General features: G+C 35.0%; 306 protein-coding genes, 2 tRNA genes, 3 rRNA genes and 3 pseudogenes (1 of these 314 only partly in view). 110 read left to right on the top strand and 204 right to left on the bottom strand.

Annotated elements, in window-relative coordinates:
* The 4 genes from B0M43_RS18165 to B0M43_RS18180 form a co-directional block, all read right to left on the bottom strand.
* A protein-coding gene (locus tag B0M43_RS18165) for a glycoside hydrolase family 31 protein (protein WP_078007007.1) crosses the window boundary here: on the bottom strand, positions 1-2,218 show its 5' portion. 182 nt of this gene lie to the left of the window's left edge; the window shows 2,218 of its 2,400 coding nt (coding positions 1-2,218); it begins with the start codon at positions 2,216-2,218; its stop codon lies off the left edge, out of view.
* Between the two features lie 203 nt (positions 2,219-2,421).
* Positions 2,422-4,326, bottom strand: a complete 1,905-nt coding sequence (gene glgB, locus B0M43_RS18170) for a 1,4-alpha-glucan branching protein GlgB (RefSeq protein ID WP_078007006.1) — start codon at positions 4,324-4,326, stop codon at positions 2,422-2,424.
* 71 nt (positions 4,327-4,397) lie between these two features.
* Complete coding sequence (locus tag B0M43_RS18175; protein ID WP_078007576.1) at positions 4,398-5,678, bottom strand: glucose-1-phosphate adenylyltransferase; 1,281 nt, start codon at positions 5,676-5,678, stop codon at positions 4,398-4,400.
* A complete protein-coding gene (locus tag B0M43_RS18180) occupies positions 5,668-7,095 on the bottom strand; it encodes a glycogen synthase (protein ID WP_078007005.1) in 1,428 nt (475 codons plus the stop codon). The genes B0M43_RS18175 and B0M43_RS18180 overlap by 11 nt, the downstream gene beginning before the upstream one ends.
* Before the next feature lie 125 nt (positions 7,096-7,220).
* On the opposite strand from B0M43_RS18180, the gene B0M43_RS18185 reads away from it, so the two are divergent.
* On the top strand, positions 7,221-8,087 hold the full coding sequence (locus tag B0M43_RS18185) for an alpha/beta fold hydrolase (protein ID WP_078007004.1): 867 nt from the start codon (positions 7,221-7,223) through the stop codon (positions 8,085-8,087).
* 48 nt (positions 8,088-8,135) lie between these two features.
* Positions 8,136-8,780 (top strand): endonuclease III, encoded by a 645-nt coding sequence (gene nth, locus B0M43_RS18190; RefSeq protein ID WP_078007003.1) that lies wholly within the window; start codon positions 8,136-8,138, stop codon positions 8,778-8,780.
* 634 nt (positions 8,781-9,414) lie between these two features.
* Here the strand turns inward: nth and rrf are convergent.
* From rrf to B0M43_RS18220, 6 genes are all read right to left on the bottom strand, one after another.
* Positions 9,415-9,524, bottom strand: a 5S ribosomal RNA gene (gene rrf, locus B0M43_RS18195).
* Positions 9,525-9,653: 129 nt separating this feature from the next.
* A 23S ribosomal RNA gene (locus tag B0M43_RS18200) occupies positions 9,654-12,537 on the bottom strand.
* Between the two features lie 148 nt (positions 12,538-12,685).
* Positions 12,686-12,759 (bottom strand) — tRNA-Ala (locus tag B0M43_RS18205).
* A 145-nt stretch (positions 12,760-12,904) separates the two neighbouring features.
* A tRNA-Ile gene (locus B0M43_RS18210) sits at positions 12,905-12,978 on the bottom strand.
* Between the two features lie 123 nt (positions 12,979-13,101).
* Positions 13,102-14,615: ribosomal RNA gene (locus B0M43_RS18215) — 16S ribosomal RNA — on the bottom strand.
* Together the 16S, 23S and 5S rRNA genes with 2 tRNA genes alongside form the textbook arrangement of a ribosomal RNA operon.
* A 1,034-nt stretch (positions 14,616-15,649) precedes the next feature.
* Positions 15,650-16,330, bottom strand: coding sequence for a DUF4294 domain-containing protein (locus B0M43_RS18220; RefSeq protein ID WP_078007620.1), 681 nt, complete (start codon positions 16,328-16,330; stop codon positions 15,650-15,652).
* Between the two features lie 81 nt (positions 16,331-16,411).
* Here B0M43_RS18220 and B0M43_RS18225 point away from each other — a divergent pair, with 81 nt between their 5' ends.
* The 7 genes from B0M43_RS18225 to B0M43_RS18255 all read left to right on the top strand — a co-directional run bounded on the left by B0M43_RS18225 (position 16,412) and on the right by B0M43_RS18255 (position 25,876).
* The gene (locus tag B0M43_RS18225; protein ID WP_078007621.1) at positions 16,412-17,500 is read left to right on the top strand and encodes a M42 family metallopeptidase; all 1,089 of its coding nucleotides are present in this window, start codon (positions 16,412-16,414) and stop codon (positions 17,498-17,500) included.
* A gap of 62 nt (positions 17,501-17,562) precedes the next feature.
* On the top strand, positions 17,563-18,243 hold the full coding sequence (locus B0M43_RS18230) for a response regulator transcription factor (protein WP_078007622.1): 681 nt from the start codon (positions 17,563-17,565) through the stop codon (positions 18,241-18,243).
* Positions 18,240-19,601 (top strand): HAMP domain-containing sensor histidine kinase, encoded by a 1,362-nt coding sequence (locus B0M43_RS18235; RefSeq protein ID WP_078007623.1) that lies wholly within the window; start codon positions 18,240-18,242, stop codon positions 19,599-19,601. The genes B0M43_RS18230 and B0M43_RS18235 overlap by 4 nt, the downstream gene beginning before the upstream one ends.
* An 84-nt stretch (positions 19,602-19,685) precedes the next feature.
* On the top strand, positions 19,686-20,930 hold the full coding sequence (locus tag B0M43_RS18240; protein WP_078007624.1) for a TolC family protein: 1,245 nt from the start codon (positions 19,686-19,688) through the stop codon (positions 20,928-20,930).
* Positions 20,931-20,941: 11 nt separating this feature from the next.
* Positions 20,942-22,027 carry an efflux RND transporter periplasmic adaptor subunit gene (locus B0M43_RS18245; protein WP_078007625.1) on the top strand — a complete coding sequence of 362 codons (1,086 nt, stop codon included), beginning with the start codon at positions 20,942-20,944 and terminating at the stop codon, positions 22,025-22,027.
* Between the two features lie 3 nt (positions 22,028-22,030).
* Positions 22,031-25,129 (top strand): efflux RND transporter permease subunit, encoded by a 3,099-nt coding sequence (locus B0M43_RS18250; RefSeq protein WP_078007626.1) that lies wholly within the window; start codon positions 22,031-22,033, stop codon positions 25,127-25,129.
* Between the two features lie 144 nt (positions 25,130-25,273).
* The gene (locus tag B0M43_RS18255; protein WP_078007627.1) at positions 25,274-25,876 is read left to right on the top strand and encodes a DUF2238 domain-containing protein; all 603 of its coding nucleotides are present in this window, start codon (positions 25,274-25,276) and stop codon (positions 25,874-25,876) included.
* A gap of 175 nt (positions 25,877-26,051) precedes the next feature.
* Here the strand turns inward: B0M43_RS18255 and B0M43_RS18260 are convergent, their stop codons facing one another.
* The 7 genes from B0M43_RS18260 to B0M43_RS18290 all read right to left on the bottom strand — a co-directional run bounded on the left by B0M43_RS18260 (position 26,052) and on the right by B0M43_RS18290 (position 33,941).
* The gene (locus tag B0M43_RS18260) at positions 26,052-26,432 is read right to left on the bottom strand and encodes an ankyrin repeat domain-containing protein (RefSeq protein WP_065448512.1); all 381 of its coding nucleotides are present in this window, start codon (positions 26,430-26,432) and stop codon (positions 26,052-26,054) included.
* A gap of 316 nt (positions 26,433-26,748) precedes the next feature.
* Positions 26,749-27,129 carry an ankyrin repeat domain-containing protein gene (locus B0M43_RS18265; protein ID WP_078007628.1) on the bottom strand — a complete coding sequence of 127 codons (381 nt, stop codon included), beginning with the start codon at positions 27,127-27,129 and terminating at the stop codon, positions 26,749-26,751.
* A gap of 302 nt (positions 27,130-27,431) precedes the next feature.
* Entirely contained in the window at positions 27,432-28,388 is a 957-nt protein-coding gene (locus tag B0M43_RS18270) for a phosphoribosylaminoimidazolesuccinocarboxamide synthase (protein WP_078007629.1), read from the bottom strand.
* A 477-nt stretch (positions 28,389-28,865) separates the two neighbouring features.
* Positions 28,866-31,211, bottom strand: coding sequence for a prolyl oligopeptidase family serine peptidase (locus B0M43_RS18275; protein ID WP_078007630.1), 2,346 nt, complete (start codon positions 31,209-31,211; stop codon positions 28,866-28,868).
* Between the two features lie 196 nt (positions 31,212-31,407).
* Positions 31,408-32,238 (bottom strand): Cof-type HAD-IIB family hydrolase, encoded by an 831-nt coding sequence (locus B0M43_RS18280; protein ID WP_078007631.1) that lies wholly within the window; start codon positions 32,236-32,238, stop codon positions 31,408-31,410.
* A 139-nt stretch (positions 32,239-32,377) separates the two neighbouring features.
* The gene (locus B0M43_RS18285; protein ID WP_078007632.1) at positions 32,378-32,740 is read right to left on the bottom strand and encodes a DUF1801 domain-containing protein; all 363 of its coding nucleotides are present in this window, start codon (positions 32,738-32,740) and stop codon (positions 32,378-32,380) included.
* A gap of 250 nt (positions 32,741-32,990) precedes the next feature.
* Positions 32,991-33,941: a PhoH family protein gene (locus tag B0M43_RS18290; RefSeq protein WP_042566466.1), complete on the bottom strand. Its 951-nt coding sequence runs from the start codon at positions 33,939-33,941 to the stop codon at positions 32,991-32,993.
* Positions 33,942-34,212: 271 nt separating this feature from the next.
* Between B0M43_RS18290 and B0M43_RS18295 the strand changes: the two genes are divergently transcribed.
* From B0M43_RS18295 to B0M43_RS18320, 6 genes are all read left to right on the top strand, one after another.
* Complete coding sequence (locus tag B0M43_RS18295; protein ID WP_078007633.1) at positions 34,213-35,040, top strand: S-adenosyl-l-methionine hydroxide adenosyltransferase family protein; 828 nt, start codon at positions 34,213-34,215, stop codon at positions 35,038-35,040.
* Positions 35,041-35,211: 171 nt separating this feature from the next.
* Positions 35,212-35,508: a putative quinol monooxygenase gene (locus tag B0M43_RS18300; protein WP_078007634.1), complete on the top strand. Its 297-nt coding sequence runs from the start codon at positions 35,212-35,214 to the stop codon at positions 35,506-35,508.
* Between the two features lie 224 nt (positions 35,509-35,732).
* Positions 35,733-36,458, top strand: coding sequence for a gliding motility-associated ABC transporter permease subunit GldF (gene gldF / locus B0M43_RS18305; protein ID WP_078007635.1), 726 nt, complete (start codon positions 35,733-35,735; stop codon positions 36,456-36,458).
* Entirely contained in the window at positions 36,458-38,143 is a 1,686-nt protein-coding gene (gene gldG / locus B0M43_RS18310) for a gliding motility-associated ABC transporter substrate-binding protein GldG (RefSeq protein WP_078007636.1), read from the top strand. The genes gldF and gldG overlap by 1 nt, the downstream gene beginning before the upstream one ends.
* A gap of 107 nt (positions 38,144-38,250) precedes the next feature.
* Positions 38,251-39,369 (top strand): DNA polymerase III subunit beta, encoded by a 1,119-nt coding sequence (dnaN, locus tag B0M43_RS18315; protein WP_065448533.1) that lies wholly within the window; start codon positions 38,251-38,253, stop codon positions 39,367-39,369.
* Between the two features lie 403 nt (positions 39,370-39,772).
* A complete protein-coding gene (locus tag B0M43_RS18320) occupies positions 39,773-40,402 on the top strand; it encodes a DsbA family protein (RefSeq protein ID WP_078007638.1) in 630 nt (209 codons plus the stop codon).
* 245 nt (positions 40,403-40,647) lie between these two features.
* Here the strand turns inward: B0M43_RS18320 and B0M43_RS18325 are convergent, their stop codons facing one another.
* Both B0M43_RS18325 and B0M43_RS18330 read right to left on the bottom strand, forming a co-directional pair.
* Positions 40,648-42,420, bottom strand: a complete 1,773-nt coding sequence (locus tag B0M43_RS18325) for a DNA mismatch repair protein (RefSeq protein ID WP_078007639.1) — start codon at positions 42,418-42,420, stop codon at positions 40,648-40,650.
* A gap of 65 nt (positions 42,421-42,485) precedes the next feature.
* A complete protein-coding gene (locus tag B0M43_RS18330) occupies positions 42,486-43,319 on the bottom strand; it encodes a universal stress protein (protein WP_065448501.1) in 834 nt (277 codons plus the stop codon).
* Positions 43,320-43,504: 185 nt separating this feature from the next.
* On the opposite strand from B0M43_RS18330, the gene mnmE reads away from it, so the two are divergent.
* The gene (gene mnmE / locus B0M43_RS18335; RefSeq protein WP_078007640.1) at positions 43,505-44,905 is read left to right on the top strand and encodes a tRNA uridine-5-carboxymethylaminomethyl(34) synthesis GTPase MnmE; all 1,401 of its coding nucleotides are present in this window, start codon (positions 43,505-43,507) and stop codon (positions 44,903-44,905) included.
* Positions 44,906-45,388: 483 nt separating this feature from the next.
* Here mnmE and B0M43_RS24770 read toward each other — a convergent pair whose 3' ends face one another.
* Positions 45,389-45,766 carry a hypothetical protein gene (locus tag B0M43_RS24770; protein ID WP_246860147.1) on the bottom strand — a complete coding sequence of 126 codons (378 nt, stop codon included), beginning with the start codon at positions 45,764-45,766 and terminating at the stop codon, positions 45,389-45,391.
* Between the two features lie 365 nt (positions 45,767-46,131).
* Between B0M43_RS24770 and B0M43_RS18345 the strand changes: the two genes are divergently transcribed.
* The 4 genes from B0M43_RS18345 (at position 46,132) to B0M43_RS18360 (ending at position 49,276) form a co-directional block, all read left to right on the top strand.
* Entirely contained in the window at positions 46,132-46,311 is a 180-nt protein-coding gene (locus B0M43_RS18345; protein ID WP_078007641.1) for a DUF3606 domain-containing protein, read from the top strand.
* Positions 46,312-46,315: 4 nt separating this feature from the next.
* On the top strand, positions 46,316-46,522 hold the full coding sequence (locus B0M43_RS18350) for a hypothetical protein (RefSeq protein ID WP_078007642.1): 207 nt from the start codon (positions 46,316-46,318) through the stop codon (positions 46,520-46,522).
* Complete coding sequence (locus B0M43_RS18355; RefSeq protein WP_078007643.1) at positions 46,509-46,736, top strand: hypothetical protein; 228 nt, start codon at positions 46,509-46,511, stop codon at positions 46,734-46,736. Before B0M43_RS18350 ends, B0M43_RS18355 begins: the two co-directional genes overlap by 14 nt.
* 152 nt (positions 46,737-46,888) lie before the next feature.
* The gene (locus tag B0M43_RS18360) at positions 46,889-49,276 is read left to right on the top strand and encodes an ATP-dependent helicase (RefSeq protein ID WP_078007644.1); all 2,388 of its coding nucleotides are present in this window, start codon (positions 46,889-46,891) and stop codon (positions 49,274-49,276) included.
* 294 nt (positions 49,277-49,570) lie between these two features.
* Here B0M43_RS18360 and B0M43_RS18365 read toward each other — a convergent pair whose 3' ends face one another.
* The 18 genes from B0M43_RS18365 to B0M43_RS18445 all read right to left on the bottom strand — a co-directional run bounded on the left by B0M43_RS18365 (position 49,571) and on the right by B0M43_RS18445 (position 71,001).
* Entirely contained in the window at positions 49,571-50,695 is a 1,125-nt protein-coding gene (locus B0M43_RS18365; RefSeq protein ID WP_078007645.1) for a hypothetical protein, read from the bottom strand.
* Positions 50,696-50,697: 2 nt separating this feature from the next.
* A complete protein-coding gene (locus B0M43_RS18370) occupies positions 50,698-53,604 on the bottom strand; it encodes an NHLP bacteriocin export ABC transporter permease/ATPase subunit (RefSeq protein WP_078007646.1) in 2,907 nt (968 codons plus the stop codon).
* Between the two features lie 9 nt (positions 53,605-53,613).
* Positions 53,614-55,812, bottom strand: coding sequence for an NHLP family bacteriocin export ABC transporter peptidase/permease/ATPase subunit (locus tag B0M43_RS18375; protein WP_078007647.1), 2,199 nt, complete (start codon positions 55,810-55,812; stop codon positions 53,614-53,616).
* An 8-nt stretch (positions 55,813-55,820) separates the two neighbouring features.
* Complete coding sequence (locus tag B0M43_RS18380; protein ID WP_078007648.1) at positions 55,821-57,083, bottom strand: NHLP bacteriocin system secretion protein; 1,263 nt, start codon at positions 57,081-57,083, stop codon at positions 55,821-55,823.
* A gap of 14 nt (positions 57,084-57,097) precedes the next feature.
* Complete coding sequence (locus B0M43_RS18385; RefSeq protein WP_078007649.1) at positions 57,098-58,660, bottom strand: TolC family protein; 1,563 nt, start codon at positions 58,658-58,660, stop codon at positions 57,098-57,100.
* 9 nt (positions 58,661-58,669) lie between these two features.
* Complete coding sequence (locus B0M43_RS18390; RefSeq protein WP_078007650.1) at positions 58,670-59,209, bottom strand: cyclic nucleotide-binding domain-containing protein; 540 nt, start codon at positions 59,207-59,209, stop codon at positions 58,670-58,672.
* An 87-nt stretch (positions 59,210-59,296) separates the two neighbouring features.
* The gene (locus B0M43_RS18395) at positions 59,297-59,950 is read right to left on the bottom strand and encodes a helix-turn-helix transcriptional regulator (RefSeq protein WP_078007651.1); all 654 of its coding nucleotides are present in this window, start codon (positions 59,948-59,950) and stop codon (positions 59,297-59,299) included.
* A 553-nt stretch (positions 59,951-60,503) separates the two neighbouring features.
* On the bottom strand, positions 60,504-61,166 hold the full coding sequence (locus tag B0M43_RS18400) for a response regulator (RefSeq protein ID WP_065450030.1): 663 nt from the start codon (positions 61,164-61,166) through the stop codon (positions 60,504-60,506).
* Between the two features lie 6 nt (positions 61,167-61,172).
* Positions 61,173-63,227, bottom strand: coding sequence for a tetratricopeptide repeat-containing sensor histidine kinase (locus B0M43_RS18405; protein WP_078007652.1), 2,055 nt, complete (start codon positions 63,225-63,227; stop codon positions 61,173-61,175).
* Positions 63,228-63,308: 81 nt separating this feature from the next.
* Positions 63,309-63,470 (bottom strand): hypothetical protein, encoded by a 162-nt coding sequence (locus B0M43_RS24500; RefSeq protein WP_158596328.1) that lies wholly within the window; start codon positions 63,468-63,470, stop codon positions 63,309-63,311.
* A 457-nt stretch (positions 63,471-63,927) separates the two neighbouring features.
* Complete coding sequence (gene lanM / locus B0M43_RS18410; RefSeq protein WP_123921816.1) at positions 63,928-65,430, bottom strand: type 2 lanthipeptide synthetase LanM; 1,503 nt, start codon at positions 65,428-65,430, stop codon at positions 63,928-63,930.
* 119 nt (positions 65,431-65,549) lie between these two features.
* Positions 65,550-65,888, bottom strand: coding sequence for a hypothetical protein (locus tag B0M43_RS18415; RefSeq protein ID WP_065450027.1), 339 nt, complete (start codon positions 65,886-65,888; stop codon positions 65,550-65,552).
* Between the two features lie 135 nt (positions 65,889-66,023).
* A complete protein-coding gene (locus B0M43_RS18420; RefSeq protein ID WP_065450027.1) occupies positions 66,024-66,362 on the bottom strand; it encodes a hypothetical protein in 339 nt (112 codons plus the stop codon).
* Positions 66,363-66,497: 135 nt separating this feature from the next.
* Positions 66,498-66,836, bottom strand: coding sequence for a hypothetical protein (locus tag B0M43_RS18425; protein WP_065450027.1), 339 nt, complete (start codon positions 66,834-66,836; stop codon positions 66,498-66,500).
* Positions 66,837-66,951: 115 nt separating this feature from the next.
* Positions 66,952-67,281 carry an NHLP leader peptide family RiPP precursor gene (locus B0M43_RS18430; RefSeq protein WP_078007654.1) on the bottom strand — a complete coding sequence of 110 codons (330 nt, stop codon included), beginning with the start codon at positions 67,279-67,281 and terminating at the stop codon, positions 66,952-66,954.
* Between the two features lie 98 nt (positions 67,282-67,379).
* Complete coding sequence (locus B0M43_RS18435) at positions 67,380-68,462, bottom strand: hypothetical protein (protein WP_078007655.1); 1,083 nt, start codon at positions 68,460-68,462, stop codon at positions 67,380-67,382.
* 167 nt (positions 68,463-68,629) lie between these two features.
* A complete protein-coding gene (locus tag B0M43_RS18440; RefSeq protein WP_168199957.1) occupies positions 68,630-70,579 on the bottom strand; it encodes an adenylate/guanylate cyclase domain-containing protein in 1,950 nt (649 codons plus the stop codon).
* A 95-nt stretch (positions 70,580-70,674) separates the two neighbouring features.
* Positions 70,675-71,001: a hypothetical protein gene (locus tag B0M43_RS18445; protein WP_078007657.1), complete on the bottom strand. Its 327-nt coding sequence runs from the start codon at positions 70,999-71,001 to the stop codon at positions 70,675-70,677.
* A gap of 596 nt (positions 71,002-71,597) precedes the next feature.
* Here B0M43_RS18445 and B0M43_RS18450 point away from each other — a divergent pair.
* The 4 genes from B0M43_RS18450 to B0M43_RS18465 all read left to right on the top strand — a co-directional run bounded on the left by B0M43_RS18450 (position 71,598) and on the right by B0M43_RS18465 (position 81,483).
* The gene (locus tag B0M43_RS18450; protein WP_078007658.1) at positions 71,598-74,042 is read left to right on the top strand and encodes a TonB-dependent receptor; all 2,445 of its coding nucleotides are present in this window, start codon (positions 71,598-71,600) and stop codon (positions 74,040-74,042) included.
* A 42-nt stretch (positions 74,043-74,084) separates the two neighbouring features.
* Entirely contained in the window at positions 74,085-75,191 is a 1,107-nt protein-coding gene (locus B0M43_RS18455; protein WP_078007659.1) for a PepSY domain-containing protein, read from the top strand.
* A 906-nt stretch (positions 75,192-76,097) separates the two neighbouring features.
* Positions 76,098-79,466, top strand: coding sequence for a SusC/RagA family TonB-linked outer membrane protein (locus B0M43_RS18460; RefSeq protein ID WP_078007660.1), 3,369 nt, complete (start codon positions 76,098-76,100; stop codon positions 79,464-79,466).
* A gap of 13 nt (positions 79,467-79,479) precedes the next feature.
* A complete protein-coding gene (locus tag B0M43_RS18465; protein WP_078007661.1) occupies positions 79,480-81,483 on the top strand; it encodes a RagB/SusD family nutrient uptake outer membrane protein in 2,004 nt (667 codons plus the stop codon).
* Positions 81,484-83,582: 2,099 nt separating this feature from the next.
* On the opposite strand, the gene B0M43_RS18475 is transcribed toward B0M43_RS18465, so the two are convergent.
* A complete protein-coding gene (locus tag B0M43_RS18475; protein ID WP_078007663.1) occupies positions 83,583-84,212 on the bottom strand; it encodes an NAD(P)H-dependent oxidoreductase in 630 nt (209 codons plus the stop codon).
* 98 nt (positions 84,213-84,310) lie between these two features.
* On the opposite strand from B0M43_RS18475, the gene B0M43_RS18480 reads away from it, so the two are divergent.
* Positions 84,311-84,673, top strand: a complete 363-nt coding sequence (locus B0M43_RS18480; protein WP_078007664.1) for a helix-turn-helix domain-containing protein — start codon at positions 84,311-84,313, stop codon at positions 84,671-84,673.
* Positions 84,674-84,880: 207 nt separating this feature from the next.
* On the opposite strand, the gene B0M43_RS18485 is transcribed toward B0M43_RS18480, so the two are convergent.
* The 3 genes and pseudogenes from B0M43_RS18485 to B0M43_RS18495 form a co-directional block, all read right to left on the bottom strand.
* Positions 84,881-85,813, bottom strand: a complete 933-nt coding sequence (locus tag B0M43_RS18485) for an AraC family transcriptional regulator (RefSeq protein WP_078007665.1) — start codon at positions 85,811-85,813, stop codon at positions 84,881-84,883.
* Positions 85,814-85,886: 73 nt separating this feature from the next.
* Positions 85,887-86,726: pseudogene (locus B0M43_RS18490) on the bottom strand (SDR family NAD(P)-dependent oxidoreductase).
* A gap of 416 nt (positions 86,727-87,142) precedes the next feature.
* Complete coding sequence (locus B0M43_RS18495; RefSeq protein WP_246860148.1) at positions 87,143-87,679, bottom strand: response regulator; 537 nt, start codon at positions 87,677-87,679, stop codon at positions 87,143-87,145.
* A 194-nt stretch (positions 87,680-87,873) separates the two neighbouring features.
* On the opposite strand from B0M43_RS18495, the pseudogene B0M43_RS24775 reads away from it, so the two are divergent.
* Positions 87,874-88,196 (top strand): annotated as a pseudogene (locus tag B0M43_RS24775) (DNA polymerase IV); the annotation flags it as partial.
* A gap of 199 nt (positions 88,197-88,395) precedes the next feature.
* Here B0M43_RS24775 and B0M43_RS18505 read toward each other — a convergent pair.
* A complete protein-coding gene (locus tag B0M43_RS18505) occupies positions 88,396-88,905 on the bottom strand; it encodes a response regulator (RefSeq protein ID WP_065448532.1) in 510 nt (169 codons plus the stop codon).
* A 472-nt stretch (positions 88,906-89,377) separates the two neighbouring features.
* Here B0M43_RS18505 and B0M43_RS18510 point away from each other — a divergent pair, with 472 nt between their 5' ends.
* Complete coding sequence (locus B0M43_RS18510; protein ID WP_078007668.1) at positions 89,378-91,369, top strand: PAS domain-containing sensor histidine kinase; 1,992 nt, start codon at positions 89,378-89,380, stop codon at positions 91,367-91,369.
* 276 nt (positions 91,370-91,645) lie between these two features.
* On the opposite strand, the pseudogene B0M43_RS24855 reads toward B0M43_RS18510, so the two are convergent.
* Positions 91,646-91,822 (bottom strand): annotated as a pseudogene (locus B0M43_RS24855) (PIG-L family deacetylase); the annotation flags it as partial.
* Between the two features lie 370 nt (positions 91,823-92,192).
* On the opposite strand from B0M43_RS24855, the gene B0M43_RS18520 reads away from it, so the two are divergent.
* Positions 92,193-93,683, top strand: a complete 1,491-nt coding sequence (locus B0M43_RS18520; RefSeq protein WP_246860149.1) for a phage tail sheath C-terminal domain-containing protein — start codon at positions 92,193-92,195, stop codon at positions 93,681-93,683.
* 240 nt (positions 93,684-93,923) lie between these two features.
* Here the strand turns inward: B0M43_RS18520 and B0M43_RS18525 are convergent, their stop codons facing one another.
* The 3 genes from B0M43_RS18525 to B0M43_RS18535 form a co-directional block, all read right to left on the bottom strand.
* The gene (locus B0M43_RS18525; RefSeq protein WP_078007670.1) at positions 93,924-94,418 is read right to left on the bottom strand and encodes a hypothetical protein; all 495 of its coding nucleotides are present in this window, start codon (positions 94,416-94,418) and stop codon (positions 93,924-93,926) included.
* Positions 94,419-94,576: 158 nt separating this feature from the next.
* Positions 94,577-95,434 carry an AraC family transcriptional regulator gene (locus B0M43_RS18530; RefSeq protein ID WP_078007671.1) on the bottom strand — a complete coding sequence of 286 codons (858 nt, stop codon included), beginning with the start codon at positions 95,432-95,434 and terminating at the stop codon, positions 94,577-94,579.
* Positions 95,435-95,471: 37 nt separating this feature from the next.
* Entirely contained in the window at positions 95,472-95,828 is a 357-nt protein-coding gene (locus B0M43_RS18535) for a helix-turn-helix domain-containing protein (RefSeq protein ID WP_078007672.1), read from the bottom strand.
* Between the two features lie 118 nt (positions 95,829-95,946).
* Here B0M43_RS18535 and B0M43_RS18540 point away from each other — a divergent pair, with 118 nt between their 5' ends.
* Positions 95,947-96,906 (top strand): aldo/keto reductase, encoded by a 960-nt coding sequence (locus B0M43_RS18540; protein WP_078007673.1) that lies wholly within the window; start codon positions 95,947-95,949, stop codon positions 96,904-96,906.
* A 229-nt stretch (positions 96,907-97,135) separates the two neighbouring features.
* Positions 97,136-97,291 (top strand): hypothetical protein, encoded by a 156-nt coding sequence (locus B0M43_RS24505; RefSeq protein ID WP_168199958.1) that lies wholly within the window; start codon positions 97,136-97,138, stop codon positions 97,289-97,291.
* Between the two features lie 48 nt (positions 97,292-97,339).
* Here B0M43_RS24505 and B0M43_RS18545 read toward each other — a convergent pair whose 3' ends face one another.
* The 7 genes from B0M43_RS18545 to B0M43_RS24510 all read right to left on the bottom strand — a co-directional run bounded on the left by B0M43_RS18545 (position 97,340) and on the right by B0M43_RS24510 (position 104,401).
* The gene (locus B0M43_RS18545) at positions 97,340-98,005 is read right to left on the bottom strand and encodes an aspartate/glutamate racemase family protein (protein ID WP_078007674.1); all 666 of its coding nucleotides are present in this window, start codon (positions 98,003-98,005) and stop codon (positions 97,340-97,342) included.
* On the bottom strand, positions 98,005-98,997 hold the full coding sequence (locus B0M43_RS18550) for an L-histidine N(alpha)-methyltransferase (RefSeq protein ID WP_246860150.1): 993 nt from the start codon (positions 98,995-98,997) through the stop codon (positions 98,005-98,007). The genes B0M43_RS18545 and B0M43_RS18550 overlap by 1 nt, the downstream gene beginning before the upstream one ends.
* Positions 98,998-99,070: 73 nt before the next feature.
* Entirely contained in the window at positions 99,071-100,483 is a 1,413-nt protein-coding gene (locus B0M43_RS18555; protein WP_078007675.1) for a BCCT family transporter, read from the bottom strand.
* Between the two features lie 62 nt (positions 100,484-100,545).
* On the bottom strand, positions 100,546-101,907 hold the full coding sequence (locus B0M43_RS18560) for a mercuric reductase (RefSeq protein WP_078007676.1): 1,362 nt from the start codon (positions 101,905-101,907) through the stop codon (positions 100,546-100,548).
* Between the two features lie 21 nt (positions 101,908-101,928).
* Positions 101,929-103,068 (bottom strand): ergothioneine biosynthesis protein EgtB, encoded by a 1,140-nt coding sequence (egtB, locus tag B0M43_RS18565; RefSeq protein ID WP_078007677.1) that lies wholly within the window; start codon positions 103,066-103,068, stop codon positions 101,929-101,931.
* Between the two features lie 370 nt (positions 103,069-103,438).
* The gene (locus B0M43_RS18570; RefSeq protein ID WP_078007678.1) at positions 103,439-103,831 is read right to left on the bottom strand and encodes a hypothetical protein; all 393 of its coding nucleotides are present in this window, start codon (positions 103,829-103,831) and stop codon (positions 103,439-103,441) included.
* Between the two features lie 417 nt (positions 103,832-104,248).
* A complete protein-coding gene (locus tag B0M43_RS24510; RefSeq protein WP_168199959.1) occupies positions 104,249-104,401 on the bottom strand; it encodes a hypothetical protein in 153 nt (50 codons plus the stop codon).
* A 309-nt stretch (positions 104,402-104,710) separates the two neighbouring features.
* Here B0M43_RS24510 and B0M43_RS18575 point away from each other — a divergent pair, with 309 nt between their 5' ends.
* The gene (locus B0M43_RS18575; RefSeq protein WP_065450011.1) at positions 104,711-104,932 is read left to right on the top strand and encodes a hypothetical protein; all 222 of its coding nucleotides are present in this window, start codon (positions 104,711-104,713) and stop codon (positions 104,930-104,932) included.
* Between the two features lie 886 nt (positions 104,933-105,818).
* On the opposite strand, the gene B0M43_RS18580 is transcribed toward B0M43_RS18575, so the two are convergent.
* The gene (locus tag B0M43_RS18580) at positions 105,819-107,156 is read right to left on the bottom strand and encodes a DUF6734 family protein (protein ID WP_123921817.1); all 1,338 of its coding nucleotides are present in this window, start codon (positions 107,154-107,156) and stop codon (positions 105,819-105,821) included.
* Positions 107,157-107,968: 812 nt separating this feature from the next.
* On the opposite strand from B0M43_RS18580, the gene B0M43_RS18585 reads away from it, so the two are divergent.
* Both B0M43_RS18585 and B0M43_RS18590 read left to right on the top strand, forming a co-directional pair.
* Positions 107,969-110,767, top strand: coding sequence for an outer membrane beta-barrel family protein (locus tag B0M43_RS18585; RefSeq protein ID WP_078007680.1), 2,799 nt, complete (start codon positions 107,969-107,971; stop codon positions 110,765-110,767).
* 4 nt (positions 110,768-110,771) lie between these two features.
* Entirely contained in the window at positions 110,772-111,554 is a 783-nt protein-coding gene (locus B0M43_RS18590) for a GLPGLI family protein (protein ID WP_078007681.1), read from the top strand.
* Between the two features lie 127 nt (positions 111,555-111,681).
* Here B0M43_RS18590 and B0M43_RS18595 read toward each other — a convergent pair whose 3' ends face one another.
* Together B0M43_RS18595 and B0M43_RS18600 are read right to left on the bottom strand one after the other, a co-directional pair.
* On the bottom strand, positions 111,682-112,134 hold the full coding sequence (locus B0M43_RS18595; RefSeq protein WP_078008013.1) for a response regulator: 453 nt from the start codon (positions 112,132-112,134) through the stop codon (positions 111,682-111,684).
* A gap of 1 nt (position 112,135) precedes the next feature.
* Entirely contained in the window at positions 112,136-115,141 is a 3,006-nt protein-coding gene (locus B0M43_RS18600) for a PAS domain S-box protein (RefSeq protein ID WP_168199960.1), read from the bottom strand.
* Positions 115,142-115,468: 327 nt separating this feature from the next.
* Between B0M43_RS18600 and B0M43_RS18605 the strand changes: the two genes are divergently transcribed.
* From B0M43_RS18605 to B0M43_RS18615, 3 genes are all read left to right on the top strand, one after another.
* Positions 115,469-116,566, top strand: coding sequence for a helix-turn-helix domain-containing protein (locus B0M43_RS18605; RefSeq protein ID WP_078007683.1), 1,098 nt, complete (start codon positions 115,469-115,471; stop codon positions 116,564-116,566).
* A 218-nt stretch (positions 116,567-116,784) separates the two neighbouring features.
* The gene (locus B0M43_RS18610) at positions 116,785-119,640 is read left to right on the top strand and encodes a TonB-dependent receptor (RefSeq protein WP_078007684.1); all 2,856 of its coding nucleotides are present in this window, start codon (positions 116,785-116,787) and stop codon (positions 119,638-119,640) included.
* A 99-nt stretch (positions 119,641-119,739) separates the two neighbouring features.
* On the top strand, positions 119,740-120,558 hold the full coding sequence (locus B0M43_RS18615) for a tyrosine-protein phosphatase (RefSeq protein ID WP_078007685.1): 819 nt from the start codon (positions 119,740-119,742) through the stop codon (positions 120,556-120,558).
* A 138-nt stretch (positions 120,559-120,696) separates the two neighbouring features.
* Here B0M43_RS18615 and B0M43_RS18620 read toward each other — a convergent pair whose 3' ends face one another.
* The 9 genes from B0M43_RS18620 to B0M43_RS18660 all read right to left on the bottom strand — a co-directional run bounded on the left by B0M43_RS18620 (position 120,697) and on the right by B0M43_RS18660 (position 139,910).
* A complete protein-coding gene (locus tag B0M43_RS18620; protein WP_078007686.1) occupies positions 120,697-121,623 on the bottom strand; it encodes a glycoside hydrolase in 927 nt (308 codons plus the stop codon).
* A 54-nt stretch (positions 121,624-121,677) separates the two neighbouring features.
* Entirely contained in the window at positions 121,678-123,069 is a 1,392-nt protein-coding gene (locus B0M43_RS18625) for an endo-1,4-beta-xylanase (RefSeq protein ID WP_078007687.1), read from the bottom strand.
* A gap of 129 nt (positions 123,070-123,198) precedes the next feature.
* Positions 123,199-124,317: a hypothetical protein gene (locus B0M43_RS18630; RefSeq protein WP_078007688.1), complete on the bottom strand. Its 1,119-nt coding sequence runs from the start codon at positions 124,315-124,317 to the stop codon at positions 123,199-123,201.
* A gap of 8 nt (positions 124,318-124,325) precedes the next feature.
* Positions 124,326-125,849, bottom strand: coding sequence for a RagB/SusD family nutrient uptake outer membrane protein (locus B0M43_RS18635; protein ID WP_078007689.1), 1,524 nt, complete (start codon positions 125,847-125,849; stop codon positions 124,326-124,328).
* Between the two features lie 49 nt (positions 125,850-125,898).
* On the bottom strand, positions 125,899-129,003 hold the full coding sequence (locus B0M43_RS18640; protein WP_078007690.1) for a TonB-dependent receptor: 3,105 nt from the start codon (positions 129,001-129,003) through the stop codon (positions 125,899-125,901).
* 432 nt (positions 129,004-129,435) lie between these two features.
* Positions 129,436-133,590 carry a two-component regulator propeller domain-containing protein gene (locus B0M43_RS18645; RefSeq protein WP_078007691.1) on the bottom strand — a complete coding sequence of 1,385 codons (4,155 nt, stop codon included), beginning with the start codon at positions 133,588-133,590 and terminating at the stop codon, positions 129,436-129,438.
* Positions 133,591-134,697: 1,107 nt separating this feature from the next.
* Positions 134,698-136,989 carry a beta-glucosidase BglX gene (gene bglX, locus B0M43_RS18650; RefSeq protein ID WP_078007692.1) on the bottom strand — a complete coding sequence of 764 codons (2,292 nt, stop codon included), beginning with the start codon at positions 136,987-136,989 and terminating at the stop codon, positions 134,698-134,700.
* A 389-nt stretch (positions 136,990-137,378) separates the two neighbouring features.
* On the bottom strand, positions 137,379-138,599 hold the full coding sequence (locus tag B0M43_RS18655; protein ID WP_210418033.1) for an acyltransferase: 1,221 nt from the start codon (positions 138,597-138,599) through the stop codon (positions 137,379-137,381).
* Between the two features lie 96 nt (positions 138,600-138,695).
* Positions 138,696-139,910: a glycosyl hydrolase family 8 gene (locus B0M43_RS18660; protein ID WP_246860152.1), complete on the bottom strand. Its 1,215-nt coding sequence runs from the start codon at positions 139,908-139,910 to the stop codon at positions 138,696-138,698.
* 938 nt (positions 139,911-140,848) lie between these two features.
* Here B0M43_RS18660 and B0M43_RS18665 point away from each other — a divergent pair.
* Positions 140,849-142,351 (top strand): MFS transporter, encoded by a 1,503-nt coding sequence (locus B0M43_RS18665; protein WP_078007694.1) that lies wholly within the window; start codon positions 140,849-140,851, stop codon positions 142,349-142,351.
* Positions 142,352-142,716: 365 nt separating this feature from the next.
* Here the strand turns inward: B0M43_RS18665 and B0M43_RS18670 are convergent, their stop codons facing one another.
* The 24 genes from B0M43_RS18670 to B0M43_RS18785 form a co-directional block, all read right to left on the bottom strand.
* Positions 142,717-144,210, bottom strand: a complete 1,494-nt coding sequence (locus B0M43_RS18670; protein ID WP_246860153.1) for a RagB/SusD family nutrient uptake outer membrane protein — start codon at positions 144,208-144,210, stop codon at positions 142,717-142,719.
* An 11-nt stretch (positions 144,211-144,221) separates the two neighbouring features.
* Positions 144,222-147,236, bottom strand: coding sequence for a TonB-dependent receptor (locus B0M43_RS18675; protein WP_078007696.1), 3,015 nt, complete (start codon positions 147,234-147,236; stop codon positions 144,222-144,224).
* A gap of 636 nt (positions 147,237-147,872) precedes the next feature.
* Positions 147,873-152,009: a two-component regulator propeller domain-containing protein gene (locus B0M43_RS18680; protein ID WP_078007697.1), complete on the bottom strand. Its 4,137-nt coding sequence runs from the start codon at positions 152,007-152,009 to the stop codon at positions 147,873-147,875.
* A 122-nt stretch (positions 152,010-152,131) separates the two neighbouring features.
* Entirely contained in the window at positions 152,132-154,726 is a 2,595-nt protein-coding gene (xyl3A, locus tag B0M43_RS18685; RefSeq protein WP_078007698.1) for a xylan 1,4-beta-xylosidase, read from the bottom strand.
* Positions 154,727-155,071: 345 nt separating this feature from the next.
* Positions 155,072-156,655 carry a glycoside hydrolase 43 family protein gene (locus B0M43_RS18690; protein ID WP_078007699.1) on the bottom strand — a complete coding sequence of 528 codons (1,584 nt, stop codon included), beginning with the start codon at positions 156,653-156,655 and terminating at the stop codon, positions 155,072-155,074.
* 4 nt (positions 156,656-156,659) lie between these two features.
* Positions 156,660-158,957, bottom strand: a complete 2,298-nt coding sequence (locus B0M43_RS18695) for a glycoside hydrolase family 127 protein (protein ID WP_078007700.1) — start codon at positions 158,955-158,957, stop codon at positions 156,660-156,662.
* Between the two features lie 4 nt (positions 158,958-158,961).
* Positions 158,962-161,424, bottom strand: a complete 2,463-nt coding sequence (locus tag B0M43_RS18700; RefSeq protein ID WP_078007701.1) for a glycoside hydrolase N-terminal domain-containing protein — start codon at positions 161,422-161,424, stop codon at positions 158,962-158,964.
* A 56-nt stretch (positions 161,425-161,480) separates the two neighbouring features.
* On the bottom strand, positions 161,481-164,006 hold the full coding sequence (locus tag B0M43_RS18705; RefSeq protein ID WP_078007702.1) for a glycosyl hydrolase 115 family protein: 2,526 nt from the start codon (positions 164,004-164,006) through the stop codon (positions 161,481-161,483).
* 42 nt (positions 164,007-164,048) lie between these two features.
* Positions 164,049-166,772, bottom strand: coding sequence for an alpha/beta hydrolase-fold protein (locus tag B0M43_RS18710; protein ID WP_078007703.1), 2,724 nt, complete (start codon positions 166,770-166,772; stop codon positions 164,049-164,051).
* Positions 166,773-166,831: 59 nt separating this feature from the next.
* The gene (locus B0M43_RS18715) at positions 166,832-168,070 is read right to left on the bottom strand and encodes an SGNH/GDSL hydrolase family protein (protein ID WP_078007704.1); all 1,239 of its coding nucleotides are present in this window, start codon (positions 168,068-168,070) and stop codon (positions 166,832-166,834) included.
* 10 nt (positions 168,071-168,080) lie between these two features.
* On the bottom strand, positions 168,081-169,814 hold the full coding sequence (locus tag B0M43_RS18720; RefSeq protein ID WP_078007705.1) for a glycoside hydrolase family 43 protein: 1,734 nt from the start codon (positions 169,812-169,814) through the stop codon (positions 168,081-168,083).
* A 210-nt stretch (positions 169,815-170,024) separates the two neighbouring features.
* Positions 170,025-171,965, bottom strand: a complete 1,941-nt coding sequence (locus tag B0M43_RS18725) for a RagB/SusD family nutrient uptake outer membrane protein (RefSeq protein WP_078007706.1) — start codon at positions 171,963-171,965, stop codon at positions 170,025-170,027.
* A 12-nt stretch (positions 171,966-171,977) separates the two neighbouring features.
* Positions 171,978-175,067, bottom strand: a complete 3,090-nt coding sequence (locus B0M43_RS18730; protein ID WP_078007707.1) for a TonB-dependent receptor — start codon at positions 175,065-175,067, stop codon at positions 171,978-171,980.
* 540 nt (positions 175,068-175,607) lie between these two features.
* The gene (fsa, locus tag B0M43_RS18735; RefSeq protein ID WP_078008015.1) at positions 175,608-176,264 is read right to left on the bottom strand and encodes a fructose-6-phosphate aldolase; all 657 of its coding nucleotides are present in this window, start codon (positions 176,262-176,264) and stop codon (positions 175,608-175,610) included.
* A gap of 176 nt (positions 176,265-176,440) precedes the next feature.
* A complete protein-coding gene (gene xylA, locus B0M43_RS18740) occupies positions 176,441-177,766 on the bottom strand; it encodes a xylose isomerase (RefSeq protein ID WP_065448460.1) in 1,326 nt (441 codons plus the stop codon).
* Positions 177,767-177,770: 4 nt separating this feature from the next.
* The gene (locus tag B0M43_RS18745) at positions 177,771-179,258 is read right to left on the bottom strand and encodes a xylulokinase (RefSeq protein ID WP_078007708.1); all 1,488 of its coding nucleotides are present in this window, start codon (positions 179,256-179,258) and stop codon (positions 177,771-177,773) included.
* Positions 179,259-179,400: 142 nt separating this feature from the next.
* The gene (locus B0M43_RS18750; RefSeq protein ID WP_078007709.1) at positions 179,401-180,114 is read right to left on the bottom strand and encodes an NUDIX hydrolase; all 714 of its coding nucleotides are present in this window, start codon (positions 180,112-180,114) and stop codon (positions 179,401-179,403) included.
* Between the two features lie 51 nt (positions 180,115-180,165).
* Positions 180,166-181,200, bottom strand: coding sequence for a glycoside hydrolase family 43 protein (locus B0M43_RS18755; RefSeq protein WP_078007710.1), 1,035 nt, complete (start codon positions 181,198-181,200; stop codon positions 180,166-180,168).
* A gap of 29 nt (positions 181,201-181,229) precedes the next feature.
* Positions 181,230-182,663 (bottom strand): MFS transporter, encoded by a 1,434-nt coding sequence (locus tag B0M43_RS18760; protein ID WP_078007711.1) that lies wholly within the window; start codon positions 182,661-182,663, stop codon positions 181,230-181,232.
* Positions 182,664-182,887: 224 nt separating this feature from the next.
* Positions 182,888-184,000 (bottom strand): endo-1,4-beta-xylanase, encoded by a 1,113-nt coding sequence (locus B0M43_RS18765; protein ID WP_078007712.1) that lies wholly within the window; start codon positions 183,998-184,000, stop codon positions 182,888-182,890.
* Between the two features lie 364 nt (positions 184,001-184,364).
* Positions 184,365-185,534: a mannonate dehydratase gene (gene uxuA / locus B0M43_RS18770; RefSeq protein ID WP_123921828.1), complete on the bottom strand. Its 1,170-nt coding sequence runs from the start codon at positions 185,532-185,534 to the stop codon at positions 184,365-184,367.
* Positions 185,535-185,561: 27 nt separating this feature from the next.
* Complete coding sequence (locus B0M43_RS18775) at positions 185,562-186,299, bottom strand: SDR family NAD(P)-dependent oxidoreductase (RefSeq protein ID WP_078007714.1); 738 nt, start codon at positions 186,297-186,299, stop codon at positions 185,562-185,564.
* Positions 186,300-186,317: 18 nt separating this feature from the next.
* Positions 186,318-188,480 (bottom strand): alpha-glucuronidase family glycosyl hydrolase, encoded by a 2,163-nt coding sequence (locus B0M43_RS18780; protein ID WP_078007715.1) that lies wholly within the window; start codon positions 188,478-188,480, stop codon positions 186,318-186,320.
* Positions 188,481-188,783: 303 nt separating this feature from the next.
* A complete protein-coding gene (locus B0M43_RS18785; protein ID WP_065448451.1) occupies positions 188,784-189,818 on the bottom strand; it encodes a LacI family DNA-binding transcriptional regulator in 1,035 nt (344 codons plus the stop codon).
* 241 nt (positions 189,819-190,059) lie between these two features.
* Here B0M43_RS18785 and B0M43_RS18790 point away from each other — a divergent pair, with 241 nt between their 5' ends.
* A complete protein-coding gene (locus tag B0M43_RS18790; protein WP_065448450.1) occupies positions 190,060-190,416 on the top strand; it encodes a hypothetical protein in 357 nt (118 codons plus the stop codon).
* Positions 190,417-190,468: 52 nt separating this feature from the next.
* On the opposite strand, the gene B0M43_RS18795 is transcribed toward B0M43_RS18790, so the two are convergent.
* Entirely contained in the window at positions 190,469-190,927 is a 459-nt protein-coding gene (locus B0M43_RS18795) for an RNA methyltransferase (protein WP_065448449.1), read from the bottom strand.
* 601 nt (positions 190,928-191,528) lie between these two features.
* Here B0M43_RS18795 and B0M43_RS18800 point away from each other — a divergent pair.
* The 6 genes from B0M43_RS18800 to B0M43_RS18825 all read left to right on the top strand — a co-directional run bounded on the left by B0M43_RS18800 (position 191,529) and on the right by B0M43_RS18825 (position 198,236).
* Positions 191,529-193,913, top strand: a complete 2,385-nt coding sequence (locus tag B0M43_RS18800; protein ID WP_078007716.1) for a TonB-dependent receptor — start codon at positions 191,529-191,531, stop codon at positions 193,911-193,913.
* 25 nt (positions 193,914-193,938) lie between these two features.
* The gene (locus B0M43_RS18805; protein WP_078007717.1) at positions 193,939-194,658 is read left to right on the top strand and encodes an HmuY family protein; all 720 of its coding nucleotides are present in this window, start codon (positions 193,939-193,941) and stop codon (positions 194,656-194,658) included.
* 7 nt (positions 194,659-194,665) lie between these two features.
* The gene (locus B0M43_RS18810) at positions 194,666-195,469 is read left to right on the top strand and encodes an HmuY family protein (protein WP_078007718.1); all 804 of its coding nucleotides are present in this window, start codon (positions 194,666-194,668) and stop codon (positions 195,467-195,469) included.
* Between the two features lie 46 nt (positions 195,470-195,515).
* Positions 195,516-196,223, top strand: coding sequence for a hypothetical protein (locus B0M43_RS18815; RefSeq protein WP_123921818.1), 708 nt, complete (start codon positions 195,516-195,518; stop codon positions 196,221-196,223).
* A gap of 78 nt (positions 196,224-196,301) precedes the next feature.
* Complete coding sequence (locus tag B0M43_RS18820) at positions 196,302-196,973, top strand: hypothetical protein (RefSeq protein WP_078007720.1); 672 nt, start codon at positions 196,302-196,304, stop codon at positions 196,971-196,973.
* A gap of 240 nt (positions 196,974-197,213) precedes the next feature.
* On the top strand, positions 197,214-198,236 hold the full coding sequence (locus tag B0M43_RS18825) for a hypothetical protein (protein ID WP_078007721.1): 1,023 nt from the start codon (positions 197,214-197,216) through the stop codon (positions 198,234-198,236).
* 150 nt (positions 198,237-198,386) lie between these two features.
* Here the strand turns inward: B0M43_RS18825 and B0M43_RS18830 are convergent, their stop codons facing one another.
* The 29 genes from B0M43_RS18830 to B0M43_RS18970 all read right to left on the bottom strand — a co-directional run bounded on the left by B0M43_RS18830 (position 198,387) and on the right by B0M43_RS18970 (position 252,802).
* Positions 198,387-199,709, bottom strand: a complete 1,323-nt coding sequence (locus B0M43_RS18830) for a sugar porter family MFS transporter (protein WP_078007722.1) — start codon at positions 199,707-199,709, stop codon at positions 198,387-198,389.
* A 97-nt stretch (positions 199,710-199,806) separates the two neighbouring features.
* A complete protein-coding gene (locus tag B0M43_RS18835) occupies positions 199,807-202,506 on the bottom strand; it encodes a glycoside hydrolase family 78 protein (RefSeq protein WP_078007723.1) in 2,700 nt (899 codons plus the stop codon).
* Between the two features lie 304 nt (positions 202,507-202,810).
* Positions 202,811-204,769 (bottom strand): glycoside hydrolase family 97 protein, encoded by a 1,959-nt coding sequence (locus B0M43_RS18840; RefSeq protein ID WP_078007724.1) that lies wholly within the window; start codon positions 204,767-204,769, stop codon positions 202,811-202,813.
* A 77-nt stretch (positions 204,770-204,846) separates the two neighbouring features.
* A complete protein-coding gene (locus B0M43_RS18845) occupies positions 204,847-207,027 on the bottom strand; it encodes a GH92 family glycosyl hydrolase (protein WP_078007725.1) in 2,181 nt (726 codons plus the stop codon).
* A 31-nt stretch (positions 207,028-207,058) separates the two neighbouring features.
* Positions 207,059-208,489: a glycoside hydrolase family 125 protein gene (locus B0M43_RS18850; protein WP_078007726.1), complete on the bottom strand. Its 1,431-nt coding sequence runs from the start codon at positions 208,487-208,489 to the stop codon at positions 207,059-207,061.
* 36 nt (positions 208,490-208,525) lie between these two features.
* Positions 208,526-210,829: a GH92 family glycosyl hydrolase gene (locus B0M43_RS18855; RefSeq protein ID WP_078007727.1), complete on the bottom strand. Its 2,304-nt coding sequence runs from the start codon at positions 210,827-210,829 to the stop codon at positions 208,526-208,528.
* 3 nt (positions 210,830-210,832) lie between these two features.
* Positions 210,833-212,641 carry a glycoside hydrolase family 2 protein gene (locus tag B0M43_RS18860; RefSeq protein ID WP_123921819.1) on the bottom strand — a complete coding sequence of 603 codons (1,809 nt, stop codon included), beginning with the start codon at positions 212,639-212,641 and terminating at the stop codon, positions 210,833-210,835.
* A 176-nt stretch (positions 212,642-212,817) separates the two neighbouring features.
* Entirely contained in the window at positions 212,818-213,999 is a 1,182-nt protein-coding gene (locus tag B0M43_RS18865) for a glycoside hydrolase family 76 protein (RefSeq protein WP_168199961.1), read from the bottom strand.
* A 61-nt stretch (positions 214,000-214,060) separates the two neighbouring features.
* Positions 214,061-215,185 carry a SusE domain-containing protein gene (locus B0M43_RS18870; RefSeq protein ID WP_065448437.1) on the bottom strand — a complete coding sequence of 375 codons (1,125 nt, stop codon included), beginning with the start codon at positions 215,183-215,185 and terminating at the stop codon, positions 214,061-214,063.
* Positions 215,186-215,214: 29 nt separating this feature from the next.
* Positions 215,215-216,837 (bottom strand): RagB/SusD family nutrient uptake outer membrane protein, encoded by a 1,623-nt coding sequence (locus B0M43_RS18875; RefSeq protein ID WP_207797814.1) that lies wholly within the window; start codon positions 216,835-216,837, stop codon positions 215,215-215,217.
* A gap of 11 nt (positions 216,838-216,848) precedes the next feature.
* A complete protein-coding gene (locus B0M43_RS18880; RefSeq protein ID WP_210418034.1) occupies positions 216,849-219,893 on the bottom strand; it encodes a TonB-dependent receptor in 3,045 nt (1,014 codons plus the stop codon).
* 538 nt (positions 219,894-220,431) lie between these two features.
* Entirely contained in the window at positions 220,432-221,457 is a 1,026-nt protein-coding gene (locus tag B0M43_RS18885) for a LacI family DNA-binding transcriptional regulator (protein ID WP_078007731.1), read from the bottom strand.
* A 235-nt stretch (positions 221,458-221,692) separates the two neighbouring features.
* Positions 221,693-222,208, bottom strand: coding sequence for a phosphoheptose isomerase (locus B0M43_RS18890; RefSeq protein WP_078008016.1), 516 nt, complete (start codon positions 222,206-222,208; stop codon positions 221,693-221,695).
* Positions 222,209-222,239: 31 nt separating this feature from the next.
* Positions 222,240-223,181, bottom strand: a complete 942-nt coding sequence (locus tag B0M43_RS18895; protein ID WP_078007732.1) for an ROK family protein — start codon at positions 223,179-223,181, stop codon at positions 222,240-222,242.
* Between the two features lie 286 nt (positions 223,182-223,467).
* Positions 223,468-224,157: an SGNH/GDSL hydrolase family protein gene (locus B0M43_RS18900; protein ID WP_078007733.1), complete on the bottom strand. Its 690-nt coding sequence runs from the start codon at positions 224,155-224,157 to the stop codon at positions 223,468-223,470.
* Positions 224,158-224,496: 339 nt separating this feature from the next.
* Complete coding sequence (locus tag B0M43_RS18905) at positions 224,497-226,728, bottom strand: DUF6055 domain-containing protein (RefSeq protein ID WP_078007734.1); 2,232 nt, start codon at positions 226,726-226,728, stop codon at positions 224,497-224,499.
* 196 nt (positions 226,729-226,924) lie between these two features.
* A complete protein-coding gene (locus B0M43_RS18910; protein WP_078007735.1) occupies positions 226,925-229,135 on the bottom strand; it encodes an alpha-galactosidase in 2,211 nt (736 codons plus the stop codon).
* A 213-nt stretch (positions 229,136-229,348) separates the two neighbouring features.
* On the bottom strand, positions 229,349-230,560 hold the full coding sequence (locus B0M43_RS18915) for a Xaa-Pro peptidase family protein (RefSeq protein WP_078007736.1): 1,212 nt from the start codon (positions 230,558-230,560) through the stop codon (positions 229,349-229,351).
* 235 nt (positions 230,561-230,795) lie between these two features.
* The gene (locus B0M43_RS18920) at positions 230,796-232,940 is read right to left on the bottom strand and encodes a family 43 glycosylhydrolase (RefSeq protein ID WP_078007737.1); all 2,145 of its coding nucleotides are present in this window, start codon (positions 232,938-232,940) and stop codon (positions 230,796-230,798) included.
* A 387-nt stretch (positions 232,941-233,327) separates the two neighbouring features.
* Positions 233,328-235,427 carry a beta-galactosidase gene (locus B0M43_RS18925; RefSeq protein ID WP_078007738.1) on the bottom strand — a complete coding sequence of 700 codons (2,100 nt, stop codon included), beginning with the start codon at positions 235,425-235,427 and terminating at the stop codon, positions 233,328-233,330.
* A gap of 2 nt (positions 235,428-235,429) precedes the next feature.
* Positions 235,430-238,120 carry a DUF5695 domain-containing protein gene (locus B0M43_RS18930; protein ID WP_078007739.1) on the bottom strand — a complete coding sequence of 897 codons (2,691 nt, stop codon included), beginning with the start codon at positions 238,118-238,120 and terminating at the stop codon, positions 235,430-235,432.
* A 312-nt stretch (positions 238,121-238,432) separates the two neighbouring features.
* Positions 238,433-240,124 (bottom strand): DUF885 family protein, encoded by a 1,692-nt coding sequence (locus tag B0M43_RS18935; RefSeq protein WP_065448424.1) that lies wholly within the window; start codon positions 240,122-240,124, stop codon positions 238,433-238,435.
* A 118-nt stretch (positions 240,125-240,242) separates the two neighbouring features.
* A complete protein-coding gene (locus tag B0M43_RS18940) occupies positions 240,243-243,293 on the bottom strand; it encodes a beta-L-arabinofuranosidase domain-containing protein (protein ID WP_078007740.1) in 3,051 nt (1,016 codons plus the stop codon).
* A 23-nt stretch (positions 243,294-243,316) separates the two neighbouring features.
* Positions 243,317-245,566, bottom strand: a complete 2,250-nt coding sequence (locus B0M43_RS18945) for a S9 family peptidase (RefSeq protein ID WP_078007741.1) — start codon at positions 245,564-245,566, stop codon at positions 243,317-243,319.
* Positions 245,567-245,930: 364 nt separating this feature from the next.
* The gene (locus B0M43_RS18950; RefSeq protein WP_078007742.1) at positions 245,931-247,346 is read right to left on the bottom strand and encodes an APC family permease; all 1,416 of its coding nucleotides are present in this window, start codon (positions 247,344-247,346) and stop codon (positions 245,931-245,933) included.
* 624 nt (positions 247,347-247,970) lie between these two features.
* Positions 247,971-249,206 carry an FAD-binding oxidoreductase gene (locus B0M43_RS18955; RefSeq protein ID WP_078007743.1) on the bottom strand — a complete coding sequence of 412 codons (1,236 nt, stop codon included), beginning with the start codon at positions 249,204-249,206 and terminating at the stop codon, positions 247,971-247,973.
* Positions 249,207-249,284: 78 nt separating this feature from the next.
* The gene (locus tag B0M43_RS18960; RefSeq protein ID WP_065448419.1) at positions 249,285-250,295 is read right to left on the bottom strand and encodes a 4-hydroxyproline epimerase; all 1,011 of its coding nucleotides are present in this window, start codon (positions 250,293-250,295) and stop codon (positions 249,285-249,287) included.
* A gap of 3 nt (positions 250,296-250,298) precedes the next feature.
* On the bottom strand, positions 250,299-251,867 hold the full coding sequence (locus B0M43_RS18965; protein ID WP_078007744.1) for an aldehyde dehydrogenase (NADP(+)): 1,569 nt from the start codon (positions 251,865-251,867) through the stop codon (positions 250,299-250,301).
* Between the two features lie 20 nt (positions 251,868-251,887).
* Positions 251,888-252,802, bottom strand: a complete 915-nt coding sequence (locus B0M43_RS18970; protein WP_065448417.1) for a dihydrodipicolinate synthase family protein — start codon at positions 252,800-252,802, stop codon at positions 251,888-251,890.
* A gap of 137 nt (positions 252,803-252,939) precedes the next feature.
* Between B0M43_RS18970 and B0M43_RS18975 the strand changes: the two genes are divergently transcribed.
* The gene (locus tag B0M43_RS18975) at positions 252,940-253,782 is read left to right on the top strand and encodes an AraC family transcriptional regulator (RefSeq protein ID WP_065448416.1); all 843 of its coding nucleotides are present in this window, start codon (positions 252,940-252,942) and stop codon (positions 253,780-253,782) included.
* 519 nt (positions 253,783-254,301) lie between these two features.
* Here B0M43_RS18975 and B0M43_RS18980 read toward each other — a convergent pair.
* The 5 genes from B0M43_RS18980 to B0M43_RS19000 form a co-directional block, all read right to left on the bottom strand.
* Positions 254,302-255,909 (bottom strand): RagB/SusD family nutrient uptake outer membrane protein, encoded by a 1,608-nt coding sequence (locus B0M43_RS18980; RefSeq protein ID WP_078007745.1) that lies wholly within the window; start codon positions 255,907-255,909, stop codon positions 254,302-254,304.
* Positions 255,910-255,920: 11 nt separating this feature from the next.
* Positions 255,921-258,908, bottom strand: a complete 2,988-nt coding sequence (locus B0M43_RS18985) for a TonB-dependent receptor (protein WP_078007746.1) — start codon at positions 258,906-258,908, stop codon at positions 255,921-255,923.
* Positions 258,909-259,257: 349 nt separating this feature from the next.
* On the bottom strand, positions 259,258-261,198 hold the full coding sequence (locus B0M43_RS18990; protein ID WP_078007747.1) for an OmpA family protein: 1,941 nt from the start codon (positions 261,196-261,198) through the stop codon (positions 259,258-259,260).
* An 11-nt stretch (positions 261,199-261,209) separates the two neighbouring features.
* Positions 261,210-262,115 (bottom strand): type IX secretion system membrane protein PorP/SprF, encoded by a 906-nt coding sequence (locus tag B0M43_RS18995; RefSeq protein ID WP_065448412.1) that lies wholly within the window; start codon positions 262,113-262,115, stop codon positions 261,210-261,212.
* A 66-nt stretch (positions 262,116-262,181) separates the two neighbouring features.
* Positions 262,182-269,651, bottom strand: a complete 7,470-nt coding sequence (locus B0M43_RS19000) for a gliding motility-associated C-terminal domain-containing protein (RefSeq protein ID WP_168199962.1) — start codon at positions 269,649-269,651, stop codon at positions 262,182-262,184.
* 680 nt (positions 269,652-270,331) lie between these two features.
* On the opposite strand from B0M43_RS19000, the gene B0M43_RS19005 reads away from it, so the two are divergent.
* From B0M43_RS19005 to B0M43_RS19060, 12 genes are all read left to right on the top strand, one after another.
* On the top strand, positions 270,332-271,903 hold the full coding sequence (locus B0M43_RS19005; protein WP_078007749.1) for an AraC family transcriptional regulator: 1,572 nt from the start codon (positions 270,332-270,334) through the stop codon (positions 271,901-271,903).
* A 59-nt stretch (positions 271,904-271,962) separates the two neighbouring features.
* Positions 271,963-272,379 carry a hypothetical protein gene (locus tag B0M43_RS19010; RefSeq protein WP_078007750.1) on the top strand — a complete coding sequence of 139 codons (417 nt, stop codon included), beginning with the start codon at positions 271,963-271,965 and terminating at the stop codon, positions 272,377-272,379.
* Between the two features lie 34 nt (positions 272,380-272,413).
* Complete coding sequence (locus B0M43_RS19015) at positions 272,414-273,418, top strand: TQO small subunit DoxD (RefSeq protein ID WP_078007751.1); 1,005 nt, start codon at positions 272,414-272,416, stop codon at positions 273,416-273,418.
* A 238-nt stretch (positions 273,419-273,656) separates the two neighbouring features.
* A complete protein-coding gene (locus B0M43_RS19020) occupies positions 273,657-274,784 on the top strand; it encodes an NAD(P)/FAD-dependent oxidoreductase (RefSeq protein WP_078007752.1) in 1,128 nt (375 codons plus the stop codon).
* Entirely contained in the window at positions 274,785-275,498 is a 714-nt protein-coding gene (locus B0M43_RS19025) for a methyltransferase domain-containing protein (protein WP_078007753.1), read from the top strand. It begins immediately after the preceding gene.
* Positions 275,495-276,547, top strand: coding sequence for a type III polyketide synthase (locus B0M43_RS19030; RefSeq protein WP_078007754.1), 1,053 nt, complete (start codon positions 275,495-275,497; stop codon positions 276,545-276,547). The genes B0M43_RS19025 and B0M43_RS19030 overlap by 4 nt, the downstream gene beginning before the upstream one ends.
* Before the next feature lie 146 nt (positions 276,548-276,693).
* Positions 276,694-277,131, top strand: a complete 438-nt coding sequence (locus B0M43_RS19035) for a 3-hydroxyacyl-ACP dehydratase FabZ family protein (protein WP_065449393.1) — start codon at positions 276,694-276,696, stop codon at positions 277,129-277,131.
* The gene (locus B0M43_RS19040) at positions 277,128-278,402 is read left to right on the top strand and encodes a beta-ketoacyl synthase (RefSeq protein ID WP_078007755.1); all 1,275 of its coding nucleotides are present in this window, start codon (positions 277,128-277,130) and stop codon (positions 278,400-278,402) included. The genes B0M43_RS19035 and B0M43_RS19040 overlap by 4 nt, the downstream gene beginning before the upstream one ends.
* 1 nt (position 278,403) lies before the next feature.
* Entirely contained in the window at positions 278,404-278,658 is a 255-nt protein-coding gene (locus tag B0M43_RS19045) for an acyl carrier protein (RefSeq protein ID WP_065449395.1), read from the top strand.
* A complete protein-coding gene (locus tag B0M43_RS19050) occupies positions 278,655-279,164 on the top strand; it encodes a 4'-phosphopantetheinyl transferase superfamily protein (RefSeq protein ID WP_078007756.1) in 510 nt (169 codons plus the stop codon). Before B0M43_RS19045 ends, B0M43_RS19050 begins: the two co-directional genes overlap by 4 nt.
* A 313-nt stretch (positions 279,165-279,477) precedes the next feature.
* A complete protein-coding gene (locus B0M43_RS19055) occupies positions 279,478-279,894 on the top strand; it encodes an OsmC family protein (protein ID WP_078007757.1) in 417 nt (138 codons plus the stop codon).
* 111 nt (positions 279,895-280,005) lie between these two features.
* Positions 280,006-280,794, top strand: coding sequence for an alpha/beta hydrolase (locus tag B0M43_RS19060; RefSeq protein ID WP_078007758.1), 789 nt, complete (start codon positions 280,006-280,008; stop codon positions 280,792-280,794).
* Positions 280,795-280,933: 139 nt separating this feature from the next.
* On the opposite strand, the gene B0M43_RS19065 is transcribed toward B0M43_RS19060, so the two are convergent.
* Together B0M43_RS19065 and B0M43_RS19070 are read right to left on the bottom strand one after the other, a co-directional pair.
* On the bottom strand, positions 280,934-281,923 hold the full coding sequence (locus B0M43_RS19065; protein ID WP_078007759.1) for a hydrogen peroxide-inducible genes activator: 990 nt from the start codon (positions 281,921-281,923) through the stop codon (positions 280,934-280,936).
* Positions 281,924-282,114: 191 nt separating this feature from the next.
* Complete coding sequence (locus tag B0M43_RS19070; protein ID WP_078007760.1) at positions 282,115-282,933, bottom strand: alpha/beta hydrolase family protein; 819 nt, start codon at positions 282,931-282,933, stop codon at positions 282,115-282,117.
* A 256-nt stretch (positions 282,934-283,189) separates the two neighbouring features.
* Between B0M43_RS19070 and B0M43_RS19075 the strand changes: the two genes are divergently transcribed.
* Both B0M43_RS19075 and B0M43_RS19080 read left to right on the top strand, forming a co-directional pair.
* Complete coding sequence (locus B0M43_RS19075; RefSeq protein WP_078007761.1) at positions 283,190-283,624, top strand: META domain-containing protein; 435 nt, start codon at positions 283,190-283,192, stop codon at positions 283,622-283,624.
* Between the two features lie 323 nt (positions 283,625-283,947).
* The gene (locus B0M43_RS19080) at positions 283,948-285,063 is read left to right on the top strand and encodes a PepSY domain-containing protein (protein WP_078008017.1); all 1,116 of its coding nucleotides are present in this window, start codon (positions 283,948-283,950) and stop codon (positions 285,061-285,063) included.
* Positions 285,064-285,451: 388 nt separating this feature from the next.
* On the opposite strand, the gene B0M43_RS19085 is transcribed toward B0M43_RS19080, so the two are convergent.
* The 3 genes from B0M43_RS19085 to B0M43_RS19095 form a co-directional block, all read right to left on the bottom strand.
* Entirely contained in the window at positions 285,452-286,678 is a 1,227-nt protein-coding gene (locus B0M43_RS19085) for an MFS transporter (protein ID WP_078007762.1), read from the bottom strand.
* 59 nt (positions 286,679-286,737) lie between these two features.
* Positions 286,738-287,319, bottom strand: a complete 582-nt coding sequence (locus B0M43_RS19090) for a TetR/AcrR family transcriptional regulator (protein WP_078007763.1) — start codon at positions 287,317-287,319, stop codon at positions 286,738-286,740.
* Between the two features lie 246 nt (positions 287,320-287,565).
* Entirely contained in the window at positions 287,566-288,561 is a 996-nt protein-coding gene (locus tag B0M43_RS19095) for a hypothetical protein (protein WP_078007764.1), read from the bottom strand.
* A 93-nt stretch (positions 288,562-288,654) separates the two neighbouring features.
* On the opposite strand from B0M43_RS19095, the gene B0M43_RS19100 reads away from it, so the two are divergent.
* The 3 genes from B0M43_RS19100 to B0M43_RS19110 all read left to right on the top strand — a co-directional run bounded on the left by B0M43_RS19100 (position 288,655) and on the right by B0M43_RS19110 (position 291,015).
* Positions 288,655-289,494 carry an AraC family transcriptional regulator gene (locus B0M43_RS19100; RefSeq protein ID WP_078007765.1) on the top strand — a complete coding sequence of 280 codons (840 nt, stop codon included), beginning with the start codon at positions 288,655-288,657 and terminating at the stop codon, positions 289,492-289,494.
* A gap of 200 nt (positions 289,495-289,694) precedes the next feature.
* Positions 289,695-290,084, top strand: coding sequence for a DoxX family protein (locus B0M43_RS19105; RefSeq protein WP_078007766.1), 390 nt, complete (start codon positions 289,695-289,697; stop codon positions 290,082-290,084).
* A gap of 130 nt (positions 290,085-290,214) precedes the next feature.
* Complete coding sequence (locus B0M43_RS19110; RefSeq protein ID WP_078007767.1) at positions 290,215-291,015, top strand: thioredoxin family protein; 801 nt, start codon at positions 290,215-290,217, stop codon at positions 291,013-291,015.
* Positions 291,016-291,159: 144 nt separating this feature from the next.
* On the opposite strand, the gene B0M43_RS19115 is transcribed toward B0M43_RS19110, so the two are convergent.
* The 16 genes from B0M43_RS19115 to B0M43_RS19190 form a co-directional block, all read right to left on the bottom strand.
* Complete coding sequence (locus B0M43_RS19115; protein WP_078007768.1) at positions 291,160-291,927, bottom strand: LytTR family DNA-binding domain-containing protein; 768 nt, start codon at positions 291,925-291,927, stop codon at positions 291,160-291,162.
* Positions 291,908-292,924: a sensor histidine kinase gene (locus B0M43_RS19120; protein ID WP_078007769.1), complete on the bottom strand. Its 1,017-nt coding sequence runs from the start codon at positions 292,922-292,924 to the stop codon at positions 291,908-291,910. Before B0M43_RS19120 ends, B0M43_RS19115 begins: the two co-directional genes overlap by 20 nt.
* A 411-nt stretch (positions 292,925-293,335) precedes the next feature.
* Entirely contained in the window at positions 293,336-293,740 is a 405-nt protein-coding gene (locus B0M43_RS19125; RefSeq protein ID WP_078007770.1) for a hypothetical protein, read from the bottom strand.
* A 399-nt stretch (positions 293,741-294,139) separates the two neighbouring features.
* A complete protein-coding gene (locus B0M43_RS19130; protein ID WP_078007771.1) occupies positions 294,140-294,910 on the bottom strand; it encodes a thioredoxin family protein in 771 nt (256 codons plus the stop codon).
* A gap of 64 nt (positions 294,911-294,974) precedes the next feature.
* A complete protein-coding gene (locus B0M43_RS19135) occupies positions 294,975-295,382 on the bottom strand; it encodes an organic hydroperoxide resistance protein (protein ID WP_078007772.1) in 408 nt (135 codons plus the stop codon).
* A 343-nt stretch (positions 295,383-295,725) separates the two neighbouring features.
* A complete protein-coding gene (locus B0M43_RS19140) occupies positions 295,726-296,739 on the bottom strand; it encodes an alpha/beta fold hydrolase (protein WP_168199963.1) in 1,014 nt (337 codons plus the stop codon).
* Between the two features lie 136 nt (positions 296,740-296,875).
* A complete protein-coding gene (locus tag B0M43_RS19145; RefSeq protein ID WP_078007773.1) occupies positions 296,876-297,277 on the bottom strand; it encodes a cupin domain-containing protein in 402 nt (133 codons plus the stop codon).
* 268 nt (positions 297,278-297,545) lie between these two features.
* A complete protein-coding gene (locus B0M43_RS19150; RefSeq protein WP_078007774.1) occupies positions 297,546-298,841 on the bottom strand; it encodes an epoxide hydrolase family protein in 1,296 nt (431 codons plus the stop codon).
* Between the two features lie 657 nt (positions 298,842-299,498).
* Positions 299,499-300,584, bottom strand: a complete 1,086-nt coding sequence (locus B0M43_RS19155; RefSeq protein ID WP_078007775.1) for a nitronate monooxygenase family protein — start codon at positions 300,582-300,584, stop codon at positions 299,499-299,501.
* Between the two features lie 17 nt (positions 300,585-300,601).
* A complete protein-coding gene (locus tag B0M43_RS19160) occupies positions 300,602-301,051 on the bottom strand; it encodes a nuclear transport factor 2 family protein (RefSeq protein ID WP_078007776.1) in 450 nt (149 codons plus the stop codon).
* Between the two features lie 4 nt (positions 301,052-301,055).
* The gene (locus B0M43_RS19165; RefSeq protein ID WP_078007777.1) at positions 301,056-301,787 is read right to left on the bottom strand and encodes an SDR family NAD(P)-dependent oxidoreductase; all 732 of its coding nucleotides are present in this window, start codon (positions 301,785-301,787) and stop codon (positions 301,056-301,058) included.
* A 5-nt stretch (positions 301,788-301,792) separates the two neighbouring features.
* Positions 301,793-302,011 (bottom strand): 4-oxalocrotonate tautomerase family protein, encoded by a 219-nt coding sequence (locus B0M43_RS19170; protein WP_055095205.1) that lies wholly within the window; start codon positions 302,009-302,011, stop codon positions 301,793-301,795.
* A 4-nt stretch (positions 302,012-302,015) separates the two neighbouring features.
* On the bottom strand, positions 302,016-302,555 hold the full coding sequence (locus tag B0M43_RS19175) for a YceI family protein (protein ID WP_078007778.1): 540 nt from the start codon (positions 302,553-302,555) through the stop codon (positions 302,016-302,018).
* 419 nt (positions 302,556-302,974) lie between these two features.
* Positions 302,975-303,547 carry a Crp/Fnr family transcriptional regulator gene (locus B0M43_RS19180; RefSeq protein ID WP_078007779.1) on the bottom strand — a complete coding sequence of 191 codons (573 nt, stop codon included), beginning with the start codon at positions 303,545-303,547 and terminating at the stop codon, positions 302,975-302,977.
* Between the two features lie 365 nt (positions 303,548-303,912).
* Positions 303,913-306,372 carry a hypothetical protein gene (locus tag B0M43_RS19185; RefSeq protein WP_078007780.1) on the bottom strand — a complete coding sequence of 820 codons (2,460 nt, stop codon included), beginning with the start codon at positions 306,370-306,372 and terminating at the stop codon, positions 303,913-303,915.
* Between the two features lie 306 nt (positions 306,373-306,678).
* Entirely contained in the window at positions 306,679-307,422 is a 744-nt protein-coding gene (locus tag B0M43_RS19190) for an SDR family oxidoreductase (RefSeq protein WP_078007781.1), read from the bottom strand.
* Between the two features lie 274 nt (positions 307,423-307,696).
* On the opposite strand from B0M43_RS19190, the gene B0M43_RS19195 reads away from it, so the two are divergent.
* Complete coding sequence (locus B0M43_RS19195) at positions 307,697-308,026, top strand: helix-turn-helix domain-containing protein (RefSeq protein ID WP_078007782.1); 330 nt, start codon at positions 307,697-307,699, stop codon at positions 308,024-308,026.
* A gap of 131 nt (positions 308,027-308,157) precedes the next feature.
* Here the strand turns inward: B0M43_RS19195 and B0M43_RS19200 are convergent, their stop codons facing one another.
* Together B0M43_RS19200 and B0M43_RS19205 are read right to left on the bottom strand one after the other, a co-directional pair.
* A complete protein-coding gene (locus B0M43_RS19200; protein ID WP_078007783.1) occupies positions 308,158-308,637 on the bottom strand; it encodes a MarR family winged helix-turn-helix transcriptional regulator in 480 nt (159 codons plus the stop codon).
* Between the two features lie 2 nt (positions 308,638-308,639).
* Positions 308,640-309,131 carry a GNAT family N-acetyltransferase gene (locus B0M43_RS19205; protein WP_078007784.1) on the bottom strand — a complete coding sequence of 164 codons (492 nt, stop codon included), beginning with the start codon at positions 309,129-309,131 and terminating at the stop codon, positions 308,640-308,642.
* 372 nt (positions 309,132-309,503) lie between these two features.
* Here B0M43_RS19205 and B0M43_RS19210 point away from each other — a divergent pair, with 372 nt between their 5' ends.
* On the top strand, positions 309,504-310,091 hold the full coding sequence (locus tag B0M43_RS19210; protein ID WP_078007785.1) for a TetR/AcrR family transcriptional regulator: 588 nt from the start codon (positions 309,504-309,506) through the stop codon (positions 310,089-310,091).
* 97 nt (positions 310,092-310,188) lie between these two features.
* Entirely contained in the window at positions 310,189-311,001 is an 813-nt protein-coding gene (locus B0M43_RS19215) for an SDR family NAD(P)-dependent oxidoreductase (protein WP_078008019.1), read from the top strand.
* 69 nt (positions 311,002-311,070) lie between these two features.
* Here the strand turns inward: B0M43_RS19215 and B0M43_RS19220 are convergent, their stop codons facing one another.
* Positions 311,071-313,494, bottom strand: coding sequence for an ABC transporter permease (locus B0M43_RS19220; protein ID WP_078007786.1), 2,424 nt, complete (start codon positions 313,492-313,494; stop codon positions 311,071-311,073).
* Between the two features lie 2 nt (positions 313,495-313,496).
* Positions 313,497-314,210, bottom strand: a complete 714-nt coding sequence (locus tag B0M43_RS19225) for an ABC transporter ATP-binding protein (protein WP_065448864.1) — start codon at positions 314,208-314,210, stop codon at positions 313,497-313,499.
* Between the two features lie 280 nt (positions 314,211-314,490).
* Here B0M43_RS19225 and B0M43_RS19230 point away from each other — a divergent pair, with 280 nt between their 5' ends.
* The 8 genes from B0M43_RS19230 to pdeM all read left to right on the top strand — a co-directional run bounded on the left by B0M43_RS19230 (position 314,491) and on the right by pdeM (position 325,011).
* The gene (locus B0M43_RS19230) at positions 314,491-315,843 is read left to right on the top strand and encodes a sigma-54 dependent transcriptional regulator (protein WP_078007787.1); all 1,353 of its coding nucleotides are present in this window, start codon (positions 314,491-314,493) and stop codon (positions 315,841-315,843) included.
* Between the two features lie 173 nt (positions 315,844-316,016).
* Positions 316,017-317,351 carry a PAS domain-containing sensor histidine kinase gene (locus tag B0M43_RS19235; protein ID WP_078007788.1) on the top strand — a complete coding sequence of 445 codons (1,335 nt, stop codon included), beginning with the start codon at positions 316,017-316,019 and terminating at the stop codon, positions 317,349-317,351.
* Between the two features lie 71 nt (positions 317,352-317,422).
* Positions 317,423-317,800: a response regulator gene (locus B0M43_RS19240; RefSeq protein ID WP_065448867.1), complete on the top strand. Its 378-nt coding sequence runs from the start codon at positions 317,423-317,425 to the stop codon at positions 317,798-317,800.
* A 395-nt stretch (positions 317,801-318,195) separates the two neighbouring features.
* Positions 318,196-318,801 (top strand): hypothetical protein, encoded by a 606-nt coding sequence (locus B0M43_RS19250; RefSeq protein ID WP_078007789.1) that lies wholly within the window; start codon positions 318,196-318,198, stop codon positions 318,799-318,801.
* A gap of 7 nt (positions 318,802-318,808) precedes the next feature.
* A complete protein-coding gene (locus tag B0M43_RS19255; RefSeq protein WP_078007790.1) occupies positions 318,809-319,852 on the top strand; it encodes a ligase-associated DNA damage response exonuclease in 1,044 nt (347 codons plus the stop codon).
* Between the two features lie 126 nt (positions 319,853-319,978).
* On the top strand, positions 319,979-321,580 hold the full coding sequence (locus B0M43_RS19260) for an ATP-dependent DNA ligase (RefSeq protein WP_078007791.1): 1,602 nt from the start codon (positions 319,979-319,981) through the stop codon (positions 321,578-321,580).
* A gap of 329 nt (positions 321,581-321,909) precedes the next feature.
* Complete coding sequence (locus B0M43_RS19265; RefSeq protein WP_078007792.1) at positions 321,910-324,369, top strand: ligase-associated DNA damage response DEXH box helicase; 2,460 nt, start codon at positions 321,910-321,912, stop codon at positions 324,367-324,369.
* Positions 324,370-324,375: 6 nt separating this feature from the next.
* Positions 324,376-325,011 carry a ligase-associated DNA damage response endonuclease PdeM gene (gene pdeM, locus B0M43_RS19270; RefSeq protein ID WP_078007793.1) on the top strand — a complete coding sequence of 212 codons (636 nt, stop codon included), beginning with the start codon at positions 324,376-324,378 and terminating at the stop codon, positions 325,009-325,011.
* On the opposite strand, the gene B0M43_RS19275 is transcribed toward pdeM, so the two are convergent.
* The 3 genes from B0M43_RS19275 to B0M43_RS19285 all read right to left on the bottom strand — a co-directional run bounded on the left by B0M43_RS19275 (position 325,003) and on the right by B0M43_RS19285 (position 328,289).
* Positions 325,003-325,509 carry a hypothetical protein gene (locus B0M43_RS19275; RefSeq protein WP_078007794.1) on the bottom strand — a complete coding sequence of 169 codons (507 nt, stop codon included), beginning with the start codon at positions 325,507-325,509 and terminating at the stop codon, positions 325,003-325,005. The two genes, pdeM and B0M43_RS19275, sit on opposite strands and share 9 nt — an antisense overlap.
* A 570-nt stretch (positions 325,510-326,079) precedes the next feature.
* The gene (locus B0M43_RS19280; RefSeq protein WP_078007795.1) at positions 326,080-327,009 is read right to left on the bottom strand and encodes an AraC family transcriptional regulator; all 930 of its coding nucleotides are present in this window, start codon (positions 327,007-327,009) and stop codon (positions 326,080-326,082) included.
* Between the two features lie 53 nt (positions 327,010-327,062).
* Entirely contained in the window at positions 327,063-328,289 is a 1,227-nt protein-coding gene (locus B0M43_RS19285) for a PQQ-dependent sugar dehydrogenase (protein WP_078007796.1), read from the bottom strand.
* A gap of 342 nt (positions 328,290-328,631) precedes the next feature.
* On the opposite strand from B0M43_RS19285, the gene B0M43_RS19290 reads away from it, so the two are divergent.
* Both B0M43_RS19290 and B0M43_RS19295 read left to right on the top strand, forming a co-directional pair.
* Positions 328,632-329,294, top strand: coding sequence for a FadR/GntR family transcriptional regulator (locus tag B0M43_RS19290; protein WP_065448875.1), 663 nt, complete (start codon positions 328,632-328,634; stop codon positions 329,292-329,294).
* Positions 329,295-329,341: 47 nt separating this feature from the next.
* Positions 329,342-330,574, top strand: a complete 1,233-nt coding sequence (locus B0M43_RS19295; RefSeq protein ID WP_078007797.1) for an MFS transporter — start codon at positions 329,342-329,344, stop codon at positions 330,572-330,574.
* A gap of 90 nt (positions 330,575-330,664) precedes the next feature.
* Here B0M43_RS19295 and metQ read toward each other — a convergent pair whose 3' ends face one another.
* The 3 genes from metQ to metN form a co-directional block, all read right to left on the bottom strand.
* The gene (metQ, locus tag B0M43_RS19300) at positions 330,665-331,483 is read right to left on the bottom strand and encodes a methionine ABC transporter substrate-binding lipoprotein MetQ (RefSeq protein WP_065448877.1); all 819 of its coding nucleotides are present in this window, start codon (positions 331,481-331,483) and stop codon (positions 330,665-330,667) included.
* 806 nt (positions 331,484-332,289) lie between these two features.
* Entirely contained in the window at positions 332,290-332,943 is a 654-nt protein-coding gene (gene metI / locus B0M43_RS19305; protein WP_065448878.1) for a methionine ABC transporter permease MetI, read from the bottom strand.
* Entirely contained in the window at positions 332,936-333,967 is a 1,032-nt protein-coding gene (gene metN / locus B0M43_RS19310) for a methionine ABC transporter ATP-binding protein MetN (protein WP_078007798.1), read from the bottom strand. Before metN ends, metI begins: the two co-directional genes overlap by 8 nt.
* 725 nt (positions 333,968-334,692) lie before the next feature.
* On the opposite strand from metN, the gene B0M43_RS19315 reads away from it, so the two are divergent.
* From B0M43_RS19315 to B0M43_RS19330, 4 genes are all read left to right on the top strand, one after another.
* A complete protein-coding gene (locus B0M43_RS19315; protein WP_078007799.1) occupies positions 334,693-336,186 on the top strand; it encodes an ankyrin repeat domain-containing protein in 1,494 nt (497 codons plus the stop codon).
* Positions 336,187-336,318: 132 nt separating this feature from the next.
* Positions 336,319-336,801, top strand: a complete 483-nt coding sequence (locus B0M43_RS19320; RefSeq protein ID WP_078007800.1) for a DUF2271 domain-containing protein — start codon at positions 336,319-336,321, stop codon at positions 336,799-336,801.
* A 206-nt stretch (positions 336,802-337,007) separates the two neighbouring features.
* A complete protein-coding gene (locus tag B0M43_RS19325) occupies positions 337,008-339,197 on the top strand; it encodes a PepSY domain-containing protein (RefSeq protein ID WP_078007801.1) in 2,190 nt (729 codons plus the stop codon).
* Positions 339,198-339,510: 313 nt separating this feature from the next.
* Positions 339,511-340,515, top strand: a complete 1,005-nt coding sequence (locus B0M43_RS19330) for an FAD:protein FMN transferase (RefSeq protein WP_078007802.1) — start codon at positions 339,511-339,513, stop codon at positions 340,513-340,515.
* Between the two features lie 43 nt (positions 340,516-340,558).
* Here the strand turns inward: B0M43_RS19330 and B0M43_RS19335 are convergent, their stop codons facing one another.
* On the bottom strand, positions 340,559-341,761 hold the full coding sequence (locus B0M43_RS19335; RefSeq protein ID WP_078007803.1) for an MFS transporter: 1,203 nt from the start codon (positions 341,759-341,761) through the stop codon (positions 340,559-340,561).
* Between the two features lie 40 nt (positions 341,762-341,801).
* Positions 341,802-342,632 carry a helix-turn-helix domain-containing protein gene (locus B0M43_RS19340; RefSeq protein ID WP_078007804.1) on the bottom strand — a complete coding sequence of 277 codons (831 nt, stop codon included), beginning with the start codon at positions 342,630-342,632 and terminating at the stop codon, positions 341,802-341,804.
* A gap of 581 nt (positions 342,633-343,213) precedes the next feature.
* Here B0M43_RS19340 and B0M43_RS19345 point away from each other — a divergent pair.
* Together B0M43_RS19345 and B0M43_RS19350 are read left to right on the top strand one after the other, a co-directional pair.
* Positions 343,214-345,616 (top strand): TonB-dependent receptor plug domain-containing protein, encoded by a 2,403-nt coding sequence (locus B0M43_RS19345; RefSeq protein ID WP_078007805.1) that lies wholly within the window; start codon positions 343,214-343,216, stop codon positions 345,614-345,616.
* A 34-nt stretch (positions 345,617-345,650) separates the two neighbouring features.
* Positions 345,651-346,985, top strand: a complete 1,335-nt coding sequence (locus tag B0M43_RS19350; protein ID WP_078008020.1) for a hypothetical protein — start codon at positions 345,651-345,653, stop codon at positions 346,983-346,985.
* Between the two features lie 298 nt (positions 346,986-347,283).
* Here the strand turns inward: B0M43_RS19350 and B0M43_RS19355 are convergent, their stop codons facing one another.
* Complete coding sequence (locus B0M43_RS19355; protein ID WP_078007806.1) at positions 347,284-348,501, bottom strand: DUF4272 domain-containing protein; 1,218 nt, start codon at positions 348,499-348,501, stop codon at positions 347,284-347,286.
* A 583-nt stretch (positions 348,502-349,084) separates the two neighbouring features.
* On the opposite strand from B0M43_RS19355, the gene B0M43_RS19360 reads away from it, so the two are divergent.
* Positions 349,085-350,773: a glycoside hydrolase family 28 protein gene (locus tag B0M43_RS19360; RefSeq protein ID WP_078007807.1), complete on the top strand. Its 1,689-nt coding sequence runs from the start codon at positions 349,085-349,087 to the stop codon at positions 350,771-350,773.
* 78 nt (positions 350,774-350,851) lie between these two features.
* Here the strand turns inward: B0M43_RS19360 and B0M43_RS19365 are convergent, their stop codons facing one another.
* The 8 genes from B0M43_RS19365 to B0M43_RS19400 all read right to left on the bottom strand — a co-directional run bounded on the left by B0M43_RS19365 (position 350,852) and on the right by B0M43_RS19400 (position 366,395).
* Complete coding sequence (locus B0M43_RS19365) at positions 350,852-352,351, bottom strand: aminotransferase class V-fold PLP-dependent enzyme (RefSeq protein WP_078007808.1); 1,500 nt, start codon at positions 352,349-352,351, stop codon at positions 350,852-350,854.
* Between the two features lie 24 nt (positions 352,352-352,375).
* A complete protein-coding gene (locus tag B0M43_RS19370; protein WP_078007809.1) occupies positions 352,376-354,376 on the bottom strand; it encodes a cytochrome c biogenesis protein CcdA in 2,001 nt (666 codons plus the stop codon).
* Positions 354,377-354,612: 236 nt separating this feature from the next.
* Positions 354,613-357,402 (bottom strand): pitrilysin family protein, encoded by a 2,790-nt coding sequence (locus tag B0M43_RS19375; protein ID WP_078007810.1) that lies wholly within the window; start codon positions 357,400-357,402, stop codon positions 354,613-354,615.
* A 121-nt stretch (positions 357,403-357,523) separates the two neighbouring features.
* A complete protein-coding gene (locus tag B0M43_RS19380; protein ID WP_078007811.1) occupies positions 357,524-358,657 on the bottom strand; it encodes a TlpA disulfide reductase family protein in 1,134 nt (377 codons plus the stop codon).
* 95 nt (positions 358,658-358,752) lie between these two features.
* Positions 358,753-359,946, bottom strand: a complete 1,194-nt coding sequence (locus tag B0M43_RS19385) for a TlpA disulfide reductase family protein (protein ID WP_078007812.1) — start codon at positions 359,944-359,946, stop codon at positions 358,753-358,755.
* Between the two features lie 66 nt (positions 359,947-360,012).
* Positions 360,013-361,419: a RagB/SusD family nutrient uptake outer membrane protein gene (locus B0M43_RS19390; RefSeq protein ID WP_078007813.1), complete on the bottom strand. Its 1,407-nt coding sequence runs from the start codon at positions 361,417-361,419 to the stop codon at positions 360,013-360,015.
* A gap of 17 nt (positions 361,420-361,436) precedes the next feature.
* On the bottom strand, positions 361,437-365,009 hold the full coding sequence (locus B0M43_RS19395; protein WP_078007814.1) for a SusC/RagA family TonB-linked outer membrane protein: 3,573 nt from the start codon (positions 365,007-365,009) through the stop codon (positions 361,437-361,439).
* Positions 365,010-365,243: 234 nt separating this feature from the next.
* Positions 365,244-366,395: a FecR family protein gene (locus B0M43_RS19400; RefSeq protein ID WP_078007815.1), complete on the bottom strand. Its 1,152-nt coding sequence runs from the start codon at positions 366,393-366,395 to the stop codon at positions 365,244-365,246.
* Between the two features lie 279 nt (positions 366,396-366,674).
* Between B0M43_RS19400 and B0M43_RS19405 the strand changes: the two genes are divergently transcribed.
* On the top strand, positions 366,675-367,277 hold the full coding sequence (locus tag B0M43_RS19405) for an RNA polymerase sigma factor (protein ID WP_078007816.1): 603 nt from the start codon (positions 366,675-366,677) through the stop codon (positions 367,275-367,277).
* Between the two features lie 265 nt (positions 367,278-367,542).
* On the opposite strand, the gene B0M43_RS19410 is transcribed toward B0M43_RS19405, so the two are convergent.
* Positions 367,543-368,262 (bottom strand): MBL fold metallo-hydrolase, encoded by a 720-nt coding sequence (locus tag B0M43_RS19410; RefSeq protein WP_078007817.1) that lies wholly within the window; start codon positions 368,260-368,262, stop codon positions 367,543-367,545.
* Between the two features lie 97 nt (positions 368,263-368,359).
* Between B0M43_RS19410 and B0M43_RS19415 the strand changes: the two genes are divergently transcribed.
* Positions 368,360-369,232: a LysR family transcriptional regulator gene (locus tag B0M43_RS19415; protein WP_065448899.1), complete on the top strand. Its 873-nt coding sequence runs from the start codon at positions 368,360-368,362 to the stop codon at positions 369,230-369,232.
* A gap of 66 nt (positions 369,233-369,298) precedes the next feature.
* On the opposite strand, the gene B0M43_RS19420 is transcribed toward B0M43_RS19415, so the two are convergent.
* The 4 genes from B0M43_RS19420 to B0M43_RS19435 form a co-directional block, all read right to left on the bottom strand.
* The gene (locus B0M43_RS19420; protein WP_078007818.1) at positions 369,299-371,746 is read right to left on the bottom strand and encodes a glycoside hydrolase family 3 C-terminal domain-containing protein; all 2,448 of its coding nucleotides are present in this window, start codon (positions 371,744-371,746) and stop codon (positions 369,299-369,301) included.
* Between the two features lie 37 nt (positions 371,747-371,783).
* Entirely contained in the window at positions 371,784-372,671 is an 888-nt protein-coding gene (locus B0M43_RS19425; protein ID WP_078007819.1) for an alpha/beta hydrolase, read from the bottom strand.
* Between the two features lie 306 nt (positions 372,672-372,977).
* Complete coding sequence (locus B0M43_RS19430; protein ID WP_078007820.1) at positions 372,978-375,287, bottom strand: glycoside hydrolase family 3 N-terminal domain-containing protein; 2,310 nt, start codon at positions 375,285-375,287, stop codon at positions 372,978-372,980.
* A gap of 12 nt (positions 375,288-375,299) precedes the next feature.
* Entirely contained in the window at positions 375,300-377,558 is a 2,259-nt protein-coding gene (locus B0M43_RS19435; protein WP_123921821.1) for a TonB-dependent receptor, read from the bottom strand.
* A gap of 391 nt (positions 377,559-377,949) precedes the next feature.
* Between B0M43_RS19435 and B0M43_RS19440 the strand changes: the two genes are divergently transcribed.
* From B0M43_RS19440 to B0M43_RS19475, 8 genes are all read left to right on the top strand, one after another.
* The gene (locus B0M43_RS19440; protein WP_078008022.1) at positions 377,950-378,696 is read left to right on the top strand and encodes an NUDIX domain-containing protein; all 747 of its coding nucleotides are present in this window, start codon (positions 377,950-377,952) and stop codon (positions 378,694-378,696) included.
* A gap of 410 nt (positions 378,697-379,106) precedes the next feature.
* The gene (locus B0M43_RS19445; RefSeq protein ID WP_078007821.1) at positions 379,107-379,694 is read left to right on the top strand and encodes an RNA polymerase sigma factor; all 588 of its coding nucleotides are present in this window, start codon (positions 379,107-379,109) and stop codon (positions 379,692-379,694) included.
* A 227-nt stretch (positions 379,695-379,921) separates the two neighbouring features.
* Entirely contained in the window at positions 379,922-380,962 is a 1,041-nt protein-coding gene (locus tag B0M43_RS19450) for a FecR family protein (RefSeq protein WP_078007822.1), read from the top strand.
* Positions 380,963-381,190: 228 nt separating this feature from the next.
* Entirely contained in the window at positions 381,191-384,511 is a 3,321-nt protein-coding gene (locus B0M43_RS19455; protein ID WP_168199964.1) for a TonB-dependent receptor, read from the top strand.
* Between the two features lie 12 nt (positions 384,512-384,523).
* The gene (locus B0M43_RS19460; protein ID WP_078007824.1) at positions 384,524-385,894 is read left to right on the top strand and encodes a RagB/SusD family nutrient uptake outer membrane protein; all 1,371 of its coding nucleotides are present in this window, start codon (positions 384,524-384,526) and stop codon (positions 385,892-385,894) included.
* 62 nt (positions 385,895-385,956) lie between these two features.
* Positions 385,957-386,904, top strand: coding sequence for an ABC transporter ATP-binding protein (locus tag B0M43_RS19465; protein ID WP_078007825.1), 948 nt, complete (start codon positions 385,957-385,959; stop codon positions 386,902-386,904).
* 11 nt (positions 386,905-386,915) lie between these two features.
* The gene (locus B0M43_RS19470; RefSeq protein ID WP_078007826.1) at positions 386,916-389,177 is read left to right on the top strand and encodes a Gldg family protein; all 2,262 of its coding nucleotides are present in this window, start codon (positions 386,916-386,918) and stop codon (positions 389,175-389,177) included.
* Between the two features lie 11 nt (positions 389,178-389,188).
* Complete coding sequence (locus B0M43_RS19475; protein WP_078007827.1) at positions 389,189-392,002, top strand: pitrilysin family protein; 2,814 nt, start codon at positions 389,189-389,191, stop codon at positions 392,000-392,002.
* 167 nt (positions 392,003-392,169) lie between these two features.
* Here the strand turns inward: B0M43_RS19475 and B0M43_RS19480 are convergent, their stop codons facing one another.
* From B0M43_RS19480 to B0M43_RS19495, 4 genes are all read right to left on the bottom strand, one after another.
* Positions 392,170-392,652, bottom strand: a complete 483-nt coding sequence (locus B0M43_RS19480; RefSeq protein ID WP_078008023.1) for a hypothetical protein — start codon at positions 392,650-392,652, stop codon at positions 392,170-392,172.
* Between the two features lie 215 nt (positions 392,653-392,867).
* Positions 392,868-394,271, bottom strand: coding sequence for an efflux transporter outer membrane subunit (locus B0M43_RS19485; RefSeq protein ID WP_078007828.1), 1,404 nt, complete (start codon positions 394,269-394,271; stop codon positions 392,868-392,870).
* An 18-nt stretch (positions 394,272-394,289) separates the two neighbouring features.
* Complete coding sequence (locus tag B0M43_RS19490; RefSeq protein WP_078007829.1) at positions 394,290-397,457, bottom strand: efflux RND transporter permease subunit; 3,168 nt, start codon at positions 397,455-397,457, stop codon at positions 394,290-394,292.
* A gap of 7 nt (positions 397,458-397,464) precedes the next feature.
* Positions 397,465-398,625: an efflux RND transporter periplasmic adaptor subunit gene (locus B0M43_RS19495; protein WP_065448909.1), complete on the bottom strand. Its 1,161-nt coding sequence runs from the start codon at positions 398,623-398,625 to the stop codon at positions 397,465-397,467.
* Positions 398,626-398,890: 265 nt separating this feature from the next.
* Here B0M43_RS19495 and B0M43_RS19500 point away from each other — a divergent pair, with 265 nt between their 5' ends.
* The 3 genes from B0M43_RS19500 to B0M43_RS19510 are packed head-to-tail and all read left to right on the top strand — an operon-like array spanning position 398,891 to position 400,979.
* Positions 398,891-399,940, top strand: coding sequence for a sensor histidine kinase (locus B0M43_RS19500; protein WP_078007830.1), 1,050 nt, complete (start codon positions 398,891-398,893; stop codon positions 399,938-399,940).
* A complete protein-coding gene (locus B0M43_RS19505) occupies positions 399,937-400,668 on the top strand; it encodes a LytTR family DNA-binding domain-containing protein (RefSeq protein ID WP_065448911.1) in 732 nt (243 codons plus the stop codon). Before B0M43_RS19500 ends, B0M43_RS19505 begins: the two co-directional genes overlap by 4 nt.
* A gap of 17 nt (positions 400,669-400,685) precedes the next feature.
* Positions 400,686-400,979, top strand: a complete 294-nt coding sequence (locus B0M43_RS19510; RefSeq protein ID WP_078007831.1) for a DUF3861 domain-containing protein — start codon at positions 400,686-400,688, stop codon at positions 400,977-400,979.
* A 259-nt stretch (positions 400,980-401,238) separates the two neighbouring features.
* Here B0M43_RS19510 and B0M43_RS19515 read toward each other — a convergent pair whose 3' ends face one another.
* The 10 genes from B0M43_RS19515 to B0M43_RS19560 form a co-directional block, all read right to left on the bottom strand.
* On the bottom strand, positions 401,239-401,853 hold the full coding sequence (locus tag B0M43_RS19515; RefSeq protein ID WP_078007832.1) for a thioredoxin family protein: 615 nt from the start codon (positions 401,851-401,853) through the stop codon (positions 401,239-401,241).
* A gap of 3 nt (positions 401,854-401,856) precedes the next feature.
* A complete protein-coding gene (locus tag B0M43_RS19520) occupies positions 401,857-402,336 on the bottom strand; it encodes a TlpA disulfide reductase family protein (RefSeq protein ID WP_078007833.1) in 480 nt (159 codons plus the stop codon).
* A gap of 124 nt (positions 402,337-402,460) precedes the next feature.
* Positions 402,461-403,105: an Imm19 family immunity protein gene (locus tag B0M43_RS19525; RefSeq protein WP_168199965.1), complete on the bottom strand. Its 645-nt coding sequence runs from the start codon at positions 403,103-403,105 to the stop codon at positions 402,461-402,463.
* 2 nt (positions 403,106-403,107) lie between these two features.
* On the bottom strand, positions 403,108-403,425 hold the full coding sequence (locus tag B0M43_RS19530) for a peptidyl-tRNA hydrolase (protein ID WP_078007835.1): 318 nt from the start codon (positions 403,423-403,425) through the stop codon (positions 403,108-403,110).
* Positions 403,426-403,533: 108 nt separating this feature from the next.
* A complete protein-coding gene (locus tag B0M43_RS19535) occupies positions 403,534-404,121 on the bottom strand; it encodes a hypothetical protein (protein ID WP_078008024.1) in 588 nt (195 codons plus the stop codon).
* Positions 404,122-404,186: 65 nt separating this feature from the next.
* Positions 404,187-404,900: a YARHG domain-containing protein gene (locus tag B0M43_RS19540; protein ID WP_078007836.1), complete on the bottom strand. Its 714-nt coding sequence runs from the start codon at positions 404,898-404,900 to the stop codon at positions 404,187-404,189.
* Between the two features lie 11 nt (positions 404,901-404,911).
* Positions 404,912-405,334 (bottom strand): hypothetical protein, encoded by a 423-nt coding sequence (locus tag B0M43_RS19545; RefSeq protein ID WP_078007837.1) that lies wholly within the window; start codon positions 405,332-405,334, stop codon positions 404,912-404,914.
* A 66-nt stretch (positions 405,335-405,400) separates the two neighbouring features.
* Positions 405,401-405,799 carry a hypothetical protein gene (locus tag B0M43_RS19550; RefSeq protein ID WP_078008025.1) on the bottom strand — a complete coding sequence of 133 codons (399 nt, stop codon included), beginning with the start codon at positions 405,797-405,799 and terminating at the stop codon, positions 405,401-405,403.
* Positions 405,800-405,874: 75 nt separating this feature from the next.
* Complete coding sequence (locus tag B0M43_RS19555) at positions 405,875-406,567, bottom strand: hypothetical protein (RefSeq protein ID WP_078007838.1); 693 nt, start codon at positions 406,565-406,567, stop codon at positions 405,875-405,877.
* A 35-nt stretch (positions 406,568-406,602) separates the two neighbouring features.
* Positions 406,603-406,920 carry a helix-turn-helix domain-containing protein gene (locus B0M43_RS19560; RefSeq protein WP_078007839.1) on the bottom strand — a complete coding sequence of 106 codons (318 nt, stop codon included), beginning with the start codon at positions 406,918-406,920 and terminating at the stop codon, positions 406,603-406,605.
* 165 nt (positions 406,921-407,085) lie between these two features.
* Here B0M43_RS19560 and B0M43_RS19565 point away from each other — a divergent pair, with 165 nt between their 5' ends.
* On the top strand, positions 407,086-408,006 hold the full coding sequence (locus B0M43_RS19565; protein ID WP_078007840.1) for a DsbA family protein: 921 nt from the start codon (positions 407,086-407,088) through the stop codon (positions 408,004-408,006).
* Positions 408,007-408,085: 79 nt separating this feature from the next.
* Here B0M43_RS19565 and B0M43_RS19570 read toward each other — a convergent pair whose 3' ends face one another.
* The 5 genes from B0M43_RS19570 to B0M43_RS19590 form a co-directional block, all read right to left on the bottom strand.
* Positions 408,086-410,362, bottom strand: a complete 2,277-nt coding sequence (locus tag B0M43_RS19570) for an ATP-binding protein (protein ID WP_078007841.1) — start codon at positions 410,360-410,362, stop codon at positions 408,086-408,088.
* Positions 410,352-410,963 carry a biliverdin-producing heme oxygenase gene (locus B0M43_RS19575; protein WP_078007842.1) on the bottom strand — a complete coding sequence of 204 codons (612 nt, stop codon included), beginning with the start codon at positions 410,961-410,963 and terminating at the stop codon, positions 410,352-410,354. The genes B0M43_RS19570 and B0M43_RS19575 overlap by 11 nt, the downstream gene beginning before the upstream one ends.
* A gap of 173 nt (positions 410,964-411,136) precedes the next feature.
* Entirely contained in the window at positions 411,137-411,616 is a 480-nt protein-coding gene (locus tag B0M43_RS19580; RefSeq protein WP_078007843.1) for a CinA family protein, read from the bottom strand.
* A 26-nt stretch (positions 411,617-411,642) separates the two neighbouring features.
* Entirely contained in the window at positions 411,643-412,299 is a 657-nt protein-coding gene (locus B0M43_RS19585; protein WP_078007844.1) for a DUF6766 family protein, read from the bottom strand.
* A gap of 286 nt (positions 412,300-412,585) precedes the next feature.
* A complete protein-coding gene (locus tag B0M43_RS19590) occupies positions 412,586-414,736 on the bottom strand; it encodes a catalase (RefSeq protein WP_078007845.1) in 2,151 nt (716 codons plus the stop codon).
* A 367-nt stretch (positions 414,737-415,103) separates the two neighbouring features.
* Between B0M43_RS19590 and B0M43_RS24515 the strand changes: the two genes are divergently transcribed.
* The 4 genes from B0M43_RS24515 to B0M43_RS19605 all read left to right on the top strand — a co-directional run bounded on the left by B0M43_RS24515 (position 415,104) and on the right by B0M43_RS19605 (position 416,556).
* Entirely contained in the window at positions 415,104-415,250 is a 147-nt protein-coding gene (locus tag B0M43_RS24515; protein ID WP_158596305.1) for a hypothetical protein, read from the top strand.
* Between the two features lie 22 nt (positions 415,251-415,272).
* Positions 415,273-415,647: a hypothetical protein gene (locus B0M43_RS19595; protein ID WP_078007846.1), complete on the top strand. Its 375-nt coding sequence runs from the start codon at positions 415,273-415,275 to the stop codon at positions 415,645-415,647.
* A 196-nt stretch (positions 415,648-415,843) separates the two neighbouring features.
* Entirely contained in the window at positions 415,844-416,245 is a 402-nt protein-coding gene (locus tag B0M43_RS19600) for a hypothetical protein (protein ID WP_243397510.1), read from the top strand.
* A 29-nt stretch (positions 416,246-416,274) separates the two neighbouring features.
* Positions 416,275-416,556, top strand: a complete 282-nt coding sequence (locus tag B0M43_RS19605; RefSeq protein ID WP_078007847.1) for a hypothetical protein — start codon at positions 416,275-416,277, stop codon at positions 416,554-416,556.
* Positions 416,557-416,746: 190 nt separating this feature from the next.
* On the opposite strand, the gene B0M43_RS19610 is transcribed toward B0M43_RS19605, so the two are convergent.
* The 5 genes from B0M43_RS19610 to B0M43_RS19630 all read right to left on the bottom strand — a co-directional run bounded on the left by B0M43_RS19610 (position 416,747) and on the right by B0M43_RS19630 (position 424,780).
* Complete coding sequence (locus B0M43_RS19610; protein WP_065448932.1) at positions 416,747-417,121, bottom strand: STAS/SEC14 domain-containing protein; 375 nt, start codon at positions 417,119-417,121, stop codon at positions 416,747-416,749.
* Positions 417,122-418,113: 992 nt separating this feature from the next.
* On the bottom strand, positions 418,114-419,886 hold the full coding sequence (locus B0M43_RS19615) for a RagB/SusD family nutrient uptake outer membrane protein (protein ID WP_078007848.1): 1,773 nt from the start codon (positions 419,884-419,886) through the stop codon (positions 418,114-418,116).
* A gap of 3 nt (positions 419,887-419,889) precedes the next feature.
* Positions 419,890-423,174 (bottom strand): TonB-dependent receptor, encoded by a 3,285-nt coding sequence (locus B0M43_RS19620; RefSeq protein ID WP_078007849.1) that lies wholly within the window; start codon positions 423,172-423,174, stop codon positions 419,890-419,892.
* A gap of 74 nt (positions 423,175-423,248) precedes the next feature.
* Positions 423,249-424,172 (bottom strand): FecR family protein, encoded by a 924-nt coding sequence (locus tag B0M43_RS19625; RefSeq protein WP_078007850.1) that lies wholly within the window; start codon positions 424,170-424,172, stop codon positions 423,249-423,251.
* A gap of 83 nt (positions 424,173-424,255) precedes the next feature.
* On the bottom strand, positions 424,256-424,780 hold the full coding sequence (locus B0M43_RS19630) for an RNA polymerase sigma-70 factor (RefSeq protein ID WP_078007851.1): 525 nt from the start codon (positions 424,778-424,780) through the stop codon (positions 424,256-424,258).
* Positions 424,781-425,047: 267 nt separating this feature from the next.
* On the opposite strand from B0M43_RS19630, the gene B0M43_RS19635 reads away from it, so the two are divergent.
* A complete protein-coding gene (locus B0M43_RS19635; protein WP_078007852.1) occupies positions 425,048-426,109 on the top strand; it encodes a phosphatidylinositol-specific phospholipase C1-like protein in 1,062 nt (353 codons plus the stop codon).
* 297 nt (positions 426,110-426,406) lie between these two features.
* Here B0M43_RS19635 and B0M43_RS19640 read toward each other — a convergent pair whose 3' ends face one another.
* The 7 genes from B0M43_RS19640 to B0M43_RS19670 all read right to left on the bottom strand — a co-directional run bounded on the left by B0M43_RS19640 (position 426,407) and on the right by B0M43_RS19670 (position 443,497).
* Positions 426,407-428,350 (bottom strand): metallophosphoesterase, encoded by a 1,944-nt coding sequence (locus B0M43_RS19640; RefSeq protein WP_078007854.1) that lies wholly within the window; start codon positions 428,348-428,350, stop codon positions 426,407-426,409.
* Between the two features lie 603 nt (positions 428,351-428,953).
* On the bottom strand, positions 428,954-430,579 hold the full coding sequence (locus B0M43_RS19645) for a glycosyl hydrolase family 18 protein (RefSeq protein WP_078007855.1): 1,626 nt from the start codon (positions 430,577-430,579) through the stop codon (positions 428,954-428,956).
* Between the two features lie 317 nt (positions 430,580-430,896).
* A complete protein-coding gene (locus B0M43_RS19650; RefSeq protein ID WP_078007856.1) occupies positions 430,897-433,569 on the bottom strand; it encodes a beta-1,3-glucanase family protein in 2,673 nt (890 codons plus the stop codon).
* Between the two features lie 318 nt (positions 433,570-433,887).
* Complete coding sequence (locus tag B0M43_RS19655) at positions 433,888-437,781, bottom strand: family 16 glycosylhydrolase (protein WP_246860154.1); 3,894 nt, start codon at positions 437,779-437,781, stop codon at positions 433,888-433,890.
* 1,256 nt (positions 437,782-439,037) lie between these two features.
* A complete protein-coding gene (locus B0M43_RS19660) occupies positions 439,038-441,965 on the bottom strand; it encodes a triple tyrosine motif-containing protein (protein ID WP_078007858.1) in 2,928 nt (975 codons plus the stop codon).
* Positions 441,966-442,308: 343 nt separating this feature from the next.
* The gene (locus tag B0M43_RS19665; RefSeq protein WP_078007859.1) at positions 442,309-442,941 is read right to left on the bottom strand and encodes an HAD family phosphatase; all 633 of its coding nucleotides are present in this window, start codon (positions 442,939-442,941) and stop codon (positions 442,309-442,311) included.
* Between the two features lie 79 nt (positions 442,942-443,020).
* Positions 443,021-443,497, bottom strand: a complete 477-nt coding sequence (locus B0M43_RS19670; protein ID WP_065448944.1) for an NUDIX domain-containing protein — start codon at positions 443,495-443,497, stop codon at positions 443,021-443,023.
* A 317-nt stretch (positions 443,498-443,814) separates the two neighbouring features.
* Between B0M43_RS19670 and B0M43_RS19675 the strand changes: the two genes are divergently transcribed.
* Entirely contained in the window at positions 443,815-444,984 is a 1,170-nt protein-coding gene (locus B0M43_RS19675) for a DUF4861 family protein (protein ID WP_078007860.1), read from the top strand.
* A 325-nt stretch (positions 444,985-445,309) separates the two neighbouring features.
* On the opposite strand, the gene B0M43_RS19680 is transcribed toward B0M43_RS19675, so the two are convergent.
* On the bottom strand, positions 445,310-446,344 hold the full coding sequence (locus tag B0M43_RS19680; protein ID WP_371296053.1) for a substrate-binding domain-containing protein: 1,035 nt from the start codon (positions 446,342-446,344) through the stop codon (positions 445,310-445,312).
* A 360-nt stretch (positions 446,345-446,704) separates the two neighbouring features.
* On the opposite strand from B0M43_RS19680, the gene B0M43_RS19685 reads away from it, so the two are divergent.
* The 8 genes from B0M43_RS19685 (at position 446,705) to B0M43_RS19720 (ending at position 461,231) form a co-directional block, all read left to right on the top strand.
* Positions 446,705-447,154: a YhcH/YjgK/YiaL family protein gene (locus B0M43_RS19685; protein ID WP_078007862.1), complete on the top strand. Its 450-nt coding sequence runs from the start codon at positions 446,705-446,707 to the stop codon at positions 447,152-447,154.
* Positions 447,155-447,159: 5 nt separating this feature from the next.
* Positions 447,160-447,822 carry a bifunctional 4-hydroxy-2-oxoglutarate aldolase/2-dehydro-3-deoxy-phosphogluconate aldolase gene (locus B0M43_RS19690; protein WP_078007863.1) on the top strand — a complete coding sequence of 221 codons (663 nt, stop codon included), beginning with the start codon at positions 447,160-447,162 and terminating at the stop codon, positions 447,820-447,822.
* Between the two features lie 182 nt (positions 447,823-448,004).
* Entirely contained in the window at positions 448,005-448,817 is an 813-nt protein-coding gene (locus tag B0M43_RS19695; protein WP_078008026.1) for an SDR family oxidoreductase, read from the top strand.
* 295 nt (positions 448,818-449,112) lie between these two features.
* Entirely contained in the window at positions 449,113-450,297 is a 1,185-nt protein-coding gene (uxuA, locus tag B0M43_RS19700; RefSeq protein WP_078007864.1) for a mannonate dehydratase, read from the top strand.
* Positions 450,298-450,539: 242 nt separating this feature from the next.
* Entirely contained in the window at positions 450,540-452,174 is a 1,635-nt protein-coding gene (locus B0M43_RS19705; protein ID WP_078007865.1) for a hypothetical protein, read from the top strand.
* A gap of 215 nt (positions 452,175-452,389) precedes the next feature.
* Positions 452,390-456,481: a two-component regulator propeller domain-containing protein gene (locus B0M43_RS19710; RefSeq protein WP_078007866.1), complete on the top strand. Its 4,092-nt coding sequence runs from the start codon at positions 452,390-452,392 to the stop codon at positions 456,479-456,481.
* A gap of 213 nt (positions 456,482-456,694) precedes the next feature.
* Positions 456,695-459,697: a TonB-dependent receptor gene (locus B0M43_RS19715; protein ID WP_078007867.1), complete on the top strand. Its 3,003-nt coding sequence runs from the start codon at positions 456,695-456,697 to the stop codon at positions 459,695-459,697.
* Between the two features lie 16 nt (positions 459,698-459,713).
* Positions 459,714-461,231 (top strand): RagB/SusD family nutrient uptake outer membrane protein, encoded by a 1,518-nt coding sequence (locus B0M43_RS19720; RefSeq protein WP_078007868.1) that lies wholly within the window; start codon positions 459,714-459,716, stop codon positions 461,229-461,231.
* The last annotated feature ends 142 nt before the right edge of the window (positions 461,232-461,373 follow it).

A 461,373-nucleotide genomic window follows, 5' to 3' on the forward strand; every position in this document is an offset into this window, starting at 1 on the left:
TATGAAGCTGTACAATTAATTCTTTTTCTTTACCAATTGTTCTAAAAGATAAAAAACTGTAGCGTCCTTTCTTATAATCATAACCGTCCTGAGCATCTTCATAAACTACTGATTTTTCTTTCCCGTTTTTAAAGTAAAGATCCAGCGTTAATTCATCAAATTCAAGTTCGCCTACATATTGCTGAACGGGATATTTTGGTATTATCGCACCTGCTTTTACAAACACCGGGATTTCATCAAATTTAGTATCAATCCAAACTTCTCTTCCTCCTGTTGAGAACTCATTATTCCAATAGTTATACCACTCACCTCTTGGAATATACATACGTCTACCTACAGCATTAGGTTCAAGAATTGGGCATACCAATATTTGATTTCCAAAGATGAATTCATCGTTTCGATAATGTGTTTGTGTATCTTCCTGATCGTAATAAACCAATGGTTTCAGCATCGGAATTCCCTCTTCAATATATTGCCAAAACATCGTGTATAAGTACGGCAATAACTGATAACGCAAACTCACAAATTTTCGGGTAATATTAATCACTTCTTCATCAAAAGCCCAAGGTTCCTGATTACCATGATCTCCGGATGAATGCGTTCTGCAAAACGGATGAAAAACACCTAATTGTATCCAACGCGCGTACAATTCTCCTGTTGGCTGTTCTGCAAATCCTCCAATATCAGAACCTGTAAATCCCATTCCGGAAATACTCATTCTTTGTACCTGAATATTGGCAAGCCATAAATGTTCCCATGTTGCGACATTATCACCTGTCCAGGATGAAGTGTAACGTTGTGCGCCTGAATATGCTGATCTGGTAATAACAAAAGGACGTTTTGGATACGTAAATCGCTTTACACCATGGTAAGTCGCTCTGGCCATTTGTGTTCCATAAATGTTATGTGCTTTTCTATGGCTGCAAGGGTTTCCGTCGTAAACGTGACGAACATCCATTGGAAACGTTTTATTGGGAACCTCCATAACAGCTGGTTCGTTCATATCGTTCCAAACACCTTTTACACCTATATCTGAAATTAATTCTTTAAATAATCCTGCCCACCACTCTCTAACTACGGGATTTGTATAATCAGGAAAATTACATTCACCTGGCCAGACTTTACCTTTCATATAAGGTCCATCGGCTCTTTTGCAGAAATAATCTTTTTCTAAAGCTTCCTGATATACCCAATAATCTTTATCTATTTTAATTCCCGGATCAATGATTACAATAGTTTTAAAACCATCTTCTGCCAGTTCTGCCACCATGCGTTTTGGATCTGGAAAGTAATTTTTATTCCAGGTAAAACATCGAAATCCTTCCATATAATCAATATCCAGATAAATGGCATCGCAAGGAATTTTAAGTTCTCTGAATTTTGATGTAATTTCTTTTACTTTACTTTCAGGATAATAACTCCATTTACATTGATGATATCCTAAAACCCAAAGGGGTGGTAATTCCGGTTTACCCGTTAAATCAGTATAGGTCGTAACTACATCCTGCATTTGTGGGCCATAAATGAAGTAGTAATTCATTTCACCACCTTCTGCCCAAAAGCTTGAAACGTTTCTTCTTTCCTGACAAAAATCAAAAAAAGTTCTAAAAGTATTATCAAAAAAAATACCGTAAGATTGTTTGTTGTGTAAACCTATGTAAAACGGAACTACTTTATATAATGGTTCCTGATCTTTCTGGTAAGCATATTGATCGGTAGCAAAATTTTCTAATCTTTTGCCTTTCAAATTCATTTGAGTGGCTTTGTCACCTAGTCCGTAAAAACATTCACCATCTTTGGATGATTTACTCATTTTTACAATATTCCCGCCATATTCGTAACTCTCTTCCCAATGAAAACCAAGTTCATCTTCAAGAATCAGAAGATCGTTTAAATCATAAATTGATAAACGAAGATCTGCCTTTTGGATTTTACATTTTACTTTACTGGTTCTAATCTGGAAATAAGTCTCCTCTTCTGTAAGTTCTAGAAAATTATAACCGTGAAGTTGCGTTTTATCAATAGCATAGGAGAAATCATTACTGAAATAACCCTTTGTTGTAAAGCGAAACCGAATTAAACTGTCTCTAAGAACAGTTACTTTTAAGATTACATTGTTGTCTGTATTAAAAAAAATAGAATCGCCTTCATGTTCAAATGATACGATTTTTGAAGGATATAAATCGCCTTTATATTCTAATGATGTATTTGTAATCATATCGCTGAATGAATTAATTATAATAACGTTAATCTCTCGCTTTCAAACATACAAAAAAAGCATAAAAACCTATATTAATATAAGGTTTATTCACGAAAACGTTTTTTTTGAATGAGTCTTAAATTACACGTCAAAAAACAATCAATTCAGTAATTTTAAAACCCTAAATTGATAAATTAACATATTAAATATTAAACTGTTTTTTATACTAAAGAATAAACGCCGACACTTAATGGAGGCAAAAGTAATTCAACAGAAAAATCTCTTCCATCATAAGCGAGTTCTTCAATTTTTAAAGTACCATCATTACCCAATCCACTTCCTCCGTAAATAGCAGCATCACTATTAAAAATTTCCTGTAGTTGACCTTTCTGCGGAATTCCAATTCTATAGTTCTCCCGAACCACTTGCGTGAAATTACAAACCACAATTAAATTTTCATCAGGATTATTTCCCTTTCGAATATAGGACAATACTGCATTTTGATGATCAGAATAATTAATCCATTCAAAACCTTCCCCTGTAAATTGCTTTTCATATAAAGCAGGGCGTGTTTTGTATAAGTTATTCAAATCTGTAATTACTTTTTTAATTCCTGAATGATAATCGTATTGAAGTAAGTGCCAATCAAGGCTTTTCTCAAAATTCCATTCATCACTTTGCCCAAATTCAGATCCCATAAAAAGCAATTTGGTTCCGGGATGTGTAAACATATAACCGTACAACAATCTTAAATTCGCAAATTTTTGCCATTCGTCGCCAGGCATTTTATTGGCAATAGATTTTTTTCCGTATACAACTTCATCGTGCGAAAACGGAAGTATAAAATTTTCTGTAAAAGCATATGTCATCGAAAATGTCAAATCATTTTGGTGGTATTTTCGATAAACAGTTTCTTTCTGGAAATATTTTAAAGTATCATGCATCCATCCCATCATCCATTTCATTCCGAAACCTAAACCTCCTGTAAAAGTGGGTCTCGAAACCATTGGAAAAGAAGTACTTTCTTCTGCAATAGTCTGAACTCCATCAAAATTAGCATAGATAACTTCATTAAACTCTTTAAGAAAACTAATCGTATCAAGATTTTCTCTGCCCCCAAAAATATTCGGTTCCCATTCCCCTTCATTTCGCGAATAATCAAGGTACAACATCGATGCCACTGCATCAACGCGCAAACCATCAGCATGATAATGCTGTAGCCAAAACAGGGCATTACTAATTAGAAAAGCTCGAACTTCATTACGTCCGTAATTAAAAACCAAACTTTTCCAATCCGGGTGATAGCCTTTTCTGCGATCTGGATGTTCGTATAAATGTGAACCATCAAAAAAGCCTAAGCCATGTGCATCATCAGGAAAATGCGAAGGAACCCAGTCTAAAATTACTCCAATTCCAGCCTGATGCAATTTATCAACCAAAACCATAAAATCCTGTGGCTTCCCAAATCTTGAAGTTGGTGCAAAGTATCCTGTCAGTTGATATCCCCACGACGGGTCATAAGGATATTCCATAATTGGCATAAATTCGACATGCGTAAAACCTGTTTCCTTTACGTAATTTACCAGATCCTCTGCTAGTTCTAAATAAGTTAGAAACCGATTGTTTTCACCACGCTTCCATGAACCTAAGTGTACCTCATAAACAGAATAAGGTTTATCTAAACCATTATTATTTTGACGGGACTGCATCCATTTTTTATCTTTCCAATTGTAATCTAAATCCCAAACAACCGAAGCTGTGTGAGGAGGTTTTTCACAGTATAAAGAAAAAGGGTCTGCTTTTTCGGTTATAGCTCCATTTATATTTGATTGAATTTTATATTTGTAAAGTGTTCCTTTCTCGATGCCAGGAATAAAACCTTCCCAAATTCCCGAAGAATCCCAGCGTACTTGTAATAAATGATCTCCTTGTGTCCAGTAATTAAAATCACCAACAACCGAAACAGATTGAGCCGTTGGTGCCCAAACTGCAAAGTAAACGCCTTTTACTCCGTTAACTTCAACTAAATGTGCTCCTAATTTTTCATATAATTTGAAGTGTTTCCCTGCTTTGAATAAATCAATATCAAAATCAGTAAAAAGAGAATGCGTGATAACTTTATTCATATTTGTTTTTATAATTGGAATGTGGACTTTTTATTATAGTTTGGAGCTTTTGTATTATTTTTTTTAAAAATTTATTCAATTCTAAAATTATCCGATAATACAACTCCTTTTTTTATCACGACAATACCATCTTTTATACTGTATAATTCATTTGTAAAATTGTCCAAATGTTTACCTCCATTAATGTGAACATTGTTGCCTATACGAACGTTTTTATCTACCAAAACATTTTTTATAAAACAATTCTCTCCTATTCCTACGTGAATTTTATTGATACTGCTTTCATGATTCATTTCATCCAAATCCTGATAAAAATCGTTCCCCATTACATAGCAATTTTCAAGCACAGTTCCCTCTCCTATTCTGGATCGAATGCCAATTACAGAACTTTTAATTTCTTTGGCATTGATAATACAACCTTCAGAAATTAAAGATTGATTGATGTTTGAATTTCTAAATTTTGATGGCGGTAATAATCTTGGTCTGGTGAAAATTTTATTATCGTTATCAAATAAATTAAACTCAGGAATATCTGCGGTTAAACCAATATTGGCTTCAAAAAAGGATTCAATATTTCCAATGTCTGTCCAATATCCTTCATATTGGTAGCTCAAAATTTTATGTTTGCCTACGGCTTGTGGAATAATTTCTTTACCAAAATCCTTTGTTTCCGGATCGGCCATTAAATCTTCTAATAACTGACGGTTAAAAATATAGATTCCCATCGAGGCCAGATAATTTTTACCCTTTTCCTTCATATGTTCACTTACTTCCGATTCCCATTCAGGCAAAAGCGATGCATCAGGTTTCTCTATAAAAGCTTCTACATAACTTTCATGACAAGTTTTTAAGATTCCAAATTCAGGGGCGTCCTTAGCATTTACAGGTAAAGTGGCAATAGAAATTTCCGCATTTGCCGCAATATGCGCTTCCAGCATTTCATTAAAATCCATTTGATACAACTGATCTCCTGAAAGAATTAAAGCATGGTCAAAATCGTGTTTCAAAAAATGCGACATACATTGGCGAACAGCATCTGCAGTTCCCTGAAACCATGTTGGGTTATCCGGTGTTTGTTCTGCCGCCAAAATATCTACAAATGACTGACTGAAAATACTAAAATTAAAAGTGTTTTTGATATGCGCATTGAGAGATGCTGAATTAAACTGGGTTAAAACAAATATTTTAAAAATATCCGAATTGATACAATTTGAAATAGGAATATCAACTAATCGATATTTTCCACCAATTGGAACTGCTGGTTTTGATCTGGTTTCTGTTAACGGAAACAAACGTGATCCTTGTCCTCCTCCTAAAATAATAGCAACTACATTTTTCTTTTTAAACTTCATTTTTCTCAATTATTAGGTTGTATACTTCAATATATTCTTGGCAAACTCTTTCCCATGAATGGTCAATCTCCATTCCTTTTTTTCTTATTGTATTAAAATTTAATTTATCATCGTACAGTCCTACAGCACGATTTATAGAATAACAAACATCTCCAACCGAAGCCTGATCATGACAAATCCCGTTTCCGTTATCCCCAAAATCAATTACAGTATCGCGCAGTCCGCCAGTTCTTCTCACAATTGGTACAGTTCCGTAACGCAAAGCATACATTTGGTTCAATCCGCAAGGTTCAACTCTTGATGGCATTAAAATATAATCAGAACCTGCGTAAATTAAATGAGCCAATTCTTCATTGTAACCAATAAACACATTATAATTACCATTGTAATCATTTCTTAGCTGAAGCAATTGTTCTTCTATTTGTGCATTTCCTGATCCTAAAATTAGTATATTGATATTTTCAAAATTTTCAGATAACGCCAAAGCCGAAACCTGAGGTAATAAGTCTCCTCCTTTTTCTTCGAACAAACGGCCAATAAAACTAAATAAAGGTTTCGTAGGATCGAGATCAAATTGCTCACATAACTTTTCCTTATTTTTTTCTTTACCGGATTCCAGAGTTTCAATCGAATAATTTTCGGCAATCATTTGGTCTTTTTCCGGATTCCAGACTTCAAAATCAATTCCGTTTAAAATCCCTTTTGATTTGTCTCGAACCGAATTAAACAACGATTCCAGACCATTTGCTGAGACATTAATTTCATCCAGATAACTTGGCGAAACAGTCGTAACTGCATGTGCGCACTTTACTCCTACCGCCAAAGAATTTAGAGAATTACTCCATTCCAAAAATCCAACATGAATTAAATCAAACTCTGGTAAATAATGCAATTGATCAAAACCAAACCAGCCTTGGTACAAACCATTATGAATAGTAATTACTGTTTTTACAGTTCTTAGACTCTCATATTTATAACCATATTTAACCAAAAACGGAATCAGTCCGGTATGATGGTCATGACAATTAATAATATTCGGAACTTTTTTACGGGCAGCAATCCAATCCAGGGTTGCAATCTGAAACGAAAAGAAACGTTCAATATCATCCTCATATCCGTAAATATTTGGTCGGTCAAATAATTCCTTAATTTCTATAAGATATAATTCGTAACCAAGCTTATTTGTTGTTTCCTTTAAGACACTAAACGGAAAATCAAAACTTCCTAATTTTACGGTTCCCCAGTGAACACATTCAAAATTATTTTCATTTTTGAACTTTGTATCGTAACAAGGAACAACAACACGAACCTCATGACCGGCATTCGTTTGATATTTTGGCAGTGCGCCAACAACATCAGCCAAACCGCCTACTTTTGCCATAGGATAACACTCAGCACTGATATGAAATATTTCCATGTGAAAATTTATAAACTAATTGCGAATTATTTTTTTTAATAAGCACATATTAAAATGTTACTTTTATGTTTCCTAAATTTAGGAAAAAATAAGTACAATTAAGGCTTCAGAAAAAAAATATTTATATGGCAAAAAAGGCGACGAATCCTACTCAATCTTTAAAAATTCCACAGGTTATCATACTATCCAGCAAATTACTCGCTTTTATATCACCTAAATTGGTAACAAGATTTGCAGCAAAGCTTTTTACAACACCAGTAAAACATAAAGTTCCAAAACGCGAGCTGGAAATGGATCAAAAAAGCACTAAGAATACTTTTTTTATCCCTGCGATTCGCAAAAACATTACTACCTACAAATACGGAAAAAGTGATCACAAAGTCTTATTAGTTCATGGCTGGTCAGGTCGTGGGACGCAACTATTTAAAATAGCCGACGAACTTGTACAAAATAGATATTCCACCATAAGTTTTGATGCGCCTGCACATGGAAAATCTGAAGGAAAAACAACTATAATGTCTGAGTTTATCGCTTCGATTTTAGAGATCGACAAACAGTACGGTCCTTTCGAAATTGCAATTGGGCATTCATTAGGTGGAATGTCAGTTTTAAACGCAATTAAAGATGGCTTAAAAGTAAAAAAAGCTATTATTATTGGTAGTGGAGATATTGTGCACGATATTCTGCAAGAATTTGTTTCGAAATTAGGTTTAAAAACCGAAATTAGTAACAGATTACGTGATCATTTCGAAAATCAATACCAGTTAAAAATGGATGATTTCTCAGCTTACAGGGCAGCACAAAAAATTGAAATCCCTGTTCTGGTGATCCATGACAAAGATGATCCCGAAGTTCCCGTAAAAGCAGGGATTCATATTCATAAAAACTTACAAAACGGAAATCTTTTTCTAACAGAAGGTCTTGGACACAGAAAAATCCTGGGAAATCAAAATGTTATAAAAAAAATCATAGATTTCATCAAAACTACTTAATTTTGTGAGAGTTGCGGTTTTATAGTTATAATTTTTAATACAAAAAAAATGGATTTATTTGGAGAAACATCAGATTGGGAGACTAAATTAAAACCCATTTTGAAAGAATATAAAGAAAAAAAACATCCACTGGAGTATCAAAACACCTATCAATTATTAGTTATGGTGGTTTTATCTGCTCAGGATTCTGACGCCAATATCAACAAAATTGCACCGGCATTATTTGCTAGATTTCCAACACTTAAAAGTTTATCAAAAACAGATATCGAAACCTTTATTCCCTACATAAGTAAAGTCCGAAATTATCCCACAAAGGCAGGTTGGCTCATGGAAATTGCCAAAGCCATTAAAAATGATGAAGATATTCCTCTAACCATGCAAGAACTAACAGCCTTAAAAGGAATTGGAAGAAAATCTGCAAATGTTATCCTAAGAGAAACCGGAAAACCCGCAGAAGGCATTATTGCCGATTTGCATGTAATACGTGTAGCACCAAGAATTGGCATAATAAAAGAAAGTAAAGATGGAAATAAAGTCGAAAAAGATTTAATGCAAGTCTTACCAAAATCAATATGGTCAGAAATCGGAATGGCAATTTCTTTTTTAGGACGAGAAATTTGCCGGCCAAAACCAAAATGTGAAGAATGTTTATTGGCAGATATTTGCCATTATTATTTAACACAAGTAATTTAATTTTTTTTCTTGTATCAATCAAAATTTTAGATGAACATACAGATTGTATTTTCACAATATCCTTTTGATGAAAACCTTAAAAAAAAACTCTATCGTTTCTGTGTGTTACAAAACGATTATGAAAATAAAAAACAAATAATATTATTTCATGATCGAATAAATTTAGATCTAAAAATAAGCCTTTATTTCAAAATTAAAATATTTTATTTTTAAATATGAGATTTATGGGCGTTTCCCTCCGGGTCGGGCTGTCCGCTAAATCTTTTGCGAGAGAGGTTTTAGGTTGCTTTGCCAGAAGTGTAGTGTGTCGCAAAAGGATATCGCTCCCATCCCTAACGCAGTTTACGGTAAAAAGGAAGTATTATTTTCAAAAGAAATTCCAACTTTTAAAATTCCAAATTCTAATCCATAGAACCTCATAGTTTTTACTTTCAGAAGAGATCATGTAAATAAACTGTTATTTAACCGCAAAGAACGCAGGGGATTACGCAAAGTGCGCAACGAACAGCCTTTGCGACCTTAATAAAGACAGCAGTACAGACGATAAAAAAAACCTTTGCGTACTTTGCGGTTAATTTCACAAAGTGATATAAATAAAAAATCCCTCCCGATAAATCGGGAAGGATTCTTAAAAGAAAGGCGACGACATACTCTCCCACATAACTGCAGTACCATCTGCGCAGGCGGGCTTAACTACTCTGTTCGGGATGGGAAGAGGTGAGCCCCGCCGCAATAACCACCTTAAGGCCGTTTTGCAATGGGTGATTAGCCTTAGCTAGTCAACATTACACAATATCTTAACATACTGAGATAAAGAAAAGTATTTTAGTTTTAGAAAGTTTCTCCCCCCGACCGGAGTCGGGGGAAAAGGGTGTACATAAGCTTACGGATTATTAGTACTACTCGACTATGACATTACTGCCTTTACATCTATAGCCTATCAACGTGGTCATCTTCCACGATCCTTAAAAGAAATCTCATCTTGTGGTGGGTTTCGCGCTTATATGCTTTCAGCGCTTATCCCTTCCAAACGTAGCTACTCTGCGGTGCCCCTGGCGGGACAACAGATACACTAGAGGTTTGTCCAATTCGGTCCTCTCGTACTAGAATCAGATCCACTCAAATTTCTAACGCCCACAGTAGATAGAGACCGAACTGTCTCACGACGTTCTGAACCCAGCTCGCGTGCCACTTTAATGGGCGAACAGCCCAACCCTTGGGACCTTCTCCAGCCCCAGGATGTGACGAGCCGACATCGAGGTGCCAAACCCCCCCGTCGATATGAGCTCTTGGGGGAGATCAGCCTGTTATCCCCGGCGTACCTTTTATCCTTTGAGCGATGGCCCTTCCATGCGGAACCACCGGATCACTATGCTCTACTTTCGTACCTGATCGACCTGTATGTCTCTCAGTCAAGCTCCCTTATGCCATTGCACTCTACGCACGGTTACCAAGCGTACTGAGGGAACCTTTAGAAGCCTCCGTTACTCTTTTGGAGGCGACCACCCCAGTCAAACTACCCACCAAGCAATGTCCCCCGCAAAACGGGGTTAGGCCTCAGATAAACAAAGGGTTGTATTTCAACAATGACTCCACAACGCCTGGCGACGCCGCTTCATAGTCTCCAACCTATCCTACACATCATTTATCCAAGGTCAATACTAAGCTATAGTAAAGGTGCACAGGGTCTTTTCGTCCCACTGCGGGTAAACGGCATCTTCACCGTTACTACAATTTCACCGAGCTCATGGCTGAGACAGTGTCCAGATCGTTACACCATTCGTGCAGGTCGGAACTTACCCGACAAGGAATTTCGCTACCTTAGGACCGTTATAGTTACGGCCGCCGTTTACTGGGGCTTCAATTCAATGCTTCTCCGAAGATAACATCTCCTCTTAACCTTCCAGCACCGGGCAGGTGTCAGGCCCTATACTTCATCTTACGATTTTGCAGAGCCCTGTGTTTTTGATAAACAGTCGCCTGGACCTCTTCACTGCGGCCCCCATTGCTGGGGGCGACCTTTCTCCCGAAGTTACAGGTCTATTTTGCCTAATTCCTTAGCCATGAATCTCTCGAGCACCTTAGGATTCTCTCCTCAACTACCTGTGTCGGTTTACGGTACTGGTACTAATTACCTGAAGTTTAGAGGTTTTTCTTGGAAGCCCTTAGGCGCACTATCTCTTTGTCCGAAGACTCCGAGTACTATCGTATTTCCCCAAGCCGCGTGGATTTGCCTGCGCAGCTTATAGGTAGGTACTTCAACGAACTATTCCGTCAGTTCGCGGCGCTTTCATCACTCCGTCACCCCATCACAGTAATTAGTAGTACGGGAATATTAACCCGTTAGCCATCGACTGTCCCTTTCGGGTTCGCCTTAGGACCAGACTAACCCACAGCTGATTAGCATAGCTGTGGAAACCTTAGTTTTTCGGTGTGCGGGTTTCTCGCCCGCATTATCGTTACTTATGCCTACATTTTCTTTTCCAGCCAGTCCAGCATACCTTACGATACACCTTCAACCCTGCTGGAATGCTCCCCTACCACTTAGAGTAAACTCTAAATCCATAGCTTCGGTAATACACTTATGCCCGATTATTATCCATGCTCGTCCGCTCGACTAGTGAGCTGTTACGCACTCTTTAAATGAATGGCTGCTTCCAAGCCAACATCCTAGCTGTCTGGGCAGACAAACCTCGTTCTTTCAACTTAGTGTATATTTGGGGACCTTAGCTGATGGTCTGGGTTCTTTCCCTCTCGGACTTGGACCTTAGCACCCAAGCCCTCACTGTTAGTGAACATTATATAGCATTCGGAGTTTGTCAGGAATTGGTAGGCGGTGAAGCCCCCGCATCCAATCAGTAGCTCTACCTCTATATAACTTTATAACTAACGCTGCACCTAAATGCATTTCGGGGAGTACGAGCTATTTCCGAGTTTGATTGGCCTTTCACCCCTACCCACAGGTCATCCGAAGACTTTTCAACGTCAACCGGTTCGGACCTCCACTGTGTGTTACCACAGCTTCATCCTGCCCATGGGTAGATCACACGGTTTCGCGTCTAACACTACTGACTAAAGCGCCCTATTCAGACTCGCTTTCGCTACGGATCCGTGGCTTAACCACTTAACCTTGCCAGCAACGTTAACTCGTAGGCTCATTATGCAAAAGGCACGCCGTCACCCCACGAAAGGGCTCCGACCGCTTGTAAGCGTATGGTTTCAGGATCTATTTCACTCCGTTATTCACGGTTCTTTTCACCTTTCCCTCACGGTACTGGTTCACTATCGGTCTCTCAGGAGTATTTAGCCTTAGCGGATGGTCCCGCCAAATTCAGACAGGGTTTCACGTGCCCCGCCCTACTCAGGATACCACTATCTATTACACTCGTTACCCATACGGGGCTATCACCCTCTTTGGCGTCACTTTCCAGTAACTTCCGGTTCCTTGTGCATAAAATCTCGTGGTCCTACAACCCCAATCTTGCCGTAACAACATTGGTTTGGGCTAATCCGCGTTCGCTCGCCACTACTTACGGAATCACTTTTGTTTTCTTCTCCTCCGCCTACTTAGATGTTTCAGTTCAGCGGGTTTGCCCACCTATCGGTGTACTATGTCTTCAACATAGTGGGTTGCCCCATTCAGGTATCTGCGGATCAATCGGTGTGTGCCCGTCCCCGCAGCTTTTCGCAGCTTATCACGCCTTTCATCGCCTCTGAGAGCCAAGGCATCCCCCATACGCCCTTATTTTGCTTATTGTACCAATCATAAAATCAATTATGACCGTTTTTTTTTGTCTTTTATTATTTGTATTGCTACTTATAACAAAAAACGCTTTCTACTTTTTATTATTTTCTTATCTCAATATGTCAATGAACTTTTATTTACTATCTTTATAGTAAACCAGTGGAGAATAACGGAGTCGAACCGTTGACCTCCTGCGTGCAAGGCAGGCGCTCTAGCCAGCTGAGCTAATCCCCCAATCTAATTATGAATTGTGAATTATGAATTATGAATTATTATTCATAACGCCTCAACTCTAGAATTTCCTTTTCAAGTTTACAGTCTCTTTATTTTGTCTTTTTATAATTTACAATTCATAATTTATAATTAACAATTTAAAAAGTAGTCCCGGGCAGACTCGAACTGCCGACCCCTACATTATCAGTGTAGTACTCTAACCAGCTGAGCTACGAGACTCTGTTTTACTTAAAATTTATTATTTGAACTAACAGCAAGAGTAATTGAACTTTAAAATTCAGATCCTTTAGATAAACATCTTTTTTCCCCATCGTGTATTACTACTAACAATTGGGGCTCTAGAAAGGAGGTGTTCCAGCCGCACCTTCCGGTACGGCTACCTTGTTACGACTTAGCCCTAGTTACCAGTTTTACCCTAGGCAGCTCCTTGCGGTCACCGACTTCAGGCACCCCCAGCTTCCATGGCTTGACGGGCGGTGTGTACAAGGCCCGGGAACGTATTCACCGGATCATGGCTGATATCCGATTACTAGCGATTCCAGCTTCACGGAGTCGAGTTGCAGACTCCGATCCGAACTGTGACCGGTTTTATAGATTCGCTCCTGGTCGCCCAGTGGCTGCTCTCTGTACCGGCCATTGTAGCACGTGTGTAGCCCAAGGCGTAAGGGCCGTGATGATTTGACGTCATCCCCACCTTCCTCACAGTTTGCACTGGCAGTCTTGTTAGAGTTCCCGACTTGACTCGCTGGCAACTAACAACAGGGGTTGCGCTCGTTATAGGACTTAACCTGACACCTCACGGCACGAGCTGACGACAACCATGCAGCACCTTGTAAATTGTCTTGCGAAAGATCTGTTTCCAAACCGGTCAATCTACATTTAAGCCTTGGTAAGGTTCCTCGCGTATCATCGAATTAAACCACATGCTCCACCGCTTGTGCGGGCCCCCGTCAATTCCTTTGAGTTTCATTCTTGCGAACGTACTCCCCAGGTGGGATACTTATCACTTTCGCTTAGCCACTGAAATTGCTTCCAACAGCTAGTATCCATCGTTTACGGCGTGGACTACCAGGGTATCTAATCCTGTTCGCTACCCACGCTTTCGTCCATCAGCGTCAATCAATTAGTAGTAACCTGCCTTCGCAATTGGTATTCCATGTAATCTCTAAGCATTTCACCGCTACACTACATATTCTAGTTACTTCCTAATAATTCAAGTCTAACAGTATCAATGGCCGTTCCACCGTTGAGCGATGGGCTTTCACCACTGACTTATTAAACCGCCTACGGACCCTTTAAACCCAATGATTCCGGATAACGCTTGGATCCTCCGTATTACCGCGGCTGCTGGCACGGAGTTAGCCGATCCTTATTCTTACGATACCGTCAAGCTCCTTCACGAAGGAGTGTTTCTTCTCGTATAAAAGCAGTTTACAATCCATAGGACCGTCATCCTGCACGCGGCATGGCTGGATCAGGCTTGCGCCCATTGTCCAATATTCCTCACTGCTGCCTCCCGTAGGAGTCTGGTCCGTGTCTCAGTACCAGTGTGGGGGATCTCCCTCTCAGGACCCCTACCCATCGTAGCCTTGGTAAGCCGTTACCTTACCAACTAGCTAATGGGACGCATGCTCATCTTTTACCGTTGTGACTTTAATATAATCCTGATGCCAGGGCTATATACTATGAGGTATTAATCCAAATTTCTCTGGGCTATCCCTCTGTAAAAGGTAGATTGCATACGCGTTACGCACCCGTGCGCCGGTCTCTAGTTCCGAAGAACTATACCCCTCGACTTGCATGTGTTAAGCCTGCCGCTAGCGTTCATCCTGAGCCAGGATCAAACTCTTCATCGTATATTGTTTGTCTTAATTACTTAAGACTAATTATTATTCGACGTTTTCTCTATCGGTTTTTCAAATCTCTCGATTCCATTACTCTTATTCTTTTGTTCTAACATCTCTGTTAAAACGGCTGTCAATTCAATATGTCTACGAACGTGTTTCTTTTTCATTATCGCTTGTTTCTCAAAGCGGGTGCAAAAGTAGAAAACTTATTTCAAACCGGCAAATGTTTTTTGAAGTTTTTTTTAAGAAAATTTACTTTCCTTTTTCCTTCCTAAACCTTACCAATCTCTCAATGAACTTTCCGTGTTTTGCGGGGTGCAAATGTAACTTCTGTTTTTAAATCTCACAAGCTTTTCTTAATCTTTTTTTGAAAATAAATTTTCAGTTTGATTCGTAATGCTTGTCAGTATTTTAAAGAACGTCTGTCGCTGTTGCGGGTGCAAAAGTAGACCCTTTATTTACATTTACAAGCCTTTTTATTATATATTTTCAATGTTTTTTATAAGTAACTGGTTGGATGGTTTTTACAAGGCGAAGTTTTTTTGATCTTTGGCTGCTTTTGTTGGCTTTTGCCTGTTTTGGGTGGTTTTAATGAGTTTTGCCACGAAGGCGCGAAGGCGCGAAGGTTTCTTTTTTTGTTGGCTTTGTTTTGAAAAAGTCGCAAAGTTGGGGGTTTTACTGTTTTTTTTTAATCGCGCAATCCCGATAGTTATCGGGAGCTAAGTCGCAAAGTTTATTCTTTTGGGGCTGTTTCTTTCTTCTTATTACTAATGTTTATTCTCAAAACTACTGCCCTAGCACCGATGGGAGGGAAAATCCTTTTGTGTCCGCCGCGGCGGACACAAAAGATTGGAAGGACAGCGGGATTAAGCTCCTTATTAAAACTAAATTCCAAATTTTAAAAATTCCAAATTCCAAGCTTTTGTTGCTTCGACTCACTCAGCAGGACAAAGTTGCTTTTCCTTAATATACATATAGAAATAAACCCGGCAGAATTTAGGAAACTGCCGGGTTCATTAAATCTTACCTTATATATAGGAAAGTTATTTTTTATTGAGTGTCTTTGCTCTTGCTTCCCAATGATTCATTAGATCGTCATAGTTTACAGGATTTGCAGATTTTTGATTTGACAAGCGACCGGATTCGAAGGCACGTAACAAAATTGTTTCAATTAAATAGTCTTCGTTGACTTCGTAGGGTTTGTATTCGGTTTTTAGACTAATGTCGAATAAATTGGCTGTTGTGTTGGATACAAAGGCTTTGAAACCGCTTTTTAGGGTTTTGATTAATTCATAGGTTGTAATGCCGGTTTGTCTGTGAACAAGCTTAACCAGAATTTGACCTTGCTTTCGGGAAAGCTTTTTAAGCCTTGCTTCGAATTCATTATTAAGGTAGTCTTCTACTATTTTAAAGTATTTTTTCTTTTCGCGGTTGGTTTTCAAACGTGCCATTCCGTTATTTAGAGCCGTCAATCGATCTGCGGCAAGTTTTGCGTAGGGATACACTTTATAAACCCTGTTTTGAAGGATTAAAAATTGCTTTTGCGCTTCGGGATCGAGTTTTTCTTTCGAAATAATAATCTCGGGCAATTGAATTGTATCGTTTAAAATAGAGTCTTGCTCGGTTAATATATAACCCATTTGTTGGTTTTCTTTGGGCGTAACCTGAGCCTGACTTGTTAACGAAATCAATATCAAGAATAAAATGCAGTAGGTGAATCTCATTGAATCATAATTTAAGTGTAAAATTATATATTTATATACAACTCTAATACCAAATTTATAATTTAGCAAAAAAATATTTTTATGAGCACAGAATCTATCTTAAAAGATACCTCGATTGCTTTCCTGGAAAGCTACCTAAATAATGCCTCTCCTACCGGATATGAAAGCGAAGGGCAAAAACTTTGGATGAATTATTTAAAACCTTATGTAGATACTTTTATAACGGATACTTACGGAACTGCTGTGGGGGTTATTAATCCTGATGCGCCCTTTAAGGTTGTTATCGAAGGTCATGCCGATGAAATCTCGTGGTACGTGAATTATATTACTGATGATGGTTTATTATATGTTATTAGAAATGGTGGATCAGATCATCAGATCGCCCCATCAAAGAGGGTTCATATTCATACTAAAAAAGGTATTGTAAAAGGTGTTTTTGGCTGGCCGGCAATTCACACACGTTTGCGCGACAAGGAAGAAGCTCCAAAAATCAGCAATATTTTTATTGATTTGGGTTGCGAAACGAAAGAACAAGTTTTGGAAATGGGTGTACATGTTGGTTGTGTGATTACTTATCCTGACGAATTTATGATCTTAAACGAAAATAAATTTGTCTGTCGTGCTATTGACAACAGAATGGGCGGATTTATGATTGCTGAAGTAGCCCGCTTACTTCATGAAAACAAAAAAACACTTCCGTTTGGTTTGTATATAGTGAATTCTGTTCAGGAAGAAATTGGTCTTCGTGGTGCCGAAATGATCGCTCAGACTATTAAACCTAATGTTGCCATTGTTACTGATGTTTGTCATGATACCACTACACCAATGATTGATAAAAAAGTAGAGGGTGATCTAAAAATGGGGAAAGGCCCTGTTATTGCTTATGCTCCGGCGGTACAAAATAAATTACGTGATCTGATTGTTGATACTGCCGAAGAGAATAAAATTCCGTTTCAACGTCATGCTACTTCACGTGCAACAGGAACTGACACTGATGCTTTTGCTTATAGTAATGGTGGAGTTGCATCGGCACTGATTTCTTTACCCCTTCGTTATATGCATACTACAGTAGAAATGGTTCACAGAGAAGATGTTGAAAATGTGATTCAGTTAATTTATGAATCATTACTGAAAATTGAAAACAATGAAACTTTTTCTTATTTTAAATAAGAACTGATTAAAAACGCAAATTCGGTTATTAATAATAGCTGAATTTGCAAATATAAAACTGCATGAAGATATTATTACTCGAAGACGATTTTACTTTATCTAAAGAAATCTCAGCGTTCTTTACTACAAAAGGATTCGAGTGTTTCCCATATTATGATGGTTCTTTATTATTAAAAAAGTATTTTCCTTACGATTATGATTTAATCATCCTTGATATCAATGTTCCTGGTATTAACGGAATTGAAGTTTGCAAAGGTATTCGTGAAGTTGATAAAAAAACACCTATCATTATGTTAACTGCTTTTAGCGAAATTGACGATAAATTATCTTCTTTTGATAATGGCGCAGATGATTATTTGGTAAAACCTTTTCATTTTAAAGAGTTGTATGCCCGAATTTCATCTTTGCTAAGGCGAAAAGAAATTCCGCAACAAACAGAGAAAAAAATAACTATTCAGGATTTAGAAATTCTGGAGGATGATATGAAAGTTTTCCGTGCAGGCGAAGAGATCAAACTGACGCCAAAGGAATTTAAACTCATTTTGATTTTGGCTCTAGCCAAAGGAAAAGTATTATCGAAGCAGTTTATAGCCGAAAAACTTTGGGATTATCATATCGAAACGAATCAGAATACAATTGAGGTTTACATTAATTTTTTGAGAAAAAAAATAGATAAAGACCATGAAACAAAACTTATTCGGACCAAGGTGGGTTACGGATATTATTTGAGCGAAAACGAATGACATTAAAAAATCGGATATCACTTTTAGTAAGTTTATTATTTACAATCCTTTTTGGGTTGGCTTCTACTTTGATATTTGTTTTATATTCTAATTTCAGAAAAGATGAATTCAGGGATCGTCTTGAAATTAAAGCACTTTCGAACATTAAACTTTTGGTAAATGTTAAAGAAATAGACAATCAGCTTTTGAAGATGATTGACCAAAATTCGATTAATAAACTGTATGACGAGAAAACATTAGTCTTTGATTCTAATTATAAACTTATCTATAGTAGTATTGATGATGCTAAAATTAAATGGTCGATTGATGATTTAAAATATTTAAAAAAGAATAAGACGTTTTTTAAAAAACAAGGAAACTATGAGGTTTATGGTGTTTTTTACGATACTAAAGACAAGGATTTTTATGCCTTAATATCAGCAACAGATAATTTTGGTCAACGAAGATTGCTTTTTTTGCGATATACTCTGGTGGTGTCCTATATTCTTTTTACTTGTATTTGTTGGGTAATTACCTCTATTACAGTAAAAAAATTAATGAGTCCCTTAAATGCTTTCCATCAAAAAATAAAAAATATAAACGAGAATAATCTTGATACCCGTGTAGCATCAAAAAGCAATAAAGATGAAATTGATTTGATTGCGAACGAATTCAATTTTATGATGGACAGGATTGAAATCTCGTACCAAAGGCAAAAAGAATTTACTGCACATGCTTCTCACGAACTTAGAACTCCGCTATCCAGAATTACTTCGCAAATAGAAAATGTAATTGCTGATACTAAAACAAGCAATGAGAGAAAGAGTTTTTTGATCAATATTTTATCTGATGTAAATCAATTAACGGAATTGATTAATTCACTTTTGATTTTATCCAAAATAGACAATAAAAAACATGAAAATAATGAACTACATCGTATGGATGAAATTTTATTTTCGGCTATTGAAAATTTAAATAAAAGCTATCCTGAATTTGTAATTTTATTTGAAATAGAAGAAAATGACGATCTGGATACTGCATTAGAAATAAACGGGAATAAAAACTTATTAGAAATTGCTATAAGCAATGTTCTTAAAAATGCTTGCGTATACTCTGACAACAAGCAAGCTAAAGTTATTATTAGCACTCAGGACAATAACTTAATCATTTCTATTTTAAACACTGGAGACACGCTAAGCGAAAACGAACAAAAACTTCTTTTTCAGCCTTTTATGCGTGGCAAAAATTCAAAAGGAACCTCGGGCTTTGGCCTTGGTTTGCGTATTGTGCAGCGTATCTTAACACTACATAAAGCAACCATAACCTACAGTGTTCCAGCCAAAAACACGAATTTATTTCAATTAATTTTTCATTTGTAAATTATTTTTAAGGTTTTTTTAAGGTAGATTTTAAGGTGTCTTAAAGTCTGGCGCTATCATCTTTGTATAATTAAAAATAATACAATGAGAAAACTCTGTGCATTCCTACTTGTGCTTTTTGGTCCGGTAGTTTTGGCTCAAAAAACAGTCACCCTTCAAGACTGTGAAAGCCAATTTCTTAAAAACAATCTTTTTTTGTTGGCATCTCAATATAACATCGATGCATCGAAAGCATTAACAATTCAGGCCAGGATTTGGGATAATCCTTCCCTTACAGCAGAATTGAATGCTTACAATCCCGAAAGGAATCAATATTTTGATATTGGCAAACAAGGACAAAAGGCATTTGGCATTGAACAGCTCATTTATTTAGGCGGAAAAAAACGCAACGAAATAAAATTGGCTCAAACCAATGAAAAATTAGCCGAATTACAGTTTAATGATTTATTAAGAACTTTAAAACTGCAACTACGAAAGAGCTTTTTTACAGTATACTACAACAAAAAAAGTCTTGAAACTACAGACAATCAACTTGCTCATATTGAGGATTTGATTAACTCTTATTCTGTTCAGGTACAAAAAGGAAATATTCCTTTAAGAGATCTTGTTCGTTTACAATCGCTGTATTTGAATTTTAAAAATGAACGTATGGAAGTTATTAATGAAAATATAGAAGAAGAAGCAAACTTAAAACTATTGTTGAATTCGACTGAAAGTATTGTTCCTGATATTTCTAAAGAAGAATTTAATAAATATCTGGTAACAATTCCGTTTGATCTTAAAACTTTTCAGGATGAAGCAATTGCCAATCGTCCGGATTATTTAGCAAAGCAAAAGGATATTGAATCAAACGAAATCAACGTAAAGTGGCAAAAATCTCTTTCGATTCCGGATATAACGGTTGGTGCCAATTACGATCAACGAAGCGGAGCTTTTAACAAAGAAGCTAATTTGACTCTTGGGATTCCGTTGCCTCTTTGGAACAAAAACAAAGGAAATATCAAGTATGCTCAAACCATTTTAGAACAATCAAAAATTGAAAAACAAAATTTTAACCTGCAATTGCAAACCGAAATTACGTCGGCATGGAACAAATGGGATGAATCCCGCAAAAACTATGTGGTGATAAAACCTACTGTTAATTCAGACTTCGAAGCAGTTTACAACGGAATCCTGACCAACTTTCAAAAACGAAATATCAGTCTACTGGAATTTACTGATTTTATGGAAAGTTATAATCAGGCTTCTATTCAAATAAATGAATTGAAGAAAAAAGTAGTGCTTTCTGGCGAAGAATTAAATAGTACCATTAACAAAGATTTATTTTAAAACTAATCAAAATGAAATATAAACTAATTATAGGAATTGCTCTTGTGAGTTTATCGATAGCAAGCTGCAAAAAGGAAGTTGAAAATCCTGATACCAATACATCTTTTGCTTTAAGCGATTCTATGCTAAAGAACACTACTACAGCCGAAGCTCAAACACAGCCTGTAAAAAATGTTCTGAGTTTTTACGGAAAAATTACAGCTGATAATAATAAAATGATCGACGTTTACCCGCTTGTTGGCGGAAATGTGATCAAGGTAAATGTAGAACTTGGAGATTATGTACATAAAGGACAAGTTTTGGCTACTATAAAAAGTACTGATATTGCTGATTTCGAAAAACAGTCAATTGATGCTAAAAACGATTTATTAGTAGCTAAAAATCAAATGAAAGTGGCTCAGGAATTATTTGATGGTAAATTAAATTCTGAAAGTGATGTTCTTCAGGCAAAATCTGAAGTAAATAAAGCGCAATCTCAATTGAGTAAAATTCAGGAAACTTATAAAATTTACAATATCAAAGCAGGTTCAATATACGAAGTAACTGCGCCAATTAGTGGTTTTATCATTCAAAAAAGTATCAATCAGGATATGCTTTTGCGAAATGACCGTTCTGAAAATATATTTGATATTGCTGAGATTAGCGAAGTTTGGGCATTAGCGAATATTAATGAAATTGACATAAATAAAGTAAAATTGGGTATTGATGCTGATGTTACCACATTAAGTTATCCTGATAAAGTTTTTAAAGGAAAAGTGGATAAAATCTTCAACGTTATTGATCCGGAAACAAAAGCGATGCAAGCACGTATAAAATTGCAAAATCCGGAGTATATGCTAAAGCCTGATATGAATGCCAATATCAAATTATCTTATAATGAAGGAGAGTCAATGATATCCGTGCCTAGTAAAGCGATTGTTTTTGATAAAAGTAAAAACTTTGTAATGATTTTTAAAGATCGTAATAACATCGAAACCAGACAAGTCGAGGTTTACAGAGTAGTTGGAGATATTACATATATATCAAGTGGTTTAAAGGAGAACGAAAAAGTCATTACCAATAATCAGTTATTTATTTATCGCGCTTTAAACGAATAAGACATGAACAAATTCATAAGAAATATTATTGCTTTTTCGCTTAAGAATAAAGCATTTACCTTTTTTTGGGTAGGATTATTGGCTGTTGCAGGGTTTATTTCTTTCAAGAATATGCCTATTGACGCATTTCCTGACGTAACCAATACTCAAATCATCATCATTACACAATGGAACGGAAAAAGCGCCGAAGAAGTTGAGCGTTTTGTAACCTCACCAATCGAAATCTCGATGAACTCGGTTCAGAAAAAGACAAGTGTTCGCAGTATTACAATGTTTGGATTATCTGTTATTAAAATTATTTTTGATGATGGTGTCGATGATACTTTTGCACGTTTACAGGTCAATAACTTACTAAAAAATGTTTCACTTCCGGATGATGTAGAGCCGGATGTTCAGCCGCCTTACGGGCCAACCGGTGAAATTTTCAGATACATTGTAAAAAGTGACAGCAGAGACAGTAGAGAATTACTAACCTACCAAAAATGGGTGATCGACAAACAGCTTCGTTCTGTTCCCGGTGTTGCTGATTTGAATGTTTTTGGAGGGCAGACTAAAACATATGAAGTTGGTGTTGACCCAATTAAATTAGCAAAATACAATATCACTCCGCTTCAGGTTTATAATGCTGTAAACAGTGGTAATTTAAATGTTGGCGGTGATATTATCGAAAAAAACGGCCAGGCATTTGTAGTGCGTGGAGTTGGACTTTTAAAATCGATTCAGGATATTGAAAATATTATTGTTGATGATGCGAATGGAAACCCAATTTTAGTAAAAAATCTGGCTTCGGTTTACGAAAGTGCCATGCCTAGAGTAGGACAAACAGGATTAGGCAAAAATGATGATGTTGTTGAAGGTATTATTGTAATGCGAAAAGGCGAAAATCCTCAGGAAACATTAGCTCTGATTAAAGCGAAAATAGAAGATCTAAACGATAATATTCTTCCTAAGGACATTAAGCTGGTTACTTTTTATGATCGTGATAATTTAATGAATTTCACGACAGAAACTGTAATGCATAATTTATTTGAAGGGATTATTCTGGTTACCTGCGTTGTGTTCCTATTTATGGCCGACTGGAGGACTACTTTTACCGTTTCGATTGTTATTCCGCTCTCTTTATTATTTGCCTTTTTATGTTTAAAAATGATGGGAATGAGCGCCAACTTATTGAGTTTGGGTGCGGTCGATTTCGGGATTATTATTGATGGTGCCGTAGTTATGGTCGAAGGATTATTTGTGGTATTAGATCAAAGGGCGCATCAATTAGGAATGACGGCGTATAATAAAATCGCCAAGGGAAGTTTGATTAAGAAAACCGGAGCCGAAATGGGTAAAGCCATCTTCTTTTCTAAACTTATTATTATTACTGCCTTATTACCTATATTCTCATTTCAGAAAGTAGAAGGAAAAATGTTCTCTCCCCTAGCCTATACATTAGGTTTTGCTTTAATGGGCGCATTACTTTTTACCCTGACTTTAGTTCCTGTTTTATCTCATATCCTTTTAAATAAAAATGTAAAAGAAAAAAACAATCCTTTTGTTAATTTCTGGGATCGAATTGTAGGTAAAAGTTTCGCCTGGACTTTTAAGCATAAAATACAAACCCTACTTGGTTCCATTTCACTTTTGGCAGTAGTTTTCTTTTCGGCTACTTTTTTAGGAACAGAATTTTTACCTCAATTAAATGAAGGAGCTTTATGGGTTACAGCAGAATTACCAATGAGCACTTCATTGCCTGAAAGTGTAAAAACAGCTGCAATAATTCGAAAAGATCTCGAAAGTTTTCCGGAAGTAAAAAATGTTTTATCGCAAACCGGAAGAAGTAATGACGGAACCGACCCTAATGGATTTGGTTTTATACAGCTTCAGGTTGATTTAAAACCAAAATCAGAATGGAAACGAAAAATTAGCATGGATGATTTAATTAATGAAATGGATGAGAAATTACGCGTTCATCAAGGAATTACTTATAATTATTCCCAACCTGTAATCGACAACGTAGCCGAATCTGTTGCAGGATTTAAAGCCTCGAATGCTGTTAAAATTTACGGAGACGATCTGGATAAATTAGACGAGTTATCAAACGAAGTTTTAGCACAAATAAAAAACATTCCTGGTATAAAAGATGCCGGAATTTTACGAAATGTTGGTCAGCCTGAAATTAGTGTTGTATTAGACAGAGATAAAATGGCGGCTTACGGAGTAACATTAAGTGATGCGCAGGCAGTTTTAGAATTAGCTTTTGGAGGAAAAACAGCAACAGAAAAATATGAAGACGATAAAAAGTTTGATGTCAGAGTTCGTTTTTCTAAGGAATATCGTAAAGATGAAAATGATATTGCCGAACTTAAGGTTCCAACTATTAGTGGAATTAAAATTCCGTTAAAAGAAATCTCTGATTTAAAAACCATAACGGGACCGGCATTTATCTACAGAGATAATACCAAACGTTTTATTGGAGTAAAATTTTCCGTTCGTGATCGTGATTTAGGAAGTACTATTGCAGAAGCACAGGCAAAAGTGGCTAAAATGAAACTACCAACTGGGTATACTGTGGGATGGACAGGAGAATTTGAAAATCAGGTTCGTGCTAGTGCGCGTTTGGCTCAGGTTGTTCCTATAAGCTTAATTGGGATATTTGTTCTCTTATTTATTTTGTTTGGAAATATTAAAGATTCCTTGCTTGTTCTGGCGAATGTTCCTTTTGCGATTATTGGAGGAATTATTGCTCTGCATCTGACCAGAATGAATTTCGGAATTTCTGCAGGAGTTGGTTTTATCGCCTTGCTGGGAATTTGTATTCAAAACGGAGTTATTCTAATATCTGAATTTCATCATAATTTAAAAGCAAAATTCACTCTTGAAGAGTCTATATTTATGGGTGTAAAAGCCCGAACAAGAGCCGTAGTAATGACTGCTCTTATGGCGTCTATTGGTTTAATGCCTGCAGCAATTTCAACAGGAATTGGATCTGAGTCTCAAAAACCATTAGCAATTGTTATTATCGGAGGATTGATAACTGCAACGGTTTTAACCCTTTTGGTTTTCCCAATTATATTTTGGGTATTCAACCGTAAAAAACATATTCCAATCGAATAAAGAAATTGAAGATAGATTAATTGGTTAAATTAATTTGATTAGGTTTTGAACGAGAAAGCATCATTATATTTAATGGTGCTTTTTTAATTTTACTAAATATTACTTCATTATCTTGCGTGCTATTTTTATTACATATAAAACCTTATGAAGTATATTTATTTTTTATTGAGCATTTTTTTTATTTCGCTGCTTGCCTCTGTTATCAACCCAAAAGAAGGTTTTACTTGCTTTCTGGAAGTAATTCCTGCTATTATTGGATTTTTAATTTTAGCTTTCACTTTCAAAAAATTTAGGTTTACCAATTTTACTTATACTTTAATACTCATTCATTGTATCATTCTGTTCGTTGGCGGACATTATACGTATGCCGAAGTTCCGTTTTTTGATTACATCAAAGAAGTTTTTCATCAAAGCAGAAACAATTATGATAAAGTAGGTCATTTTGCCCAAGGACTGGTTCCCGCAATGATCATAAGAGAATTATTTATTCGAAAACAGGTAATCCAGAATAAAAGCTTTTTCAACTTTATTATAGTATCTATTTGTCTTGCTATAAGTGCAGCATATGAATTTATCGAATGGTTTGTATCTATAGCAACCGGAGATGGTGGTGATGCTTTTTTAGGTACACAAGGATATGTTTGGGATACACAATCGGATATGTTATTTGCTACAATTGGAGCAATTGTGGGATTGATTCTATTTTCAAAAATACAAGATAAACAAATTCAAAAAATAGACTTTTAAGAATCTTCTGTTTTTTAAGGAGCTATTCCCGCTGTCCTTCCAAATCTTTTGTGGTGAACCCCACCACAAAAGGATTTTCCCTCCCATCGGGGCTAAAAAGGTATCCAAATAAAAAACGACCTTCTGCTCAAGGAAGGTCGTTTTGTATACTAACTCAAAAACTCTATTTAAACTTTTATTTTACCTCTTTCAAGATGGCGATAGCCTCAGTTGCATTTGATAATTGTGCATATTTCAAAGCAGTAAATCCTTTTTCGTTTCTAACAGAAGCATTTGCTCCGCTTGCCAATAAAACTCTTAAAATATCTACCTTATTATAACGTGCAGCTATCATCAAAGGTGATAAATCTTCGGATATTTCGTTTACGTCAGCTCCGTATTCTATTAATTTTTTAACAAATTCAAGATCTCCCTTACCTACTGCCACGTTTAGTGGAGTTGAGAAACTGTGTACGATTTCCATTTGTGGTTGTACAAATGATGATTGATTTGAAGCCATTGAAACATTTGCAAATGCAACTAAAGCTACTCCTAAATAAATGATTGAATTTTTCATAATGATTGATTGTTAATTGTTGATTGATTAATGATGATTTTTAATTTCTATGTAAATGTAATTCTAATTCCTGTATTATGCATAACAAGGTACTATGTTTTAACTAATTCTTAACATTTAGATAACAAATGTCGTTTAAGCTTAAAATTTATGTTATCTCTTTTAAAGCTTCTGTATATATAGACGCGATCTTGTTCAAAATGTTACAGTAAAAATGAAAAATTATCAAAAAAAAATTAAAATGACTTTTCATTTGAGAATACACTGATCCAAAAATGAAAAAAAGCATCAGTATAACTGATGCTTTTTTCTAGTCTTATTTTGCATTTTTTAAAATTGCAATAGCTTCAGTTGCTTTTGCGTACTCTGCGAAATTTATTGCTCTTAAACCTTTTTCATTCTCGATTCTGGGATTAGCTCCGTTAGCCAATAAAACTTTAATGATTTCAAATTTATTAAAACGGGCTGCCAACATTAAAGGTGACATATCTCTAACCAACTTATTTACATTGGTTCCGTATTCAATTAATTTTTTAACCTTTTCAATATCTCCCTCACATACGGCGTAATGTAGAGATGATACTTCATCAGCAGGAGAATCGATTGGATCTTTTACTAATTGCTTGATATTCGATGCTTTTGACACTTGTGTAGAGATAGCAATGGCTATACCTAAAATAATTACTGATTTTTTCATGTTGATTGATTGATTTTATGATTGATGTAAAAATTAAATTAATGCTTAAATGTCATTCTTAATTTTTTTGATTACTATAGTAGTCGCCGAAACAATCAAATATGTTACACACAAATGCAAAAAATTATAAATAAAAAAAGTGCAACTCAGAGAAACCCTTCATTGCACTTCTATTTACTACTCTACTATATTTGTTCTAAATTGAACTTTTCAGTGAAAATTTACACAAAAGAAAATGCCTTGCTATTAGTATAACAAGGCAGTTTTATTTTTAAAAGTTTACGGTTAAATAAGCCCGAAAACTATTCTTTAGTACTTAAATACTCTATTACGTTTTTCTCAATACGCTGATCAATATTAGCAATATCTGCCTTAACGAATTTTTCTCCTAAAATATTTTCATACAATTCAATATATCTTTCAGAAACTGATTCGATATAAGCGTCTGTCATCTCCGGAATTTGTTGTCCGTCCTGCCCTTGAAAACCATTTTCGATCAACCAACGACGAACGAATTCTTTTGATAACTGTTTTTGTTCTTCTCCTTTATCTTGTCTTTCCTGATATCCATCGGCATAAAAATAACGAGAAGAATCCGGTGTATGAATTTCATCAATTAAAACAATAACACCCTCTTTCGTTTTTCCGAATTCGTATTTAGTATCTACCAAAATCAATCCGCGTTCAGCAGCAATTTCAGTTCCTCTTTGAAACAAATCACGAGTGTATTTTTCTAAAACAATATAATCTTCTTCTGTAACAATTCCTTTAGCCAAAATGTCTTCACGAGAAATATCTTCATCATGAGAACCGTTGTCTGCTTTTGTAGTTGGTGTAATAATTGGTTCAGGAAACTTATCATTTTCCTTCAAACCTTCTGCCATAGTTACACCACAAATTTTTCTTTTTCCGGCGGCGTACTCACGGGCAGCGTGTCCTGAAAGATAACCACGAATAACCATTTCTACTTTAAAAGGTTCGCATAAATGTCCAACAGCAACATTAGGATCCGGAGTTGCAATCAACCAGTTTGGTACAATATCCTCTGTCAATTCCATAAATCTTGTTGCAATCTGATTCAGAATTTGCCCTTTGTACGGAATACCTTTTGGTAAAACCACATCAAAAGCCGAAAGTCTGTCGGTTGCTACCATTACCAAAAGCTCATCATTGATGTTGTAAACTTCTCTAACTTTTCCACGGTAAACTGATTTCTGATCTGGAAAATTAAAATTTGTAGTTGTGATTGTATTGCTCATTATTACTAGTTGTGTTGTTTTTTATGAATGCAAATTTAAAACTAATTAAAAGAGCAAGCAAGTTTTTCAGTATTCAGTTTACAGTCGCAGTATTCAGTCTCGGTCTCAGTCTATTCTTTGTGCAAGCTTTGTCAAAGTTTTAAACCAAGATTGTAAGGTACTTGTTCTTAAACTTTCACAAAGTTTTTTCACTTGTAAACTTGTCATACATTGCCCGTGGTTTCAACCACGAGGTGCAATATTATTATGTTTCCTATTGTGTTCCCGTGGTTGAAACCACGGGCTATGTTTGAAGATAGAAATTAAAGTATGTTACAACTTTGTCATTTATGAAATGATAAAAATGCGTATACCAACTTTAAAATTAGACTTTTGCAAAAATTTTTTACAGTGTTGCTTTAAAACTTTGACAAAGCTTTACTGCAGTTTTCTAAACACTCTGTCAACTGCTTTTCACTGTGACTGAAAACTGTAAACTTACTTAAGAAGCGTCGAATTAAATAAATTCAAAATTCTGCTATATTCATCGATCCAGGAATAAGTTTCTTTAAAACCGTGAGATTCAACAGGGAAAGATGCCAGTGTCCAGTTCTTTTTCTGTAATTCTATAAAACGTTGCGACAAACGTACAATGTCTTTATATTCAACATTATCGTCTACCATTCCGTGTAACATTACCAGATTTCCTTTTAAATTATCTGCATAATAAATAGGAGAACTTTTTTTGAATGCTTCTGGATCTGTTTCCGGAAAATTTAGAATATTGCCTGTATATCCGTGATTATAATGTGCCCAATCTGTAACAGAACGTAATGCTGCCCCTGAAGCAAATTCGCCAGGAGTCGTCAGCATTCCCATTAGAGTAATAAATCCACCGTATGAACCTCCGTAAATCCCTACTCTATTGGCGTCAATTCCATATTTTTCTACTAATATTTTCTTTCCGTCAAGATGGTCAGATAAATCTTTTCCTCCCATAAAACGGTAAATTCCGGTTCTAAAATCACGTCCGTAACCGTCACTTCCTCTATAATCGATGTCCAGAACTGTATAACCTAAATCAGTCAACATGTTATGAAACATATATTCTCTGTAATAATTACTCCAATAATTGTGAGCATTTTGCAAATAACCTGCACCATGAACAAAAATCACAGCAGCTTTGTTTGCATTTTCTGATTTAGGCGTATACAATCTTGCATTTACAGGAGTTCCGTCTTGTGCTTTGAATGTAATTACTTCCGGTTCTCTCCATTTATAGGTTTTAAAACTTTCTGATACCGAAGAAGAAATTTGCTGTAAAGTTGTATTCTTTTTATTGTCGGCAACATAAAAATCCCAAGGAATATTTTTATACGAGTAACGAACCAAAAGTGATTTTTCATCTGGAGAAACTACTACTTCGTGTGCTCCGTCTTTTGTCAAAATTGGCTCTAAAGCTCCGCCGGTTGCTGCTAATTTATAAAAATTTCTATTTCCCGGATGTGTTGTATTTGTGGTTAAATAAAATGCCTTTTTATCTTTAGATAATGTTACATCACGAACTTCCCAATTACCACTGGTGAGTTGTGTTTTCTTACGTGATTTTATATTATAAGTATACAAATGCGAATATCCTGTAGCTTCAGACTGGAAATAAATCGTCTCGTTATCTGCCAGAAAACCTAAAACTCCAGAATCAAAAGAATAGGACGGAATTCCGGGACCAGCAATCCACGCATCATCATGCTGATGTTCAATTTCTTTAAAGGTTCCGTTTTCAAGATTTAGGCTTACCAACCATCTGTCTTTATTATCCTGACTTCTAATCTCTACAATTGCCAAAGATCCATCTTCGTTATAAACTGGAGCCTGACTTGTAATTAGTTTATCTTCTTTGGCTTTATTTTTTAAATTCTCATACGATTCATAATACTTTGGACTGTCCTGAATATGACTTAAAGTCGAAAAATTGACGTAATAAACCGTATCTTTTGCTACAGAATAAATTCCGAATTTCGTTTTTACCAAATTTGAGGTAGATACTTTTTCTTTGGTCTCTGGAGTTTGATTATAACCATCATCTGTTATAAAAACTTCCATTTTCTCTTTTTTTACATCCGATTCTTCTACTAAACTAAAAGTGGCAAAATTTCCGTTTGGATTTGCTTTAAGATTAAAAAAGTTGTCTTTTCCATAAAAATATTCTTTTGCAAAATCAGATTTTATGGCTTTACTTTTGGCAAGATTCCATTGTTTTTTAGCTTCCTTGTCTTTAATAAATTGAAACAACTCTTTTTGTTGTGTTTTCAAAAAAGAATCTTTCTCCAGAGTTTTCTCTTTTTTAGTTCCTTTGACAAAATTAGTTATTTGCAGAACCGTTCCTTCTTTAGTATTGTACTTGAAAATGTTATCATTTTGTTCAAAAAACAATATGTCGGCCGTCGCGCCCAATTCAAGATTAGAAACTGGAGTACTTTGCTGAATAATTTTCTTTATCGTTTTGGTAGTAATGCTATATGAATACAAACCTCCGTTATCTGTATAATAAACAATATCAGAATTTGGTTTTCTTTTAAAATCAATCTTCGAAAAAGCAGCTTCTTTAGGTTCGGCCAAAACAGGTTTTGCTGCTCCTTTTTGCCAGAAATAAGTACTTGCACCTAAATCATTAGTCGGATTCCATTCAAAATAAACCTTTTTACCATCAAGGGACCAGCGTCCGTTTGTGGGTTGATTTCCAATAAAAGATTCCCCTTTCATGATTTCTTCTAATTTCAAATTTTGGCTATAGCCTGTTATTGAAAAAACTAAAAAGGCAACGATAAAAATGTTTTTTGTCATGGTATTCGTTTTTTGAGAAAACAAAAATACACTTTGAAAATTACTAAAAAAGTTTTTTTGCCATTTGCTTGCGAAATCACTTGTAAAATTTTCATTTCATAAAAAAATCCCTGAAGAATTAACTTCAAGGATCTCTTTTTTATCAAAAGTCTAAAATTGTAATTTCGTCAATATCAAACTTCTTACTATTTATAAATTAGCTCGCGGCGAATTCTTTATTTAAAATTTTCGATGCAATATATTGTGCTACACCATCTTCTGCATTGGTTTTAATGACTTCTAGTTTTGGTAAAGTTTCCTTTAATAAATCAGGAGCATTTCCCATAATTAAACCTTTTCCTGATGCTGATAACATTTGAACATCATTGAAACCATCACCAAAAGAAACTGCCTGATCAAGAGTAAATCCTTGTTTTTCAAGAACCCTTTCAATCGCAACCGCTTTGTCAATAGATTTGTCCATAAATTCTAAACAAGTTGGTAAGCTAAAAGCATGATGCAGATATTCTGAAGAATGGGCTAAAATATCATCTTTTAATTTCACTAATTTTTCATGATTATCACAGGAGAAGAAAATTTTAATTGCTCCAAAATCTTCCAGATTTTTATAATCAACCAATTCAGGATGATATTTCAAGTCAGCCTGAAAAGCATTTAATTTTTCGCTCCATTTGTTGGTTTGCCAAACATTTTCCTTAAATAAAACAACTGTAATTTCAGGATCGATTTCGACATTTAATGCTGCTTTTACCACGTCACTGTCTAAGTTAAAAGCAAAAAGTTCTTCTTTTTCTGGTGAATGAATTCTGGCTCCGTTTGAACTTACCAAATAAACCGGAATTTCAAGAGTTTCGATAATTGCCATTGCATCAAGATGATGACGTCCTGTAGCCACTACAATAAGATAATTTTGATTGTGAAGTTCCTGAAAAATTGATTTCGTATAATCTGATATTCTGTGTTGAGGGTTGAGTAAAGTTCCGTCAAGGTCACTTACTACAACTTTTATATTTTTTAATTTTGTCATATTAAAGATCAAGTATTTATGATGTGCAAATTTAAGGCTTTACTCACAGAAGAGCAAAGATTATAAGCCGTAAAAACCCGAAAAGAGCGAAGTTTATTATTTATTTAACTATTTCATCAAATAGTAAATTATAGTTAATTTAAACTTTTATAATTCCGGATTTGTATAAATTTAATGCTTTTCTAATGACTATTTCAATTTGTTCCAAAGGCAAATCTTCATCAATATCCAATAACATAATTTTCATTCTAGAACGATTTTCCTGAATTAAAAACGATTCATCGAAATGTTTTCCTTCAACGATTGCTAAATACGGCTGTTTGAATTTCTTGTGTGTCCATAAATAGCAAAACATTTTTCCTTTATAACAAAAAAACGGCATTCCGTATTTTAGAACGTTAGTAATGTCCTGATCTTGTTTTAGAATAATTTCTTTTAATGCCAAAAATATGCCTTTTGTGGGCTCTTCTTGTTTAAAGTAGAAATCATCTAGTTGTTTCATTACATTTATTTGTAAATTCCAATATTTAAAAAATTCCAAATTCCAATCACAATACTAGCAAAAATTACGCTCAAAAAAACTTAATTACTTCCCTTTGCGGGGCTTCAACTTCGCTCAGTGTGACAATTGAACATCAAAACTAATTCAAAAAAAATATTCGTTTTCCACATTTCTATAAAAGATGATGCAGAAAACGAATACTAATAAATGTCAAAACACATTTTACGATTTACATTTGACATTCTATAAATTAATCGTGATTTTCTATTTGTTTATAAGCATCAATTACCTTTTTCACTAATCTGTGACGTACGATATCTTTATCATCCAGATAAATAATCCCAATTCCGTCAACGTCTTTCAGAACCAAAATCGCTTCTTTCAGACCTGAAATAGTTCTGCGTGGTAAATCGACCTGTCCGGGATCACCCGTAATCATGAATTTTGCATTTTTTCCCATACGGGTCAAAAACATTTTCATTTGAGAGTGTGTGGTATTTTGAGCTTCATCCAGAATTACAAAGGCATTATCCAGCGTACGACCACGCATAAATGCCAATGGCGCAATTTGAATAATTCCTTTTAAAATGTAATCTTCGAGCTTTTCGTTGGGTAACATATCGCGTAAAGCATCATAAAGAGGCTGCATGTACGGATCTAATTTTTCTTTCATATCGCCGGGTAAAAAACCAAGATTTTCTCCTGCCTCTACCGCCGGGCGTGTTAATATGATCCTTTTTACTTCTTTTTCTTTAAGCGCTTTTACCGCCATTGCAACACCAGTGTACGTTTTTCCGGTTCCGGCAGGACCTACAGCAAATACCATATCATTTTTTTTGATGGTATCTACCAGTAACTGCTGGTTAGGTGTCATGGCTTTTATTATTTTACCGCCAACTCCATGAACTAATATTTTGTCATGATCGTATGATTTTCTTTCATCCTGACCATCACTCATTATTACGCGTTCAATTACATTATCGTCAATGTTGTTGTATCGGGTAAAATGAAGCATAAGCCTCTGAAATCTTTTTTCGAATTCATCTAAAACTTCTTTTTCGCCAAATGCTTTCAAAGTGGTACCTCTCGCAACGATTTTAAGCTTTGGGTAATACTTTTTAATTATTTCAAGATGAGTGTCTTGAGCGCCCCAAAAGTCTTTTGGAGCGATGTCTATGAGCTCGATAATTCTTTCGTTCAAATGAGTTAATTTTAAATTAAAAATAAATCAGTTTTATAATCTGTGGTTGTCGGGTGTTTTATCTTAAAATTACCGTTTTTAATAGCGGTAACATTTTTAAAATCATTTTTGTTAAAATACTGAAAACTGAAACTGAAAACGGTGACTACTTTATATTTTATCGCAATTTGTCTTTTCTTTCTTTCAATTTGATTTTAGTATTCTTAGATTTGCATTTCTCAAATTTAATGAAAATTAGATTTAAATACTACCAATAGTTATAAACAAAATTATGTCAATAATTACCCTTACTACCGATTACGGCTTAAAGGATCACTTTGTGGGTTCGCTTAAGGGTAAGATTTTATCTGAGTATTCAGAAGTTACAATTGTTGACATTTCGCATGACGTCGATCCGTTTAACACTGCAGAAGCAAGTTACATTGTTGGAGCTTCTTATTTGAGCTTTCCAAAAGGTACAGTGCATTTAATTGGAGTAGATATTGAACGTAATAAAGAGAATCAGCATATTGCCATGCAATGGAACGACCACTACTTTATTTGTGCAGATAACGGAATTCTAAGTATGCTTACGCAGAAAATCGTTCCGCAGAAAATTGTCGAAATCAATATTCATGATCGTTTTCCTATTGAATTCAGTGATTTGGATATTTTTATACAAGTGGCCTGTCATATTGCAAAAGGAGGTTTATTGAATGTTATTGGAAAAGAAATTTCAGCAATTAAAGAAATAACCGAATTGCAGGCTGTAGTTTCAAATGACGGAAATTCATTAAAAGGCTACGTAATTTACATCGATCACTTTGGGAATATTGTTACCAATATTTCGAGACAGCAATTTCTTGAAGTGGCTAAAGGCCGTCCGTATGAAATCGTAATGAAACCAAAAAACATCAAAACGATTCTACCTAATTATTCTGCAATTGCTACTTCGGATAAATATCCTATTAAAACTTATGAAGGCGAAAAACTAGCCATTTTTAACGAAGCCGGATTTCTCGAAATTGCCATTTTCAGGAGTAATCCTTCAAAAGTTGGTTCTGCAAATAGTCTTTTGGGATTGAATTATCGTGATGTTATTACGATTCAGTTCCTTTAAAATTTTAGATTTTAGATTGTAGATTTTAGATTTGATAATGCTGGAAATTTGGAATTTGGAATTTCACAATTCGAATTTTAAAATTTTATTAAAAAGAACAATCAATTTTGGTACTTTTGCGCGCGTATTGAAGATTTTTCAATCTAAAATCTAAAATCTAAAATTGTATACATGTTCGTTAGAATAGTAAAAATGAGTTTTCACGAAGAAAAAATTCCGGATTTTCTGGAGAATTTCGAAACTGTGAAAGACAAAATACGAAATGCAGAAGGAAATCGTTTTTTAGAATTGTATCAGGATAAAAATGATAAATGCATCTTTTTTACTTACAGTTATTGGGAAACTGAAGAAGATCTAGAGAATTATAGACAATCTGAGCTTTTTAATACTGTTTGGAGTTTTACAAAAAAGCTATTTAATGCAAAGCCTGAAGCGTGGAGTGTGGAAAAGTTAGTTTCTTTAGCTTAAAATTGTTTCAGGTTTCAGGTTTCAAGTTATATGCTGGATCTGAAAATCAGAACGATTTAACCGCAAAGGACGCAAAGAAAATATTTAAAAGGGTTAGAAAACACAAAGTTCGCAAAGCTGGAACTTGAAACAGTAGTAAACAAATAATATAAAAGGTTTAGAAACGAAAAGTTCAAAGTAAAGTAACTTGAAACCTGAAACAAGAAAAACTTGAAACAAAACATATGAAATCAATCATTTTACGAGAAATAAAATCCTTTTTTGGCTCTCCTATTGGCTATTTGGTCATTGCTATTTTCTTAATTAGCAACGGACTATTTTTATGGGTATTTGAAGGAGATTATAATATATTGAAAAGCGGTTATGCTGATCTGACTCCGTTTTTTACTTTGGCGCCATGGATTTTGATTTTCCTGATTCCGGCTGTTACGATGAGAAGTTTCTCTGATGAAAAAAAACAAGGAACATTAGAATTGCTATTGACTAAACCTTTATCAATTTGGGAAATCGTAAACGGGAAATTTTTAGGTTCTCTCCTATTGATTATTTTAGCAATTATTCCAACTTTTATATATGTGAAAGTAATTTCTGCTTTAGGTTCACCAGAACGAAACATCGATATGGGCAGCACAATTGGTTCTTATTTTGGTTTATTGTTTCTTATTGCGGCTTATTCAGCAATTGGGATCTTTACTTCTACCCTGTCTGAAAATCAAATTGTAGCATTTATTATTTCTGTTTTTCTGTGTTTTATCTTTTATTTTGGATTTGAAGGTTTAGCATCATTGATTCCCGGATCGTTTACTATCATTTCGGCATTAGGTATGCAGGATCATTTTAAAAGCATGAGCCGCGGCGTAATTGATACTCGTGATGTGATTTACTTTTTGAGTATCACTGTATTATTTCTGTCTTTTACCGTTTATCAATTAAAATCTTTTAAAGCGTAATGAAAACATCTACTCAACAAAATATCAAAACGTTAGGTATAACTGTTTTTGTTTTAATCGTTTTAAATGTTTTAGGAAGTTTATTTTTCCACCGATTTGATTTAACCAAAGACAAACGTTACACATTATCAGAAACCTCTTTGCAAATTGTAAAACAGGTTAAAAATCCCTTATCGATCAAGATTTATATGCAAGGCGATTTGCCGGCAGATTTTAAACGCTTACAACAAGAAACCAGACAATTACTGGAAGAATTTCAGGCCTACAATAGTAATATTGTTTTCGAATTTGTAAATCCTATGGAAAACGAAGACGAAAGCATGGCTGTTGTAAAATCTTTGTACCAAAAAGGCCTTACACCAATAAACATTACCGTTGACGATAAAGGAAAACAATCTCAGGCAATGGTTTTTCCGTGGGCAATTGCAGTTTACAACAATAAAGAAGTTAATATTCCTTTGTTGAAAAACATAATGGGCGCTTCGACTACGCAAAAAGTTATTGGATCTATTCAGCATTTAGAATATTCTATTGCAGATGCTATCAATAAAATTAGCAAAGACAGGCAAAAGAAAGTTGCCATTATAAAAGGTAACGGAGAGTTGAACGAAGTTCATATTGCTAAAATGCTAATGCAAATTCGAGAAAGCTACTACATTGGACCTTTTACTTTAGATTCGGTTACTAAAAATCCAACCGGAACTTTAGATGCCTTAAAAAAATACGATTTAGCGATTATTTCAAAACCAACCCAAAGTTTTTCTGATGAGGAAAAACAAGTTTTGGATCAGTTTATCATGAATGGTGGAAAAACTTTATGGCTTATCGATCAGGTTGCGGCCGATATGGACAGTTTATACAATCAATCCGGAGCAACTTTAGCTTACCCCAGAGATTTGAATCTGAATGATATGTTCTTTAAATACGGATTCAGAATTAATCCTGATCTGGTAAAAGATGAAAGAGCAAGTAAGTTAAAATTAGCTACCGGCGAGCAAGGAAGCGCTACACAATACCAGGAATTTATCTGGAAATTTGCTCCTGTTGTAACGCCAACCAGCAATAATCCGATAGTGAAAAATCTAGGGGAAATTAAATTTGATTTTGCCAGTCCGATTGACACTTTGAAAAACGGAATTAAAAAAACAGTTTTGTTGCAATCATCGCAATATTCGAAAGTAATTGGAACTCCAACGGAAATTACGCTGAATAGCGTAACCGAAAAAACTTCGCCTCAGGATTACATCAACACAGGAAACAAGCCACTTTCTGTTTTATTAGAAGGCTCTTTTCATTCGGCTTTCGAGAATCGTGTGTTGCCTTTTAAGGAAAATTCTTTTTTAGCAAAAGGAAAACCCAATAAAATGATTGTGATTGCCGATGGAGATTTGGCCAGAAATCAATTGGATAAAAACATGATGCCGGTAGAATTAGGTTACGATCAGCGTACAGGTATTTTATACGACAACAAAGATTTTATGATGAATTGTATCAATTATTTGCTGGATGATACGGGACTTATTAACATTAGAAGCAAAGATGTTAGTTTGCCTTTATTAGACGGAGACAAAGTTTACAAGAATTACAGCCTGACGCAATTCATAACTATCGGACTTCCAATTCTAATATTATTAGTTTTTGGATTGGCTTTTACTTACATCCGTAAAAGAAAATACAGTAAATAGATGTTAATAAAAAAATTGCGAAACTAAGATTGTTTACGATATATTTGTAAAACCTATCTTAGTTGAAGAAATACTAAGAAAAAGTGCAAAAAAATAAAACAAAAGAGATGAAATTTATAGTATCGAGTTCTTACTTATTAAAACAATTACAAGTTTTAGGTAGTGTAATCAACAGTAACAATACGTTGCCTATTTTAGATAACTTTTTATTTGAACTAGACAATAATGAGTTGACAGTTTCAGCTTCGGATCTTGAAACTACAATGTCTGCTACATTATCAATCGATTCTACAAGCAAAGGAAGTGTTGCTGTACCGGCGAAACTTTTGCTTGAAATTTTGAAAACGTTTCCAGAACAGCCTTTAACTTTTACAGTTGAAGAAAACAATACGGTTGAAATTAGTTCAAATTCTGGTAAATATGCTTTAGCATATGCTGCAGGAGAAGAATTTCCTAAATCTGTAAATCTTGAAGATCCTTCAGTAACTCTTGTTCCTGCTGATGTTTTGGCAACTGCCGTAAGTAAAACAATCTTTGCTGCCGGAAATGATGATTTACGTCCGGTAATGTCTGGAGTTTTCTTCCAGTTCTCTCCGGAAGGCTTAACTTTTGTTGCTACAGATGCTCATAAATTGGTAAAATATGCCCGTACAGATGTAAAAGCATCTCAGGTAGCGGATTTTATTATGCCAAAGAAACCTTTGAATATTTTAAAAAGTATTTTAGGAAGTTCTGATGCTGAAGTAAAAATTGAATACAACGATTCAAATGCGACTTTTTCATTTGACAATTATATCTTAATGTGTCGTTTGATCGACGGAAAATACCCTAATTACGAAGCGGTAATTCCTAAAGAGAATCCAAATAAGTTAATGATCGACCGTTCTTTATTTTTAAGTTCAGTTAAGCGTGTGGCGATTTTCTCTAACAAAACAACACACCAGATTCGTTTAAAAATTGCAGGAGCTGAATTAAATGTTTCTGCCGAAGATATCGATTACTCTAATAAAGCAGAAGAAAGATTGACTTGTGATTATCAAGGAGATGATCTTCAAATTGGTTTTAACTCTCGTTTTTTAACTGAGATGTTGACCAACTTACAATCTGACATGATTATGCTAGAAATGTCATTACCTAACAGAGCTGGGATTCTAACTCCAGTTGATGGTTTAGAAGAAGGTGAAACTGTTACTATGTTGGTAATGCCTGTGATGTTAAATAGTTAACATCAAAACTTCTTTTTGTTACAGGGATTTTTTTTAGTTTCAAATTAAAGACATATCATTGTAAAAAAAAATATCGCTATTAACCAACCATTTTTTATACCTAGAAACCGCAATTCTTTTTTTAAGATTTGCGGTTTTTTATTGTGGGAAAGTTTTGTTTGTTTCAGGTTTCAGGTTCAAATGCGACTATGGTTTGTGCTGATTTTACCGCAAAGCACGCAAAGTTTTTAATGGTTGTTTTTAAGATAAAAAAGTTCGCAAAGCTGAATCGATATAAAGCTTTGCGAACTTTGCATTATTTTATAAATCAAAGCTTTGTGAACTTTGCGAAAAATCTTTGTGTGCTTTGCGGTAAAAAAACACAAGACAGGAAAGCTGAAACTTTTTTTTATAACTTTGTATTATGAAAATAGAAATTTGGTCGGACATCATGTGTCCGTTTTGTTATATCGGAAAAAGACAACTGGAAACCGCTTTAGCTGAGTTTCCAAATAATGAATTTGAAATTGAGTGGAAAAGTTTTCAACTTGACCCTACTATTACACCGCAAGCCGGCAAAGACGTTTTTACGTTTCTTGCAGAACGAAAAGGTATTTCGGTTGAGCAATCAATAGAAATGCATAAAGGTGTCACAGAACGCGCAAAAAGCGTTGGTTTAGACTATCACTTTGATAAAGCTATTATTTCAAATTCTTTAACCTCTCATCGTATTATACAATTGGCTAAAACCAAAAAATTAGGTGATGAAATAGAAGAAATTTTCTTCAAAGCTTATTTTACTGAAGGAAGGGATTTAAATGATACCGAAACTTTAATAGAGTTGGCTGTAAAAGCTGATTTAGATTCAAATGAAGTAAAAGAAGTTATTGAAAATGAAAATCTTTATTTAGATGATGTTCATTCAGAGATTCATGAAGCTAATGAAATTGGTGTACAGGGAGTTCCGTTTTTTGTTTTTGACAGGAAATATGCGGTTTCAGGCGCGCAGCCGGTTGAGGCTTTTGTGAATACGATTAAGGAAGTGATTAAATAATTTTAGATTTTTAGAGTTCAGATTTTAGATTATTAGCCACTTTATGAAATTTAAGATTAAACGTCACTTATAAATTTTACAGCAAGCACTCAAAGGTTTTAAGCGAAGTTCGCAAAGTTTAAAAAAAGCTTTGCGAACTTTGCTGTTTTATAAAACCAACTCATCAAAAACCTAGAGTGCTTTGCGGTAAAATTTCACAATACAGATTCAAAAATCTAAAATCTAAAATCTGAACTCTAAAATCCCTAAATAACTCCCATTTTCTGCATCAAGAAAGTGGCGCTTCTGTTTTTGCAGATTCCGTAGCGAAGTTTGTAATCGAAATGAAGGTCGTTGTTTTGAATTTCTACTTCAAAACATTGATTGGTTAGTATGTCAGGATATTCGTTGGTTGTCAGGCAAACTTCGATATCGTGTGTGGCAATGGCGCCAATGGCATTTTTAGCAATGATTTTTTTGACTACTTCTATTGTTCCGTTTCGTTTGTCATCAGAGTTTGTTCCTCTTAAAATTTCGTCTAATAATACAAAAGCCGGACGTTCTTCTAAGGCATCCATAATTTGTTTCAGACGCTTAATTTCGGCAAAGAAATAGGATTCACTATCAGCTAAAGAATCTGATAATCGCATTGAAACTAAAACTGGAAGTGGATGCATGTTAGCTTTTGAAGCACAAACCACTGAACCAATTCCACCAAGCACCATATTGATTCCCAAACTTCTTAAAAAAGTACTTTTTCCGGACATATTAGAACCGGTTAAAATCATATAGGATTGCGGATAAAAATGGGTATCATTCCCTACTCTTGTTGCAGGATTAAGTAACGGATGACTTAGGTCTGAAAATCCGATTTTATATTCTGAATTGATTTCAGGAAAAACAAAATCAGGATTGTTATAGGCCAGATTTGCCAAACTGTTCAAAGCTTCAAATTCGCCAATAATTGTAATCCATTTTTCGAGTTCGGTCGAATAATTGTCTTTCCATTTTAAAAGCGCTTTTAAAACATGCAGATTGAATAAAAATGTTCCGTTGAATACAATCGCGGTTACTAAATTGTTAATGGTATCCATTCTTGAAAACAATTCTGAAAGATCTTTTAAATGCGTACTTGCTGTTACATTTCTAAAAATTAACTGTTTTTGTAAGTCAATTAACCTTTTTGACTGAAAAGTTTCTGTTTCAATTTTCTGAACCAATAAACTGTATTGCTTGATGATTTTATCTACGTTATCTGCTTTAGCAATTTCGGATTGAATGCGTTTAAAGGATCTTCCCAAAACCATTAGGTTTGCGATAAAGATATAGGTAAGATACGATAAAATAATCGTTTTTGAAGTTATAAAATAGGCCGCTAAAAAACCTAAAAACAGGACTGGAAGGATAACTGATAATGCAACTATAACTTTAGGTAGCGTGTTATTTTTAAATGAATTCCAATAAAGTAGTGATTCATATGAATCTTTAGAATCATTACTAATCATTGCCAGAGCCAAAAAATCCTGACGCCAGTCTATTTTAGTTTTAAGTTCACTAATTGCTTCCTGATTTTCCAGAATAGTTTCATTAGAAGACAAGTTTAATAACTGATTGGCTAATGTTTTTTTTCCGATGAAAGTAGCGGTTCTGTTGATGTTCTGAAATAAAGAATGTTCTCCAAAAACATCGAGATCGTAAGCATAAGGATGATGAAAATCGTTGAATTCGATTCCGTTTTCAAAAGGGATTTTTTCTCTTTTTAGATACGTAATTTCATCTTTATTAATTTTTAAAATGGCTTTTGTAAGCTCTCTTTTAAAAGACAATTTTGAATGAACTCTCATCAAAAAAAGAAAACCAACAAAAGATAGAAAAGCAAAAGCAGCGTATAAGATTTCGTTTGTTTTTATGTAATAGAACAATAAAAATAAACAAAGAAAAACACTTAAAAGACGCAGGATACTTATACTATTGTATCTTTTATTGATTTTATTGAAAATTGCAGTATAGCGCTCAACTTTATTTTGATATGATTCCATTTTTTGAATTTAATGAAATACAAATATAGGTTTTACACTTACAAATTTACTATCAAAGCAAAATTTTAGGTTTCGTGCATTACTAAAACCGGCACAGAAACTTCTTTGGCTATTTTTTTAGTAAAACTAGAGTCGAAAAGACCTTCAAAAAATGATCTTTTGTGTGTTATGGTGGTAAGGATGTCTATGTCTTTATACAATATAAAATCAAGAATAGTTTCTTTTACTTCATCACCTGGCAAGACAAGAAACTCAATATTTTCATTAGCAAATTCTCTTTCCCATTCTTTAATAGTGACATCAGAAACATCAGAACCCGATGTTTTAACATATAAACTTTTTACTTTTGCATTTGTTTTTTTTGCAATATCCAATACTTTTCTGAGTTCAGCCTTATCTTTTTCGCGGTAACGGGTTGTAAACCCTATTGTTTTTATTTTTTTAAATTTTGTATCAGCAGGAATGCATAAAACAGGAACCTGAATTTCTGAAATTACAGAACTTGTATTGGATCCCAGAAAAAATTTAGTCCAGTCTGTTTCTCCTGATGATCCCATAATCACAAAATCTACCTTATCTTCTTCAACAGCATTTTTTAAATTATAAATCAAGTCTCCATCCATCAGGCGGTGTTTTATTACAATATCGCTTAAATTTCGTTCTTCTGCAATGGTTCTTAACTTTGGAATTTCGTCTTTGAACATTTCAAATTTTGCCAATTCTATTGAGCTGTAAATCGCTGCATAGTTTTCCGGGAAAAACTGGCTATCATATACTGGAATTTCAAAAGTATGTAACAAAATAAGTTCAGCATTGACCACTTTTGCAAATTCTAAAGCATGCACAAATGCATTTGTTGCACATTCGGAAAAATCTGTGGGGAATAATATTTTTTTCATTTTGATTGTGATTTAGAAGTTGTTCTCTCAAATTTAGTCATTCTATAATAAAAATACTCTGACAATTATCAGTATTTTAACATTTAATAATTTATTGATAAAATATATTTTAATTGATGAAAAGAACATGCTTTAGCTAAGGTCTTAAAGGCTCAACTTTATCGCTTTTTTTATACCTTTGCGGCATGATAAATCAAGATTCTATAGTTGCATTAGCAACTCCGTCCGGAGCCGGGGCTATTGCTATAATTCGAATTTCGGGTTCTGAGGCGATTGCCATCGGAAATTCGGTTTTTAAATCCATCAAAAACAAAGATTTAACCAAACAAAAAACACATACTTTGCACTTGGGTCATATTGTTGATGATTCAAAAACACTTGACGAAGTATTGGTTTCTGTTTTTAAAGGACCAAACTCTTATACGGGCGAAAATACAATCGAAATTTCCTGCCACGGGTCTACTTATATCCAACAGCAAATTATTCAGTTATTATTACGAAAAGGCTGTCGTATGGCTGATGCAGGTGAATTTACTTTAAGGGCTTTCCTGAACGGAAAACTTGATTTATCGCAGGCAGAAGCAGTTGCTGACTTGATTTCGTCAGATAATGAAGCTTCTCACCAAATTGCCATGCAGCAAATGCGTGGTGGTTTTAGTAATGAAATTGCTAAATTGCGTGAGGAACTTTTAAACTTTGCTTCTTTGATCGAATTAGAGTTGGATTTTGCAGAAGAAGACGTAGAATTTGCTGACAGAACGCAGTTTCATGAATTATTAAACCGAATTGAATTTGTCTTAAAACGTTTAATTGATTCATTTGCGGTTGGAAACGTAATTAAAAATGGAATTCCTGTTGCCATTGTTGGTGAGCCAAATGTGGGAAAATCGACTTTACTAAATGCTTTATTAAATGAAGAACGTGCTATAGTTTCTGACATTGCCGGAACAACCCGTGATACTATCGAAGATGAATTGGTTATTGGCGGCATTGGTTTTAGATTTATCGATACGGCCGGAATACGTGAAACTAAAGATGTTGTAGAAAGCATAGGAATAAAGAAAACTTTTGAAAAAATTGAGCAGGCACAGGTTGTGATTTATTTATTTGATGGTTTAAAATTTCAGGTTTCAAGTTCTGAATTTGTTTCTGAAATTGAACAAATCAAGAATAAATATCCGCTAAAACCTTTATTAATTGTAGTAAATAAAAAAGATATATTATCTGCGAATGAAGTGTCAAACATCACAACTAAGCTGGAAAATTTAAATGCAAAACTGCTGTTAATTTCAGCTAAAGAGAAAATTGGTGTTGACGATTTGAAAAATGAATTACTTTCTTTTGTAAATACAGGTGCACTTCGTAACAACGAAACAATTGTTACAAATACAAGACATTATGATTCTTTACTAAAAGCTTTAGATGAAATACAAAAAGTGAAATATGGTCTTGAAACCAATCTTTCAAGTGACCTGATTGCACTAGATATTCGTGAGGCTTTATACCAATTTGGGTTGATCACAGGTCAGGTATCTAATGATGAACTATTGGGGAATATATTTGCTAATTTCTGCATCGGAAAATAGCAGGACAAAATAACGCAAAACAACAACAAGTTAACTAGTTAAAATATTGATTATCTATATTTTAACCAGTTTTTTATTTGCTTTTTCTTTTGGATATTATGTGATGTTTTGAATAAATTTGCACCTTATTTGTACCTTGGAAACGCGAGTAAAAAATTTTTTTTTTTGGCCAATCATGGCACACGTAGACATACATAGTCACAGTGGGACACTTAAAATCACATTTCTTTGAACACGGTGTTGTAAAAAGACTTCTGGCTTCTTTAATGGTTAAAAAATTACGCTGAGTCTCTTGTTCTTTAATCAAGTCATATATACGGCCACATTTGATCCAATCCAGTTTTTATAGATGTACAGTTTGTTTGTACATCTTATGAATTTAGTAATTTTGTAAACATTATTTTCTTTAAAATTGAAAGTAATAAATTAAGCAGGAATACTTAAAACACTGCAATTAAACACATTATAATTATGTATTTTTACCTAAAAGCCTTTCCAAATCTTCAAAAAATAGGTGGTTTGGAATTTGTATCGTTGGGTTACTCGGGACAAAAGAAAAATATCATCTTTTGTCCCGTTTTTTTTTACAAATAATATATTGATTACCAAGTAGATACAGTTGGTCATCTCATTGGTCCTGGCGGTTTGGATTTTGTTTTCTTGAAATGTGAAATTTTCAGGATAAATTAAACCAATCATCTCTAGAGAATCAGCTAAACTCGCATTATCAAAGGCCTCACCTAGCTTTAAAAGGTTTTTCAGTCCCGTGTTTGTTAGATACTCTATATTCTCTCTATCGTCATCTACATTTCCAATCTCCTTCTCTAACTTGGTAATAGCAGCATTGTATTCAATTTTCATAAGATGATAATCCCCAGCATCTATTTTCTCGGTGACTAATAAATTTCTGGCAACGGTCAATTTCTTTTCATAAACTGCAATTTGTTCAAGAGATTTCTTTTTTTAATTAATGATTAAACTAGTATACTCTCTGTAGACTTCAAGCAGAACTGCCGCATATAATTTCTTCACCTCCGGTAAAGGCTTGAATTTATTTAAATGGTCTTCTCTTTTACATACTTATTTTTTATTTGAAAGGGATTGAGCTCATAAAATCTACATAAAGTACTAGTAATCATAGCAATCCTGTAAAAATCGTGATTTATAGTATAACAGTATTATGATCTTTGAAAGTAACTTTGGGTAAACTATTAAATTTAAAAATCATGGATGATAAAACGAAAACCGGAAAAGCAGATGACTCGCAGATCAATATAAACGAATCTTATGAGGTGCAGTATTGGTCTGAAAAGTTCAATGTGCCACAGGAAACATTAAAAACAGCCGTGAGGGCCGCAGGTACCAGAGTGGATGATGTCAGGGATTATCTGGCAGAAAATAATTAATGTCATGCCTTGGTATAATGGGGATTATCCCCCATCCTATAAAAATCAGCCCGCAGAACTCCGCGAAAAGGCTGTCGAGATCGCCAATGCCGTGCTTCAGGACGGTGCAGAAGAAGGAATTGCCATAGCTACCGGACTCAAACAGGCTCGTGAGCTGCTGGAAAATCATAAAGAGAAAACCGATAAAAGTGAAAATCATGGAAACGAATAAAAACACGCAACAGGACAAAGAAAATACAAACGAAAATGCCAACAGTGCCTACAGCGGCTCGGGAAGCATGCAGCCCGGAGCAGGTACCGGAGAAGCCGGCCGCCTGAATGACTACCAGAAGGATTACTTGGATGATGCTTCGGACAAAAAAAACAATCCTGAGGGAAAAAGCATTGCCGAGGCCACTGACCCTTCGAAACTCTCGGATATTTAACAGTTAGAGAGTACAATGATATCCAAGATCTTGAAAAGAATTTAGTATTTTTATGGTAAATTCTTTTCAGGATTTTTTGATTTTATCTGATTAATATGCAACGCATACTATCCAAAAAAAAACAGTACTATCCCTAAACATATCAAAACGAAATGACTGATCCCATTTTAGAGAACCTTAATAAGAAACAGCTTCAGGCAGTGGAAACTACCGAAGGGTATGTGCGCGTGATTGCCGGGGCCGGATCAGGAAAAACAAAAGCCCTCACCTCAAGGTTTGCCTATATAGTAGACAGGCTTGGGATAAATTCCTCTAATATACTTTGCGTGACCTTTACCAACAAGGCAGCCCAGGAAATGAAAAAAAGGGTAAAAATGCTCATAGGCGATACCTATGATGTGAGCCTTATTACCACCTATCATGGTTTTTGTGTGCGGTTTCTTCGCGAGGAAATAAACAAGATCCAGTATCCCAAAAATTTCATCATACTTGACGCGGAAGATCAAAAGACCATCCTTCGCGAAGTGTTTAACGAACTGGACATCAACTCCAAAAACCTGACATTCAAGCAGGTCCTGCAGTTTATTTCCAAATCAAAAGGCACATCTGATTATTTAAGCTACATTCTGGCCAATAAAAGCTTTGAGGACGAAAACATCGAGGATTTATCACTTAAGGTATTTCACAAATATCTCGATAAACAGAAGCGGAACTATGCCCTGGACTTTGACGACCTGATACATTTCACGGTACATATCCTGAATACTTTTAATGAGATACTTGTAAAGTGGCAGCAAAACATGCATTACATACAAGTTGATGAGGCGCAGGACAGTTCTGACAGCCAGTTTGAGCTTGTGGAAATGCTCTCGCGTGTTCATCAGAATTTATTTGTTGTTGGCGATCCTGACCAGACCATTTACGAATGGCGCGGTGCTAAACCCGAATACCTGGTGGATTTTGACAAGATGTTTCCAAATTGTGAAACAATTATCATGAACCAGAATTACCGCTCTACGCCCAACATACTGAAAGTGGGAAACCACATTATTAAAAACAACAAAATAAGGGTTGATAAGGATATGATAACCGAAAAGCCCGAGGGAGTTGAAGTGGTGCATTTTCATGGAAAAAATGATTTTGAGGAATCCCTATGGGTAGCCTCGGAAATCAAGGAGATCATTAAAACCGAAAAGGCAAAGTATTCCGATATCACCATACTGTACCGTGCCAATCACATCTCCAGGAACATAGAGCAGTCACTCATTAAGGAAAATATTCCCTATACGATTTTTGGCGGAGTTAAATTCTTTGAAAGAAAAGAAATAAAGGATGTCTTATCCCTTTTACGCCTTATTGTAACGGGAGATAATATATCCTTCCTTCGTATGTTTAACCATCCCTCAAGGGGGCTCGGCAAGAAGTTTATAGAGCGCCTGAGTTATCTCGGACGAGAGCAAAACCTTTCGCTTCTCAAAACCCTTGAACAAAACATCGCCGACAAGGAATTGTCCAAAAAAGGGGCCGCTGAATTTCTGGATTTGATCGCCAATCTAAAAGAGCTTGCCAAAACAAAATCCATATCGGATCTGGTCAAAGAAATACTCGAGAGAAGCGGACTGGCTGAGTTGTACCGAAAAGACGGTGATGAAGACCGATTGGAAAATATCAAGGAGCTGGTCAGTTCCATGCTATTGCTTGAAAAAGAAAACAAAGAACCCATCAATGTCGAGGAATACCTGCAGGAAATTGCCCTGTACACCGATCTGGATACCCAAAATGAAAATCAGGATAAGGTAAAACTGATGACCATCCACATTTCAAAAGGATTGGAATTTCCCTATGTTTTCCTTTGCGGTTTTACCGAAGGCGTGCTGCCAAGCGCGCTGTCGATCAAAGAAAGAAGAACCCGCGCCATTGAGGAAGAAAGAAGGCTTACTTATGTAGCAGTTACGCGCGCCGAGAAAAGATTTTACATAACCGATTCGGAAGGATATAATTTTACAACTGGGCTCAATAAATATCCATCTCGTTTTCTCTTTGAAATCAGTGAAGAGTTTTACATCCGTAAAGGCAAGTTAAGCCCTGAAATCCTTCAGGCCGCTAAAGTGCCATCTAGAAACTCCGATGCTGAAAATAAGGATCTTTTTGGTGTTGGGGATCTGGTTTCCCACCAGGTATTTAAAAAAGGGAGAATCAAGGCAGTAAATCTGGATAAAAACCAATATATAATCGACTTTTTTGAAATTGGTAAAGAAAAGCCAATAGACTTCAATTTCCGCTTCCTGCAAAAAATAACCGACGATTCTACTTCAGAATCAAATGAAAATATTAATAAAGATTCTGCACAGGATTTACAATCTCATTTGAAGTCCCAAAAAAATCCATTTGTCGAGAACCTCAATGAGCTTGCAGATGCAGAGTCTTCAGAGGATCAGCAATTTGGTAAAGATGCAAAAGCTATTTCAGGCGAGAGTTTAGGTTCAGACATTGCTACCGATACAGCTAAAAACAAGGATAAAAAATGGTGGAAGTTCTGAAAAATAAAATTTCGATTGATAACTTTTTCCTTTACATCGTGCCAAGCTTTTTTTAATAGATTTAGATTCAAAGTAAAAATGTTCTTTTTTTTCCTTTTTTATTAAAGCTATTTGCCTACTAATGTAGTAATCATCACTTTCAATCTATTATCTAGCAAATCTCTGGCATATGAAATTCTCTTTTCATAACTTCCCAAAAAAGGCAATTTACAACAACAATTATTAAAGATATTTCAGGCTGGGACAAACCTACAAAACAGAATACAAGAATATACTTCAAAATTTAATTCTCTTTTACAACCTTTTATTATAATTATGAATAAGTAAAGAAGCTCCATTTGTAGATGATAATTCTTCCAGACTTGTTTCACAAAGGGCGTCTATTCTAAACATTTGATCTATATTTGATTGTAATTTCCCTGCAGATTCATCAAATATAGAAATGTTTTCAATAGCCATTTTTACTATCTCAACTAGCTTTATAAAATCATCTTTAGACAATTTATCGTCTGATACATAATTTTCCAACCTTGCCCCTTGCCTGTATTTAGGATAGTTTTCAAGCCCCATAAACATAAACATCCATGACTTATTATATTTACCAATTGTTTTTACAATTCCTATGTAATCTGCAATTAACTCATCGTGCAGGTTATTCGACGCTATTCCGAATTTTTTAAGAGTGTACAGATGGGTACATTCATGTTTTTCTCTAATCGAAAGGGAATACGATAACCAAAGACTTTCATTCAATCCCAACTGCTTTGCAGACACATTACTATAAGGTTTTGTACTTATAATGATTAACTTATCTTTATATAAGCTATAACTTGGTAAAATATTCAGGTAAAACTCTTTGCTCCAATTATCTACAGTATGGTCTGCTAACCAATCACTTTTTAAATTAGCTATTTTTTGCCAATTATTGAGTCCATTAATCAAAACTGCACCCATTGATTGCGGCACAGGTTTAGGATTATTTTTATACAATAAGCACTGCAGAATTTTTATAAAGTCTTCTTGATCTGGAACTGTTAGTATTGGTATTTTACCCGCAATACTTTCACCAATTTTGAGGGTTATATTTTTAGGATTGTTTAATCTTAATGCAGAAGCCAATTTTATATTTTCTGTCTTACCTTTCAAAACTACATCTTTGTATTCTTGTTTTTCTTCTATCCCTAATTCAATTGGAAAGTTCAATTGCGGATAGCACTTTTTTAATTCATTAAATAATAATTTATCCTCAGTAATTTTTTTGGCAAGATCTTCCCAGTATTCAATACCTGTTTCATTTTCGAAAGAAAGTATTGTTTTGTTTGATTTAAATTTATTTGATAAGTAGGTTTTGAGTTCCTTAGAAAAATCATTATTTACGATAGGCGCTTCTTTTTTTTTAGGAGATGATTGATTTACCATTGTTACGCAATTTGACGTTTAGCAAGTTCTGTAAACAAACCTTCCATTTGAATTAACTCATCATAAGTTCCTGATTCTTTGATTTCTCCTTTTTCCAGAACAAAAATACGGTCAGCATTTTTTATAGTACTCAACCTATGTGCAATAACGATGCGGGTAGCCTGAAGTTTATCTAAACTTTCGGCTACAATATTTTGAGTTTTATTGTCCAGAGCGCTTGTGGCCTCATCCATAAATAATAATCTGGGTTTATGAACAATTGCCCTGGCAATCATTAATCTTTGTCTTTGACCTCCTGAAAAGGTGCCTGCTCCTTCACTAATAAAGGTATGCATTTCCATAGGCATATTCTTTATGTCATCTTCCATACCGGCCATGCGTGCTGCTTCCCAGGCATCTTCAAGTGTTAATTCTGAATTGCCCACAATGTTTTGATAAATACTCCCCGACATAAGAGTTCCATTTTGCAGGACTACACCTATTTGTCGTCTTGTGAGTTCTTTATTCATTGCGTCAAATGTGTTTCCATCATAGAATATAGAACCTAACTCCGCGTGTTCAAAACCTAATAAAAGCCTCATAATTGTTGACTTTCCAGAACCAGACGCGCCAACAAAAGCAACCATTTCGCCAGGCTTTATTTTAAATGTAACATTTTTTAAAATTAGCGGCTGGTCTTCATAATATCTAAAGGAAATAGAATTCAGTTCAATTTCTCCCATTAACTCACCCGGATCAATACTATCTTCTATCGATTCTGGTTTTTCTTCTAAAATTGGTTTTACTCTTTCGTACAAAGGAATAACGCTAAGAGACGTAATAAATGCCATACTTAATCTTAAACTATCATTTAAAAATTTATTAAAGGAAATGATAAAAGCCATAAATGATCCTACCGATAATATCGTGGGATTTTGAGCATTTTGAGCATTTAAAACCGTGTAATATATAAATGAAAAAAATAAAATACTTGTAAAAAGTGGATATGAGCTATTAAAAACTTCTACAAAGTTTTGATAACTTCCCGAACTAAATCCTAATTTTTTTAATTTTGAAAACTTGTCACCCCATAATGAAAAAATTCTTTTCTCACCTCCGGTTATTCTTATTTTACTAATTCCGGATAAAAACTCAAAAAGAAAACCCTGAATTTCTCCTTCGTATTGAGACACGCCACGATCATGCTTCAATTTTAGCCAGCCCATTACAACCATAAAAACAATAGCAATTAGAGCAAGTCCAACTCCTACCCATGCTAAACCCGAATCATAATAAAAAAGAAGTAATAAATTTACAAATGAAAATGCACCACTAAGTACAACTGTCATAAGTGTATTTGAAAGGATTTGTCTTATTGAATTAATACTTAAAACTCTATTTGTAAGGTCACCGGAAGTATATTTTTTATAAAAGGTTACAGGTAATCTAAGTATATAGTCCATCACTCCGGCTTGCAGGTTAATACTGGATTTTGACTCTACTCTCATTTGTAAGACTCCTTGCGTAAGCTGCAGCCCGGCAGATACCAAAGCTATAATGATCATAATCGTAAAGATTTCTAAATGTATAGATTTGTCTGCAGTTGGTATTACATCATCATATATCATCCCTGACAATACAGGAATTAACAGACCAATCAGACTTCCGAGAAAAGAAGCTAGTAATAATAGTTTGGCATCTTTTTTTACGCCATTCATAGCAAAACTTACTACTTTTTTTATGGAATCCATTTTTACATCAAATCCAGAAAAAAACATATACCCAATAGGATCTAAAGATTGGGCTATTTCATTATCGACAACAGTTTCTGTTCCTTTTGAAAGATTTTTGATGATATAAGTTGTCGAATTTTGCTGTATAAGAGCAACAGGTTCATTAGTCTCTTTTATAAAGGCTAATAAATGCCCGTTTTCATCTTTCCACCAGACATCTCTCAAAATAATTTTTCGTATTCTTACTTTAGAACTTTGAGCAATAGAATATAGAAGATTGTTTGCGTTGTGTATATCTGATTCAAAATGTTTTGGCTCCTGACATGCAAAGCCGGCATGTTCTCCAATTAATTGACATGTTAAATACAGTATGTTTTGCTTTTTATTATTTGGGTGATGTAATTTTTTTTTACTACCTGTAACTATAGATTTTATTTTTTCTAAAGTATTTTTTAATTCTTCTTCCTGATGAATTAATTTATCATTGAGGTTATTGTTTTCGAACAAACTATTGATCTCCATATTTTTGCAAAGCTGATTGTAAAAATGGACTTGTAATTTTTCTAAAGCAATTAAAAAATTAATTTCATCTTCTAAAACCTCTCTGGTACTCATCAATTTCAGCTCACAAAATTCAGACAAGGATCTAACCCATAACTTATTACAAACAGGAATTGGAAATTGAAGAGTATCATCTGAGTTAATAGCTTCCTGTTCGGAGAAAATCAAAAGTTTTCCCTGAATTAAACTGATCCAATTTATTCCCTGAGAAGGGTATGCTATGGTATTTTGATTTAAAATAAAATCATTATAGCTGTCAAATGTGGTGTAAGATTTTGGAGCGTTACCCGAATTAATTTTAAATGACGTTTTTAAGATCCATTTATCAATCATACTTTTTAGAAAGAAATGATCTATAGTAATGAGCTCGTGTTTATTTATACATAATAAATTGGCCTCGTTTGAAAAAACAATTAAACGTATATCATCCTTACAGTCAGGAGATAGTAAACTAAATAATAGCTCTCCTTTTTTTGCAGAATAAAGATATTTTAGCGCACATAGGTATTCTCCGTTTTCATCAACTCTGGCATAAAACACATTTACTTCACCAGAAAGTACCATCCAGAATTTACCGGAACTATTCAGTATCAATGGTTCTTCAACTCCTATAGCTATTTTATCTTTCGTTGACATATCTTAATTTTATTTTGTTTCAATCAATTTTGCATAAACACCATTTTGTTTTAATAATTCTTTATGAGAGCCTCGTTCTACTATTTTACCTAACTCCATTACAATTATTTCATCACAATCCATTATAGTGCTTAATCTATGGGCAACGATTAAACAGGTACATCCTCTTTTCTTAATATTATCCATCACAATTTTTTCTGTAGTAGAATCTAACGCACTTGTAGCTTCATCCATAATTAAAATTGTGGGGTTACAAACTAATGCTCTTGCAATTTCAATGCGCTGACGTTGTCCGCCACTAAAATTTGAACCACCTTCTAATACAGAACTTTCGTACCCATCACTTCTGGCAGCAATAACATCATGAATATCAGCATCTCTTGCTGAGTTTATGATGTTTTTTTCAGGAATCATAGTATCCCAAAAAGAAATATTTTCTTTGATGGTACCATTAAAAACCAGGACATCCTGATCTATAACCGCTAACGATTCTGTTATGATATGTCTGGGTATATGAGTTCTGTTTTTATTATCAAGTAAAATATCTCCATCCCACGGATCATAAAGTCCTGAAGCTATTCTTGCAATGGTCGACTTTCCGCTCCCCGAACCTCCAACTAATGCTACTCTGCTTCCGGGTCTTAATTTTAAACTAAAGTTTTCTATTAACGCAGGCATGGTGCGAGTATATCCAAAAGTGACATTCTTCATTTCGAAGTAGCCAATCAATTTGTTATTAGTAAATTGATTTTTTGTCTTTTGGATAGATTCATCTTCCGTTTCTATAAATTGTTTGTCAATCTCATAGTTCATTACATCATCGATACGCGCCATATCACTTTCTGTTTCGTGCAGCATGGCTCCTGCCGATACCAGTTGGTTGACCGGAGTAATAAAATTATTCATTAAGAAAGTAAAAGCAACTAAAGCTCCCAAAGTCATTTCTCCTTCCATTATCCTTAATGCGCCGATTCCTAAAATGAGAGTATTGGTTAAAGATAAAATTAGATTTGGAAGTATATTGAGCCTTATTGTCAACCATCCAAATTCTTGTTGAGCGTTCATTACCTTTGCCAAATATCCGATCCAATTGGTAAAAAAATCATTTTCTCTACCAGATGATTTCAATGTCTCAATCATACTAATTCCTGAGGTAGTTGTTCCTAATAACTTTCCCATTTCATTGCTTAATCTTCGACTTCCGTCTTTTCTGGCTGTTGAAACATATTTTAAGGCGGCAACATTTAGTGCTGCCATAAAAACACCAATTAAAGTCAGGAGAACATCATAAGAGAACATTAAAATGGCATAAAAAATCACCACGATAACATTTAATGCAGCATTTGCCAAATCACCACTTAAAAGTTTTGCTACTTTATCATTTAGTGCGACTCTGTTACCTATTTCGCCACTGTATCGTTGAGTAAAAAAAGCAATTGGTAAATGAAAAACATGCCAAAGAAATTTACTGGAAGTTACCAGCGCCAATTTTGTTTCTAATTTAAGTAAAAAGTACTGCTGGAGATAAACCAAAGAAGCATTCACAATTAAGACTACACCCATAATTAGTAAAAGGGGCATTACAAAACCTGAAAAATTATTGATCAAATATTTATCTATAAATATTTTAAGGAATGAAGGAATTACTAAACCGGGAATTACTAAAAATAAGCTCGCAATAACAATGTAGGCAATACTTAATTTAGAATTAGCAATTCTTGTAATCAAAGATGTTATTAATCCTTTTTTATGATTTCCTTTTTCAAATTCTTTTGATGGACTAAAGGTTAAAACTACACCTGTATAACAATCGTCAAATTCCTGATGACTTACAGAATATCTTCCTTGTGCAGGATCACTAAGGTAAACTCTCTTTTTTGTAAAACCCTCCAGGACTAAAAAATGGTTAAAATTCCAGAAGATAATCGATGGAGTTTCTAATTGCATTAGTTTTTCAATAGATTTCGCATAGCCTTTTCCTTCTAATCCGTACTCTTTGGCTGCTTTTAAAATATTGGTCGCCTTCAATCCGTCTCGTGACACTCCACAAGCTATTCTCAATTTTTCTAACGGAACAAACTTGCCAAAATGTCCTAAAATAATACTTAAAGCTGCGGCACCACATTCAACGCCTTCCATTTGTAAAACAGTCGGTACTTTAACAGGCTTAGCTGGTTTCTTGATAAGTATGTTTGTGTTATTTTTCATTTGATGGATCAATATAGGTCGAAAAATTTCTTAAATGCAGGAACAACTAGTGTTACAGGAGGCTCTTGTTTAATAGTAATTTTACCTAAACATGACGTGCCTTCTTTAAGAAAAATATCCGGCCCTTTAGCAGAAGTCCATTTATAGCCACTATACGATACAGCATCTCTTTCAAAATCAACGTACACCTCAAACAAAGGACCGCCTGTTAATAGTTGCTTGGTAAGCTGATCATTTTTAACAGAGGTTAGCATTCCTTGTTGTGTTATCGGAAAATCAGATACATACGTTACTTTTCCTTTTATAAAACCATATTCTTCAGGTTGCACGGTCGAAGGTACAATTAGAGCTTCCATTCCTTTTTTAATTTTTTTTCCATCTTTGGAAGGAATGTAAAGAATTCCTCTTAGTTGCGATTGTTTTGTGTTAATTGTATTTTTAAGTTTAAATAACGGAGATCCGGCTGAAACTACAATTCCGGCATCGGTTAAAACTTCAACTACTTCTCCGTCATAAGGACTTTTCACATTTCTTTGATTGTCATATTTTTCAGTTAAAAACTGAAGATTTCTTTCCGCTTCTGCAATTCTTTGTCTTTGTAATGTAACTTTCTGTTGTGTATCAAATCCCAAATTATTTTGTTGACTGGATGTTTCTACGATTTGTCCTTTTAATCTCTCGATTGTATTTTTTGAAGCCTCTATTTGTTGTTTTGTAGTTGCAACTTGCGATTTCGTTATTAAACTCTTTTCAAGAAGGGCATTCTCTGATTCCAATTGATTATTCAGAAATATGATTTTCTTTTTTTCGGATTCGATTTCACCTGTAATACTTACACGTGACTGACTAATTATTTGACCTTGTAACTGAGCGCCTTGATTTCCGTAAGACATTAGCTTTTCCATTTCAAATTTTCTGTCTGACAATACCACTTTTGCATCTTCTATTTGTTGAAATAGTTCCGGTTGACGTATTGTAGCTATAACATCTCCTTTTTTAACATTATTACCTATGGCTATTTTTAAGTCTACTAATTGTCCTTGTGCAGTAGCCACTACTTCATGAACGTCTCCACCCAATACAACGCCAACCACATCTAATTTTGTTTTTACGGTACCCATAAATGACCAGATTAATGCTGTAAAAACTGCCACCATAATGGTAATTAGAGCTATCCAGGCTTTTGTGCCGGTAACCTTAATCAATTGATCCAGTTTTTCCGGAGTAGAAAGTTTTTCTAATGCCGATTTTCTAAAAAAAGGTGCTGACATAATGTTATTTATTTTTAATTTTCCGTCTTCGGAATCGTATAAAATGCATTTTGAGTGATTTTGAACCCAAGCTCTTCTTTAGAAATAAGTGTACCGGTTTCATGTCTAAGAATTAGGATTGCATTTGAAAATTGTTCCCGTGCGCTTAAATTTTGTAATTCTGAAGAAGTAAGTCTTTCCTGAAATATCATCAAATTTAAAAGTGTAGTCAAACCTGCCTGAAACTTTATCTGTTCATTGTTATATGCATTTAGACAAAAACCATAAGCTTCTTCTGATTTTTCAACAATTAAAGCATTGTTAATCAAATTATTAATCGCTATATCGATATTCAATTCAATATTTCTTTGCGTGTTTTCATTTATTGTAGATTGATTTTGCAAAGCGATTTTACGTATTGCATAATTCCCTTTGGCCAGATTGTTATTCAGTGGAAAAGCAAATGTTAGTTTAGCTCCGCCTCCTACGTCCCGACCCTGATTATTAGTAAGAGAAGCCCAGGATTGGTCAATACCATTTCCGGCGCTTGTACTTCCATAATAAGCAAATGCTGATAAATTCAATACAGGTTTTAGATTGTTTTCTGCTACAAGGTACTGAAGTTCAACTGCTTTGTATTCTTCTCCATTTGCCTTTACATCACCCCTGTTGTCCTTGGCAAGTTTAATAAGTGCCTCTTTATTAATACTGCCCACATATCCGGATTCTGAAATAGTGGGAAAGTCATTAACCGGAATATCCAATTTTTGACTTTCTTCATCGATTAGACCAATAACTCTCCCTAAATTTAATCTTGCATTATATAGATCTTGTTTTGCAGAAGCGGTTAACCTTTCCTGATTGCTTAAATCTGCATTGACTTGGGCTAAATCACTTTCTGGTTTTTTATCCGCTTTTACAAGTTCAATAGTCATATTTAATACGTCTCTTACCCTATTTTCATTTTGAAGATAAATGGCCAGACTTTTATACGACGTATAGTAATTCCAATAGGCAATACCAATTTGCTCAACTTCATAAGAATTGGTAAATTCAGAATCATATTTACTTTTATTGATATAAAAAACAGAAGCTTTTTCTAAGGCTGTAGTTATCTTTGCTCCCCTTCCTCTTAAAAGAGGCTGGGTTAATTGAAGATTAACAGTGCTTAAATGATTACCATAAAAAGGACCCACGAGCTCATTAAAATTGTTGTAAGGATAATTACTATCTTTATAATTATAATTTAAGCTTAGATCCAGGATTTGTCCGGAACGTAATGCTTTTTGTAATCCCGCTGAAACATCCAACGAATTACTTTTTAGCGTTTTATCGACGTATTTATTCCTGGAATCAGCATCCAAAAGATTGTATCTATCATTTTTATATGCAATTTCAGAATTTAGGTTAAAGTCAAAAATACTCTTTTGAATTAGGAAATTACCCTCAGCATTTTGAATAGCGTAATTAGCAAATTTAATATTTGGATTTTTACTAAAAGCAATAGTTGAAACCTCTATTAAATCGCACTTAATTTTAGACTGACTATATAAGATACTACTAATCAACAAAATGCAAAACAAAAAGTAATTCCTCATATTTGAGCCTTAATAATTAACACTTAACTTAACTTCAGAAAACTTATTTAATATCTGACCGAAGCGTGCACCAGCCTGAGAAACTACATCTAATACTTTTGTATCAATTAAATCCTCTTCCTCAGGAGTTCCATATCCCAAACGATCTGTTGTTTTTCTTAACCTGTTGGAAAGAAATAATGCTAGTGAATAATAAAAATTAGCTTTGAAATCCGGATTTGAAGAAAGTCTCAATTCTATAGCATTTCGGGATATTTTATAAATTACAGATGTTTTTTTTGAAATAACAGAAACTGAAGGTGGTCTGGATTCTAAGAAAGACATTTCACCAACAACTTCTCCCGCTCCAAGAAGAGCAACTTCCTTTCCGTCAATTCCATCTGAAAAAATAGACAATTCGCCAGATAATAAAATGTATAAATTATCTACATAATTTCCTTTCCTGATCAGTGTTTCTCCAGTTTTTAATTCTATTTTTTGACCATTCTGGATCATCCATTCCAGATCTCTGTCATCTAATTGGCCTAAGAAAAAAAGCACTCGTTTCATAATATATATTTTTAAGGTTATGTTTATTTAATTATGCTTGATTAAAAAAATCATTAAAGAATCTTATAGACTTTTGTGTCAGACTCTTTAGGCTAATGAGTTTATTAATGCTTTGGGTGATATATTATATTGATCAATGAATAATTTTGAAAAATAATGGGAATCATTATATCCAACTGAATAAGAAACCTGAGAAATGGAATCCTGAATATAATTATCAATTAGCTCCTTTGCTTTATGCAGCCTTAAGATTCGAATGTATTTATTGGGAGTTAAGTAAACTAAATTGGCAATTTTTCTATGAAGCTGTCTTTCGCTTACCGCCATCTTATACGATAAATAACATAAATCGAGATCATTTTTAGAAATAGAATTATAAATTTCTTTTTCTAAGTTTATCAGCCATTTCTGATCGTTTTTTGTCACTTTTTCGGGAGTTATCTTGCCGGAACATACATCCTGAACATTCTTATTTGATTCATAAATATCAAAAATATCCGGTCGGCTTTGTATGGTTAAGCTTACTGATTTAGATTTAATTTCATTTAATATTTGCTCAATCAAATCATTGATTTCATTACTGCTCGAAAAAATAATTTCATTTTTAACCTCGTTTCCGGATGTGCTGGGAGTACTGGCTGTAATAATAGAATCTAGTGGACTTTTTATATGCAGGAACAGATGATTTAAAATATCTGGTGAAGACCAGTCTATTGCCGTTTTCTTTGCTGTTGTATTCATGATTTGTACTGGTAATTAATTCTATGATTACTAATTTTCAAAAATCGAGTACTACTATCTTTTTAAGCAGATTCAGAACCATTTGACTTTTCATTTTGAAAAATCTAAAAAAACAGACTTTACAAACAATTGATATGTTTGTATTACTTTACAATTATGCTGTTTTTATGGCTTTTATGAACTTCAAAATTCCTGGTTATAAATAATTCTGAAGTAATTTGATATGTCAAAGCTAGTGTAAGAGTTTTGTGTGGTTTTACACCTAAAGTGTAAAAAAAGTTAAAAATTGGTAACAGTTCAGCTCCTTTAAGCGATGGAACTTAAATTTTAAGTGATCTACGTGTTTTTTATACAGACGAAAAAGGCAGCTATTAGATAAGGATTGACCCAAATATAAATCGTGCAGAAACATCAAAAAGTAATGTAACAGAAACTCTTCTGATAAAAAATATCTAAAAGAGAATTACTAAATTTTGATTTTTTTAATGATTTCGGAGAAAAGAAAGAAGTCTGCAAAAAGGATTTGCATAACACAAGATGCTGGAAACTGCGTCTATATCATTTGTAATAATCTGCACTCACGCAGGATATCTTCGTCATTGCCTTTATCAATGCCTAAAATATCTTTTATTTTACTTTTGCGTTTTTTAACAGTGTCTTCAGAAACTTTTATAGTGTTTGCAATGGTTTTTATCTGACAACCCTGAGAAATAAGTGTTATGATTTGGCGGTCAACACTATCAAAATGACCTTCGGCCAACAAGCGTTCTGTTTTTGCTTTTTTAGCAGTTTTACTAAAATAGCTTTCGCCATTCATGAGCTTTTCATAAGCCAACAACAATTCTTCATCGTCAAAATCAGTTTTGACCATTATTCCGTTGACATGAGTTTTTTGAAAAATATTGTACAAAATAACACTTTCAAAATGCGAAGTAATAATTAATGTTTTTGCACCGGGAATATGTTTGTGAACTAAAAGTGCTAAATCACCACCATTTAAAATGTCTTTTTCAGGGAAAGGTGGCAAGCTATAATCCAGCATTACCAAATCAAAAGAAATTGGCTGGGTTTCATCTGAAATACGATCATAAGCGGCCTTACAATTATTTGCAGAATAAAACTCTAACTCATGCCCTAACTTATTGTGAGAGAGAATGGTTTGATATCCAGTAATCATCGAAGAGTGGTCTTCAACTATTAGTATTTTTTTTGTCATTGGTCTTTAAAACTCAAAACTATTGAATTCTATCGGAATTGACAAATTTATTTTTGTACCAATATTTTGTTGAGATTCCAGGGAGAATTGTCCCTTAAGTTCCATTGCGCGATGATTCATGTTTTTTAATCCAATTCCTTTTTTTGATTGCGTCAAATCAAAACCTTTACCGTTGTCGGCAATTTGAATACTTATACCTGTTTCACTCTTGGCAATTGCAATTGTTATGACATGAGCATCAGCATATTTATTGATGTTTTGCAATGCTTCCTGAAAAATTCTGTAAAGATTCATTTTTACATTTATATCCACCAATGACCAGTCTATCCTCGGATCAATTTCTATATCTATTTTAGTTATAGGATTTTGGTTTAATTCCGTAAATAATGCCTTTATCGTGGTTTCAAAATCATCAGATCCTGAAAAAACATTCGTATTAAGTTCGTGTGTCAGATTGCGAATTTCTTCTTCGATATTTCTCATCTGAGCGATATATACCAGATGTTTTTTTATTGTTTCCTCTGATTGACTATATTTTATTTCGTACAAATTCATTCGTATAGCCGACAATTTTCCAATTATGCCATCGTGCAGTTCTCGGGAGATGCGTTGCTTTTCGATAAGTTTGCCTTCTTCCATTTTTTGCTGATTTGAAAGCATTAAATTATAAATTTGCGAATCGTTTAGCGCTTGTTCTTGTTTTCGAAACAGTTTTTCAAGTTTGATGTTTCTGTTTTTATGATATAAAATAATTAACAATAATAGCAATACCAGGGCACTCATTATTGCATACAGAATGAATTGTTTTGAGATTTCATTCTTTTTATTCTCAGCTACTATTTTTTCCTGAATTATCTGGTCGGTTTCAAACTCTATCCGGGCATATTTATTACGAGAAGTACGCTCTACAGCCTGAAGACTATCTTTAAGATTAATGTATCTATTGGTATAATAGAATTCGTTCTCAGGATTTGCGACGGTTAATAATTTAAGAATGTTGAGTTCGTCTTCAAAAAGATTATTTTCATGCGCCTTGAGCAACGCGTCTTTTAAGTAGTAATTTGCTATTGAAAAGTTTCTTTGATTTAAATGATATTCTCCTAAATAAGTTTTGGATGTAATCTGAACTGGAATATTGTTTATTTTTTCGCCAATTTTTAAGGTTTCTTCAAACTGTTTCAATGACGATTTATTACCCAGTTTAAATTTAGAATAAGCCAGTTTATTGGTAAGATAACAATAAATTGGAGGATCTGTTTTTTTGAAATTGGCTATAGCTAATCCTTGTTTTGCAAATGCAATAGCTTTTTTGTATTCCTGGGTTTTTACATATATATTGGCGATATGATTATAAGGCTGGCATTTGTAAGATAAATAATTTGGATTTGATTTTAACTTTTCAGAAATTTCGATAGCTTTGTTATAGTAATCTACAGCTTTTTCGTAATTATTTAAACCTACCAGCGTGCTTCCTAAAGTGAGATAACAATTGTAAATCAGTAGATTATTATTTTTTTCAATTCCAAATTTTAAGGCTTCAATCGCTAATTTTTCAGCACCTACGTAGTCATTTTTAAAAGATAAAATTTCTGCTTTCCATATCTTTACATTTCCCAGTAAATTCTCATTTTTTTTTTTCAAAAGAACTTTTTCTGATTTTGTAAAGTAATAATAGGCAGAATCATATTTTGTTTCTTTATTGTAAACAGTTGCAATACTGTAGCTTGCATTTTGAATACCTTCATTATCTTTTAATAAAGTTGATTTTTGATACAGTTTTTGAAGTAACTCCAGACATTTTTCAGTCTCCCCAAGTTGTAAAAATGAATCTGCCAATTCATAATAATAGTCAGCAGAGATTACTAAAGCATTATTTTTTTGAATAATTTCAGAGGCCAATAAAGCCTTTTGTAACCTTTCATTTTTAGTTTTATTTTTGTTTGTAGAAATCGCAATCAACGAATCTAACTCACTAGCATTTAGAGCGTAAGGATTTTCATTTTTACGCTCGCAGCTAATAAAAAAAATACTAAAAAATAATATTGTTGTAAGTAGTTTCAATCGTGCTTAATTATATAAAGGTAAAAGTACATTTTTTTTAACTTTTTAATATGTTTAAAAAATAATACTAAAAACTAAAAGTTATTTTTTTGGTGGGATTATGCTTCCAGGATTATTTGGATCAACGTCAGCGCGAGTTTCGATTTTAGCCTTTGGTGTTTCAGTTTCAATTTCGTCTGCAGTACAAGAATTTAAAGTGGCTAACAGTGATATAATGGCGATAATATAATAAAAATGTTTCATGGTGTTTTTTGGTTTAGTTTAGAAAATATTTATTGGAACAACAACTTTGTATTAGCCGTTGAGTGATTAAAAAATGTTTTTAGGAATTCCTTGTACTTGTAATATTACTTAGACAAATCTATACCGATTTTAAAGTTTTACTTTAGACTAAAAGTGTAAAAAATGTTAAAATTCTTACTTTAAATATTATATTTTAAGAAAAGTTAACTGATTAATGTACCAAATAATGTCATCTTTTAGTCTAACATTGAATTGCTAAATACCAAAAAAGCGGTATGGTTTTATCACTATAAATCATAAGAAAATGTTTTATAATGGCGTTTTAATGACGTTTTGAGAATCAGAAAAAGGTTAACTCTCTGGAGAAGATTGTAACGGCAAAACCTCAAATGTACCTTGCTTTTAGCATGGGAACATTTGAGGTTGCGGCTTATTTGTTTATTTTTAATTAGTAGCTCTACGAAAGGCTTTCCAAAATTATATTTTTTTGAAATTCTAAATCTTCTAATGAAAGTTTGTTTATTTTTCTTTCTATATTTTCTACTGCGCTAAGTTCAAAGTAATCTTCAATTACTCCAAACTCTGTATGTAAATCTCTGGAAGATGAATTTACCTCAAAATAAGGAATGTCACCTCTCATCATTTGTGCTGTTTCGTGTTTGTAGATAAAACGCAAATTAGAGTCGAGAGGCACGTTTTTGAAAGCAATTGAAAAATAGTCTTCTATTTTTTGTTTATAAAGTTCCTTATTTTTTAAATTTTGCGGTAAGCTCATCAGTCTCAAAATGCGTCCATAAGCATTCGTAGGCCGCCAGATATGTCTTATAGGTTGATTATGGAATTTTTGTATTGGAGATTCTTTAGATAATAGAAAGGACTTTTGCTTTAATAAAAGGGTATAACATTCCTCGAACCCCATAAGGAATTCCTGTAAATACTTATCAATAAAAACCTTCTCCCCATTTAAAGTCGGAATATTTTTTTTAATATACTCCTCTTTCATTTCCTTATTTACCATCTTCCAGTCTTTAGTATATGAATTGACTCCGGTTCTTTTATAATAAAAACCATATGTTTTTTTGGAGTATCCCAGACCACACATTACACAAGAAGAGGAATTTTCATCCTTGCTGGGTAACAAACCCGACATAAGCAGCGAATCTCCTAATTGATCTAAATCACTATATTTATCCAGGTCAGATGTACCAAAATATTTTGTTAGACTATCATTAATCATTGGCTGTATTATGGTTTCATGATCAATAAATACTAGTGAATCTCCATTAGCAATAAGATTTTCTGCATGAAAATCAGTGGCGTTTAATACATACAAAACACAGGATAAATATCCGGCTCTCTCATAATATCTTTTAATTTCTTCTTCTGTATTACAAGCTTTTTCTATTACGAATTCTTGCCAGTGGTATTGGTTTTTATTTAAGATGTTATACTTATAATTACCCAAAGAAAAAGAATCATTTAACCAATCTGATAGTTGAAAAAAAGGAAGTGAAATGGCTCCATTTGTAGGTTTATAAACTAAGTTGCCATTTTCAAAATCAATTATAGCTGTTGATGCACCATTATGAAAATCACCTTCGCCAAGTTTAATGTCTTGAATTTCTTCATCATTGTGTTTAATCAAACCATTATTAAACAACTCAGCAGAATCATTTTTATAGGAATGTAATATTTTTTCATACAATTTCTGAATATTATTTTTTTGGAGTGGTAAAATCTCGCCTAAAACAGGAAATAGCTGACCCAGGTTTTTCCAGTCATTATTTTTTAAATCCTCAAAAAAATCTTCAAAAATTAAATCTTTATTGTTTGCAATGCTAATAGATAATAGATCTACTATACTTTTTTCATATAAGGAGCAAATAGCCGAATTGGTTTTTTCCTGAACCTGGAAAGGTGTGTCTATTATATTCATATTTTTTATCTTATATTTAATCAAAGCTCAATTTCAATGTTTTAACGCCTTAAATTTACAACTAACAGAAAAAGAGGCTGTTTTGAGTTTTCAAACAGCCTCTTTTTATTACTTGAAAACAAGTTTTATACTAACTCTTTATTTTAGCAAGACAAAAAGTAACAACTTTCTACAGCTAGCGCTGCTTCTTTTCCACCAGCAACCAAATTTAAATCTTCCTGAGTTAATTCGATTGCATCTGAATCTCCATCAAGCAAAACATATTGTGTTGCAGATACATTTACATAAATTGTATTCTTATCCGTTTGATCAAAAACAACTATGTTTCTTGTTTCTCTTTCGATAAGTTCTGGGTAAAGCTCTGCAATTGCTGCTTTAGGATTTTTTACCAATCTTTCTTTAAAAGAAGCATCATTAAGAGATTTAAGGATAACTTCTCTAACTTTTACTTTTGAATCGTCTGTTAATTGAATTTTACTCATGATTTTAATATTTTAATATTTATATTTAATTTTTAATGTACCTAGTCGTACATTGTTTTTGGGTTTATCAATTTTAAAAAATTGTATTCAGCACAATTTCTTAAAATTGATGATTTTTTTATACTAACTCTTTGTTTAGCAAGATAAAAAGTAACAACTTTCTACAGCTAGCGCTGCCTCTTTTCCACCAGCTACTAAATTTAAATCTTCCTGAGTTAATTCGATTGCATCTGAATCTCCGTCAAGCAAAACATATTGCGTTGCAGATACATTTACATAAATTGTATTTTTATCGGTTTGATCAAAAACAACTATGTTTCTTGTTTCTCTTTCGATAAGCTCAGGGTAAAGCTCTGCGATTGCTGCTTTAGGATTTTTTACTAATCTTTCTTTAAAAGAAGCATCATTAAGAGATTTAAGGATAACTTCTCTAACTTTTACTTTTGAATCGTCTGTTAATTGAATTTTACTCATGATTTTAATATTTTAATATTTATATTTAATTTTTAATGTACCTAGTCGTACATTGTTTTTGGGTTTATCAATTTTAAAAAATTGTATTCAGCACAATTTCTTAAAATTGATGATTTTTTTATACTAACTCTTTGTTTAGCAAGATAAAAAGTAACAACTTTCTACAGCTAGCGCTGCCTCTTTTCCACCAGCTACTAAATTTAAATCTTCCTGAGTTAATTCGATTGCATCTGAATCTCCGTCAAGCAAAACATATTGCGTTGCAGATACATTTACATAAATTGTATTTTTATCGGTTTGATCAAAAACAACTATGTTTCTTGTTTCTCTTTCGATAAGCTCAGGGTAAAGCTCTGCGATTGCTGCTTTAGGATTTTTTACTAATCTTTCTTTAAAAGAAGCATCATTAAGAGATTTAAGGATAACTTCTCTAACTTTTACTTTTGAATCGTCTGTTAATTGAATTTTACTCATGATTTTAAATTTTAAGGTTTTTATTTAAGGTTAATGTTTATACTTAATTTGTATGCTTTCGGGTTTATCAATTTTAAAAAATTGCATTCAGTACAATCTTTTAAAATATTATTCTTTACAACCTGATACAATTTTTGAGTGTAGAAAATAAAGAATCTGTTAAATTCTTCCACATCATTTGCTCGCCTCCTGCAATTGCTTCCAGCTGGTCTTCTGTAAGTTCCAGATTCTCTATTTCTGGTTCTGCAGGCAGATTTACATATACTTTAGATCTATCTGTTTGGTCAACAACAACCAACTCTTTTCCCTCCGGCAAAACTATCTTAACACCTGTTAGTTTTTCTATTGCTTCTACAGGATTCACCAATAATTCTTTTCTAAATTTGATGTCTTCCCAAGCTTTAGAAATGACCTTTTGTATAACTTGCTGCTTTCTGTCTTCCATAGTATTTGATTTCTATAATGTAAAGATAAAACTACTTTTATGTGTAAATTTGCCAGATAATACTCCAAAACTGACAAAATTGATTTTTATTAAATATTTTAGAAGAAACTTTTCTCTATTGAAAACCTGGCTTGATTATAGAGATATTGGTTCGAAATCCACGTATTATATAAGCCCTTATTAGAAATTATTTTATGATAAAAAAAGTCATTTATTTTTTCGGTAAACAATTCCTTATTTTCAAAATTTAGCTTAATGACAAGTTTTGTTAAATCAATCAGTAAAGCTATTTTTAGAATATCATAATGTTTATTATAGGCTTGCTGAAAAAAGGAAATTAATAAATCAAAGTATTCCTCATAATGGCCATTTTTTAAATGCTTATTTACGGAAATCCAATCGTAAATTATTTGTCTGTCAGGATTGTCGATTCCAAAATTCAAATCTATGTTCCATTCATTTGGCAAAAAATCAAAATGATTATTCAAATTAGACTTGACTGTACTTTCAACAATACTTATAAAGGCTTCATGAGCAAAATACTCTCTTACATAAGGATTTTTACTCCAGTAGAAATTGTTATTAAAGATATTTCCAAACAAACCTTCGTTGTATTCTCCGTTAAACAAGTAATGCATTAAACTTTTTGCTGTTTTATTACCTAATTTCATTTGATTACTTGCAAAATATATTCTCGATATATTTTTATTTTGTTCAAAGCATCTTGTGCATAAAGTATATATGCCCTGTTTTATTAAATATTCGATTAGAGCAGTAGCTTCCAATGTAAAAAGAAGTGCTTTGTCAAAATTTTCAGTTTTGTGATAATACAGTGCCTTAACAGTTAATGTTCGCTGTTTTACATATATATATTGATTCCCTAAAAAGGAATTTTCAATTTCTTGCTCTATTGCTAAATATTTTTTAAAAGAATCATCTAAACCCGTAGTTTTAGATAACAATTCCTTTACAATCTCAGTCAATTCTTTACGAATATTATCAATCCTTGCACTATCTTCTTTATTCACTCCACATATTTCTTTTAATTCCTTTTCGTGGAGAGCTTCAAACAATTTCATTTCGTCTTCTTCAAAGAAAGATCTTTCTATAGATTTTGGGAAAGAAGGAATTAAATACAAAAATTCCTCTATTTTTTCATACTCTAAAGTTGTTGTTCTCATATTTGAATGTTTTTTTGTTAAATTGAAAAGTGTTTTTTTTTAAACTTTTATTGTCTGTTTTTTTTACATACAAAGTGTCAAATTTTAAAAGAGACTAAGTTTTCTTAATCATAAAGATAAAGCGGGGGTTTTCTATAAATTTGCCAAATAGACTGACAAAAAGGAACTTAAAAATTAATATCCTTTTCTACAAAATACATCTTGAGTTCTCCCTTGCCCTTTGCCTGAATACTTCCTCGATATTCGAAACGAAAGCATTCTTCATTTTTTATGAGATTATAAAGCGATTCACTGATGTTCACTTTACCTACGATACCATTGCTTTCAATCCTGCTGGCGGTATTTACAGTATCACCCCATACATCATATTGAAATTTCTTTATCCCTACAATACCCGCTACAATTGGTCCTGCATGAATACCTAATCGCATCTCAAAAGCCGGATTATTACTGGCATCATTCTTAATTTTTCTTTGAGCCATAAAATCCTGCATTTCTAATCCTGCCAATACAATATTTGTCAAAGATTGTTGATCTGGTTTGGGGATTCCTCCCGCAGCCATATAAGAGTCTCCAATTGTTTTGATTTTCTCTATATTGTATTTTTCGGTGATCAAATCAAAAGCTTTGAAACAGGCATTTATTTCTTCGACTAAATTTTTAGGAGACATTTTCTCAGCGGTTTGAGTAAAGGATTTAAAATCTGAAAAAAGTATAGAAACTAAATTAAAGTCACGGGCATTCACAAAACCCTTTTGTTTTAGTTCTTGTGCTATTTCTTCCGGCAAAATATTGAGTAAAAGTTCATCAGAAAGGTCTTTTTCTATTTTCAACGCTATTTTAGATTTTCGCGTGTAGTTTAATCTATTCCATAATCCTAAAGCTATGAGAACAATAAAACACAAAGAGATAATAATAATATTTTGTTGCTTTTCCTTTTTTTGTACTTCTTCTTTATGTTTGGATTCAACAACATGATCTTTCCTTACATGAGATATGCTATCCAGTAATTGTTGATGCTGAAACTCCATAATCATCATTTTATTAGAAGTTTCTCCAGATTTTAAGCTGTCTTTGAAGTTATTTGATTTTTCATAAAAATAAAGCGCCAATTTGTCGTTTTGGGCAACCTTATAAGCATTATACAAACACTCACAAGCCTCTTTTTCAACTGACATTGCACCTATTTTTTCGGCATTCTTATATCCTTTTAAGCATTTAGCAATTGCTTGTTTGTTTTGATTTAATTTGTTTAGTATTTTTCCAAGGGCAACTTCTGCGATACTTATATATTGTAAACTATTAATTTCAGTAGCATATTTAAGTGACAGGTTATAGTAATATAGTGCTCTCTCAAAATTTGATTGTTTAAAAAACAATTCTCCTAAACTGGATAATACTTCAATTTTTAATTGTTTGTCATTGATTTTACCTGCATTAATTAGTGCCTGGTCCAGATTTTTCTGAGCTTTATCGTAATTATGTAATTTTATATAAACGATTCCTGAAGCATTTAAGTTTTGAGATATGGCTTTTACATCCGTACTGTTTTTATAAATGGAATACGATTTATCATAGTATTTCAGTGCATTTGAGTAGTCTTCAACCTGCGAATAGATTCCGCCAATATTTTGCGAAGTTGCCGCAATCATTTTTGTATCGTTTAGTTCTTGCTGAATAACAATAGCTTGTTTGTAGTAGTTTAAGGCATTAAGATAATTTCCTAAGTAATAATAAACACCTCCAATATTATTTAATATCGAAGAGATTCCTTTTTTATATTTTGTTTTTTTATATTCCTCGGTACTTTTCTTAAAAAAAAACAAAGCATTTGAATAATCTCCCTGATAATAATAAGTTACCGCTTTATAACTATAACAATCACCCACTTTTCGACTTTTACCCAAAGATTTATAAAAGACTAAACTTTTATCGAAATACAGTAACGATTTTGGATAGTCGCCTGCATCCTGACTTTTCATACCTAAATTAAGAATGGAATCGGCATTCTTACTATTTATCACGATCTCTTTTTGCTTCGTTTTTGATTGACCAAAAAACAGCATTCCATTAAATAATAGAAATACAGAGAAAACAATATGTATGTTTCTTTTCATGAATATGTATGTTTTAATAAATATCAAAACGTACATATTCAACTCTGGAATAGGTACGTTTTTTAATTTTTAAAATTGCCAATAGGTTAATTTTATTAAAAGAGATTACCAGAAAGATTGGTAGGCTTAATAATGATAGGCGGGGTTATATCTCCATCTCCACCAGCAACTAGATCAAGCTGTTCTTCATTCAATTCTACATCTTCCATATTGACTTCAGCAGGAATGTTGATGAAAATTGTCGACGAATCTGTCTGATCAACAAATGCAATATTTTTACCTTCGGGCAAATGAATTGGGTGTCCTAAAAAACTTTCTATTGTCGCGACGGGACTAGTTATCAAATTGCTTTTAAAAGTTGGATCTTCCCAGGCTTTTTTAACAATGGCATCCAGATTTTTTTGGTCGTTAGTTAATTCCATTTTTCTTATTATTAGTTAATTCCTTTTTACATTGGGGAAATTAGCTTCTTTTTTAAGTATAGAATTGCCAAATACGCTGACAAAATAATTTGTTATTTAACCAACTTGATTATTGTTATTAGTTTTTCTTTTAATTTCTTCATCAAAAGTATATCGAAATAATTTTTAGGGAATTAGAAAAAAAACAGGTAAAATACACGAAGTAAAATTGAAATCTTGAAATCCAGAAAGTACCAATAATAAAAATAATCTGCGATTGCAGGTTCTTTCTTAAAAAGTAAATGGTAATAAGAAATCAACTGTATTACCAAACCTATCAACTGGTCTATATAAATGTAAACCTAAGCTTGAAATATACTGCCTGCAATATAATAGACTTCGGATAGTAAAGCTCTTTCGTATTCATTTTTAAATGGATTTAAAATTCAAAAATAAAAGTTATTGCCGGATGCGACAGCACCACACTTAGAATCCAAACTTCAATTATAGAGACCTCACAGATAAATTATAAATAATTCAGACTATTTTTTTTTATTTATTATTTGTAATTAATCTAAATAAACCTAGATTTGCAGTCTCAAAAATAAATAACCGCCATGAAGTTTACATTCTCCTTAATGCTGCTTGCCGTTTTTAATATTGGCCTGGCACAAAATGCCAAAATCACCGGAAAGATTGTTTCCGAAAATAATGAAGCTGTTTCCTTTGCTTCTGTCTCAATTAAAAGCCTTAAAAAAAATACCAGTTCTGACGACAAAGGAAATTTTGAAATCAATAATCTGACACCAGGAAATTATACTTTATCTTTTTCTTCGATGGGATTTTCTGTTCAGGAAAAAACAGTTGAACTTCATGAAAATGAAAACCTTGAAGTTTCGATAGTTTTACAGGAAAACGTAAATACGCTGCAGACTGTAGAAATTACAGGCCGTAAAGAGAAATCATATAAAAACACGAAATCTTTTATCGGAGCCAAAACAGAAATTGCTTTAAAAGATTTACCACAGGCCGTTTCGTATGCTACCAAAGAGTTAATTGCCGATCAGGGTGCTATCCGCGTAGGCGAAGTGGTGAAAAATTTCAGCGGGGTGAGCCAGTTTACTTTTTATGATGATATTTCGATTAGAGGTTTTAGAATAAACGGAGGAAGCAACACCCAGTTACTGAATGGTATGCGAACCTCTACAGGATTCTGGAAACAGCCACTTGCCAATTATCTGGAACGTGTTGAAGTTTTGAAAGGGCCTTCATCTGCTTTGTTTGGAAACGCTTCTCCCGGAGGAGTTATCAACAGAGTTACCAAAAAACCTTTGGATCAGGCTGCAAACAGCGTAAGTTTTTCTACAGGAAGTTTTAATACTTTAAGAGCTTTAGCCGATTTTACAGGGCCACTAACTGAGGATAAATCGCTTTTATACCGATTGAACTTAGGTTATGAAAATGCAAATTCTTTTAGGGATTTACAATTCGATAAAAATATTGTCCTTGCTCCTTCCCTGTCTTTTCTTCCAAATGATAAAACCAGTGTCAATTTTGATCTGATTTACACAAGTTCAAAAAGTATATTGGACCGTGGACAATCAACTTATGAAAATACTTTATACTCTACCAAAATATCCAATTCATTAAATTCTACCAACGATTATTTAAATGAAGAAACATACATTGTCACGACTTCCTTAAATCATCAATTTACAGATCGTTTGTCCTTTTCAGGATCTTACATTCGTACCGGTTATACAGAAGATCTTTTGGAACACCGAGGTGCCAATAAATATGCATCTGCGGGTGACGGATCTACGATTCCGACTTCTATAGAAATGCAGGTTTTTATGCGAAAACGTAAACGCTATATCGATAATCTTTCGACCTTTTTTAAATACGAAGCCAAAACCGGAGCTTTAGAACATAACCTGATTTTAGGTTACGATTATGCACAGGAGGAAGTTCCTTCCGGAGGTTCACAATTGCAGGCTACAGGATATAGAAATGCTGCAAATACAGGATCGATTGCAACGTATAATCCAGCTAATAAAGCCAATTATTTATTGGATTCTAAAGGTAATCCGGTGCCTAACGTGGCGCATTTTGACCTGACAAATCCGTCTGGGTCACAGCAGTTAAAAGACATGAGCAAGTATTTTTATGCAGCCCGTCCTTTTGATCCTACTTTTTATTCTTTATACGGAGTTTATCTTCAGGACCATATTAAGTTTGGTGCATTTCAGGCTTTAATTGGGGTGCGTTACGACGAATATAGTGATAAGGAAAACTACAAAAAGACAAATGAAAACAAAGTAAAACAGCATTCGTTTTTACCCCGTTTTGGACTTACATATACCGTTAATCCAAACATTAATTTGTACGGAACTTACGTAAAAGGATATAACCCACAAACGGCTTCTTCTTTATCAAACCCAAATGCGGGAGGACCTTTTAATCCGCTGGAAAGTAATATGATTGAGTTTGGAGGAAAATCTTCGTGGTTTAAAGAGAGACTTTTTGTAACGGTTGCCCTTTTCAAAATTAAGCAGAAAAACACTTTATATCCGGCAAACGATACTACAAATCCTGATTTAATGCGTGCTGTAGGTGAAGAAGAATCGAAAGGTATTGAAATTGATGTGAACGGAAATATTACACGAAACTGGAGTATTTCTGCCGCTTATTCTTATAATGAAGCTGCAATTTCTGAAAGCCCGATTGAATCTGAAATTGGAAGACAAAAACCAAATACTCCACGCCAGCAGGGTAATTTATGGACACGTTATAATTTTACTGAAGGAGCTTTGAAAGATTTTGGACTTGGTTTTGGAAGCAATTTTGCAACCACACGTACACTTAGCCAAACCGACCAGCAGACACTTCCTGGCTATACTTTATTTAATGCGGCATTGTATTACAGCATTAATAAATTTAAAATCCAGGTAAATGCCAATAACATATTGAATAAAACCTACTGGGTTGGTGGTTATGATTATATTCGATTGTTTCCTGGGGCGCCTTCCAACTGGCTTTTAACTCTTGGTTACTCCTTTTAAGAAAGTCAAGTTATCAGAAACTCTTCTTTGGTATTTATTTATATGAATAAAACATTTAAAAAAAATATTGGCTTTTTACATTTATGGCTCGGACTTTCGTCCGGGCTTATTGTATTTATTGTGGCACTTACCGGAAGTATTTTAGTTTTTGAAGATGAAATTGATGCTTTTATCAATCCTGAATTTTATCAGGTTTCGAATATCGGAACAAAAAAGTTACCCGTTGATGTTTATGTAAATGCTATTCAGAAAAAATATAAAATCACTCAGTTAGATCGTATTCAAACGTACGAAGATCCTCAAAGAACTGTAATTGTCTCCGGACCAGATGCCGATAAAAATGATCAGATTTTCTCTGTAGATCCTTACACCGGAAACATATTGGCAAGAGTTTCTGAAAAAAGCAGGTTTTTTTCTGTTGTGCTTGATCTGCATCGTCACTTAATTTTGGGGGAAGTTGGAAAATTTATTACGGGCTGCAGCTGTCTAATTTTTGTTTTCATGCTCATTTCGGGTATTATATTATGGTGGCCAAAAAAAATAAAAAACCTAAAGCAAAGATTAACCGTAAAATGGAGCGCTTCTTTTAAAAGAGTCAATTGGGATTTTCACTCGATTTTTGGTTTCTACGCTTTCTCTATCCTTTTAATCATATCACTAACCGGACTGACCTGGTCTTTTAAATGGTTTGAAAGCGGTATTTATTTACTGACAGACGGAACCGCAAAAAAACCTTCGGCTAAAGTTGAAAATCCAACCAAAATTGATCCTAAGCTTGATAAAACGTATTTTTACCAAAATATGTTTTCAAAAACAGACAGTATTTACAAATACAAAGGAGACACTCAAATCAGAATCCCATCTGACACCATAAACAGTATTATGGTGATTAAGCTAAACCTTGAAAAATCGATTCCGAATATTTCAAGTATTGCATATTTTGATAAATATACGGGAGCGCTTTTAAAAATAAAACCTTACGAATCTTTTAGCCGAGGCGATAAAGTTCGCCGTCTTATTTACCCTATACATACGGGAAGCATTTTTGGATACCCAACTAAAATACTTGCTTTTTTAGTTTGCCTTTTTGCAGTAACACTGCCAATCACTGGATTTTTAATTTGGTGGGGAAGAAAAAAAAAGTTATAACTAAATACCAGGATGACTCAAAGTATTATTATCAGATCATTTGAGTTAATACCTTTTTTGTCACAAAATACAAGTTGATTTTTCTAAAACTCTTTCGCTTTTCTTTTCATTAAACTCCAAGTCGGGATGTAGAGAAGACTTATCAGCAACCTTACCAAAACTACTGAGGAGCAATATATTTTCTATATATTGAGACTGTTTTTTATACTTTTAACAAACAGTTGATTGATTTATTATTAAAAAATTATTAAAGTAATAACATATTAATAATAATAATAATTGAGTTCAAAAATCTCTGTGTTCTACAGCAACCTTCCCGAAGTAAATACACTTCTTTTGACATTAATTTTAAAAGGTCAATTAACTTCCAAACAAAATGTCCATGCAGATGCGGATTAAATTCAAATCTGCATGCAAGGCCGCATGTACTTAAATCTCAATTTACTAAACTGTATTTTTACATATTCTACCATTGCTCGAGGATGCGCATTAATTCAATAATTACTCAGTAATTTTAATTATATGTAGTTAGTTTTTATTAAAAAAATCTGCTGCCACTTTTCGTCAATATTTATTTTGCAAAATAGTTTTTGCAGTTTTTTTTTACAGATTATATACTTATAAAAGTTTTGCATATAGGCTTAAAAATAATTATTCACACACTTTACAATTTTAAGCATTCTTGTTATTTCTGTGTTTTTTTTTACAATTATAAATTTTAAGGTTAAAAAAAACAATAATAACGATTAAACAAGACTATTGAACCCCCTTATTTGTATTTTATTACTCCTTGCAAAAAAGATTATTAATCAATTTTGTCAACGTAAATCACTAAATCTTTTAAACATATGTTATAGGGATTTTCAAAAACTAACTAATTAAATAACCAAAAATTACAAAACCAAAATGACAAATTTTATTAGGATTAAAAAAAGTCCTGATCGCGTATCTGGATTTAATTTGAATAAGAGAGTAATACTGTTTTGCGTATTACTTTCTTTATCTCAGGTTGATGGATACGCTGTTAGTTCTGCGGGTACAACAGAGTATCAAAATTTACAACAGCAAAAAAACATTACCGGACAGGTGAATGATGAAAACGGTATGCCGCTGCCGGGAGTAACCATTTTAGAAAAAGGTACCAAAAATGCTGCTTTAACAGATTTTGACGGAAAATTTACTTTAAAGGTAGATAACGAGAATGCAGTATTAATAGTGTCTTTTCTGGGCTATTCGAATAAAGAAGTGGCCATAAAGGGACAAACTTCAATTACTCTAAAAATGCAAAAAGCTACCACTTCCTTAGATGAGGTAGTTGTAGTAGGTTACGGTAAAATGAAGAAAAAGGATTTAACGGGTGCAATTGTCCAGGTTACACCAGATAAATTAGCCAACCAAAATCCGCAGACCGTTCAGGATATATTAAGAGGTACTCCTGGTGTAAGAGTAGGCTATGATCCTTCTGCAAAAGGAGGAGGAAATATACAAGTTCGTGGGCAGAGTTCTGTTTACACTGCAGGTTCTCATAACTCCCCGCTTATTATTTTAGACGGAATGCAGTTTTATGGTGAACTTTCAGAAATCAATCCTGATGATATTGCCCAGCTTGATATTTTAAAAGATGCATCGGCAGCATCTGTATATGGATCGAGAGCAGCAGCAGGAGTTATTCTTATTTCAACCAAAAAAGGTAAAACCGGCAAGCCTATGGTTAGTTTTACTACCAATACAACGATTAGCAATAAGAGTGCTTATCGCGGCGTATATTCTCCAGAGGGATATTTAAAGTATCGTGAAGATTGGGAAACTGCTCAAACTTATGGAGCTAATACAACAACCGGGCAATACGAAGCGTGGATATCAGGGACAGTTGCTGCTGGTAAACCAGGGTATTTTTCAAGTCCTAATGATTTAGGTAAATGGGGTATTACTGAAGCCCAATGGTTAGCTTACCAACCAAATGCGCAGACAACAGGAAAAAGTTCGAAAGAAGTATGGGGAGCACGTTTGGGACTGAATTTTGATCCTTCGCTGATGGCTAATTTCTTAGCAGATAAAACACACGATTGGAGCAATAGTTCTTTTAGAACCGGGATTAATCATGATAATAATTTGAGTATTTCCGGAGCAAGCGAGAGAGTCAATTATTATATGTCTTTTGGTTATTTAACTTCAGAAGGAGCCATTGTAGGAAATGATTATAAGTCAGCTCGTTCTAATATGAAAGTAGATGCTAAAGTTACAGACTGGCTTGATCTTGGAATAAACGTTAATTTTCAGGACCGATCAGACGGAGATATTACTCCTTCTTTAGGTACAAACGCCGGAGATAACAATATGATGAGAACCAGCCCGTTTGGAACCTTTAGAGATGTAAATGGCAATTATGAGAGACAGCCTATGGGGAAAAATGTTTCCGGGCAGAATTATAACTATTACTACGAACGCCAATTTATTGAGAAGGAAACAGGATATACAACATTGAATACCATTTTTAATGCAAAGGTAAGTTTGCCTTTAGGCATTACTTATTCATTTAACATTGCTCCTCGTTATCAATTTTATCACGATCGTTATTTCAGGTCAACACAAAACCCAAACTGGCCTGCAGCTACCACTGGAGCAAATAGAAATAATGCTACAAGATTTGATTACAACCTGAATAATACATTAACCTGGGATTATACAATTGCTCAAAAACATCACATCGTAGCCACTTTTGTTCAGGAAGCAGAAGAACGCCGTTATTGGTCAGATGGAATGGACGCCTATAATATTCAGCCATCAGATGCTTTAGGATTTCATCTTGTGAATACTGCAACAATGGCAAATAGCGCAATTCGATCAAACGACACGCATGAAACGGCAGATGGATTGATGGCAAGACTTTTCTATTCGTATGATAATCGTTATATGCTTACGGCGACTGTTCGCCGAGATGGATATTCTGCATTTGGAGCTTCAAATCCTTACGCTGTTTTCCCTTCTTTTGGAGTGGCATGGACCTTTAAAAACGAAAACTGGTTTAATTGGGATGCGATGAGCACAGGTAAATTGCGTTTGTCCTGGGGTAAAAATGGAAACAGGTCACTTGCGGATCCTTACGTTTCTTTTGCAAACCTTGTAAATACCGGAACAATGGGTTATTTAGACCCTTCTGGAAAAGCGCTTGAAATTAAGTACTTAGCACTTGATCGTATGGCAAATCCAAGTTTGGAATGGGAAAAAACAACATCAACAAATATTGGTCTTGACCTAGGCTTCTTGCAAGATCGTGTAACGGCTACTTTAGACTTCTACAAATCATCTACTCATGATATGATTATGAGTCAATCCCTGCCTGGTTTTACTGGATTTTCATCCATTGCAACCAATCTTGGAGAGGTTCAAAATCAAGGTTTTGAATTAAGTCTTAGCACTCTTAATATGACACAACCAAACTTTGAATGGCGTACTACATTTGGAATATCTTATAACGAAAATAAAATTGTCTCATTATACGGTAATATGGTAGATATTAAGGATGACAATGGGAATGTTATTGGAAAAAAAGAGGGTAACGATTCAGCTAACGGATGGTTTATAGGCAGACCTATCTCTCAAATCTGGGATTATCGCGTGACTGGTATCTGGCAAAAAGACGAATGGAAAGAAGCTCAAAAATACGGACAGCGTCCTGGAGATCCAAAAGTAGCAAACAGCTATACTACAGACGATGTAGATGCAGTAGGACCAGATGGTGTTTCTTATAAAAAAGCGGTTTATAATGAAAAAGACAAGCAGTTTTTAGGAAATTCAAACTCTCCTGTACAGTGGTCGTTGCGCAATGACTTTAAGATTTATAAAAATTGGGATTTGGCAATCAGTATGTATTCCAACGTGGGAGGTAAATCTCTTAATTCAAATTATATGAATACTTTCAACGATGCCAGTTTGTATAAATTCAACTTCAATCCATACGTAAATCCTTATTGGACACTTGACAACCCAACCAATGATTGGGCACGTCTTGACGCTAAAGGACCTGCCGGAACTCCTGTTGCACCAGGAAAATTGTATGATCGCAGTTTTATTCGTCTGGACAACATTTCGTTAGCTTATACGCTTCCAAGAGATCTTTTAGATCGCGTGCATATTAAAAATATAAAAATTTACGCTTCAGTTCAAAACGTTGCAACATGGTCTGCCTCTAAAGAATGGAAATATTTTGGAGATCCGGAAACAGGAGGATTGGCTACACGACAGTTTAATTTAGGCTTTAATTTCCAACTTTAATAATTATTCAATAATGAAAAGATATATACAAAATAAAATTACAAGACTTGTGCCTTTTATTGTAGTGGCTGCCTTGTCTGGTTCCTGTTCAAAAGATTTTCTCGAAGCAGATCCGCTTTCGTTTTACGAACCTGAAAATACATTTAATACCGAAGCCGGCTTGCAGGCCACTTTAGCACTTTGTGATAAGCAACTGCGTAATAATTATATCCACTACGGTTACTCTGGTGTAAGCGTGCCTATTGCTTCAGAATATCTTTTCTCTGATATGGCTCATTACGGAAAAACGGATACAGGTAGTAATATTGCTGATTACGCCAATACTATTGTTCCTACCGGAGATTTTCGAAGAGATGCAGGCGGAGAAGCACTTTATCTTGGATTTCTCTGGACAGAAGCCTATACGGGTATTAAAAATGCGAATACCGTACTAACTTTTATTGGTAATGTGACCACTTTATCTGAAGAAGTTAAAAATAAATATATCGGGCAAGCTTATTTTCACAGAGCCTACCGTTATCTTAATCTGGTGTATCAATTTGGAGACATTCCATTGATTACCAAAATCTTGTCGGTTCCTAAACAGAGTTATTACTCTACTAAAAAGGAAGCCATCATTGAAATGATTACGGCGGATATGGAGAAAGCTGTACAATTTGTACCGGAACAATCAAAAATAGGATATGTAGGTATGGTTAGCAAAGGTGCATGCCGTCAGTTATTAATTAAGTGCTATTTAGCATCCGGAAGATTTGCTGATGCAGAAGCACAAGCCAATATTTTGATTAATCAATCAGGTTATTCTTTGGTACAAAACACTTTAGGGATTTTTGATCCTGGAGGAAATCCGACTGCATGGCCTATTACCCGAAATGTGATCTGGGATTTGCACAGACCTGAGAACAAGGTGATCTCTGCTAATACTGAAGCGATATTGGTTGCACCAAATGGAGGAGCGCAATCATTTTTAGCATTTTCTTCGATGAGAATTTTTGGACCTAACTGGAATGATGCTAATTTAATTACTCCTGATGGTAAAACAGCAGCACCGCGTTTTCCACTGACCGATAAAACGAATTATAATGCAAAATATGATTATCAAAGAGCAATAGGACGCGGCATTGGTGTTATCAGTGGTTCTTATTATTCTCAGCATCCTATGTGGGTTGTGAATCATATTGAGGACAAACAGGATCTTAGACATAACAGCACGGTTGGAAACTGGGTCAATATGGAAGATCTTAAATATGCTCCCGGAGCAGGCGGTAGTGCTACATGGGCTGGACAAAATTTTAGAATGAGGGATGCCTCCGGCAAACTCTTAGCACAAGATTCAATTCGTGATTGGTATGATTTTCCACATTATAAAATTTTTATGCATGATGTTGTAGCCGAAGCGAATCCGGCAGCCAATGATTTTCAGGGCGCTACTGCAGGAGCTAGTGCACATTTATACATCTATCGTTTAGCCGAAACCTATTTATTACGTGCAGAAGCCCGTTTTTATCAAGGTAATACTTCTGGAGCAGCTCAGGATGTAAATGTCGTAAGAGCAAGAGCAAAAGCTTCACAAATGTATACTACTGTAACTATTGGTGACATTTGTGCAGAAAGAGGAAGAGAACTTTATCTCGAAGAATGGAGAAATGTAGAGCTAAAACGTATTTCACACTGTTTGGCTCTTAGCGGAAAACCAGATGAATGGGGCCAAACTTACAGTAAAGATAATTGGGATAAACAATCAGGAACAGATGCAACAGGCGGAAGTTATTGGTACCAACGTATTGTACATTATACTCTTTATAACAAATATCCAGCTGGTATTTCTATTAAGCCAGGTGTAAAGTTTTATTCTATGGACAAACGTAATAATTACTGGCCAATTCCATTTAGACTTGCTATAGAGCCTAATATTAAAGGTCAGTTAAGTCAGAACTACGGTTATGATGGTTACAATGCAGGTGTTAAAGTCTGGGATAAATGGCAGGATGCTGTTGAAGACGAAAATAAAATTTAAACTTTTTATTTACCTTAAATTAAAAAGATAAAAGTAAAGTGAAAGAATTGAGTAGCTTCATAGTATCCAAATAGAAAACTAAAACAAAAAACGAGTTAATATATTTAACTCGTTTTTCTTTTTTGCTTTATAATGACATTGTATCGGTATAATATAAATAAAATTGATTGTAGAGTGGATACCTTTTTTGCCACAAAAAGTTAAGGCCGTTTTAAACATTTTTCAACAGTCTAAAGTTGTGGCAACTCAATTCCCAACTGCTTTATTTTTTGCTCGGGAGTTTGTGCGAACAAATTAAAACTCAATAGTACTAATACAAGGCTTGTTATATTTTTCATTGTTTCTTTTATTTATAAAAAAAAGAAAGACAGCTTTAAAAGACAGCTTTCCTCATTTTGTTTTATTTATTTTATGAATTTGATCAATTCTGCATTGAATTTTGGAAGCTCTTCAATAAACAAGGCATGACCACATCTCCATTCAAAAAAAGTCTGAAAATAGAATTTGGAAATAAAATGTTTTTTTGGAAATAATACTACATTTTATACTAATTGAAATTACTTTAATATTTTTTATATTTTTGTTTCAACCACTGGGTTAATGTGTTCTTACAAAAGATATTACTACAAATTATAAATAGCTTTCATTCAATTGAAATAATGAGTAAAAAGTTTACTTATTTTTAGTTTGTTTTATTTTGCTCAGATTCGTACTTACTTTGTACCTCATAATCTGGAAATCCAGTAAATATTGGGTTGCTAATTTCTGTATCGGAAAATAGCAAGACAAAATAACGCAAAACAACAACAAGTTAACTAGTTAAAATATTGATTATATATATTTTAACTAGTTTTTTATTTGCTTTTTCTTTTGGATATCATGTGATGTTTTGAATAAATTGTACCTTATTTGTACCTTGGAAACGCGAGTAAATTTTTTTTTTTTTTTGCCAAATCATGGCACACGTAGACATACATAGTCACAGTGGGACACTTAAAGTCATATTTCTTTGAACACGGTGTTGCAAAAAGACTCCTGGCTTCTTTAATGGTTAAAAATTACGCTAAGACTCTTGTTCTTTAATCAAGTCATATATACAACCGCATTTGATCCGATCCAGTTTTTATAGATGTACAGTTTGTTTGTACATCTTATGAATTTCGTAATTTTGTAAACATTATTTTCTTTAAATTTGAAAGTAATAAATTAAGCAGGAATACTTAAAGCACTGCAAATGAAACACATTATAATTATGTATTTTTACCTAAAAGCCTTTCCCAAATCTTCAAAAAACAGGTGGTTTGGAATTTGTATCGTTGGGTCACTCTACGGGACATAAAAACAGTATATACTACAACAAAAAGACTTAGAAAATGGTAAAAAAGGATACAAAAAAGTCCATTTTTAAAATGGACTTTGAGTTCAAAAAAAAGTATATTACGAATTTCACTTACAGAAATTAGCTTTGTACTGTTAAGTAGTCTAAAATGCTCATGAGGTATACAGAAGATACAAATTTATACATCATTAGTAAAGGTTCAAATTACAGAGCGTTCAAACTAAATATTAAAGTTATTCGATTGGTCCATAATTATAAGCGATTAATTCCTTAATCGCTATTTCATAAATGCAAATCATTATTCCTTAAAAAAAAGTGTTACTATCCTCTTTACATTTGATAAAGTATACATCACAAAGAACAAAGTACAAACTCGGACAAGCGCGACCATACCGGAAAAACTGTACAGGGCACTCCCTTAAAAAAACGACAGCAATAATTTAATTTAAAATAAAATGAAAATTCACACGCTCCACAAAATTACCTTTGGGGACGGCCGTAATTCTCAAAACCCAAGCACAGAGCCAAAAAGCACAGGTTCGGGCAGCACCCCTTATGACTCGGAGAACCGTGACCCGGAATCAGGCAGCGCATCCAAGCCAATTGCACATCAAAATAAACAGGCTGTATTCAATTTGCTTCAATGATATTTACAAAGGATCACACTGGAATTTTAAAAGAACCTTTTTTTACAAAATATAACGAGCGGACCTCAAAGTGAAATCCGCTCGCCAAACAATTAAGAATGTTATTTTAACTATTATTTTACTCTGCTTGAAAATTCATCAATTGGCAAGCGGGCCTTTGACATGGAAGCCAGATAATCGTTTGCCGCATCGCGATAGCCCAAGGAAATGATGACCGAAGCGTGAAGATCTTTTTCTAACAAACCCAATACATCATTAAACAATTCCGGATCAAAACCTTCCATAGGAGTAGCATCTACTTTAAGTTCAGCAGCTGCAATTAAGGCAGTTCCCAGACCGATATAAGCCTGCTTGCCCGACCAAATCGCGTTTTGTTCAGGATTTTGTGCAGAAAAATGAGAGATCAGAGCATCCTTGTAATCGCTAAGGGCTCCGGGTTCCAAATTTCGCTGCTGTTCCATCATTGCTACGTAATCTGCTATGTAATGGCTGGTTATTTTGTTAAATGCCGCAAAAACCAGCAGATGGGAAGAATCCTTTATTTGTGTGTTAAACGATCCTTCAGCTAATTTTTGTCGCACTTGGGGATTTGTTACTACAATGAGGCGATAAGGCTGTATCCCGCAGGAAGAAGCGCTAAGGTTTATGGCCTGGATAATCTGGTCAACCTTGTCCTCACTAACCAGTTCATCCGTGTATTTCTTAACAGCATAACGCCATTGTAAATTTTTGATCAATTCCATATGTATATAATTTTAACTGCAAAGCTATAGCAGTTATGTGTACATTTGTCACTTAGTGACAAAAAGTTATAGTGACAAATAAGTAACCAGCTAATACTATGGATAAGAAATTTGAACCAATAAAAGAGTGCAGCCATAAAATAATGGCCATCAGCGATACAATGGATATTTTAAACGGAAAATGGAAAATGTCCATAGTGGCCTGCCTGTGCTATAAACCGATGCGCTATTCGGAATTACTCCATGAGGTAAAGGGCATTTCGGGAAAAGTGCTCAGCCGCGAATTGAAAGATCTGGAAATAAATGAACTCATTGAGCGCATAGTTCTAAGCACTGCGCCTGTTGCCGTCCAGTACCGTATTACAGACTATGGCAATTCGCTTAAAGAACTCACCAATACAATAGCTGACTGGGGGTTCATTCATAGAAAAAGGATTATTGGCAGAATGAAGAAAGAATAACTTATTAATAATCAAATTTTAAAACTTTAAAAAATCTAAATTACCGGTCCATTACAAAAGCCTACATTAATAAAAGGAGAAATCCTTCTGTGTCGAAGTTCGGACCAAAAGATTGCTTCGCCAGTTCGCTGGGACTCGTGCGGAACGTATTGCGGGAAGAGCTCTTAAAAAATATGTAATATGATTTACAAAATATTTGAACCTATATCATTTAAACCCTGCCCTGAACTTCAAAGGGGTCTGGCTGGTCTTGCTTTTGAATAGTTTACTAAAACTCTGAAGATGCTCAAAACCCAGTTCATAAGCAATCTCGGAAACCGATAAATCCGTATTGGAGAGTTTTTCCTTGGCTTTCTCAATCAGCTTGTCGTGAATATGCTGCTGCGCATTCTGTCCCGTCAAAGTTCTCAGCATATCACTCAGATAGCCAGAAGAGATGGCCAGGCTCTGGGCCAGATGCTGCACTGTGGGTATTCCCTGATCATATTTTTTTTCATCATCGAAATGGTCAGTCAGTAACTGCTCAAATTTCTCAAGCAGGGTGCTGTTTATCGCTTTACGGGTAATAAACTGACGCTTATAAAACCGCTGCGCATAATTGAGCAACAGCTCAATCTGAGACAAAACTACATCCTGACTCAGCTCATCAATCCTGTTTGCTAATTCTTCTTCGATGTTTCTTATAAGGCCTAAAATGATTTCTTTTTCCTTTTCAGATAAATGCAGGGCTTCATTTACAGAGTAAGAAAAGAATTCATATTTTTTGATTTTTGCCGCCAAAGGAGAATGTAGTAAAAAATCCGGATGCATCAAAATCACCGCTTCCCTACCGCTGCATCCCGGCTCATTGGACTCATGTGCCTCCGGAGCCAGGATCTGGTTGGGAGCTGCAAAAAAAAGACCGCCTTCATTATAATCAAAATGGGTCTGTCCATACCGCAGTAATCCTCCAATATTCGGACGGAAGGCTATCTTATAATAACTTAAAACATGGCTTTCTGCCGGAGGATTAAACTCCATGCTGGAATCTATGCCATTGAGCACTGTAATTAAAGGATGTTGCGGGGGCGGTCCTCCAAAGGCCTTTAGGCCTTCAGCCAGGGATGCAAATTTACGCAAGGTGCTGTTTTTCTTGGCCATGATATTTTTTTTGATACTACAAATTAAGAAAATAAAAAAGCAACAGAACTCTCTGTTGCCTAAATTTAACTTATTAGCCCTGAGAGCTGACAGCTACATCCTGCCATTCTTCCCAGACTTTGATACGTTCGGAATAGGTCTGGCGAATTTCTTCCAGGTTATTACTGCCCAAAAACATTCTCAGTGGCGGCTCTCCCGAATCCACTAACTGCAAGACAGCTTTCGAGGTAGCCTCTGGGTTGCCCCTTTGCATTTTGCCCATATTTTCAAAAACCAAATTTCGTATTGAATCATACTCAGGAATATTTGCTGAAAATTTAAGTGAATTTTCGCTTCCAAATTCTGTTGCGTAAGCTGCGGGTTCAATAATGGAAACATGGATCCCAAAAGATTTAACCTCTACAGCCAGGCTTTCGTAGATGGCTTCGAATGCCCATTTGGAAGAGCAGTAATAACCAATTAAAGGAACCGTATAATGCCCCAAACTGCTGGAAGTCCCTAAGATATGCCCAAAGCCCTGAGAGCGCATAATAGGCAAAACTGCCTAAATAACAGAAACCGGTCCTATCACATTGGTCTCATATATGGCGCGGATATCGTCTGGTTTTGCTTCCTCCACTGTACCAACTAATGAATAACCAGCATTGTTGATGACAACATCCAGCCTTCCAAAATACTCATGCGCCATTTTTACCGCATTTTGCACCTGCTCAGGCTGGGTTACATCCAATGGCAGGATCAAAACATTATCGCGATATTTATCCTTGAAATCTGCAATGCTGTCAATATTCCTTGCCGTAGCCGCTACCTTATCTCCTCGCTGGAGTGCCGCTTCTGTCCATACTCTTCCAAAACCTCTTGAGCTGCCCGTTATAAACCATATTTTTGGCCCGTTTGTCTTTACATTTTCCATGATAAATTATTTAATTAAATTACTAGGACAAAATTGCCGAATCCCGGCTTTAAAATTTTAGTCATTATGGGGAATTTTGTAACCGAAACGAGGTTGGCACTCAGTAGACAGCAGAGAGACTAAATACAAATAAACCCATAACTTTGCCGTTTATTCTACGGGGCAAAAAATTACAACTGAAGGTTTTAGGGAGTATGAGATATGAAAAAATTTAAGATTAAAGGCAACGATGATGGAAAATGGCTGGTATCGCACAACGAGGTTTCAAAATTCACCTGTCTTTTTGGAAATAAGAGATTCAGTTACCAGACGACTATCAACGGGCTCACCGACCCTACAGGCAATCCCAAGGTACAGTTGCTCCAGAAAATGGAACAATGGCTCAAGAAGTTTTATAAAGGTCAATTATGACCTGCCTAAACCAAAAGAAACTTTTTCTTTTCTTGGACAGTCCCAACAAGGTTCCTCGAAAGCACTTCTTCAAGCAGGGACTTAAGCCTCTCGAAACAGCTGGGTTTTACCGCGTAGAATGTAGCGCCAAGCTCTGAAGCTCTCTTGATATTTTCAGGATCACTGCTGGTGGAAAGCATCACAATGCTGACTTCTTTTAAGGTTCCCTCGCTGTTTCTTATCTCGGCAAGGCATTCCAGGCCTGATTTGCGCGGCATATTGATATCAAGGAAAATAAATTCGGGAAGTTCCGGGCCGGAAAGCGCAAGAAGGCTGTCCATTAAATGCATGCCGTCATGGGCCTGTTTTAAAATAACATCAGGTTTAATTTCAAGCAGCGCATCAGCAAAGAACTCCCTGTCATCGCTGTCATCATCGGCCAAGTAAATAAGTCTTTTAGAATTGTACTTTTCAAACGCCATTTTACTAAAATTTACATCAAAGAAAACTACTTCGGATAAACGGTATTCCAAACTAACAGGTCGCGCAATTGTTAACTGCATAATGATAATCAAATTCGATTTTGGATTGTAAAGATAATTTTAAATTAGGAAAAAACACATTAATAAATAACTTTTAATATTTTTTGATGTATATCGTTTCAGCAAATTTCTACTGTTTACATGCTGTTTGACTTTACGAAAAATTTGACTCTATGCATTTGTTATAAATTAGAACATATAGTTTTATACCTTTTATTACCGGAATGGATAAATTCCATGGCAGCTACAATGGACCAATGAGCTTGCCCAGACGATCATCAGGGAAACAGACCTGCCCCGTACCTTTGCCCTATCCATTAACAAGACCGTATCGAAAATCGGAACCGGGAAAGGCAAACAAAAACTGGAAATACCAATTCCTTAATTCCTTATCGGTTCAGAAAATACCCATGGTAGAGGAAAAAACCTTCCAGCTGCTCTCGCGGATCGGAATCCGTACCATTAAAACCCTTTCTTCATGCCAGCAGAGGCCCTGCAGAAGATGATCGGGAAAAACGCGATCGAACTCTGGAAAAAATATGCAATTCAAATACAAACAGGGATGTGAGGAGCAGTGGCGCGGATAGAAGCAAAATCCTTTGACGGGCTCCGATGCAAAGATTGAAACGTATAGCAGCAACAGTTCCTAAAAACAAACAAGGAATCTGCCCGGTGCAGATACCTTTTATAAGTTAACCTTTATGGTAATTGTACTACTCAGAGAGAAATACTATTATTTAATCCTGCTGCGATATATTCTTTTCAGAAACAAAAAATATATTTTTAACGGGATTTACCAAAGCTTTTGTCCAATGGAGAATGAATACTTTTTTTAAAATGAGAATAAAACCGCTAAAAGAACTAGGTTTTTGCACAAAGAGGTTTGCTCCTTTGTTAAAAGTCTCTTCAATTTCATTGGGATGATTGGAAGTGGAGAGCATAACGGCAGGAATTTCCTTAAGTTTTTCATCGCTCTTGATTTCTTCCAGTGCCTGCTTGCCTCCTTTTACGGGCATATTTATATCTATAAAAACAATATCAGGTTTTGGTTCAGCCGGATCTTTCAGGGTACTCACCAATTCCTCGCCGTTTCCTACCGTAATAACTTCAGAAGGGACCTTTGTTGCATTAAGCGCTTCCATAAATAATTCCTGATCATCCTTGTCATCTTCAGCCAATATAATTTTTATCGGCTCTTTTCCTTGTAAATCTTTATTAGTCGGGGCAGAATTTTCAGAACTTATCATATCAAGTGGTTTTACAATTTCCAAAAGTACTATATAATTACCTAAAAAAAAATTTCCGCAACCCAACAATGTTACACTCTATAATAGCTTTAGTAGATTATTGAAGTAATAAGCTCTATATTATTAATTAAAAGTTACATAAAAGAGAGATTAAACCTTTTTTAAAGTGTTAAAAAAACGTCAAAAAGGTGGCTAAAAAGCTTATGGAAAACCCTGTGGCCAAAAACACATGACAGCCGAATAAATTAGTATTTATAAAACAACGGCCATTTCTTGTAAGTTTAATTTTCGCTTTTTACCCGGCATTGACTCATTTGATAAAATTAGTACAACAATAAATTATATTTTAAATAAACATTTTTTAAACTCCTGATAATTGATTAATTTGGTTTAATTCTATGTAATAAAATTTTTAGTTAAGTCTTAAAAATACCGAAAAAAAATCTTACGTGTCCTTATTTAATCTAATCATATGAATATCGAAAACCAACAGGAACTTTATTTATTAGTGATGAATGCACCTGTCGGCATCTGCGTGCTGGATGCCCGGACACAGGTTGTTGAAATTGTAAACGACAGCTTTATAGCCGTGGCCGGAAAACCCCGCGAAGCGCTCCTTGGTCATTTTTACTGGGATGCTTTTCCTGAAGCGCGCCCATACTATGAAAGCGCCCTGGCGGGTGTTATCTCTGACGGGAATCCTTACACTGCTAGTGAAGCCCAACGCAAGGTGATCAGGCACGGTAAGGAAGAAACTGTTTATATGACTTTAGTATATGCCCCTTTAAAAGATACAGCCGGGCAGGTAAAAAAAGTGGCCGTATGGGTAATGGACAATACCACGCAGGTCATACAAAGGCAAAAAGTAGAAGAAAGCGAAAAATTTGCGAATACCGTTTTTTATAATTCCCCTGTGGCTAAATTGGTTTACACAGGACCTGATATGGTTCTGCGCGCAGCAAATGAGAAAATGCTGGAAATATTCGGCAAGGGTGATTCCATTATCGGCATGCCTATCATGGAAGCAGTACCCGAGCTTAGGGAAACGCATTTGTTCGGGGCCTATAGCAATGTTTTAAATACGGGAGAAATTCATTCCCAAACGGCATCCCGGATCATGTTCATCCAAAATGGCTTGCCTTATTACGGTTATTATGATTACACATACAAACCGCTATACGATGCGAAAGGTAAAATCTATGGTGTCATTTGTACTGCAATTGATGTAACCCAAGAGGTAGTGGCCCGCAACAAGCTTGCAGAGGCCGAACAAAACATGAGAGGTGCTGTTGAACTTGCACAGCTCGGCACATGGAGCATTGATGTGGCGTCAAACGGTCTTACCTATTCCGACCGACTGATCGAATGGTTTGGCTATGATCCTGCCGCACAGGACTATAATGAAGTTATACCGATACTGCTGGAGGAAGACCAGCAAAGGGTTGCAAATGCCGTGGCATGGGCACTGAATCCGGAATCAGGAGGAGTCTATGATGAAACTTATACGGTGATCCATCCGACAACCGGAAAGAAAAGAATATTGCATGCCCAGGGAAAAACTGTTTTTGATCCCGAGGGGAACCCGGTACGCATGAACGGAACCGCACAAGATATTACTATCCAGATGGAACTGCAGATGGAGCTGGAAAACCAGATACAGCAGCGTACAGAAGAGATCGCCGCTGTCATAGAGGAATTAAGGGCTACAAATGAAGAATTGGAACAGACCAATGTGCAACTCATACATTCCAATGAGGAACTCGAACAGTTTGCCTACATAGCTTCACATGACCTGCAGGAACCGCTTCGCAAAATCAGCACTTTTGTGCAGCTTCTTGAGAGTAAAATCACAGAGCATCTTGACCCAAAATCACTAGGCTACATAGATAAAATAAAAGATGCCACTGCTCGTATGGGCAAACTTATCCGCGATGTACTCGCCTACTCTGCCTTGCCAAAAGACGATGAGTCCTTTGTTGCAGTCAATCTTGAGGATACCGCCAAAAATGCGCTTGAAGATTATGATTTGCTCATGGAGCGCACAGGGGCTGAAGTCACATGGAACACACTGCCGGTTATCAAAGGCATACCACTTCAGATGTCCCAGCTGTTTTTTAATCTCATAGGCAATGCCTTAAAATTTATACGCCCCGGCGTAAAGCCTAAAATTCATATCCATTGCACTATTGCTTCCCCAGAGGAAGCCCGTTCAGTAAATCTAAAAGAAGGAATATCCTATTATAAAATTCAGTTTACCGATAATGGTATCGGCATGAAGCCTGAAGACACCCAGAAAATTTTTGATATATTTCAAAAATTGCACAGAAAAAGTGAATTTGCAGGCACGGGAATCGGGCTGGCAATGTGCAAGAAAATTATCCAGAACCATCATGGTGAGATTGATGCCCTGCAAAGCAATGAAAATGGAGCCGTATTTAACGTATACCTGCCAAAGACGATTTAATTAACGATCCTTGCAAAGTCATCGGATGTTTCCTTACAGGTCACACTACAGAGAAGAAACCAATGGTCTTAAATTGGCTGCTTTTTTTAGATGAAATAGCTGGGAAAACGGTTAATAGGAACATATACTTTGGAATTAATCCGAGTCTAATTTGTGCTAGTGAATTTCTACTGCTTTGTTTGTCATATATGATATCCTATTCAATATACTACAGATCTAAACCAAATTACATGGTCGTTTCATTTTAACACAGAATGGTCAATTAAACCGATTTTTTTACCTCCCAAAAAGGCCAGGTTTCTTTGATGCCTCTTCTGCCTCCTTACTTCTGGTGTGCTCACTGCCAAAGCTGCCGAGTTCCCCTTTGGTCAAATCTACAATAACCACTTTTCCTGCATTGCTTATGGTTTTTAAAATAACTCCTGCAGCCGCACATTCCACATCATCAGGATGGGCACCGAATGCTTAAAATGTCAATACTCATATCCTTACTCATCTTTAATTGATATATCCTTTTTGGCAAACCAAAACAAAGAAAATCTACTTCTAAAACAAATAGATTTTTTTATTATAAATCTAACGCAGAAATCCTGTTATTTTCCTTAATAACAATATAAGCTTTTATCAACACCAGGAAACAAGCTGTTTCAATAAAAACAGGTAAATATACGTACTCCCAAAACATTTATTCAAAGTACTTTAGTATTATAATAAAAAACTGTTAAAACAAAAATCAATGAATTTATCTACCATTCAAACTCCTGGTGTTTACATTCAATAATTAAATGCTTTTTCCAATTCTGTAGTTGGAGTTCCTACCGCAGTGCCAGCATTTATAGGATACACACCTCAGGCTGCTTACGAAGGAAAATCTTATACCAATGTGCCAGTAAAAATCACATCATTTGCTGATTTTCAGGCTTTTTTCTGTTTACCAGATCCACCTGTACCTGCAAATCCTTCTAAACAGTACAAGCCTGAATACTATTTGGCAGCAGAAAAAAGCCAGCCCCTAGAGGGAGACTACATTCTCATTGCAGGAAGCTATTATTCAATAGTTCCAGATCCTGACACGGTTTACTATTTATACAACAGCGTAAGGCTTTTTTATGAAAATGGCGGTGGAGATGCTTATATAGTTTCTGTAGGTAATTACGGACCACCATCAAAAAAACCAGCGGCTCTTGGAGTTCCAGTTGTAAACCTAAATGTACAGCTGGATGATTTGACCAAAGGTCTTTCTCTATTGATAAATGAACAGGAACCAACAATTTACATTTGTCCCGAAGCCACTTTATTAAGCTTAGAAGACAATGGAACATTAATGCAGTCAATGCTTCTTCAGGCCGCACAAATGAAAACGGCAATGTGCCTGTTTGACATTATTGGCGGTGACGCCCCAGATCCTGTTTTATATACTCAAGACATTACAAACTTCAGAATGAACACGGGTTCTGTTGGATTAAGCTACGGAACGGCATATTATCCTTTTATAGGAACGACGATAATGCAAAATTCAGAGTTTGATTACACTAATTTATTTGGCGGAGATTTAAAACAATTAGAAGCCATTCTTAATCCTCCAAGCGCTCCTAATTCTGCCGTTGCCTCAATTATTGCCAATATTCAAAATCCAGCAAGCACTTTGACTGTGGCGCAAAATCACAATGCACTTCTTAATGCATGCCAGACCTATTCCTTGATGATTAAACACATTGTCGCTGCGGCTAATATTCTTCCGCCAAGCGGAGGTATTGCAGGAGTCATTACTACAGTAGATAATGCCGTTGGACCATGGCAAGCACCTGCAAATACTTCAATTGTTGGTGTAGTATCATTGCCTATTTCCCTTTCAGAAAGTCAGCAAGCCAATTTAAACATCGATCCCGTGTCTGGTAAATCCATTAATGCCATTAGAACATTTAACGGATTGGGGATTCTAATCTGGGGAGCAAGAACACTAGACGGAAACAGCCAGGATTGGAGGTATATTCCAGTGAGAAGAACGGTGATATTCTTAGAACAATCTTGTAAACTCGCTGCTCAGGCGTACGCATTTCAGCCTAATGATAAAAACACCTGGCAAGCTGTAATTGCTATGATCAGTAGTTTTCTTACTTCAATCTGGAAACAAGGAGGTTTACAGGGAGGTACTCCTTCTGACGCTTTTTCTGTAGCCTGCGGATTGGGCTCGACAATGACTGCAGATGATCTTTTAAATGGTTATATGAATGTAACAATAAAAGTTGCTGTTGTTCATCCCGCTGAATTTATCGTTCTGACATTTCAACAGCAAATGACAAAATCTAGTTAATGAGATAATTACTCAATTAAGCAAATTTTAATTTAAAATAATTATGATAGCAAATGACGGAAACGAACACTGCGTACCCCCCAAAGTTTAGATTAGAAGTAGATCTCGGAACAGAATAGTTCGTACACGGATCAGTAAGTTGCATTTCCCTAAGGTACAAAGCGTCCCAACTTCGAAACAACTACCAGTTCGAAAAAGTTAATCAACACATAAGCTGTTCTTCAAGCTGAAGCTGTAAAGTTAAGCCACTAATGACGAATTGATAAAGCTCTGTCTTCTAAACTGATATATAGATCCTGCAGTAAAAAGCACCAATAAAACAAGAAGTGTATTCGCTATTACCGGATCTTTTATGTCCTGTGCTAAGGGATGTCCTACCGGAACTCTGGTAAAAGTTTCATTAACAGTTGGAACAAGAGACAGGAAAAAACTAAACGACAGCCAGAAATTTTCAAAATAACGTGCTCTCCCGCTGTTTTTCTTTTTTGAATTCAGAAAATAAGCTGCTAACGCCAGAATGACTATAAAAATAGCAAAAACATGTCCGGGATTGAACCCGCCATGTTTTGAAATGCCCAATGAGGTTAGTGAGGTAACGACTGTTCCGTAAAAATAGATTTTACCGGATAATGCGTTCAAATTGATTTTACCGTATTTGATAAAGCCTGTTAATGCTGCTATAATTGCGGCAACACCAATGATGGTATGAAAAATTCCTAAACTTGATAATCCCATTTTATATTGATTTAAATTTGTTTGATAATACAGTACAAACTTCCGATAGATCAAGGGGATTCATTTTGTGAATTAGTCCAATTATTTGGCAATTTAGTTCATAAAAAAAGCATCCCTAAAATAACTATTTAAGGATGATTAGAAACCTGAACTTATAATTAGTGCTTGTTATTCTGCTTCTGTCGGTAGTTTGTTGGACTAACACTGTATTTGCTGGTAAAACTTTTGGTGAAATTTGCCAGATCATTAAAACCGCAGTCAAACGCTATTTCAGTAATACGCTGATCCGAAACCTGAAGCAATTCGGCGGCTTTCTCCAGCTTCCTAGCTTTAATATAATTAGCAGGTGTATCGTTGTATAATTTTGCAAATTCACGTTTGAATGATGACACACTCAAATTATTTTGTTGCGCGAGTTCTTCAATTGTGAGCTGTGAAAACAAATTTGCTTCAATTATTTGTTTGAAAGTGTAAGTTGTGGGAGAAAAAAGCTGTGATAATATTACTTGTATGGATTCTGAATTTTGTGTTTGTGACAGCAAAAGGATAATCTCTCTTACTTTCAAAATCAGGATATCTTCGTTGATCAAAGAAGGATTTTCAAAATAAAACAATAATCCTTCGATGTATTTCTGAATAAGAAAATCGTTATTTATTTTTTCACTTGATTTATTCGATATTATATTCTTTGGTTTCCTGAGCAATAATGGAAGTTCCCTGTCGTATATCTTTTTTAATATCTCGGGATAGAAGGTCACAATCACAATTTCACAATTACTTTTTGAACTTGAATTGTAAATCTGTTTTCCTGAATTTATACAATTTAGCAATAACGAATAATTCATAGCGATATTGATTTGTTCGTCATCGATCTGATATTCAAGCTCACCTCCTTTCACATATAAAAAACAAGCCTGTTCTGTAACCGGAAAATCAAATTTAAACGGCGGTGTCAATTCAATTTTCTGAATCAGCGTCTTGCCGTATAGATCGTGTTTTTTATAATCGTTTACCATGATATTTTTATGTCTTCTTTATTGTTATAAGCTGCCTTCAGAGTTGAGTTTTAACGATTAATTTTTCTAATTCTTCACGGTTATCTTCGCCCCATTGTGCCGTGAATTCAATTGCAGGAATAAGTGATTTCCCTAAAGAAGTCAATTTATACTCGACCTTTAAAGGGCGTTCATCATAAGTGATTTTGGTTAAAATGCCGTGATTAACAAGCTCATTTAACTGATTATCGAGCAGTCTTCTGGATGCTTTTGGTATTTTGCGCTGAATTTCACCTGGACGTTTTATGCCTGAGTAAATACACCAGATCAGACTGATTTTCCACTTACCCTGAATGACTTCCATAAACAAATGCAGCCCGCAGTTTAAGTCTACAGGAATCTTCTTTTTGTACATAATTAATTGAATTGAATGCCAAAGGTAAAGTATAAAAATGATAAATCTTATACGGCTGAATTTAGCCGTACTTGATTGATTTAAAAGTGGTTTGTAGCTTTACAAAAATAAAAATATCATGAAATACAAATTATTCGGCACAGGAACAGGCTTATATTCAAGTGAAATTATACTGGGTGCAGCTAGCTTTGGAACGCGCAAAGGACACGGAACAAACCCCGAAGAAGTTCATAAAATATTAACTGCTTATGCGAATGCGGGCGGGAATTTTATAGATACCTCTGATCGTTACCAGTTTGGAGAATCTGAAGAACTAATAGGTCGGTTTATAGAACATCAGCGCAATAATTTTATCATCTGTACAAAATATACCCAAAGCAGTGAAGCCAACCCTAAAATCAGCAATTTTGGAAATCATCGCAAAGCAATGAGACAAGCTGTAGAATCAAGCTTGAAACGCCTAAAGACTGATTATATTGATATCTATATGCCACATTTTGATGATAATGTTACACCGCTTGACGAAATTGGTAGAGGTCTGGAAGATTTAGTTAAAAGCGGAAAGGTTTTATATACAGGCTTGACTAATTTTCCTGCATGGAAAGTAGCTGCCATAGCCGCTTCTACCAAATTGACTGCTGTTCAAATCGAGTATAATTTATTGCAGCGTACTCCAGATCGTGAATTTATTCCTATGGCAGAACAATTAGGATTAGGAACGATGATGTATTCGCCTTTGGCAGGCGGCACACTAACCGGAAAATACCGAAAAGGAGAAACAGGACGAATAACGCTTAGCAATTCTGATTATCTGGAAGATGAGAAAACAAAAGCAATTCTGGATCAGCTTTTTGTCATTGCGCAAGAAATTGGTGCAACGCCCGGGCAAGTAGCCTTCAGCTGGATAAAATCTAAAGGATCTTTTCCAATATTAGGCGCTCGTACACTTGATCATTTTTATGACGGAATAAAAGCGTCTTCAATAGAATTAACAACTGAACAGATTCAACAATTGGATCAATTGAGCGCTATTACTTTGGGGTACCCGCATGACCTTCTGGCAAGCGTGAGAAGTTAGTGTGTGTCTGGACAAAATTATTTTAAGATAAATGAGCTATTGTTAGGAGGTTTTTCAAATAAAATCAACCAGTTTCAAAACAACATTAGGCTGAACCTTTAATTTTTGAAGAAATAGAGAATTTTTACAATACCATTAGAAGACACAAGCATCTTGACAATACGAATATTTTGAATACCAAAAAATCATCCATAAAATTTATAGAATTTTGTATGCCTATTCAAAATTAATGAAGTGGGCAGCTCCAAAAGGGCTTTTAGAAAATGAAAACTTAAAAATAGTTACCATTTACCACGATAGTTTTAAAATAAGTGAACCTGAAAAAGTTAGCATGAGTGCCTGCATTTCGTTGAGTATCGTAGATTTTTGTATTCCAATTGAATAAATTAAAACTTCTTCAGCGGGCAGAAAATAAAACTATATCATCTTAAAATTAATCCATATTGTCAATAACGATTCTTATCTGAGTTCGGGCCATATCATAAACATTCCCTTTGGTGTCGTTCCAGGCTATTGACAATTCTGTACAAGCTAATACTACGGGATAAAATTCAGTATATTTTACAACTGTATTATTATATTGTTTTAGTAGTTCCGGGGTTTCTGTTTCTGCATAAATGTTTTTTCGAACAGTATCTATAAGAATTCGATCTTCTTTTGAAGGAAGCAATACTTCGATACCTTCTTTTTTGAAATTACCTTTTATATAATCGGTTTCCATACTGTGAAGTGAGCCAAATAAAACCACTTTTTCAATACCTTTTTTTTTGAGCTCGGCTATTACAAGTACTACGGGATGAATGATATTTATTTTTAAATCTAAGGCATCTACGGTTTCGTGAAGGGTTATATTAGGAATCAAAAGAGCGTCTATTTTTATCTGCTGAAATTCCACTATACAATTAAGTATCAGTACTTCAAGTTTTTTGGAGCTTTGAGGAAGTAACTTATTAATAGGATCAAAATTGACATTCCATAATTTAAATGGACACGTGCTGTATCCTGCTTTTTTTTCGTGATAAAGACGGTTTAATTCTCTGATATAAAAAAGAGTAGAACGACTTCCTAATCCTAATATCCCAAGTGATTTTATATTCATTATAAACGCTCCAAAATATAATTAGCAAAATACTTTTTACTGTCAGTTATTCTGTCCCTAATGGCAAAATCTGCCTTTTTTATAATTTTATTTAAAATTTTATCGTTGTACTTCCTTGAAATCTCGGTTAAAACTTTCTCGCCTTTAGCAAAATGAAAGGTTTTATTGAGTTTTTTTATAAATACATTTTGTTCTTTGGTACTTACTAAAAAACTCGTTGCAATTCCTTCTTTTTCATCATATTCCGGTTGGTGCTTAAAATGCTCAATGTCAAAGTCTGCATCGAGTTCGCGATTGATACGATCCAATAGGTTAAGATTAAATGCAGCGGTTATGCCCTGACTGTCGTTATAAGCAGGTAAAACTACTGTTGAAGGTTTTATTAAATCTACACCTAAAAATAGCTTATCTCCAAAACCTAAATTTTCTCCCAGGTTCGATATAAAATGAGTTGCCAGTTCATCAGACATATTGCCAATATTAGAACCTAAAAACAATATTACTTTAGGGTGTTGATTTTCTTTTAGCGATTCCAGGACATCAAAATAATCTCCCTGTTTTGTTTTTACGGAAATATTAGGCATTTCTTTATTCAAATCCATTTCGAGTTTATCCAGAGCGTTTTGCGAAATATCGATTGGGAGGTAATCAAAGTTGAAATTTTGCAGTGATAATTGTTGCAGAAGTTCTTTAGTTTTCATCCCGTCACCTGCACCAAGTTCTATAAGTTCAAAATAGATTTCAGGTTTTAGCTGTAGTGCTTTAATGATTGAAAGGCTTTTATTTTTAAAGATTTCATGCTCCGAACGCGTGACATAATATTCAGGCAAATGCATAATTTCAACAAAAAGTTCATCTCCTTTTTTATCGTAAAAAAACTTAGAAGGCAATGATTTTACTGAATTACTTAAACCTTCATTCACTTCACTTTTGAATTGCTCTAACATACTTTTCAGGGTTTCCTTTTTATTTAAAATCATTGCATCTTTCATAAGCATGGCTATTGGTGATTATCTGTTTTTAATTGAAGTAAAAATACAAGAGATCCCCCCGCCGGATGTTACATTATTTGAGAAAAATGTTCTTTTTAAAGAATGAGAGGATACAATAAAGATACAAAAAACTAAAAGGCAAAGCCATAATAATAAGCAAATTGCTTATCCCGTTGAGCAATTCATCCGCACCAAGAGCAGTGAGCCCTACCGCGGTGGAAGTAATTATGATACCCCAACCGAGTTTATGGGTTTTGGAAGGGTTTTCATTACCGTTATCACTAAACATACCCAATACAAAAATGGCTGAATCAATCGAATTAATAATTGAAATTGCAACTAAAATCCCTGCAATCAAAAAGGTAATCTCATGCAGAGGAAAATGTTCTAAAAAAACAAATAAAGAACTGAATAATTCATCAAACTGTTTTGAATTACCTCTAGATGTGATTTCAAAAGCCTTATTGGCAAATATGGCAAACCATACAATGGTAGCTAAAGTGGGTACTAAAATTGTAGCAATTAAAAATTCTTTGATCGTTCTTCCTTTTGAAATGCGAGCAATAAAAATCCCCGTAAAGGGAACCCAGGCCAACCAGAATGCCCAATAGAAAACCGTCCAATCCTGTGTAAAGTGGCCCTTGGTTGTATAATCTCCTATTGCAAGGCTCATTTCAAAAAAATGAATTACATAGTGATAAAAAGCCGTACAAGTTTGCGTTATAAAAAGACTGAAATTTAAAAACAAGGCTACAAATAGCATTAAAATAATGGAAAAGAGAAAATCAAAATCAGCCAAAAATTTAATCATTTTTGTAATCCCGGTCAAAGCGGAATATGTGGCGATGGCACCCATTATAAAGACACAGCCTACTAAAAAATGAGTTCCAAACGCCGAGCCAAAAGTATAATTCAACCCACCCACTAATTGTGCTGTTCCCAGACCCAGTGAAGCAATTACTCCGGTAATGGTGATTAATACAATAAAAAGAATGGCACTAAATTTCAGCACACTACTTTTAACATAAGGTACTATCGCGTGCAATAAATTAGGTGCTTTTTTTACATATAGATTATACCCAATCATTAATCCAAATAAACTATACATGGCCCAAGGTGTAAATCCCCAATGAAAAAAGGTATACTGCAGCGCCGTTTCTTTAGCATTAGAGGTCACTACAGGACTGTTATTGAAGTAATAAACCGGCTCCTGCACCGCACGAAGCAATAACCCTGAACCCATTCCGGTACTGTACAGCAAGGCAATCCAACTGAAATAAGAATAAGCTGGTTTTTCACTACCCAATCGTTGATTCCGAATTGGTAAAAATAAAAGCGCCACAGAAGCCAGCACCACAATTAGACCCAATACCAAATAATAGGTACTAAAAACTGCTAATAATTGCTGATTTATCCGACTCAAAACAGCTAGTAAACCATCTGGTGCCAAAATGCCACTTATAAAGAAGACAGCTCCAAAAAGCATCCCATATAATAGTAAATTATTTGCTCGAAAATGACTGTACCGTTTTGAAATCAAAATACTTTTTATTTATGAATTGGTTTTAAAGTTTCAAGCATCGTGGGAATTAGTTCACTAACCGTAGGATGAATGTGCACTGAGTCCCGAAAAACGGTATAAGGTTGTTTGCCATACATTAAATTGGTGATTCCGTTTATGATTTCATCCCCGCCAACTCCCAAAACACAAGCGCCTAAAAAAAGATTGGTTTTAGCATCTATTACCGCTTCCATAAAACCTAAGCTTTCTCCCTTTTCTTTAGCGCGTCCTACTTTTGTCATAGGACGGTGTGCCACCAATACTTCATATCCTTTCTCAAGAGCTTCCTTCTTGGTCATGCCTATTCTGCCCAGCGGCGGATCGATAAACAAACCGTAAGTAGTAATTCGATCACTAATTTTTCGCTCTTTTTTACCAAGAAGAAAACTTTCTACAATTTGAAAATCATTGTAAGAGGTATGCGTAAAAGCCCCCTTTCCGTTACAATCTCCAATGGCGAAAATACCTTCAACATTAGTCTGACAGTAATCATTGACTTTTATATAGTTTTTCTCATCCACTTTTATATGGGTATTCTCAATCTGTAAAGTATCGGTATTGGGCAAGCGTCCGACAGCTAATAACAAGTGAGATCCTTTTATTTCACTTTTGTCGATTGTAACGGTAATGCCGTCTTGGTTGTTTTCAATAGCTGCAATTTCCTTTGCGTTAAACACAAGCTGTATCCCTTCAATTTTCAATATTTCGGCTACTGCGTCACAAACTGTATCGTCTTCCCTTGCTATTAATTTTTCATGGTACTCAATAATGGTGACTTCGCTGCCAAACCTTCGAAAGATCTGACCAAATTCCAAACCAATATAACTGCCGCCAATGATGATCAAATGTTTAGGAATATCTTTGATTTCTAAAATATTTTCGTTCGTGTAAAAAGGAATTCCTACATAAGCTTGAGGAACTACTGCCCTTGCCCCCACATTTATAAATATTTTTTTTGCAGTAATTGCCGTATCTCCCACCTGAACCACATAATCACTTAAAAAATAAGCTTCAGCTTTATACAAGGTAATATTTTCGTTGCTCGTAAGCGATTTTTCAATACCAAATCGGGATTCATGTACGAGCTTATCTTTACGCGCTTTAATTTTTTCAAGATTAGCTTTAGTTCCATCCGGAATTTCAATGCCTAATGCATCACCATGAAAAGCATCCCACATTCTGCGGGCACTTGCTACATAGGCTTTAGTTGGAATACAGCCATTGTTAACACATGTCCCCCCTAAAAAACTTTTTTCGACAATAGCAACCGTACCTTTTTTTGATAAGCTAAACGCTAAAGGAACACCTGCCTGCCCACTTCCAATAATAATATAATCAAAGTTTTTCATAGTCTTTTAGTTTAAAAAAAATTATTTCGCTAATCGCAATCCGGAAAACTGCCAGCGCATTTTGGCACTGAAAAAATTACGATAGGTATTACGGCTATGATTCTCGGGTGTTGCCACCGAAGCACCTCGCAAAACCATTTGGTTCACCATAAACTTTCCATTGTATTCTCCCAAAGCACCGGCCGCTTTACTAAAATTAGGATAGGCCAGATAAGCGCTGTTGGTCCATTCCCATAATTTTCCCCAATTCAATTGACTGCTGGCTATTTCCCACTCGAATTCTGTTGGCAATCTCAATCCTTTCCACTGTGCATAGGCAAAAGCTTCGAAATAGCTGATATGCATCACAGGTAAATCGGGTACAATTTTCTGCATACCATTTAAAGTATACTCAAACCATTGATCTTCCATTTTATGCCAGTACAATGGAGCTTCAATTTCATTTTCATTCAACCATGCCCATCCCTCATCATGCCAATAATTAAAATTTTGGTAGCCACCGTGCTCAATAAACTCTAAATATTGACCATTTGTCACCAGCATGTTCGCAATCTCAAAATCAGCTACATAAACATTGTGTCTTCCTAATTCGTTATCAAAACAGAAAAAGTCTCCTGTATGTCCTATTTCATAAACTCCTGCTTCTATTTTTATAAAACCAGCATCTTGTCTTTCTGCAGTTGGTAAAAAACTATTTCCGTAAGTCGGAAAAGTCGGCTGGATTCCTAGTATGTATTTGATATCATACACCAAAAGTTCCTGATGTTGCTCTTCATGATTGATTCCGATTTCAATGACATCAAGTATCTCTTTGTTTAAATCATTGTTCATAAAGCGTTCGACTGCAGCAGTAACATAAGCTCTATAAGCATAAACCTCTGCTACAGCTGGTCGTGTCATCAATCCTCTGGAAGGACGCTGCACACGTTGTCCCACATTATTATAATAACTATTAAACAAATAGGAAAAATCAGGATGGTAAACTACATAATCAGGAGCGTACTTTGTTAGTAAAAATTCTTCCCAAAACCATGTTGAATGGGCTAAATGCCATTTTGGAGGAGAAGCAAAATCACTTGGCTGTACTGAATAATCCTCAATAAGCAAAGGATTACAAATTTCTTCAGTTTTTTTTCGGACTTCTAAAAAACGTGCTTTCATATATTTAAGTAGTGCTATTCGTATTAACCTGTAAGATATTAATTAAAAATACTATAAGTTAATTATTTATGCAAAAAGATGTTTGTTAAAAATCCCAAAGTTTCTATTATAGAATAGCAATAAGGTTCTCTCTCATCTGTCAGAATCACATTTCAGGCCTTAAGTAATTTTAAATTATACATAGAGATCTCTGGCGACAGGACTAGTTATTTTTCCAAACATCAAAAATATCATGATACTGAAAAAGGCATTGATTTTTTTTAACATCAATGCTATTGTCAAAATAAAAGTACCCTGCAAAATCAATAGAAATTACAGGGTACCCAAACAAGTAATAATCTTCCAAAACTACTTACCCGTCTGACTGAACTTAAATATATACTTGCGCATTAAGCCTCTTTTTAGAATACTGATTTAAATGGAACCTAAGCTGAAGTATCACCTCTTTTTTTGTACCGTTGATATTAATAAATTTAATATCAAACCAGCTTTTTAATTCTTCAATATCCTCAGGATTATTTTTTAATGATGACGCGAATAGTATCTGAACACGGGAATTTAAAAGTTTAAAGAATTCATTTAAATTAATTTCGTTGTCCGCCACAAAAAGAATTAAATTATAATCATACAAACTGAAATCAGCACCTTCAGTTCCTGAAAAAGCTATAAAGTCACAATCAGAAATTCCTTTTGTAAAATACCTGAGAAAAACCCCGCTCTTATCATAAACCAGAATTTTTGTTTTCTCAAGAATAACTGCCATTTTTATTAGTATATTAATTTTAAAAAATAAACGATCTTTAAATATAAGAACATGATCCCCTCAGATTTACATCTGTCCATATTTCTGCCTGTAGAATTAAACTCATTATTACAAACCAGCCGTAAGAATTGTTTGTAGAAAACTACAAAAAGACACCGTTTTTTAAAGGAAAGACAACAGCTTTAATGACAAAGGAAGAGCTCTAAAATGGGATGCTGTTTAAATATGAAACTATATTCATTTAACAAAAATACCTTGTAACTCCCAGTTTTTACTCTATTTTAAATTGTAGAATATAACTTCTAGTTGTAATTAATAATTTTAAAAATAAAAACCTTAATACACAACTAAAAAATTTACTATTAGCTTAAAGAAGCTTACTAATAGCACAAAGCGAACAAAAAAATAATGATAAATCTATTTCACTTTATTTTGATTTGAATTTGGCTTAAGTTCGTCTGGACTGTCTTTTGTATAGGTATCAAATGTTTCTTTTGATGGCGTTGCAAATACATCCTGTATCAACTCAAAACTCAAAGTATTTTTCGGATCAAATTGATCTGAATTCATGTATTTTTCCAGTTAATAATACAGCGCTTTGGAGGTAACTGCAAGGTTAATCTCATCATCCTTAAAGCTGCTTAAAGTGAAAAAAGTGACGCCAGGAATCAGGCAATGATACCGCAAATAATCTAATTTGGGCAGAATAGTGACACATGGTTAAAAAAATAGAACGCAAGCAAAATAAAGCCCTAAGAGATTAGGTTCGAAACTTTATATCATGGTGGTAATCATTCTGAAATACAGCAATATTTAGCTGCTTAATTTCCATACCAAAATTATTTTTCTTACATTTAAGAAACATTAAATTGAAATATGATGAATACAGCAAAAATAGTGGGTATTGTACTTATAGTGATCAGCTTGGCCGCAGGCTATGTGGGATTAAACCGGGTATCAGACAGCACCAAAGAAATTAACTTTTTAGGCCTTAAAATTGATGCTTCGAACGAATCGGGACAAATGCAGGGTTTTCTTTATCTTGGAGTAGCAGCAGCTCTTTTAGCAGGCGGACTGTATACTTTAAAAAAGTCAAGCTAATTTAAACCTAAATAGTAAAATAGGAAGCCTGCAGTATATAAATACTGCAGGCTTTGTACATTGTAAAAATGGCATTTTAAGCAGTGATGGAAAAATAAAAAGCCAAACAGCGCTTCAAAAGTCCAGCTACATTAAAATCATTACCAATGTAATGAAGATAAGTAATATTCTAATCCAAATAAGATTCTACTCCAACCAGCCTCTCCATTGCCAATCATCATAAAAAGTAACAACGCTCTCAACTTTACCAATAAAGATACAATTGGATAAAAAAAAACTGCAGGCACAAATACCAGCAGTTTAATTTTGAATTATAAAGTGTCTTTCAGCCCCATTTGACATATTGTCCGAGCTGATAAATCCCTTTAGAACAGCACTAAAAATGAGTTGCAGTTATCCTGCTGTTCTATTCAAGGCTCTATTAGCACTTATAATATCTGTTTCTAATTTCATCATAACACAGATGAGGGTACTGATAACCTCCCATAGTCTGTTTTAGCTGTTTTTCAGTCAGCTTTTGCACATCACTCGGTAGAAATTTTTTAACTTCTTTGTCTTTTGTTTTTTTGTCAAACATAACTTATAGTTTAAAGTGATTACGATTCCAATCATTTAAAGACACCTGGAATTTCTGTCTGTGTTATCGCAGTTTTTTCTGCTTACATATCTTTGCATTAACTCTGAAATACCAAAATTAAGTTGTGTATTCATAAATACCAAAATTATACCTACAAATATGAATTATTTTTACGATAATTACTTACTTACAACCTATTTATTTTTAAATTTTAACATAATTCATGATTTTACATCAGGGCAGATCTTAAAATAATCCATAAAACATAAACTGATGCCATGGCCTTATAAATACCGTTTTAAATTTATGTTATCTGTAAATCGCTATTATTTTTAATACAATATAATTGGTCAGAAGTCCGTTTAAAAGTGCTAGAACATTGTCTTGCTGCTCCTGAGTTTCGCAATCAAAATGAACCATCATTTCAGTAATAAACTCAGAATACAGGATTCCCTTTTCTATTTTAGCTAATGCAATTTGATCTAAATCGTCCAGCTCGTATTTCCCAGGCATAGCATTATGCTCCTTTATTTCCAGAAACAACACTTCTTCATCATTTAGTTCAGACACCTTCTGTTCCAAGCCGTCTAACAGCACGATATTAAAATCTTCTTTTTTCCTAAGCAAACTTTTAAAACTGCCCGGCAGACCTTCCGTATACAAATCCCTTTTTAGCAGATAATGCTCGGCAGAAAACTTTCCTCTTTTAAGCTCATCATCAAACACTGAAATCAGTTCTGCAGACTTTTCCGGGGTCAGAAATTCAATTTCATTCTGCTCCCCTTCCGCCTCATTGATCATTACAGCCCATTTTGAATAACACTGTGGATAATTTTTCATTACATAAACTTCCATAGCTTTACATATTGCGGGATTTTTTTTATAGGCTCCCAGTAAATGTAAATACTTTTTATCGGGAACATCCTGAAATTCAGCAAAACCGGAATAGTAGCCGTCATTGTATACTTCATCGAACAAAAAATCAATCTTTACATCCCTATTCTGAGCAAACTGGTAAAACAATACCTGTTCAAAAAATAAATTAAAATTAAGGCAGTTGATTTTGGGCCAGGCTTTTTTATTTTTATCTAAAAAATCAATGCTGATTGCAGCGTATTCTTTAAAAAAATCAATATCATTTCCTCCTGTAACCCCCATATTGCATCCAAAATTGTCGGAACGTTTATGATAGCGCTCCATTTCATCGGGCATGTACAGAAGCTCTGGCGAAATTTCATTCCACATTTTAGTGTAATTATCGCCAGTAATTTCCAAATTCTGCGTCAGTAAAGTGGCACAACGAAATTTTACATCCAGAGATTCCCAAACAAAAACATCTCCGTCAACGTGCAGAAACGGTTCGGTCTGCATCTGGTACACTTTAATTTTAGAAACACCCCAGAGATCGTTGGGATAATGATTTAAATCATCTAAAACGACATGAACTCTTGTATAGGGCAGCTGGAGTTTTGTAATTAAAATCTCATATCCAAAACGATCTGTGTACAATTCTACTTCTTTATGAAATTTCACCAATTGATGAGAGCTCAAAATCCAGCTCAGCCAATTGTATTTATAAGAAAACCAGCCGTAATTACTTTTGATATCAGTCGAATTACCGGTCCAAAAACTTTGTATTATCTTCATTTAAATGGAGCTGAGCTTATTTTTTTTAATTAATGCCAATTTTTCTTAGTGTTTGATTCATACTGAATTCAATAAAAATGCCTGCCAGCATTATTTACAAATTATATAAATACCAGCTGCAATATAACTTAATTATTTGTAAGTTTTTTACGGTATTCCGTATAATATACAGATTCTGCAACCTGCAACTTGATACTATTATGTTCTACGGTACAACTAACATATAATATAAAAAGGCAAAATGCTAAATCGATTTTAACAGTAAAATTTTACATGAAAATTCCAGTGAGTAATTATGGCTCGAGTACTAACTAAATCTTTTATTATAATTAGAAATGGAAGAACATAACCATCTAAAATATTATAATCAGGACGAAATCGTAATCAACATAGATGAACTTTCAACAAAGAATTTAAACTTAACATTCAAAAGATATTGCTAAAAAACATGATTGTTAATCTAAATAATTAATCATGACAATAAAAGTAAAGTCTTTTTTAATATTGTAGTATTTTTATTTACTTTTGGCCTATATTAAAATTTAACTATTATAGTAACGATCATTAATCAAAATCGTTAAAACTTACAACACTAACAACCAAAACCTCGCAAAAAAAATATGAATATCATAAAATCAAGCCACTATACTTCAGCAAACCTGTATCAAAAGGTGCTATTTCAATTTCTATTTTAGAATCTACAATCTTGCTTAATCCAAAAATAAATCACGCAACAAGTGCATTTTAGTTCTATTTCTCAAAAAATAGAATAGAACAATAATGTCTACTTTTCAAAAAACCACAACCAATTAATGAGACAAACAATACTATTATTATGTTGCTTTCTTTTTTTATCCAATACTTTACAGGCACAAATATCAGGCACAGTTAAAGGATATGTAACAGATACGATAAACAATTCTAATTTAACGAATGCATCAGTTTCTTTGCTAAGAGCAAAAGATTCCATTTTATTAAAATTTACCCGAGCTAAGGAAAATGGTTATTTTGAATTGAATAATATTAAAGCCGGTAAATTTATTTTACTGGTTTCTTATCCCAAATATGCTGATTTTGTAGATCAATTTTCTGTTGATTCTACAAAGTTACTCAAAGATTATGGTAAAATTAATTTGGCTGATAAAGGACGATTACTATCCGAAATAATTATAAAAGGCAATAGAGCCGCCATGAAAATAAAAGGAGATACGTTAGAATTCGATCCAAAAGCATTTAAAATAGAACCTAATGCAAAAGTGGAAGATCTGATAAAACAATTCCCGGGAATACAGATTGATAAGGATGGTAAAATTACCGCTCAAGGCGAAACTGTCACCAAAGTTTTGGTTGATGGTGAAGAATTTTTTGGTGATGATCCCACTTTAGTTACAAAAAATCTACGTGCTGATATGGTTGATAAAGTACAATTGTATGACAAAAAAAGTGATCAGGCCGCTTTTACAGGAATTGATGATGGTCAGAAAACCAAAACGCTAAATGTGAAACTTAAAGAAGACAAAAAAAATGGTCATTTCGGGAAAGTAGAACTCGGAGGAGGAACTGATAATTTTTATAAAGGTCAAGCCATGTTTAATAAGTTTTGGGATAAGAAAAAAATAGCAGCTTATGGCATTTTTGGGAACACAGGACAAGTAGGATTAGGATGGGGAGACAAAGATAAATATGGCCAAAACAGTTATCAAGTAGCTGATGACGGCGGTATTAATTTTACAAGTAGCGGAAATGATGAATTAGATAGCTGGGATGGTCAATTTAATGGTGAAGGAATTCCGGTAGCTCAAACTGGCGGAATACATTTTGACAATAAATGGAACAACGATAAAGAATCTATCAATGTAAATTATAAAATTGGCGATATCAAACTTTCAGGAGATCGCAATGATATTAACCAGCAAAATTTAAGTTCCAGCAGCATTTACAATAATTCAGACAAGAGTTTTGAGAAAAACATGACTAAAAATAAACTTGATCTGGCTTATGAAATTAAAATTGATACTACTTTAACTTTAAAATTAAATGTAGACGGATTATTTAAAAACAGTAATTCAAGTGAAGCAGAAATGCGAAAAGGTACTGATGAACAAGGTAACCAATTGAATAATCTAAAACAGACAACTACAAATGATGTTGATGATAAAATATTTAATATAAATACTTTATTAACCAAAAGACTTAAAAAAACGGGCCGAACATTATCTCTTAATTTAAGCCAGTCGAGTACAAATAGCAAAAGTGATGGTTATCTAAATTCAAAAGCTGAATTTTTTACAACATCGGTAATTAGTCCGGACAGCACCAAAGTAGTCGATCAAAATAAAGTCAATAATATTACAAATACAGCTTTTAAATCAAATTTAATCTATACCGAACCGTTATCTAAAAGCCTGACTTTAATTCTTAATTATGGCTTCAACATAAGTAACGGAAAATCTGATCGTAAATCTTTTAATCAATCCACGGATGGAAATTATAATGTTCTGGATTCCGTCTTTAGTAATAATTATGAATTAGACCAAACGATAAATCAACTTGGAGGGATTTTTAATTACAAAAAAAATAAAACTGTTTTTTCTTTTGGTTCTAAATTTAGCGGCGTCAACTTTAAACAGTATAATGTTTATACAGATGAAAATTTTACGCGAAAATTTATCAACTACATGCCTCAAATCAACTATCAATATAATTTTAAACAAAGAGAAGTACTTCGTTTGTCGTATAACGGAAACAGCGATCAGCCAACATTAGAACAAATACAACCGATACGAAACAATCAAAATCAATTGAATACGATTTTGGGTAATCCAGATTTAGATCCTTCTTTTAGAAATATTCTTAGAGGAAGTTATTATTCGTATAAAGTACTTAGCAATCAATATTTTTCGGTTAATGCAACGTACAATTTTACGATAAATCCAATAATAAGTAATGTGGTTACAAATGATAGAGGACAAAGTATCTCTCAATTTGTAAACCTAAAAGACAAAGCTACAACAGGTTATTTTTTGAATACTAATTTTGGCAAAACAATCAAAGCCATAGACATGAACGCAGGAATTGGTTTAAGCGCCAACAAAAATGTAAACTATAATTACATCAATACAAAACTGAATGAAACTAAAAATTCAACTTATTCCTTTAATTTAAACTTATCAAAGTATAAAGAAAAAAAATACAATTTTAATACCAGCTTCGGACCCACTTATAACGTTGCTAATGCAAGCATCAACGAAAATAGTAATAGCGATGGCTGGGGTTTTAATGGAAATTTCTGGACGAGTATAGAATTACCTTTTAAACTAGAAATTAGCACAGATGGTAATTATCAATATAATGGAAAAACACAAGTGATTCAGGAAACTTTTGAACGTTTTATCTGGAATGCATCAATCACCAAAAAATTCTTTAAAAGCGATAATTTACGAGTTTCTATAACGGGAAGAGATCTTTTGAACCAAAATGTAGGATTTAATCGTTCGGCTTATAATGGAAATATCAACCAAAGTACTTATACCACTATCCAAAGATACTTTTTATTCTCTGTAAGCTGGGATTTCAGCAAGATGGGCGGAGGAGAAATTAAACAAAACTAAAACCATGAAAACAATAATAAATCGCATCTTAATTTTAATAATTGTATTGACAAGCTGCAATACTTTTGCGCAAAATGACCACTTTGTGCAAAATGGCGTAATCGAATTTGAGAAAAAATCGAATATGTATGCTTTGATTACAAAAAAACTAAAAGGAGAAACTGATAGTTATTATCAAGCTGCTTTTGAAAGTTATAAAAAAACCAATCCACAATTTAAAACTACAAAAAGCACTCTCAGCTTTTCAAAAAACAAGAGTTTATACAAATGGGATGAAACAAATCAGTCAACAAGCAACAGTTGGATTGCTGACGATGCAATGGCTAATTTAAAAAATGTTATCGCCACAGATCTTGATGCGAAAACCAGTATTACACAAAAAAATGTTTACGATGATTTATACTTAGTTAAAGACAGTTTACGCAAAATTGACTGGAAAATCACCGATGAAACCAGAGAAATCGCGGGTTATGAATGCCGCAGAGCAAATGCTATAGTTCTCGATTCTGTTTATGTTGTTGCCTATTACACTATTCAAATTCCATTTGCTGGTGGCCCTGAATCTTTTACAGGCTTACCCGGAACAATTTTAGGATTGGCTATGCCACACGAAAATATGACATGGTTTGCTACAAAAGTTACAGAAATTCCAGTTTCTGACAAAGATTTAGCCCCGCCAATCAAAGGTAAACCTACTGACAATAAAGGACTAAACAAAACACTTTTGGATGCTTTGAAAGATTGGGGAAAATGGGCGAAAAAAACATTACAAGCCTACTCTTTATAACTAGCTATTAAAACCTATTTCTTACACATCAAAAAACATAACAAAATAAAACAAAGAATCCCAGTTAAAATATTTTAACTGGGATTCTTGTTTCTGTTTATATAGCATGGAACACTTACCGTCATGCTTATTTAGTATAAATATGATTCTGACCATTAGCCTGTAAATTAAAAATCGCCTCTTTTAAATCTTTTCCAAGATTTGATGTAATAGAATGTAATACAATTTTTAAATCATTAAAATTATTTGGCTTAACCAGATAGCCTATTGCTCCGCTATTTAAGGCCGTTTCTATATCATTTTTGTGAGAAGAAGTAGAGATCATAATAACTGGTATGTCCTGATGCAAGTCGTCTTCCTTCAGCAACTTTAGGCACTCCCAGCCATTCATAACAGGCATATTAAGATCTAGAAAAATAAGCTGTGGTTTTTCAGCAAGATTACGAAGTATCTCTATCACCTCATTGCCATTTATTGCGCAGTGGCAAATTATATCTTCGCTTAAATCTTCTAATGCCTCACAAAACATTTCTGTATCATCTATGTCGTCATCAGCCATTAAGATTGTCTTGTTTTCCATACTAAATTTCATTTTCTTTTTGCAACAGTGGAAGTTTTATAATAAACGTAGCTCCTTTGGCAAGACTGCCAATAGCAACAATACTTCCTCCATGCCTCTCTACAATTTTTTTACAAAGTGATAATCCAAGACCCGTACCTTCATAACTATCTTTAGAATTAAGTCTGGTAAAAGTTTCAAATATCTGCTCTGCCTGCTTTGGCTCAAAACCTATTCCGTTATCCTCTAATGTGATTACTGCAAAGCTATTCCCCTCTTCAATTATTGTTTTTGAAACCAAAGTTATTGTTGAAGGTACATCTTTTTTTGCAAATTTAATTGAGTTATTGATAAGATTATAGAATAACTGGTATAACAATACTTGCGCCCCTTGTAACGTTGGAAGATCAGAATGTTGGATATTTCCACCGCTTTTCTGAAGCGCTATTTCCAAATCTGTTTCAATATTTTTTATAATTTCATTCAAATCAACCATTGTTGGCTTTTCTAAATCTGCGTTGATTTTAGAATAGGCCAAAACACCATCAATCATGTTGTACATACGATCAGTGGCCACGTGAATCCTGTCAATGAATTTCATAGCAGATTCATCTAACTGCCCTTTAAGATGATCTTCCAGGCGGCTGGTAAAAGTTTTGATTTTTCGCACCGGCTCTTTTAAGTCGTGTGAAGCAACATGTGCAAATTGCTGTAAATCTTCGTTAGAACGCTGGAGCTCTTTGGTTCGATCCTGTACAAGACTTTCCAGACTATAGTTGATCGTCTTATGCTGGTGGATATCATTACAAGTACCAAACCATTTGGTGATAATTCCTGTTTTGTCTCTTATAGGGACAGCTTTACTTAAAAACCAACGATATTCACCCGTTGCTCCATTCTTCAACCTAAATTCAAGCTGATAGGTTGATCCTGTCTGAACGCTCTGATACCAATATTGGGTTACAATGGTCACATCATCAGGGTGCAGTATCGGAATCCAGCTGGAATCACCAAATTCACTTTCTTCAAATCCTGTGTACTCGTACCAACGTTTATTATAATAATCAATAAAGCCATCTGGTCTGCTTGTCCAGATAATTTGTGGCACAAGATCTGCGAGTTGTCTAAATTTCTCTTCACTTTCCTTAATAACCTGCTGCAGTTCCTTTTGTGAAGTAATATCGCTTGCCGAACCAAACCATTCAATTACATTACCATGATCATCCAGAATAGGGACTGCTCTTGAAAGCGCCCATCCAAAAGTACCATCGGTATTTAAAACCCTATGCTCCAATTCAATTATTCTTTTGCTGGAAATAGATTCATAAATACTACTCAAAATCCTTTCTTTATCGTTGGGATGAATATATTTATCTATCCAGTTGACAATAGGTTTCCCGGTATCGGAAAGAAAACCATGTCCCTCCAAATTACGCATTACCGTCCAGTCGGCATTCATTCGATATACCACATCTGATGAAGCATTAACCAACGCCCGGAAACGGCCCTCACTTTCCTCTAGTTTTTTTCTTGATGTCACTTGCTCAGTGACATCGATTGCTACCTGGATCATCCCCGTTGTCTGACCGTTTTCAATTAATGGGCGGTACGCGAGATTATAATAATAGTCCTGCACTACTCCATTACGAGCGTGCGAGACAAGTACTTCACTTTGATCATAAGGAATTCCCTTATTGTAAACGTTTTGAACTTGTTTCCATACATATTGCCCCTTGAGTTCAGGCAAAACATCAATTAATGGAGTGCCAATAACTTCCTGATCGCGGCCAATCATTTCAAGCATGTGTTTATTAATCTGCTCTATTACCAAATCATCGCCCATCAGTACCAAAGTCGGTGAAGGTGTCTGATCAATCATTGATTTTAATCTGCTCTGGCTATCTTCCAGCTTGCGTCTGGCCAGTACTTGTTCTGTTACATCAAAGGCCATGTGCAATACAGCCGGACTTTCTTCCATTTCATCAATACAGTCATAGGAAAAATTAAAATAACGTCGCTCGAGTTTGTCATCAATTATTAAGTCTACAGGCTGCTCATCTCCTTTAAACGGAATACCCGTTTTCTGTACGTTAATAACAGTTTGGAGCGCCGGCTGACCAATCAGTTCAGGCAGCGCTTCAGTCATTTTTTTGCCAAGGGCTTCTGCTGCATTTTCTTTATTCATGAACTGCAGCATTGGTTTATTTATACTTTCTATAATTACATCTTCTCCTTTAGAAAGCAGCATGGCCACCGGTGCCTGCTGAATCATATTACGAAAGCGCGTCTCACTTTTCTGCAGTTTTTCCTCTGCTTGCTTTATCTCTGTAATATCACGGGTAGTTCCTGCAACAGCTTCTACTTCACCTTGTTCATTCAAAACCGGAGCCAGGATATAATCATAAATACGACTGCCTAATTCAGCATGAGGAAAAGATACTGTTCCCCTAACGGTTCTTTTTGTCGCAACTACTTCATCAATTTCCCTTTCGTGCATCTGTGCATGCCATTCCTCATAACCGTTCTCTCTTAAACCGCGACCAATAGCATCCTGCTCTGATTTACCCCACATGGTAAGCAAAGCCTTGTTGGCATAAGTAAATTGATAAGATAAGTCAAAAACATAGACCAGATCAGGAGTATTATTTGTAATAGAATCGTAAAATCGTTTTTGTTTTTCTGCGGCAGTAAGCAAATTTTCTATTACAATTGCTGTTTGTTTTCTTTCGCTTATATCTTCTGTTGTGAGTATTATCAATTCAGCCTGCTTTAACGCTGTAAATTGAAGCCATTGTATTTTATCTGTATCATCAAAGCATTTTTCAAAACTAGTGGCAACTCCACTTTCAGCTACTTTAATAATTTTTTCGAGAATATCAGCATCTTTTAGATTGGAAAAAAATTCACTACAACGCCTACCGTTGTAATCGGTTTTCCCCGTCAGATTAAGCATGTAAGAATTAGAATGGAGAATTAAAAAATCGTCGATCTTACTTTCGTAATTGTACATGGGCTGCATTACTGTCATGCCATTTGAGGCAGAGTTTAAAATGGTATGAAAGAGGTCTTTATTTTCTAATAACTCCATGTATTTACTATTATCTAAAAAAGCGTTTCTACTTTCTTAATGTTTTTAACATCAAATTTAATTAATCATGTGATTAAACTAAAATAAATCAAAATGTTTTTTGATATTGTCCTCAAAAAGGATTTTTACTGTAATTTCATTTTTATAAATTTCCTCAAAAATGAAAACTAAAATGACTGTCTAATAGCTAACGTTCAGGTAGCTTAATCTTTTGGTAACCTTTTGATAATTATCATAGCCTAGCTTTGTTTATCAATACAACTTATTATGTTATTCCTTCTTTACTTAACCTCGATTCAATCCTTAATTACTGCTTTATTAATCTTTTTTAATAAAAAATTCAGGCAGGAAGATTTTTACCTGAGTATCTTTTTCGGAACTATATTTTTTCACCTTCTCTATAAGATCTCTATACTCTTCTTTTATCAGGATGCCAATCTGTTTGAAAAACTGCACGGGAGTTTCTCCTTTCTCTACGGTCCGTTGCTTTATTTTTATATGCTTTCGGTCTTTGGCAAACCCATTTCAACCAAAAAGATCTGTTACCACTGTATTCCATTCTTTATAGGTTTTGCCTTCAATATTATTATAGTCTTTATTGCGGTAAGCAATCCGGTATTCCCAAAAATCATCAAACTTTCTAACCTTATCGTGATGCTGCTTTTAATTCCCACTTTCCTGGGTTATAGTATTTATTGTTTGAAGTATATCCGCTCTTCGCAACCAGATTCTTCGCGAATCTTTAATTTAAAAATCAGCATCGTAAAAGTTATCGGAAGTGTTTACTGTTCTTTAGGAATATTAACTGTTTTGGGACTTTTGCTTTTGGCTTTTAATATGGAGATGATCATAAACCTTCGCTTTGTTTACTATTGTCTGATGCTTTTTATCTTCATTTATGTCATTCACATTCGGTTTGCCATCTTTTTTGAGATTCAAAAATTGGTCATTGAACTGAAAAACGAAGAAAAGTATAAAAACTACGAATTGAAATCGGATGAAATGAATGAGATTATCAACTTAATTCAAGCCTATTTTAAAACCAAAAAAGGCCATCTAGATTCTGAATTTAATCTGGACAAACTTTCTTCCGATTTAAATATTTCGAAAGTAAAAATCACTCAAGCGCTCAATGTCGAATTGAAAACTAATTTCTATCAATATATAAACTCATTAAGAGTTGAAGAAGCCAAAAGATTAATAGATAAAAAACAAGACGCCAATTTTGTTACAATTGGTTACGAAAGCGGATTTAAAAACAAATCGACTTTTTATAAATATTTCAAACAAATTACCGGAGCAACTCCAAGTGATTACAAAAAAGTACTTGAAGAAGCTTTATCATCAGAAAATGCATTCTCGTAAAGTCATTTTTTTATAAGAAAAGTATTTCCATACCCAATTGAATTTCAGAATAACAAGTCCTTCATATTTAGTTAACCATTTAATATTATTTACAAATAACTAATAATCAATTACTTAGAAACAATTTTAGTCTTTTTTGTACGCCTAAATTTAAAAAGACTTCCGGAAAATAACCATCAGATAGTTTTGCAGCAGAAAACAAAAATTAACTAAACACAATGAAAAAACTACTATTGTTATTTGCTTTGATTTTATCCGGAAATCAACTTATAGCGCAAAATTATGCTTCAATGATCGGAAAAGTTTCTGATGGAAAAACCTTTTTACCAGGAGTAAATATTTCGATTTTAGAAAGAAAAACAGGAACCTCGACAGACTTTGATGGTAATTTTCAAGTTTCGAATTTATCGGGAGAAAAGCTTACAGTCTCATTTAGTTATATGGGCTACCAAACGATTACCAAAGAAATAAAATTGGTTTCGGGTATTAATAATCTGGGAACTGTTACGCTTGCTGCAGAAGAAGGAGCATTAAAAGAAATTATTGTAAAAGGTTTTACAGGGCCATCTCAAATTAAAGCCTTAAGCATGAAAAAGAAATCCTTGGCCATTATGGACGTGCTTTCTGCAGATGCTGTTGGAAAATTACCAGACCGTAATGCTGCCGAAGCGGTTCAAAGAATGCCAAGTGTAAGTGTTAACCGTTATCACGGAGAAGCCAATCAGGTGAGTGTTCGAGGAACGCCTTACGGATGGACATCGACTTTATACAACGGAACAAGATTACCAAGTGCTTCTGTAATGGGAACGAGAAACACACTTTTAGACGCCATTCCGACCGAAATGATCCAGTACATCCAGTTATCAAAAGCGATAACGCCTGATATGGAAGGTGATGCCATTGGAGGATCTGTGAATTTTATCTCCAGAACAGCGCCTAAAAAAACCATGCTGAACGCGAGTCTTGGTGGCGGTTACAATCAAAAAGCTGAAAAAGGTTCTTATAATGCCTCTTTAGTTTATGGACAAAGATTTTTTAAAGATAAATTAGGAGTTGTACTAGCGGCTTCTATATGGGACAGAAATTTCGCTACCGATGAAATGGTAGTAGATTACAATATTAATGCTCCTGTACAATCTCAAAAATATGGTATTAATACCGTTAATGCTAAAAGATATTTTGGGCAAAGAACTACAAAAGCAATAAGCGGTGGAATTGATTTTGAATTGAACGATAAGAATAAGTTTTTCGGAAAATTCTTGTATGACAAATTCAGGGATGTGCGTCCGGTTTATGAATCTTTCTATGACTTTGCTAAAAAGAGATACACTTTTAGCTACCGTTATTCCGATTATAAAACAGATTTAAATGGATTGGAAATTGGCGGAGAACACAGAATTGGTTCTAAATTGAAATTTGACTGGTCTTTTGCCAATAACGAAATGACGTATCTTTTGGACACTCCTCCAAACATGTCTTCTGATATGAGAGGATTACCAATTGCACAGTTTTCTCAAAAATTGGTTGGTGATTTTGGTGTAAGATCATCTGACGGGGCGGTTTATAATACTTTTGATTCTCCTGATGGAAATGGTGTAAACATTTACAACATCGATCCAAAACTGACGAATCCAACGGATGTTATGGATCCGACAAGATTAACTTTGCAACAATTGGTCATTACACAATTGGACCAGAGAGATCATGATAAAGTGGGACAAATTAATTTTAATTATGATGCGACTGACAGATTTGTGATCAAAGCTGGTTCAAAATTAAGATTCAAAGATTACGAAGGACAACAAACACCAATCGTTTATTTACCTGGAGCAGCTTTAGGAATTCCGGGTTCGCCAGCCTTACTTCCGATGAGCAGTTTACAAACGGAACCGTATCCAAATGCCAGTAATTTCTTCTCAGAAATTGGAAGTCCGTTTAATAACTTAATTGTAAACCCAATTACAAAAAATCAATTGTTTGATATTTTCACACCATCCTACTTAAAAGCAAATGGCTTTGCAGATTATTCTCCGGCCTCTAATGTAACAACAAAGTTTAAAGGCGAAGAAAATGTTTTCAGCGCTTATGTTATGGGAGTTTATGATGTATCTGAAAAAACAAAAATCATTGCCGGTGCCCGAAACGAAGAAACAAATGTGACGATGAGCAGTACCGCTTATGATTCGCAAACTAAAGTGGCGACGCCAATTACCAAAACATCATCATATAATGCGTTTTTGCCAATGGTACATTTGAAATATGCTTTCAATGAAAATATCAATTTCAGAGCGGCTTATACCAGAACTTTTTCAAGACCAAATTTACCCGATTTAAATCCGAGTGAAATTATTGATTTGACCGCTGGAGTTTCAAAAATCACCAGAGGAAATACGGATTTAAAACCTACTTTTTCTAATAATTTAGATTTTATGGGAGAGTATTTCTTAAAAGATATTGGATTGATTACGGCAGGTGTTTTCTATAAAGATATTAGCGACTATATTTTCAGGGATATTTCGGCAGAAAGAATCAATAACGTTAATTATATCGTGACGCAGCCTAAAAACATTAAAGACGCCAGTTTATTAGGTTTTGAATTTGGAATCACAAAAAGATTTACAGAATGGAATGGTTTCTGGGGCGGATTTGGAATTGATTTTAATACTTCAATTATTAAATCAAAATTAGAAGTTTCAAGATATGATGCGCAAGGAAATGTAACCGCTACGGACGAAACTACATTGCCAAATCAATCTAAGTTATTGTTTAATTCTTCTGTTTTCTACGAAAAATATGGCTTCATGTTTAGAATCGCCGGAAATTACAGAGGAAAATCTGTAGAAACGATCAATCAAAATTTAGGTCCGGATTATTATATCTCTGCTATGCAAAATTTCACAGTTGATTTCTCTGCAGATTATTCGATCAGCAATAAAATCAAAATTTTTATGGAAGTTAGAAATCTTACTAACGAACCGTTTAAACAATTTCTTGGAAACAATGAAGGTAGAATCACGAACAGTGAATGGTCGTCGATTAATGGTCAGTTAGGTCTTAAATACCAAATTTTATAAGATTCATTTCTTTTCAAAAACTTTATACATACTACTTAATGCAAGCTGATACTTCAGTTTGCATTAAAATTCCAATCTCTAATTTCAAAATAATTAAATATGAAAACTCAAACTCTTTTACGCACAACAGCAGTCTTTTTAATGATTGCTTTTCAAACTCAGGCTCAAAAAAATATGGAAATCGAGAATAGCCCGAACTTCAGATCATTATCAGGAATTCATAACAAAGACGGCAAAAAAATCAAGGAAGATATTATTTTCAGATCAGGTAATTTTTCTAAACTCACAGAGAACGATATTAAAAAATTCGACGCTTTAAACATCACTACAATTGTAGATTTTAGAAACGACGATGAAATAAAAAAAGATCCTGATTTTATTCCAGCACGAGAAAAAATTGCAACTACACGAGCTAACATTGGTTCTATTAATGGTAAAGAAATGGGACAATTTATGAAAATTATGATGTCTCCAACTTTCAACGAAGCACAGGCAGATTCATTAATGGTTGCTGCCAACGCAGGATTTGCAGAAAGCGCAAAGGACTTTAAACCTTTCTTTGATGAAGTAAAGAAAAAAGAAACTGTGGTTTTGTTTCACTGTACGGCAGGTAAAGACAGAACAGGATTTGCGTCTTCATTATTGTTGCATATTTTAGATGTTTCTGATGAAGAAATTATGAAAGATTATTTAAGATCTAACGAGGCCATCGCAAAAACAGATTTAAGCAAATACAAAGCCTACGGAATTCCCGAGGAAAGAATGGCAAAATTAATGGGCGTAAAACAAGCTTACCTAGAATCAGCGTGGAATGCGGCTATCAAGAAATATGGGAGTATTGATAAAATGTTATTAGTAGAATATGGCATTGATAAAAAAGTCAAAAAACAAATTCAAAAGAAATATTTGGTGAAATAATTGACCAAAAGATTGACATTAAGAGGGCAATTCTAAAATTGGATCATATAAAAAACCTCCAAAAATCAAAAATGATTTATGGAGGTTTCTACTTTATCTAAAAAAATATTTTTTAAACATATACTGATTCAGTATTAATTAAATTGCTCTTTTATAAACAGTTACATCATCTACCCACATCATTACAGTTGAAAATAATTTAATTTTATTAGGGTCAATGAAATTAGAATCTTTGGATCCTACATTCATATTGAAAATAATAGAATGATTTCCAAAATTATTAAAATTAAGATTAGAAACGCTGCTGTTAGTATATTCTGCAACAGTGACATTGTCAACCTTTATGGTTACCGTTACAACATTGTTTTTCATTTTCCAGAAAGACTCATATAAATGCCATCCGTTATTTCCGTTTAAATTAAAATTAGCAGGATAGTTTCTTTCTGCGGAGTTTCCTAATAGGTTTGCTCCTGGAGAAGTTCCATAAAAAACATTGGATGTATAACGACTTGCATTGGGTGCAAAAGAGTAAGCTTCCAAAATGTCGATTTCTCCTTTGGTTGGCCATCCATTTTGCTGCACAGACCAGAACGCAGGCCAGGCACCGTAAGTTTCTGTAAATGATTTATAAGTTCCGCCCTCCATCGCTACTAGTTTAATATTGGCAGAAAGCATATACTCTGTATTATTTTCAGGTTTGTATTGGTAATTAGACGAAATGAACCCGGATTGATACTTGTACGTGCTCAATTTTGTTGTCTTGATTTCCAAACATTGTTTTCCGTCTCTCCATTGTGTCGTTGGGACTGAGCTTGAATAATCGCAATACCAGGAATTATAATCTGCACGTTGTTCCTTTGTCCATTGAGACAAACTTGAGCCTACATTAAATGTATCTTCAAATTGTTTGACCCATGGCGCACCGGCTACTTTGCTTGTACTGCTTTTTGTACTTAAGCTTGCTGATTGCTCTTTTGCAGTTGGACTTACGTCATCTGCGCAGGAAGCAAATCCTAAACTTAATACACAGGTCACTGTTAATGCTATTAAATTTAATTTTTTCATAATTTAATTTTTTGGTTAATTAATAGTTGAAGTAAAGCATTATCTTTTAGGTAATTAATCTAAGCCTTCCAGAAATCCGGTATGAGCGCTTTTAATTGCAAAATTTGAATCATACAATAAAGGCCAGTCATTTCCAGGATGGTTAAGTTCTGTACTAAAAGGAATCCATGATTCGTTATCTTTCATTCCCCAAATAGTTAAGGCATATTTATTTGCTGCAGGAAGCGCATTATAGATTTTTACGATCTCCTTGTATTTTTCTTTTTGAGCCAGTCTTCTTTCGTTGGTAAAAGTCGTAATGTCATTAGACTGATTGACTTGTATATCTAATTCCGAAACATGAATTTTCAGACCTTTTGCTGCAGCTCTGTTAAGATCAGTTTCTATTTGTGCTTTTGTTGGGCTTAAATAGGTATTATGCATTTGAAAACCAACACCATCTATACTATTACCTGCTTTTAAATCATCTACAATACTAAAAACTTTATCTTGTTTTGGGATATTCGTTGAAGTTGCATAATCATTATAAAACAACAATAATTGGGTATCGCCCGCTGCAACAGCTGCATTTCTGGCCCACTGAAAGCAATCTTTTACATAATTGGCTCCCATTCGCTGAAGAAAAATAGTATTTCTCATTGCACCGCCGTTGTCATCTACAGCTTCGTTGACCACATCCCAGGATTTTACTTTTCCTGCATAATGAGTCACAACGTCTGTAATGTACTTTTTAACTTCAGCTGAAAATTCGGCATCAGTACCTGAAAAATTCTTCAACCAGGTTGGTACTGAATTATGCCATACCAAAGCATGACCGTGAACATTGATTCCGTTTGTATTTCCGTAAGCAACAATTTTATCTGCTACAGTCCAGTTGTAAACACCGCTTGCGGTTGAAATCTGATCCATTTTCATTTCGTATTCGGCAGAAATACTACTGAATTCATTTTTTAAAATAACATCATAAGGACTTCCTGTAGTCAATTGCGAAGCTTTTATCGCCATACCAATAAAAAACGGATTAGCCAGTTTATTGGCTTTTACTTTTAAAAATGTAGGATCTTCAGGAATGTCGCTTGAACCTGTAGTTACAACACTGATAACATTTGAATATCCGGAAATTTCAGTTTCTGTTTTGGCTCTGACTCTATAATAATATTGAGTTCCGCCTGCTAAACCAACCACAACTTCGTTTAAATCGGTCACTGGTTTTGCTTGATAGTTGGAAACAAAAGTGCTGAAATTTTCGTTTGTAGAAACATCCAAAAGATAGCTTTTTGAATTCGAGACGTAGTTCCATTTGGCTTTAAAACCATGATCGTTTACATCTTTTGGTGCATTTGCAACTGGCGTTTCTAAAGCAGCAACAGTTTCGTTGTCGTCTTTAGAGCAGGCATTTAGAAAAAAGAAAAAGCTGGCCAGCACTAATAAAAATTTAATTTTCATACTGTTTTTTTATTTTAGAATATCCTTTATTATGTCGAATACTCTTGTTTTATAATTTCTGTTTTATGAAGAGGCTGCTTTTTTGATTACAGCCTCTTTTTTCTTTAGAGCTTAAAATACAATCATTACTTATTTGTAACGAACTTTAATATTATCGTATTTTATTATGGTTGGATTAGGTGTGTCTGATTGCACTATACCTACTTTAATTTCATTAACTTTAGAAGCATCCAGCGTAGTGGCAGGATCTCCAAAGCCATAATTATCTTTAAAATCAGCTAAAGTTAGGGTCTTGGTAGTCCAGTTAACATCAGTTATTTTAAAATTATAACCATAGTTTTTATTATCAATCGTATTTAATTGAATGGCAAATTGTGCTCCTACAACATTGGCACTTACATCAATATCAATAAATGTTTTTGTTGCATCATTATTCGCGGCGCTTAGGAAATTAGCTCCACCCCCTGCACTGCTTCCGTTATAGCCATTGGCATTTGAGCCAGCCCAAACAAGTGTTGCATAATTACCTGTTGGCCCATTTGCAGTACTTGCGTTAAAACTATCTTTATCTCCATAAGCATCCCAATTCGTTCTTGTACCATTTCCGTCAAAATCAGATACAATAACAATAATTTCCGGAGTAACAGGAGGTAGAAGCTGTATTACTTTTTTTGCGATACCTCCCGGTGTAGTAAGTACTAACTCTGAACCAAAAACAGCATCTTCAGGTACTCCAATAATAATTGAAGAAGATGATTTTAGCGTATAACTTACTGGTTTTCCTGCTAAGGTTACCGATGAAATATTATAAAACCACGTTCCCTGAATTTCTAACGGAAATCCCGGAGTTGCTATAGCAGGATCTGTTTTTGTCAGGGTTGGAACGGGCTGTAAAAGCTCAATGTTTTTAGTTACAGAACCTGTTGCTGTTACAAATGTAATGGGCTGTACTCCAAATCGGCTGCCTAATTTATCATCAAAAGGAATGGTAAAAATAAACGATTTATCAGAATTGTAATTGATATTGAAACCGATATCAATTTTATTGTCGAGCGTAATCTTTTTTAAGCCCTCTAAGCCCTGACCTTCGACTCTGACTTTATTGGATGGAAATGCCTGATTGAGTAAATCTCCCGGTTCAGCAACCATTGCGTCTACATTTGCAGTAACTGCGTCGTCATTTTGACAAGCTGTAAAAGAAACTAATGTCAAAAGAATTAAAATGCTATATTTTATTTTATTAATCATAATATAAATTAATTAAAGTTAAAAGGAACCGGAGCCTCTAATAATGATGGATTAGTATCAATAGCAGACTGCGGTAATGGCAGTTCGAAATAATTACTTCCGGGAGTTATTTTTACAGAAACCAAATCGGTTCTGTCATCATTGGAATAAAAACCAGCTTCCTGCTGCGAAATAACTGCTGTTGCCTCGGCAAGTCCACGACGTTTTAAATCGAAGAAATATTGTCCTTCAAGAGCAAACTCCACTCTTCTTTCATTAAATAAATCATTTCTTGTAAGTATCATTTTAGGAGGTAATCCTGCTCTCGATCTTACTTGATTAAAAGTACTTAAAGCAGCAGCAGAAGTTGTAGAAGGTGCTCCGGCCATAATAGCCTCAGAATTCATTAATAAAACGTCAGAATATCGCAATATAATGGTGTTTTGTGATGTTCTCATAAAAAACACATCGTTTCTTTCGGCAGCAGAACCTACAATGTATTTTCTGAAATTAGCTGCTGTCGATGAGTATATTTTTTTATAAAGAAAACCACCTTGACTTTTTAATAATTCAGGATAATAGTCGCCATCTGTCATGATGGTATTCTTTTTTCTCGTATCATTTGGCTCAAAGCTACCTTGCAATGAAATAGAAGGAAGATAAACTCCCCAGCCGTCACCACCACCAGTAATTCCTGTACCTCCTGGAACTATATACGCCTGATTGGTATTTTGCGTTCCCCATTCTGTAGCAATTGCTTTCCATTGCAAAGCAAACATACTCTCGTTACTATTATTATTCTCCGGACTGCTAAATAAGTTTCCGTAGTCTTGAATTAAAGTATATTGGTTTCCAATAATTTGCTGGGTTAAAGCGGCACATTCTGCATATTCATTCAAAGTTAAATGCACTTTTGCAAGAATCCCCATGGCAGTAAATTTGGTCACATATCCTTTTTTTACTGATTTTTCAGGTAAATTTGCGACAGCAAATTCTAAATCCTGTTTGATGAATTTATAAACATCTGCAACAAGATTTCTTTTTGGCTGTGCTGCAGAACCTGCTTTGCTAATAATAGGCACTGCACCAAAAGTTCTTACCAGATAGAAATAAGCATTTGCTCTCATAAATCGTGATATCGCAATAGCATTTTTATACGATGCTTCAGGCAATTCGCTTTTTCTGTCTTCGACTAAACTCATTAAATTATTAGACTGATCGATAACCGAAAACAGTGAAACGTACCCTTCTGTCAGGATTGGGTTTTGCGAGGTTACCTGAGCATCTTTAAATTGTGAATAAGCACCATCAAATGTAAAGGCGTTGCCGGCGTACATATCGCCTACAGCAATCAGGAATTTATCATTAAAGGTAAACCAGGGTTTAAAATACAAACTCTCGGCGATTCCGTCAAAAGCTGTAACTCCTTCGGGCAAATCAGCTGGTGTTAATTGATTTTCAGATGGCGCATCCAAAAAATCATCTGAACAGGAAAATAAAGACAGCAATGGTATGAGCATTCCCATCATAAAAAATTTACAAAGTTTTTTCATAACTATTTTTTTATGTTAACGATGAAGTTAAATGTGTTTTTTATCAATTTTAAAATTCCAGATTTAATCCCAAAGAAGTTGTTCTTGGCACAGGATAACGTCCTAAATCAATACCGCTTAGCGTTATGTTTTGGTCTAAGTTTCCTAGTGCAGGGTCGAAACCTGAATATTTGGTGAATGTGTACAGGTTCTGAACATTCACATACAATCTTACTTTAGATATAAAAGAATTATCGAATATTTTGCTTGGTAAATCGTAGCTTAAAGAAACGTTTTGAATCCTTAAATAAGAACCATCTTCAACAAATCTATTCGAGATTCGGCCATTACCATTTGGGTCGTTAAGCGTAATTCTTGGTACAGTGGTATTTTCGTTTACACCAGCTTCAAAAGCATTTGATACTTCGGTACTCACATTTCCAAATCTGTCTCCAAATCCCGGATAAATACCATCAGTATAATGACGTGTAAAATTGTAAATCTGGTTGCCCTGACTTCCTGTTAAGACCACAGATAAAGTAAGGTTTTTGTATTTAAAGTTGTTTGTAAATGCATAAGTAAAATCAGGAATTGCATCTCCTATCGCGGTTTGATCTTTAGCATCGATTTTGCCATCGTTGTTCAAATCTTTAAAACGAACATCTCCAATTCCTGTTCCTGTTTCCTGGATTGGTCCTGCTGCTAATTCAGCTGCATTTTTAAATAATCCGTCGGTCTTATAGCCATAAAATTGTCCTACCGGCTGTCCTTCAGTTGTTCTGGTAACGTTATACAAATCAAATTGTACTTTTCCTAATAACGATTTTCCTTCGCCTTGAAAACGAGTAAGTTCATTATTGTATTTTGAAAAAATAATGGTACTGTCCCAAGTGAAATTTTCGGTTACGATATTTCTTGTATTCAAAGTAAGTTCTATTCCTTTAGTGACAATTTCCCCTGTATTCAGGTAATAATTCAAAGCACTTTGATTCGATTCGTCATTGATTTGTTTCGTAAGGAAATCAGATGAATTTTTGATGTAATAATCAAAATCTAATTTTACCCGGTTATTCACCATTGCAATTTCAAAACCAGCATTAAAAGATTTTAATGACTCCCATTTTATATCCGGATTTCCTAAGTTGTCTATTGTTGGAGATACGCCTCCAAAAGGAGATGAAAGCAATGATAAAATAGTTTGGTATCTGTTTGCCGGAATATTTTGGTTTCCTACGAGACCGTAACCTGCTCTAAATTTTAAATAATTAATGTTCCTTGTTAAAGGCTCAAAGAACTTTTCGTTACTAACTGTCCAACCTCCTGAAAAAGAAGGGAAATAACCCCATTTGTTATTAGGTCCAAAGTTGGAAGAAGCATCTGCTCTTAAAGAAGCCGTGAAAGAATATCGATCAGAAAAACTATAATTTAATCTCGTAATATAAGATGCCATAGACCATCTGCCGGAACCATTCCCGTTAAGCGCAGTATCAATATCACCAATATTTAAGTTCGTAAAATCTTTATTTAAAAACTCGCCCGTTCTATAACCGCTTAGGTATTCATATCGGCTTTCCTGAGCTTCCTGACCTAATAAAAAAGTAAAATTGTGTTTCTCACTGATCGTTTTATTATAAGTAAGATAGTTTTTAATGTTCCAATAATAACTTTGATCTTGTTGTTTGAATGATTTGTTTAAAAGTTCAGATACGTTTCCTAAAGTGTATTTAGGTACAAAAGTGCTGCTTTTTGCAAAATTCAGATCGTATCCTAATTCTGATCTAAAAACCAATCCTTTGATAATCGTAAAATCGGCAAATAAATTACCATTAATTTTAAATCTTTCCGTAGTCGAATTATTGTATTCTGCCAAAGCAATTGGATTTGTTGCCTCGTTTGCAGAAGAACCTAAACCGCTTACTGGTCCGGCATAAGAACCATCAGAAGTTCTAACCGGCAATTCCGGCGATTGTCTTAAGGCATTCATTACTAAACCACCTCTGTCGTCATTTCTTACTACTTGTTGCGATGATTTACTTACCGATAAGTTGTTACCAATTTTTAGCCATGATTTCACATTAGAATCTACATTTAATCGCATAGATAATCTGTTAAAATTAGAATTGGAAACAATTCCTTCCTGATCAAAATAATTTAAAGAAGTATAATAACGCGTTCCATCTTTTTCTCCAGAGAATGATAATTGATGGTTGTACAATGTAGCAGTTCTAAAAAGTTCATCCTGCCAGTCTGTTCCGTTACCTAATAAATCTGGTTTTTGGTATTGAAAAGGAACAGGCTCTCCGTTTAATTTGAATATTTTTGCCTGATACTTAGCATATTCAGGTAAGTTTAAAACATCAACGGTATTGGTTACCTGCTGCGTAGCCAAATAAGTTTCATAAGTAAATTTTGATTTTCCTTTTTTTCCTTTTTTAGTGGTAATCAAAACAACTCCATTTGCACCATTCGCACCATATATTGCTGTAGCCGATGCATCTTTTAAGATATCAATAGTTTCGATATCCGAAATGTTTAAACCTGATAAAGCTGAGTTTTTAGTTTGTCCGTTTCCGCCCCCTAATGCGCTGAAAGAAAATGAGTCGTTGTTTTTATCTGCAAAAACAGGTGTTCCGTCAATAACATATAATGGTTCATTACCATTGATAGAAGTGATTCCACGAATTTGAACAGAAATCCCTCCTCCTGGCGTCCCTGAATTTTGAGTAACATTTACACCTGCGGCTTTACCTACAAGTGCCTGATCGATAGACGTAAAGGGCTTGTCCTGAATTTCAGAAGCTTTAATAGAGGAAACTGCACCATTTATATCTTTTCTTTTTGAAGTTCCGTAACCTATAACCACTACTTCATTTAATTTTTCGAGGTCGTTTACCATAACTACCTGCATCACAGATTTAGGGTCTGCCTGCAATGATAAATTTTTATATCCTACATAACTAAAAAGCAACAGCGCTTTAGGTTCTACATTATTTAAAACAAAACTACCGTCGAAATCGGTAACTGTTGCGTTTTTTGTTCCTTGTACTATTACACTAACACCCGGTAGGCTGGCTCCCCCCGATGTTACTTTACCTTTAATAGTTTGAGCAAAGAAAAAATTTCCCCACATACATACTATTAAACACAATAGTTTTTTTAATGTTCTTTTCTGCATAAAATTTGGTTTAGAGTTTAAGTTAAATAATTAGTTGGAAAACATTTAATAGAAGGTCTGTTGTAAGCTCATTATGCGAAAAAATGACGACAGATTTTTTTCTTAAATATTTCTTAACGAAAGTAGAATGTAGAGGAGTGCTATTGTAGAATGGATGAAGCATATTGTGCAACAGATGATGCAAAAAGAACATATGATACCCTTTTACGGCTCAAAAAGCGCCTAAAACCAAGAAAACAGTCGCTGAGATATTGCTAAAATTTTTGGTTAAAAAATATTGTTAGTTTAAAAAAAGAGATAATATTTTTAATATATAGCTTTTTATTGGGTTTAAAAATCATTACTTTTTTAAGGAAATTACCTAACAAAAAAAGAGCTTCGATTGTACAATCGAAGCTCTTTTTAATGACATTTAATAATTAAAGAATTACTTTAATCTTTCGTTCTTCTTTCCTGTGTAGGTAAATGTCCGTATTTAATTTTATAACATTTTGCAAAATAGGAAGGCGAAGTAAAACCAACTTTATAGCTAATTTCATTAATATTATTATTTCCTTTTTCGATCAATTGTTTGGCTTTTTCTAATCGTACATTTCTAATAAACTCATTAACAGAAACTCCTGTTAGTGTTTTTATTTTTCGATACAACTGACTTCTGCTCAAAAAGATTTTAGAAGATAAAAGTTCCACAGTCAATTCAGGTTCACTGATATTTTCATTAATAAAATGCAGGATTTTTTGAATGAATTCATTATCGAGTGAAGTTGTTTTTTCTTTACCGTCTTTAGTAATTCCGCTATAAAATTTCTTGAACATGATTTGTCTGCTTGTAATAAGCTGGGCGAGACTCGATTTTAAAATATCCAGCTCAAATGGTTTGCTCAAATACATATCAGCGCCGGAATCGATTCCTTCCAGTCGGTCTTTTACCATTGCTTTTGCCGAGAGCATTAATAAGGGAATATGGCTTGTTTTTAAATCTCCCTTTATGTTTTTACACAATTGTAATCCATCCATTACCGGCATAATAACATCTGTAACAATTAAATCAGGTAATTTCTGAACGGCAAGCTCATAACCTTTCTGACCATTTTCGGCCACAATAACTTTGTACAATTTGCTTAGTTCGTGTTTAAGGTAATTTCTTAATTCAGGATTGTCTTCAACAATTAAAACAGTGTGTGTTTTTGCAGTTTCAACAATAGCATCTTCTATGGATTGATTCGTAAAATCCTCGTCTTCAGATGGATTTTTATTGGGTTCATACAAAAATTTATTTTTATTTTTTTCAATTTTAAAGACCTCGTCAACTATTTCGCTTTTTTTATAAAAAGATTTTCCCAAAGGAAAAGTTACCGTAAATTTTGTCCCTTCTCCTACCTCACTTTCAACATCAATTTTACCTTTATGCAGCTCAATAAATTCTTTTACAACCTCCAGACCAATTCCTGTGCTGCCATAATAGTCTTTGTTTACATTATTGACCTGATAGAATCGATCAAAGATTCGGTTTAAATCTTTTTTACGAATGCCTGAACCGGTATCTGTAATAGTTATTGAAAAGGAAGGAACTTCAATGCCATTTATTAAAAGCGAATTATTAGCATCTGATGTGTTGACAGAAACGGTAATACTTCCATTATCCGGAGTAAACTTAAATGCATTTGAAATAATATTAAATAGTATTTTCTCTAACATTTTAGGATCCAGCCAGTCTTCAAGCCCATCAAATGCAGATTCAAAATGAATGGTGATGTTTCGGGCAGCGGCTTCCTCATCAAAATAAGCAATGATTCCCTGTGTAAAGGCTACAACTTCAATTTTTTTGGCCTGAAGGAAGATTTTATTAAACTCTAATTTATTAAAATCCATAAGCTCATTGATCAGTCTTGAAAGCCTGTCCGAACTTTTGTGTACTATTTTTAATTTATTATGAATCTCCGGAGATAGATTTTTAGTTCTTAAAATATCTTCAAGAGGATTAATAATTAATGTTAATGGTGTTCTGAATTCATGTGAAATATTAGTAAAAAACTGCAATTTCTTATTGTTTAATTTCTCTGACTGAATGTTTTTTTCTTTTTCTAAAATTATTGCTTGTTTGGCTTTAAAACGATTTTGATAAATTTTATTCAGGTATATAATCAGGAAAACTAAAATAGAAGTGTATAATAAATAAGCCCAAAAGGTTTTCCACCACGGAGGCAGGATTTTTATTTTTAATTCTAACGGAGTATTGCTCCAGGAACCATCTGCATTTGCCGATTTTACTTTAAAAACATAATCGCCGGGAGCCAGATTGGTATACGTTGCGGTTCTGTTATTGCCTACATAATTCCAGTCTTTTTCAAAGCCTTGCAGATAATAGGCATATTGATTTTTTTTAGAATAGTTATAATTAATTCCCACATATTCAATCGTAAAAACCGATTGTGTGTAGTTGAGTATAATTTCTTTAGTTTGGGAAATTACTTTACTTAAGGGCGAGGAATCTTCATTTGGTTTTACAGATTTATTGAACAATTTGAAATCGCTGAAATATAATTTTGGCGCTTTTTCTGTTTTTTTGATCTCGTTAGGATTAAAATAATTTACTCCCTCATAACTGCCAAAATACAACTCTCCATTTCCATCTTTAAAAACCGCATTATTATTGAAATCGTTATCAACAAGACCATCATCTTTAGTAAAATTGGTGCTTTTTTTATTTTTGAAATCAAGTTTTGTTAAACCTGATCCGCCGCTTATCCATAAAGATCCGTTGTTATCAGAAATTATAGCGCGAACCGATTTTTCTTTAAAACCCGGAAAGTTATTATAGTTCGAAAATGTCCTGTGTTTTTTATTATAATTAAACAATCCTTCGCCATCTGTTCCTATCCATATCGTTTTATCGTTAGACTCATAAATCGATAAAATAGTCTGAATGCTGTTGTACTTCGTTTTGTCTTTGAACATGGCATCACGCATATTGGTCACTTTAAAATCAGAGTCGTTTTTTAAACTTACCTGATACAAGCCTAAGATGGTTCCTACCCACAAAACATTATCAGAGTCTACAAAAACTTTACGAATAAAAGCGTTGTCTAAAGCATTTTCTTTAAATGATTTCGACTCACAATGAACAAATGTATTGTTCTTATTATCATAATAATGCAATCCTTTTATAAAAGTTCCAATCCAGATTCGGCCTTTTGAATCTTCAGAAAAACTAAAAACGCGATTCGATTTTAATCCCGAAGTGTTTGCTGTATTGTAGTTTATGAATCGCGTAGTGCCATTTTTCAAAAAGTAGATGCCACGATCCCAGCTTCCTATCCAGATATTTTGTTTACTGTCTATAAAAATGGTCTGAATATCAACAGCATCTAAACCGGAATAGTAGCTTTGATTGTTTTTGTTGACATGAATGTAACTTTTATTGTTAAGATTATAAATATCAAGACCTCCGCCTTCATTACTGATTAACAGATTTCCTTTTTTATCTTTTATAATCGAAGTTACATAACTGGTTTGAAGCGAATTATCGTTGTTTACCTGTGATTCAAGAGAATTGAATTTGTTATTTGGTTTGTCAAATACGCCAAGTCCTTTATTAAAATAGCCCAACCAAAGTCGGTTTTCTTTATCCTCGTATAAAGACCAAACCGAATTGGATTTTAAACTAAAGTCATTATACTTACTATGCAAATATTTCTGGAGTACTTGCCCTTTATAATTGACGACCAATAATCCGTCATTTTCGGTACCGCAAATGATATAGTCGTGACTGCTTTCTATAATCGATAAGATTTTGTTTTTGGTAATAGCATAATTCTCAAATTGGTAATTATCTGTTTCAGGTTTAATTTTTATCAGGCCGCTTTCAGTCGTTCCCAGCCATATATATCCGTATTTATCTATTACAAGATTTTCGATATCATCTAATAAAGGTTCTCTTTTAAATTTGTCTTTATAAACCTGCTTGAGTTTTCCGTTTAAATCAAGTTCTAAAAGACCGTAACTCGTTCCCAGATAAATAATACCCCGTTTATTTTTTACCGAAGATTTTATTAGAAAATTAAATTTGTCTAACACCTTTGACGGAATCAGAGTAGTTTTTAAAGTTTTTTTATTGAGTTTGAATAATCCAAAACCATAAGTTCCCAGAATTAAATTACCATTATTATCCTCAATAATTGTCTTTACGGTAATAGGTTCGTCATAACCTTTTCTAATTACATCTTCAATATTGATTTTAGTAAAACTATCTAAATCCCTGTTGTACAAACACAAACCATCATCGGTACCCACCCATAAGTTATTATCAGAATCAATAAAGGTTGCATAAATAAAGTTACTGTTTAGTGAACCGGGCTTTTTATTGTATTCATATCCAAAATAATTTACACCATCATATCGATACAAACCCGTGCCGTTTGTACCTATCCAGATAAATCCATTTTTATCCTGAATAATTGAAGAAATGGCTCTTTTTGAAGTAGTTTCCTGTATGCTTCTAAATTGGTAGTTGTCAAATTTGTCCTGAGCAAACAAGCAATTTGCATACACAAAAAAGCATACAAGAATATATTTAATATTTTTCATTTAATAGTATTATTATCAATTTGCTCTGAAAATTAAATTTGAAAATTAACTTCTGTTTATGTATCAACACTAAATGTTGTGGAGAAACATTAAAAATTTTATATTCCCTAATTATTTTTTAACGCAGAGAACGCAAAGGTTTATCGCAGAGTTCACTAAGATTTAAGTCGTGTTTACACAATCTAAGTCCACAAAGCTTTGTGAACTTTGTGTTTTTTTCTAAACTTAATATATTTAAAAAACTTTGCGTTCTCTGTGGTATTTTTTTTATCTCCACAAGTTTTTAGGATTGATCCTGTTTTACGTATATATAAACAATATTAATAAAACTAAACATGAAATAAAGTTTTTAGGTATAAATTTTATCATATTGCCAAAAACCTGAGCTCGATTATTAAGTAATCGTACTCAGGTTATTAGGTTGTTGACTTAAGAATAAATCCCGGTGCTTCGGCCAATGTCATTAAGTTAAGTTTTTATAAACTAAAATTTAATCTCGCAAAACCGCAAAGCTTAAACACAATATTGTCATTTCGACGAAGGAGAAATCCTCGCGAGAAGCTCGACAAAGATTGGATTTTCGTTGCGGAGTCACTTACGAGGATTTCTCCTTCGTCGAAATGACAAAATCTTTACGATTTTTGCGTCTTTGCGAGATTTATTCACTGTAGCATTATATACTCTCCCTTAATTAATGACATTGCGCTTCGGATAATGTCATTAAGTTAAGTTTTCAAAAAATAAATTATTGCAAATCAAATCCGTTTTTATCTGCGTTTTTACGAAGTAAATCTGTTTTATCCGCGTCAAAATTAGATGCTGATTTTACTGATTCGCTAAAGCGAAAACGCTGATAAAAACGGATTTTTCTAATTACTTTCCTGATTAAACTTTTAAGTAATTTAAAAAGATTTCGTTTCACGCAGATTTAGCAGATCTACGCCGATTTAATTTTAATAATAATCGGCTTAAATCTTTTTAAATCTTTTTAAATCTGCGTTAAAATCTCAATACTTTAGGACTATGTGAAAGAAACTAGTTACTCTTTTTGACAACTTTTTTCTATATGACCTAGGTTTCTATGTGTTTATTTTTTTTTTAAAGACTTTATTTTAATTCAAATTTACTGGTAAGTCCTTCATTAGAATTCCATCCAACCATTATATTGAACAAGCCAGGCTCTGTTAAAAATTTGCCTTCATTGTCATAAAAACCAAGTTCCTTTTCTGTCAATGTAAATTGAATGGTTTTAGTTTCTCCCTTTTTTAATTCAACAAGTTCAAAACCTTTTAATTCTTTTACTGGTCTTACAATACTGGCAACAGCGTCATTTATATACAACTGAACCACTTCTTTACCATCATAATTTCCAGAGTTGGTAACGTCAACACTTACTTGGATTTTTTCTCCTTTTGCAAAAGTTGCTTTGTTGATTTTAAGATTTTTATAATCGAATTTCGTGTAGCTCAAACCAAAACCAAACGGAAACTGAGGCGTTTTCTCCACATCCATATAATGCGACCAGAAAACGTTTTTATCGCTGTCGATTGGTCTTCCTGTGTTGTATTTGTTGTAATAAATAGGAACCTGACCCACATTTCTTGGGAAAGAGATTGGCAATTTTCCACTTGGGTTGTAATCTCCATATAAAACCTGAGCCACTGCATTTCCAGTTTGGGTTCCTAATTGCCATGCTTCTACAATTGTTGGGATATTTTCTGCAGCCCACGGAATACTCAACGGACGACCATTATTTAAAACCAAAACAATATTTGGATTCACTTTATAAATTTCCTGTAATAATTCCTGTTGTAATCCCGGCAAATTTAAGTCGGTTCTGCTTCTGGCTTCTCCGCTTTGAAAACCGTATTCTCCCAGAACCATCACGACAACATCGGCATTTTTTGCGGCTTTTTTGGCAGCTTCAAAACCGGATCTGTCTGTTGTATTAAAAACTGTTTCTGTTAAAAAAGTAGCTTTTTGCGAAAGTAAATCTGTACCTTTTTCAAAAGTCAATTGATTGTCTTTGTACTGCTGCATTCCTTCTAAAACCGAAACTGCAGTATTATCATCTGCTGCAATTCTCCAGCTTCCCAACGGACTGTTTTTATCATTTGCCAAAGCTCCAATCAAAGCAATTTTTTGTCCGGATTTTTTTAGCGGAAGCAAGTTTTTGTCATTCTTTAATAATACGATCGATTTTTTCGCCATATCAAGAACGCCATCATTATTGGCTTTACTGCCAACAACTTCTTTTTCGCGCTTTTCATCACAATATCTGTAAGGATCATCAAATAAACCCAGTTCAAATTTCACGCGTAGAATTCTGCGAACGGCATCATCAACCAAGGATTCTTTTACTTTTCCTTCTTTCACCAAACCAACTAATTTTGCCACATACAAATACGATTCCATATCCATATCAGAACCTGCAATTACGGCTTTTGCAGTTGCATCGGCTTCATCTTTGGCATAACCGTGCGCGATCATTTCGCGAATAGAAGCATAATCAGAAATCACAAAACCGTCAAACTTCCATTTTCCTTTCAGGATATCTCTTTGAAGGAAAACATTTCCCGTCGCCGGAACACCATTTAAGGTATTAAAGGAATTCATAAACGTACGAACTCCCGCTTGTACAGTGGCTTCAAAAGGAGGTAAAACAGAGTTGTATAATTTAGAAGTACTAATATCTACCATATTATATTCTAATCCTGCCTCAACAAATCCGTAGGCTGCAAAGTGTTTGGCACATGCTGCAATAGTATTTACTTTAGCCAAATCTGCAACAGTTTCTCCCTGAAAACCTTTTATTCTTGCATAACCTATTTTACTTCCAAGATAAGGATCTTCACCCGCACCTTCCATCACACGTCCCCAGCGAGCATCATTTGTAATATCTACATTGGGTGCAAAAGTCCAGTTAATTCCGGATGCCGAAGCTTCATCTGCAGCAATCGCAGCCGATTTTTTTATCGCTTCCAAATCCCAACTTGCCGCTTCTGCCAACGGAATCGGACTTAACGTTTTATAACCGTGAATTACATCAAAACCAATAATTAACGGGATTCCCAATCGGGTTTCTTCTACCGCAATTTTCTGTACAGCTTTAACTTCTTTTACACCACGAACAGTCAGCATCGAACCAACCCAGCCTTTTCGTAAATGTTCATATTTCAGTTCAGCACTTCCTCCTTTTGGAGCCGGTCCCGTTACATCCCAAAATCCGTTGTATTGATTCATTTGTCCCACTTTTTCCTCCAGAGTCATTTCTTTCATCAAAAGTGTAATGCGCTCTTCAACAGGTTTCTTTGTGTCCATATATTTTTTGGTCTGAGCATATCCGTTTGTAAAAACGATCAGCAGTAAAAAGGAATATTTTTTAATTTGTTTTTTCATCATTGTGGTTTAATTTTAGTACAGAGGTTTAGAAATTAGTTAGAAATAATACATTAGTTTTTTGTCATGATCTATTCTGAATACTAACTTTAAAAGTTATATTCCAGTAATTTTTTAGAATTCAGGATTGTAAATGTAGTTTTCCAGTGACAAAAGGAGTAGTAAATTTGAAGCATTATATAAAACAAATGATGTATTTATATAACCCAATAAATCAAACTGATTACTTCTACTAAAAAAACGAAGAATGTTTCCGGATTAGTTCTTTTTATAAAACCGCTCTGCAATTCGAGAAAAGGAATTTAAAATTAAATTGAAAAGTTACTATTACGCTCAACGTATTCAACTCCTAATCTCGAAACAATTACTAAATTATCTCAGTACTATTTTTACAAGTATCTTTTTACAATACTTATTTTTCGCATGCAAATACTTGTAATCCAACTGGCGGTCAAAGAAAACAAAAATACTATCCAGAATTTCAATAATGCATGTAATTCGTATTTCAATAAAAAAAACTGTCCCCAAAGCACAAAAAAGTAATGAAGAAGATAAATTAAGTAAGCATTTTCAGCTAATGAATTCCATAATCTGTAACTATGTTTTACAATAGTTCTAAAAAAACCAATAAAAGCCATGCAAGAAGCGGTACAGGAACCCACATACAAGGTGTAATAAATCATCCATGCCACAAATTCAGGCATGATTCCATTATCTACAAATCGACCCAAAATGTCCGTCCTGTTATGGTACGTTACTGCACTATAAAAAACAAGAGATGTAATAAACCAGTACTTCCATTGAAGAACAAAACGAGAATTGGATGAAAAGATATGACGATCAAAATCACTGTTACCGACCACAGCACCTAATAAAAAATACCCAAAATAGGCAACTAATCTACTCAGTTGAAAATCAAGCGGTCCAAAAGACACCCACTTTCCAGCTCCAATGCAATACGCTATTGGTACATATAGAATAAAAGTGAGACCAAATAAAACTGCAAAAACAGCTACAGGACGATTAGTGAAAAACGAGATTTTATCAGAACATCTATTCAATTTTTCTTTTATAAAAGGATATACAACTCCCAGAATTAAATTAAAGAAAAAAAGCACTCCTATAAACCAAGGCGGACCCGGAGGCCAATTTTCAATGGTAAAAAAATCAATTACATAATCTGTAATAGTAGCACTTTGGTGCGCTACATAATAAGCCGGAAAATAAGACAAAAGCATTAAAAATGTACCTAAAAAAAGAAACGGAATAAAGAGCCGTTTAATTCTGTCCCTAACAAAATATGTGGTTCCCTTTTTCTCTACACTTTTTACCAAAAAAAGACCGCCAATAAAAAACATAAGGAACATAAAGAAAATATCATTATAATTCTCGAATATATCCATCCCAATCCATCTGTTATGATCTACGATTGGGGCTGTAGAGTTGATGTAAGCACTGCTGTCAAACCAGGCAAAAGTTGTATAGGCTAACGAGCTATGGTGAGCTACCACCAATACGGTAATGAATGATTTTAAATAATCCAGCCAGAGTGTCCGGGAATTTTGCAAATTTGATGTCATAATAGTCAATAAATAAGGTTTTATTATCATAGACGAATTTTAAAATTAAAACGTTGCATCATAACCTTAAAAAAAAACATCAACTGCGGCAAACTTCCCAATCACTTCGGTACTTATTTTAGCTATCTAATTGATTGATGGCGTTATAATGCGGTAGTTTCCGCTAAGATGCATGAGACTAAAAAGATACATCAGACCATCGTAGTAAGGGTCAAAATAACCATCCTCATAAGGTTCGAGTTTGGCGTTCCAGACAGCATGAACAAAATCTATACTTTCTTTATCAGGATTAACGAGTGAAGCAGTAGCTGAAGTTCCTATTAATCCTATCGAGTGTCGTAGTTTTTTAACCGGACCGGCCTGAAGAATAAAATCTGGCGTAGAACCGTCGAGATTGTATTGATCTACGTACGTTTCCATTCCTTTTGATCTCAGGAAATTTTGAAATCGTTTAGCATAATCTTCCTGCCATTTTTTATCTTTTCCATACCAGGTATAATCCATTGCAATATTCATAGGCACACGCCAGGAATCGTAACGAAATCCTCCAGGCATCCAGGGTGTAGGATGTGGTTCTCCTGTAAATTCGGTGTAATCTGAGGTCAGCCCTGTTACAGGATGACAGGCTTTATGCAAAAATTTACGGGAAACATCGGCACATTCTTTATAAAACTGCTCATGGCCATCTTTAGCATATAAAGCCCATATTTCATAAAATGCCGGAACATGATACGAAGGGTCTGTCCAATTGTATCCTCCTCCTTCCGGCACGAAAGATATTTGCTTGTGCTCTGTGTTTATAATATTATGAATGTTACCGGTACCGTCTTTTTTCCACATGGCATCCAATATTCTTCTGGCTTCATTGTAGTAATGAATTCCGGTAGCATTTCCCCATTTGTTAGAAGCAAAAAGCAAACTGGTGATGTAATACAATTCTCCATCTGAGGCAGAACCTGCTGAGTTTTGTTTTTTTGTTTGAGGATTTACACTCCAAGCAAAATACCCTTCTCTTGGTCCGTCCTGATGCTGCATGTATTTTACAGACCATCGCCAGATACGATCGAAAACTTCCTTCTTATCGAGTTGAACCGCGACCATCATTCCGTAAGACATTCCTTCGGTACGGGCGTCGTTATTCTTTACATCAGAAACATATCCTAATGCATCGCCTTCTTCAAAATAAACTTTATTAGCTCCTTCAAAAATATCATAATAAGCTTTCGCTAATTTCTTATCTATATCGGCTTGGCTGTAACCAGCTGCTGCAAAAAGATTGCGGTATTGCGGCTTTTGGGATTCTGATTTTTCTATTCTCCCCTTCTTTTGGCTAAATGACATAATGGGAACAATTAAAACAAAAAGAAGTATCAAAAACCGAATTCTAACTTTATATTGACTTGTGAAACATTTATTCATAACCATATTTCTCTTTTTTATATTTGGTTTAATTTATCGTTACTGAAGTAATACGATTTGACTCCTATTTTTAATTCAATTCTGTCAATTCGTTTTCTCGTCACTTAGAATTTATGACTTATACTCTGGTGCATGGATTGAAGTAACCCAAAAGTTAAAAAATACTATTATATTTTTTGAACTTTGAACAGGATCATTATTACTTATTATTTTCTCTACTGGCAAAACGGCAGACTTACATAATTTTAAAATAAAAAAAGCCGAAAGGGGCTTAACTTCCGGCTTTTAATTAAAAAACTAACACTAACCATCAGTGTATTGTAATAAATTATACTTATAAATTAATTTCAAGAACAAATTTGTTATTGTGATTATTAATAAGTGTATGTATTACAAATATAAACAAAATTGCAAATACACAATCGGTTGTTTTACTTTTTTTTACTTTAAGAATAAATCATAATAAAAAGAAATATGTCACCCTATTTTATATCTGAAAATAAATTAAAGTGACTTATTTTTAAATCGAAATCTATAAGTTTCAGAAAGCTAATCCAAAAAATTACAACAGTTCGAAAAATTAAATAATTGTATCTTCTGTAATAATTACAAGTATATCTTCAAAAAAAGAAACCAATAAAAAAGTAGCGTTTCTTTTAATACAAATAAAACTTATTTTTTAGCTGTTGCAGAAACAAAAATAATGCTTCAAATATGCTATTAATAGCTTCAAAATTGACAATCTTTATTTCAACTTTCCAGTTATTTTTACGTCTAAGATTTTTATTAAAATTATAGAAGCAAAAAGAAGTATTCGCTTTTGATAAAAGTATTCTATAACATAATTCTCAACAAGCGAAATGGTAAAAAGCAAAAAAAAAACAGCAGCTATAGTGATTCGTAATACATCGCAAAAGCTTTCTATACTAGAAAAAATAGGTTATGGTTTAGGTGATTTTGCTGCGAACTTAATTTTTCAGACTTTGCTGACTTTCCTTGCTTTTTTTTACACTGATGTTTATAAAATTCCTGCCGGCACCGCAAGCATAATTATCTTTACAGGCGGTTTTATTGGCGCTTTTTTTAATATCATTATGGGCGTAATTGCGGATCGAACCCAAACGCAATGGGGAAAATTCAGACCATGGATATTATGGACGGCCTTGCCCTTTGGAATTGCGGCTGTTCTATCTTTTTTAACTCCAAATTTTAGCGAAAAGGGCAAAATAATCTACACCTTGCTGACTTACTTTTTTCTGATGTTAATTTATTCAGCAAGCAATTTACCCTATGTTGCTTTAAGTGGTGTTTTAACGGGCGACATGAAAGAAAGGAACAGTCTTTCCTCCTATCGTTTTGTGGCGGTAATGATTGCCCAATTTATCATTCAGTCGCTTTTATTACCATTGGTTTCTATACTGGGACATGGCGATAAAGCAGTTGGATTTCAAAACACGATGATCTTATTTGCTATTACAGGAGTTATTTGCTTATTGATTACTTTTTTTACTACCAAAGAAAGAATTATACCTGCAAAGAATCAGGAATCTTCTATTAAACAGGATTTTATTGATTTATCAAAAAACGGACCCTGGATTGTTATGTTACTGGTTACCGTTCTGGTATTTATAACCTTGTCTTTAAAAGGTGGCATGTATGTTTTTTACTTTAAATATTATTTAGATCCTGTTGCACAAAGTAATTTTTTGAATAACATTGGGTTTAATGTCTTTATTGATAACCTTAACAATTTATTGACGGGAATGGGCTTTGTTAATTTTCAGTGGCCAAAAGATGCGGCTACTTCTGCATTTAGTCTTTTTAATGCCGGAGGAATTATTTTTATGATTTTTGGCATTATGTTTTCAAAGCTTCTGGCAGATTCCTTTGGTAAAAGAAATATTTATATCGCTTTTATTTTTTTATCTGCTCTGAGCCTTTTGTTATTTAATTTCTATAATAGAACGGCTATTGCAATGGTTTTTTTGACCCAATTGGCACATGGCTTTATTTACGGAATAACAATTCCTTTATTGTGGACCATGATTGCTGATGTGGCCGATTACAGTGAATGGATAAACAACCGAAGAGCGACTGCAACTGTTTTTTCGGTAATGATTTTCGGGCTAAAAATAGGCATAAGTATTGGCGGCGCATTAGGAGCGGCTTTTTTATCCAAGTATGGTTATATAGCCGAAGAAGTCAATCAGATACCGGCGGCAGTAGAAGGTATTAAACTTTCAGTAAGTATCTATCCTGGCTTTATTTTCATTTTGAGTGCGGTTTTATTGTGTTTTTACAACATAGATAAAAAAACGGAAATCCAGATTGAAACAGATTTAAAAGAAAGAAGAGAATGCTAAAAATATTTGTCTTTTCTGATTCACTTTATCAGGGCAAAAATTTGCTTTACAAACCTCATCTTAGGTATTTCAAATAAGTATTATACGCAAGTGTTATAATTTCTATTTAACTCTTTTTTTTTACCCAAAATGGAGCCCGTAGTGTGTTCTATATTGCTGTGTAATAGAGAACATACCATAATCACAACAATTATAGCACTCTTTTTGGCTACTCCTTAATTAAAGTTCATTCCCACAAATACATTAAGTCTGTAAAAAGATTGCGAAGCAGAAAAAGGCGGTACATATAAAACAACAAACAGCGCATTAAAAAATGCGCTGTTTGCCAAATACTAACTCAACTCAAACTACCAAAATTTGTTTTTTTAGTAACCAGGATTATTATCACTTGGTTTTATATTAGGATTTGAAGATGTTTCTCTGTTTGGTATTGGCCATAATTCATTTTTACCAGCCTGAAAACCAGTACCAACTAATTCTGTACTCGCAATACCCCATCTTATAATATCATCAAATCGGCTTTGCTCACCGGCAAACTCTACTTTGCGTTCATGAATAATTGCTTTAAAAACATTGTCTTTTGTTGCAGCAATTGTAGTGGTTAAACCTGCTCTGTCTCTAACTTCTTTGATATACGCTATGGCAGTGGTTTGAGAACCTCCATCTCTTTGGTTTTCACATTCTGCTTTCATAAGCAGTATATCTGAATAACGCATAACTTTGAAATTTATACTGGACTGCGTCGCTTCATCTGCTTTTTTGTAATAGTTTTGGTATTTTTTCCAGCCTGCATTTCTAAGACCTGCTGAGGTATTAAAGTTTTGCGCTGTCATAGTAGCTTTTCCGTTTAAATATTTTGAGCCTGGTACATAAAAGGTGTCTCCAAAACGCAAATCTCCTGCCTCAAAAGAATTTAAAAGATTGTCTGGCGGATAAACATTATACCAACTTAAATTACCATATTCCTGACCTCTAAGAGTCGACTCAGCAAAACCAGTTCCACCGCTGTTACCGGCATCATCCCATTTATTACCTGTTCCGTTATTTTCATTAAATTCAATTTCAAAAATGGATTCTTTACCATGTTCGGTTTCCTCCATAAAGTTATTATAGAAATTGCCTTTGTCTTCAAGACTAAACCCTGTAACGCCATTAAATGCAACTAAAGCTTCATCATACTTTTTTTGGTATAACAGTATTTTACCCAAGTATGCATAAGCGGCTTCTTTGGTAGCACGACCTGTTACTTCGACGCTTTTAGATAATAAATTTTGAGAAGCAAATTCCAGGTCTGTTCTAATCAAATCATAAACTTCTGCTTTAGGACTTCTTGCAACACCTATGATAGTTCCTGTTTTATAAATTGGTAAATCACCAAAACGTTTCACTAAAAGAAAATAATAATAGGCTCTTAAAAAGTGGGCTTCACCTAAAAATTTATTTTTTTGTTCTTGTGATAAAATAAGAGTTGGTAAAGCATTAATTTTTGCTTCATTATCTAAAACAAAATTAGCTCTGGATATGCCTAAATAACAGGATTCCCAATAATACTGAATAATATCGTTTCCTGCATTAAAAGAAAAATCCTGAAAAGGTTTTTTATTTCCTTCTAATTGTGGATTTCCTGCGGCATCCTGCCCCATTAGATCCATTGCAAAAGCAAAATTTCTGGCATACAATCCTCTTGTCTGCAAATTGGCATAAGCAGCATTTACAGAAGATTCGACCTGCGCTGCTGTCGTAAAGAAAGTGTCCGGCGATAGCGTGTTTGGGTTTGTCAATTCTAAATCTGCGGTGTCACATGAATTTAGGGTTAAAATTCCCAACGTTACTGCAACTATATATTTTATTTTTTTCATCATCTTATAAATTAAAATTTAACATCAAGTCCAAAAATTACTGATTTTGGCTGTGGGTATCTTCCCAAGTCAATACCTGCAGAATTGGCATTACCATCTGTACGGGCAATTTCAGGATCTAAACCGGAATATTTCGTAATCGTAATAAGGTTTTGTCCGCTTACATAGAATCTTATATTAGAAAAATAACTGCCAAACGTTTCTCCAGAAAGTGTATAACCTAAAGTCACATTTTTCAATCGGGTATAAGAACCATCTTCTATATAACGCTGATTAGCTGAAGACCAGTTTATATCTGCCCCCTGAGCTCTTGGTAAAGTAGCTGATGGATTCGTAACAACACCGTTTACAACATTTGCTCTGCCTAAAACATCCGTACTGGCATTAAACAAACGATTCATTCCTGTTAAATCAAAAGTATTTGCATTATAAATATCATTACCCTGAACTCCTGTAATGAAACAGTTAAAATCGAACTTTTTATATGCTGCTGTAAGGTTTAAACCGTATGTAAAATCCGGATAAGGATTTCCAATATTTGTTTTATCATTTGAATTAATGATTTTGTTACCGTCACGATCTATAATTCTAATATCACCCGGTTTTATGATCGTTTGCCCTGGTCCAAAAACAGCGTCTACTTCTGCTTGATTTTGATAAATTCCATTGGTTTCATAACCGTAAAAGTAGAATAATGGCTGGCCTACTTCCAGTCTTGAGAAATTTTCTAAACCAGCTCTTGCCGATGGGCCGCCCAATACGCTGGTAAGTCCCGGCGCTAAACCTGTCACTTCATTTTTACTTGTTCCTAGATTAGCTAAAGCTGACCATGTAAAATCTCCTTTTCGATCATTATAACCTAATGATATTTCGTAACCTGATACTTTTACATCGGCAACATTTTGAAGTTGCGTTCCTCCGCCGGCAGATCCTACAGAAGCTGCTAATGGAACAGCAAAAAGAATGTCACTGCTTTTATTGTTGAAATACTCGACAGATCCTGTAAATTTTTCATCAAAGAAACCAAAATCCAAACCTATATTTCTGTCTTTTTTAGACTCCCATTTCAGGTCAGGATTAGAAGCAACTCCGCTGGAAACTCCTTGTGCATTTCCTCCATTAATAGGATAATTGTAATCAGCAAGTAATGTAGCGGCGTACTGATAATTGTCTATTCTGTCATTTCCTGTTGTTCCTGTACTTGCTCTAAGTTTTAAGGTACTAAAAACAGAATTTGCCATAAAACTTTCTTTGGCTATATTCCAACCCAAAGCAAATGAGTAGAAATTACCCCAGCGATTATTAGCTCCAAAGCGTGAAGAAGCATCCCTACGGCCAGAAGCAGCGAAGATGTATTTATCATCATAATCGTAGTTGATACGGGCAATATATCCAATATTTTTCTCTACATAATTAGCAGAGCTTAAATTTCCCTCATTATATCTCAGCTGATCTATATCATTTGAAATATTATAACGGCTTCCTGCGATTAAATTTTGTGATTTTCCGTCAATTTTCGTTATAACACCTAACACTTCAATGTTGTGTTTGGCAGCAATAGTCGTTTTATAGGTTAAACTATTATCAAAAACAATGGTTTGCCCCTGGGTGTTTGTTTCATTTGTGGTAGAAAATGCCTGATTATGAGCAGAACCATCACTGTAGCTGGGAACAAAAGTATGATCTTTACCAGTATAGTAATCTAATGAAACTTGTGATCTGAATTTTAAGCCCTTAAAGATTTCCAATTCAGCGTAGATATTTCCTATTATAGATAAATTATTAATTTTTTGATACCCTAAATTTGCCACACGTATAGGATTCTCGGCATCATTACCATCTATAGCACTAGGTCCCTGATAGCCGCCTACATTTGTATCACTATTATTATAAATAGGTAAATAAGGTGCCATTTTAATAGCGTGTTCCAATAATGTTCTTCCTCCTGCACTACGCTCCGGATTGATTGTACTAAAAGAAATACCGATGTTACTCCCTATTTTAAGTTTTCCAATATCCTGTGTGTTATTGGCTCTAAAAGAGTAACGCTCAAACCCAGTATTAATAACGGCTCCTTCCTGTTTTAAATATTCAGCAGAATAGCGGGAAGTAGATGTTTCTGTACCATTTGAGAAACTTAAATTATAATCCTGCATCACACCGCTTTGAAAAATCTGATCCTGCCAATTGGTATTTATATTTCCAAATTCAGCAGCTCTTGCCGTCAAATCACTTCCCAGATCTTTAGCGTATTGAAGATATTGTTGTGTATTTAAAACATCATATCTTTTTGTAATGGTTTGAAAACCGGCGTACGTACTAAAATTCAATTGTCCTGGTCCTTTTTTTCCTTTTTTAGTAGTAACCATAATTACCCCATTAAAAGCTTTTGAACCATATAAAGCTGTTGTCGAAGCATCTTTTAGAACCGACATCGATTCTATGTCATTAGGGCTTAATCCTGATAAGTTTCCTGTTAGAACACCATCGATTACATATAATGGAGCACTATTTCCCATGGTGGCCAAACCTCTAATGGTCACTGTAGGATTAGAACCAGGAGCACCATTTACAACGGTTACCCCTGCAGCCCTACCCTGTAAAGCTGACTCTGCATTAGTAATAGGCACGGCCACAATATCTTTTGAACTTACTGTCGAAATGGCTCCGGTAACTTTAGTTCTCTTTTGACTACCGTAACCTACTATCACTTCATTTAAGTTCTGAGTCGATAGTGCTAATACAACATCAATTCTGGTTCTCGTACCCACTGTTATGGTTTGCGAAATCAAACCTACAAAGGAATAAGTTATCTTATCTGTAGGGTTCACGTCACTTAAGGAGTATTTACCATCAAAATCTGTTGATGCGCTATTTTTTGATCCCTCTACATTCACACTGGCTCCAGGCAAAGGAAATCCTGAAGGATCGGTAATTATCCCCTGTACGGTCTTTGATTGTGCAATCAAATTCTGACTGCCGATTATTAGCAATGTGATTATTGCAATTCTAAATTTTAAAATCATTTTTAGTGGTTTTTTTGATTAGTTTAAATAGTTGTTTGGTTGTAAAGTTTATTTATTGTTTTGATGATCAAATTAGCTTGTAAACTATTTTCGATCCTTAATTGAACAAAAAAAAGTCTTACAATAAATAATTCTTGATTTCATTTCATACGGTAATTTTTTAAAAAATGTTAATACTTACTTCTTTGAATATTTGGTTTTATTAGAACCCAAAAATATAAGGTTAACATAAATTTCACATATTAAAAATGTTGCAAAAACTATCAAATTTGTAGCACGAAACCTTCAAAAAACACACAATGCATTATTTATCAAATATTTAACTATAAAACAGCAAGAATAAGGTATTCATAATATTGTAATCTTTTTTTTGAGCATGAAATAAAAATTAAACATTATTTAAGCGTTTTTAATAATTATCTAAAATTTATGTTTCATGTTAATTCATTACGTTTTAAACAAATTGATTATGATACCTGTTCACAAATTGAAATCGGTTTTTTATTAAAGCAAAAAAGCTGTCTCACAAATAAGTGATACAGCTTCTCATCTTTTTTATCCGGACTTAAGTCAAACCGGTAGTTAAATATTCAATTTTTAAATGGTGTTTTGAAACTTTTTTTTACTTCAATACTATTATTGCTTCTTATTGTGTGTTGGCAGATAGCCAAATTTTTCTTTATAACATTTTGTAAAATAAGAAGGGGAACTAAAACCAACCTTGATACTAATCTCAGACATATTATCATTACCCAACTCTATGAGTTCTTTTGCTTTTTCTAAACGAACATTGCGTATAAATTCATTTACTGTTACACCTGTTAATGTTTTTATTTTTCGATACAATTGGCTTCTGCTTAAAAACACTTTCGAAGCGAGAACCTCGACACTCAATTCGTATTCACTAATATTTTGATTGATGTAATTCAGTACATTTTTTATAAATTCATTATCCAGAGTAGTTGTTTTTTCTTTTGCTTTTGGAGTAATTCCGTTGTAAAATTTATTAAACATAATTTGTCTGCTTTTGATAAGCTGAATTAAACTGGAACGCAGAATATCCATATCAAAAGGTTTACTCAAATAAATATCTGCACCGGAATCAATACCTTCTAACCTGTCTTTAATCAATGCTTTTGCAGACAGCATCATCAACGGAATATGGCTGGTTGTCAAATCTGCTTTAATACTTGCACACAATTCTAAACCATTCATAACCGGCATAATGACATCTGTTAAAATCAAATCAGGCAGTTTTTGCAGCGCTAATTCTAAACCAACCTGACCATTTTCTGCTGTTAAAACTTTGTACTCCTTTTTGAGTTCATTTTTTAAATAATTTCGTAATTCGGCATTATCTTCAACAATCAAAATGGTGTAAATTCGCTCTTGTTTATCCTGAGCATCTGTTGATAGAATGGCAGTTTCTTCGGTAATGGGTGTGAAACTTATTTTTTTCTCTTTTTTAAATTCCTCCAGCATCACTTCGTTTTCATTGAAGAATTCCTTTCCGAGTGGAAATAGTAATCTAAAAGTGGTACCAAACCCTAATTTACTTTCTACTTCGATCTTTCCTTTATGCAACTCTACAAATCCGCGAACAACCTCCAGTCCTATTCCTGTACTTCCGTAATACGCTTTATTCAAATTATTTACCTGATAGAAACGGTCAAAAATTTTCTTAATATCTTTTTTATCTAATCCAGAACCTGTGTCTTCAATAATAACTTCAAAACAAGGAGTGGCGTTGGTTGAATTTATCAAAGGAAAATGAACTAATTCTTCGTTAACCAATATTTTTATTATTATTTTTCCATTATCAGGAGTTACTTTAAAGGCATTTGAAATGACGTTAAAAATAATTTTTTCGAACATCTTTGGATCTATCCAATCTTTAAATGTTTTTTTATTTGATTCATAATGCAATTCAATTCCACGACTTAACGCTTCTTCATCAAAATAACTGGCAATTTCCTTTGTAAAACCAACTAGTTCAATAAACTGCACTTTTAGAGGCATTTTATTAAATTGCAGCTGATTGAAATCCATCAGCTCATTGATTAATCTTGAAAGCCTGTCGGAACTTTTTTGAATAGTCTGTAATTTACTCAAGACACTTTGCGGTAAATCCAGGTTATGGTTCTTCATTATATCTCCTAACGGATTTAAAATTAAAGTAAGCGGCGTTCTGAATTCATGCGAAATATTGGTAAAAAATTGTAGTTTTTTATTATTTAATTTTTCAATCTGAATTGCTTTTTTCTGTTCAAATTCTATCATTTGTCTTTGTTTAAAACGATTTTGATAGTATTGGTTCGTAAAATAAATTGCAGCTAATAGTAATAAGGAATAAAATAAATACGCAAAAGGTGTTTTCCACCAGGGCGGCAAAATTTCAATTTGTAATTCCAGCGGATTTTGATTCCAGACTCCATTTTTTTCTGAGGCTTTCACCTTAAAGATATACTTTCCCGGCGCTAAGTTTGTATAGGTGGCCGAGCGTTTACTGCCAACATAATTCCATGAATCTTCAAATCCTTCTAAATAATAAGCGAATTCATTTCTGGCTGGGAAAGAATAATTTACAGCAATAAAATCAATTGTAAATACAGACTGATCGTGCTTAAGAATGATCTTTTTTGTCTGCGATATTACTTTTATTAAGGGTGAGTTTTTTTCGAGCGGACCTACTGATTTATTAAAAAGTTTCAGATCTGTTAAGTAAACCGGCAGCTGTTTTTTGCTTTTAACCAAGCTGGCAGGATTAAAATAATTTAAGCCTTCATAACTTCCAAAATATAGCAATCCTTTTTCGTCTTTGAGGACAGCGTTATTATTAAAATCATTTCCCAATAGACCGTCATAGATCGAATAATTAGCGGTAGTATTGTTTTTTAAATCCAGTTTTGTAATTCCTTTTTTTCCGCTTAACCAAATACTCCCGTCATTTGATTCTACAATAGACGATATTGATTTTTCGTTCAGCCCTTTAAAGTTGATATACCATTTTATGTTGCCTTTTTTTTTATCATAGCTAAATAATCCGGCTCCATCAGTACCAATCCAAATTTCTTTGTTTTTGGCTTCGTATAAAGTATTAATAGTATGGGTACTTTTATGATTTTTAAGCTTTTCAGACATTTTATCCCTAAAAGAAGTTACTGTAAAAGAAACTAAATCATTTGTATTGACCCTGTACAAACCTGTTGTTGAACCCACCCAAACGGCATCATCTGAATCTACTATTATTTTTCTGATGTCTGAATTTATTATTCCACTGGTATAAAACGGTTTAGAATTACAATGATGAAATTGTCCATCCGATGGAGTATAATAATGCAGTCCTTTTGAAAAAGTTCCAATCCAGATTACACCTCTCGAATCTTCGGCAATACTCATGATATTATCTGATGCAAAACCGGGAGTGTTTTTTGTGCTGTAGTTAATAAATTTATTGCTTCCCTTTTTTAAAACAAAAACCCCTTCATTCCAGCTTGATAACCAAATGTTTTGCTTTTTATCAATAAATACATTCGTTATATTATCATTGGTTAATCCAGAATAAAAACTTCGATCAGATTTGGTAATATGTTTAAAGCTTTTAGTAATCGTATTGTAAACATCGACTCCTCCGCCTTCCATAGAAATCCACAACTGATCTTGCTGGTCTTTGGCAATACCAGTAACACAATTGGTTTGTAAAGACTGTAAATTTCCGGGCAAACTTTCGATGATACTTACTTTGCTGTTTATTTTATCAAAAACACCTAAACCTTTATTGTAATAGCCCAGCCAAATTCTATTTTCTTTATCTAAAAATAACGACCAGACAGAATTGGAACCTAAACTGCGATTATTGTATTTACTGTTTGCATATTTTTTTTGAACAATGCCCTCATCGTTTACAATGATTAAACCATCATTTTCTGTCGCACAAAGAATTGTTTTAGGATCTGTTGCCAATATTGACATGATTCTTTTTCTGGTAATAGGATAGTAAGCGGCTTCTTTCACTTTAGATTTTAAATCAATCTTTACAAGTCCCTTAAATCCATTGCCAATCCAGAGGTTTTGTGTGCGGTCTATAAACATGGAAATAATATTTAAGGAGAGCTTTTCATTATTTTTTCCAATGTTTACTTTTTTAATCTCATTTTTTATCGGGTCAACTGCTTTTAAACCAAAGTTAGTTCCCAGATAGATAGTCCCTTTTTTATCCTTTACCAAACAATTGATCAGGTAATTTTGTGTATTTGAAACATTCGTTTTAATCTTGGTAATTTCGCGGGTTTTAATATTTAATTTCAGCAAATCACTATTAAACGTTCCCAGAAAAAGATTTCCATTATTGTCTTCGATAATACTTTTTACAGAAATGACTGTTTCTTTTTTAATCTTTTTTTGAATATCAATACTTTCAAAAGTATTTAAATTCCTGTTATACAAGCATAATCCTTCATCTGTTCCTACCCACAGCCTATTGTGAGTATCTACATAAGTAACATATATAAGATTACTATTGATAGCATTACTAAGCTTAGAGTTTTGCTCATATGCAACATAATTTATTCCATCATATTTAAATAAACCCGCGCCATTAGTCCCAATCCACAAAAACCCGGACTGATCCTGGGTAATGGTATATATACCACTTTTTGAGGTCTCCTTATTTAATAACCGAAATTGATAGTCTTCAAATGTATTTTGAGAAAACATACTATTAATTGCAAAAAATAAGATAACAAGGGCTCTAAAATATTTTTTTTGGGACATTATAAAATGGTTAGTAAATTAAAATAAATATATGCTCTTTTAACCGAAACTTATCATTTGATTTTCAATGAATAAGACAGATTTTGATTACTTGTTTATTTTTTAATTATAAAGATGAAATCTTATTGTACAAATAGTTTTGTCGTTTTTAAATCTTTTCCATCTGAACTCGTACCGTAATACACTTCATATTCACCCGAAGTTACATTTATTCCTCTCGTGCTTTCGTCATAAAATTCAAATGAAGCAGCAGGTAAATCAATAGTGACATCCTGCTTTTCGCCGGCTTTTAAATTGATTCTTTTAAAAGCTTTCAATGTTTTTAAAGGACCATCTTTATCATTCACTTTTCGAACATACACCTGCACAATCTCTGTTCCTTCTCTTTTACTGATATTCTTTATTGAAAAATTCAATTGTGTATTTTCATTTGATTTTATCTTTGTCTTACTGAGATTTGCCGTACCAATTTGAAACTTTGAATAACTTAAACCAAAACCAAAAGGAAACAAAACATTGGTAGTGTATCTATAAGTACGCCCTTTCATTGAATAATCTTCAAAATCGCCTAAAATGTCTGAATTTTTATAAAAAGAAACCGGCAGTTTTCCCGCAGGATTATAATCTCCAAACAGCACATCGGCGACAGCCTGACCACCTGATTCGCCCGGATACCACGCTTGCAGAATAGCATCACAACTGGCTGTTTCTGGTGCAAAAGCAATAGCAGAACCGGAGCAGTTTACAAAAACTACTTTTTTACCGGCAGCTTTAAGCTCCTGCAAACATTTTCTCTGAACGGCAGGAAGTTCTATATTGGTTCTGTCGCCCCCTTTAAAACCTGGAAAAGAAACCGGCATCTCCTCCCCTTCAAGAAGTGTAGAAAGTCCGCCCACGAAAATTACAGTATCGATGCCTTTTAATTTTTGAATTAATGCAGCGAAATTGATATCGTGTTCTTTTCCAAAATCAAATTCAAGATTTGCCTGCCAATTGTTGGATTGCGCATATAGAATTTCGATTTTATATTTTTTGCCCGCCTCAACTCCAAAGGCAATTTTTCCGGGAACAGTGCGCCAATTGGTATATTTTGCTATGGATTTTCCATTAACTAATAATTCAAAAGCTCCGGTAGCTCCGGTTTTAAAAACAAGACTATCCTTTTCTTTCGCCAGAAATTCCGTTTCATATCTGGCAGAAAATCCTTCCAGTTTAACACCCGAAGCAAATTCATGCTGTCCGGCAGTAGTCATTTTTATCGGATTTATAATTTGCTGCGTTGCCACACTATTCCCTTCTCTGTTTGGATTGTTCCAATAAGTGGCTTTCATTCCTTTTTTGCCTTCAAATGAAATCTGGTCAAAATAACTTTGGTTGACTTTATCTTCGACTAAATCGCAGCCTTTGTCGTACACGATTTTATTTTGTGCGACTTTTGATTCTATTCCACTTTTAATAGTGATGGTTTTAACGGGGGTTCCATTGTAATTTCCCCATAACATTGGTTCATTATCTGCATTTGGGCCAATTACTGCCACTTTGTTGATGGCTTTATTTAAAGGCAAAATATTGTTTTTATTTTGTAAAAGAGTCATCGATTTTTGCGCCATTTCGAGCGCTAATTGCTGATGTTTCTTACTGTTAAGCACAGAAGCCGGAATTTGGGCCCACGGCACGATGGCATCATCATCCATTTCGCCCAGATCAAAACGTCCCGTTAAAACACGAAGCAGACTTTTATCAATATCAGATTCTTTAATTAAATCTTTCTCAACGGCTTCCGGAAGGTTTTTAAACGGATATTTCTCCCAAACACATTCAACATCCGTTCCTGCCAAAACGGCTTTTGAGGCAGCATGTGTTGCATCTGAAGAAACTTTATGCGTGGTATAAAAATCGGTAACAGCACCGCAATCTGAAACTACTAGGTATTTAAAACCCCATTCGTCACGCAAAATTCGCTGTAATAAACGTGTGTTACTGCAGCAAGGTTCATCATCCAGACGCTGATACGCACACATCACCTGACGCACATCGGCATCTTGTACCAATGCCTTAAAGGCAGGCAAATAGGTTTCGTATAATTCACGGGGATTTATATTATTCAAATTCAGTTCATGTCGGCTCCATTCCGGACCAGAATGCACGGCAAAATGTTTGGCGCAGGCCAAAAGTTTGCGGTATTTGGCATCGGCAGGACCTTGCAATCCTTTTACCACAGAAATTCCCATTCGGGAAGTTAAATACGGATCTTCTCCATACGTTTCCTGACCGCGTCCCCAACGCGGGTCCCTGAAAATATTGACGTTTGGTGTCCAAACCGATAAACTTAAAAATCGTTTGTTTTCATTGCCACCCTTAATCCATTGGTTGTATTTTGCACGGGCTTCATCAGAAACTGCATCAAAAACATTAAAAACCAACTGATCATCAAAAGAGGCTGCCATACCAATAGGTTCCGGAAAAACGGTAACATTATCATTGTTCGCATAACCGTGCAGGGCTTCGCTCCACCAATTGAATTTTTTAATGCCAAGTCTGGGTATCGGATCACTCTGGTCGCACATTAATGCCGCTTTTTCTTCAAGCGTTAATCGTGAAATTAAATCTTTTGCACGTTCTGATGAACTAAGAGTAGGATTCTTATAAGAATATTGCTGTGCGTTTACACTAAAAAAAGATAGTAAACTTATAATAAACAGATAACTAATTTTCATGATTATTCTATTTGAGTTAATATATTAATGCGTATTGTATTTTGGTTAAATCGTAAACTAATTAATTCAAGTTGATAGTTAATAAAGCGTAGTCCCTACGGGCAATGTCATTAAGTTAAGCTTTTTGCATTTTTTTCTCATTTTATGTCATTTAGACGGAGGAGAAATCTCCACAAGTAACTCCGCAACGAGGATCCAGTCTTTGTCGAGCTTCTCGCGGAGATTTCTCCTCCGTCGAAATGACAAACAGCACGTTTGAACTTTACTACCAGAAAAAATATCCCGTAGGGATTAAACTTTTTTAGCGCCAGCTTATGTATTGAATTGTTAATCTGGCAACTTGAATTAATTATTTTTTGAAATTTGACCCTTAATACGGAAATAATCAAAATCTACATAACCGCCAATATTTTTAGTTGCGTAGTTGAACAAACCAAATCGATATCCCATAAAATGCGGAAGTGTATAAGGTAGTTTTATTGTTTTTCCGATACTAATCCATTTTTTACCGTCTAAACTGTAAAAGAATTGGCCTTCGTCTATCTTGTCCTTAAAATTACATTCAGCCCTTAAATAAATTTTATCCTGAGCTAACGGAATACTTTGTATCTCTGCAGGAATGTCTTTAAGCGCTTCTATCATGACGATTTTCTTCGCATTTTTTTCCGCTTTTACGCCAATTAATCCGTACTCTTTTTGCAATAAAGAAAGTCCTGCAAAGTCACCGTCTTTCATTTTAGAAATCTCAATTACAATAGTTCCGGAACTTTGAGGGCCAAAAGTTCTTTGCGTCAATGTATTTTTTGCCTGAACAAAACTGCTGTCGATTCTTCCGGTTTTCAATCTTAAAAAACCTTTTCTTTCTTTTACCGACCAAAGCGAGTTATCCGGATTATGGTTCCATTGCCAGACTAGAGGCAAATCGGGATCATTCTTTTTTCGATCAAAATCATCGGAGTTTACAATGCCGGGAATTACACTTTTGTTTGGAGGCAAATCCAGGTATTCCGGTACTTTATTATTTTGGCCTAAAACTGGCCAGCCGTCTTGCCATTTAACCGGAACGAAATAAGGAATACGTCCGACACCGCCAAAATCCCTGAACAAGTATGAAAACCATTTTCCGTCTGGCGTATCTATCAGTCCGCCTTGGGCGACTCCTAAATCCTGCAATCCTACTTTTCCTTCCCACGGACCTGAAATTTGATCTGCCCTGTGTATAATGACCGTTCGCATGCCGTCTTTGGGCCAGACGATATTAAACAGATAATATTTTCCTTTAATTTTAAAAAGCTGTGAACCTTCAGATTGCAGCATAATATTGTTTCCTGCAGGCGCACTGGCATTTTCAATCAATACTTTTTTTGTTTCTTCTTTTACAGCAGACAAATCTGATTGTAATTCAACAATCTGTAATTTTCCTGCTCCCCAAACCATATAAACTTTTCCGTCATCATCAAAAAAGATAGAATGATCGTGATAAGAAGAATTCAAAACGGTTCTTTTCCAAGGCCCATTTTCTATATCTTTTGTCGAAAAAATATAGGTTTTACCCGTCGTTCCTGAAAAAGTGCTTACATAATAAATGCCATTATGATAATTTAAACTGCTTGCCCACGAACCTCTTCCGTAATCATTTTTTCCATTATCCAGATTTAGTTTATCGTTATCATCTTCTAATGTTTGATAGGCATAATTGACTATTTTCCAATTGACTAAGTCATTCGATTTCATGATGGGAACGCCCGGATTCATGTGCATGGTCGTGCTGCTCATGTAATATATATCGTTGACGCGAATGATAGACATATCCGGAACATCGGCAAAAATGACCGGATTCTGCGCCTTGTTTTGTGCATAATTACATAAGGTAAAAAGCAAAAAAAGACTAAAAAAAACATTACTGATTTTTATTTTATCTGGCATCATTTATTTACTCTTTTAAAATTCTGAATTGATGAAACTTCGGACTATTGCTTCCGTCATTAGATTTTATGGTAATGTTTACCATTTCAATCTTTTCGACATTTAATCGAATGGTCTTATTTGCTGTAGAAATAATCGAAGCCGGTTTTTCATTGATGAGAATCGTGATATTATCCGTTTTAAAATCGCCTGTGCAAATGATATCCAAATACTTTCCGGCTTTGTTTTTATTTAATAACTGATAAGAAATATACGATTTGGTACTTCTCCAGGCTTTTGTATCGTCATAACCCGAATCACTTTTTTCGCCTTTGTAACGATGATCTACTTCTGACTGCTGCTCACCGCAATTAATTTTATCAACGGTTTTAGCTTCCAGAGCCAATGCCTGTATTTCCTGCTGTTTCAAAAGAGCATGCTTTTCCTGATATTGTTCTTTGGTATAATTTTGAAAATACATTTGATATCGCGCGTCGTGAATTTCAAAAAACGGCTGTAGTTCTAATGAATCTAAACGGAAATGCAGGTTTCCCAAATCCTTCATTTTTGCGATATACGCTGCTTTGTCTCCAATTATCGCATCTGCCTGATCCAACGGATAATATTTACCGGCTGCTACATGTCCCATTCGGCTGTCATCGGCAAACAATCCGTCTAAATCTTTGTTGGATGTTTTGGCAGCCAATACAATAGGTCCGTTTACGAAAGCACTCCAGTTGGAACCGTCCGGCAAATTTTCTAAATGTGTAGAAGTTTTAAATGTAACCGAAATTTGATCTCCGGATTTCCACTTTCTTGTAATTGTTACATAACTGGAAGGCTTCGCTTCTATTTTCTGAATTTTTCCATTAATCGAAATTTCAAAATCTTCAGCCCATTCCGGATAGCGGATATTCATAGAAAATGTTTTGCTCTTCTTCAGTTTTAAAACAAGATTTGTGCTGTTTTGATACGGAAATTTGGTAGTTTGCTCGATGTAAATATCTTTTTCTTTCCAGTCTAAAACAGACGGAATAAAGAGATTTACAAAAACATTATTTTCTGTATGGCTGTAAATTAATTCTCCATATTTCGAATGATTTTCAAGCCCCGAACCCACACAACACCACATGCTGGTTTCCGGCTGTGAATACACGCGATAATGATTGGGTCTGATGGGAGTAAAATAAACAAAACCGCCTTTTTCAGGATGCTGGCTCGAAAGAATATGATTGTAAAGCGTACGCTCGTAAAAATCAAGATAACTTACCTTGTTTTGGTCTAAAAATAAAGCTTTGCTCAAACGTTCCATATTATAGGAATTACACGTTTCCGGCCCCTGATTTGATTTTAACATCCCGCTGAAATCTTCGGTTGGATTAAACTGTTCTGCAAAACTATTTCCTCCAAAAGCTACACTTCGCTTTTGGGTTACATTTTCCCAAAAGAACTGCGCGGCATCTGTCATGTCCTTATTTCCGGAAAGTCTGCCGATTTTCTCAAATCCAATTACTTTTGGAATTTGGGTATTGGCATGCAATCCTGTTAACTTATCTTCTTTTTTCTCCAGCGGATTTAATATGGCTAAGTGCGAAACTTTTTCAGCAGTTTCCAGATATTTTTTGTTTTTTGTGATGATATATAAATCGGCAAAAGATTCGTTTATACCGCCGTGTTCTGTTTTTAATATATTTTGAATTTGCTCTTCAGAAAGTGGACGAATTAATTCGATAAACCAATCGCCCAGTTTTATCAAAATCTCTTTTGCTTTTTCATTTCCAGTGTAATGATACGTATCGGTTAAACCGGCAAAAAGTTTATGGATATTGTACAGCGGAACCCACGTATTATTTAATCCGAAATTGCTTCCGTCAATATCTCCGTTATGAATGCGATCCCAAAAAACTTTTCCCTGCGGAATTCCGCCCACATAACCATTGCCGTTTTTTTGCTGGCATATCTCCAGTTCTGAGATCATATAATCCAGTCGGTTTTTAACTTCCCTATTTCCGGTAGAAGCATACATCATCGCTAATGCAGATAGATAATGTCCTGCAATGTGTCCGTCAAGTCCTATGCTTTCCCAATTCCCGTAACGTTCTGCTTTAACGGGTATTCCAGAGGCGATAAGGTAAGGTGCTAAAAGGCGGTCTGGATTGAGTTCTAAAATATATTTCAGATCAACATCCTGAGCATTTTTAAACGGACCTTCTTTTAGCCTTACTTCTTTTAAATCAAACAATTGCATTTGTGCTGTTGCAGAAGATGTGATCCACAATCCGAACAAGCAACAAAAGATTTTATATTTTCTAAAAAGATTTTTCATAGTATTATTTAATTAAGAAACTGTAGCTTTTACCTTTTTCAGTCTTTATATCATACAAATAAGTTGGGGCAATATCCAATGGTTTTATAGTCGATTCTTCCGCAATAACCGGCTTTTTGACCTCCACAGTTTGGTAAAAAACATTTGAATTAATTCCCGACGCTATTTTTAAATTTTTATTGTCTTTTGTTCTGATTTCATTTGGCGTTCTTAATCTCAAATTTCCGCCAAGATTGGACTGAATTGTTACGGCAATTAATTTTCCGTTTTTCCATCTCAAGTTCTTGATTTCAAAACCTCCATGCGCTTTTAGTCCTGAAATTTCGCCATATTCTTTTAAGGCATCCGGCAAAGCGGGAAGCAGATGAATTGCATCATCGGAACTTTGCATCAACATTTCGGTTATTCCGGAGGTACATCCAAAATTGCCATCAATTTGAAAAGGCGGATGTGCATCAAAAAGATTGTTATAAGTTCCTCCTCCTTCTTTGTTTACACCAAGCGGTGTGAGCTGATTCTGAATCAGGCTGTAAGCGTGGTTGCCGTCCTGCATTTTTGCCCACCAGTTCACCTTCCAGCCCATGCTCCAGCCTGTAGAAATATCGCCTCTTTGAAGCAACGTATTCTTTGCTGCTGCAAAAAGTTCGGGCGTTTTATAAGCAGAAATCTGATTAGAAGGATATAAACCATATAAATGCGAAATATGACGGTGATTGTCTTTGGGATCATCCACATCATCGAGCCATTCCTGAAGCTGATTGTATTTTCCTATTTGCATAGGCGGCAACATATTTCTTATTGTTTTTAAACTGTCTGCATATTGCTTGTTTTTCCCCAATACTTCTGATGCTTTTATAACGGAAGTAAAAACATCAAATACAATTTGATTGTCCATCGTTGAACCCGCCGTTACTGCAGAACCCTGATGTGCGGCCGGAGCATTTTCAGGTGAATTTCCGGGTGCCACGACCAGCCAGCCGTTTGTAGGATCTTTTACTAAAAAATCAGCATAAAAATCAGCAGCTCCTTTTAATGTTTCATATACCGATGCCAGATATTTTTTGTCACCTGTATACAAATAATGTTCCCATAAATGCTGACTCAGCAATCCGCCGCCTGCATTCCATACTCCCCAGGTAGCGCCGTCAACGGCTCCGTTAATTCTCCAAATATCGGTATTGTGATGCGCCATCCAACCGCGGGCACCGTACATTACTTTGGCTGTTTCTTTTCCGGTTTGTGCTAATTCCTGAATCATTTTTAAAAGCGGCTCATGCATTTCAGATAAATTCGTTTTTTCAGCCGGCCAGTAATTCATCTCGGTATTAATGTTGATTGTATATTTACTATCCCAGGCCGGTGTCATACTTTTGTTCCAAATCCCCTGAAGATTGGCCGCCTGACCTCCTGGCTGTGAGGAAGAAATCAGTAAATAACGTCCGTATTGATAATATAAGGTCACAAAAGAAGGATCTGAAACCTTTCTGAAATTGGCTAGTCTTTCGTCTGTCGGTAATTTTGAGGCTATTGTAGTTCCCAAATCAAGCTGAACTCTTTTAAAATATTTTTGATAAAAAGCGATGTGCGCTTCCTTCATTTTATCATAAGACTTATCAAAAGCCTTATTCAGAAAAGAGGTTACGAGTTCGTTTTCATTGCCGCTGATATCGTTATAATTTTTAAAATTGGTAGCAATCGAAACATAAATCAAAACAGAATCGGCATCTTCTATTTGTACAGAATTGCCAGCTGCTTTTATATTCCCACCCTGAATTTTAAATTTTGCTATGGCTTTAAATTGTACTTTTCCTTCTACTCCTTCGTGATCGCTTGTGGTGCCCGAAAGTAAAAGTTCATTATTGCCGCTAACGATTATTTCCTTTTTTTTATGTTCCGAAGAAAAAGCTGCTGAAAATGAAACCTTTCCGGGTTTATCTGCTGAAAGTTTAATCACCAAAACGCGATCCGGAAAAGAGGTAAATGCTTCTCTGGTATACGTAATGCCATTTACTTTATAAGTAGTTTTTGCAACGGCTTTTTCAATATCCAGTTCCCTATAATAATCTGTAAAATCTTGCTGATTTAAAAAACTCAATTCTAAATTCCCCACAGGCTGAAAGATTTGCCCGTGCGATTTTTTAGTAATGATATTTTCGTTTATTAACTTTTCGGCTTTTTTATATTCCTTTTCAAAAAGAAGTTTTCTTATTTCACTCAAAGCTTCTTTTGCATTCGGATTATCATTACGATTTGGACTTCCGCTCCAGACAGTTGCTTCATTCAATTGAAAAACTTCTTTCTCAACATTTCCATAAACCATAGCTCCCTGAAAACCATTGCCAATGGGCAGGGCATTTTCCCAAACGGCTCCTGCACTACTTTTATACCAAAGCTTTAAATCATCTGTCTGCTGAGCAGATAATGAAACTCCGAAAAACAGCAATATGGGAATTAAATATATTTTCATAAATAATGGGTTCGTATGATTTCAAATGCTATAAAAAACGCTGTTATTATTAAATTTTACTCTGCAATCCTGTTACTTTCCGGCGGCCCCAAGTACGACGGTTTTAATCCTCCGGTATTGATTACAATTTTCTCCAGCACAATTCCCGGATCTAAAACACGAAAACGCAACACATGTTTTCCGGGTTTCGAAATGTTATGTTTAGTACTCGAATGAATCAGATGCTCGGCCTGCCATTTTCCTAATTCTCCACGGTAATGTCTGTTAAAATTTATGGTTTGCGGTTTTTCTTCATCAAAAGAAACTTCATAACGAAGGCCTTTGTTGCTGTTAAAATTAAGCGTTGGAGCCAAAAGCAATTCTACATTAAATTCTCCGGTTGAAGCAAAATCAATTTCATATTCGACAAAAATATTCTCGTTTTGAGCCGGATACTTATTTTGTGGAAATGTCGTGATCCCGCTTTTTGTTTTTCCAAAATCAGGAATCACTTCCCAGTGAATTGTATTGGAATTATTTACTTTAGAAAAATGTGCTGCTTCAATGGAAACATAACCGTCTTTTTCTGCGAATACTTTTCTTTTAATCTGATCTTTTTCAGAAACATAACTTACTTCCGGCAAAATGTTCTTCGGAGTATCGTGCCATGCCTTATATCCAATTCTCATCTGGTCCATAATATGCGTCCATTTTCCGCCTGAAATTTCATTGTTGTATTTGTTTTGAAGCACAGAATCTCTTTCAAAATTAATTTTAACCTGATCTGCAAAAGCGTTCGCCAAACTATTTTTTTCTGACGACAATTTTCTGTTATTGGCTTGAGCAAAATACATTTCATAAAGATTGCTGCAGGCATCTATTGGGTATAAAACCAACTGAAAATAGGCATCCTGATATTCTTTCGGAATTTCATTGTAAATTCGATAAGCATCCAATGCCAGATTTTTATAGTCATTTACCACGGTCTGAAATTCGTTGTAATTTTCCAGACTATAGGTTTTGCTGTCAAGCATTTCGGGTGTAACTCTTCGGTTGAATTTTGGATACGTATTTAATAATCTTGCAATTTCTTTGGCGTGTTTTGTTCCGAATTGATCAGCTGCCCATTTCTCTGTAAATTCAAAAAGATTCTGAGAATTAAATTTCTTTGGATTCCAAGCCATATCTAAAAAGAAACTGATCGGAAATTCCATTGGTTTTAAATCTCCAACATTTACAATCCATACTTTATCAACGCCATGTTCGTAGCTCAAATTCATTTGTTCCCAAACTCTTTGAATCGGACTAATATTAATCCATTTTGAATTTCTTGGACCTCCTACATAATCAAAGTGATAATACATACCGTAACCGCCTTTGTGCAAAGGTTTTGTCAAGTCGCGCAGTTTGCGCACATTTCCCCAATTGTCATCGCAGAAAAGCAAAATAACATCATCCGGAACACGCATTCCCTGATCATAATAATCCTGAACTTCTTTATACAAAGCCCAAACCTGAGGTGTTTTTTCAGGCTTTTTTTGCGTTACATCAGCAATAATTTTTCTTTGTTCTTTTACGATATTTTCCAGCAGGCTTATGTTGGTTTCTTCACTCATGGCTTCGTCACCGTCTCCGCGCATTCCAATAGTAACTAGCTTTTCCCAATTTTTACTGCGTTCTATTCCGCCTTTCCAGAATTCATCAAGAACGGTTTTATTTTTAGCGTAGTCCCAAACATTCGGCAGGTTATTTTTTTTAATATATCGGCGCCAGTCGGTTTGTGCCAAAGCCATTGGTTCGTGGTGCGATGTTCCGATAACAATTCCCATTTCATTCGCTAAAGGTCCGCTGGCAGAATCATCATCATAAAAAGCATTTCCCCACATGGCCGGCCAGATGTAATTTGCTTTTAACCGAAGTAATAATTCAAAGACTTTCTCATAAAACTTGCTGTTAAATCCGCCAAATGTGGCTTTCGACCAGCCGCTTAATGCCGGCGCTTCATCGTTGATAAAAATTCCTCTGTATTTTACGGCAGGTTCTCCATCGCTATAAATTCCTTTTATAAAATACATATTCTCTTTTTTCTCGACAGGCACATCAGCCCAATAATACCAAGGGGAAACGCCAATTTGTTTCGATAATTCGTAAATGCCGTAAATCGTTCCGCGTTTGTCACTTCCGGCAATTACAATCGCTTCTTCGACTCCTTTAAATGGATTTTTAATATTCTGAATACTAAACTTTTCATTTTTACCCTTAAGCTGTTTTCCGTCAATTTTTTTTGCTTTAACCAAATCATCAATAACTGAATTGGTTCCAATTGTTCCGATAATAATCAGTGGTGAAGATGAGTTTGGTTTCTGATTTAAGATTGATGGTTTTTCTCCCGTAACTTTTTCAAAATCAACTTGTAAATTAGTGATTGCACGTAAAATACCGGCATCTGTTCCGTCACTGACAAGAAAGGATAAGGGTGAAGATTTCTCTTTCAGAACAATAACATTGTCGCTTTTTTGAGTTGTAATAAACGACTGCGCTTTTAAAAAAGTACAACTAAAAACGATAAGAAATGTGAGGCTATATTTTGAAAATGTATTCATGAACTTAATTTATTATGCAATTCAATTACTATTTTAAAATCTTTATTTCTGCTGAAATAATAACGGTGTAAACATAAATAAATCATGTCTCCAGACTGGCCACGTATGTCCGCCCGGATATTCGCTGTATTTATATTTGATTCCGAGCTGGTCGAACTTTTTCATCATAATTTTGCAGTTTTCATAAGCGATATCTTCTTTGCCACCCATAGAAATCCAAAATTCTTTGATGTTCGCATTAATCGTTCCGGCATTATTTTTCATAAACTCGTACTGCGGTTCTGATAAAGCCGTATTGTTGGCCCACCAGCCTGAACTGAATACGCCTATATAAGAAAACAAGTCAGAATTTTTAACGCCAGTATAAAGTGTTTGCAAACCACCCATTGATAATCCGGCTAAAGCCCTGTTTTTAGCATCTTTTGCAACTTTAAAATTGCTTTCTACAAATGGGATTGCTCCGGTTTTTAATTCATTTTCAAAAGCTTTTAGTGCATTTTCATTAAAACCTGCCACGCCGCCTGTGTTTCCCATATTGCCGTCGAGCATTGCGATGACCATTGGTTTTGCTTTATTTTCGGCAATTAAATTGTCTAATATTAAATTTGATTTTCCTTGAGTTGCCCAGCCTGTTTGGTCTTCACCTCCGCCGTGCATAAGATATAAAACCGGATATTTTTCTGTAGCATTTTCATAACCCGGCGGTGTGTACACATACATTTCACGCCATGAATTGGTTGCTTTTGAAAAGTATTTCTTGATTCTGATATCACCATGCGGAACGTCTTTTAAAACATAAAAATCACCTTCCTTATTTGGAATTTCGATACCACTTGCCATACGTCCCATTCCGTAAAATGTCTGACTTGACGGATCTGCAACCGCGACGCCATCAATCAACAGGGAATAATAATTAAATCCTTTGTTGATTACCTCTGTAGTTACTGTCCAATATCCATCTGAATCTCTGGTCATATCGTATTTTTTGCCCAAATCGATTTGTACTTTTGAAGCTTCAGGAGCGTTGACTTTAAAAATTACTCTGTTATCCGGTAATATTTGAGGATATTTTGCAGTACGAATATTGGTTTGCGCAGGATTTCCTAAAATGGTAAAAGCTGCAAAATTGTTTTGATCAACAGTTTTAAATAAGAATTGTGAAAACATATATAATCCGTTTTTCCAGACTTTAAAATCATGAACTCCGGGCTCGATATAATAAATGTGCGGCACATCATTTTTATATAAATAATCATGCGTTCGTTTACTGTTTTCGATAAGCCAGTCGTTATCTCCGCAGGAAATCCAGAGTAGTTTTAATTTCTTTTTTGCTTCTTCGGGATTGGGAAGTAATTCCTTGGGCATTTTAGTATTTGGAGCTGCTGAAAAAGCGCCAACCCAGGCAAATTTATCTAAATTCCCTAATCCAAAATTTAAAGATTGTCCGCCTCCCATTGATAATCCGGCGATGGCGCGGTGTTCTCTGTCTTTCAAAACCGGGTATTTTTTTTCAATAAACGGAATCAAGTCGTTTAATAAATCTTTTTCGAAAGCAGCAAAAGCCTGCACTTTATCGGGTGCCATTATGTTGCCGGTCGCACTGTCGTCTTTCATTGCCCTGCCGTTTGGCATCACCACAATCATAGGTTCAATTTTTCCTTCTGAAAAAAGATTGTCTAATATAATTTGCGGATTTCCTCCGTTTAGCCATTCTTTTTCATCGCCGCCAATTCCGTGTAAAAGATATAAAACAGGATATTTTTTCTTTTTATTAAATCCCGGAGGTGTATAAATAGTTACTTTTCTTGTAGATCCAACTGTTTTGGATTCATAAGTAATCGCTTCTATTTTTCCCGCCGGAATACTGCTATTTAACTGATCAAAACCAAGAGGCGCCTGCACTATAAAAGGCAATTTTCCATCAGCCAATTTATATCCCAATAACGAAAGCATTTTATCGGCATAACGTCTTCCCAAATCTCTGTAACCTGCGGCATTAAAATGTAAAAAGTCAGGTTCTGCAGTACATCCTTTAGATGAAATAACATACGAATTGGGAATCGTTTTGGGCAATGTCGCAATAATTTTATTCATACTGCCACATTTACCGTTCTGGACTTCGTTTACGGTTTCTCCCGAAAGCAAAGGCACTTTTTTCGGATCCAGATTCAGGTCTTTTATTAAATTATCATAGACGATTTTTACTTTTTTCGGCCAAAGTGTATCACCTGTATTCGATTCTCCCTGATGTAATAAAATGCCTTTAATGACACCTTTTTTCTGCGCTATTTTTGCCAGTTCTACCAATCTTGCATACGGATTTCCGTCGTATTCTTTTAGTATGCCTTTCATCCAGTCTGGCGCTGTTGCTACATATTCTGCTGTTTTATTTTTATCGAAAAGTTCAATTTTGCATCCTCCAACGGCTACATTGATTACGCCAACTTTTATATTTTTAGGCAGATTGGCTACCAGATTTCGCCCAAAATAATCCACTGGTGTTAATCCGGTGCTGCAACGGCACAATGGCGGTATGGCAGTATACCAATTTCCTTTTTCACGCTTTAATTCAGGACAATTGACTGCCTGTAAAACCTGAAAACGATCATCGACACCCACTTTGTCCTGCGGTTCTATTTTGGCATATCCTTCCATATTCGACTGGCCAAAACTAAGATATAGATGAAAATTAGGATCTTGAGAATATCCCTTTTGTGCTATTGAAAAAAGAAAAATAAATGCGAAAAACCTAAGTATTGATTTCATTGTTGATTTGTTTTTATTATCAAAAAATCATTTTAATCGAATTCAAAATATGCAAGCTGTTATTTAAATAAATTGAGATCTACTGTTTCTCCCATCTTCAGATAACCCGCTTCATTTGGATGCAAAAAATCGCCGTCGTGCAGGTTGGATAAAATTGTTTTTGAACCTTCTTCTGCAACCATTGCTTTATCAAAATCAATTACCGCATCAAAGGCTTTGCTGTTTCTGATCCAGGCATTTACAATATCACGGGCTTCTTGTTTATGTGGCGCATCATAAAATGATTTGGCAAAAGGCAAAATGGTACAGCCGTACACTTTTATTCCTTTTGAATGTGCTTTTTGTATCATCACTTTATAAGCTTCAATAAGTTCCTGGGCTTTTATTGGTGCGTCTTCAGGATTTTTAATTCCACCAATATCGTTGATACCTTCCAGAATTACGAGCCATTTTGTGCCTTTTTGAGATAATACATCTCTGTCAAAACGATTTAAAGCTGTTGGACCTAATCCGCCTTTGACTACACAATTTCCTCCAATTCCTAAGTTCAAAACGCCTATTTTTTCTGTTTTTTTATTGGCAGATAATCGTGCCGATAAAATATCTGTCCATCGATTTTGTTTGTTCGTTCCTGAGCCCCGACCGTCTGTAATGGAATTCCCCAAACAAACAATATTCGCAGCCGATTGATCAGCTGTGACATCCAATCCCATAATCGAATACCAGTGATCTGTTTTTATGGCACCATCAAAAGCTGTATTTTGAATTTGATCTCCTTCAAGAATATAAGAAGTGGTTCGTGAACCGGGATGTCCGGATGTTTTTTGCGAAGTATTTCCGTAATGAATGGTAATCGCTAAAAGCTGTCCGGGCTGTAATTCAAAATCAAAAGCATCTGAAAAAACTTCTTGTTCCGGATTTATCGTGATTTCCGGTTTTCCATTAAAACGAAGTTCTTTTTGTGTTTTAGCATCAACAATCGGTGCATCGACAACATTGGCCACACTAACCGATTTTAAAACCGATGGCTGATCGCTGAATATATTTGAAAAACGCAATCTCATACGTTTTCCGCCAATGGAAACCCTGATAATTTGTCGAAGTGTATTTTCTGAAAGTCCCGGAGCAGGCGGCATATTGTTAGGTTCGACCAGCATTTGCGCGCAAGCCCAGGTTCCTACCCAATTCTCGTTTTTGGTTTTGTTTTGCGCCATCACAGATGACTGATTGGACTGACAACCCAAAACCAAAAAGAAGAGCTGCAAAAACAAAAATACTTTTAAATGTGCTTTTTTCATATTTTATTTTTTATTGCGGCTGTGTATTATTTGCAGCCGTTGCGTACAATCCTATCAATGCTCCAGTAAAACCTCCGGCTACATTTGTGGATAGAATATCTCCAGAAACACTTTCGCCTAAATTTTTAAAATCAGTACCATTTAGCGCATAACTAAATTCGTAACTGTCTCCGGTTGCTTTTACTTGTAAGCGTATATTTTTTTTGATATCAATTTTGGCGCTTGCCATTATTTTAGATTGTCCGTTTTCTGTTCTTTCTAATAAAATATAGGTGTCTTTTCCTTTTTTTGTGATACCAAAAACATAATTAAAACGCTCGTTTTGCAGGCATGTGATACCTGCCAGATCTTTTTCAGATGCCGGTTTGTATTCTATTGTTGTGGCAAACGAGAAGGTATTGTGCATTTGTCGGTAAAAAAGTGTCGAAATAGGTTTCAGTTCTTTTATATTCACTTCGAAAGGATTAATCTGAAGTCCTCTTTTCGTTACTGCAATAAAATTTTCACGAGGGCCTCGAAGTCCGATCCATCGGTAATCTAATTTATCAGAAGTAAAATTTTCGGTAAACGTAAAATTTCCATTTGGGAAGAATCCGTCTTTACCGGTTTTGTTTTCGGTAACACCCTTTGGCATTTTTATTTTTGGTTCTAAAGGCACTAATCCGTTTTCAAAAACCGGAAAAGTTCCTGACCAGTCAACCGGAAGCATAAAAGTTTCGCGTCCTGTATTTACTCTGTCTTTATCATTCGGGCGAACGCCTAAAAAAATGCTGTAATATTTATTATCAGGTCCAAGGACTAAATCGGCATGTCCTGCCCAGTCTACTTTGTCTTTTCTGTTTTGCGGAAAATATCTTTGGGTAAGAATCGGGTTGTTTGAGGCGGGTTTAAAAGGCCCTTTTGGACTGTCACTGATAAAAATAACTTCACTATGATTTCCGCCAGTACCTCCTTCGGCACACATTAAATAATAATGACCGTCTTTTTTATACAAGTGAGGCGCTTCTATCCAAATTGGTTTTTTAGAAAGATCTACTCCTCCATCTACAATAATTTTATCTGTTCCCGGAATCACCTGATCTTTTTCCAGATCATATTCCCAAACTTTAATAACACGATGACCTTCATATAATTGCTTTCCTTTATCGGGAGCGTCATTATGAACGATATAACCTTTTCCGTTATCATCAAAAAAGATACACGGATCGATTCCGTCAAAACCTAATTTTATTGGGCTTCCCCAGCCTTTCATAGGATCTTTTGTTTTTACTATAATATTGCCTAGTCCTCCTGAAAATGCGGTTACAATCATATAGAATGTATCATTATGCGGATTATACGTTATTCCCGGTGCATATACGCCCTGGCTTATACTGGTATCGTGCGGATTAAATTCGGAGACTTTATTTAATACGCCTCCAAGGTCTGTCCAATTTACCAAATCTTTAGAGTGAAAAATGGGCACGCCTGGAAACATAGCAAATGAAGAACACACCATAAAATAATCACCGCCTTTTCTGGTAATAGCCGGATCCGGATAACATCCTTGTAAAACCGGAGAATAAAATTCATCTGGTTTTAATGGGTTATTTTTATAAATATTGTCATTTCCCTGATACACAACATTAGAAAACACGGGAGGTTTTTTACTTTGTTTTTTTATTAGGGTATCACCAGCTGCTATTGCTTTAAAATTAAAAAGAAACAGTAACGATAGTAAGAAATTTATTTTTGAAAGCTTCATTTTTGCGATTGTTCGTTTATGATTAGTAACTCTTAAAAAAAAGATAGCTTCTATTTAAGAGACTTGAATATTGTAACTTAATTCATAATTTAAAAGCCGAGGGAATTATCCCCCGGCTTCTTACTAAAGCAAATTACACTACCAACTTAAAGGGCTATTCTGTAAAATTAACACTTATAATTACGGTAAAACTTACTTCTAGTATTAATATTAATAGCCTGGATTTTGATAAGCTGTCTTATCAGCTTGCGACATTTCCATTCCATCTATCTGGCCTTGCGGTATTGGGCGCAAGTAATGATGCGGTTCTATAGTTCTTGTCACAACCTGCGGTGTATGATCTCCTATATTTGGCCCGCCAATTGAATATTTACCGGCAAGTTCATTCCATTTTTGCGTTCTCACCAGGTCATACCAACGGTAACCCTCACCGAAATATTCACGGGAACGTTCTGCTAAAATATAATTAATGTCAATTACAGCAGGAGTTGTGCTTGTCAGCAAAGCACTATTATCTGCACTCTTTGCAACATTTCCATTATTATCCCAACGCCATTTACCTGCACGCGCTCTAATGACATTTACAAGATCTCTGGCGCTCATAGAACCAGTTGCCCCTTTTACCGCAGCTTCTGCAGCAACAAAATAAAGCTCTGAAAATTTCGCGATAGGAAATGGTCTTGTACTACCTGCGTTAGGCTGTCCCAATCCTCCGGCATTATCAGTACGATATGGTCCTAATTTCCACAAACCTGGATATACCCTTCTGCTTATTCCCAATGGAGAAATCACATAATCAGCTCTTCCGGGTAAAACTCCGGCGCCAATATTGCTGCCGCCGCCTCCAGTGTAATTGATAGCCGTTGCAGGCTCACTGTTTAGGAAAGTTAAAATAGCATCACCTGGTTTTACAGGTAATGAATTGGCATTGTAAAGCGTAGCGATATCCGTTAATCCTGTTCCAATTAAATTCCAGTTTCCACGATAAACTGTAGCAAAAGTTCCGTCATATCTTGAATCATTTGTTTTATCTGCAAATGTATTTGTAAAAATTTCAATTGGCGGCGCCATTCTTGTCCATGGGCGACCCAGGAATTGATCTGCGGCTCTCTGTACAGCAGAAACTGCAGCTCCTGCCGCATTTTTACTTCTAAGAGCGGTATAATCCCATGTTCCCATCCATCCGGCAAAATTATCTGGTGAACCTCCGCTGCCGTATGTAAGACTTGCACCATTGTAGTATTCACTTGCCTGAGTATGGTCTGCATAAAGCATCATCTCTTTATTACGGTCATTAGATCCTAAATTCACATCATAATAATAAGGCAGTAAACCGTAAGATCCGGGATTATTAATACCATCAAGAGCGATATTATATGCCTGCTGAAAATACCATTGTGCATTATGTCCGTCAGGATCTGTTCTTGGAGCTTCAGGATAAGTTGGAATATTGTTTGGGTTTTCTAACCACCAGCCATAAGTAAGATAAGCTTTTGCTAATATCAAACGTGCCAAAGTCTTAGTTGCTGTACCAGTTAATCTTGGCGCATCTGGTAATTCATTTACCGCTGCAGTAAGATCCGGAAAGATCGCTTTAGTATACACCTCAGGCACTGTATTTCGCTTTGAAGACCTCGATGGATTAATGTTAAATTTTAGTTCTCCACCTCCCAAATCTAAAGGTACTCCTCCAAAATTCTGTACTAATAAAAAGTAATCAAAAGCCCTGAAGAATTTAGATTCAGCAATTAGTTTGCTTGCTACTCCAACCGCTGCGCCATTTTCAATAATTCCGCTGGCAGTATTAATATCATTATAGGAATTATTCCATACCACATCGGCTCTGCTTGAAGTAGGATTAATAGCCCCTACTCCAGATAAATCATGATCTTTAAAGTTACCATCTGCCAATTGTCCGTAAGTATATTCATCTGTACCTGTTTGAGTAGAATTATAATAATATGCCTGTCCGTAAATCCATCGTAAGTGAGCATAATGTGAGGTCAATCCCTGAATTACACCACTTTCAGTTTTAAAATAACCCGGTTCATAAAAGTCATGTGGTTTTTCTTCTAAAATATCAGAGCAGCCTGCAAAGGAGAACAAAACTACTGATCCTATAATTAAGTTTTTAAAAATATATCGTTTCATAGTTCTTCTTGATTAAAATGTTAAATTAATTCCTAATAAATAATTTCGGGTTGAAGGTGTATTAGTTCCAATAACCAAAAACCTTTTTGCATATGAATTTACTGCCTGATTTTCGTTTCCGAATGAATTTGTTTCAGGATCCATTCCAGACATTTTATGATAAGGAGAGAATAATACAAAAGGATTTTGTGCCGTGAAATATAGTCTCAGCTTTTCAATTCCTAAACTTCTCATAAACTGCTGATCTAATGTATACCCCAATGTTATTGCTCTGATTTTTACATAAGAAGCATCAAAATAACTCATTGTAGACATATACTTCGGATTATCTCCGCTTCTGATACCTCTTGGATTAGGAAATTCAGCATCTCTGTTATCCGGTGTCCAGTAATCAACATCAACATTACTTTTTCTACCGTTAAGCTGATTAAGGTAACTTGCGCCTCCATAAAGTGTACTAATTAATACCCCTCCGCTTTTAAAAGCACCAACAGCAGAAAAATCAAAACCTTTATAATTTAAATTAGTATTAAATCCTCCCTGAAAGTCCGGATCAGTATCTATTATTTGTCTGTCACTTGCGTTAATGGCACGTGTTGGCGAACCATCAGCATTAAAATCTCCTGTATATTTGACCTTGATAGATCCTACTACAGTTCCTTGTTGATTAATTCCTGTTGGACCTGGCTCGTAAACAGACATATAAGGATCGCCTTCCTGCCAAATACCTACTTTTTGATAATCATAAATAGAATTTATATTGTGCCCAACAAACCATGAGTTACTCTCATCTCTTGATGCTCCTGATGCAAGTTTAACCAACTTATTCTCGTTGGCATATAAGTTAAAACCAACCGACCATCTCAAACCATCCGGATTATTTATAATGACGCCATTTAAAGAAATTTCATACCCTTTATTTTCAGTTTCACCAATGTTTGCAGTATAGGCATTGATACCAGAGGTAACAGGTAAAGCTACTTTTTGTAAAACATCATTTGTATTGGTTTTGTAATATTCAACTGTACCTGATAAACGATTATTAAAGAATCCAAAATCTAATCCGTAATTCCAGGTTGTAGAAAACTCCCATCCTAAATTAGCATTTGGTGCATCCGTAAAATAAACACCTGTTAAATTTGTACCGCCAAAATTATAGGGCCTGGTACTTAAAGCGCCCAAAGTTGAATATGGAGCGATAGCCTGATTAGATGTTTTTCCGTATCCTGCACGTAATTTAATTAAATTAACCCATGTAAGTTTTTTCATAAATGCTTCGTTAGAAACTGTCCAGCCTGCAGAAACAGCCGGATAAGTAAACCATTTATTGCCGGCAGCAAGTCTTGAAGAACCATCTGATCGAATCGTTCCTGAAATAAAATATTTATTATCATAAGAATACATTGCTCTTGCCATATAGGAAGTTAATCCCCATTGTGTGTAATCCTGATCTTCAGGTTTGATAATAATAGGTTCTTCACTTTGTCCTAAGTTGTAAAACTGGAAAGCATCAGAAGTAACTCCTCTGCGTGATATATCTGATTTATTTCCTGTATACTGCTCATTAGAATATAATCCGACAAAATTCACGGTGTGTTTCTCTGCAAAAGTCCTGTCGTATGTGATCAAATTCTCGATAAGCCATTGTGTAGATAATTCATTTCTTATCGATGATTCTGATAGTGTGGCAGCATTAACATCAAATACGCCTTTACCCTCATAATAACCATTATTAGACGTACGCAAATTCAATCCTGTATTCATGCGATATTTTAATCCCTCTACTCCAGGTATTTTTACCTCGGCAAAAATATTATTATAAGTACTAAACGCTCTGTTTAAGTTAACATACGAGTCGCCGAGATTATTGATTGATTCTCTTGTATATACCCATTGTTCATCCGGACCCATTCTAACTGTTCTTTTTAATGATCCATCTGCATTGTACGGATTTGCCAACGGGGAAGTTCCCAATATATTTCCTGTACCAATGTTATCACCATTTGTAACAGCGTAGTTACTATTAGTATTAAAACCCAAACGAAATGATTTTCCTATTTGCTGGTCTAAACCTGCTCTAAGAGTAAAACGCTCATAGCTTTGACCTGGTAAAACAGCTTCCTCTTTGTAATAACCTAAACCCGCATTGTATGCACCTCCTTCGGTACCTCCGGTAACACTAACGTCATGACTAATCATTTCGCCGGCACCATAAAGTGCATCCTGCCAGTCCATATTTGTACTTCTTGATTCATCCAGACCATCAACATATAGTGTTGAATAATCGCGGAGCGCAGCAAACTTAGCACCATCCATCATATCGTATTTTCCAAAAACCTGCTTAATACCACTAAACCCATTATAATTAAATGTTGCTTTTTGGTTTTTACGTCCTTTATTACTTGTGATTAATATTACACCATTTGCTCCACGTGATCCATAAATAGCAGTAGCAGAAGCATCCTTCAAAATATCTACCGATTTAATATCAACAGGATTAATATCTCCAATTTGTCCGGCAAACGGAACCCCATCAAGTACAATTAGCGGATCATTGTCTCCTGTAAGAGATCTTGTCCCACGTATGCGAATCTGCATCGCAGCTCCTGGTTTAGAAGAAGTCTGTAAAAGCTCCACACCGGCCAATCGACCTTGTAATGCCTGCGTTACGTTAGCAGCCTGAACTTGATTTAATTCGTTTCCTCCAATAGATGCTACGGATCCCGTTACGGCTTCTTTTCTTTGTGTTCCGTAACCAATAACAACTACCTCTTTTAAAATACCTGCATCTTCTTCTAGTTTTACATTAACCTGAGTTTGCCCGTTTAAGGCTATTTCTTTGTTTTTTAAACCTATAAAACTAAAAACAAGAATACCATTAGAAGGCGCATCGATAGAATAAGTACCGTCAAAACTTGTACTTACGCCAGTTTTTGTTCCTTTTAAATTTACATTCGCACCAGGAATTGGACCATTGGCATCTGATACAGTTCCGGTAACTTTTGTCTGCGCACCCGCATGGAGCGAAAGTGCAAACATTAAGATCAAAAAATAAAAGCATTTTTGATGCTTCAATTTACTTGTAACAAAAAAGTTATTCATAAAAATTGATGTTAGATAGTTAAAATTAAATTTTGGTTGAGTTAATAAGTGTATTAGTAACAAATATAAAAAAAATGAAACAATACACAATCGGTTGTTTGTTATTATTTTAAATATTTCATAAAAAAAACAACTTTAAAAAATATTCTGAATAATTATTAACCTAAAATAGTAAACAATATTCATTAACCCAATTCGTTTTAATTGTAATTTTAATAATAGTGAGGTATAATTTACATTTAATTAAAAAAAACATAAAAGTAAAACGGAAAAGCATATTTGCTTAGAATTGTGGTTTTTTAAAGTAAAAATATTGTTAAAAAAGAGGAATACGAGATAATAAAGCCCTGTATTTACTATAAACAGCAGTTTAACTAGGTTTTTTTTCTAAAAAACACAACCAAAAAGGCGCTAAAAACAATCGGTTGTTATTAAAAATAAAAAAGCTTCTTTCAAATTGGATTTGAAAGAAGCTTTTTAGAAGATTGAAACTGATTTTAAAATCAGCAAAAGTGATGTAGTAAACTAATAATAAGAATATTACAATTGCATTTTTTTGGCATCTTCAATAAATTGATTCAGTCCGATATCAGTTAACGGATGTTTTAAGAGCCCTTTTATTGCAGAAAGAGGCCCAGTCATGACATCAGAACCTATTTTTGCACAATTTACAATATGCATGGTATGTCTGATTGAAGCCGAGAGAATCTGGGTTTTGTATTCATAGTTACCATAAATTTCCCTGATCTCTTCTATTAAATGCATTCCGTCGGTTGATATATCGTCCAGTCTTCCTAAAAAAGGCGAAACATAAGTTGCACCTGCTTTGGCAGCCAATAAAGCTTGTCCTGCCGAAAAGACCAATGTGACATTGGTTTTGATTCCTTTTGATGAAAAATATTTACAAGCCTTAATTCCATCTGCAATCATTGGTAATTTCACTACAATTTGCGGATGTAACGCAGCAAGCTCTTCGCCTTCTCTTACCATTCCATCAAAATCTGTTGAAACCACTTCTGCAGAAACATCTCCATCTACAATGTTGCAAATATCAAGATAGTGTTTCAAAATATTATCTTTTCCTGTAATGCCTTCTTTAGCCATTAACGACGGATTTGTCGTTACACCATCTAAAACACCTAATTCCTGTGCTTCTTTAATGTCTTGTAAATTGGCAGTATCTATAAAAAATTTCATTTTTTTGTTTTTAATTTGGTTGGTTAATAAGCATTTTTTTTTGTCATTCCCCGGAACGAGGAATGACAATGATAGTGGTTCTTTTGTGTGAAATATTTTCTTTTAATTCTTATCGCAAAGTGTACTATAAAAAGCGAACTGTATGTTAACTTTCTATAACTATCACATAGCTATTATTAGATATACTGATTGATAATATTCTCAAACAATTCCTGTTTACCACTTTGCAATGCCAACTCACCATTTTGATTTGCGATATCGTACAAATCTTTCAGGTTTAATTTTCCTTCAGCAAAATCTTTCCCTTTTCCTGCATCAAAAGAGCTGTATCTTTCTTTTCTTAGTTTTTCGTAAGGAGAAGAAGTAATAATTTTATCTGCAGTCAATAATGCTCTTGCAAAAGTATCAGCGCCACCAATATGAGCAAGGAAAACATCTTCAATATCGGTAGAATTTCTTCTGATTTTAGCATCAAAGTTTACTCCGCCGCCTTGTAATCCGCCTGCTTTCAGAAAAACAAGCATTGCTTCTGTAGTTTCCTGAATGTTATTTGGAAATTGGTCTGTATCCCAGCCATTTTGATAATCTCCTCTATTGGCATCTATACTTCCTAACATTCCTGCTTTTGCAGCTACTTCGAGTTCATGCTGAAAAGTATGTTGTGCCAATGTGGCGTGGTTGACTTCGATATTAATTTTAAAATCTTTATCTAAGCCATATTCTTTTAAGAATCCAATTGCTGTTGCCGAGTCAAAATCATATTGGTGTTTTGATGGTTCCATTGGTTTTGGCTCAATAAAGAAGGTTCCTTTAAAGCCTTGCGATCTTGCGTAGTCTCTTGACATGGTTAAAAATTGTGCCATATGGTCTAATTCTCTTCCCATATCTGTGTTTAAAAGAGACATATAACCTTCACGCCCGCCCCAGAATACGTAGTTTTCTCCATCTAAAGCAATTGTTGCATCCAAAGCCAATTTTACCTGGCCTCCCGCTCTTGCCACTACATTAAAATCAGGATTTGTAGCTGCACCGTTCATAAATCTTGGGTTTGAGAAACAGTTTGAAGTTCCCCAAAGCAACTTAATTCCGGATTCAGCTTTTTTCTGTTTTAGATATTCTGTAATCGTTGCCAAACGTCTTTCTGATTCTGCAAACGTTGGTCCTTCGGCAACTAAATCATAATCATGAAAACAGAAATAGTCAAATCCCATTTTGCTGATAAATTCAAAAGCTGCATCTGCTTTATCTTTCGCTGCCTGAATTGGATCTGAAGACTGATCCCACGCAAAATTTTGCGTTCCGGGACCAAACGGATCACTTCCTTGTCCGCAGAAGGTATGCCAGTATGCAATAGCAAACCTAAAGTGCTCACGCATTGTTTTTCCTGCAACAACCTGATCCGGATTGTAATATTTAAATGCTAATGGATTATCAGATTCCTTTCCTTCAAATTTAATTGCACCAATACCTTTGTAGTATTCTTTATTTCCTAAAACTATCATTTTTTTATTTTTTATGTGTTAATATAAATTCTAATTCTTGTTTCCATTTTTGATAAGCCTTGTCATAAGGCTCTTTGTTTTTTAATGGTAAAAAAGTCATTACGTGATCATTAGTAGTAATACTTGATCCAAATTTATTGTAATCGCCATCTTTTAAACCCACTGCTCTTGCTGCTCCAACTGCACCGGTTGTGTTGTAAATTTCGATTTCATGACCAATTAATGTTGCCACCGTATTAGAGAAAATCTCAGAACGGAATAAATTATCATTACCGGCTCTAATTACATTTATTGTTGCATTGTCTTCTTTTAAGCATTCCATTCCGTACACAAACGAAAAAGCAATTCCTTCAAGAGAAGCCCTGAATAAATGTGCGCTATTGTGAATATTCAAATTGAGATTTAAAAAGTGTGTTCCAATGTTTTTATTGTTGAACATACGCTCTGCACCATTTCCAAACGGAATTACCACTAATCCATCAGATCCAATACCAATTTTAGAGGCTTTTCGGTTCATTGATTCGTAGGTTTCATCACCCATATTGTTTCGCAGCCAACGGTACTGAATTCCGGCTCCGTTAATATTTAATAATTTTCCTATTCTTGGTGTTTCCAATTCGTAATTAACGTGTACAAAATTGTTTACCCTGTTTGTTTTATTACCTGCAGACATATCGCTTACGGCATAAAAAACGCCTGAAGTTCCGCCTGTTGCAGCAACTTCACCAGGATTTAATACATTTAACGACAATGCATTATTAGGCTGATCTCCTGCTCTGTATACCACAGAAATCCCCACAGGAAGTCCTGTTTCTTTTGATGCTTTTTCGTTTAAAATACCTTGATCTGTAAAATTCTCTACAATATCCGGCGTCAATGACTGATCGATTCCGTAATAATCCAACAGCCATCTGGCTACTTTGTTTTCTTTATAATCCCAAAGCATACCTTCGGACAAACCATTTTTTGTTGTTGTAATGGCTCCTGTAAGCTTATAGGCGATATAATCTCCCGGCAGCATATATTTATAAACCTGCTTATAAATTTCAGGTTCATTTTCTTTTACCCATTTTAGTTTTGAAGCTGTAAAATTTCCCGGAGAATTTAGTAAATGTTCCGAGCATTTTTCAGCTCCAATTTCGGCGAAAGCCTCATTACCAATTTCAACCGCACGGCTGTCACACCAAATAATAGAATTTCGGAGTGCATTACCGTCCTTATCCACAATAACCAATCCGTGCATTTGATAAGATATCCCAATTCCCTGAATTTTCGAAGCTTCGATATTAGCTTCACGAATTGCTCTTTTTGTGGCCAGACAAATGTGCTGCCACCACATTTCAGGATCCTGTTCTGCCCAGTCCGGATGCAATGACACAATTTCCATTTCGTTTTGCGGTTCGTGCAAAACGATTATTTTTTTTCCTGTAGCAGCTTCAACCAAGGCAACCTTGACCGAAGAACTTCCAATATCATATCCTATATAATACATACCTTTAATGAATTTCTTAAATTAAATTTGTTGACACATCATCGTGAACCACCTTATTGTGCGTGATGAAATCCGCCGCTTTTGTTACTAATACCGCAAAATAGGAATGAAAAATAAAACCTAAATTTACACACATCATTATTTAAAAATTAAAATTAAGCTCTCTTTGCGATAATACTTCCTGCTGTTTTAAATTGATCGTGTAAAATTTGGCAGCTCTGTGCGAAACAGCTTCTTCTTTTTCATTTGAATCGTGCACTAAATCCATTTGCAATATCTTTCTTCTAAAATTAGATTTATTGATTTCGATGCCGAGGATTTCTTCATAAAGATGTATGACTTGCAGTAAAGTAAATTTCTCCGGCAGTAAATTAAATCCAATGGCACTTTTGCAAATATTCTTTCGTAATTCTTTCAAACTATAATCCAGAATTACTTTATGTTTATCGTTTAAACCTGAAATTTCGTTAATACCAATCCATGCAACATTTGGATTAAAAATATCATTTTCGATATCTTCGATATTTTTTTTAACCATCGCATAGTATCCTATCGCAATATCTTCCTGATAGGACGATGAAGACGGATAACCAAAAGCTTTCAATTGCTCCAGAAAAAAATTATCAACGCCTATGTACTTCTTTAAAATATTTTGTGCGGTGCCTGATATTGTATCCCCTTCTTTTATATAATCCTTAGCTAGCTCAAAGTTTAGTTTTCCCTGATTGTCTTTATGTTTAACCAGTAAAACTTTCAGGCTTTCGCCTTCAAAATTAAAGATTACACAATCAATTTCTATTCTGTTTGAAGTATATTGGCTGCTACTATTTTTTATTTTTTCATCTCCCCTTTCCATAGAAAATAAAATTTTAGCGTCTTACTATTATTTTCACAATAAACCGAAATCTTAATCCATCATTCTCCTTATGCCATAAGGGTCTATAGTTACAATTGTACCATCCTCGAGATAATCGATTTTAGTTAGCTTCATACTTCTCAAATGCGTAATTCCTTTTGACAAACTCGAATCATGATAAAATAAATACCATTCATCATCTACTTTACAAATAGAATGATGTGAGGTCCATCCTACAACCGGATTTAAAATTCGGCCCTGATAAGTAAACGGTCCATAAGGACTATCTCCTGTCGCGTAACAAATAAAATGAGTATCGCCTGTAGAATATGAAAAATAGTATTTCCCATTATACTTATGTACCCACGAAGCCTCAAAAAAACGTTTTTCATTATTTCCGGCCAATATTACTTTACCGTTTTCATCAAAAATTTGGATTTCTTTTGGTTCTTCGGCAAATGCTAACATATCCTGCGTCAATAATGCCACTATTGGCCCTAAAGCAGGCTCATTATCCGTTGGTTCTTCATAATTTACATCGTATTTATTGTTTCTGTATTTTTGAAGTTGTCCTCCCCAAATACCTCCAAAATAAATATAATGTTCTCCATTATCATCCTCAAAAACAGCAGGATCAATACTATAACTCCCTTTTATAGGCTCGGGCTCCGGCAAAAAAGGACCAACAGGCGAATCGCTGCTTGCAACTCCAATCTGGAAAATTCCGTCAGCACGTTTCGCAGGAAAATACAAATAATATTTTCCGTTTTTACAAGCGGCGTCAGGTGCCCACATTTGCTTTTCTGCCCACGGCACATCCTTTACATGCAATGCCACACCATTATCCAAAGTTTCTGAATTGATATTTTCCATTGAAAACACATGATAATCTTCCATACCAAAATGATCTCCGTTATCATTAAACGGAATACCGGCATCTATGTCGTGTGATGGATAAATATAAATTTTACCATTGAATACATGTGCAGACGGATCTGCTGTATAAATATGAGACACCAAAGGCTGTGAAATGGCTTCTTTATTAATTTGCTCGAAATTAATTTCTTCAATACTATCTTCAGGCATAGTCGTTTTTTTTGTTTTATATAAAATAATTAAGTTCTTCTTTCTTTTAAATCTGCCTCTATCTGTACTTCTGTCTTTTTATCAATTTTATAGAAAAACAATAAGGCAACGCCCGTTAAAAAAGGGATTGCAGGAAAAACACTAACCAATAATTTGATTCCGTTTATAGCAAAATCTGTTTGGGTTGGAGAATTTGGCACATAGTGAAAATATCCTAAAAACAAGGTTGTCAATGAACCGCCAATACTTAAACCTGCTTTTAAACCTACCATCATAGCCGAAAAAATAATGGCCGTAGCGCGACGGTTATTCAGCCATTCCGAATAATCGGCAACATCTGCAATCATTGCCCAAAGAAGCGGAATTGTGATTCCGTAGAAAAATCCGTGTAAAATCTGGGAGAAAAAGATAAAGCCAATAGCTTTGGGCGGAAAGAAATAAAAGGCGAGAACAAATAAGGTCGAAATAAATAAAAACAAACCAAATACATTTCTCTTACCGTATTTATCAGCCAAACCTTTAGACAAGGTAATTCCGACGATCATAAAGATAATTCCGCCAGCATTAAACAATCCAAAACCTGCAGAAACGGGATCATTCCCAAAATGATTCAATCCTGTTTTTGACAACACCTCCAAAATGGGCTGTATAAAAAGAGCCAATTCTTCTTTATCTACATAATTTTCAAAATAGTACACATAAGATCCGCCTTTCATCGCCAAAGTAATAAATACTAATGTGGTAAGACTTAGCATGATAACCCAAGGCTTGTTTTTCATTAAATCGCTTAAATCTTCACGCACGCTGGATTTTTGTTCCGGTTTAGGAATAATACGCTCTTTTGTAGTTAAAAAAGTAATGAGCAGCATAATGGTACCAATGATTGCTAAAACGGTCATTACCTTTTCGATACCAATTGCCTTGTCTCCGTTTCCGGCACTTTTGATAATGCCGAGCATGAAAACCTGAACAAAAAATTGTGCAAACATTACCGCTACAAAACGATAAGAGGACAAACTGTTTCTTTCTTTCATATCGCCTGTTATTACTCCGCTTAAAGCCGAATAAGGCAAATTATTACCGGCATAAAAAAGCAGTAATAAGGTATAGGTTACTACGGCATAAATTACTTTTCCGTGGTACGAGAAATTGGGTGTTGTAAATGCCAGTAATGCAATTACACCTAGCGGTATGGCCGTTATTAATATCCATGGCCTAAATTTTCCCCATCTGGTAATGGTACGGTCGGCGAGTATACCAATAATAGGATTAAAAATAAAAGCTGCAATTAGTCCCACAACAAGCATGATGATAGACGAATGCGTGGGAGATAAACCGTAAATATCTGTGTAGAAATACGCCAGATAGGTCATCAAAGTCTGGAAAACTAAATTCGCAGCAAGGTCTCCTAAACTATAGCCGATTTTTTCTTTAATGGATAATTTTTGTGAAATGTAATTCATTATTTATGTGGTTATTTTTTGGCTGAAATTAGATTCTGTTCTTCTAAATTCGAAATAGATAGTTATAGTGACAAAGCAATTATTTATTAAAACAATCGGTTGTGTAAAATTATACAAAAAAACATAATATGCAACTGCGTAACAAACTATTAAATGAATGTAATCAATTTACACATTCGGTTGTGTATTTAATAATAAAAAATGTTTTTAAGCATGGTTTTTTATTATTTTGTATCATTCTGCTTCATTACCTCGTAATACGCTTTCTTAGGTTTTAAGTCTTTATCGAATAATAATGGATAATTTGTTCTTCCTTTTACAGGCCAGTCGTTTAACCATGATTGCCCATCATGAACTCCCCAAAATGTTACACGGCTAATTTTGTCTTTATGCTTTAAAAATAATTTAAAGATTGAAGCGTAACGATCTGCAAGTTTAACCTGTACAGAATCGGGAAGTGTTTTAGGATACGGATTCATTTTAGCATTCCCTTCAAAATTCTGATTTACATCGGCGCCGTTTAAATCTTTTGGATTTGGCAGTACCGAAATATCAAGTTCAGTAAATGCAACTTTAATACCCAGGGCAGAATACTCCAAAATACTTTTTTCAATTTCTGCTAATGATGGATAATTCAGTTTCCAATGCGCCTGAATACCTACTCCGTCAATTTTCCCTCCGCCTGCTTTGATTTTTTTGATCAAATTAATATTTCCTTCCCTTTTTGCCGGCTCTTCATTATTATAATCATTGTAATATAAATCTACTTTAGGATCTGCTGCAGCGGCTAGTTTGAAGGCATCAATAAGGTATTTTTCTCCAAGTGTGTTTAAAAATATCGATTGTCTTAAAGTTCCGTCTTCATTTAAAGCTTCATTAACAACATCCCACGAATCAACCCTGCCTTTGTATTTGGATACAATTGTGGTGATATGGTCTTTCATAAAGGCTTTCATTGCTGTACTATCCTTAATTTTTTCCATCCAGGGTGCCAATTGGCTGTGCCAGATCAAGGTATGACCGTGAATAAACATTTTATTCTTTTCACCATAGGCTACGAACTTGTCTGATAATGTAAAATCGTATTTGTCTTTTTCAGGATGTATAAACATCGATTTCATAATATTCTCTGCCGTTATCGCATTAAATTCTTTTTTTATTAAAGAATCTTCTGTGGCATTTTTTTCTTCAATCTGATCTTTACTTAAAGCGGTTCCTATATAAAAATCTTTTTTATAACTGTCTTTTAACGAAACAGTTTGTACTTCTTTTTTCGAATTGCAGCTGCCTAAAATTACAAGAGACAGGAGCAGCAAACGGTGATTGATTAATTTCATATTTAATGATTTAAAATTAGTAGCTGGCACGTTGTTGGTAATTATTTTTTAACACAGAGATTCTGTGTTGATTTCAAAATATTTTTTTTTTTAAAATTTTAATATTAAAGCTCCGCAGAAGCATAATATTTATAGCCAATATAACACGTTTATTGTATTAAAGTCTTGCTGGGCAATGTGATTAAGTTAAGCTTTTAGAAAATAAAATTTATCTCGCAAAGGCGCTAAGATGCAAAGTTTAAACTCAATATTATCATTTCGACGAATGAGAAATCACACGCAGGCTTCGACAAAGATTGGCGATTTTGCTTGTGGAATTTTTAGTGTGATTTCTCCTTCGTCGAAATGACAGAACCTTGCTGTTTTACCTCAATTCTTTCAGTTTATAAGCAATTCCCATTTCAAGACCTCTTAATTCGGCTAATCCTTTTAATCTTCCTACCAGTGAATATCCGGGATATGTTTCTTTTGCGTCATCGACAGCATGCAAAAAGCCATGATCGGGACGCATTGGTAAACTCACTTTTGTTTTGTTCATTAAAAGAAGCAGTTTTTCTACAATAATTTCCATTTTTGTATCTCCTTTTAAATGTTCTGATTCCCTGAAAACAGTTTCGCTTTCGCGGAAAGTATTTCGAAGATGCAAAAAGTGAATTCGGTCTCCAAAATCATCTATAATTTTCTCCAAATTATTTTCCGTATTTGCCCCTAAAGAACCGGTGCAATAACACAAACCGTTTGAGTGCAATGGAACTGCTTCAAAAATAGTTTTAATATCATTTTCTGTAGAAACAATTCTTGGTAATCCCAAAACCGAAAAGGGCGGATCATCAGGATGAATGGCTAATTGCGAACCTAATTCCTGAGCAATTGGTGCAACTTCTGATAAAAAGTAAATCAGGTTTTCTCTTAGTTTTTCATTATCGATATCAGCGTAATTATCTAATAATGAAAGAATTTGTTCTGCAGTAAAATTGATTTTACTTCCCGGCAAACCTAATAGTACATTTTTAAAAAGCAGTTCTTTTTCATCTTCAGAAAGTTTGTTGCCAAATTTCAATGCATTTTCCTTTTCAATTGCAGTATAATCGTTTTCAGCACCTGGCCTTTTTAAAAGATATACATCAAAGTAGGTAAATGCTTCCTGATTGTATAACAAGGCTTTACTCCCGTCTTCATTTACAAAATCATGATCTGTTCGAACCCAGTCTAAAATGGGCATAAAATTATAAGTGATTGTTTTAATACCACAATCAGAAAGGTTCTTTATACTGATTTTATAGTTCTCAATGTATTGTAAATAATTTCCGCTTGCTCTTTTAATCTCTTCATGAACCGGCAAACTTTCTACAACTGTCCATTCTAATCCTGCGTTTGTAATTAGTTCCTGTCTTTCTTTAATATCTTCAATTGTCCAAACATCTCCAACCGGAATTTGGTGCAAAGCCGTTACAATCCCGGTTGCTCCGGCTTGTTTAATATCTATTAATCTTACAGAATCCTGAGGACCAAACCAACGCATGGTTTGTTGCATTTTTATCATGATATCTATTCCTTTTAATTAAAAGCCAATACTGTTTCCGCCATCAACCGGCAAAATAGTTCCTGTTGTAAATTTAGATTCGCTTGACGCAAAATAAAAAACCGCATCTGCAATATCCGAAGGTTCTCCTAAAATTCCCATTGGAGTTCTCGACAGTACTTTATTTTTACGTTCCGGATCGCTGTCCAGCGCTTTTGCTGACATTTTGGTTTTAATAAAACCCGGAGCCACACAATTGACACGAATGCCAAACGGAGCCAATTCTACCGCCATCGCTCTTGTCATAGATTCTATAGCACCTTTACTTGCCGAGTAAGCAATTACTTTTGGAATTCCGTATTGCGATGCCATTGAACTAATATTGATAATATTTCCGCCGTTATTATCTTTCATGTTTTTTACTACAGCTTTACTCACGGCAAAAACACTTAACAAATTAGTATGAATTATCGAAAGAAACTCTTCATCGGTTACATCCAAAAACTCTTTCTTTAAATTAATTCCGGCATTATTTACCAAAATATCGATAGGATTATTTTTTGTTATACTTGCAATCATCGCAGGAATCCCCGCAATATCATTCAAATCAAATAAAACCGGAATTGCATTTGCACCAATTTCAGCGCAAGCTTCTTCTGTTTTTTCTTTTGATCTTCCAATGATATACGTTGTGATTCCGTTATCACATAATTTCTTCGCGGTTGCAAAACCTAAACCTGAATTTCCTCCGGTTACAATTGCTGTTTTTGTATTCATATTATTTTTTTTATGTACTTAATTTCCCGGTGCAAACGGAAATTTTAATGATTTGAAAGACTCTAAAGTTTGTGTTGGTTTTTCTACTCCAACCGGTAATTCTTTACCTGAATATTGCTGAAAATACAGCAAACAGGCATCGCGCCACCATTTTGATTCTTTGTATTGAATTTCCAGCAACATTTGAACTTCTTTAAAACGTTCGCTGTCAACATATTTTTCCGCTTTATTCCAGGTGTTTTGCATTTCCTGAACCTGATTTACTCCTTCTTGGTATTTTAAAGCCAAGCCGTTCCAGAGTGTTTGGCCATTTTTTAATTTGTAATCCCAAGATACATGATGAAACCATAATAAATCCTGTTCAGGACAAGTTTTTAGATTGTCAAAAACCTGCTCTACTTCCGCCGCATATTGACCTGTGGCATTGGTTCCTGTTTTTGATCGGTCGAAACCAATTCCGTTTTTATCTGCTTTGTGATAATAAGTTGGATTCCATTCTGGTCTGGATAAATTAGAAACCCACGGTCCCGGACCATAATGATGCCCGGTATCCATAATATGATGCAAACCTAGCGGAGTCATATAATTTACAACCGCTTCTCGTGACGTTAACATTATTTCCTTGACTGGTTTAATGAAGTTTTCATTGTTCGAAAAAGTACATCGCAGCCATTCATCAGCAATTATTTCCGAATTTAAATAAGGATCCCATGCTAATCTTCCGAAACCGTACCAATTTGCCTGTGCAAAAGGATGCCCAGTCCAGTTGAGATCATTTCCTATATTCGAAACCCCGGCAATTCCGGTAAGCTTATGTTGGCTTAAAGTTCCATCAACGACTTTGGCAACGGTTGAACCTTTTCCTTTTTGAAAAGTATCTGATTCCAGAACTTCCTGAAATAATTTTGGCAGAAAAACCAAATGTGTACTAAAACCTAAATATTCCTGTGTAATTTGAAATTCCATCATAATTGGCGTTTTTGGCATTGCGCCAAAGAGAGGATGAAAAGGCTCTCTGGGCTGAAAATCGATCGCGCCATTTTTTACCTGAACAATTACGTTGTCTTTAAATTTTCCGTCATACGGTTGAAATTCGGCGTAAGCTTGTTTTGCCCTGTCATTTGCATCATGTTCAGAATATACAAATGCTCTCCACATAATAACGCCGCCAAAAGGCGCTACGGCATCTGCTAACATATTGGCTCCGTCGACATGATCTCTTCCGTAATTTTGAGGTCCGGGTTGTCCTTCAGAATTTGCTTTTACCAGAAATCCTCCAAAATCAGGAATTCTTTTATAAATCTCTTTTGCTTTTTCTTTCCACCAATTGGCTACTTGCGCATCTTTTGGATCGGCTGTTTTTAAACCGCCAATTTCTATTGGTGCCGAAAAACGGGCCGTTAAATATACTTTTATTCCGTAAGGACGAAATACATTCGCTAAAGCTTCTACTTTTTCCATGTATTGAGGAGTCAAAATCAACGCATTTGCATTTACATTGGTTAAAACTGTTCCGTTGATCCCAATCGAGGCATTTGCCCTTGCATAATCAATATAACGCTGATCTATAAAATCAGGTAATTTTTGCCAATTCCATAACGAAAAGCCAGCATAACCACGCTCGACAGTTCTGTCTAAATTGTCCCAATGGTTTAATAGACGAAGATTTATTTTTGGAGCATCGACAATTTTTAAATCTGTGATTGATTTATTGGTTTGCATTAATCTTAAAAAGTGATACACACCGTACAAAACCCCAACATCACTTTTTCCGGCAATGACAATTTGTTTCTTATTTTTTACGGAAATGGATTTAATGATAAAACCTTCTTTATTAATCTGATCAAAACTTCCTATTTCTTTTTGAATTTCAGGATCTAATACTTCTTTAGAACCTAAAATAATATTGTGATCTCCCCCAGCCATTTTTTTAATTTCAAATTCCTTTCCTAACATCCCGCTCAAACCTAATCGTAGTTCTGCACAGGCAATTTTTATAGTCTCAGATTTTCCAAAAGAAACGATTCCCTGAATATTAGAATGATATTCTGCCGCTACGTCAGCATCAGTAGTCTTATTGTATTGCAACCATAATTTATAGTCCTTTTGAGCCGAAGCGGACCAACAAACTACAAAAATAAGTACAATGGATTGGGTAAAAGTCTTTTTTAATTGCGTCATTTTTTAGTTGCTGTTTTTAAATTTATCATTGAGGCACAAATTGCAAATTCAGCTAAAATATTATTATTTGGTAAAAAAAATGCCAAAAAAATATATTATTAAGAATATTAAAGCTTGTGCAATCGGTTGTGCTAAAATACAAAAATATGCCAATAAAAAAATAAAAAACAATTTATTTTCCTGTTTCGCTCTTTTATTGAGGTACTAAATTATTATCAATGGAGATTAAAAAGAATTTGTATAGAAAAAAAATAACCTGTTAATACAGCGATTAACAGGTTATAAGATCGTTTTAAATAAATTCTAAATCCGCTTTGAAGATTCACGAATAAGGACTTGTGTATTTAAAAATGTTATTTCTTTAGCATCCTCTTCTTCTTTAGAAGATTTTAGATTTTTAATAATTAATTCGGCAGCAGCTCTCCCCATCTTCTCCGCAGGATGTGTGATAGTCGAAATATTAGGCTCAATGATTTCTGAGATTGGATCATTATTAAATCCTATTACTGCAAAATCTTGTGGTATTTTAATTCCTCTTTTTTTAGCCGTTTGAACAGCACTTACAGCAAGAATATCTCCAGGCGCAAAAAGCCCGTCAGGAGGAAGCTTTAAATCAAATAATTTATTGCAGGCTTTTACACCATCTTCATACGTCATTTCTTTTAGACTTATAATCAAATCGTCTTCTACAGAAAGTTCATGTTCTAATAATGCATCAATATAACCTCTTTTACGCTCATTATATAGAGTTCCAAATTCTGATCCGGCAGTTAGATGAGCAATTCTCCTGCATCCTTGTTCGATCAGGTGCTTTGTTGCCTTATAACCAGCCAGATAATTATTAATTACAACACGAAATGTATCATAATCTCTTGGAACCCTGTCAACAAATACAAGGGGAATATTATTGTTGGAAAATTGCTGAAAATGAGAAGTATCCTTAGTCTCCATTGCCAGAGAGCAAATAACCCCACTTACTCTGTTACTATATAAGGATTTCGCCAGATCCACTTCTGTCTCGTACGAATCATGCGACTGCATAATAAGTACCGAATATTCAGACTTTTGAGCGGCAATTTCGATACCACTAATCAAAGAAGACAAAAAGGGCTGGGTTATCGTTGGGATTAAAACACCAATGGTTCTGGATTTATTGCCTCTTAAACCCGCAGCCAGAGTGTTTGGGACAAAACCCATTTCCTTGGCTGTTTGCTTCACCTTTTTAATTGTCTTATCACTAATAGTATGGTGATCTTTTAAAGCTCTAGAAATTGTCGATGTCGCAAGATTAAGCTTCTCGGCAATATCGTATATCGTTACGTGTTTATGTTCTTCCATTACTTACTATAGTATAATGAGTAAATGTAATTATTTTAATTCTATTACAGTTGAAAAAATTTCTTTTCACACAATCGGTTGTTCGATTTGATCCTTTTACTATAAAATGCTATCTTCATCTTTATTCTGCTAAAAAAGAATAAGTATTGTTTGGTTTATTTTGTTCAGATTCTTATCATTGTATTTCGACATCTTTTAATTCAAGTAAATACTGCACTACTAATACTGCATTGAAAAATAAATGACTGTACAAGATTTAATTGGTAATTATTCCATTTCAGGAAGCAATCAGGACGAGAGTAATCAAATAACATATAAAGGTATTTTGAGTCTTTCGCTCGATGAAAACAATCGCATTATCGCTAACTGGCTAATCAACAATACCCAACAACAAAACGGGCATGGTTTTTTTAAAGATAATATTTTAGTCATTAACTTTAACTACAGAGGAGATGACAAAAAAATATACAAAGGGATAGCTGTTTACAGATGCATCAACAAAGATGTACTGGAAGGCTTTTGGTCTGAAAAACACGGAAACCCGCTCTATTTAGGTACAGAGCACTGTTTAAGGCTCAATAATAAAAATCTAAACTAGACTGGATTTTTATAAATACTTTTTTATTTCTCTATTTAAAAATAACCGCTTTTTAAGATCGCGGTTTAGGCAGGTTTCTGTCGTACATAATAATAGTTCCTGCAACAGCTACATTTAAACTTTTTTCTGATTTAAATTTAATTAAATGATGGCATTTATCCATTACTTTTCTGGATAAGCCATGGTCTTCTGCTCCCAATAAATAAACACAGCGGCGCGGATGTTCAAAGGTTTCTAAATCCGAAGCTTTTTCATCTAATTCAACACCAACCAATCGGGCGCCTTTAGGTAAGTTGTCAAAAAATGCTTCAAAAGTATCGTAATGAAAATAAGGAATTGCTTTTACTGCATCGTGAGTATCACAGGCTTGTTTGGCATATCGATTACCAATAGTAAAGATAAAAGTAGCTCCTAAGTTTTGAGCCGATCGCCACAAAACACCTAAATTTTCAGGCGTTTTACCATTTTGTATTCCTATTCCGAAATATTCATTTATAAAATTATCATTCATAAAGGCAAAAATACAAACTGTAAATAGATAAATCAATTTTTATATGAAGAAGAACAAAAATCCTTTTCAGGACATATTTAAATATTTATATTACAGTTACTTTAGTAGGACTTTCTTCCATAAGATCACGATTGCAGTTTTCTCATTAATCACTATCTGATTAATTATCTTTTACCACAATACTCTTTTGTACTGCTTTTTTAATTGCAATTCTTAGTAAACGATTTGGGTTTCAATTCAAAATAAAATGTTAATTAAAAGCTTTTGATTGTTAATACTTGATTTAAATAACCAATAAAGTAAGATAATTCTCTTATTAAACCGGCTGAAAAATCATAACTCTTAAGTGGAAATTATGTTAAATTAATCTTAAAAAATAAAATTAAGCGTTAATTAAATTATTTTTTAAACATTTAAAATTAAGTAATTTAAATACAATTATCTCATTTATTTATTGAAGTAGTATTTCTTTTGCATCTTTTCTTAAAATTCAATTATGTAAAAAAAATACTATTACTAAATCTATAATTACTATTTTTACACAGTCTAAATAAGAATAGTTGCTTTGTTTTTTCAAATTTAAGCAATTGATAATTCACCAATGAGAAATACCAACACTTACAGTTCTATACCAAAAATGATTATTACAGGTTTTATTTTGTTACAATGTAGCTTAATACAATCGCAAACGAATACGATAAAAGGATCTGTTTATCATTCGGACGATCCATTATCAAAAGCAATGATTGTATTAGAGCCTGGTGGGAAAATCGCAACATCGGGCAGCAATGGTTCTTTTTCATTTTACGGATTAACAAACGGAAAGTATACTATAACGGTTACTAACATGGGATTTAAAGATTACATACAAGAGATTATTCTGGACGGACATGCCGCTAAAACTCTTCATATCGAGATGGAAGCTGGTATTGACCTAAAAGAAGTAAGCGTAGTAGGCCGTGTTGCTAAGAATAATCCCGAAAACCTGGTCAACGCACAATACAGTGCAATGCCTGTTACCATAATTGACCGAAAAACGATAGAATTAATGGGCAGCAGAAGACTTGATGAAGTGTTAAAAGAACAAACCGGGATTGCTGTCGTCAATAATATAAGCGGCGGTGCGAGATCAGTAGGCGTACAAATGCAGGGGTTTGGCAGTGAATACATCATGGTGCTCATAGACGGGCAGCCTATGGTGGGGAGAAATAACGGAAATTTTGATCTTTCCCGAATTAGTGTTTCAAACATTGAACGTATCGAGATTATCAAAGGCGCTTCATCAAGTCTTTATGGCAGCGAAGCTCTTGGCGGTACTATTAATATTATTACAAGACACGGAGTTATCGATCCGCAAATGCAGGCTTCCTTAAGTTACGGATCACTTAACATTATAGATGCTACACTCGAAGGAGAAACACCATTTTTACAAAACAAGGGAACCGCAAATCTTGCTGCTAATTATTACAGAACAGACGGTTACAATACAAATTCGAAATATATAAAAGGAAATACATCTCCGCCTTACGATAATTACAGTTTACAAGGAAGATCCCGTTATCAAATCAATGAAAAAAGCTTTCTTAATTTAAGCGGACGTTATGGTTTGCGCCGTTCTTTTATGCAGAAGGATTTTGGTTTGGGTCATATTTCAGGTGATAATCAGGACGAACAGGATCTTAATCTTTCTGTTTCTTTCGATCATCGTTTTAATAGCAATCTCAGAAGCATCACCAGATATTATCTTACTTACTACACTGCAGATATGAGTGTAGCCTGGCAGCAAACCAATAATGCTGTAAGTCAGGATGTTTTTAAACAAACACTCCACCGATTTGAACAGCAATTTTCGTACAGTAATAACAATTCATATCAGCTTGTTGGAGGCGTTGGCGGAAGCCTAGAAAACATGAATGACAACGCACTAAACAATGTAAATTCATTAGAAAATTTCTTTTCTTTTATTCAGGGCGAATGGACACCTTTTCAGAAATTAAAGGCCGTTGGCGGATTGCGCTACGACCATACCAATAATTTTGGAGGAAGACTGAATCCAAGTTTTGGATTGCAGTATTTTATGACTCCCAAAATAACTTTTAAGGCCGGAATTGGTACAGGTTTTAAAGCTCCTGATTTCAAAACCAACTACTTAGTGTTTTACAATTCCAGCAGCAACTATCTGGTTATTGGTAATGCAGTCCTCGCTCCTACACTACAGCAAATGCAACAAGACGGACAGATAAGCGAAATTAGGCAATATGTACTTAATCAAACCGCCGGAAATCTGCAGGCTGAAAAAAGCACATCTTACAATGCAGGATTAATTCTGGAACCTTCTAAAAAATTTAAAATCGAAGGAAATGTATTTTATCATAAAATAACCAATCAAATCAACAGCATACAAGTTGCTACAGGTACAAACAACAGGATTATCTACACCTATCAAAATCTTCCTGAAGCCGTGAACAAAGGCTTTGAAATTGGCATCAAATATAGTCCGCTAAAAAATCTGGAAATAAGTACAGGATATCAATACTTAATTGCGAAAGATCTTAGCGTAAAAGACAGTATCAGTGCAGGAAAATGGCCTTATAGTCAAAACATACATGATCCCGCCACAGGAAACTCTTATAAGCCGCGTCCATCTGATTATTGGGGAATTGAAAATCGTTCCCGTCATATGGCAAATGCAGCCGTTTTTTACAATTATACGCCCTGGAAACTTAATGCCAATGTCAGGGTAAACTTTAGGGGCAAATATCCGTTTGGAGATCGCAACGGAAATCAATTCATCGATAAGTACGATATTTTTGTAAAAGAATATTGGCTTACCAATGCCAGTCTGGAAAAACGCTTGCTAAAAGACCATCTCAGCATCAGATTTACTGCAGATAATATTTTCAATTATACCGATCCTCTAATGCCCGGACAGCCCGGAAGAATTCTTCTGGCCGGCGTAAGTTACCGATTCTTTAAAGATCAATAAAATAATAAACATTAATACTTTCTAAATGATAACAAACAAAACCGTTAAAAAATACAGCGCACTGCTACTACTTTTTACAGTAACATTTTTCAGCTCGTGCAGCAGTAATGAAGAAGATACAACTGCTTCTCTGGCAGATGGTAAAAGTACAGTAATCACAGATCTTGCTGGAGATACCGGAGCTTCTATGGGTGGCGGTACAGATGGCAAAGAACAAAGAAGCTTTCATACTTTTCTTTTCCGTTTTAGTGATCAGAAACAAATATGGCTTCACACAAAAGCGGATTCTTTGCAATATATGAAAACATCCAACTGGGATTTGGCTTTTACGGGGCCTTATAATAGTGAAGTTTTTGTAAATAATGCAAAATACCAATACAATCCCGGTTTTGGTGGTCCAGCCGAAAAAACAGCTGTGATTCTGGTTAATGAAGATTATAAAAATGTAAGCCAGGCTCCTTCTGATGCCAATTTTGATAGCAGCGAAGTGACCAAAATAGGCTGGGCATCATCTGAAAGTTCTGCCGGCTGGTTTTATTACAGTTTAAGCAGTCATATTATGCAGTCGATTCCAAATCGTACCTATGCAATAAGACTTCCGAATGGGAAATATGCCAAACTGCAGCTCATAAATGCTTATAAAGGCAATCCGCCTGCTGTAACTGACCTTAACTGGCCAGCTCCTTATTTTACCTTTAAGTATTATATTCAAAATGACGGAAGCAAAAATTTAAACACAAACTAATTATTCGATGAAAAAAATTAAAACCCTAATTAAAGAAATACCACAAATACTTTTGCCGCTTTTGCTCCTTGCTGTACTACTAACAGCATGTTCATCAGATGATAAACCCGCAGATTCAGAAAACGGTAGTGAAAATCCCGGAACAGAGGTACCCGATAACGGCTTGTTTTATAAAGTAATACATGTAAAAAATTATCAGGGAAGTACTTCTGATGACAATCCTACTGCTCCATCGGCAACGCTCTATTACAGTCTTGAAGAAAACAAAGCTGTGGAAGGTTCTTATAAAAAAACAAAAAAATGGGACTTGGCGTTTGGCGGACTTTATGCCAGTTTTTTATCTGGAAATAACGGCACCAATACACAAAATAACGGTTCTCTTGCAGGCGGTGTGGGAGGAATTACAATTGTCGCAAAACATTTTAATGATGTAGTTGATATTCCGGCCGACAATCAGTTCAAAACAGGTATTGACCTTATTGGTACAGATGATGCAGGTTCCTTTGGTAACGGAACCGGATGGTACTTATACGATTTTGGAGGTGAAGTGGTAACTGATGGCACTAATCCTCAAAAAGCGCACGTAGCTTATGCGCTTGGAGAATCTCTTAAAATTGCGAACGGAACTGTGATTCCGGCCAGAACAATTATCCTAAAAACAGCTAACGGAAATTACGCCAAAATTAAAATGATTTCTGTTTACAAAGATGTATACACTTCTGCCGAGTGGTTTAAAGATACTCCGCATATGTATTACACTTTTGACTATGTAATGGTTCCTAAAGGAAGTACCAAATTTGAAATTAAATAACTCTATCCTAATTAACATGACTATTAAAATTACCCAATTCAAAACAATGTCATTTTTTACTGCTTTCACCTTATTTAGTCTCTTAACTTCATGTGATAATGAAGAAGACAGGTGGACAGATGTAAAAGGAGAAACCATTAAAGAAGTTGTAACAGACCTTGATGCAAAACGCATTCTATCTTTTAAAGTCACAAATCCGGGCGAAAGTCAGGCTTTATACAGTGCTGTAGATAACGTAAAAAAAACGATTACGGTTTATCTGCCCTCTTTTTACGAATATCAATATCTGGAAACTGCTATAACATTACCCGAAAAAACTACAATTTCTCCAGTTTCCACAGAGTTGCTTCCTGTATTTAGTAAAACTCCCGTAACCTACACTACAAAAGCCGCAGATGAAACAACAGCTGTATATACCGTTAAAATTGTGATACAACAGCCGGAAATAATTTTAAAAGAATTGTCTACCGAAACTGAGATTTTTAACATCCAGGCAGGATCTTCTCTAACCGTAAAAGGAGAAAACTTCGTACCGTCTTATGAAGTAACAAAGTTATTTATTGTAGATGCACAAGGAAACAAAAAATTCCAGTTGAAACAATATAATGATGGAGTCGATATTGCAAGTTTTTATATTATGTACTCATTTCCTACAATTGAAAACGGTCTTCAGACCGATACTGATTATTGGCTGTTGATGGAAAGCTATAATGTTTCTAAAACAATGAAATATCCTTTCAGGATCACCAATTAAATAAGAAAATAAAAAAATGCCTGTCTTCGCTGCCAGGGTAATGAAATAAGCCACTTAATCTATTTAATATAAAAAATTATGAAAAAATTTATTTTATCAATTGTAGCATTGGCTGCTATTTCAATGACATCTTGTAGCAATGACGAACAAACTGTTGATTCACAAGCACAAGCAAAAGAACAAGAAGGATCAAGCAATCTAACAAAAAAAGCTTTACTTGATCTTTGTACTGTAACTGCAACCTCTGTAACTGTAAACAGATGGCAGGCTCCATCCTCTGTTGATGCCAACTGGACTCCGGTTGCTGCGACAATTGGAGGTGTAAATGTACAATGGGAAGGAATTTACGGCGCCTCTGTACGTCCTGTAGGCAATACGGGAAAATGGTATGTAGGTACAATAGACCTAAGTTCAACTTGTGATGAGTGGGGAACCTGGAAAACGGCGGTTGCTGTAAAAAATGCAGCAGCTAATCTTGGTACCGCTCCAACAGACAAATACAATGTATTAGGATATAACGGTACTATATCAGGAACAAGTTACGGTTTAGGATATTATTCATACAATATCACTACGCATGTTATGACTCCTTCTAAAGCGATTGTAATCTGGAAAACAAACTCAGGAACAGATGCTACATCTGTTACAAGTCCTTCATCAGCTACAGAAGCTTATTTGGTTAAAGTAACAAGTGTTACTCCAGGTACTTCAAGCAGTACAATAAACTATAACTGGACAAAAGTATTATAATTAATAACGCGTAAAAAAGAACATGGGATCATGAAATGTTTAAAGGTTACTTGCAGCAAAGCTGACCGGCGATCTCTGCATATTACCCCTATCCTATCATTCCCCCATGACTATCAAACGGCCTTATAAATTACCGTAAGCATCGAAAGTACAGGCATTTTAAAAAATAAAAGCAAGCCAATCAATGAGCTGCAAAACTAATAAATAAAATCTTTTAAAAATTAAATAACCCATACAATCATGGATAAAAGCAACAAAACCGGTATATTTTTACATACCGCTATACTACTTTTCTTATCAACACTCTTCTTTTCCTGTGATACAGAATATGTTGATAAAATCAATGACATTCCAGGTGATGTAATTAAAGTTCCCGGATACACCCAAATCGAATCATTTACTTTTAAGGATACCGAAAATAATGCTATTAATGGTGCTCTAACTGATGATGCTATCATCATTACCTGGAGCAGTTATATGGCATTGCCGGAAACCATTAAACCCGAGATTATTCTTGGTACAGAAGCAACTATTAGTCCCGCATCAGGCGCAGAAGTCCCTTTTAAAGACGGTACTGTATATACTGTTACTTCAAAAGCAGGCACTACAAAAAAATATACCATCAAAATAGACATTAGACAAAAAGAGCCTAAAAGCTGGACATATAATTCTGGAGATTTTTTATACAAAGGTTTTATGCAAAGAATGACCAATAATGAGTCGGCAACCGGTATAGATAATTTATGGTTAAGTCTTAAAGATACCAAAGTATATTTTGTAGATGCTACTGATAAAAAAACAGAATACACCGCAGAAATAGTTTATCTGGGAGTTGGAGACGGCGGATTATTTCCCGATTATGGAGTGTACTACTTTCTTCCAGATAATATGCCTGCGGGAAAATATGATATGCGTATTAAGAATGGTGCGTACGTACTGCAAAACACAAGTGTAGATAAAAGGTTTAAGGTTGAGGTTGCAGAACCTGATTATTTTTCTGCTGAAAGATATGGTACTCTAATCGAGAAACAAGCTGGTGAAACCTTTGAAATTCGAGGTGGAATGATGAATACCATAACAGCTGCAGTTCTTTATAATAACAAAGCTAAAACTTTAATTTATCCTGTCGAAATTGTAAGTCTAACTCCCTACAGAGCTGTGTTAAAAGTACCATCAGGAATTCCTGCAGGAATATATGACAGAATTAGATTTACCACCAATGATGGTTCTTCAGTTTTAAATTATAGTGTAACTATTAAGTAATATTTTTTTTGAAAGAATAAAGCCTTTAGATCAATTATTTCTAAAGGCTTTTTCTCCAACTTTCTCAACACTTGGAATTTGTTTTTTTTTAATTGGAATTTTCACCCAATTTCCTTCTTCCATTTCTTGTACATCCTTATCATGAATTGCTTAACTTTTAAAAGTAGTTTTCTGAAGTTCTTCCAAAGATTTTCCTTTGGTTTCCGGCATCATAAAAATCACGAAAAGCAATTGAAATACCATCATTACAGCAAAAATCAAAAATACAGTTCCGGCTCCAATCGTCGAGAATAAAAAAGGAATCATGGACGGAATAATAGCTGCCAGAATCCAATGTACTGATGAACCAAATGCCTGGCCGCTGGCACGTAAATGATTGGGAAAAATCTCTGAGATAAAGACCCAAATTACAGCACCTTGTCCTATGGCATGCGAAGCAATAAATAAGAATAAAAAAACAGGTACCTGCATTCCTTCCCATTTTAGAAAAAAAGCAATAGAGACCAATCCCAGAGAAATAATATAGCCAACAGATCCAATATACATTAGCACTTTTCGACCCAAAACGTCAATTAAAAAAACACCAATAAGTGTAAATATTAAATTAGTTACACCAATACCCACACTACTAATTAAGGCTGCACTTTGTTCTAAGCCAGCTTCTGCAAAAATCCTTGGCGCATAATATAAAAATGCATTAATTCCTGAAAACTGATTAAATACTGCGATTAAAAAAGCCAGCATCAATGGATATCTGTATTTTTTCAAGAATATAGTCTCTTTCTTTAAATCCTTATTATCTTCCTGACCAATATGGAGTTCCTGCATTAAATCTTCAATACGGGCTGTAGGGTCAATTTTTTGTAAAATCGTTTTGGCTTCATCAATTCTTGATTTAGAAAGTAACCATCTTGGACTTTCCGGAATCGTAAAAACAATTACCGTATAAAAAAAAGCAGGAAAAGCCATTATACCAATCATCCATCGCCAGGCATTTTCTCCTGCATCCCGCAATAAATAATTGGACAAAAAAGCCATCAAAATTCCCAAAACAATATTAAACTGATATAACGAAACCAATCTTCCTCTATCTTTTGCAGGCGCAATTTCAGAAACATAAGCCGGTGCCGCGATAGTCGATGCGCCAATTCCTAATCCGCCTAAAAATCTAAAAAAGGCAAAAGTCCAGGGATCGTTTGCCAAAGAGGAACCAATTGCCGAAACCAAAAATAAAATTCCAATCCAGATAAGGGTCTTTTTTCTTCCTAATACATTGGTCGGAATACCTCCAAAAATAGCTCCTGCCACAGTTCCCCATAAAGCCATAGCCATTACAACAGAACCGTGAAAAACATCCGAAGTATGCCATAATTCCTGTAATCTGGTATCGGCACCAGAAATTACAACGGTATCAAAACCAAATAAAAATCCAGCCAATGCAGCTGTAACAGACCATAATAATATTTTGTTCATAGTGGTATTTATTAAATCATTAAAAAAAGCGCAACACCTCATCAATATTTTGTCATCTCTATAAATATTCATAAAAAAGTGCCTAATAAACTTCTTATTATTCAGTAATTTTAAAAGAATAAGATCCAGATTTAAGCTGAATCACTTTAAATAATCCTTCTTTACTGACACTAATATCCTTTGAATTACAAGTAAAATTACTATTCTTTTCTAAATAGAAACTAGCAGTAGCATTTGGCGGAACCACTACTTCATAAAATACTTTTTTGTTTTCTCTTTTCCAGTTCGACACTATTTTCCCGTAAGGAGATGTATGTTCTGATTCGAAATAAGTAAGGTCTTTTACAAAATTGGGTTTTAAAATTATATGCTTAAAACCCGGCAAACTTTCGTCAGGAAAAATACCGCCCAGTCCTTTGTACATCCACGCTCCTATTTCTCCAAACATAATATGATTCATCGAAGCGTCATTTTTTTCAACATTCAAAGGCCAGTTTTCAAACAAAGTGGTAGCCCCATTTTTGATCCAATATCCCCAGGAGGGAAAATCTTCCTGAGAAGCAATTTTATAAGCAGCATCGGCATAGCCATTTTCGCTTAATGCATTTAGCAAAGACTTTGTGCCTAATAAACCAACATCAAGATGAAAATTAGTTTCCTGTACTTTTTTATACAAATTATCGGCTACTTTTTGTTTGTACGCATCAGGAACCAATCCCCAATATAATGGGCCGGACAATTCTGTTTGGGTACCGCTGCAATACAAATAGGTACTTTTATTAAAAAACTGTTCATTGAATACGCTTTTAATTTTTTCTGCCAAATTAAAATAGTGATTGGCCTCGTTGGTGTTTCCTAACAGTTTTGCGGTCTTAGCTAAAATTAAAACATCTGTATAATAATACATTGTAGAAGTAAGCGGTTTCGAACTGGTGCTTTTTACAGGAACCCAATCGCCTAATCCCCAATCTGTAATACCGGTTGGATATTTCTTATCAATTAAATCTACATACTTTTTTATGTTGGGATACATTTTGGTCAGCAAACGGGCATCGCCATAAAACTCATATATTTTCCACGGAATAATCGCTATAGAACTCGTCCAGTCAGGGCCGGTTGCAAATTCATAGCCAAATGCTCCGGGATTTGGAACAATATTGGAAATCCCTCCATCGGGTTGTTGCTCGTCCTGATGATCGGCGAGCCATTTTTCGTAAATGGTAATTGCGTCAAAATTATACAATCCCGTTTCTATATTCGTGTGCGCGTCGCCTGTCCAGCCGTTTTTTTCGCGTTGCGGGCAATCTGTCGGATAACCAAATAAATTTGCGAGATAACTACTATTTGTTGCTTCCCATATTTTATTAAAAACCTGATTCGAAGTTTTAATTTTCCCCACGGCAGGAACATCGCTGTGCATTTCAAGCGCAACAAGATTATGATGATCTAGTGCAAAAGGCCGGCTTGAAGTTACTTCTACATATTGAAATCCTTTGTAATTAAATTTTGGAGAAAAACTTTCTTTATCATTTCCTTTTGCAATAAAAATATCGGTCTGAAAAGGATCAGTATTGTCAGTGGGTCTGTAATGCAAATCGATATTAGAAAGATCAACCATTCCGTTTTTGTACAAACGTTCTGCGTGTTTTATTCTGAAAATAGTTCCGGAAACTGCATTTTTGATCGAAAGGCTCACTGTTCCGGCAATATTTCTGGGGAAGGTAAAAACCGATAAAGTGTCATTTATTCTGTTTACTTTCGTTGGTTTTAAATGTGCCGTAACCCGAATTGGATGTAATTGCTGTGACACTAATTTTGATGATGGCGATTGTACAATTATGGCTTTATTCCAGTTGTTATCGTTATAATCAGGTTTGTTCCAGTTGCTCATTTCTTTGCGCGCATCATAATGTTCACCAGTGTAAATGCTATTAAAGATTACAGGACTGTCAGCCGTTTTCCATGTTTCATCTGTGACTATTGTTTCCGTAGTATTATCAGAATAAGTAATTCTGATATTGACCAGACAACGAGGTCGATTTCTCCAAATTGTTTTATCAAAATGCCAAACAGCGGTCGATTGATGGTTGTACCAGCCGTTTCCTAACAAAATACCAAATGCATTTTTCCCGTTTTGCAGCTGTTTTGTAATATCGAGTGTTGCGTACAAATTTCTACTGTCGAATTTGGTAAACATAGGATCCAGCATTCGATCTCCTGCTTTTTTTCCATTTACATAAAATTCATATAATCCGCCTGCTGTAATATAAGCACGAGCAGTTTTTATCGTTTTTGCTGTTGTAATTTCTTTCCTGAAATAAGGAGCCGGTTTGTAATTCATATCATGAGAATCGGATATCCAACTGCCTTTCCAATCGCTAAATTGTAACATTGCCGTTTCAAATCGCTGAATTTTTGAAATCTGCATTTTATTTTTTCCATCCCAAATTTTTACTCTCCAGAAATAAGTGGTAAAAGATTTCAGAGCTATTCCGCTATAAGGAATTAAAATAGCATCAGACGCTACTTTTCCGCTATTCCAAACAAATCCTTCGCCTTTTTTTAAAGCGATAGAATCTGTTGCGATTTCTATTTGATAGGCTGTTTGTAGTACATTATGTCCGCTGCCACTTAATTGCCACGAAAGTCTTGGCTGAGGTACATCAATTCCCAACGGATTAACCAAATGCTCGCACTTGAGATTTACAGGAGTTTGAGAATAACCCGCGAAACTCATTAACAGAAAAAGGAAAAACGGATATATTATTTTAGTAATTTTTTTATGCTGTATTATCATTAGATTTTCTTTTTTTTAATAGTTGCATTGGTTTTAATATTATTAAAGAATCGCCAATTTTCAAGTATCAATTTCCTGACTAGCCTCCTGCTTTAGCTAGAGGTAATAATTAGCGCAATAATAGGCTTTAGCCAAATCACGCATTTTTGGCTAAAGCCATTGAGATTGATTTTATATAAACCCCAGCTAAAGCTGGAGCCTAGTCAAAAAAACTTAGGATATCTTCGAGAGATTTTTTCGACAATGTTTTCAAAATCCATTCAAGTTAAAACACAATCAATTATATTTTTTAAAGAATTGCGTTTTAAATTTCCTCCAAAACTGCTGCCCATCCTCCATTTTTAACCATTTTTACTTCGATGTTAGCAGCATTGGTAACTGTGAAATTCTTTTTTCTATAATCCATTGCCTGATATCCTGCGTTGATGCCGTCTTCGAATGAAGTAACTTTATATGATTTTCCGGCTTTTAAAAAGTCCAGATTTAATTTGAAATTCCTTTGCTTTTCAGCATTATTAGTGATTCCGCCAATAAACCATTTCGTGCCTTTTCTTTTTGCAACAATGGCATATTGTCCTGCTTTTGCTTCTAATGCTTTGGTTTCATCCCAGGTTGTAGGTACCGAAGTTATAAAATCAGTACATTCTCTCTCGCGATAGTAATTCGTTGGATTATCGGCCAGCATTTGCAAACCGCTTTCAAAAACCACAAACAAAGCAAGCTGATAGGCTCTTGTACCTATACTTGCAGAATTTGGTCTTTCGGATCTGTATACTTCGGGCTGCATGCTAATCATGGCACCGGGTGTATAATCCATTGGGCCAACTGCATTTCGCATAAAAGGAAGGTACAGACTGTTATCCGGTTTACAGCCGTCCATTTGTTCCATTCCTCTTACTCCTTCGTACGATATTACATTAGGATATTTGTATTCTAATCCTGCAGGTTTAAACGCGCCGTGAAAATCTACCAATATTTGATGTTTTGCTGCTTCTTTGGCTACATTTTCATAATAGTTGACCATTACCTGATCACTGCGATCCATGAAATCAATTTTTACGCCTGCAATTCCCCATTCCTTAAAGGTTTTGAAAACGCCCTTATTTTTATCAACCGTAAGCCATGTAAGCCATAATACGATACCCACATTTTTTTCTTTACCATATTTGATCAATTCATGAACATTGACATTTGGATTTGGTGAATAAGGATCTTCTGTGCTATTGGCCCAGCCTTCATCCATAATGATATATTTTATTCCAAATTTTGAAGCAAAGTCGATATAATATTTATAAGTATCCAAATTATAACCCGATACAAAGTTCACATCCGGACCATAAGGCGTAGCGCCGTTCCACCATTCCCAGCTGGCTTGTCCGGGTTTTATCCAAGCGGTTTCTGTTAGTTCACTTTTTGGAGCCAGTTTCAGGGTCATTGTATTTTCTATAAGCTGTTTGTCCTCTTTGATAATGACAAAATAACGCCACGGAAAACTTCTTGTTCCTTTGGTTTTTGCTATATAATTGGCTTCTTTGAGGATTTTAAGGCTTCGGTCTCCGTCGGGACCAAATTCTAAAGGCGTTTTAGGAAACGCAGCTGTAATTCCTTTTCCTGTTCCTTTCAAAAACAAACAAGGATAATCAGAAAGATCAGATTCGCTAATTAATATTTTGTATTGCTTTTTTGAATCGACTAAAACAGGAAGTACAGCCATTTTATCAGCAGGTTTCCAATCTTTGACCGCTGTTTGCGAATAGGCTTCTTCATAAGCGGTTTTAAAACCTCCCGGCTGTTGTAAATGCAATAGATAATCCTCTGGAAAATTAACCGAGAAATCTTCATTTAGTACTTCAATTTCGCCTTTTTTAGCCGTTATGAATCGGTATGCAATTCCATCATCAAAAGCACGAAATTCTACTGCGTAATCTCCTTTAAAATTTAATACTAAATAATTATAGTTATTGGATACTGATGAAAATTTTAACGGAACAATTGGTTTAATTTCTTCCTTTACTTTTCCTGTTTTGCTTCCTGTTACTTTAGGATTTAGCCCTAAGGTTTCATTTTTCAGAATTAATGCCAAATGATTATTTGATGCTAATTCTTCGTTATTAATGTTTACTGAATAATAAATTTTATCTTCTAAAGCAATCGAAGCTTTTATTGCTCCGTTGGGCGAAAGGAGTTCAAACTTTTTTTGGGAATAACCGTGGGAAAATCCCAATACAAAAAACAGGCAAATCAATACTTTAATTGTTTTCATTTCAAATCGGTTTTATATAAATAACGTCCCAAAAAAAAGGGACGCTACTTTAATTTATACTATACAATACATTCTTATTATTTGGTTATCACTTGTATTTCACCACCATTCGTAAACAAATCGTGCGAAACAAAATAGCCGTCGATCTTGGCGCCGTTTACTTTTATAGTTTCCAGATTTCTTTTACCATTCGGATTTTTGATCGTTACTTTTTTGCCTGCAGGTGTTGTCCATGCTACTTCTTTAAAAATAGGAACAGTTACAATATATTCGGGATCGGCAGGAGATAACGGGTAAAGGCCCAGTGCACCAAACACGTACCAGGACGACATTTCGCCCGCATCATCCATACCTGACATGGCCAGTTTTTCAGGCCCAATTCCGTACATTGTTTCTAATATTTCGTCTATTCTTTTTTGTGATTTTTCAGGTTTATTTACAAAATAATACGAAAACGGAGCTTCGTGATCCGGTTGGTTACCATGACAATATTGCCCAATAAAACCTGATATATTCCAGGCAATATAATTTGGATTCCATGGTTTTGTAAAAAAATCATCGAGTTTGTCTTCAAAAGGTTTTGCGCCTCCGTACAGTTTTACCAAGCCAGGCATATCCTGTGGGGCAAAAAATGATAACTGCCACGCATTTGCTTCACGATACATGTATTCATAGTACGGAAACTCAGGATTAAATGGTGTTACCCATTTACCATCGGCCAATTTACCTCTCATAAAACTGGTCGATTTATCAAATACATTTGCATAATTTTTAGAACGTTTTACCAGATCATTATAATGTTCTGTATCCTTTAGTTCTTTAGCCAATAATGCCAATGCATGATCATCATAAGCATATTCTAAAGTTTTAGTAACTCCTGCATTTCCTTTGGTTTCGACTACAGGATTTTTTATATCTTGTTCCGGAACATATCCTTTTGCAATATATTCCGCAATATGAGGTCTTGTACCGCCTTCTTTATACGCATTATTTAATAGTAACTCGTATGCTTTTTTAACATCATATTTTCTGATACCTCTCATATAAGAACCTGCAATAAAAGAGGCTGCATGATCTCCGTGAAAAAATGTTGGCATAAAACCTTTAATTTCTCCTTCGTTGATCATCGAACTGATAATATCGCTGGTTTCATCCGGTGAAAAAATGCTTAACAAAACCAGTTTATTTCTGTAATCATCCCATAATGAAGGAAGTGTATAATAATGATAGTTTTCTTTTCGAACTTTTCCCGCTTCATCTGTAAATTGTCCGTTGACGTCACTTCGTAAAGCTGGCCACAAAAACGATCTGTACAACATACTGTAAAACATTACATTTTGCTGGTCGTTTCCTCCTTTTACCTGAATTTTAGAAAGCAGGTTTTCCCATTTTGTGCTTCCTTCTTCAAAAACTTTGTTGAGGTTTTTATCTCCTACTTCTGCTTTCAGATTTTCGATTGCATTCTCTACACTCACAAAAGACAAGGCTATTTTTACCGTTACCGGTTTTGTATCTCCGTCTTTTATATTTACCAAAGTATATCCGCCACTTTTAGCAATATCTTTGGTATCTAATTTTTCAATCGGACTGCTTAATGTGGCATAAAAATATATTTTTTCGCCTCCTGTTCTTTGAAAACCGCTTACTGCATTGTTGCCTTCCTGCTTGATTTGCCAATCGTCTACATGATTATTGGCTTTGCCCAGATCAAAAAGTACTTTTCGGCCTTTGTTGTTTTTAAAAGTATATTCGTGTATTCCGCAACGCAATGTAGAACTTAATTTTACCTGTACATTATAGTCTTTTAAATATACTTCGTAATAAGCAGGACTTGCTTTTTCCTGATCATGGCTAAAAGATGATTTGTACGGAAATGCTGCGCCGTCAGGTACGGGTAAAAGCGGAATATGACAAAGGTTCCAATGTCCTTTATTGGTATGGGTAAATCCTAAAATTGACGTGTCCTCATACTCATATCCTGCACCGGATCTGTACTTTGTCATAGGGCTTAATTGTACCATTGCATTAGGTACAGATGAGCCCGGAAAAACTAATCCTGCCCAAACACGCATATCTGCGGGTGGTGTATAACCTATTATTTTGGTATCTAATAAAGGTGCAGTACCAATAAACGGATTTACCAAAGCTGTATATTTTCCTTTTGCAAGTCCGCCACCGGATTTCTGTGCCGCCGCATTAAAGCCAAAAATGGACATAGAAAGGGCTGCAAGAACGATATTCTTGTTTAATTTTATCATTTTATAAAGAATTAAAACGTGTTACAAATAGCTATAGTTCCAGTAATTTTGGATGTTTTTGGTACGTATCCCACAATAATTCACCAAACAATGTATTGGTCCATGCAAACCATGATCTTGTGAAATTTTTAGCGTCGTCTTTATGAAAAGATTCGTGCATAAAACCGGTGTCTCCATGCGATGCTTTCAACATTTTGATACATTGTTTTATTTCATTTTGATCCGATGTTGTGTAAGCTCTCATTACTAATGACATTGGCCAGATCATATCCATCCCAACGTGCGGTCCTCCAACTCCTTCGGCTATTTTTCCTTTAAAGAAAAACGGATTATCTTCTGATAGTACAAATTTTCTGGTGTTTTGATACGTTGGATCATTCACATCGATAGCATCTAAATAAGGTAAACTCAGTAAACTTGGTACATTGGAATCATCCATAAGTAAATGACCGCCAAAACCATCAACTTCAAAAGCAAAAATGTTTCCGTATTTAGGGTGTTTCACCACGGCGTGTTGTTGTATTGCCTGCTCTACTTCGTTACCCAAAGCTCTTAATTCTTTTGCTGTAGCGCTGTCTTTTTTAATGGTTTCCAACATTTCTGCAGCCTGTTTCATACTCGCTACAATAAAAAAGTTAGACGGAATTAAGAAAGAAAAAACCGTTGCATCATCACTTGGCCTAAAGGCCGAACACACTAAACCAACTGGTTTAACAGGATATCCGTATCCTTTTAATGGTCTTGTATCTGTAGCAAATTGTGTGGTTCTTTGAAATGTGTAAGGATTGTGACCGTCTTTTTGCTGTTGGTCTCTGAATACTTTTAAAGTTGCTTTAATTGCTTTTACCCAATTTTCATCAAACGGAGAAGTGTCTCCGGTATTTTTCCAATAATTATAAGCCAGTCTTATTGGGTAGCACAATGAATCTATTTCGTATTTTCTTTCGTGAACTCCGGGTTTCATATCGGTATGATCTGTTGTCCACTCTCCTTTTTTGTTTGGATCGTTGTAAAACGCATTCGCATACGGATCTTTCAATATATATTCTGTTTGCCTGTTGATCACACCTGCAATCAGGTTTTTTAGTTTGGTGTCTTTTCCGGCAAAAGCCATGTAAGGCCATACCTGAGCAGAACTATCTCGAAGCCACATGGCATCAATATCTCCCGTGATTACATAGGTGTCCGGTCTTCCGTTTTTTTGTGAATAGGTTACTGTAGTATCAAGCGTATTGGGAAAACAGTTGTTGAACAGCCATCCTAATTCTTTATCTTTTACATTCTTTTGAAATTCGGTTATCGTTTTTTCTATAAAATCACTTTCAAAATTCCTTTTTCCTTTTGCAACCCTTACAATAGGGAAATCTTTTACCATTTTAGTTCCTGCAATTATTTCCATAGGATCGATAAGGGCTAAACTGCCAAATAAAGCAGCATTCTGGATAAATTTTCTTCTTTGCATTGTTGTATGTTTTTAAATTATAGGGAGATATCTTTTTTATTCGTTTGTTAATGAGTACGGAGCATCTTCTTTTTCAGTTCCTCTTTTAAGGTCCGGTGTTGTCGACATATCAAAATCTAATGTTACACCGTTCATCAATTCAGAATGACTGATCCAGTTTTTTGAATACGTTTTTCCATTCCATTTCATCTCTTTAATATATCTGCTTGTATCGCTGTTGTCCGGAGCATTAATTTCTACTTTATTTCCGTTCTCCAGTTCAATTGTTACTTTTTTGAATAATGGAGCTCCTACAACATACTGGTCTGAGGCCGGAGTAACCGGATAAAAACCTAAAGCAGAAAATACATACCAGGCCGAAGTTTGTCCGTTATCTTCATCACCGCAATAACCATCCGGTGTTGCATGATACATTCTGTTCATGGTTTCTCTTACCCAATATTGTGCTTTCCACGGTTCTGCCGCATAATTATAAAGATAAATCATATGCTGAATTGGCTGGTTTCCGTGAGCATATTGTCCCATATTGGCAATTTGCATTTCCCTCATTTCGTGAATTACTCCTCCGGTGAAATTTGAAGTGGCAAAAATTGGAGGTGACGAAAACACTTTATCCAATTGTGAAACAAATGACTGATTGCCTCCCATTAAATCAATTAAACCTTGGATATCGTGAAAAACAGACCATGAATAATGCCAGCTGTTTCCTTCGGTAAATCCGTTGAACCATTGAAAAGGATCAAAAGGTTCCATGAATTTTCCGTCACTGTTTTTTGGGTGCATTAATTTGTATTTCGGGTCAAAAAGGTTTTTATAATTTAAGCTTCTCTTTTTATATAAATCAATTTCTGACTGCGGTTTGTTTAAGGCTTTCGCCAATTGGTAAATCGCAAAATCATCGTAAGCATATTCTAATGTTCTGGCGGCACTTTCGTTTACAATATCATGCGGTACATAACCTAATGTATTGTATGAATCTGCTGCTGCACGACCTACTGCTTTTAGCGGTCCGGCATTATTAGCGCCATGAATCACCGCTTTGTATAAATTTTCGATATCGTATTTATTTCCTTTTCCGCTTTTTAAATACGCTTCGGACACAATTGATGCTGAATTATTTCCCACCATAATATCTCGTAATCCCGGGCTGGACCATTCCGGTAACCATCCGCTTTCATTGAATGCATTCGAAAGTCCTTCCTGCATTTGCGCATTTAATTCCGGATACATTAAATTTAAAAAAGGATATAAAGCTCTAAAAGTATCCCAGAAACCAGTATCTACGAACATATAACCCGGCAAAACTTTTCCGTTATAAGGACTGTAATGAACCGGTTTTTTATTCTTGTCGAACTCAAAAAACTTTCTCGGAAAAAGAAGCGATCTGTACAAACAGGAATAAAAAGTTCCCATTTGGTCGTTTGTTCCGCCTTCTACTTTTATACGGCTTAATTCTTTGTTCCAGGTTTCTTTTCCTTTTTCTTTCAATTCATCAAAGTTGTCTTTTCCTATTTCTTTGAGATTTCTTTCTGCTTGTTCATAGCTTATAAATGACGACGCTACCTGAGCATTTACTTGTTCTCCCGCTTTTGTTTTAAAACCAATTACAGCACCAGCGTGATCTGCCTGCATCTCAAGTGCATTTCCTAAAATATCTCCGTTGAAGGTTGAATTTAACTTCAATTCTTTATCGAAAATGATCACAAAATAGTTTTTGAAATTAAGCGGAACGCCTCCACTGTTTTTAGTGGTATAACCGATAATTTTTCTTTCAGAAGGAATTATTTTCACATAAGATCCTTTATCAAAAGCATCAATAACAATGTACGCATTATCTGTTTCGGGAAATGTAAATCTAAATCTCGCGGCTCTTTCTGTGGGGGTAATTTCGGTTGTAACGTTATGATCTGCCAGATAAACACTGTAATAATAAGGCGTAACAGTTTCTGCTTTATGAGAAAACCAGCTTTGTCTTTCTTCTTCCTTAAATTTTAATTCACCAGTAACCGGCATGATCGAAAACTGACCGTAATCGTTCATCCACGGCGAAGGCTGATGCGTTTGTTTGAAACCTTTTATTCTGTTTGATTTATAGGTATAAGCCCAGCCATCGCCCATCTTGCCTGTTTGAGGTGTCCAGAAATTCATTCCCCAGGGCATTGCAATCGCGGGATAGGTGTTTCCGTTTGAGATGCCGTAATCAGAATCTGTACCTACTAAAGGATTTACCCATTCTACAGGAAGTTTAGTTTCGCAAACAGCTACACTTTGTGCATTAGTAGGCACGAATGAGAAGAATGTGAATAAACTAAAAACTATTTTATGTTTATTTTTTACCACAACTTAATTATTAATAGCGTTAATTACTTCTTTATTTATTTTACTAACCTCAGAAAAATTCATTTTATCCACTTTACGATCGTAGGTCATAAAACCGTTTACTTCGCCTTCAACATCAGTGGTCTGAGTATAAACAGCGGCAGAAAAACCTACTTTGGATAATGTTTTTAACTGATCTGCATATTCTTTGTATTTGGCTGTGGTTTCGTCATTATTTTTAAACTGTGTATATCCCCAGTTTTTATCTGTCTGCCATAAATGTCCCGTAACTGGAAGACCAATTCCGCCGTATTCTCCTAAAACTGTAATCCTGCGTGCGTCATACAATTTTAAGTTAGGTTCAGGATAATGGTGAATGTCTAACATATCTCCTGTTTGAAAATGGTTTCCTCCACTTGATGAATTCACCAATCTGCTTGGATCATGATTTTGAGTCCATTCTGTAATTTCAACTGTTTTAAATTGTCCCCACGCTTCATTAAACGGAACCCAAACTACAATACTTGGATACGAATATAAATGATCCATAATCTCTCTCCATTCTTTTTTGTATGTCGCCTCAGATTGTGCTGTTCTTTTTAGTTCTGTCCCTTCAAAATATTTATGCATTTGCCAGATTGGGCCATCATCTCCGTTTGGCATATCCTGCCATACTAAAAATCCCATTCTGTCGCAATGTGTGTACCATCTTGCCGGTTCTACTTTTACGTGCTTACGAATCATATTAAAACCTAATTCCTTAGTTCTTACAAGGTCATATTTTAAAGCTTCGTCTGTTGGCGCAGTATACAAACCGTCAGGCCACCATCCCTGATCAAGCGGACCAAACTGAAAGCAATCTTTATTATTCAACTGAATTCTCACAATACCTTTATCATCTCTTTTCGAAGAAATTTTACGCATTGCAAAATAGCTTTTTACTTCGTCTGTTACTTTGCCACTGCTAATTAATTTTACTTTAATATCATATAAAAATGGTGTATCAGGCGACCATAATTTTGGATTATTTACTACAATATCCAAAGACTGGCCTGCTACTCCTTTTTCTGATGCAATAGTTTTGATACCGTCGAATACCGTAATTTCAACAATATCACCTGCTGCACTTCCTTCAACTTCCGGAACGATAGTAATAGTGTTACGATCTATATCCGGTGTGGTTTTTAAATTCGCAATGTATTTTTTACTTACCGGTTCTAACCAAACGGTCTGCCAGATTCCTGTTACCGGCGTGTACCAGATACTTTCAGGATTTTTAACTTGTTTTCCTCTTGGTTGTGTTCCGTCGTTTGTTGGGTCCCAAACTTTTACCACTAATTTTTGCGATTTTCCGTTTAAGAATGGTGTTATATTAAAAGTAAAAGGCGTAAATCCTCCAGTATGTGTTCCTACTTTTACATTGTTTATCCACACTTCTGTTTTCCAGTCTACTGCACCAAAATGCAATAAAATATCTTTACTTTTCCAGTTGCTGTCGATGGTGAAATTGGTTTCATACCATAATTCGTTTTCTGAACCTACTTTTTTCATTACACCGGAAAGGCTTGATTCAACAGCAAAAGGAACGAGAATTTTTCCGTCGTAGCCTTTTGGCGCTGTTTGTCCTGCCGGTTGTATTGCGTAGTTCCATAAACCATTAAGATTTTTCCATTGACTTCTTTCCATTATCGGACGTGGATATTCAGGAAGTGTATTGTTGGGATCAACGTGCTCTGCCCATTTTGTTTTTATTTTATCGCCTTGTGGTTTCCATTGTGCAAAGGATACTAGACTTACAAAAAGAAAAAGTATAATTGTGATTTTATTCTTCATTATAATATTTTATTTTTTTTAGAAATTTCCGGAAAGTACTTTATTGAATGATTATCATACTCTTACTTCGTGCTTTACATGCTATTTCTGTTAAACTGATAAACAGTATAAAACCTGAAGGCTGTTTATTTCCTTCAGGCATTACAAAAATTACTACTTAAACTACCACTAAATAATTAATCAAAATAACCATCTTTATCCAGCTTGGCTGCTGCTTCTATTAACATAACTCCGCTCAATTGCGTGGTTAAATCTACTTTTCCTCCCGCTGCAGGAGCTACTTTCCAGTTATTTCCTGAAAGCATTGCAGGTCTCAGGATTCCTTTTTTATAAAATGACTGCGCATTAAATTTCATAAATGCTGCAAAAGTTTCCTTATCCGTCGAATTGATTGTTGGCTGCTCTATTAGTTCTGTAAAATAACGTACCAAAATACCTTTGAATAATCCTCCGTCGCCCTGACCTTCATCTTTAAGAAGTCCTTCTGAAACTAATTTTGGATTAGTCAAAACGTTTCTTCCTGATTTTACCGCATCATCAAGATACGTCTGGTCGTTCGTAGCTTTGTACAATCTTAAACCGGCACCAATCCAGGTTCCCATATTATAAGTAAATACCCAGTCTTTATTGGTGGTCACGACTCCATTTACTTCTGCTATATTATCCCAAACTGCTCCTGAAACCGGATCAACCAAATTGTTTTTTTGCCATGCATAAATTTTCTTAGCCCAAACAAGATCATCAGCATCATTATCTATTTCGTACAATCTCATGGCAAGAACTATTGCCGGACCGTTTGATACCGCATTTTTCTCTTTTGGTGTATTTTGTTTCCAGGTGATTCCTCCTCCAAAAACATCACTCCAGCTTAGTTTTATTCTCTCCCATAAAAAATCGGCAACATCTTTATATTCCTGATCATTTGTAGCTTTATAGGCACGAAGGCAGGAATTCGCCAGCCAAAGCATATCATCATTAAAAACATTGTTGTAGGTATTTCCGTTTTTTACTTTAATTCCCTGAACCAATGCTTTCATTTTGGTTTTGTAGTTTTCATTTCCGGTTCTTAAATAACCATCTGTAAGAACATCAAGAACGTGAGCATTTGGCCAGTAATGAAATGTACTGTTTCCTGTGTTGTTTTCTACGAAAGTTCCGTTAGATCCTAAATAATTATTATAGGTCGAAAGCTGTAAAGAATCGGCTGTTTGTGCCCATGTATATTTAAATTCAGGACCAGTTGTCGTATTAGGATCACGCAACGGAACTGCATCATCATCACATGAAGTAGTCAATAACCCTAATCCTATTACACAAAGTAACATGATGTTATAACGTGTTGAAAATAATTTTTTCATAATATATTTCATTTAATAAAACGTCTCTTAGAAACAATCTCTAAGAGACGTCGAGGGTTATTTATAGAATTGTAAAACTGTGTGTATATGCCGGTACACTTGCACTAAAATTAATTTCGGCATTTACATTAGTACCGTCTATTGCAGATGCAAATTTGAAACTGTTATTCCATACATCATTGCTTACAGGAACCATATACCAGTATGATGCTGCAACGTTACCGTCTGGTCTGTTGTTATCATTATTAACACTACCATACCATTCTTCACTTGAAGTTGCACCGTTTACGACAGTAAATTTGAATTTGTAACGCTCGTCTTTACCCCAAGATTCTGTTTTGAAAGTGATTTTTTTATTGGCAGCTTTCCAGATTCCTTTTCCTGAATATGTATATTCAAATAAATATTGGCTAAGTGGAGGGAACCATAATTCGATCTTTTTAATTTCTGTCATAGTCGTTGAACCATCACTAAAATCAACTTTAATTTTATACACTTTTGCATCTCCTGTATAAGTCGTTGCTCCGTCTTGTTTTAATTTGGCTTCGCTGATATAGAAAACCTCAGGAGTTCCATTTTTTCTTGATATAAATTTATAGCTTCCTGCTTGTAACTTCGTATAGATTTCAAAAGTCGTAGCACCAGTTTTCTTGAAAGCCTGCGCATCTGCCACTGTTTCTCCTGTTTCTGAACCTGATCCTGTAATAAACAACTGATCCGGAGTTGGAAAACCGCCTGGTCTTTGTACTTCGATAATACCTGAAACACTTGATTTTTGAACATTTACACCTTTAGAAGAATAAACAGTCCATTTCAATTTTCCGATAGTTTCAGATGCAATACCTGCCAATCCGGCAATTTTATTAAGCTCTGTAAAAGAAAGGTTTAATGTTTTTTGAAATCCGTTTCCGTCAGATGGTCTTACGTAAATTGGTTTAGAGAAATCTCCGTTTTCAACATCAAAAACCACATCGTACAATACCACTCCGTTGTCTTCTGCTTTAGCTCCTTCCCATTCGAAAACAGCAGAACTTTGTGCACCAAGATCATAAAATTTATTATTCGCCGGAGAATAAAGCGCGTTAACAGCACTTACATTAGTATGACTCATTGTATCGTCGTTGTCGCAACTTGCCACAAAGATTGCGCATACTAGTAATAATAATTTTGAATATATATTTTTCATGTTATTTATTTTTAGGTTGTTAGTTAGTTTTACCAGTTTGGATTTTGAGATAAATTTGTATTAATCAAACGCTCATCTCTTGGTATTGGCCATAAATAATGTTTATCAGGATCAAAAGTTCTTAAGTTCACTCTTAAATAACCATTGTCTACAGATGACACACCAAATTTGGCTCCGTGTGCATAACCATTCAAAACATCTTCGGCAGTTTTCCATCTTCTAATGTCAAAGATTCTTAAACCTTCCATAGCAAATTCTGTACGGCGCTCATTTCTAATTACTTCTCTAAGTCCTGTTTGTCCTAAAGCACTATTAAAAGATAAAGCTGCTGCATCTGTAAAGCCTGCACGGGTTCTTAATGGTTTAATGGTTTGATCCCAAACTGCACTTGTCATTTGGTTCAGCTCATTTTTAGCTTCTGCGTACATCAACAATATATCGGCGTAGCGAAACAACATTAAATTTAAACCTGACTGCAAAGAAGTTAAATGTTGCGTATCATAATATTTACGAGTATAATATCCTGTAGGAGTCGAAGACGATCCTTGTACAAATTCATCTGCAGCGTTTCCTACTGAAGTGCCTGGTTTGATGTAAATAATATGAGAACTTCCGTCTCCTTCTTTCCAATTGTATTTATCGTAAACTACCGTATTCGTAAGTCTTGGATCTCTGTTGATATAAGGATCGTTTTCGTTGTATCCTGATCCGGCTTCGTTAATTCTTTTTCCGTTCATCATTAAGTAACTGTCTACTAATTCCTGAGTTGGAGCCAAAGCATTTAACCTTGCACCGGCAGAAAGAGGAGCCATATCAAAAAACTCTCCCCACATTCTAAATTGTGGTACATATTGTAAACTTAAAATATCCTCACTGTTGTACTCGTTTTGTTGTTGAAACAAACCTTCGTAAGAAGGAAACAAGCTATAGGTTCCGTAACTCATCGCTATAAATGGTTCTACTGTTTTTACAACTTCATCCCATTTGCCTTCATATAAAAGAACTCTTGCTTTTAGCGCTACTGCAGCACCTACCGTGATTTTTCCTCTGTCGGCAGCGGCATATTGCGTGTTCTTTGGCAATGCCGGAATTATGGCATCCAATTCACTTAAAATATAGGCAATCACTTCTGCATGCGATGTTCTGCTTACTGATGTTGCTTCTTCAAGAGAAGGATCTTTCTTTATTAAAGGAATATCTCCAAACCAGGTTGTTAGCTGAAAATGTTGGAAAGCTCTCAAAAAACGGGCTTCTGCTTTCATTCTTGCAATTACAGTTGCATCTGCATTAGGAACACGGTCGATATTTTCTAATAAAAGATTACAGGTTTTAATACCCGCGTATCGATTATTCCATTCTTCTTTTATTCTTCCTAAAGAAGGATCATAAATTCCGGCTCCAATTGATGCAGCTCCTGCATTATCTCCTCTTCCGTTAAAAGCATTATCAGATAGTGCTTCATTATAAAAGAAATATTGACTGGTTTGCATTTGCGAATAAGCCGTATTCAGAAAAGTCTGGGCTTTATCTACACTTGTCCAATAATTAGAATCTGTAAATTGATTTTCAGGCGCAAGGTCCAGATCTTCACAGCTTACCAATAGTAAGAGTACAACTGGTATGAATTTTATTTGTTTAAGTATATTTTTCATTTTCATTTTTTTTAAAAGGTAATATCAATACCCATTCCGTAATAAACCTGCGTTGGATAAGCTCTTCCGCTGTTAGCTCCCGAAGGTGTCATGCTATTGTTAAATTCAGAAAGTTCCGGATCAACAAATTTCACTTTAGATAATGTAAGTAGATTTTGTCCTGAAACATAAACATGAAATCTGCTCATTCCTAACCTTTGCGCCACATCATCTGATAATGAATACCCTATTTGCACATTTTTTAGCCTTGCATAGGCACCATCATACAAATACATATCAGAACCTCTTCTGAAGTTGTTTGTATTAGATTGTGTGCCATTGTTTGCCAATCTTGGATATCTTGCATCCGGATTTTGAGGCGTCCAGTAATCTAATTGGTGTGTGTACATTGTCATACCATAATTGTAGTGAAACGGCTCTACAAGCTCTCCTCTAATCATCATGGTTCTTTTTCCAACACCCTGAATAAAAATGCTTAAATCAAAATTTTTGTAATCTAAATTATAAGTAGCTCCGTAAGTATATCTTGGAAAAGGATTACCGAAAACAAACTTGTCATTGTCATCAATTTTACCATCTTTATTTACGTCTACATAACGGTTATCACCCGGCTGTACACTTAATCCTTCAGGAACTGCTGCTCCTTTGATTTCATCCCAGTTCTGGAAAATTCCATCTCTCTTTAATCCCACATAAGAATTGAAAGGCAGTCCTTCACGAAGAATAACCTGTAACTCTTCTACTCCGCTCAATCTTTCTTTTCCGCCATAGTCCAGTACTTTGTTTTTCGAATCTCCAAAATTCAACATCAAACTATGGTTTAATACTTTTCCTTTATGTCTGTAAGTGGCACTAATTTCCCATCCTTTGTTTCCTACTTTTCCGGCATTAAACATTGGTAGTCCTGTACCAAAAACTCCTGGTACTTGCGGTGGAACAAGAATGTCTGATGTTACTTTATCAAAATAGTCGAATGAAAATGATAAGGCTCCTTTAAAGAAATCTGCATCGATTCCTGCATTAAAAGTGGCTGCTTTTTCCCATTGAATATCAGGATTTGCAAAATTATATCCTGTACCGCTCACACCGCTATTGTTGAAACCATAAGCATTCTGAAAAGTAAAATAAGTCGTTTGGTATTGGTAATTACCCACGTTTTGGTTTCCTAAAATACCATAAGAAGCTCTTAGTTTAATGTTACCTACCTTATCGTTATAGTTTTCCATGAAGCTTTCTTTGGTCAATGCATAACCAAGTGTTCCCGAAGGAAAGAATCCCCATCTTAATTCATCTCTGAATTTTGATGATCCGTCATATCTAAAACTGAATTCTGCAAAATATTTGTCTTTAAAATCATATGATGCACGACCAAAAAGAGAATTAAGACTATTTTTTGATGAACTTCCATTAGAATTATAAGAGTTCTCCCCAATTACTGTTTCGCTGGTTGGAGTTCCCAAATCCGGATCAGTATATTTTTTGTAGATCCCGATTCCTCTGTCGGAATGATTTTCGTTAGAAACTCCAATCAATCCGCCTACGTTATGATTACCAAAACTTTTACTGTACTCTAACATAAACTGTGTGTTCAGGTCAAGACTTTTTCTGGTTTCATCATTTGTATCTCTGTCAGCACCATAAACTCCCTGAGGCGAAAAGTTCACTTCTTTTACTCTGCTGTACATACTTCCAGACCATAAACGTCCTCCAAAAACACCTTTTACTTTTAAGGAATTCGATAATTTAAACTCTGCATTAAAAGCTCCAAAAATATCATCATTATCGTATCTTCTAAAACCTCCCTGTTCCAGAATTCCCAATGAATTAAATTGTTGTAACACATCATTTGTCAGGTAATTACCATCTTTATCTTTTTGCGTATAATATAAGGGAACCCTGAAAGCATCAGCCATTAAGGTACCTGTGCTTGAGGAGTGATCTGTAATTTTTTGTTTTGAATAAGCCAATGTCGACGTCAACTTAAATTTACCGTACTCGTTCGTAAGATTTATTCTAAAGTTGTAGCGTTCCTGACCTTTTTTGGGACCAACGAATGTGCTTTCCTGATCAAGGTATCCTAATGATACTAAATAAGTAGAGTTGTCGCTTCCGCCCGAAAAAGATAAATTTTGGTTTAATTGAAGTGCCGGTTTTACAATTTCTTCTGCAAACCATTCTGTATCCCCGTTTGCTTTTAGCTCTGCAATTTTAGCTGCCGAAAACACTGCAGTAGTTTCTCCGGAGTTAAAAGCTGCTTCATTTCTCAACATCGCATTTTCGTATCCGTGTACCGGTTTTGTAAAGTATTTTGGGCTATTAAATCCGGTAAGACTACTGTACTGAATAGACATTGGTTTACTTTTACTTCCCTTTTTGGTTGTAATAAGCACCACTCCATTACTTGCTCTGGATCCGTAGATAGCAGCACTACCGGCATCTTTTAATACAGATACACTTTCGATATCAGCAGAATTCAAAGCATTAATATCTCCTCCTACTATACCGTCTATAACTATCAGCGGACTATTGTTTCCTAATGTACTTATCCCACGAATGTTAAGGTTTAAGCCTGCACCCGGCTCTGAGTTTGTTTGCTGAATGGTTAAACTTGGCGCTTTACCCTGCAAAGCCAGTGTTGCATTTACGTTTGGTCTGTCTTTGAACGCATCATTATTAACCTGATCAATGGCACCTACAACTTTTCTTTTCTTTTGTGTACCATAACCTACAACAACTACTTCATCTAAAGCTGAGACATCTAAGTCCATAACCACATTAATAACGCTTCTGTTATTTACTTTTAGTTCTATTGGTTTGTAACCAATCATTGTAAAGCGTAAAGAACCTGTTCCGTTTTTTAATGTTATCGAATAATGCCCGTCAAAATCAGCATTTACTGCATTTCTTGGATCACTGACATCAATAATAGAAACTCCCGGAAGAGACAGTTTGTCTGAAAGTGAAGTGATGACCCCAGTAACCTGAGTTTTTTGATTCTGGGCAGTAACATTGTTATACCCGCCACAAATGAGAATAATTGTGAGGAAAAAATGCATACAGAGCATTTTTTTCTTTCTGCAATTTGATTGTTTCATCATGAAAAATTTTGGTTAGTTAGTTTTTACTGAATTAATTCTGAAGTTTTAAGAACTGCTTTTTTAAAATTTAAAATCACTTCAAATATTTAAAAATTAGCTGGTCTCGTTTTTTGATCGGTTAAAAGTTTCCGGTAAATTTTAATCGTTAAAAACCAAACGAGCTACAATAACTTATTAATTCATAGCAAACATACTAAAACGTTTTAGTAAAAAAAAACTTTTTTTGCTAAATATAATTTTAATGTTAATTTTATAAGATATGCGCTTATTAGGTGACTTATATTAAATATTACGCAATAAAATTCAACGAAAACGTTATATTAATTGTTAAAATTATTGATCTCGAAAAATGATATAAATCAATTTATAAGGCTTAAAAAGCTTATTTTTAGTAAATGGGATAAAAAAAAATCCGAGAATCAATAAATGCTTATTGAGTCTCGGATTTTCTAAAAAAAGTAGTATTGTTTTTCAGCAAATTACCGTAGTAATTGCCTTACTTCACAAGTGATGATTCGCGCAGTATTAGTTCTGTTTTTAATACAATATTATGATGGGTTTCGCTCACATCTTTTTTCTTTAAAAGAGGCAGCATCAATTCCATCAGCTTCGTACTTATTTCTATCAAAGGCTGTGCAACAGATGTTATGGTAGGATCGTAGATTTTAAACATATCATTATCATCAAACGCAATGATACCCAACTCTTTAATTAATTTTGGATTGTTTTCTTTTAAAACTTCCAGTCCGCTTTGTGCAAGATAATTTGTAGCAAAAAAAACAGCATCTAAATCAGTATATTTTTCAAAGAAATCCTTAACATACTCCTTACCTCTTCCTTTAATAATTTCATTAAAAGGAATTTGAAGCGTATGGGATTTCAAACCATTTTCTGCGACTGCTTTTTCATATCCGGACAAACGTCCCATCATCTGGCTCTGATCTGAAGCGGTTGTGATAAAGCCAATATTTTTAAACTTGTTTTGTATCAAATGCTGTGTCGCATCAAAAGACGCCTGAACATTATCAATAACAACACTATTACAATCTAATCCTTCAAAAAACCTGTCTAATAAAACTACAGGAATATTATCTTTTATTAAACCTTCGATGGTATCTTTTATTCCCGGAGAAGGCACAATAATAAAACCATCTACCTGACGAAAATTAAATAAATTGATTAATTCGTTTGATTTTTCATCATCATTTTCGTTGCTGCAAAAAATAACTTTATATCCTTTTTCGTATGCAATATCTTCAAAAATTCGGGCAAGTTTAGAAAAGAAGTTATTGGAAATATCTTCGACCATAAAAACCAGAATTTTAGATTTTCCGGTTCTAAGGCTTTGTGCAATTTGATTGGGTCTGTAATTTATTAATTTTGCATAATCTAAAACCTTTTTTGTAAGCTCTTTAGAAATGTGTTTTTCTTTTGCCTTACCATTTAATACAAAAGATACCGTAGTAACAGATATCTTCAATTCATCGGCAATATTTCTAATAGAAACAGGTTTTTTCTTCATTTTAAAATCATTTTTAATTTAAAACCACAATTTTTGCTCAAATATAGTAAAGTTATAATTGTGACGTTAAATTAGTACTATTTTACTTAAAGTAAGTTCAAAAGTTTAATCTCGCAAAGGCGCAAAGCTTTTTTTTAACGCTGATTTAAATTGATTTAAGCTGATTTTTTTAATCATTTTAATCGTTTAATCAGTGGCTAAATAAGCTTGGCGACTTGGCGAGATTATTTTTGTATTAACGTCCAAAATCATCCTGAAGACGAACAATATCTTCTTCATCCGAAGGATTATCCTGATCTGTATGCTGCCAGATTTCTGCAATCACACCCCAAGAATCCAAACCTATCAGGCGGTGACGTTCTCCTTTGTCCATCTCAATAAAATCACCGTTTTGCAATGTTTTTAATTCTCCTTCAACATCTGTATCGCTAATTTTTACTCCTACGGGACCTTCAACCACTTTCCAGATTTCGGCTCTTCTAAAGTGATATTGCCACGATAATCTTTTTTCCGGAGCTACCACTAAAATTTTTGGGCTTAATTTATTGGTGATTTGAACCTCGTCAAGCTTTAAGTGCGAAAAAAACTTTGTTATAAAAGCACTTGCCTGGCTTTCTTCGATCACAAAAAAACCGCCCCAAGGTCTTGTCTGGTCTTCGTTGATGATCGTAAAATTGTGTTTTTCGATTTCATTTCTAATCTTTTCAAACACCACTGCTTTACTGTCTTTTTCTTCTATTTTGATATTCATAATTTCTTTTTTTTTACAATTTTTATTTTTTCTAGAAATACGGTAATTCTGCTTTAATGCGTTCCCAGAAAACTTCATTAAATAAATAACTTGATCCCAGAATACTGGTCTTTTCTGTATTTTCGATAATAGAAATTGATATGTTTATATTTTTGCTTTTTAAATTCTCCTGAAATTTAGTCAAAAACAATCGATTTGATTTGGCAATATTCCCTCCGATAATCAAAAGATCTGCATCAAAATCAAGAATAAAAGGCGCTAAAAATTCACTTAAATTATGGGCGAAATCATCAAATATTTTTGCAGTCGAATAATCCTCAATACCGGCTATTTCCTTAACACCGTCTGTCAATTTCTTTCCGGTACTATTTTCGTACTGATTTAAAAACCATCTGGTCGAAAAGTAGTTATCAGCAATACTATCCTGAAAAGGTTTGTCCCATAAACAACCATTATGCGGTACATTACTTCCTTGTGTAATTGGCAGTTTATGGTCTAAAAAAGCGGCTCCAAAACCAGTTCCTAAAGTTATAGCAATTACTTTATTATTCAATTCAGATTCTTGTGTAAGCGATCCTCCTACTCCAAAACAACTGGCATCATTAAGAAACCTGAAGCTTACATTTTGTGTGCTTAGGTATTTTAAAAGTTCATCTGCAACCGATACATTATACAGGGACTCGTATTTATCATTTCCTTCAAACATGGCAATTCCGGTTTCGTACTGAAACGGCCCTGGCATAGAAAAAGCGATTCCAATAACATCACTTGAAGAATAGTCATAGTCTTCCTGAATTACCTGAATAGTCTGATTGATTATTTCGGCCCATTTTTTAATAATTACTTCTTTAGAAGCTTTACTATCAACAGCTCCGCTAAAATATGTTCCCGGAATTATCACAAAATCATTACCATTTACGGCAGCACTGCTGATGTGGCTCCCTCCAATATCTACACCTATTGTTATTGACATTTGTTACTCATTTTAATTATTTTTTTACTCATAATCAATTCAATTAATTATCTCTGTTTTTTCTCTATTTCTTTGTGGATTAGCCTCTTTGAAGGATTTAAAAAATAATATTCAAACCTAAAAAGAAAGACTTTTAACATCCGATACTATATTGTCAAAAAACAATACTATTCTCCTGAATTACTTTTACTCTTGTTCTATTTTCATAAATGAGATTGAACAAACTTATCTCGGTCATTTCAAAAATATTATGCAATTGCATTTGCAGATTCAGAAAGAATTTAATTTATTTTTTAAGTGCTTTAAAAATGTTTTTTTCTAAAATAGGTTCCATAATGGCATATCCTGCTTCATTAGGATGTACGCCATCCGTACCTAATTCATCTTTTAAACCTAATTTTTCATTTACCATTGCTGAAAAATAATCCGTATAAAAAAATTTGTTTTTATCTGCGTATGCTTTTAGGACACTGTTTAGGGCTACAACTTTTTTAGCTGGTTCTAAACCGGGCTTCCATTTAAAATCTAATGCAGGAAGAACCGAGCAAAGAATCACCGTTATCCCATTTTGTCTGGCCAGTTCACACATCGAAAATATATTTCCCGAAGTTGTCTCAACAGAATAAGGTCCAGTATTTTCGGCGATATCGTTTATACCTGCCAAAATAACCACTACAGCAGGTTTTAAAGCAATTACATCTTGTCTAAAACGCAATAACATTTGTGGTGTCGTCTGACCGCTTATTCCTCTGTTGATATATTTTTTTGAATTGAAAAAATCAGGTCGTTTATTGATCCATCCTTCTGTAATTGAATTTCCCATAAAAACTACCCTACTATGATCTTTAGCACTCAATACCGGAACTTTAGAATTTTCATCCTTATAACGATTTAAGTTAGGCCAATCCTGAGCATAGGAATAAGTTGCAGAAAAAAAAAGTATCAGGAAGTAACAGAAAAATAAAGGTGTTTTCATTTAATTCGCAATGTGTATTCGGTTATATATCTAGATTAGAGAACTCTTTCACCATTCAAACATTAACGAACAATAAGTAGTATGACTAAAATTTTAACACTCTGTATTACAATTAAAAAAATATACACTACAAACATTCCTTAATACGCAAAAAAGGTATATCATGTTGGCAAATATACTAAAACGTTTTAGTATAAAAAATATTTTTAAAAAAATTTAATTGAATGAGTAATAAAAAAAATGCTATTAAAAAATAATAGCATTTTTATAAGGAATTATAAAGGATCAATTTTAGTTTCTATATTCCGGAAATTGGAGAATACATTCATTTTTAATGTATTATTCTTTTAGAAATGATTTACTTACGATCTCACCTCCCCTTTGAATATTGAGTAAATAAACGCCTTTGATCAAATTATTGCAATTGTAGGCAATATCAATTTTGCCTGCATCATACACTTTATCTGTAATGGTAACTAATTTTTGTCCGTTGATATCAAATAAGACAATGGTTACTTTTTCCTGTTCTGCCTGCAAAAACGAAATGTTCAGGATGCCTTTTGTAGGGTTGGGATAAACACTTAAATCTACCTCAGGATCCAGTACTGCTTTGTTAGTCGCCAGCGTGGTTACCGTACAGTTGGGCGTTGTACTAAAAGCCATTTGCGCAGCTGTAAAATTGGTAAATGTTGCATTGATATCGATATTAGAAGTATCGCTTGCACCTTTACCATCGCAATTATCTCTTCCGTTTCTCCAGTAAGGAAATTGCAAATAAACACCAGGTGTAGCGCAACTGCCAATTTCTGCATCCCCGCCTACAACAACTGAACTGGCAAAATCTCCTGCAAACAACATAGCATTTCCTTTGATATTGGCAGTGTTTTTTACAGAACCGCCTTCCATCCAGGCATTTCCTTCAACAATGGCGCTGTTGGCCAAAGTGGCGTTGTACACACATGCATTGCCTCTTACAATCGCATTTCCGTTTATAGTTCCTCCATCTACCATTGCGTAATCATCAATACGGGCATTTCCTGAAATCGTTCCGGCTCGTACAATTGCATACGGACCTACATATACTGTAGAGGCCACAGTTGCATTGTTAGACACCCATCCACCACCGTTGGTATGTAAATGTCCGTTTGTTTTAAGAAAGCTTCTAAAGTTAGCTGCAGGCTGAAATCCTTCCGGAGTAGCATTTGCAATTTTTAGTTCGTAAGGATATCTTCTTTGTTTTGGATAACCCACATCCATATTGTAATTGACATGCACTTTTGGTGCCGCAAAAACAACCAGATAAATGTTAGCTTCTGTCGCTGTATTGAGTGTAAATGATGCTTCGCCATCGGTCTTATACATTGGACTGTAACGAGAAATAGTTCCATCGCTTTTTGTGGTTACAAAACCATAACGCCATCCGGCCTGAGTGGTATTTACCTCAGTATGTCCTTTAAATTTAATGGTTACTTTTTTTTGTGTTCCTGTACAGGTTGGGTATAACGGAATTAAATTCATTCCGTAATCCTGTGGAGCCCAATCGTTATTGGTATAATATTGATCCGTTGTTCCTGTTACTTTTGTAAGCAGCGTATATTGTCTGCTGGTATAACGAGGCATATTTGTTTTTATCGCATTGTAAACATTTCTAATGGTTTTTCCGAAATTACTGGTGGTGTTTATTTGGGAATTCCATTGAATGGGATAATCGAATGCGGCTTGTCGCTGTGCATATCCCCATAGATAATCATCAAGCTGATCCTGGGTAAACCCTTTTAACCTTTTAATGGTTTCCAGCGGATGTTCTTCATTCATAGATTCTGCCCACATTCTTCTTGTAAAATCAAATCCCTCTTTTTCCTGAACATAATACATTAAATGAAAATTAGTATAATGATGCCTGTTCGAGGACCACATAAAATGTTTGGTCTGGATCCAGCGGGTCAAAGTTCCGTCAATTTCTGCCCATTGCGGATAAGCCTGTGCGCGCATAAAATTGGCGTGTCCTTCATAAAACGGACTCGCCCAATCGTATCCGGCAAATGCTCTTCCGGCTCCCGGATTTTCCTGAATGCTCATCATCATTTGCAATGTATGGGCAAATTCATGCGATAACGCTCCGCCATCTCTCGTGGCTTCAGGATGTACAAACATAGCGCCGATGGTATTAGTAAAGGAACTCGCTTGTGCAAAAGCTTCTAACCTTGGATCTGTAGAATTCCAGGTACTCATCATCATAATAATGATCTTGTACTTCCCAAAATTGGTTGTTGGCGCATTGTTTACAAAATGCAAATCGGTAATATAGCGTTTAAAGCTAGTCTCGAGTGTATCTGCAACTGATTTTGGTGTAAACCTTAGTGCCGCATCAGCATATGCCGCAGGATTCGTCCCAACTTTATCACCCCAGTAGAGTACAAAATTGGTCGATTCGTACTTTCTGGTGTTGGATACTTTATTATAAAATTCATTATTAGGATCACTCCATTCTGTGGGAGTAAAAAGCGTTTTCTGTGCAATTGCAAAATAACTGGATAGAAAAACGACAACAAGTAGTAAAAGTTTTTTCATAGTTTATTTAATTAATAGGTTAAGAAATAGCATTCTTTTGTAAATGTAAAAACTACACTAATCATCTTGTAAGACAATATTATCTACATTTAATACTATTTTACCTATTTAATAAAATATACTAATCTATTTTACAATAAGTTACAAAACATCAATACTTATATTTAAAAACCAAAATCGCAAAAATTAATACGAATTAATTCTTCAAATCGGCAGCTGTAACCTCTAATACAACACTGCTTTCCTGTCTTGCAGAAGAAATTTTCAAACCTACTTTCATCAAAAAATCTCCCGAAAAAACATTTCCTGATGCTTCAAAAGTATTTTTGGCTTGGGGCATAAGATTTATTTCTTTGACTTCGTATTTTTTTAATGGATCAAGTCCTTCTAATCGTACCAAACTGTAATTAGGATCGGTTAATGGATGCAAGGTATAAGAGAAAACAACCGACTTGGTTTTATCCTGATTCACATACATTAATACCGCTCTGCTTTCTTCATAAGGTGAAATCAATCGGTACAAATCTCCTTGCCAAATTACAGGACTTAACCGTTTATAATTAGCAACAGCTTCCTGACAAAATTGCAATTCGTTTGGTTTTAATCCGCCTACGTGAATATCAAAACCCAGTTTACCCATCATGGCCACATCAGTTTTAAATTTAATGGATTGATTGCCCATAGAAGTCACATGATTACACGTTGCGAGCGCAGGATAAAAATTGGAATATCCCCATTGAATAAAAACACGATCAAACGGATCTGTGTTGTCGCTGGCCCAAAACTCGGTGAAATAATTGAGCATTCCGTAATCGACCCTGCCTCCTCCTCCGGCACAAAGCATCATAGGAAGATCAGGATATTTGGCTTTTATTCGATCCAGAACTTTATACAAGCCTTTTGTGTATTCTATAAACAAATGCGATTGCTGATTTTTAAGATAGGTCGAATAAGCACTGGTCATCATACGGTTACAATCCCATTTAAAAAACGCAACTCCTTGTTTGGTTTGCATGATATCATCAACAACCTTAAAAACAAAATCCTGAACCTGCGGATTGCATAAATCAAGAACCAATTGTGTGCGATAAATATTCTTTTCTCTGTTAGGCAAACTCAATACCCAATCCGGATGTTTTTCGTACAGTTCAGTTTTTTCGTTGATCATTTCAGGTTCTATCCAAATACCAAATTTTACATTGGTTTCCTGCGCTTTTTCCATCAGAAAACCAATCCCATTTGGCAATTTTGATTTTGTAGCCTGCCAATCTCCTAATCCTGATGTAGAACCGCTTCTTGGGTATTTGTTGCCAAACCAGCCGTCATCAAGCAAAAACATATCTACTCCCAATGTTTTAGCATCTGTAAACATATTGGCGAGTTTCTTTTCATCAAAATCAAAAAAAGTAGTTTCCCAGTTGTTCAGTAAAGTAAGGCGTGGTTTTTCGCCATCTTTAAGACCATATTTTCTGGCCCAGGCATGCAAATTTCTACTCGCCTGACCTTTGCCCTGATTTGAAAAGGTATAAATAAAAACAGGTGTTTTGAATGTTTTTCCGGGTTCAAGATTGTATTCTGATGCAAATTCATTAATACCTGAAATAATTCTCAACTCATTATTATTATCAATATCAAATGTATACTTGAAGTTTCCGGACCACGCAATTGTTCCCGCAATTACTTCACCTGTATTTTCTCCTGATTTTGAATTTAATGAAAGAAAAAAACTGGGTGACGCAAACATATTTGTTCGAACGCCCAATTTCGAGTCGATAACCTTAATGCCTCTTGTAAGCTGACTTTCTTCCATTCGAACTTCCTCGACTACATCGCTATAAAATTGTGTCAGCCAATATTGATCTGCATCCAAATGCAAAGCCGATGAAGCATAATTGTACAGCATTACAGCTTTTTTCTCGTTGTGCTGAATTTCTGTCCACGATTCGATTACGTTTTCTTTGTAGAATGTTTTATAATGAAGGTTGACAAAAACCGGATATTGAGGATCTTTTAATTTGATGATAATCTCAGCTGTATTATCCGTTATTTTTTGAATGGTATGATTTTGACATTCTAATTCTAACGAAGGATTTCCGTCGTTATGGGTAATTCTGATAGCGGGTTCGAATAAATTATCGGTTCCAAAAGTTGGGTATGCCGAATGACGTAAATCGATTAAAGGATTCCCATCATTCACCACGAAATTCTTGGTATTTTCTTTGGAAACGGCTTCGTATTCGCTACTATTATTAAGCTTTGTGCCCAAATAAGTCTGATACAATTTTTTGTTTTTACCAACCTTAAGCACTAACGCAGAATTTTGAGTTTCAATCTTAATTAAAGAACTTTCCTGCGCCTGAATAGCTGAATATGTAATGGTCAATAATAACAGTAAAAATTGCTTCATTTTTTTTATTTTTTAAATTAATCTTTCGAGATTTTATTACAATAATTTTAATCTTCTCGCAGATTTGGCAGATTCTTTTTTTATCCTTTTTGATATATCTAAAAAATCTATCACAAAACTTCAGCACTATATCTTAGAAATAAAATAGAAGCTTACAAAATAAATCTGCTAAATCTGCGAGAGAATGAAACGCAGGATTTATATCCGTAAAATTTAATATCCAAAAGGATTATCAACACTATGCATTGGCTCAGTAAACCACTTTGCCCCGTTTTCGGTCATGTAAAAATGATCTTCATGTCTGATTCCAAATTTCCCAGGAATACAAATCATAGGTTCGTTGCTCACGACCATTCCTTTCTTTAATTTTATTTCGCTTCCGCGTACTAAATACGGGAATTCATGAATATCCAATCCCGTTCCGTGCCCTACTCTGTGGGGCAATCCCGGTAAATCATAGTCAGCGCTTAATCCGGCTTCCGCCAAAGTTTTCCTCGCCGCGTCATCTACTGATCCGCAGGAAACATCGATATTAGCCGCTTCAAAAGCAGCAAATTGAACTTTTTGCTCTAGATTCCAAATGGTTCTGTATTCTTCCGAAGGAGTTCCGTAAGCATAAGATCTTGTAATATCAGAAAGATAACCTTCTAATCTACAGCCCGTATCTACAATCACAGCATCGTTTTCTTTTAAAGGCTGAGGAACCGAAACGCCATGAGGATATTGCGTATCATCAGCAAATAAAACAATACAGAAATAAGAACCCGAAGATATTCCGGCCTTAATGTGTGCTTTATGAATAAAATCAACCACTTCGTCTACTGTAATTCCGGGTCTTAAAATTTTAGCAGCAGCGCGCTGAACCTCCATCGTAATGTCTTTTGCTTTTTGAATAATGGCAATTTCATTTTTAGATTTTTGCATTCTACAAGCGGCTGTAATCTCTTGTGCGTTTATAAAAGCGTATGACGTATTGGCTTTTAAAACTCCATCAACTAAAAAATAAGGCGAAGATTCATCAATTGCAATTCTGCCGTATTCAGTGCTTTTATCATTCAATAATTTTCCGAATAAAATATAGGGCGATTCATGTTCTTCCCAACAATTAATATTGTCCTGAACTTTCATGTATTTTTTAAAAGTACCTTCTTCAAATTTTGGCACTATATATTCTAAAGAACCATCATCAAACAATAAAGCACCAACCATTCTTTCAGAAGCATTCCATTTCGTTCCTGTAAAATAATACAGGTTCGTTCCCGCATTCAGGTAAAGTGCCTGAACAGAAAGCTCTTTCATCAAGCCAGTTGCTTTTTTTATGCGCTCCAGATATTCCCCTAACTGAATTGGCTGTACATCCTGAGTTCTGTTTTCTATTTTTTCTAATTCGATTGCAGCAGTAGAACCGCCTATACCAATTGTCATTTTTTTCTGTTTTTAGGTTATAAAGTGCTAATTTAAGATAATTCATAAAAACCTAAATTAAACACATAGAAACATAGCATTACTAAACTTAAAAAGGCGTTTCACTTGCATCAACACACATAACTATGTCTGAGAAACTTGTTTCTTTTTGATTTTCTTTTTTTTTCAAAATCATAAAATCTATGTTTCTATGTGTTTAAATTAATTGATTTGTATTTATAATTATTTAACAAAATTATTCTGTTTTAGGTTTCGTCTGTTTCATTAATTCCAATACACCTTTTTGATCAAGTGCATAATCGTACAAACGCAAAGAAGCCATAAAACCAGAGAAATTTTCTCCAATATCTGAAGCTCCAATGATAATTTTGGCTTTATCAATGGCAGACGATAGCAGCATATTTTGCGAATTATCCAAAACACCATCTACATAAATTTTCTCTACAACGCCATCAAAAGTCAGCACGATATAATGCCATTTATTGGCCTCCGGAATCGTATTGTAACGCATATCAAAATGACCGTCCAGATGTGGCGCAGCTCCGTAGTTGCTGCTATTATAAGCCAAAGCATTGTACGAATTGGCTAAATTAAATTCGTTTCGATCACACCATGATGCCAGAATTTCTCCTTCTTTAGCAACTTCAGGATTTTTAACCCAGGTTGCCACTGTATACGAACCATTCCATGCTAGAGATTTTGGAACTGGTTTATCTAATGTCAATGCTCCACTTTTGAAATGAAAAGCTTTAATGCCGTCTGGTTTTTCTAAAGATATATCTCCGCTTTTTGTGAAAGTTCCACCAATAGCACCTTTATTCGAAATCGTATTTAAGTATGAACTATTTGAAATTTTGCTTGCATCAAGATCAACTAGTAATTTCTTAGTGCTTTTTACTGCAGGAAGTGTTTTCGATGGTACGTTTTTTAATGGTAAAGGAAGATCAAATAAAGAACTATACACTTTTATGTTCCAGACTGCAGGGTAAAGTCCCACTTTTTCTGTACCCAAAACGGTGAGTTTGATATAACGGGCTTTTACATCATTATCATCAATCATTGGACTTCCCGCAATACGGTTTTTAGATTGATCAGCATACAGCAACCAGTTTTTTCCATTTGAAGAATATTCAAGTTTGTATTGGTAATAGTAACTCGCAAATTCAAATTGTGTCATTACTCTTTTTATGGTTTGAACGGTTCCCAAATCGATGGTTAAGTCTTCAGGTGTCGTATTATTCGCCGCTTTCCACATCGTGGCATTATTATCATCTGTAGCGTAAGAAGCTTTATACTCGTAATCGTATTGAGTCGATTTTAAATGATAATAAGATGATGCTGTTGTTTTTGATTCGAAAGCAATATCCTTTGGTACAATAGATTTAACAAGATCACTTATACCTTTACTTGTAGGCACTACTTTTTGTATGGTAGAATCATTTTCAAAAATCATTTTATCAATACAAACCTGTCTCGCCAAACCTCCTCTTGTCATAGGATAATCGTGTTTATGATACACGATGTAATAATCATCATTTTCTTTCAGAACAGAGTGATGACCCGGACCATGAACGGTTTGATCTTCATTGGTACTCAAAATTGGATTGTTTTTCCCCGGAGTAAAAGGGCCGTAAGGAGCATCAGCATAAGAATAACGAACATTATAAGTTTCGTCATGGCAAGAAGCTCCGGAATACATTAAAATGTATTTAGAACCTTTTTTCATCATATAAGCAGCTTCAAACGGCGCGGGAGTTTGCGCAAGCGGAATATTGGTCGAATGAACCATTTCTCCCATTGTTTTTTGGTTTAATTCTCCAACAGCGTATCCGCCGTTATAATGTACCCAGGTTCCCCAATACCCGTAAATTTTACCATCGGTGTCTTTGAAAAACTGCGCGTCTAAGGATGGATAACCTTCTCTTGGATATCCGTTTGAAATTACAGGAACATCTTTTTCGCTTAATTTTTTCCAAGGCCCAACAGGCGTGTCTGAAACATAGCCGTAAATATTACAGCCTATTTCGCAATTTCCAAAATACAGATAGTATTTACCATCGTCTCCTTCTACAATATCCGGAGCCCAAAAATTCGTAATTGATTTTGCTGAAAATGAAGGAATTTCCATAATATAATTGAACCAATTCTTGAAGTCTTTACTATACCAAACTGTAGGCGCGCCAGATGCCAGCATTTCATTATCTGTCGTGGCATAGATATAATAAATATCGCCAAACTTTTTAATTGTAGGATCAGCAAACCAACCCGGCAAAATAGGATTTCCGGCTCCCGGCGTGTTTACAGGGATATCTTTTTGAGCAAAAACAGTTCCTGTAAATACCAGCAAAATAAGACTGTAAAATAGTTTCTTTTTCAGCATTGTAGTTATTATTTATTTGAAGAGTTTTTGTTTATTTTTAAACGTTGGGTATGATTTTTTTGAGACAGCAATTCATTATTGATTTGCAAATCCAGTATTTTATTTTCTCGCAGATTTGGCAGATTTAGCAGATTTTTTTATAAACTCTTGTTTACATTTCTTAAAAATATATAAAAAGAATTAAGCCTTTTTTTGACAGCTCAGTAACTATATCTACAGTAATTAATTTTAAAAAAATATGTTAAATCTGCCAAATCTGCGAGAGAAAATTTTAAACGCGTAGCAACATAGTTTTTTTAATAAAAAAGATATTTCACTTTTAACAAGCGGGACTTCTCCCTAAGTCTAGCGACGCTCAGCCTGACAATTCACAATCAATGAATTCTATTAATATTTCCAAACCAACACATCAGCGGTTTTTATTGCTTTGTTGCCAATAATAACTTTTGCCTTTTCCGGTAAATTCATATTATAAACCTTATCCGAATAATTGACTGCAATACCAAATCCGTCACGATATTCGACCATAATTCCTTCGGGATAGTTTTCTATAAGGGCATTTTCTTTTTGGTACAACTTTCTTAATACTTGTTTTTCAAGTTCACCGTTTTTAGAATCTACACCAATATAAGTTACAGTTCCTTTACCTAAATTACGCGAAATAATCGCAGGTGTTCCGGCATAAAAATCTCCATCGTAGGTAGCCCAAACTTCTGTTTCTTTATTTGGTTTTAATAAATCTCCCCAACTGGTCCAGGCAAATTCCTGATTATTAAATTTAATAACACCAGGAGATTGTGGCATTAATAAATCATAGGATTCTATTTGAGAACCTATTAAATTCCACATTGGCTCATAAAACTTTGCTTCCCAAAGATGTCCCTGACGGTTTTGAATTCCGGATCGGCAACTTAGGATTAAATTCCCTCCGTTTTTTGCATACAAGGTTAGTTTATCAATCATTTTTTGATCAATCATCTGATAAGCAGGTACTATTAAAAAAGGATATTTAGAAAAATTAGTAGTATCGCGAACAAAGTCTACCGGCGCACCAAAAGATTTTGTCGCTCTGTAATATTTTAAAAAGTGTCCAATAGTATTCCACTCTTTTGTTTGCTTGTTTAATTCAATGCCCATTACATTATCCGGATTGAACAGAATTCCTGTTTTTCGCTTTACATAATAATCCGGCAATGTTGCCTTAGCATCATACTTTTTTCGCAGCGTATCGATTTCTTTTATAAACTGACCAAATTCATTACCACCTACCGTTGGCGTTACACCATCGGTACCTACAATACCGTAATGAAATTGCTCATAACCGTATAAAGGCGCTCGAAAACGATAGGTACACGCAAATTTACTTCCGCCGGCAAAAACATGCCACAACCACATGCGAACACTTCCCGGCAACGGCTGCGGGTTAATACTGCCCCAGTTTACTTGTCCCGGCTGTAATTCCATACAACCATACATTCCTTTCAGTGGACGGAAAAAGTCATTCGACATACCAATACTGGTATAATCGCCTAAACGATATCCTTTTGAACCTACTCCTAAACTTCCTCCGTAGACCAAATATCTTGTGTAACAATCAAAATCCAATTCTTTAGACATTCCCACAAAACTTTCATCGTAGTTGGATCTGTAGTTAGACGTAATCCATTGGTCTTTACTTACCAATTTGCGTATGGTAACTGCCTGACTGTCCAGAAAAGTAGCGGTTTCCTCGTCAGCAAATCGATAATGATCTAATTGCGAATGCAGGTTCATTCCCCATTCTTTATGCAACGGAATATTGATCTGACTAAAATCAGAATAAGTGCCGCTCCAGAAATTGTTTCCCCAAGACTTATTTAAGGCATCAATGGTTTTATATTTTGTTTGTAACCAATTGCGATAGCGTTTTTGTGCATCTGCACCATAATCCAGAAAGCGGGAAGGTTCGTTGTCAACCTGCCAACCGATAATATTTTTATTATTACCATATCTTTTGGCCAATTCCCCGATCATTTTTAAAGAATAAGAACGATAATAATTACTTGAAAACGATGCGTGTTGTCTCGAACCATGATCGGTTTTCGTACCATCTTCATAAGTAGCAAGAACATCCGGATGCTGGCGAACAAGCCATACCGGAGGAGTTGCTGTCGATGTACACATAATAATTTTTAAATTATATTTTGCAGCAATTTCAACCGCTTTATCCAGCCATTTAAAATCATAAACACCTTCCTGTGGTTCTAATTGTGCCCAGGCAAATTCTCCAAAATGGGTAAATTCGAAACCCATTTCGGCAATTTTTTTCAAATCACGATCCCATTGGCTCTGATCCCAATGTTCCGGATAATAATATACCCCTACTGTAGTCAGGTCTTTTTTGGGAAAAAATTTATCGAAATTTTGAGCACTGGAATGTAAACTCGCTGCTATTCCGAATAAAACAAATAGCAGTTTTTTGAAAAGATGTTTTGATGACTGTTTCATTCTTATAATTTAATTTGAATTGCTTTTGTTTTCAAGGCAATTTTATATGCTCCTCTTACTTTTTCGTAAGGTAATTTTACCTCCTGATCTATTCTTAAATAAGCATCAGGCGTATACGCTGTTTTAGGATCTAAAGTAATTTTTACTTCACCCGTTTTAGTATTGTAGTTTACTTTATTGAATGTTCCTGCATCTAATGTCAGCCACATTTTTTTTGCCCCAATGAATACTTTAGATTTAGCTGCTGTTGTAATTTCTACTTCAACTTCATCTCCTTTTTCTTTTAAGTTCCCTCCAAAAGCCAGCCAGCCTAAGTCTTTTTCATTGGTTATAAAAGTAGCTGTATTTACCGCATAACCAAAGAATCCGGAACCATAATCCCCAGATAAATAATCGATTCTAAGCGTTTCAGGATAAGAGTGAAAAGCAGATGGGCCGAAACCATCCTCGGTAATATTCGAAATTCCGCCTAATAATCCGCCGTAACCAACTTTTAGTAAATGAAAATCTTCAGGTGTTTTTCTGAATTGTTCCAAAACCGGTATTGCATTCAACGCTGAACCATAATGATGAATCTGACGTTCTACTCTCGACAATTTTCCTCCATATAAAAAGTCCCAATACCTGCGCGCGTTTCCGTTATAAGCCCAGTTAGGCATCGTTGGCATGTACGCTAAAATAGCATCAAGCGTGATCTTTGCTTTGTCATTGTATCCAAAATAATCCGACCACATGTATACTTCTTCCTGACCTGTAGAATCCCAAGGCATTTCGCTTCCAAAAGGATAATTTAGCGTTCTCCAATGATCGGCTCTTGCTTTCATTTTAGCTTCAAGATTATTAGCCATTTCTGTATATCCTTCGGTTTTTAGATCTTTTAAAATCAATAAAAAAACAGTTCCTTCCATTTGTCCAAACTGTGCATAATAAGGAGCCAAAGTTGTCATTGCAATACTGGTTTCATAGGCGTTTTTTAAATACCAGTCCCAGCTGTGATTTGTTACCAAACCTTTGTGGTATCTCGCCAAACGATACATCGTCCAGTGTGCAGCGGCAACGTGTGGGTAATTGTATGATCTTCCCGGATCATCAGATCCTTTTTTGTCCCATGCAGCCCATGTTTTGTAATTTACCTCTTTGCTGTATGTTCCTTCCGGCATTAACGTAGGTTCGTAATAAAAAACACTTTTTTTAACACCGTATTTTAGCGTATCAGCTGTATTGTATTGAATTCCGCCCCACAATGTTTTGTCAACAAATTGCTCTAGTTTTACTATTTCTTCTTTATTGGGTTCGATCAATTGTTTCATAATAGCACCCAACCAGCCTCCTGCTCCACCTTCGTCACTTAAACCTGCAATCCATACACGACTGTCCTGACTTACTTGTTTTTTAGTTTCATAATCATACGAAATTACAGAAGGATTTCTGTGAAAAGGATCATTTTTCTCGTCAAACCATTGCGCGGTTGTAGAGAAATGACCAAAATCTGCCACAACATCTTTTTCAGCTTTTATTACTTTGTAATTAATAGTTTGCTGTAAACCATCTTCATAAGTTACAGTCAATCTGGCTCTGCCCCATTTTTTTCCGTTTACTTTGTATTGAAAATATCCTTTCTCGTTTCTTCCTTTTGCCTCAATTGCCAAAGCGCCTTCCGGTTCAATTTTAAAAGATTTTACTGCTTTTTTGTATTGTAAAAAAAGCTGGCCATCTACATCTTGCGGCAATACATATCCGGGAACTCCTATCGCTACCGGGCGTTCTTTTTCGATTAATGTTTTCTGGATATTTTTAATTTCATCAACCAATACCAATTTCAAAGAGAAATTTTTAGAGGCTCCGGGCTGAAGTGTTAATGAAGAAGGAGTATTCCATTGTTCTGCTGATTTCCATTCATTCTCAGCATAAGCTTTGCTCAATGGCATCCATTCATGAAATCCTTCAAAAACGATACTTCTTGGCGTAGTATCATCCAATAAAGGACGATAAGCTTCAAATGGCATATTTTCCTCAGGAAGTAACAATAATGCCGGACCATGACCGCTTAATCTTTTTACTTCAAGATAACCGGCATCTTTTCCTATATAAGGATCAAAAAATACATTATGGGCATGTGTTTCATCCAGCGATTTTCCTTCAAGAATATTATTAAAAACCATAGGAATTCCTAACGCTCCAATTTCTATTGCTGCGCCTGAAGTATTCGTAATTTCAAAACGCATCACTAAATCTCCGTTTTTATCTTCGTAATAACGTTTTACGCTAAGCGGAGTTCCGGCCGGAAAAGTATTCGAAAGATCTGCCCCCGCCAATGTAGTTCCTGAAACGGCAAGTTCTTTTACCGAAGCACGTTTGGCTGCACTCGAGTAATTTTTCCAGGCTCCGGTCGCATCTTTAATTCTAAAATTAATATCTCCCAATTGGTAAAGTCCGTCTTTATCACGGATCGAAAGTCGCTCACCCGGAGTAAAATCAAAGGTTTTATCTGTTACAGGAGATAAAGCGGCTACGGTTTGAGATGATTTTAATAATTTAAGCTGAAATGATTTGGTGCTCACATTAATGAATCCTTTATCTATCTCCAATGTCGATTTTTCGGCTTTGATTTTATCCCAATACTCCTGCGCTTGCAGATTATTTGAAGCCATTGAGCAACAAATCATCACGGCTAATAATGTTATTTTTTTCATGTTTCTTATTATTTAAAAAATCTAAACAGACTTTATTTATTCTTTTTATTTATACTTTTTAGAGATGAATTTTATTCTAATTAATTCAAGTTGCTAATGACAATGTCATTAAGTTAAAATTTCACATAACCGCTTTGCGATCTTAAAGCAAAGCGCAATTCATAAAGCTTTGTAAACTTTGCGTAATCCTTTGCGAACTTTGCGTAATCCTTTGCGAACTTTGCGGTAAAATTTTATTTTTTGCTTTTTAAAAAACTTAACTTAATGACATGTTCATAAGGATTATACTTATTAAATACCAGCTTGAATTAATTATTTAAAATCAGTCGAAAACTTCCAATTCGTTTTATAATCTTCAGCAACAGGTAAATCTTCCAGTATAATTCTGAGCATTTCAACCGGCATTATATTTTCTTTTAAAACTCGGTCGTGAAATTGCTTTTCTGTCCAACCTTTGGCCAGCAATTCGTTTCTTAAAGCATAAAACTGTAATCCGCCTGTCATGTAAGCAACCTGATATAATGGTGCATCTCCGCTGGCGAAAGAACGTCTTACTTCAGCTTCTGCATTGGCTCTTTCGTGTCCTACTTCGTTTACTAATAAATCAATGCATTGCTGCGGCGTCATTTCTCCCAAATGGTATTTTAATGAAAAAATGATTCGGGCGCAACGGTGAATTCTCCAGAATAACATTCCTAATTTTTGTTCAGGCGTTTGCGGAAATTGTTTGTTCCAAAGGTTGATTTCCCAATACAAAGCCCAGCCTTCCATCCAAAACGGCGTATCAAAAGGCTGACGATACGATTTATAACGACTGTTCATAAAAAATTGCAAATTATGTCCCGGCAATAATTCGTGTTGCACGGTTGCAAAAGAAAAGTTTGGATTATTACCACGCATGCTCATCAGCTTGTCTTTCTGGTCCATATCTTCGGTTGGATAGGAGATGCTAATTTCCCATCCTCCTGTAAAAAATGGATTTATTTTCTGGCGTTCCGGTGTCATCATAATCATTTGCCAGGTTTCTTTTGTCAAATCCGGCAAAGTGATTAAATCTCTGTCTTCGATGAATTTTACTGATTGCTCGTATAAACTTGTAATAGCTTGTGGTTGTTCGCCTGCCGGAACATAAGTATCTTTTACATGTTCCAGTGCTTTTTTCCAATCGTTTCCGTAACCTAATTCTGTCGATGCTTTTATCATTTCTTTCTTGCACCACTCAAATTGGTTTTGCGCCGTAGCAATAAGTTCTTCAGGCGAATACGGAATATATTCATATGACAAACTTTTGATAATAGCTTCTCTGCCAATTGGTTTTCCTATAATACCGCTCCCGTCATCTTTTACGCTGTTTTTAGAATAGTTGCCTCGCAAAAATTCTTCGTAAACTTTAAGTTTATCCGATAGGTTTTTATACGGTTTCTGCATCCACCAGGTAAAATCAGGATCGTAACTATAATAAAATTCATAAGCTTCTTTTAATGATTTCTCGAAAGAAACAACAGATTTAGCGGCTTTATCTGCTGCAAACCAATCTTTAAAAGGTTTATTTTTTAATACCTCTGTTTTTTTATCAATACTAATTCCGGCAAGGTCAAATGCTTTTGCCAATTGACTAGAAACGGGTCTTTTGCCTCTTCTTCTTTCTTTGATAAAAAGCGTAATATCATCTGAAAAATCCAATACCGAAGCGACTTCTTTATAGCCTTTATATTCTATTTGTAAAAAGTAATTTTCTTTATTAATTAGATTTTTCAACAGCAAATAATCTACTTTCCCGTCTTTAGATAAATTTTTAAAATCGATAGCTTTTACTGTTTTTTCCCAATCGGCATAAAACTTTGAAAATCGAACATAATATTCTTCTGATTCATTGTTCGAATAAAAATTCTGCAAGGCTGTTTTATCTGCCTGAAAAGTATTTATAACATCAATAAGATCGTTTGCAAATGAAGGAACTGCCATTGCTAAAAATAAAAAAAGGGTTAGGAAATATTTTTTCATGTTTTTGGTTTGATGATTCTGAATGTTTTTTTGCCACAGATTAAAAGATTAAAATGATTTTTTAATCTGTGCGAATCTGTGTAATCTGTGGCATTATTTTTTAGCTTTTTTTAATAAACTATTTCAGCGTAACATCCAGATAAACCGAATGGCGGCCGTAGCTTTCGTAAAATGGTTTGTACACAATTCCGTCGATAGTAAACTCTAATTTCTTAGGATCGCCCTGTATAGATTTGCTGATATCTTTTACGTCTAATGTTACTTTACGCCAGTCTTTTCTTGGTTCCGGTTCCTGCGCGGCAAGCAATATTGGTCCGTAAAATAAACTTGCGATATTTTGCTGATCCATTACCGATTCTAAATGAAACTGAAATGGCATGCGTAATTCAACTGTATCTCCGTCTTTCCATTTTCGTTTTAAGGTAAGATAGCTTCCCGGCTGTGCTTTTATCTTTTCCTCTTTACCATTTATCTTCACAAAAAATCCTTTGGTTGCCCAATGCGGTACACGAACTTTTATGTCAAATTTGCCATTTCCTTTGATGGTCAATCGAGTAAAATCTTCATTAGGAAAATCTGTTGTTTGTACCATGGTTACCTTTTTTTCTGTCCATTCTAAAGTAGATGCTACATAAAGATTAACATACAATGTATTGGTGTCTGCGCTTTTAAAATAAATCGAATTCTGAAATTTTGTATTACTTTCGATTGCAGTTCCGTTGCAACAAGTAAAACCCGTCATATGGGCATTTCCAAACTGTTTTACTGAACCCGGTCTTAACGGTACGTGATACGTATTGGCAGGACTATCTTGTGCTACAGAAGCCAGAATATGATTGTAAAGACCACGCTCGTAATAATCCATATATTCTGCGCGCTGATCATAAAGGAACAAATCACCAGTTAGTTTCAGCATATTATAAGTCGCACAAGTCTCATTTTGACCTCCTGATGAAAAACCATTTTCGTAAATCGTAGCAGGCTGGCTTATAAAACATTCTGCATTGGCAGGATTTCTTGCTCCGGCAACTCCCCCAATCGTATACATATAATCGTTTACGGTTTTGTACCAAAAGTTATCTGCAACGTTGTAATATTCCGGCGTATTAGAATCGCGGTACATTTCGAGCGCTCCCATAATTTGAGGAATGTGCTGATTGGCATGTAATCCGCGGAAAGTATCTACATTTTTTGCCAGTCCGTGTGAATGTTTTGCATCGCCATAAAACACTTTGATATTATCGAATAATTGAGCTACTTCCAGATAATGAGGATCTTTGGTTATTCTGTACAATCTTGCCATGGCTTCGTTCATTCCGCCAAATTCTCCAGCGATATATCGGTTCCACATGCTAATAAGCGTTTCGGTAGGTATTTTTTTCATACGGGCATACACCCAGTCTCCCATACCTTTGGCTGTTTCAAGTGCTTTTTCGTTGCCGCTTACTTCGTAAACATCCATTAAACCGGCTAGGATTTTATGCAAAGTATAATAAGGTGCCCAAATTTGAGTTTTTTGTCCTCCGTAAGTTGCTCCGTTTTCGAGCATAATAAACTGATCCGGCGGATAGGCACTAATGAAACCTTTACCCCAATTCCAATAATCAGTACGAATACCTTCCGGACTCAAATCTGAATCGTAACTTGTTTTTCCAGGACCAAAAGGAACTTCCGTAGGATCTGACACAGATTTACCTCCGGCTTCCTTTGGTTTTCCTGAAAGCTGTTCTAAATCGTACAATGTATTGACCATGTACTCCATTTTATCCTTAAAATTGGCCTGAAGCGTTTTATCATAACCTGTACTTGCATATGCCTGAGCAATGGCAGTTAAGTAATGTCCGGTTGCATGTCCGCGTAATTTCGTTTCTTGCGTGTCCCAAACTCCAAGTGGTTCTGCTCCTGTTGGCTGTGCTTGTCCAAAAGCATTGCGAAACATGTATAAAAAAGAATCAGGATCTGTGGTGGAAAGTGTTGTGATGAATTTATCGCGGTTCTCTATAAATTTTGTCTGGTTTCCGTCAAGATCATTATTCAAAGACACCTGATCGAGATGAAATACTTCTAGTTTACGTTGTGGTGTTACAGCTTCTTGTGCTGTAATTACTTTTACAAGAGCTTTTGGTTTTAAATCGGTTCCGGGAATGATTCCTGTTACAGTATATTGCCCGGTTTTTAAAACCTGATTATTGTCTGTTGGTGCCGGCCAGATTACGCGCACTTCCGGTCCCTGAACGCCATCTTTGTAAATTCCTTTGATATAACTTGGCAATCGCGGCAGATATCCAACTCCGGTTGTTACCGAAATATCTGAAACGCTGGTTAAATACTGATTGTAAAGTTGCGGACTTGTTTTAGGAAACGACGGAAGATCTTTAGCCTGTTCTTCTCCTGTTTCTTCTTCCTGCTCTTCTTTTAAAGAATTATGATAGATTCTGGCAACTTGTTTGTCATTTAAAGGAATTCTGTAAATTCTAAAATCATGTAGTTTAGCATTCAGAGAAGCACTTTCTGATGTTATTGATTTACCAATATAAAGCACATTTTTATCTCCTGATTTATTATCAAAAATCTGATCTAAATTGAGTGCTACATTTTTAGTTTCGCTTACCTGTACTCCATTCACGAAAGTGGTAATAGATTTAGATGGAATATTGATCACAACTGCCACATGATACCATTTGTCTTTTTCCAGAGCTGTTGCATTTGCTTTGTATTTTGCTCCTGCCCCACTATTTATTTCAGTCTGAAATCCTCCGTTAGTTGCTATTGGTTCAGCAAAAAAATGAGCATTGGCACTTTTTCCAAAATCAAAAAATATTTGTCCTTTTTGTGCAGATCGCAGGAAAATCCAGCCTGTTATACTTACAGATTCTTCTCCTACCAATGCGTCACCCGGAAGTGTTACAAAAGCTTTAGCATCTGACGGTAAAGAGAGTACTTTGCCAAACTGTTCGTCATTTACAAATTTGGCTTGTGATTCCGAAATCTTACCGTGTAAATTATTTCTTGACCAGTCTTTTGCATTTCCGTCAAATATATAGCGCGCTATCAATCCTGTCTCCCCAATTCCGTCTAAAATCTGATCGCCTCCTTGTGCCATTAACGTTGTTGAACAAGATGCCCAAAAACTTAACAATACACAAATAAATAGCCTGTATCTTTTCATAATCTAAATCTTTTAAACTTTTTTTACTTATAAACTTCGCTCCACTCCGGTGGTGTAACACCTAATAAATGCTGCACAAAATAGTCTCTGCGTTTGCGTTCGCCATAATCGCCTCCGGCCGAATGTCCCATTCCCGGAACGGTTACTAATTCAAAATTTTTATTGGCTTTTATCAGTGCGTTTGCAAATTGCATGGTTGATGCCGGGTCGACATTATCGTCTAACTCTCCCAGAATCAACATCAGATTACCGTTTAGTTGTGCAGCATTTGCTGTATTCGAGCAAGCTTCATATTCTGGTCCTACGGGATATCCCATCCATTGTTCATTCCACCACATTTTATCCATTCTATTATCGTGACAGCCACAAGATGCTACGGCTACATCATAAAAATCAGAATTAAATACCAAGGCTGCTCCTGCATTTTGTCCTCCGGCCGATGTACCGTGAATTCCTACTTTATCAATATTCATGTAAGGATATTTGGCGGCAGCGGCTTTCATCCAGAGTTTTCTGTCGGGGAAACCTCCGTCTTTTAAATTTTTCCAGCAAACATCATGAAAAGCTTTTGAACGATTTGAAGTTCCCATTCCGTCAATCTGAACCACAATAAATCCTAATTCTGCCAATGACGACATTGCCCAGTAATAAGGCTGGAAATTTTTAGGTACAAATGAATCGTGCGGACCTGCATAAATGTATTCGATAATGGGATATTTACGATTAGGGTCAAAAGTAGTTGGACGAACAATCACTCCCCAAATATCTGTTTTTCCGTCTCTTCCTTTGGCTGTAAAAACTTCTGGTGCCGTCCAGCCTGTTTTCTGCAATTCGGTAATATCAGCTTTTTGCATTTCGGTAATAACTTTCTGCGTATCGACACTTTTTAAAACTGTAACCGGTGCGAAATCTACACGCGAATACTGATCGACATAATATTTGTAATCCGGCGAAAAAGTAACTTTATGATTGCCGTTTTCTGTTGTTAATCTTGTGAAGTTTTTTCCATTAAAATCTATTCGGCAAAATTGTAATAAATACGGATCCTGATCTTTGTCTAATCCGCTTGCGGTAAAATAAATTTGTTTCTTTTCTTCATCTACTTTAATTACTTCTCTAACTGGCCAGTTACCTTTTGTTATTTGATTTTTTACTTTACCAGTAAGAGCGTCGTATAAATACAAATGATTCCATCCGTCACGTTCCGAAGCCCAAACAATTTCGTTGCTTTTTTTAATATCAAAACGGTATCTTTTTCCGCTGTAATCTATAAAAGTTGGACTCGTTTCTTCTATAATAACTTTCACTTTTCCAGTTGTCGCATTTACTTCTAAAACCCGATATACCTGGTGTCCTCTTTGATTGTATTCGAAGGTAAAACTGCTATTATCTTCTTTCCATTCAAACCCTGAAAGACCATATTGTTCCTGAAATAAATCAGTCGCTACCGGAATTTGTTTTTTTGAAGACACTACAAACAATTGCGGACTTTTAAATGGTAATTGATCGCCTGGTTTTAAATAATCCCTGGTTTGTAATTTGGGCTGAAACTGATCTTTTGGACTCGATTCTACAAAATAAATTTTGTGTTCTTCGCCGGGTCTCACTTTATAGGCCATGATTTCGGCACTATTTGGCGACCACTGTAAATATGATGAATAATAAAAACCTTTTGAGCCATCATAACTCAACTGGGTTTCTACATTTGTTTTTTTGTTTTTAATATATAAATTGTAATTTTTAATGAATGCCGTATGTAAAGAATCCGGAGAACCTACAGGTTTATTGCCCAATTCATCAAAGTTTCCGCCCCAATACTCATTTGTTCTTAAAGGCTTTTTATACGCACCTAATTTCTTTAATTCGTAAGTACTTAAATTACAAGAGATTTTGATTGTATCTGCTGTAAAAGTTACTGTAGACAAGGTTTTGTCAAACTCTAAATTTTCAATTGGCAGGTCTTTGGCGTTTATTTCTTTCCCCGCTATTTTTGATAATGACTGTGCTAATTTATGATGATCAAAAGCCTGTTGTTGTTTGTGCTGTTTGGTATCTACCAAAAGAAATTCTTTTCCTTTTAATAGGTTATTGCTATACCATACATAGTCATTTCCTACCCAATGAAACTCTTTTGGAGTATTAATTACTTTATTTTTGAATAAAGAATCTACAGCGTTAGCTCTCTTGTACTCTTTTAAAGTTCCCTGAGCCTGAGCTATTAAACAATACGAAAGTGTTAAAAATACACTTATTTTTTTACCAGTTGTTCTCATAATTTAAATATTAATAAAAATATATATTATTTATTGAGATCTATGGGTTAATATTAACAAATACTAATATTATATTACCCATCGAAACCAAAATGTGAGGGAAATCAGTTATTAAATGCAAGTAAGGTGTTGAAAAACAGTATTTCTTAACCTCAAAAGTGAAATGAAGTAAATCGAATTATTTTTTCTTTGGCTTAAGCCAAAACAAATTTCAATACACCTATTGTAGAGACGCACAGCAGTGCGTCTGCGCAAAGTTTGTTAATATGCAAAATGTTAGGCGCATATTAATGCATCTACATTAATACCTGATTCTATTTTAATAGACGTGACAGGTTTTTAAAACCTGTTAGGACGTCAAAGATTAATTTGGCGTTTTTTCTTTTATCAAATAATAGATTGGAATTCCTATTAACATAATCAAAACGCCCCACCCACAAGTGGAGAATTTGTTGAACAATAACGACACGCAAACTGCCGAGGCAATTACAATATACAGCAATGGTAAAAAAGGATATCCGATTGCTTTGTAAGGGCGAACTGCATCAGGCATTTTTTTGCGAAGACGTATAATTCCGTAAATCGTTAAAATGTAGAAAATCAGCACTATAATGATTACGAAGTCTAATAAATCCCCGTATTTTCCGGTAAGACATAATACAGATGCCCAGATACATTGTGCCCAAAGTGCCCAAGCAGGAACGCTGGAATGGTTTAATATTGCTGCTTTTTTAAAGAACAAACCATCAGTCGCCATTGTATAATATACTCTGGCTCCGGCCATAATCAACCCGTTATTACAGGCAAAAGTCGAAATCATAATCATAATGGCGATGATCAGCGTTCCTATATCTCCAAAAATATAGTCGGCCGCCACAACCGCAACCCTATCCGATTTTGCTCCGGCAATTTCGCTAAGCGGAATAACCGCTACGTACATTACGTTAACCAGAACGTAAATAATAGTTACAATTAAAGTTCCCAGAAACATACTTAAACCCACATTTCTCTTTGGATTTTTTATTTCTCCTGCAATAAAGGTTACGCCTGTCCAGGAATCACTCGAAAATAAGGTTCCAACCATTGCGGCAGAAATTCCTGAAATTAAAGCTGTTGTACCAATTGGCATCCAGGAACCTGTTTCGGTATTAAAGGAACGCGGCGTCCAGGCATCTGTCCAGTTCATATTCCAGATAGAAGATTTGGCAGCTAATGTAAATCCGAAAATGATTAATCCTGAAATGGAAACTATTTTTATAATGGTTAAAATCGTTTGTAGAATCTTACTGTTTTTTACGCCGCGGGTATTCAGATAAGTAAGGAAAATAATGGTTACGATAGAAACGATTTGTGCTACGTTGAGCTTAAAACTCCCCAACTCATAAATAATATTTTCATCGCTGACAGCAGGAATTAAATAGGCTGTAAACTTTGAAAATGCAACGCCAACCGCCGCAATTGTTCCGGTTTGGATAACAGCAAAAAAGCTCCAGCCGTATAAAAATGCTATGAGTTTATTATACGCTTCTTTAAGATAGACATATTGCCCGCCGGCATTAGGAAACATCGCGCTTAATTCTCCATAACTTACTGCAGCAATCATCGTTATGATTCCTGAAATAAGCCATATTAAGATAAGCCATCCTGTTGATCCTACTTGTCTGGCAATATCGGCACTTACAATAAATATTCCCGATCCAATCATAGAACCTACTACAAGCATGGTTCCGTCTAGAAGCCCGAGTTCTTTTTTAAATTCTTCCTGGTTATTGTCTGTCATTTTGGTCTTGTTTTTTGGTTTGTTTTTTGTTTAGGAATGTGGCAATCTGTTTTTTTCTAATTTTAAATGTGGTTTGTATTTAGAATTTTAGGATGCGGGTTATAATGAACATTAAGTTTTAAAGGATTTCCATTCCTATCGGGGCTAGAGTTTTAGGCTTCATGACAATATTTTCGTCTAATTTGTCATTTCGACCGAAGGGAGAAATCACACTAGAAATTCCGTAAAGAAATCGTCAATCTTTGTCGAGTTCCGAGTGTGATTTCTCCCTTCGGCCGAAATGACAAACATTGTGGATATTGATTTTTTTCTAAAGATTTCCTCATTAATTAATGAAATTACCATTCGTGGTTTTACGAAACGTGTCGTGTCATTTCTATAAATATATCGCCCCGCTGGGGCTGGAAAATTAATTCACAATTAATGGCGAAATTTTCTCTCGCAGATTTGGCAGATTAGCAGATCATTAATAAATTCAAGAATAAATCTGCCTAATCTGCTAAATCTGCGAGAAACAAACTATTTATATTCTTTATATCCCGGGAAACTTTAAATACAAATGAAAATCGTTATTTAAATAAAAAAAAACAGCTTCAAGTTTGGTTAGAAAGTGAAGCTGATTTTTTAGAGCTGAAACATTTGTGTATCTACCGAAGTAGTTTTCCCTGAAATGATTTCTTCTACTATTTTGCCTGTTGCAGGCGCCAGACTTAATCCCATCATGGCGTGTCCTGTTACCAGCGTTAAATTTTTAAGTTTTTTATCTCTTGCAATAATTGGCATTCCTGAAGGCGTACAAGGTCTGAAACCAAACCAGGTATCTTCTATTTTTGGCATTTCGATTTTTAAATCCGGATAAAAGTCATTTACCGAGTTCACGATTCCCTGAAGTCTGTTTTGATTGATTTTGGTGTCATTGGTATGCGTAATTTCCATAGTTCCTCCAAAACGAATATCATTATTCATAGGCGTTACAGCAACTTTTCCTTCGCATAAAATGGTTGGAATCGATGGTTTGTGATTTTGATCTTTTAATGTAAAACTATATCCTTTTCCTGGTAAAATCGAAATATTAACATTCAGTTTTTTAGCGATATGCGGACTCCACGATCCTGTTGCCAAAACAACCTCATCTGTGGTAAAATTGCCTTTATCTGTGATAATTTCTGCAACGGTATTATTCTTTAAAACAAAATCATTTACGGTGGTTTGTGAATGAATTTTTACGTTTAACCGGTTCAGTTCTTCTTTGATGAACTGCATGAATTTTTGAGGATATACATGCGCATCACTTTTATAATGAACGCCTCCAATGATATTTGTTGCGGTTCCTTTTTCTAATTTCGAAACTTCATCTTTTGAAAGGAAATCGACTTGTAATCCTAATTTTTCTGCCAAAATTCCTTCGTGTTGAATTTCTTCGCCTGTTTTTTCAGTTTTAAAGAGCATCAAAAGTCCTTTTTCTTCATAAAAAAAGGAATTGTTTTGTTTGGCAAAATCCTGATACAAGTCTTTACTTAAAAGCGATAAGTCGCAAAGTGCGGGCATTGCTTTTTCGACGTGTTTTAAATTGGCGTGTTTGTAGAATTGTAATCCCCATTTCATTAAATCCATATTTAATCTGGGTTTTACATAAAATGGACTCTGACTGTCAAACATCCATTTTATTCCCTGCGCAATCATACCGGGCTGTGCCAAAGGAATTATATGCGATGGAACAATCATTCCTGCATTTCCGTAAGAACAGCCGTCGCTCATATCCGATTTATCAAAAACAACTACTTCATAACCTTCTTTGGCTAGATAATAAGCTGAACACAAGCCAATTATCCCTCCGCCAATTATACTTACTTTTTTCATTAGTATTCTAAATTTAAAAATTCATTGGCAAAGAAGTTTTTCTGTAAACCAATGAATTTTTTACATTATCATTCTTTTTTAAATCACCTGAAAACCAAAAGCATACGGATCGTCATCTTCGTCAATAATGATATTATTGTAACCGTAAACTTTTGCCCAGCCCTGAATACTTGGTACTATGGCTTTGATATCTCCTATAGAAGTTTCTTCTTCTACTCTTCCAATAAATTTACTTCCAATAAAACTTTCGTGTATGTAATCTTCTCCTTTTTTTAGTTTGCCTTTGGCGTGAAGCTGAGCGATTCTGGCCGAAGTTCCGGTACCGCATGGCGAACGATCGATGGCTTTGTCTCCATAAAAAACGGCGTTACGTCCGGATGAAGTTGGATCTATAGGATCTCCTGTCCATAACATATGGCTTACATCCCGAATCGTATCATTTTCTGGATGAATGAAAAGATTTGGATATTTCTCGTTGATGCGTTTACGAACTTCCTGACTGTACTGCACAATTTTTCCGGCGGTAAAATCCTGAACGCCTGAAAAATTCTGCTGCGGATCTACAATAGCGTAATAATTTCCGCCGTAAGCAACATCAAAAGTAATTTCTCCCAATTCCGGACAATCAATAGTAAGACCTTCGGCAGCCAAATACGATTTTACGTTCGTCAATCGTACCCAGTCTACTTTTTTGCCGGTTTGCTGGTATTCGATCTGAACCAAACCTGCAGGTGCTTCCATTTTGATTTTTCCCGGAATTTTCGGAATAACCAAACCTTCTTCGATAGCAATGGTTATCGTTCCTATAGTTCCGTGACCGCACATGGGCAAACAACCTGAAGTTTCGATAAATAAAATTCCGAAATCATTTTCAGGATTACTTGGCGGATACAAAATACTGCCGCTCATCATGTCGTGACCGCGGGGTTCAAACATAAGTCCTTTACGAATCCAGTCGTACTCTTTTAAAAAATGTTGTCGTTTTTCGCTCATGTTGTTTCCAACCAAATTGGGCCCGCCACCAGCGACAACTCGTACCGGATTTCCGCACGTATGTGCATCTACACAAAAAAAGGTTTTTCTTGGCATAAATTATATGGGGTTCTTTGTTAGTATATCATTTACGGTTCTGGTAATATTTAACGGGTTTTTGTCCTGTAAACCGTCTGGTAATAATTGATCCGGCCAATCCTGAAAAGTTACCGGACGAACCCATCTTTTTACCGCTGTTAATCCAACTGATGTAAATTTACTGTCTGAACTTGCAGGAAAAGGTCCGCCGTGTGTCATTCCGGAACAAACCTCAACTCCTGTTGGAACATTATTATAAATTAATCTTCCCACTTTATTTTTAAGGTTTTCGACTACTTCCTTAAAATTGTCGAATTCTTGTAAATCGGAATTTAAAACTGTTCCGGTCAATTGCCCTTCTAAATCGAAGATAATTTTATTAAGCTGTTGAATGTCATCACATTTGACAACTACAGAAAAAGGCCCGAAAACTTCTTTGTGAAATGTTTTATTTTTTAAGAAAGTTTCACCATCAACCGTAATTATATTTTGCAATGCATAATTTGGTTTTACCACTTTCTCTAAACTGGTTTGCTGCGTATATCCTTCTTGTCCAAGTACTTCTGATTTCAGGCTTTCGTATTGGCTTTTTATATTGGGATGCAGCATGCAAGTTGGGTCTATTTTATCTGTCTCTAAAGCTAAAATAGTAATAAAATTATCTAACCCGGCGCTTTTTATACCTAAAATAAGTCCCGGATTTGTACAAAATTGTCCTGTACCAGCCACAATTGAAGCAGCATAATTTTTAGCCCATTTTTCAGCATCTGTTTGTAATGCCGATGGTAAAATCAGAACAGGATTGATGCTTCCCATTTCTGCGTAAACCGGAATTGGAATAGTTCGGTTGGCTGCAATTTTGCAAAGTGCCGTGCCTCCTTTTATACTTCCTGTAAAACCTACTGCTTTTATGGATGGATTTTCGACCAAAGAGACACCTACTTCTATACCGTGGCTGTTCAGGTTCGAAAATACACCATTTGGCATTCCGGTTCTTTTGGATGCTTTTATAACTGCCGAAGCTACTAATTCACTTGTTCCTGCATGAAGCGGATGTGATTTTACCACCACAGGACAACCCGCGGCTAATGCACTGGCTGTGTCTCCGCCAGCAGTAGAAAACGCAAGCGGAAAATTACTGGCTCCAAAAACGACTACAGGCCCTATCGGGATTTGCTGTCTTCGAATATCGGGTTTACCTTCTGTTTTATTAATGATGGCTTCTATCCAGGAACCTTCTCTCAACATCGTAGCAAATGCTCTAAGTTGTCCGGTTGTTCTGCCGCGTTCGCCATTTGCTCTTCCGGCAGGAAGACCTGATTCCTGAACATAAGTTGTTAGTAAATCTTCGCCAAGGGCTTCAATTTCTTCGGCAATAGCGTCTAGAAAATCTGCTTTTTTTACATCTGCAATTGTTCCGTAGGTTTTAAAAGCTTCTTCTGCCAATGCTACGGCCTGTGAAATTTCTTCTGCTGCAGCTTCATAAAAAACAGTTTCATTCTCAGAATTTAGTTCCGGGTTTATTGTTTTGTAGGTCGTTTTACCTTTTGCGGAAAGCACATCTCCAATATAATTTTTTCCTGTAGTCATCGCTTTCTTTTCAATTTTAATTAAATATTTTTATATGCCGGCAATACAGGTCTGTTTTTCATTGCTGAATCAATTATCGACAAAACACGCTCTCTTTCTTTGCCTTGTAACGGAAGTCTTGGTGCTCTTACATTTTCTGTTCCCAGTCCTGTTGCTACTTCTGCCAATTTTATATTTTGTACCAATTGCGGAGAAATATCCAACTCTAATAATGGCATAAACCATCTGTAAATTGCTAAAGCTTCATCTACTTTTCCGGCTTTTACCAATTTATAAATAGCCACTGTTTCTGCAGGATATGCTACCACTAATCCGGCAACCCAACCATCTGCTCCGGCCACTAAACTTTCGAGTGCCAATGTATCGACTCCGCAAAGCACTTTTAATCTGTCTCCAAAACGGTTTCTGATTCTTGTTACATTGCTAATGTCTCTGGTAGATTCTTTTACTGCCTGAATGTTTTCGAGTTTTAAAAGTTCTTCGAACATGTCCAGTGTTACCTCTATTTTATAATCTACAGGATTATTGTAAATCATAATAGGTAATGATGTACTTTGAGCAATTTCCTTAAAATAAACTACTGTTTCATGATCTGTTGCTTTGTAACGCATTGGCGGCAAAAGCATTAAACCATTTACACCTAATTCTTCGGCACGTTTTGCCAAAGTAATGGCTTCGCTGGTCGTTTGCTCGGCGATATTTACAATAACCGGAATTTTTCCTTCGACAATTCTTAGTGTGTTGTTTATTAAAACCTCTTTTTCTTCTTTAGTCAATGTACTTGCTTCTCCAAGAGTTCCGCCAAGTATGATTCCATTCACTCCAGCATCAATTTGTGCTTTAATATTCTTCTCGAACATTACGAGGTCCAGTTGACCTTCTGCTGTAAACTTTGTCGTTACAGCTGGCATTACGCCATCCCATTTTATTTTCATATTCTTAATTTTTATCAAAAATAAAGCTTAAAGAAAAGAGCTCCTGTGTCATTATTAGCCTTTATCAATACTATATTACCATATCTGTTGCATAATCTGTTTTTTTTGTTAATATTTACATATCTAAAAACAAAACGTTGAAAATTCTACCTTTTAAAATACCCAAAACCGAAAGAGAAGCTCTCATTTATCAGGAAGATATTGAGCGTGTTTTCTATGACCAATTGCACCAACATGAAGAAATTCAGATCAGTTATATTGCAAAAGGTTCGGGAACTTTGATTGTAGGGGATTCTATAAATGATTATAAGGAAGACGATATTTTAGTAATTGGTGAGAATGTTCCTCATGTTTTTAGAAGTAATGTAGAGGCAAGTCCGGAATCAGTAATGCTGACTTTGTTTTTTACGAAAACTTCTTTTGGTAAAGATTTTTTTAGTCTAAATGATATGAGTTCTGTAGATGATTTTTTTAAGGATTCTGAGTACGGCATGAAAATACTTTCGAATCAAAAGAAAATTACACATCATTTTAATAAGCTAAAAAAACAGAATAAAATTCAGCGTATTGCTTCTTTCCTAAAAATTATAAATATCATTATCTCTTCAGAAAAAACGCCTCTTTCTTCGTTTGTTTACAAAAAGAAATATACTGATGATGAAGGCCGCAGAATGAGTGCTGTTTTTGAATATGCCATAGAATATTACCATCAGAATATTACTTTAGATGAAGTGGCAGAAAAAGCGAATATGAGTAAAAATGCTTTTTGCCGTTATTTTAAAAAACGCACCAACAAAACTTTTTTTCAGTTTTTGATTGAAATCAGAATTGAGAATGCCTGTAAATTACTTCACAACAAAAAAGATCTTTCGATTGCTTCGATTTCTGAACTTTGCGGTTTTCAGGATATTGCTAATTTCAACAGAAAGTTTAAGGAATTGAAAGGAATTTCGCCTTCGCATTATCGTGCGCAGTTTTAAGTTTTTTTTAGTTTCTCGCAGATTTTTTTAATCGCGCAAAGACGCAAAGTTTTTATTTAACTTGTTTTTATAAATTGTCAAAAAAATAAAGGCTTTAGCTAAATATTTACATTTTGGCTAAAGCCTATAGTTGTCTGCGCATTTTTGTCATCCCGAGGAACGAGGGATCTCCGTTAGTGGCTCGACAATTTTTGAAATACTTTGTGTGAGTTTCTTGTGGAGATTTGTTTCACGCAGATCTTGCAGATTGAGCAGATTTTATTTTTTGTTAGGCTATAATTTTAATATAAAAAAAAATTTAACCCAAAAGTGATTATTATATTGTCAGGCTGATCGTCCCAAGACTTCGGGAGAAGCCCACGTTTCAATTGGAGCGCCTTTCGACTTCGCTCAGGTTGACAATGATTGTAATTATTTCAATTATAATTAAAAAAGTGAAAAGCCATTCCTAAAGAAGGAACAGCTTTTCACACACTTATAATTACAAGTAACCAACTTGTAAAATCTTTATATTAATTTCTAGTAACCGGGATTTTGCTTCAAATTGCTATTTTTAGCCATTTCTGATTGTGGTATTGGAAAAATAGCTCTAAAACTATCTGCAGGATCTCCTTTCTTTGAAAACCAGGATTTTGTTGAATATATTCCAAATCGTATTAAATCTTGTCTTCTATGCGCTTCACCAACAAATTCCCATGCCAGTTCATCGAGGAAACCACCATACTGAATATCTGCACCACCTTCATAATTGGTAATTACTCCAGCCTGATAAGTTCCGTATTTATAAACACTTCCTCCTAAAAGTTTTGCTCCGGTTACTGTTGCTTTTGCAGGATTGGTATTTTTAAAATTTCTTTGTCTCACTTCAGTAACAATAGCTGCGGCTCCACCGGCATCACCTTTTCTTAACAAACACTCTGCTTTTATCATCATAGCATCTGCCAATCTGTAAAAAGGTACATCATTACTTGCTTGTCCTACAACACCAGGGCCAATTTCATATTTAACCATTCTAAAACCTTCGTTAGGTTCGGTACCGTCAACACTAGTCATATAATTAATATATTCAAATTGTGTTACTTTATCATCTAACATTATCGGTTCTCCTTTACTGGTAAACTGCTTGCCGCCTAACCAACAATCTTTTAATCTTTGGTCATCCGGGTCATACGTATCTATAAATTGAGGTATTCCGCCAGTTCCGTTCCAGGGACCTCCTGCCAAGTCAAAAGTGGCCTGACTTGCAGCCGCCAATGTTCTGTATGGCCAGCTTGTTCCCGGAGCTTTTACCTGATCAAAAGGGATGGATAATATTTGTTCCGGAGAAGATTCATTTTTTATAATGAAATTATCCAGATAATTAGATGTCAATCTAAAACCACCATTATTGATAACATCATTCACCTGAGCCAAAGCTTCATCCCATTTAGGAGTACCTAAATAAACACCTGCATTCAGGTATAATTTTGCCAAAGTCATTTTTACAGCCCACTGATTTACTTTACCATAAGTCGAAGAATTATTCTTATCGCTTAAATAAGGTAAAGCTGTTTTTAATTCACTTTCTACAAAATCAAATACTTCTTTTCCTGTGTTTTGAACTGGTAAATATCCCGGAGGATTGATATATGATGTTACAATAGGGACATTTCTAAAATTATCTAATAGTAAATAATAATAAATAGCTCTTAACGCTCTTAATTCCTGAATGACATTTTCTTTGTTTTCAATACCTTCTATTTGCTCTACCTGATATATCGCCCTATTGACTTTATTTACGCCTGTAAACATATAATACCAATTGCCCTCTGCCATTGGAAGCGCAGTTCCCCAGGTATGTTTGTGCATGGTAATGTAATAATCTCCCCAGCCAATTCCGTTTCTTTGAGGCGTCACCATTAGATCTGATGAATCTTCATACAAGTTATAAACGGCATCCCAATCTGCATAAATTTGTCTAAACGAGTTGTAAGCTGGCGCAATAATACTCGCTAAATCCTCTGCAGTTAAATTACTATTCTCTGCGCTTACCTTATCATAAACGGTCTCATCTAAATTTGTACATCCTGTTCCTAAAAGAAGTAAGCCGGAAATAAGAATTTTATATACTATATTTTTATTTTTCATTTTGATTTAATTTAAAAAGTTACATTTAAACCTAAAGTCACACCTCTCGTGCTTGGATATTTATCTCTATTGTCCATTCCCTGCGACAAAGGATCTGCTCTTTTTATCTCCGGATCCAGGCCTTTGTATTTTGTAAATGTGGCCAAATTATTTCCGGATACATACAATCGCATTGCATTTATAATTTTAAATGGTGCTACATCAAAGTTATACGAGAAGGTTACGTTATCTACTTTTACATAATCTCCTTGTTCAACATAGTAGCTTACGTAGGTTTGATTGTAGTTTAATACCGCTTTATCATATACTTTATCATATGCACTCTCTAAGGTATTATAAGCAATTGTTGGATTTTCGTAAAACATACGTTGTGTATTGAGTATTTGAAAATCGAAAGCTCCTGTTAATACAACGCTTAAGTCAAATTTTTTGTAGGTAAAAGTATTCGTCCATCCGGCATAATACTGCGGGATACCATTTCCTAAATATTGCTTGTTTTTATCGTTATACATTTCTGTGGTAAGTGTTTTTGTTGTGCCATCAGGCAATTCAACAATCCATTTACCATCAGTAGTAATGTCTACAGATTTTAATCCCCAAAAATTTCCTATTGACTGTCCAACTTCTAATCTGTGTGTTTCAAATGAAATTGGATCTCCTGTGTTTCCTGTATTCAAAAAATCTCCTTCAATTTTGTATAAATCATTCGAAAGACTCGTTAGCTTATTTTTATTGTGCGAAAAAGTCATAGAAGAATTCCAATTAAAGTTCTTTGTTCTGACAGGAACTGTATTCAAAAGAATTTCAAATCCTTTGTTTTCCATTTTTCCAACATTGGCAGTAATTTGACGGAACAAATAAGGAGGAGTTGGTACATTATAATCCCATAACATATCACTTGTTTTTTTACTGTAGACATCAAAGCTTCCGGAAATTCTATTATCAAAAAATCCAAAATCAAGACCAATATTTACCTCAGCAGTTTTCTCCCAACGCAAATCGGGATTAGGGTTACTTGCCGGCTCTAAACCTTTAACCCATTTTCCGTTACTAAAGAAATAGCCATCATAATTATACAATGTCATTGACATATAAGGATCATTTGGTATTACTCCGGTTTCTCCGTAACCTGCTCTTAATTTTAAAGTATTTATAGCAACAACGTCTTTCAGGAAAGATTCTTTATTGATGCTCCATCCTGCAGAAACTGCCGGAAAATTACCCCATTTGTGATTGTCTCCAAACTTAGATGAACCTTCTCGTCTGATACTAAATAACAAATCGTATTTATTATCAAAATTATAGTTTGCTCTACCAAAAAATCCAATTAATTTACTGTCATTTTTATAACTATCCATAGATGCAGTACCATCTGACAAACCATTACCCGCGTCTAAATTATTATAAGAAAAGGCATCTGTTGGAAAATCAGAATTACCGGCAGAAAATCCCTCATTCACAGTATATTGATAACTGTAACCGCCTAATATTGTAAAATCATGTTTGCCCAAATTTTTATGATACTTAGATGTTAATTCTACATAATCATTATCTGTAACTCCTGTACTTCTTGAGGCAACGCCGTTTCTTTTATTTATGGTATTTGAATAATGTTGTTTGGTTTCAGCATATCCTGTTAAACCTGTATTTTTATTCTTTGAAAGCTGTGCACTAACATCCCATCCCGGTAACAAATCCAAAGTTAAATTAGCGGTAAATCTTTGCCATGTACTATTTCTATCTTGTGTCGTTTCATTCAAAATTGCGACTGGATTGTAATACTGCAGTTTATTTGAATCCTCATTATAAGTTCCATTTGGGTTATATACAGGAGCAGTAGGGTTTCTTATCATAGCCTGTCTGTAAGCATAGGAAGCAATACCTTCGTCGATACCCATATCACTTGTTCCGTTTAGTAAGCTTAAGTTGATCTTTAACTTATCGTTGAACATGCTGTGATTAACATCAAATGAAAATCGGTACTCTTTATTAAACGTATTAATAAAAGCTCCTGTTTGATTTACATAATTAAGGTTTACTATATAATTTGTTTTAGCTGTACCACCTTTAAAAGCTAAATTATGATTTTGAGAAAATCCTGTTCTTGAGATTTCATCTAACCAATCTGTACTGGCACCACCGTCAGTAAAAGGCAAGGTAACTCCTTGTGCACGCAAACCTCTTTGCTGACCTGCATCTAAAAATTTAGCTTTATTAGCAAAATTAGATGTCGTAGCAAATGTCGAATACGTAATTGTTGGCGCTATTTCTGAATTGACTGTTTTTGTTGTAATAAGAATTACTCCATTTGCTCCTCTGGTTCCATAAATTGCAGCCGCCGAAGCATCTTTTAAAACATCTATCGACGCAATTTCATTTGGCGATACCGTATCAATACTTCCGGGTACACCATTAATTAAAACCAAAGGTCCTGTTCCTCCTTTTAAAGTTGAGAAACCACGCAATGTAATATTGGGTGTTGATCCCGGCGAACCTGAACCGTTATTGATACTTAGACCCGCAACTTTACCTTTAATAAGATCTGAAGCATCATTAATGGCGCCTCTTGTAAAATCTTTTTCCTTTACACTGGCTATTGCACTGGTGACCCTTGATTTTTTCTGAGTTCCGTATCCTACAACTACGACTTCATTTAATTCTTCTTTACTATCCTGAAGAGCTACATTTACAACACTCTTATTCAAAACAGCAATTTCCTGAGTTATAAAGCCCATATAACTAAAAATCAATTTTGAATCTTTATTTTTAAGCGTAATCTGAAAATTACCATCAAAATCACTTACAGCGCCATTAGAGGTGTTTTTTTCTAAAACTGATACTCCAGGTATGGGAATATTATTTGCATCTGTAATTTTACCGCTGATCTTCTGTTGTGAAAACGAGCTAAAAACAACAAACAAAAACAAAATCGTAAAGAACATCTTTTCTCTGTAAGAGGATGTTGCAGTACTTTTAAAAACATGCGTGGTTGGTTTCATAATTTAACTATATTGGTTAGTGTATTTTTAACACTTGTAAAATTATGTTAAATTGGAGTTAACGAAAATGCTGATATTACCATATGCTAATACTATATTATCCTCTTTTTTAAAAAAACATCTGTATTTGCTAAATTGACTAATAATTTAACAGAAAATTACGTCAAAAAATAAATTATATCTCTTTTTAAACCCAAAACACCTACAACTATTCAATATAACTTTACGATAATATTATCTCATCACTTGTTTATTGCATCTCTTTTTAAAAGAAATTAAGTTCTTAAAAACAGAAAGCCCTTTCTAAAAATAGAAAGGGCTCTTTATTATGAAAGTATTGTATTGAATACTATTCTATCGAAACAATGATAAATTCACTTCGTCTGTTTAATTGATGTTCCGCTTCTGTACAGGATACACCATCAGCGCAATTATTGATTAGCTGACTTTCTCCATATCCTTTTGCAGTTAATCTGTTAGAAGCAATACCATTTTTTGTTAACCATTGTACGGTTGCTTTTGCTCTTCTGTTCGATAAAGCAATATTGTATTGGGCAGTTTGTCGGCTATCTGTATGAGAACGAACATCGATTTTCATCTTTGGATATTGTTTCATTACCACAAGGATTTTTTCAAGTTCAAACTTTGCATCATTACGGATGAATGATTTATCCAAATCAAAATAAATAATAGGTATGTTTAGCGTTTTCGCCAGATCAGTTCCTACTCCTATTGATTTAATTCGTTTTTCTACTGGTACTACTAAATTTGTTTCGCCAGTTTGTTCTATTATCGTTACCGGAATTTCCTTGGTTTCAAAATCTTCTTTGGCGGTTCTTACGTAGTATTTTTTGCTGCATTCCACATTAAAGCTGTAAGTTCCATCTGCTTTTGTAACAACTTCAGCTATATTCTTAAATTGTTCGTCGAGCAAAGTTACTTTAGCATTTTCGAGTAATTTACCTGTCTCCGAATCAACAATAGTTCCTTTTAGTTTTTGCTCGCAAAGCAGTTTTCTTGTTTCAGTGATTTTGTAAATATCGTCGTTTCCAATTCCCCCTTCTCTGTTAGAAGAAAAGAATCCATTGCTGGTTTCGCTATTGATGATAAAAGCAAAATCATCTTGTTTACTGTTTATTGGTGCGCCAACATTTTGCACTTCCGTAAAAGTACCATCGATTTTAATCGTCGATACAAAAACGTCAAGTCCGCCTAATCCCGGTCGTCCGTCACTGGTAAAATACAATTGATTGTCTGTAGCTATAAACGGGAAAGTTTCTCTTCCTTCGGTATTAATTGCCATTCCCAGATTTTCGGGTTTACCAAAGCTTTTATCATCATTGATCGTTACGCTGTACAAATCAGATTGTCCTAAGGTTCCCGGCATATCAGAAGCGAAATACAATTTTTTTTCATCATTGCTTAATGCGGGATGTGCCGTGCTGTATTGGTCACTATTAAAGGGCAGCTCGGATATATTTGTCCATTTGTCATTAATAAATTCTGCTTTATAAAGCTTTAGCAAGGTAATTTTCTGATCATCTTTTCCTCTTTTTCCTTTAAGATAGTTGTTTCTGGTAAAATACATCGTTTTACCATCTTTTGTAAAAACAGGTGTCGATTCGTTGAACTTAGAATTGATTTTCTTTTGAAAACGTTCCGGTTCTCCCAATGTACCATCAGCTTTTAATTCGGCTGCATACAAATTCGTAAATGCTTTATTCGTCCATTTGAATGTCTTTCTAACTACTCCACCCGTATCTCTGGCAGATGCAAAGACCACTTTATTGTTGTAATAAGCACTTCCGTAATCTGTTTGCTTTGAATTTATTCCTGCATTGGCTATTTCGAATCTTCCTGAATTGGCTTTTATTTGTTCGAGATAGTTTTTATTATTTTCGAATAAAATCCCTCTTTTATCTGTTACCGTTTTTTTATTGAAGGCTTCGAGGATCTTATCCGCTTTAGCGTAATCTCCCTTTGCTTTTAGAGTTTGTGCATAGCGATAATAATATTCAGGTTTCTGTTCTGCATTCATTTCAAAAAGAGCATCATACCATTTGCCTGCTTTAATCAGTTCACCATTAAAATAATAAGCATTACCTAGTCTCTGAAACATGGTTTCATCTTTATATCCTTTTTCTGCAACTCTTTCATAAGTTCCAATTGCATCAATATAAGCATATTGCGTATAATCTTTATCAGCTTTATTTTGACTTGTTGTCTGCGTGTTTCCTTTTAGCCCTATAAGTGCTAAAAAAATAGTAGAAACTATATGTTTAATTTTCATCTTTGAAGGATTTAGAAGAATCTTGGTGAAGTTATACGGCTATAATTATTGAAGAATTCGAATCGCAGGAATATTTCATGTGAACCTGAATTGTAATTATTTAATCTCGTTGTTTCGCGGTCATAAGAATATCCAATAAACAATCCGTCGGTTACCTGAAATCCTGCCATCGCACTTAATGCTGCACTCCATCTGTAAGCTAATCCTGCTACAAATTTATCGTTGAACATAAAATTAGCAGAAAGGTCTACCTGCAATGGTGATCCTTCGACCATTTTGGTCAATACTGCAGGTTTGAATTTAATATAAGGATCTAAATCGAATACGTAACCCGCTATTAAATAGTAGTTTATTTTGTCTTTAAAGATCGCTGTATCATTATCGTCGTACCTATTGGTTTCGATAAAATTGGGTACAGATAATCCTATGTACGCCTTATCTGAATGGTAGTAAACTCCCGCTCCAACATTTGGCGAAAATTTGCTTTTTAGATCCTGAAATTGCGGGTCGCCCTGATGTTCCGGATTTAATTTGTTGACGTCCAGACTAAAAAGGTTCGCGGTTGCCTTGATTCCAAAAGATAACTTAAAAGTTTCAGATGTTGGTACCGTATATGATAAATCAGCTGATAAGGCATTCTCGTTTGTTGGCCCTATTTTATCGTTTACGAATGAAACTCCAAGTCCCAGATTACTGTTGCTTAAAGGTGTATTTAATGAAAAACTACTGGTTTCCGGTGCTCCATCGAGTCCTACCCATTGGGTACGGTACAAACCAAAGATGCTCATTGCTCCTCTGGATCCCGCATAAGCAGGGTTGATATTAATGGTATTGTACATGTATTGTGTGTACTGCGCGTCTTGTTGTGCAAATCCTACAGCGGAAAAAAACATAAAAACTAAAACTAATTTTCTCATTTATTTTTCTTTTAATAATGGCTTAGCTTTTTTTAGGGACTAAGCCATTTTAATTTGTTTTAACTATTATTTAGTGAGGTATAAATATCCTGCTTCCTGATGTGCGTTTGAATCGCTGTCTTTGTACTTAAGAATATAATAATACGTTCCAACCGGCAATCCATCTGATTGTTTTACTGTTGTGCGTCCTTCAGATATTCCTTTAAAAGCACGCTCTTCGTTATTATAGTTCTCACGCTCGAATACTAAAACTCCCCAACGGTTGTATATCTCGACTGTATTGTCAGGATAACATTCTAAGCCCTGAATGTAGAATCGTTCGTTTTTGGCATCTCCATTTGGAGACATCGCATTAAAGATTTTTATTACACAGCCTTCGATTGATAAAACGGTAGGATTATTTCCTAAATTATCTGTGTCATCAGAAGCATCATTTACAATAACACCTAAAGGATTTTGTCCTATTGCTACTGCCTGATTAGAAACTTTTTTAGCATTGATATCACTTTGTTTTAAAGCATATACTCCTTTAAAAGTAGTACTGTCAACTTCTCCCGGAGCTAATGATATTGGCCCTCCTGTCATAACAATTCCAGGAAGCGGATCGTTGACAACAACGTTTGTTAACCTCACATTTCCGGTATTAGTTACCACGAAATTATACGTTATGGTTTCACCTGCTTCGGCATTTTTATTGTTGTTTTCATCATTAAACACTGCTGTCTTAATTAAGGCTATTCCTGATTTTTGTTCCAAAGTAGTAACCGTACAAGTAGGACAGCTAGGCATGTAAAATTTATCATTTGGAGTTAATGGTGAAGTATCTTCAGAATCATTATCGATACTTACTCCCTGTGGATCATTTCCGGTAACCAACGCTAAATTATAGACGGCACCCAAATCGATATCGGCTTGCGTAAGTACATAACTTGCTGTAAAAGTGGTCTCATCAAAAGCTAATGGTTCTAGTGAAATTGGCCCGCCAACAACTGTAACCATAGGATCTGATACTACAATATCTTTCATAGTAACATTTCCTGTATTCATTACTTTAAAAACATAGCTAATACGATCGCCTTCGTTTACTGACCCGTTATGGTTTGTATCTTCAAATGTTCCGTGTTTCAGTAATTTTAAACCAGGATTCTGAGATAATTTTGTTACCGTAGGGTCATTTTTCCCCGGTAATGCAGGATCATTGCTATCTGATAAATCGGTTATTGGAGTTCCAACAATTGGAGTTGCTGTTACTAAGGCCTGATTATTTATAAAACCTGCATCAACATCTGCCTGCGTGATTACATAAGTAGCGTTGAAAGTTGTATCATCTTTGGTTCCAATATTCATTATTGCAATTGGTCCGCCTGTAACAGTTACCATTGGATCAGTTACCACAACATTGGTTAATTGCATTGTTCCAGTGTTTACTACTGAGAAATTATAAGTAATGGTTTCTCCTTTTTGAGCAAAACCGTCGCCATTGGCATCATTAAAAGATCCTTTTTTGATCACTTCGATCGAAGGCACCTGAACTATTAGATCTATTACAGCCTCATCGCAAATCGTTGGATTCGCTTTTTGACAAATTGAATATGTGATAGGATAAGTTCCAGGTGTCGTATTAGGATCAACTGTTATCGTTCCGTCTGTATTTAAAGTTACTCCTGTTGGAAGAACTGTTGACGTGGTTAAAGTTACATCAGCTGGCAAGAATGGTAATCCATCCAAAGTATCATTTCCAAAAACAGTTGGGATTGTTCCTCCCGTTGTTCCGTTGATTGGACTTGGCGTATCATTTGTAGCATCGATTGTAGTTACAATTACTGTAGTAGTTGCTGTATCACAAATTAATGGATTGGCAACCTGACAAATACTATAAGTAACAGGATAAGTTCCCGGTGCTGTGTTAGCATCAACCGTTATTGTTCCATCTGTATTTAAAGTCAATCCTGTTGGAAGAACCGTTGACGTAGTTAATGTTACATCTGCTGGCAAGAATGGTAGTCCATCCAAAGTATCATTTCCAAAAACAGTCGCAACAGTTCCGCCTGTTGTTCCGTTGATTGGACTTGGCGTATCATTTTTAGCATCGATTGTAGTTACAATTACTGTAGTAGTTGCTGTATCACAAATTAATGGATTGGCAACCTGACAAATACTATAAGTTATAGGATAAGTTCCAGGTATTGTATTAGGATCAACTGTTATCGTTCCGTCTGTATTTAAAGTTACTCCTGTTGGAAGAACTGTTGACGTGGTTAAAGTTACATCAGCTGGCAAGAATGGTAATCCATTCAAAGTATCATTTCCAAAAACAGTCGCAACAGTTCCGCCTGTTGTTCCGTTGATTGGAGCTGGTGTGTCATTTGTAGCATCGATTGTAGTTACAATTACTGTAGTAGTTGCTGTATCACAAATTAATGGATTGGCAACCTGACAAATACTATAAGTTATAGGATAAGTTCCAGATGTTGTATTAGGATCAACTGTTATCGTTCCGTCTGTATTTAAAGTTACTCCTGTTGGAAGAACTGTTGACGTCGTTAAAGTTACATCAGCTGGCAAGAATGGTAATCCATCCAAAGTATCATTTCCAAAAACAGTTGGGATTGTTCCTCCCGTTGTTCCGTTGATTGGACTTGGCGTATCATTTGTAGCATCGATTGTAGTGACAATTACTGTAGCAGTTGCTGTATCACAAATTAATGGATTGGCAACCTGACAAATACTATAAGTTATAGGATAAGTTCCAGGCGCTGTGTTAGCATCAACCGTTATTGTTCCATCTGTATTTAAAGTCAATCCTGTTGGAAGAGTTGTTGAAGTTGTAAGTGTTACATCTGTCGGTAAAAATGCAACTCCATCCAAAGTATCATTTCCAAAAACAGTAGCAACAGTTCCGCCTGTTGTCCCGTTGATTGGAGCTGGTGTATCATCTTTGGCATCAATTGTAGTGACAATTACTGTTGTTACAGCCTGATCACAAATCGTTGGATTCGCTTTTTGACAAATACTATAGGTAATAGGATAAGTTCCAGGTGTCGTATTAGGATCAACTGTTATCGTTCCGTCTGTATTTAAAGTCAATCCTGTTGGAAGGGTTGTCGAAGTCGTTAATGTTACATCTGTCGGTAAAAATGTAGCTCCGTCCAAAGTATCATTCCCAAAAACAGTAGCAACAGTTCCGCCTGTTGTCCCGTTGATTGGAGCTGGTGTATCGTCTTTGGCATCAATTGTAGTGACAATTACTGTTGTTACAGCCTCATCGCAAATCGTTGGATTCGCTTTTTGACAAATTGAATATGTGATAGGATAAGTTCCAGGTGTCGTATTAGGATCAACTGTTATCGTTCCGTCTGTATTTAAAGTCAATCCTGTTGGAAGGGTTGTCGAAGTCGTTAATGTTACATCTGTCGGTAAAAATGTAGCTCCGTCCAAAGTATCATTCCCAAAAACAGTAGCAACAGTTCCGCCTGTTGTCCCGTTGATTGGAGCTGGTGTATCGTCTTTGGCATCAATTGTAGTGACAATTACTGTTGTTACAGCCTCATCGCAAATCGTTGGATTCGCTTTTTGGCAAATTGAATAGGTGATAGGATAAGTTCCAGGTGTTGTATTAGGATCAACTGTTATCGTTCCATCAGTATTTAAAGTTACTCCTGTTGGAAGAACTGTTGACGTGCTTAAAGTTACATCAGCTGGCAAGAATGGTAATCCATTCAAAGTATCATTTCCAAAAACAGTGGCAACAGTTCCGCCTGTTGTGCCGTTAATTGGTGCTGGTGTATCATCTTTGGCATCAATTGTAGTGACAATTACTGTTGCTACAGCCTCATCGCAAATCGTTGGATTCGCTTTTTGGCAAATTGAATAGGTGATAGGATAAGTTCCAGGTGTTGTATTAGGATCAACTGTTATCGTTCCATCAGTATTTAAAGTTACTCCTGTTGGAAGAACTGTTGACGTGCTTAAAGTTACATCAGCTGGCAAGAATGGTAATCCATTCAAAGTATCATTTCCAAAAACAGTCGCAACAGTTCCGCCTGTTGTTCCGTTGATTGGAGCTGGTGTATCGTCTTTGGCATCAATTGTAGTTACAATTACTGTAGTAGTTGCTGTATCACAAATTAATGGATTGGCAACCTGACAAATACTATAAGTTATAGGATAAGTTCCAGGTGTAGTATTAGGATCAACTGTTATCGTTCCGTCAGTATTTAAAGTTACTCCTGTTGGAAGAACTGTTGACGTAGTTAAAATAACATCTGCTGGCAAGAATGGTAATCCATTCAAAGTATCATTCCCAAAAACAGTGGCAACAGTTCCGCCTGTTGTTCCGTTGATTGGAGATGGTGTATCATCCTTTGCATCAATTGTAGAGACAATTACTGTTGTTACAGCCTCATCGCAAATCGTTGGATTTGCTTTTTGGCAAATTGAATATGTAATAGGATAAGTTCCAGGTGTTGTATTAGGATCAACTGTTATCGTTCCATCATTATTTAAAGTTACTCCTGTTGGAAGAACTGTTGACGTGCTTAAAGTTACATCAGCTGGCAAGAATGGTAATCCATTCAAAGTATCATTTCCAAAAACAGTGGCAACAGTTCCGCCTGTTGTTCCGTTGATTGGAGATGGTGTATCATCCTTTGCATCAATTGTAGAGACAATTACTGTTGTTACAGCCTCATCGCAAATCGTTGGATTTGCTTTTTGGCAAATTGAATATGTAATAGGATAAGTTCCAGGTGTTGTATTAGGATCAACTGTTATCGTTCCATCATTATTTAAAGTTACTCCTGTTGGAAGAACTGTTGACGTGGTTAACGTTACATCAGCTGGCAAGAATGGTAATCCATTCAAAGTATCATTTCCAAAAACAGTAGCAACAGTTCCGCCTGTTGTCCCGTTGATTGGGGCTGGTGTATCGTCTTTGGCGTCGATTGTGGTGACAATTACAGTAACTGTTGCATCATCACAATTTAAAGGAATATCAACCTGGCAAATTTTATAGTCGAAAGTATAAGTTCCGGCGGCTGTTCCCGCTGCAACATCAACACTACCATCCGCATTTAAAGTTAATCCCGCAGGAACACCTGATGTTCCCAGAGTTAAAACAACTGCTGAAGGAGTAACTAAATCCCCATTTATATTATCATTTGCAAAAATGTTAATAACATTCGTTGCTCCTGTATTTCCGTTAATAGCATCTACACTATCATTATCTGCCACAATTACAGATTTTGTTTCCGTTTCTGTAGCTGTATCATTCCCTGTAGCTGTTCCAGATGTATCTTCTACTGCATTATTACTGCCGTCAACACCTTTTGCTTCAGCTGAATTAATCACTTTACCGGCTATAAGATCAGCTAGCGTTACAGTATGTGTGGCTGTACTATTTGCTGAAGCACTCGGAAGAAGCGTTGTTACTAATGCTGGAGAAATACTTCCCGAATCTGCATTGGCATCCGTAATATTGATATTATATACCGGCACTTTACCTGTATTGGTAACGACTAGATCATAAGTGATTATATCTCCAACTTTATTAAACACTCCTGTTCTGGCTGTTTTAACCAGTTTTAATTCAGCCAGAGGTGTTGCCTTATCACTGTCATTCGTCACAGTGACATCAATATTATCACCTTTTATAGTTGCTGTGTTTGTTACCTGACCTGTGGTTTTTATAGTAGCTGTAATATTTAAAGTAGCAGCTGCATTAACAGCAAGATTACCAATGTTCCAAATTCCGGTGCTTTGAACATAAGTTCCTACGCTTGGGGACGCAGAAACGAAAGTATAACCCGCAGGTAAAGCATCCGTAACCACAACATTTCTATCTTCATTTGGTCCGTTATTTTTAGCTGCTACCGTAAATACAACTTCATTAGCCGTTGATCCGTTTGCAACTGTTTTGGTGACTTCGCGATCTCCACAAACAGCAACATAAATTGCTGCCGATTTTCCTGTAACTCCACAATCACGTGTTCCTGTAATCGAATAATTTCCTGTTTTTACCGGAACTACAGATTGACTGGTTGCACCAGGTATCAACACTCCATCAAGATACCATTGATAAGGTTCTAATCCGGGATCGGCAGTTATAATGTTAAGTGCACAACCATTACTGTCTCTTGTAACGTCAGGAAGCGCTGGGGTTTCATTAAAAGAAGAAAAGAATCCCGACATCGAAAATCCTCCACCTTGCTGTACAATCCCAACATTCATTCTTGCTGAAGAATTAACGGTAATATTGGCAGGATTTCCAATTTGTGCGTTTTCGAATCTAATTAAATAAACTCCTGTTGAACCTAACTGGAAACGAAGATTGCCAGTTGTAGTTTCAATATTAGTCCCGTTTACATAAACAATCGCTGTTAGAGATTCTACCAGAACAAATCCAAAATAAGGCAATACTTGTGCGTTATAACCTTTGAACTGACTTGTTGAAGTCCATTTTGATCCTGAACATCCTCCTACAGGAAGTACGGTAGCAATATCTACTTCACATGATTGGGCTGTTCCTGAATATACTGCAATAGGTTTATTTGATTCTATTATTGATGATGAATAACGAGCGTTAGCATCACCATGATGAATAGAACGATAGGCTCCTCCGTTTGCAAGTGTAAAAGTTGTTGTATTAATAAAAGCTCCATTTGGAGCATAATTAGTTACTGTAACTTGAGTATTTCCTTCAGATGCAATTATGGTAGACTGTTCAGGTAAATTAGTTCCTGTTCCTGACGTACCACTACCTCTTACTACGATATATCGTGTTCCCAGAATACTTACCGGCGCCATTTGATCTACTGCTCCATCTCCACATCCTCCCGGAGTATCTGTATAAGCACCTGTATTGGCTACTACAGGTTTATTTGCTTCAAGTAAATCTCCTGTACCTGTACGTTGAAACAAATAACTTTGTCCTTTATTTAAGAGTACCAGATTGGCTCCGTTTATCTTTACCTGTGTGTTATCATCAATTGCCATAACCGAATAAACGGGAAGGTTGGAGGCTCCGTTAAATCCTGAAATACCTGCAAAATCACTTCTGTAATACCCCAAACGGAAAGCAGTTCCCCTGCCCTCATTACCAAAACTAACCAAAGAAGCATTTCCTTTAATAGTAGCACCGGTAGTATCTCCGCCACCAGAACTAGCCTGATCAGAAGCTACATTTCTAAGATTTACAGATACTTTTCCACCGGTACTTTCTACTATTAAACCTTTATCGTCCTGAATTGTATTAACAGGGTTACTATTTAATTGCCATGGCGATCCAACGAAACGATAGACATCAGGCGCAGCCGAAGTAAGTGTGCGTGTTGCAAGAAATGTACCGTCACTTTTCTTTAAAGTTACCGTGACCGTTGTGGTCGATTCTGTAGTAAGTACAATTTCATTTGCTTTACTCCAGTATTGCCATGGAGATGGCGCTATGTAATGACTTGTTGCATACTGTGCATTTCCTTTAAATACAAAAAAAAGAAACAAAAATAAAAACAGTATTTTTTTGGGTAATTTTTTTCTCATAGTTATCATTTGAATTATTATCCTAGATATATTTTGATTTTGGGTGCGAAATTATAGATTAGAGCTTCCAATAAAGGGAGCACTCCTTTCTCGATTACGTAATAGAGAAAATATCCGATCAGAAAAAAAAGCATAAACAGCTAACAAACAGATATTTGCAGTTAAACGACTTTTAAAGCATTTTAACGAGTACAGTTGTTATTTTCACACTTAATCGCGATTTGATAAGTAATTACAGCGCTATTACCATAGAAGTATTGGATAATTATGGCTGAAAAAATCCAGTTTGATCGTAAAATAATATAGTAAAGTGTATTTTCTATTAGAAACAAAATGACTTTCTTCTGAAGCTAATTAATGAGAAAGCAGCCAAAAAATTTATCTTTGCAAAAGCTTTCATTTTTGAAATTGCCTAGTAATTATTGCTGAAATCAGAAGTTATTTTTATCATCAGTAAACCAGAAGTATTTTGTAACGTAATGATTTTAAGTTGTTATGATTTCTAAAATTCTATACTTTTATCAAAAAAAAGAACTACTTTACCCGTCATAATAATTTGATGCACTGCATTGATAAAAATCATACTATTTTTCTTAAAATTTGATATAACCCTATCAATGAAGCGAAAAATCACTCAAAAATAATCATCGCCATACAACCTTTTAACTCCAATTATTTACATGCACTTAAAACGTATTATTATCCTATTTATAGCTGTAGTTTTTCCTTACTTAAATTATGCACAAGGTTCAAAATTCGACAGTATTTTCTCAGAGACCGCTCAGGTACTAGTAGGCTCCAATCCAAAGAAAGCTTTAAAAAATACCGATTACCTTTATAAAATCTCAAGTGATAATTCACAACGAATAAAATCCAGTATGCTGAGAGCAACGCTTCTGCGTCAGTACGGTATTCGAAATGAAGCGGTTGCCGCATTAAAACGTGCAGACAGTCTGGCTGTAATCGACAAGAATTACACTATGCAGGCAAGAATAAATGGTTTTTTATCAACACTTTACCGCGAATTCGAAATTTATAGCATAGGAAAAACATACTTACAGAAAGCGGTTAGGATCAGTAGGAAAATTGAAGACAAAACAGACATGTATAAATTTCAGGGCAATCTGTCTCAGGAAATAGCCTACTACTACATGTATTCTTCGGATTTTTCAGAAGCCATTGTACATCTTAAAAAGGGTAATCAATTATTTAAAAAAGCCGGAGCCAGTATTGATGTTAACTTTCAAACCGCAGTCAATAACGAACTTATAGCCAAAAACTTTCTCTCACTGCATAAAGTCGATTCTGCATTTTTATATTATGAAAAAGCCAAAAAAGGACTCGAATCATCCCAATCTCCAAATAGTCCTCTCAAAGGATTTATATACAATGGTCTTGCAAATGCCTACATAGCTAAAGGCGATTTTAAAAATGCTACTTCAAGTTTCAAAACAGCAGAACAAATAGCAGAAGTTTCGAATTACTTTACATTAAAACAGGAAGTCTATGTTTCTTTGTTGGAATTTTATAAAAAAACCGATAATAAAAAATACATCACTTATAATGAGCTCAATCTTAAGCTCAATAAAGATGATGAGCAAAGCCGAAAAGTTATTGCAGATGATTTGATAAAAGAACTACGCAAAAAACAGGTTGATACCCAATCTGAATACCAAAAAAGCAAATATCTTATCATTGGAAGCTGTATTCTTATTGTACTCATTATTATTGGTATATATATATTGAAAAGAAAACAGGATTATAATAAAGTTAAAAAGTTTATTAATAAAACAGAGAACCAGACAGAAACTGAAGTGAAGATTTCTCCCAAGAAAGATGTCGCTAAAGAGTATATGTCGGAGGTAACGGAAAGCACGATTTTAGAAAGCATAAAGCAGTTTGAAAAATCTAATTTGTATCTCAACAAAGACATTTCCTTAAATTCTGTAGCTGCAGAACTTAGTATCAACCAACGCTATTTATCTTATGTCATCAACAAACATAAATCAAAGGATTTTGCCAGTTATATCAATGAACTTCGGATAAATTATATCATTAACCGACTGAAAAATGATCCTAATTATCTAAAATATAAAATAAGTTATCTTGCTGATCAATGCGGTTTTTTATCGCATAGTAGATTTACTATTACCTTTAAAAAAGTTACCGGCGTTTCTCCCCTAACTTTTATTACCTATCTTCAAAACGAAAACCACGAGAAAAATCAATCAGATCATGTTACGAAAGCATAACATGCGAGTTAAAGTAAGCGTAGACGGTAAGTTTATTTTAAAAGCCCTATTTTTATAAAATGAAATTAAAAAAACCCGCCATTATTTTTAAATATCTAAAACAGCTATTGCTGTTGGTGGGTTTACTCTATGCATTTTCTAATTGTCATGTCAAAAAATCTGTTTTGCATTTGGCAGGAATCAAGTCTGTACAGCTTTCTCAAAAAAGCCTTACGCAATTACCTGTTCAGGGATCGTGTCATTTCAGTATACTTCAAAAAAGCAGCCTTTCAAAGAGTAATGGTGCTACTGCTCAAGTTCCCATAATCCCAAATAGATGTTCTTTTTATTTTCAAATACACGAATACCAATTAGTTAACACTTTTCCTATTCATCCTGCTTTCAAATTCAATAAAAGTTTGATAAGCTTCCCTCCTATGTTTATAATATTTAAAAAAATAAAGATTGCGCCGGCAGTGGTTTCGTACACTGTATAAAACAATTTTTACTTTTTTAAATTTATAAAATAACATGCAACATCAAAAAACTTTTGACGTGAACGCTATCGTTCCGTTGGCCTTACGTTTAGTAGTGGGCTGGACTTATTTTTCGGCCTTTTGGAGGCGACTTATCCTTGAAAACAAATTAATTCCCGAAGAAGCCGGATACATAGGAGAAAAATTCAATCATTTTTTACCCAATGCACTCGGGATAAAACCGCTTATAGAATATCTCGTGACACATCCTGAAGCTTTATGGATTAATATGGTCGCATTTACAATTATCGAAGGAATTGTTGGCCTTGCCATGATATTGGGCTTTTTTACACGATTGATGAGTATTGGCGTTTTCTTATTGGCATTAGGAATTTTATTGGCTTCCGGCTGGATCGGAACTACTTGCCTGGACGAATGGCAAATTGGAATTTTAGGACTAGCCTCAGGATTTACGCTATTTTTAACCGGAAGCAATTATCTTTCTCTTGACGGTTATTTTATAACAAAAAAATCAGCCTTTACCCAAACAAAATGGTTTCAATTCCTGGGGTCCGGAGCATTAAATTTCACACCTTATAAACCACTGCTTTTAGTTATCGTCTTTTCTATTTTTGGACTTACTTTATTTACTAATCAATATTTTCATGGTGGAGTTTATGGAACGCTTCATAATAAGTCTGTAAAGCCAAAGCTTGAAATCAGCAACTTAAAAGTGGATCACAACGAATTAAGTTTTGATGTTTTTCGGGTAGAAGGAGTCGATGTGTATGGTTCATTTTTAATTGGTATTTCGCTTAAAAACGAAGCGGGAAAAAATCTTTTACAATTGAATGGAAATGATTTAGCTCAGTTATCTCCTCAAACAATATCAAATTATTATGTCGCCAAAATAAAGCCCGGTAAACATAGTCTTGTAATTCCGTTAGGATCGAAAGCAACAATCCGAATTCCTATAGATAATAAATGGAATTTTCAAAAGAGTGCTTATACGCTGACTTTAACAGACATTAGCGGTGCAACATGGGTGTCGAATTTATAATATAATAAAAGCGGGAAGATGTAAAATTCCCGCTTTTATTTTTATTCCTTTAATTATTGCAATACTTTAAACTGTAATTTTATAAGGAACAAATAAAATTATGTAATTAAAGATTTGGCAAGTTTTTGATCTTTGTAATAGATAATGGTATTTATAACACCTTTATCGTTGCAAATTTTAAGCAATTTTAATATAAAATGTATTAAATATTTAAGATATAATAGCTAAATTGCTTAGTATGAAAACAAATTCAGAGGTAGTTATTATTGGAGGCGGTCTTGCCGGTTTGGCGAGCGCTTTACATCTGTCTCAAAAAGGATTATCGGTAACTTTAATAGAAAAATCCGTCTATCCCCGCCACAAAGTATGCGGCGAGTATGTTTCGAACGAAATCTTACCCTATCTTCATTGGCTTAATGCCGATATTTCAAAATTACAGCCTGTCACTATCAATAAATTTGAGTTTACAACCCGAAAAGGAAAGACAGCTTCAGCAAATCTTCCGTTAGGCGGTTTTGGTGTCAGCAGGTATCAGTTGGATAATTTTTTATATCAAAAAGCAGTAACAAACGGTTGTACCATTGTAAAAGAAATGGTTACGGATGTTTCTTTTGATAACGACCTATTTACGATTACCACTACTCATCAGGTTTTATCAGCAAAAATAGTTTTGGGCGCTTTTGGCAAACGATCCAATATTGATCAGGTATTATCACGCGATTTTTTCGTAAAAAAGTCACCATGGTTAGCCGTTAAGGCACATTATAAAGGTGATTTTGCAAATGATCTCGTGGCCCTGCACAATTTTGAAGGCGGTTATTGCGGCGTTTCTAAAGTTGAAAATGATATAATTAATATTTGCTATCTGGCCGATTATGCCACATTCAAACAATATAAAAATATAGAAGAATATCAGCGTAATGTATTGTATAAAAACAAACACCTTAAAGCTGTATTTGAAAACAGTACACTTCTTTTTGATAAACCTATTACCATAAGTCAGATCTCTTTTGATAAAAAACAGCCTGTCGAAAACCATATTTTAATGATTGGCGATACGGCCGGCCTTATTCATCCTTTATGCGGCAACGGAATGGCGATGGCCATACACAGCGCCAAAATTGCATCAGAATTAGTATTGGATTTTTATTCTGAAAAAATAAAGTCGAGAGACGAATTAGAAAAAAGCTATTCAAAACAGTGGAAAAAACACTTTGGTAAACGCTTATTCATGGGAAGGATTTTAGCGAAAGTTTTAAGGAATAAAACTATTACCAATACCCTCGTTGCCATTACGGTAACATTACCGGCCTTATTACCTGCAATAATCAAACAAACGCACGGCAAACCAATAGCAATTCATTAAATGATCATAAATACTACATATAGAACACAGGAAACGGAGATAATGGACGATTTTTTTCTCGAGGGAAAAGAATTACAAGAAGCATTGGATAAAATTGCCAGTATTAATAGATTGTTAGGCGGCAATAAATTAACGTTGCACGGACTAAAAATATTATTGAAAAAATCAGATGCCACAAAAACAATAACAATTGCCGACATAGGCTGCGGTAACGGAGATATGTTGCGTATGCTGGCAGATTATGGTAAAAAAAACAACCTGAATCTTAAACTTATTGGTATAGATGCCAACGCTTTTACGATCAATTATGCCCAAAAATTATCGACAGCATATCCTAATATCGAATATAGATGTGTCGATATTTTTAGTCCCGAATTTAGTCTTCTTAAATACGATATTATTTTGTGCACGCTTACGCTGCACCATTTTTCGAACGAACAAATATTAAATATAATGACTATCTTTAATAACAACGCCAACATTGGCATTGTCATTAATGATTTGCACCGCAGCAAATTAGCCTATCGCCTTTTTGAAAAAATTTGTACTATTTTCAAATTAAACAAAATGTCACGCGAAGATGGACTAATCTCTATTTTAAGAGGTTTTAAGAAAAAAGAGCTAGAGAATTTCTCTAAAAAATTAGATTTAAAAAACTATACCATAAACTGGAAATGGGCTTTTCGTTACCAATGGATAATTGCTAAAAAATGAGTGTAAAAATTATAACAGTTGCCAAGCAACTCCCCAAATATTCGCGTGCAACAGCAGATATACTTCCGTTTTTGGATGTATGGCTGCAGGATCAGGACGAACGTTTCATCAAAAAAGTAAAAAAGATTTTTGAAGGCGCAGCAGTAGACAAACGCTACTCGATCATGGATCCTGAAGAAGTTTTTACAGCAACCTCTTTTGAAGATAAAAATGATATTTACAGCCGTGAAGTGATTATTCTGGGCGAACAGGTATTAGAAAAAGCACTTAAAAAAGCAGGTTGGGATCCAGAAACACTGGATTACATTATTACTGTAAGCTGTACGGGTATAATGATTCCGTCTTTGGATGCTTATCTCATTAATAAAATGAAATTGAAGCAGGATATCATAAGGCTTCCGGTAACCGAAATGGGTTGTGCAGCCGGAATATCGGGTATTATATACGCAAAAAATTTCCTGAAAGCCAATCCGGGGAAACGTGCTGCGGTTATAGCTGTAGAATCTCCAACGGCAACTTTTCAGCTCAATGATTTTTCGATGCCTAATATTGTAAGTGCAGCTATTTTTGGCGATGGAGCCGCTTGCTGTTTATTGTCATCCTACGAAGAAGATTATGGCCCTGAAATACTAAATGAAGAAATGTATCATTTTTATGATGCCGAACATATGATGGGTTTTAAACTGACCAATAGTGGTTTGCAAATGGTTTTGGATATAGAAGTTCCCGATACTATTTCGTCGCATTTTGGAGATATCATTCACCCGTTTTTAGAAAAAAACAATTTAGAAATTAAGGATATAGACCATATGATTTTTCATCCCGGCGGAAAAAAAATAGTCAACACCGTAGAATCTCTATTTTCCGGATTAGGCAAAAATATCGATGCAACTAAAGAAGTCCTCAAACAATACGGCAATATGTCGAGTGCAACTGTTTTATATGTATTAGAAAGTATTATGGACGGAAATCCAAAGTTGGGAGAAAAAGGATTGATGTTAAGTTTTGGTCCGGGATTTTCGGCACAGCGTGTTTTGTTGCAATGGTAATGGTAACTAATTTAATTATTATTATATAGAATTAAACACAGATTTTTGCTAAACATTAAAAAAATCCGTTTTAATCCGCGTCTTTACGAAGTAAATCCGTGTTATCCGCGTTCCGTTAGACATCAAATTATTAAACGAAATAAATTATGACTTTAAAAAATATTATAGCTCAGTTACCTTACAGCAAACCTTTTCTTTTTGTAGATGAGCTGTTGCATGTGGATGAAAACAGTATTACAGGAACGTATACTTTCAGCGAAGATCTTGATTTTTACAAAGGTCATTTTAAAGGCAATCCTGTAACTCCCGGTGTTATTTTAACCGAAACAATGGCTCAGATTGGAATGGTTTGCCTGGGAATATATTTACTGGGAGATGGCTTTAATAAAAATACAGTAATAGCTTTTACATCGGCAGATATGCAATTCTTAAAACCGGTTTATCCTAACGAAAAAGTAACCGTAAGTTCTCAGAAATCATTTTTCAGGTTTGGAAAACTAAAATGCGATGTTGTTATGAAAAACGAAGCCGGACAAGAAGTCTGCAAAGGTATTTTGGCTGGCATGATTACAAATAAATTATGAGTAAAAGAATTGTAATAACAGGCTTAGGCGTAGCAGCTCCAAACGGGGTTGGGATTCCTGCATTTACGAATTCCATAAAAAATGGCATTTCGGGAATTCGTCATGATACGCAATTAGAAGAATTACAATTTTCATGTCAGATTGCGGGTCAGCCACCAATTTCAGACGAACTAAAATCTCAGTATTTTACAGAACTTGAATTACGCGGTTTTAATAGTACAGGAATTTTATACGGTGTTATTGCCGGAATAGAAGCCTGGAAAAATGCAGGTTTACCAATAGAAAATAATGATGAACCAGATTGGAATAGCGGAACCATTTTTGGATCAGGAACATCAGGCATCGATAAATTTCGTGAAAGCATTTATAAAATAGACGAATTGCAGGTTCGGCGATTGGGCAGCACTGTGGTAGCGCAAACCATGAACAGCGGTATTAGTGCCTATCTTGGTGGCAAGCTGGGTTTAGGCAATCAGGTAACTACAAATTCATCGGCCTGTGCTACAGGAACCGAAGCTATCATGATGGCGTACGACCGTATAAAATCCGGACAGGCAAAACGCATTTTGGCAGGAAGCACAGGTGACAGCGGTCCATATATTTGGGCCGGATTTGATGCTTTGCGCGTTTGCAGTTCTAAATATAATAATGCTCCTGAGCAAGGTTCCAGACCTATGAGTGCCAGCGCAGCGGGATTTGTTCCCGGAAGCGGTGCCGGAGCTCTGGTCATCGAAGATCTTGAAAGTGCTTTAGAACGAGGTGCAACTATTTACGCCGAAATTTTAGGAGGAAATGTAAACTCGGGAGGACAACGTGGTAACGGAAGCATGACAGCTCCTAATAGTACTGCCGTTCAGAAATGTATTACTGATGCCATCCAAAATGCAGGAATTACTGCGACTGATATCGATGCTATAAACGGCCATCTTACCGCGACTACAAAAGACAGTCTGGAAATCGAAAACTGGACTAAAGCTTTAGATCGAAAGGGAACTGATTTTCCGCATATCAATTCCTTAAAAAGTATGACCGGACATTGCCTGAGTGCGGCCGGAAGTATCGAAAGTGTTGCTGCAATTTTACAGCTTCATGAAGGTTTTTTATTTGGAAATACTAATTGTGAAGATCTTCATCCTGAAATTACCGCCCTTATCGATTCCTCAAAAGTGCCTTTTAAAACAATCCATAAAAATCTCAATATAATTGCCAAAGCAAGTTTTGGTTTTGGCGATGTAAATGCGTGTATAATCTTTAAAAAATTTGAAAACTAATATGAACAAAGAAGAACTTATAGCGAAATTAAAACTGATCATAAAGCCTTATACAACAAATACAGAGGCTTATGACAACCTTACCGAAGACACGGATTTTATCAATGATCTGAACATAAATTCAGCTAATTTGGTAGACATCATTCTGGATATTGAAGAAGCATTTGACGTTGTTATTGATAATACTGATATGGAACGAATGCTGGATGTTAAAACTTCGGTAGAAATTATAGCTGAAAAGCTCGCAGCAAAATGATTGGTAATGATGTTATAGATATTCTGCAATCCCGCCAGGAAAGTAACTGGCAGCGTAAAGGTTTTATCGAAAAGATTTTTACTGTTGCTGAACAATTACAAATATCACAAACATCAGATCCAGAAACGATGATATGGCTGCTTTGGAGCATGAAAGAAGCAGCCTATAAAATCTATAACCGCCAAACCAAAATAAGGAAATATATTCCTAAAAAACTGGCGTGTACTATTATCTCAAAAAACGAACACTCTGCTACAGGAATAGTAATTTGTGAGGATAATAGTTATTACACCAAAACTACAATCTCCAAAGATAGTTTACATACCATAGCTGTAACCAATATTGATCACTTCATTAATGTAATTGAGGTGGTTAAAAAAGGTATTATCAAAGATGATAACGGAATACCTTTCTTAGCCAAACCTTCATCAAATATTTTGAAAGACGTTTCTATCAGTCATCACGGACGTTTTGAAAAAGTGGTTACTCTTTTATTTCCCTCTTAAATTAGAGTTTTCAGCAGCTCGATTTCTTCTCTCTTTTTTCCTTATTTACTTTTATTTGTTTTTTAGTCCGATTTCTTTTTTATTTTTTTCTCTTTCTTTTCCCAGTTATAAATTTCCTAAAAAATAACGTTATCGGCTTGTACCAAAGAAAACCTGCCTGATTTCAAACTTCAATATTTAATAGTTATAAATTTAATTTATAAACACTAAAAATTATTAATTTGATTAATAAGCATAGTCGCTATACATTTGTCTCATCAAAATCAAACAAACGATTTGAATCATTAAATAAATAACTATAAAAATTAAGATCATGAAATTTACAAGAAGAGCAAACGCAAATTGGAAAGGTACAGGAATGGAAGGAAAAGGAACAATCAGTACTCAAAGCACCACTTTAAACAATGCCCAATTATCTTTTAAAACCCGTTTTGAAGAAGGTGTAGGAACCAATCCTGAAGAATTAATCGCAGCAGCACATTCTGGCTGTTTTACCATGCAACTTAGCTTTTTACTTTCTGAAGCAGGATTTATTCCGGAAGATTTAAGTACCGAAGCAAAAGTAACTTTTGAAGACGGAACAATCACTTTGATTCAGTTAATCCTTAACGGAAAAGTTCCCGGAATTACAGCAGAAGATTTTCAGAAAGCGGCAAAAAAAGCAAAAGAAATTTGTCCTATCTCAAAACTATTAAATACTGAAATTACTTTATCGGTAACATTAAACTAAATACTTTATGTCAACCTGAGCGAGGTCTTCGACTTCGCTCAGCCTGACAAAACAAAACAACAAAACAATATAATAGAAAAACATACAACAACAATTTAAAAACACACAATTATGAAAACAATAGCATTAAAAGGACAATTGAATCGTTATTTCATGTTCGCAGTACTTATTTTTAGTTTCTTATTTGCAACAGCAAATTCTAATGCACAAACAACTCCTCCGCAAATTAAAAACGTTGTTTTAGTACACGGTGCATTCGCCGATGGTTCTGGATGGAAAGGTTTATATCAGGTATTAACTAAAAAAGGATACAACGTTACCATCGTTCAAAACCCTTTGAGTTCTCTTGAAGATGACGTACGAGTAACAAATTTAGCCTTAGACAAACAAGACGGTCCAACAATTTTGGTAGGCCATTCATGGGGCGGTACTGTAATTACAGAAGCAGGAAATCATCCTAAAGTAGCGGCATTGGTTTATGTAGCAGCTTTACAGCCTGATAACGGAGAAACTTCTGTACAATGGTTAATGACGGCTCCTCCAGCTCCTGAAAATGGTGTATTGAGTCCTGATGACAAAGGAGTTGTGTATTATGATAAAGCTAAATTTCATGCTGGTTTTGCTGGAGATATCAGCAAAGAAGACGCTGATTTTATGTATGCTTCTCAAGGTGCATTCTACGCAAAAGGATTTGGAACTCCTATCACCAAAGCTGCCTGGAGAAACAAACCTTCATACGGAATTGTAGCAACTGAAGACAAAAGTATATCTCCTGAAATAGAACGCGCCATGTACAAACGTTCGAATACAAAAATCACAGAAATAAAAGGAAGTCACGTGGTGTTTATTTCACAACCTGAAGCTGTAGCGAAAGTTATTATTGCTGCTTCTAAAAAATAAATTAAAAATTTTTTAAATTCCAAATTCCAATCTGTTGGATTCAAATTCCAATAAAAAAATTCCAAATTCCATACCTTAATTGATGTTCTCATTTAAGTAATTGGAATTTGGATTTTCTCTTTAAAATTGGAATTTATTTTTAAGCTTTTGAATGTGATTTTACATAATCACTAACTGATTTGGCAAAATAAGGCGAATCATTCCAGCGTATTTTTCGATAGGCAAAATCTTTTTTTAAGGAATCAGGAAGACAATTCCAGATCGCTTCATTCATTTTTTCGAGCAATAGTTTTTTCGAAAAGGAATCAGAAACCACCAAACTAATTTCCCTTACGGGTTTTGGTTCTTTGAAAGGTTTAAAAAGTCCCGAATTATTTTCGTTCAAAATAGAAAGTTCCGGTATAATCGCGAATCCTAATTGGGCACGAACTAAATTTTTTAAGGTTTCGATTGAACTAATATCATACGTAAATTGCTCCTTTATTTTTCCCGGTGTTCTGATTCCGCAGATATCCAGCAATTGTGCGTTGTAGCAAAACTCGCTATGAAGTAACAACAATTCGGTTTTATCACCTGGCTGAAGTTCATAAAAATCATTATTAGCCATGGGGTGATGCTCGTTTAAATAGGCTACAAAAGGCTCTTTAAAAACAGGATGTTCAATTAAATTCGGGTTTCCGGTAGGCGTTGCCATCAAAACAACATCTAATGATCCCGTTTCCAGCTCTTTCATTAATTGTCCTGTATTGGCTTCTTTTATAATAAAATGTACTTTGGGAGTTGCATCTTTCATCGCTTTTATAAACAGCGGAATCAAATAAGGAGACAAAGTCGAAATTACTCCTACCCTCACTTCACCTTCAAGCAAGTTTTTTTCGTTTACCACAAAATCACGAATTTCATCGGCTTCGCGAAGTATTTTCTTTGCTTTGTTTATAATCTCGATTCCAAGTGTTGTAGGTGTTAACGGAACTTTATTTCGATCGAAAATTTTAATGCCAATTTCTTCTTCCAGATTTTTTAACTGAATGGTAAGTCCGGGTTGCGTAACCATACACACTTCGGCAGCTCTTGCAAAATGACGTTCTTCATCTAATGCTACAATATATTTTAATTGCTGTATGGTCATGATTATAAATTTATTTTATAAAGATAAACAAAATCTTCTTTTTGCTTATATTAGAAAACAAAACAGGCAAAAGAAAAAGTTCTTTTTTGCCTGCTTTTATATTTTACTTATTTGAAAATAAATTTAATCCATCTTTTCTTCTTTTCATTCTTTCGTAAATTCGTTTTCTGTTTTTGATCTTTATAAGTTTCTTACTTTGCAGTATTAAAATAATTTTCAAACAAAGCCAATTGGTTTGCCAAAGATTTGTTCCAATATTTTGGATCATGTCCACCTGAAGATTCCATATAGAGATGTTCTATTTTTTCATTCGTTAAAAGATGATGAAAATCGCGGTTCATATCGATCATTTGCTGATCCTCGGTACCACAATCTAAAATATAAAACTGATTTGCCGAAGACATTTGCCTGGTTTTCTCAAACGTAAAATACTGTTTGGGTAAACTTTTAAAATCACCTAAAACTTTATCTACCTGATAATTATTGAAGTTTTCTCCAAAACGGTTAAAATCCAGCGCTCCACAAGAACTTCCAACAATACCAAAAGTATCCGAATAAAATATCCCAATATTTAATGCGCCATATCCGCCCATACTCCAACCCAGAATTCCCCTAAACTGTCGGTCCTTTAATGTTGGATAATTTGCATCAACATAATCGACTAATTCTTTTCCTATAAAAGTTTGATATTGCGACGATTTATCTACAGGACTATCAACGTACCAACTATTAAAATTACCATCGGCCAAAACATATATCGTATTATAATTTTGAGATTTTCCTGCCAGATCAGGAATATCCTGTTTGTAAGTTCTATCAGGATTTCCGCTGTAACCGTGCAGTATATAAACGGTTTTATAGATTTTTCCTTTTATCAATTTTGGAGTAATAATAACCGTTTCGATTTCCTTATTCATTTTTTTGCTCCATATTTTTTTATGAATAATTTGTTGTGCCGAGATGGATAATGATACAGCTAAAAATGCCAGAGTGGTCAATAATGTTTTCATCGTTTTTATTTTTAATGATGAAACAAAATTCAGCCATATAAAATACAAAAATATTTACATGCGTTGAGAAATCACAACTTTATTTAGGTATGTGTACGAGCAAACTGTTATTGTAATAACCTATTATCCCTTAACAATATGACACAGTACTTTTTTTAATCGTCTTTGTTTGAAAAATCAGAATCTAAAAATAAGTCAGATTTATAGGTTGAATTCTGGTAAAAATCTTTAAATTTATGTTCAAAAATCTTATTTTATGAAAAATTACGTACTAGTATTCGTCGCTATTTTAGCCTTATCTTTTAATTCTTGTACCTCGATGAAAGACACTTCAAAAACTGCCGATCTTTATAATACAACCTGGGAACTCGAGTATATTTCAGGACCGCGTATTGCTTTTGAAGGTTTATTTCCGGATAAAAAACCGTTTATTAAATTTGATGAAGCTACTAAGCAAGTTTCAGGAAATGCAGGTTGCAATGGTTACAGCGCTCCATTTACATTAAAAGGAAAATCACTTACTTTTGGAGAGCAAGGTCCGGCAACTTTAATGTACTGCGAAGGTGGCGGAGAGCAGGTTTTTACAAAAACCATTAAAGAAATTGATAGTTATGCTATTGATAAAGATGGCAAACTAAATTTAATTATGAAAGATATCCCAATGATGCGATTCAAAAAAGTAACTAAATAATTTTCATTGTTTTACTAAAGTAATTACTAAATAAACTCTAAATCCCTCGGTTTTAAAACTTGAGGGATTTTTTTATGGATATCAAAACTCAAAAAAACGTAACGTTTATTCCCTAATTGAATTCTAATTTTCATTAAAAAACACTAAAAATCTGATTGTTTTATTTTAAATAAAAAAAGAAATATTTTTTTTGCAACATAGTATATATTGAGTCTAAATAAGTATAAATTTGTGCGAGAATTTTAGAATTAGAAACCAATTCGACACACCGTTAATAAAATTTGCCAATCAATTCTATTAGAATGATTAGTAAAACAGCATATATGAAAAAAGGATTTAAAAAAAACATTGGACTTTTGCATTTATGGCTAGGTCTTGGATCTGGTTTGATTGTTTTTATTGCTGCATTAACAGGCAGTATTTTAGTTTTTGAGAAGGAAATTGACAAAGCAATACATCCTGAATATTATACTGTTGCTGCAATAGGAACTACCAAAAAAACAATTGACTATTGTACGGATATTCTGGAGAAACAATATTCGATAAAAAAAATTACACGTATATATACCTATAATGATCCATCGCGTACGATGCAAATTTTAGGAAAAGACTCAGATAAAAAAGCCCAATTTTTTTCTATTGATCCGTACACCGGAAAAGTTTTAGCAACAACTCCTCAGGAAAAAAGGTTTTTTGTTTTTGTTTTAAAAATACACCGACAATTATTACTGGGAGAAACCGGCAAAATAATCATGGGAACTTCTTGCCTAATATTTGTTTTTATGCTTATTTCCGGATTAGTTTTATGGTGGCCAAAGAAAATAAAAAACCTAAAACAAAGATTAACTGTAAAATGGAACGCGTCTTTTAAAAGAGTCAATTGGGATTTCCATTCCACTTTTGGATTTTACAGTTTTCTAATTTTATTACTTATCTCACTAACCGGATTAAATTTTGCTTTTAGCTGGTTTCAAAACGGCGTTTATTTTGTGGCTGATGGAACGACAAAAAAACCTTCTGCAAAAGTAAAAAACCCAACAAAAACAGATCCTAAACTGAATCACACAGCTTTTTATCAAAGTATCTACAATAAAGCAGACAGCATTTTTCCGTATACCGGAAACATCCAAATCAGAATGCCGGTCGATAGTATTAATAGTATTTTGGTTTTAAAAGAATATTCAGAAAAAACAATACCCAATCAATCCAGTGCCGCTTATTTTGACAAATACACAGCCGAAGAAATTGAAGCCAGGCCTTACGAAAATTTTTCTACCGGAGATAAAATAAGACGATTGAACTACCCTATTCATACCGGAAGTATTTACGGTTTACCCACCAAAATATTGGCGTTTTTAGTTTCTCTTTTCGCCTTAACATTACCTATTACAGGATTATTAATCTGGTTAGGGAAAAAGAAGAAAACAGCGAAATCTTAATTTTTATATTTGTTTTATTATATTTAAAATTTGCCTTTAAAAACAAAATGTTGATAAATACTAAACACAACGAATGATTATTACGTACCTACGGCACGTTGTTATTTCATTCCTATTTGTTTCTACCAACATTTTGTGCCTAACGGCACTATTTACAAGCTTAGATACTTAAATACTTGAATAATGGAATTTGTATCAATATAATTCAAGATGAAAATGTGCCTTTAGGCACAAAATGTTGGTAGAACATATAATTTCAAGTTCGCTAGTGTGCCGTAGGTACGCAACAAAAAAGGATTTAAAGCTTTTACGATTAAGCTTTAAATCCTTTTTAATACAATTCAATATTCCGAATCTAAATTAAGCGGAATTAGGTTTGTTGCAATATTTATTTTATTGCAGTCATTTTAACAGGAACAGTTGCCAAATTCTGTACTCTGTATCTGTTGAAAATTATGAAAACAATCACCACAATAAAGATTAGCGAAATATTAGCGAATCCTAATAGCAACTGGCTTTTCACGGCGTATAAATTGACAAATCCGTAACTGAATAAAGAGCTTAACATATAAGTTCCTCCGCCTGTAAGTCCGCTGGCTACTCCGGCATTTTTAGAAAATCGGCTTAAACAATAGCCGTAAATATTGTTAAAGATAAATCCACCACAAACGTTGATTCCCATTGTAAAACCAATTAGTGTATAAATATTGCTGGTAACAGAAGCGGTAGAAATCATTAACAATACCAAAATCACTTGTACGGTAACTGCAATAGTGACTTTTTTAGCCAAAGGTTTATGAATAAGCGATTTGGCAATAATACCGCCCGTCATAACCGCTAAACCAGACAATAAAGAACTATAACCGGTTGTAATGGCTGAATATCCTAATACACGTTCTACAATAAATGGACTTGATAAACTATACACGACAACAAGCCCAAAACAAATTGCGAGAATCAAAACGCCCAAAGTAAAATCTCCGGATTTTAACATTTCTGAATAGGTTTCTGCAATGTTTTTTAATTTAAAAGGATGAAAATATTTTAGAGATTCTCCGCTATATAAAAGCTCTAAAACCAGAAAAAGTAACGATAATCCGCCAAGAAAATAAAAGTTAGATCTCCAGCCAAAACTATGTTCTAAATATCCGCCAAGAAACGGCGCCATAATAGGCGCACAAGCCCAAATGATCGAAAACAAACTGATATAACTCTTTAACTTTTCGCCCGAATAAAGGTCGACGAAATAAGCTCGTTTGGCTATGACAATAAAGGCAATTACAATTCCCTGAATGATTCGCATGGCATAAATCACATAAATATCAGGCACCAAAGCAATCACAAAACTGGTGGCTGAAAACACGGCAAGTGAAGCTATATTAATTTTAAAGCGTCCGAAACTGTCTAATATACTGCCTATAAAAATTTGGCTTACGCCGAGGCTAAACATAAAGAAGACTAACGAAAGCTGAATGGCTCCAGCTGAAACGTGCAAATCTTTTGCCATAGCAGGAAGTGAAGGCAAATAAATATCTGTGGCAAAACCTGATAACGGGATAAGGGACAGGGCTAATAAGGTACTAAAGCCCTTATGATTTTCTTTTAAAGTTCTCATTTTTTAAAATTAATTAGTTTTAAATTAGACCGATCGGTCTAAAAAAGTTCAAAAAAAAACTACAATACATAGTTTTCGAATTCGGTTTTAATGCTGTTCAGGATAATTTTCATCTGATCATCGTTACCTAAAATTTTTCTACATAAAATAGCGCCTTCAATCATGGCAAAAACTTTTATGCTAAAATGTTCCGGATTAATATCTGATGATAATTCTTTATTTTTTATTCCTTCTTCAGCAATAATAAAAAATCTGTTTTGAGCAGAACGAATGGCTTTTTTTACCTGTTCCTTCATAGCAGGATTGGTATCGTCAGCTTCTGTTCCAAAATTCAAAATCGGACAGCCATCGGCCGTATTAATGTCATTGGCATAGACATCCAATAAATTAAACAGTTTCTCTTTGGCCGATTTTCCTTCAGCTACAGCTGTATTCAATTTTGTAGACAATTGAGATCTGAGATAAAGAAATGATTCTTTGCAAATTTCTTCTTTGTTCTCAAAATTTCCGTAAATACCGCCTTTTGCCAGTTTAGTAGCTTCCATGATATCGCTTAATGAAGTTCCTGCCATCCCCTTTTTGTTGATTATAGGAGCCGATGCTTCGATAATAAATTGTCTGGTTCTTTCTGCTTTACTCATAGCCTTTTTATTTGAGGGAATAAATTTAGACCGTTCGGTCTTTATTTGCAAATGTTTTAACTTTTATTTTAATTATGAGATAGTTATCTAGTTTTTATTTTTGAGAAAATCGCCCGCGGATTGTACGGATCATGCGGGTTGTCGCTGATTTATTTTTAAAATGCTTTGTGTTATTAACTTTGTCAAAGTTTTAAACTTTGACAAAGTTGGTATTGAATGATAATTTAATTAAAACTGAAAAATCTTTTATTTCGGAAAATAATTGCCTTTCAATACCAATTTAACTGATCCTATTGCAACTCCTAAAACCACGATATTCATTATACAAAAGATTATTATGGCCAATATAGAAACCGTAAAATCAGTAGTTTTTAAAGCAAAAATTGAAAGTCCCTGCGATAAAGTGGCTATCCCAAACGTGTACGCCCAATATCCCGGTGCAAAAGCTTGTTCTTTTAGCCATTTTAGGGCAAAAGTTATGGCAACAAATACAAATAAAGCATATCCCATTAAACCATAAACAATTGGGATGCTTAAATTTTTTCCGGCCAAAACCTGATAGGCTACGAATAAAATTACTGCCGGTGCCATATAAATTCCCATAAAGTTTCTGGTTTTGGCTCCAAGTCCGCCAATCGTTAATTGCTGTGTAATAACAGAATCCATAATGAGCCAGGAAATTGTGCCAATGCCCAAAAGTACATAGCCGTAATTGGTATATCCTAATAATCCCGCTGCAAGTGCATTAACCAAAATGCTGGCGGTAAAAGTCAGGAATAAAGAAGGTGTTGTCTGTTCGGTTTGACGTTCTTGTGTCCATAAGCCTGAAAGTTTATAAGCTCCGTAAATAAGATTTAAAATTGAACCTATCCAAAACAATGAAATAGCAATTGACAAACTATAAATGTGAACTGCAATGGCCATCAATATTATGGATTCGGGAATTAAAGCCAGAAACGACGATTGTACCGGATCGTGGAATTCTGTTACCGCCAATTTTCTGTGCTGAATCCATTTGTTGCAGTAGAGCAAGAGCCACCATAAAAAAGAAACTATGGCTAATCCTTCCAGAACTTCGCCAATGTAAGAAGGTAAATTCCATAGTGAAGTGGCATTTCTCCAGGCGTTTCCTGTTTCTGCCAATCCTAAAGTCATGGCAAAAAAGGATGCGGGCGCAATGGGTAATGTAATCTTTTGTTTTTGAAGTTGTTGTTGGGTGGTTTTGTCTGTGATTTTATCCATTATTAAAATATTTGATTTAACTTTGAGCAAAATTATACTGATTTATACGTTTTACAATTGTAATATCATTCGTTAATTTAGTAATATGTTGTTATGATAAAAACCAATTTATATCTTCCGTACGAAGTTGTTTTTAAAGAAATAAACGAATCCCTGCATACCGAAGTAGGCAACAATTTCTTTGAATTGCTTTATATTGTTTCCGGAACCGGTGTACAAACCATCAACGAAAATCGATTATCCTATGAACCGGGACATCTTTTTTTGATCACGCCTCAGGATGCGCATTCTTTGGAAATTACAAGTCCAACAACTATTTTTCAGTTACGTTTTACAGATATTTATATCAAAAACGGACCTTTTACATCCAATAATCTTTATAAACTCGAATACATATTACAGCATGCCCATCATCAGCCGGGCTGTATTTTAAAAAGAATTACCGACAAAAATCTGGTGCATCCTGTTATCGAAGCCATCAGGCATGAATATCACAATCCCACTTTATACAATACAGAACTGATTCAGTTACTAATCAATACACTTATTGTTATTATTGCCCGAAATATCTCTGAATATCTTCCGGAAAACATCAACAAACAATCTGACGGAAAAACGCATCATCTTCTTGAATACATTCAGACTCACATTTATGAACCTGAAAAACTGAGTGTAACGGTTATGAGCCAAAAATTTGGAATTTCAGAAACGTATCTCGGCAGGTATTTTAAAAAACAAGCCAATGAAACGCTACAGGATTACATCTCAAAATACCGAATAAAACTGGTCGAAAACCGATTGCTTTATAGTGATTTGCGTGTGGGTGAAATTGCAAACGAATTGGGTTTTAATGATGAAAGCCATCTCAACAAAATATTCAAAAAACATAGAGGTACTACTCCATCTGCTTTTAGAAAAAATCAGGTGAATTAACTTCGTTCTAATCATCATGTTTTAATGGGATTATGAATCCTTATTTCTAAATTTTCTTTAATACTAAAACTTCAAAATTATATCAGCTTTTAGATTGTCTGCTTCAAAGTTTAAATTGTCTGTTTCAACCTAATTTCAATTTTAAATTGATGACTTATAGCGCAAATTTGTCCTATAAATCAACTTAAAAAATAGAAATCATGAGTACAAAAACAACAAAAATTATTTACTGGACAGGAATCATTTTAACTTCTTTATGGTTTGGAGCAAGCGGTTTTTTTGAACTAACTGCAAATCCTATTGTTTGGGGTATCACACAACAATTGGGTTATCCCGAACATTTTATCTATTTACTTGGCGTAATGAAAGTTGGCGGAGTAATTACGTTATTAATCCCAAACAAATTATTACGATTGAAAGAATGGGTATTTGCCGGAATCTTTTTTGATATCATTTTCGCTTTCTTTTCAAAACTTGCCGTTTTAGGTTTTCCCGTGACTACTGATGCTATTATTGCTTTTATAATGGTGAGTGTGACTTATATTATGTTTAGAAAATTGCATACAGCAACTTATACGTTACCCAATTAAGCTTTAAAGTTTTACTGTTTTAATCTCAAAATTCCGATAGCTATCGGGAGCTAAGTTTCAAAGTTTTTCAATTAGAAACCTTGCTCCCGAAGTCTCGGGATTACTTTTTACAATCACTCAAATAAACCATATGAAAAATACACTTTTAATAAGCGCCCTGATTGCGCTTTCCGTACTTTTTTCTCTTAACTGTTTCATGTTTCCTGATAGTTACGAAGAACTATCAGGAAAGTTAAAATCAGAGAAAATCGAAATACAAACTTCTAATAATAAAGGATTTGCTGTTGTAGAACTTTTTACTTCCGAAGGTTGTTCAAGCTGCCCACCTGCCGATGAATTGATGGCTAAACTACAAATCGAAAACAAAGACCAAAAAATCTATTTCCTGGCGTATCACGTTGATTATTGGGATCGTTTGGGTTGGAAAGATCAATTCAGTTCAAATGAATTTACCGTTCGTCAGCAACAATATCAAAAATGGCTGAATCTTTATGTCATGTACACACCTCAATTTATCATCAACGGAAATACAGAATTTGCGGGTTATAATGAAACTACACTTTCTAAAAAGATTTCTGATGCTTTGGCAATTCGACAAACTTCAAATCTGGAACTTAGTGTTCGTTCTGAGAAAGATTCTTTGGCAATTCATTTTAAAACTGATGTATTAAAGCAAAATACCAATTTGTTTATTGCCACAATTCAAAAAGAAGCCATTTCGAAAGTGGCACGTGGCGAAAATAAAGGAAATACTTTGCATCACGTTCAGATTGTGAGACAGCTTAAAAGTTTTGTTTTAAATGAAAAAGAAGGAAATATTGCCATTGAAAAATCTAAAAATTTCAATACAAAAGACTGGGAAATAATTGGATTTATTCAAAATACTTCGAACGGGAAAATTTCCGCTACAGCGAAAGTTAACTTGAAATAGGGATTGCCCACGGATTGCACGGATTTAAATAGATATTCACTGATCTATTTTTATGATCAGTGAATTTTTTTATGCCACAGATTAGACAAATTAAAAAGATTAATCACTTTAATCTGTGTAATCTGTGGCATTTTAAATCATAGATTATCTATTCTCTAACCAACTCAAAAATGCAGTGGCTTTATCTTTACCAACCAGTAATTTTTCTTCTGTTGGAATAGTTAACTTGAGAATTAATTTGCGTGAAAAATAATGTTCTGCTTCTCTGATCGCTGAAAAATTGACCAAATATTGTCTATTGGTTCTAAAGAATTGCGTTGGCGATAAAAGCTTATGAACCTCATCAAGAGATTGTGTAATTTGGTACTCAGCCTTATCGAAAGTCATAATCGTTGGCGTTTCGTTTTTAATATAAAAAAACGCAATATTCTCTGTTAGAACGGTTTGATATTTATTGTTTTTAAAAACCAAAAAACTACTCTTTCCAGTATTCTCGCCTGTTCTGGTTAATAAGTACTCAAAATCAGGCATTGCTTTTTTATTTCTTTGAAAGAAATTCTTCAATTCTCCTGCTTTCTTAATCGCTTGAGCAATGCTTTCTCTTGAGAATGGCTTCAAGACATAATCTATTCCGTTTGATTTGAATGCTTCAATCGCATAATCATCAAATGCCGTACAGAAAATTACAGGCGATAAAACTTCGACATTTTTAAAAATTTCAAAACACAATCCGTCAGCCAGTTGAATATCCATAAAAATAAGATCAGGCTGATCGTTCTCTGATAAATAACTCACAGCACCGTCTATACTTTGAATATACGACAAAATTTGGGCATCTGGCCTAATACTCAATATAAGCTGGCCAAGTGCTTTGGCCGTTTTTACTTCATCTTCAATTATTACGATAGTCATAAATCATGGGTATTTTTACTTTAAAAGTAGTTTCGTTTTTATCAATTTCAATTTCTTTGTGAATCAAATGCGAAAACCGCTGATTGATATTATCCAGTCCGACTCCGGTAGATAATACGCCTCTTTTTAGCTGAATCTGATTTTCGATCACCAGGAAATCTCCTTCGGTATATAATTTAATGTGTAAAGGTTTATCTAATGAAACCACATTGTGTTTGATGCAGTTTTCTATTAATAATTGCAACGTAAAAGGCGGAACAGCAGCATCATATTGTCTTTGATCTACTTTATTTTCTAAAACAAATCCGTCCTCGAAACGGGCTTTTAAGAGATAAACATACGAATCCAAAATCTGAAGTTCTTCTCGTAAGGGAATCAAATCCAGTTTCCTGCTTTCAAGCGTAAAACGATAAAAATCTGATAATTTCAGGATAAAATCAGAACTCTGTGGATCCTGAATATCAACCATCGATTTTAAAGTATTCAGACTATTAAACAAAAAATGTGGATTGACCTGTTGTTTTAAAAGTTCATACTGAGCGCCCAGATTAACAGCTTTAGTGCGCTCTAACTCTACGCCCATTTGTTGGGTTTGATAATTTTGAAAAAGCAAATGCAAGAACATATACACAATCAAATTGATTAAAACCCCACGCAATTCAAACATAATTGGAGCGTCCATTTTTGATATTTGAAAAAGTTCCTGATGTCCGATTACCAAAATCACCATTACCACAATCCCCATGACAACACTCAGTAAAAGTTTCCAGTTGAACAAACTTTGATGGGTGCGCTGCGAGGAAAATTTGGGTAAACTGTACATGTTATAATACCATATAAAAACAGAAAACAACAACGTAATCGAAGAGTTTATAATGATGTCTCCGGGTGTCGAATCACCATCAAATAATTTGGGTATCGAAGCAAGAATTGCGAGTGCTATAGAACTTCCCCAAATGACTTTAGGGGAAACCTCAAAGCGTTTTACTTTTTCCATATTTGTGTTTGTTTTTTTAGTCTTGCTTTTCAAAGATAATATATTTTAGAAGTATTCTATATCGAAAAATAGTGTCCTGATTATTTAGAAAACTATGCTTTTTCTATTAATTTATATTAATTAAATACTTTATATAATACATCTAAAATATCTGATTTTAATTTAGTTGAATTAATAATTTTATTTATTAAAGATTTAAGTTTAAAGTTGCTCTGCGCATTTTTGTTATTCCGAGGAAAGAGGAATCTTCGCAAGTAACTTCGCAATATAAAGTGCAATCTTTATCGTGCTTCTAGTGGAGATTCCTTGTTCCCTAGAATGACAAAAATGACGATTATAAATACTGGAAAACGGATTCTAATCCCTTAAAAGGTTCGTAAATAAAAATTATAAAGGAGCATATTAGCAACCTTAAAAACTGTAAACCAATATTGTATCACTAAATAAAGCCGATTCATCAAAAACTAATTTTTTCTCCGTAAATCCCATCAAAGGATTTCCAAAGAGATTTATTTTGTCTTTATCAATCACTTTAATCATCAAAATACCATTGGTAGAAATAGGGTCATTTCCATTTAAAATAGTGTTCCATTTTTGACTGGATAATTCTGAGCGAAGATCTTTTGAAAAACGATCTAACTTTGAATCTCCGTTATTTTCAGTAACCATAAATTTTTTAAATACAAAAGTTTCAAACATTTGATTATTTTGAAAATGTGTCACTTCATCTAAACTATTACTAGAATATTTTTGAGCATGAGATTGGACAGAAAAAAAGAAAAAAGCTACGGCTAAAAAAGATAATATTGGTTTCATAAGGATATTATTTAAGAGTTAAAAGTGTTTTAATTTTAAACAAATTTATACCGTAGCGCTTAAAACAAGAAGCCTAAAAAAGGTCAAACGGACAACTTAAAACCTGAATTGGACATCCATTAACTTCAAGAAGTTTTATGCTTTTTTTTGAATTTCTGTGAAATAATCGCGCAAAGAAGCAGAGGCGCAAAGAAAAATAAGGGCTAAACTTTGCGGCTTGGCGTCTTTGCGCGAAATTAAATCTGCTATGTAAAAAACAAAACCGGAAGAAATCTCCCGGCTGGTTTTTAAAATCCAAATCAAGTATGTCGCTCCGATGGAGCTTTTATATACTGTAAATGCCTTTATTTTCTATAAATATGACGCTCCACTGGAGCTTCTTCGTAATTTTTTTCTTCTTTATAATAAAGGCTCCTGAAAAGCTGCTTTATTCGCACCTAAAATGATTCCGTCGTTTTTGTCCTGAACAAAACCTATTACTTCCCATTCATTCGTATTAAAACCTTTTGGCAAATGAATAATAGCAATTCCGGATCTGTCTTTGTTTAAATTTACGGTATGCAAATGATGCACAATTTGATAGTGCGATAAAATACGATGGGCATTCTCCCCTCTTTTTACATTATTTTTCGCAGATTTTTGAACAATGGCAATCAATAAACGACTGTTTTTTGATGTTCCTTCTACAGTATAATTCACAGAAAGAGTGTTATTAATTTCGCTTGCTTTTAATGTGAGATCAGCGACTGCGGGCTTAGACAATGCTGTTTTAATACCATTTCTCATAACCGTTTCCTGCGAGCCAATATAATCAGCTTTTCCGTTAACGATTACTTGTGGCGTGTAGATTGGTTCTTTACCCAGGAATTTAGCATACTCGTATTGTCTTTGTGTATAATCAGGATTGCTAAAAATATCTTTCCAGCCTTGTTTGTCCCAATAGTCAACGTGATAAGCAAGAACGTATAAATTGCTGTCTTTGTACTCATTCTGAATTTTTCCCAGCAATTCATCGGCCGGAGGACAACTCGAGCAGCCTTCGGATGTAAACAATTCTAAAAGGGCAAAACCTTTTTGCTCTTTTTTATCTGCAGCATTTTGTGCTGAAGAAGTCATTCCAATAAGAAGCATTAAAGTGATAAAAACGGGTATTAATTTTATTTTTTTCATGGTTTCTGTTTTAAATATTACTAATAAAAAACCTCTCCGGAAGAAGAGGTTTTCGTTTGATTGATTATATAATATTAGTTGTCACATCAATATTTCCTTTTGTCGCTTTAGAATAAGGACAAGTTTGGTGCGCCATTGCTGTCAGTTCTTTTGCGACTTCAGGATCTATTCCCGGAAGGCTCACATTAAGACGTGCTTGCAAAGAATATTCTCCTTCTGTTACGCATAAATCGACTTCAGCGTCTACAGCAGTTGCTGTCGGAAGCTTAATTCCTAATTTCGAAGCTGCGATTCCCATTGCCCCAATAAAACAAGCCGACCATCCCGCCGCAAAAAGCTGCTCCGGATTTGTTCCCGGACGTGATGTTCCCGGTGAACTCAGTTTTATATTCAATTGATCATCTGAACTTTGAGATGCTCCTTCACGACCGCCTGTTGTGTGTGTTTTTCCTGTGTATAATACTTTTTTCATAATTTTAGATTTAAGATTTTAGACTTTAGATTATTTGAAATTTTAATTTGAATGCCTTATGATTTAACCGCAAAGCGCGCAAAGTTTTTTTTGATATTGAAGGTTTTATAAAAAATGCTAAGAGCGCAAAGCTTTGTGTAACTTTGTGTGAATCTTTGTGTTCTCTGTGGTAAGTTTAACCGCAAAGCGCGCAAAGTTTGTGTGCTTTAAAAATAAACCTTAGCGAACTTTGCGTAAATCCCTGCGCTCTTTGCGGTTAAACATTAATTTAAAAATAAACCTTAGCGAACTTTGCGTAAATCCTTGCGCCCTTTGCGGTAAAACTTTTTGCGGTTAAATAACTTTACTTAGCCACATCAATAATCGCCTGAGCAAATGCTTTCGGATCTTCCTGCGGAACGTTGTGTCCTATTCCTTTAAATATTCTGTGTTCGTATTTACCGATGAATTTATTGGCGTAAGCCTTTCCGTCTATGTTAGCACCATCGAAATCGCTTCCTATCGTAATAGTCGGAACTTTAATTGCTGGTCTTGTAGCCAATTTATTTTCCAAACTATCGTATTTAGATTCTCCAGGTTCCAGAGATTGTCTCCATCTGTAATTATGAATAACAATTGCTACGTGATCCGGATTATTAAAAGATTGTGCGGTTTGATCGTAAGTTACTTTGTCGAAATTCCATAACGGAGAAGCAATTTTCCAGATCAGTTTATTAAACTCATAAGTATTTTGGCTGTAGCCGAGTTTCCCTCTTTCGGTAGCAAAATAGTATTGATACCACCATCCTAATTCGGCTTGAGGAGGTAACGGTTTTAAATTCGCTTCCAGATTTACAACAAGGTAACCGCTTACCGAAACCAATCCGTTTAGGCGGTCCGGCCAAAGCGCTGCCATCACCACTGCTGTTCTTGCTCCCCAATCGAATCCGCCAATAGTGGCTTTATCAATTTTTAGTGCATCCATAAAAGCAATAATATCGCTTGCTAATGCTGCTTGTTGTCCGTTTCTAAAAGTATCTTTAGAAAGAAAAGTCGTTGTTCCTGATCCTCTTAAATAAGGCGTAAGAACTCTGTATCCTTTTGCAACTAAAATAGGCACCACTTCATTGTAACTATGAATGTCGTAAGGCCATCCGTGAAGCAAAATTACCGGAGTTCCGTTTGAAGGTCCTGCTTCTGTATACCCTACGTTCAATAATCCGGCATTAATTTGTTTTAATGTTCCAAGAGAACTTGCCGTTGTTTGTTTTTCTGATTGCGCATTTACCAATGTCATTGTAAAAAATAAAGCTGCCATTAAAAGCATTTTAGAAGCTACTCTATTGGTGAAACTACTTTTGTTGTGTAATGTTTTCATGATTATTATTTTTTAATATTTTGATTATGAGTTAATTTCTTCGTCAAAAGTATTCTGATAACCATTCTTGTACAATCAGAAAATAGTTGAAACGGACGAAGTAAAACCTGAAACGGACAAACCTAAACCTGAGATTTTATTTTTTCATCACTAAAATTGGTTTCCCTTTCTCGACGATATAAGTAGCTAACTCAGACGCTTTGGTATTGGTATGATTTTTTGCCGAGTGAAACTTTCCTGCCGGAATAAAAAGAACTTCTCCAGCTTTTAACGTTACTGGTGTTTCATCTTCAATCTGATATTCTAATGCACCTTCTAATACATAAATAATTTCTTCTCCCGGATGCGCGTGTTTACCGAACGAAGTATGAGCATCAAAATCAATTCGGGCCTGAACCGTTTCTTTTCCCGCAATACTTAAATCGTGTTTTTGTAAATCGGTTCTTTTTATGCCGCTTTGTTGTGCTTGAGCATTTGATGGAGTGAATAGTGCAATAAGTCCTACGATCATAATTGCGTATATTTTATTTGTTTTCATTTTGTTTGTTTTTTTAGATTGTGTGTTAAATAATTTTTCTCGCAGATTTGGCAGATTGAGCAGATTTTATTTTTTAATCTTTATAATTCTTCGCTTTTGATTTAAACACATAGAAACATAGTTTTACTGAATCAAGAAAGGGCGTTTCACTTTAAATAGTGCCGCATAGTTGTACTATGTTTAAAAATCTTGATTTTTTAGAAAGAACTTGTAAATTATAAAATCTATGTTTCTATGTGTTTAAATAAATCTACACAACCATTTCTAGTTATTTTCTCAATGATTTAAAAGCCGCACGAAGTTCTTCCGTAAAAAGTTGTGGCTCTTCCCAGGAAGCAAAATGACCTCCTTTTGATACTTCATTAAAATAAATCAGGTTTTTATAACTTTTCTCTGTCCAGCTTTTTGGTGCCTGATAGATTTCTCCCGGGAAAACAGTTACAGCAACCGGAATTTTTATGTCGTTTGTTTTCTGTTCAACCACATTAAAGTTGTTTGTATTATTTTCCCAATACAATTGTGCCGATGAGTTAGCTGTGTTTGTCAACCAATACAAGGTGATATCATCCAGCATTTCATGTTTTGTAAGTGATTTTTCTGCGTTTCCTCCGCTATAGGTCCATTCGTTGAATTTATCTAAGAAAAAAGAAGCCAATCCAACAGGAGAATCTGTAAGTCCATAACCTAAAGTCTGAGGGCGTGTTACCATCATTGCGGCATATCCGCCACCTCTTGTATATAATTTATTAAGAGATACAAAAGCAGCTTTTTCTTTAGCCGATAATCCTTCAGGAGCTGGATCTCCATCTTTTAAAGCCTTCGCAATATCAGCGGGAACTGTTGCCGGCATATTTACGTGAATTCCCAATAATCCTTCTGGAGCCTGGCGCGCCATGGCATCTGCAATTACAGAACCCCAATCACCGCCTTGCGATACATAATTTTTATAACCCAAACGCTTCATTAAAATATCCCACGCATTACCTATTTTTTCCGGTCCCCAACCTGTTCCTGTTGGCTTTTCAGAAAAACCATAACCCGGCATTGAAGGAATTACAAGATCAAAAGCGTCTTCGGCTTTTCCTCCATAAGCAGTAGGATCTGTTAAGGGGCCAATTACTTTCAAAAGTTCAAAGAAAGATCCCGGCCAACCGTGCGTAATTACCAATGGCAATGCATTTTTATGTTTGGATTTAATGTGAATGAACTGAATGTCTAATCCGTCGATATTGGTAACAAATTGAGGCAATGCATTTAGTTTCACTTCTGTTTTACGCCAGTCGTAAGTAGTTCCCCAATATTTTACAAGACTCTGAATTTGTTGTAATTTAACGCCTTGTGACTGATCTGTAACGGTTTCTTTATCCGGCCATCTTGTAGCGTTTACACGATTACGAAGATCTGTCAAAGCCTCTTTCGAAATACTAATATGATACGGACGAATTGCTTCTGAATCTACTTTAATTTGCTTTTTTTGTCCGAAGCTTGTTGCCGCAATCAGCATAAATGTTCCTGTAGCAATGGCGTGTAGGAAGCTGCGTTTGTTTGTTTTAATTGTTTCCATTTTGATTATAAATTTTGTTATTGTGATTAATTTCTTTGTCAAAAGTATCTCAATAACAAGCGATTTAAAATCAGTAAATAGTCTAAACGGACGAAGTCGAACCCGAAACGGACATTGAGGAAGTTGAAGGTTTTAGGGTGATAGTATCAAATTGAATTCTATGATGTTTTTTAGGAGCAATTGTAACCTAATTTAATTTCTTTCTTCAAACATAGCCCGTGGTTGAAACCACGGGCTATGTCTGACAAGTTTGTGTTTACAGCATTTCTAAATCCTACAGGCTTTAAAGACCTATTGGATTTTGCATTATGTAATTCATTTAAACACATAGATTTTCTGTTTTACTATGTCACCATCTTTGGCGAGTTTTTTGCGAGGATTTCTCCTCGCGTCGAAATGACAAGATTGCGGTCATTATCTGGAAAACTAAAACTCCTAATCCTTTGTCAAGGTTTTAAACCAACTGTTTAAAACTCTTATAAATGTATATATTCAAAGTTAGTCTGCGCATTTTTGGGCAAACTATGCGATACTATTTAAAGTGAAACGCCCTTTTTTACGCATTCCAAATCTATGTCTCTATGTGTTTAAAAAACAATAACGCATAAAAAAAGCCCAATCTATAAAATCAGGCTTTGGTCAATATACACTTAATGATTATCCTTTTAAATCATCAAAATAAGCATTCGTTTCTTCTATAAGTGAATGCATCAGTTCTTTGGCTTTTTTGTGCTTTAAAATCGGTGCTATTTGTCCGCCCCAAAATAAAATCATATCCCATTTTTGTTGCTCAAGAGCTGCTTTTCGTAAGGGTGATATTAGAGTCGTCTGCAAAGGAAACGGCAGCACATCTTTTTCTTTTCCTGAAATTTCTTTTGCAACCCTGCTGGTTAATCCGCGGCCTAAACGTCCTGTGTACGCACGTGATAAAGTAGTGTATTTTGCTGCATCAGAGAATAACATTTCTCTATGAATGGGTAATGCGTTCGATTCGTCACAAGCCAGAAATGCAGTTCCTATCTGCGCCGCACTGGCACCTAAAGCTAAAGCTGCAGCGACGCCTTTTCCGTTTGCAATTCCTCCTGCAGCGATAATGGGAGTTTTTACTTTTTCGCGAATGAGCTGTAGTAATACAAAAGTACCTGTTAAGGATGATTCGGCGGAAGCCAAAAACGAAGGTCGGTGTCCTCCTGCTTCAAAACCTGAGGCAATAATCATATCTACGCCGGTACTTTCGAGAAAAATAGCTTCGTCTAAAGTCGTTGCCGCGCCAACGGTTACGATTCCTGATCTTTTGCATTGTTCTAAAACATCGGCAGAAAGTGCCCCAAACATAAAACTGAAAACTTTTGGTTTTATATCTAAAATTATCTCCAGCTGATTTTCAAACCTGGACTGAAACGGAGCCGGCTTTTCCGGTAACGGAATGCCAACTTCATCAAAATAAGGTTTAAATAATGTTGCAGTTTTATCATATTGCTCGTCTGACAAACCAGATTGCGGAATATCATGATCCGAAACCCAAAGATTAATGTTATATGGTTTATTGGTTGCTGCTTTTAATTGTTTGTCCGCCTCAAAAATTTCCTGAGGCGACATTGTATAAGCACCATATCCGCCAAGTCCGCCGGCATTTGATACCGCAGCGGTTAATGCTACAGTTGATAAATTTCCGCCAAATGGTCCCTGCATTATAGGATAATCAATCCCTAATAATTCCGTAGCTTTTGTATTGTACCACATTGCTATTTTATTTAAAGTTATTCGCTTGTATCTGTCAACATTTTATTGACGATAAGCCATTTTCCGTTAATCTTATGGAAAGATAAAAAATCGCGATAATTAAAGTCGTACATTTTAACATTAATTTCAGCTGTAGCTATTGAATTTACTACATTAATCTTCAAGATTTCTCCTTTGAAAGGTTTTCCTGAATCTTTAGGACTTTGTCTGTTTTTTACGCCATCAAGATAAAGATCTACCGTTTTAAAATAAGGCTGTCCTTTTATATCTCCAAAGAGTAGAGCGCTTTCATGAAAGATACTTCCTAAACGTCTTTCGTCGCCTTCGTAAATTCCTTTAAAATAATAATTTTCTAATGCATCAGTAATCGCTGATACTTCGGCCTGATTTTCCATTTTAATGTTATTTTGAGCTTTTATGCCCTGCAATGTGCAGAGCATAAAAGCAATTAATAAAATAGTTTTCATTTAATTATAAGTTGTGTCCTGCCCCTTTACCGCCATCAACATTGATGATTGCACCGGTAATAAAACTGCTTTTTGCAACGGTATATACCATTTCGGCTACGTCATCGACTTCTCCTACTCGGTTTAAAAGATGCAATCCGGCACTTTGATCTGATTTGTCTCCGTGCATTGGTGTGCGAATAACGCCTGGTGCAATCGTATTTACACGAATGTTTTGTTTACCAAATTCGGCTGCTAACTGAATCGTCAAGGCGTGGATAGCACCTTTACTTGACACGGGAGCCGAAGCAGGCCATCCGCCCAATCCGTGGTTGACCAAAGGAGTTCCAATATTTATTACAACACCATCTTGTTGTTTCAGCATTTGCGGAATAACTGATTGTGTGGTGAAATAAGTTCCTTTTAGGTTGGTGGTCAAAAATTTATCCAGATAAGCTTCGTCAACTTCTAAGAATGGTTTGCTGTCGAAGATTCCGGCATTGTTAACCAATACATCTACAGATCCAAATTTTTCTAAAGCAATTTTCACCAATTGTTCTCCGGTTTGTTTTTTACTTACATCTCCGGCAAACATTGCCACATTGTCTCCTGCTCCAAATTCGTTGTAAGCACTTTCTAATGCTGTTGGATTTAACGAATTGATGACAACATTATCGCCTCTGTCCAAAAAGTATTTAGCGATTCCTTTTCCGATACCGGAAGCTGCTCCGGTAACGATTATCGTTTGTTTTTTCATGATATTTATTTTTTATCGGCTGTTATGCCTTTTTCTCTTAATACAGATACCTGATCTCCTGCGTAACCCCAATCGTCGAGTTCGATTTCCTGAATAACTACGTGAGTTAAATGCGGATCTTTGTTTAATACATCGGTAATCAGGTTGGTGATTCCGCTTATTAATTCCTGTTTTTGCTCGCGGGTAACACCTTCGCGGGTCAATTCGATTTTTACGTAAGGCATGGTCTTAGTTTTTAGATACTTCGGCTGTGATAGTAAAATCTAAATCAAAGTCGTTGTAGATTAATGTATCGCCTAAATCTTTGAAGAAGTTTCCTGAACGGAATTTGATATCGTATTTGGTACGATCAATAACCAATTTACCAGTAAGTGAAAGTGTATTGTTAGTACTTTCTACTTCAGTTTCAAAACCTGTACGATGTGTGATGTCTTTTATCGTAAGATTTCCTTCAAGATAATATTTACCATTTGAAATTTCTTTTGCAGAAAGAATCTCAAATCTTGCAGTTGGAAATTTTTCGATAGAGAAAAAATCATCCGAAGCCAGATGCCCTGCAAATTGTGCATTTGTATCCGGATCTGTAACATCCAGAATTTTTATTGAGGCGGTATTGATGACAATATTTCCGCCGTTTATTTTTCCGTCATTCAAAATAAAATGACCTTCTTTGATACCAATTGTACCATTATGTGCACCGGTAACTTTTCTGCCGGTCCAATCGATGTTGCTGTTTGCGCCTACGATATTAAAATTTGTTGTTTCCATTTTTATTGTATTTAAAAGTACAGTACAAAGGAACGGCGAGTATGGAAATTGGTTACGTGATGTAGATCACAATCTTTTTTTTGAGGTGCAAAGAGGCAAAGGTTCAGAGGTGCAAAGGTTTTGTTTCGCGATGATTTAAAAAGATTTGGGCGGATAAAAGCAGGTGAATATTTTTTAATCTCGCAATCCCGATGGTTATCGGGAGCAGAGACGCAAAGTTTTTTGTTTCTAAGTTTTTTTGATTCTCATTTTTGTCATCCTGAGCGAAGTCGAAGGACACGCGAGAAGCTCGACAAAGATTGCGATTTTGATTGTGGAATCTCTAGTGTGATCTCTCTCTTCGGTCGAGATGACAACTATGAGAAAAATTGGAAATTAAAAAATCACTTTAATCTTTATAATCTGTAGTTAAAAAAACTTTATGAATTATATAATCTACTTAGGGTTTCTCTTGAAACGCCTAAATAAGCCGCAATTAAGTGTTTGGGAACTAAATTGTAAAGTTCTGGATATAATGCCAGAAGTTCTTCGTAACGGGTTTTGACATTGTTATTCATAAAAGATAAAAGTCGTTTTTGCGAAGCGATATATCCTTTGTTGGTTCTCCAACGGAAAAAATGTTCGATTTGATGAAATTCAGCACACAATTTTTCGCGGTCGCTGTTGGAAAGACAAAGCAATTCGACATCGGAGATACAATCTACATTTATGGTTGCGGGGGTTTGATTGTATAAAGCACTATAATCTGATGTCCACCAGGTGGGCATGGCGAATTGCAGGATATACATTTTGATTTCATCATTGATAAAAAAAGCTTTCAAACAACCTGAAATTACAAAATATTCGCAATCAACTTTGTCTCCGGCACTAATAATAGTTTGTCCTTTTTTGAATGATAACGGTTTAAAATGTGAAAAGAAATAATCAAATTCTTCGTCTGTTAGCGAAGCGGTTTTGGCAATGTGTTGTTGGAGGATTTCTTTGGATTCCATAAAAAAGTGGCAAAGGTTCTGAGTGACAAAGGTACAAAGGATTTTCTTTAAAGTTGCTAAGGTTCTGAGGTACTAAGGTTCTGAGTTTTTTTTCTTTTAAAATCAGAGTCGTCTATAATTTCTAATGAAAACGGATGCCTAGCCCTGATTGAAGTGGAAATCCTTTTTATTTTTTTCTTTAGAAAATAAAAAGATTGAAACGGAAAGCAGGAAATAGCTCCTAATAAAATTAGTTGCTAAGGCGCTAAGATTCAGAGATACTAAGTTTTTTTTTAACGATGATTATCTTTTTGTCATAAATAAAAAATCAGGAAACAATATTGTAAATATCGTTCCTGATTTTTTATTATTAGCTTTTAGCAAACTTATCTTCTGCCTCTAAATCCGCCTCCGCCTCTTAAATTACCACCGCCTAGACGGTTTCCTTCTCTTTGGAAATTTTGAAAATTACGGGTTTGCGATTCTCCACGATCTCTGGATAATGCTGAGCGATCGAGATCATTTGTAATATCAGAACGACCTGGTTCTCCCAGTGGTTTTTCTCGTTGGCCCAGAGTTTGATTGGCCTTTGGAAAATTATCATGCTGAACTCCATCTCCTAAACGATTTCCACCGCCCAGATTTTGGTCTTGTTTAGGTAAATTTTTATTTTGAATTCTATCACCGGCTCGCGTTGCTCCGCCAATATTCTCATTCGGTTTATTGCGCTCTATGGCTGAACCCGGATTTTTTGATGAACCAAGTTTTCCGGCTTGTGTCCAGCCTCCGTTGCCATTGTTATAGTGACTCCAGTTTCCGTTAGCGTCTTTTTTATAGACATGTCCGTCGTGTCCGGCATACACATTATTGTTAGTATGAATGGTTGTCCCTCCGCCTCTGTGATGTGTAATTACGCCTTTTTGACCTCCGGAGGTTTCGTAACCAATTGCAGTACCACGCCTTGTAGTAACATGTCCTGATTCTACCCACTGACGCCCATTTGTGGCAGCAGAATGTCCCCATTGTGCATAGGCATTATGACCCTGATTGGTTCTGGCGTAATTTCCTGTCCAGGGATTATAGGTACTTGCTGCTGTACGACCTCCGTACCAGCCTTGTACACTTGCCGAACGTCCATATCTTCCTGTTGCAGGATTGTACCATGCCGAAGTTCCTGCCGCACCATAAGGTCCGTATACGCTTCTTCCGGCAGCCCAGCCACCTGTCCAGGGATTGTACACTGCACCGCCTCCATACGTATAAGGCCAAGGACGATAAATTGGGTATAAACCTCCGTAATATACATATGGCGGATAGTAATATCCTGTACCATAAGTTAATATAGCACCTACTGTAGCTCCAATAATAAAAGCGCCCAAATAACCGGCAGTTGTGCTGCTTTCTACCGTGGTATCGGTTGTTGTTTGGGTAACATAGGTGACATTATAAACAGGTGAACTTGGCGGAATGGTATAAATTTCTTTAGGAACAGAATCTGCTGTTTTCCAAGGTCCGTTTGGGCTTGTAGACATGAACCAAACTGCCTGAAAACACAAATAATACAAATCGCCTACTTTTATGACCTTATCCTGAGTATTGCTCGCATATTGCATTTTGGTACCTTCGATAGGTTTAAACTGAGGTGTTCCGTCGTAGGTTACTTTGGCTTTTGCTTCGGCATCGGCTTTGTTTATAATGGCTGTGGTAGGAACCTGAGCCAGCATTACGGCATCTTTGGCTTCCTGCGTTCCCGGTACAGATGCTAATACGTTGGCCCTTGGCGAATCTTTAGGAATTTTGGCAAAATCAGCCGGCAGGTTATTTCCGCCATATGTCCACGGCCCAGTTAGTGCTGCAGACTTAAACCATCTTCCGGATAACAAAACATAATATTGTCCGTCGCCTTCGTTGGCAAAAATATCATTTTCGGTATTGTCGATGTATAAAAGTTTGGTTCCGTCTATTTTAATAAATTTTGGGGTTCCGTTTATGGCAATTAATTCTGCCGGTTTGCTGCTGTAGAAAATCTGTGGGGCGGTACCTCCAGATGGCGGCGGAATCGCATTTTTTAAATCATCAAAATTTTGACCTGACGGAAGATTACTTAAACCGGAAGGCAGTTGTGTGGTTTTTACCCATTTTCCGTCAAGTGTTTTCGAAGTAACCCAAACATTATCTGCCAGCAAAAAGTAGTCCTTTGTTGTTTTATCAAAAAACAAATCCCAGTTGGTATTGACTACGTATTGAATATCTGTTTTTTCTACCGGAACTAAAACGGGCTCTCCTTGTACAATAAGCAAAACTGCCGGATTTGTACTGTAAAAAATGGCAGGCGGATCGTTCTTGCCTGCAATGCCTTTTGAAGGGCTTTTGGTCTGGTTTAAATCTGCCAAAATACGATCTACCGAAATAGGATCACCGCCTTTGGGCAATGTTTCTTTGAAAAGTTTTTCCATTTCAGGAACTTTTTTTTCATCAAGTGCCGGAAATCGCACATCGGTTACCTGAACATTTTTAAATAATACGTTGCGGTTATCTTTGTCTACTAATGTCTCTGCCTTTAAAGAAGCCACACCCAGTACTTGTTTGCCGTCTTTTGGAGTCAGTGAAAAGGCAAGTCTTGCCGTAATTTCTTTATAGTCTTTCCAATCGTCGACCTGTGGTTGGTAATAAACCAGTTTTGTGCCATTGTTTGCTGTTTCACGCGGCCACCCATCATCTGTAATTGAATCAGAAACAGCGGATTGAACTGTTTTTGAAGCTGCCTGATTCTTATCCTTATCTTTCTTGCATGAGAAAAAAATTGAACTAATACAAAGTACAATTATTAGAAAAGCCTTTTTCATAAATTAAAAAATTTAGATTACTATTTATTGAAAAATCATTTTTATCGATATCCCGTAAAAATTATTGTGATAAAATTAAGTTTACGGGAATTATAAATCTAGTAATGAGGCTTTTCGTTTGTTTCAAATTGTAAAATGAAACCAAAAAAGTAACTAAAATTTTAAATTTTAAAAAATAAAATCCAAATTTCAATTGGGAAGCTCTTCGACTTCGCTCAGGATGACATTAGAAAAAATCATTTAACCTTTGCCCCTCTGAACCTTTGCCCCTTTGTTGCTTTGTTCCTTTGTCCCTAATAAGAAATCTTAAGCTAAAACCATCCCGCCATCCATAATAAAATCGGCTCCGGTAATGAATTTTGCTGCGTCGCTGCTCAGGTAAGCAACCATTTTGGCAACGTCTTCTGAGGTTCCCATTTGTTTTAGGGGAATGTTGTCTACAATGGCATCCATCATTGTTTTTACTGTTTCTTCATCCAGACCCATTTTTTTCATTATTTCTGTTTCTGTCGGACCAGGACTAACAGAATTTACTCTAATTTTTCGCGGAGCCAATTCTAAAGCTGCAATTTTCATAACTGAATTTAGAGCCGTTTTACTGGAAGAATATATCGAAGTTCCAGCATAACTCATATTTGCTGTATTTGAAGAAAGAAATACTACTGAGGCGCCATTTTTCAAAATTGGGATAAATTTACTTAAGTTGAAATAAGCACCTCTAAAATTGATATTCATGATACTGTCAAATAAAGCTTCGGTTGCTTCTTCAATTATTCCTTTATTGGTAATTCCTGCGTTTATGAATAAAATATCAACTTGACCAAAATCTTCTTTTACTTTTGAAGCCAGCTTTTCGATGTCCGAAACACTGGATTGATCCGCAACAATAGCGGTTACTCCCAAATCTAAAGCTGCTTTTTCGATTGCTTCTTTTCTTCTTCCTGTAATGATTACCGTTGCGCCCTGTTCTTTTAAGTGTTTGGCTGTTGCGTAACCTATACCGCTGTTTCCGCCTGTAATTACGGCTACTTTATTTTTAAAATCGTCCATTTTTTTATTTGTTTAAATTAATGGTACAAATTTAAAGGGGAAAACATATTGCTTTTTCAGTGGTATCATGGAGTATACCTAGGTGTTTTTTTTATCTTTTTTCCACCATATAAGTAATGTAAGTTCATTTAAATTTGGAACGTTAAAAAAGTAAGTGCTTATAATTTCTTATATCATTTATATTGTTTAAAAACAATCCACGATTCTCTTATAATTTCTTATATCACTTATATGGTGAAAAAAAATGTTTTTATATATTCGTCTAAAAATTGTTATGGAAAGAAATCAGAAAGAAGAAGTTCAGGCGCTTCAGGATACTTTGTATGTTTTGGGAGGGAAATGGAAATTGCCGATCATCAATTCTATCTGTAACGGAAACCATCGATTTAAAGAAATTCAGCAAAGTATTCCGGGAATTACGTCAAGAATGCTTTCGAAAGAATTGAAGGATATGGAACTGAATAATCTCGTAAAAAGAACTGAAGACCGTGATGCAAAAGTGGCTATTCTTTATGAATCGACACCTTATTGCCAATCCTTTGGCCCCATTATAACCGAAATGATCAATTGGGGAATAGCGCATAGGAAACACATTAAAAAATAAAGTTGAAAAATAAATTTAAAATTAAAATTCCAAAAAATAAATTCCAAATTCCAATTGGGAAGCCCTTCGACTTCGCTCAGGGTCACAATAGAAAAAAACCTTTGAAACTTTGTTACTCTGAACCTTTGCCCCTATTCCAGGCTTTTCAACTGCAGTGCTCTTTGTAAAAAACTCTGATGTGTTAATTTGCTTTCGGCTTCGTTAATCGCCTGGAGCAGATTGTTTTGATTGTCCGCAATTTCTTTTAGAACGCTGGACATTACATCCCAGACCGGTTTCATTTTCAGGATTAATTCCTGTCCTTTTGGGGTTAGTAAAATTAATCTTTTGCGTTCGTCGACTTTGTCCTTTTTAGATCGAATTAACTTTTGTTTTTCAAGTTCTTTTAACAAACTAATGGTCGAAGGATGTGTATAACCAATTTCGTTTGCAATTTCGACCACACTCAAAACTTCTTTATGATGCAAAGTATACACGACAGGAAACCATTTGGGTTCAAAGTCGATTCCGTATGATTTATAAAATAAAGCACCGTCCTTTCGTAATTGCTCACTAAGTCTTTGCAATCGTGTCGAAATGGCTAAAATCCCAGATTCATCAATTATATTCATCGTTACTTTTTTAGTTTTAAATGACAAAAAACATTGTCGGCACTCATAACAGGAAACGTGTCCGGAAGCGATTCTTTTTCGATTCGTACAAAATGATTTCTTTCATAAAAACGCAAAGCAGCTTCTAATACTGTTATGGTTCCCAAATATAAATCATCAATTTCATTTTCGCTGCAATAATCCAGTAAAGTGTCTAATAATTTCTGGGCAATCGAAAACTCTTTTCCACGATATTGTTTCTTTACAAACATTTTTCTGATCGCAGCTTCAGAATCGTTAAATTTTATTAAAGCAATTGTTCCTACCAGTTCATCATTTACAAAAGCGCCCCAGAAATGACCTCCGCTTGTGTAATAGAAGTTTTTTATATTTAAGAGATCTGGCTGATCCTCAATAGTAATAGCAACGTTAAATTCTTTTTGCTGAATGTTTAAGATTAAATCTACTACCTCATTTGAGAATTTGTTTTCTATGGGAATAATTTGTGGTATCATGTTTTTGAAAATTTACTTTACAAAACTACGTAGTTAAATACATAAATAAAAATATTTGATTGAGTTTTTTATTTATTGATGTGAAATATTCGCGCAAAGGCGCAGAGTTGCAAAGTTTTTATTTCAACCAGATTCAGGAAATATTTAAGCAGATTTTGCAGATTATTTTTTTGCTTTGACTAATTTAAAATCTTTTTAGAATCAGTTCGAATCTCCCAAATCTGTGTGAAATGAAAAAAAAACTTTGTGACTTAGCGACTTTGTGGCAAATTTCAAGCCAGGTCAAAATGTGAAACTTATCACAAAAAAGTAAAAAGATTTGCAAATATGACCAATCGGTCATATATTTGTACTCGTAAAATGAAAACTATCATGACAAAGGGAGAAGAAACCAGACAATTCATTATAGAAAAAGCAGCACCAATTTTTAATACAAAAGGGATTGCCGCTACTTCTATGAGTGATATTATGGAAGCAACGAAATTGTCTAAAGGAAGCATGTACGTGCACTTTGAAAATAAAGATGTACTGGCCTGCGCTGCGGTAGATCATAATATGAAAGTACTGGGCGATAAACTGGTATCTGAAATTAGTAAAAGTAAAACAGCCAAAGAAGAGCTTTTTACTTATATCGATTTTTTCAGTAATGCCGTAAATCCTCCACTTACAGGTGGTTGTCCGTTACTGAATTTTGGTACCGAGGCTGACGACACTAATCCTATCGTAAAAGAGAAAATAAATAAAGGCTGTAACGCTAATCAGCAGTTATTGACCAATAGTGTCAACAAAGGAATTGCCAACGGAGAATTTAACCCGGAGTGGAATGCTGAAGAGTTTGCCATCATTATGTTAGCCATGATGGAAGGTGGTCATCTTATTTCGAGAATGGCGGGTAACAATGATAAAATGAAAGTTATCGCTAAAACATTAAAAAAAATTATAGAGGAAAACACACTCTAATTTTTTTTTATTAAAAAAAATGACCGATCAGTCATTTTTAATTACAATAGCAAAAATCAATTACAATAGCAAAATCAATAATTTAAAAACAAATACAATGTCAAAAACAATTTTAATTTCAGGAGCATCAAAAGGATTTGGAAAAATCTGGGCAGAAACATTTTTAGCAAAAGGATACAAGGTAGCTGCAACAGCACGAAATATTGATACCCTGGCCGATTTAAAAGCACAATACGGAGACGCAATTTTACCTCTAACATTGGACGTAAACAAACGCGAAGATTCGTTTGCACTTGTAGAAAAAGTAAAACAACATTTTGGTACAATCGATATCCTGATCAATAACGCAGGTTATGCCTTAAACGGAGCTGTTGAAGAAGCTAGCGAAACAGAAGCAAGAGCACAATTTGAAACTAACTTTTTTGGTACTCTTTGGTTGACCCAAGCAGTTTTACCTATAATGAGACAGCAAAAAAGCGGACATATTATACAAGTTTCTTCTATTTTAGGAATTGCAACTTTGCCTAATTTAGGTCTTTATAATGCTTCTAAATTTGCCGTAGAAGGTCTTACAGAGACTTTAGCTCACGAAGTAAAACAATTTGGAATCAATGTTACTTTGGTTGAACCAAACGGTTATTTTACAGACATTTGGGGTAACGGTTTCAATAGTAAAAGTATTGATGCTTATGACGGACTTAAAAAAGCAATAGCAGAAGGACATGATCCTGACACTTTTGGACAAGCAAGCGCTACTGCACCTGCAATTGTTAAACTGGTTGAAGCAGAAAATCCTCCTTTACGCCTATTTTTAGGAAAAGTAGCTTTACCACTTGCAAAACAAGTTTACCAACAAAAACTAGCCACTTGGGAAGAATGGGCAGATGTTTCTGTAGCTGCTCACGGTTAATTTTAAACCTTTCATTAAAAATAAAACCTCCAAAATTATTCGTTTTTTGGAGGTTTTAAATTTTATATTTTATTCGTATTTCAGGTATTTCAAAACATCTATTTTGGTGGCCTGATAAGCTCTTGTAAGTACCACTAATAACGTTAAGGCCAATAAAGCAGTAAAGCCAATTATAAACGGATAAACAGAAATAGTAATTCTGTACGCAAAATTCTCTAACCATTTATTCAATAAATAATAGACTGGAAATAAAGCTATTAAAAATCCAATTACACTAAAAACAACATATTGTTTGCAAAGTTCTTTTAATAAAACATTCGTTTCCGCACCTAGTGTTTTTCGAATGGCGATTTCTTTCATACGTCTTTCTATAGAATATGAAGCGAGAGCAAATAACCCGAAAAGGGCAATTACGATAACAACAACATTCAATAAAGAGAAGAGATTCTTTTGCTTTACATAACTGCTATAAGACTTTTTATATTCTTTATCTACGAAATCATATAAAAACGGATATTCTGTATCTACTTTTTTTGTCCAGAGATTTTCTATATCAGCTATGGTTTGCTGCATGGTTTTAGGATCGGCCGTAATATAAATATTGTTTAAAATTCCTGAAAACCAGGGAACAGTTTTAAAATGGAAAAAAGACATTGGAGGGATTGGATCTCCGGGATTTCCTATATTAAAATCTTTTACAATCCCAACAATAATGGCATCTTGTCCGTTCCAGTGCAATTTTTTTCCTATCGGATTTTTTTCATTTAATAGTTTTAAGGCCGTTTCATTAATTAACATTGAAGCAACAGTATCCTGCGCAAATTTAGGACTCAAATAACGTCCTTTTACAATTTTTATTTTCATCATTTCCAGCAGTCCAAAATCTATTGGTACATTATTTCCGTCAATATTTCTGTCTTTATAATGATATGATATTACAGATTTTGCCCCACTTCCAAAAACAAAACCACCTCCTGCAACTTGTTGTACTCCTTTAATATGCTTCAATTGGTTTTGAATAATACTATATCGTTCAAAACGGTCTTTATCAGTTATCCCGTCGCCGTAGATATTTCTGTAGGAGATATTAAGGATTTGTTTTCCGCTAAACCCAAGGTCTTTGGAGTTCATTAGCTCTATTTGCTCATACACAATATAAGATCCAACAATAAAGAAAGCCGCAATAGCAAATTGAAAAATCAGCATTCCGTTTCTAAGCCAGACACCGCTTTTGCTTCTTCCAAAATTTCCTTTTAATACTTTTAGTGCTTCAAAATTAGAAACATACACTGCTGGAAATATTCCTGCAAGAATAACAGTCAAAATAAATATAGCCGCAAGCTGCAAATAGAACTGACCACTTTGCAATACAAGCGTTTTTTCTAAAAAAGCATTATAATAAGGCAGAGAAAGCTCAACAATAACAAGCGATATCAAAATTGAAAACAATGAAATGATAGCAGTTTCAAAAATAAATTGCTTGATTATAGCTGATTTTGAAGCCCCGATAATTTTACGCACTCCAACTTCTTTTGCTCTCTTTATCGCATTTGCTGTAGCTGAGTTAATATAGTTTACAATAGATAGAATTAGAATTAAAACAGATAACCCTACCATGATAAGCAAAAATTGAAGGTTACCGTTTGCTTCTATCACGCCACTGGTTTTAGTATGTAATCGTATAGAGGATAACGACTCTAAACCTGGTTTTACCTGACCATATTTCTTAATAAACTCTTCAGGTGTAATACCCTGATCCTTTGCAAAAAGGGCGGTCATGTTGTCAAAATATAATTTTTGAAGATTTTGAATCACTCGTTGCTGTCCATTAGGATTCTTTAATTTTAACAACAGAACAAATTGAAAATTACCCCATTGCTGAATAGTTTGTTTTATTCTTGCATCTATAAAATTAACTACGCACGACGGATTATAAACTGATTTTTTATCGAGTTTATAAACACCTCTTACTATTAGGTTTTTACCCTGCAGCACAATTTGTTTACCCAAAGCTGGTTGGTTTCCGAAAATCTGAACAGCCAAATCCTGCGACAAACAAATGCTGTTTACATCTGGTAATGCATTTTTTGCACTTCCTTCAATAAATTGATAAGGGAAATAATCAAAAAAGTTTTCTTGCGCCTCAATTATTTTGTCAGACTGCACTTTTTTATTATTATAGCGAATAATATCATTGCTATAGTAACCGCTTAGATAACAGTAAGATTCGACTTCAGGGCTTGCGTCTTTTATAGCAGATCCTATTGGTGCTGAACTTGAAGCCCAATAAGTAGTGGGATCCATCTGATTAGCAACCATAAAGACATTTTCTTTATTGGGATTCCATTGATCATAAGAATGCTCGTCATTCCAATACAAAATCGCAAAAATCAAACCCGCAATTCCAATACTCAAACCTAAAACATTCAAAGCCGTAAAAACTTTATTGTTCCTGATATGATAAATAAATATATTGATCCAGTTTTTTAGCATGATTAGTTGATTGAGTTCGTTACTAAAACATCTACATTTCTATGGTTCATTTTTTCTGAAAGTATGATTCCGTCTTTCATTAAAATAGTTCTTTGAGAAAACGAAGCATCGTAATCTGAGTGCGTCACCATCAGGATCGTTGCTCCGCTGGCATGAAGGTCTGTTAATAATTCCATCACTTCATTTCCGTTTTTACTGTCCAGATTTCCTGTAGGCTCATCGGCAAGAATAATCGCCGGATCATTGATTAAAGCTCTTGCAACGGCAACACGCTGTTGCTGACCTCCTGAAAGTTGCTGTGGATAATGTTTCAAACGATGCGAAATACCTAATATCTTTGCCATTTCGTCTACTTTTTTCTTTCTTTCAGATGACGGAACGTTGTTGTAAATCAGCGGTAATTCGATATTATCATAAACCGATAATTCATCAATTAAATTAAAATTCTGAAAGATGAAACCAACGTTTTCTTTTCTCGCTTTCGATTTCAAACTTTCTTTCAGTCCAATCATTTCCTGCCCTAACAATTCATAGCTTCCGCCAGATGCGCTGTCTAATAATCCGATGATATTTAATAAAGTTGATTTTCCGCTTCCGGATGGTCCCATAATCGATACAAAATCGCCTTGATTAATGGTTAATGAAATTTCGCTTAATGCTTTTGTTTCTACTTCTTCAGTTCTAAAAATTTTAGAAAGCTTAGTAATTCTGATCATAATAATTCGTTTTTGATGTTTGTTTTTCTTGCTGAAAATTTTATGGCTGAAGTAAAAAACAGATCCTAAATTAAGATAATTGATAACATAATCTATAAATATCTATTTTTGTTACATTTACCAGCAATAATGATTCTCATAGTTGATGATTTACTAATCTAATTGTGATTTTCATGCCAAAAATTTAAAATTTGTAACTATCTAATTTTTAAATTTTTATTTTCACACAACAACTTAAAGTGTCCATTATTGGACAGCTTTCGTCCAAAACCGAACAAAAATGAAAAAGACAAATGCCTCAATTTTAATCATAGACGACCAGGAAGACATTCTTTTTGCGTCGAAAGTGTACCTGAAAAAGTATTTTGAAGACATTTATACTCTTAATAATCCAAAAAATATTGTCGAATTATTGTCGAAAAAAAGCATTGATGTTGTTTTGCTCGACATGAATTATCGAATAGGTTTTGAAGACGGAAGAGAAGGTTTGTATTTATTGAAAGAAATAAAAACACTTTCGCCCAAAACCGTTGTGATTTTGATGACGGCTTTTGGTAAAGTCGAAACCGCTGTTGAAGGTTTAAAAAATGGCGCTTTTGATTATATTTTAAAACCATGGGAAAATAAAAAACTTCTGGAATCTGTAAAACAAGCCGTTGACAAATCACGCAAAGAACAGAAGAAAGAAAAAAATATTGAAATTGAAAATGACTTTTTTATTGGAACTTCGGAGATTATAAAAAAAGCATATTCACTAGCGGATAAAGTGGCTAAAACGGATGCCAATGTTTTGATTCTGGGCGAAAACGGAACCGGAAAATTTGTTCTCGCTCATCATATTTACAAACAATCAGACAGAAAAAACAATCCTTTTGTTGCGGTTGATTTAGGATCTTTAAACTCAAATATTTTCGAAAGTGAACTTTTCGGATATGCAAAAGGCGCTTTTACCGATGCGAAAGTGGATACTCCCGGACGTTTTGAAATGGCACAAAATGGCACTATTTTTCTGGATGAAATTGGGAATGTTCCGCTGCATTTGCAATCTAAATTACTGCAGGTGATCCAAACCAAAACAGTAACCCGATTAAGCGAAACAAAGGCAAGACCATTAAACGTGCGCATTATCACGGCAACCAACTTAAACCTGAAACTTGAAGTTGCCGAAAAAAATTTCCGTGAAGATTTGTATTATCGTATTAATACCATGGAAATTATTTTGCCTCCGCTAAGAGAGCGTAACGAAGACAAGATTCCGTTAGCCGAATATTTATTGGATAAAATGACCGAAAAATACGGAAGAGACGAAATTACTTTTGATAAAAAAGTACCGGAACAAATCGAAAAACATGCCTGGAAAGGAAACATTCGCGAGATGGAAAACAAAATCGAACGTGCCGTAATTTTGTGCGAAAACAATAAAATTACAATTGCTGATTTAGATCTGGAAACCATAACAGCTTACGAAGAAAATCCGGATGATATTCAGCTTTCCTCTGTAGAAAAAGCTGCGGTTGAAAAAGCATTGCTCAAAAACAATAATAATATCAGCAAAACTGCAGAAGAATTGGGTTTGTCAAGAGGGGCTTTGTACCGTCGTTTAGAGAAATATAACATCAAAACAGATGAGTAACACCAATTTCACTAATTGACACTAATTTTTGTTTGTGGAATTAATTTCACAAACAAAGTTTATTATTAAAATTTGTGTTTAAAATTGTTTTACAATACTTGTGTCCAGATTATATCACATTAGAAAAATGAAAGTTTTTAATTTTTAATTCTCCATTTTTAATTTAAAAAATTATGTTTAAAACATTTCAAACCTATAAACTACTGTTTATTCGATTAATTTTAATTGTTAGCGCGATTGAACTTTCGATTTATTTCTTTAAAATTGATTTGTTTTTTACTGGAGTATTTGGCCTTTTTATTGTTTTCCTGATGATTCGCGAAATGTATTTTTATGTTCGCAATTTTGTTTTGATTTATAATAAAACCATTTCTTCGATATTACAAAATGATTTTAGTTCTGATTTTTCGAAACATAAATTCAATACAAATTATAGTGATTTATTTCGCCTGTATGACACTTTAAAAAGCAAAGAAAAAGAACAGATTTCGAAAGATATTATCTACCGTTCTATTTTAAATAATATCGAAACCGGAATTATCATTCTGCAAAAACAAGATAGCGATTGGAATATTTTTTTAATGAATGACTACTTTTCGACACATTTTAATGTACCAAAAGTATCGAAGTGGAAATACCTGAAAAATCAATTGCCGTCGTTATGTGAAATTATAGAGGAAGACAATTTTCAGGAAATAAAAACAGCTATAGAAATTAGTGTAAACGAACAAAACAATCAAACCTTTGTTTTGCAGGCTTCTAGAACCGAGATTTTCGAACAGGATTATTTTATTGTTTTGCTGGATTCGATTCAGAATGTAGTGGAGAAAAAAGAGAAAGAAGCCTGGGTCAATTTGATGAAAGTGATCTCGCACGAGCTTTTAAACTCCATTACACCTATTCGTTCTATTTGCCAGAATTTACAAGATTTGGTCGAACAGGATTCAATGTCAGATGAAGATCTTGAAGATGTAAAAAACAGCGTTGCAACCATGTTGAGGCGAAGTGACCATTTGCAAAAGTTTGTCGAAGGATATCGAAAATTAGCAATGCTGCCTTCTCCTAAAAAAGAAAAAATAGAATTGCAGCACTTGATCGATAACTGTATTCAAATCATGCAGCCTTTATTCAAGGAAAAAAATATCGAAATCATAAACAATATTACTTTTAAACGTTTTATAAATGTTGATGCCAGACAAGTAGAACAAGTATTAATTAATCTGCTAACGAATAGTTTTCATGCACTAAAAGACTCTTTACAAAAGCAGATTTTAATTTCGGCGGAAGCCAAAGAAAACCGAATCTTCATAAAAATTACCGACACAGGAAACGGAATTGAAAAAGAAATAGAAAACAAAATATTCCTGCCTTTTTTCACCACAAGGCCAGAAGGCGCCGGAATTGGCCTGACGCTTTCTAAAAATATTATAGAAGCCCACGGCGGCTATATTAATCATAAAAATGAAGACGGAAAAACTACTTTTGAGATTTGTCTTGTTGAGGTCTAAACATTTATATTATATAACATCAACGTAAAATTATATAACCATAGCCACTGATTTTAAAATAATTTCATGGAATGAAAAATACAGTAATTTTATTAGTAGATGATGACGAAGATGATTGCGAACTTTTTATCGCTGCGATTGCTTCATTAAACAAAAATATACTCACTACAATCTCCAGTAATTCACTTGAAGCATTAAATAATCTAAAGACAGCAACTGTTTTGCCTGACTTTATATTTCTGGATATGCAAATGCCATACTTAAGTGGTGCCGAATTTATACAAGAATTGCGACAAATTCCTGAACTTAGTAAAATTCAGGTCGTGGTGTATTCTTCGCATTCGCACGAAACCTTAAAAAAGTTAACGCAAGAATTTACTGCTGTACAGATCTTTACAAAGCCAAATAATTTCCAGGACTTGGTAAGCACTTTGGATGCCATATTGTAATATTTTTTTTTTAATCCATAATTCTCTGCGTATTTTTGTCATTTCGGCGAAGGAGACTCGAGCGATAGCGAACAGACGGAGTAAATCCTCACAAGAAACTCGGCAAAGATGGGCTTTTAGGAACGGAGTTACTTTCGAAGATTCCTCGTTCTCAGGAATGACAATGATTGAGGCTATTTTGTGTAAAACTAAGTTACTTAAATTCTTGTGTTTAAATCATTAGCACGTTATAAGGTAGCATTCTATATTCTATATTCTATATTCTTTATTCTTTATTCTTTATTCTTTATTCTAATCAGAAATCATGTAACATTTTTGGGAAAAAGTATAAATTCCAAACTCGGCTTCGTTAGTAACTTTGAGTTTATTATTTTATCACTAATACCTTAATTGCTATGTTAATACAATTTATATCCAATTTATTCGAAAGCGACGAATCTATTCAAAATCCGTACGATATTGTAATTCAGATTAATGATAAAGTTTCACCTTTAGACCGAAGAAATCTTTATATGTTGCCTTTACATGATTTTTTATCTGAAAATAATTATGGTGAAATTTCGGGTGGCGGAATTCTTAAAGAAGAGCCCGGAGAAATAATCTTTTGTGATATTCATGTCAAATTTTATAAGGAAGAAATTAATAAAGCGGTTTTAAACGACATTATTAATTTTGTCGAAATTTGTGGCGCCCCAAAAGGATCAAAAGTAATTATAGAAAAAACACATCAGGAAATTCCGTTTGGTAAAAACGAAGGAATTGCTATTTATTTTGATGGAGAAAATGGTTACCAAAAAGATCAGGAAGATTACAATGTTGATTTTGTACAATCAGAAATTTCGAAGATAACCAATACATCTCAGGAAAGATACTGGAAGGGAAACTCGACCACAGCTTTGTATTTTTACGGAAAATCTTTTGATAGCATGAAAGATGGCGTATCTGATTTTATGCATACTTATCCCTTGTATAAAAGTGCCAGAATTGCTCAAATAGCGTAATCAGGTTATGAAAGTCCCATTATTAGCTTTCAACGATAAAGGTATATATTGCCAGCAGGCAGATGTATATCTCGATCCGTGGCGTCCGGTTACAAACGCCATTATTACGCACGGACATGCTGATCATGCGCGTTGGGGACACAAAAATTACATTACACATTATGACAATGTGCCTATCATAAAACATCGTTTAGGAGATATTAATGTGACCGGAAAAGACTGGAACGAAACTTTTACCGTAAATGGTGTACAATTTTCGCTTCATCCTGCGGGTCACGTCATTGGTTCTGCTCAGATAAGAGTAGAATACAAAGGCGAAGTCTGGGTTTTTACCGGAGATTATAAAACCGAAGATGACGGAATTTCTGTGCCTTATGAAGTGGTCAAATGTCACTCTTTTATAACAGAGTGTACTTTTGGATTACCCGCTTTTAAATGGACACCCCAAGCCGAAGTAATGACCGATATTAATAATTGGTGGGCAGAAAATCGCGCCGAAGGAAAAACTTCTGTGCTCTTTGGATATTCGTTAGGAAAAGCACAGCGTTTATTAAAATATCTCGATCCCAATATTGGAAAAATATACACGCATGGAGCGATCGAAAATATGACGGAAGTTTTACGTCCCTTAGTCGATTTTCCAGCCACTATAAGAGTCACATCCGAAACTAAAAAAGAAGATTTATTAGGAAGTATTGTTCTTGCTCCGCCAAGCGCACACGGCTCGACATGGATTCGTAAAATGACTCCGTTTGTGACAGGTTCTGCCAGCGGATGGATGACTTTTAGAGGAGCCAGGCGAAGAAGAGCCGTAGACAGAGGTTTTGTTTTAAGCGACCATTGCGACTGGACGGGTTTACTGGAAAGCATTAAAGCAACCGGAGCCGAAAAAATAATTTGTACCCACGGATATTCGGATATATTCTCGAAATATCTACAAGAATTAGGGTATGATGCCCGAACTGCTCACACGCAATATGAAGGAGAATTAGGTGAAATGGATAGTAAGAAAGATGTTGAAGAAGAAAGAATAGAAGAGCAAAGAGAATAGATGCAAGAAAAAAGAGGATAGACGAAGAAAGATAAAAGATAATAGAAGAAAGAAGAAAGATACAAGAATCAAATCTTGTTTCTTGTATCTTGCTTCTTGCCTCTCTTCTTAAAAAAAAATAAAAACATGAAAAACTTTGCCGAACTTATAAAAGCGCTTGACAGTTCTAATAAAACTTCGGTAAAAGTAGATGCTTTAACCAATTATTTCATTAATGCCAGTAATGAAGACAAAGTCTGGACAATTGCTATTCTTTCGCACCGTCGCCCTCCCCGACCTGTAAATACAACTTTATTACGATTATGGGCGAATGAACTGGCGGATATTCCGCTTTGGCTGTTTGAGGAAAGTTATCATATTGTGGGAGATCTTGCCGAAACTATTGCTTTGGTAATCCCCACTACAAAAGAACATTCAGATAAAAGTTTAACCGAATATCTTCAGGAAATTATTGCCCTGAAAAAGAAAACAGATATCGAGAAAAAAGAATATCTGCACGAAAACTGGCTGGCGCTTAATTATTACGAACGTTTTGTTTTTACTAAATTAATTACCGGAAGTTTTAGAATCGGCGTAAGCCAAAAATTAATGACGCGTGCCCTTTCTAAAGCTGAAAATATTGATGAAGATTCATTGGCACATAAATTAATGGGCGATTGGAATCCGAACACCATTACGTTTCAGGAATTAATTTTAGACGAACAAAACAGCGATTATTTATCCAAACCTTTTCCGTTTTATCTTGCTTATCCTATTGAAGGTGAACCATCAAATTTAGGAAATCCCGAAGATTGGAGCGCTGAACACAAATGGGACGGAATCAGGTCGCAAACCATCATCCGTGATAATGAAATTTTTATCTGGAGTCGTGGCGAGGAATTAGTAACCGATAAATATCCTGAATTTGCATCTTTCATTGGTATTATTCCTGATGGAACTGTAATCGATGGAGAAATTCTTCCATTCATAGAAAACGAAATAGGAACTTTTAATGATCTTCAAACCCGAATTGGTCGAAAAACCGTTTCCGCAGCGATCCTTAAAAAGTCACCCGTAATTATAAAAGCTTACGATTTATTAGAATGGAAAGGTCAGGATATTCGAAATCTTCCTTTTGAAGAAAGACGTATAGTATTGGAACAATTATATGAAGATATCAAACACCATGATATTCCGCTGCAGCTTTCCGAAAGGGTAAAATTTTCAACCTGGGAAGAATTGACGGAGGAAAGATTGCGTTCCCGCGAAATGAAAAGCGAGGGTTTAATGATCAAAAGAAAAGATTCGCCTTATCTGGTAGGAAGAAAAAAAGGCGATTGGTGGAAATGGAAAATTGAACCTTTGGTGATTGATGCCGTCCTCACCTACGCCATGCGCGGTCACGGACGACGTTCGAATTTATTTACCGACTATACTTTTGCCCTTTGGCATAATAACGAAAATAACGAACGAGAACTGGTCACATTCGCAAAAGCGTATTCCGGTTTAACCGATGCCGAATTCAGGATGGTCGATGATTGGATTAAAAAAAATACGCTGGAAAGATTTGGTCCCGTTAGAAGCGTTACGCCTCAATTGGTTTTCGAAATTGGTTTTGAAGGGATTGCGCTTTCAAAAAGACATAAAAGTGGCATTGCAACAAGATTCCCCAGGATTTTAAGATGGCGACATGATAAGAAAATTGATGAAGCCAATTCTATTGAGGATTTGAAGAGTATGATTTTGTAGTTATAGATTGCGAAATGGCACGCGGATGACACGGATTCGCAAGCGAAAACACGGATGAGCGTGGATTTTTTATTTCTTGTTTTTAAAGCTCCAGAGGAGTGTAATATTTATAGAAATTATGAATACGAGCGAAAAAGAGCTCCAGAGGAGCGATATATTAATTTTTAATTAGTAGCTAAATATGTCACCCCTACGGGTTCTATCAAATAAATCTATGAATTTCTATAAATATGACGTCCCGCTGGGACTTATTTAAAAAAACCGATTACTTAATTTTCTTTCAAAAAGCAAAACTTAATGAAACTTAATATCTTAATGGTAAAAAAATAATGAACAGAGAGCAACTTTTTGCGGTAGCAAATGAATGGTTTGAGAATCAGGGATGGAAACCTTTTCCGTTTCAGACTCAGGCCTGGACTGCTTTTTTGCAAGGAAAAAACGGTTTACTGAACGCTCCTACAGGCAGCGGAAAAACCTATGCGCTCTGGTTACCTATTGTTCTCAACTACATAAAAAATAATCCCGATTATAAAAGCAAACACAAACCCGGTCTTAAAGCGATTTGGATTACGCCTTTACGTTCTCTTTCGGTAGAAATAAAACAAGCTGCTGAACGAGTCGTTAATGATTTGGGTACCCAAATGACTGTCGGAATTCGGTCTGGAGATACATCAGCAAGCGAGAGAGCCAAACAAAAAGGAAAAATGCCGGATTTATTGGTTACCACTCCGGAAAGTTTGCAATTGCTTTTGGCAACCAAAGGATACGACAAAATATTTGGCAATTGTACGGCAATTGTCATTGATGAATGGCACGAATTATTGGGTACAAAACGCGGTGTTCAAACCGAATTGGCTTTATCCCGACTAAAAACTATTGCGTCAAAAATGCGCATTTGGGGAATTTCGGCTACGATTGGAAATTTGCAGCAGGCGCAAGAAGTTTTACTTGGTGTAGATTCCGAAGCGTATCATAATTCGGTTTTGATAAAGGCTCAGATTCATAAAAAAATAAAAGTCATTTCGATTATTCCGGATAAAATGGAAACCTATCCGTGGCGAGGTCATATGGGTTTGCATCTTATTGATGAAGTGGCAAAAATTGTAAAAGCGAGTAAAACGACTTTGATTTTTACGAATGTACGATCGGCTTGTGAAATCTGGTTTCAGCGATTGCTCGAAAAATATCCTGAGTTTGCCGGAGAAATGGCGATGCATCACGGAAGTATTAATCGCGAAACGAGACTTTGGGTTGAACAAGCGATTAGAGACGAAGAACTAAAAGTTGTGGTTTGTACTTCAAGTCTGGATCTTGGAGTTGATTTTGCTCCCGTAGAAACTATTATTCAGGTTGGCGGACCTAAAGGTGTTGCGCGATTTTTGCAAAGAGCCGGAAGAAGCGGACACCAACCGGGGAAAGAAAGTGTAATTTATTTTCTGGCAACGCATGCAATCGAATTAATAGAAGCTTCGGCATTGAAAAAAGCGGTTGAAGAGAATGTTATCGAAGATCGCGTTCCGTACTTAAACAGTTGGGATGTTTTGGTACAATACCTCAATACTTTAGCGGTTTCTGACGGATTTCTGCCTGATGAAATTTTTAAAGAAGTCAAAGGAACTTTTTGTTATCAGGCAATGACAGAAGAAAATTGGAATTGGGTTTTGAATTTCATTTCTAACGGAAGTCAAAGTCTGCAAGCTTATGATGAATATAAAAAAGTTGACGTTGAAGAAGACGGGCGTTATAAAATCAACAGCCGATTGATTGCCATGCACCACCGCATGCAAATAGGAACTATTGTGGGCGATGCTGTTATCAACGTAAAATTTATGAGTGGCGGTTATATTGGCACTATCGAAGAATGGTTTGTATCGAAATTAAAACCAGGCGATACTTTTATCTTCGCGGGAAAACAGCTCGAATTGTTCCGAATAAGAAATATGCAGGTTTTGGTTCGAAAGGCCGATCCTAAGAAGAAATCTAAAGTAGTAAGCTGGATGGGTGGCAGAATGGCGCTTTCGGCACAAATGAGCGAATTGCTGCGTCAGGAATTGTATCGTGCCAATACTGATAATTTATCGCCGGAACTCAAAGCACTACAACCTTTATTTGCAAGACAAAGAAAGGAATCTATTGTTCCCGGAGACGATCAGTTTTTGATTGAAACGTTTAAAACCAGAGAAGGCTATCACGCTATTTTTTATCCTTTTGAAGGTCGGTTTGTACATGAAGCGCTGGCAAGTTTATTGGCTTATAGAATTAGTTTACTTTTGCCTATCAGTTTTTCGCTTGCGTATAATGATTACGGATTCGAATTACTTTCTGATCAGGAAATTGATATGCAGAATGTTCTGGATAATAATTTATTCTCCACGGAATATGTGCATCATGATTTGCAAAAAAGCCTTAATGCGACCGAAATGGCCAGACGAAAATTCAGGGATATTGCCGTAATTGCAGGTTTGGTTTTTACAGGTTTTCCGGGAAAAATGGTCAAGACAAAACATTTGCAAAGCGGATCTCAATTGTTGTTTGAAGTTTTCAGGGATTACGAACCTGATAACTTATTGTTTCAGCAAGCGTACCGCGAAACCTTTGAGCATCAGTTAGAAGAAGGCCGTTTGATTATGGCTTTGGAACGAATAAACAATCAGGAGATTATCTGGAAATCCTGTTTGAAACCTACGCCTTTTAGTTTCCCGTTAATTACAGACCGATTACGGGAAAAATTATCCAGCGAAACATTAGCAGAACGAATAAAAAAAATGACCGCTTCGTATATGAAGTAATATTTTATGACGATTACCATACAAAATCAGACATTTATTTTGCATCCGAGTGGGGCTTTATTTTGGGAAACGAGAAAATTGCTTCTCATTTCTGATGTGCATCTCGGAAAAGTATCGCATTTCAGGAAACACGGCGTGGCGATTCCGAATAATGTGGTTTCGGAAAATTTTAAACGTTTGACCGATATTGTGGAAAATTTTAAACCTGAAAAAATTATTTTCCTGGGAGATTTATTCCATAGTTCTAAAAATACCGAATGGGATTTATTCGAAAAATGGGTAGAATGCTGCACGAATACTATTATCCTAATTGCAGGAAATCATGATATTATTGATAAAAAGCACTATCTCAAACTTGATATTGATGTTGTAGAATTTTTGGAAATCGATGATTTTTTACTTACACATCATCCTACCCTAAAAGAAGGTTTTTTTAATTTTTCAGGTCACATTCATCCTGGAATTATGCTGCGTGGTTTTGGTGCGCAATCTTTAAAATTACCTTGTTTTTTTCAGAAAGAAAATCAAATGATTCTGGCTGCATTTGGCGAATTTACCGGAAAGCATCTTTTGAAACCACAACAAAATGATATTGTATATGCGATTGCAAATGATGAAGTTATTAGAATTAACTTAAACTGATTTTTTAAGGTAAAGCTGTTTTTCATTTGTGTCACGAGTAGTATCATTTTCGTAATTGAATTCTTCGTAACCCAAAGACTTTAATGTATCTATTAAAACCGTATCAATTCTAAAAGCTTTCGCCCAAATTAAGTCGTATTTTCTTTGCAAAGCTACTTCTTCGGCACGTTTAAAAAGCACGTTGATATCGTCAGGATTGAAGTACACAATATGATCTACCCCTATTGGTTTATTGGCATCAAGGTTTTGATTCGAAAGTCGGGATGAATTGAGTTTCATGAAAGACAACGGATTTTCGCCATCATACGCCATCAACATTTCGACTGAAAAATCGTTTTGTATTTTGAATAATTTCTGGCTTGAAAGGTTTTCATTGGCGTACTTCTCTCCTATTTCTTTCGATGAACCAAATAAATCAGAATAGAATTTCAGTGCTTTTTCTTCCATCCAAACTACATTATCATTGATGATTACTACGAATTTTGCTATTTTAGACATATCTTTTATTTTTTTTATTACTGCAAAGTTGAGATGATTTGATTGATCAGAAAAGAGCTAAAAGGCTTTTGTTTTGTTCGAAAAGGCGGTTCGATTAATTGGGACTTCTTTTTAAACACATAGAGACATAGCTTGTTGAATCGCTTAAGAAAGGCGTTTTACTTTTAATAAATCACAATAGCAGCAACTTTAACAATTGAGATGCAGATGCTAACAATTTTATTCACTTAAAGACAATGCATTGTATTGTCATTTTATTGTCAGGCTGAGCGAAGTCGAAGCCCACGTTTCAATTGGAGCGCCCTTCGACTTCGCTCAGGATGACAATTGGAATGTTTAAATAAAAAAATTAAACCCAAGATTGGGCTAAAAAACTAAAAAAAGAGATCGAAAACGAATAACTACTCCATTCGCTCGTCGCTCGCGAGAGGGATAGAAGCAAGCTACCGAAGTAGCGCGGATAGCCCGACAGCATCCCAATAAGAGGGCGTATAAGCGCATAGTAAATTTGCCCTCTTATCGGGATGGTGACTCGCCCAAATTATAATTACGTATATACTTTTAAATATATTAAACATTCTTTCTGCGATATTCTAAAGGTGAAATTCCTTCGCATTTTTTAAAGAATCTGCCAAAAACGGATTGATTGGGAAAGTTTAATGTATCGCTGATCTGGTTGATTGTAATATCTTTATTTTGAAGCAATATTTTGGCTTCGAGAATTACAATTTCATCGATCCAATCGCTGGCGGTTTTTCCGCTATTATTTTTAACTACTTCTGAAAGATATTTGCGCGATACATATAAAGCATCAGCATAATACTGAACGGATCTTTGGCTTATAAAATCTCTGGAAAGGATTTCTTTGAACTTTTCGAACAAAGGATTTTGAGCTGAATCGTTTGTAATGGTTTGTTTTATAATGTCTAATTCATAAATCAGTATATAAAGATAAGCTCTTAGAATAGAAGACTGATTATTAGAATTATACGCAATAGATTCTTGTAACAAAGTAAAGATTTGTTCAAACTTAATTTTGTTTTTTTTCTCGAGATTGAAAACATGCATTTCGCTATTGTCGAAAAATTCATATTGCGAAAGAAAAAAAACATTGGCCTGATTGTGCAGGAAAAATTGAGGTTTGAAAAAGATAATATCGATTAAAATTTCGTCGCTGTCTTTTGTAAAGCTTCTAATTACCGAAGGTCCCAATGTTAGTATAGCAGGGGCGTGAATTACTATTTTCTTGAGTTTGGTTTGCATTACAATGCTACCCTTTCGAAGAAATTCTATCGCATAACTTTCTGCACGATAAGGTTCGCTGATATAAGGATGATCTTTTGCCTGAATATAAAAATACTCTTTATTATTGTCGGCATTATCAAACAAACTCTTATGGTGTGTGAGCGAGTATGTTGTAATTTTATTCTTCAATTGTTTTTGCTTTAATCTATACCAAATATAGACAACGGTTTTCTGCATAACAAATAATGGCGTCATATAGCGCCATTATCAGTATTCTCCTAAAAGAATATATATTTAAAAATTGAAACTTATTTTTTATCAATTTTATACAATCTTCCACCATCCGTAATGGCATATAAAGCACCATCATTTCCTTGTGTTACATCTCTAAAACGTTGGTTTTCTGAAGCCAAAAGTCTTTCCTCACCAATCACTTTATTGTCTTTTATAGCAAGACGCACGATATGCATTCCGCTTAAAGCGCCTATAAAAAGATTATTTTGCCATTCCGGAACACGATTTCCTGTGTAGAACGTCATTCCGCTTGGCGAAACTACAGGATCCCAGTAATAAACCGGTTGCTCTAAACCATCTTGTTGCTGAATTCCCGCTCCTACTTTTTCTCCGCTATATTCGATTCCGTATGTAATTGTTGGCCATCCGTAATTTGCACCGGATTTTAGACGATTGATTTCGTCACCTCCGCGTGGTCCATGTTCTGACAACCAAATTTCTCCTGTAGTAGGATTAAGTGCCAAACCTTGCGGATTTCTATGTCCAATAGTATATAATTCAGGTAATGCCCCTGTTCCTGTAAAAGTAGGATTTCCGGTTGCTGGCTGCCCTTCTTTTGTTAATCGAACCACTTTTCCTAAACCTGAAGATACAGATTGTGCTAATGGTCTTGTTTCTAACACAGAACGCTCTCCAGTACTTACTACAAGGAAACCGGATTTATCAAAAAGAATACGACCGCCGTAATGCAGCGTGCTTCCATTAGCCGGTTTTGCTCTGTAAATTACCGTTGCACCTTCGATTGTTTTTTCATCAGCTGAAAGTTTTCCTTTCGCAACAGCGGTATTATTTCCGCCTGTTGTTGCTTCTGCATAAACCCAGTAAATCATTCTGTTTGTTGCGAAATCTGGATCAATAGCTAAACCTAGTAAACCTCCCTGATTGGCTGCGTTAACAGCAGGAATTCCTGTAATTGGAGCGCTCAAAACACCAGCTGTTGTAGCAATACGCATCGTTCCTGTTTTTTCGGTAATCAATAATCTTCCGTCAGGAAGACTTTTAATCCCCCATGGGCTTGTTAATGCTGTCGCGATAACAACTCCCTGATAGGGTGTGTTGGTTTGTAAGCCACTAACTCTGGTTTGACCTTCGAAAGCGGGCTTATAAGTTGTATTGGGAGCGGTGCCTTCGACAGGATTTGTGGTTGTACCCGGATTTACATCGACATCTTTGTCACTAGAGCAGCTTAATAAGGTAATTAGCATGCTCGAAACAATAGCAATTTGGTTAATATTTCTCATAGTTTTGGGATTTTATATTTAGAATAGATCAAAACTCTTAAATTTAAAACAAATCCTGTTATATAATTTATGAGAAAAGTTATACGATTATAAGGTTTTTATTATTCACTATGTGTTTTTTAACCGCAAAGAGCGCAAAGTTTTTTCGCAAGGTTCGCAAAGTTTATATTTCTGGTTTTTTTTTAACCACAGAGAGCACAGAGATTTTCACAGAGAAATAAAAACTTTGTAACCTTTGCGTATTTCTTTGCGTGCTTTGCGTAAAAAACTTTTCGCTTAAAATAAGGTTAACTAAAATATTTTTATACATTTGCAATCATCAGATGATATGACAACCTAAATATGACATTAATCCATAAAAAATCGCTTGCAGAAGAAGTTGCTTCAAAATTACAGGAGCAAATTTCTCTTGGTCATTATAAGATCAATGAGAAATTGCCTATTGAAGCAGAATTGATGAAAAGTTTTGGTGTTGGAAGATCTTCGATAAGAGAAGCGATGAAGTTACTCGCTAATTCAGGTTTACTTAGGATTCAGCAAGGAGTTGGTACATTTGTTCAGGAAGTTACCAGCATACAAGAACCTATGGACCAACGATTAAAACGGGCAAGTCTGAAGGATTTAGATGAAGTGAGACAATTGTTAGAGTTGAAAATTGCTGAAAAAGCGGCCATCAACAGAACGGAAGAGGATATCACCATAATGCAGCAGCATTTGGCCAATAGAATGAAAGCTGCTAATGAAGGATTGATCGAGGAATGTGTCGAAGCGGATATCCAATTTCATATTGCTATTGCAGAAGCATCCAAAAATGACATCCTGGCCGATTTGTATAAATCTGTATCGAAACATTTAAAAAAGGAGTTTCTTAGCATCTATCCCGACACTAAAATATTTCAGGAAACATATACTATACACGAACAACTTTTAAAAAACATCATTGCAAAAGATCCAAAAAAAACATGGAATACTGTTGCCAAAATTACAGGACATACTAATTACTAATTTTTACCTAAATTCATCAGATGATCTGATTTTTTTTTTAATTCATTATGAAAACAAACACCATTGAAAGTTCAAAGCAGTTAGCCCAACAAACTGTTTTCTCTATTTTATTTACTATTAGCTTGACTCATTTTATTAATGATATGCTTCAGGCTGTTGTTCCTGCGGTCTACCCTATTATAAAAGATAAATTTCATTTGACTTTTAGCGAAATTGGTTTAATAACCCTGACCTATCAACTTACAGCATCTATTTTACAGCCTTTTGTTGGGTTTTATACTGATAAAAAACCACGCCCGTATTCTTTAGCTGTTGCAATGGTTTTTACGCTACTTGGTTTAGCGGCTGTGGCAGTAGCTTCAAGTTTTACTAATATTTTACTTGCCGTTAGTTTAATTGGTATTGGATCTTCTATATTTCATCCCGAAGCTTCGAGGGTGGCGCATATGGCTTCCGGAGGAAAAAGAGGTTTGGCGCAATCCATTTTTCAATTAGGTGGAAATGCAGGAAGTGCTATCGGGCCTTTGCTTGCCGCTATCATTGTAGTGCCTTACGGGCAGTTTAATATTATCTGGTTTTGTCTTGCAGCCGCCGTGGGAATCATTATTCTTTCGGGCGTTGCAAAATGGTATCAGGAACATTTAAATCTAAAAGCTAAAAATAAATCGGCTATAACAGAAGAAAAACATCATTCGCTTTCACGACAAAAAGTGATATTTTCATTGGGTATTTTGTTGGTACTGATTTTTTCAAAATACTTTTATATGGCGAGTATGACGAGTTATTATACTTTTTACTTAATTGATAAATTTCATGTGTCTGTACAGGAATCTCAAATTTATCTTTTTGCATTTCTTGGTGCCGTTGCTGCCGGAACTTTATTTGGTGGAGCTTTGGGAGATCGTTTTGGCCGAAAATACATCATTTGGATTTCGATATTAGGCGTTGCTCCTTTTACATTATTATTGCCTTACGTATCTCTTTTCTGGACCGGAGTTTTATCTGTTATTATTGGTTTAATAATATCATCTGCGTTCTCTGCAATTTTAGTTTATGCTACTGAATTAGTTCCGGGAAAAGTAGGTTTAATTGCGGGACTTTTCTTTGGACTTGCTTTTGGTATGGGCGGATTAGGTTCTGCTATATTAGGAAAATTAGCAGATGCTACAAGCATCGAATATGTTTTTAAGGTTTGTGCATTTTTGCCTTTAATAGGAGTTTTGACAAGCTTTCTTCCTAATATTGAAGGAAAGAAAAAAACTGCTGCACAAGAAGATTAAATTATTTTTTACTAATTCGATTATTATATGTAAAAAGCGCTAAATCTAAAGACTTAGCGCTTTTTTGTATTAACAAAATAAAACTATTTTTTACCAGCCTTTTACAGCTCCGCCTTTAAATTCTTTTATAGCGGCTTGTTCTACTTCGGGAGACTGAAAAGCTTGTAAAAACTGTTTTACTTTTTCTTCATTTTTGTTGTCTTCACGGCTTACTACTAAGTTTACATAAGGAGAATCTTTGTCCTCAACAAACAAAGCATCACGCGAAGGAACTAATCCTGCCTGAGAAGCAAAAGTATTATTGATTATAGCAATTGTTACATTGGCATCATCAAGGGATCTTGGCAATTGAGGCGCTTCTAGTTCTACTATTTTAAGTTTTTTAGGATTGCTTACGATATCTGTTACTTTAGGTAATAAACCAATTCCGTCTTTCAATTTTAGTAAACCGTTTTTCTCCAAAAGCAATAAAGAACGTCCACCGTTTGTTGGATCATTTGGAATAATAATGGTGCTTTCGTCTTTTAGCTCCGAAAGGTTTTTTATTTTTTTCGAATAGGCTGCAATTGGGTAAATGAATGTTTTACCAATGATTGCCAATTTGTATCCACGTTGTTTCGATTGCTCATCAAGATATGGTTTGTGCTGAAAAGCATTTGCATCAATATCTCCCTGGCTCAAAGCTTCGTTAGGAATCACGTAATCATTAAAAGAAATCAACTCTACTTCAAGTCCGTATTTTTCTTTTGCCACTTTTTTAGCAACTTCAGCCACTTTGTATTCCGGTCCTGTTGCAACTCCAACTTTGATGTGGTGCGGATCGTTGTTTTTGGCTTTGCCACAATTAACCAATGAAAGTGTCAAGGTTAAAATTCCGATTGCTTTTAAAAAATTATTTTTAGTAATCATGTTTTTAATTTTATAATTAATATTTATTTGTTGTCTAAAATTTAACCGCAAAGAACGCAAAGTTTTTTTCGCAAAGTTTGCTAAGTTTTAAGTGGTGCTAACACAATTTAAGTTCGCAAAGCTGGTTCAACATAAAGCTTTGCGAACTTTGTGTTTTTACTAAACTTAGTATATTAAAAACTTTGTGCTCTCTGTGGTATTTTAACTGCAAAGTTGCCTGAAATTTAACCGCAAAGAACGCAAAGGTTTTTCGCAGAGTTCGCTAAGTTTTAAGTGGTGCTAACACAATTTTAAGTTCCCAAAGCTAGTTCACATTAAGCTTTGCGAACTTTGTGTTTTACTAAACTTAGTATATTAAAAAACTTTGTGTTCTCTGTGGTATTTTTAACCGCAAAGTCGTCTGAAATTTAACCGCAAAGAACGCAAAGGTTTTTCGCAGAGTTCGCTAAGTTTTAAGTGGTGCTAACACAATTTTAAGTTCCCAAAGCTTGTTCAACATAAAGCTTTGTGAACTTTGTGTTTTTACTAAACTTAGTATATTAAAAAACTTTGTGTTCTCTGTGGTATTTTAACCGCAAAGTCGTCTGAAATTTAACCGCAAAGTGCGCAAAGTTTTTTTCGCAAAGTTCGCTAAGTTGTAAGTTGTACTAACACAATTTAAGTTCGCAAAGCTGGTTCAACATAAAGCTTTGCGAACTTTAGCTTCGCACAAAACTTAAGATATTCTAAAAAAAAACTTTGCGTGCTTTGCGGTAAAATCTTAAAGTAATCTCAAAGTAATGTCATAGTAATCTCAAAGCATTCATTTACCTATGATCAAATCGTTTCGATAAAAAGTCACCCGCAAACTGAATCACAAACACCAAAAGTACCAATAACGCCAAAACCGAATTCATTGTTACGGCATCATAACCAATATATCCGTACTGATATCCCACTTGTCCTAAACCACCGGCACCAACAGCACCACCCATTGCAGAATATCCTACAAGCGTAATTAAAGTGATCGATGCGGCATTGATTAAAGACGGTAAAGCTTCGGGAAGCAATACTTTATATACAATTTGAAAAGGTGTTGCGCCCAAAGCTCTTGCTGCTTCGATTAATCCCGAAGGAAGGCCTAAAAGACTATTCTCTACCAATCTGGCAATAAATGGCGCTGCACCAATGCTTAGCGGAACCAACGCGGCACTTACACCAATTGAAGTTCCTACTAACGCACGCGTAAACGGAATCATCCAAACGATTAATATGATGAACGGGATTGAACGAAAAACATTCACCAATACCGATAAAACTCTGTTTAAAACCGGTTGCTCCAGAATTTGATTTTTTCGGGTAAGGAAAAGCAAAATACCAGTTGGAAGCCCTAATGCAAAACCAAAAAAGCCCGACACAAATGTCATCACGATGGTTTCCCAGGTACCGTTTAATAATAAGGTAATAATAGAATCAGACATAACCTATGATTTCTGTTTTAATATGTTTAGAAATAAAATATTCAATTGCAGCTTCGTAATTCTCGCGTTTGCCCGACAATTCGATCAGCATCACACCAAAGTTTACATCTCCGGCCTGATCCATTTGCGCACTCACAATTTTAAAATTCGTATCGAACAATCGCGAAACCTCAGAAATAACAGGTTCGTTTACCGATTTTCCAGTCATTTCTAATCGTAATAACGGACTCAAACCTTCTGCATCTTGCTTTTGCAATCTTTCCTGATACACTCTCGGAATATCAAGATGCAATGACGAAGCGATAAATTCCTTTGTTAATTCGTGTTTAGGGTCGGCAAAAATTTCTCCTACACTTCCCTGCTCAATCAATTTTCCGTGGCTAATTACCGCAACCTCGTCGCAAATCGATTTTACAACTTCCATTTGGTGTGTAATCAACAAAATAGTGATGTTCAAACGGCGATTGATATCCTTCAATAAATTCAAAATCGATCTTGTTGTTGCAGGATCAAGTGCACTCGTTGCTTCATCGCACAAAAGCACTTTCGGATTGTTGGCCAATGTTCTCGCAATGGCAACCCTTTGTTTTTGGCCTCCTGAAAGGCTTGCCGGATAATCATTTGCTTTTTCGGCCAAACCTACTAATTCCAACAATTCAAAAACACGGGTTCGAATAGCGTCCTTTGATGCACCAACCAATTCTAACGGAAAAGCCACATTCTCAAAAACCGTTCTTGACGAAAGCAGGTTAAAATGCTGAAAAATCATTCCTATTTGTCTTCTTTCAATCGCCAATTGTGCATTCGATAATTGCAGTAGCGATTTTCCATCTACGATAATTTCACCTGAAGTTGGTCTTTCCAATAAGTTTACACATCGAATCAACGTACTTTTTCCAGCTCCCGAAGTTCCAATTACACCAAATATTTTTCCCTGAGGAACTTTAAGCGAAACATCTGATAAAGCCGAAACAACTCGGTTTTTCTGATGAAAATTCTTGGTGATGTTTTTTAATTCAATCATTTTTTTAATTCAAATTAAATCTGCTATATACACAGATATCAATACTTAACGCTTCTGAAATTCCAGAATGTAAAATCAAAAAGCCTTTCAATAAATTATGAAAGGCTTCAGAAATAAATCATTTTATTTTTATATATAAGCCAGTTCATACCATCGCATAGTCGCGCAACACATTATGCTGCAGCTATAATAATTGGTGTTCTGGTTATCGTTTTTCATTGCTGCGGCAAATTTAAAGAGATAATTTGAATTTTAATGCAAAATCATAAACTTTTTTAACCCTATCAATTTAATAGACTGATTTAGGATTTTGGAACTTTTTCCTGCTGTCCTTCCAAATCTTTTGTGCCTCCCGATAGCTATCGGGACCAGCACAAAAGGAGTTTCCCACTTATCAGGGCTATGGCACTCATTTTCATAAGAACTTATCAGAATAAAAAAGATAAAAAACCATGTAAATTCGTTTTTTCGCGATAGCAAATCTGTCTTATCTGTGTGCTATAAAACGATTCAATTTGAAATTATACAACAGTCCCGTTTGTATTAAAACATCCCAATCTCATTTTCAAAACTTAAAGTTGCATTAAAATTGGACTTTCTTCCCCAAATAAATTGATTAACTAATATTAATTTTTACATTTGCGTTATTTTTATTTGTTCTAAATAGCTTTATTCTCCAGCCTTATTTATACAGATAAACAACCTTAAACAATAAATACCCAAATATGAAAAAGAATATTTTACTCTCTTTTGCATTAGCCGCTACTTTATTTGTTAGTGCACAGCAAAAAAACAACTTACTCGAACAATCTTTTTGGAAAACTGCACCAGATGTCGCCACTGTAAAAGCTGAAATAGAAAAAGGAAACAATCCGGCAGAATCCAATGCAAATGCTTTTGATGCTGTTGTGATTGCTATTAATAATGACGCGCCTCTTGCAAGTATAAAATTCTTATTAGACCAACCCGGAAATCCATTAAATAAACCCACTCACGATAATCGTATTTATTTGCACTGGGCAGCTTACAGAGGAAATACAGAATTGGTAGAATACCTGATCTCAAAAGGATCTGATATTAATTTTGAAGACAGTCATGGCACAACTCCAATTGCTTTTGGAGCAGGAAGTGGTCTTTTAAATTCAGGAGTTGCTGAAGCTTTTTTTAAAGCCGGAATCGATCCGAAGAAAAAATATAACGACGGTGCCAACTTATTACTTATAGCAATTCCGTTCGACAAAGATCTTACGCTTACCAATTATTTTATTACAAAAGGATTATCCTTAAAAGATACTGACAGTAACGGAAAAACTGCTTTTGACTACGCCGCCAGAACAGGAAATGTAGCTCTTTTGAAAAAACTTTTAGAAAAAGGGGTTAAACCAACAGACAATGCGCTTTTGGTTGCTACTCAGGGAACACGTAGAGAAACCACTCCTCTGGAAGCTTATAAATATTTAGTAGAAGAGGTAAAACTAAAAGCTACTTTTACTAATAAATCAGGAGAAAATGTACTGCACCTTTTAGCAGGAAAACAAAATCAGACTGAAATTATTAATTACTTTTTAGGTAAAGGTGTCGATGCAAACCAAGTAAACAAAGACAGAAATACACCTGTTATGATTGCTGCCGGAGCGAGAGAAACCGCAGTTTTAGAACAATTGTTGCCAAAGGTAAAAAACATTAATTTACAAAACCTAAAAGGCGAATCGGCTTTGACAATGGCGGTAAGATCAGGAACTCCTGAGGCCGTTGCGCTACTTTTAAACAAAGGTGCAGATGTAAACGTAAAAGATAAAGACGCAAATAATCTAGGTGTTTATTTAATACAATCCTACAGACCGGCAGGACGTGAAGCTAATGCGGCAAAAGATCCTTTTGAGGCAAAAGTAAAATTACTTCAGGATAAAGGATTAAACCTGGCTGCTGCACAAAAAGACGGAAGTACTTTATATCACTTCGCTATTGCTAAAAATGATTTGGCTTTGCTAAAAAAACTTGCTTCTCTGAATATTGATATCAACGCTAAAAACAAAGATGGTCTTACGGCTTTACACAAAGCTGCAATGGTAGCCAAAGATGATACCATCCTGAAATACCTAGTATCTCTTGGTGCCAAAAAAGACATCAATACCGAATTTGACGAAAGCGCTTATGCTCTTGCCAAAGAAAATGAATCGCTAACTAAAAATAATGTTTCGGTTGAATTTCTAAAATAGGTAAAAAGTTATGAATTATGAATTATGAATTTTTAGTTAAAGCCAAACTTATAATTCTTAAGTCAAAACTCATAATTCATAACTCGTAAATCATAACCCATAATTCATAACTCAAAATTCATAACTCAAAATATGAAATCAATATTTAAAATAGCACTTACAGGTACATTACTCTTTTTAATCTCTTTTCAGACAAATGCTCAGGCAAGCAAATACAAATGCATGCTGCAAATGGCCAATTATATGGGCGAAGGCGCTTATATCGTAGTTTCCCTTATTAATTCTAAGGGAGAATATGAGAAAACACTTTATGTAATGGGTGATGATAAAAAATGGTACAAATCACTAAAAGAATGGAACAAATTCCAGACAGCAAAACCTACTGATATTAGTGCCAAAACCGGAGCATCTGTTACTGGCGGAGATCGCAGTATTACTACCATAGAAATTGATGATTCTAAAATTAACAAAGGATACAAACTACGATTTGAGTCGGCTGTTGAAGATCAGAAATATTATGTAAATGATCTTGAAATTCCGCTTACTACTGAAGGTCTTGCTGATAAAACAGAAGGTAAGGGATATATTAGATACGTGAGATTAAACAAGATTTAATACTCTTTCGTTACAAGTAAACTTTGTCAAAGTTTTGAACTTTGACAAAGTTGTAATAACCACAATGATTGTCATTTCGGCCAAGGAGAAATCTACGTAAAAAAACTAATGCAAAGTTTTTCCTTAAATTGTCGAGCTACTTGCGAGGATTTCTCCTTCGTCTAAATGACAAAAATGAGAATTAATATACATTCGAATACCACACAATGACTCTTTCTTTCTGGCGTTACGCACACTTGGCTCTGGCTTTGTTTTCTTCTTTGTTTTTAATTTTAGCTTCGACTACAGGAATTATTCTGGCAGTTGATGCGATGCAGGAAAAAACACTTCCGTATAAGGCAGAAAATTTCGACCAGATAACGCTGGCGCAAACATTGCCCATATTAAAAAAACAGTATGATGAAATTACAGAGTTAAGCGTAGATCACAATCATTTTGTAACGCTTCAGGCAATTGACGAGGATGGTAATGATATCCATGCGTACATTAATCCTAAAACGGGCAAACAATTAGGAACTCCGGTAAAGAAAAATGAATTTATTCAATGGGTTACCGGTTTTCATCGTTCTTTATTTCTTCATGAAACGGGACGGTTTTTTGTTGGTGTAATTTCATTTTTATTATTCTTAATCGCCATTTCCGGTTTTGCACTTGTTTTAAACAGACAAAGAGGCATCCGTAATTTCTTTTCGAAAGTGGTAAAAGATTATTTTGCCCAATATTATCATGTGGTTTTAGGAAGACTGGCCCTGATTCCGATTTTGATCATTGCGCTTACAGGAACCTATTTGTCTTTGGAAAGATTCAACTTTTTTATGGAGAAGGAGAAAAATCAAAAAGAAAAATCAGAACTTGTTGCAACTCCAAAAGGAAAAACTGTTTCTGTATTTTCGACTACTCTTCTGGCTGATGTCAACAAAATCGAATTTCCTTTTACGGATGATCCCGAAGAATATTATATCATTCAGTTAAAAGATCGCGAAATCGAAGTGAATCAGGTTACAGGCGCAGTTGTGACTGAAAAACGTTCTCCGATGACCGTTCAGTTAGCAGATTTAAGCCTAAATCTTCATACCGGAAAAACCAACGGAATCTGGGCATTTATACTGGCTATTGCGAGTATTAATATTCTGTTTTTCATTTATTCGGGTTTTGCTATTACCTTAAAAAGAAGATCAAGCCGTATTAAAAATAAATTCAAAGCCAGTGAAAGTAAGTTCATCCTCTTGGCTGGCTCTGAAAACGGAAGTTCCCTGCGATTTGCCAATGCCATTCTAAAACAATTGATTGGCCACGGAGAAAAGGCTTTTATTACTGAATTGAACAGCTACACGCTTTTTCCGAAAGCCGAACATATTATTGTCTTTTCGTCTACACACGGATTAGGAGACGCACCTTCTAACGGAAGCAAATTTTTATCGCTTTTAAATAAATATCCGCAACAGCAAAAAATCAAGTATTCTGTAGTGGGTTTTGGTTCTAAAGCTTATCCGGATTTTTGTGAATTTGCTTTTGAAATCGACAAACAATTACAAAATCAAGATTGGACTGAACGTTTATTTAACGTACAAACTGTAAATGATAAATCAGCCACAGAATTTGTCGAATGGATAAAATTATGGAGTGCCGAAACCGGAATTCCGTTATCGACAACGCCATCTTTGTACAATCATGTGCCAAAAGGTTTGCAAAAACTAATGGTCTTAGATAAAACACTGGTTTCTGAGCACGAACAGACTTTTATACTTACCCTAAGAGCGAATATGAGAGCCAAATTCTGTTCAGGAGATTTACTGGCTATTTATCCCGCAAACGATACGAGAGAACGCCTCTACTCTATTGGAAATCATTCCGGTAACATACAATTGGTTGTAAAATTACATCCAAACGGGCTGGGTTCTGAGTTTCTCAATAACCTTGCTCCGGGAAATACTATCAAAGCAAGAATCATCAATAATAAAGCTTTTCATTTTCCAAAGAAGGTTTCGAAAGTGGCTTTAATTTCCAACGGAACCGGTATTGCACCGTTCCTTGGAATGATAGAGCAGAATAAAACCAAAACAGAAACGCATTTGTATTCCGGATTCCGTATGGAGACTGAGACTGTTTCTGGATATAAAAAGTTTACTGCTGAAATGATACAGAAGCAAAAATTACAAAGTTTTCATTTGGCTTTATCCCGAGAAGCAGAGCATTTTTATGTAATGGATCTCATCAAACGAGATGCTGATTTTTTTATTAATTTATTAAAAGAAAATGGCGTCATCATGATTTGTGGATCACTGGCGATGCAAAAAGATGCTGAAGCTATTCTGGATAAATTATGTCTTGAAAGAAATGCAAAAAGTATAACAGATTATAGAGAGAATGGTCAGTTATTGACGGATTGTTATTAAACACTAATTGCACTAATTTTCACTAATTAGCTTAGATTGTAAATTATGTAAGTCCCAGCGGGACTAAATATTGGTAGAAAACATAAATTAAAAACAGCCGGCGTGCCGTAGGTACGCAACAAATACATTGCTATTGCGTACCTATGGCACGCTAACACATTTTCGAACATAATTTTCTACCAATATTTTGTACCTAACGGTACATTTTAAATTTAGATTTTCAATAGTGAAATAATTAAGCGCACTAAAATTAAACATTTATATTCGTGTAAATTCGTGAAATTCGTGTTCAAAACGCTTCTAAAAAGTCATCATGCATAAATCAATCCTCAATAAATTTTTAATTCTTTTCGTACTCTTTGGTTTATCAGCCAGCGCGCAAATATTACGAAAAAGAACAACTTTACTTATGGGCGGGCGTTTTGATATTACGATCGTGGCAAAAGATTCTCTTTCGGCAGAACAGAATATCGACGAGGTTATTGCAGAAATTACCCGAATCGAAAATTTAATATCCGACTGGAAAGCAACTTCGCAAGTTTCTGAGGTGAATCAAAATGCGGGAATTAAACCCATAAAAGTCGATCGTGAAGTTTTTGAATTGACACAAAGAGCCATAGCATTTTCTGAAGCTACAAAAGGCGGTTTTGATGTGAGTTTCGCCGCTATGGACAGAATCTGGAAATTTGACGGATCGATGACCGAGATGCCTTCGGCGGAAGCCATAAAAAAATCGGTAGAAAAAGTGGGTTATAAAAATATTATTCTGGATTCGGTTCAATCGACTATCTTTTTAAAATTGAAAGGAATGAAAATTGGTTTCGGCGCTCTAGGCGAAGGATATGCAACGGATAAATGCCGAAATATGATGCTCGCAAAAGGCATCAAAGCCGGAATCGTAAACGGATCCGGCGATATGACTGCCTGGGGAAAACAACCCAACGGCAAAGACTGGAACATTGGTATGACGAACCCATTTCATCCTGATACATTATTTGCTGTAGTTCCTTTAAATAATGGCGCTGTAACGACCTCCGGAAGTTATGAAAAGTTTGTTGTTTTTAACGGAAAACGCTACTCACACATTATAAATCCGGCAACAGGTTATCCTGCCACCGGATTGTGCAGTGTCTCTGTTTTTGGTCCAAATGCAGAAACAGCAAACGGATTAAGCACCTCTTTAATGGTTTTAGGACAAACAGAAGGTTTGCTTTTACTACAAAAATATCCCGATTACAGTTGCGTAATGATTACGGATAACGGAAAATTAGTAAAATCGAAAAACTTTAAAATCAAGAAATTTAAACCCAGACTCTAGTTTTCTCTAAAGATTCATTATCTTAAAATGATGCTTTAGAGTTTCAGCTTTTTCTTGTTTTTGGAATGTATTTCGCGTATATAATAATGGCCACCAACACAATAAATGTAGCGGTTGCATACAATATACAAGGACTATAAAAATAAATAGCAGCTGCTGCCAATGGCATAATCATATTATTTGCCGATTGCAAACTTTGGTTTACACCCTGTAATTTTCCCTGATTACTTTCGTCTACTGATTGTGATAATCTTGCATTATAAGTGGGGTCGAATAAACCTTCGCCGGTAATTATAAAGATGACAGCACACGAAATAATTATTATGGAGGGTAAAAAAACGCTGCTCATAATTAATGCCAGACCAATTCCAAAAACAATTAAGCCCGCAATTCCGATACTCTTTTCGTTAAAACGTTTCAATAGACAGGGCAATAAAACGGCTCGCGAAATAATCTCGCAAATACCAACCAATGTTAGCATTGTGCCAATAAATACGGGTCCCCATTTGTAAATATCTTTTAGAAAAATGGTAAAGTTAAACTGAAAAATCCCGAGGCTTATATAAAAGAATATGCCTAAAATGAGTAACATCTTAACGTTTTTTAGGTTAAAAACATCTTTAAAATGCGAAAACACATTAAAACTATTTAGCGTTAAATGTTTCGTTCTTTTTTCAGGTACCAAAGATTCCGGCAATAAAAAATAAGTCGCCAAACCCGAAATAAAAATTAATCCCGCAGTAACAAAAAAGGGTAACGAAAGAGAAATTCCGCCTAACAATCCGCCTAATGCTGGACCGCCAAGTTTACCAATTCCCATGGCAGAACCTATATAACCAAACCACTTGGCTCTTTCTTTTGGTTCAGTCGAATCAGATATGTAAGCAAATAAAATACTGATATTACCAGCTGTAAGACCGTCGATAATACGTCCCAGAAAAAGAACCCAGAGAGCGCCACCAATTCCGAATAAAACATAGCCTATTACAGAACCTAATAAACTAAAAATAAGAATATATTTTCGTCCGTATCGATCGCTTAACGATCCAAAAATGGGTGCTGCAAAAAATGTACAGGCTGCAAAGACCGACATAAGCGCGCTCATACCTACAACAATTTGTTCTGATGGAAGGTATTTTCCAACAATAAAGGGCAACAACGGCAATACAACCGACATGCCAATAGAATTCAGGAGTACAATCCCGATGATAATCCAAAATATGTGTTTTTTTGATTTTGTTTTCATATGTAATAATTGAAAGACAAAATTCTAAAAAGCTTGTTTCTTAGGATTGTACAAATGCGACAAAATCATTACTAATGGTTTGCTTTGCTTTTCGTGCAAATGCGCCTGGCGTAGTACCGCTGTAACGCTTAAATTCTCTGCTAAGATGAGATTGATCTGTATAACCTAATTCCTGAGCCAAACCGGCAATATTAGCATCGGGAAAATGCCATAAGTGGTTTCGTACCTGCTCAAAACGCATCAAACCTGACACATCTTTTACGCTATGACCCGAGGATTGCTTGAAGTTTCTTTCTAATGTACGAACTGTTGCATGAGCCGCCGACGCTACTTCACTGACCGGAATAATTCCTTTAGCGTTTCGCATCGCCAATCCTGCTTTAAACAATAAACTATCAGCAGGAACTTGTGAGTGGGCATTCACAAAAAACTCTTGTAAATGCGCAATCGCTTCCTCTATTTTATTGGTCTGAATTAAATCATTCAAACGTGATTGAAGCTGAGCAATAGGATGTTCGAAAATATGTACTCCGCCTTTGCCCTTTCCTGATGGCAATCCGAGTAAATCGAAAACAGTCCAGGGAAAACATCTTATGGCAATGATTTCTAAACGATTATTCGAATTTAAAATAACAGGCTGATTGAGTAATCCCATTATAAATGGTGATGGTAAAGGCTGTAAAACTCCATTATAAGAAACACTACAAGTACTTCCAAAATAAAAAATAATTTCAGCATAGCCATCCGGCATAACTTCAAAATTTGAGAATTCTTCACCGGAATCTCGTCTGTCGTACCAAAAACATTTGATGCTATCCTGCAATATTTCAGGAGCGTCAAATTCGAGATGGTACAATTTGAAATTAAGCATATTTAAAATTTAAGAGAGACAAAGATAAAGAAGAATATACGAAAGCCTGAACACATTATAATGCGAACCACAAAGTTTATCATCCTGAACGAAAGGATCACAATAGCAACTCCGGAATCTTTGTCGAGTATCTTTGCCATGGCACACGGATGACACGGATTTGCTTCGCAAAAACGCAGATTAAAACGGATTTTTTATTCTTTTTATTTGCTTAACATAAAGTAACCACAAGCTTGTCTTCCTGAGAAACGAAGGATCACACTAGTAATTCCGTAAAGTAATGCCACAATCTTTGTCAAATTTCTTTGTCGAGCTTCTTGTGTGATCCTTCATTCAGGATGACAAAAACAAAAAATCCGTGTAAATCCGTGCTTTTGCGAAGCAAATCCGTGTCATCCGTGGACCATGACATAGTAAAACTCCCGCTAAAACAGGAACCTCTTCAATAATCCTTATAATCTGGAACATTTTTCTACAATATTAGAATTTCTAATGTAATTCTAATGATCTTCTAATTCGTTTATTTAGATTAATATAAACAATGACATAAGTTTGCGCTCCTATTGGTAAGTAAATAAATTATGAAATTTTTAGCAGTTGTGTTTTTGTTTGTTCATTTTTCAGTTTGGTCTCAAAAGGGAAATATTAACGGAAAGGTTCACTTTTCTCACAATGAACCGGCTTTGGGAGCTTCTGTACTGGTTTTAGGAACACAAAATTTTGCTATTGCTGATCAAAATGGTCAATTCGAAATTAAAGCATTGCCTTACGGAAAATATACTTTGGAAATTTCTTCTCCCGAAGCCAAAACAAAAACTATCAACATTCACGTACACCAATCTTCTCATCATATCACTATTTCTTTAGAAAAAAATGATCCGAAAGCTTTGAAAGAAGTTGTGATTCAGAAAACTACTGTAAAGAAAGAAATTATGGAGAAAGGTTTCTCTGTAAATGTCATAGACACTCAGGAAGCTGCAAAACGTAATATTCAAACTAACGATTTATTAGGACAGTCGGCTGGAGTTCGCATCAGACAAAATGGTGGATTGGGTTCGAGCATCAATTACAATCTGAATGGAATGTCCGGAAATGCCATCCGAATATTTATAGACGGAATTCCTATTTCGACTTACGGTTCTTCATTCAGTTTAAATAGTATTCCGCCTGCATTAATTGAGCGAATCGAAGTTTACAAAGGAGTAATTCCGGCACATTTGGCAGATGATGCTTTAGGAGGTGCCATAAATGTAATTTTGAAAAAAGGTGCTAAAAATACCCTGAATGCTTCAATATCTTACGGTTCGTTTAATACCACTCAATCTAACTTTAATACCACTTACAGAGATAAATCAGGCTTTACTTTAAAAGGTTCCGGTTTTTATAATTACTCGGATAACGATTATGAAATTTGGGGGAAATTTGCTTACAACATTCAGCCTAACGGAGTTAAAAAAGAAATTAAGGCCAAACGTTTTAATGACGCGTATCGTTCTTACGGAGGACGTTTTGAAGCCGGATTTACAGATGTAAAATGGGCGGATACTTTTTTAATTGGTTTTAATGCTTCTGACGATTACAACGAAATTCAGCACGGACAAGCAATGTCGAAACCCTACAAAGGTCGATTTACCGAAGCTGATGCACAGGTAATCAGCATCAATTATGCTAAAAAAGATTTTATTGTAAAAGGGCTTGAATTCACCGTGAATTCTGTTTTTAGTCAAAGAGGAGAAGTTTTAAACGATACGGTAAAATGGAATTACAACTGGTTTAACGAAAAAGCAATTGGCATTGATGGTCAGCATTTTTTATCACCAACGGGTGCGCAACAAGGTGCGGCTACAATTTTGCACATCAATAACAAAATATTCAGTACAAGAGGCGGATTAAATTATACCTTAAATGATAATCACAAATTTGTATTCAGCAGTATGCTTTATTCGTTTGACAGGGATGATTATGATGAAAAGAAATCTGAAATGGAAAGGAATTTTCAGCAAAAACGAGATCTGCAAAAAAGCGTTTTGTCCTTTGCCTACGAACTTCAGGCGTTTGATTCACGCTTAAGAACCAATTTGTTTGGGAAACGTTATAACCAAAAAACAGAACAAAGAACTCCGCAGATCATTACAACAGGCGGACAGTCTGCAATAGTCGAAAAATTAGAGAATAATAATACTACTTTTTATGGTTACGGTTTCGCAGGATCTTATTTTGTTTTACCAAAATTGATGTTCTCTTTATCTGCAGAAAAAGCGATCAGACTTCCTTCTGAAAATGAAATTTTTGGTAATCCGGGCGAAAATCAAACCAGTAACAGCGCATTAAAACCTGAAGAAAGCGATAACCTGAATGTAGGATTACGTTTTGGACCTTATATGATTAATCAGCATAAATTTAGTTTTGGCGGCTCGGGATTTTGGAGAAATTCTAAAGACAAAATCGTTCGTGAGTTTAGTAATCGTTTAAATGAAGCTTTGCAGACCTCACCTTCAGTAAACTTAGGTACAGCGCAATCTTTAGGGTATGAAGCCTCATTGGAATATTCATATAATAAAAGATTATTTATCGGGATGAATATGTCTAAATTCAATTCGCTCTTTAAAGATAAATACGATAAAAACGGACAAATACTGGATTACTATAACAAGCAATATCCTAATGAGCCTTATTTTATTATTAATGGAAATGCGCAATATAATTTTAAAGATGTATTGCAGTCTAATTCGGAGTTGAATTTGTATTACAATTTTACTTATGTGGGAGAATTTTTTACCACCTGGCAGGAAACCCAAATTGATAAAGTACCGTCTCAGTTTCCACATGATTTAGGTTTGAGTTATACTTTCCCTAACAAAAAATACATTGTGAGTTTTGATGCAAAAAACATCACCAACGAACAGGTTTACGACAATTTTGGCGTTCAAAAACCTGGAGTAGCCTTTTATCTGAAATTCAATTACATACTGAATAAGTTTTAAATCTATATAATTAATTTTTTTAAATACCATGAATATGAAAAAAAGTACATTTAAATTAATGGCATTTGGTTTGGTTTTTACCACATTTGCCTTAACGACAAGCTGCAGCAGTAATGATAATGAAGACCCAATAACACCTACATTACCGGAAACTGAAAGCCGTTGGATAACAGTTGCAGGAGCTTTAATGCAAACTGCTCCGGGAGACGGAAATGGCGGTACTAAAGTTTTTTCTGTTAGTAAAGAAGATGCTAAAAATCCAAACATTTCTATTAATGTTTACGACAACGGAACACCTGTACAATCCACCAGAACAGCTCGTTTGCAATCATCTGTAGATGGAAGCACTCTTTTTAATATCACGTATACAGGTGCAAACGGTGGTGAGTTTATGACTTATAAAGTAAATGGCGGTAATAATTTTGCACAATCAGGCTCTACAGTCAACATTTCTCAATATGCAGGAACTTCACCAAGATGGACCAAACTTTTTGACGGAGATAAAACGGGTGTAGCAGTAAATGTTACCGCACCTGTAATTGTAACTAACGAAGATAAATCATACAAGCATACAAGAGGTTCTGCAACTGTATTAAGCTTAGACTTAAAAAACATCCTGATTTCTGCTGCAAAACAGTACGAAATTCCGTTAACTCCGGAAGAAGAAGCTTTAGGACATCATATTTTCCGTTTAGATGCACCAACGCTAAACAAAGCAGGAAACAAATTAATCATCGGAACATGGATGCGTAAAACAAATACTGCTACCGGAGCAAATGAAACTGAATTTGAGCGTTTAGGTTCTAAATCACTTGTGGTTGATTATCCTTCCTTATTAAACCCTAAAATTATTACTTCTACAGTTGCTTTTGGAGACACAAGCGGATACCGTAGTTTTAATAGTTTTGTGGCTAACGATGGAAATATTTATCAGGCTACTCAAAGAGATACAAAAAACGGTTCTTATATCTTAAAAATCAATCAAAGCAACGAATATGACAACTCTTACGTTTTTAGTTTAGACACTGCTCTTGGAGTAAAAGGATCTTACATTGATGCATGGAGATACGTTGGTAACGGAATCGCTTTTGCAGTTTACACTCATGACGGTGCTAACAATCAAGGATTTGTGGCAAGAATCGACTTAAATGCAAAAACAGCTAGGAAAGTTGAAGGTATTGCTTATGACGCTGATTTAGATTTTGGTCAATACCAGGGTTTTGTAGTTGACGGAAACGATTTATATGTAGCTGTTACACCAGTTGGTAAAGACGGAAACATTTATATCATTGATGCTGTAACAGGTGCCGTAACTAAAGGAGCCAAATTGGTAAACAAAGCCGGAAACCATTATATTGGTGTATTCTAAAAATAACAATAGCAGAAATGCAATTGCAAAAATGCTATTACTTGAGTTTTTTTTTAATTAGAACATTCCGCTTCAGATTTTTGGAGCGGAATGTTTGTTTACTAGTGATTCTTAGGTTAGAAATTAACCGCAAAGAACGCAAATGTTTTACTTTATATTATGCTGATAAACAAAAAGTTCGCAAAGCTTTCTATTGATACAGCTTTGCGAACTTTGTCTTTTTTATAAACCTCATAGATTTATAAACTTTGCGTTCTTTGCGGTAAAATTATGCTCAAAGAAAAGCAACCTTTACAAATTAAGTATCACAAGTAATAAAATCCCAATCCTGCTCCATATAATTGATCAGCCAGTTTAAGGCATATTGTCTTTCATAAACAATACCCGGATTTATACCTTCTATTTCCCTGCCATTGATTCTCTCGTCGACACAAGCCCAATTAAACCTGTAATACAAATCATTAGCATCCAAAATTTCGCTTTTAGATCGCATGGTAATTATCGAATCAATAAAAATATTGGGATCTTTATCCTGACCAACAGGGTAATTATCCGGATCAATATTTTCCAGATCGCAAAACTCATCCGGAAAATCCAGCGTTTCAATTTTATTCAAAGCCCACATCAAAACCCAAATACCTTCACATTTCCAACTTTCGTTTGCTTTTTTATCATCGGTTGGGTTGGCCAGAAATTCTTTTTCGTTTTCTGTCGTAAAATCCCAAAGATTATAATTTTGAAGATATTCTGTAGCTTCTTCGGGAGAAATACTATTAAACGCAACTAAATTGACTACCGCCAAAGCACTCACTCTTTGCGCAATTTCTCTTGGTGTCCTTAAAGTAGTCTCCTCTTCAGATTCTATACAAGGCAGGTTTCTGTTGATTTTGATGTTATATTCTTCCAGAATTTTTTCGTTATTCTCTTTTCTTTGCAACTGATCTACCGTCAACTCATTCTGATCTGCATCAAAATAAACCGAATTAATTTTTACGTCTAATGCATCAATTTCGCAATTTCCTTCAGTATCAATAATCAAATCTAAATTTTTGTCCAGAAAATGCTGGCCGCTCGATTTACTAATAACAGTATCAGGCTGAACAAACAAAATCGCATCAAGTTCCTCGGCAATATTGGCTATTATGGTTTTTAAATTGGCTATTTCATCTTGTTCCTGAATAATGGTAAATTCAGAATTTAAAGTCTCTATTTTACGCAAAAAAAGTTCTTTTACTTTTTCATTTACAGTTGGCAATCCATAAACAAAGCCATAAAGTCCTTTTAAATTAGCCGTTAGCGCAGAATCATTGATTTCCGGAATTTGATAAGAAGGCTCGGCTCTCTGGCGATACAAGATTTTTACTTTTTGCGAAGAACTTCCTTCATTAATTTCTAATGTTATGATATCAGACTCCTCTTCTTTATCAATTAAAATATTTCCTTTTGGAAAATGAGATACGATTATTTCTTTAATATCATCAAACCCTGATTGGTGTGAGTAAATAGTACAAATCATGCTATTATTTCTATTTGTGATTAAATATCCAGGCGTATAAAAATTATTTATTTACGCTAATATAGGTTTATTTTACTACAAAATGCAAACGTAATCAGGATGATTTTATAAGTTTAAAAAAAAAGTTTCACGCAGATTTTACTGATTAGAGCAGATCAATTAGGATTATTATTTTGGTAAATATTTTTTTTAAATCAATCTGCATTATCAGTTTAAATCCATATTAAATCTGCGTGAAATATTTTTAATTGGCTTTCGCCGAAATGCACTTCTTTATCTTTAAAATTAAAAAAATAGAATAAATCTTAAATGCTATAAAACCATCCCGTACTTTCCTGATACTAGTAAAATAAAAGGCTACAAAAGACTTTCATAACGAATCACTTTTATTTTGTGGTAAGGACTAATTTAATACCGCTTTATAAATATTTTTTTATAGATTTGTGTAATCGATTACATTTGCATATATTTATCGATCGAAGTTCTTTTTTTGCGAATCGATAAAAAAAGAACAAACAATAAATGTATTTAGCAAAAAAGTCTCTCTATTTAGACTAAAATTTTTAACCATAATTCAATTAGAATGAAAACTCACCCAATTAACCTTTTACGTATTGCTTTGGCAATTATGATAATAAGTTGTACGCAAAACAGTTTTGCTCAAAATTCAAAGACTTATGACACTTATAAGAATATTGAATTTAAAATGGCTAAAGTCAAAGAACCTGTAATTCCAAAAAACAGCGTAAACCTTAAAGATTTTGGTGCTGTAAATGGCGGGTATGTTTTAAATACAAAGGCTTTCGCCGATGCAATAAACGCGGTTTCAAAAAAAGGCGGTGGAAAAGTGATCATCCCTCCAGGAATCTGGCTTACAGGTCCAATTTTATTAAAAAGCAATCTTGAACTTCATGCAGAAACTGGTGCAATAATCATTTTCTCGCCAGATAAAAGTTTATATCCTCTTATAGAAACCAGCTTTGAAGGACTAAATACCTGGAGATGTATCTCTCCTATTTATGGTAAAAATCTTGAAAACATTGCTTTTACAGGTAATGGTGTCTGGGACGGATCTGGAGAAGTCTGGAGACAGGTTAAAAAGAACAAACTAACTGACAGTCAATGGAAAAAAGTGATTGCTTCGGGCGGAGTTTTAAACAAAGATAAAACCAGCTGGTATCCGTCTGAAACTTTTATGAATGCCTCTAAAGGAGCAGATCAAAACGTACGTCTGGATTTAAAAACCAAAGAAGAGTTTGAAACCATTCACGATTTTTTACGTCCGGTAATGGTAAGTATTCAAAACAGCAAAAGAGTACTGCTTGATGGTCCGGTATTTCAAAATTCACCAGCCTGGAACATTCACCCTTTGATGGTCGAAGATTTAATTGTGCGTAACGTAACGGTTCGTAACCCTTGGTATTCTCAAAACGGAGATGGTCTTGATGTAGAATCCTGTAAAAATGTAATCATCGAAAACTCCAGTTTTGATGTTGGTGACGATGCTATTTGTATCAAATCAGGAAAAGACAAAGACGGGCGTGATCGTGGCGTTCCTTGTGAAAATATCATTATAAAAAACAATATCGTGTATCACGGACACGGTGGCGTAACTGTCGGAAGTGAAATGTCAAGCGGAGTAAAAAACATGCACGTATCTAATTGTACCTTTATGGGAACAGATGTTGGACTACGTTTTAAAAGTAACCGCGGACGTGGCGGTGTAGTCGAGAATATTTTTATCTCGGATATTTTCATGACTGATATTCCTTCGCAGGCTATTTCATTTAATTTGTATTACGGAGGAAAATCGATCGAAGAAACTTTGGCAGAAGGTGGTAATACACTAAGTTCTAAAGCAATGCCAGTGAATGAAGAAACGCCTCAGTTCAAGAATATCTCAATCAAAAATATAACGATAAAAGGAGCTCAACAAGCAGTTTTTCTACAAGGTTTGCCAGAAATGAATCTTGAAAATATCGAAATTTCTAATCTGACAGGAAATGCCAAAAAAGGTTTTTCTATCATCGATGCTAACGGAATTAAAATACACAATGCAAAATTAGAAATTGAAGAAGCTACTGTATTTGAAATTTACAATACAAAAAACATGTCTCTTAAAAATGTAGAGTTCAATTCTACTTCTCCTAAAGCAATTACGGTCAACGGAGAAAACAGTCAGAATATAGAATTTGTTTCATCAGCTAATTTTAATCTGGCTAATAAAACAACTGTTGGAGAAACTGTTCCTAAAGGAACCGTAAAGTTCTAAATTGAAAGTAATTCATAAAAAAGGGTTGAATCAGCTATTTTGATTCAACCCTTTTTTTATTTTATATCTTTCGGGAATTTAGTCTAAACAAAACCATTCTTTCACCTCTTCGTCAATCGTTTCGTGCTTTACAAGGCTTTCAAACTCGTTATTTTTCGGATTATAGCAATACACTTCCTGCCATTCTTCATAATAAATCGCAACTTTTTGTATCGCATCACAAATAAATAAAAGCTCTTGATTTGTCATTGTTGGATGTAATGATATACGAACCCAACCCGGTTTATTGCTTAAATTTTGCTCAAGAAGTTCTTCTGTCATTTTTTTAGATTCCTCTTCATCAATACCAAACAAATAATGTGCATACGTACTTGCGCAAGACCAACCGCCACGAACCTGAATTCCGAAACGATCATTCAAAAGCCTTACAATTAAATTGTAGTGAATATGTTCTATAGTAAAAGAAACGCAGCCAATTCTTTCGGTATTTAAATCTCCTAAAAGAGATAATCCTTTTATTTTTTGAAGTTGAGAAAAACAAAATTGCAGCAATTCAGTTTCTCTCACTTTCATGTTTTCGATTCCCATTTGGTTTTTCAATTCCAGACATAAAGCTGTACGCATAACTTGCAGAAAACCAGGTGTTCCGCCATCTTCTTTTACTTCGATAGCATCACTATAATGATAACCGCCCCAGGGATTCGTGCATTTTACATTTCCTCCACCGGGATTATCCGGAAAATTTGCCTGGTATAATTTTTCATTAAAAACCAAAATTCCGCATGTTCCCGGACCACCAAGAAATTTATGAGGAGAAAAGAATATCGCGTCCAACTGTTTTTCAGGATTTTCGGGATGCATATCGATTGGAACATAAGGTGCCGAAGCTGCAAAATCAACAAAACAAAAACCTCCGTTTTGATGCATAATTTTTGCCAGTTCGTGATACGGCGTAACGATTCCTGTAACGTTAGAGCATGCTGTAAACGAACCAATTTTCAGGGTTCTGTTGGCGTACTTTTGAATTTCTTTTGATAATATTTCAGGATCAACCAGATTATTTTCATCTCCGGGTAAAACAACCACATCGGCAATAGTTTCATACCAAGGAACCTGATTGGAATGATGCTCCATATGCGTGATAAAAACTACCGGCCTTTCATCATCAAAATTCAGTTTTATATTGTAAATATTATCTTTAGCACGCAACCCCATAATGCGCTGTAACTTCGATAAAGCCGCTGTCATTCCGGTTCCTGTGGCTACCAAACAATCTTGCTTGTTAGCGTTTACCTCTTTTTTAATCAGCTCTCTTGCGTATTGATAAGCATACGTTGAAGCTTTACCCGTTTCGCTGGAAAAAGAATGCGTATTGGCAATCATCGGGCCAATTTTATTCAGCATAATGTCTTCTATCGGCAAATACAATCTTCCGCTGGCAATCCAATCGGCGTATACCATTTTTTGTGTACCGTAAACCGATTCGAAAGTATGATATACACCAACAGTATTCTCTCTAAATTTAGAAAAATAAGATTCTAATGGACTTATTTCTGTTTTGTTTAAAATAGCATTCATTCTTTTATTTCTTTTAAAGAAAACTTATTTTTTAAAGTTTTTGATTCCCGAATTCAGCCAATTGTAATAGTCCCCGATATTCGGATTATAGGCCGAAGGTTCGGTTAAATTGGTGCTGTTGTGATCTACAATTACATAAAATGGCTGAGCATTTGCTTTGTAGGTTTTAATTTGTAAATCGCTCCATTTATTACCAATCGTTTTAATCTTTTTTCCAGTAGTTTCAGAAATATATTGTTCGTTCTCCGGCAATTCTTTTTTATCATCAACATACAATGAAATCAAGACAACCTCATTTTTTAAGACTCCCAGAACTTTCGCATCTGACCAAACGAGTTCTTCCATTTTTCTGCAATTCACGCAGGCATAACCTGTAAAGTCTAATAAAACAGGCTTTCCTGCTTTTTTGGCAAATTCCATTCCTTTATTATAATCGTGAAAAGTGATAATGTTTTGCGGACCAAACTCTGCTCCTTCCGGTAAAACTTCTTTTATTTCAGATGAACTTTTAGAACCTCCAAATCCGTCTGGTGATTCGCTGTAATGCATTGGCGGCGGGAATCCGCTAATTAACTTTAATGGCGCTCCAAAAAGCCCGGGAATCAGGTAAATTGTAAAACTCAAAACGAGTAATCCAAAAGTTAATCTTCCAACTGAAATATGGTTTAATGGAGAATCGTGTGGCAAAGTAATTTTTCCAAACAAATAAAAAGCTAAAGTTCCAAAAACGGCAATCCAGATGGTTAGAAAAACTTCTCTTTCCAGCCAATGCAATTGCAAAACCAAATCGGCATTCGATAAAAATTTAAAAGCCAAAGCCAGTTCTAAAAAGCCCAAAACTACTTTTACCGTATTGAGCCATCCGCCAGATTTTGGCAGCGCATTTAACCACCCTGGAAATGCTGCAAATAATGAAAAAGGCAAAGCAATAGCAATCGAGAATCCTAACATTCCAACAATTGGTGCAATACCGCCTTTTGAAGCCGCCTCTACTAACAAAGTTCCAACAATTGGCCCTGTACACGAAAAAGACACTATGGCTAAGGCCAAAGCCATAAAGAAAATTCCAATTAATCCTCCTCTATCTGCCTGAGAATCGACTTTGTTGGCAAGCGAATTGGGCAACATTATTTCGAATGCACCTAAAAAAGAACAGGCAAAAACCACTAATAAAATAAAGAATATCAGATTGAACCAAACATTTGTCGAAAGTGCATTTAACGAATCTGCACCAAAAACCGCCGTTACAATTGAACCTAACAATACATAAATAATCACGATTGAGAATCCGTAGATCAAAGCGTTTCTAATACCGGCAGCTTTGGTTTTACTTTGTTTGGTAAAATAACTCACCGTCATTGGGATCATTGGGAAAACGCAAGGCGTTAACAAAGCCGCAAATCCGGATAAAAAAGCAATTATAAAAATACTTATTAATCCTCTTGATTCATTTTTTTTAATCGGATTTACACTGACTTTGTTCTCTTTTTCTTCTGATACTGTAACTGCTTTTTCTGTAGAAACGGTATCATTATGCATAACAGCCGTTGCTTCTGCGGAAGCCTGCTTTTTAGCATTCGGAATTTTAAAAGACAATTCTTCTGATGAAGGAGGTAAACAATTACTGTCATCACAAACCATAAATTCTACTTCGGCAGCGATGTTTGCAATTTCATCTGATGTAAATTTTATCTTTTGTGTAAAAACTGCTTTCTCTTCAAAATATTTGATTTTCATATCGAAGATTTTGTCGACCGTTTCATGTCCTTTATCTTCGGCTGTTTTTCCAATTAATTCAAATTTTTTCTGCGCATTTTTAAATGTAAAAGCGGTTGGCGAAGGTCCGCCTTCTTCAATATATTGTCCGTACAAATGCCAACCGGGTTGTATGACTGCCCGAGCTTTTAGAATATACTCTTTATCTGATATTTTTTCTACTGTTGTTGTCCACTTTACCGGATTGTACATTTGCCCAAATATGCTATAACTCAGCAACAACATAAAGGTTATTAGTAATTTTTTCATTGGTTATTTAGGTTTGATGTTTTTGAAAAAAAGAGCTGCTGGCAAACAGCTCTTTTCGGGTCTTTCTTAGAAAATTGCTTACTAATTCAGTTTCTAATATGAAAAAAATGAAAGACGGACTATTAAAAATTTTTGTTTTTTTGTTTCGGGTTTCAGGTTTCAAGTCGCAGTCGCAGTCGCAGTAACTTTGTCAAAGTTTAAAACCTTTGCAAAGTTGTCTTTACTAGAAGAGTACTCTATTTCAACGGTTTCCCTTCTTTATCAAGCGAACCCGATTTGATTACAATCATCTTATCTAACTGAATGTATTTTTTGATAGCATCATTTACCTGTTGTAAAGTCACTTTTTCGATATCTTTTGGATATTGTTCTATGTAGTCTGGTTCTAAACCTCTTTCAACAAAACTTAAAATTGTTCTGGTCATTCCGTTTGTGGTTGACATTCCAACTTTAAAACTTCCAATTAAATTGGTTTTCTTATTTTCTAATTCTGCTGTTGTGATTCCGTCTTTAACCCATTTATCGACCTGAACCATGGTAGCATCTAATCCTTTTTGAAACAAAGTTGGATTGAAAGATGCATTAACCATCCAGTAACCTCCAGTGCTGATATTCCCTCCTGTACCGGATGAAATACTGTACGTTAATCCATCATTATCACGAACAGTCTGCATCAAACGTCCGGCAAAACCTGCGCCTAATGTATAATTGGCAATATAAAACGGAATATAATCTGCATCAGATCTTTTTAAACCTGTATACTGCCCGATAAATAATTCGGCACTTGGTTTTTCGGCGATGGTAATAACCTCTGTTTTTGATGCTGATTTTACAGCTTCTTCAAACTTCATATTTTCTACTACTCCACCGTTCCAGTTTTTGAATGATTTTTTTAAAGATCCATTTAAATTGGCTCCTTCAGTATCTCCTACAATTACTAAATGCATAGACGCTGGTCCGAAATATTTTTTATGAAAAGCTTTAACCTCATCAAGAGTTGCATTTTTAATATTTGCAATATCATCTTCTACACTTAAGCTGTAATTTGGATTCGCTTTTGGATAAATAGCCTGCAGCAAAGCAATTGTTCCTCTTTCGCCGGGATCATTTAAATTTTGTTGTGTGTTTCCTATAAATTGCTGCTTTAAGTTTTCGAATTCTTTTGCATCAAACAATGGATTTCTTAACTCTTCTGCCAATAACGTAATGACCTGATCTAAATCTTTTTTCAAACATTTAAATCCAATATTAATTTTAAAAGTCGATGCGTTTACATTTAAATTGACACCTAATTTTTGCAGTTTTTCTGAAAATTTAAATTTGTCGTTCAGCGTTGTTCCTTTTGATAACATGGCTGCTGTTAATGACGGGATCGCAGTATTCTTTGTTTCGTTTGCATAATTCCCTAATGAAATACTTGCTGCAACAGTAACAAAATCTTTAGCCGAAGTTTTTACTGAAACAATATCGATTCCTGCTACTTTTTCTCTTTTATAAGCCGAAGGTGTTTTTTCGCTAGCAGTTTCTTTTACAAATTCTACAGCGTTATTTATTGGTTCTGATAAAATGTTTTGTAGATACTCTTCGTGATCATGTCCGTGGTTGGCATCTCTGTAATAAAATGGCCCGTTTTCAGGCATAAAATTATTAGCTTGAGCTGTGTCCGGATTTTGTGCACCAGTTTGTTTCGGTATAAAATATCCGGTTGTACTTTGATCATCAACTAAATATTTTTGTGCCACTTTAAGAACATCCGCAGGAGTTACTTTCTTTAATCTGTCAACTCCAGTGATATAATCTGTCCAGTCTCCGGCTGCAATGGCTTCTGTCAATTCTGATGCAATAACTCCTGAACCGTCTCGGGCTAAAATAGTTTGTGCGCTAATTTTTGCCACAACACGATTTACTTCGTCCTGAGTTACGCCCTCTTTTTGAATTTTTGCTACAACTTCACTTATTTTAGCATCAATATCCTCGTGCTTTGAAGTGGCAGGAAAACCAACTCCAATTGTAAAAAGTCCAACTTCTTTAAAGTTTGTGGCATTTGCATAAGCATAAATCCCCAAACCTGTGTCTACAAAAGTTTTGCTTAAAATCGCTGAAGGACCCGAACCTATTATTTCGCCCAAAATATTTAAGGCCGGAAGATCTTCGTGTAAGGCTCCCGGAATTTTATAGGCTTTGTTTACAACGCCCAACTCTCCCGGTTTTTTTAGTACAATTTTACGAGGTCCGTATTGTTGTGGCTCTTCGGTGTAAGGTTGCGGCATTACATTTGGCGCTTTAGTAATTTTACCAAAATACTGCTCAATTAATTCGAATACGTTTTCTTTTTTGAAATCTCCAATAATAGTCAAAGTGGCATTATCAGGCCAATAATAGGTATTATAAAAATTACGCAAGACTTCGATTGGTGCTTTTTCGATATCTGATTTCCAGCCAATTGTCGAATGATGATAAGGATGTGCAATATATGCTGAAGCCCAAATTTCTTTATCTAATAAACTATTTGGATTGTTTTCTCCACGTTCGAATTCGTTACGAACTACCGTCATTTCGGCCTCTTTATCTTCTTTCAATAATAAAGAATTTCGCATTCTGTCTGCTTCTATCTGAAGCGCCAATGCAATCTTATCACTTGGCAGGGTTTCGAAGTAATTGGTACGATCGTACCAGGTTGTGGCGTTTAATTGTGCTCCTGTATTTTGAAGCACATCTGTAATCGTGTTTCCATTTTTCTTATTGAAAGCTGGCGTTCCCTTAAACATTAAATGCTCTAAAAGGTGCGTTGATCCCGTATTTCCTAACACTTCATTTTTAGAACCTACGCGATACACAATTTGTACGGTTGCAACTGGCGAAGCATTATCCTGCAAAAGCAAAACATTCATACCGTTTGGCTGATACAAATACTCTTCGATTCCACCTAATTCCTTTATTTTCTTAAAGTTAACTGATTTATTTTGCGCTGAAACAAGCGTACAGAAAGCTAGTGAGCAATAGCCCAGAAAGATATGTTTTTTCATTTTTTGTGATATTTTTGTTTAGTTTTCAGTATTCAGTCGCAATTTACATTCGCAGCTGGCAGTTTTTGAAAACTGAAAACCGAGACTGTGACTGAAAACCGAGACTGAGACTAGGACTTTTTTAAGATTTACTGAAAATTTCTTTTAATTTTAATTGTAGTTCAGCTTCTCTAAGGTTTTTAGCAATGATTTTTCCATCAGGTCCAATTAAGTAATTGGTAGGTACTAATTTTACTCCGTATAAAACGGCAACATCATTTTTCCAGCCTTTTAAATCCGAAACATGTGTCCAGGTTAATCCGTCTTTTTCGATTGCTTTTTCCCAAAGTTTCTTTTTATCATCTAGCGAAACTCCCAACACATCAAATCCTTTATCGTGATATGTTTTGTATGCCAAAACAACATTGGGATTTTCTTTACGACATGGTCCGCACCAGCTTGCCCAGAAATCTACCAAAACATATTTTCCTTTGTAATCCGATAGTTTTACGATTTTTCCGTTTACATCTGTTTGAGAAAAATCTAAAGCTACAGCACCGGGAGCCGTTTTATCATCAAGATCGATGGTCGCTTTTAATTGTTTTCCATAAACTGATTTTTGAATTTCAGGAGATAAAATTCCATAATATTTTTTTACTTGTTCAGGTGTTCCGTAAGATACAATTCGGTCACTAATTACTAAAGCGGCACCCACTTTATCTTTATTTTTAGTAATATATTTATCTGTAAGATCATCAGCTAAAGTCTGAAGGTCTTTCCATTTTTTATCCATCATGGTTTGCTGTTCCGGTGTTAGTTTTACTTTTCCGTTTTGTTGCAAAGAATCCGATAATTTATAAACAGGTCCGGCAATCGCTTGTATTTTTTTGAATTCATCCTTATAATACGATTGGTAAATATCGTTTTGAGTTGCTCCTGTAATCTTAGCTTTAAAAATAGAGTCTTTTTTAGCTTCAATTTTAATGTCTTCGTTATCTAATAACACTAAGGCGCCATATTCCTGTCCTTTCAATTTTAAGGTATATAATAAGGGCTCATTTACTTTTCCTTCAAATGTAAAGGCTCCCTCTTTTATCTGAGCAGAATCTACAATTTGTTTGTTCCCTTTTTCATCTGTGTTCTCCAAATAAACAGTTCCTTTATCTAATCCCGAAATTGTTCCGTTGATAGTAAAACCTTCCTTTTTTGAGCAGGAAGAGATTGTGGTTATAAGTGCTAAAGCGGCTAAACCTGATTTTAAGATTGTACTTTTCATGTTGTTATTTTTTTTTTAGTATTTAGTGCCAGTATCCAGTCGTAGTTTTTAGTCAGTATTTTACTGATTACTGTCACTGCGACTGTGACTGAGAACTATGATTTTAAAAGTTCTTTCAATTTTTCTTCTAATGCTTCACCTCGTAAATTGTCGCTGATAATTACACCTTTACTATCAACTAAATAGGTCGCCGGAATGGTTATTACATTAAATGCATTACTTACTTTATTGTCATCTAAGAGATTATGCCATGGCATATTTTCCTGTCCTAATGCTTTTTGCCATGCTTTTTGATCTTTATCGATTGAGATACTCAGAATCTCAAAACCTTTATCAGCATAAGCTGTATAAGCTGTTTTTAAGCTCGGAATTTCTTTACGACACGGCGCACACCAGCTTGCCCAAAAATCAATTAGAATGTATTTTTTCCCCGCTATGATATCTTTTACATTAAATCCCTTTCCGTCTTTATCATTCAATGCAAAGTTGGAAACATTTGTTCCTACCAACGATTTAGGATTTACTTCTTTTTCTACCAATTGTCCGTAGTAGCTTTTTTTAGCTATTTCTGAGAATTGTGCAAAAACGGGTTTCTGATCTGGTGTCAAATAACTGTATTGCGTCATCATAAAAAACGGTCCCCACCAGGTTGCTTTATGTTTCGAAATCAAATTTTCTGAACTTGACTGTACTTTAGCAAAAAAGGCTTTTTCATCTGCTTCAAATTTTTTCCATTCCGGAGTATTTCCAATAGAATCCATTTGTTTTTTGTTGCCTCCTGTTCTCGCTTTCGAATATGATTTTGAAAGTTCCTCAGTACCTTTATGATAGGCAGCGTAATCGTTATTTAACTCTTCTCTAAAAGCAGTTTCTTTTTTGAAATAATCATTTGCTTTTGATCCTGTAATAACTTCGTTTTTGAAGTTGATTCTTTGGTCTTCTTTTTTTGAAATTTCAGATTCGGCAGTTACTTTTATTTTAGCATTTTCGACCAAAACCGGAATAAATCCTTTGCTCTTTGCAAATGAAATGTAAAATAAACGTGGTTCTTTTAGTTTTCCTGTAAAAGTAAAATTGCCGTTTTTACTTGTCGTTTCGGCAACTGCAGTTTCTGATGAATGTGTTGCTCCGGGAATTAACTCAATTATGGTTCCGTCTTCCAGGCCTTTTATACTTCCTTCAAGGGTATACGATTGCTGAATTGCTTTTTTAGCCTGTGCCTGACTGGTATACGAAACCAGCGACAAACCCAGACATAATCCGAATATTTTGTATTTAATTGTGTTCATTTTTGATTGCTGTTTTTAAAAAAAAGCCTCCCTTTCGGAATTTCTACTCAGGAAGCTTTTGAGGTTTTATTTTGCTACATTTTGGGTAATGGTTCCGTTTCCAGGGTTTTTAGTAGCTCCTTGAGGAAATGGCATTGTCCATAAATGAGATGTTGATGATAAGTTGTAGGTTACTCCTGCATCTACTTTTGTAAAACTTACTTTATAAATACCTTCTGCGTTTAAACGACGTGCATCTGCAAAAGGAATTAGTGTTAGGATAAGCTCATTATTTTTAGTTTTAAAAATAGCATTCAAAGCAGTAGTTTTATCTGCAGTTACAATATCCTGATACGAAGCAGGAAGTATACGTGTTTTACGAACTGTGTTTAATACGTTTAGTGCATCGCTTATTTGTCCTGCACGAGCCAGACATTCTGCTTTGATCAAATATACTTCGACAGTAGTAATTCCTCCATAATTAAAATTACCTGATAATATTCTTCTGTAATATGTTTCTGCTCCAATGGTTCTAATTTTCCAGCGGGACAAGAAACGACCATCTCCTGCTTCAAAACGCTGCGCACGTTCTACCGGAATATTATTTTCTGTGGTTAATCCTGCAGTAGAGCCATGACGAAAGGTGTAATTTTCGACATAATTATATCCCATAGGCGATGGTGCCGTAATATTAGGATCCGGATTTTCGATGATTGTTTTGTTGGTATTATAATATCCTACCCAGTCATACAATTTATTATTTTCAGACAACGCAAGATCTGCATATTTTAAAGCCTCGGTATAATTATTCATTTGCAAATAAACACGTGCATTTAAAGCATAACCTGCTCCTAAATTAGGATGCAAAGCAGTTTGAGAAACTTTGGGCAAATAAGGCAATGCTTCTTTTATATCTGCCAATATAAAATCATACAATTCCTGAATATTTACTTGCTTGCTTGGCGCATTAATATCAGCACTGGTAATTAAAGGAACTGATAATTTTGTAGAAGCTGTAGAGGCTATATAAGTATCTGCGTAGTAATTTACCAGATTATAGTAGCACATAGCGCGCAGAATCTTTGCTTCTGCCCATACAATTCTTTTTTCTTGTTCCGTTGCTTCTGTTGTTCCTAATGCATTGGTAATAATTAAATTGAAAGTCGAAATTCCGGCATAGCTTCTGTAATACATAGCTTCATCTGCCTGATTTAATTGTATACGATCAGCAGTTTCATCCCACATATAATTGGCTTTTACCAAGCGGTCAGCTGATAATCCGGCTATTGTAACAAATCTATCGTTTAACAGGTTTGAAGCGTGCTCAACAAAAACAGATTGGTTAGTATATTCGTCGCGTATAAAAGCTTCAAAATCTGTTAAAGTTGTGGGTACTTTTTTCCCTTTTGGTACATCATCCAAATAACTTTCGCAAGAGTTGAGAGTTAGTCCTAATGCCAATATCAATAGTGTCTTTTTATATATATTTTTCATCTTGTTCTCTTTTTAAATTAGAAATTAATATTTACACCAAAAACTAAACTTGGAGATTGAAACCCATTTAAAAGATATTTTGCATCTCTGCTTTTGGCTACTGTAAAAACATTTTCAGCATTCAGATTAAAGCGCACATCTTGCAATTGTATCCTTTTGATAATATCCCTTGGCATTTGATAAGCTAATGACACATTGCTTAATCTTATATTCGAAGCATCAAGAATATTGATATTTGCATAACGATAAATATCACGAGAATCTGAAGTAAAATCAGGATCGTATTCATATACAGCACGAGGAATATTTGTAAAGGCTTCGTCGCCCGGCTGCTGCCAACGGTTTACAATATTTTTGTTTACAGTTGTTATATCTGTTACATAATCACCTAATGCTCCGGAATAGTTATTGCTTAGCATCGGTAAAAATGTATTTCTAATTTTATGACCTAGTTCGTAGATGAAAAGTGCAGAAAGAGAAAAGTTTTTGTAGTTTACGGAGGTATGAAACGATCCGCTGTGTGTAGGTACGGTTGATCCGTAATCTTTTACGGCATTTAGATCAGACGGATTATATTTTACTTTTTCGCCCGCTGCATTATAAACCTGAGGTAAGCCTTTCTCATTTAAACCCGCCCATTCATAGCCATAAATAGTATTAAAATCATTTCCAACTCTTGGATAGGCCGATGGATAATCTAATTGCAGGTAGTAAACGGGGGCTTCAACTTTTACATAATCGACTTTATTTTTGTTATACGCATATAAAACTGAAGCATCCCATGAAAAAGAAGCAGTTTTTACAATGGTTCCTCTTAAAGTAGTTTCGATACCTTTATTGGTCATTTCACCGTTATTTATTTTATAAGTAGAAAAACCAAAACCTTCTGTTGGAACTCCGTTACTGTTTGCCAATAAATCTTGTCCTTTTTTGTTGTAAACATCAAAAGTTCCGCTCAATCGATTATTAAAGAATGAAAAATCTAAACCTATATTGGTTGTTGTTGTTTTTTCCCACGATAATTCAGGATTTGGTCTTGAATTAATTCCTCCCTGAAGTCCGCCAACATTGTTATTAGGATTATAATACGCTGTTAAATAAGGAGCTGAATCTTTGGCAACATTTCCTCCAATACCGTATGAACCTCGAAGTTTTAGGACATTGATCCAGTTTACATGAAAAAATGATTCTTTATCAATATTCCATGCCGCACCCGTTGACCAGGTTGGTTTATTTTGATATTTATTATCTGTACCCCAAAGGTTAGAACGATCCCAACGCAAACTTCCTGTTACAGAATATCGCCTGTCATAGGTATATCCTCCTGTTCCGTAAAATGAAACATAACGATTTACCAATTCACGATCTGCTGCAAAATCATTTTGACTCATGTAACCTCCAAAAATAGGACCGTAAACTTTAAGCAAATCTACCTGATTTACCGGAGTAAAACTCAACGTTTGTTCGTCCCAGCCATAGCGCGTATTATCAGTATACTCTACTTTTGTATGGCGTATCTCCATACCCGCAATGGCAGTAAAATCATGTACATTATTAATAGTCTTGTCAAAATTTAACTGCTGACGAAAGTTGTAAGCATTCGAAAATTGATTGGTTTCTTTTAAGATATCCCCATAAGGCAAATTAAATACGGCTTTATTATTAGCAATAGTAGCCAGACTGTTTACTGTCGCTCTAACATCATACGATTCTTTTTCTCTTGTAAGGCTTGAACGATCTGCAGCATATTCATATTGAAACATCACATTGTATGTAAATGATTTATTGAATCTTACGTTAAATTTTGCAAAAGTTCTGTTTAAGAAGTTTTTACCTTCATCAATATTTCTTCCAAATTCATCCATTGGCGTAATATCCATGTTATAAAGACCATAAGTCTGCATAGATGTAAGGGTATTAGTGTTGTATCTTGATGCTGCTGTCGAAGTAAAGTTAGAACCATCATCGTTGACTAATTGATTGTACATTTGATATTTAAACTTTGGATCAAACGGATTGTAAGCTTGTGTATTGCTTTTACTGTAATTAGTGTAAGTACCCAAATCTAAAGTTAACCAGCTCGTAATTTCGGTTGAATTTTTTAAGTTAATACCAACTGATTCATTATCAGAATAACGATCTTCAAATTTATTTCCTTTATACGTCAATGAGGCATTAAAGCTGTTTGATTCTGTTGCTTTTCCTAAACTTACATTGTGCTGAATAAAGTACTGATCACGTTTTGCATATCTCGCAACGTCATCATAATATTTATAACCTTGCGCACCTAGTCCGTTTAGGCGATTATTCATTTCTGTTTGCGAAATATTTCCCGCATAACCATTTAGCAACGTTTGCATACCCTGGCTGGTGAAAACGGCATTTTGCAATAATGATTTTGCATAAGTACTGGCATTAGCGCCCTGCAAATTAGGATTTCCTGCTGCCCATCCTTTTTCTAAATCAATAATATCTCCTGAGTCAGTAAGATTACCAGTGTAATTTCTATAAGGCGTAACGGTTAAATTACTTGAGAACGAAATATTTGTTCTTCCTGCCTTAGCTTTTTTAGTGGTAATAACCACTACGCCATTAGCTGCGCGTGCACCATAAATAGAGGATGCAGCCGCATCTTTAAGAACCGTAATAGTTTCAATATCTTCTAAATTTAAATTAGGTAAATTTTCCTCCAGACTATAATATTGATTGAATTTTGTGCTCTCTATCGGGAAACCATCAATCACGTACAAAGGTGTTGTTAAACCATTCATAGAAGTATTTCCACGAATTTTTCCGTTTTGATATCCTACAATACGTCCTTCCAGAATTGAATTTAAACTACCTAAACGCTGTTCCTGAAAATCTTTGGCTTTCAGGCTCGAGAATGATCCTGTAGATTTTTCAGCCGAAATATTTTGATATCCCGTAGTTAATACTATTTCGCCTAATTCAAGTGTTTCTTCTTTAAGCACCACATTAATAACGGCTCTACCGGCTACTTTTATTTCCTGTCGTACATACCCCAAATAAGCAAAAGCTAAAGTTGTTTCGCTACCAACGGTAATAATTTGATAATCACCATTAAAATCTGTCTGAACTCCATTTCCCGAGCCATTATCAGAAATTGCTGCTCCTACTAACGGAATTCCTTTTTCATCGGTTACTTTTCCTTTTACAATAAAATCTGCAACTGGTTTTTCAGGAACAGCCTTTACAGCTTCTGATGTTTTTTTAGGTGTTAGAATAATATGAGATCCTGAAATTTTATAATCAGTTCCCGTATTTTTAAAGATCGTATTTAGAATCGTTTCTATAGAAACATCATTCAGCCTAACGTCTATTTTTCGATCTAAATCTACCGATCTTACATTATAAACAAATCTATAATCTGTAGTATATTCCAGTTTCTCAATGACTTTTCCAACGGTCATGTCACTGGCATTCAATGACATTTTTGCTTTCTGAGAATACGAAACTCCCGCCTGCATAACTGTCAGTGTGGTAAATAAAAATAGTGTGGTCAATTTCATCTTCAAATCAAATTTCAAAAAAGGCCTGTCGAACCTGATTTTGTTCAATACTTTTTTCATACTTTTAAATGTTTTTAATTGTGGTTGGTTAGTGTACTGATCGCATTTTATTCTACCGGAAAATGTTGGCGCATTTTCCGGTTTTTTTTCTAAATAACGATCCTTGTTTTCTGGATGTTTTGTTACATAGGCGTTTTTTATTTTAGATTCTGGATTTTAGATTTTAGATTTTTTTTGTCTATTCTATTCTCTTGCTTCTTTATTCTATTCTCTTGCTCCTTTATTCTATTCTCTTTACTTAATTGTAATCTGATCTTCATTTATTTTATAATCAATGGCATAACTATCACTAAAATATTTCAAAACGACCTCGATAGGCTCATTGTCAAAACGGGCATTGAAGATTTCTTTGCCCAATATTTTATTTTTATTAATAACAGTGACATTGTAACGACGTTCCAGTGTTTTTATAATGGCATCAAAAGAGGCATTTTTAAATACTAAACTTCCTGTTACCCAAGCTGTATAATAATCTGTATTCACAGATTCTGTTATGATTTTTTGCTGTCCTCTTATATTTGAACCTTTTAAACCCGGAGTTAGGTAAACCTGATTCTCTGCTGTTTTTTTATCTTTATAAAGCGAAACTTTTCCCTCTACCAAAACAACATTTGTACTTTCATCTTCTATATACGAGTTCACATTAAACTTAGTTCCCAGAACTTCTACATTAACTTCTTGTGCATTTACTGTAAACGGATGTGCTTTATCTTTTGAAACTTCAAAAAAAGCTTCTCCCGTTAGATATACCTGACGGCTTTGATTTTTTGCGAACTGAACCGGATATCGTAATGATGTTCCTGCATTTAAATACACAATCGTACCATCTGATAATTGAACTTCAAACTTTTTACCGTACGGAATTTTCAAAGTATTATAAATCATTTTTTGGTTTGAATTGGTATTGAAATAAACCAATCTGTTTTTCTCCTGTTTTCCAATTACTTTTCCGTCTTTGTCTGTTACATCTCGTGTTTCAGAAATATTTATTGTTTCTGCCGATTCATTGCCTGACTGTAAAACAATATCGTCCTCTCTGGGAACAATGACATTTTCTTTAGCATGAAATAAATTTGAATTTTGATAGAAGTAAAATCCTCCCAAGATCAAAATCAAAATTGCCGCATATTTGTAATAAGACGAAAATCTTCTTTTTTGAAAAACGTTATTTTCTTTTTGGATTCTTTCTGTTAATTGTTTTTTTAATTCGGTTGAATCAAAAGTGTACATTGCAGTATCAATTGCATAATTGGTTTTTACAAAATCCTTAAATACAATTTGATTCTTCTCTTCTTTAAGCCACTCCGTCAAGGTCTCAATTTCTTCCTTACTTGCCTGATTTGTGATAAACTTAACAATTAATCGCTCTGACTTTTTCACTGTCATTTTACTTGTTTTTAATATTATTACGAAGCTAAAAAACAAAACCCTAACAATTTGATAAAGTTTTTTTCATTTTGATGATTTTTTTATTTTTCATAATTCTTTATCCTTAACAAACTATATTAATTTCATAGAATTAATGCAGTAAATGTTTTTATCTTTGCCTTTTTTCCTCTTTTTATTTGTAATAATTTTCAAATAGAAAATGATAAAAAAGCTGAATTTGCCGAAATAAAGCGTGCATTTCGGCCTTAAAAACTATTAATTTATATATTTGTTTCTATGAAGATCGATAATTATGATAATAATGCCACATTAATTGAGTCTCTTAGTAAAGGAGATGAAGGCGCATATAACTATCTTATCGATACTTATCATCATCAACTTTGTGTATATGCCAATAGTCTGGTAAAAAATATTTACAGCGCCGAGGATATCGTGCAAAATGTTTTTATTAAAGTTTGGGAACAGCGCACGAGATTAAAACCAGATCATGCTTTAAAAAGTTTTCTTTACAAATTAGTTTATAACGAATTCATTGATTTGTATCGAAAAAATCAATCTTTGTTTTCATTAGAAAAATCATATTACGATGCTTTAAATTCAGTTATTCAGGAAGATGATTCTGAGTCATTTCAGCGTGTTTTGAATGTGGTTAACAGAGAAATTCAAAACCTGCCGCCAAAATGCAAAGAGGTTTTTATATTAAGTAAAAAAGAAGGTTTAACCAATATAGAAATTGCCGAACATCTTGATGTTTCTATAAAAACGGTCGAAGCCCAGATTACAAAAGCATTCTCGATTCTGCGATCTTCATTAGAAGAAAAAATAAAAAGTGTTTTGTTTTTATTATTTGGAAAAAGAAAAAAACTAAAATTAAACTAAAAAAGGATACTCTAACGAACATCCTTTCTTTGTTATTTATACTTTTAATTAGTGGCGTATTTTTTAAACACATAGAAACATAGATTTTTTAACTTAAAAAGGCGTTTCACTATGTATTAATTCACATAGCGATGTGCAGAAAACATCTTTATTCTTTCATCTATTCTCTTTGTTCTTTCATCTATTCTCTTTGTTCTTTCATCTATTCTCTTTGTTCTTTCATCTATTCTCTTTGTTCTTTCCTCTATTCTCTTTGTTCTTTCATCTAAAACTCCAAAACCGGCTTTTTCATATCATGATACAAAAGAACTTTCCAGTTTTGTTCTCTGGCTTCCTGTTCCCATTTTTTTCGGGATTCCATGGCACGTTTACCATCATAATCTGTTTTGTAGGCTACGTGCATTTTTAGATACGCTTCTTGTGGCAAATCATCTGCTCCGTAAAAGGTGATCTCGTTATTTTCCTTAATCCAGAAAACCTGGTGAAATGGCGAATGTCCTCCGGAAACTTCATAGAAAATCTCATTTGTTATTTCCCCTTTGTCATCCTCCAGAAACTCAACATTAGGAAACGTTTTAAATTGATGGAGTAAATTAAGATTATAAGAAGGATGTTGTTGTGTTAAAGCAAAATCAAGTTCTCTTTCCTGCATATAAATTGTTGCATTTGGAAAATTCTGAATAAAGTTTTCGCCTTCAAAAAAACCAATTCCCTCGATATGATCTTTATGAAAATGCGAAATCAGGATTTTTGTAATTTGTTCCGGCGCTATATCATGACTTTGCAGCAAATGATGAAGAAAAGGTTTTCCGTTTTTGTTCAATGCTAAACCCAAATCTAATATTATATAATCATTTTGCGTAATAATCAAAAAAGGCTGAATGGCCATTTTAAGTCCCGAATCTAAAGGAAATTCATTGATGAGTTTGAATTCTTTCTCACTGTTAACAACATAATTTCCTTCCTGCAGTGGTATTATTTTCATTTTAGTTCTTCATTATTTTTTACAAAGGTCTAAAGAATTTCTATATTTGTAAAACGTTATTTTTCGATAGCATCAATCGATAAAACCGATTTTAAACATGGAACTCAGACAACTTAAATATTTCCTTAAAGCCAAAGAATTACTCAATTTTACCGAGGCTGCAAATGCTTTAAACATTAGCCAAAGCACTTTATCGCAACAGATTAAACAGCTTGAAGATGAATTGCAAATCCCGCTTTTTAACCGAATAGGAAAACGAATTAAACTAACGGAAGCAGGAGAATTATTTTCTATTTATGCCTTGCAAAGTACCAACAAAGCGACAGAAGGTTTACAATTACTGCAGGATTTGAACAATCTTGATACCGGTAAAATTGCAATTGGTGTTACGTATGCACTGCGCGATATATTGACTCAAAGCGTAATTGAATTTGCAAATCAATATCCTGAAATAGAATTTAAAATTGTTTTTGGAACTTCTAAGGAATTGTTAGAAAAACTCAATCATTTTGAACTGGACGTCATTCTGACTTTCGAAGAAATTATCACCGAAAATCATTTTAATTACCAGATCCTTTTTACATCGCCTATGACTCTGGTAACTTCGACAGATTCTAATTTGAAAAATAAAAAATCGATTTCATTAAAAGAAATAAGCAAATTATCTCTTGCTCTTCCTTCAAAAGGATATAGCACGACACAATTTATTAGTGAAGCTTTTGATAAAAATAACCTGCATCCAAAAGTTACTATCGAAATAAATGATATCCCAACCTTATTAGAGCTTGTGAAAAGTGGAAATTGGTATACTATTCTTACCCAAACCACCATTAAAAATGAAAAAGGAATTTCGTGTATTCCCATAGAAGGAAAAAACATGACGAGAAACGCCATGATTATTTCGATAAAAGAAGTATATGAAAAGAAAGCGGTAAAGGTGTTTTTAGCTATTTTGAAGTCGCTGGTTTAAAAGCAAAAAAAGCCTTCAGGACAAAATGTCTCAAAGGCTTTTTTACTAACAATAATTAACTAACAATTACGGTTTAAGCTCAGTAAATTTTGAATCTAATTTAAAAGATTTCTTTACTTTTTCTACTGTAATTTCTTTTGCAACCGAAAATTCAGCCGATTTTTTAATATCTAAAGAAGACGCTCCAACGAAAACTTTATAGGTTCCTGCTTCTGCAATCCAGGCACTTTTGCTTTCTAAAAATGAAGCCAGGTCTTTTGGCGATAAAGTCAATTGTAATGTTTGGCTTTCTCCCGGTTTTAATTCTTTGGTTTTACCAAAAACTTTTAGTTCTTCTTTTGGTTTATCTATCGTTTTTGATGGTGCAGAAAGATAAACCTGAACAACTTCTTTTCCTGCTACTTTTCCTGTATTTTTTACGGTGACAGAAACGGTCAATTTATCTTTAAAAGTTGGTGAACTCAATTTTACATTAGTATAATCAAAAGTCGTGTATGAGCTACCAAAACCAAATTCGTAAGATGGTTTTATGTTGAAAGTATTAAAATAACGGTATCCTACATAAACGCCTTCTTCATAAGTCACCTCTTTTGGATTATCAGCAGGAAGTCCCGGAAAGTTTTTCGCAGATGGTGTATCAGAATATTTCGCAGGGAAAGTCATCGTCAATTTTCCAGACGGATTTATTTTTCCTGAAACTACGTCAGCAACAGAATGTCCACCTTCCTGACCTGGCTGCCATGCCAGTAAAATAGCATCTACTTTATCTTTCCATGAAGCTGTTTCGAGTACACCGCCAATATTCAAAATAACCACTACTTTTTTTCCTTTTGCATGAAAAGCTTTTGAAATTTTATCCAGCATTTCAATCTCTTCATTGGCCATATTAAAGTCATTATCAACCACTCTGTCTCCTCCTTCTCCAGAATTTCTTCCTAGAGTTACAAACGCAATTTCAGAACTTGCCGCTTTTTTAGCTATGAAAGCATCGTCCATTTTCATTTCAGGAAGTCTTTCCGGCAAAGCCAAAATACCTCTTGCTTTTCTTCTTTCTTTTTCAGCAATAACTTCTTTTTCAGCGTGCGGTTTATACAAGTCAACTAGTTCTTTATCTAATTTGTAACCTGCAGCAGTCAAACCTTCTAAAAGAGAAACGGTGTGCTTATTATTCACACTTCCACTTCCTGTTCCGCCTGTAATCCATGCATAAGAAGTTACCCCAAATACCGCAACCTCTTTTTGCTTGTCAGCAAAAGGCAATGCATTATTCGTGTTTTTTAGCAAAACCATTCCTTCTGCAGCAGCATTTCTGGTTACTTCAGCATTTTTAGTTAAATTAGGTTTATCACTATATTTGTATTTTGCAAAAGTTGGCGTACGAAAAATATATTGTAAAATTCTTTTCGCATTTGTATTCGCCACTTCCTGAGATAATTTACCCGAATTTAAAGCTTCTAAAAGTGCTTTTTTCTGAACCGGAATTCCAGGCATTAATAAATCATTTCCAGCAATCATTTGTTTGACAACATCAGAGTTTGAGCCTTTTGAAATCGATTCGAAACCCGGAAAACCACCAAACCAGTCCGTCATTACAATTCCTTTAAAACCCCATTCGTTTCTTAAAACTTCTGTTAGCAAATCTTTTCTGTCAGAAGTATATTCGCCATTCAGTTTGTTGTATGATGACATTACAGTCCACGGTTGAGATTCTTTTACCGTGATTTCAAAACCTTTCAGATAAATTTCTCTAATTGCTCTTTCAGAAACGTGCGCATTAATTGTTAAACGATTGGTTTCTTCATTATTCACAGCAAAGTGTTTGATCGAAGTTCCCACACCTTGCGACTGAATTCCGTTTACAATTGCCGCTGCTGTTTTCCCTGAAATCAAAGGGTCTTCAGAATAATATTCGAAGTTTCTTCCGTTCAAAGGATTTCTGTGAATGTTCAAAGCCGGAGCTAATAAAACATCAACACCATATTCTTTTACCTCATTACCCATTGCTTTTCCTACTTCTTCTAAAAGTGCTTTATTCCAGGTCGAAGCCAAAGCAGTTCCCACCGGAAATGCCGTTGCATAATAGGTTTTTGTATCATTTTCTCTCGTTGAAGCAATTCTTAAACCTGCAGGGCCATCGGCTACAACCGTTGCAGGAATTCCGAATCGTTCAAAAGCAGCAGTTCCTCCTGCAGCTCCGGGAACCAAACCTTGTTTAGAATCTCCAACAGGACCAGTCAGAACTTCGATGCCCGGCATTCCGGTTCCGATAAGCAATTCTACTTTTTCTGCATTGGTCATTTGTTTGATGATTGCATCAATTCTTTGATCATTAGAAAGACGCGTATCTTCCCAAATATCTAATTTTCCGTTTCTGTTTAAATCGAAAAATTTAAATCCTTTGACGGTTAAAACCGGAGGATTCGTTTCATCTTTAGGAGTATTCCAGGACAAATTAGAAAGCACTAATGCTGTCAAAAGCGTAACTCTTGCTGTTTTTATAAATGTATGTTTCATATATAGATAGTTTAAATAGTCTCTTTAAAGGGAAATATTAGTTTAGAAATCCTTGTAGTGTAAGCCATTCTTCAAAACGTGTTTCCCAGGAATCTACCGGCAGGTTTTGTTTTCCTGTTCCAAATCCGTGACCGCCTTTTGAGTACATATGCAGTTCGACACTTTGTCCGGCTTCAAGCCATTTATTGTACATCTGAATACTTCTTGGCGCCAGTTTTAACTGATCGTCGCTGGCTGCGCACAAAAACATTGGGATTTTTTTCTCTGGAGTTGCAACCGTTAATAATTCAGGTCTTGGACCTCCATAAATATTGGCTACAAAATCCGGTAATTGATCTGCTGTATTTTCCAGAACTGTTTCCATCGCCACTGTACTTCCTGCAGAAAACCCAATTATGCCGACTTTTTTAGTATCGATTCCGTATTTTGAGGCATTGTCACGCACATATTTTAAAGCATTTTTTCCGTCTTGTGCTGCTAACTTTATAGTAGCCAAAGAGTTTTTTTCGAAAGCTGCTCTGTCTTTCAGCTTTTCCATCATTTCTCTTGCCGGATCATTGGTTTCGGTTTTGTTCAAACGGTATTTTAAAACAAAAGCCGTGATGCCTTTTTTGCTAAGGATTTCAGCCAATTCTTTTCCTTCTCTGTTGATTGATAAACTCTGAAAACCTCCGCCCGGAGCGATTACAATAGCAGTTCCTGTATTTTTTACTCCTTTTGGAACCTGATAAACCAATAATGAAGGATCGGTGACATTGTAAACTACTTCTGTTTTAAAAAGGTCAGAGTACATTTGAGCTTCTTTTTGTGTCCAGTTTTCAGATCCCGGAGCTTTTCCGGCGTATAGTTTTACAGTTTCCTGCGCTTTTACGGTTGTGCCTAAAAGCAGGCAAAAAGTAAATAGTATGGTGATTTTATTTTTCATCTGTTTGTGGTATTTGTTGTTGCATTGTGGTTCGTTAATCTCATAAAGGCGCTAAGTTTTTTTTCAATCGTTACGAAATTTGCTCGCAAAGTCACAAAGCCGCTAAGTTTTTTTGTTTCTCGCAGATTTAAAAAAATTTAAGCAGATGAGCGCAGATTATTATAATCAACTTAAATCTGCTTAAATCTGCAGAATCTGCGTGAAAAAAAACTTATGAGCTTAAAAAACTTTATGACTCTGCGAGATTAAAACTCAAGCCAATCAGAAAAAAACTTTGCGCCTTAGCGTCTTCGTGGCATAAAAAAATTACTTCTTATAAACCTCAGTTCTCGCATCTTTAATAACACCTTTCCAATTCAATCCGTAAGCAAAGTCGTAAACATTGCCTTCGCTGTCTTTGTGCGGAGTCATATCGTAAGGAACATCTTCAAATTGTTTTTCTACGGTTTCCATATTCGCCGGCATCTGAACTGGCAATAATCCTGATGGTTCTGTTTTTCCTGAAACAATATCCAAAACGGCTTGCGTAGAAACTCCAAAATTCAACACAATACCGTCAACCTGTTTTTCAAATTCGTTAAAAATCATTGGCTTTGAAGCCGTTACCGAAACAATAATAGGTTTTCCGTTCATCATGTCTCTGGTATCCAGAATTGTTCTTAAATCCATAGTGTTGGCAACTGTTACTGTTTTATTTTTATAAGTTCTGTCCTTAATTGTAGGGTCAATAACCTGATCTCCGGCTGCGAGACTTTTGGCTCTTGCTTCGGTTGCTGTATAAGTTTCGTATTGAAGTGAAATTGGCACATAACCGTTGCTTCCGCTTTGTCTGTCTTTTAAATCGTAACCGCCTTCTAAACTTTGCGGGCTTGTAACAAAAACAATAGCAAAATCTGCTTTTGAAGGATCTTCGGTTACATTGTAATATTTCTTAACCAATTCTAAATTTACCGGATATTCCAATTTTGGCTGACTTGCAACGCCCCACCAATCTTTGGTAGAAGCCGTATAAATCTTCGGAATAAAAACTGTCTTCTTTTCTTTCAGAGGTAGAACCGAAGCTTTGTTTTTCAATAAAACCACCGATTTTAATTGTGCCTCATAACCTGCTTTCATAAATTCAGAATTACCCACAATTGCTTTTGTTTCGGCAACATTCAAATATGGATTTTCGAAAAGTCCAACTCTGAAAATATTCTTCAATAAACGAACGGCAGATCTTTCAAAACGCGCTCTCATGAAAGACTCTCCAAATTCTTTAATTCCCATTTGATAAGCTTCCATAACCGGTTTTTTATCATTGTTCCCACCAAATTGATCTACTCCCGCAATAATGGCTTTGTAGTGTCTTTCATTAATCGAAAGATTCTCAACCCCCCAAGGTTTACCGGCAAAAAGATTTGGTGTTTTTCCTTCATCTCCCGTAACAAGCCAATCTGTACAAACTACGCCGTCATAACCGTATTTATCTCTCAATAAATCTGTAATGATATATTTGCTATACCCGTTGGCTACGTTTTCGTTGTATTTTTTATCCTGATCAAAAGTGATCGTATAATAAGGCATCACCGCCGAAGCTTTGCTTGTTTTTCCTTTTAGTTTGAAAGCACCATTGATAAACGGATCAATATGCTGTTGAAGATTATTTCCGGGATAAACGGCAAATTTTCCGTAAGCCCAGTGTCCGTCACGTCCGCCTTCTTCAGCACCACCACTTGGCCAGTGTTTCACCATTGCATTTACACTTTTGTAACCCCAACCATCCTTGATTTCGTCTTTTCCGTATGAAGTTTGAAATCCGTCAATATAAGCTCTTCCCATATCTCTGGTTAAGGCTGGGCTTTCGCCAAAGGTCATCGAAATCCTGTACCATCTTGGTTCTGATCCTAAGTCGATTTGTGGAGATAAGGCCGTTGCAATTCCTAACGCACGATATTCTTTAGCAGCAATTTGACCAAACTGTTCTACAATTTTGGGATCGAAAGTTGATGCCATTCCTAAACCATCCGGCCACATTGAGATTGTTCCTCCTGCTCCTGCATTAAACTCTGCGGTAACAGTTGCATTATGACGCGGATCTGTACTGGTATTACTCGGAATTCCCAGACCAATTCCTTCTACAAAGGCCTGCATTTGGTTGTTCCATAAAGCAGCTACTTCTGGACTTTCTACATTTGTGATCAAAACATGGCGAAGATTATCTTCTTTCAAAAAAGCCTTTTGCTGATCTGTTAAGTCGTACGCTTTAGCATTGCTTTCCGGAAATACTTTTCCGTTATAAGTTCCTGTATTATAACCCGCTATTCCTGCCGGTAAAGCCTGATGACGACTGTATAACATTAATCCTGCAATTTGTTCTACTGACATTTGAGAAGCTAAATCTTTAGCTCTTTCATCTGCCGAAAGGCGCCAGTCTTCGTACTTATCCAGTTTTCCGTTTTTATTTAAATCTTTAAATTTCTTTCCGTTAACCGTTAGAATTTTAATACCTGATTCAGGAGAATATCCCAAATCGGCACCTTTATTATTTTTAATAATGGTAAAGTTTTCCTGCTGAGCTTGTACTGTAACGCTTATAAAAAAAGCGAACCCCACAGTTATGATTGTTTTTTTCATTTTAGATAAAATTTAGAACCTGAAATTAAGAGAAGCTTCCAATGTAAACGGACGAATATAAGATCCTACCAAAAGCTGGTCGTAATAAGCTGAAGCATCTGTAATCAGCTCCGCACCACTAATCGCTCCTTTTGCACCTGTTTGGTTTAAGAAGTTCACAGCTGTTAAGCCAATATCAAAATGATCGTTGATTTTGTAATTTACACCTCCAAAAGTTTCCCATCTTGGCGCAAAGAATAATGCGTTTGTTAAGTTGGCATATTGTTTACTGAAATAACGGAAACTCGCCCAAACCTTGAAATCTTTGTAGGTATAACTTGGATCAATTTCCATCAGAACTTTAGAAATTTCCAAAACGTTTTTATCGTTATAAGAATAGTTATTTCCAAAAGCAGAGAAATCATAATTCTTGTAAACCGGATCCTGAAACGTAATTAAGTAATGAAGATTAAAACCTTTAAATGGTGTTGCTACAATGTCTGTAGTCCAGCCTAAGGTTTGAATATCGTAGAAAACGGTTGCTACTTCTGACTGGCTTCCATCTGCAGGATTTACCAGATTCAATCTCGCCTGATAGTTGTTTCTTGTTAAATAAGTTGCCTGGGAAACAATGCTTAAATTTTTCAGATTGTAGTACAATCCAAATGCTGCCAACGGACTTTTTGTTTTGGCCAAATTAGGCGCAACAGATCCTGAATAACTTTCAAGCTGGCCATTTTTTTCTGTATAAGTAAAATCAGCAAGAACTCCGGCACTTTTTGTCACTTTGTAAACTGCATTTACAGAACCTCCTAAATGAAACCAGTTGTTATCAAAATATGATTTTTGGCTTGGATCGAAAACTACATTTGGCGTTCTTGGCGTTTGGTAATAATCTCCTTTTAGTTTGTGGTATCTTAAATTGATGCCATAAGCCAATGTCAAACGATCTGAAATAGTCCAGTTATCAGAGAAATAACCTGATAATTTGTTCTCGAATCCGTTGTGATATTCTCCACCAACATTGTAATTGTAAAATCCGTCAGCATCAGTATTTGAAGTTCCTCCCGGAGTATTTCGAACTAATTTATCAGGATTAGCGCTTACTGTTTGATTAAAGAAAGAACGGCTTGAAGTAAACTCGTCCACATTATAATAATATTCTAATAATCCAAATCTCCATTTGTGTTTCTCTACATTCTTTTTAATTTCGAAACGGGATAAAAAGGTTGTTGTTGGCGTTCCGTCAGTATACAATCCCAACATTGAGTTTACATTTCCTACATAAGGCTGACCCGTTGCTTCGTATGTAAAATTATCAGCTGCAGTTCCCTGAAAAATACTCAACGGAATGGCAATTAACTGTGATGCTTTTGAAGTTCTGAAACGAGTTGAGAACGTAAATTTCCAGTCGTTGGCCAAATCGTAATTTCCTAAGATATCAAATGTGTGTGAAGTCGTTGCTGCATCGCTCCCGCCCATATCGGCAAACTTAGTTTCGCCGGTAAGTATGTCTTTGAATTTCATTGTTCCATCATTTACGATGTACGAGTCACGACCAATTTTAAAATCATTGTATTCTTCGACTTTTCCGCCTTCTTTATATCTAAAAACGGCATAGTTGGTTAAAGAAGCTGAGTTGGCATATTTATATAAAAAGCTTATTTTCCCTTTTCCGTTATTGAATTTTTTGGTAAGTCCAGCTCTGTAAATTTGAGTTCGGTCAGAATAATTGGCAAATTTTAAATCGAAAGAATTGGGATCGAAATTAGCGTAAGCTCCCATGGTATACGACCAGCCTTTTGCTAAAGGTCCTGAAACATTAAGATCTCCTTTCATCCAGCCAAAACTTGAACCTGAGAAATTACCAACAATTTCTAATTTATCTGTTCCTAATTTAGTGTATGAGTTTACCGCAAACCCTAAATCTCCGGTTGTAATAGCCGCTTCTCCAATTTTCAGTAAACCGGTTCTCTCCAAACTTTTACTTTGTCTCCAGGTTCTGTTTGGTAATTCAGGCCAGAAATAATACACAACTGGCAAATCATTTTCCTGAATCGTGATTCCGCCAACAGTTGATGGCAAACCAATATTTACATCACGCGGACCTGAGTTATTGGCAGCGTTAAGCATTACGTTTCTATTTTTTTCTTCTTTGGTATCTGTTTCTACAATTTTGGTAATTGTTTTAATGGAGTCTACGGCTTTTTGTTGCTTTTTATCATCTTGAGAATAGGCATCAAGAGTCGGAAAAACAGCCATACAGATTGCTGAGATTAGCATTTTTTTCATAAGTGGTAAGTTAGTTTAAGTAAGTTTTAATTTCATTGCTTCATTATGAAGCAATATTAAAAACAAATTCTCATATCAACAAATAAATGCCTAAATAATTTTCATAATCTCACTAATTCAAGTCTATAAATTCCATAAAAACAATAAAGAAGAAATATGCTTATGTAATTCAAAAACAGCAAAAAAGACACTACCTCGTTTGCGTAAAGTATTGAAATCACTAGTTAAAGTCATCTTGACCCTATTTTAATTCAGAACATCAAATTCAAATTAAAACTTCGATTTCTAAATCAGTATTTTTTTTTATGCCTCAAAAAAAATGTCAGAAAAAATTGAAACGATTTGGCATATAATTCTTAAAAAGATTAAATTTGGAGTTAACTTTACCCTTATGGAATTAAAACATATACTTGAAAAACAATCTGAAGAGTCCTTTAAAAAATATATTCCGACGCTTTCTATCGATTGTGCTATTTTTAGTTTTAACGAAAATTCGCTTCATGTTTTAACCGTAAAAATGAAAGATCAAAATTCCTGGGGACTTCCGGGAGGTTATGTAAAAAAAGAGGAAAACGTTGATGATGCGGCAGTTAGAATATTAAAAGACAGAACAGGAACAGAGAATATCTACCTGCAGCAATTTTATACTTTTGGAAATTTAAAACGTTCTGAAAGTGCTTTTGAAGAGCATGATGACAGTATCTGGAATAAACAGCGTTTTGTATCTATTGGTTATTATGCGCTCGCAGAACATTCGCACGTAAAATTGGTTATCGACGAATATTCTACTGCCGTTGAATGGCACTCTATAGACAATCTTCCGCCATTTATGATGGATCACAGATCGATTTTAGATAAAGCATTGCTTACTCTTCGCGAGCAATTGAACAATCACCCTATTGGCTATAATCTTCTAAGTGAAAAGTTTACAATGCCGGAATTGCAGAAATTGTATGAAGCCATTTTAGGAAAAAAACTAAATCGAGGTAATTTTTATCGAAAAATCCTTCGTTATGATATTCTGACCAAACTAGATGAATCCCGAAAAGGTGGCGCGCATAAAGCCCCTGATTTGTATAGCTTTGATTTAGAGAAATATAACAGCGCACTTAAAGAAGGTTTAAAAGGAAGCTGGTAAATCATTTTTATCTTATCCTATTTCTAAATACCAAGAATAAACATTCACTTTTTTTGAGATAAGTTATTGTATGTGAGATCTATTTATTTCGCGCCTTTTTATGGTATGAAATATATTTTTTTTTAAAGTAATAATCTTCTTTTTTATATTGAAAACCAATAGTTACATATTTTCGTATATTTTATAAAATCAAGCTCTTAAAGCTTGTAAAATAGAAGCTTTAAAAGAATTTCGTACTCAAAATAGTACGTTTCGTTGATTTATAAAATGACTGATGTATTTTTACAAAATAAACAAAATTTGTAGTAAATAATTAGCAAAATAACATTTCGACTAAATATTTTTAGTGCTAATAGCGCATATATTCAAAAAAGTAATAATATTGTCCAAGTTAACAAATTATTATCTCAATGTCTCTAAATTCTAATTCTGACCAAAGCAAACTCCTTTACGAGTTATCGCAAGGGAATGAACTGGCGTTTACAAAACTGTATAATGAATACAAAAATATTGTTTTTTCTACTGCTTTAAAAATAACAAAATCCAGAATGTTAGCCGAAGAAGTGGTTCAGGATGTCTTTTTGAAAATCTGGCAAAACCACGAAAATCTGGCTGAAATTACCAATATCGAAAACTATCTTTTTATTATTTCCCGCAATCATATTTTTGACATGATCAAGAAAATTGCGAGAGATACCTCTTTAGTTGTTGATTCGAATTACAAAAGTACATCGACAAATGATACTGAAGATGCTATAAAAGACGATCAATACAATATTATCTTAAATCAAATTGTTGATCAGCTTCCGCCACAACAGCAAAAAATCTACAAAATGGCAAAATGGGATGGTTTAAGTCATCAGAAAATTGGTGAGGATTTGGGCATCTCTACAGAAACAGTAAAAAAACATATGGCTCAGGCGCTGAAATTTGTTCGCACAAAAATTTCGCCTTACATGAATATGTTCATGACATTTTTTTTATTTTTTAAAATGTAAACTTTCGGCCACAGCTAAAAAAGCTCTTTTATATTATTTTACATTTTTTTTACATTTTTTTCACTTTCGACTACTCCTTCCCTATTTTTCAATCGTCTTTATAATAAAGATCATTACTTAACATAGGTTTATCTTCTATTTTAACAAGATCCTTGCATTAAAACAAAAACAAAAAACAACCCAGGTTTACTATTATAAACGATTACTAACTCACAATCAAAACGCAAATGCAACAAATAGTATTTGAAGAATTATTCGAAAACTACCTGCAGAATAATTTATCTGAGGCAGAACAACAAAAGCTGATGGAAATTATCCAGTCAGGCACGCATGATGATTTTATAAAAGAAAAGATTCAATCCATGATGAAGGAAAATCAGAATGTTGAAATTCTGGATAAACAAAAAAGTGATGATATCCTGAATTTTATTCTTTCTCAATCATCAGCTCCTAAGGTTATTTCGATTCATGATAATAAAAGATCTTATAGAAAAATTGGAAGAACGCTGGTTGCCATTGCCGCAGCGATCACCATTTTATTTGCTTTAAGAACTGCTTTTGTTTATGAAAATGTACCCAATGCCATAAAAACAAAAGAAGAAAATATAGAGAAAGAGAGTTCGGTTTTGGCATTTAACGGAAAACAGCTTATTCGTTTACCAGACGGAAGTACGATTATCCTTAACGATAAGAGCAGTATTACCTATGACCAAAATGATTTTGACAAAGAAACCAGAGAAGTTACTTTATCCGGAGAAGCTTATTTTGATATAAAAAGAAATGAGAAAAAACCATTTATAGTACATACGGGAAAAGTAAGTACAAAAGTTTTAGGAACTGCCTTTAATATCAATGCTTACGACACATCTGACAATATCGAAGTTACGGTTGAACGTGGTAAAGTACAAGTGGGAGATGTTAAAAAAACTTACGGTATAATCACGCCTAACCAGCAAATAAAGGTGAACAAAAACACTTTGGACTTCGAGCAAAATAATATTAAAATCGAAACTGCAATCGCCTGGAAAAGTAATTACCTGATTCTGGATGATATCAATATGGAAGAGGCTGTTGCGCTAATTTCTCAAAAATATAAAGTCTCGATTGTATTAGAAAATGAAAATATTAAAAAATGCAGAATTACTGCCAGTTTCTTAAACGAAGAAGATTTAGATCATGTTCTAAAAGTAGTCTGCAGTGTAATCGAAACCACATATCATTATAATCAAAATAACGCCATTGTCCTGGAAGGGAAAGGCTGCGAATAGAACCAAAACGGAGTATTAACCTTTTTAAAAACGATATAAAAACTAGCTAAAACCAAAATAAAAAAGCCATCTAGCTCCTACACCAGATGGCCGCGATTCTTAATAATTAATTCCAGTAACCATTAAAAAACATGCAAATTTATGAAATTACGCTGTAAAACAACCATGTTTGACAGGGAAAAGACATCTACGTCTTTTTTTAACCTGTCAAAAAAAACCATTATGATCATGCGAATCAGTTTATTCCACATTTTCTTACTGACCTGCGGCACGCACATGGTCTTTGCCAATGAAATGAGCGGTCAGAATCTGGAAGCGATATCTGTTGATATTGAACTTCATAATCAGGATATTAAAACCCTTTTTAAAACGATTGAAAATAAGACAGGATTACTATTTGCTTACCAGCCACAGATCATAAAAGATTTCCCTAAAGTAAGTACTCCAAAAGGACGCCGCAGTGTAAGCGATATTTTGAATAGTGTACTTCAGGGCAGCAATTTGGTCTACAAACAAGTAGATAAAAATGTAGTCATTTATAAAAAAGAAAAGTCTAAAACTGAAGCCGAAACAGAAACAAGTGTTGCTAAAAAAGAAAATTCAGATGATGCTGATTATATGCTGTCAGGAAAAATTCTTGATGAAAATGGTCAGCCTTTACCAGGTGTCACTATTTCGCTTTTAGGCGGAAACAGACAAGGTGTTTCTGATTTCGACGGACAATTTTATGTTCAGCTTCCATCAGGAAAACATACACTGAGAATATCTTATTTAGGATATAAAACACAGGATATTACGGTTGAAAACCAAGTATCTTTCACGATCAAAATGCAGCCCGATTTGGCTAAATTAGATGAAATTGTAATAATTGGTTACGGTACCACAACCAAAAGAACTTCGACAGGATCTGTAGTGAAAATTACAGCAGAAGATATCGAAAAACAACCGGTAACCAATATTTTACAAACACTGCAAGGAAGAACTCCGGGGGTATTTGTAACCCAGACATCCGGTTATGCAGGATCTGACATGAATATCAGTATTCGTGGAAGAAATTTTATTGCCGGAAACAATTTACCTCTTTATATTGTTGATGGGGTTCCCTATATTGGAGATGACATTAAAGAACAGGTTCAGGATCAAAACGTTATTAGAGGTGCTCAAAAATCGACCAGTCCTCTTAATATCATCAACCCAAATGATATAGAAAGCATTGAGATCTTAAAAGATGCAGATGCTACGGCAATTTACGGTTCAAGGGGAGCGAATGGCGTGGTATTAATCACGACCAAAAAAGGAAAATCAGGAAAAACAGAATTTACTGTAACTACCAATTCAGGAGTTTCTGAAGTAGCTCATATGGCAAAAACATTAGGCACGCCAGCGTATTTAAACATGCTGCAAACGGCATTAACCAATAATGGTGATGTTGCTGATGTTGATAGCAACGGTATTGCTATTACAGATTGGGACCCGAATGCACAAACGAACTGGCAGAAAAAATTAATAGGCGGAACAGCTAATTTTAATAATTATTCTGCGTCATTAAGAGGCGGTAATGACACCACAAATTTTCTTTTAAGTGGTACTTATCACAAAGAAACTACTGTTGTACCGGGAGATTTTAGTTATGACAAATTTTCTACCAACTTTAATATCAATCACAGTACACTGGATAATAAATTAAAAGTTGGAGCTTCTGTAATTTTTGCAACAGACAACAATAAACTGCCCTTTTTTGATATCACAACTTATGCAGTAGGTACAGCTCCTAACCGTCCGTTGTACAATGCAGATGGCAGCTATTACTGGTCTCCGGATTATTTTAGCGATATTAATCCGCTTGCTGCTTTAGAGAAAAGAGTAGACGATAAAGGAACGAACTTAATTACAAGTTTAAGTCTTCAGTATGAGATTGCAAAAGGGTTTTCTTTTAAAACAGATCTTGGATACGGAAGAGCTCAAATGCAGACCAAACAATTCATGCCGGCATCTGCAAGTAATCATGTTTATGCCGAAGCCAATGGCATGGATATGAACTTTCAAAGATCGTATACTGTTTCGACAAACAATACCAATAATTTTACTGTAGAGCCTCAGCTGAATTATACAACTGAATTATGGAAAGGAAATCTTACGGCTCTTGTAGGAGGTTCATGGCAGAACAGAAAATCAGAAATGCCATCTTACGTTAGTTCAAGCGGATATAGTTCAGACAATTTAATTGGAAATCTTGGAACTGCAGAAAACATAACCGCTAATAACGGAAGCGCAGAATATAAATACATTTCTCTTTTCAGCAGACTTAACTATAATATTGACAATAAATACATTCTGAACATTAACTTTAGAAGAGATGGTTCATCCCGTTTTGGAGCTAATAATCGTTTTGGAAACTTTGGTTCTGTGGGTGCTGCATGGGTATTTACTCAGGAAAAATTCTTAAATAGCCTTAGCTGGCTGAGTTTTGGAAAACTGCGTTCGAGTTATGGAGAAATAGGAAGTGACGAAATTGGAGATTATCAATATGCTGAAACTTTTGACACTCGTAATTATGGTGACGGAAATGCTTCTATGGCGGCGGCCAGAATTGCAAATCCTAACATCAAATGGGGATTAACAAAGAAATTTGAAGCTGCTCTTGATTTAAGTTTCCTTAATGACCGTATCTCTTTTACTGCTGCTTATTATAAAAATACTTCTAGTAATCAATTGGTAAATTATACACTTAGTGCGCAGGCAGGCTTTACAACTTATACGGCAAACTTACCTGCAAAAGTTGAAAATCAAGGTTGGGAATTTACTCTTGCTACGACCAATATTCATACTAAAAACTTCAACTGGTCAACGTCCTTTAATATTTCGACCAATTCAAATAAGTTAGTATCATTTCCTGGTATAGAATTCACCAGCTATTACTCGCAATATGTTGTTGGAAACCCTTTAGGCGGCAGGTATTTGTATAATTATACCGGTGTAAATGCCAATGGAATTGCTCAGTTTGAAGATCTAAACGGAGACGGAAGAATTTCTACCGGATATGCTGAAACCGGCAGAGGTGACAGAAAATATGCAGGACCATCTTATCCTCAATATTACGGGGGAATCTCGAATACAATAAGTTATAGAGCTTTTACACTTGACTTTTTGTTTCAATTCGTAAAACAAGATGGTACGACTTTACTGTCTTCTACTGGTGCTCAGCCGGGTTATCCTTATTCAACAGCGAATTTTCAGGTAGACGAGTACAATGATTATATCGCACAAGGAAATGTTTTAAGTTCAGGTTTTCAAAATAGTTTTTTCAATTATTTAGGATCAAATGCTTCTATTGTAGATGCATCGTATATCAAACTTAAAAATGTAAGCGCTTCTTACCAGATTCCTTTAGATGAGGCAACAAAGAAATATTTACAGAGTATTCGCCTTTCGGTTCAGGGACAAAACTTAGTAACATTTACTAAATACAAAGGCCTGGATCCTGAAACGCAGGGATTGGCTTTGCCTCCATTACGTACAATTACTTTGGGAACTCAGTTTACATTTTAAATCTAAAAAATCATGAAAAATATTTCTATAAAATATACCTCTATATTTTCGTTTTTTCTTTTATTAGGAATTACAAGCTGTGATAATGCTCTTGATGTTGATCTTCCCAGCAATCAATTATCATCAGAAAGTGTTTATGCTTCAGAGCCAACAGCTGAGGCTGCTGTAAACGGAATCTACCAAAGCATGGTTGCCGATTTTTTTTATAACAGAGTACATACTGTTTTAGGAGAAACGGCTGATGAATTAGTGCCAAGAACAGGTATTGCCAATATTTACAGTTCGAATGAAATTCCGGAAACTGACGGAACTATAAACGCTAACTGGGGCGAATTATATAAAACTATTTATAACGCAAACAATGTAATCGAAGGGCTTACTAAAAGCACATCTATTAATGCCGTAAAAAGCAAACAATGGATTGCCGAAGCTAAATTTCTAAGAGCGTATTCTTATTTTTACCTGACCAATCTTTGGGGCAATGTGCCGCTGGTACTTACTACAGATGTAGATGTATCGGCATTGTTACCGCAATCTTCGCAAGAAACTGTTTATGCGCAAATTTTGCTGGACTTAACCGATGCATCAAAAGATCTTCCTACAGATTATAAAAATTATGATCAGGAAAGAATCAGAGCCACCAAATGGGCGGCAGAAGCTTTATTAGCAAGAGTAAATCTTTATTTAGAAAGATGGAATGAGGCTTCAAGCCACGCATCTGCCGTAATTAATGAAACTGGCACTTATGGCTTAATTACCGGATTAACAGACACTAACAGTCCTTTTATTGCAGATAATAAAGAGTCTATTCTTCAAATACCGTATTTTAATGTTGATTATACTTACGAAGGATCTTCTGTATTTACAACCGGCGGTACTTTATTACTAAGAAAAGGCAATGCGCTTTTTGAAACCGGTGATGCCAGAAAAACAAACTGGACTATTGACATTAATGACAGATTGGGCGTGTTTTTAGGGATTGCACCTCGTAAATATCAAAATGATTTTGGGGACTCTCCTTCTGAGCGCTCTACTCTGCTTCGATTAGCAGAACTTTATTTAATACGTGCCGAAGCCAGAGTAAAATCGAATGATATTACGGGAGCTCAGCAGGATATTAATGCAATTCGAAACAGAGCCTTACTAGACAATACTACGATAACAAATCCAAACCAATTGTTAGACTTAATTGCTCTTGAGAGACAACGCGAATTCTTTGCAGAAAACGGACATCGCTGGCTGGATCTTAAAAGAACCGGAAAACTAGATGAAACACTCTCTGTTTTATCTAATAAAATCTGGAAATCTACGGATAACTTATATCCTATTCCGGAGCCGGCAATTCGATCTAATCCTTTCTTAAACCAAAATTCTGGATACTAATAAATAAAATAAACGCAAGAATGTTACTTCAAAAAACATTCTTGCGATTTTTAAAAAACACTATGGAAACAACAATTGTAAGAGTTGAGGACTTGTCACATCAATACAGTAAGGATTGGGCAATACAAAATATTAGTTTTGAAATTAAAACAAATCGAATTTTAGGTCTTTTAGGATCAAATGGCGCCGGAAAATCAACTACAATGAATATTCTTTGCGGCGTTTTAAACCAAACCAAAGGAAACATTTTTATTGATGGAATTAATCTAAAAGAAAATCCTGTCGAAGCCAAAAAACTAATTGGTTTCCTGCCACAAACACCACCACTACATTTGGATTTAACGGTAAATGAATATTTGATTCATTGTGCAGAACTAAGACATGTAAAAAAAGAAGATTTAAAATATGCTTTAGAGAAAGCCAAAGAACAATGCGGTATTGCACATTTCAGCAACCGATTAATCCGAAACTTATCCGGAGGTTACAGACAACGTGTAGGTATTGCTCAGGCTATTATTCACGAACCTAAACTGGTCGTTTTAGATGAACCAACGAACGGACTGGATCCTAACCAAATATTGGAAGTTAGAAAATTAATCAAAAAAATATCAAAAGACAAAGCCGTTATTTTCTCCTCACACATTCTGTCTGAAGTTCAGGCAACCTGTCAGGACATCAGAATGATCGAAAACGGACATATGGTTTTTTCGGATACACTTGATGCTTTTAATAATCACATCGAAGCAGACAAATTAACGGCAAGTTTTGAAAATCCGCCGGCTCTTGAAGCATTAACAGATATTCCTGAAATTACAGCTGCTATTTTTCTGTCTCCAAAAAAAGTACAGATCACCTTTACCGGAACCCAGGAAGTTGCGGAGAAAATTATTTCGCTAAGCGTTTATAACAACTGGAAGTTGAGAGAAATTCAATTTGAAAAAGTATCTCTGGACGAAATTTTTGCTCAATTATCTAAAAAAGCCCCTTCTAAAAACGCTATTCTTTCTTAAAAAACAAACAAATGAAAACAATATACAGAATCGCTAAAACAGAACTCAACACGATGTTTTATTCGCCAGTTGCCTGGGTCGTTTTAGTCATATTTTCAATCCAGTCAAGCTGGAAATTCTTTGACTCTCTGGAAAGGTTTGAAAGATCTCAAAAAATGGGAGAAGGAATGAGTAACCTATCACAAATATTTTTTTCAGGTTTCAGTGGATTATATACTGAAATGCAGAATTACTTGTATTTATATGTTCCGCTTTTAACAATGGGTTTAGTAAGCCGCGAAATCAACAGTGGTTCTATCAAACTTTTACTTTCATCTCCTATTAAAATCAAAGAAATTGTATTAGGCAAATATTTGGCCATTGCCGCTTACTGTCTTTTGTTTGTTGCTATATTGGGACTACAAGTTACAATTGCGTATTTTTCTGTTGATAATTTAGATCTAAAATTTGCTGTTTCAGGCCTTATTGGTTTGTATTTACTTGTTTGTACCTATGCTGCAATTGGTCTTTTTATGTCTTGCCTGACCTCATATCAGGTTGTTGCAGCCATTAGTACATTGGTAGTTTTAGCCGGACTAAATTTTATTGGTAAATTATGGCAGGATGTCGAATATGTAAAAGATGTTACCTATTTTCTCTCGATTGCAGGTCGTGCCAATGAAATGCTTGAAGGTCTTATTATTAGTAAAGATGTATTGTATTTTATATTGGTAAGCAGTCTTTTTATTGGCTTAAGCATTTACAAATTACAAACCGGAAGAGATGCACAACCCGTTTCTAAAAGAGTTTTAAAATATGCACTACTAATAAGTTTTGTTTTGGTTCTGGGTTACATTACTTCAAGACCTCCATTGACATTGTATCACGATATGACCCGCAATAAAAACAGAACACTAACCAAAACGAGTTTAGACATTGTTAAAAAAATAGAAGGTCCTATCAAACTTACCACTTATGTAAACTTATTAGATATCAATTATTTTACGGTTATGCCGTACTCTCAAAACCAGGACATTTCGAGTTTTGAAAACTACACTCGTTTTTTGCCTCAAATGGAAATGGAATACGTGTATTATTACGACACATCAAACAATGAAGCTTTATATGCACAAAACCCAGGACTGAATGACAAACAGCTTGCGGATAAAATGATTGAAACTCAGAAATTAAAGTTTAAAAAATTATACTCTCCTGAAGAAATTAAAAAAATCATTGATCTGAAACCGGAACAAAACCGAGTAGTCAGAACAGTTGAATACAACGGAAAAAAGACGTTTTTACGAATGTATGACGACTTGTTTAAAGCTCCGTCTGAAAAAGAAATTTCGGCAGCTTTAAAACGATTGGTAGTTCCTGCACCTAAAATTGTTCTAGCAACAGGAAACATGGAACGAAGCGTAGACAAAACTGGAGATAAAAATTACAAAACCGGATTTAATGAAATTTCATTTCGATATTCTTTAATCAATCAGGGATTTGATGTTTCTTCTGTAGATATTAATGCGCAGAATATTCCGGAACAAACTGGTATTTTAATTATTGCCGATCCAAAAACACAATTGAGTCAGGGTGCAATTGACCGTATTACCAAATATATCGACGAGGGAAAAAATGTAATGCTTTTGGCTGAACCTGATACCAATTCGGCTTTAGCTGCCATAACAGATAAATTAGGAGTAAGTTATACCAAACAAACGCTGGTTCAGGAAAGCGAAACCAACTCTCCGGATTATTTAGTAACCGATCTTCAAAAAAATACAGATCTTATTAAGTTTAGTGAAACCAAAAACGATAATCCAATTCCGCTTTTAGGAAGCAGCGGAATCAAGATCACGAAAGAGGCCGGATTTAAAGTTACGCCACTTTTAAAAACCAATAATCAGCCTGCATGGGAATCTCAAATGGGAATTACTTCCGTTTCCGAAGAGTTGAAGAAACAGCCTTCTGTAACGGGGATTCCTCTGGTTGTTGCACTAACAAGAAACATTAACGGAAAATTTCAAAAAATAATTGTTGCCGGAGATGCTGATTTTATGGGTAATGCAGAGTTAAGCCGGGGTGGTTCAGGAACATTTCAGTTTATGACTGATATTTTTAGCTGGTTTAGCAATTACGAATTTCCAATCGATACCTCTCGTCCGGAAAATACAGATAAAAAAATAACAATAAATGCCAATCAGGTTTTCATCAATAAAATTGTATTTATTGGGTTATTTCCTTTATTGATCGTATTAAGCGCCGCTTTTATATTAATTAGAAGAAACAGAAGATAAAAATCATCAAAATGTATACTAAAAAAAATATCATCATAGGCATTTTAGCGCTCTCTCTTCAGGGTGCGTTTGCTCAATTCAAAACGAACATTCCGCTGGATAATAATGTGACAACCGGCAAACTAAAAAACGGATTAACGTATTATGTCCTGCACAACGAAGAGCCAAAAGACAGAGCTAGTTTTTACTTTGTTCAAAACGTTGGCGCTATACTCGAAGACGACAATCAAAACGGATTGGCGCACTTTCTGGAACATATGGCTTTCAACGGAACGGAACATTTTAAAGGAAAAGGAATTATTAAAATGCTGGAAAAAAACGGTGTAAGTTTTGGTAAAGACATCAACGCTTATACCGCTCAGGATGAAACTGTTTACAATATTAGCGGTGTTCCGGTTTCGAACCAAAAACTCATCGATTCTACTCTTTGGGTTTTGCACGACTGGTCTGGCTCTCTTTCTTTAACAGATACTGAAATTGATGCAGAAAGAGGTGTAATCAGGGAAGAATGGAGAACCCGAAGAACAAGCGGTTTTCGTTTAAAAATGCAGACAGATCCTGTTTTATACAAGGGTTCAAAATACAGTAAAAGAGATGTTATTGGTGATTTAAATATCATCAATAACTTCAAATATCCTGAATTGCGCAATTACTATAAAAAATGGTACAGACCAGATTTACAGGCCGTAATTATTGTGGGAGATATCGATGTAAAAGCAATGGAGCAAAAAGTAAAAACCATATTTTCAGGTATACCTTTGGCTAAAAAAGCCGCTGCCAGAACTTATACAGAGATTCCAAAACATGATGAATTGTATTTTGGAACGGCATCAGACAAAGAAGCTTCTTCTACTTCTATTACACTTCAGTATGTTCTTGATGAGCCTTTACTAAAAGACAGCATCGTGACGCGCAAAAATGTGATGAACTCTTTTTATACCAGTATTTTAAACAATCGTTTCAGAGAATTAATCCTGAAAAACCAAGGTTCGGCATTAAACTTAAAAACTTATTTCGAACCAGTTTCAAGATTAAATACGTCCTTTAATATTTCGGCTTTAGCCAAAAAAGGAAAAACAATTCAGGCTTTTGAAGACGCGTATACTGAGGCAGAACGCTTAAAACGTTTTGGTGCCGCACAAGCCGAATTAGACCGGACAAAAAAGATTTTCATAAGTTCATACGATGATTTTATCAGTAATAAAGATAAAGTCGACAACGACAGCTGGGCAGATAAACTGACGAATTATTTCCTGAAAGCAAAACCATTTCTTTCTCCTGAAGATGATTATAAATTGACTGTTGGTATTATTAAAAGCATCACTTTGGAAGAATTGAACGCTTACGCGAAAACGATCCAGAAACCTACCAATCAAGTAGTTTTAGTGACAGGTTCTGATCAGGATAAAAATGATTTCCCAAACAAAGAAGCTGTTGTTAATGTGATGAAAAAGGTTGAAAGTATGACTTTAGAACCGTACACCAAAAAAGAAAACAATTCGCCTTTAATCGAAAAAGAATTAAAACCTGCAGCTATCAAAAAGACATTTGAAGTAGCCGGAATTAAGGATGCAAAAGGTTATATTTTGGAAAATGATGCAAAAATAATTGTACTTCCAACAACGTATTCAAAAGATCAGATCACCTTTTCGGCATTTTCAAAAGGCGGTAAATCGTTGGTAAAAACACAGGATTTGGCTTCCGCCGAAATTGCAACAACATTGGCAAGATCTTCCGGTTTGGGCAATTTTGATAATATAGGTTTAAAAGAAAAACTAACCGGAAAAGTAGCGCAGGCTGCCCCTTTTATTGGCGAAAATACGCAGGGTTTTCAGGGAAGCTCCAACAAAGCCGACTTCGAAACCATGCTGCAATTGCTTTATCTTTCTTTTGAAGCGCCACGTTTTGATCCTAATATTTTTAGTATTCTAAAAGAGCAGTATAAAAACAATCTCGAAAATATCAAACAAGACAACGGAAACACTTTTAAGGATACTATTGAGCTGGCCAATTCTAATTACAACCCGCGTACATTTATATTCAACGAAAAATTCCTTGAAACTATTGATCTTAAAAAAGCAGAAAATATTTATCGTGACCGCATAAAAAACGCTGCCGATTTCACTTTCATCTTTGTTGGAAACATTCCGGATTCGGCCTTAGAACTGATTCAGAAATACATTGGAAACATTCCATCAAATCCGGCTTTAAAGGAAAATTATGTCGATCATAATATTGCACCTAAAAAAGGAAAAACCGAAGTTCATTTCACACGTCCGATGGAAGTTGCGAAAACAACCGTTTATTTAAACTTAACTGGAACGATAGAATACAGTAAAGAAAATGCTTTGTCGATGTATGTTATCGGCGAAATATTATCAAAACGATTCCTGCAGACGATTCGCGAAGAAGAAGGCGGCAGTTATGGCGTAAACGTGGGCGGAAATCTGGAAATAATTCCGAAACCAACTTTTAGTCTTGCCCTGACTTTTGACTGTAATCCTGATAAAGAAGAAAAATTAATGCAGATTGTATGGAAAGAATTAAACGATTTAAAATCAAATCCGGTTAATACAAATGATTTGGAAGACATTAAAAAAGCACTTTTAAAAAACAGAGAAGAATCACTTAAAACCAATTCTTTCTGGAACAACACACTTTATAACAACAGTTTAAATCAGATTCCATTTTTACAGGATGAAGAATATAAAAATTTAATTTCTAAAATTAATCAAAAAACTATTCAGCAGTTTAGTAAGCACGTTTTGGATAGTTCTAGTAGTGTCGAAGTTATTATGAGCCCTGAAAGTAAATCAGGTAAGTAAAACTTTAGAATACATTTTTATTTTATTAGTCATTAAAGGTTGTCTTGCCAGGACAGCCTTTTTTGTTTATAAATGTTTCATGCAAAAAAGAAAATGCAGAAATAGTGCTTTAAAACAAAAAAACGCCTCATTGCTGAGACGTTCTTGAAATTTAATCCTTTTTTTATTTAGTGGTGATCATGTCCATGATCTTTATCTTTCTTAGAATTTCCTTTGGACTTACCTGGATGATCGTTTTTATTTTTATACTTATTATTCTGTTTATAAGCCTTATCCGGTTTATTTCCTCTGTTTTTTTGAGGCTTTCCGTGATACCCTTTTGGATATTCAGCTCTGTGTTTTTTATGATAAGTATAAGGAGCATCTCCTCTGTAATCATTCAAAACTACTTTATATCCTCCGTAAAGATCATATTGTCTGTAGGCTGAAGGTAGTCTGCTTTGTCTTACCCATCTGCCGTTATTATCATAAATAAACTGCTTTTGACTAACATCGTAATAGGTATCGATATCCGGCAGATAATAATATCTACTGTCGTCATAACCTTCCGGACCCCAGCTTGGAGGTGTACCAATATTTACATTGATCGAAACTTGCGCGTGGGCAAAAACACTCATCAGAAGCATTAGTGCAATTACTATTTTTTTCATTTTTGTGATATTTAGTATTAATGTATTTAATACAATGCTAAAGTAGTGCCATTTATTTGCTTTTGTTCTTCTATTATACAAAAACAACATACTAATCGACGAATAGCAACTCACAACCGACAAAATCCATAAAAAAACGCCTCAAAAATTTGAGACGTTTCGTTTATCATATTTTAATTGGTCACAATCATCATAAGAATGATTTTTGGATAATTCTATTTCCATCCACCACCCAAAGCACGGTACAAATCAACTACAGCTTGTAATTTTTGCAAATTATCATTTACCCCGCTCAACTGAGCAGCTAAAAGATTTTGTTCTGAGGTTAATACATCAGTATAATTAGTTGCAGAGCTGTATTCTAAAAGCTGTTGTGTAAAATCAACTGCTTTTTCTAAAGCTTCAATTTGTTTTTCTCTTGAATCTTCTTTCTCAACAGCCATTTCATAAGCATACAAAGCATTCGAAACTTCCTGACCCGCTACTAAAAGACTTTGCTGAAAATTATTAAAAGCCTGAACTTGTCTTGATTGTGCGTTTGTTAATCTTGCTTTATTAAGTCCCTGATTAAAAATAGGCTGTGTCAATCCTCCAATTATAGAATAAAAGATAGACTGATCAAAGAAATTCTTCAATTGCAAGGTCGATAACCCTCCACTTGCCGTAAGCGTTAAACTTGGATAAAAATAAGTTTTAGCCATGTTTGTAGTCTCAAAAGCGGTTCTGAAATCAAACTCAGCCTGACGAACATCCGGACGATTTTCCAGCAATTGAGCAGGTAACCCTATTGCTATCTTTTCAGGAATTACCTGATCTCCTAAAGTTCCTCTCTCTATTGGTCCTGAAGCCTGACCTAACAAAATATTCAATGCATTTTCAGTTTCACGAATACTTCTTTTCAAATCGGGAATCAACACTTCGGCTGCATGTTGGTTGGCCTCACTTTGTACTACAGATGCACCTGTAACAATTGCTCCTTCTTTTAAAGCTTTTATAACTTCAACGTTTTTAATACGGCTTTCTAATGTTGATTTGGTAATTTCTAATTGTTTATCATACGATAATAATAAAAAATAATTATTAGCAATATCAGAAATTAATTGTGTCTGTACCGCTTGTTTTGCCGCATCTGTAGAAAGATAAGTTGCTAAAGCGGCTCTTTTAGAACTGCTTAGTTTACCCCAAATATCAGCTTCCCAAGACGTACTAAAACCCATTTTATAAGTCGTCGTTAATGTATTGATATTAATTCCTGCCGGAAAATTCAGAGCTGCTTTAGACTGCTTGTTACGCGTTGCATTAGCATCAAAATCCAAAGTTGGATAATAAGCTAATTTGGTCTGACGTAATGTTGCGCGCGCCTGAACGATATTTTCGATGGCATTTTTTAGGTTTAGATTTTGATCTAATCCCTTTTGAATTAACGCATTTAGTTTTTGATCTTTAAAAACCGTTTGCCAAGGCATATTAGCAATCGTAGTCGAATCGGCAGAAGCCTGATCTCTGTATAAATTATCTGTCGATAATGTTTTGGGGCGTTCGTATTTTTGGGTAACGCAGGCACTTAAAAGTGCTGCTGCGATTACCATAAGAATATATTTATTTGAACTGTGAGTCATTTTTTCTTAATTAAATTATTACTCTTTATGAGCTTCGATTAACTGTACCTCTTCGTCATCATCTTCGTCATCATAACCATCTTTGGCCGGACCACTAATTCTTTCCTGTAAAGTTTGGAAAATGATAAACAAAATTGGAATAACAAATACTCCTAAAATGGTTCCAATTAACATTCCCCCAACAGCTCCTGTACCAATAGATTTGTTTCCTACGGCACCTGCTCCGGAAGCAAACATCAAAGGAACAAGTCCTAAAATAAAGGCAAAAGAGGTCATTAAAATTGGTCGTAAACGCGCAACGGCTCCTTCAACTGCTGCTTGTACAATTGGCATTCCTTTACGCCTTCTTTCAAGGGCAAATTCAACAATCAAAATACCATTCTTGGCCAGCAATCCAATAAGCATGATCAACGAAATCTGCAAATAAATATTACTGTTTAATTTGAAAATGATCGAAAACAAATATGCTCCAGCCAATCCAAACGGAATCGAGAATAAAACCGCAAATGGTAAAATATAACTTTCGTATTGTGCACTTAATAAGAAATAAACAAACACAAGACATAATATAAAGATGAAAATAGTTTCACTTCCTGAAGCCAATTCCTCACGCGTTAATCCAGAAAACTCGTAGCCATAACCTGAAGGAAGACTTTCTGCGGCAACTTCCTGAATAGCCTTAATAGCATCTCCTGAACTAAAGCCCGGATTTGGTGCTCCTGTTATAGAAATAGACGTAAATAAGTTAAACCTCGAAATTGATTCCGGCCCAAAAACCCTTGTCATTTTTACAAATTCTGTAATGGGTGCCATATTTCCGGCACTATTTCTAACAAAAATTTTATTAAGTCCTTCTGTATTCGTACGGAATTCCGGAGATGCCTGAATCATAACACGATACTGTTTTCCGAATTTATTGAAATTCGAAGCATACAATCCTCCGTAATACCCTTGCATGGTAGATAGAATAGAGTTAACCGGTACACCTGCATCTTTTGCTTTTGCCAGGTTAATATCCATCATATATTGAGGAAAACCAGGATTAAAAGGCGTTGTTGCATATTGTATTTCAGGACGTTTAGATAATTTTTCTAAAAAATCGGTATTCACTTTATAAAATTCTGCTGTTGAGTGACCACCTTTGTCCTGCAATTGAAATTCGAATCCACCACTTTGTCCAAAACCTTGAATTGTTGGCGGAGAAATGAAGAAAATATTAGCTTCACGAATTCCGCTTGTTTTGGCAAAAAGCTGACCAATTACATCATTTACACTCAAATCACGTTTATCCCATGTTTCCAGCTTTACAATAACCATACTGTAGGCACTTCCCGCTCCCGCTGTAAAGTTTTGTCCCACAATACGCAATGTGTTTTTGACACCCGGAATGGTTTTGGCAATACTGTCTACTTTTTTGGCTATAATATCAGAACGCTCCATAGAGGCAGATGGCGGTAAGCTAATATTAGCAAAAACAGTTCCCTGATCTTCCGCAGGAACGAAAGCAGATGGCGTAGTTTTCATCATATAAAACAAGGCTGCACCGGCAACTACAATTGAAGCTAATACAATCCATTTTTTTACAGAAAGAAACTGAACTGATCTTTTATATTTATTGGTAACATTGTCAAATGCAACATTAAAAGAAGTATAAAATCGCTGAATAAAACTTTTATGTTTATGATCGTCAGCATGTGGTTTTAAAAGTAATGCACACAATGCAGGACTTAAAGTCAAGGCATTAATGGCCGAAAGAATTATTGCAACCGCTAACGTAATACCAAACTGCTTGTAGAAAACCCCTGTAGATCCCGTAATAAAAGTAACCGGAATAAATACCGCCGCCATTACAAGAGTAATCGAGATAATTGCACCAGAGATTTCATCCATGGCATCAATGGTCGCTTTTTTAGACGATTTATAACCGTGATCCAGCTTGGCATGCACAGCCTCGACGACGACAATGGCATCATCGACCACAATACCAATGGCAAGAACCATTGCAAACAGCGTTAATAAGTTAATCGTAAATCCAAATAAATTAAGGAAGAAAAAGGTTCCTACAATAGCCACCGGAACTGCAATAGCCGGAATTAAGGTTGACCTAAAATCCTGAAGGAAAATAAATACTACGATAAAAACCAATATAAACGCTTCGATCAAAGTATGAATTACTTTCTCGATAGAAGCATCCAAATTTTCATTAACGTCTACAAGAATAGTATATTTTACACCTTTTGGGAAGTTATTTGCTGCATCTTCAATTAATTTTTTAGAATTATTAATTACATCACGTGCATTTGATCCAGGCGTTTGACTAATAGCCATTGCTGCAGATTCGACACCATTTGTTTTAATGGTTGACGAATAACTTAAAGATCCTAACTCTACTTTAGCAACATCTTTTAGTCGTAACATTTGCCCGTTTCCAACAGATTTTATTACGATATCGCCAAATTCCTGAGCACTGGTTAAACGTCCTTTATATTTAATTACATATTGAAATGCCTGATCTCCGTTCTCACCAAATTTACCTGGTGCTGCTTCGATATTTTGTTCTGCCAAAGCCGCCGAAATATCACTTGGAATCAATTTGTATTGCTGCATTACGTCTGGTCGTAACCAGATTCTCATAGAATAATCTTTTGCACCAAAAACGGTTACATCTCCTACTCCAACTACACGCTGAATTTGGGGAACAAGGTTGATCTTGGCATAATTTTGAAGGAAAGTCTGATCGTAAGCCGGATCATCACTGTATAAAGAGAAGATCAACAAGTTACTACTCTGACTCTTTGTTACCGTTACCCCTGCCTGAGTTACCTCTACAGGTAATAAACTAGTTGCTCTGGAAACCCTGTTTTGAACATTTACTGCTGCCAAATCGGGATTTGTTCCTACTTTAAAGAAGATTTTTATCGATGCATTTCCATCATTTGTCGCTGTAGAAGTCATGTACGTCATGTTTTCTACACCATTAATTTGCTCTTCAAGCGGAATTACAATACTTTTAAGTACCACATCAGCATTGGCTCCGGTATAACTTGCCGAAACGTTTACAGTTGGCGGAGCAATATCCGGATATTGAGAGATAGGCAGCTCAACGAGGCCTAAAATACCTAAAATGACAATAATAACAGATATTACTGTCGAAAGAACAGGTCTTTGTATGAATATTTTAAACATTTTTTTCTTATTTTAAGTCGGCATATACTGATTCTGCACTTTCATTATGAGTTTTAATCTCGCTTCCGTCTTTTAACGCAGCAACTCCTTCTAATACAATCTGGTCTCCTGCTTTTAAACCGCTTGTTACCACGTAATAATTACCTGCCGTATTTTCAAGTACGGTAATGTTGACATTTTTAGTTTTTCCGTCTTTTCCTACCGTCACTGCAAAAATCTTATCCTGAAGTTCGAATGTCGCACTCTGAGGAACTAATATTGCATCTTTAACTTCATTCGGGATTCGCACTGTTGTACTGCTTCCGCTTCTGATAATTCCTTTTGAATTGGGAAAACGGGCTCTTATATTTACGGAACCGGTTTCGGTATTGATTAATCCGTTTACGGTTTCAATACGTCCTTTTTCAGGATAAGTTGAGCCATCTGAAAGTAAAAGCGAAACCGCCGGTAATTGCTTGATTTTTTCTGCTAATGAAGTTCCCGAACCACTTTTGGTAAAGTTAAGAAGGGCTTTTTCGTTCATTGCAAAATAAGCAAAAACATTTCCTATACTGGAAACTGTTGTAAGAGGTTCAGTGGTGTTAGAACTTACCAAACTGCCTAAACGAAAAGGGATCGAACCTACAACTCCATTTACCGGACTTGTAACTGTAGTGTAACCCAGATTGGTTTTTGCATTTACCAAAGCTGCATTTGCCTGAGCCAATGCCGCCAAAGCCGACTCATACGTATATTGAGCCGATTCAAGATCGTATTTACTAATAATTCCTTTTTCTACAAGTGGTTTTACTTTATTTACTGCCAGTTTTGCTGAACTTAAATCTGCCTGGGCACTTTTTATACTTGCTGTCGCTGTACGAACTTGCTGCTCATATTCAGGTGCGCTGATTTTAAATAATGGCTGTCCGGTCTTTACTACTGCACCTTCATCTACGAAAATTTTATCGATATAGCCTTCTACTCTTGGGCGGATTTCTATATTTTGCTGTCCCTGAATACTTGCGGGATAGTCTGCGTTTAGTGTAGCTGATTTTGTCTCTAAAACCAGCGTTTTATACTCTTTTACCTGAGGTGCACCTCCGGCCTGAGCCGATTTATCATTTTTATTACCACATGATGCGATAATAACAGCTACTGCGAGAATGCTTAAAAAGGATTGCTTATTCATTGTGAAAAATGTGTAATTATCAATTTATATCGAAACAAAAGAACTAAAATATAACAAACAAAAAATTATCAATAGACGGAGCGCAAGAAACAATCGATAGATATCACATAAGAACCGATAGAACTTTATTTACGATTAACACGACATCTTACCATATGCTCGTCGGTTCTAAGATGGTTTTTACGGGTTCTGACTCTATTTTGGGCGATTGGTTTTATATCTTTTATAAATATAATGTAATATTGTCATAAAATCATAAAATAAAATGTCTCCAACTTTTTTTAAACCATACATTTTCACCGGATTACATATCCTTGCCTGGCTGTTATTGGGTTTTATAATGTTATTTTACATCCCTATTACCTGGAATGTAATACTACCGCCTGTATTTTGGTTATGGCAGATGATTGTATTGATTTTGCTTATTATTATATTTTATTCTAATGCCAAAATCATGGTTCCAAAAACAATAATCAAAGACAATACATCTCCGTTTTTGTTTTGGGCTTTCCTTATGATCTTTGTCATGCAGCTTATTGCATATTTTTTTACTTCACAAACAGACCTTCATACTAAAATCAGTTTGGTTTTAGGATTTAAAAAATATAGAAATCCTTATTTTGACAATTACGTCTTCATGCTTACCTTATTGGTTCTGGGTATTAGTACCAGTTGGGCCATGTTACACCACTGGCAAAAAGCGGCACAACACAAACAAAAGCTGGAACAGGATAAAACAATGGCCGAACTGGCAATGTTAAAAGCACAAATAAATCCGCACTTTTTTTTTAATTCACTCAATAGTATTTATTCGCTTACTTATACCAATATCGAAGATTCGCGTAAAGCACTTCATACTTTAAGCCGTATGATGCGCTACTTACTTTACAGTACCGAAGGCGAAAGAACTACTTTATTAAAAGAAGCTGATTTTATGAAAGATTTTATAGCTTTAATGAAGCTTCGCGCCAATAGCAAGTTAACAATAACAACTGATATTCCCGAAAAAATACACGATTACCCAATTGTTCCCATGTTGTTGTTACCTTTAGTAGAAAATGCTTTTAAACATGGCATACATGCTACTGATAAAAGCGAAATTCATATTAAACTCAGACAAAAAGAAAACAATCTTGAATTTGAAGTTGAAAACACTTTCTTTGAAAAAACCTCAACAACAGATCAGGGCGGAATTGGATTAACGAATACAAAACGCAGGCTGCACTTAATTTACCCCAATAATCATATTATGACATGTGGTGTTGACCAAAACGGTAAATACAAAGTAAATCTGCAAATAACATTAGAACAATGATGGTACTAAAATGTATAGCAGTAGATGATGAACCACTCGCATTAAGACTTGTGGAAACCTTTATAGAACAAACTCCTTTTTTAGAATTAACCTGCAGCTGCGATAATGCAGTTGAGGCAATGAGCCTAATACGTGAACAACAACCTGATATTGTTTTTCTGGATATCAACATGCCTAATTTAACAGGTATGGAACTGGCCAGACTTTTACAGGAACAACCCGGGCCATTACCCAAAATTATTTTCACGACCGCATATAATCATTATGCTATTGAAGGTTACAGGGTGAATGCAGTAGATTATCTTTTAAAGCCTTTTAGTTATGAAGAGTTTTTGCGCGCAGCAAACAAAGTTCTTCAAATGTCTGAAGAAGCTGCAAATCAGTTTCCTTCTGTCACGGCAGATGACGAATTTATTTTCCTGAAGGTAGAATATCAATGGGTTAGAATTTCTTTAAAAGATATTTTATACATCGAAAGTCTGAAAGATTATGTAAAAGTGCATCTTGAAGACACTCAAAAATCAGTTATGTCTTTAATCTCTCTTAAAGCTCTGGAAGAAAAACTGCCTGCATCAAAATTTATGCGAATCAATCGTTCCTTTATTGTTTCACTCGAAAAAATAAATGCAATAAGTAAAAATTCCATATTCATAAATAAAACCGAAATAACTGTTGGTGAACAGTATAAAGAGACCTTTAAAACCATTGTAGAAAAATGGTTGAAATAACTATAATATAAAATCACATGGAAAAAAGATCAAATAAATACTATCTGACATTAAGTCTAAAAGAATATGCAAACGGCGCGACCGAACCGGCAAAGGAATTGGGAATACAATTTGACAATCACGACGAAATATTTAGTATTATAGAAAGAATTAAAGATAAAAATATTTTTGAAGATTCTAACGAAGCAACACAATTTGCACTTGGCCTGAAATTGTTTAGCGAAATAAAATTAAAGCATCGAAAGAATCCTCTTTTTGAGGAACTAAACGAAGTTTTTCCTGTCTTTATGAAAAAACTAAAAAGTTTGTAAATGTATAATAGAGACTGTCCTTTTTTGAGACAGTCTTTTTTTTGTTTTAAAATTAATTGGTTTGTGTTTGTCTAGAAGCGGTGATAAAATTGTAGAGCGAGTGTGATTTCTCTTTCCTGGAAATGACAAAATTGCGCGTATGATGGATTAAAATCTATCTCTACAATATGATTTGTTTATTCGGAACGCTTTGAAGAAAATTATAAACAAAAAAACACCAACTTTTCAGTGGTGTTTCTTTGTATTAAAACATAAAATCTTATGCTTTCGCTTTTCTTTTTACTGTACAACCAATTTCTTTCGTCTCAGTTATAGCAGGTTTTTGATTGCTTTTTAAGGCAGCAATAACATCTTCAGCATATTTTGTTTTCTCTGTTTTAGTTCCTTCAGGATCGTTGTCGATTGCGCCAACATACTCTACAATATTTCCTTTTGCTGTTTTAGAAACAATAAAAAGGTGCGGTGTATATTTTGCCCCATATTGGTCTGTAACCACTTGTCCCTGATCGAATAGATATGGAAAAGGATATTTTTTATCTTTTGCCAATTGCTGCATTTTATCATAAGCATCTGCCTTAGAAGCTTCAGGATCATTTGGATTAATAGCAATTACAGGATATCCTTGCGGTTTGAATTTTTTATCCAGCTCAATTATTCTTTTCTCATATGCTACTGCATAAGGACACGTATTACAAGTAAAAACAACAATAAAACCTTTTGCTTTTGGGTAACTGGCAAAAGAAACTTCTTTGCCATCAACATTTTTCAATTTAAAATCAGGAGCGGTTTGCCCGGCTTTAAGCGTGGCAGTTTGCGCCTGAGCAAATAAAATACTAAATACTAGTATCGTAACTGTGGTAATGAACTTTTGCATAATTTATAGTTTTTTATATTCGGTTAATAATTGTTCGTACGTAAATTCAGATTCGATAAATTTTCTTTTATCTCCTTTAATAAAAAGTGTTGCCGGAATACTTCCTGACCAGGATTTGTCGATTCGGTCGATGTATTGTTGCGGATCGCTTTCATTCAATAAAAAAACCTGACTTTTTATGTTTTTTCTTTTTACAAAAGGAATTACAGCCGAATTTAATTTTGATTTGAAATCAACACTAACTAGTAATACAGCCAGTTTATCTGATTTAAATGCAGCATTTAACTTTTCAAAATGAGGTAATTCCTTTATACAGGGCGCACACCATGTTGCCCAAAAGTTCACTACATAAATACTGTCTTTTCCTTTTTCGATTCTTTCATTCAGCTGATCAATGTTCAACAGCTTTACATTTTGACTGTATCCTGCAATTGAAAAAGAAAAGAATAAAAAAGTAACGATTTTAAAAGCGTGGATTTTCATATTGGCGAAGGCTTAAAATTAAATTTGCCTTACAAATATAAACTAATGAAGATTTAGTTTTTGTTAATAAAAGTTTAATACGAAAGATTAGCCATCAAGGCACTACGTCACTAATTTGTTTTTTTCAGGATCTAAGAATTCTATTTATCTCTGTTACATCTTCATTATAACGAGGATATTTTATTATATTCCTTACGCTGTGATTTTCATTATTTGTTATACCGATTTCAGCTGTTTCCTGAAACGAAGATTCCATTACTAAACCATTTAAAATACAATTGGCAATGTATTCAGAATGCAATTCAAATCCCGGAATAGCTTCCAGTTGCTTTGCTATAATTGGTTTCAAAACCGATCTTTGATTTTCTTGTATTCCTGTCATTGGTAAAATAAGCAAAAAGAAAACAGGGTCTTTTTCAAAAACCAGCAATTCATCTAATGTTAGAAACCATGCCTCAAAATGACCTCCTAAATTCCCAATATAGATATCGTTCAGAAAAAAATTGATTTCGTATTCCTGAAATTCAACTGCAAAATTTAGATTTTCTGTGAGATTGCCTGTAAAATATCTCGGGTTTTCTTCTATCGATTCATGATTAAAAAATTGCCTTTCCCAATTATAAAAATCGGTTTCATTGGTTTTGATCACCTCAACTGCTTCATCAATGTTAAGCTCTTCTTTTTCATCAAAGCCTCTGAACCAGCATAAATAAAACTTCCAAAAAAAGGTATTTTCTCTGATTTCTTCTATTGTTATTTCGTTATTCATTATCATAAATTATCTTGTGGTGTCCACATTCTGAAGAATTTGAACATTTTTGGATATTCTTCTCTGGGTACAAATGCTGCACAAACTTCCTGATTATCCAAAGCCGATTCAGTTAATACAATATGGTCTCCTTCTTTTTGTGCATTTTTAAATTCTGTTTCAGAAACAACGCAAACCACCTTTTTAAAGATTCCGTTGATCCAGGTTTGCATGTTTTCATTCTGTTCAAATTTTCTAAAACAGGCTAAAGAAGCATGCGCCGTAATTACAGGAACCAATTTATCAGGAACATTCTGTTTTACTAAAATGTACATTTTCATATTATTATCTTTTGAGATGTTATCCTCTATCTTTTATATTGTGAACCAGTATTATTCAGCTAAAGCTACAACAACTTCATTAGTAATATTAAAAATAGTTTTTATAAATTATACTTCCACTTTAAATGGATAATTAAAATCTGCTGTATAATCTGGTTTTTCATCTGAAGGTTTCAAAACAAATTCAAAAGTGGGTTCCATACTTTCAAATTCTTTTCTTTCGCCCGAAACCGTTTCTATTTCCGTAAGCTGTTTTGTTAATCCTGCTAAAACAGCAATTGTATACCAGCCATTTGGCAATTCTATCGTTGCATTTTTGAATTTCTTTAATGCTTCAACTGTTGGTGTGGTAAAATTTCTTAGATAAGGAATTGTATAAAGGTAAATTCGTCCGTTGACTACTTTTAAACAATATCCGTCACGCTGATGCTGAAGTTCATTTCCTTGTTTTAAAAGCTCCGGAGTTTCAACCGAAAGATTGAAGTATATGGTGTACGGATGATTTTCAATTCCTATCATCGGTACCATTATTCCTTGTTCTACAACCTGATCTCCGGTTTCTTCTGTAGTAAATTCCGTGAGTAAATCATCAGGCAAATTATTTTCAGTTTTATACTGCAATAAATAATCCGGATCGCCTAAAATGAAATAATCCATTAAGTCATTTAAAACTTCGTCGAATTTGTATAGAGACATATTGATGATTTTATGTTGTTGTTTTAAATTTTCATTTTCTAAATTATCTAAAAAAAATCTATTCTCTAGCCCGCTACATTCATCTTTATGAATTTCAGTGTGTCGTTTTTCCATTCAAATTCCCACCAGAAAGAAAATTCATCAGAAAATTCGCTTGGGTATAAAGATTCGCCAATATCAGATCCTCCTCTGCTGCTATATTGTACGGTTATATGATGCTTTTCTATTTTTAGCTCATATGCCATTACATAATCACCGTTATCAATAGTTACACTATATAAACCTATCTGTTTTAGCCAGTTTACATCGTCAAGATTTATTTTTGTTAAAGCTTCAGTAATATTTATATATTGCTCGTTTTGGGTTGTAAATGAATATTTATTTTTTAAGGTAACTTTATCATTACTCAATATTGTAGCTTTAAATATCTTTAGTTTATTCATTAATTGATCACGATCTGCTTTAAGTTCAGCCGTTCTTTGTTTAAAGAATTGTAAGTTTTGCTGTTCAATTGTATTGTAAACAATTTTCTCATTGTCATTGATTGCTTTATACCATTTTTTATTAGAATAGTAATTGTCTATCTCACCACTTTTGAATTTATATCCTTTTCGGGCGTATAAATCGTTGGTAAGAAAACGCAATTCATCTATGCTTAAGTTTTCTATTTGTTCCTGCTTTATTGTTTTAGACAAACAACTCGCACAATCTTTAATGGTTTGAGATTGAACTGTATTAGCAAATGTGATTATCAGGAATAGTAATTGTAATTGCTTCATTTTTTTATTAATTAAAGATGTAATGCTAAAGAATCTAATTTTTCATACTCTTGCTTCAGTAATATTTCTAAAGGTTTTATTTTAGTATAATTTACGGAATCTTCTTCTCCATTTATCAATTTATATTCTTTATCTGCATTTATTGTAATTACAATATCTGAACCATCATACTGAATACGTCGTTTACCACTATTAATATGCTTAAAATCTACCAACTTTATGCTATTTATTATTTTTTTCCATGTATCGCTGGATGTAACTTCATATCTGGTTTTTGTTTCCTTATAATTTGCCCATAGGTACTTTGTCGAATCTTTTGAGATTAAAAGACTTGAACTGGCAGCACCTTTAGCTCCATTTTCGATACTGTAGGAAACGGAATAAATAGTGTCTGCAGTATTTCGTTTGCAGGAAACAATTGTTATTAAAAACAACACAAATAAGATTTAAGGTATTTTCATTTTTTTGAAACTAAATTATCGATAATTTATTTGTAAATGCTATTTCCTTACTATGACATCAGTATTGTTTACAAATAATAGTAACTCCATATTATCCATTTTAGTAAGTGATAATATGCCATTTTTATTCACATTTAATCCATTAATCCTAAAACAAAATTCATTTCCGTCTTTGTCCATTAATGTTATAAATTCAATAGTATCAGATGAATAATTTTGACAGGAATGCGAAATGGTATAGTGATACATTACTTTAAAAGCATTTTTATCATAATTATAGACTTTTCCATCCTGACTGAAAACCCATTTCGTATCCCGGTTTTGATCCATATACCACGTTCCAATAATTTTTTTTAATGAAGGGTCTTCACTTTGGTTTTGTCCGAAGATTGTAGATATTTGTAATAACAACAGTAAAATTAAAAATAGCTTTTTCATCATTTTTCTTGTTTAATGGTGTGTTTGATATTTATTTTGAAAGTTTCCTTCTTATTAAAATAATATTTATTACCATTACTCTTCTTCATATTCCTCGTCATCATCATACGAAAGATAAGACCAGTCAATATCTAAATTCTCTAAAATACTATCGAAACGATCCTGATGGCTTGTTCCTATAAAAGCTGCCGTGCAATTATTATCTTGATCAAAAGAAAAACTGATCAGCTCATTGTAATCTTCAGTATATACTTTTTGATTATCACGACTTATATCCGGTATTAAGATCCAGTTTTGCTCAACAAACTTTACAATGTCTGAATCAATTGTACCAAAATAATTTCCGTTATATTTTAGTCCGCCCAAAGTGCCATTAAAAACAGCCATAAAAAGAAAAAAAATCTCAGTAGTTTGGGTTTCAATTTCCCAGTCCGATTTTTCAATTGTATCATAATTGCCATATACCGGCGGATTATCCAGTTTTAAATCTTCTTTTTTGATTCCCCAAAATGCTACAACCTGGTTTTCTTCGTAAATAACCAAATATCCATCGTCTGAAAAACCAATTTCACTCTCTGGTTTCAAAAGCCTGTTAAAAGAGTAATTTAGGTTTTCTTCTTTTCCTAATTCCAGATAATATTCTTTAATTTTTGCCGGAAGTGTTATCTCTAATTTCTCTTCAAGTTCAAGAATATCAGCTTCCGAAAATCCATAATTTTCATTTTCTGAAAGGTCATAAAGGCGTTTAATTTTTTGTATTATAGTCATTTCAAATTATTGTTTAAATCTAAGTTGCGTAGAATTTATTTCTCCAAAAAAAACTCCAATTGCTTAAAAATCGGAACTAAAGATTTTCCTTTTTCAGATAAATTATATTCAATATGAAGAGGTTTTTGTTTGATCACATTTTTGTCTAAAATACCAAAATCTTCCAGCTCGCGAAGAGCGACCGCGATCGATTGTTTGTTAGCGCCTTTTATATCTCGCAAAAGTCCGTTGAAGCGTAAAGGACCATTAACGGCCAATAAAAAAATCTGTGGTTTCCATTTTCCGGACAACAATTTTAGAAGTCCTTCTGCCGGACATTCATTTTCTTTTTCTGATTTATTTTCTGTAGTCATATTTTTTAGACTAATTGACTTGTGAGTAAAGATGAGCGAAGTTTGCAGTAAATTTATAAAATTAAAAACCGACCAGTAAATTTAAAACATTGATTTATGAAAATACTGTCGCTATTATTCATCCTGATTTTCAGTTGCAGCTGTGAATCGCAAATTATCACTAAAATGAACGAAAACAAAATAAATACGTTATTGTGCGATCCCGAAACCGGAACTTGCGAAATACCTATTGACGAAAAACTTAATGAAAGAGGCACCATTGCCACAGAAAATAAACCTGTAAAAATAGTGTATTACACAGATCCCATTTGCTCTTCGTGTTGGGGAATTGAACCGCAATTGCGAAAACTAAAACTGGAATATGGCGCGTACATTGATATTGATTACCGAATGGGCGGTCTCCTACCCGATTGGTCTTACAACAGCGGCGGAATAAGCAAACCCTCAGATGTTGCCCATCATTGGGATGAAGCAAGTCTGTATTACGAAATGCCTATTGACGGAAATGTATGGATAGAAGATCCGCTAGACTCTTCGTATCCGTCTTGTATTGCCGTGAAAGCAGCGCAAATTCAGAGCAAAGAAAAAGCAATTACTTTTATGCGAATGCTACGTGAGAAATTGTATCTCGAAAAGAAAAATATTGCAAAATGGGAAAATATTGCAGAGTCTGCGCAACTTGCCGGTCTTGACATTAATAAACTAAAAACTGATTATGAAGGAAAGGCAAAAACTCTTTTTCAGGAAGATTTAACTTATGCAAAAACCCTGGGTGTAAGAGGTTTTCCAACTTTATTTTTTTCTGACGGAAATAATAATCAGCTAACGGTTTATGGTTCTAAACCTTACGCTTCTTACGAAAATGCTTTATTGGCCTTATATCCTGAAGCCAAAAAGAAACCATTTATAGCTAAAAATTCGTTAGCTCTTTTTGAAATTTATCCCACTTTAGCTCCAAAAGAATATGCAGTAATTCTGGATCTCTCTTATGCTGAAGCGACAACCATTTTAGAAAACTTATACGAGAAAGGAGAATTGAGTAAAAAATCAATTAGGAATGGTTCTTTACTTTATAGTCGCAAATAATCTAAAAAACAAAAGTCGTAAAGGCATTACTTTTACGACTTTTGTTTTTATTAGTTTTCTGCCATCTGACTCATTAAAATCAATTTGGAATCAGAGAGTCATTCGGATCACAAGGAAAATAAATAGTAATTTCTGTTCCTTCATTCAGTTTACCAACAGCACGGATATTTCCGTTGCAGGTTTGCATAATTTTTTTGCACAAAGCGAGTCCCACTCCTGAGCCATCGTACTTTTCGAGCGTATGCAATCTGGTAAATATTTTAAAAATAGATTCGGCATATTGCTGTTCAAAACCAATACCGTTATCACTAAAAGTTACCCAATTACAATATACTTTATTAGAATATTCATTGATTTCGGGTTCTTTTGAAGCTGTTACTTTTATAACCGGAAGCCTGTTTAAAGAAGCATATTTTAATGAGTTTTGCATGATATTAGAAAACAGCTGCTTCATTAAAAATGGAACAGCATGAACATCGGGAAGATTTTCGCATTCAAAAGTTGCTTTATTTTCGTGAATTATCTCTTTCATATCCTGCAAAGTTTCTTCCATAATAGTATTAAGATTTACTTTTTGAAGAGATTCTTTGGTATGTTTTATTCGGGTATATTTCAGGATATCGATCAATAAATTCTGCATTCGGTTAGCCGATTTTGTTACTCGCTGTAACGAATCTATCACGGCTACGGAAGGAATATCATTTGTATCTGATAATATTTTCGAAGTAATAAACTGAATCTTACGTAAAGGTTCCTGTAAATCGTGCGTACTAATCCAGTTAATATTTTCCAGTTCCAGATTTGTTTCTTTCAATACATCACTAAGATTTCGGTATTTCTCTTCTTCTTCACTAAGCAATAACATGATAATCTGATTATGAAGAGAATGCGCGTAAGTTGCTGCTGCATTTAGTTCCGGTTGCAACCATGCTTTACTTTGATGTTTTATGATTTGCTTCCATAAATTAAATGAATTTCGAGGATGCAGTCCTTTACTATCTATAATAATCGCTTTTTCAGGATCTCCTGCCCAATTAATTACAGCAACAGTTTCCGGTCTGTACCAGATAATATTATTGCCATTGCCTAAGGCGTAATAAATTATTCCGGATACATCTTCATAACTCTCCAGATCCGGTACAAAGTTGCTTACTTTATTGGTGTTGAATGTTTTTCCGTACTCCTTATCACGCATGCTTAGAATGATCTTATCGATTTCCTGATTAGATGGAGTTATGCCGTTTTTATACATTTTATTTCCTATACAAATAGAAACTCCTGTAGCATTACAAAGTTTTAGCAATTCAGGATTAGCACAAATAATTTCAAAAGATTCATGTTCTAATGGGATATTTAAAGCTGTTAATCGTTCCAGGGCTTTATTTGTTTTACGTGCAATCTCATATTCATCATTCGACTGTCTTAAATCGATTTGAGAAGTAATAAATTGTCCCTGAAGTTTGGCCGCCAAACTAATTTCAGGAGAAATGTTTTTAGGCGAATAATGATGACAGGCAATAAGTCCCCACAATCTGTCATGATGAATAAGCGAAATAGTAAGCGTTGCACCAACTCCCATATTTTTAAGATATTCAACATGAATGGGCGATGTGCTTCTAAGGCTTGAAAGACTCAAATCAAGATTTTTATTTTCCTTGTCATCTATGGTAAAAATAGGAACCGCTTCATAACCAATATCAACAATAAGTCTCAATAGGTTTTTCATATACAATTCTCTTGCCTGAACCGGAATATCAGTATGCGGATAATGAAGTCCTAAAAATGGCTCGAGATCTTCTCTGCAATTTTCGGCAAAAATTTCACCATTATAATCTTCATCAAAACGATAAATCATGACACGGTCATAGCCTGTTATTTCTCTTGTTCCCTCTGCAACAAGTGCGCATAACTCTTTTAATGACCTTGTATTGTTCATATTAGACACAAACTGAATCGTCTGCGCATAAATATCTGCCAATTGTTCTCTTCCTGTAGATTGTGGTTCTGCTTCAAGAACGTAAATGGCACCTGATTTATGTATGGTGATCTGAAATGCTACACCTTTTAGTTGTACCTCAAGCGGAAAAACAAGTTGTTGTTTTTGATTGTGTACGTAATCATAAAGCTCTTTTTGTGCTGGTGCTCCAAATATTTTACTAAACTTATGACCTAATACGTCTTCATAAACCAAATCGAGAAATACATTAATATTCGCTGAACAAAATTCAATTTGCCAATCCAGATTTATTCCAAGCAAAAAACCGTGAGGCTGTATACTTCCCGGAATATGTATAGGTTCATGTTCACAGTTTGTTAGCGTGACCAAATCACGATTAACAATATCCTTAATTTTCATTCTCGACGCTATTTAAAAAATGGTTGTAAATACTATCAAAAGCATAAACAGCACCTTGTATGATTTCGGCCTGACAGTTATGCTGTTGTTCGTAAGCAGTAAGCTGATTGAGAAACGTTTTCCAATAACTGCCTGTTTTATTGCCATAGCCTGTAAAATACGAAACGCCTTCCTGCTGATCTAATCCCGGAATTGTTTCTATATTTTTTAAAATAAAACGTCCGCCAAGCGTAGATCCTTCTATGACATACATAATCCCCAGTGCAAAAGGAACATCTATATCCTGATTAGTAAAAACCGAAACTGTGTTGCTTTTTGTGTATTCTAAAAAAGAAAGATCTTTTTCAATTAGCTGCGTTTTTTCTCTTTCTGATAAATCTGTAATATGATTTTTTAATAAAGGAAAAATAATCTCCTGAGTGCTGTAATGCACATCAAACATCAACGATAAGTAAAGACAATAATCAGCTATTTTCATTTGAGGAGAAAGTATAGATGCTGAAACAGGAAGACTTTCGAGCTTTTTATGTGCTGTTGCTGTTTGATTTTTTAAATTATCTAAAAAATCAATAGTTATAGTAGGATCTAAATTATTAGTCATTGTAGATTGTGGTAATATAATTTGTTTTTCGAACGATATGCTATTTAAGTAATGCCTTAAGTAATGTAAAAAAAACAGTTATGACATCGTGGTAAATGTAGCATTTTTAATCCGTTAAAATTTTGCTGCATTACATTTTTTAACGTATTTATAGTCCTAAAATTGTATTGCTTTTAAATTTGAACTTCTTCCAAAATTAATTCTGAAACTGCATCAATAGCCTGATCAACGATACTTTCAGGTTTTCCTTTAAATGTAAATTGTCTGGAGATTTGCTTATCCGGAAAAATAATATGAATAAAAATAGTTCCTACGGGTTTAGTTCGTGTTTCGCTTCCACCAGGCGTTGTAAGTCCTGTTAAGGCAACACAAACATCAGACATAACATATCGATGAAAATTTTGTGCCATTAACTTGGTAACAATGGCGGATTCTGCAGTATGTTTTTGAATTGTTCCCTGCGGAATTAAAAGTAAATCTTCTTTCATTGAAGTATGATAACAAACCATTCCGCCAATCAGGATTTGACCTGAATTGATCACGGTAGAAAATTCATAACTTAATTTTCCTGCCGAGGCACTTTCTACAAAACTAATGGTCCAATTTTTATTTATTAAAGCCTCGCAACATGCTATTACTTTTTCTGAAGCCATATTATTACATAATTAATTATACTTATTTATTCTCCTGTTTCGCTATGAGGTGCGTCTACAGGTTTAGATTGTGAAGAGCCTTTTTGCCGTAAAAAAATAGACAAAACGATAATAGCAAAAACCGAAAGAAATTCGCTTTGCCAATTCTGAAAAGATTCAAACCAAAATCTTGATTCCTTACAATAATCCATGATAGAAAGTGTTGGATTTCCTTTTAAGATATTCATGGTATTTTCGTCTTTCAAACTTCCATAAAAATGAAGTATAAAAGAAGCGAAAAACAACAAAAACAAACTGATTGTTAATGAGTTTTTATATAGATAAAGCCAAATTCCTCCTTTTTTAACCGGCCATGGCGCACCTTTTCGTTGTGCAGAAGGTTCACGATCTACTTCTTCATCTCCATCGAAACCTTTAGATTCTGATGATCCTTTTTGTTTTAAAAAAATAGTCAGCCATACCAACAAAGCCATTTGCAGAAACTCACTTTCCCAGTTTTCGAAAGTAGCTTCAATGAAATGTCCGGTGGTCAGATAATTACTCATCGTAAGTGCATGACCACCGTTTTCTAAAAGCTCTTTGTTATATTCTTCAATACCAAAAAATACCTGACCTATAAAGGCGCCGATAAAAAGTAACAGGAACACAATTGACAAACTGTTATGGTAGAAAAATTTTTTCATTTACTGCTTATTAGAAATTACATTTCAGTAATTTTTTTGGTTTTTATTTTTAATTTTTTTCTCGCAGATTGAGCAGATTCTTTTTTATTTTTTATTTTTTTATACTTGAAATTACGATTCAAAGTATTAAAAAATAAACTTTTTCTTTAACAGCATATTACTTTTTAGTTTCTTAGAATAAAATCTGCTAAATCTGCCAAATCTGCGAGAAAATTAAAACACATAGAAACATCAATTCTTTTAAAAACTCCTTTTTCTATGTAATAAATTTCATCAAATCAAAGAATTATTCTTTTTTTAATAACTCTTCTCTTTCCCAGAAACGGTGTCTTCCCATTGCTTTTATAAAAGAAGTAGCCAAAGCCTTATCTCCTATTTTTTCGCTGGTTAAAATTCCCGCATCTTTTTGAACATCATCTTTTAACGGAAGTACCTCAACACCCTGACCTTCAGCTGCGATAAACTTGCAGTGGTGGTACGCGTCTTTTATAAATTCGCCAACTTCTTTTTTGTTTTTAAGCGCCGGAATTCCTTTTCCTGCTGGAACAAATACAGCATCAAACAATACCGAAGCGGCAATTAGATAACTTTGATCTACTGCTATTTCCAAACCTTCTTCTGATACAATGGTGCCTAAATGCGGGGCAATAATTACTGCTTTTGCTCCGGCATCCTTTAAGGCCATTTTCATGTTTTTTACCGATTCGGCATTTACACCTTCTGCACATAAAAAAGCCACTTGTCTCGTTGCAATAGTATTCGAAATAGTTGGATTTTTCAACATGCTTAAAGCATCTGAATTTTCAATAGATTGTTTTACTTCTTTAGGTTCTTGCTTCCCGTCATCATCAGCTCCAACACCGTGATTAATTGGTTTTTCAAGTTCAGTTGGCACATTCATACCTAATGCTTTGGCTACTTTTGCCGCCAGATTTTTATCGATTTGAGAAATTAGTCCCAGCATACGTTCTCTGATGGCTTTTGTTTCTACTTTTCCTAATTCAAAAGACAATGCGTCTGCAATATGATTTTGCTCTATTGGCGTTTGACTGTTAAAGAAAAGTTTTGCCTGACTAAAGTGGTCTGAGAAACTCTCGCTTCTTGCACGAACTTTCTGGGCATCGATTCTTTCGTTGAAACTACTAAAACCTCCCTCATCTATTTTTGCCTGAAATGGACAGCCTCCGCCTAATGAATTAGGATGATAACTCACACGGCCGGTTGGAATTTCCTGACGCATGTGCCCGTCACGCTGGTTGTTGTGCATCGGCGCAACCGTACGATTGATTGGGATTTCATGAAAATTAGGACTTCCTAATCTTGATAATTGTGTATCTGTATAAGAGAATAATCTTCCTTGCAATAACGGATCGTTAGAAAAATCGATTCCAGGCACTACATGTCCCGGATGAAAAGCAACCTGCTCTGTTTCTGCAAAAAAGTTATCCGGATTTTTATTCAGTACCATTTTACCAATAATTTGCACGGGAACTAATTCTTCCGGAATTAATTTGGTTGGGTCTAAAAGATCAAATTCGAATTTATGTTCGTCGGCTTCAGGAATAATTTGCACTCCTAACTCCCATTCAGGAAAGTTTCCTTCTTCAATGGCTTCCCATAAATCCTGTCTGTGAAAATCAGAATTTTTACCGGAGATTTTTTGTGCTTCATCCCAAGCAACGCCATGCGTTCCTAATTTAGGTTTCCAATGAAATTTTACAAAATGAGATTCATTATTTTTATTGATGAATCTAAAAGTGTGCACTCCAAAACCTTCCATCATTCTTAAACTTCTCGGGATCGCCCTGTCACTCATGACCCACATAATCATGTGCATCGATTCCGGCATTAGCGAAATAAAATCCCAAAACGTATCGTGCGCAGAAGCTGCCTGAGGCATTTCGTGATGTGGTTCCGGTTTTACGGCGTGTATTAAATCAGGAAATTTCATGGCATCCTGAATAAAAAAGACAGGCATATTGTTTCCTACCAAATCATAATTTCCTTCCTGTGTATAAAATTTAACCGAGAATCCGCGTACGTCACGCGCTAAATCAGTTGAACCTCTTGAACCTGCAACAGTAGAAAAACGTACAAATACAGGCGTTTTGATGCTTTTATCATTAAGAAAACCAGCTTTTGTATATTTCTCCATCGACTCATACAATTCAAAATAACCGTGAGCTGCAGAACCTCTTGCGTGTACGATTCTTTCCGGAATACGTTCGTGGTCAAAATGGGTGATTTTTTCTCTAAGAATAAAATCTTCCAGTAAAGACGGGCCTCTTTCGCCTGCTTTTAGTGAATTGTTGTTGTCATTAATTTTTACTCCCTGATTGGTGGTCAAAAACTGATTGTCAGCATTTGACTTATTCAGTTCTAAATCTCTTTGTTTTTCATCAGCATGATCCTGACTTGGTTTCTTTGAATTTTTCATTTTTTTGATAGTTGTTTAGGATTTTTAAAATGATTTAAAAAACAGCTTATATTCTCATTTAATAAAGTAGTTATCGAGAAATACAAACTGTAACAAGCCTGACAAATGTAGTTTACAATATAACCAACAGCTTACATGATTATTGTCAAAAATTACATCATTTAAACATTTGATAATCAGCAACAATTAACTGATTTGCTTTTTAAGAAAATAGATTTTTATATCTCGTAAAAAGTTATATCATTAATAAAAAAACTTACATTATAACTTGCTGTTAATTATACAAGTAGAATATCTTTTTTTGTAAGAAATCAGCAGTTCTTAGTTGGTAGATTTGTACTATAACGAATCACTAAAAAAAAATATCATGAAAACTACAGATCAAAAAAGCAGCACTTCTGGTGCAAAGGCTACAGACAAAAAAGAAACTGCTACAAAAAAAGAGACTTCTCCAAAAAAGGAGACTAAAACGAATGAGAAAGATGCGAAGAAGCCTTCGACAACAAAAAAGTAATTAATTCTAAAGTACACTAACTATGGAAAATACAAATAATCAAAATTACGGTCAGGAAAATCGTGATTTTAATCAGGACTTAGATACTCTTATCGACAAAGAAAATGCGAATCAAGATGAAAAATACCAGATTCAGGAAGAATTTATAGATGACGTCAATCACCAGACAAATGATTATAACAGAAACGAAAATAATCCTGGCGGCGAACCCATTACTAATGATGAGGATCAAATAACAAACGATGAAGATCCGGAAGATTTGGATGATGCGGTAGAGAAAGACGGCGATCTTGATGATGATGATTCAGAAGATGACGAGAATTTGAGAGATATAGAAGAAGATTTAGACGAAGTATCGCATGATCCTTTTCCGAGTACGAATCCGGAAAATTTCTAAAAATCATGAAATATTATAAATAGATAACCGTTAAGATTTAAAAACTTAACGGTTATTTTTTTGTATATTGAAATGGAATTTTGCTGTAAAATTTATAATAAAAAATTAAAACTATGTAATCTTTCCTAATACAATTAATGTAATTTTAAATTATTGGTTTTAACCCAATTAAAATTGATTAATAAAATGAATTTGTATGATGGATATAACAATTCAAATCGTCTGGTTGTTTGTTCTGGCTATCCCCATAGCTTGTATCAGCTGGACTGTAACGCATGAAGAAATATTTAAGGAGCCGCGCGAATGGTGTGTAAAACATTCTAAAAATGACAGGACAATTTTGTCAAGAAAGGCTTTTTATCTTTTTACCTGCGAATATTGTTTTAGTCATTATGTCACAATCGCATTTTTAATCTTTTGTAATTATAAACTTTTGCTAAATGATTGGCGTGGCTACATTTTGGCAGGATTTTCGCTTGTTTTTATGGCTAATGTCTATATGAGCCTTTTTGCTTTGCTTAGACAGGCTATTAAAAAAGAAAAAGTAGAAATCGAAAAAATTGTGAACGAAAATGATAGTGATAAGCTATCTGTATAAAAAAGTATAACTAAATAAATTGAAAACGTATGGAAAATTTAAATTTTATAGATCCATTATTGCACGGAATTACTCCGGAAAAAGTAAATAACACAATACCAAACCTTTCTGCAAAACAGCTTGCCTGCGCCGGAGTTAGTTCTCTTATCGTTGGCGCTGTACTAAAAAAAGCAGGACAAAATAAAGTAGGTAATCTTATTGGAGGTCTTGCTTTACCATTATTAGCTTCAGCAGCTTACAAACAATTTACAAAAGTTAGTAAAGCAAAAAAAGAACTTACTGATAGTAGTGGTATCGAATACAATCACTAAACTATATTTCATGTTTTTTTGTTTTACACTAATCTCTCATTAAACAACAAAAAATAAAAGCCACAAATTCAAGATGTACAATCATGAATTTGTGGCTTGCTTTTTTATAAATGGTTTGAATAATAAAAAAGAGCCTTTAAAATAATTAAAAAGACTCTTTTTACATGATATTTTTACTTTTTAAATGGGATTATTTGATCTCAATATTTCCTTCAACCCAATTTAAGGCTTTATTAAAATCGAGTTTTTTAAATCCTTTAAATTCTCCGGGAACAACATAACTAAATCCGTTGGTGAAAGTAATTATTTCATCAGAATCTGTGATGATAGCCGCTCTGTTCCATTTTCCGAGGTGTTTTAATCCCAATAAAGCATCTTCAAGCCAGGCACCTGCAGTAAAATTCTGAATATCGGTATCTAAAACTAATAGAAAATTGATTTCATTTTGTTGTTTTACTAAATGTTCTACAGCAGGAATAACTGCGGTAAGAAAATCGTCTTTAGTTACTTCTGCCAAAGCTCTGAAAGCTACAATATTGTCTGTTGTATCGATTTGATGTATCATCTTATGGTATTTTTTGAAATTATTGGTAATTGAATTTTTATACTTTCTGAATTTTCGAAGGTTGAAAATTACTGTCAAATTTAGTTATAGAACTGGCTTCACATATTATAAGATCTCAACGGATTTTTATATTATAACTACGTGTTTTTAATGGAAAAAGGTTCAGAGATCCAGAGAAACAAAGGTTCAGAGGTTTTCTAATTGGACGTGCCAATTGGGCTTTAGATGCACTGCTGTGCGTCTCTACCATTAAGCATGTGTGTATTTTATTATGACTATGCAATTTGATTAATAATTAACATTGATAACGAATCGACAATGATAAATTGATAATTGATAATTAATAATTGATAATTAATAATTGATAATTAATAATTGATAATTAATAATTGATAATTAATAATCGATAATGATTCTTGGTAGAGACGCACAGCAGTGCGTCTAACGGTTTACTTTTACGATCAGCATAACCGTAATCTTGTCACTTTGATCGACGGGAAAAAACACTCGTTGGTCGATAAAGACTGAAGACATTGTTTGTGGAGTTTCTTGTGTGATTTCTCCCTTCGGTCGAAATGACAACATTGGGGGTTTGATTATGAAAGAGTTAATTTTTTATTCTTGAAAAATAAATAAATTAAATCGTCTTATGAAAACTGCGCGCGCATGAGGGATAGAGCTAAGCTACCGAAGTAGCAGTGAAAGCCCGACAGCATCCCGATAAGAGGGCGTATACGCGCAAAGTAACTTTGCCCTCTTATCGGGATGGTGGCATGCCCCTATCCCGATAAGAGGGCGTATACGCGCAAAGTAACTTTGCCCTCTTATCGGGATGGTGGCATGCCCCTATTTTTAAGGTTTTGAGATGCTGAGATGCTAAGATTCTAAGGTTTTGCAAGATGGAACAAGATTGTATACCTGAATTAAAATGAAAAAGCCTGTCTCTTTCGAAACAGGCTCTTTGTAAAAAAAAATAAACTAACACAAAATTTTTAATTATATCCTTGATTTTGTTTGAAGACCTTTTGGTCGATAACGGTTTGCGGAATTGGAAATAATCTTCTAAAGGGTTGAGAAGCAGCTTTTGCAGTTCCGGCTAAATCGAATTTTCCAAAACGGATACTTTGTGGTCTTCTTTGTAATTCCCAGTACAACTCAAAACCTAATTCTTTGTACAATTGTGCTGCATCTAAAGAAGTAAGTGCTTTTCCTGGTGCATTGCCAAATAAAGATTCTCTTTTTCTGCTGGTACGCAATGTATTAAGATCGATCATGGCTAAACCTGAGCTTCCTTTTCTAAAATAGGCCTCGGCTCTCATGGCGTAAATTCCTCCTAAGCGGAATAACGGAATATCGACATTACTGTTACCGTTTCCTCCTTCCGGATCGAATTCGTATTTAAAAACACGGGCTCCCTGGTTGATTTCGTTTTGAGCAAAAACAGATTTAGTAGGGTCTGCAAAGGTTAATGATGGTGTAAAATTCATTCTTGTTCCCGTACTTTTTTCCATAAATAATGGAGAAACTTTGATACGGTTACCTACCATTTCAAGAGATCCTGAAGGCAATAATATAGGTCCGTATTGAAGTCCAGCCTGAATTCCTCTGTTGAAATGGAACCAAGGCAACGCCGGGCTGCTTTTTGGTACAATATCGGTTGCGGGAACACTTACATCTGTACCATCGTTCATAAACCATGTACCGTCAGCATATTGATAATGTTGTTCGAATCTTGGATCGTCATGATTACCATCCCATGATGCGTAGAATTCAGGAGTTATACAAGCAGCATTTGTTCCTCTGTTTGCAGCAGATGCTCTCTGATTACGCTCCATGCACACATAAGCAAAACTGTTTGAACCGTTACGGATGTAATCTATTTTTTGAGAAATGGCAAAAATAAGTTCTTTACCATTGTTGTTGTCTCTTGCAAAGTTTTTGAAAAAGTCACTTTCTAAACTAAATCTTCCTGAATCGATTAATAAAGAAGTGTAATAAATTACACGATCCATATCTGTTCCTGTACTGCCCGTTACGGCTGGTTCATTAAAATTGAAATTTGATGATGCATTATAACGATCTTTGAATACCGCACGATTTAAATACATGTTGGCTAAAAAAGCATAAGCGGCTTGTTTGGTAAATCTTCCCTGATAAGTTCTTTGCGTTCCAATATCAGCTAAATCAGGAATTAAAGCCTCAACATCTGTAATTAATTTATCGATTTGAGTATCTGCTTTTAAAATTTGTAAAGTCGCTTTTGTATCCATTGGATCTTTATATGGAGCTTGTCCGTATAAATCCAAAGTAGTATACGTGTAAAAAGCCATAAGTGCTTTTGCTTCTGCAGCATATAATTTCTTTTCAGGAATTGAACTTTGTTCCGCCGATTGTATAGCTGTTATACAACGTGTGATACCATTTGTTAATAAATCCCAGTTACCTACAATGATTGCATTAGTAGAGCTCCAGGTAAATTCGTGCATATCTCTCCATTTTCCGCCATCTCCCCAGTCACTTCCACGAGTTGGTAAAATAGCTTCATCTGTAGTGTATTCCTGCATGGCAAAAATGGCTCCGTGATCAACGAAAGTTCCGTCACCCAACCTGTCATAAGCGGCAGCAAGTGAACCTGCAGGATCTGAAACTGTATTTCCAGGTATTTCATCTAAAAAAACTTCATCCAGATCAGTACAGCTGTTTAGAAGAAAAATAAGAGAGAATAATGTTAAAAATTTTATGCTTAATAATGTCTTTGTCTTCATAATTTATAATTTTAAAGTTGCTCCGAAACTGAACGTTCTCGAAGTTGGATAAGCTGCGTAATCAATTCCAATAGATTGGTTTCCGTCGGTTGCTTTAGGCGTATTTACTAATGGATCAAATCCTGTATAATTTGTAATTGTAATTAGGTTATTTCCTGTAACATAAAGTGTTAAGCCATTAATCCAGTTCAATCCTTTCAAATCAAAATTGTAACCTATACGCGCCGCATTTAATCTTATAAAATCAGACTTTTCTAAGAAAAGCGTAGACAAAATTGGTGAGTTTGTTGGATTTGCCCCTGACTCATAATATCCTGTTGCCACGTTACGATCTGATGCTAAGTTGTTAATATTTAAAGCATTCAACCCTGTATTGTTCAACAAATAACCGCCTGTTTGCCCGATAATTGAGAATGAAAAACTAAAGTTTTTATATCTCATATCACTGTTGAAACCGTAGTAAAAAGTGGGTAAAGCTCCTTCGATAATAATCCTGTCGCTGTTATCAATTTTACCATCTCCATTCTGGTCTTTAAATATGTTTGCTCCATTTTGATCAAAACCAGTATGCTCTAACAAATAGAATGAACCGGCCGCATAACCGCTTTTGTAAATATTAGCGTTAACACCTGATTGTCCAGGACCAGAAATAGCACCTGTTAAGATTTCTGAAAGCGGTAAGTTTTCAATTTTGTTGTTTAATGTAGATCCATTCACATCAACATTCCAGGTAAAATCTTTTCTATCGATGATTTTAGAACCCAGCATAATCTCAATACCCTTATTAACAATTTTACCGTCGATATTTGTCCAGATAAATTTTGTCTGACTCAAAGGAGTTGAAGGTATATACAAAATAGCATCTGTAGTTGTTTTATTAAAATAGTCTACAGTTCCATAAAATCTGTCATTCCATAAATTAAAATCAAGACCTACATTATATTGTGTAACAACTTCCCATTTTAAATCTGGATTTGCTGTTCTGGAAACAGAAACACCATTTACAAGATTTAAATCATCATTTAAATAATATCCGTCCGGGCCAGCCAAAGAGTAACTTGCCTTAGTTTGCTTATTGGGAACTTCCTGATTTCCTGTTTGTCCCCAACTTGCTCTAAGCTTTAGGTTATTTATTGTTTTAGAATCTTTCAGGAAATTTTCATTAGAAATATTCCATCCTAAAGCAAATGAAGGGAAATAACCGTATTTGTTATTATCTCCAAAACGTGTAGAACCATCAGCTCTCATAGAAGCTGTCAATAAATATTTATTATCGAAACTGTAATTTAATCTTCCAAAATAAGATTGCAATTCGTTTTCCTGAGCATAACCTGTTGTACCAGACTGCGTTCCTGCAAAACCAGGATTAATAGATGGTTTTACACCTGCTCCCTGAGCTGAAATTCCATCAATACTGAAACTTGTTCCTGATCTTTCAAATTTTTGATAAGAGAATCCGCCAAGAACTTCAAATTTATGTTTATCGAATGCCTTATTATAAGTTAGATAATGCTCAACCAATGAATTTTTTGAATCAAGATTGTTCTGAACATATTTACCTTTTGGATTTAAATCGGTAAGGTTTGGATAAATTGTAGTATTTCTTTCTGATGTAGAGCGATCTACACCAATATTTAATTTATATTCTAATCCGTCGATAATTCTGAAAGAAGCCTCTAGATTTCCTAAAACTCTTAATGTACGCGTTTGATCCTCATAAATACTTAATAAATAAGCTGGGTTATAATGCGCGTTCATATTAAAATTGGTGTACTTTCCGTTAGCATCAAAAACTGATCTGGTTGGGTTAGCCATCAAAGTATGCACGATCAATTGTCCGTTAGAACCACCGTCATCACTTGTTGGAACGCCATCATCTGTAGTCTGGCTGGCAGTAAGATTCAATTTTAGTTTTAAACGTTTGTTGTCTAAAAATGATTCAGCAGCATTAATTCTACCCGAAAGACGTTTGAAATTACTGTTATGAATAATACCTTCCTGATCCATTTGTGCAACAGATGCATAATAATTTCCTGATTCAGTTTGTTTTGCAAAAGACAAAGCATTGTTTGTAGTAATTGCAGATCTAAAAATTACATCCTGCCAGTCTGTGTTTCCGCCATGATCAAATGCTTTATCTTTTATCGCGTTTCTATATTGGCCTGCATCTAGAACATCTAATTTATGAGCAACAGTAGAAACTCCCATATAAGAGTCAAACGTTAATGTTCCTTCGCCTTTAGATCCTTTTTTAGTGGTAACCAAAACAACTCCGTTAGATCCTCTTGCTCCGTAAATAGCCGCTGCAGATGCATCTTTAAGAACCGTAATCGATTCGATATCACTTGTATTCAAAAAGTTTAATGGATTTTTTGCCGTTGAACCTCCAAAACCAACATTAGTTCCGGCAGGGCTTGTATCATCATTAGACAATGGCATACCATCAACAACAAATAAAGGTGTACTTCCGCTTCTGATAGATCCAACTCCACGAATGGTAACGTTTACACCAGCACCAGGTTCTCCGCTTGTATTCACAACACGAACACCCGCAACTTTTCCTTGTAATAGATTATCTACAGAAACGTTTACACCTTGTTTAAAATTACCCGCTTCTAATTGTGTAACAGCTCCGGTAACATCTTTTTTAGCTTGTTTTCCGTAACCCATAACTAAAACCTCGCTCAATTCAGCAGTGCTTGGCTCCAATTGAACAGTCATAAAACCAGCCTGTGCAGCAAGAACTTTTGTGGTATACCCTACATACGAAACTTCGATATTTTTTCCTTCTCCTACAGAAAGTTCAAATACACCGTCAAAATCAGTAACAGTTGAGTTTGAAGTACCGCTTTCGATTACTGTTGCACCAGGAATTGGCAACTTGTTTTCATCAACAATTTTTCCTTTTACTCTAATTTTGTCTGCTGCTTTTACAGAAACCGCTTTTGGCGCAGCTGACTTCTGAATTAAAACCAATTTACCATTAATGTTATAATTAAAATTGGCTTTTTTAGAAAGATCACTTAAAATTAACGCCACAGATTCATTTGTGTAATTTACTGTATACGTGGTATTATCAGCAATAATAGCTTGTCCGTAGCTAAATTTATAATCCGTTTTCGCGCTCAGTTTCGAAAAAATAGAAACAAGTGTAGCTTTCTCTATTTTATTTTCTATTTTTGATTTTTTTAATGAATTAGTTTTACTAAAACCACTCTCAATGGTCAGTAACGCTAGTACTAAAAAGATGAAACTCTTTAGATTTAAATAAGAAGGTTTAAAATACATGATTTAAGTTATTGGTTTTTTTTACGATACTTAATTATTAATGGCAGTTGTTCTCAGCAACTGCTTTTTTGTTTTTAATCCACTTTTACTATTTCGCCATAAACTTTAAATTTTAGGTTTGTGATATAATTTATTTGTTCTAAAACATTCTCTAATGATGCGTCCTTCTTTATGAACACCGTTAATGGCGTTGCCAATACGAGCTTATTATCATACTGAAATGAAACTCCGTATTTATATTGTAAAACCTTAATTACTTGTTGCAAAGTTGTTTGATTGAGCGTAACATCTGTATTGTACCAATTGACCAAATAGGATTTTTCAGCCATTTGTTTGGTTAATTTTTGTGCTGTAAACAAAGCTTCTTCATTTGGAACCAAATCTACGCTCTGCCCTTTTGCAGAAACATTTACTTTACCGGTTACTACAATCACTTCGCATTTTGATTTTGACATTTGAATGTGAAATGAAGTTCCCACAACTTTCGTTTTAATTTCGCCGGAGCTGATAATAAAAGGATGCTTTTTGTCTTTGGCTATTTCAAAAAATGCATTTCCTTTTAATAAAGAAACATTTCGCTCTTCGCCCTTGAATTTTTCAGGATACTGAAATGATGAATTTGCTGCCAGATAAATTTTCGAACCGTCACTTAATTGGATAGATTTGGGGGTATCTGACGTTTTAAATGATAATTGTTTTTCGGCTACGATAGCTAGCTTAAAGTAAAAACCTAAACCAACCAGAAAAAGAATGCTGGCAGCTGCCATATATTGTAAATAAGGATTGAAGTTTTTCTTCTTTCCTATTCTAATTTGAATATTGTTGTAAATATCCTGAGCAACTTCGTCGGGATTTCCCATTGACAATGCGTCCCAATTTGATTTTTGATATTCCTTTAAAGTAAAATTATGCAACAAATCTTCTTCTGCTCTTGAAGTTTTATGTCGGGAACTTTTATTGATAAGATATTCTAAACTATGCTTGATTCTTTTTACCATAATACTTGTTATTATTAATAAGTACCAGAAATGTAAAATCGTACTATCGCGAAATATTATGAAACCATTAACAGAAAGTTATCTTAAAAAGTTTTGTGCAAAATAATATATGGAGCAAGCCAGGCAAGGTCTTTCAGGCCTTCACGCAATTGTTTTAAAGCAGAAGAAATTTGATTTTTTACCGTTTGTTTTGAAATTCCGAGTTCTTCTGCAATCTGATCGATTGACATGTCCTGAAATTTATACATTAATAAAACTTCTTTTCGTTTCTCCGGAAGTTTATCTAATAAAGAATAAAGTAAATCCATTAATTCAGGATCGATCGAGCTGAAATTATCAATAATATAATCTTCGAATTTATCCTCGAGAATCGTCTTATCGAACTTATTATTCTGGTAATGTTTAAATACCTGATTTTTTACCGCACGAAACAAATAAGGCTCGATGGCATTTATAGTAATGTCATCTTTTCGTTCCCATAAATCGATAAAAACATCCTGAACAATGTTCTGTGCCAAGTCTTTATCCTGAGTCATCGTATACGAAAACGCATTAAGCTTTTTCCAGTAATCATTATACGTTTTTTCAAATACTTCAGGATTTTTCATAGCTTATTTCGGGACTGTTTGGTGATGTAAAATAATAAAATGTTATACCAAAGTTTTTTGCCTGAACGTTATCTTTAAATTAAATAAAGAATTATTCTGATGTAGAAATACTACTATTTTCGGGCAATGATGACAATCAGGTTGCGATTTCTTTTTTTTTAAATAACATAAAAATCAAATCCTGTCTTTACATTAGTACTTTCTAAAAAAGGTAATTTTCTTGTGCTGCGTCCTCAGTATTAATAAAAAATTACACTTCAAAAAAACATGAAACAAATTCTCCTTACGCTATTTATTGCAGGCGCGCTGCATTGTAATGCACAGACTCCAAATGACAAGTTAAAAATCAATCAAATACAAGTAATAGGTTCTCATAATAGTTACCGCCAGAATATCGAACCGGATTTATACAATTTTATTCAGGCAAAAGACACTTCGCGTTCTCTAAAAGGCTTGCAATACACGCATATTTCAATTACCGATCAATTGAACAAAGGTTTACGAAATCTTGAAATTGATGTTCAGGGAGATCCTAAAGGCGGAAAATATGCGCACCCAAAAGGTTTGGATCTGGTAAAATCTGAAAAAGTTTACGACCCAAATGGGGAGATGAAGAAACCTGGTTTTAAGGTTTTTCACATGATTGATATTGATTTTAGAACATCGTGTTACACCCTTCAAAATGCTCTTGCAGAATTAAAAAAATGGTCTGATGCAAATCCGGATCACGTTCCTGTTTTTATCACATTGGAACCCAAAGATGACGATAGTTTCATGGGGACAAAAGCAGAGAAATTTACACCTGAATTATTTGATGCTTTAGATGCTGAACTCCGCAAAGGTTTAGGCAATAAACTCATTACACCGGATATGGTTCGCGGAAAATACAAAACACTCGAAGAAGCGGTTTTGCACAACAATTGGCCAACACTGAAAAAAGCAAAAGGAAAATTTTTATTTATTTTGGATAACAACGGAGCCAAAAGAGATATGTATGCATTGAATCATCCATCCTTAAAAGGACGCTCCGCTTTTATTTGTGCAGAACCAGGAAAACCAGAAGCAGCAACTTTAATGATAGGTAATTCTGAAGATCCAAAAATTACAGATTTAGTCAAAAAAGGATATATCATTCGTACAAGAGCAGATTCTGATACCAAAGAAGCGCGCAAAAATGATTATACGCACTTTGAAGCTGCCAAGAAATCCGGCGCACAAGTCATCACAACAGATTATTATTTACCAAGCACTTTCTTCAATTCTCCTTATCAGATCAAATATGATGATGGTAGTTATGTAAGAGTGAATCCGGTTACTGGGGGGGAATAGTTTTTTTGTTTCAGGTTTAAAGTTTCAAGTTTTGCTTTGTGTGAAACTTGAGGCTTTTTTTTTGGCCACGGATGATACAGATTTAAACGGATTAACGCTGATTTATTCTCATTTTTTGTCATTTCGACGTAAGGAGAAATCTTCGCAAGAAGCTCGACAAAGATTAGCTTTCGTTACGGAGTTACTTACGAAGATTTCTCCTTACGTCGAAATAACAAAATTGTGATTATACTTAATTTATAAAATAAAAAATCCGTGCTAAACCCGTTTAAATCTGTATCATCCGTGTGCCAATCCTCATTTCAAACTCTTAATCTCCCCCGTTTTCAAATCGACACTAAAATGATCTGCAGGAACTTCGTGCATGAATTTATTAAAGATGATCAGAAATAATCGCATTTGGTTTAGCAATGGTTTTTCTTTTGATGCATCTTCTTTATGGTTTTCAAAAAATAACTGCGATACTACTTTATATTGTTTTGCCTTTTCAGTTCCAACATCAACTAAAGCCAATTCATCGGCGCTTCTGAAACGGTAGAAATCGACTAATAAATCGTAACCTGTCCAATTGAAATCTTGTCTTTTTAGGTTGTTTTCAGACAAAAGTTTATCTGTTTTACTTTCAGCTTCTGACCATTCTTTTTTAAAATTTTCTTTGTTTTTTAAAATCACATCAAAATCTTTATCCGATTGCATATTGGCTAAAACCAATAAATCTTTTGCAGAAATATTTAGAATAAAATTCTTGAAAGATTCCGGCCAATCGTCTTTCAGGAAACGCAAACGAACTAATTCCTTTAGATGAAAATCGGTAAAATCATGGTAGTTTTTGGTTTTTAAAATATCAATATTCCAGATGTCTTTTGTATTTTGACTTGCTAAGAATTGATATTCCATTTTATACAAATCAAAAAGTTCATCGTATCGCGGAACCTCATCGATTGTAATCGTTTGAATGTCTACCAAATTATCTTTTTTAATTGTCAATAATTTATAGGCCGGAATATACGCTGCCAATGATGGTGTCTGAATATTGACCAAAGTATTTCCTTTTGCTGTTGTACGAGCTCCTGTATCATTAATATGCATGTGACCGCCAAAATGAATCTTCAATCCTGCATCTGCAAAAACCTGTGCTACTTCTTCGACCGGAACACGGTTCAATTGCCATTTGTTTGGCCCAAGTAACTCTTTTATTTCCGCGGAAGCGTCATCATTAAAATCAATCATCGGGAAATGACTAAAAGCAATCAAAGTTTTACCTTGCTGTTTGGCTTGCGCCGAAATTTCTTCGACCCATTTTATAAGATGTTTTTTGTTCGAAAGTACATTATTATAACCCGTACTGGCTTCCGAATAATTTTTAGGATCTTTTGGATCTCCGTCGTTCTTTTTAGGGATATAAACATTCCCATCGATTGCCATTAACCAAAGTCCGTCGACAGGTTCTACTACATAACTTACATCCGGAACTTCAAATCCAGGCGTTACATTATAAACTCTATTAGATAATAAGGCGGCTTTTGATGCTTTTTCGAAACTATAATCTTTAGAAGTATAAGTTGAAAATGGTGTTGCCCAGAATTTATTTTTTTTGTTGGGATAAAAACCAAAATTTTTGAGATTATCAGTAATTCCCAAATAACCCATTTTAGCAATATCGGCGGTCACAACAACAGGCTGTTCGATGGTTAAGTTTGGCTTATAGAGGCCTTCTTTGCTATAAATGGGCTGGCTTTTACCGTCTTTTCCTAAAAAATCTTCTTTACCGGATTCCTGAGCAAAAGGTCCAACGGGATCGTGATTTCCAGTGGTAATGAAAAACTCAATATTGTATTTTTTTCTGTATGCATCTAAAATTTTCTCTAAGCCTTTTACGTGAATCGGCTGACCGTCATCTGTGTAATCTCCCGGAAGAGCAACATATTTTATCTTTCTTTTTGCGATATCTTCTAAAGCTGCAATGAAAGCAAAATAGTTCTCATTGAAAATTCGGGTCGAATGCAACTGAGACGCCATTGTTCTCATTAACGTATATTTTCCGGTTTTCGTATTCAAAATGCCTTTAAAATCATTATCAGAAAATGTTCCGAACAAATCCTGTAAATGAACATCAGATAAAAAAGCAACCTGAACGCCATCAAGATTCTTTTGTTTTTGTGCTGAAATTGTGGTGCTTAATAAAACAAAAAACAGAAAAAGAAGACAATATTTATAAGGAGAAGTAAATTTAAAAATCATAGGTTAGAATTTGTAAATGGGGATTTTTTAAAACGATTTGCAATTTTATGAATTAAAACTTTAAAATCCTTTATCGTATTGTTACGGAATGATAATTATTACTGCTGTGCCGTGAAGTTGATTTAACCGCAAGGTTCGCGATCCCTATAGCTATCGGGATACGCCAAGTTTGCAAAGTTTTTTTGTAGCTGGTGCGTAATAATCGCGCAAAGTCGCGAAGGCGCAAAGTTTTTATTTTCTTTGCGCCTTCGCGACTTTGCGCGATTAAAAAAAAAATCCTTGCGAACTTAGCGTAAATCTTAGCGTTCTTCGTGGTTAAACCTTAATAATCAAAAACAGGGTTTAATGACAGAACACGGACAAAAACTTATTGATATTGCGAAAGAAAACGGGAAATGGAAACCGGTATAAAAAAACAATCTTGCCATTTCTGACAAGATTGTCTTAACCCTTCTCAAAGTCTACAAGTTTGACAAAGGTTGAAATAAACATAACTAACAATATGTGTAATTGCGAATTTAACCGCGAAGAAACAAAGCTTTTTATTTTCTTTGCGACTCTGCCACTTTGCGAGATTAAAAATTAAATCTTATCAATTAAATCTTATTTTTTAATAAAACGTCTCACGGTTTGTGTACCTTCTTTTTCAAAAACAATCAAATAAATACCTGATTTTAAAAGAGAAACATCTATGCTATTGTTGTTTACTTTTGAACCTGAAACAACAGCGCCGGTTTGAGAATCTATAATACTCATATTCGCATTGCTTACATCCTGAGTAATAGAAAGTGTGTTATCAACAGAAGTTGGATATACATTTAAAGCCACAAACTCTTCTGAAGCTGCAGATTTTGCAGCTAAACCTGCTCCCGATTTCGTGATTCTGAACCAATTGATATTCACACCAGAACTTTGTATAAATATCCCGAAATTATAAGTTCCGGCATTTACATTTACGGTTTGAGAAACCGTTTGCCAGTTTTGCCAACCTCCTGTGTTTGGAATATTAACATTCCCCAACTGAATCGTTCCCGCATTTAAATCAGATGAAATTCTCGCGCCATTTACAGCACTTGCTACTCTGTATTCGATTACGTAAGAACCAGAAGTTGGGAAATTAACATTCGAATATGCCATCCAGTCGCCTGTATCTGCGTAACCAACATTAAGGCCTCCGCCTGTATCTGTAGTTGCTTCTGTCTGAATACCGTTCATCGAAGAGTAGCTTTCTGCTTGTATTAAAGTTCCTGTGCCTGTTGGTGGATTACTTCCGGTAATAACCTGATTTACGGCTGTTAATAATGATTTGGCACCGGTCGCGTCCTGAGACAATTCCCAAATCATAACTCCGCCCGCATTCTGAATTGCGAATGTTGTTTTTGCTTTAATGGTTGGAATCCCATTATAATAAATCGTGTTTCCTACCTGATCCAGATTTTCTGCTCCAGGATATTGCGCTACAATATTGGCATAAGAAATTCCCTGATTGGCAGAAGCTCCAAAACCATATCCGTAAAACGGAAGTCCAATAATCGCTTTGCTTGCTGGTAAACCTCTTCCTGTCCAGTAATTAAACTGGTTTACTGCCATACTGTACGGAGAATGCTGTCCAGGGTTTCCCGGTTGCCAGGGTCCTGTTGCATCATATGCCATGATATTAATCCAGTCAAAAGCTGCAAAAGTAGATGCAGGTACATTTGCACCACCATATCCTTCTGAAAGCGCTGCCGAAATTAGTTTTCCATTAGCATGCAATTTCGCCGCAAGCGCTATTACAAATCCTCCGTAATCGCTATTAATTGCCGGACCTTCAAGATCCATGTCGACACCATCAAAATTATGAGTCACAACATAATCGTAGATTTTCTGAATAAAAGCTGTTCTGTTGGCAGCTTTAATCAAATTGAAATAATTATCACGAATAGCGCCTCCTTCAGAAACTGAGCCTCCTCCAAGGGAAACAAAAACTTTTACGTTTTGAGCATGTGCCGCATTAATAATGGTATTACTTCCTGAATTAAAAGACAGATATCCATTGGCATCAGGATTTTCGAAAGCAATATTAATGTGCGTCAGTTTACTGTACTGAACGCTGCTCGAAAAAGCATTGAGATCTACCCAATTGGGGATATAAGCGATAACTTTTTTTTGGGCAACTGATAAGTTAACAACACCCAGAACCAAAATCAAGATCCATTTTAGCTGGATCACTTTGTAATTGTTTTTCATAGTAACATTTTTTAATAGATTAATAGATATGTAAATTCTCGGGGGAGAAAATAATTTTAATTTTTAGACTTTAGACCTAAAAATCTAAAGTCTTAGATATAAAATCTCTTTTAAAACTATTCTTTAATGCCTTGGGTGTAATCCATAAAAATCTTAATTAAACACATAGAAACATAGATTTTATTTGTTTGAAAAAAGAACATTAAAAAGAAACTCGTTTCTATCACATAGCTATGTTTTTTAATGCAAAGTGAAACGCCTTTTTTGATCTTTATAATTCTATGTTTCTATGTGTTAAAATAATTACACCCAACAGCTTATTTCTTTATAAAACGTTTCACCGTTTTTTGGCCGTCTTTTTCAAATACTATCAAATAAATGCCTCGTCGTAAATACGAAACATCTAAACTGTTATTATTGACTTTTCGTCCGGAAAAAACAGTTCCAGTCTGAGAATCTACAATGCTTACATTTCCTCCGCTGACATCCGTAGTAATATAAAGTGTATTTTCGACCGGACTTGGATAGATGTTCAATGCTGTTTCGACAACTTCTTCTTCAACGATTGGAACTTGAGCTGATTTAGCTGTTAAACCCGCACCCACTTTTGTAATTTTCATCCAGTTGATATTCATTCCGGTATTCTGAATATAGATTCCAAAATTGTACGTTCCTGCATTTACATTTACCGTCTGAGATACGGTTTGCCAGTTTTGCCATCCTCCTGTGTTTGGAATATCAACATTGCCTAAAACAATAGTTCCTCCGTTTAAATCAGATGATAATTTACCTCCCGTTACACCGCTTGCAACACGATATTCTATTAAATAAGAACCAGTCGTTGGAAAATTAATACTGTTATAAGCCAACCAGTCACCCGTTTCGGTATAACCAACATTTGAACCTCCTCCTGTATCTGTAGTCGCTTCAACCTGAATACCGCTCATGGCAGAATAATCTTCGGCCTGAATTAAAACAGAAGTTTGAGAAGTCGTTGCCGGAACCAGTTTCCATTGCCCGCACGTTTGATTGTTATTGTCCCATTGTTGAACGACCGCGCCAGAAGCTGTACTTGCTCCTGCAACCTCAACGATTCGACCACTATGTCTGGCTACAATTTTGTAAAATCCATCACCAGTTGCAACTAATACAAATTGCTGATTGGTAGTTGCATTGTATGGATATTGCTCTACTTTCGCACCATTTGCTTTACTAAAATTGTTTACGTCTAAAGACTGACCGCTATGATTGGCGATGATTTTATACAATCCGTCTCCCAAATGCGTGAAGGTAAATTTCTGATTGTTGCCTGAATTCAAAGCGCCCTGATTGATCGCTGCACCATTCGATAAATTCGCATTCCATACATCCATGTACAAATTGCTGTTTCTGTTTTGAAGATAAAAGGTCTGATTATTCAAAATAGTTACTCCATTTGCCAGAATTCTAATCGAAGTCACTTTATCATTCCATGTGGCATTCAAACAAGCATTATCAGAATTAATTACTGTTGAAGCTCCTGTAAAATTATCATCCTGATACAAAATCGCCTGAAAACCCTGAGCCACTTTAAGCGAAGAAATATCATCGTTTAAAACTCCTAGAGTATTCAAACGCGCCAGATTATAATCTCCAATAGTCAATCCGCCGGAAAATCCCGTGTAGTTACAATCTTTATATACCGTGATAACATCTGTAGTAGCCGGAACCGATGGCGTAGATCCCGCATATCCTCCAAACGTAGCAATTACTTTTGTTGGCTGAGGCGAATGAAGCGATGGCGACTGATCGGCTACATCATCATAAGCAAATCCGTACGCCAGATTATCTACACTTATTCCCGTTAAATGCCAGAATTTAGAATAATGATTGGTTGGATTCACCTGATAAAATTTCGATGCATCGTACCAGTTTTGCTGCCCCGGATTAGGAGTTGTAACATTTACCACATGACGATTAATCGCCGCCGTTAATTGCGCCTGAACCACAAGATCCAAATCTCCGTCGACCAATCTTCTGTCCAGAACACCTTTTCCTTCTAGGGCTTCCTGAGTTGATGGTCTGTTTTGAACTCTTCCTGTTCTGCCAACAAAACCTCCGGATTGTCCAACAACTTCTAATTGTTCTCCAATCACTCTTCCTTTGAAAACTCCGGCATCTCCGGCATAAAAAATTAAATCTTCATTTTTATATTTGTTCCAAATGGCATCAATATAAGATTTTAGATAATTGGCCTGAGCTCCCACAGAAGTTCCTCCGGTTCCATCCGCGAAAGCGGGAGTTTTTGATGGTGCCGTAATTTCGCCCGTTGTATTATTGACACAACCCTGAAATTCTGATGGCACATTGGCTTTGAAAGCCGCCACAATATCGGCGTGTTTTTTTAATTCACCTACTCTTTTCTGATATCCATTGGCACCAAATAACTCTAATCCCATTGGATATTTATACGAATCAACTCTCGATGGATTTCCAAAGAAACCATATTGATTATTCGTCAATTCGATGATCTCATACAAAATGCCCTGATTTGGGTCTGTAGCATTCAACGGATTTGGTGATGTATATCCTGAAGGAGCGCCGCTTGCACCAAAAAAGTAGAAATACAATTGCTGCCCTTTGGCAATAAAAACCCTGCAGCCTGCAATTTGAGGCAGCGTAAAAGTTTTGTTTGGGATTTCACTTAATTTGGTAAAACAATTGGCATATTTCGAGTTTTGTCCAGGTCCGGTATTTCCGCCAATTGTAGGTCCAGTAACGGTATTGTAAGAAGCACTCATAGGCAATACCTGACTCGTTTTGGCATTGACCCAAACGTGGTTTCCGGTATTGTAATCAATACCCACTATGGCGACATACAATTCGTTGTCATTAAATGTTGACGTATTACTTATCGTAAACGGAATTGGGCCCTGCCCGTACATAAAATTGCATAGCAATGCCAGAAGCAATGCGGTAAAAAACCTTTTTTGTAATTTAAAATTTCTCATTGTTTAAAATTGTTTGGGTTAATAAACTTGTTTTTAATTCATTAGTAAGAATGAGAAAATATTAAGCTATAACTCGTCGCATTTAATTCGGAAAATTTATTTAAACACATAGAAACATAGATTCTATGGATGAAAAAGTATACAAAAAAGAAATCCATTTCTTTCGCATAGATATCTATGTGCCTTTATATAAAGTGAAATGCCTTTTTCGCAAACAAAATCTATGTTTCTATGTGTTAAAAAGAATCATAACTACGAGTTTATTTATAAAAGTTGGATGTAACTATTAAGGATCATTACACCCAACTGGGTTTTAAATTATTGCTTGATCAGTTTTTTAGACCAGCTTTTTTGATCGGATTTAAAGTTCAAAATGTAAATTCCTCTTCTAAGTCTACTTACATCAATGACATCTTCTTTAGCATCAGCATTCAGTTTTTTCTCTACCAGCAATGTTCCTGAATCATCATAAATCGTTACGACTTTGTTGTCTAATTTTTCAGGTATTGCCAATTGAATATAATTGCTTGCCGGGTTTGGATATACTGCAAATGCAGTACTTGCTGCATCAGTTTCTTCAGTTGCAACCGCAGCTTTTTTAGCTGTAGAAGCAGATCCATAAGCTTCGATTTCGAATAGAGAATATCCGTATGGAGCCAAAGCTTTCGCCGTACATAAAACTCTAATGTATCTTCCGGTTCCGCTTACAGTCAAATCATCTGTTCCTCCGTCGCTTGCCGTTTGTGTGTTTACAGTTTCATTTTCGGTAAAAACATTATCCGTCGAAATTTGCACTTTGTATTGGGTCGCAAAAGCTGCTTCCCATTTTAAGACCACACGATTGATGTTGTAATTACTTCCCAAATCAACATAAATCCATTCGCTTGCATTGACAAAACTACTCGCCCATCTTGTTCCTGCATCTCCGTCTGTAGCTTTCGCCGAAGAATAAGTTGCATTTTCTTCTGAAGAAGCTAAAGTTGTTTTGGCTAAAGCCAAATTGACATTGTTCGTTGGCGGCGTGATATTTCGAACAATAACATCGCTAAAAACTCCTGTTGCCAAAGTTCCGTTTGCATGAGAAGTTACTGCCATTCCCACATAAATAGTATTGGCCATAGCAATTGTTCTTGGCGTACCTAATGGTGTCCAGGTAGAACCATTATCTGAAGTATAAGACGTAAATACATTTCCTGCTCTTACAATTCGAAGCCATTTTGGAGTCGTTCCTGTAGCTGTCTGAGCCGTTGTGATTGCAGAAACAACATCTCTGGATAAAAATTCTACTCCAGCTGCAGCCGTAATATCGGTCATAGCATGTTTAGACGTTGGTGTAAGTGTCTCACGAAACATTACTCCGGCTTTTGCATAAGTGTTGGTATTGGTTAACGAATTTACTTTGGCAATAATTTCAGCATCGCCCGTAATTGGCTGGTTTACAAATTGAAATTGATCGCTTGATTCCCAAATATCAGTTCCTGATCCTTTTATCGTGAAAGTTCCGCTGGCGTTAGTGGCTTCTCCCGCTGGAGTTACAGCACCTAAATCGGTGCTTACCCACGGCGCTGGTAAAGTTGCCGGAGGATTTTCTGTTCCCACTAAATTTACTGCTCTGATATTGTCAAAATAATACGTATTTCCTGAATTTGTTCCCGGTTCAAACAAAAACACAAAACGGTTTACTTCAGTATCTAATGTCGATGCATCCGGAGCGCTCGCATAAGTAAACGTAATCGTATGCCACGTATTGGTTTGTTTTACAACACCCTGATAAATACTATGTCTTCCCACAGGATAATTAGAAGGAACCGAAGCACTGCTTTCTGCCTGCCATGAAATCACAGATCCAACCGGCGCAGAGGTATACACATCCATAGCGAATTTCTTGGTTCCGCTTTTGAAATCTCCAATATTATTTAAAGTGGTATTGAAAGAAAAGTTATCATACAATTCAGTCGATTTTCTAACATATTTTCCAACATTTGAAGATGTATTTATTCCGCTTGCACTTGGATTTGGTGTGTTTGCCGTATAGGTTCCAATGGCATCCCTAAACGTGATATTATGAACGGTTTGGTAATCTTCGTAAACGACTCCGGGCGTAAAAGTATCCGGTAATTTAGTAGAACCAATTCTGATATTATCAAAATAATAAGTATCGTTTGTAAAAGAACCTGAATTGGCTAATATCACCATTTGATTGACCGCCAGATTGGATGTTCCCGGATCCGGACTTGAATTGTAATAGAAAGTCAGCGTTTCCCATTGATTCTGTTTGGTGGTGATGGCAACATAATTACTGTTTCTTCCTGTAGGGAAATTTGCCGGAAGCGATGTTGCACTATTCTCTAAATTCAGACTAACCACTGTACCAATTGGCGCGGTAGTATAAACATCAATCATGATTTTATTGGTCTGACTTTTTAATAAACCTGCATCTTCGATAGTACCTTGCGTATTAAAGAAAAGAACATCATATTGTTCGGTAATATTTCGAACATACTTCGCCACATTCGCAGACGAGTTAACCGCATTGGCTCCCGGATTTGCCACAACAGAATAGACGCCGGTTGTAGTTCCTTTAATTATCTTATTGATACCATCATAATTCTGAAGAACATCTGTAGCAATAATTGGTTTTTCCGGTGCTGCTCTAGTAAGTAAATTATCAAAATAATATGTAGTTCCGGTATTCGAATTCGATTCAAAAAGAAATACTACATTATTGATCGATAAAGCGCTTGTATTGGCGTCAATTACTTTTTCGAATTCAAATTCAATAGTTTCCCATTTGTTCTGAACTGTAGTTGTGGCCTTGTAACCGCTATGTCTCCCTGAAGGGAAATTCGTTGCCGTGGTTACTAAACTATTTTCGAGTTGCATCGAGATTTTAGTTCCAACAGGTGCCGAGGTATAGATATCAAAAGAAAGTTTTTTTCTGCCATACACATAATCATTCGCATTACTAATCGTTACATTTTTGATATTCATAACATCATACAATTCAGAGGCGTTACGAACATATTTCCCCACCAAAGCCGAAGTATTGATTCCCGTAGCAGATGGATTTGCCACCGCTTCTGTCAAAACTCCTGTTTTAAGTCCGTAGACGATATTTCTATTCGACTGAAAATCTTCGTAGATTCTTTCTACCGGTAAAGGTACTTCCGTTACAACGGCCAATTTATAAGTATTACTGGCACATCCTGAAACTGTAGTCGCTACAGAAACATCTCCGCCTGTAGTTCCCCAATTTACAGTGATTGTATTGGTACCTTGCCCCGAAGTAATGGATGCTCCAGCCGGAACGGTCCAATTATAAGTCGCTCCGGGAATCGCATTGATCGAATACGTTTTACCCGTTTCGTTATGGTATACTTTTGCATCGCCCAAAACGCCATACGTAAAACTACCGTTGTAAACGCGAACGTAATCTACTTGCAATTTTGCCGGAAAGTCAGCCGGAATTGGTTCTACACCTGCTCCGTTTACACTTGTATAAGGCGTTCCGCCGCTACCAACGGCCAGATTTAAAATAATATAAAACTGTTGATCATTAAAAGGCCATCCCCCATTTACGGTCGTTTGTGGCGTAGCAGTATGAAATAAAGTACCATCTATAAACCATTTAATCATGTTTGGTCCCCATTCTACCGCATAAACGTGAAATTCGTTAGATAAATCCGTGGGTGAAGAATAACTTCTTCCGGTATAATGGTAGCCACCTGCGTCATAATGAAGCGTTCCGTCTACAGATTTTGGGCTTCTGTGTTTGGCTTCCATGATATCAATTTCGCCAGTAAAGGGCCAGTTTGACGTTCCGGCAGGTAACATCCAGAAAGCGGGCCATGCGCCCATTCCGTTAGATAATTTCATACGGGCTTCGATTCTTCCGTATTTGATGGCATATTTACCTTCTGTGGTAAGTTTGGCTGACGAATACGGCTGTGACGGAAAGGCAGCATTGGGTTCGTATTTTGCCTGAATGTTCAAATAACTGTTTGTTCCTTCCTTGACAATGGTGGCCTGATTAGGATCGTAACGCTGGGCTTCGGCATTTCCGAAACCACAAAGTGACGGACAGCCGTTTCCGGAAATACTTTGCCATTTGGTCGCGTCTACGGTCGTTCCGTTAAATTCATCCGACCAAATTAAGGTGTTGCATTGTGAATGAACTTTTAGTAATGGAGATAATGCAAGAACGAGTAACATTAAACACCTTTTTACATTGTAATTGCTTTTCGGTGGTCGGCCGAAAAAAGAGTCTTTTTGCTTCATTTGTTTTTAGGTTATTTGTTAGTAAAGATTACTAGCACAATAAATACCTGGTTTGTAAAAACAGATTGTTATTGTAATAATAATGAGACAATATTAACAAATAAATCAGGCAAGACTTACATTTTACAATACGGTTTGACTACGGTGTTTGTAAAAAAATGTAATAATTAGCCCGCAAAAAGCGTAAATCTACTTAGGATTTTACTGATAGTAAAAAATTCGTTATGTGTTGGTTATAAACCGATAGAAGATGGATTTTTATTGTAGGAACATAAAAGAAAATGCAGTTTGCGTTTAGTTTGTCATTTCGACGGAGTAGAAATCTTCGCAAGAAACTCCGTAACAAATGTAGCCCATCTTTGTAGAATTACTTGCGGAGATCCCTCGTTCCTCGGGATGACAAGATTGCGGTTATAATTGCGATTAATCTGGAACTTTTAGAATTAATATGTTATAAAATAAAACATCTGCACAAATCTGCATCAATCTTTTTAAAATCTGTTTGAAAAAATCAGCCACAGATTAAATAATTATTGTTTCACGCAGATTTGGCAGATCGAGCAGATTAAATTTTGATAATCATTTGCGCACATGCTTAAATCTTTTTAAAATATGTGTGAAAAATTTTAGCGACAGATTAAGGGAAAAAAAAGATTAAAAAAATCTGCTCGATCTGCCAAATCTGCGAGAAAAAATGAATTTAGATATCGCTCCGCTGGAGCTTTAATCCGAAGAACGTATATATGAGCTATAAATATTACGCTCCTCCGGAGCTTCTTTAATGCTTTACTCTGCAAATTGAGCAGATTAAATTTTGATAATCATTTGCGCACATCTGCTTAAATATTTTTAAAATCTGCGTGAAAATTTTAGCCACAGATTAAGGGATTAAAAAGATTAAAAAATCTGCTCGATCTGCCAAATCTGCGAGAAAAAATGAATTTAGATATCGCTCCGCTGGAGCTTTAATCCGAAGAACGTATATATGAGCTATAAATATTACGCTCCTCCGGAGCTTCTTTAATGCTTTACTCTGCAAATTGAGCAGATTAAATTTTGATAATCATTTGCGCGCATCTGCTTAAATCTTTTTAAAATCTGCGTGAAAAATTTTAGCCACAGATTAAGGGATAAAAAAGATTAAAAAAATCTGCTCGATCTGCCAAATCTGCGATAAAAAATAAACACATTTAAAAATTCAAAATAAACTCCGTAATATTTGCTTCTGATGAAAGCTGTAATTTTTTACGAATACGATATCTCGTATCTTCAACTCCTCGAACAGAAATTCCCAAAAGCGGTGCAATTTCTTTGGTATTAAAATTCATTCGTAAATACGCACACAAACGCATATCACGCGGAGTTAGTTCCGGGAAACTACTTTTCAATCGTTGCATGAAATTATCATGCAGCTGATTAAAAATTTCTTCAAACTCGTTCCAGTGCTGATCTCCTTGTAATTCGTGATCAATGATTCGGTTGATTTTCTTTAGTAAACCAAAATTGGTATTAAAATCGTTGTTCTTATCAATCTGACCAATAAGCTCTTTTATCGAAAGTAAAATTTCATTTAAATGAATCAAATTCACCGTATTCGAAGCTACTTTGGCATTTTTGAGATTAATCGTTGTTTCAAGATTCTCCTTCATAATGGCCATGTTTTCCTGTTCTAACGCCAGTTTTTGCTCGTTTAATTCGGCGCGATTTCGGAGCAATTCCTTTTCCTGATTCAGGATTAGCTGGTCACGTTCGCGTTCAGCCAGGTTTTTTTGGTATTTGATAATCGTATAAATCAAAACACCAAACAATATCAAATACAAAATATAAGCCCAGTTTGTTCTGTACCATGGTGGCAGAATTTCAAATTTAAAAACAGCTTCTTCACTGACAACATCATAAATATTTTTTGCCCTTACGTGAAAAATATATTCGTTCTCCGGCAAATTGGTATATTCTTTTTCGGTCTGAAGATTCCAGTCTGACCATTTAGGTTCAAAACCTTCCAGCCAATATTCGTACTTAGTTGCATCAGCTTCATCATAACAAAGTGAAGCAAACGAAAAGTGCAAAGCGTTATTCGAATACGATAAAACAGGCGAAAATGTATTTGCCGATTCTGTATTCGTTGGAAGTACATCGTATCTGCTGGAAAACAACAAACTGTCTTTTGGAAAAATACATTTAACCTCAGAAATTATTGCTTTGTACTTCGATTGATATTTCTTGTTTTTGGTGGTGTTGTAATGAATTAAACCCTCTTGTGTTCCAAAAAACACATCTCCGTTTGCAGTGGTCTGAATATTCTCGAAACCCGGAATGTATAAATATCTCAGTTTTCGAAAAGGCAATTCTTCGATAGTGAAACCTCCATCTGCTTTCTGACTCATTTTTCCCGTATTCTCTCCAGAAATATACCAGATATTGTTTTGAGAATCTTCTTTAAGCAAACGAATATGACTATTCATTCCCAGATATTTCTTGAAGTTATTGTCAGGAATCATTTTCTTTGAATGAGTATCTTGTTTGTAAACGCCTTTTGTGGTTCCAAAAAGAATCTGGTTCTTAATTTTGAAATTATTTAAAAACAAACTAGACGGAAAACCATTTTTACCATTATAAAATTCAATGTTCGAAACAGCATCAAATGTTTTATTCAATCTCATTTTGAAGATTCCTTTGTAACCATGCGCAATCCAGATATTCTCATTTTGATCGGTTACAATTACTCTGCTACTTTCTTCAAAACCTTTTATTTTATGCTGATACACCCAGGAATTATTGATCTGTTTTAATAAATACAAACCGTTATAACCGCCAACAAGCAATAAATCAGGATGATTCGGAATAAGAACACCTTGCCAGGCGCCATCTGTTCTGGCTAACAATTGTGCCGAATTGCCTTTGATTTCAAAAACTCCATTCTTCTCAAAAGCCAAAATTGAGTTTCCAAAAATGCCAATATTCCAAACGTTTTCAGACATTCCTGGTATATGCTGAAAATGAACATTCTCATGCTGGCCATTTTTGTAAGCATTCCAATCCAGCCAAAAAACGCCATTATCAGTAGCGATATAGAGTTTGTTTTGATAAATCTGACTGCAATATATTTTGGTTTCTGAATTGGACGTGTCCAGTATTTTTGATAACGGCGACGTGATCTGAATCATCGAAATACCATCTTTCAAGGTAACCCATAAATTACCCTCCCTATCCATTTTAAGGTTGGTCACATAATCGTTTTGCAAACCTGTTTGTTTATTGATGTGCTGAATTAAATCTCCTTTACTATCAATAACTATCAATCCGTTTTGACGAGTTCCAATTCCGAAATAGCCATCAGAAAGTAAAATCCCTATTGAGATCTGATTCTGTTTCAATACATTATCCGCTTCGGTCATAAAAGATTTCAACTGATTGTTTTTGTAAATTAATAAACCTTTCTTTTGTGTCAGGATGATCAAACCTTCATTGGTTTCAAAGATTTTCCTGATCTTCATCCCTATAAATTCTTTACTGTTCGGAATTTCAATCAAAACATCATTTTCTAATTTCAGCAAACCTTTTACATTGTCTGAAACATAGATTACTTTGCCAACTTCAAAAAATTCATCAAACTTGGCCTCAGATCGTATTACTTTGATTTTATTATTCTTATAAATAAAAAGTTCTTCATTCGAGAAAAAAATTACTTCTTTATGGCGAATAACCGTATGCAATACATCACCAAAATTTCTGGCAGACTCCGGAAGTAATTTCACTAAAGAAGTATATTTATATTGCCCGTTTGGTAATTGAACCGTATAACCAAATTCGCCCTGAGCACCAACATACATTTTATCATTGTTATCGATCGCAAGAGAACGCACCATACTTTTATTTTCCGGCTGTGCCACAATACTCCATCTCACGCCATCAAATTGCATAATACCAAAATGATTCGCAAAAAACATCATGCCTTTCGAATCCTGCAAAACATCCCAGTTTTCTGAAGCGGCTTTATAAGTTTTAGGATTATAGTTGGTGATAAAAGGAACTCCAATTTTCTTAATTTGGGCATTAACAATTGGATACAAAAGGGATATCCATAGAACTAAAATTCTAAGTAAAAATTTTGTCATTTTGTTTCGGTCTGTAGGTTAGTTCGTAGCTTTTTAAGAGCTACAGTCTCAAAAATACCCCTTTGGGAAAAGGCATTTTTAAGCAAAAAAGACATTCTTATTACTACTTTTAAAATTATAATTTGATAATTAAAAGCATCAGAAAAAATGAATCTCTATAATCAAATATATAAAAATTTATTTTAATGTAACAAATTACATTTTAATTAAAGAATTTGGTAATGAGAAAATTAGATTATTATATAATGCTTAAAAATGCGAAAAGCTTTGTCAAAGTTTAAAACTTTGACAAAGCTAATACCTTAAAAGTAGCAGAAACCTGAAACTTGAAACCTGAAACTTTTTAATACAAAAAAGCTAACTCCTCATAAGAATGAAAAAGCTCCGCGCCTTCTTTTTCTAAGTCTTCATTGTTATAACCATTGGCAAAACCATACACTTTGAATCCACCGCTAATTCCGGCAATTACTCCGGCTTTGCTGTCTTCGATTACGATACAATCTTTAACTTCAAATCCCATTTCTTTTGCAGCGTGCAGAAAAATTTCGGGATCTGGTTTCCAACTATTAATCTGGTATGAACTGAATATTTTATTTTCGAATTTATCCAGTAAACCTGCCACTTCAAGATTCAGTCTGATTTTTTCGACCGGACCGCTTGAAGCTACACAATAAGGGATTTTTAATTTATTAAGAAATTCGACGATGCCTTCCATTGGTTTTACCTGCGTTTTGAAAGCTTCAAAACTTTTCTCACGATAATCTGCTTCAAAAGTATCGGGAAGTTTTTTCCCAATAGCATTCTCGATATACAGGAAACATTCTTTTAATTTACGACCGTTAAAATCGCGATATGCATCTTCCAGTTTCATCTTAAAACCATATTCTGCTGCCATTTCAAGCATGATTCCGTTACCAATTTTTTCAGTATCTACAAGAACTCCGTCACAATCGAAAATAATACATTTAACTTCCATATTCTTTATTTACATTTTTAATTATTCGGCTTGACCGAAAATGTAAATTACAAAATTATTCTGTAAAGTAAGGCTATTTTTAGAGCGAAGAAGATATTTTAGAGATGATCTGAACAATAAAATCAGCCTGTGCGGGATTTATTTTTTTCAAAGCGTGTTCGGTTTGAAACCATTCGGCTCTGTCAACTTCCGGAAAAGATTGTTGTTTTCCTGATTTTGGAGGCCATTCCATTTCAAATTCATTGCTTTTTATGAGAGTTGCATCAATATCAAATTCTAATGCCCAGGCAAAAATCGTTTTACCTGATTTTAATTTTACTGAGTCAAGTTCAATAAAATCGCTTTCTGATTCACTTTCTAATTTAAAACCGGTTTCTTCGTAAAATTCACGTTTGGCAGCATCAAGCGGGTTTTCATCATTGGTGAATTCGCCCTTTGGAATCGACCAGCTCTCCAGGTCTTTATTTTTCCAGAATGGACCACCGGGATGAACCAGGAAAAAGAATACGGTTTTGTCTACAAATTTAAAAAGTAATAGGCCGGCACTTTGTTTCATGGTGTTTTATTAATTTAGGATATCTAAATATACTAATTAACCCATTGGGTATAATAATTTTTAACACATAGACTCATAGAATTACTGAACTCAAAAAAGGCCTTTCACTTGCATCAACCCACATAGCATGTGAGAAACGTGTTTCTTTTTGATTTGCTTTTCAAAATCATAAAAATCTAGGTCTCTATGTGTTTAAAATAATCCCACAACCCAAATTCTGCACATTTTTACCCCAATTCTGTATTTTTAATCAATTATCTATTTGTAATTTTATCATTCTTAGAATGTCACTTTACAAACATTAAAAAATAACCACTTTGAAAAAGCCTGTTTTATTTCTCGCAATTCTGGCAAGTAGTATTGCCGTTCATGCTCAAAACAAAATTATTACTGTTACCAATTCCCTTCCAATAGATCGTGAATTTGAAACCATTGAACTGACCAAAAAATCCCTTGGATTAGCAACTTCAGTTAAACTGGAAAATTATGCTGTAAAAGAAGCTGGTACAAATACTTTTTTAACTACACAATCTATCGACAATGATGGCGACGGAATAACAGATGTATTGTTATTTCAGCCTAAAATAAAAGCTTCATCACAGCAAGATTTTGAAGTTTTGGTTGCCGAAAATCCATCAAAAGAAACTGTAATTAGCTGTTACTCGAGATTTGTTCCGGAGCGAACAGATGATTATGCGTGGGAAAACAATAAGGTCGCTTTTAGAACTTATGGTCCGGTGGCTCAAAAAATGGTCGAAGACAAAATTGCGGGTGGAACTTTGACCAGCGGAATTGATGCCTGGCTCAAAAGAGTCGATTACCCCATTATCAATAAATGGTACGAAAAGGCCACTAACGGAACCGGAACGTATCATAAAGATACTGGCGAAGGTCTGGATAATTTTCACGTAGGTGACAGTCGTGGCGTTGGCGGAATTTCCGTTAAAGTCGATGATAAATACTATTTCTCTAAGAATTTCACTAGCTGGAAAACTATTACTACCGGACCTATCAGAACAAGTTTTATCCTGACGTATGCCGATTGGGATGCAAAAGGGAACAAAATAACCGAGTCGAAATTAATCAGTCTGGATTACGGAAGTTATCTTTCGCGTTTTGAAATTAACATTACCGGAACAAAATCTATCGCCGCAGGATTAACGCTTCATGACAAAAAAGGTACTACGGGAACCAACATAAAAGAAGGTTGGTTAAGCCATTGGGAACCTATCGACGATTCTGAAATTGGAACCGGAATTGTAGCTCCAAAAAATACTTTAACGAGTTTTGATAATCATATTACCGAAGATAAAGATTTAAGTAATCTATACGGAAACATTGAGATAAAGAGCAATAAAGCAATCTATTATGCTGGTTTTGGTTGGAAAAAAGGAAGTCCGTTTCAAACTCAAAAACAATGGGAAACGTATTTGAGTTCGTTTGCTAAAAAAATAAATACACCGTTGGTGGTTAAGGTGAAGAAATAGTTTTTTATTGCCCACGGATTTGACGGGTTTTAAATGGTTTTCGCGGATTTTTTACTACTCGCAATCCTCTTATCCTGACAAACTTTTCGCTAAAAAACAAACCCTACAGGTTTTAAAACCTGTAGGGTTTGTTCGTTTAGATTTGCACCTCATCTTGTCATCCTGACGGAGGAAGGATCACACTCGAAACTCCGCAAAGAAAATCGCCAATCTTTGTCGAATCACTAGTGTGATCCTTCCTCCGTCAAGGATGAAAAGATTGCGAATAAAAAAATAAAAATCCGTGAAAACCAGTTAAAACCCGCCAAACCCGTGGACCAAAATTCTACGATTTCCTCGCAGGAACATAATTCTCTTTCAAAATAATTTCTAAAGGAATATAATGTGTGTTTGAAACAGTTTCCTGTAACACTAACTTTTTATACAAATGATTTATTCCCATATATCCTTGTTCTTCGGGTCTTTGGTTGATTAAGAAATCGATTATTCCTTTATTAAGGTATTCGATATTATCTTTTAGTAAATCGTAACCAATAATTCTTACGCCTTTTATATTATTCTGTTCTAAAAATCTTGCCACAATATACGCTCTCGAATTAGGTACAAAAACACTATTGATACCGGAAAACATTTCCAGATTCAATTGATCGATTCCGGAATCTTTGATGGTAATTTCAGAAAATTTAAAATTCCTGAGTTCATCATGATCTTTAAAAAACGAATAAAAACCATTGATACGCTGCAAATAAACCGATGTACTTTCGATCTCTCTGGTAATTTTAAAAATCAGAATTTGTCTTTCATTCTTTACCGCAAAACTGATTAATCGTCCGGCCAAATAACCACTCTGAAAAGCATCTTGCCCTACATAAGCATGCTCATCATTATTAGAGATATTCGAATCGATCATGACGACAGGAATATTTTTCTTTTCATATTCACTTAAAAAACGTACCGATTCTTCATAAAAAATAGGTGCAAATAAGAGTCCGTCGCAATCAAATTCCAGTACTTTTTTAACGGCTTCTTTAAACGAAGCTGCATTAAAATCATAAAAGAAATAATCCAGTAAAATACCGAATTTACTAAACTCAATAGCTGCTTTTTCTATTCCTATAATTTGGCTTTTCCAATATTCCAGATTTTCATATTGTGGTAAAAAAACTGCAAAATGAAACTTTTTATTCAAAGCCAGATTACTCGCCAGAATATTACGTTTGTATCCATATTGCTCAATAATAGCATTTACTTTATCGACATTTTCCTGAGCAACCTGCCCACGATTATGGATAATTCTATCAACAGTTCCAGGTGAAACGTTGGCTAATTCGGCAATTTTTTTTATCGTTATGATATTGATGAGTTTTAAGTTAAATGATGCTGTACATCATTCGAAATTATTATTTTTTTATTGAATATAAGTTGTTTTACTTAACTTTTTATATACATTTGTAAAAGCCCGTGTGCGTACACGCAAATATACGCATGTGTTTGAAAAAAACATTATATTAGAGAAAAATATTTGCAGTTGATTATCGCTCTTACAGGATTCAGAAAAATTTTCATGACAAAAGACAGTGTAAATAACTAATATTGATATATAAACATTTAGCATTTATAAACCAGTATTTTAAGCAAAATAATATAAAGTAATTATTTAAGTAAAAATAGCATTAATAATTATTTAAAGTTCAAATAGAAAACATAAAAACCAAATAAAATGATTGTAGATTCATTACAAAACGCTGCAAAATATTTCAGCCTTCATCCTAAATTCAAAGAAGCATTTGATTACGTAAATCAAAATGACATTAGCAAACTCGAAGAAGGTGCATTTGAAATTGCCGAAGGATTAAAAGTAATCGTAATTGTTGGCGAAGGCACAACCAAAGAAGAAAGTATAAAAGGTTTTGAATGCCATGACCAAAACATAGACATTCAGATTTCGATAAAAGGGCCGGAAACTTTTGCCTGGAAACCAAGAGAAAAATGTGTGAGTCCAAACGGGGAATACAGCGACGAAAGAGATGTTCGTTTTTTTCACGACAAACCGGATATGTTTTTTGAATTGCAGGAAAAACAATTTGCGATTTTGTTTCCCACAGATGTTCACGCGGCTATGATTGGCGAAGGAACAATTAAAAAAATCGTCATTAAAGTTAAAATTTAAAACTGATGAGCACCATTCAAAAAACCATCGATGTTATTGCTGAACAAGGTATTCTTCCGTTGTATTTTACAACAGATGAAACTATTAGTGTCGACATTTTAAGAACGCTTTACAAAGCAGGAATCAGAGCCGTAGAATATACAAACAGGGGTCCTGAAGCTTTATCGAATTTCAAAAGAATGGTTGCCATTCGAAATGCCGAATTGCCTGAAATGCTATTAGGAATAGGAACAATTAAAAACCTTGAACAGGCCAAAGATTTTAACGATGCCGCAGCCGACTTTTTTATTAGTCCAGGTTTTGTTCCTGAAGTGGCTGATTTCTTAAAAGATCAAGAAATTTTATACGCTCCGGGCTGTATGACACCAACCGAAATTATAGCAGCCGAAAATGCCGGAATAAAACTCGTTAAGCTTTTTCCGGGAAACATATTAGGAACCGAATTTTTGAGCAGCATAAAAGATGTTTTTCCGTCATTGGTTTTCATGACTACCGGCGGTGTAGAGCCTACTCATGCGAGTATTGAAAGCTGGTTTTCTGTCGGAGCTTCTGCTGTTGGACTTGGAAGCAAACTTATCAGCAAAAAACGCATAGAAGAACAGGATTATGATGTAATCGAAAATGAAACTAAAAAAATGCTGGAGATAGTGGCAACAATAAGAAGATAACTAATACCTGAAAATATTTATCACATAGAGACATAGTCATTTAAACTAAAAAGAATTTCCTAAGAAAAGTAGTTTATTCACATAGTCTATGATTGTTAATGCAAAGTGAAACGACTTCAAACGTTCCAAAAAACTATGTTTCTATGTGTTTAAAAACATTACCTATAAATTTAAAATTTAATATGGATTCAATATTTAATCTAAAAGGAAAAATTGCATTAATAACCGGAGGTGCCGGAGTTTTGGGAAGCAACTTTGCAAATGTTTTGGCCCAACAAGGAGTCATCGTTGGAATCGTTTCTCAATCGATTGAAAAGGCTAATAATGCTGTACAAAACATAGAGAACAACGGCGGAAAAGCTTTTGCTGTTCAGGCCAATGTTTTAAACAAAGAAGAATTAGAAAAAGCCAGAGACTTTATTGTAGAAAAATACGGTCGTCTTGACATTTTAATTAATGCTGCGGGCGGAAATATGCCCGGAGCAACAATTAGTCCGGATCAGGCGATATTTGATATGAAAGTCGATGATTTACAAAAAGTAGTCGATCTTAATATTATTGGTACAATGCTGCCATCGCAAGTGTTTTCGGAACTTTTCGCTCAACAAAAATCAGGAAATATCATTAATATATCATCGGCATCGGCACAAAGACCTTTGACGAGAGTTGTGGGATATTCAGCTTCAAAAGCGGCAATTGACAATTTTACGCAATGGATGGCAGTTGAGTTAGCTCAAAAATATGGCGAAGGAATTCGTGTAAACGCCATTTCGCCTGGATTTTTTATAGGAGAACAAAACAAAGCTTTGTTGCTGACACCGGAAGGAAAACTAACGCCAAGGGGCGAAAAAATTATCGAGCACACGCCAATGGGAAGATTTGGAACTCCTGAAGATATCGACGGAGCGCTTTTATTTTTATGCAGCGATATGTCAAAATTTGTAACAGGAACGATCTTAAAAGTCGATGGCGGATTTGCTGCAACGAGTATTTAAAAATCTGTAGTCGTATTAGTTTGTCATCCTGAGGAACGAAGGATCACACACGAAACTCGACAAAGATTGGCAACTCACTTCATGGAGCTTCTTGCGTTCCTTCGACTTCGCTCAGGATGACATAAAGAGGAAAATAGTTCTTATGAAAATGAGTGCCCTAGCCCCGATAGTAGTGGAAATCCTTTTGTGCCGGGGTTCGGCACAAAAGATTGAAACGGATAGCGGGAACAGCTCCTAAAAATGAATATATAAAAGGCATTAAAACAATCATCATCATCAATAAAATATAAAAAAAATGGAACAAACGTTAAGATGGTTCGGACCAAACGATCCCGTTTCTTTACAAGATATTAAACAGACCGGAGCTACCGGAATTGTGACTGCTTTACACCATATTCCGAATGGGCAAGTTTGGGATATTGAAGAAATTATCAAACGAAAAGTTGAAATTGAACACGAAAACGGAGATCCTAAAAAAGGCGCTTCGGGTTTAACCTGGTCGGTTGTAGAGAGTATTCCGGTGCATGAAGACATTAAAAAACAGACTGGAAATTATCTTCAATACATTGAAAATTATAAGGAAAGCATCAGAAATCTGGCTTTATGCGGAATAAAATGCATTTGCTACAATTTTATGCCGGTTTTAGACTGGTCGAGAACGGATCTGGCTTATGAAACTGCCGACGGATCAAAAGCTTTACGTTTTGATATTAATGCCTTTGCCGCTTTTGAATTGTATATTTTGAAAAGACCGGGAGCCGAAAAAGAATATTCTGAAGCGCAAATCGAAAAAGCTGCAGAATATTTTGAAGCGATGACCGATGCTGATAAAGTAAAATTACAGCAAAATATTCTGGCAGGACTTCCGGGTGCTGAAGAAGCCTATTCTGTAGAAGATTTTCTGATGACTTTAAGTGGATACAATCATATAGACAAAAAGGCTTTGAAGGAGAATTTATTCTTCTTTTTAAAAGAAATTATTCCTGTTGCTGAAAGTAAAGGCGTATTGATGGCGATTCATCCTGACGATCCTCCCTACCCTATTTTAGGCTTGCCAAGAGTGGTAAGTACTGAGGAAGATTTGATCGAATTGATGAATGCTGCTCCCTCAAAATCAAACGGATTTACGATGTGTACAGGTTCGTACGGCGTGAGAGCCGATAATGATTTACCGGGAATTGTAAGACGTCACGGCGATAAAATGAATTTTATTCATTTAAGGAGTACTGAACGTGATGCTGAAGGAAGCTTTTACGAAGCCAATCACCTTGAAGGCGATGTTGATATGTACGAAGTTGTAAAAGCGATTATCGAAGTCGAAAAAAGAAATAACAGCGAATTGCCAATGCGTCCCGATCACGGACACCAAATGCTGGACGATTTGAATAAAAAGACAAATCCGGGATATTCGGCTATTGGGCGTTTAAGAGGTCTGGCTGAATTGCGAGGACTTGAAATGGGAATTAAGAAATCGCTTTAAATGTTGCTACAAAGTTTTTTTCGCCAAGAAGGCGCTAAGGCACGAAGTTTTTGTTTTACCTAGATTATAAGTTTTTTTTACCACGAATTCACGAATGATTGTGCATAATTAATTATAAAAATTCGTGAATTCGTGGCTATTTTTTAATGACGATCACAAGACAAGCGATAAAAACTTTGCGTCTTAGCGCCTTCGTGGCGAACAGCAAATAACCAACCACTAACTAACCAAATACCACAACCATGATCCGCCAAAACCTCCTGATTTGCTGCAGCCTTTTTGTAAATAGTATCGTATTTGGCCAAACGCCCAAAATACTTACGGATTCGAAAGCAAATTACCTGCCTGATTTTAGTTATGCCGGTTATCATTTCGGCGAAAGCCAAATTCCCGAAGTTCAGGGAAAAATTATCAATGCTACAGATTACGGCGTAAAAGCCATTGATGCTCTTGATGATTCTAAAGCTTTACTGAAAGCTGTAAAAGCCGCAAGTGCTGTTGAGGGAAATGTAATTTTGCAATTACCTGCGGGACGCATTATTCTGAGCGAAATTGTATATATCGAAAGAAGCAATTTTGTCCTTCGTGGCTCAGGTTCAGGAGAGACGGGAACCGAAATTTACTGCCCCAGACCGATGATGTATCTCAAAAATCCGGAATCATTGGCGGAACTTCATGAATATTTAACTACGCTTGATAAAAGACAACGCGAACCCGAAAATAATGTCGATTTGCCTTTCTCGCAATACGCCTGGTCGGGTGGATTTATCTGGACTCAAATTCCGGGTGAACGCGTAAAATCATACTTGGATAAATACGAACCTACTCCAAATCCGCTGGCTAAAGTAAGCTCGGGAAATATGGGTGAACATACCATCAATGTTTCTGATGTAAAAGGATTGAAAGTTGGCGATATTGTCGAATTACAGCTCTTTAATAAAGATGGCGAAAATGGCGAAATCATCAAAGATTTATACCAAGGTGCAAATGTAAAACCGGGTTCTCATCACTGGAAATTTCCTAAACTTCCAATTGTAAGACAGCAAGTGGAAATCACCAAAATTTCAAACTCTAAAATTACAATCAAAACTCCTTTGACGATTGCCATTAAACCAAGTTATCAGGCGCAACTGGTAGAATGGAAACACCTGAACGAAGTAGGAATCGAACATCTTCGCTTTACTTTTCCTGATATTCCCAGAGTGGCACATCACGTAGAACCTGGAAACAATGCGATATTTTTGACACGCGTTTTTAATAGCTGGGTCAAAGATGTAAAAATCACCAATGCTGACAGTGGAATTTTAGGCGAAGAAATCTCGAACGTTACCATACAAGATATCGTGACCGATGGCCCTCATATGTCGCATTATACGGTGACTTTGGGCGGAGTTCATAATGTTTTGGTTAAGAATCTGAAAATTTATAATAAAACAGTTCATCCTTTAAGTTTCAACACTTTTGCTACTAAAAACGTATATCAGGATTGCGAGATTTTTGCCGATGCACTTCTAGATCAGCATTCAGGCGCTAATCATCAAAACTTATTCGATCATATTACCGTACATATAACACCGGATAAAAACAACAGTTATTATTTGTTTGGCGGCGGCGGTGCAGATTACTGGAAACCATCACACGGACCATTCAGCACATTCTGGAATCTAAATGTTCAGGTCGAAAATGCTTCGGAAATAACGAAACCTATTTTGCTGTACGGCATGAAAGACGGACCTTTTGCAAGAATTATTGGTGTGAATGGCAATGCAAAATTCGAAGTCAAATATGAACCTGATGCTTATATGGAATTTTTGAATATGTCGATGGATAAGGTTCCTTCTCTTTATGAATATCAATTGCAAAGACGCAAAAAATAATAAATGCCACAAAGTCGCAAGGGCACAAAGTTTTTTTTAAGTAAATATTAAACGTACTGTTTGTCATCCTGACGGAGGAAGGATCACACTAGTAATTCGACAAAGATTGGCGATTTTCTACGTGGAGTTTCGTGTGTGATTTCTCCTCCGTCGAAATGACAAAATGAATAAAAAACTTTGTGCCTTAGTGCCTTCGTGGCAAAATCCTCAACACCATGAAATACAAAATAGCCCTTTTGGTTTTACTTTTTATTTCCGGGAATGTATTTTCCCAAAATAAATACCGCCTTAAAAACATCTCCACAACCGATGGGCTTTCGCAGAGTTCTGTCATTGCCATACATCAGGATAAATTTGGGCAAATGTGGTTTGGTACGCGTGACGGACTGAATAAATACGACGGAAGTAAATTTACTATTTTCAGGAATGATGCTGCCAATAAACACTCGATCAGTAACAACGATATTTTATCTATCGAAGAAGATAATACAGGTAAAATCTGGGTAGGAACTTACAACGGGCTTAATTGTTATGATCCTGTCAGCAATACTTTTACAAGATATTTACATACCAAAAACAACCACACCATAAGCAGTAATGCAATTTGGTCTATTAGAGAAATTGGCGACGAAATGTGGTTTGGAACCTCCAAAGGACTGACGATTTACAATAAAAAATCAAAACTCTTTACATCCGTTTTTCATTCGGATACAGATCCTGCGACGGTGCCGAGCAACAACATTATTACGATTTTAAAATCAAAAAAAGGAGCAATATGGATTGGCACAACAAAGGGTTTATGCCAGCTTGTGAGCAGAAAAAACGGCAAATTATCTTTTAAAAATTATCCTTTAAACAATACAGATCTTCTCAATGTTCAGGCAATTGCCGAAGATGTTTCTGGTAATTTATGGGTGGGGACAAAAAATAAAGGACTTCTTAAATTTGATAAGACATCCAATGCTTTTGTTTCTTTTTTATCTGAAGATAAATACCGCGAAATCAATACTGATATTCGTTCCCTGGCCTTTGATAATCAAGGCTCTTTATGGATTGGCGCGTATGACGGAATCTATATTTTAGGAAAAGACAAAAACGTTCAAAAAATAAACAGCAGCAATAACAGCAACGGAATCGATAAGGTAAAATCGATTTACATGGATCGAAAAGGTTCTGTCTGGATTGGCTGTTATTACAAAGGTGTGAATATTTGGGATATTTCCAATGTCAATTTCTCTAATTACAATCAGAATTCTAAAAAGATTGCGATGAGTTTTGATGTGGTGAGTTCCATTATTTCCGATAAAAAGCAGAATATCTATTTTGGAACTGAAGGCGGCGGAATCACCATTTACAATAAAAATACCGAAGCTATAAGTTATATCAACAGCAAAGGCGGTCAAAATATCAAAAACGATATTAAATCGATGTGTTTGTCTGGTGATATTTTATGGATCGGTACGTATTCAAAAGGATTATCGGCTTACAATGTTATTTCGAAAAAAATGGAAGACCACCGAATTGCCGATGATCTTACTGTTTTATTGAAAGAATCCGGTGTTTATTCGATCAAGGCAGAAGGAAACGACATCATCTGGATTGGTACTTTTGGCAAAGGTTTGATTCGGTACAATACGGATTCTAAAACTTTTAAAACAATAGGAAACGATAATACAAAAGCCAATTATCTGACCAATAATATTGTGCGTACTATTTTAGTCGATCAAAAAAAAGGCGCCTGGGTGGGAACTCAAAACGGTTTAAATTATATTCCGCTGAACAATTTTACTCCTAATAAATATTCGATTCAACATTACTTTTTCGATTCGGCTTCTTTATCCGGCGATGATATTCTGACCTTGTTTCAGGACAGTCAAAAGAAGATTTGGGTGGGAACAAAAGCAAAAGGCTTGCATTATTTTGATGGAAAGAAATTCAATAAAATCAATTTAAGAATCGGAAATACAGTTATCACTTCGATACATTCTATTCTTGAAGACGATGATAAAAACTTATGGATTAGTACCAATCAGGGGATTATAAGATACAGCACAACGCTGAAAACAGTGGTTATTTACGATCAAAAAGACGGTTTGGCCAGTAATGAATTCAATGACAATGCAGCTTTAAAACTGGATTCGAATCAATTTTATTTCGGAAGCCCTTCCGGCGCGACGTATTTTGATGCCAAGAAGATATCCTTAAATACGTATGCTCCTCAAGTTTTAATTACCAATCTCAAAATCAAGAACGAAAACATTCATCCTAATGATTCGATTGGCATTTTAGAAAAAAGCATTGGTTATACCAAAACCATTACGCTCGATTATGACAAGGCCAATTTTTCGATAGATTTTGCAATACCGAATTATATTCGATCCAAAAACAATCAATACAGTTATCGTTTGGTTGGATTGGAAAACAACTGGACGACAACCAAAAGTACCGAAGCTATTTTTGCCATTCAGAATCCCGGAACCTATACTTTTGAAGTTCGCGGTTCTAATAATGACGGCGTTTGGAACAAAGTTCCCACTACCCTGACCGTGATCGTAAAACCTGCTCCGTGGCGCAGTATCTGGGCATTTTTATTGTACGGAATTGTAATTGGTGTGGGATTATACGGTTTGATCTGGATCATGAAATCGAAAGCAAGACTGAAACAAAAACTGGAACTGGAATATCTGGAAACCAAACGAATTGAAGAAAATAATATCGCCAAACTGGATTTCTTTACTAATATTTCGCATGAATTCAGAACGCCATTAACCTTGATTTTAGGGCCTCTGCAACAAATTCTGGCCAATTATAACGGTACAAACGAAATGTATAAAAAGCTATTGGTGATTGAAGGAAGTGCCAATCATCTTTTGAGTTTAATTAATCGTTTAATGGATTTCAGAAAACTCGAAAACCATCAGGTTACGCTTGAATCTGCCGAAGGAAATATTGTGAAATTTACCAGAGAAATCTTTTTATCTTTTATCGAATATGCCAAAGATGGCGGCTACAACTATACTTTCGAATCCTCTGAAGAAGAAATTCTCGTGTATTTTGATCGCTATAAACTCGAGCGGGTTTTTTATAATTTAATTTCAAATGCATTCAGATATACTCCAAAAGGCGGAAATATTCACCTGAAAATTTCACACGACAACGAAAATCTTTTTATTGCTATAGAAGATTCCGGAGTGGGAATTGCGCCTGAACATATTGATAAAATTTTTGATTTGTTTTTTGAAGTTCCAATGCACAACAATGTTCAGAAAAACTATAATAAAGGAACCGGAATTGGGCTTTCGATTGTAAAAAATATCGTAAAACTGCATAAGGGAGATATAGAAGTGACCAATAAAGAAACTCAGGGAGTGATTTTTAAAGTTACGCTTCCGTTAGGCAGAACGCATCTTTTAGACAACGAAATTATTACCGATTTTAGAATTAGTGATGATATCGACCAATACACTGCTCAATTAGAAAAAGCCGAAATAACAGAGCCGGAAGACATTGATGATTTTGTGGTAAATGACGAAAAACAAACTATTTTGATTGTCGAAGATCACAAAGTTTTACGATCGTTCATGAAAAATTTACTAAAGGAAGATTATAATATTATTGAAGCCGAAAACGGAAAAGTAGCTTTTGAGAAAGCATTGCAGCACGTTCCGAATTTGATTATCAGCGATGTTATTATGCCCGAAATGGTAGGAACGGAACTTTGTTCGAAAATCAAAGAAAATCTAAAAACAAGCCATATTCCGGTTATTCTGCTGACATCGAGAACTTCATTAGTGTATAAATTTGAGGGTTTAGAAAGTGGCGCTGACGATTACATCAGCAAACCTTTTAATTTAATTGAATTTAAACTTCGCGTTAAAAATCTGTTGAATTCGACTGAACGCTTGAAAAACAAATTCTCCAGCGATGATAATTTCATTCCGTCAGAAATAACGGTTTCTTCTTTAGATGAAGATTTATTGAAAAAAGCTTTCAAAATTGTCGAGGAAAATATTTCGAACGAACAATTCGATATTCCGTTTTTCTGTACTGAATTGGGTGTAAGCCGTACCATGTTATTTTTAAAAATAAAAGCCTGGACGAATTTTACGCCAAACGAATTCATTCATGAAATACGATTAAAACGTGCCGCTCAATTATTAGAACAAAATAAATTAAACGTTTCCGAAATTAGTTATAAAGTCGGATTCAACAATCCAAAATACTTTAGCAAATGTTTCCAAAAAAAGTATGGGGAAACGCCAACTCAGTTTGCTGACAAATTTTTTAAATCTTCAGAAATTTTTTAGGGAATTCGTTATTTTAAAGGGACAAAAAAAGGGTATCTGAATTTTTAGATACCCTTTTTTGTATTTCTATATCGTTTTCGGCTACTACATTTGTCCTATGAAAATCAAGAAAACAAAATTCTTATTACTGCAATTTCTATTTGTGATAATCATAATCGGAATGAGTTTACTGATTTTCTACTTTATCTAACATTAACCTAAAAACCAAAATGAATGTTCACAAACCAAAATTTCAAATCGCTTAAATGGTATTTGCTGGTAGCTTTTTTACTGGTAAATATTGTTGGAATTGCACAGGAGAGAAAAGTCACCGGAAAAGTTACTTCCAGCGAAGACTTACTTGGGCTTCCTGGTGCTAATGTATATGTAAAAGGTTCTTCGGTTGGAGGATCTGCAGACATGGATGGAAACTATAGTGTTTTCGTTTCGGAGAAAAATGCGGTATTAGTTTTTAATTATGTGGGATATCAAACTGTTGAAGTTCCTGTGGGAAACAAAACGGTCATCAATATTAGTTTAAAACCAGATACTAAAAATCTTGATGAAGTTATTGTGGTAGGTTACGGAACCCGTAAAAAGAGCGACATTACAGGATCAGTTTCTTCTGTAACCGCAAAAGAATTAACCGCCTACCCTACTCTAAATGCAGAACAGGCTTTACAAGGCCGTGCAGCGGGGGTTTCGGTACAATCTAATAATGGTGGTGAACCTGGTGCTCCGGTAAAAATCAGGGTTCGTGGAGGAACATCAATCAATGCAAGTGGAGATGCTCTTATTGTTGTCGATGGTTTTGCAGGAGTTTCTATGCCGGCACCTCAGGACATTGCTTCTATTGAGGTTCTTAAAGATGCATCGGCTACAGCCATATACGGATCCAGAGGTTCCAACGGAGTTATCATGGTTACGACCAAAAAAGGTAAACCAGGAAAACCGGTAATCGAATTCAGTAATTCAACATCGGTACAATCTGTCAACAATAAACTAGATTTATTAGATGGGCCACAGTTTGTAGCGTACAGAAAAAGTTTTACCACGCATACAGATGGCGGTGCAAATACAGACTGGCAGGATGTAATTTACCGTGAAGGAATGATTTCGAACACCTCATTATCTTTTTCAGGAGGTTCTGATAAAATCAGGTATTATGTTTCAGGAAACTATTTCAATCAAAACGGAGTGGTCATTAATTCCGGAATAGATAAATACACGATTGTAAGTAATGTTGAAGCAGATTTAACCGATAAATTTAAAGTGGGTTTGAATATGTTTCAAAGCAAACAAAACAAAGACGGAATTATTAGCCAGACGGGCGCTGGAGGAACTGGTGCAGCGGGTGTAATTGCAGCGGCGTACAGATTCATGCCGGATAAAGGAATTTATAATGCTGACGGAACGTATACGACAACGGCTCCAATTGGGGACGATATTGATAATCCGTATGCAACTGCAATGGATAATATTCTGGAGACACTTTCGACCGTAAACAGAAGTAACTTTTTTGCTTCTTATCAAATTACAAAAGATTTAAATTTTAAAACTACTTTAGGTTTAACCGATAATAATTCTCAAACCGGAAGATATATTCCGTCGACTTTGATTGCAGGAAAAAATGTAAAAGGAGAAGCTTCTATAAACAATACTAAATTTTCTTCTTTCCTTACAGAGAACTATTTAACGTTTAAACGTGAGATTATTGACAAAGGAATCCTGACGGTTCTTGGAGGATATTCGTATCAAAAAAATAAAAATGACCGTGCTTATGCCGCATCAAGAGGATTTTTGACGAATTCTAACTCTTACCATAATTTAGGTGCAGGAACGGTGTATTTAAAACCGGAATCAAGTTTGTCTGAAACAGAATTAATATCGGCTTTTGGAAGGTTGAATTTTGATTATGATGATAAATATTTATTCACCTTTACAGCACGTCGTGACGGTTCGTCAAGCTTTAGTGAAAACTACAAATACGGAACTTTTCCTTCTGGAGCAATTGGATGGAATGTTAGCAAAGAAAACTTCTTAAAAGATAGCAAAACAGTTTCTAATCTTAAATTAAGAGCAAGTTATGGTGCCACCGGAAATCCGTCTATCGATGCCTACTCTACGCTGTCTAAATTTTCTGAAGTATATGATGTAAGTGGCGACGTGATTGTAAATGCGGTTCAGCTTACGGCAATCAATAATCCTAATTTAAAATGGGAAACTTCATACCAACAAGATTACGGAATTGATTTGGGTTTATTCGATAACAGAATCAGCGTTACAGCCGATTATTATAAAACAATTACCAAAGATTTATTGTTCAACAGGCCTTTACCGGGAATTTCAGGAATTGCTTCTCAGCTTCAAAATGTGGGAGAATTAGAAAACAAAGGTTGGGAATTGGGCATTAATACCAAAAACTTTATTGGAGCAGATTTTACCTGGTCAACTAATTTTAATATTTCTTCGAACAAGAATAAAATCCTGAAACTGGCTGACAACAAAGATCTTTTGATCAACTCTGCGCCTGGACATTTTCTTGCAACAGAATCTCAGATTTTAAGAGTTGGTCAACCGGTTGGTTCTTTCTTTGGGTTTGTTTATGATGGTGTAATTCAGCAAGGAGAAGCGGTGCTTCCCGGGAATTTTGAAACTATTGCCGGAGGAGAAAAATTCAAAGATCTAAATGGCGACGGAAAACTGGATTCTAATGATAAAACGATTATCGGAAACCCGAATCCTGATTTCATTTTCGGATTCAATAATGATTTCACGTATAAAAATATTGATTTAAATATCTTTTTTCAGGGTTCTGAGGGCAATCAGATTTTAAATTATACTTTGATGGAACTGGCTTCTGGAAATAATAATGCCACTACAGAAGTTTTGGATGCCTGGACGCCAACAAACACCGATACCAATGTGCCAGTAAATGCGGCAAGAACGAAAAGAATTACTTCAAGATTTGTTTATGATGCAAGTTACATCCGTTTAAAAAACGTGTCTATAGGTTATAGTTTAGATGACAATGTGGTTTCAAAAATTGGATTAAGCAAAGTTCGTTTCTACATCAGTGCACAAAACTTATGGACTATTACCAAATATCCCGGTTCTGATCCTGAGGTAAATTACCTGAATGATAACAATTCAAGAAGCAATACCAACTTAGGATTGGATTACGGAAGTTACCCGAATGTAAGAACCTTCACTTTTGGTTTCAATTTAAAATTCTAGTTAAAAAAACAACGTTATGAAAAAATATATAGCTTTTCTTTTCTTGGGAATATTCGCTTTTGGATGTTCAGATCTGGAAGAACATCCTGTAGGAACTATTCGTCCTGAGAACTTCTTTAATAACACAGATGATCTGCAAGCTGCTGTAAACGGAGCTTTTGCCAACATTGCACACAATAATTATTGGGGAAGAGAATTTACCATCGCCCTAATGTTGCGCGATGATATGGCCGATATTGGCGACAGAACCACTCAGGCGGCACGTATCGATGTAAATGATATGAACATGAATGATACAAATGCGCTTGTAGCCAATTTTTGGCCACAATCGTATATCATTATCGCAGCAGCAAATCAGGCGATTGCAGGTGCTAAAAAAACTCCGGGAGATCCGGCAAAAGTAAACGCAATTGTAGCGCAGGCTTATTTTGCAAGAGCTTTTACTTATTACCATTTGGTGCGTATTTTTGGCGATGTTCCTTATATTGATTTTCCGGTAAACGAGGTTTCTCAGGTTGATAAATTAAGCAGAACAAAAGAGGCTGAAATTTATCCAAAAATCATCGCCGATCTTGAATTTGCAAAACAATGGCTCGAGGATAAACCAAAGGTAAAAGCCGTTCCCGGAAAAGGTACAGCAGCAGGATATTTGGCATCCGTTTATCTGACTTTAGGAAATTACCAAAAAGCTTACGACGAATCTAAATATGTAATTACCAACGAAGCCAAATTTGGTTTAGGTTTAGATGCTGATTTTCAGGATTTATTCAACGCTACAAAAGCAGCAGCTCTAAAAGAACCTTTATTTACAATTGACTTTAATAATTTAGTTTCAGGAAACTACGGTCAGGATTATACGTCATTTTTTACAGGATCATTAAAAGATGATAGTTATAGTTACGGACAAGGATTCTCGGTAGCAGTTCCGTCGCTAAAAGTATTTAATACCTGGGATCAAAGAGATTACAGACGAGCGGTAAGTTTTGATACGATTATTAGAAAAAAAACTGGTCCGGGTGGTGCGTTGCAAATTTATCCTTCAAGCGATAACGAAAAAGCGCCACGTCCGCATATTGCAAAATATTACCGTTTTCCGGGAAAAGCAGGTGCCAACGGAAGAACTTCTCAACACAATTATATCACCATGCGTTTTGCTGAAGTATTGCTAACCGCCGCCGAAGCTTTAAACGAAATTACTCCGGGAACTACAGAAGCTGATGGTTATGTAAACCGAGTACGCGCCAGAGCCCGAAACAAAGCCGGAAAACTGGTTTCTTTTCCTGCAAATATTACACCGGGATTATCTCAGGCCGATTTTAGAAAAATGGTTATTGACGAAAGAAGATTAGAATTCGCTTTTGAATACATCAGATGGTACGACATCAAAAGGTTGAAAAACGGTCCGGAAGTTTTTGGCCCAAGTGGTTTAGAGCCTCACGCCAATTTTAATCCGGCAAAAGATTATTTATTTCCATTACCGGGAACTGAGTTAGCGATTAATCCTAATTTAAAACCAAATAATCCTGGTTACTAAAGCATAAGAATGAAAATTAAAAATTTAGAATTAAAAATTAAAAATCTTTGGAATCGCAATTATCCTGAGTTTCGTTTTTCATACCCATTTTAAACAAAACTATAACCAATTTTTAATTTTTAATTCTCCATTTTTAATTAAA

It is taken from the genome of Flavobacterium sp. KBS0721 (assembly GCF_002007065.3).
Lineage (GTDB): Bacteria > Bacteroidota > Bacteroidia > Flavobacteriales > Flavobacteriaceae > Flavobacterium > Flavobacterium piscis.

Coding starts and splice junctions, on each gene's coding strand:
- uxuA (WP_078007864.1), top strand. CDS start 449,113: ATGGAACAAACGTTAAGATGGTTCGGACCAAACGATCCCGTTTCTTTA.
- B0M43_RS19455 (WP_168199964.1), top strand. CDS start 381,191: ATGCGAATCAGTTTATTCCACATTTTCTTACTGACCTGCGGCACGCAC.
- B0M43_RS19315 (WP_078007799.1), top strand. CDS start 334,693: ATGAAAAAGAATATTTTACTCTCTTTTGCATTAGCCGCTACTTTATTT.
- B0M43_RS19010 (WP_078007750.1), top strand. CDS start 271,963: ATGAAATTAAAAAAACCCGCCATTATTTTTAAATATCTAAAACAGCTA.
- B0M43_RS19025 (WP_078007753.1), top strand. CDS start 274,785: ATGATCATAAATACTACATATAGAACACAGGAAACGGAGATAATGGAC.
- B0M43_RS18760 (WP_078007711.1), bottom strand. CDS start 182,663: ATGAATTACATTTCACAAAAATTATCCATTAAAGAAAAAATCGGCTAT.
- B0M43_RS19580 (WP_078007843.1), bottom strand. CDS start 411,616: ATGGCTTCAGAAAAAGTAATAGCATGTTGCGAGGCTTTAATAAATAAA.
- B0M43_RS19435 (WP_123921821.1), bottom strand. CDS start 377,558: ATGAAAAAAATGCTAATCTCAGCAATCTGTATGGCTGTTTTTCCGACT.
- B0M43_RS18935 (WP_065448424.1), bottom strand. CDS start 240,124: ATGAAAAAATATTTCCTAACCCTTTTTTTATTTTTAGCAATGGCAGTT.
- B0M43_RS18790 (WP_065448450.1), top strand. CDS start 190,060: ATGACTGTACAAGATTTAATTGGTAATTATTCCATTTCAGGAAGCAAT.
- B0M43_RS19390 (WP_078007813.1), bottom strand. CDS start 361,419: ATGAAAAATATATATAAAAAGACACTATTGATATTGGCATTAGGACTA.
- B0M43_RS18425 (WP_065450027.1), bottom strand. CDS start 66,836: ATGAGTAAAATTCAATTAACAGACGATTCAAAAGTAAAAGTTAGAGAA.
- B0M43_RS18295 (WP_078007633.1), top strand. CDS start 34,213: ATGTCAATAATTACCCTTACTACCGATTACGGCTTAAAGGATCACTTT.
- B0M43_RS18870 (WP_065448437.1), bottom strand. CDS start 215,185: ATGAAAAATATATATTCAAAATTATTATTACTAGTATGCGCAATCTTT.
- B0M43_RS19640 (WP_078007854.1), bottom strand. CDS start 428,350: ATGATTTTTAAATTTACTTCTCCTTATAAATATTGTCTTCTTTTTCTG.
- B0M43_RS18675 (WP_078007696.1), bottom strand. CDS start 147,236: ATGATTTTAAAATTTAGAATTGCAATAATCACATTGCTAATAATCGGC.
- B0M43_RS19490 (WP_078007829.1), bottom strand. CDS start 397,457: ATGTTTAAAATATTCATACAAAGACCTGTTCTTTCGACAGTAATATCT.
- B0M43_RS18555 (WP_078007675.1), bottom strand. CDS start 100,483: ATGCTTTTTGGAGCTGTCTTCTTTATAAGTGGCATTTTGGCACCAGAT.
- B0M43_RS19590 (WP_078007845.1), bottom strand. CDS start 414,736: ATGAAAAATTCAAAGAAACCAAGTCAGGATCATGCTGATGAAAAACAA.
- B0M43_RS18715 (WP_078007704.1), bottom strand. CDS start 168,070: ATGAAAAAAGCACATTTAAAAGTATTTTTGTTTTTGCAGCTCTTCTTT.
- B0M43_RS18525 (WP_078007670.1), bottom strand. CDS start 94,418: ATGGGATTATCAAGTTTAGGAATTTTTCATACCATCATTGGTGTTGCC.
- B0M43_RS19195 (WP_078007782.1), top strand. CDS start 307,697: ATGGAAAGAAATCAGAAAGAAGAAGTTCAGGCGCTTCAGGATACTTTG.
- B0M43_RS18960 (WP_065448419.1), bottom strand. CDS start 250,295: ATGCCAAGAAAAACCTTTTTTTGTGTAGATGCACATACGTGCGGAAAT.
- B0M43_RS18920 (WP_078007737.1), bottom strand. CDS start 232,940: ATGCTGAAAAAGAAACTATTTTACAGTCTTATTTTGCTGGTATTTACA.
- B0M43_RS19555 (WP_078007838.1), bottom strand. CDS start 406,567: ATGACTATAATACAAAAAATTAAACGCCTTTATGACCTTTCAGAAAAT.
- B0M43_RS19100 (WP_078007765.1), top strand. CDS start 288,655: ATGATAAAAACCAATTTATATCTTCCGTACGAAGTTGTTTTTAAAGAA.
- B0M43_RS18460 (WP_078007660.1), top strand. CDS start 76,098: ATGACAAATTTTATTAGGATTAAAAAAAGTCCTGATCGCGTATCTGGA.
- B0M43_RS24515 (WP_158596305.1), top strand. CDS start 415,104: ATGAAAACTACAGATCAAAAAAGCAGCACTTCTGGTGCAAAGGCTACA.
- B0M43_RS18940 (WP_078007740.1), bottom strand. CDS start 243,293: ATGAAAAGATACAGGCTATTTATTTGTGTATTGTTAAGTTTTTGGGCA.
- B0M43_RS19220 (WP_078007786.1), bottom strand. CDS start 313,494: ATGCTAAAAAACTGGATCAATATATTTATTTATCATATCAGGAACAAT.
- B0M43_RS19685 (WP_078007862.1), top strand. CDS start 446,705: ATGATTGTAGATTCATTACAAAACGCTGCAAAATATTTCAGCCTTCAT.
- B0M43_RS19410 (WP_078007817.1), bottom strand. CDS start 368,262: ATGAAAATAATACCACTGCAGGAAGGAAATTATGTTGTTAACAGTGAG.
- nth (WP_078007003.1), top strand. CDS start 8,136: ATGGATTTATTTGGAGAAACATCAGATTGGGAGACTAAATTAAAACCC.
- B0M43_RS18580 (WP_123921817.1), bottom strand. CDS start 107,156: ATGAAGATAATACAAAGTTTTTGGACCGGTAATTCGACTGATATCAAA.
- B0M43_RS19395 (WP_078007814.1), bottom strand. CDS start 365,009: ATGAAAAAAGTATTGAACAAAATCAGGTTCGACAGGCCTTTTTTGAAA.
- B0M43_RS18795 (WP_065448449.1), bottom strand. CDS start 190,927: ATGAATGATAATTTTATAAATGAATATTTCGGAATAGGAATACAAAAT.
- B0M43_RS18360 (WP_078007644.1), top strand. CDS start 46,889: ATGACTGATCCCATTTTAGAGAACCTTAATAAGAAACAGCTTCAGGCA.
- B0M43_RS18610 (WP_078007684.1), top strand. CDS start 116,785: ATGAAAAAACTACTATTGTTATTTGCTTTGATTTTATCCGGAAATCAA.
- mnmE (WP_078007640.1), top strand. CDS start 43,505: ATGATAAATCAAGATTCTATAGTTGCATTAGCAACTCCGTCCGGAGCC.
- B0M43_RS18810 (WP_078007718.1), top strand. CDS start 194,666: ATGAAAAAAATTAAAACCCTAATTAAAGAAATACCACAAATACTTTTG.
- B0M43_RS18755 (WP_078007710.1), bottom strand. CDS start 181,200: ATGCCTGAAGATAGTATTGAAGAAATTAATTTCGAGCAAATTAATAAA.
- B0M43_RS18180 (WP_078007005.1), bottom strand. CDS start 7,095: ATGGAAATATTTCATATCAGTGCTGAGTGTTATCCTATGGCAAAAGTA.
- B0M43_RS18435 (WP_078007655.1), bottom strand. CDS start 68,462: ATGAGAACAACAACTTTAGAGTATGAAAAAATAGAGGAATTTTTGTAT.
- B0M43_RS19430 (WP_078007820.1), bottom strand. CDS start 375,287: ATGAAAAAAACAATCATAACTGTGGGGTTCGCTTTTTTTATAAGCGTT.
- B0M43_RS18945 (WP_078007741.1), bottom strand. CDS start 245,566: ATGAGAACAACTGGTAAAAAAATAAGTGTATTTTTAACACTTTCGTAT.
- B0M43_RS19175 (WP_078007778.1), bottom strand. CDS start 302,555: ATGGAAACAACAAATTTTAATATCGTAGGCGCAAACAGCAACATCGAT.
- B0M43_RS19105 (WP_078007766.1), top strand. CDS start 289,695: ATGAGTACAAAAACAACAAAAATTATTTACTGGACAGGAATCATTTTA.
- B0M43_RS19275 (WP_078007794.1), bottom strand. CDS start 325,509: ATGTCTAAAATAGCAAAATTCGTAGTAATCATCAATGATAATGTAGTT.
- B0M43_RS19260 (WP_078007791.1), top strand. CDS start 319,979: ATGAAAAACTTTGCCGAACTTATAAAAGCGCTTGACAGTTCTAATAAA.
- B0M43_RS18550 (WP_246860150.1), bottom strand. CDS start 98,997: ATGAAAGATGCAATGATTTTAAATAAAAAGGAAACCCTGAAAAGTATG.
- B0M43_RS18710 (WP_078007703.1), bottom strand. CDS start 166,772: ATGAAATCAATACTTAGGTTTTTCGCATTTATTTTTCTTTTTTCAATA.
- B0M43_RS18175 (WP_078007576.1), bottom strand. CDS start 5,678: ATGAAGTTTAAAAAGAAAAATGTAGTTGCTATTATTTTAGGAGGAGGA.
- B0M43_RS19020 (WP_078007752.1), top strand. CDS start 273,657: ATGAAAACAAATTCAGAGGTAGTTATTATTGGAGGCGGTCTTGCCGGT.
- B0M43_RS18925 (WP_078007738.1), bottom strand. CDS start 235,427: ATGAAACAGTCATCAAAACATCTTTTCAAAAAACTGCTATTTGTTTTA.
- B0M43_RS18830 (WP_078007722.1), bottom strand. CDS start 199,709: ATGAACAAAATATTATTATGGTCTGTTACAGCTGCATTGGCTGGATTT.
- B0M43_RS19665 (WP_078007859.1), bottom strand. CDS start 442,941: ATGGAAGTTAAATGTATTATTTTCGATTGTGACGGAGTTCTTGTAGAT.
- B0M43_RS19165 (WP_078007777.1), bottom strand. CDS start 301,787: ATGAAAAAACAAACGATAATCGTTACCGGAGCAGCTTCCGGTATCGGA.
- B0M43_RS19460 (WP_078007824.1), top strand. CDS start 384,524: ATGAAAAATATTTCTATAAAATATACCTCTATATTTTCGTTTTTTCTT.
- B0M43_RS19425 (WP_078007819.1), bottom strand. CDS start 372,671: ATGAAAAATAAAATCACCATACTATTTACTTTTTGCCTGCTTTTAGGC.
- B0M43_RS18915 (WP_078007736.1), bottom strand. CDS start 230,560: ATGACAATTGGTATAGGCGGTTCTACTGCTGCAATCGAATTAGAAAAA.
- B0M43_RS19570 (WP_078007841.1), bottom strand. CDS start 410,362: ATGAAAATTAAGGATATTGTTAATCGTGATTTGGTCACGCTAACAAAC.
- B0M43_RS19715 (WP_078007867.1), top strand. CDS start 456,695: ATGTTCACAAACCAAAATTTCAAATCGCTTAAATGGTATTTGCTGGTA.
- B0M43_RS19645 (WP_078007855.1), bottom strand. CDS start 430,579: ATGAAAAACAATTACAAAGTGATCCAGCTAAAATGGATCTTGATTTTG.
- B0M43_RS18465 (WP_078007661.1), top strand. CDS start 79,480: ATGAAAAGATATATACAAAATAAAATTACAAGACTTGTGCCTTTTATT.
- B0M43_RS19500 (WP_078007830.1), top strand. CDS start 398,891: ATGTCTCCAACTTTTTTTAAACCATACATTTTCACCGGATTACATATC.
- B0M43_RS19475 (WP_078007827.1), top strand. CDS start 389,189: ATGTATACTAAAAAAAATATCATCATAGGCATTTTAGCGCTCTCTCTT.
- B0M43_RS18570 (WP_078007678.1), bottom strand. CDS start 103,831: ATGGCAGTTATTCTTGAGAAAACAAAAATTCTGGTTTATGATAAGAGC.
- B0M43_RS18625 (WP_078007687.1), bottom strand. CDS start 123,069: ATGAAAATTAAATTTTTATTAGTGCTGGCCAGCTTTTTCTTTTTTCTA.
- B0M43_RS24770 (WP_246860147.1), bottom strand. CDS start 45,766: ATGAAAATTGAATACAATGCTGCTATTACCAAGTTAGAGAAGGAGATT.
- B0M43_RS19495 (WP_065448909.1), bottom strand. CDS start 398,625: ATGAATAAGCAATCCTTTTTAAGCATTCTCGCAGTAGCTGTTATTATC.
- B0M43_RS19550 (WP_078008025.1), bottom strand. CDS start 405,799: ATGAAAAAGCTATTTTTAATTTTACTGTTGTTATTACAAATATCTACA.
- B0M43_RS18630 (WP_078007688.1), bottom strand. CDS start 124,317: ATGATTAATAAAATAAAATATAGCATTTTAATTCTTTTGACATTAGTT.
- B0M43_RS18970 (WP_065448417.1), bottom strand. CDS start 252,802: ATGAAAATAAAATGGGATGGCGTAATGCCAGCTGTAACGACAAAGTTT.
- B0M43_RS19510 (WP_078007831.1), top strand. CDS start 400,686: ATGGAAAAAAGATCAAATAAATACTATCTGACATTAAGTCTAAAAGAA.
- B0M43_RS19535 (WP_078008024.1), bottom strand. CDS start 404,121: ATGTCTCTATACAAATTCGACGAAGTTTTAAATGACTTAATGGATTAT.
- B0M43_RS18695 (WP_078007700.1), bottom strand. CDS start 158,957: ATGAAAAATCTTTTTAGAAAATATAAAATCTTTTGTTGCTTGTTCGGA.
- B0M43_RS19385 (WP_078007812.1), bottom strand. CDS start 359,946: ATGAACACAATTAAATACAAAATATTCGGATTATGTCTGGGTTTGTCG.
- B0M43_RS18690 (WP_078007699.1), bottom strand. CDS start 156,655: ATGATGCCAGATAAAATAAAAATCAGTAATGTTTTTTTTAGTCTTTTT.
- B0M43_RS18820 (WP_078007720.1), top strand. CDS start 196,302: ATGAAAAAATTTATTTTATCAATTGTAGCATTGGCTGCTATTTCAATG.
- B0M43_RS18780 (WP_078007715.1), bottom strand. CDS start 188,480: ATGACGCAATTAAAAAAGACTTTTACCCAATCCATTGTACTTATTTTT.
- B0M43_RS18730 (WP_078007707.1), bottom strand. CDS start 175,067: ATGAATAACTTTTTTGTTACAAGTAAATTGAAGCATCAAAAATGCTTT.
- B0M43_RS19400 (WP_078007815.1), bottom strand. CDS start 366,395: ATGACAGTGAAAAAGTCAGAGCGATTAATTGTTAAGTTTATCACAAAT.
- B0M43_RS18665 (WP_078007694.1), top strand. CDS start 140,849: ATGGTAAAAAGCAAAAAAAAAACAGCAGCTATAGTGATTCGTAATACA.
- B0M43_RS19405 (WP_078007816.1), top strand. CDS start 366,675: ATGAAGATCGATAATTATGATAATAATGCCACATTAATTGAGTCTCTT.
- B0M43_RS18640 (WP_078007690.1), bottom strand. CDS start 129,003: ATGCAGAAAAGAACATTAAAAAAACTATTGTGTTTAATAGTATGTATG.
- metN (WP_078007798.1), bottom strand. CDS start 333,967: ATGATTGAATTAAAAAACATCACCAAGAATTTTCATCAGAAAAACCGA.
- B0M43_RS18240 (WP_078007624.1), top strand. CDS start 19,686: ATGAGAAAACTCTGTGCATTCCTACTTGTGCTTTTTGGTCCGGTAGTT.
- B0M43_RS18765 (WP_078007712.1), bottom strand. CDS start 184,000: ATGAAATTAATCAATCACCGTTTGCTGCTCCTGTCTCTTGTAATTTTA.
- B0M43_RS18655 (WP_210418033.1), bottom strand. CDS start 138,599: ATGATAATAAAACCTTATTTATTGACTATTATGACATCAAATTTGCAA.
- B0M43_RS19005 (WP_078007749.1), top strand. CDS start 270,332: ATGCACTTAAAACGTATTATTATCCTATTTATAGCTGTAGTTTTTCCT.
- B0M43_RS19055 (WP_078007757.1), top strand. CDS start 279,478: ATGAAATTTACAAGAAGAGCAAACGCAAATTGGAAAGGTACAGGAATG.
- B0M43_RS18815 (WP_123921818.1), top strand. CDS start 195,516: ATGTCATTTTTTACTGCTTTCACCTTATTTAGTCTCTTAACTTCATGT.
- B0M43_RS18430 (WP_078007654.1), bottom strand. CDS start 67,281: ATGGAAGACAGAAAGCAGCAAGTTATACAAAAGGTCATTTCTAAAGCT.
- pdeM (WP_078007793.1), top strand. CDS start 324,376: ATGACGATTACCATACAAAATCAGACATTTATTTTGCATCCGAGTGGG.
- B0M43_RS19560 (WP_078007839.1), bottom strand. CDS start 406,920: ATGACTACAGAAAATAAATCAGAAAAAGAAAATGAATGTCCGGCAGAA.
- B0M43_RS19085 (WP_078007762.1), bottom strand. CDS start 286,678: ATGAGAACTTTAAAAGAAAATCATAAGGGCTTTAGTACCTTATTAGCC.
- B0M43_RS19340 (WP_078007804.1), bottom strand. CDS start 342,632: ATGCTTAATTTCAAATTGTACCATCTCGAATTTGACGCTCCTGAAATA.
- B0M43_RS18590 (WP_078007681.1), top strand. CDS start 110,772: ATGAAAACAATAATAAATCGCATCTTAATTTTAATAATTGTATTGACA.
- B0M43_RS18385 (WP_078007649.1), bottom strand. CDS start 58,660: ATGAGGAATTACTTTTTGTTTTGCATTTTGTTGATTAGTAGTATCTTA.
- B0M43_RS19190 (WP_078007781.1), bottom strand. CDS start 307,422: ATGGACGATTTTAAAAATAAAGTAGCCGTAATTACAGGCGGAAACAGC.
- B0M43_RS18705 (WP_078007702.1), bottom strand. CDS start 164,006: ATGAATACATTTTCAAAATATAGCCTCACATTTCTTATCGTTTTTAGT.
- B0M43_RS18680 (WP_078007697.1), bottom strand. CDS start 152,009: ATGTCCCAAAAAAAATATTTTAGAGCCCTTGTTATCTTATTTTTTGCA.
- gldF (WP_078007635.1), top strand. CDS start 35,733: ATGAAATCAATCATTTTACGAGAAATAAAATCCTTTTTTGGCTCTCCT.
- B0M43_RS18255 (WP_078007627.1), top strand. CDS start 25,274: ATGAAGTATATTTATTTTTTATTGAGCATTTTTTTTATTTCGCTGCTT.
- B0M43_RS18560 (WP_078007676.1), bottom strand. CDS start 101,907: ATGAAAAACTTTGATTATATTATTATTGGAAGTGGGCAGGCAGGTGTT.
- B0M43_RS19000 (WP_168199962.1), bottom strand. CDS start 269,651: ATGAGAAAAAAATTACCCAAAAAAATACTGTTTTTATTTTTGTTTCTT.
- B0M43_RS19095 (WP_078007764.1), bottom strand. CDS start 288,561: ATGGATAAAATCACAGACAAAACCACCCAACAACAACTTCAAAAACAA.
- B0M43_RS19375 (WP_078007810.1), bottom strand. CDS start 357,402: ATGAAAAAACATATCTTTCTGGGCTATTGCTCACTAGCTTTCTGTACG.
- B0M43_RS18530 (WP_078007671.1), bottom strand. CDS start 95,434: ATGGTAAACGATTATAAAAAACACGATCTATACGGCAAGACGCTGATT.
- gldG (WP_078007636.1), top strand. CDS start 36,458: ATGAAAACATCTACTCAACAAAATATCAAAACGTTAGGTATAACTGTT.
- B0M43_RS18415 (WP_065450027.1), bottom strand. CDS start 65,888: ATGAGTAAAATTCAATTAACAGACGATTCAAAAGTAAAAGTTAGAGAA.
- B0M43_RS19630 (WP_078007851.1), bottom strand. CDS start 424,780: ATGAAAAATCCTGAAGTATTTGAAAAAACGTATAATGATTACTGGAAA.
- B0M43_RS18320 (WP_078007638.1), top strand. CDS start 39,773: ATGAAAATAGAAATTTGGTCGGACATCATGTGTCCGTTTTGTTATATC.
- B0M43_RS19720 (WP_078007868.1), top strand. CDS start 459,714: ATGAAAAAATATATAGCTTTTCTTTTCTTGGGAATATTCGCTTTTGGA.
- B0M43_RS19620 (WP_078007849.1), bottom strand. CDS start 423,174: ATGTATTTTAAACCTTCTTATTTAAATCTAAAGAGTTTCATCTTTTTA.
- B0M43_RS18660 (WP_246860152.1), bottom strand. CDS start 139,910: ATGTCATTTAGCCAAAAGAAGGGGAGAATAGAAAAATCAGAATCCCAA.
- B0M43_RS18250 (WP_078007626.1), top strand. CDS start 22,031: ATGAACAAATTCATAAGAAATATTATTGCTTTTTCGCTTAAGAATAAA.
- B0M43_RS19605 (WP_078007847.1), top strand. CDS start 416,275: ATGGAAAATTTAAATTTTATAGATCCATTATTGCACGGAATTACTCCG.
- B0M43_RS18510 (WP_078007668.1), top strand. CDS start 89,378: ATGAATATCGAAAACCAACAGGAACTTTATTTATTAGTGATGAATGCA.
- B0M43_RS18325 (WP_078007639.1), bottom strand. CDS start 42,420: ATGGAATCATATCAAAATAAAGTTGAGCGCTATACTGCAATTTTCAAT.
- B0M43_RS19235 (WP_078007788.1), top strand. CDS start 316,017: ATGTTTAAAACATTTCAAACCTATAAACTACTGTTTATTCGATTAATT.
- B0M43_RS18645 (WP_078007691.1), bottom strand. CDS start 133,590: ATGAAAAATATTAAATATATTCTTGTATGCTTTTTTGTGTATGCAAAT.
- B0M43_RS19065 (WP_078007759.1), bottom strand. CDS start 281,923: ATGACCATACAGCAATTAAAATATATTGTAGCATTAGATGAAGAACGT.
- B0M43_RS19125 (WP_078007770.1), bottom strand. CDS start 293,740: ATGAAACCAATATTATCTTTTTTAGCCGTAGCTTTTTTCTTTTTTTCT.
- B0M43_RS19070 (WP_078007760.1), bottom strand. CDS start 282,933: ATGAAAACATTATTGACCACTCTGGCATTTTTAGCTGTATCATTATCC.
- B0M43_RS18835 (WP_078007723.1), bottom strand. CDS start 202,506: ATGATAATACAGCATAAAAAAATTACTAAAATAATATATCCGTTTTTC.
- B0M43_RS19090 (WP_078007763.1), bottom strand. CDS start 287,319: ATGAGTAAAGCAGAAAGAACCAGACAATTTATTATCGAAGCATCGGCT.
- B0M43_RS18800 (WP_078007716.1), top strand. CDS start 191,529: ATGAGAAATACCAACACTTACAGTTCTATACCAAAAATGATTATTACA.
- B0M43_RS18235 (WP_078007623.1), top strand. CDS start 18,240: ATGACATTAAAAAATCGGATATCACTTTTAGTAAGTTTATTATTTACA.
- B0M43_RS18420 (WP_065450027.1), bottom strand. CDS start 66,362: ATGAGTAAAATTCAATTAACAGACGATTCAAAAGTAAAAGTTAGAGAA.
- B0M43_RS19170 (WP_055095205.1), bottom strand. CDS start 302,011: ATGCCTTACGTAAAAATCGAATTGACCCGCGAAGGTGTTACCCGCGAG.
- B0M43_RS19255 (WP_078007790.1), top strand. CDS start 318,809: ATGAAAGTCCCATTATTAGCTTTCAACGATAAAGGTATATATTGCCAG.
- B0M43_RS18505 (WP_065448532.1), bottom strand. CDS start 88,905: ATGATAAGTTCTGAAAATTCTGCCCCGACTAATAAAGATTTACAAGGA.
- B0M43_RS19505 (WP_065448911.1), top strand. CDS start 399,937: ATGATGGTACTAAAATGTATAGCAGTAGATGATGAACCACTCGCATTA.
- B0M43_RS19130 (WP_078007771.1), bottom strand. CDS start 294,910: ATGAAAAAAATAAAATTAATACCCGTTTTTATCACTTTAATGCTTCTT.
- B0M43_RS18860 (WP_123921819.1), bottom strand. CDS start 212,641: ATGAAGAATAAAATCACAATTATACTTTTTCTTTTTGTAAGTCTAGTA.
- B0M43_RS19155 (WP_078007775.1), bottom strand. CDS start 300,584: ATGTGGTACAATACAAAAGCTACGGAATTATTAGGGATTGATTATCCT.
- B0M43_RS19320 (WP_078007800.1), top strand. CDS start 336,319: ATGAAATCAATATTTAAAATAGCACTTACAGGTACATTACTCTTTTTA.
- B0M43_RS18720 (WP_078007705.1), bottom strand. CDS start 169,814: ATGAAGCTTTCAAAAATAAATTTCTTACTATCGTTACTGTTTCTTTTT.
- B0M43_RS18355 (WP_078007643.1), top strand. CDS start 46,509: ATGGAAACGAATAAAAACACGCAACAGGACAAAGAAAATACAAACGAA.
- B0M43_RS18995 (WP_065448412.1), bottom strand. CDS start 262,115: ATGAGAAAATTAGTTTTAGTTTTTATGTTTTTTTCCGCTGTAGGATTT.
- B0M43_RS19215 (WP_078008019.1), top strand. CDS start 310,189: ATGTCAAAAACAATTTTAATTTCAGGAGCATCAAAAGGATTTGGAAAA.
- B0M43_RS18585 (WP_078007680.1), top strand. CDS start 107,969: ATGAGACAAACAATACTATTATTATGTTGCTTTCTTTTTTTATCCAAT.
- B0M43_RS18350 (WP_078007642.1), top strand. CDS start 46,316: ATGCCTTGGTATAATGGGGATTATCCCCCATCCTATAAAAATCAGCCC.
- B0M43_RS18485 (WP_078007665.1), bottom strand. CDS start 85,813: ATGGCCAAGAAAAACAGCACCTTGCGTAAATTTGCATCCCTGGCTGAA.
- B0M43_RS18930 (WP_078007739.1), bottom strand. CDS start 238,120: ATGAAAAAAATAACATTATTAGCCGTGATGATTTGTTGCTCAATGGCT.
- B0M43_RS18775 (WP_078007714.1), bottom strand. CDS start 186,299: ATGAATACAAAAACAGCAATTGTAACCGGAGGAAATTCAGGTTTAGGT.
- B0M43_RS19180 (WP_078007779.1), bottom strand. CDS start 303,547: ATGGAATCCAAAGAAATCCTCCAACAACACATTGCCAAAACCGCTTCG.
- B0M43_RS19520 (WP_078007833.1), bottom strand. CDS start 402,336: ATGAAAATCCACGCTTTTAAAATCGTTACTTTTTTATTCTTTTCTTTT.
- B0M43_RS24500 (WP_158596328.1), bottom strand. CDS start 63,470: ATGAAACATTTTTATTATATTATCGCCATTATATCACTGTTAGCCACT.
- B0M43_RS19660 (WP_078007858.1), bottom strand. CDS start 441,965: ATGACAAAATTTTTACTTAGAATTTTAGTTCTATGGATATCCCTTTTG.
- B0M43_RS18455 (WP_078007659.1), top strand. CDS start 74,085: ATGAATAAAACATTTAAAAAAAATATTGGCTTTTTACATTTATGGCTC.
- B0M43_RS19200 (WP_078007783.1), bottom strand. CDS start 308,637: ATGAATATAATTGATGAATCTGGGATTTTAGCCATTTCGACACGATTG.
- B0M43_RS18225 (WP_078007621.1), top strand. CDS start 16,412: ATGAGCACAGAATCTATCTTAAAAGATACCTCGATTGCTTTCCTGGAA.
- B0M43_RS19450 (WP_078007822.1), top strand. CDS start 379,922: ATGCAACAAATAGTATTTGAAGAATTATTCGAAAACTACCTGCAGAAT.
- B0M43_RS19045 (WP_065449395.1), top strand. CDS start 278,404: ATGAACAAAGAAGAACTTATAGCGAAATTAAAACTGATCATAAAGCCT.
- B0M43_RS19285 (WP_078007796.1), bottom strand. CDS start 328,289: ATGAGAAATATTAACCAAATTGCTATTGTTTCGAGCATGCTAATTACC.
- B0M43_RS18540 (WP_078007673.1), top strand. CDS start 95,947: ATGAAATACAAATTATTCGGCACAGGAACAGGCTTATATTCAAGTGAA.
- B0M43_RS18885 (WP_078007731.1), bottom strand. CDS start 221,457: ATGAAGAAAAAACCTGTTTCTATTAGAAATATTGCCGATGAATTGAAG.
- B0M43_RS24510 (WP_168199959.1), bottom strand. CDS start 104,401: ATGAATTCAGATCAATTTGATCCGAAAAATACTTTGAGTTTTGAGTTG.
- B0M43_RS19655 (WP_246860154.1), bottom strand. CDS start 437,781: ATGTTACTCGTTCTTGCATTATCTCCATTACTAAAAGTTCATTCACAA.
- B0M43_RS18395 (WP_078007651.1), bottom strand. CDS start 59,950: ATGAATACAACAGCAAAGAAAACGGCAATAGACTGGTCTTCACCAGAT.
- B0M43_RS19635 (WP_078007852.1), top strand. CDS start 425,048: ATGAAACAAATTCTCCTTACGCTATTTATTGCAGGCGCGCTGCATTGT.
- B0M43_RS18270 (WP_078007629.1), bottom strand. CDS start 28,388: ATGAGCAATACAATCACAACTACAAATTTTAATTTTCCAGATCAGAAA.
- B0M43_RS19140 (WP_168199963.1), bottom strand. CDS start 296,739: ATGAAAACATTACACAACAAAAGTAGTTTCACCAATAGAGTAGCTTCT.
- B0M43_RS18670 (WP_246860153.1), bottom strand. CDS start 144,210: ATGAAAAAAATAAAATATATAGTTGCAGTAACGTTGGGAATTTTAACC.
- B0M43_RS19280 (WP_078007795.1), bottom strand. CDS start 327,009: ATGACGCCATTATTTGTTATGCAGAAAACCGTTGTCTATATTTGGTAT.
- B0M43_RS18185 (WP_078007004.1), top strand. CDS start 7,221: ATGGCAAAAAAGGCGACGAATCCTACTCAATCTTTAAAAATTCCACAG.
- B0M43_RS19480 (WP_078008023.1), bottom strand. CDS start 392,652: ATGAAAAAAATAGTAATTGCACTAATGCTTCTGATGAGTGTTTTTGCC.
- B0M43_RS18265 (WP_078007628.1), bottom strand. CDS start 27,129: ATGAAAAAATCAGTAATTATTTTAGGTATAGCCATTGCTATCTCTACA.
- B0M43_RS19420 (WP_078007818.1), bottom strand. CDS start 371,746: ATGAAACATACATTTATAAAAACAGCAAGAGTTACGCTTTTGACAGCA.
- B0M43_RS19525 (WP_168199965.1), bottom strand. CDS start 403,105: ATGAATAACGAAATAACAATAGAAGAAATCAGAGAAAATACCTTTTTT.
- B0M43_RS18895 (WP_078007732.1), bottom strand. CDS start 223,181: ATGTCAATAACAATAGGTGTAGATATTGGAGGGAGCCACATCAGCAGT.
- B0M43_RS18785 (WP_065448451.1), bottom strand. CDS start 189,818: ATGGAAGAACATAAACACGTAACGATATACGATATTGCCGAGAAGCTT.
- B0M43_RS19615 (WP_078007848.1), bottom strand. CDS start 419,886: ATGAAGACAAAGACATTATTAAGCATAAAATTTTTAACATTATTCTCT.
- B0M43_RS18980 (WP_078007745.1), bottom strand. CDS start 255,909: ATGAAAAATAAAAATATAGTATATAAAATTCTTATTTCCGGCTTACTT.
- B0M43_RS18380 (WP_078007648.1), bottom strand. CDS start 57,083: ATGTCAGCACCTTTTTTTAGAAAATCGGCATTAGAAAAACTTTCTACT.
- B0M43_RS19050 (WP_078007756.1), top strand. CDS start 278,655: ATGATTGGTAATGATGTTATAGATATTCTGCAATCCCGCCAGGAAAGT.
- metQ (WP_065448877.1), bottom strand. CDS start 331,483: ATGATTACTAAAAATAATTTTTTAAAAGCAATCGGAATTTTAACCTTG.
- dnaN (WP_065448533.1), top strand. CDS start 38,251: ATGAAATTTATAGTATCGAGTTCTTACTTATTAAAACAATTACAAGTT.
- B0M43_RS24505 (WP_168199958.1), top strand. CDS start 97,136: ATGAAGTGGGCAGCTCCAAAAGGGCTTTTAGAAAATGAAAACTTAAAA.
- B0M43_RS18280 (WP_078007631.1), bottom strand. CDS start 32,238: ATGACAAAATTAAAAAATATAAAAGTTGTAGTAAGTGACCTTGACGGA.
- B0M43_RS18595 (WP_078008013.1), bottom strand. CDS start 112,134: ATGGAAAACAAGACAATCTTAATGGCTGATGACGACATAGATGATACA.
- B0M43_RS18615 (WP_078007685.1), top strand. CDS start 119,740: ATGAAAACTCAAACTCTTTTACGCACAACAGCAGTCTTTTTAATGATT.
- B0M43_RS18850 (WP_078007726.1), bottom strand. CDS start 208,489: ATGCAAAGAAGAAAATTTATCCAGAATGCTGCTTTATTTGGCAGTTTA.
- B0M43_RS19445 (WP_078007821.1), top strand. CDS start 379,107: ATGTCTCTAAATTCTAATTCTGACCAAAGCAAACTCCTTTACGAGTTA.
- B0M43_RS19290 (WP_065448875.1), top strand. CDS start 328,632: ATGACATTAATCCATAAAAAATCGCTTGCAGAAGAAGTTGCTTCAAAA.
- B0M43_RS19365 (WP_078007808.1), bottom strand. CDS start 352,351: ATGAATGCTATTTTAAACAAAACAGAAATAAGTCCATTAGAATCTTAT.
- B0M43_RS18445 (WP_078007657.1), bottom strand. CDS start 71,001: ATGGAATTAACTAACGACCAAAAAAATCTGGATGCCATTGTTAAAAAA.
- uxuA (WP_123921828.1), bottom strand. CDS start 185,534: ATGCAACAAACCATGCGTTGGTTTGGTCCTCAGGATTCTGTAAGATTA.
- B0M43_RS18535 (WP_078007672.1), bottom strand. CDS start 95,828: ATGTACAAAAAGAAGATTCCTGTAGACTTAAACTGCGGGCTGCATTTG.
- egtB (WP_078007677.1), bottom strand. CDS start 103,068: ATGAAAGCACGTTTTTTAGAAGTCCGAAAAAAAACTGAAGAAATTTGT.
- B0M43_RS18750 (WP_078007709.1), bottom strand. CDS start 180,114: ATGGAAAGGGGAGATGAAAAAATAAAAAATAGTAGCAGCCAATATACT.
- xylA (WP_065448460.1), bottom strand. CDS start 177,766: ATGATAGTTTTAGGAAATAAAGAATACTACAAAGGTATTGGTGCAATT.
- B0M43_RS18285 (WP_078007632.1), bottom strand. CDS start 32,740: ATGAAACAACTAGATGATTTCTACTTTAAACAAGAAGAGCCCACAAAA.
- B0M43_RS19515 (WP_078007832.1), bottom strand. CDS start 401,853: ATGCAAAAGTTCATTACCACAGTTACGATACTAGTATTTAGTATTTTA.
- B0M43_RS19120 (WP_078007769.1), bottom strand. CDS start 292,924: ATGGAAAAAGTAAAACGCTTTGAGGTTTCCCCTAAAGTCATTTGGGGA.
- B0M43_RS18495 (WP_246860148.1), bottom strand. CDS start 87,679: ATGCAGTTAACAATTGCGCGACCTGTTAGTTTGGAATACCGTTTATCC.
- B0M43_RS18480 (WP_078007664.1), top strand. CDS start 84,311: ATGGATAAGAAATTTGAACCAATAAAAGAGTGCAGCCATAAAATAATG.
- B0M43_RS18575 (WP_065450011.1), top strand. CDS start 104,711: ATGAATACAGCAAAAATAGTGGGTATTGTACTTATAGTGATCAGCTTG.
- B0M43_RS18865 (WP_168199961.1), bottom strand. CDS start 213,999: ATGAAAAAATTATTTTCAACACGTTATAACATCATGTTACTTTGTGTA.
- B0M43_RS18880 (WP_210418034.1), bottom strand. CDS start 219,893: ATGCATTTTTTCCTCACAATTATTCTCATTTGTGGCGGGTATAACAAT.
- B0M43_RS18600 (WP_168199960.1), bottom strand. CDS start 115,141: ATGACAGTAATGCAGCCCATGTACAATTACGAAAGTAAGATCGACGAT.
- B0M43_RS19230 (WP_078007787.1), top strand. CDS start 314,491: ATGAAAAAGACAAATGCCTCAATTTTAATCATAGACGACCAGGAAGAC.
- B0M43_RS18275 (WP_078007630.1), bottom strand. CDS start 31,211: ATGACAAAAAACATTTTTATCGTTGCCTTTTTAGTTTTTTCAATAACA.
- B0M43_RS19210 (WP_078007785.1), top strand. CDS start 309,504: ATGACAAAGGGAGAAGAAACCAGACAATTCATTATAGAAAAAGCAGCA.
- B0M43_RS19380 (WP_078007811.1), bottom strand. CDS start 358,657: ATGAAAAGTACAATCTTAAAATCAGGTTTAGCCGCTTTAGCACTTATA.
- B0M43_RS19440 (WP_078008022.1), top strand. CDS start 377,950: ATGGAATTAAAACATATACTTGAAAAACAATCTGAAGAGTCCTTTAAA.
- B0M43_RS19250 (WP_078007789.1), top strand. CDS start 318,196: ATGTTAATACAATTTATATCCAATTTATTCGAAAGCGACGAATCTATT.
- B0M43_RS19355 (WP_078007806.1), bottom strand. CDS start 348,501: ATGATTTGTACTATTTACTCACACCAATCAGGGTTTGATGATATTAAA.
- B0M43_RS18220 (WP_078007620.1), bottom strand. CDS start 16,330: ATGAGATTCACCTACTGCATTTTATTCTTGATATTGATTTCGTTAACA.
- B0M43_RS18545 (WP_078007674.1), bottom strand. CDS start 98,005: ATGAATATAAAATCACTTGGGATATTAGGATTAGGAAGTCGTTCTACT.
- B0M43_RS19030 (WP_078007754.1), top strand. CDS start 275,495: ATGAGTGTAAAAATTATAACAGTTGCCAAGCAACTCCCCAAATATTCG.
- B0M43_RS19465 (WP_078007825.1), top strand. CDS start 385,957: ATGGAAACAACAATTGTAAGAGTTGAGGACTTGTCACATCAATACAGT.
- B0M43_RS19135 (WP_078007772.1), bottom strand. CDS start 295,382: ATGAAAAAAGTATTATACACAGGAAAAACACACACAACAGGCGGTCGT.
- B0M43_RS18475 (WP_078007663.1), bottom strand. CDS start 84,212: ATGGAATTGATCAAAAATTTACAATGGCGTTATGCTGTTAAGAAATAC.
- B0M43_RS18985 (WP_078007746.1), bottom strand. CDS start 258,908: ATGAAACCAACCACGCATGTTTTTAAAAGTACTGCAACATCCTCTTAC.
- bglX (WP_078007692.1), bottom strand. CDS start 136,989: ATGAAAAAACAAATTAAAAAATATTCCTTTTTACTGCTGATCGTTTTT.
- B0M43_RS19360 (WP_078007807.1), top strand. CDS start 349,085: ATGAAAACTCACCCAATTAACCTTTTACGTATTGCTTTGGCAATTATG.
- B0M43_RS19610 (WP_065448932.1), bottom strand. CDS start 417,121: ATGATACATCAAATCGATACAACAGACAATATTGTAGCTTTCAGAGCT.
- B0M43_RS18950 (WP_078007742.1), bottom strand. CDS start 247,346: ATGACAGACAATAACCAGGAAGAATTTAAAAAAGAACTCGGGCTTCTA.
- B0M43_RS19345 (WP_078007805.1), top strand. CDS start 343,214: ATGAAATTTTTAGCAGTTGTGTTTTTGTTTGTTCATTTTTCAGTTTGG.
- B0M43_RS18900 (WP_078007733.1), bottom strand. CDS start 224,157: ATGAAAACACCTTTATTTTTCTGTTACTTCCTGATACTTTTTTTTTCT.
- B0M43_RS18825 (WP_078007721.1), top strand. CDS start 197,214: ATGGATAAAAGCAACAAAACCGGTATATTTTTACATACCGCTATACTA.
- B0M43_RS18910 (WP_078007735.1), bottom strand. CDS start 229,135: ATGAAGCAATTTTTACTGTTATTATTGACCATTACATATTCAGCTATT.
- B0M43_RS19695 (WP_078008026.1), top strand. CDS start 448,005: ATGGATTCAATATTTAATCTAAAAGGAAAAATTGCATTAATAACCGGA.
- B0M43_RS18845 (WP_078007725.1), bottom strand. CDS start 207,027: ATGATAAAATTAAACAAGAATATCGTTCTTGCAGCCCTTTCTATGTCC.
- B0M43_RS19265 (WP_078007792.1), top strand. CDS start 321,910: ATGAACAGAGAGCAACTTTTTGCGGTAGCAAATGAATGGTTTGAGAAT.
- B0M43_RS19150 (WP_078007774.1), bottom strand. CDS start 298,841: ATGGAAACAATTAAAACAAACAAACGCAGCTTCCTACACGCCATTGCT.
- B0M43_RS19530 (WP_078007835.1), bottom strand. CDS start 403,425: ATGAAAATGTACATTTTAGTAAAACAGAATGTTCCTGATAAATTGGTT.
- B0M43_RS19565 (WP_078007840.1), top strand. CDS start 407,086: ATGAACGAAAACAAAATAAATACGTTATTGTGCGATCCCGAAACCGGA.
- B0M43_RS18990 (WP_078007747.1), bottom strand. CDS start 261,198: ATGAAAATTAAACATATAGTTTCTACTATTTTTTTAGCACTTATAGGG.
- B0M43_RS19540 (WP_078007836.1), bottom strand. CDS start 404,900: ATGAAGCAATTACAATTACTATTCCTGATAATCACATTTGCTAATACA.
- B0M43_RS19225 (WP_065448864.1), bottom strand. CDS start 314,210: ATGATCAGAATTACTAAGCTTTCTAAAATTTTTAGAACTGAAGAAGTA.
- B0M43_RS18300 (WP_078007634.1), top strand. CDS start 35,212: ATGTTCGTTAGAATAGTAAAAATGAGTTTTCACGAAGAAAAAATTCCG.
- B0M43_RS18440 (WP_168199957.1), bottom strand. CDS start 70,579: ATGAAAAGAAACATACATATTGTTTTCTCTGTATTTCTATTATTTAAT.
- xyl3A (WP_078007698.1), bottom strand. CDS start 154,726: ATGAAAATTAGTTATCTGTTTATTATAAGTTTACTATCTTTTTTTAGT.
- B0M43_RS19470 (WP_078007826.1), top strand. CDS start 386,916: ATGAAAACAATATACAGAATCGCTAAAACAGAACTCAACACGATGTTT.
- B0M43_RS18400 (WP_065450030.1), bottom strand. CDS start 61,166: ATGACAAAAAAAATACTAATAGTTGAAGACCACTCTTCGATGATTACT.
- B0M43_RS19185 (WP_078007780.1), bottom strand. CDS start 306,372: ATGAAAAAGGCTTTTCTAATAATTGTACTTTGTATTAGTTCAATTTTT.
- B0M43_RS19145 (WP_078007773.1), bottom strand. CDS start 297,277: ATGAAAACAAATAAAATATACGCAATTATGATCGTAGGACTTATTGCA.
- B0M43_RS18805 (WP_078007717.1), top strand. CDS start 193,939: ATGATAACAAACAAAACCGTTAAAAAATACAGCGCACTGCTACTACTT.
- B0M43_RS19335 (WP_078007803.1), bottom strand. CDS start 341,761: ATGAAAACAAAATCAAAAAAACACATATTTTGGATTATCATCGGGATT.
- B0M43_RS19160 (WP_078007776.1), bottom strand. CDS start 301,051: ATGAAAACTATTTTATTAATTGCTTTTATGCTCTGCACATTGCAGGGC.
- B0M43_RS18605 (WP_078007683.1), top strand. CDS start 115,469: ATGTTATTCCTTCTTTACTTAACCTCGATTCAATCCTTAATTACTGCT.
- B0M43_RS19115 (WP_078007768.1), bottom strand. CDS start 291,927: ATGACTATCGTAATAATTGAAGATGAAGTAAAAACGGCCAAAGCACTT.
- B0M43_RS19110 (WP_078007767.1), top strand. CDS start 290,215: ATGAAAAATACACTTTTAATAAGCGCCCTGATTGCGCTTTCCGTACTT.
- B0M43_RS19600 (WP_243397510.1), top strand. CDS start 415,844: ATGATGGATATAACAATTCAAATCGTCTGGTTGTTTGTTCTGGCTATC.
- B0M43_RS18230 (WP_078007622.1), top strand. CDS start 17,563: ATGAAGATATTATTACTCGAAGACGATTTTACTTTATCTAAAGAAATC.
- B0M43_RS19670 (WP_065448944.1), bottom strand. CDS start 443,497: ATGAAACAAAGTGCCGGCCTATTACTTTTTAAATTTGTAGACAAAACC.
- B0M43_RS19060 (WP_078007758.1), top strand. CDS start 280,006: ATGAAAACAATAGCATTAAAAGGACAATTGAATCGTTATTTCATGTTC.
- B0M43_RS18365 (WP_078007645.1), bottom strand. CDS start 50,695: ATGGTAAATCAATCATCTCCTAAAAAAAAAGAAGCGCCTATCGTAAAT.
- B0M43_RS18875 (WP_207797814.1), bottom strand. CDS start 216,837: ATGAAAAATATACTTAAACAAATAAAATTCATACCAGTTGTACTCTTA.
- B0M43_RS18370 (WP_078007646.1), bottom strand. CDS start 53,604: ATGTCAACGAAAGATAAAATAGCTATAGGAGTTGAAGAACCATTGATA.
- B0M43_RS18955 (WP_078007743.1), bottom strand. CDS start 249,206: ATGAAAAAAGTAAGTATAATTGGCGGAGGGATAATTGGCTTGTGTTCA.
- B0M43_RS19485 (WP_078007828.1), bottom strand. CDS start 394,271: ATGACTCACAGTTCAAATAAATATATTCTTATGGTAATCGCAGCAGCA.
- B0M43_RS19035 (WP_065449393.1), top strand. CDS start 276,694: ATGACTTTAAAAAATATTATAGCTCAGTTACCTTACAGCAAACCTTTT.
- B0M43_RS18890 (WP_078008016.1), bottom strand. CDS start 222,208: ATGAATATCAAAATAGAAGAAAAAGACAGTAAAGCAGTGGTGTTTGAA.
- B0M43_RS19585 (WP_078007844.1), bottom strand. CDS start 412,299: ATGAAAAAATTTTTCTACCATAACAGTTTGTCAATTGTGTTCCTGTTA.
- fsa (WP_078008015.1), bottom strand. CDS start 176,264: ATGAAATTTTTTATAGATACTGCCAATTTACAAGACATTAAAGAAGCA.
- B0M43_RS19650 (WP_078007856.1), bottom strand. CDS start 433,569: ATGAGAAATTTTAAATTACAAAAAAGGTTTTTTACCGCATTGCTTCTG.
- B0M43_RS18260 (WP_065448512.1), bottom strand. CDS start 26,432: ATGAAAAATTCAATCATTTATTTAGGAGTAGCTTTAGTTGCATTTGCA.
- B0M43_RS19330 (WP_078007802.1), top strand. CDS start 339,511: ATGCATAAATCAATCCTCAATAAATTTTTAATTCTTTTCGTACTCTTT.
- B0M43_RS18725 (WP_078007706.1), bottom strand. CDS start 171,965: ATGAAACGATATATTTTTAAAAACTTAATTATAGGATCAGTAGTTTTG.
- B0M43_RS19350 (WP_078008020.1), top strand. CDS start 345,651: ATGAAAAAAAGTACATTTAAATTAATGGCATTTGGTTTGGTTTTTACC.
- glgB (WP_078007006.1), bottom strand. CDS start 4,326: ATGAATAAAGTTATCACGCATTCTCTTTTTACTGATTTTGATATTGAT.
- metI (WP_065448878.1), bottom strand. CDS start 332,943: ATGTCTGATTCTATTATTACCTTATTATTAAACGGTACCTGGGAAACC.
- B0M43_RS18245 (WP_078007625.1), top strand. CDS start 20,942: ATGAAATATAAACTAATTATAGGAATTGCTCTTGTGAGTTTATCGATA.
- B0M43_RS19595 (WP_078007846.1), top strand. CDS start 415,273: ATGGAAAATACAAATAATCAAAATTACGGTCAGGAAAATCGTGATTTT.
- B0M43_RS18390 (WP_078007650.1), bottom strand. CDS start 59,209: ATGAAACGAGTGCTTTTTTTCTTAGGCCAATTAGATGACAGAGATCTG.
- B0M43_RS18635 (WP_078007689.1), bottom strand. CDS start 125,849: ATGAAAAAACTTTGTAAATTTTTTATGATGGGAATGCTCATACCATTG.
- B0M43_RS19295 (WP_078007797.1), top strand. CDS start 329,342: ATGAAAACAAACACCATTGAAAGTTCAAAGCAGTTAGCCCAACAAACT.
- B0M43_RS18965 (WP_078007744.1), bottom strand. CDS start 251,867: ATGACTACAGGAAAAAATTATATTGGAGATGTGCTTTCCGCAAAAGGT.
- B0M43_RS18840 (WP_078007724.1), bottom strand. CDS start 204,769: ATGAAAACAATTAAAGTATTGATTTGCCTGTTTTTTGTATTGGGATTT.
- B0M43_RS19080 (WP_078008017.1), top strand. CDS start 283,948: ATGAAAAAAGGATTTAAAAAAAACATTGGACTTTTGCATTTATGGCTA.
- B0M43_RS18700 (WP_078007701.1), bottom strand. CDS start 161,424: ATGAAAATATATTTAATTCCCATATTGCTGTTTTTCGGAGTTTCATTA.
- B0M43_RS19415 (WP_065448899.1), top strand. CDS start 368,360: ATGGAACTCAGACAACTTAAATATTTCCTTAAAGCCAAAGAATTACTC.
- B0M43_RS18375 (WP_078007647.1), bottom strand. CDS start 55,812: ATGAAAAATAACACAAACATACTTATCAAGAAACCAGCTAAGCCTGTT.
- B0M43_RS19075 (WP_078007761.1), top strand. CDS start 283,190: ATGAAAAATTACGTACTAGTATTCGTCGCTATTTTAGCCTTATCTTTT.
- B0M43_RS19710 (WP_078007866.1), top strand. CDS start 452,390: ATGAAATACAAAATAGCCCTTTTGGTTTTACTTTTTATTTCCGGGAAT.
- B0M43_RS18905 (WP_078007734.1), bottom strand. CDS start 226,728: ATGAAAAAACTTTTACTACTTGTTGTCGTTTTTCTATCCAGTTATTTT.
- B0M43_RS18330 (WP_065448501.1), bottom strand. CDS start 43,319: ATGAAAAAAATATTATTCCCCACAGATTTTTCCGAATGTGCAACAAAT.
- B0M43_RS18450 (WP_078007658.1), top strand. CDS start 71,598: ATGAAGTTTACATTCTCCTTAATGCTGCTTGCCGTTTTTAATATTGGC.
- B0M43_RS19015 (WP_078007751.1), top strand. CDS start 272,414: ATGCAACATCAAAAAACTTTTGACGTGAACGCTATCGTTCCGTTGGCC.
- B0M43_RS19690 (WP_078007863.1), top strand. CDS start 447,160: ATGAGCACCATTCAAAAAACCATCGATGTTATTGCTGAACAAGGTATT.
- B0M43_RS19370 (WP_078007809.1), bottom strand. CDS start 354,376: ATGAAAAAATTACTAATAACCTTTATGTTGTTGCTGAGTTATAGCATA.
- B0M43_RS19205 (WP_078007784.1), bottom strand. CDS start 309,131: ATGATACCACAAATTATTCCCATAGAAAACAAATTCTCAAATGAGGTA.
- B0M43_RS19240 (WP_065448867.1), top strand. CDS start 317,423: ATGAAAAATACAGTAATTTTATTAGTAGATGATGACGAAGATGATTGC.
- B0M43_RS18345 (WP_078007641.1), top strand. CDS start 46,132: ATGGATGATAAAACGAAAACCGGAAAAGCAGATGACTCGCAGATCAAT.
- B0M43_RS18745 (WP_078007708.1), bottom strand. CDS start 179,258: ATGTATTATATAGGATATGATATTGGAAGTTCTTCGGTCAAGGTTGCC.
- B0M43_RS19625 (WP_078007850.1), bottom strand. CDS start 424,172: ATGGTAAAAAGAATCAAGCATAGTTTAGAATATCTTATCAATAAAAGT.
- B0M43_RS19040 (WP_078007755.1), top strand. CDS start 277,128: ATGAGTAAAAGAATTGTAATAACAGGCTTAGGCGTAGCAGCTCCAAAC.
- B0M43_RS19705 (WP_078007865.1), top strand. CDS start 450,540: ATGATCCGCCAAAACCTCCTGATTTGCTGCAGCCTTTTTGTAAATAGT.
- B0M43_RS19325 (WP_078007801.1), top strand. CDS start 337,008: ATGACTCTTTCTTTCTGGCGTTACGCACACTTGGCTCTGGCTTTGTTT.
- B0M43_RS19575 (WP_078007842.1), bottom strand. CDS start 410,963: ATGACTAATAATTTAGATCCTACTATAACTATTGATTTTTTAGATAAT.
- B0M43_RS18620 (WP_078007686.1), bottom strand. CDS start 121,623: ATGAAAAAATTAAATTTAATAGCATTAACAGTGACCTGTGTATTAAGT.